At 66.0% G+C, this 454,075-nt stretch carries 411 protein-coding genes, 7 tRNA genes and 1 pseudogene (2 of these 419 cut by a window edge); 202 read left to right on the plus strand and 217 right to left on the minus strand.

Annotated elements, in window-relative coordinates:
• Positions 1-10, minus strand: partial view of an amino acid synthesis family protein gene (locus tag ACZL02_RS05420; RefSeq protein WP_472937576.1) — the 5' end (the start) only. It extends 608 nt beyond the left edge of the window; only the first 10 of its 618 coding nucleotides appear in the window; it begins with the start codon at positions 8-10; the stop codon falls past the left edge of the window.
• Between the two features lie 87 nt (positions 11-97).
• On the opposite strand from ACZL02_RS05420, the gene ACZL02_RS05425 reads away from it, so the two are divergent.
• Together ACZL02_RS05425 and ACZL02_RS05430 are read left to right on the plus strand one after the other, a co-directional pair.
• On the plus strand, positions 98-1,558 hold the full coding sequence (locus ACZL02_RS05425; protein WP_472937577.1) for an NAD-dependent succinate-semialdehyde dehydrogenase: 1,461 nt from the start codon (positions 98-100) through the stop codon (positions 1,556-1,558).
• An 80-nt stretch (positions 1,559-1,638) separates the two neighbouring features.
• Positions 1,639-2,031: a MerR family transcriptional regulator gene (locus ACZL02_RS05430; protein ID WP_472937578.1), complete on the plus strand. Its 393-nt coding sequence runs from the start codon at positions 1,639-1,641 to the stop codon at positions 2,029-2,031.
• A 58-nt stretch (positions 2,032-2,089) separates the two neighbouring features.
• Here ACZL02_RS05430 and ACZL02_RS05435 read toward each other — a convergent pair whose 3' ends face one another.
• Positions 2,090-3,064 carry an acetyltransferase domain-containing protein gene (locus ACZL02_RS05435; protein WP_472937579.1) on the minus strand — a complete coding sequence of 325 codons (975 nt, stop codon included), beginning with the start codon at positions 3,062-3,064 and terminating at the stop codon, positions 2,090-2,092.
• 96 nt (positions 3,065-3,160) lie between these two features.
• Between ACZL02_RS05435 and ACZL02_RS05440 the strand changes: the two genes are divergently transcribed.
• Together ACZL02_RS05440 and ACZL02_RS05445 are read left to right on the plus strand one after the other, a co-directional pair.
• Positions 3,161-3,991: an aldo/keto reductase gene (locus ACZL02_RS05440; protein WP_472938136.1), complete on the plus strand. Its 831-nt coding sequence runs from the start codon at positions 3,161-3,163 to the stop codon at positions 3,989-3,991.
• Positions 3,992-4,108: 117 nt separating this feature from the next.
• Positions 4,109-4,945, plus strand: a complete 837-nt coding sequence (locus ACZL02_RS05445; protein ID WP_472937580.1) for a YdcF family protein — start codon at positions 4,109-4,111, stop codon at positions 4,943-4,945.
• 11 nt (positions 4,946-4,956) lie between these two features.
• On the opposite strand, the gene ACZL02_RS05450 is transcribed toward ACZL02_RS05445, so the two are convergent.
• A complete protein-coding gene (locus ACZL02_RS05450) occupies positions 4,957-5,268 on the minus strand; it encodes a DUF3253 domain-containing protein (RefSeq protein ID WP_472937581.1) in 312 nt (103 codons plus the stop codon).
• A gap of 2 nt (positions 5,269-5,270) precedes the next feature.
• Complete coding sequence (locus tag ACZL02_RS05455) at positions 5,271-5,972, minus strand: DUF599 domain-containing protein (protein ID WP_472937582.1); 702 nt, start codon at positions 5,970-5,972, stop codon at positions 5,271-5,273.
• A 925-nt stretch (positions 5,973-6,897) separates the two neighbouring features.
• Between ACZL02_RS05455 and ACZL02_RS05460 the strand changes: the two genes are divergently transcribed.
• On the plus strand, positions 6,898-7,332 hold the full coding sequence (locus tag ACZL02_RS05460; protein WP_472937583.1) for a DUF1489 family protein: 435 nt from the start codon (positions 6,898-6,900) through the stop codon (positions 7,330-7,332).
• 129 nt (positions 7,333-7,461) lie between these two features.
• On the opposite strand, the gene ACZL02_RS05465 is transcribed toward ACZL02_RS05460, so the two are convergent.
• Both ACZL02_RS05465 and ACZL02_RS05470 read right to left on the minus strand, forming a co-directional pair.
• Positions 7,462-7,725 (minus strand): hypothetical protein, encoded by a 264-nt coding sequence (locus ACZL02_RS05465; RefSeq protein ID WP_472937584.1) that lies wholly within the window; start codon positions 7,723-7,725, stop codon positions 7,462-7,464.
• A gap of 141 nt (positions 7,726-7,866) precedes the next feature.
• Positions 7,867-9,348: a serine hydrolase gene (locus ACZL02_RS05470; protein WP_472937585.1), complete on the minus strand. Its 1,482-nt coding sequence runs from the start codon at positions 9,346-9,348 to the stop codon at positions 7,867-7,869.
• A gap of 620 nt (positions 9,349-9,968) precedes the next feature.
• Between ACZL02_RS05470 and clpS the strand changes: the two genes are divergently transcribed.
• The 4 genes from clpS (at position 9,969) to ACZL02_RS05490 (ending at position 13,987) form a co-directional block, all read left to right on the plus strand.
• The gene (clpS, locus tag ACZL02_RS05475) at positions 9,969-10,352 is read left to right on the plus strand and encodes an ATP-dependent Clp protease adapter ClpS (protein ID WP_472937586.1); all 384 of its coding nucleotides are present in this window, start codon (positions 9,969-9,971) and stop codon (positions 10,350-10,352) included.
• Between the two features lie 8 nt (positions 10,353-10,360).
• Positions 10,361-12,814, plus strand: a complete 2,454-nt coding sequence (clpA, locus tag ACZL02_RS05480; RefSeq protein ID WP_472937587.1) for an ATP-dependent Clp protease ATP-binding subunit ClpA — start codon at positions 10,361-10,363, stop codon at positions 12,812-12,814.
• Between the two features lie 79 nt (positions 12,815-12,893).
• Entirely contained in the window at positions 12,894-13,631 is a 738-nt protein-coding gene (locus ACZL02_RS05485; protein WP_472937588.1) for an AzlC family ABC transporter permease, read from the plus strand.
• Positions 13,628-13,987 (plus strand): AzlD domain-containing protein, encoded by a 360-nt coding sequence (locus tag ACZL02_RS05490; protein ID WP_472933288.1) that lies wholly within the window; start codon positions 13,628-13,630, stop codon positions 13,985-13,987. Before ACZL02_RS05485 ends, ACZL02_RS05490 begins: the two co-directional genes overlap by 4 nt.
• Positions 13,988-14,186: 199 nt before the next feature.
• Here the strand turns inward: ACZL02_RS05490 and ACZL02_RS05495 are convergent, their stop codons facing one another.
• The 4 genes from ACZL02_RS05495 to ACZL02_RS05510 are packed head-to-tail and all read right to left on the minus strand — an operon-like array spanning position 14,187 to position 17,207.
• A complete protein-coding gene (locus ACZL02_RS05495) occupies positions 14,187-14,612 on the minus strand; it encodes an HIT family protein (RefSeq protein WP_472937589.1) in 426 nt (141 codons plus the stop codon).
• 54 nt (positions 14,613-14,666) lie between these two features.
• Positions 14,667-15,956: a GNAT family N-acetyltransferase gene (locus tag ACZL02_RS05500; RefSeq protein WP_472937590.1), complete on the minus strand. Its 1,290-nt coding sequence runs from the start codon at positions 15,954-15,956 to the stop codon at positions 14,667-14,669.
• Between the two features lie 38 nt (positions 15,957-15,994).
• Positions 15,995-16,720, minus strand: coding sequence for a glycerophosphodiester phosphodiesterase family protein (locus tag ACZL02_RS05505; protein ID WP_472937591.1), 726 nt, complete (start codon positions 16,718-16,720; stop codon positions 15,995-15,997).
• A 19-nt stretch (positions 16,721-16,739) separates the two neighbouring features.
• Positions 16,740-17,207 carry a RidA family protein gene (locus ACZL02_RS05510; protein ID WP_472937592.1) on the minus strand — a complete coding sequence of 156 codons (468 nt, stop codon included), beginning with the start codon at positions 17,205-17,207 and terminating at the stop codon, positions 16,740-16,742.
• A 121-nt stretch (positions 17,208-17,328) separates the two neighbouring features.
• Between ACZL02_RS05510 and ACZL02_RS05515 the strand changes: the two genes are divergently transcribed.
• The 15 genes from ACZL02_RS05515 (at position 17,329) to ACZL02_RS05585 (ending at position 32,816) form a co-directional block, all read left to right on the plus strand.
• Positions 17,329-18,168 (plus strand): EipB family protein, encoded by an 840-nt coding sequence (locus tag ACZL02_RS05515; protein WP_472937593.1) that lies wholly within the window; start codon positions 17,329-17,331, stop codon positions 18,166-18,168.
• Positions 18,169-18,582: 414 nt separating this feature from the next.
• The gene (rpsB, locus tag ACZL02_RS05520) at positions 18,583-19,440 is read left to right on the plus strand and encodes a 30S ribosomal protein S2 (protein ID WP_472937594.1); all 858 of its coding nucleotides are present in this window, start codon (positions 18,583-18,585) and stop codon (positions 19,438-19,440) included.
• Between the two features lie 123 nt (positions 19,441-19,563).
• The gene (gene tsf / locus ACZL02_RS05525; RefSeq protein ID WP_472937595.1) at positions 19,564-20,490 is read left to right on the plus strand and encodes a translation elongation factor Ts; all 927 of its coding nucleotides are present in this window, start codon (positions 19,564-19,566) and stop codon (positions 20,488-20,490) included.
• A 112-nt stretch (positions 20,491-20,602) separates the two neighbouring features.
• On the plus strand, positions 20,603-21,322 hold the full coding sequence (gene pyrH, locus ACZL02_RS05530; protein ID WP_472937596.1) for a UMP kinase: 720 nt from the start codon (positions 20,603-20,605) through the stop codon (positions 21,320-21,322).
• Between the two features lie 37 nt (positions 21,323-21,359).
• Positions 21,360-21,917 (plus strand): ribosome recycling factor, encoded by a 558-nt coding sequence (gene frr, locus ACZL02_RS05535; protein ID WP_472933301.1) that lies wholly within the window; start codon positions 21,360-21,362, stop codon positions 21,915-21,917.
• Between the two features lie 176 nt (positions 21,918-22,093).
• Positions 22,094-22,780 carry an isoprenyl transferase gene (locus ACZL02_RS05540; protein ID WP_472938137.1) on the plus strand — a complete coding sequence of 229 codons (687 nt, stop codon included), beginning with the start codon at positions 22,094-22,096 and terminating at the stop codon, positions 22,778-22,780.
• 18 nt (positions 22,781-22,798) lie between these two features.
• Positions 22,799-23,650 (plus strand): phosphatidate cytidylyltransferase, encoded by an 852-nt coding sequence (locus ACZL02_RS05545; protein ID WP_472937597.1) that lies wholly within the window; start codon positions 22,799-22,801, stop codon positions 23,648-23,650.
• 138 nt (positions 23,651-23,788) lie between these two features.
• Positions 23,789-24,928 carry an RIP metalloprotease RseP gene (gene rseP / locus ACZL02_RS05550; protein WP_472937598.1) on the plus strand — a complete coding sequence of 380 codons (1,140 nt, stop codon included), beginning with the start codon at positions 23,789-23,791 and terminating at the stop codon, positions 24,926-24,928.
• 215 nt (positions 24,929-25,143) lie between these two features.
• Entirely contained in the window at positions 25,144-27,693 is a 2,550-nt protein-coding gene (gene bamA, locus ACZL02_RS05555; protein ID WP_472937599.1) for an outer membrane protein assembly factor BamA, read from the plus strand.
• A gap of 40 nt (positions 27,694-27,733) precedes the next feature.
• Complete coding sequence (lpxD, locus tag ACZL02_RS05560) at positions 27,734-28,804, plus strand: UDP-3-O-(3-hydroxymyristoyl)glucosamine N-acyltransferase (protein ID WP_472937600.1); 1,071 nt, start codon at positions 27,734-27,736, stop codon at positions 28,802-28,804.
• Entirely contained in the window at positions 28,779-29,246 is a 468-nt protein-coding gene (gene fabZ, locus ACZL02_RS05565) for a 3-hydroxyacyl-ACP dehydratase FabZ (RefSeq protein ID WP_472933309.1), read from the plus strand. The genes lpxD and fabZ overlap by 26 nt, the downstream gene beginning before the upstream one ends.
• Positions 29,247-29,452: 206 nt before the next feature.
• Positions 29,453-30,250 (plus strand): acyl-ACP--UDP-N-acetylglucosamine O-acyltransferase, encoded by a 798-nt coding sequence (gene lpxA, locus ACZL02_RS05570; protein WP_472937601.1) that lies wholly within the window; start codon positions 29,453-29,455, stop codon positions 30,248-30,250.
• Positions 30,247-31,143, plus strand: a complete 897-nt coding sequence (locus ACZL02_RS05575; RefSeq protein ID WP_472937602.1) for an LpxI family protein — start codon at positions 30,247-30,249, stop codon at positions 31,141-31,143. Before lpxA ends, ACZL02_RS05575 begins: the two co-directional genes overlap by 4 nt.
• Positions 31,140-32,318, plus strand: coding sequence for a lipid-A-disaccharide synthase (gene lpxB, locus ACZL02_RS05580; protein ID WP_472937603.1), 1,179 nt, complete (start codon positions 31,140-31,142; stop codon positions 32,316-32,318). The genes ACZL02_RS05575 and lpxB overlap by 4 nt, the downstream gene beginning before the upstream one ends.
• Positions 32,319-32,420: 102 nt before the next feature.
• Positions 32,421-32,816, plus strand: a complete 396-nt coding sequence (locus tag ACZL02_RS05585; protein ID WP_472937604.1) for a type II toxin-antitoxin system PemK/MazF family toxin — start codon at positions 32,421-32,423, stop codon at positions 32,814-32,816.
• Between the two features lie 211 nt (positions 32,817-33,027).
• Here ACZL02_RS05585 and gltA read toward each other — a convergent pair whose 3' ends face one another.
• Both gltA and gltX read right to left on the minus strand, forming a co-directional pair.
• Positions 33,028-34,317, minus strand: a complete 1,290-nt coding sequence (gene gltA / locus ACZL02_RS05590) for a citrate synthase (protein WP_472933315.1) — start codon at positions 34,315-34,317, stop codon at positions 33,028-33,030.
• 159 nt (positions 34,318-34,476) lie between these two features.
• Positions 34,477-35,892, minus strand: a complete 1,416-nt coding sequence (gene gltX / locus ACZL02_RS05595) for a glutamate--tRNA ligase (RefSeq protein WP_472937605.1) — start codon at positions 35,890-35,892, stop codon at positions 34,477-34,479.
• 121 nt (positions 35,893-36,013) lie between these two features.
• Here gltX and ACZL02_RS05600 point away from each other — a divergent pair, with 121 nt between their 5' ends.
• Positions 36,014-38,491: a ComEC/Rec2 family competence protein gene (locus ACZL02_RS05600; RefSeq protein WP_472937606.1), complete on the plus strand. Its 2,478-nt coding sequence runs from the start codon at positions 36,014-36,016 to the stop codon at positions 38,489-38,491.
• A gap of 1,060 nt (positions 38,492-39,551) precedes the next feature.
• On the opposite strand, the gene lexA is transcribed toward ACZL02_RS05600, so the two are convergent.
• The 6 genes from lexA to ACZL02_RS05630 all read right to left on the minus strand — a co-directional run bounded on the left by lexA (position 39,552) and on the right by ACZL02_RS05630 (position 45,762).
• Positions 39,552-40,271 (minus strand): transcriptional repressor LexA, encoded by a 720-nt coding sequence (gene lexA, locus ACZL02_RS05605; RefSeq protein ID WP_472937607.1) that lies wholly within the window; start codon positions 40,269-40,271, stop codon positions 39,552-39,554.
• Between the two features lie 74 nt (positions 40,272-40,345).
• Positions 40,346-41,560 carry a molybdopterin molybdotransferase MoeA gene (locus tag ACZL02_RS05610; RefSeq protein WP_472938138.1) on the minus strand — a complete coding sequence of 405 codons (1,215 nt, stop codon included), beginning with the start codon at positions 41,558-41,560 and terminating at the stop codon, positions 40,346-40,348.
• Positions 41,548-42,021, minus strand: a complete 474-nt coding sequence (moaC, locus tag ACZL02_RS05615; protein WP_472933320.1) for a cyclic pyranopterin monophosphate synthase MoaC — start codon at positions 42,019-42,021, stop codon at positions 41,548-41,550. The genes ACZL02_RS05610 and moaC overlap by 13 nt, the downstream gene beginning before the upstream one ends.
• Positions 42,018-42,848 (minus strand): indole-3-glycerol phosphate synthase TrpC, encoded by an 831-nt coding sequence (gene trpC, locus ACZL02_RS05620; protein WP_472937608.1) that lies wholly within the window; start codon positions 42,846-42,848, stop codon positions 42,018-42,020. Before trpC ends, moaC begins: the two co-directional genes overlap by 4 nt.
• The gene (trpD, locus tag ACZL02_RS05625) at positions 42,845-43,873 is read right to left on the minus strand and encodes an anthranilate phosphoribosyltransferase (RefSeq protein WP_472937609.1); all 1,029 of its coding nucleotides are present in this window, start codon (positions 43,871-43,873) and stop codon (positions 42,845-42,847) included. Before trpD ends, trpC begins: the two co-directional genes overlap by 4 nt.
• Complete coding sequence (locus tag ACZL02_RS05630; RefSeq protein ID WP_472937610.1) at positions 43,870-45,762, minus strand: peptidylprolyl isomerase; 1,893 nt, start codon at positions 45,760-45,762, stop codon at positions 43,870-43,872. The genes trpD and ACZL02_RS05630 overlap by 4 nt, the downstream gene beginning before the upstream one ends.
• Before the next feature lie 223 nt (positions 45,763-45,985).
• On the opposite strand from ACZL02_RS05630, the gene tpiA reads away from it, so the two are divergent.
• The 3 genes from tpiA to pyrG all read left to right on the plus strand — a co-directional run bounded on the left by tpiA (position 45,986) and on the right by pyrG (position 49,230).
• The gene (gene tpiA / locus ACZL02_RS05635) at positions 45,986-46,726 is read left to right on the plus strand and encodes a triose-phosphate isomerase (RefSeq protein ID WP_472937611.1); all 741 of its coding nucleotides are present in this window, start codon (positions 45,986-45,988) and stop codon (positions 46,724-46,726) included.
• 91 nt (positions 46,727-46,817) lie between these two features.
• Positions 46,818-47,492 carry a preprotein translocase subunit SecG gene (secG, locus tag ACZL02_RS05640; RefSeq protein WP_472937612.1) on the plus strand — a complete coding sequence of 225 codons (675 nt, stop codon included), beginning with the start codon at positions 46,818-46,820 and terminating at the stop codon, positions 47,490-47,492.
• A 109-nt stretch (positions 47,493-47,601) separates the two neighbouring features.
• Positions 47,602-49,230, plus strand: coding sequence for a CTP synthase (gene pyrG, locus ACZL02_RS05645; protein WP_472937613.1), 1,629 nt, complete (start codon positions 47,602-47,604; stop codon positions 49,228-49,230).
• A gap of 222 nt (positions 49,231-49,452) precedes the next feature.
• On the opposite strand, the gene ACZL02_RS05650 is transcribed toward pyrG, so the two are convergent.
• Complete coding sequence (locus ACZL02_RS05650; protein WP_472937614.1) at positions 49,453-50,106, minus strand: N-acetylmuramoyl-L-alanine amidase; 654 nt, start codon at positions 50,104-50,106, stop codon at positions 49,453-49,455.
• 150 nt (positions 50,107-50,256) lie between these two features.
• On the opposite strand from ACZL02_RS05650, the gene ACZL02_RS05655 reads away from it, so the two are divergent.
• Positions 50,257-51,153: a VOC family protein gene (locus tag ACZL02_RS05655; protein WP_472937615.1), complete on the plus strand. Its 897-nt coding sequence runs from the start codon at positions 50,257-50,259 to the stop codon at positions 51,151-51,153.
• A gap of 119 nt (positions 51,154-51,272) precedes the next feature.
• Complete coding sequence (eno, locus tag ACZL02_RS05660) at positions 51,273-52,550, plus strand: phosphopyruvate hydratase (RefSeq protein WP_472933329.1); 1,278 nt, start codon at positions 51,273-51,275, stop codon at positions 52,548-52,550.
• Between the two features lie 132 nt (positions 52,551-52,682).
• Here eno and ACZL02_RS05665 read toward each other — a convergent pair whose 3' ends face one another.
• From ACZL02_RS05665 to ACZL02_RS05675, 3 genes are all read right to left on the minus strand, one after another.
• Positions 52,683-52,997, minus strand: a complete 315-nt coding sequence (locus tag ACZL02_RS05665) for a hypothetical protein (protein WP_472937616.1) — start codon at positions 52,995-52,997, stop codon at positions 52,683-52,685.
• A gap of 171 nt (positions 52,998-53,168) precedes the next feature.
• Positions 53,169-54,350 (minus strand): zinc-dependent alcohol dehydrogenase, encoded by a 1,182-nt coding sequence (locus ACZL02_RS05670; protein WP_472937617.1) that lies wholly within the window; start codon positions 54,348-54,350, stop codon positions 53,169-53,171.
• A 99-nt stretch (positions 54,351-54,449) separates the two neighbouring features.
• The gene (locus ACZL02_RS05675) at positions 54,450-55,400 is read right to left on the minus strand and encodes a formate/nitrite transporter family protein (protein ID WP_472937618.1); all 951 of its coding nucleotides are present in this window, start codon (positions 55,398-55,400) and stop codon (positions 54,450-54,452) included.
• Positions 55,401-55,554: 154 nt separating this feature from the next.
• Between ACZL02_RS05675 and ACZL02_RS05680 the strand changes: the two genes are divergently transcribed.
• From ACZL02_RS05680 to ACZL02_RS05720, 9 genes are all read left to right on the plus strand, one after another.
• The gene (locus ACZL02_RS05680) at positions 55,555-55,863 is read left to right on the plus strand and encodes an FtsB family cell division protein (protein ID WP_472937619.1); all 309 of its coding nucleotides are present in this window, start codon (positions 55,555-55,557) and stop codon (positions 55,861-55,863) included.
• A 152-nt stretch (positions 55,864-56,015) separates the two neighbouring features.
• The gene (pdhA, locus tag ACZL02_RS05685; protein ID WP_472937620.1) at positions 56,016-57,125 is read left to right on the plus strand and encodes a pyruvate dehydrogenase (acetyl-transferring) E1 component subunit alpha; all 1,110 of its coding nucleotides are present in this window, start codon (positions 56,016-56,018) and stop codon (positions 57,123-57,125) included.
• A gap of 11 nt (positions 57,126-57,136) precedes the next feature.
• Positions 57,137-58,573 carry a pyruvate dehydrogenase complex E1 component subunit beta gene (locus ACZL02_RS05690; RefSeq protein ID WP_472937621.1) on the plus strand — a complete coding sequence of 479 codons (1,437 nt, stop codon included), beginning with the start codon at positions 57,137-57,139 and terminating at the stop codon, positions 58,571-58,573.
• 11 nt (positions 58,574-58,584) lie between these two features.
• A complete protein-coding gene (locus ACZL02_RS05695) occupies positions 58,585-59,982 on the plus strand; it encodes a pyruvate dehydrogenase complex dihydrolipoamide acetyltransferase (protein ID WP_472937622.1) in 1,398 nt (465 codons plus the stop codon).
• A gap of 10 nt (positions 59,983-59,992) precedes the next feature.
• Entirely contained in the window at positions 59,993-60,637 is a 645-nt protein-coding gene (locus ACZL02_RS05700; protein ID WP_472937623.1) for an SGNH/GDSL hydrolase family protein, read from the plus strand.
• 83 nt (positions 60,638-60,720) lie between these two features.
• The gene (gene lpdA, locus ACZL02_RS05705) at positions 60,721-62,175 is read left to right on the plus strand and encodes a dihydrolipoyl dehydrogenase (protein ID WP_472937624.1); all 1,455 of its coding nucleotides are present in this window, start codon (positions 60,721-60,723) and stop codon (positions 62,173-62,175) included.
• A 354-nt stretch (positions 62,176-62,529) separates the two neighbouring features.
• Positions 62,530-62,793, plus strand: coding sequence for a GlsB/YeaQ/YmgE family stress response membrane protein (locus tag ACZL02_RS05710; protein ID WP_472937625.1), 264 nt, complete (start codon positions 62,530-62,532; stop codon positions 62,791-62,793).
• 40 nt (positions 62,794-62,833) lie between these two features.
• Positions 62,834-63,811, plus strand: coding sequence for a lipoyl synthase (lipA, locus tag ACZL02_RS05715; RefSeq protein WP_472937626.1), 978 nt, complete (start codon positions 62,834-62,836; stop codon positions 63,809-63,811).
• Between the two features lies 1 nt (position 63,812).
• Positions 63,813-64,277: a type II toxin-antitoxin system RatA family toxin gene (locus ACZL02_RS05720; RefSeq protein WP_472937627.1), complete on the plus strand. Its 465-nt coding sequence runs from the start codon at positions 63,813-63,815 to the stop codon at positions 64,275-64,277.
• On the opposite strand, the gene ACZL02_RS05725 is transcribed toward ACZL02_RS05720, so the two are convergent.
• Together ACZL02_RS05725 and ACZL02_RS05730 are read right to left on the minus strand one after the other, a co-directional pair.
• Positions 64,250-64,765: a CinA family protein gene (locus tag ACZL02_RS05725; RefSeq protein WP_472937628.1), complete on the minus strand. Its 516-nt coding sequence runs from the start codon at positions 64,763-64,765 to the stop codon at positions 64,250-64,252. The genes ACZL02_RS05720 and ACZL02_RS05725 overlap by 28 nt on opposite strands.
• Entirely contained in the window at positions 64,762-65,949 is a 1,188-nt protein-coding gene (locus ACZL02_RS05730) for a bifunctional 2-C-methyl-D-erythritol 4-phosphate cytidylyltransferase/2-C-methyl-D-erythritol 2,4-cyclodiphosphate synthase (protein WP_472937629.1), read from the minus strand. The genes ACZL02_RS05725 and ACZL02_RS05730 overlap by 4 nt, the downstream gene beginning before the upstream one ends.
• A gap of 107 nt (positions 65,950-66,056) precedes the next feature.
• Between ACZL02_RS05730 and dusB the strand changes: the two genes are divergently transcribed.
• The 7 genes from dusB to hflX all read left to right on the plus strand — a co-directional run bounded on the left by dusB (position 66,057) and on the right by hflX (position 75,311).
• Positions 66,057-67,160, plus strand: coding sequence for a tRNA dihydrouridine synthase DusB (gene dusB / locus ACZL02_RS05735; protein WP_472937630.1), 1,104 nt, complete (start codon positions 66,057-66,059; stop codon positions 67,158-67,160).
• Between the two features lies 1 nt (position 67,161).
• Entirely contained in the window at positions 67,162-68,289 is a 1,128-nt protein-coding gene (locus tag ACZL02_RS05740; RefSeq protein ID WP_472937631.1) for a two-component system sensor histidine kinase NtrB, read from the plus strand.
• Between the two features lie 13 nt (positions 68,290-68,302).
• Entirely contained in the window at positions 68,303-69,748 is a 1,446-nt protein-coding gene (gene ntrC, locus ACZL02_RS05745; protein WP_472937632.1) for a nitrogen regulation protein NR(I), read from the plus strand.
• A 90-nt stretch (positions 69,749-69,838) separates the two neighbouring features.
• A complete protein-coding gene (locus tag ACZL02_RS05750; protein ID WP_472937633.1) occupies positions 69,839-72,082 on the plus strand; it encodes a sensor histidine kinase NtrY-like in 2,244 nt (747 codons plus the stop codon).
• Entirely contained in the window at positions 72,082-73,446 is a 1,365-nt protein-coding gene (ntrX, locus tag ACZL02_RS05755) for a nitrogen assimilation response regulator NtrX (RefSeq protein ID WP_472937634.1), read from the plus strand. Before ACZL02_RS05750 ends, ntrX begins: the two co-directional genes overlap by 1 nt.
• A gap of 224 nt (positions 73,447-73,670) precedes the next feature.
• On the plus strand, positions 73,671-73,922 hold the full coding sequence (gene hfq / locus ACZL02_RS05760; protein ID WP_472933349.1) for an RNA chaperone Hfq: 252 nt from the start codon (positions 73,671-73,673) through the stop codon (positions 73,920-73,922).
• On the plus strand, positions 73,923-75,311 hold the full coding sequence (gene hflX / locus ACZL02_RS05765) for a GTPase HflX (protein ID WP_472937635.1): 1,389 nt from the start codon (positions 73,923-73,925) through the stop codon (positions 75,309-75,311).
• 412 nt (positions 75,312-75,723) lie between these two features.
• On the opposite strand, the gene mazG is transcribed toward hflX, so the two are convergent.
• Positions 75,724-76,590, minus strand: coding sequence for a nucleoside triphosphate pyrophosphohydrolase (gene mazG / locus ACZL02_RS05770; protein ID WP_472937636.1), 867 nt, complete (start codon positions 76,588-76,590; stop codon positions 75,724-75,726).
• Between the two features lie 354 nt (positions 76,591-76,944).
• Between mazG and ACZL02_RS05775 the strand changes: the two genes are divergently transcribed.
• The 8 genes from ACZL02_RS05775 to ACZL02_RS05810 all read left to right on the plus strand — a co-directional run bounded on the left by ACZL02_RS05775 (position 76,945) and on the right by ACZL02_RS05810 (position 86,560).
• A complete protein-coding gene (locus ACZL02_RS05775) occupies positions 76,945-77,838 on the plus strand; it encodes an NAD-dependent epimerase/dehydratase family protein (RefSeq protein ID WP_472937637.1) in 894 nt (297 codons plus the stop codon).
• 450 nt (positions 77,839-78,288) lie between these two features.
• On the plus strand, positions 78,289-79,377 hold the full coding sequence (locus ACZL02_RS05780; protein ID WP_472937638.1) for a serine hydrolase domain-containing protein: 1,089 nt from the start codon (positions 78,289-78,291) through the stop codon (positions 79,375-79,377).
• 77 nt (positions 79,378-79,454) lie between these two features.
• Positions 79,455-80,459, plus strand: a complete 1,005-nt coding sequence (locus ACZL02_RS05785) for an alpha/beta fold hydrolase (RefSeq protein ID WP_472938139.1) — start codon at positions 79,455-79,457, stop codon at positions 80,457-80,459.
• A 156-nt stretch (positions 80,460-80,615) separates the two neighbouring features.
• On the plus strand, positions 80,616-81,641 hold the full coding sequence (locus tag ACZL02_RS05790) for a cytochrome c oxidase subunit II (protein WP_472937639.1): 1,026 nt from the start codon (positions 80,616-80,618) through the stop codon (positions 81,639-81,641).
• Positions 81,638-84,202, plus strand: coding sequence for a cytochrome c oxidase subunit I (ctaD, locus tag ACZL02_RS05795; protein WP_472937641.1), 2,565 nt, complete (start codon positions 81,638-81,640; stop codon positions 84,200-84,202). Before ACZL02_RS05790 ends, ctaD begins: the two co-directional genes overlap by 4 nt.
• On the plus strand, positions 84,202-84,579 hold the full coding sequence (locus ACZL02_RS05800) for a hypothetical protein (RefSeq protein ID WP_472937642.1): 378 nt from the start codon (positions 84,202-84,204) through the stop codon (positions 84,577-84,579). The genes ctaD and ACZL02_RS05800 overlap by 1 nt, the downstream gene beginning before the upstream one ends.
• On the plus strand, positions 84,576-85,322 hold the full coding sequence (locus tag ACZL02_RS05805) for a cytochrome c oxidase assembly protein (protein ID WP_472937643.1): 747 nt from the start codon (positions 84,576-84,578) through the stop codon (positions 85,320-85,322). The genes ACZL02_RS05800 and ACZL02_RS05805 overlap by 4 nt, the downstream gene beginning before the upstream one ends.
• On the plus strand, positions 85,319-86,560 hold the full coding sequence (locus ACZL02_RS05810) for a c-type cytochrome (protein WP_472937644.1): 1,242 nt from the start codon (positions 85,319-85,321) through the stop codon (positions 86,558-86,560). Before ACZL02_RS05805 ends, ACZL02_RS05810 begins: the two co-directional genes overlap by 4 nt.
• Positions 86,561-86,627: 67 nt before the next feature.
• On the opposite strand, the gene cydC is transcribed toward ACZL02_RS05810, so the two are convergent.
• Both cydC and cydD read right to left on the minus strand, forming a co-directional pair.
• A complete protein-coding gene (cydC, locus tag ACZL02_RS05815; protein WP_472937646.1) occupies positions 86,628-88,286 on the minus strand; it encodes a thiol reductant ABC exporter subunit CydC in 1,659 nt (552 codons plus the stop codon).
• On the minus strand, positions 88,283-90,061 hold the full coding sequence (gene cydD / locus ACZL02_RS05820; protein WP_472937647.1) for a thiol reductant ABC exporter subunit CydD: 1,779 nt from the start codon (positions 90,059-90,061) through the stop codon (positions 88,283-88,285). The genes cydC and cydD overlap by 4 nt, the downstream gene beginning before the upstream one ends.
• A 120-nt stretch (positions 90,062-90,181) precedes the next feature.
• Here cydD and ACZL02_RS05825 point away from each other — a divergent pair, with 120 nt between their 5' ends.
• The 3 genes from ACZL02_RS05825 to cydX are packed head-to-tail and all read left to right on the plus strand — an operon-like array spanning position 90,182 to position 93,141.
• Positions 90,182-91,783 carry a cytochrome ubiquinol oxidase subunit I gene (locus ACZL02_RS05825; RefSeq protein WP_472938140.1) on the plus strand — a complete coding sequence of 534 codons (1,602 nt, stop codon included), beginning with the start codon at positions 90,182-90,184 and terminating at the stop codon, positions 91,781-91,783.
• Between the two features lie 29 nt (positions 91,784-91,812).
• The gene (gene cydB, locus ACZL02_RS05830; protein WP_472937648.1) at positions 91,813-92,961 is read left to right on the plus strand and encodes a cytochrome d ubiquinol oxidase subunit II; all 1,149 of its coding nucleotides are present in this window, start codon (positions 91,813-91,815) and stop codon (positions 92,959-92,961) included.
• 36 nt (positions 92,962-92,997) lie between these two features.
• Positions 92,998-93,141: a cytochrome bd-I oxidase subunit CydX gene (gene cydX / locus ACZL02_RS05835; protein ID WP_472937649.1), complete on the plus strand. Its 144-nt coding sequence runs from the start codon at positions 92,998-93,000 to the stop codon at positions 93,139-93,141.
• Positions 93,142-93,221: 80 nt separating this feature from the next.
• Here the strand turns inward: cydX and gnd are convergent, their stop codons facing one another.
• Positions 93,222-94,199, minus strand: coding sequence for a phosphogluconate dehydrogenase (NAD(+)-dependent, decarboxylating) (gene gnd, locus ACZL02_RS05840; RefSeq protein WP_472937650.1), 978 nt, complete (start codon positions 94,197-94,199; stop codon positions 93,222-93,224).
• 248 nt (positions 94,200-94,447) lie between these two features.
• On the opposite strand from gnd, the gene ACZL02_RS05845 reads away from it, so the two are divergent.
• Positions 94,448-94,852, plus strand: coding sequence for a hypothetical protein (locus tag ACZL02_RS05845; RefSeq protein ID WP_472937651.1), 405 nt, complete (start codon positions 94,448-94,450; stop codon positions 94,850-94,852).
• A 106-nt stretch (positions 94,853-94,958) separates the two neighbouring features.
• The gene (locus ACZL02_RS05850) at positions 94,959-96,386 is read left to right on the plus strand and encodes a PepSY-associated TM helix domain-containing protein (protein ID WP_472937652.1); all 1,428 of its coding nucleotides are present in this window, start codon (positions 94,959-94,961) and stop codon (positions 96,384-96,386) included.
• An 83-nt stretch (positions 96,387-96,469) separates the two neighbouring features.
• Here ACZL02_RS05850 and ACZL02_RS05855 read toward each other — a convergent pair whose 3' ends face one another.
• The 11 genes from ACZL02_RS05855 to ACZL02_RS05905 all read right to left on the minus strand — a co-directional run bounded on the left by ACZL02_RS05855 (position 96,470) and on the right by ACZL02_RS05905 (position 107,854).
• On the minus strand, positions 96,470-97,558 hold the full coding sequence (locus tag ACZL02_RS05855; protein WP_472937653.1) for an enoyl-CoA hydratase/isomerase family protein: 1,089 nt from the start codon (positions 97,556-97,558) through the stop codon (positions 96,470-96,472).
• 13 nt (positions 97,559-97,571) lie between these two features.
• Positions 97,572-99,176 (minus strand): GMC family oxidoreductase, encoded by a 1,605-nt coding sequence (locus tag ACZL02_RS05860; protein WP_472937654.1) that lies wholly within the window; start codon positions 99,174-99,176, stop codon positions 97,572-97,574.
• Between the two features lie 127 nt (positions 99,177-99,303).
• Positions 99,304-100,116: an MBL fold metallo-hydrolase gene (locus tag ACZL02_RS05865; protein WP_472937655.1), complete on the minus strand. Its 813-nt coding sequence runs from the start codon at positions 100,114-100,116 to the stop codon at positions 99,304-99,306.
• Positions 100,113-100,919, minus strand: a complete 807-nt coding sequence (locus tag ACZL02_RS05870; RefSeq protein WP_472937656.1) for a TatD family hydrolase — start codon at positions 100,917-100,919, stop codon at positions 100,113-100,115. The genes ACZL02_RS05865 and ACZL02_RS05870 overlap by 4 nt, the downstream gene beginning before the upstream one ends.
• A complete protein-coding gene (gene metG / locus ACZL02_RS05875; protein WP_472937657.1) occupies positions 100,919-102,457 on the minus strand; it encodes a methionine--tRNA ligase in 1,539 nt (512 codons plus the stop codon). The genes ACZL02_RS05870 and metG overlap by 1 nt, the downstream gene beginning before the upstream one ends.
• A 166-nt stretch (positions 102,458-102,623) precedes the next feature.
• Positions 102,624-103,673, minus strand: coding sequence for a DNA polymerase III subunit delta' (locus ACZL02_RS05880; protein WP_472937658.1), 1,050 nt, complete (start codon positions 103,671-103,673; stop codon positions 102,624-102,626).
• A complete protein-coding gene (gene tmk / locus ACZL02_RS05885; RefSeq protein WP_472937659.1) occupies positions 103,670-104,374 on the minus strand; it encodes a dTMP kinase in 705 nt (234 codons plus the stop codon). The genes ACZL02_RS05880 and tmk overlap by 4 nt, the downstream gene beginning before the upstream one ends.
• 22 nt (positions 104,375-104,396) lie before the next feature.
• Positions 104,397-105,575, minus strand: coding sequence for a D-alanyl-D-alanine carboxypeptidase family protein (locus ACZL02_RS05890; protein WP_472937660.1), 1,179 nt, complete (start codon positions 105,573-105,575; stop codon positions 104,397-104,399).
• Positions 105,576-105,729: 154 nt separating this feature from the next.
• Entirely contained in the window at positions 105,730-106,929 is a 1,200-nt protein-coding gene (locus ACZL02_RS05895; protein WP_472937661.1) for a septal ring lytic transglycosylase RlpA family protein, read from the minus strand.
• A 696-nt stretch (positions 106,930-107,625) separates the two neighbouring features.
• Positions 107,626-107,699 (minus strand) — tRNA-Gly (locus tag ACZL02_RS05900).
• A gap of 71 nt (positions 107,700-107,770) precedes the next feature.
• Positions 107,771-107,854: transfer RNA gene (locus ACZL02_RS05905), tRNA-Tyr, on the minus strand.
• A 204-nt stretch (positions 107,855-108,058) separates the two neighbouring features.
• Between ACZL02_RS05905 and rlmB the strand changes: the two genes are divergently transcribed.
• A complete protein-coding gene (rlmB, locus tag ACZL02_RS05910) occupies positions 108,059-108,922 on the plus strand; it encodes a 23S rRNA (guanosine(2251)-2'-O)-methyltransferase RlmB (RefSeq protein WP_472937662.1) in 864 nt (287 codons plus the stop codon).
• Between the two features lie 190 nt (positions 108,923-109,112).
• Entirely contained in the window at positions 109,113-109,799 is a 687-nt protein-coding gene (locus ACZL02_RS05915) for a DUF1007 family protein (RefSeq protein ID WP_472937663.1), read from the plus strand.
• A 36-nt stretch (positions 109,800-109,835) separates the two neighbouring features.
• Here the strand turns inward: ACZL02_RS05915 and ACZL02_RS05920 are convergent, their stop codons facing one another.
• The 5 genes from ACZL02_RS05920 to msrB all read right to left on the minus strand — a co-directional run bounded on the left by ACZL02_RS05920 (position 109,836) and on the right by msrB (position 114,268).
• Positions 109,836-110,240, minus strand: coding sequence for a Fur family transcriptional regulator (locus ACZL02_RS05920; protein WP_472937664.1), 405 nt, complete (start codon positions 110,238-110,240; stop codon positions 109,836-109,838).
• Positions 110,241-110,384: 144 nt separating this feature from the next.
• Positions 110,385-111,470: an FAD-binding oxidoreductase gene (locus ACZL02_RS05925; protein ID WP_472937665.1), complete on the minus strand. Its 1,086-nt coding sequence runs from the start codon at positions 111,468-111,470 to the stop codon at positions 110,385-110,387.
• 10 nt (positions 111,471-111,480) lie between these two features.
• Positions 111,481-112,725 carry an aromatic ring-hydroxylating oxygenase subunit alpha gene (locus tag ACZL02_RS05930; RefSeq protein WP_472937666.1) on the minus strand — a complete coding sequence of 415 codons (1,245 nt, stop codon included), beginning with the start codon at positions 112,723-112,725 and terminating at the stop codon, positions 111,481-111,483.
• A 285-nt stretch (positions 112,726-113,010) separates the two neighbouring features.
• On the minus strand, positions 113,011-113,478 hold the full coding sequence (gene rirA / locus ACZL02_RS05935; protein ID WP_472937667.1) for an iron-responsive transcriptional regulator RirA: 468 nt from the start codon (positions 113,476-113,478) through the stop codon (positions 113,011-113,013).
• 382 nt (positions 113,479-113,860) lie between these two features.
• Entirely contained in the window at positions 113,861-114,268 is a 408-nt protein-coding gene (gene msrB / locus ACZL02_RS05940; RefSeq protein ID WP_472937668.1) for a peptide-methionine (R)-S-oxide reductase MsrB, read from the minus strand.
• A 235-nt stretch (positions 114,269-114,503) separates the two neighbouring features.
• Between msrB and ACZL02_RS05945 the strand changes: the two genes are divergently transcribed.
• Positions 114,504-114,593 (plus strand) — tRNA-Ser (locus ACZL02_RS05945).
• A 130-nt stretch (positions 114,594-114,723) separates the two neighbouring features.
• Here ACZL02_RS05945 and ACZL02_RS05950 read toward each other — a convergent pair.
• The 4 genes from ACZL02_RS05950 to ACZL02_RS05965 all read right to left on the minus strand — a co-directional run bounded on the left by ACZL02_RS05950 (position 114,724) and on the right by ACZL02_RS05965 (position 119,400).
• On the minus strand, positions 114,724-115,167 hold the full coding sequence (locus ACZL02_RS05950) for a thermonuclease family protein (protein WP_472937669.1): 444 nt from the start codon (positions 115,165-115,167) through the stop codon (positions 114,724-114,726).
• Between the two features lie 383 nt (positions 115,168-115,550).
• Entirely contained in the window at positions 115,551-116,618 is a 1,068-nt protein-coding gene (locus tag ACZL02_RS05955; protein ID WP_472937670.1) for an aldo/keto reductase, read from the minus strand.
• A gap of 254 nt (positions 116,619-116,872) precedes the next feature.
• On the minus strand, positions 116,873-117,634 hold the full coding sequence (locus ACZL02_RS05960) for a class I SAM-dependent methyltransferase (RefSeq protein ID WP_472937671.1): 762 nt from the start codon (positions 117,632-117,634) through the stop codon (positions 116,873-116,875).
• A gap of 113 nt (positions 117,635-117,747) precedes the next feature.
• A complete protein-coding gene (locus tag ACZL02_RS05965) occupies positions 117,748-119,400 on the minus strand; it encodes a Na/Pi cotransporter family protein (RefSeq protein WP_472937672.1) in 1,653 nt (550 codons plus the stop codon).
• Positions 119,401-119,559: 159 nt separating this feature from the next.
• On the opposite strand from ACZL02_RS05965, the gene ACZL02_RS05970 reads away from it, so the two are divergent.
• Positions 119,560-120,054: an NUDIX hydrolase gene (locus tag ACZL02_RS05970; protein WP_472937673.1), complete on the plus strand. Its 495-nt coding sequence runs from the start codon at positions 119,560-119,562 to the stop codon at positions 120,052-120,054.
• Between the two features lie 122 nt (positions 120,055-120,176).
• Here ACZL02_RS05970 and ACZL02_RS05975 read toward each other — a convergent pair whose 3' ends face one another.
• The 6 genes from ACZL02_RS05975 to ACZL02_RS06000 all read right to left on the minus strand — a co-directional run bounded on the left by ACZL02_RS05975 (position 120,177) and on the right by ACZL02_RS06000 (position 125,908).
• A complete protein-coding gene (locus ACZL02_RS05975) occupies positions 120,177-120,548 on the minus strand; it encodes a VanZ family protein (RefSeq protein ID WP_472937674.1) in 372 nt (123 codons plus the stop codon).
• A 241-nt stretch (positions 120,549-120,789) separates the two neighbouring features.
• On the minus strand, positions 120,790-121,848 hold the full coding sequence (gene ugpC, locus ACZL02_RS05980; RefSeq protein WP_472937675.1) for a sn-glycerol-3-phosphate ABC transporter ATP-binding protein UgpC: 1,059 nt from the start codon (positions 121,846-121,848) through the stop codon (positions 120,790-120,792).
• Positions 121,849-121,852: 4 nt separating this feature from the next.
• Complete coding sequence (gene ugpE / locus ACZL02_RS05985; protein WP_472937676.1) at positions 121,853-122,701, minus strand: sn-glycerol-3-phosphate ABC transporter permease UgpE; 849 nt, start codon at positions 122,699-122,701, stop codon at positions 121,853-121,855.
• Positions 122,701-123,588, minus strand: a complete 888-nt coding sequence (ugpA, locus tag ACZL02_RS05990) for a sn-glycerol-3-phosphate ABC transporter permease UgpA (RefSeq protein ID WP_472937677.1) — start codon at positions 123,586-123,588, stop codon at positions 122,701-122,703. Before ugpA ends, ugpE begins: the two co-directional genes overlap by 1 nt.
• 11 nt (positions 123,589-123,599) lie before the next feature.
• On the minus strand, positions 123,600-124,901 hold the full coding sequence (ugpB, locus tag ACZL02_RS05995; protein WP_472937678.1) for a sn-glycerol-3-phosphate ABC transporter substrate-binding protein UgpB: 1,302 nt from the start codon (positions 124,899-124,901) through the stop codon (positions 123,600-123,602).
• 245 nt (positions 124,902-125,146) lie between these two features.
• On the minus strand, positions 125,147-125,908 hold the full coding sequence (locus ACZL02_RS06000; RefSeq protein WP_472937679.1) for an IclR family transcriptional regulator: 762 nt from the start codon (positions 125,906-125,908) through the stop codon (positions 125,147-125,149).
• Between the two features lie 157 nt (positions 125,909-126,065).
• Here ACZL02_RS06000 and ACZL02_RS06005 point away from each other — a divergent pair, with 157 nt between their 5' ends.
• From ACZL02_RS06005 to ACZL02_RS06045, 9 genes are all read left to right on the plus strand, one after another.
• Entirely contained in the window at positions 126,066-127,652 is a 1,587-nt protein-coding gene (locus ACZL02_RS06005; RefSeq protein WP_472937680.1) for a gamma-glutamyltransferase, read from the plus strand.
• A gap of 70 nt (positions 127,653-127,722) precedes the next feature.
• Positions 127,723-129,330, plus strand: coding sequence for an ABC transporter substrate-binding protein (locus ACZL02_RS06010; protein WP_472937681.1), 1,608 nt, complete (start codon positions 127,723-127,725; stop codon positions 129,328-129,330).
• 84 nt (positions 129,331-129,414) lie between these two features.
• Entirely contained in the window at positions 129,415-130,356 is a 942-nt protein-coding gene (locus tag ACZL02_RS06015) for an ABC transporter permease (RefSeq protein WP_472937682.1), read from the plus strand.
• 50 nt (positions 130,357-130,406) lie between these two features.
• Positions 130,407-131,246, plus strand: a complete 840-nt coding sequence (locus ACZL02_RS06020) for an ABC transporter permease (protein WP_472938141.1) — start codon at positions 130,407-130,409, stop codon at positions 131,244-131,246.
• Complete coding sequence (locus ACZL02_RS06025) at positions 131,243-132,898, plus strand: ABC transporter ATP-binding protein (RefSeq protein WP_472937684.1); 1,656 nt, start codon at positions 131,243-131,245, stop codon at positions 132,896-132,898. Before ACZL02_RS06020 ends, ACZL02_RS06025 begins: the two co-directional genes overlap by 4 nt.
• A gap of 14 nt (positions 132,899-132,912) precedes the next feature.
• A complete protein-coding gene (locus ACZL02_RS06030; RefSeq protein ID WP_472937686.1) occupies positions 132,913-134,427 on the plus strand; it encodes a M81 family metallopeptidase in 1,515 nt (504 codons plus the stop codon).
• A 10-nt stretch (positions 134,428-134,437) separates the two neighbouring features.
• Positions 134,438-135,601 (plus strand): M20 aminoacylase family protein, encoded by a 1,164-nt coding sequence (locus ACZL02_RS06035; RefSeq protein ID WP_472937688.1) that lies wholly within the window; start codon positions 134,438-134,440, stop codon positions 135,599-135,601.
• Positions 135,601-136,758, plus strand: a complete 1,158-nt coding sequence (locus ACZL02_RS06040) for a M20/M25/M40 family metallo-hydrolase (protein ID WP_472937689.1) — start codon at positions 135,601-135,603, stop codon at positions 136,756-136,758. The genes ACZL02_RS06035 and ACZL02_RS06040 overlap by 1 nt, the downstream gene beginning before the upstream one ends.
• A 17-nt stretch (positions 136,759-136,775) precedes the next feature.
• Positions 136,776-138,224 (plus strand): amidase, encoded by a 1,449-nt coding sequence (locus ACZL02_RS06045; protein ID WP_472937690.1) that lies wholly within the window; start codon positions 136,776-136,778, stop codon positions 138,222-138,224.
• A 194-nt stretch (positions 138,225-138,418) separates the two neighbouring features.
• On the opposite strand, the gene ACZL02_RS06050 is transcribed toward ACZL02_RS06045, so the two are convergent.
• Complete coding sequence (locus ACZL02_RS06050) at positions 138,419-138,622, minus strand: tautomerase family protein (RefSeq protein ID WP_472937691.1); 204 nt, start codon at positions 138,620-138,622, stop codon at positions 138,419-138,421.
• 149 nt (positions 138,623-138,771) lie between these two features.
• Between ACZL02_RS06050 and ACZL02_RS06055 the strand changes: the two genes are divergently transcribed.
• Positions 138,772-139,680, plus strand: a complete 909-nt coding sequence (locus ACZL02_RS06055) for a LysR family transcriptional regulator (RefSeq protein WP_472937693.1) — start codon at positions 138,772-138,774, stop codon at positions 139,678-139,680.
• Here ACZL02_RS06055 and ACZL02_RS06060 read toward each other — a convergent pair.
• The 6 genes and pseudogenes from ACZL02_RS06060 to ACZL02_RS06085 all read right to left on the minus strand — a co-directional run bounded on the left by ACZL02_RS06060 (position 139,677) and on the right by ACZL02_RS06085 (position 143,658).
• Entirely contained in the window at positions 139,677-140,672 is a 996-nt protein-coding gene (locus ACZL02_RS06060) for an alcohol dehydrogenase catalytic domain-containing protein (RefSeq protein WP_472937694.1), read from the minus strand. The two genes, ACZL02_RS06055 and ACZL02_RS06060, sit on opposite strands and share 4 nt — an antisense overlap.
• 7 nt (positions 140,673-140,679) lie before the next feature.
• Positions 140,680-141,645, minus strand: a pseudogene (locus ACZL02_RS06065) (glutathione S-transferase family protein).
• Positions 141,646-141,672: 27 nt separating this feature from the next.
• Complete coding sequence (locus ACZL02_RS06070) at positions 141,673-142,305, minus strand: alpha/beta hydrolase (RefSeq protein WP_472937695.1); 633 nt, start codon at positions 142,303-142,305, stop codon at positions 141,673-141,675.
• The gene (locus tag ACZL02_RS06075; protein ID WP_472937696.1) at positions 142,302-142,730 is read right to left on the minus strand and encodes a VOC family protein; all 429 of its coding nucleotides are present in this window, start codon (positions 142,728-142,730) and stop codon (positions 142,302-142,304) included. The genes ACZL02_RS06070 and ACZL02_RS06075 overlap by 4 nt, the downstream gene beginning before the upstream one ends.
• Positions 142,731-142,754: 24 nt before the next feature.
• Entirely contained in the window at positions 142,755-143,192 is a 438-nt protein-coding gene (locus ACZL02_RS06080; protein ID WP_472937697.1) for a VOC family protein, read from the minus strand.
• A gap of 40 nt (positions 143,193-143,232) precedes the next feature.
• Positions 143,233-143,658: a DoxX family protein gene (locus tag ACZL02_RS06085; RefSeq protein ID WP_472937698.1), complete on the minus strand. Its 426-nt coding sequence runs from the start codon at positions 143,656-143,658 to the stop codon at positions 143,233-143,235.
• 98 nt (positions 143,659-143,756) lie between these two features.
• Between ACZL02_RS06085 and ACZL02_RS06090 the strand changes: the two genes are divergently transcribed.
• The 10 genes from ACZL02_RS06090 (at position 143,757) to ACZL02_RS06135 (ending at position 154,408) form a co-directional block, all read left to right on the plus strand.
• Positions 143,757-144,698, plus strand: coding sequence for a LysR family transcriptional regulator (locus tag ACZL02_RS06090; RefSeq protein WP_472937699.1), 942 nt, complete (start codon positions 143,757-143,759; stop codon positions 144,696-144,698).
• Positions 144,699-144,977: 279 nt separating this feature from the next.
• On the plus strand, positions 144,978-145,376 hold the full coding sequence (locus tag ACZL02_RS06095) for a Rid family detoxifying hydrolase (RefSeq protein ID WP_472938142.1): 399 nt from the start codon (positions 144,978-144,980) through the stop codon (positions 145,374-145,376).
• A 20-nt stretch (positions 145,377-145,396) separates the two neighbouring features.
• Complete coding sequence (locus ACZL02_RS06100) at positions 145,397-146,365, plus strand: D-2-hydroxyacid dehydrogenase (RefSeq protein ID WP_472937701.1); 969 nt, start codon at positions 145,397-145,399, stop codon at positions 146,363-146,365.
• A 117-nt stretch (positions 146,366-146,482) separates the two neighbouring features.
• The gene (locus tag ACZL02_RS06105) at positions 146,483-147,379 is read left to right on the plus strand and encodes a transporter substrate-binding domain-containing protein (protein WP_472937702.1); all 897 of its coding nucleotides are present in this window, start codon (positions 146,483-146,485) and stop codon (positions 147,377-147,379) included.
• Positions 147,380-147,401: 22 nt separating this feature from the next.
• Positions 147,402-148,925 carry an amino acid ABC transporter permease/ATP-binding protein gene (locus tag ACZL02_RS06110; RefSeq protein ID WP_472937704.1) on the plus strand — a complete coding sequence of 508 codons (1,524 nt, stop codon included), beginning with the start codon at positions 147,402-147,404 and terminating at the stop codon, positions 148,923-148,925.
• A complete protein-coding gene (locus ACZL02_RS06115) occupies positions 148,922-149,977 on the plus strand; it encodes an alpha-hydroxy acid oxidase (RefSeq protein WP_472937705.1) in 1,056 nt (351 codons plus the stop codon). The genes ACZL02_RS06110 and ACZL02_RS06115 overlap by 4 nt, the downstream gene beginning before the upstream one ends.
• Complete coding sequence (locus ACZL02_RS06120; RefSeq protein ID WP_472937706.1) at positions 149,974-150,963, plus strand: ABC transporter substrate-binding protein; 990 nt, start codon at positions 149,974-149,976, stop codon at positions 150,961-150,963. Before ACZL02_RS06115 ends, ACZL02_RS06120 begins: the two co-directional genes overlap by 4 nt.
• Positions 150,963-152,342 (plus strand): dihydroorotase, encoded by a 1,380-nt coding sequence (locus tag ACZL02_RS06125; RefSeq protein ID WP_472937707.1) that lies wholly within the window; start codon positions 150,963-150,965, stop codon positions 152,340-152,342. The genes ACZL02_RS06120 and ACZL02_RS06125 overlap by 1 nt, the downstream gene beginning before the upstream one ends.
• Before the next feature lie 49 nt (positions 152,343-152,391).
• Positions 152,392-153,201, plus strand: coding sequence for a GntR family transcriptional regulator (locus ACZL02_RS06130; protein ID WP_472937708.1), 810 nt, complete (start codon positions 152,392-152,394; stop codon positions 153,199-153,201).
• 94 nt (positions 153,202-153,295) lie between these two features.
• Positions 153,296-154,408 (plus strand): mandelate racemase/muconate lactonizing enzyme family protein, encoded by a 1,113-nt coding sequence (locus tag ACZL02_RS06135; protein WP_472937709.1) that lies wholly within the window; start codon positions 153,296-153,298, stop codon positions 154,406-154,408.
• 330 nt (positions 154,409-154,738) lie between these two features.
• On the opposite strand, the gene ACZL02_RS06140 is transcribed toward ACZL02_RS06135, so the two are convergent.
• The 12 genes from ACZL02_RS06140 to ACZL02_RS06195 form a co-directional block, all read right to left on the minus strand.
• Positions 154,739-157,102: a xanthine dehydrogenase family protein molybdopterin-binding subunit gene (locus ACZL02_RS06140; RefSeq protein WP_472937710.1), complete on the minus strand. Its 2,364-nt coding sequence runs from the start codon at positions 157,100-157,102 to the stop codon at positions 154,739-154,741.
• 10 nt (positions 157,103-157,112) lie between these two features.
• Complete coding sequence (locus ACZL02_RS06145; RefSeq protein WP_472937711.1) at positions 157,113-157,571, minus strand: (2Fe-2S)-binding protein; 459 nt, start codon at positions 157,569-157,571, stop codon at positions 157,113-157,115.
• A 14-nt stretch (positions 157,572-157,585) separates the two neighbouring features.
• Positions 157,586-158,446 (minus strand): FAD binding domain-containing protein, encoded by an 861-nt coding sequence (locus tag ACZL02_RS06150; protein ID WP_472937713.1) that lies wholly within the window; start codon positions 158,444-158,446, stop codon positions 157,586-157,588.
• 69 nt (positions 158,447-158,515) lie between these two features.
• Positions 158,516-159,526, minus strand: a complete 1,011-nt coding sequence (locus tag ACZL02_RS06155; RefSeq protein WP_472937714.1) for an ABC transporter permease — start codon at positions 159,524-159,526, stop codon at positions 158,516-158,518.
• Positions 159,519-160,535 carry an ABC transporter permease gene (locus tag ACZL02_RS06160; RefSeq protein ID WP_472937715.1) on the minus strand — a complete coding sequence of 339 codons (1,017 nt, stop codon included), beginning with the start codon at positions 160,533-160,535 and terminating at the stop codon, positions 159,519-159,521. The genes ACZL02_RS06155 and ACZL02_RS06160 overlap by 8 nt, the downstream gene beginning before the upstream one ends.
• Entirely contained in the window at positions 160,532-162,082 is a 1,551-nt protein-coding gene (locus tag ACZL02_RS06165) for a sugar ABC transporter ATP-binding protein (RefSeq protein WP_472937717.1), read from the minus strand. Before ACZL02_RS06165 ends, ACZL02_RS06160 begins: the two co-directional genes overlap by 4 nt.
• Positions 162,083-162,115: 33 nt before the next feature.
• Complete coding sequence (gene torT, locus ACZL02_RS06170; RefSeq protein ID WP_472937718.1) at positions 162,116-163,198, minus strand: TMAO reductase system periplasmic protein TorT; 1,083 nt, start codon at positions 163,196-163,198, stop codon at positions 162,116-162,118.
• A 131-nt stretch (positions 163,199-163,329) separates the two neighbouring features.
• Positions 163,330-165,291 (minus strand): hydantoinase B/oxoprolinase family protein, encoded by a 1,962-nt coding sequence (locus ACZL02_RS06175; RefSeq protein ID WP_472937720.1) that lies wholly within the window; start codon positions 165,289-165,291, stop codon positions 163,330-163,332.
• A gap of 5 nt (positions 165,292-165,296) precedes the next feature.
• On the minus strand, positions 165,297-167,321 hold the full coding sequence (locus ACZL02_RS06180) for a hydantoinase/oxoprolinase family protein (protein ID WP_472937722.1): 2,025 nt from the start codon (positions 167,319-167,321) through the stop codon (positions 165,297-165,299).
• A 273-nt stretch (positions 167,322-167,594) separates the two neighbouring features.
• Positions 167,595-168,560, minus strand: a complete 966-nt coding sequence (locus tag ACZL02_RS06185) for an AraC-like ligand-binding domain-containing protein (RefSeq protein WP_472937723.1) — start codon at positions 168,558-168,560, stop codon at positions 167,595-167,597.
• 120 nt (positions 168,561-168,680) lie between these two features.
• On the minus strand, positions 168,681-169,406 hold the full coding sequence (locus tag ACZL02_RS06190; protein ID WP_472937724.1) for a LamB/YcsF family protein: 726 nt from the start codon (positions 169,404-169,406) through the stop codon (positions 168,681-168,683).
• Between the two features lie 97 nt (positions 169,407-169,503).
• On the minus strand, positions 169,504-170,469 hold the full coding sequence (locus ACZL02_RS06195) for a LysR family transcriptional regulator (protein WP_472937725.1): 966 nt from the start codon (positions 170,467-170,469) through the stop codon (positions 169,504-169,506).
• 137 nt (positions 170,470-170,606) lie between these two features.
• Here ACZL02_RS06195 and ACZL02_RS06200 point away from each other — a divergent pair, with 137 nt between their 5' ends.
• From ACZL02_RS06200 to pxpA, 5 genes are read left to right on the plus strand one after another with little or no spacing between them, the layout of a single operon-like run.
• Positions 170,607-170,849 (plus strand): acetyl-CoA carboxylase, encoded by a 243-nt coding sequence (locus tag ACZL02_RS06200; RefSeq protein ID WP_472937727.1) that lies wholly within the window; start codon positions 170,607-170,609, stop codon positions 170,847-170,849.
• A gap of 4 nt (positions 170,850-170,853) precedes the next feature.
• Positions 170,854-172,245: an acetyl-CoA carboxylase biotin carboxylase subunit gene (locus ACZL02_RS06205; RefSeq protein ID WP_472937728.1), complete on the plus strand. Its 1,392-nt coding sequence runs from the start codon at positions 170,854-170,856 to the stop codon at positions 172,243-172,245.
• Positions 172,242-173,111 (plus strand): 5-oxoprolinase subunit B family protein, encoded by an 870-nt coding sequence (locus ACZL02_RS06210; RefSeq protein WP_472937730.1) that lies wholly within the window; start codon positions 172,242-172,244, stop codon positions 173,109-173,111. Before ACZL02_RS06205 ends, ACZL02_RS06210 begins: the two co-directional genes overlap by 4 nt.
• Positions 173,104-174,093 carry a 5-oxoprolinase subunit C family protein gene (locus ACZL02_RS06215; RefSeq protein ID WP_472937731.1) on the plus strand — a complete coding sequence of 330 codons (990 nt, stop codon included), beginning with the start codon at positions 173,104-173,106 and terminating at the stop codon, positions 174,091-174,093. Before ACZL02_RS06210 ends, ACZL02_RS06215 begins: the two co-directional genes overlap by 8 nt.
• A 21-nt stretch (positions 174,094-174,114) precedes the next feature.
• Positions 174,115-174,840, plus strand: a complete 726-nt coding sequence (gene pxpA, locus ACZL02_RS06220; RefSeq protein WP_472937732.1) for a 5-oxoprolinase subunit PxpA — start codon at positions 174,115-174,117, stop codon at positions 174,838-174,840.
• 120 nt (positions 174,841-174,960) lie between these two features.
• Here pxpA and dld read toward each other — a convergent pair whose 3' ends face one another.
• Both dld and ACZL02_RS06230 read right to left on the minus strand, forming a co-directional pair.
• Complete coding sequence (dld, locus tag ACZL02_RS06225) at positions 174,961-176,688, minus strand: D-lactate dehydrogenase (protein WP_472937733.1); 1,728 nt, start codon at positions 176,686-176,688, stop codon at positions 174,961-174,963.
• A 177-nt stretch (positions 176,689-176,865) separates the two neighbouring features.
• Positions 176,866-177,630, minus strand: coding sequence for an SDR family NAD(P)-dependent oxidoreductase (locus ACZL02_RS06230; RefSeq protein ID WP_472937735.1), 765 nt, complete (start codon positions 177,628-177,630; stop codon positions 176,866-176,868).
• 414 nt (positions 177,631-178,044) lie between these two features.
• Between ACZL02_RS06230 and ACZL02_RS06235 the strand changes: the two genes are divergently transcribed.
• The 8 genes from ACZL02_RS06235 (at position 178,045) to ACZL02_RS06270 (ending at position 187,266) form a co-directional block, all read left to right on the plus strand.
• Positions 178,045-179,499, plus strand: coding sequence for an NAD-dependent succinate-semialdehyde dehydrogenase (locus ACZL02_RS06235; protein ID WP_472937737.1), 1,455 nt, complete (start codon positions 178,045-178,047; stop codon positions 179,497-179,499).
• On the plus strand, positions 179,499-181,049 hold the full coding sequence (gene xylB / locus ACZL02_RS06240) for a xylulokinase (RefSeq protein WP_472937738.1): 1,551 nt from the start codon (positions 179,499-179,501) through the stop codon (positions 181,047-181,049). The genes ACZL02_RS06235 and xylB overlap by 1 nt, the downstream gene beginning before the upstream one ends.
• Positions 181,046-181,720, plus strand: a complete 675-nt coding sequence (gene gph / locus ACZL02_RS06245; RefSeq protein WP_472937739.1) for a phosphoglycolate phosphatase — start codon at positions 181,046-181,048, stop codon at positions 181,718-181,720. The genes xylB and gph overlap by 4 nt, the downstream gene beginning before the upstream one ends.
• Positions 181,717-182,556 (plus strand): MurR/RpiR family transcriptional regulator, encoded by an 840-nt coding sequence (locus ACZL02_RS06250; RefSeq protein ID WP_472937740.1) that lies wholly within the window; start codon positions 181,717-181,719, stop codon positions 182,554-182,556. The genes gph and ACZL02_RS06250 overlap by 4 nt, the downstream gene beginning before the upstream one ends.
• 33 nt (positions 182,557-182,589) lie before the next feature.
• On the plus strand, positions 182,590-183,309 hold the full coding sequence (gene rpiA / locus ACZL02_RS06255) for a ribose 5-phosphate isomerase A (RefSeq protein ID WP_472937741.1): 720 nt from the start codon (positions 182,590-182,592) through the stop codon (positions 183,307-183,309).
• Positions 183,310-183,522: 213 nt separating this feature from the next.
• A complete protein-coding gene (locus ACZL02_RS06260) occupies positions 183,523-184,608 on the plus strand; it encodes a sugar ABC transporter substrate-binding protein (protein WP_472937742.1) in 1,086 nt (361 codons plus the stop codon).
• An 80-nt stretch (positions 184,609-184,688) separates the two neighbouring features.
• Complete coding sequence (locus ACZL02_RS06265; protein WP_472937743.1) at positions 184,689-186,206, plus strand: sugar ABC transporter ATP-binding protein; 1,518 nt, start codon at positions 184,689-184,691, stop codon at positions 186,204-186,206.
• Between the two features lie 58 nt (positions 186,207-186,264).
• Positions 186,265-187,266: an ABC transporter permease gene (locus ACZL02_RS06270; protein WP_472937744.1), complete on the plus strand. Its 1,002-nt coding sequence runs from the start codon at positions 186,265-186,267 to the stop codon at positions 187,264-187,266.
• Between the two features lie 99 nt (positions 187,267-187,365).
• On the opposite strand, the gene ACZL02_RS06275 is transcribed toward ACZL02_RS06270, so the two are convergent.
• From ACZL02_RS06275 to ACZL02_RS06285, 3 genes are all read right to left on the minus strand, one after another.
• Entirely contained in the window at positions 187,366-188,250 is an 885-nt protein-coding gene (locus ACZL02_RS06275) for an SIS domain-containing protein (RefSeq protein ID WP_472937745.1), read from the minus strand.
• Positions 188,251-188,315: 65 nt separating this feature from the next.
• Positions 188,316-189,269, minus strand: a complete 954-nt coding sequence (locus ACZL02_RS06280) for a shikimate dehydrogenase family protein (RefSeq protein ID WP_472937746.1) — start codon at positions 189,267-189,269, stop codon at positions 188,316-188,318.
• A 37-nt stretch (positions 189,270-189,306) separates the two neighbouring features.
• Positions 189,307-189,936 carry a glucose-6-phosphate isomerase gene (locus ACZL02_RS06285; protein ID WP_472937747.1) on the minus strand — a complete coding sequence of 210 codons (630 nt, stop codon included), beginning with the start codon at positions 189,934-189,936 and terminating at the stop codon, positions 189,307-189,309.
• Between the two features lie 272 nt (positions 189,937-190,208).
• Between ACZL02_RS06285 and ACZL02_RS06290 the strand changes: the two genes are divergently transcribed.
• From ACZL02_RS06290 to ACZL02_RS06335, 10 genes are all read left to right on the plus strand, one after another.
• Positions 190,209-191,180 (plus strand): substrate-binding domain-containing protein, encoded by a 972-nt coding sequence (locus ACZL02_RS06290; protein ID WP_472937748.1) that lies wholly within the window; start codon positions 190,209-190,211, stop codon positions 191,178-191,180.
• 73 nt (positions 191,181-191,253) lie between these two features.
• Positions 191,254-192,765, plus strand: a complete 1,512-nt coding sequence (locus tag ACZL02_RS06295; RefSeq protein ID WP_472937749.1) for a sugar ABC transporter ATP-binding protein — start codon at positions 191,254-191,256, stop codon at positions 192,763-192,765.
• Positions 192,762-193,751: an ABC transporter permease gene (locus ACZL02_RS06300; RefSeq protein WP_472937750.1), complete on the plus strand. Its 990-nt coding sequence runs from the start codon at positions 192,762-192,764 to the stop codon at positions 193,749-193,751. The genes ACZL02_RS06295 and ACZL02_RS06300 overlap by 4 nt, the downstream gene beginning before the upstream one ends.
• Before the next feature lie 4 nt (positions 193,752-193,755).
• Positions 193,756-195,261 carry a xylulokinase gene (locus ACZL02_RS06305; protein ID WP_472937751.1) on the plus strand — a complete coding sequence of 502 codons (1,506 nt, stop codon included), beginning with the start codon at positions 193,756-193,758 and terminating at the stop codon, positions 195,259-195,261.
• A gap of 37 nt (positions 195,262-195,298) precedes the next feature.
• Positions 195,299-196,057: an SDR family NAD(P)-dependent oxidoreductase gene (locus ACZL02_RS06310; RefSeq protein WP_472937752.1), complete on the plus strand. Its 759-nt coding sequence runs from the start codon at positions 195,299-195,301 to the stop codon at positions 196,055-196,057.
• A gap of 95 nt (positions 196,058-196,152) precedes the next feature.
• Positions 196,153-197,289, plus strand: coding sequence for a glycerol dehydrogenase (locus ACZL02_RS06315; RefSeq protein ID WP_472937753.1), 1,137 nt, complete (start codon positions 196,153-196,155; stop codon positions 197,287-197,289).
• Between the two features lie 18 nt (positions 197,290-197,307).
• Complete coding sequence (locus ACZL02_RS06320; RefSeq protein WP_472937754.1) at positions 197,308-198,330, plus strand: galactitol-1-phosphate 5-dehydrogenase; 1,023 nt, start codon at positions 197,308-197,310, stop codon at positions 198,328-198,330.
• A gap of 25 nt (positions 198,331-198,355) precedes the next feature.
• The gene (locus ACZL02_RS06325) at positions 198,356-199,882 is read left to right on the plus strand and encodes an FGGY-family carbohydrate kinase (protein ID WP_472937755.1); all 1,527 of its coding nucleotides are present in this window, start codon (positions 198,356-198,358) and stop codon (positions 199,880-199,882) included.
• The gene (locus tag ACZL02_RS06330; protein WP_472937756.1) at positions 199,872-200,873 is read left to right on the plus strand and encodes a sugar-binding transcriptional regulator; all 1,002 of its coding nucleotides are present in this window, start codon (positions 199,872-199,874) and stop codon (positions 200,871-200,873) included. Before ACZL02_RS06325 ends, ACZL02_RS06330 begins: the two co-directional genes overlap by 11 nt.
• Before the next feature lie 169 nt (positions 200,874-201,042).
• Positions 201,043-201,804, plus strand: coding sequence for a phosphodiester glycosidase family protein (locus ACZL02_RS06335; protein ID WP_472937757.1), 762 nt, complete (start codon positions 201,043-201,045; stop codon positions 201,802-201,804).
• 450 nt (positions 201,805-202,254) lie between these two features.
• On the opposite strand, the gene ACZL02_RS06340 is transcribed toward ACZL02_RS06335, so the two are convergent.
• Positions 202,255-202,330: transfer RNA gene (locus tag ACZL02_RS06340), tRNA-Thr, on the minus strand.
• A gap of 316 nt (positions 202,331-202,646) precedes the next feature.
• Here ACZL02_RS06340 and ACZL02_RS06345 point away from each other — a divergent pair.
• Positions 202,647-203,954 carry an NtaA/DmoA family FMN-dependent monooxygenase gene (locus ACZL02_RS06345; protein WP_472937758.1) on the plus strand — a complete coding sequence of 436 codons (1,308 nt, stop codon included), beginning with the start codon at positions 202,647-202,649 and terminating at the stop codon, positions 203,952-203,954.
• 409 nt (positions 203,955-204,363) lie between these two features.
• Positions 204,364-206,538 carry a histidine kinase dimerization/phosphoacceptor domain -containing protein gene (locus ACZL02_RS06350; protein ID WP_472937759.1) on the plus strand — a complete coding sequence of 725 codons (2,175 nt, stop codon included), beginning with the start codon at positions 204,364-204,366 and terminating at the stop codon, positions 206,536-206,538.
• Positions 206,539-206,679: 141 nt separating this feature from the next.
• Here ACZL02_RS06350 and ACZL02_RS06355 read toward each other — a convergent pair whose 3' ends face one another.
• Positions 206,680-208,689 (minus strand): ATP-binding protein, encoded by a 2,010-nt coding sequence (locus ACZL02_RS06355; protein ID WP_472937760.1) that lies wholly within the window; start codon positions 208,687-208,689, stop codon positions 206,680-206,682.
• A gap of 70 nt (positions 208,690-208,759) precedes the next feature.
• Positions 208,760-210,262 (minus strand): ATPase domain-containing protein, encoded by a 1,503-nt coding sequence (locus ACZL02_RS06360; RefSeq protein ID WP_472937761.1) that lies wholly within the window; start codon positions 210,260-210,262, stop codon positions 208,760-208,762.
• 371 nt (positions 210,263-210,633) lie between these two features.
• On the opposite strand from ACZL02_RS06360, the gene ACZL02_RS06365 reads away from it, so the two are divergent.
• The 6 genes from ACZL02_RS06365 to ACZL02_RS06390 all read left to right on the plus strand — a co-directional run bounded on the left by ACZL02_RS06365 (position 210,634) and on the right by ACZL02_RS06390 (position 214,494).
• Positions 210,634-210,825, plus strand: a complete 192-nt coding sequence (locus ACZL02_RS06365; RefSeq protein WP_472937762.1) for a hypothetical protein — start codon at positions 210,634-210,636, stop codon at positions 210,823-210,825.
• A 90-nt stretch (positions 210,826-210,915) separates the two neighbouring features.
• The gene (locus ACZL02_RS06370; protein ID WP_472937763.1) at positions 210,916-211,215 is read left to right on the plus strand and encodes a YkgJ family cysteine cluster protein; all 300 of its coding nucleotides are present in this window, start codon (positions 210,916-210,918) and stop codon (positions 211,213-211,215) included.
• 109 nt (positions 211,216-211,324) lie between these two features.
• Entirely contained in the window at positions 211,325-211,561 is a 237-nt protein-coding gene (locus ACZL02_RS06375; protein WP_472937764.1) for a hypothetical protein, read from the plus strand.
• 507 nt (positions 211,562-212,068) lie between these two features.
• Positions 212,069-212,530: a TadE/TadG family type IV pilus assembly protein gene (locus tag ACZL02_RS06380; protein WP_472937765.1), complete on the plus strand. Its 462-nt coding sequence runs from the start codon at positions 212,069-212,071 to the stop codon at positions 212,528-212,530.
• Positions 212,527-214,197, plus strand: coding sequence for a pilus assembly protein TadG-related protein (locus tag ACZL02_RS06385; protein WP_472937766.1), 1,671 nt, complete (start codon positions 212,527-212,529; stop codon positions 214,195-214,197). Before ACZL02_RS06380 ends, ACZL02_RS06385 begins: the two co-directional genes overlap by 4 nt.
• Positions 214,198-214,338: 141 nt before the next feature.
• Positions 214,339-214,494 carry a DUF1127 domain-containing protein gene (locus ACZL02_RS06390; RefSeq protein WP_472937767.1) on the plus strand — a complete coding sequence of 52 codons (156 nt, stop codon included), beginning with the start codon at positions 214,339-214,341 and terminating at the stop codon, positions 214,492-214,494.
• 105 nt (positions 214,495-214,599) lie between these two features.
• Here the strand turns inward: ACZL02_RS06390 and ACZL02_RS06395 are convergent, their stop codons facing one another.
• Together ACZL02_RS06395 and pcsA are read right to left on the minus strand one after the other, a co-directional pair.
• Positions 214,600-215,574 (minus strand): quinone oxidoreductase family protein, encoded by a 975-nt coding sequence (locus tag ACZL02_RS06395; protein WP_472937768.1) that lies wholly within the window; start codon positions 215,572-215,574, stop codon positions 214,600-214,602.
• A gap of 27 nt (positions 215,575-215,601) precedes the next feature.
• On the minus strand, positions 215,602-216,324 hold the full coding sequence (gene pcsA, locus ACZL02_RS06400; protein WP_472937769.1) for a phosphatidylcholine synthase: 723 nt from the start codon (positions 216,322-216,324) through the stop codon (positions 215,602-215,604).
• A gap of 155 nt (positions 216,325-216,479) precedes the next feature.
• On the opposite strand from pcsA, the gene ACZL02_RS06405 reads away from it, so the two are divergent.
• Positions 216,480-217,694, plus strand: coding sequence for a UbiH/UbiF family hydroxylase (locus tag ACZL02_RS06405; protein WP_472938143.1), 1,215 nt, complete (start codon positions 216,480-216,482; stop codon positions 217,692-217,694).
• Here the strand turns inward: ACZL02_RS06405 and ACZL02_RS06410 are convergent.
• Entirely contained in the window at positions 217,656-218,621 is a 966-nt protein-coding gene (locus tag ACZL02_RS06410) for an AEC family transporter (RefSeq protein WP_472937770.1), read from the minus strand. The genes ACZL02_RS06405 and ACZL02_RS06410 overlap by 39 nt on opposite strands.
• A 183-nt stretch (positions 218,622-218,804) precedes the next feature.
• Here ACZL02_RS06410 and hspQ point away from each other — a divergent pair, with 183 nt between their 5' ends.
• A complete protein-coding gene (gene hspQ, locus ACZL02_RS06415) occupies positions 218,805-219,128 on the plus strand; it encodes a heat shock protein HspQ (protein WP_472937771.1) in 324 nt (107 codons plus the stop codon).
• 72 nt (positions 219,129-219,200) lie between these two features.
• Here the strand turns inward: hspQ and ACZL02_RS06420 are convergent, their stop codons facing one another.
• Complete coding sequence (locus ACZL02_RS06420) at positions 219,201-219,797, minus strand: invasion associated locus B family protein (RefSeq protein WP_472938144.1); 597 nt, start codon at positions 219,795-219,797, stop codon at positions 219,201-219,203.
• Positions 219,798-220,062: 265 nt separating this feature from the next.
• Between ACZL02_RS06420 and ACZL02_RS06425 the strand changes: the two genes are divergently transcribed.
• Positions 220,063-221,904, plus strand: coding sequence for an extracellular solute-binding protein (locus ACZL02_RS06425; protein ID WP_472937772.1), 1,842 nt, complete (start codon positions 220,063-220,065; stop codon positions 221,902-221,904).
• Positions 221,905-221,920: 16 nt separating this feature from the next.
• Here ACZL02_RS06425 and ACZL02_RS06430 read toward each other — a convergent pair whose 3' ends face one another.
• The 3 genes from ACZL02_RS06430 to ACZL02_RS06440 form a co-directional block, all read right to left on the minus strand.
• Positions 221,921-222,544 (minus strand): hypothetical protein, encoded by a 624-nt coding sequence (locus tag ACZL02_RS06430; RefSeq protein ID WP_472937773.1) that lies wholly within the window; start codon positions 222,542-222,544, stop codon positions 221,921-221,923.
• 82 nt (positions 222,545-222,626) lie between these two features.
• The gene (gene mfd, locus ACZL02_RS06435; RefSeq protein ID WP_472938145.1) at positions 222,627-225,995 is read right to left on the minus strand and encodes a transcription-repair coupling factor; all 3,369 of its coding nucleotides are present in this window, start codon (positions 225,993-225,995) and stop codon (positions 222,627-222,629) included.
• 137 nt (positions 225,996-226,132) lie between these two features.
• Positions 226,133-226,459 (minus strand): FAD assembly factor SdhE, encoded by a 327-nt coding sequence (locus tag ACZL02_RS06440; RefSeq protein ID WP_472937774.1) that lies wholly within the window; start codon positions 226,457-226,459, stop codon positions 226,133-226,135.
• An 87-nt stretch (positions 226,460-226,546) separates the two neighbouring features.
• Here ACZL02_RS06440 and recG point away from each other — a divergent pair, with 87 nt between their 5' ends.
• Positions 226,547-228,655, plus strand: coding sequence for an ATP-dependent DNA helicase RecG (gene recG, locus ACZL02_RS06445; protein ID WP_472937775.1), 2,109 nt, complete (start codon positions 226,547-226,549; stop codon positions 228,653-228,655).
• A 234-nt stretch (positions 228,656-228,889) separates the two neighbouring features.
• On the opposite strand, the gene ACZL02_RS06450 is transcribed toward recG, so the two are convergent.
• From ACZL02_RS06450 to ACZL02_RS06465, 4 genes are all read right to left on the minus strand, one after another.
• The gene (locus ACZL02_RS06450) at positions 228,890-229,552 is read right to left on the minus strand and encodes a DUF502 domain-containing protein (RefSeq protein WP_472937776.1); all 663 of its coding nucleotides are present in this window, start codon (positions 229,550-229,552) and stop codon (positions 228,890-228,892) included.
• Positions 229,553-229,696: 144 nt separating this feature from the next.
• Entirely contained in the window at positions 229,697-231,523 is a 1,827-nt protein-coding gene (glmS, locus tag ACZL02_RS06455; protein WP_472937777.1) for a glutamine--fructose-6-phosphate transaminase (isomerizing), read from the minus strand.
• Positions 231,524-231,635: 112 nt separating this feature from the next.
• A complete protein-coding gene (glmU, locus tag ACZL02_RS06460) occupies positions 231,636-233,045 on the minus strand; it encodes a bifunctional UDP-N-acetylglucosamine diphosphorylase/glucosamine-1-phosphate N-acetyltransferase GlmU (RefSeq protein ID WP_472937778.1) in 1,410 nt (469 codons plus the stop codon).
• A 101-nt stretch (positions 233,046-233,146) separates the two neighbouring features.
• On the minus strand, positions 233,147-233,902 hold the full coding sequence (locus ACZL02_RS06465) for a cytochrome c biogenesis CcdA family protein (RefSeq protein ID WP_472938146.1): 756 nt from the start codon (positions 233,900-233,902) through the stop codon (positions 233,147-233,149).
• 201 nt (positions 233,903-234,103) lie between these two features.
• On the opposite strand from ACZL02_RS06465, the gene ACZL02_RS06470 reads away from it, so the two are divergent.
• Both ACZL02_RS06470 and ACZL02_RS06475 read left to right on the plus strand, forming a co-directional pair.
• Positions 234,104-234,179: transfer RNA gene (locus tag ACZL02_RS06470), tRNA-Lys, on the plus strand.
• Positions 234,180-234,597: 418 nt separating this feature from the next.
• On the plus strand, positions 234,598-235,107 hold the full coding sequence (locus ACZL02_RS06475) for a YciE/YciF ferroxidase family protein (protein ID WP_472937779.1): 510 nt from the start codon (positions 234,598-234,600) through the stop codon (positions 235,105-235,107).
• Positions 235,108-235,257: 150 nt separating this feature from the next.
• On the opposite strand, the gene ACZL02_RS06480 is transcribed toward ACZL02_RS06475, so the two are convergent.
• Positions 235,258-235,800, minus strand: a complete 543-nt coding sequence (locus ACZL02_RS06480; RefSeq protein ID WP_472937780.1) for a DUF2062 domain-containing protein — start codon at positions 235,798-235,800, stop codon at positions 235,258-235,260.
• Positions 235,801-235,837: 37 nt separating this feature from the next.
• Positions 235,838-237,022 (minus strand): OpgC family protein, encoded by a 1,185-nt coding sequence (locus ACZL02_RS06485; protein WP_472937781.1) that lies wholly within the window; start codon positions 237,020-237,022, stop codon positions 235,838-235,840.
• Positions 237,023-237,549: 527 nt separating this feature from the next.
• Here ACZL02_RS06485 and ACZL02_RS06490 point away from each other — a divergent pair.
• Entirely contained in the window at positions 237,550-237,858 is a 309-nt protein-coding gene (locus ACZL02_RS06490; protein WP_472937782.1) for a hypothetical protein, read from the plus strand.
• Positions 237,859-237,963: 105 nt separating this feature from the next.
• Here ACZL02_RS06490 and ACZL02_RS06495 read toward each other — a convergent pair whose 3' ends face one another.
• Both ACZL02_RS06495 and ACZL02_RS06500 read right to left on the minus strand, forming a co-directional pair.
• Positions 237,964-238,608, minus strand: a complete 645-nt coding sequence (locus tag ACZL02_RS06495; RefSeq protein ID WP_472937783.1) for a hypothetical protein — start codon at positions 238,606-238,608, stop codon at positions 237,964-237,966.
• Positions 238,609-238,707: 99 nt separating this feature from the next.
• A complete protein-coding gene (locus tag ACZL02_RS06500; protein ID WP_472937784.1) occupies positions 238,708-239,001 on the minus strand; it encodes a hypothetical protein in 294 nt (97 codons plus the stop codon).
• A 264-nt stretch (positions 239,002-239,265) separates the two neighbouring features.
• On the opposite strand from ACZL02_RS06500, the gene ACZL02_RS06505 reads away from it, so the two are divergent.
• A complete protein-coding gene (locus ACZL02_RS06505) occupies positions 239,266-239,685 on the plus strand; it encodes a DUF4864 domain-containing protein (protein ID WP_472937785.1) in 420 nt (139 codons plus the stop codon).
• Positions 239,686-239,691: 6 nt separating this feature from the next.
• Here the strand turns inward: ACZL02_RS06505 and tgt are convergent, their stop codons facing one another.
• The 5 genes from tgt to coaD all read right to left on the minus strand — a co-directional run bounded on the left by tgt (position 239,692) and on the right by coaD (position 243,681).
• Positions 239,692-240,822, minus strand: a complete 1,131-nt coding sequence (tgt, locus tag ACZL02_RS06510; protein WP_472937786.1) for a tRNA guanosine(34) transglycosylase Tgt — start codon at positions 240,820-240,822, stop codon at positions 239,692-239,694.
• Complete coding sequence (queA, locus tag ACZL02_RS06515; protein WP_472937787.1) at positions 240,819-241,883, minus strand: tRNA preQ1(34) S-adenosylmethionine ribosyltransferase-isomerase QueA; 1,065 nt, start codon at positions 241,881-241,883, stop codon at positions 240,819-240,821. The genes tgt and queA overlap by 4 nt, the downstream gene beginning before the upstream one ends.
• A 96-nt stretch (positions 241,884-241,979) precedes the next feature.
• Complete coding sequence (locus ACZL02_RS06520; protein WP_472937788.1) at positions 241,980-242,450, minus strand: peptidylprolyl isomerase; 471 nt, start codon at positions 242,448-242,450, stop codon at positions 241,980-241,982.
• A gap of 144 nt (positions 242,451-242,594) precedes the next feature.
• Positions 242,595-243,140, minus strand: coding sequence for a peptidylprolyl isomerase (locus tag ACZL02_RS06525; protein WP_472937789.1), 546 nt, complete (start codon positions 243,138-243,140; stop codon positions 242,595-242,597).
• A 46-nt stretch (positions 243,141-243,186) separates the two neighbouring features.
• Positions 243,187-243,681: a pantetheine-phosphate adenylyltransferase gene (coaD, locus tag ACZL02_RS06530; protein WP_472937790.1), complete on the minus strand. Its 495-nt coding sequence runs from the start codon at positions 243,679-243,681 to the stop codon at positions 243,187-243,189.
• Positions 243,682-243,866: 185 nt separating this feature from the next.
• On the opposite strand from coaD, the gene ACZL02_RS06535 reads away from it, so the two are divergent.
• Complete coding sequence (locus ACZL02_RS06535; RefSeq protein WP_472933452.1) at positions 243,867-243,995, plus strand: hypothetical protein; 129 nt, start codon at positions 243,867-243,869, stop codon at positions 243,993-243,995.
• Between the two features lie 154 nt (positions 243,996-244,149).
• Here ACZL02_RS06535 and gyrA read toward each other — a convergent pair whose 3' ends face one another.
• Positions 244,150-246,906, minus strand: a complete 2,757-nt coding sequence (gyrA, locus tag ACZL02_RS06540; protein WP_472938147.1) for a DNA gyrase subunit A — start codon at positions 246,904-246,906, stop codon at positions 244,150-244,152.
• A gap of 692 nt (positions 246,907-247,598) precedes the next feature.
• On the opposite strand from gyrA, the gene ACZL02_RS06545 reads away from it, so the two are divergent.
• The gene (locus ACZL02_RS06545) at positions 247,599-248,465 is read left to right on the plus strand and encodes an SMP-30/gluconolactonase/LRE family protein (RefSeq protein ID WP_472937791.1); all 867 of its coding nucleotides are present in this window, start codon (positions 247,599-247,601) and stop codon (positions 248,463-248,465) included.
• Positions 248,466-248,587: 122 nt separating this feature from the next.
• Here the strand turns inward: ACZL02_RS06545 and ACZL02_RS06550 are convergent, their stop codons facing one another.
• Positions 248,588-250,609 carry a PhoX family protein gene (locus tag ACZL02_RS06550; RefSeq protein WP_472937792.1) on the minus strand — a complete coding sequence of 674 codons (2,022 nt, stop codon included), beginning with the start codon at positions 250,607-250,609 and terminating at the stop codon, positions 248,588-248,590.
• A 529-nt stretch (positions 250,610-251,138) separates the two neighbouring features.
• Between ACZL02_RS06550 and ACZL02_RS06555 the strand changes: the two genes are divergently transcribed.
• Complete coding sequence (locus ACZL02_RS06555) at positions 251,139-251,876, plus strand: carbonic anhydrase (RefSeq protein ID WP_472937793.1); 738 nt, start codon at positions 251,139-251,141, stop codon at positions 251,874-251,876.
• 76 nt (positions 251,877-251,952) lie between these two features.
• Here ACZL02_RS06555 and ACZL02_RS06560 read toward each other — a convergent pair whose 3' ends face one another.
• Positions 251,953-255,315 carry an acyl-[ACP]--phospholipid O-acyltransferase gene (locus tag ACZL02_RS06560; RefSeq protein ID WP_472938148.1) on the minus strand — a complete coding sequence of 1,121 codons (3,363 nt, stop codon included), beginning with the start codon at positions 255,313-255,315 and terminating at the stop codon, positions 251,953-251,955.
• A gap of 212 nt (positions 255,316-255,527) precedes the next feature.
• Here ACZL02_RS06560 and ACZL02_RS06565 point away from each other — a divergent pair, with 212 nt between their 5' ends.
• A complete protein-coding gene (locus tag ACZL02_RS06565; RefSeq protein ID WP_472937794.1) occupies positions 255,528-256,127 on the plus strand; it encodes a TetR/AcrR family transcriptional regulator in 600 nt (199 codons plus the stop codon).
• A gap of 87 nt (positions 256,128-256,214) precedes the next feature.
• On the opposite strand, the gene ACZL02_RS06570 is transcribed toward ACZL02_RS06565, so the two are convergent.
• Together ACZL02_RS06570 and ACZL02_RS06575 are read right to left on the minus strand one after the other, a co-directional pair.
• Entirely contained in the window at positions 256,215-257,477 is a 1,263-nt protein-coding gene (locus ACZL02_RS06570) for an alpha/beta hydrolase (RefSeq protein ID WP_472937795.1), read from the minus strand.
• Positions 257,478-257,992: 515 nt separating this feature from the next.
• On the minus strand, positions 257,993-259,252 hold the full coding sequence (locus ACZL02_RS06575) for a DUF2254 domain-containing protein (RefSeq protein WP_472937796.1): 1,260 nt from the start codon (positions 259,250-259,252) through the stop codon (positions 257,993-257,995).
• A 204-nt stretch (positions 259,253-259,456) separates the two neighbouring features.
• Between ACZL02_RS06575 and ACZL02_RS06580 the strand changes: the two genes are divergently transcribed.
• The gene (locus ACZL02_RS06580) at positions 259,457-260,860 is read left to right on the plus strand and encodes a chloride channel protein (protein ID WP_472937797.1); all 1,404 of its coding nucleotides are present in this window, start codon (positions 259,457-259,459) and stop codon (positions 260,858-260,860) included.
• A gap of 297 nt (positions 260,861-261,157) precedes the next feature.
• On the opposite strand, the gene ACZL02_RS06585 is transcribed toward ACZL02_RS06580, so the two are convergent.
• A complete protein-coding gene (locus ACZL02_RS06585) occupies positions 261,158-261,625 on the minus strand; it encodes a MarR family winged helix-turn-helix transcriptional regulator (protein WP_472937798.1) in 468 nt (155 codons plus the stop codon).
• A 146-nt stretch (positions 261,626-261,771) separates the two neighbouring features.
• Here ACZL02_RS06585 and ACZL02_RS06590 point away from each other — a divergent pair, with 146 nt between their 5' ends.
• Positions 261,772-262,491, plus strand: a complete 720-nt coding sequence (locus tag ACZL02_RS06590; protein ID WP_472937799.1) for a dienelactone hydrolase family protein — start codon at positions 261,772-261,774, stop codon at positions 262,489-262,491.
• Positions 262,492-262,654: 163 nt separating this feature from the next.
• Here the strand turns inward: ACZL02_RS06590 and ssb are convergent, their stop codons facing one another.
• The gene (gene ssb, locus ACZL02_RS06595; RefSeq protein WP_472937800.1) at positions 262,655-263,224 is read right to left on the minus strand and encodes a single-stranded DNA-binding protein; all 570 of its coding nucleotides are present in this window, start codon (positions 263,222-263,224) and stop codon (positions 262,655-262,657) included.
• A 294-nt stretch (positions 263,225-263,518) separates the two neighbouring features.
• Here ssb and uvrA point away from each other — a divergent pair, with 294 nt between their 5' ends.
• Positions 263,519-266,404 carry an excinuclease ABC subunit UvrA gene (gene uvrA / locus ACZL02_RS06600; RefSeq protein ID WP_472937801.1) on the plus strand — a complete coding sequence of 962 codons (2,886 nt, stop codon included), beginning with the start codon at positions 263,519-263,521 and terminating at the stop codon, positions 266,402-266,404.
• On the opposite strand, the gene ACZL02_RS06605 is transcribed toward uvrA, so the two are convergent.
• Positions 266,405-266,788: a type II toxin-antitoxin system VapC family toxin gene (locus ACZL02_RS06605; protein ID WP_472937802.1), complete on the minus strand. Its 384-nt coding sequence runs from the start codon at positions 266,786-266,788 to the stop codon at positions 266,405-266,407.
• Positions 266,785-267,054, minus strand: coding sequence for a type II toxin-antitoxin system Phd/YefM family antitoxin (locus ACZL02_RS06610; RefSeq protein ID WP_472937803.1), 270 nt, complete (start codon positions 267,052-267,054; stop codon positions 266,785-266,787). The genes ACZL02_RS06605 and ACZL02_RS06610 overlap by 4 nt, the downstream gene beginning before the upstream one ends.
• A gap of 56 nt (positions 267,055-267,110) precedes the next feature.
• Between ACZL02_RS06610 and ACZL02_RS06615 the strand changes: the two genes are divergently transcribed.
• On the plus strand, positions 267,111-267,941 hold the full coding sequence (locus ACZL02_RS06615) for a DUF72 domain-containing protein (RefSeq protein ID WP_472937804.1): 831 nt from the start codon (positions 267,111-267,113) through the stop codon (positions 267,939-267,941).
• Between the two features lie 9 nt (positions 267,942-267,950).
• Here the strand turns inward: ACZL02_RS06615 and ACZL02_RS06620 are convergent, their stop codons facing one another.
• Entirely contained in the window at positions 267,951-269,462 is a 1,512-nt protein-coding gene (locus ACZL02_RS06620) for an NAD(P)H-hydrate dehydratase (RefSeq protein ID WP_472937805.1), read from the minus strand.
• Positions 269,463-269,729: 267 nt separating this feature from the next.
• Between ACZL02_RS06620 and ACZL02_RS06625 the strand changes: the two genes are divergently transcribed.
• Together ACZL02_RS06625 and glnA are read left to right on the plus strand one after the other, a co-directional pair.
• On the plus strand, positions 269,730-270,068 hold the full coding sequence (locus tag ACZL02_RS06625) for a P-II family nitrogen regulator (RefSeq protein ID WP_472933460.1): 339 nt from the start codon (positions 269,730-269,732) through the stop codon (positions 270,066-270,068).
• A gap of 63 nt (positions 270,069-270,131) precedes the next feature.
• On the plus strand, positions 270,132-271,541 hold the full coding sequence (gene glnA, locus ACZL02_RS06630; RefSeq protein ID WP_472937806.1) for a type I glutamate--ammonia ligase: 1,410 nt from the start codon (positions 270,132-270,134) through the stop codon (positions 271,539-271,541).
• A gap of 296 nt (positions 271,542-271,837) precedes the next feature.
• On the opposite strand, the gene ACZL02_RS06635 is transcribed toward glnA, so the two are convergent.
• Complete coding sequence (locus ACZL02_RS06635; RefSeq protein ID WP_472937807.1) at positions 271,838-272,734, minus strand: alpha/beta hydrolase; 897 nt, start codon at positions 272,732-272,734, stop codon at positions 271,838-271,840.
• A gap of 187 nt (positions 272,735-272,921) precedes the next feature.
• Here ACZL02_RS06635 and parE point away from each other — a divergent pair, with 187 nt between their 5' ends.
• The 3 genes from parE (at position 272,922) to ACZL02_RS06650 (ending at position 277,575) form a co-directional block, all read left to right on the plus strand.
• Complete coding sequence (gene parE / locus ACZL02_RS06640) at positions 272,922-274,973, plus strand: DNA topoisomerase IV subunit B (protein WP_472937808.1); 2,052 nt, start codon at positions 272,922-272,924, stop codon at positions 274,971-274,973.
• 131 nt (positions 274,974-275,104) lie between these two features.
• Entirely contained in the window at positions 275,105-275,716 is a 612-nt protein-coding gene (locus ACZL02_RS06645) for a hypothetical protein (RefSeq protein ID WP_472937809.1), read from the plus strand.
• A 239-nt stretch (positions 275,717-275,955) separates the two neighbouring features.
• The gene (locus tag ACZL02_RS06650; RefSeq protein WP_472937810.1) at positions 275,956-277,575 is read left to right on the plus strand and encodes a DEAD/DEAH box helicase; all 1,620 of its coding nucleotides are present in this window, start codon (positions 275,956-275,958) and stop codon (positions 277,573-277,575) included.
• Between the two features lie 45 nt (positions 277,576-277,620).
• Here ACZL02_RS06650 and ACZL02_RS06655 read toward each other — a convergent pair whose 3' ends face one another.
• The 9 genes from ACZL02_RS06655 to ACZL02_RS06695 all read right to left on the minus strand — a co-directional run bounded on the left by ACZL02_RS06655 (position 277,621) and on the right by ACZL02_RS06695 (position 285,423).
• Entirely contained in the window at positions 277,621-277,992 is a 372-nt protein-coding gene (locus ACZL02_RS06655) for a TfoX/Sxy family protein (RefSeq protein WP_472937811.1), read from the minus strand.
• An 18-nt stretch (positions 277,993-278,010) separates the two neighbouring features.
• A complete protein-coding gene (gene sufA, locus ACZL02_RS06660) occupies positions 278,011-278,382 on the minus strand; it encodes a Fe-S cluster assembly scaffold SufA (RefSeq protein WP_472937812.1) in 372 nt (123 codons plus the stop codon).
• A 118-nt stretch (positions 278,383-278,500) separates the two neighbouring features.
• The gene (locus ACZL02_RS06665; RefSeq protein WP_472937813.1) at positions 278,501-278,914 is read right to left on the minus strand and encodes an SUF system Fe-S cluster assembly protein; all 414 of its coding nucleotides are present in this window, start codon (positions 278,912-278,914) and stop codon (positions 278,501-278,503) included.
• Positions 278,915-278,925: 11 nt separating this feature from the next.
• Positions 278,926-280,170 (minus strand): cysteine desulfurase, encoded by a 1,245-nt coding sequence (locus ACZL02_RS06670; RefSeq protein WP_472937814.1) that lies wholly within the window; start codon positions 280,168-280,170, stop codon positions 278,926-278,928.
• 33 nt (positions 280,171-280,203) lie between these two features.
• Positions 280,204-281,475 (minus strand): Fe-S cluster assembly protein SufD, encoded by a 1,272-nt coding sequence (sufD, locus tag ACZL02_RS06675; RefSeq protein ID WP_472937815.1) that lies wholly within the window; start codon positions 281,473-281,475, stop codon positions 280,204-280,206.
• Position 281,476: 1 nt separating this feature from the next.
• Positions 281,477-282,232, minus strand: a complete 756-nt coding sequence (gene sufC, locus ACZL02_RS06680) for a Fe-S cluster assembly ATPase SufC (protein WP_472937816.1) — start codon at positions 282,230-282,232, stop codon at positions 281,477-281,479.
• Positions 282,233-282,355: 123 nt separating this feature from the next.
• Positions 282,356-282,568: a hypothetical protein gene (locus ACZL02_RS06685; protein WP_472937817.1), complete on the minus strand. Its 213-nt coding sequence runs from the start codon at positions 282,566-282,568 to the stop codon at positions 282,356-282,358.
• The gene (sufB, locus tag ACZL02_RS06690; protein ID WP_472937818.1) at positions 282,568-284,091 is read right to left on the minus strand and encodes a Fe-S cluster assembly protein SufB; all 1,524 of its coding nucleotides are present in this window, start codon (positions 284,089-284,091) and stop codon (positions 282,568-282,570) included. Before sufB ends, ACZL02_RS06685 begins: the two co-directional genes overlap by 1 nt.
• A gap of 144 nt (positions 284,092-284,235) precedes the next feature.
• Positions 284,236-285,423 (minus strand): cysteine desulfurase family protein, encoded by a 1,188-nt coding sequence (locus tag ACZL02_RS06695; protein WP_472937819.1) that lies wholly within the window; start codon positions 285,421-285,423, stop codon positions 284,236-284,238.
• Positions 285,424-285,633: 210 nt separating this feature from the next.
• Here ACZL02_RS06695 and ACZL02_RS06700 point away from each other — a divergent pair, with 210 nt between their 5' ends.
• Positions 285,634-286,308, plus strand: coding sequence for an alpha/beta hydrolase (locus ACZL02_RS06700; RefSeq protein WP_472933474.1), 675 nt, complete (start codon positions 285,634-285,636; stop codon positions 286,306-286,308).
• 71 nt (positions 286,309-286,379) lie between these two features.
• On the opposite strand, the gene ACZL02_RS06705 is transcribed toward ACZL02_RS06700, so the two are convergent.
• A complete protein-coding gene (locus tag ACZL02_RS06705; protein ID WP_472937820.1) occupies positions 286,380-287,513 on the minus strand; it encodes an anhydro-N-acetylmuramic acid kinase in 1,134 nt (377 codons plus the stop codon).
• Between the two features lie 92 nt (positions 287,514-287,605).
• Between ACZL02_RS06705 and tyrS the strand changes: the two genes are divergently transcribed.
• Positions 287,606-288,862: a tyrosine--tRNA ligase gene (tyrS, locus tag ACZL02_RS06710; RefSeq protein ID WP_472937821.1), complete on the plus strand. Its 1,257-nt coding sequence runs from the start codon at positions 287,606-287,608 to the stop codon at positions 288,860-288,862.
• A gap of 46 nt (positions 288,863-288,908) precedes the next feature.
• On the opposite strand, the gene ACZL02_RS06715 is transcribed toward tyrS, so the two are convergent.
• The gene (locus ACZL02_RS06715; RefSeq protein WP_472937822.1) at positions 288,909-292,211 is read right to left on the minus strand and encodes an AsmA family protein; all 3,303 of its coding nucleotides are present in this window, start codon (positions 292,209-292,211) and stop codon (positions 288,909-288,911) included.
• A 341-nt stretch (positions 292,212-292,552) separates the two neighbouring features.
• Here ACZL02_RS06715 and ACZL02_RS06720 point away from each other — a divergent pair, with 341 nt between their 5' ends.
• Complete coding sequence (locus tag ACZL02_RS06720) at positions 292,553-293,026, plus strand: peroxiredoxin (protein ID WP_472937823.1); 474 nt, start codon at positions 292,553-292,555, stop codon at positions 293,024-293,026.
• A 174-nt stretch (positions 293,027-293,200) separates the two neighbouring features.
• Positions 293,201-294,532 (plus strand): peptidoglycan DD-metalloendopeptidase family protein, encoded by a 1,332-nt coding sequence (locus ACZL02_RS06725; RefSeq protein WP_472937824.1) that lies wholly within the window; start codon positions 293,201-293,203, stop codon positions 294,530-294,532.
• 62 nt (positions 294,533-294,594) lie between these two features.
• On the opposite strand, the gene prfB is transcribed toward ACZL02_RS06725, so the two are convergent.
• From prfB to ACZL02_RS06740, 3 genes are all read right to left on the minus strand, one after another.
• A protein-coding gene (prfB, locus tag ACZL02_RS06730) for a peptide chain release factor 2 (protein WP_472937825.1) occupies positions 294,595-295,723 on the minus strand; the annotation gives its coding sequence in 2 pieces (ribosomal slippage) (positions 294,595-295,653 and positions 295,655-295,723; 1,128 coding nt in all).
• A 113-nt stretch (positions 295,724-295,836) separates the two neighbouring features.
• On the minus strand, positions 295,837-298,278 hold the full coding sequence (locus tag ACZL02_RS06735) for a penicillin-binding protein 1A (RefSeq protein WP_472937826.1): 2,442 nt from the start codon (positions 298,276-298,278) through the stop codon (positions 295,837-295,839).
• A gap of 219 nt (positions 298,279-298,497) precedes the next feature.
• Entirely contained in the window at positions 298,498-299,688 is a 1,191-nt protein-coding gene (locus ACZL02_RS06740) for an N-acetylmuramoyl-L-alanine amidase (protein WP_472937827.1), read from the minus strand.
• A 681-nt stretch (positions 299,689-300,369) separates the two neighbouring features.
• On the opposite strand from ACZL02_RS06740, the gene ACZL02_RS06745 reads away from it, so the two are divergent.
• Positions 300,370-303,192 carry an Rne/Rng family ribonuclease gene (locus ACZL02_RS06745; RefSeq protein ID WP_472937828.1) on the plus strand — a complete coding sequence of 941 codons (2,823 nt, stop codon included), beginning with the start codon at positions 300,370-300,372 and terminating at the stop codon, positions 303,190-303,192.
• A gap of 82 nt (positions 303,193-303,274) precedes the next feature.
• Here the strand turns inward: ACZL02_RS06745 and ACZL02_RS06750 are convergent, their stop codons facing one another.
• Positions 303,275-304,447: a pyridoxal phosphate-dependent aminotransferase gene (locus ACZL02_RS06750; RefSeq protein WP_472937829.1), complete on the minus strand. Its 1,173-nt coding sequence runs from the start codon at positions 304,445-304,447 to the stop codon at positions 303,275-303,277.
• 333 nt (positions 304,448-304,780) lie between these two features.
• Here ACZL02_RS06750 and ACZL02_RS06755 point away from each other — a divergent pair, with 333 nt between their 5' ends.
• From ACZL02_RS06755 to aat, 5 genes are all read left to right on the plus strand, one after another.
• Positions 304,781-306,148, plus strand: coding sequence for a M48 family metalloprotease (locus tag ACZL02_RS06755; RefSeq protein ID WP_472937830.1), 1,368 nt, complete (start codon positions 304,781-304,783; stop codon positions 306,146-306,148).
• Positions 306,149-306,188: 40 nt separating this feature from the next.
• Complete coding sequence (locus tag ACZL02_RS06760; protein ID WP_472937831.1) at positions 306,189-306,944, plus strand: DsbA family protein; 756 nt, start codon at positions 306,189-306,191, stop codon at positions 306,942-306,944.
• Between the two features lie 245 nt (positions 306,945-307,189).
• Entirely contained in the window at positions 307,190-307,666 is a 477-nt protein-coding gene (gene accB, locus ACZL02_RS06765; RefSeq protein ID WP_472937832.1) for an acetyl-CoA carboxylase biotin carboxyl carrier protein, read from the plus strand.
• A 16-nt stretch (positions 307,667-307,682) separates the two neighbouring features.
• The gene (accC, locus tag ACZL02_RS06770) at positions 307,683-309,032 is read left to right on the plus strand and encodes an acetyl-CoA carboxylase biotin carboxylase subunit (protein ID WP_472937833.1); all 1,350 of its coding nucleotides are present in this window, start codon (positions 307,683-307,685) and stop codon (positions 309,030-309,032) included.
• Between the two features lie 8 nt (positions 309,033-309,040).
• Positions 309,041-309,709: a leucyl/phenylalanyl-tRNA--protein transferase gene (gene aat / locus ACZL02_RS06775; RefSeq protein ID WP_472937834.1), complete on the plus strand. Its 669-nt coding sequence runs from the start codon at positions 309,041-309,043 to the stop codon at positions 309,707-309,709.
• Here aat and ACZL02_RS06780 read toward each other — a convergent pair.
• The 3 genes from ACZL02_RS06780 to gatB form a co-directional block, all read right to left on the minus strand.
• Positions 309,649-310,176: a DUF2155 domain-containing protein gene (locus ACZL02_RS06780; RefSeq protein ID WP_472937835.1), complete on the minus strand. Its 528-nt coding sequence runs from the start codon at positions 310,174-310,176 to the stop codon at positions 309,649-309,651. The two genes, aat and ACZL02_RS06780, sit on opposite strands and share 61 nt — an antisense overlap.
• 103 nt (positions 310,177-310,279) lie before the next feature.
• The gene (locus ACZL02_RS06785; protein ID WP_472937836.1) at positions 310,280-310,660 is read right to left on the minus strand and encodes an NADH:ubiquinone oxidoreductase subunit NDUFA12; all 381 of its coding nucleotides are present in this window, start codon (positions 310,658-310,660) and stop codon (positions 310,280-310,282) included.
• A 97-nt stretch (positions 310,661-310,757) separates the two neighbouring features.
• The gene (gene gatB / locus ACZL02_RS06790; protein WP_472937837.1) at positions 310,758-312,254 is read right to left on the minus strand and encodes an Asp-tRNA(Asn)/Glu-tRNA(Gln) amidotransferase subunit GatB; all 1,497 of its coding nucleotides are present in this window, start codon (positions 312,252-312,254) and stop codon (positions 310,758-310,760) included.
• Between the two features lie 153 nt (positions 312,255-312,407).
• Here gatB and ACZL02_RS06795 point away from each other — a divergent pair, with 153 nt between their 5' ends.
• Entirely contained in the window at positions 312,408-312,995 is a 588-nt protein-coding gene (locus tag ACZL02_RS06795; protein WP_472937838.1) for a Uma2 family endonuclease, read from the plus strand.
• Positions 312,996-313,011: 16 nt separating this feature from the next.
• Here ACZL02_RS06795 and ACZL02_RS06800 read toward each other — a convergent pair whose 3' ends face one another.
• From ACZL02_RS06800 to ACZL02_RS06825, 6 genes are all read right to left on the minus strand, one after another.
• Entirely contained in the window at positions 313,012-313,275 is a 264-nt protein-coding gene (locus ACZL02_RS06800; RefSeq protein ID WP_472937839.1) for a chorismate mutase, read from the minus strand.
• A gap of 53 nt (positions 313,276-313,328) precedes the next feature.
• The gene (locus ACZL02_RS06805; RefSeq protein ID WP_472937840.1) at positions 313,329-313,931 is read right to left on the minus strand and encodes a TIGR00645 family protein; all 603 of its coding nucleotides are present in this window, start codon (positions 313,929-313,931) and stop codon (positions 313,329-313,331) included.
• Positions 313,925-315,406: an Asp-tRNA(Asn)/Glu-tRNA(Gln) amidotransferase subunit GatA gene (gatA, locus tag ACZL02_RS06810; protein ID WP_472937841.1), complete on the minus strand. Its 1,482-nt coding sequence runs from the start codon at positions 315,404-315,406 to the stop codon at positions 313,925-313,927. Before gatA ends, ACZL02_RS06805 begins: the two co-directional genes overlap by 7 nt.
• A 75-nt stretch (positions 315,407-315,481) precedes the next feature.
• Complete coding sequence (locus tag ACZL02_RS06815) at positions 315,482-315,964, minus strand: GNAT family N-acetyltransferase (RefSeq protein WP_472937842.1); 483 nt, start codon at positions 315,962-315,964, stop codon at positions 315,482-315,484.
• Between the two features lie 9 nt (positions 315,965-315,973).
• Entirely contained in the window at positions 315,974-316,261 is a 288-nt protein-coding gene (gatC, locus tag ACZL02_RS06820; protein ID WP_472937843.1) for an Asp-tRNA(Asn)/Glu-tRNA(Gln) amidotransferase subunit GatC, read from the minus strand.
• Between the two features lie 116 nt (positions 316,262-316,377).
• A complete protein-coding gene (locus ACZL02_RS06825; protein WP_472937844.1) occupies positions 316,378-317,079 on the minus strand; it encodes a metal-dependent hydrolase in 702 nt (233 codons plus the stop codon).
• 141 nt (positions 317,080-317,220) lie between these two features.
• Here ACZL02_RS06825 and ruvX point away from each other — a divergent pair, with 141 nt between their 5' ends.
• Positions 317,221-317,700: a Holliday junction resolvase RuvX gene (ruvX, locus tag ACZL02_RS06830; RefSeq protein WP_472937845.1), complete on the plus strand. Its 480-nt coding sequence runs from the start codon at positions 317,221-317,223 to the stop codon at positions 317,698-317,700.
• Here the strand turns inward: ruvX and ACZL02_RS06835 are convergent.
• A complete protein-coding gene (locus ACZL02_RS06835) occupies positions 317,655-317,981 on the minus strand; it encodes a DUF6105 family protein (protein WP_472937846.1) in 327 nt (108 codons plus the stop codon). The two genes, ruvX and ACZL02_RS06835, sit on opposite strands and share 46 nt — an antisense overlap.
• Positions 317,978-318,493: a hypothetical protein gene (locus ACZL02_RS06840; protein ID WP_472937847.1), complete on the minus strand. Its 516-nt coding sequence runs from the start codon at positions 318,491-318,493 to the stop codon at positions 317,978-317,980. Before ACZL02_RS06840 ends, ACZL02_RS06835 begins: the two co-directional genes overlap by 4 nt.
• 194 nt (positions 318,494-318,687) lie before the next feature.
• Between ACZL02_RS06840 and ACZL02_RS06845 the strand changes: the two genes are divergently transcribed.
• Genes ACZL02_RS06845 through dprA form a run of 4 tightly spaced genes read left to right on the plus strand, consistent with a single transcriptional unit; the run spans position 318,688 to position 322,685 of the window.
• Complete coding sequence (locus ACZL02_RS06845; protein WP_472937848.1) at positions 318,688-319,641, plus strand: aspartate carbamoyltransferase catalytic subunit; 954 nt, start codon at positions 318,688-318,690, stop codon at positions 319,639-319,641.
• Positions 319,638-320,945 carry a dihydroorotase gene (locus tag ACZL02_RS06850; RefSeq protein ID WP_472937849.1) on the plus strand — a complete coding sequence of 436 codons (1,308 nt, stop codon included), beginning with the start codon at positions 319,638-319,640 and terminating at the stop codon, positions 320,943-320,945. Before ACZL02_RS06845 ends, ACZL02_RS06850 begins: the two co-directional genes overlap by 4 nt.
• 1 nt (position 320,946) lies before the next feature.
• The gene (plsY, locus tag ACZL02_RS06855; RefSeq protein ID WP_472937850.1) at positions 320,947-321,552 is read left to right on the plus strand and encodes a glycerol-3-phosphate 1-O-acyltransferase PlsY; all 606 of its coding nucleotides are present in this window, start codon (positions 320,947-320,949) and stop codon (positions 321,550-321,552) included.
• Positions 321,549-322,685, plus strand: coding sequence for a DNA-processing protein DprA (gene dprA / locus ACZL02_RS06860; RefSeq protein ID WP_472937851.1), 1,137 nt, complete (start codon positions 321,549-321,551; stop codon positions 322,683-322,685). Before plsY ends, dprA begins: the two co-directional genes overlap by 4 nt.
• Here dprA and ACZL02_RS06865 read toward each other — a convergent pair.
• Entirely contained in the window at positions 322,652-322,852 is a 201-nt protein-coding gene (locus ACZL02_RS06865) for a hypothetical protein (protein WP_472937852.1), read from the minus strand. The genes dprA and ACZL02_RS06865 overlap by 34 nt on opposite strands.
• A gap of 238 nt (positions 322,853-323,090) precedes the next feature.
• Between ACZL02_RS06865 and topA the strand changes: the two genes are divergently transcribed.
• The 6 genes from topA (at position 323,091) to rpmG (ending at position 330,874) form a co-directional block, all read left to right on the plus strand.
• The gene (gene topA / locus ACZL02_RS06870; RefSeq protein ID WP_472937853.1) at positions 323,091-325,895 is read left to right on the plus strand and encodes a type I DNA topoisomerase; all 2,805 of its coding nucleotides are present in this window, start codon (positions 323,091-323,093) and stop codon (positions 325,893-325,895) included.
• A gap of 5 nt (positions 325,896-325,900) precedes the next feature.
• Complete coding sequence (gene rnr / locus ACZL02_RS06875; protein ID WP_472937854.1) at positions 325,901-328,171, plus strand: ribonuclease R; 2,271 nt, start codon at positions 325,901-325,903, stop codon at positions 328,169-328,171.
• The gene (locus tag ACZL02_RS06880; protein ID WP_472937855.1) at positions 328,168-328,590 is read left to right on the plus strand and encodes a DUF983 domain-containing protein; all 423 of its coding nucleotides are present in this window, start codon (positions 328,168-328,170) and stop codon (positions 328,588-328,590) included. The genes rnr and ACZL02_RS06880 overlap by 4 nt, the downstream gene beginning before the upstream one ends.
• Positions 328,574-329,287 carry an NUDIX domain-containing protein gene (locus tag ACZL02_RS06885; RefSeq protein WP_472937856.1) on the plus strand — a complete coding sequence of 238 codons (714 nt, stop codon included), beginning with the start codon at positions 328,574-328,576 and terminating at the stop codon, positions 329,285-329,287. The genes ACZL02_RS06880 and ACZL02_RS06885 overlap by 17 nt, the downstream gene beginning before the upstream one ends.
• 5 nt (positions 329,288-329,292) lie before the next feature.
• Positions 329,293-330,492 carry an MFS transporter gene (locus tag ACZL02_RS06890; protein WP_472937857.1) on the plus strand — a complete coding sequence of 400 codons (1,200 nt, stop codon included), beginning with the start codon at positions 329,293-329,295 and terminating at the stop codon, positions 330,490-330,492.
• Positions 330,493-330,706: 214 nt separating this feature from the next.
• Complete coding sequence (gene rpmG / locus ACZL02_RS06895; RefSeq protein ID WP_472933512.1) at positions 330,707-330,874, plus strand: 50S ribosomal protein L33; 168 nt, start codon at positions 330,707-330,709, stop codon at positions 330,872-330,874.
• A 538-nt stretch (positions 330,875-331,412) separates the two neighbouring features.
• Here the strand turns inward: rpmG and ACZL02_RS06900 are convergent.
• Both ACZL02_RS06900 and ACZL02_RS06905 read right to left on the minus strand, forming a co-directional pair.
• Positions 331,413-332,810 (minus strand): PleD family two-component system response regulator, encoded by a 1,398-nt coding sequence (locus ACZL02_RS06900; RefSeq protein ID WP_472937858.1) that lies wholly within the window; start codon positions 332,808-332,810, stop codon positions 331,413-331,415.
• 8 nt (positions 332,811-332,818) lie between these two features.
• A complete protein-coding gene (locus tag ACZL02_RS06905) occupies positions 332,819-333,190 on the minus strand; it encodes a response regulator (protein WP_472937859.1) in 372 nt (123 codons plus the stop codon).
• A 128-nt stretch (positions 333,191-333,318) separates the two neighbouring features.
• Here ACZL02_RS06905 and ACZL02_RS06910 point away from each other — a divergent pair, with 128 nt between their 5' ends.
• From ACZL02_RS06910 to ACZL02_RS06925, 4 genes are all read left to right on the plus strand, one after another.
• Positions 333,319-333,630: a DUF3572 domain-containing protein gene (locus ACZL02_RS06910; protein WP_472937860.1), complete on the plus strand. Its 312-nt coding sequence runs from the start codon at positions 333,319-333,321 to the stop codon at positions 333,628-333,630.
• Complete coding sequence (locus ACZL02_RS06915; protein WP_472937861.1) at positions 333,627-334,292, plus strand: hypothetical protein; 666 nt, start codon at positions 333,627-333,629, stop codon at positions 334,290-334,292. Before ACZL02_RS06910 ends, ACZL02_RS06915 begins: the two co-directional genes overlap by 4 nt.
• An 89-nt stretch (positions 334,293-334,381) precedes the next feature.
• Positions 334,382-334,681: a DUF1330 domain-containing protein gene (locus ACZL02_RS06920; protein WP_472937862.1), complete on the plus strand. Its 300-nt coding sequence runs from the start codon at positions 334,382-334,384 to the stop codon at positions 334,679-334,681.
• Between the two features lie 75 nt (positions 334,682-334,756).
• Entirely contained in the window at positions 334,757-336,130 is a 1,374-nt protein-coding gene (locus ACZL02_RS06925) for a DNA polymerase IV (protein ID WP_472937863.1), read from the plus strand.
• 30 nt (positions 336,131-336,160) lie between these two features.
• Here the strand turns inward: ACZL02_RS06925 and dnaE are convergent, their stop codons facing one another.
• From dnaE to ACZL02_RS07055, 26 genes are all read right to left on the minus strand, one after another.
• Entirely contained in the window at positions 336,161-339,646 is a 3,486-nt protein-coding gene (gene dnaE, locus ACZL02_RS06930) for a DNA polymerase III subunit alpha (protein ID WP_472937864.1), read from the minus strand.
• Between the two features lie 87 nt (positions 339,647-339,733).
• Positions 339,734-339,922, minus strand: coding sequence for a hypothetical protein (locus tag ACZL02_RS06935; protein WP_472937865.1), 189 nt, complete (start codon positions 339,920-339,922; stop codon positions 339,734-339,736).
• A gap of 75 nt (positions 339,923-339,997) precedes the next feature.
• Positions 339,998-340,708, minus strand: a complete 711-nt coding sequence (locus ACZL02_RS06940; RefSeq protein ID WP_472937866.1) for an ABC transporter ATP-binding protein — start codon at positions 340,706-340,708, stop codon at positions 339,998-340,000.
• Positions 340,705-341,970 (minus strand): lipoprotein-releasing ABC transporter permease subunit, encoded by a 1,266-nt coding sequence (locus ACZL02_RS06945; protein WP_472938149.1) that lies wholly within the window; start codon positions 341,968-341,970, stop codon positions 340,705-340,707. The genes ACZL02_RS06940 and ACZL02_RS06945 overlap by 4 nt, the downstream gene beginning before the upstream one ends.
• A 38-nt stretch (positions 341,971-342,008) precedes the next feature.
• Positions 342,009-343,331 carry a proline--tRNA ligase gene (gene proS, locus ACZL02_RS06950; protein ID WP_472937867.1) on the minus strand — a complete coding sequence of 441 codons (1,323 nt, stop codon included), beginning with the start codon at positions 343,329-343,331 and terminating at the stop codon, positions 342,009-342,011.
• A 518-nt stretch (positions 343,332-343,849) separates the two neighbouring features.
• Positions 343,850-344,119: a DUF1467 family protein gene (locus ACZL02_RS06955; protein WP_472937868.1), complete on the minus strand. Its 270-nt coding sequence runs from the start codon at positions 344,117-344,119 to the stop codon at positions 343,850-343,852.
• 2 nt (positions 344,120-344,121) lie between these two features.
• Positions 344,122-344,520, minus strand: coding sequence for a methylmalonyl-CoA epimerase (mce, locus tag ACZL02_RS06960; RefSeq protein ID WP_472937869.1), 399 nt, complete (start codon positions 344,518-344,520; stop codon positions 344,122-344,124).
• Between the two features lie 122 nt (positions 344,521-344,642).
• Positions 344,643-346,301 carry a ribonuclease J gene (locus tag ACZL02_RS06965; protein WP_472937870.1) on the minus strand — a complete coding sequence of 553 codons (1,659 nt, stop codon included), beginning with the start codon at positions 346,299-346,301 and terminating at the stop codon, positions 344,643-344,645.
• A 116-nt stretch (positions 346,302-346,417) separates the two neighbouring features.
• A complete protein-coding gene (locus ACZL02_RS06970) occupies positions 346,418-347,164 on the minus strand; it encodes a biotin--[acetyl-CoA-carboxylase] ligase (RefSeq protein ID WP_472937871.1) in 747 nt (248 codons plus the stop codon).
• Between the two features lie 2 nt (positions 347,165-347,166).
• On the minus strand, positions 347,167-348,609 hold the full coding sequence (gene nuoN, locus ACZL02_RS06975) for an NADH-quinone oxidoreductase subunit NuoN (protein WP_472937872.1): 1,443 nt from the start codon (positions 348,607-348,609) through the stop codon (positions 347,167-347,169).
• Between the two features lie 12 nt (positions 348,610-348,621).
• Positions 348,622-350,133, minus strand: coding sequence for an NADH-quinone oxidoreductase subunit M (locus tag ACZL02_RS06980; RefSeq protein ID WP_472937873.1), 1,512 nt, complete (start codon positions 350,131-350,133; stop codon positions 348,622-348,624).
• Positions 350,133-352,154, minus strand: coding sequence for an NADH-quinone oxidoreductase subunit L (gene nuoL / locus ACZL02_RS06985; protein WP_472937874.1), 2,022 nt, complete (start codon positions 352,152-352,154; stop codon positions 350,133-350,135). Before nuoL ends, ACZL02_RS06980 begins: the two co-directional genes overlap by 1 nt.
• A 6-nt stretch (positions 352,155-352,160) precedes the next feature.
• Positions 352,161-352,469: an NADH-quinone oxidoreductase subunit NuoK gene (nuoK, locus tag ACZL02_RS06990; RefSeq protein WP_472933529.1), complete on the minus strand. Its 309-nt coding sequence runs from the start codon at positions 352,467-352,469 to the stop codon at positions 352,161-352,163.
• Between the two features lie 25 nt (positions 352,470-352,494).
• Positions 352,495-353,109 carry an NADH-quinone oxidoreductase subunit J gene (locus ACZL02_RS06995; RefSeq protein ID WP_472938150.1) on the minus strand — a complete coding sequence of 205 codons (615 nt, stop codon included), beginning with the start codon at positions 353,107-353,109 and terminating at the stop codon, positions 352,495-352,497.
• Between the two features lie 118 nt (positions 353,110-353,227).
• Positions 353,228-353,719: an NADH-quinone oxidoreductase subunit NuoI gene (gene nuoI / locus ACZL02_RS07000; protein ID WP_472933530.1), complete on the minus strand. Its 492-nt coding sequence runs from the start codon at positions 353,717-353,719 to the stop codon at positions 353,228-353,230.
• Positions 353,720-353,722: 3 nt separating this feature from the next.
• Positions 353,723-353,938, minus strand: a complete 216-nt coding sequence (locus ACZL02_RS07005; RefSeq protein WP_472937875.1) for a hypothetical protein — start codon at positions 353,936-353,938, stop codon at positions 353,723-353,725.
• The gene (nuoH, locus tag ACZL02_RS07010) at positions 353,938-354,987 is read right to left on the minus strand and encodes an NADH-quinone oxidoreductase subunit NuoH (protein ID WP_472937876.1); all 1,050 of its coding nucleotides are present in this window, start codon (positions 354,985-354,987) and stop codon (positions 353,938-353,940) included. The genes ACZL02_RS07005 and nuoH overlap by 1 nt, the downstream gene beginning before the upstream one ends.
• Before the next feature lie 11 nt (positions 354,988-354,998).
• Positions 354,999-357,074, minus strand: coding sequence for an NADH-quinone oxidoreductase subunit NuoG (nuoG, locus tag ACZL02_RS07015; protein WP_472937877.1), 2,076 nt, complete (start codon positions 357,072-357,074; stop codon positions 354,999-355,001).
• A 1-nt stretch (position 357,075) separates the two neighbouring features.
• Positions 357,076-357,390, minus strand: coding sequence for a pentapeptide repeat-containing protein (locus ACZL02_RS07020; protein WP_472937878.1), 315 nt, complete (start codon positions 357,388-357,390; stop codon positions 357,076-357,078).
• A gap of 2 nt (positions 357,391-357,392) precedes the next feature.
• Positions 357,393-358,706, minus strand: coding sequence for an NADH-quinone oxidoreductase subunit NuoF (gene nuoF, locus ACZL02_RS07025; RefSeq protein WP_472937879.1), 1,314 nt, complete (start codon positions 358,704-358,706; stop codon positions 357,393-357,395).
• Positions 358,707-358,733: 27 nt separating this feature from the next.
• Positions 358,734-359,771: an NADH-quinone oxidoreductase subunit NuoE gene (gene nuoE, locus ACZL02_RS07030; protein ID WP_472937880.1), complete on the minus strand. Its 1,038-nt coding sequence runs from the start codon at positions 359,769-359,771 to the stop codon at positions 358,734-358,736.
• 127 nt (positions 359,772-359,898) lie between these two features.
• Entirely contained in the window at positions 359,899-360,465 is a 567-nt protein-coding gene (locus tag ACZL02_RS07035; protein ID WP_496258418.1) for a Uma2 family endonuclease, read from the minus strand.
• A 43-nt stretch (positions 360,466-360,508) separates the two neighbouring features.
• Positions 360,509-361,699: an NADH-quinone oxidoreductase subunit D gene (locus tag ACZL02_RS07040; protein ID WP_472937882.1), complete on the minus strand. Its 1,191-nt coding sequence runs from the start codon at positions 361,697-361,699 to the stop codon at positions 360,509-360,511.
• Positions 361,700-361,749: 50 nt separating this feature from the next.
• Positions 361,750-362,343 (minus strand): NADH-quinone oxidoreductase subunit C, encoded by a 594-nt coding sequence (locus ACZL02_RS07045; protein ID WP_472937883.1) that lies wholly within the window; start codon positions 362,341-362,343, stop codon positions 361,750-361,752.
• A gap of 48 nt (positions 362,344-362,391) precedes the next feature.
• Positions 362,392-362,973, minus strand: a complete 582-nt coding sequence (locus ACZL02_RS07050) for a NuoB/complex I 20 kDa subunit family protein (RefSeq protein WP_472933540.1) — start codon at positions 362,971-362,973, stop codon at positions 362,392-362,394.
• Positions 362,964-363,329 (minus strand): NADH-quinone oxidoreductase subunit A, encoded by a 366-nt coding sequence (locus ACZL02_RS07055; protein WP_472937884.1) that lies wholly within the window; start codon positions 363,327-363,329, stop codon positions 362,964-362,966. The genes ACZL02_RS07050 and ACZL02_RS07055 overlap by 10 nt, the downstream gene beginning before the upstream one ends.
• 494 nt (positions 363,330-363,823) lie before the next feature.
• Between ACZL02_RS07055 and ACZL02_RS07060 the strand changes: the two genes are divergently transcribed.
• Positions 363,824-364,159 (plus strand): hypothetical protein, encoded by a 336-nt coding sequence (locus tag ACZL02_RS07060; RefSeq protein ID WP_472937885.1) that lies wholly within the window; start codon positions 363,824-363,826, stop codon positions 364,157-364,159.
• Positions 364,160-364,247: 88 nt separating this feature from the next.
• Here the strand turns inward: ACZL02_RS07060 and ACZL02_RS07065 are convergent, their stop codons facing one another.
• From ACZL02_RS07065 to ACZL02_RS07075, 3 genes are all read right to left on the minus strand, one after another.
• The gene (locus ACZL02_RS07065; protein ID WP_472937886.1) at positions 364,248-365,801 is read right to left on the minus strand and encodes a sensor domain-containing diguanylate cyclase; all 1,554 of its coding nucleotides are present in this window, start codon (positions 365,799-365,801) and stop codon (positions 364,248-364,250) included.
• 560 nt (positions 365,802-366,361) lie between these two features.
• Positions 366,362-366,835: a MarR family winged helix-turn-helix transcriptional regulator gene (locus ACZL02_RS07070; RefSeq protein WP_472937887.1), complete on the minus strand. Its 474-nt coding sequence runs from the start codon at positions 366,833-366,835 to the stop codon at positions 366,362-366,364.
• 677 nt (positions 366,836-367,512) lie between these two features.
• Positions 367,513-367,589 (minus strand) — tRNA-Asp (locus ACZL02_RS07075).
• A gap of 194 nt (positions 367,590-367,783) precedes the next feature.
• Between ACZL02_RS07075 and ACZL02_RS07080 the strand changes: the two genes are divergently transcribed.
• Positions 367,784-367,859 (plus strand) — tRNA-Val (locus ACZL02_RS07080).
• A 236-nt stretch (positions 367,860-368,095) separates the two neighbouring features.
• Here the strand turns inward: ACZL02_RS07080 and ACZL02_RS07085 are convergent.
• The gene (locus ACZL02_RS07085; protein ID WP_472937888.1) at positions 368,096-369,376 is read right to left on the minus strand and encodes a D-tagatose-bisphosphate aldolase, class II, non-catalytic subunit; all 1,281 of its coding nucleotides are present in this window, start codon (positions 369,374-369,376) and stop codon (positions 368,096-368,098) included.
• A gap of 190 nt (positions 369,377-369,566) precedes the next feature.
• Between ACZL02_RS07085 and ACZL02_RS07090 the strand changes: the two genes are divergently transcribed.
• From ACZL02_RS07090 to ACZL02_RS07120, 7 genes are all read left to right on the plus strand, one after another.
• A complete protein-coding gene (locus ACZL02_RS07090; protein WP_472937889.1) occupies positions 369,567-370,367 on the plus strand; it encodes a DeoR/GlpR family DNA-binding transcription regulator in 801 nt (266 codons plus the stop codon).
• A complete protein-coding gene (locus ACZL02_RS07095) occupies positions 370,367-371,344 on the plus strand; it encodes an N-acetylglucosamine kinase (RefSeq protein ID WP_472937890.1) in 978 nt (325 codons plus the stop codon). The genes ACZL02_RS07090 and ACZL02_RS07095 overlap by 1 nt, the downstream gene beginning before the upstream one ends.
• The gene (locus ACZL02_RS07100; protein WP_472937891.1) at positions 371,341-372,603 is read left to right on the plus strand and encodes an extracellular solute-binding protein; all 1,263 of its coding nucleotides are present in this window, start codon (positions 371,341-371,343) and stop codon (positions 372,601-372,603) included. Before ACZL02_RS07095 ends, ACZL02_RS07100 begins: the two co-directional genes overlap by 4 nt.
• Positions 372,604-372,605: 2 nt before the next feature.
• Positions 372,606-373,526, plus strand: coding sequence for a carbohydrate ABC transporter permease (locus ACZL02_RS07105; RefSeq protein WP_472937892.1), 921 nt, complete (start codon positions 372,606-372,608; stop codon positions 373,524-373,526).
• Between the two features lie 35 nt (positions 373,527-373,561).
• Positions 373,562-374,404 (plus strand): carbohydrate ABC transporter permease, encoded by an 843-nt coding sequence (locus ACZL02_RS07110; protein WP_472938151.1) that lies wholly within the window; start codon positions 373,562-373,564, stop codon positions 374,402-374,404.
• A gap of 22 nt (positions 374,405-374,426) precedes the next feature.
• A complete protein-coding gene (locus tag ACZL02_RS07115; protein ID WP_472937893.1) occupies positions 374,427-375,380 on the plus strand; it encodes an SIS domain-containing protein in 954 nt (317 codons plus the stop codon).
• Between the two features lie 62 nt (positions 375,381-375,442).
• Positions 375,443-376,519 (plus strand): ABC transporter ATP-binding protein, encoded by a 1,077-nt coding sequence (locus ACZL02_RS07120; protein WP_472937894.1) that lies wholly within the window; start codon positions 375,443-375,445, stop codon positions 376,517-376,519.
• Positions 376,520-376,590: 71 nt separating this feature from the next.
• Here ACZL02_RS07120 and ACZL02_RS07125 read toward each other — a convergent pair whose 3' ends face one another.
• The 4 genes from ACZL02_RS07125 to ACZL02_RS07140 all read right to left on the minus strand — a co-directional run bounded on the left by ACZL02_RS07125 (position 376,591) and on the right by ACZL02_RS07140 (position 380,603).
• Positions 376,591-377,712 carry a Gfo/Idh/MocA family protein gene (locus ACZL02_RS07125; RefSeq protein WP_472937895.1) on the minus strand — a complete coding sequence of 374 codons (1,122 nt, stop codon included), beginning with the start codon at positions 377,710-377,712 and terminating at the stop codon, positions 376,591-376,593.
• A gap of 83 nt (positions 377,713-377,795) precedes the next feature.
• Entirely contained in the window at positions 377,796-378,806 is a 1,011-nt protein-coding gene (locus tag ACZL02_RS07130) for a sugar-binding protein (RefSeq protein WP_472937896.1), read from the minus strand.
• A gap of 38 nt (positions 378,807-378,844) precedes the next feature.
• Positions 378,845-379,819, minus strand: coding sequence for an ABC transporter permease (locus tag ACZL02_RS07135; protein WP_472938152.1), 975 nt, complete (start codon positions 379,817-379,819; stop codon positions 378,845-378,847).
• A gap of 40 nt (positions 379,820-379,859) precedes the next feature.
• Complete coding sequence (locus ACZL02_RS07140; RefSeq protein ID WP_472937897.1) at positions 379,860-380,603, minus strand: ATP-binding cassette domain-containing protein; 744 nt, start codon at positions 380,601-380,603, stop codon at positions 379,860-379,862.
• 212 nt (positions 380,604-380,815) lie between these two features.
• Between ACZL02_RS07140 and ACZL02_RS07145 the strand changes: the two genes are divergently transcribed.
• From ACZL02_RS07145 to ACZL02_RS07195, 11 genes are all read left to right on the plus strand, one after another.
• A complete protein-coding gene (locus tag ACZL02_RS07145; RefSeq protein ID WP_472937898.1) occupies positions 380,816-381,892 on the plus strand; it encodes a Gfo/Idh/MocA family protein in 1,077 nt (358 codons plus the stop codon).
• On the plus strand, positions 381,892-382,728 hold the full coding sequence (locus ACZL02_RS07150) for a sugar phosphate isomerase/epimerase family protein (RefSeq protein WP_472937899.1): 837 nt from the start codon (positions 381,892-381,894) through the stop codon (positions 382,726-382,728). Before ACZL02_RS07145 ends, ACZL02_RS07150 begins: the two co-directional genes overlap by 1 nt.
• Positions 382,725-383,531 carry an alpha/beta fold hydrolase gene (locus ACZL02_RS07155; RefSeq protein ID WP_472937900.1) on the plus strand — a complete coding sequence of 269 codons (807 nt, stop codon included), beginning with the start codon at positions 382,725-382,727 and terminating at the stop codon, positions 383,529-383,531. Before ACZL02_RS07150 ends, ACZL02_RS07155 begins: the two co-directional genes overlap by 4 nt.
• Positions 383,528-384,409, plus strand: coding sequence for an ROK family protein (locus ACZL02_RS07160; RefSeq protein WP_472937901.1), 882 nt, complete (start codon positions 383,528-383,530; stop codon positions 384,407-384,409). The genes ACZL02_RS07155 and ACZL02_RS07160 overlap by 4 nt, the downstream gene beginning before the upstream one ends.
• Before the next feature lie 44 nt (positions 384,410-384,453).
• Entirely contained in the window at positions 384,454-384,915 is a 462-nt protein-coding gene (locus ACZL02_RS07165; RefSeq protein WP_472937902.1) for a heme-degrading domain-containing protein, read from the plus strand.
• A gap of 169 nt (positions 384,916-385,084) precedes the next feature.
• Positions 385,085-386,359 (plus strand): ROK family transcriptional regulator, encoded by a 1,275-nt coding sequence (locus ACZL02_RS07170; RefSeq protein WP_472937903.1) that lies wholly within the window; start codon positions 385,085-385,087, stop codon positions 386,357-386,359.
• Positions 386,360-386,547: 188 nt separating this feature from the next.
• Positions 386,548-387,543: a tagatose kinase gene (locus tag ACZL02_RS07175; protein ID WP_472937904.1), complete on the plus strand. Its 996-nt coding sequence runs from the start codon at positions 386,548-386,550 to the stop codon at positions 387,541-387,543.
• A gap of 60 nt (positions 387,544-387,603) precedes the next feature.
• A complete protein-coding gene (locus tag ACZL02_RS07180; protein WP_472937905.1) occupies positions 387,604-388,368 on the plus strand; it encodes an SDR family NAD(P)-dependent oxidoreductase in 765 nt (254 codons plus the stop codon).
• A 68-nt stretch (positions 388,369-388,436) separates the two neighbouring features.
• A complete protein-coding gene (locus ACZL02_RS07185) occupies positions 388,437-389,210 on the plus strand; it encodes an SDR family NAD(P)-dependent oxidoreductase (protein WP_472937906.1) in 774 nt (257 codons plus the stop codon).
• Positions 389,211-389,259: 49 nt separating this feature from the next.
• Positions 389,260-389,430, plus strand: a complete 171-nt coding sequence (locus ACZL02_RS07190; RefSeq protein WP_472937907.1) for a hypothetical protein — start codon at positions 389,260-389,262, stop codon at positions 389,428-389,430.
• Positions 389,431-389,535: 105 nt separating this feature from the next.
• Entirely contained in the window at positions 389,536-392,097 is a 2,562-nt protein-coding gene (locus tag ACZL02_RS07195) for a bifunctional diguanylate cyclase/phosphodiesterase (protein WP_472937908.1), read from the plus strand.
• Between the two features lie 57 nt (positions 392,098-392,154).
• On the opposite strand, the gene ACZL02_RS07200 is transcribed toward ACZL02_RS07195, so the two are convergent.
• Both ACZL02_RS07200 and ACZL02_RS07205 read right to left on the minus strand, forming a co-directional pair.
• Entirely contained in the window at positions 392,155-392,520 is a 366-nt protein-coding gene (locus tag ACZL02_RS07200) for a hypothetical protein (RefSeq protein ID WP_472937909.1), read from the minus strand.
• A 195-nt stretch (positions 392,521-392,715) separates the two neighbouring features.
• Complete coding sequence (locus ACZL02_RS07205; protein ID WP_472937910.1) at positions 392,716-393,048, minus strand: helix-turn-helix domain-containing protein; 333 nt, start codon at positions 393,046-393,048, stop codon at positions 392,716-392,718.
• On the opposite strand from ACZL02_RS07205, the gene ACZL02_RS07210 reads away from it, so the two are divergent.
• The 6 genes from ACZL02_RS07210 to mnhG are packed head-to-tail and all read left to right on the plus strand — an operon-like array spanning position 393,047 to position 399,074.
• Entirely contained in the window at positions 393,047-395,959 is a 2,913-nt protein-coding gene (locus tag ACZL02_RS07210; RefSeq protein WP_472937911.1) for a monovalent cation/H+ antiporter subunit A, read from the plus strand. The two genes, ACZL02_RS07205 and ACZL02_RS07210, sit on opposite strands and share 2 nt — an antisense overlap.
• Positions 395,959-396,300 carry a Na+/H+ antiporter subunit C gene (locus ACZL02_RS07215; protein WP_472937912.1) on the plus strand — a complete coding sequence of 114 codons (342 nt, stop codon included), beginning with the start codon at positions 395,959-395,961 and terminating at the stop codon, positions 396,298-396,300. Before ACZL02_RS07210 ends, ACZL02_RS07215 begins: the two co-directional genes overlap by 1 nt.
• Positions 396,297-397,934 carry a monovalent cation/H+ antiporter subunit D gene (locus ACZL02_RS07220; RefSeq protein WP_472937913.1) on the plus strand — a complete coding sequence of 546 codons (1,638 nt, stop codon included), beginning with the start codon at positions 396,297-396,299 and terminating at the stop codon, positions 397,932-397,934. Before ACZL02_RS07215 ends, ACZL02_RS07220 begins: the two co-directional genes overlap by 4 nt.
• Positions 397,931-398,416: a Na+/H+ antiporter subunit E gene (locus tag ACZL02_RS07225; RefSeq protein ID WP_472937914.1), complete on the plus strand. Its 486-nt coding sequence runs from the start codon at positions 397,931-397,933 to the stop codon at positions 398,414-398,416. The genes ACZL02_RS07220 and ACZL02_RS07225 overlap by 4 nt, the downstream gene beginning before the upstream one ends.
• Positions 398,413-398,694, plus strand: a complete 282-nt coding sequence (locus ACZL02_RS07230) for a K+/H+ antiporter subunit F (protein WP_472937915.1) — start codon at positions 398,413-398,415, stop codon at positions 398,692-398,694. The genes ACZL02_RS07225 and ACZL02_RS07230 overlap by 4 nt, the downstream gene beginning before the upstream one ends.
• Entirely contained in the window at positions 398,691-399,074 is a 384-nt protein-coding gene (mnhG, locus tag ACZL02_RS07235) for a monovalent cation/H(+) antiporter subunit G (RefSeq protein ID WP_472937916.1), read from the plus strand. The genes ACZL02_RS07230 and mnhG overlap by 4 nt, the downstream gene beginning before the upstream one ends.
• 32 nt (positions 399,075-399,106) lie before the next feature.
• Here the strand turns inward: mnhG and ACZL02_RS07240 are convergent, their stop codons facing one another.
• The 9 genes from ACZL02_RS07240 to ACZL02_RS07280 all read right to left on the minus strand — a co-directional run bounded on the left by ACZL02_RS07240 (position 399,107) and on the right by ACZL02_RS07280 (position 408,387).
• On the minus strand, positions 399,107-400,264 hold the full coding sequence (locus ACZL02_RS07240; protein ID WP_472937917.1) for an alpha-hydroxy acid oxidase: 1,158 nt from the start codon (positions 400,262-400,264) through the stop codon (positions 399,107-399,109).
• Positions 400,261-400,992 carry a histidine utilization transcriptional repressor HutC gene (hutC, locus tag ACZL02_RS07245; RefSeq protein WP_472937918.1) on the minus strand — a complete coding sequence of 244 codons (732 nt, stop codon included), beginning with the start codon at positions 400,990-400,992 and terminating at the stop codon, positions 400,261-400,263. Before hutC ends, ACZL02_RS07240 begins: the two co-directional genes overlap by 4 nt.
• On the minus strand, positions 400,989-402,005 hold the full coding sequence (locus tag ACZL02_RS07250) for a zinc-dependent alcohol dehydrogenase (RefSeq protein WP_472937919.1): 1,017 nt from the start codon (positions 402,003-402,005) through the stop codon (positions 400,989-400,991). The genes hutC and ACZL02_RS07250 overlap by 4 nt, the downstream gene beginning before the upstream one ends.
• Positions 402,002-403,333 carry a histidinol dehydrogenase gene (gene hisD, locus ACZL02_RS07255; protein ID WP_472937920.1) on the minus strand — a complete coding sequence of 444 codons (1,332 nt, stop codon included), beginning with the start codon at positions 403,331-403,333 and terminating at the stop codon, positions 402,002-402,004. Before hisD ends, ACZL02_RS07250 begins: the two co-directional genes overlap by 4 nt.
• A gap of 11 nt (positions 403,334-403,344) precedes the next feature.
• Positions 403,345-404,145 carry an ABC transporter permease gene (locus ACZL02_RS07260; RefSeq protein ID WP_472937921.1) on the minus strand — a complete coding sequence of 267 codons (801 nt, stop codon included), beginning with the start codon at positions 404,143-404,145 and terminating at the stop codon, positions 403,345-403,347.
• Positions 404,142-405,092, minus strand: coding sequence for an ABC transporter permease (locus ACZL02_RS07265; RefSeq protein ID WP_472937922.1), 951 nt, complete (start codon positions 405,090-405,092; stop codon positions 404,142-404,144). The genes ACZL02_RS07260 and ACZL02_RS07265 overlap by 4 nt, the downstream gene beginning before the upstream one ends.
• Positions 405,093-405,153: 61 nt before the next feature.
• Positions 405,154-406,266 carry an ABC transporter substrate-binding protein gene (locus tag ACZL02_RS07270; RefSeq protein ID WP_472937923.1) on the minus strand — a complete coding sequence of 371 codons (1,113 nt, stop codon included), beginning with the start codon at positions 406,264-406,266 and terminating at the stop codon, positions 405,154-405,156.
• A gap of 53 nt (positions 406,267-406,319) precedes the next feature.
• On the minus strand, positions 406,320-407,453 hold the full coding sequence (locus ACZL02_RS07275; protein WP_472938153.1) for an ABC transporter ATP-binding protein: 1,134 nt from the start codon (positions 407,451-407,453) through the stop codon (positions 406,320-406,322).
• Between the two features lie 151 nt (positions 407,454-407,604).
• Positions 407,605-408,387: an SDR family NAD(P)-dependent oxidoreductase gene (locus ACZL02_RS07280; protein WP_472937924.1), complete on the minus strand. Its 783-nt coding sequence runs from the start codon at positions 408,385-408,387 to the stop codon at positions 407,605-407,607.
• Between the two features lie 286 nt (positions 408,388-408,673).
• On the opposite strand from ACZL02_RS07280, the gene ACZL02_RS07285 reads away from it, so the two are divergent.
• From ACZL02_RS07285 to ACZL02_RS07295, 3 genes are all read left to right on the plus strand, one after another.
• Complete coding sequence (locus ACZL02_RS07285) at positions 408,674-410,107, plus strand: M20 family metallopeptidase (protein WP_472937925.1); 1,434 nt, start codon at positions 408,674-408,676, stop codon at positions 410,105-410,107.
• A gap of 196 nt (positions 410,108-410,303) precedes the next feature.
• Complete coding sequence (locus ACZL02_RS07290; protein ID WP_472937926.1) at positions 410,304-412,535, plus strand: MGH1-like glycoside hydrolase domain-containing protein; 2,232 nt, start codon at positions 410,304-410,306, stop codon at positions 412,533-412,535.
• Positions 412,535-415,258, plus strand: coding sequence for a carbohydrate-binding protein (locus ACZL02_RS07295; RefSeq protein WP_472937927.1), 2,724 nt, complete (start codon positions 412,535-412,537; stop codon positions 415,256-415,258). Before ACZL02_RS07290 ends, ACZL02_RS07295 begins: the two co-directional genes overlap by 1 nt.
• Positions 415,259-415,457: 199 nt before the next feature.
• On the opposite strand, the gene hbs is transcribed toward ACZL02_RS07295, so the two are convergent.
• From hbs to tig, 6 genes are all read right to left on the minus strand, one after another.
• A complete protein-coding gene (gene hbs, locus ACZL02_RS07300; protein ID WP_472931889.1) occupies positions 415,458-415,733 on the minus strand; it encodes a non-specific DNA-binding protein Hbs in 276 nt (91 codons plus the stop codon).
• A gap of 170 nt (positions 415,734-415,903) precedes the next feature.
• Entirely contained in the window at positions 415,904-418,318 is a 2,415-nt protein-coding gene (gene lon, locus ACZL02_RS07305) for an endopeptidase La (RefSeq protein WP_472937928.1), read from the minus strand.
• Positions 418,319-418,587: 269 nt separating this feature from the next.
• Positions 418,588-419,856, minus strand: a complete 1,269-nt coding sequence (gene clpX, locus ACZL02_RS07310) for an ATP-dependent Clp protease ATP-binding subunit ClpX (protein ID WP_472937929.1) — start codon at positions 419,854-419,856, stop codon at positions 418,588-418,590.
• Positions 419,857-420,196: 340 nt separating this feature from the next.
• Entirely contained in the window at positions 420,197-420,829 is a 633-nt protein-coding gene (locus ACZL02_RS07315; protein ID WP_472937930.1) for an ATP-dependent Clp protease proteolytic subunit, read from the minus strand.
• A 220-nt stretch (positions 420,830-421,049) separates the two neighbouring features.
• On the minus strand, positions 421,050-423,395 hold the full coding sequence (locus tag ACZL02_RS07320; protein WP_472937931.1) for a mechanosensitive ion channel domain-containing protein: 2,346 nt from the start codon (positions 423,393-423,395) through the stop codon (positions 421,050-421,052).
• Positions 423,396-423,630: 235 nt separating this feature from the next.
• Complete coding sequence (gene tig / locus ACZL02_RS07325) at positions 423,631-424,989, minus strand: trigger factor (RefSeq protein ID WP_472937932.1); 1,359 nt, start codon at positions 424,987-424,989, stop codon at positions 423,631-423,633.
• 480 nt (positions 424,990-425,469) lie between these two features.
• On the opposite strand from tig, the gene ACZL02_RS07330 reads away from it, so the two are divergent.
• The 3 genes from ACZL02_RS07330 to ACZL02_RS07340 all read left to right on the plus strand — a co-directional run bounded on the left by ACZL02_RS07330 (position 425,470) and on the right by ACZL02_RS07340 (position 429,439).
• Positions 425,470-425,952, plus strand: a complete 483-nt coding sequence (locus ACZL02_RS07330; protein WP_472937933.1) for a hypothetical protein — start codon at positions 425,470-425,472, stop codon at positions 425,950-425,952.
• Between the two features lie 1,042 nt (positions 425,953-426,994).
• Positions 426,995-427,135, plus strand: a complete 141-nt coding sequence (locus tag ACZL02_RS07335; protein WP_472937934.1) for a lasso RiPP family leader peptide-containing protein — start codon at positions 426,995-426,997, stop codon at positions 427,133-427,135.
• 819 nt (positions 427,136-427,954) lie between these two features.
• Positions 427,955-429,439: a lipopolysaccharide biosynthesis protein gene (locus ACZL02_RS07340; protein ID WP_472937935.1), complete on the plus strand. Its 1,485-nt coding sequence runs from the start codon at positions 427,955-427,957 to the stop codon at positions 429,437-429,439.
• 383 nt (positions 429,440-429,822) lie between these two features.
• Here the strand turns inward: ACZL02_RS07340 and ACZL02_RS07345 are convergent, their stop codons facing one another.
• Positions 429,823-430,830: a S1 family peptidase gene (locus tag ACZL02_RS07345; RefSeq protein WP_472937936.1), complete on the minus strand. Its 1,008-nt coding sequence runs from the start codon at positions 430,828-430,830 to the stop codon at positions 429,823-429,825.
• 726 nt (positions 430,831-431,556) lie between these two features.
• Between ACZL02_RS07345 and ACZL02_RS07350 the strand changes: the two genes are divergently transcribed.
• From ACZL02_RS07350 to ACZL02_RS07370, 5 genes are all read left to right on the plus strand, one after another.
• On the plus strand, positions 431,557-431,874 hold the full coding sequence (locus tag ACZL02_RS07350; protein WP_472937937.1) for a hypothetical protein: 318 nt from the start codon (positions 431,557-431,559) through the stop codon (positions 431,872-431,874).
• On the plus strand, positions 431,871-432,149 hold the full coding sequence (locus ACZL02_RS07355) for a hypothetical protein (RefSeq protein WP_472937938.1): 279 nt from the start codon (positions 431,871-431,873) through the stop codon (positions 432,147-432,149). Before ACZL02_RS07350 ends, ACZL02_RS07355 begins: the two co-directional genes overlap by 4 nt.
• Before the next feature lie 807 nt (positions 432,150-432,956).
• Entirely contained in the window at positions 432,957-433,301 is a 345-nt protein-coding gene (locus tag ACZL02_RS07360; RefSeq protein ID WP_472937939.1) for a hypothetical protein, read from the plus strand.
• Positions 433,298-433,720, plus strand: coding sequence for a hypothetical protein (locus ACZL02_RS07365; protein ID WP_472937940.1), 423 nt, complete (start codon positions 433,298-433,300; stop codon positions 433,718-433,720). The genes ACZL02_RS07360 and ACZL02_RS07365 overlap by 4 nt, the downstream gene beginning before the upstream one ends.
• Positions 433,713-434,000, plus strand: a complete 288-nt coding sequence (locus tag ACZL02_RS07370) for a DUF2283 domain-containing protein (protein ID WP_472937941.1) — start codon at positions 433,713-433,715, stop codon at positions 433,998-434,000. The genes ACZL02_RS07365 and ACZL02_RS07370 overlap by 8 nt, the downstream gene beginning before the upstream one ends.
• A gap of 58 nt (positions 434,001-434,058) precedes the next feature.
• Here the strand turns inward: ACZL02_RS07370 and ACZL02_RS07375 are convergent, their stop codons facing one another.
• The 5 genes from ACZL02_RS07375 to ACZL02_RS07395 form a co-directional block, all read right to left on the minus strand.
• On the minus strand, positions 434,059-434,544 hold the full coding sequence (locus ACZL02_RS07375; RefSeq protein WP_472937942.1) for a hypothetical protein: 486 nt from the start codon (positions 434,542-434,544) through the stop codon (positions 434,059-434,061).
• The gene (locus tag ACZL02_RS07380; RefSeq protein WP_472937943.1) at positions 434,528-434,860 is read right to left on the minus strand and encodes a hypothetical protein; all 333 of its coding nucleotides are present in this window, start codon (positions 434,858-434,860) and stop codon (positions 434,528-434,530) included. The genes ACZL02_RS07375 and ACZL02_RS07380 overlap by 17 nt, the downstream gene beginning before the upstream one ends.
• A gap of 156 nt (positions 434,861-435,016) precedes the next feature.
• A complete protein-coding gene (locus ACZL02_RS07385; protein WP_472937944.1) occupies positions 435,017-435,466 on the minus strand; it encodes a hypothetical protein in 450 nt (149 codons plus the stop codon).
• Positions 435,466-435,984, minus strand: a complete 519-nt coding sequence (locus tag ACZL02_RS07390; protein WP_472937945.1) for a lysozyme — start codon at positions 435,982-435,984, stop codon at positions 435,466-435,468. Before ACZL02_RS07390 ends, ACZL02_RS07385 begins: the two co-directional genes overlap by 1 nt.
• Positions 435,981-436,211 (minus strand): DUF7940 domain-containing protein, encoded by a 231-nt coding sequence (locus ACZL02_RS07395; RefSeq protein WP_472937946.1) that lies wholly within the window; start codon positions 436,209-436,211, stop codon positions 435,981-435,983. Before ACZL02_RS07395 ends, ACZL02_RS07390 begins: the two co-directional genes overlap by 4 nt.
• A 79-nt stretch (positions 436,212-436,290) precedes the next feature.
• Here ACZL02_RS07395 and ACZL02_RS07400 point away from each other — a divergent pair, with 79 nt between their 5' ends.
• Both ACZL02_RS07400 and ACZL02_RS07405 read left to right on the plus strand, forming a co-directional pair.
• Complete coding sequence (locus tag ACZL02_RS07400; protein WP_472937947.1) at positions 436,291-436,473, plus strand: LysM peptidoglycan-binding domain-containing protein; 183 nt, start codon at positions 436,291-436,293, stop codon at positions 436,471-436,473.
• 214 nt (positions 436,474-436,687) lie between these two features.
• Entirely contained in the window at positions 436,688-436,900 is a 213-nt protein-coding gene (locus ACZL02_RS07405; RefSeq protein WP_472937948.1) for a hypothetical protein, read from the plus strand.
• Between the two features lie 1,166 nt (positions 436,901-438,066).
• Here ACZL02_RS07405 and ACZL02_RS07410 read toward each other — a convergent pair.
• The 8 genes from ACZL02_RS07410 to ACZL02_RS07445 all read right to left on the minus strand — a co-directional run bounded on the left by ACZL02_RS07410 (position 438,067) and on the right by ACZL02_RS07445 (position 446,610).
• On the minus strand, positions 438,067-438,405 hold the full coding sequence (locus ACZL02_RS07410) for a hypothetical protein (RefSeq protein ID WP_472937950.1): 339 nt from the start codon (positions 438,403-438,405) through the stop codon (positions 438,067-438,069).
• A gap of 15 nt (positions 438,406-438,420) precedes the next feature.
• The gene (locus ACZL02_RS07415; RefSeq protein ID WP_472937951.1) at positions 438,421-439,821 is read right to left on the minus strand and encodes an SGNH/GDSL hydrolase family protein; all 1,401 of its coding nucleotides are present in this window, start codon (positions 439,819-439,821) and stop codon (positions 438,421-438,423) included.
• A 2-nt stretch (positions 439,822-439,823) separates the two neighbouring features.
• Entirely contained in the window at positions 439,824-440,444 is a 621-nt protein-coding gene (locus tag ACZL02_RS07420; RefSeq protein WP_472937952.1) for a hypothetical protein, read from the minus strand.
• Positions 440,444-440,794: a hypothetical protein gene (locus tag ACZL02_RS07425; RefSeq protein WP_472937953.1), complete on the minus strand. Its 351-nt coding sequence runs from the start codon at positions 440,792-440,794 to the stop codon at positions 440,444-440,446. The genes ACZL02_RS07420 and ACZL02_RS07425 overlap by 1 nt, the downstream gene beginning before the upstream one ends.
• 69 nt (positions 440,795-440,863) lie before the next feature.
• Positions 440,864-441,253 carry a phage tail fiber protein gene (locus ACZL02_RS07430; protein ID WP_472937954.1) on the minus strand — a complete coding sequence of 130 codons (390 nt, stop codon included), beginning with the start codon at positions 441,251-441,253 and terminating at the stop codon, positions 440,864-440,866.
• 110 nt (positions 441,254-441,363) lie between these two features.
• Positions 441,364-443,895: a hypothetical protein gene (locus ACZL02_RS07435; RefSeq protein ID WP_472937955.1), complete on the minus strand. Its 2,532-nt coding sequence runs from the start codon at positions 443,893-443,895 to the stop codon at positions 441,364-441,366.
• Positions 443,892-444,071, minus strand: coding sequence for a hypothetical protein (locus ACZL02_RS07440; RefSeq protein ID WP_472937956.1), 180 nt, complete (start codon positions 444,069-444,071; stop codon positions 443,892-443,894). The genes ACZL02_RS07435 and ACZL02_RS07440 overlap by 4 nt, the downstream gene beginning before the upstream one ends.
• 1 nt (position 444,072) lies before the next feature.
• Positions 444,073-446,610: a phage tail tip fiber protein gene (locus ACZL02_RS07445; RefSeq protein ID WP_472937957.1), complete on the minus strand. Its 2,538-nt coding sequence runs from the start codon at positions 446,608-446,610 to the stop codon at positions 444,073-444,075.
• A gap of 124 nt (positions 446,611-446,734) precedes the next feature.
• Here ACZL02_RS07445 and ACZL02_RS07450 point away from each other — a divergent pair, with 124 nt between their 5' ends.
• Entirely contained in the window at positions 446,735-446,935 is a 201-nt protein-coding gene (locus ACZL02_RS07450) for a hypothetical protein (RefSeq protein WP_472937958.1), read from the plus strand.
• On the opposite strand, the gene ACZL02_RS07455 is transcribed toward ACZL02_RS07450, so the two are convergent.
• Genes ACZL02_RS07455 through ACZL02_RS07470 form a run of 4 tightly spaced genes read right to left on the minus strand, consistent with a single transcriptional unit; the run spans position 446,890 to position 451,190 of the window.
• Entirely contained in the window at positions 446,890-447,294 is a 405-nt protein-coding gene (locus ACZL02_RS07455; RefSeq protein ID WP_472937959.1) for a DUF6950 family protein, read from the minus strand. The two genes, ACZL02_RS07450 and ACZL02_RS07455, sit on opposite strands and share 46 nt — an antisense overlap.
• The gene (locus tag ACZL02_RS07460) at positions 447,291-447,866 is read right to left on the minus strand and encodes a baseplate hub domain-containing protein (protein ID WP_472937960.1); all 576 of its coding nucleotides are present in this window, start codon (positions 447,864-447,866) and stop codon (positions 447,291-447,293) included. The genes ACZL02_RS07455 and ACZL02_RS07460 overlap by 4 nt, the downstream gene beginning before the upstream one ends.
• Positions 447,863-448,480, minus strand: coding sequence for a hypothetical protein (locus ACZL02_RS07465; RefSeq protein ID WP_472937961.1), 618 nt, complete (start codon positions 448,478-448,480; stop codon positions 447,863-447,865). Before ACZL02_RS07465 ends, ACZL02_RS07460 begins: the two co-directional genes overlap by 4 nt.
• A complete protein-coding gene (locus tag ACZL02_RS07470) occupies positions 448,470-451,190 on the minus strand; it encodes a tape measure protein (protein WP_472937962.1) in 2,721 nt (906 codons plus the stop codon). Before ACZL02_RS07470 ends, ACZL02_RS07465 begins: the two co-directional genes overlap by 11 nt.
• A gap of 10 nt (positions 451,191-451,200) precedes the next feature.
• Here ACZL02_RS07470 and ACZL02_RS07475 point away from each other — a divergent pair, with 10 nt between their 5' ends.
• Positions 451,201-451,710, plus strand: a complete 510-nt coding sequence (locus ACZL02_RS07475; protein ID WP_472937963.1) for a hypothetical protein — start codon at positions 451,201-451,203, stop codon at positions 451,708-451,710.
• 76 nt (positions 451,711-451,786) lie between these two features.
• Here the strand turns inward: ACZL02_RS07475 and ACZL02_RS07480 are convergent, their stop codons facing one another.
• The 7 genes from ACZL02_RS07480 to ACZL02_RS07510 form a co-directional block, all read right to left on the minus strand.
• Positions 451,787-452,188, minus strand: coding sequence for a gene transfer agent family protein (locus ACZL02_RS07480; protein WP_472937964.1), 402 nt, complete (start codon positions 452,186-452,188; stop codon positions 451,787-451,789).
• Entirely contained in the window at positions 452,185-452,643 is a 459-nt protein-coding gene (locus ACZL02_RS07485) for a phage tail tube protein (RefSeq protein ID WP_472937965.1), read from the minus strand. Before ACZL02_RS07485 ends, ACZL02_RS07480 begins: the two co-directional genes overlap by 4 nt.
• 68 nt (positions 452,644-452,711) lie before the next feature.
• The gene (locus ACZL02_RS07490) at positions 452,712-453,116 is read right to left on the minus strand and encodes a DUF3168 domain-containing protein (protein WP_472937966.1); all 405 of its coding nucleotides are present in this window, start codon (positions 453,114-453,116) and stop codon (positions 452,712-452,714) included.
• On the minus strand, positions 453,113-453,529 hold the full coding sequence (locus ACZL02_RS07495) for an HK97-gp10 family putative phage morphogenesis protein (RefSeq protein ID WP_472937967.1): 417 nt from the start codon (positions 453,527-453,529) through the stop codon (positions 453,113-453,115). Before ACZL02_RS07495 ends, ACZL02_RS07490 begins: the two co-directional genes overlap by 4 nt.
• A complete protein-coding gene (locus ACZL02_RS07500; protein ID WP_472937968.1) occupies positions 453,529-453,867 on the minus strand; it encodes a head-tail adaptor protein in 339 nt (112 codons plus the stop codon). Before ACZL02_RS07500 ends, ACZL02_RS07495 begins: the two co-directional genes overlap by 1 nt.
• On the minus strand, positions 453,842-454,051 hold the full coding sequence (locus ACZL02_RS07505) for a hypothetical protein (RefSeq protein ID WP_472937969.1): 210 nt from the start codon (positions 454,049-454,051) through the stop codon (positions 453,842-453,844). The genes ACZL02_RS07500 and ACZL02_RS07505 overlap by 26 nt, the downstream gene beginning before the upstream one ends.
• 22 nt (positions 454,052-454,073) lie before the next feature.
• Positions 454,074-454,075: a 2-nt sliver of a head-tail connector protein gene (locus ACZL02_RS07510; protein WP_472937970.1), read on the minus strand. The gene runs 565 nt beyond the window's last position; a 2-nt sliver of its 567-nt coding sequence is all that appears in the window; its start codon lies off the right edge, out of view — the gene reads right to left on this strand; its stop codon straddles the right edge of the window (only 2 of its three bases are visible, at positions 454,074-454,075).

Below are 454,075 nucleotides of genomic sequence, written 5' to 3' on the forward strand. Positions count from 1 at the left end.
CTCCCGGCATCGTTGATATCCCATATCATGGTATGCCATAACATGGCTGTCAATCACCCTTCGTCGCCTGACCTTCTGGCCAACCTCGGAGAGACATGTGAGCGCTATTAGCGACAATCCCCTGTTCACGGACCGCGCCTTTGTCGGTGGCGACTGGCTGGCAGCGGATGGAACGGGGCGAAGCTTCGCGGTCCGCGACCCGTTCGACGGCGCGGTGCTCGCCATCCTGCCCGACCTCGGCAGGCTCGATACGCAGCGGGCGATCGAGGCAGCCTCCGCGGCTCAGCCCGCATGGGCCCGAATGACGGCGAAGGCGCGGGCGGCGATCCTCAAGCGCTGGTACGGGCTGGTCATCGACAATGCGGACGCGCTGGCGGAAATCCTGACCGCCGAGCAAGGAAAGCCGCTGGCGGAAGCGAAAGGCGAGATCGTCGCGAATGCGGCCTATCTCGAATGGTTCGCGGAAGAGGCCAAGCGCGTCGAGGGCGAGATCATCCCCGGCGCCACGCCGACGCAGCGCATCCTCGTCCTGAAACAGCCGATCGGCGTCTGTGCGGCGATCACACCCTGGAACTTTCCGAACGGCATGATCACCCGGAAGATCGGCCCGGCGCTGGCCGCTGGCTGCACCGTGGTGTTGAAGCCGTCCGAGCTGACGCCGCTTTCCGCGCTGGCACTGGCAGCGCTCGCCGAGCGGGCCGGCGTGCCGAAGGGGGTGCTGTCCGTCGTCACCACGACGGATGCGCAAGGTTTCGGCCTCGAGGTCACCCACAATCCGGCGGTCGCCAAGATCTCCTTCACCGGCTCGACCGCCGTTGGACGCTGGCTGATGCGGGAGGGCGCCGATACGATCAAGCGGCTGAGCCTCGAGCTCGGCGGCAACGCACCCTTCATCGTGTTCGACGACGCCGATCTCGATGCGGCGGCAGACGGCGCGCTCCTGTCGAAGTTTCGCAACGCGGGCCAGACCTGCGTCTGTGCGAACCGCATCTATGTGCAGGACAGCGTGGTCGAGGCCTTCACGCAGAAGCTGATCGATCGCGTCTCGCGCCTGAAACTCGGACGGGGATCGGAGCCCGGCGTCACCATGGGGCCGCTGATCGACGAAAGGGCGGTTCTCAAGATGGAAGCGCATCTGGCCGATGCCACGGCGAAGGGGGCCCGGATCGTCACCGGCGGCAAGCGATCGCCGCTCTCTCCGACCATGTTCGAGCCGACCGTCGTGACCGGGGTGACCCAGGAGATGCTGGTGACGCGGGAGGAGACGTTTGCGCCACTCGCGCCGATCATCTCGTTCCGGGACGAAGCCGACGTCATCGCCATGGCCAACGCGTCCGAGTTCGGTCTCGCCAGCTACTTCTACGCCCGCGACATGCGCCGCATCTTCACCGTCGCCGAGGCGCTGCAGTCCGGCATGGTCGGCGTCAACACCGCCGCGCTGGCCAACGAGATGGCGCCTTTCGGCGGCGTCAAGCAATCCGGCCTCGGGCGCGAAGGCTCGAGGCATGGCATCGAGGGCTACCTCGAACTGAAATACGTCGCCCTGGACGGACTGTGACGCCGCCAGGATCCCCCGCGCAAAATTGACTTTTACGTAAGTCTTCCGGCAGACAAGGTGGTTCGACCCGGGGAATGCCGATGCGCGACTATTACACCATCACCGAACTGACCCGCGAGTTCGACATCTCGACGCGGACCATCCGCTTCTACGAGGACGAGGGGCTGATTTCCCCGATCAGGCGCGGCCGCACGCGGCTGTTCCGGCACTCCGACCGTCAGCTGCTGAAGATGATCCTGCGCGGCAAGCGGCTCGGCTTCTCCATCGCCGAGATCCGCGAGATCATGCAGATGTACAAGACGCCGCCGGGCGAGGCGGGGCAGCTGCGGGCGATCGTCCGCCGCGTCAGCGAGAAGCGCGGCGAGCTCGAGCAGAAGCGGCACGACATCGACGAGCTGCTGGCCGAACTCGACAATGCCGAGGAGGCCTGCCTCACCCGCATGGCCGAGCTCGGGGTGACGCAGGCCAGCTGACGGCCTCGCCTTTCCGCGTGCCTGCCTGCCTGCGCCGGAGCGCGGCTGCTAGGTGCTCTCAGGGCGCCGGCGCCGAGCAGGTGTAGACCATGTCGCTGACCCGGTCGTTCTCCTCGGGGCTTGTGGTGCCGTCGATCAGTTTCTGCAGCAGGTCCTCGGCCGTCAGCTTTTCGCCGACACAGCTGCAATAACGCGTGCAGAAGGCCTCGTCGGCCCGCTCGGCAATGCAGCCGCGCCGGCAGTCGCCGAGGAGCATCGCCGCCGGATCGGGCGGCGACACCTGCGCGAAGACCCAGACGAGCCCGATCAGCAGCGGCTGGTGCAGGAGGTAGAACAGCAGCGAGTGCCGGCCGATGAAGGCGAGCCGCCGGAACCGGACGAGGCGGGGGTTCAGCCGGGAGAGGGCGCCCCACCAGCCGCGGTCCGTCGCCAGCTGCGACGCGGCCATGCCGATCAGCACCGCGCCGAACCAGGGAAACAACGGCACGAAGTCGTTCGACGTCGGCGCGGTCTCGGCCATGCCGATCCAGGCGAGCCAGCGCGGATTGGTGAGCACGGTCTCGTAGACCTGCGGCGAGGCGATTACGGCGATGCCCACTGCCGCCGTCACGAAGAAGGGCAGGCGGAGGAAGGCGAGGCCGAGAAGGCTGGCCAGCGCGATCTCGTGCAGGATGCCGAAGAACACGAAGCCGTTCGGCGTCGCGAAATAGGTCACGACGGTGATCGCCACCGCTCCTGCGGCGACCTGCGCCAGCCGTTTGCCGAAGGGCCGCCAGCGGATCCCCCGCGCATGCGCCAGCACCAGGCTGACGCCGGCGAGGAACAGGAAGCTCGAGGCGATGCAGCGCGCGAACAGCTTCCAGCCGCCGTGGCCGGTCAGGCCGCGCTCGACATAGCCGAAGAACTCGAGATCCCAGGTGAAGTGGTAGACCGCCATCGCCAGCAGCGCGACGCCGCGCAGCACGTCGAGCAGGTCGATCCGCGTCGTGGCCTTGCCGGCCGGGATCACGGCATCCCTCTGGCTCTCGGACATCTCGGCCCCTCCTGCGATTGGACAGCCGGGGCGTTCAGCCTATTTCAGACGCAGAGGCGCCCCGGGGGCGCCGTGATGACACAGAAAGACCAAGGCATGAAGATCATCGAGGCAAACGGCGCACGCATTCCCGCGATCGGCTACGGCACCTGGACGCTGAAGGGCGACGACTGCGCCGACATGGTCGCCCGCGCCATCGAGGCCGGCTACCGCCATATCGACACCGCCGCCATGTACGACAACGAGAAGGCCGTCGGCGAGGGCATCCGCCGCTCCGGCATCGCCCGTGACGACCTCTTCGTGACCACCAAGGTCTGGTGGGAGAACATCGCGGCCGGCGCGCTGCAGCGCTCGGCCGCCGAATCGATCGACAAGCTCGGCATCGGCGCCGTCGACCTGTTCCTGATCCACTGGCCGAACCCGGCAGTCCCGCTCGAGGAGTCGATCGGCGCGCTGAACGAGACGATCACCGCCGGCCAGACCAGGCACATCGGCCTCGGCAACTTCACCAGCACGATGCTCGACGAGGCGGTAGCGCTGTCGCCCGCGCCGATCGCCTGCAACCAGGTCGAATACCACCCGCTGCTGTCGCAGGACGCGATCCACGCCGCTTGCTTGCGCCACGGCATGGCAATGGTCGCCTACTCGCCGGTCGGGCAAGGCGGCGAGATCCTGTCGCACCCGTTGATCGCCGGCCTGGCTGCCCAGTACGGGAAAACGCCGGCGCAGATCGTGCTGCGCTGGGAGGTCCAGCAGGACGGCGTCGCCGCCATCCCGCGCACCAAGACCGTCGCGCGCCTTGCCGAAAACCTCGCCGTCTTCGACTTCGAACTCTCGGCCGAGGACCATGCCTCGGTCACGGCGCTGACGACCGCGCGCAAGCGTCTCGTCAACCCGGGTTTCGCACCGAACTGGGACCGGATCTGAGCAAGCCCGGCCAAGGCCCGTCAAACTTCCTCCGGGCGCGCCGTCGCGTCGCCCGGGGTAGCGCACGGCGCAAGCGGCGCGTAAGCGGGGCACCTGTCCATCTGGAAGGGGTGCCCTTTGTTCTTCGCCGTCTCGAAAGTCGCGTGGTTCCTGATCCAGCCGCTGGTCGCCGTCATGGTGCTGGGTGGCATCGGCCTTGTGCTGCGGCTGCTGCGGTTTCGCCGGATGGGAACGGCGGTCATGTCGCTGGCCGCTCTTGTGCTGGTCGTCGTCTCGCTGTCGCCGCTTGGCCTCGTGATGACTGCCGAACTCGAGAACCGCTTCCCGCCGCCGGTACTCCCCGAGAGGGTCGACGGCATCGTCGTCCTCGGCGGTAGCTTCGACACGCGCGTCGCCAAGACCCGCGGCGAGCCGGAGCTGAACGAGGCCGGCGACCGCATCACCGTCGCCATGGCGCTGGCGCGGCGCTATCCCGAGGCGAAGGTGGTCTTCTCGGGCGGGGTCGCGGCGCTGTTCGACGACGATATCGCCGAAGTCGTCTCGGCCAAGCAGATCTTCACCGCGCTCGGCCTTTCCGAGGACCGGCTGCTGTTGGAGGGCAAGGCCCGCAACACCGCCGAGAATGCCGTCTACACCAAGGCGATGGCGAGCCCGAAGCCGGGCGAGACCTGGCTGCTCATCACCTCGGCCTGGCACATGCCGCGCAGCGTCGGCTGCTTCCGCAAGGCCGGTTTCGACGTCATTCCCTATCCCGTCGACTTCCGCACGCCGCTCGGGCCGGACATCTGGTCGCCCTCGACCACCGCGACGCGCAACCTCGAAAAGGTGCATTTCGCCTTCCGGGAATATGTCGGCCTGCTCGCCTACTGGATGACCGACCGCACCGACGCGCTGTTCCCGGCGCCGCTGCCCGTGCCGGCGGCCGGCGCCGCGCCGTCCGCGCCGGCGGCCTGATCGCCAGCCGTCTATTCCTCGGTCGGCGCCGCCCCGTTCCCGGCCTCCTCGCCGTTCTCGCCGACGGCGTCAGCAGCGCGCGGGTGGCCGATCCGGTAGATGCCCTTGAAGTCCTCGGGGTCGACGATCTTCCCTTTGCGGCGGATGGTCAGCTGGCCTTCGGCGGCAAGCCGGACGGCCTCGGCGCGGATCGGCTTCATCAGGAGGCGCCAGGCCTTCTCGTCGGACCCTGCGATGGCGCGCGCCACCTCGGACGGGCAGAGGGTCTTCTCGCCCGCGCGCTCCGAGAGCATGCTGAGGATCGTCTCGGACATTTCGGTCATGCTCATTCGCCTTCGAACGGATCGCCGGCGGCATAGCGCGCCCGCGAGAAGAATTGCCGGTGCGCGAGGATCGCGATCACGAACAGCGTCGTCGCGATGAAGGCGTAGGCACCAAGGAACCAGCCGAGATAGGCGAGGCCGAAGAAGATGCCGCGCAGGCCGGCATTGAAGTTCTTGGCCGCCAGCGCGTTCATCAGGCCGGCGCTGCGCACCGCCCGCTGGGCCTTGGCCGGGTCGAGTTCGGCATCGTTCCGCATCGGGATCGCGCCGATCAGGATGCTGCAATAGTTGAACAGCCGGTAGGCCCAGCCGAACTTGAAGAAGGCGTAGGCGAAGACCGCCACCAGCCCGAGCAGCTTGGCCTCGACGAGGCCGCGGTCGAGTTCGCCGTGGAAGGGGAGGTCGGCGGCGATGGTCGCGATCTGCTCGGCCGACCCCAGCAGCGCGAAGCACCCGCCGATGGCGAAGATACAGGCCGAGGCGAAGAAGGCGGTGCCTTGCTGCAGGCCGGCCATGATGGCGGTGTCGATCATCCGGAGATCGCGGCCGAGGGTCACCTGCATCCAGCGCCGGCGCTGGGCGTTCATCGCCTGGCTCAGCCCGTACTTGGCCCAGGGACTATGTTCGGTCAGCCAGTTGTAGGCGAACCAGCCGACGAGAAAGATGCCGATCGCCACGGCGTCGCTGAGATCGAAGGTCGCCATCGCTCTTTCCGCTTGCCGCTGCCCGGACAGGCCTTCGCCCGCTCTCTTCCGGACGGACACCTGACCGGCCGCCGCTCCGGCCCTGCACGGTTCCGTCCTACCGCTGGAGCGTCCGTCAGGCCGTGGAGTTGGAGAGCGCTCTAGCACTGCCGCGCCAACGCCGCAAAGCTTTCACGCCCTTCGGTCGGCGGTCTCTCTGCCTCAACAGCCTTCTCGGACCCCAGCAAGCCCGTTCCGGAAGGCATCGCGACCCCAGACGCAAGCCCAGGCCAGCGTCAGCAAATAGTCCTAATATTGGTCTCTATTGGTTTTACCGCAAAAACCGATGACGGCTAAATATTCTCTGTGTGGGTCAATATTCCTATTTCGTGAGAAGCCTGTCATAGCTTGAGCGCTGCCGGCGGTAGGGGTTGCCCTTCAGGCCGGCAGCAGTCCGGGTCCGTTCTCCGTCGCGAAGGAACGGAAGCTGGCAGATCGGTGCTTGAGACAGTCCCCGTTCTTCCGGCGCCGGAAGAGCACATTGGGCCGAGGCGGAGACCTGCTGGCGGTGGTGAGGGCCTTGGCCGGGCCCGAGCCGCCGAAGGACGGCCGGGGCGGGCGCTCCGGCAATGGCACGGCGGCGGCGGTCCTTCGGGAGCATGCGTGTCGTGGGCAAGGGCAGACGACGGTGTTGCGAGCCGCTCGATATGAACGGCAAGGGCGCCGGAGCTTCTTTCCGCTTTCGCAGTCCGGCGTCCCCGTTCCCTCATCCCCCCAGCCGCTTCGGCGCGGGGCGCGCACCCGTGTGGGGGGCCGTACGCTCATATCCAAACTGATGAAGTCGCGAGCGGAAAACACGCAGGCGTGTCCGCGGTCGCGCCGGCTTGGCCCTTCCCGCCGCGGGAGCGCCTTGACGCGGCCGGGCGCGGCGCGGCAGAAGACGCGCATGCCTCTCCACATGGTCAAACTCTGCGTCGGCGCTGATTCCGTCGAGGATCTCCAGTCCTGGGTCGCCGAGCGCTTGGCGACAGCCGCGCGCACCGGCCAGCCGGCCGAGCAGTTCCACCAGACCCGCATGGTGCCCAAGCGCATGGAGGAGATCCTCGATGGCGGCTCGCTCTACTGGGTGATCAAGGGCAAGGTGCAGGTGCGACAGCCGATCCTCGCCTTCCGGCCGGTGGTCGACGGCGAGGGCATCAAGCGCTGCCGGATCGTGCTGGAGCCGAGTTTCATCCTCACCGACTGGCAGCCGCGCCGCGCCTTCCAGGGCTGGCGCTACCTGACGCCGGAAGAGGCGCCGGGCGATATCGGCGCCGGCGGCGACATGGCGTCGATGCCGTCGGAACTCCGCCGCGAACTGGCCGACCTCGGCCTGCTCTGACGGCCTGGCGCTGATGCTGCCGATCCGCCGGGCGAAACCCTCCCGCCTGCCGTGATGTCCGCCGCTTCACCCGTCCGCGGAAAGCGCATCCGCTTTAATCGGACGCGCCAAATTTGATCGCGGCAGACTTTAGCGGAAGCGCAGCCGAATCGCCGGAACGCCGTGCGGCGTCCGCACGCGCAGCCGCGAATGCGCGACCGGCTGCGAGGCACGCCAGGCGCGGGCGCCGTGGCAGAGCAGCAGGCCGACGAGATCCTTCGCCTTCAGCGCCGAACGGCCTTCGCGGAACTCGCCGATCCGGCGCGATGCCTGCTGCATCGGGTGCAGGCCGGCGACCGGCGTCCCGCTGCGGCGGCCGCTGTTGAAGTCGAGGATTTCCTGGTCGACGCTCATCACTGAAGTCCTCGATACGAAGGGTCTGGTGCCGGTCCGGCGGTCGAAATTTTGGGCGCACGAAGCCGTTCGGTCCCGAAAGGGTCCGCTGGAGCATCGTGCGTTGGGTCGGTCAGGTGAGGCGGCCGCGGGGCCGCCGGGTCAGTTGGCCACGGCGTAGCAGTTGTAGGACTGCTTCTTCAGCGCGGCGCAGGCCTGTCCGGCCTCGCTCTTCGACTGGAAGCCGGCGAAGCGGGCGCGGTAGAGGGCGCCGGAGCCGCTGCCGACCTGCTCGGTGTAGCTCTCGGCCCGGATGAGGGCCGAACCGCCCTTGCGCTTGGCTTCCGAGAGCATGTCCATGGCGCGGTCCTTGTCCGGCATGGCGGCGATCTGGACGACCCAGGGTGAAGAAGCGATGCCACCCAGGGCACCCTTTATAGAGCCGGTCGTCGTCGGGTCGAAATCCTCCCCGCCGGGGATCGAGCCTGGTGGAACCGGGGCCAATGCGTTGGCGGTCGGAATCCGGCTCGGCCGCGCCCGCGGCGTGGTCAGCGCCTCGCGCAGCGCCGCACGCCCGACGATCGGACGCGCCGCGGTGCCGGCGATGCGCGCAATGGCGTGGCCGGCATCGGCGTCGGCGCCATAGGCCTCGGCGATCCGCTCGTTGATCGTCTCGCGCATCCGCGGCAGCGGCACGCGGCTCGGCGCGGCGTAGGAGGCCTCCGGCTCCGGGGCCAGCGCGGCGACGGTGACGCGCGGCTCGGTCGGGCGCGGTGCGGCGATCAGCTGGCCACCGTCGCGGGTGCTGGCCGCCGCGAGGTACTTGGTCAGGAGGTCGGCCATGTGCTTGTCGCGCGCGGCGGCACTCGCGCCGCCCATCACCACGCCGACGATCTTCTTGTCGTCGCGCATCAGCGAGGAGACGAGGTTGAAGCCGGAGGCGTTGATATAGCCGGTCTTGATGCCGTCGACGCCCTGGATCTTGCCGACCAGCCGGTTGTGGCCGTTGATCTGCCGACCGCGGAAGTTGAACGACTTGGTCTTGAAGAACGCGAACTCGCGCGGAAAATGCTCGCGCAGGGCAATGCCGAGCGTCGCCATGTCGCGCGCTGTGGTCGTCTGGCCGGGATTGGGCAGGCCGTTGGCATTGCGGAAGGTGGTGCGGCTCATGCCGAGCTGGCGGGCCTTGGCGGTCATCTGCTGTGCGAAGGCAGCTTCCGAGCCGGCCAGCTGCTCGGCGATCACCACCGAGGCGTCGTTGGCCGACAGCGTCACCAGGCCGAGAATCGCCTCCTGCACGGTGAGGGTCGAGCCGACCTTCAACCGCAGCTTGGTCGGCGGCCGGGCAGCGGCGTAAGCCGAGACCTTCATCGGCGTCTGCAGCGAGACGCGCTTTGCCCGCATGGCGTCGAACAGCATGTAGAGCGTCATCATCTTCGTCAGCGAGGCCGGGAAGCGCAGGTCGTCGGCGTTCTTGGAGAACAGCACCTTGCCGTTGTTGGCGTCGATAACGAAGCCCGCATAGCGCTCCTCGGAACTGGCGAAGGCAGAAGACTGAAGCAGAAGGGTGGCGGTCACCGCGACGATACCGACAGATTTGGCGAGCGGGGCGTCGAACTTCATCTTCGTCATGGTCTTACGCACGAGGCTACTCTCTCGGTTCGGTCTGGAGGCAGCAGGGGAATGCCGCCGCAGAAGGTGAGGGAGCCCGAACCGGGAACACTGTCCGGACGCCTCTTCGATGAAACCGAGATTAACGGCACCGCCTTACCAATCCGTTTATGGTTGCCGGAACGTTGTCATCGCAAGTGCAAAGCGTTCACTTCGTGCCGGTAGCGGGCAAGGCGGCCGGCGGCGGAAGTGCGGCATCTCCCCACACGATAGATTGAACCGGGACGGCGACAGTGAAATGCTGAGCACCGCATGTCGCCTTCACGTTCTAGCGAGTCGGGACCGCCAGCCGCCTGGCTCGGCAGTCCGCGTCCTCGCCGGACGGCGGGGAAAAGCGGGAGAAGAATGGCAGGGGTGTGACGGCCGGGCGAAACAGGACCGTGTGGTCCGCCGACGGGCCAGGGGCTCGCCGGGGAAGGACGGGATGACCATGTTAGAGGCGTCCCCGACAGGGAAAAGCGTCCGGCCAATAGCGGCCCGGCAGAGGCATCCCGGCGGACAACGGATGGCCGGAGGGGCGAAAGGACGCGCCTTCGGGACGGTCCCTTAAAATTGCGAGAGAGCACATTACATACATTTTGATGACAGGGGTGATGGCAGTGGGCGACGCGGAACTTTCGAGGAATCAGACGTCGCAGCCGGCGAGAAGCCAGGCCGACAAGCAACGTGGCACTGATCCCGACCGCAATACCTCGGTCATCACCCGCACCAAGCCGCAGACGAAGAAGCCAAGCCTTTACAGGGTGCTGCTTCTGAACGACGATTACACCCCGATGGAGTTCGTGATCCACGTCCTGGAGCGTTTTTTCCAGAAGGATCGCGAGGCAGCGCACCGTATCATGCTGCATGTGCACAACCACGGCGTCGGTGAATGCGGGGTCTATACATACGAGGTGTCGGAGACCAAGGTCACGCAAGTCATGGATTTCGCCCGCCAGCATCAACATCCGCTGCAATGCGTGATGGAAAAGAATTGAGGTGAATCGTGCCCACATTTTCGCAAAGTCTGGAAAAGTCGCTGCATCAGGCCCTGACGCTCGCCAATGAGCGCCAGCAGGAATTCGCAACCCTCGAGCACCTTCTGCTGGCGCTGCTCGAGGACAAGGATGCCGCCGCGGTCATGAAGGGCTGCAGCGTCGATCTCGACGTGCTCCGCGCGAGCCTTGTCGAGTACATCGACACCGAGCTCGCCAATCTCGTGACCGGCCATGATGAGGATTCGAAGCCTACAGCCGGCTTCCACCGGGTCATCCAGCGCGCGGTGATTCACGTGCAGTCGTCCGGCCGGGAAGAGGTGACCGGGGCGAACGTGCTCGTTGCGATCTTCGCCGAGCGCGAGAGCCATGCTGCCTATTTCCTGCAGGAACAGGAGATGACGCGCTACGATGCCGTCAACTTCATCGCGCATGGGATTGCCAAACGCCCCGGCTCCTCCGAAAGTCGGCCCCTCAGAAGCGCCGAGGACGATCAGTCGACCATGGGACCGGACGAGGAAGGCAGGCGCAAGACGACCCAGGACGCCCTTACGGCTTACTGCGTGAACCTCAACGAGAAGGCCAAGTCCGGCCGCATCGATCCGCTGATCGGTCGCTCGGAGGAGATCAACCGCACCATCCAGGTGCTGTGCCGCCGCTCCAAGAACAATCCGCTCTATGTCGGTGATCCCGGCGTCGGCAAGACGGCGATCGCCGAGGGCCTCGCCAAGCGCATCGTCGAGGGCGACGTGCCCGAGGTGCTGCTGGACGCGACCATCTTCTCGCTCGACATGGGAACGCTGCTCGCCGGCACCCGCTACCGCGGCGACTTCGAGGAGCGTCTGAAGCAGGTCGTCAAGGAGCTCGAGGAATATCCGGGCGCCGTCCTGTTCATCGACGAGATCCACACGGTGATCGGCGCGGGCGCCACCTCGGGCGGCGCGATGGATGCGTCGAACCTCCTGAAGCCGGCGCTGTCGAGCGGCGCCATCCGCTGCATCGGCTCGACCACCTATAAGGAATACCGGCAGTTCTTCGAGAAGGATCGGGCGCTGGTCCGTCGCTTCCAGAAGATCGACGTCAAGGAGCCGTCGATCGACGACGCCATCGCCATCATGAAGGGCCTGAAGCCCTACTTCGAGGACTTCCACAACGTGAAGTTCTCGAGCGAGGCGATCAAGGCCGCGGTCGAGCTGTCGGCGCGCTACATCAACGACCGCAAGCTGCCGGACAAGGCAATCGACGTGATCGACGAGACCGGCGCCTCGCAGATGCTGCTCCCGGAAGGCCAGCGCAAGCGCAAGATCGGCATCAAGGAGATCGAGGCAACCATCGCCACGATGGCGCGGATTCCGCCGAAGTCGGTGTCGAAGGACGACGAGGAAGTGCTCCAGCACCTCGACACCCAGCTAAAGCGGGTCGTCTACGGGCAGGACACGGCCATCGATGCGCTGTCGGCGACGATCAAGCTGGCGCGCGCAGGCCTTCGCGAGCCGGAGAAGCCGATCGGCAGCTATCTGTTCTCCGGTCCGACCGGTGTCGGCAAGACGGAGGTCGCCAAGCAGCTGGCTTCGGCGCTCGGCGTCGAGCTCCTGCGCTTCGACATGTCGGAGTACATGGAGCGGCATACCGTTTCGCGGCTGATCGGCGCGCCTCCCGGCTATGTCGGCTTCGACCAGGGCGGGCTGCTCACGGACGGCATCGACCAGCATCCGCACTGCGTGCTGCTGCTCGACGAAATCGAGAAGGCGCATCCTGATCTCTTCAACATCCTGTTGCAGGTCATGGACCACGGCCGGCTGACCGACCACAACGGCAAGAAGATCGACTTCCGGAACGTCATCCTGATCATGACGACGAATGCCGGCGCGTCGGAAGGGGCAAGGGCCGCCATCGGCTTCGGCTCTTCCAAGCGCACCGGCGACGACGTGGAGGCGATCAACAAGCTGTTCACGCCGGAATTCCGCAACCGTCTCGATGCCATCATCCCGTTCGCCGGCCTTGGGGCAGGCGAAATCAACCGGGTCGTCGAGAAGTTCGTCATGCAGCTGGAAGCCCAGCTGTCGGAGCGCGGCGTGACCTTCGAGCTGACGCCGGAGTCGATCGTCTGGCTGGCCGACAAGGGCTATGACGAGCACATGGGGGCGCGGCCTCTGGCGCGCGTCATCCAGGAGTACATCAAGAAGCCGCTGGCCGACGAAGTGCTGTTCGGCAGGCTCAAGAAGGGCGGAACCGTCAAGATCACCGTCGTCGACGATCCCGACAAGGCGGGCGCCCGCAAGCTTGCGCTCGAGGCGATCGCCGACGAGCAGCCGAAGGCCAAGCGCAAGTCGCGGGCCAAGGTCGATGCCGACGGCGAGGATCTCGAGGATGACGACGGCGAGGATTACGGCGACGACGAGGACGAGGGCGATGTCGCCGTGAAGGTCGCGCGGCGTCCGGCGGCAAAGCGCAAGCCGTCCTGATCCACCATTTAATCGAAGGGGCCGTCCGCAAGGGCGGCCCCTTTTTTTGCGTTTCGCTTCAGCATGATCGGGCATGCCCATGCCGGGAACTGACCTCGCCAGGAAGCGCTCCTCGCTCCACTGGATCGGCAAGGGCATGCTCGGCATGCTCAGTCCGCCCGCCCTCATCCTCGTGACCGCCTATGTCGGCTTTGCCGCCGTGGCCCGCGAGGCCGGCTTCGACTGGCTGCAGACCTCGTTCATGACATTGACGGTTTGGGCGCTGCCCTCGCAGATCATCCTGATCGGGGCGGTGAGCGCCGGCATCGCGCTGCCGGCGGCGGCACTCGCGGTCGGCCTGTCGGCGATCCGGCTGATGCCGATGACCGTCGCGCTGATCGCCGAGGTCAAGACGCCGCAGACGCGGACCCTGAAACTTCTGGCCTTCTCGCACTTCATCGCGATCACCGCCTGGGTGTTCGCGATGCAGCGGCTGGACGAGGTCCCGCGGGAGAAGCGCCTGCTCTATTTCGGCAGCTTCGGCGCGACGCTGACGCTGACGAACACGCTGGTGGTGGCGCTGGTGTTCAACCTGATGGACGAACTGCCGGCGCTGATCACCGGCGCGCTGGCCTTCCTGACGCCGGTCTACTTCCTGATCTCGCTGTTCCATTCGGCCCGCGACCGCTCGGGGCGCCTGGCGCTGCTGTTCGGCATGCTCTGCGTGCCGCCGGCGCACTGGCTGTCGCCGGAGTTCGACCTCCTGATCGCCGGGATCGCCGGCGGCGCGATCGCCTTCGCCCTCGGGCGGCGGCTGGAGAAGGGGGCGTCGGCATGAACCTCGGCTTCCACGACATCGCAGCGGCCTGGTGGCCCTATGCCTTCATCCTGCTGGCCGGCTGGCTGCCGACCGACATCTGGCGCTATCTCGGCGTGCTCTCGGCCGGCCGCATCGACGAGAACTCGCCGAACATTGCGCTCGTGCGCGCCATCGCGACCGGCATGGTCGCCGCCGTCATCGCGCGGATGGTGCTCTACCCCAGCGGCGCGCTCGCCGACGTTCCGGACGCCGTGCGGATCGGCGCCATGGTCGCCGGCTTCCTCGTCTACCTCGCCGCCGGCAAGCGCATTCTCGTCGGCATCCTGGCGGCGGAAGTGGTGCTGATCGGGCTGCCGATGGCGATGGCGGGCTGAGGGTCTCAGGCCGCCCGATCTCCCCCCTTGAGGGGGAGATGTCCGGCAGGACAGAGGGGGGTGGACCTAGGCCGCGACGCTAGACCAATCCGCCACCTCGACCGGGCCTGGTCAAGAAGTTCGCCGCCGCGGCAGCGTGCCCCCCTCTGGCCTGCCGGCCATCTCCCCCTCGGGTGGGGAGATCGGCAATCGGCATGCGTCAGTTCGCTGCGAGCGCCGCCTTGATCAGCTCGGCCTGTTCGGCCAGCAGCGCGCCGTCCGCCATCGCGCCGGAATGCGGCACCAGTGACACGCCGGCATAGCGCGGGATGACGTGGACGTGGAGGTGGAACACGGTCTGGCCGGCCGGCGCCTCGTTGAACTGTGTCACCACTACGCCGTCGGCGGAGAAGGCCGCTTTCACCGCGCGCGCCAGCCGTGCCACGATCGGCATCAACGCGGCGAGCGTTGCGTCTTCGGCGTCGAGAAGGTTGCGCGAGGGGGCCTTCGGGATCACCAGCACGTGCCCCTTCGATTGCGGCATGACGTCCATGATGGCGATGGCGGTCTCGTCCTCGAACACCTTCTGGCTCGGGATCTCGCCGCGCAGGATCTTGCCGAAGATGTTCTGCGGATCGTAAGCCATGGTCGTCTCCTCAGGCGGGTTGCGCTCCCGGGGGACCACGATCCGCCCGGCCGGTCAATCCTGTTCGGCTTGGTCGGGGCGTAGCGGCTCGGGCGGGCTCGCCGCGTCCGCGCCGCTCTCGTGCTTCTTGAACGGCGTATGCTCGCCGAGCATGGCCTGCATCGCCGCCACCTGCCGGCGCTCGACCTCGAGATGGTTTTCGATCGCCTGCCGCAGCCCGGGATGGCGGATGTAGTGGGCCGAGTGCGTCGTCACCGGCTCATAGCCGCGCGCCAGCTTGTGCTCGCCTTGCGCCCCGGCCTCGACGACGGCCAGCCGGTGTTCGATCGCATAGTCGATCGCCTGGTGGTAGCAGAGCTCGAAATGCAGGAAGGGGTGGTCCTCGGTGCAGCCCCAGTAGCGACCGTAGAGCACGCCGCCGCCGACGAAGTTCAGCGCCCCGGCGATATAGCGGCCCTCGCGTTTCGCCATCATCAGGACGATGCGCTCCGGCATCCGCTCGGAGATCAGCGAGAAGAACTTTCGGTTGAGGTAGGGGCGGCCCCATTTGCGGCTGCCGGTGTCCATGTAGAAGCCGTAGAAGGCGTCCCAGGCCGCCTCGGTCAGGTCCTTGCCGGTAAGCCACTCCACCGTGATGCCGGGCGCCAGCGCCTCGCGCCGCTCTTTCCGAAGACCCTTGCGCTTGCGGGAGGCGAGCGTCTCCAGAAAATCCTCGTAGCTGCCATAGCCGCGGTTCTGGAAGTGGAACTGCTGGTCGATGCGGTGGAGGAACTCGCCGTCCTCCATCGCCTCGATATCCGCTTGCGTCAGGAAGGTCGCATGCGCCGAGGAGATGCCGGTCTGGCCGACGTAGGCCTTGATGCCCTGGCAGAGCGCCAGCCGCCGCACCTCGGCGCCGGCGGCATGTCCGACCAGCAACCGCGGTCCGGTCGCGGGGGTGAACGGCACGGAGATCTGAAGCTTGGGGTAATAGCTGCCGCCGGCCCGCTCCAGCGCGTCGGCCCAGCCGTGGTCGAAGACGTATTCGCCCTGGCTGTGGCTCTTGAGATAAGCCGGCATGGCCGCGAGGATCTGTCCGGAGGCGGTCTCGAGCACGAGGTGCTGCGGCATCCAGCCGGCGCGCGCCGAAACACTGCCGCTGTCCTCCAGAGATTTCAGAAATGCATGCAGCAGGAAGGGGTTGCCGTCGGGCGATGAAGCAGTGCCTCCACTGCCCGCTGTTTCCGGCGGCGAGACGGCGGCAAGGCCGTCCCAGGTTGTCGGCGCGATCTGGTCGATGGATTCGAGGACGCGCAGGGAAAAGACATCTCCCTCGGCCTCGGTGGTGTCGGTGCCCTGTTTCATCGTCCCAAGCTATCGCCCACCTGCCGCATTGCAAGCGCTCAGGCCTGCGGCGAAAAACCCTCGAAAGTCATCTGGTCGGCATGGCGCTCCGTCTGCACGACGTCGTCCGGGTTGCGCACCGTCCAGGTGATGACCGGCGCCTTCTGGTCGGCGCGGACCCAGTCGACGAAGGCGTTCGGCAGATGGTGGACGCTGTAGGAGACGAAGCTGCAGCCGCGGCTGTAGACCCCGCGGTGTTCGGCCAGCTGGTCTGGCTGGAGGCCTTCGGCGGTGAGGCCCACCGGATAGCCGCCCGCGGCGATCGCCTGGTCGATCAGCCAGGGATCGAAGGACATCAGCGCGAGCTTGCCGCGGTAGCCGGCGAGCACCGGCATCAGCCTGTCGAGGAAGTCGGCGTCCTCGTCCGGGCTGCTGCCCTTCAGCTCCATCACCACGGGCACCGCGCCGTCGATGGCGGCGAGGAACTCGGCGACGGTTGGGATGCCGGCCTCGGTGTTGCCGAGCCGCAGGCGACGGAGTTCGTCGAGCGTTGCCGCATCCGTGCGCCCCGGGGTGCCGGTCAGCCGTTCGAGCGTCGCATCGTGGAAGATCACCGGCACCCGGTCGCGCGACAGGTGCACGTCGCATTCGATGGCGTAGCCGCCGGCGATCGCGGCAAGGGCGGCGGGAATCGAGTTCTCCATGACGGCGACATTGCCGTCATGGAGGCCGCGATGGGCGATCGGCCGGCTCACCAGCCAGTCGAGAGAACCGCTGTAACGCATTGCTCTGCCTTATTCTGCCTTACTTGATCTCGAAGAAGGCTTCGATTTCGACGGCGGCGTCGAACGGCAGGCTGGGCACGCCGACGGCCGAGCGGGCATGGCGACCGGCATCGCCGAGGATCTCGACCATGAAGTCCGACGCGCCGTTGGCGACCTTGTGCTGCTCGGTGAAGCTGGAATCGCTGGCGACGAAGACGGTGAGCTTCAGCAGGCGGACGATGCGGGTGAGGTCGCCGCCGAGCGCTGCGCTCGCCTGGGCGAGGATGTTGACCGCGCAGGCCTTCGCCGCGCGCTGGCCGTCCTCGAGCGCCACGCCACCGCCGAGCTTACCGATGACGGCGATCTTGCCGTCCTCGAACGGCAGTTGGCCGGAGGTCTGCAGCACGTTGTTGTAGGTGACATAGGGCACGTAGTTCGCGGCGGGCGCGGCGGCGACGGGCAAGGTGACACCGGCGGCGGCGAGGCGGGAGGCGATCGTGTCGGTCATCAAATTTCCTTTGTTCACATGATTGGGGGGCCGCGGGCGTATTGCCGGACCCCCGTCGGGGATAGAGTGTGACGAGGCCCGACATAGCCCGGATCGCCGGCCTCGTTGAGGAAAGTTTTGCATGGTGTTCCGCAGTTTGGTCGTTCTGGCAATGCTTCCCGCGATGACGGGTCTCGCCGTCGCCGTTCCGCTCGCCCCGCATCAGGCTGTCTACGAATTGTCGCTCGCGTCGGGCTCCACCGACTTCGTCGGGGCGGAGGGGCGAATCGCGCTGAAGCTGCAGACCGAGACCTGCGGCGTCTACGCGCTGGACTATCGCTTCGTCGCGAAATTCCAGCAGGAGGAGGAGGTGACGGTCACCGACCAGCAGACGATCTCGACCGAGAACGCCGACGGCAGCGACTTCAGCTTCACCACCAAGACCTTCGTCGACGGTTCGCCGGAAAAGGAAATCCGCGGTAAGGCGCGGCGCGAGGGTGATGCCACGAAGGTCGCGATGCAGTCGCCGAAGGCGGCGGAGTTCAGCCTGCCGCTCTCCTATTTCCCGATGCAGCATACCGCGACGCTGATCGAGCACGCGAAGGCCGGCGACCGGATCGTCGAGGCGAAGCTCTTCGACGGCGACGACGACGCGGAGAAGCTGCTCTCCAGCACCGCCATCATCAGCCCGAACGATCCGCCGGCAGCGCCGGCCGCGCCGGAGGCAGGCAAGGCCGAGGGCCCGCCGCCGCCGCGACGTTCGCCGAAGATCGACCAGGAACTGGCGGGGCTGAAATCCTGGAAGGTCAGCGAATCCTACTACAACAGCGACAGCGATCCCGATGGCATGCCGGTGTTCGAGACCAGCTACACCCTCTACGAGAACGGCGTGTCGGACGCGCTGACGCTGAATTTTGGCGAGTACGCCTTCAACGGCGCGCTGAGCCAGCTCGATCTGTTGGATGCGAAGGGGTGCAAGTGAGACGGGGCGAGTACGGTGACGGGGTGAAGAGAGGGCTTTAGGGCCAAAGCTTCCTCATCCCGGACTTGATCCGGAATGAGAAAATTGAGGGGTCTGAGAAATGCGCAGAAGCTTCATATGGTCGCGCATCTCTCCGCCGCACCGCCACCTACTCTGACGACGTCACCCCGCTATTCCGCTTGGACTCCATTCCGCAAATCGAACCCTCCACCCCCTGCATCCGCGGTCGTATCCGCCCCGCGCCTTGCACCTAACTCTTGCCCGCTCGCCTGAATCGGTGTATGGGCGCGGTCATTCCACACACGGAATTCGGGACTTCATGGCGACCTCGGTCGTCCGCTGCGGTCCCTCCGGTGGCAGCCAACCCTGGCTGCTTCTTTTCCGTGGAGGCTGAACCGGTAAAGGAACCGACCGATGGCATTGCCCGATTACTCCATGCGCCAGCTGCTCGAAGCAGGCGTCCACTTCGGCCACCAGACCCACCGCTGGAACCCGAAGATGGCCCCATACATCTTCGGCTCGCGCAACAACATCCACATCCTCGACCTCGCGCAGACCGTGCCGCTGCTGCACACCGCGCTGAAGGCCGTGTCCGACACCGTCGCCCGCGGCGGCCGCGTGCTGTTCGTCGGCACCAAGCGCCAGGCTTCCGACATCATCGCCGATGCCGCTGCCCGGTCCGCCCAGTACTACGTCAACGCCCGCTGGCTCGGCGGCATGCTGACCAACTGGAAGACCATTTCAAACTCGATCCAGCGCCTGCGCAAGCTCGACGAGATGCTGTCCGGCGAAGCCCACGGCTTCACCAAGAAGGAGCGCCTGACGCTGCAGCGCGAGCGCGACAAGCTCGACCGGGCGCTCGGCGGCATCAAGGACATGGGCGGCGTGCCGGACATGATCTTCATCGTCGACACCAACAAGGAAGCGATCGCGATCGAGGAAGCCAAGCGCCTCCACATCCCGGTCGTCGCCGTGATCGACAGCAACTGCGATCCGCGCCCGATCGACTTCCCGATCCCGGGCAATGACGACGCGGCCCGCGCGATCACGCTGTACTGCGACCTGATCGCCAAGGCTTGCCTTGACGGCATCGGCCGCCAGGCGGGCGCCATGGGCGTCGACATCGGCGCGATGGAAGAGGCTCCGATGGAGACGCTCGAGGAAGAGCCGATGCCGTCGCAGTCGGCCGCCGAGACCGAGACCGACGCCGCTTCCGATGCGCAGGCCGCCGCCGAGCCGCAGCCGGAGCCGGAAGCCCAGCCTGCTGCCTGAGACCTTGTGCCGGCGAAAGCCGGTACATCCTGACCGGACGGCGTAATCACGCCGTCACATTGACGGCGCACCTCTCGTCTGGCGACGGGGGTGCGCATGTTTCATTTTCCAAGAGGCTGATCGATGACCGTTACCGCCGCGATGGTAAAAGAGCTGCGTGAGAAGTCCGGCGCAGGCATGATGGACTGCAAGACCGCGCTCGCCGAGAACAATGGCGAGATGGAAGCCGCCATCGACTGGCTGCGCGCCAAGGGAATTTCCAAGGCCGACAAGAAGTCCGGCCGCACCGCCGCGGAAGGCCTCATCGGCGCCGCGTCGAGCGGCACCAAGGCGATCGTCGTCGAGGTCAATTCCGAGACCGACTTCGTCGCCCGCAACGATGCCTTCCAGACGATCGTGCGCAATGTCGCCAAGGTCGGCCTCGAGACGGACGGTTCCGTCGAGGCCGTCGGCGCTGCCGCCTATCCCGATTCGTCGAAGACCGTGACCGAGACCATCGTCGAGGCCGTCGGCACGATCGGCGAGAACATGTCGCTGCGCCGCGCCGCCATGCTGACCGTCACCGAGGGCGTCGTCGCGACTTACATCCACAACCAGGTCGCCGACGGCCTTGGCAAGATGGGCGTCCTCGTCGCCATGGAGTCCACCGGCGACAAGGCGGCTCTCGCCGCTTTCGGCCGCCAGGTCGCGATGCACGTCGCCGCCACCAACCCGCTGGCACTGACCTCGGCCGAGGTCGACCAGGCCACCGCCGACCGCGAGAAGGCGATCTTCGTCGAGCAGGCGCGCGAGTCCGGCAAGCCGGAAGCCATCATTGAGAAGATGGTAGAAGGTCGGATGCGCAAGTTCTACGAGGAAGTCGTCCTGCTCAGCCAGGCGTTCGTGATCAATCCCGACCTGACGGTCGAGAAGGCGCTGGCCGAGGCCGAGAAGGACTTCGGCGCACCCGCCAAGATCACCGGCTTCGTGCGCTTCGCCCTCGGCGAGGGCATCGAGCGCGACAAGAGCGACTTCGCTGCCGAGGTCGCTGCGGCCGCCGGCCAGAAGTAAGCTTTTACTCTCCCTTCGAGACTGCCGGGGGCGCCTGCGTGACAAGCGGGCGCCCTTATTGTATCGCAGGCCGGCTCGCGCTGCGGGCCCGCATTGCATGAGGACGATGGAAATGACGGCAGACATCCGCTTCAAGCGCGTGCTTCTCAAGGTTTCCGGCGAAGCCCTGATGGGCAGCCAGGGTTTCGGCATCGACGTGACCGTCGTCGACCGCATCGCCGGCGACATCGCCGAGGCGAGGGCGCTCGGCGCCGACATCTCCGTCGTCATCGGCGGCGGCAACATCTTCCGCGGCGTCGCGGTGGCGTCCAAGGGCGGCGACCGCGTTACCGGCGACCACATGGGCATGCTAGCGACCGTCATCAACGCGCTGGCGCTGCGCACCTCGCTCGCCAAGCTCGGCATCGAGGCGATCGTGCTCTCGGCCATCGCCATGCCGGAGATCTGCGAGAGTTTTTCGCAGCGCGTCGCCTTGGCGCATGCCGAGGCGGGCCGCGTGGTGATCTTCGCCGGTGGTACCGGCAACCCGTTCTTCACCACCGATTCCGCTGCCGCGCTGCGGGCTGCCGAGATGGGCGCTGCGGCGCTGTTCAAGGGCACGCAGGTCGACGGCATCTACTCGGAAGACCCGAAGAAGAACCCCAACGCCACCCGCTTCGACCAGCTGACACATGACGAAGTGCTGCAGCGCGGCCTCGCGGTGATGGATATCGCCGCCGTCGCACTGGCCCGCGAGAATCACATTCCCATCGTCGTTTTCTCGATCCATGAGAAGGGTGAGTTCGCCCGGATCCTGTCGGGCGGCGGTCGCGCCACCATCGTGACCGACTAGGCTGGATCGACACGGCGCAAAAGCAAAAGGACAGACCATGGCTGAATTCGATATCAACGACCTGAAGCGGCGCATGGACGGCGCGATCAACGCCCTCCAGCACGACCTCCAGGGCCTGCGCACCGGCCGCGCCTCCGCGAGCCTGCTCGACCCCATCACGGTCGAGGCCTACGGCACGCAGACGCCGCTGAACCAGCTGGCCAACGTGTCGATCCCCGAGCCGCGCATGCTGTCGGTCTCGGTGTGGGACAAGACGATGGTCGGCAAGGTCGAGCGCGCGATCCGCGACAGCCATCTCGGCCTCAACCCGATCACCGACGGCACCACCTTGCGCATTCCGCTGCCGGAGCTGAACGAGCAGCGCCGCAAGGAACTTGTCAAGGTTGCCCACACTTATGCCGAGAACGGCCGCGTGGCCGCACGCCATGTGCGACGCGATGGCATGGAGACCTTGAAAAAACTCGAGAAAGACGGCGATATGGGACAGGACGACGCCCGTCAGATGTCCGATCGCGTGCAGAAGATCACCGACGAGACGATTTCAGAGATCGACAGGACCCTGTCGGCCAAGGAAGCCGAAATCATGCAGGTCTAGAGCGCCTTGCGTCCCGAAGGGCGCACAGAGGATGCTCTAGCTTTTTGACTCTAGAGCATCTTTCCTCGATTGGGTGAGCCCACCCGATCGCTGGATGCCCTAGCCTGAACGTGCCTTCTGCGGCGGTGGAATCAAGAGGACAAGCGGTGCGACAACCCCAACACGTCGCCATCATCATGGACGGCAACGGACGCTGGGCGAAAGCCCGCGGCCTGCCCCGTACCATGGGTCATCGCCGCGGCGTGGAGGCGGTCCGCGAGGCCGTGCGCGCCGCCGGTGACTTCGGCATCCGCTACCTGACGCTGTTCGCCTTCTCGTCGGAAAACTGGCGCCGCCCGGCCGACGAGGTCAGCGAGCTGATGGGCCTCCTGAAGCTCTTCATTCGCCGCGACCTCGCCGACCTCCACAAGGAGGGCGTGCGGGTCAAGGTGATCGGCGCGCGCGAAAACCTCAGCAACGACATCCGCTCGCTGCTCGAGGAGGCCGAGAACCTGACGCGCGATAATACCCATACAACGCTGGTCATCGCCTTCAACTACGGCGGCCGCGAGGAAGTGGCGCGCGCCGTCCGGCGGATCGCCGACAAGGTGGCATCGGGTGAGATCAAGGCCGAATCGGTGACCGAGCAGCTGCTCGACGGTCACATGGACACCGCCGGCATTCCCGACCCCGATCTCATCATCCGCACTTCCGGGGAGCTGCGGCTGTCGAATTTCCTGCTTTGGCAGGCTGCCTATTCCGAATTCGTCTTTCTGCCTTGCCTGTGGCCGGACTTCGACCGCAAGGCGTTCGAAGGCGCGCTGCAGGATTTCGCCTCGCGCGATCGGCGCTATGGCGGCGTCTCCTGCGAGATCGCGTCCTGACCCGATGCGGATGATCCGATGGGCCTAGGAATCGGCAGGCTCGTTTCGACGCAATCCTGGGCCGATCTCAAATCGCGCCTGATCTCCGCCGTTATCCTCGGCGCTGCGGTGCTGGCGATCGCCTTCGTCGGCGGCTTGCCGTTCCGGATGCTGTGCTGCCTCACCGGCGTCATCGTGTTCGAGGAGTGGGCGCGGATGACCCGCGCCAAGCGGGCAGGGCCGATCTTCAAGTTCGCCCGCCGGGCGCTGTTCTTCAGCCTGTTCGCCTTCCTGCTCGGCGAGAGCCTCCTGTCCCTGATCATCATCGGCGGCGCCGGCCTGTTCGTCGCCTTCGTCGACCGGCGCGAGCGCAAAGCCGACTGGGCGCTCGGCGGGCTCGTCTATGCGGGCTTTGCCGCGCTGGCGCCCGGCATGCTGCGGGCCGACGACGCGGCCGGGCTTGCGGTGCTCGGGCTCGTGATCGCCGTCGTCTGGCCGACGGATATCTTCGCCTACTTCACCGGCAAGACGTTCGGCGGCCCAAAGATCATGCCCTCGGTCTCGCCGAAGAAGACGATCTCCGGCTCGCTCGGCGGCCTGGTTGCAGGCATGGCCTGCGGTTCCGCCTTCTATGTCGAGGTCACCGGCGAGTTTCCGCTCTGGATCCTCCTTCTCACCGCCGTGCTCTCCGTGCTCGGCCAGGCCGGCGACCTCTTCGAATCCTGGGTCAAGCGTCGTTTCGGCGTGAAGGATTCGGGCCGGATCATTCCCGGCCATGGCGGCCTGATGGACCGGATCGACGCGCTGATCATCGCGCTGGGCGCTGCGTGGATCGTCGGGGTGCTGCTGGAGGGAATCGAGCATCCGGCGCGGGCGATCTTCGCGATCTAGTCACCTCACACGATCTAATCACCTCACACAGAGTGTTTGCTTGCCGCGCGGCAGGCGGATTCAATAGGATAGCCGGAAGATAGCCGGAGCGGTTTGCAGGCATACCGGCCGATCCCGCCTTTCGAGCAAGGAAACAAGATGGATCTCTCGTCCGGCCTCGGCATGATCTGGGACACCGCCCTGATCAAGTTCGTGCCCTTCCTGTTCGTCCTGACGGTCATCGTCTTCTTCCACGAGCTCGGGCATTTCCTGATCGGCCGCCTCTGCGGGATCAAGGTTCTGGCGTTCTCGGTCGGTTTCGGACCGGAACTCGTCGGCTTCAACGACCGCCGCGGCACCCGCTGGAAGCTCTGCGCGATCCCGCTCGGCGGCTATGTGAAGTTCCTCGGCGACGAGAACGCCGCGAGCAAGCCGGACAACGCCGCCGTCGAGGCGATGGACCCGGCCGAGCGGGCGCAATCCTTCCCGGCCAAGAGCGTTGGACGGAGGGCGGCGACGGTCGTCGCCGGCCCGGTCGCCAACTTCATCCTCGCCATCGTGATCTTCGCCGGCGTCGCCTTCATCAGCGGGCGGCCGGTCGGCGATCCCGTGGTGTCGGAAGTGCGGGCAGGGACCCCGGCGGCGACCTCCGGCATTCTCGCCGGCGATCGGATCGTCTCGCTCGACGATACCAAGGTCACCTACTTCAACGACATCCTCGAATACGTGTCGACGCGGGCGGAGGTGCCGATCCGCGTCGGCGTCGAGCGGGCGGGCGCACCGCTGGAGTTCACCGTGACGCCGGCGCTGGTGACGCAGACCGATCCTTTCGGCAACGAGGTGCAGACGCCGCTGATGGGTCTCGTCGCCAGCAAGGAGAGCGCCGACTTCCGGGTCGAGAGCCTCTCGGCGGTCGAGGCGCTGAAGTTCGGCGTCGACCAGACCTGGTTCTTCACCCACCATACCGTCAGCTTCATCAGCGGGATCGTCACCGGGCATTCCGGCGCCGAGCAGATCGGCGGGCCGATCCGAATCGCCGGCATCTCCAGCCAGGTGGCGACGCTCGGCTTTGCCGCGGTGCTGATTCTGGCGGCGCAACTGTCGATCTCGATCGGCCTCCTCAATCTCCTGCCGATCCCGATGCTCGATGGCGGGCACCTGATGTTCTACGGATTCGAGGCGCTGCGCGGGAAGCCGCTGAGCGAGCGGGTGCAGGATGTGGGTTTCCGGATCGGCATCGTCCTCGTCCTCTCGCTGATGATCTTCGCGATGTGGAACGACATTTCCTGGCTGACCTAAGCCGTGGCTTGCGCGGGGCTTTTGTCCTCCTGCCGGTTTAAGCCTGTGTTAACCATGTATCAGGGAGCCGTGGCCGGGGAGCAACGGTTTTCCGATTCCTAAACTGAATCCGTCCAGTTTGCTTGAACGCGGTCCTAAAGCCGTTAAAAGGCAATGAGCGCATGATGCCGAAACGGCGTCGCTGCGGTGTTATGTATAAAAGGTGGGTGAAGCCTATGACGGCTGGATCAAAGCTCCTGAGGGCCACGTCGGCATTTGCGCTATCATCGACGATCCTGGCCACCACCGTCGGTGTCCAGCTCCTGATGGTGTCGCAGGTCCAGGCCGCGATGGTCAGCAACGTGGTCGTAACGGGCAACCAGCGCGTCGAGGCCGATACGATCCGCGGCCTCCTGTCGATCCGCCCTGGCAAGAATGCCTCGGAAGCCGACATCGACGAGGGCGTGCAGAAGCTCTACTCGACCGGCCTGTTCTCCGACGTGAAGATCAGCCAGAGCGGCGGCACGGTGAACGTGCGGGTCGATGAGAACCAGATCGTCAACCAGGTCGTCTTCCAGGGCAATTCCAAGCTGAAGGACGAGCAGCTCAAGGCCGCCGTCCAGACCCAGTCGCGCGGCGCCTATTCGGCTGCCACCGCCGAGGCCGACGTCGCCTCGATCAAGGAAGCCTACGGCAAGATCGGCCGCAGCGACGCGACCGTCACCGTCCGCACGCTCCCGGTCGACAACAACCGCGTCAACGTCGTGTTCGAGATGAACGAGGGCGACCGCACCAAGATCGGCACGATCAACTTCGTCGGCAACAACGCCTATGGCGATGGCCGTCTGAAGGAAGTGATCGCGCTGCGCGAATCCGGCCTGCTCAGCTTCATCCAGCGCAACGACATCTACGATGCCGACCGCCTGCGCGCCGATGAAGAGACGCTGCGCCGCTTCTACTATAACCACGGCTACGCCGATTTCCGCATCGTCTCCTCGGTCGCCGACCTCGACGAGACCAACAACAAGTACACCGTCACCTTCACCATCGACGAAGGCGAGCGCTACACCTACGGCAACGTTGCCGTCGAGAGCGCCATTCCGGGTGTCGACGGCGCCGCGCTCGAGCGCGAGCTGAAGACCCGCTCGGGCGACGTCTACAGCGCGCAGAAGGTCGAGGACTCGCTGGTCGCCGTGACCAACCGCGTCGCCGAGAACGGCTATGCCTTCGCCCAGGTCACCCCGCGCGGCGACCGTGACTTCAACAACCGCACGATCTCGATCACCTACGTCGTCGACCAGGGCCAGCGCGCCTACATCGAGCGGCTGGACGTGCGCGGCAACACCAAGACCCGCGATTACGTCATCCGCCGCGAGTTCGACGTCTCAGAAGGCGATGCGTTCAACCAGGTTCTGGTGCAGCGCGCCAAGCAGCGACTCGAGTCGCTCGGCTTCTTCACCTCGGTCAACATCTCGACCGCGCCGGGCTCCGAGCCTGACCGCGTCGTCGTCATCGTCGACGTCGTCGAGAAGTCGACCGGCGAGTTCTCCATCGGCGGTGGCTACACCACCGGCGGCGAGAGCGACGGCCCGGTTGCCGAAATCGGCGTCACCGAGCGCAACTTCCTCGGCCGCGGCCAGTATGTGAAGGTCTCCGCCGGCTTCGGCGCCGACACCCGCAACTACCAGCTGTCGTTCACCGAGCCCTACTTCCTCGGCCGCCGCCTGGCCGCCGGCTTTGACATCTACACCTCGACCAACACGTCGGAGTCCTACGACGTCGAGCGCACCGGTGGTTCGCTCCGTGTCGCCGCACCGATCACCGACGACTTCACCGCGCAGGTCGCCTACAACTTCAAGCAGGAGAAGTTCGGCGACGACAACGGCGGCGCCAAGATCGACGATTACCTCGTCGACAGCGCCGGTGCGCTGATCATCGGTGCGGACGGCAAGCCGGTCGTCGCGGGCAGCGACTTCGACGGCGATACCAAGGCGATCTACGCCACCTGTGGCGATCCGGATCCCTACGGCCTCGTCTCGGGTCGCCAGGTGGCCGGCGCCACCGACTTCACGGGCGCGCCGAAGTACACCCGCTCGACGATCATCAACCAGGCGATCTGCGACAGCCCGTACACGACATCGTCGGTGTCCTACGCGCTCACCTACAACACGCTGGACTCGACCAAGGACCCGCGCAACGGCATCATCGCCTCGTTCGGCCAGGAAGTCGCCGGCCTCGGCGGCGATGCAAGCTTCGTCAAGACCACGGGCAAGGCATCGTATTTCCAGCAGCTGCAGGAAGAGTACGACGTGGTCGGTCAGCTCTCGGTCGGTGGCGGCAACGTTGCCGGTCTCGACGGCGACCTGCGCGTCTTCGACAACTTCTTCAAGGGCCAGGACATCGTTCGCGGCTTCGAGACCAAGGGCATCGGCCCGCGCCAGTTCGAGCTGGACGCCAGCGGCAACCGCGTCGGCAGCGGCGTCGCGATCGGCGGCGAGAACTACCTGAACGCCACGGCGGAGACGACCTTCCCGCTGCCGCTGGTTTCGCGCGACTTCGGTTTCCGCGGCGCGGTGTTCGCCGATGCCGGTACCCTCTGGGGCACCGAGTTCGCCGGCGAGCAAGGCGTTGTCGGCGACGATCTGTCGATCCGCGCCTCGGTCGGTGTCGGCCTGCTCTGGGCATCGCCTTTCGGTCCGCTGCGCGTGAACTACGCCCACCCGATCGCCAAGGAAGACTACGACGAGACCCAGGAGCTGTCCTTCGGCTTCTCGACCCGGTTCTAAGGGATAGCGGGAGACCCCAGGGTCTCCCGCTTCGGTTTTGATGACAGACATTCGATTCTTTCCAGCCGGCGAGGGGCTGACCCTCTCCGCGCTCGCGACGCTCTGCGACGCCGAGCTCGTCGCGGGCGGCGACGGTACACGTCGCGTGCGTGGCCTTGCGGCCCTCGACGATGCCGGCCCGGACGATCTCACCTTCTTCGACAATGTGCGCTACCGCGAGGCGCTGGCGGCAACGCGCGCCGGCTGCGTCGTCGTTGCCCGCCGCAGTCTGTCGCTGGTGCCGGAGGGCGTCGCAGCGCTCGTCGCCCGCGATGCCGGGCGGGCGTTCGCGCTCGCCGGCCGGGCCCTGTTTCCCGACGCGCTGCTGCCGCAGGCGATGACCCCCGGCATTTCGCCTTCCGCCTCGATCGATCCGACCGCGGTGCTGGAGGACGGCGTCACGGTGGAGCCGATGGCGGTGATCGGTCCGCGCGTCGGCATCGGCCGCGGGACGGTGATCGCGGCCGGAGCCGTCATCGCATCTGACTGCAAGATCGGCCGCGACTGCCGGATCGGCGCCCATGTCAGCATCCAGCACAGCCTGATCGGCAATGGCGTGATCCTGCATCCGGGCGTGCGCCTCGGTCAGGACGGCTTCGGCTATTCGGCCGGGCGCGACGGCATTCTGAAGATGGTGCAGATCGGCCGGGTGATCGTGCAGGACGGCGTCGAGATCGGCGCCAACACGACGGTCGACCGGGGCGCCATCCGCGACACGGTGATCGGCGAGAACACCAAGATCGATAACCAGGTTCAGGTCGCGCACAATGTGCGGATCGGCCGGAACTGCATGATCGTCGGACAGGTGGCGCTGGCCGGCAGCGTGACGCTCGGCGACGGCGTCGCCATCGGTGGCCAGACGGCGATCAACAACCATGTCACCATCGGCGATGGCGCGCAGATCGCCGCCATCAGCAGCGTCGCCAGCGACGTGCCGCCCGGCGCCCGCTGGGGTGGGACGCCGGCCAAGCCGGTGCGGGACTGGTTCCGGGAAGTGACCTGGGTTAGTGAGATGGCAAAGGCGCGACGTGTACCAGGGGGCAGGGATGGACGAGACGACAACGACGCTTGAGAGCGCTGACATACTCCAGATCATGGAGCTCCTGCCGCATCGCTACCCGTTCCTGATGGTCGACCGCATCGTCGGTATCGACTCGGACAAGGCAGCGATCGGCATCAAGAACGTGACGGTCAACGAGCCGCATTTCATGGGGCATTTCCCGGGAACGCCGGTGATGCCGGGCGTGCTGATCATCGAGGGCATGGCACAGACCGCCGGCGCGATCTGCACCATGGCGATGGGCAAGGGCACGCCGCAGCTGGTCTATTTCATGACCATCGACAATGCGAAGTTCCGCCGCCCGGTGGTGCCCGGCGACCGGCTGGAATACCACGTCGTGCAGAACAAGAAACGCGGCAACATCTGGAAGTTCGACTGCGTCGCCAAGGTCGACGGCGTCAAGGTTGCCGAGGCGACCGTCAGCGCCATGCTGGTGGCCCGCGACCCGGCCTGAGCGCCATTGCGCGCCGGCGGGTCCGAGCTGACGCTGTCCCTTCCGTAACGGCGCCCTTTGCGGGGCGCCGTCGCCGTTTCCCTGGCTGGAGCATCCGTCGATTGGGTGGACTCACCCGATCAAAGAGAGATGCCCTAGAGTCGAAAAGATAGAGCGTCCTTCGTGCATCCGATGGGATGCACGGCGCTCTAAGTGTAGGGGTGCCCATGTCCATCCATTCCTCCTCGATCATCGAGGACGGTGCCGTCATCGGCGAGGGCGTCGAGATCGGTCCGTTCTGCCACATCGGTCCGCAGGTGCGGCTGGGACCCGGCGCCAAGCTGCGCTCGCACGTGGTGATCTCCGGCAACACCACCATCGGCGCCAATGCCAACATCTACCCCTTCGCCTCGCTCGGCCATGCGCCGCAGCATCTGAAGTACAAGGGCGAGGACACCCGGCTCGTCATCGGCGACAATTGCCTGGTGCGCGAGAGCGTGACGATGAACCCCGGCACCATTCAGGGACGCTCCGAGACGACGATTGGCGACAACTGCTCGTTCTTCACCGGATCGCACGTCGCGCATGACTGCCATGTCGGCTCCAACGTGACGGTGATCAACAACGTCATGCTGGCCGGCCATTGCGTCATCGGCGACTTCGCCACCATCGCCGGCGGCTCGGGCATCCACCAGTTCACCCGCATCGGCCACCACGCCTATATCGGTGGCCTCGCCGCGGTCGAGGGCGACGTCATTCCCTTCGGCATGGTGCTCGGCAACCGCGCCTATCTTTCCGGCCTCAACGTCATCGGCATGAAGCGCGCCGGCTTCAACCGCGACGCCGTGCGCAACGTGCGCAAGGCCTACCGCATGCTGTTCTCCGACGACCTGACCTTCCGCGAGAACATGGACGAGGTGCAGAGCGAGTATCCCGAGGATCCGCTGGTGCAGGACCTGCTCGGCTTCATCCGCTCCGGCGGCGACCGGGCCATCTGCTTTCCGCGCCACAGCCGCCCGGCGTGACGCTTTCCGCCCCGCCCGCCATCGTCGCGCCGGGCACGCCGGGTGAGCCGCTCGGCATCGTCGCCGGCGGCGGCGATCTGCCGCGGCTGGTGGCGGCGCAGGCCGCGCTGCATGGCTGGACGCCGGTCGTCCTCGCCGTCGGCGACGGGATCGGCGCCTCCTGGCTGCCGGGCGATGCCTGGCCGATGGCCTGGGGCAAGCTCGGCAACGCCTTCGGCCATTTGAAGGGCAGGGGCGTGCGCCGCATCGTGATGTGCGGCACCGTCTCCGTGCGCCCCGACTTCCGCTCGATCCTGCCGAGCCTCAAGACGCTCGCCATGCTGCCGCAGATCTTCCAGGTGATCCGCGGCGGCGACGACAATCTGCTGCGCGCGGCGGCAAGGGCGTTCGAGGGCCGCGGCTTCGAGCTCGTGGCGGTGCAGGAAATCTTGCCGGAGCTGCTGATGCCGGTGGGGCCGGTGACCGGTCGCGCGCTCTCGAACGTCGACGGCGTCGCGCTTCGCCGCGGCTTCGAGGCGGCGCGGGTGCTGGGGGCGCTCGACGTCGGGCAGGCGGTCGTCGCCTCGCGCGACCGGGTGATCGCGCTCGAGGGCATCGAGGGCACGCAGGAGATGCTGGCGCGCGTCGCCGACCTTCGCCGCAGGGGCCGCGTGAGCCGGCAGGAGCACTGTGTGCTGGTCAAGGGCGTGAAGCCGGGCCAGGACCTGCGCTTCGACCTGCCGAGCATCGGCGTCGCCACCATCGAGCAGGCGGCCGAGGCCGGGCTTGCCGGGATCGGCCTCAGCGCTGGCCATGCACTGGTGATTGGCGTCGATGATGTGGTCGCCGCAGCGAAGGCCGAAGGCATGTTCCTCGTCGGCTGGCCTGATCCTTCCGGAGAACCGCTGCCATGAAGATCGCCTTCGTCGTCGGCGAGAATTCCAGCGATCGTCTGGGCGCGGCGCTGATCCGCGGCTTGCGGCAGCAAGCGGGCGAAACGGTCGAGGTCACAGGCCTCGGCGGCGACGAGATGGCGGCGGAGGGGCTGAAGACGCTCTTCGACATCGACGAGCTGTCGATCATCGGCGTCGGCGCCATCGTCGCGCGGCTGCCGCAGCTGATCGCCCGCATCGGCCAGACCGTGCGCCATATCCTCGCCGAAGCGCCGGATGCGCTGGTGGTCATCGACAGCTACGCCTTCTCGCACCGGGTCGCCCGCAAGGTGCGCAAGGCGCGACCTGACCTTCCGATCATCAACTACGTGCCGCCGGCGGTCTGGGCCTACCATCCGGAGCGCTCGACGGCGATGGCCGGCTATATCGACCGGGCGATCTGCGTCTTCCCGTTCGAACCGGAATTCCACCAGCGCCATGGCGGCCCGGAGGCGACCTATGTCGGCCATCCGCTGATGCGCCAGCCGGACCTCGCCGCGATCATGCAGCGGCTGGACGCGGGGCCGGACCTGCCGGCGCCGAAGGCCGCGCCCGTGCTGCTGGTTCTCCCAGGGTCGCGCCGGGGCGAGATCAACCGCCTCAGCGATGATTTCGGCCGGACGCTGGCGCTGCTCGCCGAGCGGCTACCGGGCGTGCGCGCCGTGCTGCCGGCGGTGCCTCGGCTGAAGACGGCGATCGAGGAAAAGGTCGCGGGCTGGGCGGTGAAGCCCGAGGTCGTCACCGGCGAGGCGGAGAAGTGGGCGGCGTTCACTGACGCCGACGCAGCACTCGCCGCTTCCGGCACGGTGGCGCTGGAGCTGGCGCTCGCCGGCGTCCCCATGGCGCTCTGCTACCGCATCGACCCGATCGCCTACCGCGTCCGCCACTGGATCACCGGCTGGACCGCGGCACTGCCCAACTACATCGCCGACCACCCGCTGGTGCCCGAGCACTTCCACGAGTTCATCCGGCCAGAAGCCCTGTCACGGCGGCTCGAATGGCTGCTGACGGACACGCTGGAGCGGCGCGCCCAGGTCGAAGGGTTCCGCGATATCCGCCGCAAGATGGCGGTGAGCGAGGATCCCGGCCAGGCGGCGGCGGCGATCGTGCTGGAGGTGGTTCGGGGACGATCAAACATATCATTGAAAGCGCTTTGAGCGTTCCCAGCCAAGCACTTTCGAACTTGCTCCTACTTGACCCTTATCTTGAGGCATTCGACCATCGCAATATGATTAGTGCGGTCGGACGGTGGGCTTATCATGGTCCGATTTACGCCACGCCGCGGCCAAATCCTTATGTGCAACTTTGATATGGCGACCGTGGCGCCGGAAATGCGAAAGAAGCGAAGGGTTCTTGTCCTATCGCCTAAGTTTCTCAACGGACTCCATGGTTTAGCGCCCGGTAAGTGCGTTGTCATTCCGTTCTCGGCAACAATGCCGCATCGCGTTCTCGGTTGTCATGTGGCTTTCACGGCTGGCTCATATGCGAGCCTATCGATTGATGTCTGGGCGATCTGCGAGGCAATCGCGCACGTATCTCACCTTCGACTCGATCGGGTTGCAGTGGGAACAGGTCATCTTTCCGAGGAAATGAGCCTCGACGATATTGTGCGGATTGAGGTCGGCGTACGCCATGCTCTCGGACTGGGGGCTTGAAAGAAAAAGTTGTCCGGGGCATGTTGATGTCACTCCCCCTTCTGGGGGCTTGCGGGCCCGTCTACCTACCCTTGGCAACAGGGGGCGGTGGCGGGCCTAAAACTTTTGGGTTGCTCGTTGTAGTCTTCGACAGCCCGTAACAAATTCCACCTATCGCAAGAAAACGGGCGCCGAAGCGCCCGTCTTCTTCACGTCCTGAAATCCGCAAGCCTCAGCGGCCCGCGACGTCGACGTAGTCGCGCTGGGCGGCGCCGGTGTAGAGTTGGCGCGGGCGGCCGATGCGCTGGTGCGGGTCCTCGATCATTTCCTTCCACTGGGCGATCCAGCCGACGGTACGCGCAACGGCGAACAGCACGGTGAACATGGTGGTGGGGAAGCCGAGCGCCTTCAGCGTGATGCCGGAGTAGAAGTCGACGTTCGGGTAGAGCTTCTTCTCGATGAAGTACTCGTCGGTCAGCGCAATGCGCTCGAGCTCCATCGCGACTTCCAGCGTCGGATCATCCTTGATGCCGAGCTCGTCGAGCACCTCGTGGCAGGTCTTCTGCATGATCGTCGCGCGCGGATCGTAGTTCTTGTAGACGCGGTGACCGAAGCCCATCAGGCGGAACGGGTCGTTCTTGTCCTTGGCGCGGGCGATGTATTCCGGGATGCGGTCCTTGGTGCCGATCTCGGTCAGCATGTTCAGCGCGGCCTCGTTGGCGCCGCCATGTGCGGGGCCCCAGAGGCAGGCGATGCCGGCGGCGACGCACGCGAACGGGTTGGCGCCCGAGGAACCGGCGAGGCGGACCGTCGAGGTCGAGGCGTTCTGCTCGTGGTCGGCATGGAGGATGAAGATCCGGTCCATCGCCTTCGCCAGGACCGGGTTGATCTTGTAGGGCTCGCAGGGAACCGCGAAGCACATGTGGAGGAAGTTCTCGGCGTAGGACAGATCGTTGCGCGGGTAAACGAAAGGCTGGCCGATGTGGTACTTGTACGCCATCGCGGCGAGCGTCGGGGTCTTGGCGATCATGCGGATCGAGGCGACCATGCGCTGGTGCGGATCGGCGATATCGGTCGAGTCGTGGTAGAAGGCCGACAGCGCGCCGACCGAGCCGACCATGACGGCCATCGGATGGGCGTCGCGGCGGAAACCGGAATAGAAGCGCGACATCTGCTCATGCACCATGGTGTGCCGGGTGACGCGGTAGGAAAAATCGGACATTTCGCGCTCGGTCGGCAGTTCGCCGTAGAGCAGGAGATAGCAGGTCTCCAGGAAGTCGCCCTTCTCGGCGAGCTGGTCGATCGGATAGCCGCGGTGCAGGAGCACGCCTTCGTCGCCATCGATGTAGGTGATCTTCGACTCGCACGAGGCCGTCGAGGAGAAACCGGGGTCGTAGGTGAAGATTCCGGTCTGCTTGTAGAGAGAGGTGATGTCGACGACATCCGGACCGATCGTACCGCTCCGGACCTCGAGGCTCGCGTTTTTCTCACCCACTGCCATGGTCGCCGCGTGGTTCGTCATGCGTATCCCCTTCTTCGTGAGCCGACAGGACGAGATCGCTATTTTGCAGCGCACAGGTCCCTGGCGAAAACTTGCCTACTCCAAAGTGGAGACGCGAACAAGTTGCGTATCAAAACGACATATTGCGCCGCACACCTAGGCCAGGTGCTGCGCAGTTGATCATCCGGCCTGGTCGCCGAGCCGTGCGAGCGACTCCGTGCGGCCGAGAACCGCCAGCACATCGAACACGCCAGGCGAGGTCGAGCGACCGGTCAGAGCGGCGCGCAGCGGTTGTGCTGCCTTGCCGAGCTTCAGCCCGGTCTCCTCGGCGTAGAGGCGGACCGCTTCCTCCAGCGACGGCGCGGTCCAGTCGGCGACCGCGGCAAGCCGCGGCAGCAGCGCGGCCACGACGTCACGGCCGCCATCGCGCAGGATCGCCTCGGCCTTCTCCTCCATCGGCAGCGGCCGATCGGCAAAGAGATAGGCCGTCGAATCGGTGAGTTCGACGAGGTTTTTCGCGCGTTCCTTGAGGCCGGGCATGGCCGCAAGAAGGAGCGCGTGGGTCTCGGCATCCGGGCGGCGCTTCAAAATGTCGCCGTTCGGCAGATGGTCGCGCTCGACCATCAGGAGGTCAGCCAGCTCGGCGTCCCCGGCGGCCCGCACATAGGTGCCGCTGATGGCGTTGAGCTTGGCGAAGTCGAAGCGCGCGGCACCCTTGTTGATGTCGGGAATGTCGAACCAGGAGACCATCTCGGCCTCCGTCATGATCTCGGTGTCGCCGTGGCTCCAGCCGAGGCGGACGAGATAGTTCTTCAGCGCTTGCGGCATGTAGCCGAGCGCGCGGTAGGCATCGACGCCGAGCGCGCCGTGGCGCTTCGACAGCTTCGCGCCGTCCTCGCCGTGGATCAGCGGGATGTGCGCCATCACCGGCACGTCCCAGCCCATCGCCTGGTAGATCAGCATCTGGCGCCCGGCATTGGTCAGGTGGTCGTCGCCGCGGATGATGTGGGTGACGCCCATGTCGTGATCGTCGACCACCACGGCGTGCATGTAGGTCGGCGAGCCGTCGGAGCGCAGCAGCACGAAATCGTCGAGGTCGCGGTTGGGGAAGCGGACCTCGCCTTGCACCTGGTCGTGCACCACGGTCTCGCCCTCCTGCGGGGCCTTCAGGCGGATCACCGGCTTGACGCCCTCGGGGGCCTCGGACGGGTCGCGATCGCGCCAGCGGCCGTCGTAGCGGGGCGGCTGCTTGTTGGCGCGGGCGGTCTCGCGCATCTCCTCGAGCTCGGCCTGGCTGGCATAGCAGCGGTAGGCCTTGCCGGCGGCGAGCAGTTGTTCGGCGACCTCGCGGTGACGGGCCGCGCGCTCGAACTGCGAGACCGGCGGCTCGTCTGCGTCGAGGCCGAGCCAGGAGAGGCCCTCGATGATCGCGACGACGGCGGCCTCGGTCGAGCGCTCGCGGTCGGTGTCCTCGATGCGCAGCAGCATCTTGCCGCCCATGCGCCGGGCATAGAGCCAGTTGAACAGCGCGGTGCGGGCGCCGCCGATATGCAGGTAGCCGGTCGGCGACGGCGCGAAACGGGTGACGACGGTCATGGCGGTTCCAGTGCGGCAAATGGGTGCGGACGCACGATCTTTGCAGTCGGCTTTTCCATGGGGCTGTGTAGCATAGGCCGGGAGAGAGACAAGGCGGGGCCCGGTCGCTTTGGAGGCAAGCATGGCCATCGCCGACGCAGCAGACCCGAGGCCCGACGGGCGACGCGGGAGAGGCCTCTGGCACCGGTTCCCCGGCCTGACAGGTGACGCGAGGTCAGGCCGAGGCATCCCGCTCGGCAGCCGTCTGAGGAACGCAGGCACCCGCACCATCGCCTGGCTGATCCGGCAGAGCGAGATCGAGGCGGAGGCGCGCAGCGGCTTCTTCCTGGTGCCGGGCGGGATGATGCTCGGCATCGCCCTGTTCTACGCCGCGGGTTGGCGACCACCGATCCCCTTCGCGGTGGCGGCCTGCCTGCCGCTGCTCCTCGGCGCGGCGCTGCTCGGCCCGCGCAAGGCGGCGGGCGCGGCGTGCCTGCTGGCGGGTTTTGTCGCCGCGGGCCTCGCTCTGTCCGGTTATGAGCTGGCGAGCACGACGACCGTTCTCTTCTCGGGCGAGGCGACGGTGCGGATTGCCGGCCGGGTCGAGGGACGCGAGCAGGACGAGCGCGGGCGGCTGCGCTACCGCGTGGCGATCGAGACGACCGAGCGGCCGGTGCTCTCGCGCCCGCCGGGGATCGCCGAGATCCTCGTCTCCAGCCGGCACGCGCCGATCCCCGTCGGCGGCCGCTATGCCGGACTGGTGCGGTTGCGGGCGCCGTCCGGCCCCGCCTTTCCCGGCGGCTACGACTTCAGCTTCGGCAACTATTTCGACGGCGTCGGCGCCAACGGATTTGCCCTGGGGCCGCCGGATCCACCCGCTGCCGGGGCAGCCCCGCCCGAGCCGACGGTCGGCGAGCGGATCCTGGCGCTGCGCCTGTCGATGAGCGAGCGGATCCGCAGCGTCATCGGCGGCCCGGCGGGGACGGTGGCGTCGGCGCTGATCACCGGCGACCGGGCCGGCATTCCCGACGATATCCAGCTCTGGTTGCGCACCACCGGCCTGTCGCACGTGCTGTCGATTTCGGGTCTGCACATGGCGCTTGTCGCGGGGTTCGCGATGTTCTTGGTGCGGGCCGGGCTGGCGGCGATCCCGGGCGTCGCGCTGCGCTGGCCGATCAAGAAGATCGCCGCGGTGGCGGCGCTCGGCGTCGTCACCTTCTACATCCTCCTGTCCGGACGGAACGTCGCGGCCGACCGCTCCTATCTCATGCTGGCGATCATGCTGGTGGCGATCCTCGTCGACCGGGCGGCGATCACGCTCCGCAGCGTCGCGCTCGCCGCCATCGTCGTCCTCGCGATGGCGCCGCACGCGCTGATGACGGCGAGCTTCCAGATGTCGTTTGGCGCAACGGCGTCGCTGGTCGGCGTCTACGGCCATGTCGCGCGGGCACGGGCGCGGCGACAGGTGGACGCGCCGCCGCCGGGGCGGGTGCGGCAGCTGGTGGTGTTCCTCGTCGGGCTCGGCGCCTCGTCGCTGATCGCCGGCACAGCGACGGGCCCGTTCGCGTCCTACCATTTCCAGCGGATGGCGCCTTTCGGCCTGTTCGCCAATCTCCTTGCCCTGCCACTGTTCTCCGTCTGGATCATGCCGCTGGCGCTGTGCGCGGTCGTCGCCATGCCCTTCGGCCTCGATGCTGTGTTCCTGATCCTGATGGGGCAGGGGCTGAAACTCGTGTTCGGCATCGCCCACTTCCTGCACGACCATCTGCCGGACACGCCGACGGGGCTGCTGACCCCGGAAGGCCTGGTGCTGCTGTCGGTGGCGCTGCTCCTCGCCTGTTTCCTCGCCAGCGGCCTGCGCTGGCTGGCCTTGCCGGTCGCCGCGCTCGGTCTGGCGCTGGCGCCGGCGACAGGGCCGCGGCCGGAACTCCTGGTGTTCGAGGACGGGCGTGAGCTGGCGCTGATCGGGGCGGGGAACGTGCTGGTGCCGCTGCGGCCGAAACCGAACGGGTTCGTGCTGACGCAGTGGCAAAGGGCTTATCCGGACGGCGCGCATCCGGCGGAGGCTGACGTTCCAACGGACGCCGGCGCGGCTGGGTTTCGCTGCGAAGCCCTGATGCCTGCGAGTGATGTTCCGACGGCGAGTTCCTTGCCCTTAGCTGCCGCTCCCCAGCCTTTACGTTCGAAGCCGCCGCTCCCCGGCGGTGCCGCAGGGCCCGCCATCGGCACAAATGCGCCGGTGCCGGCAGTACCAGCCGTCGCTGTGAGGCGGGCGCCCCGGCCGATGCAGATCTGCCGGGCGACGACGCGGAGCGGGCTGAGAGTGGTCTGGACCGACGACTACCGGCAAATCGGCACGGCCTGCGATAGCGCGGACGTCGCCATCGTGGCACGGGCGGCGCGGCGCGAGGCGTGCCGGTCAGGCGCCGCGCTGGTGACGCTGCGCACGCTACGGCAGACCGGCTCGCTCGCCATCTCCCGCTCCGCCGCTACGGGCCGTGCCGAGATCACCGCCGCGATCGCGCCGGTGCCGGAGCCCTGGCAAGTCCAGCGGCTGGCGCCCTGGCCCGAAATCTGGCGGCGGGCGGTGGAAGCTCAGCCGGAGAAGCCGGGTCCGTGATGGGGGGGCTGGGATGTGGTGCCGGGCGTTCGCGCTCCCCTCATCGGCCTGCCGGCCACTTCTCCCCGGAGGGGCGAAGAAGGCGGCTTTGGCGTGGCGGCAGGAGCGCTGCTGGCGCTTGATACCGAGGGGGAGAGATTGGCGTCTTCTCCCCTGCGGGGAGAAGGTCGCGGCAGCGGGATGACGGGGGCGGCACAGGCGGAGGGCGCCGTGGAAGCCGCCATGGCCGGGCGTTCGCGCTCCCCTCATCGGCCTGCCGGCCACTTCTCCCCGGAGGGGCGAAGAAGGCGGCTTTGGCGTGGCGGCAGGGGCGCTGCCCGCGCCAGATACCGAGGGGGGCGATTGGCGTCTTCTCCCCTCGGGGGAGAAGGTCGCGGCAGCGGGATGAGGGGCGGCACCGGCGGAGGGCGCAGAGGATGCTGCCGCGGGCGGGCGTTCGCGCTCCCCTTATCGGCCTGCCGGCCACTTCTCCCCGGAGGGGCGAAGAAGGCGGCTTTGGCGTGGCGGCAGGGACGCTGCCGGCGCTCGATACTGAGAGGGGCGGTTGGCTTCTTCTCCCCTGCGGAGAGAAGGTCGCGGCAGCGGGATGAGGGGGCGGCGGCGGAGGAGGGCGCGGTGGATGTTGCGATGGGCGGGCGTTCGCGGCCCCCTCATCGGCCTGCCGGCCACTTCTCCCCGGAGGGGCGAAGGAGGCGGCTTTCGCGTCGCGGCAGGAGCGCTGCTGGCGCTTGATACTGTGGGGGCGATTGGCGCCTTCTCCCCTGCGGGGAGAAGGTCGCGGCAGCGGGATGAGGGGGCGGCACAGGCGGAGGGCGTGGTGGATGCTGCCATGGGCGGGCGTTCGCGCCCCCCTCATCGGCCTGCCGGCCACTTCTCCCCGGAGGGGCGAAGGAGGCGGCTTTGGCGTGGCGGCTTGCGCGCTGCCAGCGCTCGATACTGAGAGGGGCGGTTGGCGTCTTCTCCCCTGCGGGGAGAAGGTCGCGGCAGCGGGATGAGGGGGCGGCGCGGGGATTGCGGGCGGGTGCCCTGCAACGCGGCTGGAGAGCCTGCGCCGGCCTTGTCAGTACTTGCGGATCAGGCCGACGAGCTTGCCCTGGACCTTGATGCGATCGGAGCCGAAGCTGCGGGTCTCGTAGGCGGGGTTGGCGGCCTCGAGCGAGATGGTGTCGCCGCGGCGGCGGAAGCGCTTGAGGGTTGCCTCCTCGTCGTCGACCAGCGCCACGACGATCTCGCCGCCTTGCGCGGTATCGCCCCGGCGGATGACGACGGTGTCGCCGTCGAGGATGCCGGCCTCGATCATCGAATCGCCCTTCACCTCCAGCGCGTAATGCTCGCCGCCGCCGAGCATGTCCGGCGGCACGAAGATCTGGCTGCCGCTCTGCTGGATCGCCGAGATCGGCACACCGGCGGCGATGCGGCCCATCAGCGGGATTCCGACCGGTTCGCTGTCGTTGGCGGCCGGGCGAATGCGCTTGGGCAAGGGGTCGACGGACGTCTCGGAGCTGGGCTCGCGGCGGGCCGTGGCCGGCTCGGCGTCGACGCTCTTCGCCTTGGCCGGCGCGACCGAATCCGGCAGCTTCAGGACTTCCAGCGCCCTGGCCCGGTTTGGCAGCCGGCGGATGAAACCGCGCTCTTCCAGCGCCGTGATCAGCCGGTGGATGCCGGATTTCGAGCGCAGATCCAGCGCATCCTTCATCTCGTCGAAGGACGGCGGCACGCCCAATTCCTGCAATCTCCCATGGATGAACATCAGGAGATCGTGCTGCTTGCGCGTCAGCATTTCCGGCGATCCTTGTTAAAACAAAACCTGAACAAAGCTATCTGTTCTAGTTGTGTTCTGCAAGGGCCGGAAGCTTAGTCGAGCGCGATGTAGCGGCAGGAATCGCCGGATTTGGCCGGCGGCGCATGGGGTTCGCGCAGGAGCAGCACATCGGCGCGGGCATAGACCGACAGCAGCGACGAATCCTGGCGCCCGAAAGGCGTGACGATCGGCACCACCGCCTGCGATTCGCCGAGCGTCGCCCGGATGAAGTCGGCGCGCTGGTCGTTCGCCGGCATGTCGGTGCCGAGGATCGCCTCGCGGTAGAGCGGGCTCGCCGGGGCGCCGCTGAGGGCGTGGACCAGCGGCTTCAGGAACAGCGTGGCGGCAACCATCGAGGAGGCGGGGTTGCCGGGGAGGCCGATCAGCCGGGTGCGGCCGATGCGGCCGGCCATCAGCGGCTTGCCCGGCCGCATCGCGACCTTCCAGAAGTCGAGCGCGACGCCGCGGGCGGCGAACACCTTGCCGACGAGGTCGTGGTCGCCGACCGAGGCGCCGCCGATAGTGACGAAGATGTCGACGGCGTCCGTCACGGCGCGGTCGAGCAAGCCGCCGATGACGGCCTCGTCGTCTGGCGTAATGCCGTAGTCGAGCGCCTCGCCGCCGGCGGCCTCGACCATGGCGGCGACCCCGAAAGTGTTGGAGGCGACGATCTGCGAGGGCCCGACCGGCTCGCCGGGCATGACCAGCTCGTCGCCGGTGGCAAGGATCGCCACGCGCGGACGGCGCAGCACGCTCACCATCGGATGGCCGCCGCTGGCCGCCAGCGCGATCGTGCCGGCGCCAAGGCGCGTGTTCGCCTGGATGAGGATGTCGCCCGCGGTAAAGTCGGCGCCGGCCTTGCGGATGTGGCGGCCGCGCACGGCCGGCTCCAGCGGCAGCATGGTGGTGACCGTGGGCCGCTCGGCGTTCTCCTGGATGAGGATCGCGTCGGCCCCGTCCGGCACCGGCGCGCCGGTGAAGATCCTGACGGTCTCGCCCGGGCCGACGCCGCCGTCGAAGGCGCGCCCGGCGGCCGATTCGCCGATGAGCGTCAGCGGCTGGAAAGGGCCGGCCGTATCGTCCGCCCGCACCGCGTAGCCGTCCATGGCGGAGGCGTCGAAGTCGGGCTGGGTGCGCAAAGCGGGCAAGTCGGCGGCGATGATGCGGCCGCGCGCGGCGCGCAGCGGCACGGTCTCGGTCTCCGTCACCGCGACGGCATCCTGCATCAGCGCGGCGAAGGCGTCGGCGACGGAGATCATGCCGACCAGTCGCCGGAACGGCCGCCGGATTTGGCAAGCACGCGAATCGCCGAGATCTGCATGCCGCGGTCCACCGCCTTGGCCATGTCGTAGATGGTGAGGCAAGCGACGCTGACGGCGGTCAGCGCCTCCATCTCAACGCCGGTCTTGCCGCTGAGGCGGACCGTCGCGGTGACGCGCAGGCCCGGCAGAGCCGGCTCGGCGGCGATGTCGACGGCGATCTTCTCCAGCATCAGCGGATGGCAGAGCGGGATGAGGTCCGCGGTCTTCTTCGCCGCCATGATGCCGGCGAGGCGCGCGACGGCGATGACGTCGCCCTTCTTGGCGCCGCCGGCCTCGATCAGCGCCAGCGTTTCCGGCAGCATCAGCACCAGCCCCTCGGCGCGGGCCTCGCGCACGGTCTCGGCCTTGTCGCCGACATCCACCATGGTGGCGGCCCCGGTGGCATCGAGATGGGTGAGGCCGGTCATGCGGCCGTTCCGGCGGTCGCCAGCGTGGCGGCAGCGGGGCGGGCGAGAAGGGCGCGCGTGGCGCCCTCGACGTCGGCCTGGCGCATCAGGCTTTCGCCGACGAGGAAGGTGGCGATGCCGACGCGGCCGAGCCGGGCGCAGTCCGCCGGGGTGAAGATGCCGCTCTCGCCGACGAGGATGCGGTCGTCCGGCACGAGCGCCGACAGTCGCTCGGCGGTGGAGATGTCGGTCTCAAAGGTCCGCAGATTGCGGTTGTTGACGCCGAGGAGCGGCGAGCGAAGTTTCAGCGCACGCTCGGTTTCGGCCTCGTCGTGCACTTCGATGAGCACGTCCATGCCGAGGTCCATCGCCACCGCCTCGAGCTCGGCCGCACAGCCGTCGTCGATCGCGGCCATGATCAAGAGGATCGCGTCGCCGCCCCAGGCGCGGGCCTCGAACACCTGGTAGGCGTCGAACATGAAATCCTTGCGCAGCGCCGGCAAGGAGCAAGCGGCGCGGCCCTCGGTGAGGAAGCTCGGCTGGCCCTGGAAGGACGGGGTGTCGGTGAGGATGCTGAGGCAAGCGGCGCCGCCGCGCTCATAGGCACCTGCGAGAGCTGGCGGGTCGAAATCGGCGCGGATCAGCCCCTTCGACGGGCTGGCCTTCTTGATCTCGGCGATGAGGGCGACGTCGCCGGCCGCGTGCTTGCGGCGGATCGCCTGCGTGAAGCCGCGCACCGGGTCGGCGGCGCGGGCAAGGGCTTCCAGTTCGGCCAGCGGCAGGCGCGCCTTGGCGGCGGCGATCTCCTGGAGCTTGTAGGTCTCGATCGCCTTCAGGATGTCGGTCATGCCGGTTCTCCGATGCGCTGGGTGACGCCGATCAGCCGGTCGAGCGCCGCGCGCGCCTTTCCGGTATCGACCGAAAGGCTGGCGGCGCCAAGGCCTTCGGCAAGGTCGGCGGCATGTCCTGACATCACCAGCGCGCCGGCGGCGTTGAGAAGGCAGATGTCGCGGTAGCCGCCGGGAGCGCCGTCGAGGACGCCGCGAAGCTTTTCCGCATTGTGCACGGCATCGCCGCCGCGGATTTCCGACAGGTCGGCGCGGGCAAGCCCGAACTCTTCCGGCTCGATCGCAAAGCGGGAGATGACCCCGTCGCGGAGGGTGACGATGTCGGTCCGGCCGCAGACGGTCATCTCGTCGAGGCCATCGCCGTAGACGATCCAGGCGTTCCGTGTGCCGAGCGCCTTCAGCGTCTCGGCAATCGGCTGCAGCCACTGCTCGGCGAACACGCCGACGAGGAGGTTCTGGACGCCGGCGGGGTTGGCGAGGGGGCCGAGCAGGTTGAAGATCGTGCGCGTGCCGAGTTCGACCCGGCTCGGGCCGACGAAGCGCATGGCGGCATGGTGTGTCGGCGCGAACATGAAGCCGAGACCGGCCTCGGCGATGACGGCGGAGATTTGCGCCGGGGTCAGGTCCACCTTGACGCCGAGCGCCATCAGGACGTCGGCGGAACCGGAGCGCGAGGAGAGCGCGCGGTTGCCGTGCTTGGCGACGGTCAGGCCGCAGCCGGCGAGCACGAAGGCCGCACAGGTCGAAACGTTCAGCGTGCCGGCATGGTCGCCGCCGGTGCCGACGATGTCGATGGCGTCGTCGGGCGCCGTCACCGTCGCCATGTTGGCGCGCATCACCGAGACCGCCCCGGCGATCTCGTCGACGGTCTCGCCGCGGACCCGCAGCGCCATCAGGAAGCCGCCGATCTGCGACGGCGTCGCCTCGCCCGACATCATCACGCCAAAGGCGGCCTCGGCCTCGGCGCGGCTCAGCGCTTCGCCGCCCGCCACCTTCGCGATGTAGGGCTTCAGCGTCTGGCTCATTGCGGCATGGCCTGCGCCGCCTGGATCGCCGCTGGGTAGGAGACGACCTTGTAGGCATCCTGCAGCACGTTGACGTAGCTCTGGACGATGTCGGACTTCATCAGCGACGCGAGCTGGCCGTCCTGGTCGGCGGGGAAGCTTGCCAGCGGATCGAGCGGCGGGGCGACCTCGGTCACCTTCAGCACCAGCTTCGACGAATCGGCGGTGGCATCGGCGACGGCGGCCAGCCCGGTGGTGCCGGAGAACACCGCGCGCGTGGCGTCGTCGCCGAGTTCCTGCGCGCCGCTCTGGCGGGTGATAGAGGCGGCAACCTGCTTGGTGAGCTTCTCGGACGCTGCGATGACGTCGATGGTCTCGCCGGCGTCGAGGCGCTTCTTCAGCGCGGCGGCGCGCTCGGCGAGCAGGCGGTCGGCCTCGGTGGCCTTCCAGTCCTCGACCACGCGGGCGCGCACCTCGTCGAGCGGGCGCTGGTGCGCCGGATCGACCTTGGTGACCTCGAAGAAGACGAAGCCGTTCGGGCGGACGTCCACCGGCTGGTTCTCGACGCCGATGTCGCTCTCGAAGGCGGCGGTCAGCAGCGCCGGCTGGGCGGGGATGTCGGCGATCAGGCTGCCGTCCGGCGCCTGGCCGGTCTGGCTGATCGCGGGAATGGTCTTGATCGTCAGTCCGGCGCGCTCGGACGCCTCCTCGAGCGAAGCGCCACCACCGCGGGCTTCCTCATAGGTGTCGTAGGCCGAACGGACCGCCTCGGTGGCGGAGGAGAGGGCGATCTCCTTGCGGATGGCATCCTGCACCTCGGCCAGCGGCTTCTTCACCTCGGGCTGGATCTCGGTGACGCGCAGCAGCACCGGGCCGAAAGCGCCCTCGACGGTCTCGGAAACGGCGTTGGCGGCGAGCGAGAAGGCAGCGTCAGCGATCACCGGATCGGGGATCCCGGTGCGCGACTGCAGGCCGAGCTCGGTGTCGGCGATGGTGCGGCCGCTGTCGATGACGAGCTGGTCGAACGTCTTGCCGGAAGCGAGCTCCGCGCGTGCGGCGTCGGCTTTGGCCTTGTCGGGGTAGACGATCTGCTGGATGCGGCGACGCTCGGGGGTCGTGAACTTCTCGGTGTCCTTGGCGTAGGCAGCCTGGATCTCGGCATCCGTCACCTTTGCCGGGTCGGCGACGGCGTCCGGTGTGAGCGCGGCATAGGAAATCGCCCGGTACTCCGGCGCGGCGTAGCGCTGCTTGCGGCCGTCGAAATAGGCCTGCAGCACTTCGGCCGAGGGATCGGCCACCGGCTGCACCAGCGTCAGCGGCAAGGTCAGGTATTCGGCGGTGCGACGCTCGCCATTGTAGAGGCCGAAAGCCTGCTTCACGAGGCTCGGCGTCGAAACGCCCTCTGAGATCGAATCGACGATCTGACTGCGCACCGCCGCCTGCTCGCGGTTTCGGATGAAGTCGTTCTCGCGCATGCCGACGCTCGACAGCAGCTGGCGGAAACTGTCGCGCGAGAAGCGGCCGGAGGCGTCGTGGAAGGACGGATCGTCGGCGATGAGGCGGGCGAGGCGCTCCTCGGACAGGCCGAGGCCGATGTTGCGGCCCTGCTCGTCGAGCACGGCCTCGGAGATCAGCTGGTTGAGGACGCGGCGGTCGATCCCTTGCGCGGCGGCTTCCTCGCGGCTCGGGCGACGCTGCAGCTGGCGGGCGAGCTGCGCTTCGGCCTGTCGGTAGGCCAGACGGTAGTCCTGGACCTCGACGTCGGTGCCGCCGGCGGAGATCACGGTGCTGGGCGCTGCGCCGGAGAAGAAGCTGGAGAAGCCGGTGACGACGAAGGCGATCACGATCAGCCCCATCAGCAGCTTGGTCAGCACGCCGCCGCCGACGCTCTTGCGCAAGGTGTTCATCATCAGGTGGCATCTCCGCAAGCCGTCGCCGGATCCGGCGAAGGCTGTTGTCCGGTCTCAGGCGACGAAGATGCCGCCCTTTCTCTCCCGCCGGTGGACGCCGCGGCGGGACTTCACACTCTATTAGGAAAATGCCGCGCCGGGACGCAAGCCGCCGCGTTGATTGATTTCGGGTTTCTCTGCCGCTAGGCAAGGACCACAAAGACGGGGTGCGGGAGGAAAAGGCATGCGGCAACTGATAGCGGGCAACTGGAAGATGCATGGCCTTCGCCGGGATCTGGCGGAGCTGCAGGCCATGACGGAGGCCGGCGATCTCGCCTGCGACATCGCGGTCTGCTTGCCCTCGACGCTCCTGATGGCCGCCGCCGACCGTTTCGGCGACCAGCTGATACTCGGCGGCCAGGACATCCACGTCGCCTCGGAGGGCGCCCATACCGGCGATATCTCTGCCGAGCAGATGGCTGATGCCGGCGCCCGCTGCGTGATCCTCGGGCACTCCGAAAGGCGCGAAGGCTACGACGAGAGCGACCAGCTGGTGCGGGAAAAGGCCGAGGCGGCCTGGCGCTGCGGGCTGATCGCCATCGTCTGCATCGGCGAGACCGATGCCGAGCGCATCGCCGGGACGACGCTCGACGTGCTCGGCAGCCAGCTCGCCGGCTCGCTGCCGGACAGCCTGGACGTCGCCCGGCTCGTCATCGCCTATGAGCCGATCTGGGCGATCGGCACCGGCAAGACGCCGACGGTCGAGGATGTCAGCGCGGCGCATGCCTTCATCCGCAAGGTGCTGAGCGACCGGTTCGGGACCGAGACCGGCGCGGCGATCCGCCTTCTCTATGGTGGATCGGTGAAGCCGGCGAATGCTTCCGAACTCCTGGCTATCGACAATGTCGATGGTGCGCTGGTCGGGGGCGCGAGCCTGAAGGCCACCGATCTCGTGGCGATCTGCAAGTCTGCGCGACCGGCCTGACGGCTGCGGACGCGCGAAAGCGTTTGGAATAAGCTCGTCCCTCCTATATGAGGCGCGCGTCCCCTGAAGAAGTCGTGTGCGAAGCGGATCAATGACTACAGTTCTTATTATCGTTCATTTGATGATCGTGCTTGCGCTGATCGTCGTCGTGCTGCTGCAGCGTTCGGAAGGCGGGGCACTCGGTATCGGCGGCGGCGGCGGTGGTCTGATGACCGCCCGCGGCGCGGCCAACGCGCTGACCCGGACGACCGCGATCCTCGCCGCGGCCTTCTTCGTGACCTCTCTGGCGCTGGGCCTCACCGCCCGCTACGGCTCGCAGCCGACCGACATCCTCGACCGCTTGCCGGCGACGCAGGGCGGCACCAGCAACGGCACCAGCGGCAATCTTCTCGACCAGCTGGGCGGCCTGCCGGCCACGGCCCCCGCCGTCGCACCGACGACGACCGATGCCGCGACGCCGGCGGCGCCCGATGCCGCCGTGACCCCGCCGGTCACACCGCCCGAGCCGGTTCCCTCGGCCACCACGCCGACGGCACCGTCGACGACGGCCCCGACCGACGCGCCGTCTGCGCCGGCCGAGACCACTGCTCCGGCCAGCGAGGCGCCATCGACCACATCGCCGGCCGCGGACACGCCGGCCAGCGAGGCTCCGGCACCGACGACGGGCAGCCCTGCGACTGGGGCTTCCACACCGGCGACGGGAACACCCGCACCGGCGACGGAGGCACCCTCCAGCCCGGCGCCGACCACGACGCCCGCCCAGTAAGGCGGACGGACAAGACAGCCACCGACAGGGCGCCCCGAGCGCCCTGTTTCGTTTTGAGGCCGAGTTTCTGACTGGCCGAATCGACTTCTAGCGGTTATCGGGAAGGCCCATGGCGCGATACATCTTCATTACCGGCGGCGTGGTTTCCTCTTTGGGAAAAGGCATCGCCTCGGCAGCCCTTGGGGCTCTCCTGCAGGCCCGCGGCTACCGCGTACGGCTCCGCAAGCTCGACCCCTACCTCAACGTCGATCCGGGCACGATGAGCCCGACGCAGCACGGCGAGGTCTTCGTCACCGACGACGGCGCCGAGACCGATCTCGACCTCGGGCACTACGAGCGCTTCACCGGCCGCCCGGCCAACAAGATGGACAACATCACGACGGGCCGGATCTACAAGGACATCATCGCCCGGGAGCGCCGCGGCGACTATCTCGGTGCGACCGTTCAGGTCATTCCGCACGTCACCGACGCGATCAAGAATTTCGTGCTCGACGGCAATGAGGAGTTCGACTTTGTGCTCGTCGAGATCGGCGGCACGGTCGGCGACATCGAGGCGATGCCCTTCGTCGAGGCGATCCGCCAGCTCGGCAACGACTTGCCGCGCAACGGCGCGATCTACGTCCACCTGACCTTGATGCCCTATATCGCCACTGCCGGCGAGCTGAAGACCAAGCCGACGCAGCATTCCGTCAAGGAACTACGCTCGATCGGCATCCAGCCCGACATCCTGCTGGTGCGCGCCGACCGGCCGATCCCGGTCGAGGAGCGGCGCAAGATGAGCCTCTTCTGCAACGTCCGCGAGACCGCGGTGATCCAGGCGCTCGACGTCGCCTCGATCTACGACGTGCCGAACGCCTATCACCAGGAAGGCCTGGACACGGAAGTTCTCGCCGCCTTCGGCATCGATCCTGCGCCAAAGCCGAAGCTCGAGCGCTGGAACCAGATTTCGCACGGCATCCACAATCCCGAAGGCGAGGTCACCATTGCCATCGTCGGCAAGTATACCGGCCTGAAGGACGCGTATAAGTCGCTGATTGAGGCGCTGCAGCACGGCGGCATCGCCAACAAGGTGCGCGTCAAGCTCGACTGGATCTCCTCGGAAGTGTTCGAGGCCGAGGATCCGACGCCCTACCTCGACCGCGTCAACGGCATCCTGGTGCCCGGCGGCTTCGGCGAGCGCGGGGCCGAGGGCAAGATCCTGGCCGCGAAGTTCGCGCGGGAGCACGAGGTGCCGTATTTCGGCATCTGCTTCGGCATGCAGATGGCGGTGATCGAGGCGGCGCGTTCGCTCGCCGGCATCCACAATGCCGATTCGACCGAGTTCGGCCCGACCTCGGAGCCGCTGGTCGGCCTGATGACCGAATGGATGCGCGGCAATGAGCTGGAGCAGCGGGCGCGCGAGGGCGACCTCGGCGGCACGATGCGGCTCGGCTCCTACCAGGCCTCGCTCGCACCGGGCTCGCGGATCGCCGGGATCTACGGCGCGACCGAGATCGTCGAGCGCCACCGCCACCGCTATGAGGTGAACCGCGACTACCGCGAGAAGCTGGAAGCCGCCGGCATGATTTTCGCCGGCATGTCGCCGGACGGCCTGCTGCCGGAAACGGTCGAGTTCCCCGACCACCCCTGGTTCATCGGCGTGCAGTACCACCCCGAGCTGAAGTCGCGGCCGTTCGAGCCGCACCCGCTGTTCTCGTCCTTCATCGCCGCCGCGCTCGAACGCTCGCGGCTGGTCTAAGGCGACGTTTGTCTGCGGCGAGACAGCAAGCATGCTTCCGTTCGTTTGAACCGGGAGCATACTCCGCTCAGTCGCGTGGCGGCTCGAAACTTTGAGGCTCTCCGGAACGCTGCTGGACAAGAACGCCGTGCGCCCGAAAGGGTGCACGGCGTTCTGTCATTTCAGTGTGGCGCATCTTTCTTCGCTTGGGAGGCCACCCAATCGCAGAATGCTCGAGTTGGATCAGCCGAGCGGCTCGCCGATATCCGCGAGGGCACTGACGCTGGAATTGAGGAGCGGCTCGGCGGAGCCATTGCCGAGCACCTTCTGCCGGAAGTCATCCCAAGGGAAATTCTCGCCGGGATCGGTGCGGCGCTTGGGGTCGAGCTTGGCATGCGAGACGACGTGCCGGAGATTGGGATACTTCGACCAGCAGTAACGGACGACTTCTGCGGTGACGTCGACCTGCCAGTCGGAAGACTTGTCTGACTTCTTCTGGGTGTTGACGACCTCAATGCCGAGGGAGAAGTGATTGACGTGGTCCTCGTCCCCCCACACGTCTGGATGGTGGCATTTATTGCGAACGTGCCAGGCGGCCTTAGCCTCCGGCGCACACGCCCATACAACCTTGCCGTGCTGCTCCTCGTCCTCGTCGGGAACCAGCCAGTGGAAGCTGGCGTGGCCGTCCTTCATCACCGAGACGGCCCCGTCCGAGCTTCCGCCAGCCGTGGCGTGGATAACGATGGCGCGGACACCCTCGATCGGGTCGAAGCGCCGGGTGGTGGTGCAGCCGCTCCAGGTGTCCTGGATCCCGGGGTACCAACGCTCGGGAAAACTGGCATCGGACGGCCGCGACGCCGACGAAAGATTAAACTGCCATGTCTGCGGTTCGCTCATCGCTGCCTCCCTGACGTGTTCAGACATTAAAACCATAGGTAGCAATCGCGCTCAACGGTGGAATGCTTGGCTGGGTCTCGATGGGGCGATCGAGCGACTTCCGTGTCGGCACCGCTGGCGTCGGCCGACGGCATTTGCGAGGAATAGGCTATGACCCATCGATCTGCTCCCCGTCGCCTTGATCATCGGCGCCTCGATCATCTGGTACTCCCGGTCCCGTCGCTCGCCGGATCGCGAGCGTTCTTCGAGGCGCTGGGCTTCACCGTCGCGCCGGACGCGGTGCACCCGTTCGGGACGGCGAACGCCTGCGTGTTCTTTGCCGACGGCACCTATCTGGAGCCGCTGGCTGTCGCGGATGCCAGCCGTTCAGCCGCCGAGGCGCTGGCGGGGAACGTCTTCGTCGCCCGCGACCGGGCGTTTCGGGCGCGGCGGGGAGCTCCCGGTTTTTCGGGCATCGCCTTTGCCTCGGACGATGCCGAGGGCGACCATGCGGCTTTCTCGGCGGCGGGGCTCTCCGACGGCGAGATCTTCGAGTTCTCGCGGGTGTTCCAGGCGGCGGGGACAGAACGCAGCCTGACGTTCCGGCTGGCCTTCGCCCAGGACCGGCGGGTGCCGGATCTGTTCTTTTTCACCTGCCAGGCGATGGCGCCGAAGGGCGACCGCTCGGCGCTCAGCCGCCATGCCAACGGCGTCACCGGGCTGGCGCGGCTGGTGCTGTCGGAGCCGCGGCCGGAGGATTATGCTGGCCTTATCGAGGATGTCACCGCCGGGGCCGAGGTGCTCGCCACCGCCGGCGGACTGTCGGCGACGCTCGGGCAGGGCGGGTTCGAGGTGCTTGGTGCCGAGGGCATGGCGGAGCGCTATGGTCGGCGCCGGGACGGCGAGCGTGGGCTGCGGTTCGAGGGCGTCGTGCTGAGGGTGCCGTCGCTGGCAGCGGTTCAGGGTATCGTGGAGATCGCCCAGCTTGCCGGCCGTCGGGTGGGCGACCGGCTGGTGGTCGATCTCCTCGGCTCGGACAAAGGGTTCATCGCCTTCGAGGAAGGCTGAGCCGGGGCCACAGCGTCGACCGCTCGACGTAGGGCCAGCTCACGAATTTCCCGAAACGAGTTCAAACTGTCGCCGGCTTGCTCTAAGAGGCTCGCGAAACAGCCGCAAAGGAGTGGGCCATGACTGCGATCATCGACATCATCGGACGCGAAATTCTCGACAGCCGCGGCAACCCGACCGTCGAGGTCGACGTCATCCTCGACGACGGCGCGATGGGCCGCGCGGCGGTGCCGTCGGGCGCCTCGACCGGTGCGCACGAGGCGGTCGAGCTGCGCGATGGCGATGCCCGCTACATGGGCAAGGGTGTCCAGCGCGCCGTCGAGGCCGTCAACGGCGAGATCTTCGAGACGCTGGCCGGCATCGACGCGGAAGGCCAGATCCGGGTCGACCAGCTGCTGATCGAGCTCGACGGCACCGACAACAAGAGCCGCCTCGGCGCCAACGCCATCCTCGGCGTGTCGCTCGCCGTCGCCAAGGCCTCGGCGGACTCGTCCGCGCTGCCGCTCTACCGCTATGTCGGCGGCGCCTCCGCGCACGTCCTGCCGGTGCCGATGATGAACATCATCAACGGCGGCGCGCATGCCGACAACCCGATCGACTTCCAGGAATTCATGATCATGCCGGTCGGCGCGCCGACCTTCGCCGAAGGCCTGCGGATGGGCGCCGAGGTGTTCCACACGCTGAAGAAGATGCTGAAGGACGCCGGCCACAACACCAATGTCGGCGACGAGGGCGGCTTCGCGCCGAACCTCGCCTCGCCGAAGCTGGCGCTCGACTTCGTGCTGCACGCGATCGAGAAGGCCGGCTACAAGCCGGGCGAGGACATCTACCTCGCGCTCGACTGCGCCTCGACCGAGTTCTTCAAGGACGGCGTCTACGACCTCGCCGGCGAAGGCCGCAAGCTGTCGCCGAACGACATGGCCGCGTACCTGGCCGAGCTCGCCGGCGCCTATCCGATCATCTCGATCGAGGACGGCATGGGCGAGGACGACTGGGCCGGCTGGAAGACGCTCAGCGACAAGATCGGCTCGTCCTGCCAGCTGGTCGGCGACGACCTGTTCGTGACCAACTCGGCCCGCCTGCGCCAGGGCATCGAGCAGGGCGTGGCGAATTCGATCCTCGTCAAGGTCAACCAGATCGGCACGCTGACCGAGACGCTCGATGCCGTCAGCGTCGCGCACCGCGCCGGCTACACTGCCGTGATGTCGCACCGTTCGGGCGAGACCGAGGATTCGACCATCGCCGACCTCTCGGTCGCCGTGAACTGCGGACAGATCAAGACCGGCTCGCTCGCGCGCTCGGACCGCACCGCCAAGTACAACCAGCTGCTGCGCATCGAGGAAGAACTCGGCGACCAGGCCGTCTATGCCGGCCGCTCGATCCTGCGCCGCCGCTGAGCTGCAAACGCCTGATCGGCTGGACCGGTAAATGGGAAAGGCGGGGCTTCGGCTCCGCCTTTTTCGTTGAAGTCGCGGCTGCCGTGCGATCGTATCCGATGGCCATCGGCAACGGCTACGGATCATGTGGCGTCAGCGACGGGCCTTGCACTGGAAGCTGTCGCCGCTGGCCGGCGAGAACCAGCCCATCTCGTCGCCGGTAAAGCCCGAAAGCGTGATGATGTAGTCGTCGGCGAACATCAGCGTCCACGACCCGTCGCTGCCCTCCTGCACCTCCTCGATCGGCAAGATCTCCGACCCGTTGTCGTAGGTGTCCGCCGTGAAAGTGAAGGTCGCCACCTCGCAATCCCAGGTGCCGATGAACGGCAATTCCTCGTCCGCCAGAGCGGGGCCGCCGGCGATCGTCGCGAGGGCAAGGAGGCAAGCGAAGATCAGGCGTCTGGTCATGGGACTTCCTCCGGGAGACAAGCGAGCCTACAGGCCAATGCGCCGCGCCGTCGAGAGGCCGTCTGCGGCCATGGGCGCATCGCTGAGGCGTACCGGCAAAGATCGCTCGTCCATGAAAAAAAGGGCGCAGCCTTTCGGCAACGCCCTTTCGCCATAACCGATGGCTGGTGATCAGCCGTGCGGCTTGAAGATCACTTTGGTACAGGCGTCCTTCTTGTCGCGGAAAGTCTCGTAGAGGGCAGGGCCGTCCTCCAGCGAGGTCGCACGGTGGCTGATGATGAAGGACGGGTCGATCTCGCCGTTCTGGATACGCTGGAGCAGCGGCTCCATGTAGCGCTTCATGTGGGTCTGGCCGGTCTTGATGGTCAGCCCCTTGTTCATGACCAGACCGAGCGCCACCGGACCCGACGGGCCGGCGTAGACGCCGGGCATCGAGACCGTGCCACCCGGGCGACAGGCGAGCACCGCCTGGTTGAAGGCGAACGGACGCTCCATCGAGACCGTGGCGGACATCACGGCCGACGACACTTTCTGCGCGAGCGTATCGGCGCCGTGCGCCTCCATGCCCACGGCCTCGATGACCGAGTCCGGCCCCTGGCCGTTGGTCATCTCCATCAGCGTTTCCTGAACCACCTGCTCACCGAAATCGATGGTCTCGGCGCCGGCAGACCGCGCGAGGGCAAGGCGCTCCGGCACCGTGTCGATGGCGATCACTCGCTCGGCACCGAGCAGGAAGCAGCTCTTGATGGCGAGAACGCCGACCGGACCGCAGCCCCATACCGCGACGGTGTCGCCCGGCTGGATGTTGCAGTTCTCCGCGGCCATGTAGGCAGTCGGGAAGATGTCGGACAGGAACAGCACCTGCTCGTCGTCGAGGCCGTCCGGAATGACGATCGGGTTCACGTCGGCATAGGGGACGCGCATGTACTCGGCCTGGCCGCCGGAGAAGCCGCCGGTGATGTGCGAGAAGCCGTAGAGGCCGGCGAGCGGATAGCCGAAGGTTTCGGCCTGCAGCTTGCCGTTCGGGTTGGTGCGCTCGCAGCAGGACCAGTTGCCCCACTTGCACTGCCGGCACTCGCCGCAGGAAATCGTGAACGGCACGACGATGCGGTCGCCGACCTTCAGCTTTCCCGCGGCGCCGTGGCCGACTTCCATGACCTCGCCCATGGTCTCGTGGCCGAGGATATCGCCATGCTCCATCGTCGGCATGAAGCCGCCCATCAGATGCAGGTCGGAGCCGCAGATCGCGCAGGCCGTCACCTTGATGACGACGTCACGGTCGTCCTCGATGATCGGATCGGGAACGGATTCGCAGCGGATGTCGCCCTTGCCGTGCCAGGTCAGTGCCTTCATGGAATGTCTCCTTCTGTAAGAAAGGACAAACCCTCGGGCTAGGGGAGGTTGCGGTACGGTTTCGATCGGTCACGCCGGACGTCTGCCCGATCGAACCGGTCAATCGACCGGTGAGGTCTTGCTGCCCAGCGCCTTCGTCCGGCCAAAAGCCCATTGCCGCCAGGTCAGGCGGTCGCCGTAGCGCTCGAACATCGCGGCCTCCTTCTGGGCGCCGAACTGCACGTAGTTGACGATCGACACGAAGAGGATGCCGCCGACGGTGTTGCCGACGATGATCGGCAGGATGAAGTTCGGCCAGAGCGACCAGAACGGGCCGTCGCCCTCGAAGGCGAGGAAGAACACCTCGACCGAGGACGTTACGACGTGGAAGAAGCTGGCGACGCCGACGAAATACATCAGGAACCAGACGATCAGGATCTTCGAGATCGTGTCCATGGCGGCGTGCACCAGCCAGACCATGGAGGCGACGATCCAGCCGGCGATGAGGGCTTTCGAGAACAGCGTCAGCCACGGTGTCTCGACCGCGTGCTGGCCGATCTTCAAGGCGATCTCGATCGCCTTCGGGTCGAGGACGTGCGCGTAGGAGAGGAGAGCCGCCACGGCGACGGCGCCGATCATGTTGGCGGCGAGCACGACGCCCCAGAGACGGAGCAGGTTGGCAAGGCTGGCGAGCTTGGTGAGGACGAGGACCACGGGCGTCAGCGTGTTCTCGGTGAACAGCTGGTAGCGGCCGATGACGATGATGAAGAAGCCGACGGGATACATCAGCGTGCCCAGAAGCCCCGGCATCTCCTCGCCGGCGGCCTCGGTGAAGATCACCTTGGCAAGGAAGCTGAGGCCCAGCGCGAAGCCGGCGGTGAGCCCGCTCCAGAACAGGAACTTCGAGCTGGCGTCGAGCTCGTGGTCGGCGGTGGCCAGAACGCGGGCAAAGATCTCCTCGAAGGCGAAGTAGTCGCTGAGGGTGTCGCCGGCGGACGGGGGATTGTCCATCTGTTCGCGCGGCGACGGGGCCGATTCCGGCGCGTCTCCTGCCAAGTCGTCCTTGCTCATGTCTCGTCCTGTTGATGCGCCGGCGGGGTGCGGCAAACCGTCCCGTCGTCGGAAGGTTCAGAAGAAGTCGTGTGGCAGGGCATTTCTGCAAGGGCAACAGGCTTAACCGGGCTTTAAAGCTCGGCGTGGCAAGGTCTGCGCAATGGAGAAGCCGATGCGCACGAAACAATACCGCCAGAGCAAGATGGGCCGCCTGATCGTGCCGACGATCGCGCTGAGCTTTCTCGCCTACTTCGCTTTTCACGCGCAGAGCGGCAAGTTCGGCATGGAATCAAAAGTGCTGCTCGCTCAGGAACTTGCGGCCAGCCAGGAGCGCTATGCCAAGCTCGTTGTCCAGCGCGAGGGCCTCGAGCGGCGCGTGCAGCTGCTGCACGACGGTACGCTGGAGCGCGACATGATCGACGAGCGCGCCCGCCGGCTGTTGGGCTACAGTGCTCCGGACGAAATCACCATCATGCGCTAGTAACCTGAATTCAGTTAAACTTGCTGCACTGCGGTAGTTTAACCGAAATCTGGTATAAGAAATCCGCTCGCTTGCTCCATTGGTCCGGAAGACTATAATCCGCGGCAATCCGCAGCCCTCTCGGGGTGCGATCACTGGATCGGGAGGGCGCGATGGCGACCACGAAGCAGAAGAAGCCGGACCTCGACCTGTTGGGCGATTCCGTGCCCGAGGCAGCCGTCGTGGCGCCGCAGGTCGGGCAGATCGATGCCCCGGCGCCGCTGGAATTCACCAAGGACGAGGATCTGAAGGCGTATCGCGAGATGCTGCTGATCCGCCGCTTCGAGGAAAAGGCCGGCCAGCTCTACGGCATGGGCTTCATCGGCGGCTTCTGCCACCTCTACATCGGCCAGGAGGCTGTCGTCGTCGGCATGCAGATGTCGCTGAAGGATGGCGACCAGGTCATCACCGGCTACCGCGATCACGGCCATATGCTGTCCACCGGCATGGAATCGCGCGGCGTGATGGCCGAGCTGACCGGTCGTCAGGGCGGCTACTCCCGCGGCAAGGGCGGGTCGATGCACATGTTCTCCAAGGAGAAGAAGTTCTACGGCGGCCACGGCATCGTCGGCGCGCAGGTGTCGATCGGCACCGGCCTCGCCTTCGCAAACCGCTACAACGGCAATGATTCGATCTCGCTGACCTATTTCGGCGACGGCGCCTCCAACCAGGGCCAGGTCTACGAGAGCTTTAACATGGCCTCGCTGTGGAAGCTGCCGGTGGTCTACATCATCGAGAACAACCGCTACGCCATGGGCACCTCGGTCAGCCGCGCCTCGGCCGAGACGAATTTCGCCCACCGCGGCCTGTCGTTCAAGATCCCCGGCATCCAGGTCGACGGCATGGATGTGCGTGCGGTGAAGGCGGCCGGCGATCTCGCCGCCGAGCACTGCCGCTCCGGCGCCGGCCCGATCATCCTGGAGATGATGACCTACCGCTACCGCGGCCACTCGATGTCCGACCCGGCGAAATACCGGTCGCGCGACGAGGTGCAGAAGATGCGCTCCGACCATGACCCGATCGAGCAGGCCAAGCAGCGGCTGCTGGAATCGCACGGCGTGTCGGAAGATGAGCTGAAGGCGATCGACAAGGACGTCCGCGACATCGTCGCCGACGCTGCCGACTTCGCCCAGAACGATCGCGAGCCGGATCCCTCGGAGCTGTGGACGGACATCTACGCCGACGAAGCTCCCCAGGCCGCCCAGCCGCAAGCCGCCGAGTAGGAGAGGCAGACATGCCCACCGATATTTTGATGCCCGCCCTCTCGCCGACGATGGAAGAGGGTACCGTCTCCAAGTGGATCAAGCAGGAAGGCGACAAGGTCGCCCCCGGTGACGTGATCGCCGAGATCGAGACCGACAAGGCGACGATGGAAGTCGAGGCCGTCGACGAGGGCACGATCGGCAAGATCGTCGTCCCCGCCGGCACCGAGAACGTCAAGGTCAACGCCGTCATCGCCGTGCTGCTCGCCGAGGGCGAGGATGCCGGCGCGATGGATGGTGCCAAGGCAGCGCCGGCCGCCGCGCCGTCGGCGCCCGCCGCCGAGGCGGCGGTATCGAAGACGGAGCCTGCCGGTGCCTCCGGCGATAAGGCGCAGTCCGAGTCGGAGGCCACCAAGGTCCCGGCCGCGGCCAAGCCCCATCTCGATGGCGATGCCGACGAGGCCGAGTACCCGGAGGGCACCGAGATGGTGCAGACGACGGTCCGCGACGCGCTGCGCGACGCGATGGCCGAGGAAATGCGCCGAGAGGAGAAGGTCTTCCTGATGGGCGAGGAAGTCGCCGAGTATCAGGGCGCCTACAAGATCAGCCAGGGCCTGCTCGAGGAGTTCGGCGCCCGCCGCGTCGTCGACACGCCGATCACCGAGCACGGCTTTGCCGGCCTCGGCGTCGGTGCGGCCTTCGCCGGCCTGCGGCCGATCGTCGAGTTCATGACCTTCAACTTCGCCATGCAGGCGATCGACCAGATCATCAACTCGGCCGCCAAGACGCTCTACATGGCCGGTGGCCAGATGGGCTGCCCGATCGTGTTCCGCGGCCCGAACGGCGCGGCCGCCCGCGTCGGCGCCCAGCACAGCCAGGACTTCACCGCCTGGTACGGCCAGATCCCGGGCCTCAAGGTCGTCACGCCGTTCTCCGCGGCCGACGCCAAGGGCCTCCTCAAGTCGGCGATCCGCGATCCGAACCCGGTGGTCTTCCTCGAGAACGAGATCATGTACGGCCAGACCTTCGACGTTCCGAAGGGCGATGACTGGACCGTGCCGATCGGCAAGGCCCGCATCCACCGCAAGGGCAAGGACGTCACCATCGTGTCGTTCTCGATCGGCATGACCTATGCCATCGCTGCCGCCGAGGAGCTGGCCAAGGACGGCATCGACTGCGAGATCATCGATCTCCGGACGATCCGGCCGATGGACATGGAGACGGTGATCCGCTCGGTGCAGAAGACCAACCGCTGCGTCACCGTCGAACAAGGCTGGCCGCAGTCGTCGATCGGCTCGCACATCGCGTCCGAGCTGATGGAGCGCGCCTTCGACCATCTCGACGCGCCGGTGTTGAAGGTGACGGGCAAGGACGTGCCGATGCCCTACGCCGCCAACCTCGAAAAGCTGGCGCTGCCGACCGTGCAGGACGTCATCGATGCGGTGAAAGCCGTCTGCTACCGCGCTTAAGGAAGAGCCCGATGCCGATCAATGTGACGATGCCGGCCCTCTCTCCGACGATGGAAGAAGGCACGCTCTCGAAATGGCTGGTGAAGGAGGGCGATAAGGTCTCCTCCGGCGACGTGCTGGCCGAGATCGAGACCGACAAGGCGACGATGGAAGTCGAGGCCGTCGACGAGGGCACGGTCGCCAAGATCGTCGTCCCCGCGGGGACCGAGGGCGTGAAGGTGAACGCGGTGATCGCGATCCTGTCGGCCGAGGGCGAGAGCGCCAGCGAGGCCGCAGCGCCCGCGCCGACGCCGGCCAAGGCGGACGCGCCGGCTGCTGGCGGGCAGAGCGCTGCCGCCAAGGCCGACGATGTCGCCGTGACGGCTGCCGCCGCTCCGCCGAAGGAGACGCGCGAGACCGACAAGCCGGCACCAGCCCCCGCCAAGGCGGCAACGGCTGCTTCCGGCGATCGCGTCATCGCCTCGCCACTGGCCAAGCGCATCGCCAAGGAGGCCGGCGTCGATCTCTTCGGCGTCACCGGCTCCGGCCCGCATGGGCGCATCGTCAAGGCAGACGTCGAGGCGGCCGCCAAGGCTGGTCCGAGCGCTTCTGCCGCCAAGGCCGAGACGCCGGCTGCCGCCGCCCCGAGCACTGCTAAGGCGCCGGCGCCTGCTAAGGGGCAGAGCGACGAGCAGATCATGAAGCTCTTCCCCGAGGGCTCCTACGAGACCGTGCCGCATGACGGCATGCGCAAGATCATCGCCAAGCGCCTGGTCGAGGCGAAGTCGACGATCCCGCACTTCTACCTGACGGTGGACTGCGAGCTCGACGCGCTGCTGGCGCTGCGGGCCCAACTGAACGCCGCCGCTCCGTCGGTAAAGTCCGATGCCGGCGACAAGCCTGCCTACAAGCTGTCGGTCAACGACATGGTGATCAAGGCGCTGGCGATGGCCCTGAAGGCGGTGCCGGACGCCAACGTCTCGTGGACCGAGAGCGTGATGCTGAAGCACAAGCACGCCGATGTCGGCGTCGCCGTCTCGATCGAAGGCGGGCTGATCACGCCGATCATCCGCCGCGCCGAGGAAAAGACGCTGTCGACCATCTCGAACGAGATGAAGGACCTCGCCAAACGGGCGCGCGACCGCAAGCTGAAGCCGGAAGAGTTCCAGGGCGGCACCTCCGCGGTCTCCAACCTCGGCATGTTCGGCGTCAAGGATTTCGCCGCGGTCATCAACCCGCCGCATGCGACGATCCTCGCGGTCGGTGCCGGCGAGCCGCGCGCGGTGGTCAAGGACGGGGCGGTTGCCGTCGCGACCGTGATGTCGGTGACGCTGTCGACCGATCACCGGGCCGTCGACGGGGCGCTCGGTGCCGAACTGATCTCGGCGTTCAAGAAGTACATCGAAAACCCGATGGGCATGCTGGTCTAGGAACCCTCAAATGAAGAGCGTGCTGTGCTTCGGTGACTCGCTGACCTGGGGCTATGACCCGGCAACCGCCGTGCGGCACGCTTTTGCCGATCGCTGGCCGACGGTGCTCGGCCAGGCGCTCGGGGAGGGCGTCACCGTGATCCCCGAGGGCCTCAACGGGCGCACCACCTGCTTCGACGACCATACGGCGGCGGCCGAGCGCAACGGCGTCAAGACGTTGCCGACGCTCCTCGCGACGCACGATCCGCTCGACCTCGTGATCCTCTTCCTCGGCACCAACGACCTCAAGCGCCATACCGGTGGGGGGCGGGTATTCGAGGCGCGGATCGGCATGGAGCGTCTCGTCGAGGTCGTCCAGAAATTCCCCTATCACCGCGGCTTCGCGGCCCCCCAGATCCTGATCATCGCCCCGCCTCACTTCGTCGAGACCGAGGATCCGGACATGAAGGCGCTGCTCGGCCACAGCCTTGCCGAGTCTCAGGAATTCGGCACGGCCTATGCACTAGTCGCCGACGAATACGGTATCGACGTCTTCGATGCGGGCGAGGTGGCGCAGTGCTCGCCGCTCGATGGCTTTCACCTCGATGCCGCCAACACGCGGGCGATCGGCACTGCGCTGGTGCCGCAGGTGCAGGCGATCCTCGCCCGGCGCTAGGCTGCCATGCGGCGAGGGCGGATGCCTTCGCCCGCGGCATCGCCTACATCAACCACACTTCGACTGCTGCAAGGACGAACGCGATGGCCGACATCTATGACATCCTCATCATCGGCTCGGGTCCCGGCGGCTACGTCACCGCGATCCGCGCCGCCCAGCTGGGCTTCAAGGTCGGCATCGTCGAGCGCGAGCATCTCGGCGGCATCTGCCTGAACTGGGGCTGCATCCCGACCAAGGCGCTGCTGCGCTCGGCCGAGATCTACCATTATGCCGAACACGCCTCGAACTACGGCCTGAAGATCGCCAAGCCCGAGTTCGACATGGCAGACGTCGTCAAGCGCTCGCGCGGCGTCTCGGCGCAGCTGAACGCCGGCGTCGGATTCCTGATGAAGAAGAACAAGATCGACGTCATCTGGGGTGAGGCCAAGATCACCAAGGCCGGCAAGGGCGGCCCGGCCGAGATCACCGTCGGCAAGATGCAGAAGCCGGTCGTGACGCCGCAGAACCCGGTGCCGAAGGGCGTCCTCGGCGAGGGCACCTACCAGGCAAAGCATGTCATCGTCGCCACCGGTGCCCGGCCGCGCGTGCTGCCGGGCATCGAGCCGGACGGCGACCGGATCTGGACCTATTTCGAGGCGATGAAGCCGGCAGCGATGCCGAAGTCGCTGATCGTCATGGGCTCGGGCGCCATCGGCATCGAGTTTGCCTCGTTCTACCGCACCATGGGCGCCGAGGTGACGGTGGTGGAGCTGCTGCCGACGATCATGCCGGTGGAAGACGCCGAGATCTCGGCGCTGGCCCGCAAGTCCTTCGAGAAGCAAGGCATCAAGATCGTCACCGACACCAAGGTCACCAAAGTCACGAAGTCGGCGACCGGCGTCACTGTCGAGACTGAAGGCAAGGACGGCAAGAAGGAAAGCCTCACCGCCGAGAGGCTGATCTCGGCGATCGGCGTGCAAGGCAATTCGGAGGGGCTGAACCTCGAGGCGATGGGCGTCGCCATCGACCGCGGCATCATCACCACCGACGGCTTCGGCAAGACCAATGTCGAGGGCATCTACGCCATCGGCGACGTTTCCGGCCCGCCGATGCTGGCGCACAAGGCGGAGCACGAGGGCGTCATCTGCGTCGAGGCGATCAAGGGCCTGAAGCCGCATCCGATGAAGAAGGAGCGGATTCCGGGCTGCACGTACTGCCAGCCGCAGGTGGCCTCCGTCGGCCTCACCGAGGCGAAGGCGAAGGAGGGCGGCCGCGAGGTCAAGGTCGGCCGCTTCAAGTTCGCCGGCAACGGCAAGGCGATCGCGCTCGGCGAGCCTGAGGGCATGGTCAAGACGATCTTCGACGCCAAGACCGGCGAGCTGCTGGGTGCTCACATGATCGGCGCGGAGGTCACCGAGCTGATCCAGGGCTATGTCGTCGCCATGGGGCTGGAGACGACGGAGGAGGATCTGATGCACACGGTCTTCCCGCATCCGACGCTGTCGGAGATGATGCACGAGAGCGTGCTCGACGCTTACGGCCGCGTGATCCACCAGTAGAAGTTCGGGCGACCAGGGGGCGACAGCGGCAGAGGCGGGCTACGAAACGTCAGGGCGAGACGTCAAGAACAGGCTGGGCGTTTCGATTCGTCATCCCTGGTTTAGCCCGGAATGACGGCGCTGAAAGGTAGACGGGTAGAGGCTAACGTGACTGTCGGCATCGGATGTTTGTGCAAAACCTGAACGCACCTGCGAGCCTGCGACACGCTGAAAGATCTATACTACAACCGCCTGCGGGCGACCTTCCTTTGGTTCCGTCCTCGCAAAATAATATTTAATCCTGCCACCATCTTGCCAAATTCGTGATCTGCACGACTTTGTTCACGACAACAATGTCGACAGCGGAGAATGAACATGAATACGAATGGCGTGGGCTGGATTGGTGCCATCATCGTCGGTGCAGTTGCCGGTTGGCTGGCCGAGCAGTTTATGAAGAGCAACATGGGCCTCTTCATGAACATCATCCTCGGCATCGTGGGCGCCATCGTCCTCAATGCCGTTCTCGCGGCGATCGGCTTCAGCTTCGGCACCGGCCTCATCGCTTACCTCATCACCGGCTTCATCGGCGCCTGCCTGCTTATCGCAGTGGCCCGTATGTTCCGCGGCAGCCGCGTCTAACGACGTTGCAACGACCGCGGCGGAACCTTAGATTGGTACCATGGTCACGGTCATCGATAGTCTTCGTGGAGCCGGGGAAGTTATTCCCCGGCTTCGCCATCCCGAAAAAGCCCACCGTCCCGATTCCGTCGATACGCTGCCCAAACCGGACTGGATCCGCGTAAAGGCCCCCGTATCTTCGGGTTATTTTGAGACCCGGGAAATCGTCAAATCGAACAACCTCGTCACCGTGTGCGAGGAAGCCGGCTGCCCCAACATCGGTGGTTGCTGGGAAAAGAAACACGCGACCTTCATGATCATGGGCGGTATCTGCACGCGGGCTTGCGCCTTCTGCAATGTCGCGACCGGTAAGCCGAACGCGCTGGATGCGAGCGAGCCGGCGAGCGTCGGACGTGCCGTCGCCAAGATTGGCCTGACCCACGTGGTGATCACTTCCGTCGACCGGGACGATCTCGCCGATGGCGGCGCCGAGCATTTCGCCGAGACGATCCGTGCCATTCGCGCTGCGGCGCCGATGACGACGATCGAGATCCTGACGCCCGACTTCCTGCGCAAGCCCGGCGCACTGGAGACAGTGGTTGCGGCCAAACCAGACGTCTTCAACCATAATCTCGAGACCGTCCCGTCGAACTATCTGACGGTGCGGCCTGGTGCCCGCTATTTCCACTCCATTCGATTGCTGCAGCAGGTGAAGGAACTCGATCCTGAGATCTTCACCAAGTCCGGCATCATGGTCGGGCTCGGCGAAGAGCGGAACGAGGTCCTCCAGCTGATGGATGACCTCCGCAGCGCCGACGTCGACTTCCTGACCATCGGCCAGTATCTGCAGCCTACCAAGAAGCATCACGCCGTCATGCGCTACATTCCGCCTGCCGAGTTCGACTCCTATGCGACGGTGGCCCTCAGCAAGGGCTTCCTGGTTGTTGCGTCGAGCCCGTTGACCCGCTCGTCCCACCATGCCGGCGAGGATTTCCTACGGCTGAAAGCGGCCCGCATCGCGCGTCAGGTCGCAGCGTAACATGCCGACATTCGAGACCAGCCGCCCGGTGCGGCATGACGCCGACAAGATGTTTGCCTTGGTGGCAGACGTCGAGCGTTATCCGCAATTCGTGCCCCTCTGCCAGAGCCTGAAAATCCGCGACCGGCGTGAGGGCGAGGGCAAGACCTTGCTGGTGGCCGACATGACCGTCGCCTACAAGCTGCTGCGCGAAAGCTTCGCCTCGCAGGTGCTGCTGAAGCCGTCCGAGCGGCAGATCGAGGTGAAGTACATCGACGGCCCATTCCGCTACCTCAACAACCGCTGGAATTTCGAGCCGCTGCCGAACGGCGGTTGCGATGTGAAGTTCTTCATCGACTACGAGTTCAAGAGCCGGACGCTCGGGCTCGTGATGGGCTCGATGTTCGACTACGCCTTCCGCCGTTTCAGCGCGGCGTTCGAGAAGCGTGCCGACGAGATCTACGGCGTGGTGCCCGCCGTTTCCTGAAGCCAGGCGTCGAGCATCTCGAAGGCCGTGGCAACGGTTTCCAGGCGCACCTGGCGCCGGCCGAGATCGCCGAAGCGCATCGCGCGGTGGATAGTGCCGGCACGGCTGGCGAGGCCAAAATGCACCAGGCCGACAGGCTTCTCCGGCGAGCCGCCGCCGGGTCCCGCGACGCCGGTCACCGCGATGGCGACCGTGGCCTTCGAGCGGGCGAGGGCACCTTCCGCCATGGCCCGCGCGACCGGCTCCGATACGGCGCCATGCGCGTCGATCAGCGCCGCGGGAACGCCGATCATCTCCGTCTTCGCGGCATTCGAATAGGTGACGAAGCCGCGGTCGAGGACGGCCGACGAGCCGGCGATGTCGGTGATGAAGCCGGCGATGAGGCCGCCCGTACAGGACTCGGCGGTGGCGATCATCGCGCCTCTCTCGGTAAAGGCCGCGACCAGCCGTGCCGCGAGGTCGCCGAGCCTTTCCGCCGAGACGGTCACGCGCCGTCGCCGTAGACGACGCTGGCGGTCGCGATGGCCGCGATCCCTTCGCGGCGTCCGATGAAACCGATGGTCTCGTTCGTCGTCGCCTTCACCGAGACGCGGAACGGCTCGAGGCCTGTCATCTCGGCGATCGCCGCGCACATCGCTTCGCGGTGCGGCGCAACCTTCGGCGCCTCGCTGATCAAGGTGATGTCGACGTTGCAGATCCGGCCGCCGTGCCGGCGCAGCAGATCGACGGCGTGGCGGACGAAAATGTGCGATGCCGCACCCCGCCATTGCGGATCGCTCGGCGGGAAATGCGTGCCGATGTCGCCCTCGCCGCAGGTGGCCAGCAGCGCGTCGGTGAGGGCATGCAGGCCGACATCGGCGTCGGAATGGCCGAGCAGCGTCTGGTCGTGCGCGATCCTGACCCCGCAGAGGGTCACGTGGTCGCCGGGCACGAGCTGGTGCACGTCGTAGCCATTGCCGGTGCGAACGTCGATCATGCTTCCCCGCATCAGTCGGTCGGCCCGGACGATGTCGTCCTGCCGCGTGAGTTTGACGTTGGCCGGCGTGCCCTCGACGAGGCGGACGGCCATCCCTGCCCATTCGGCCACCGCGGCATCGTCGGTAAAGTCGGCAAGGCCAGCTTCGGCCGCAGCAGTATGGGCCGCGCGGATCTCGGCGTAGGGAAATCCCTGCGGTGTCTGCGCGGCGAAAAGACCGGCGCGGTCGACCGTCTCGGCGATGTGGCCCCCGGCACCGCCGCGCTTCAGCGTATCGGCGACGGCCAGTGCCGGCAAGGCGCCGACACCGTCTGCAACGGCCTCGACGACGCGGGCGATGGTGGTGGCATCGATGAAAGGGCGGGCGGCATCGTGCAGCAGGACGATATCGGGCGCGAGATCGGCGAGCGCCTCGATGCCGCAGCGCACGGAGCTCTGGCGGGTGGCGCCACCGGGTACGACGATCAGCGCCGCGGCAATGGACTGGCGGGCCGTCTCGAACAGTGTGGCGTCATCGGGATGGATGACGACGACGATGGTATCGACGAGGCCACAGGCGGCGAAGGCGCGCAGCGTGTGGGTCAGCACGGCTTCACCCGCGAGCGCCCGGTACTGCTTCGGCCCCTCGGCGGACTGGCCGGCGCGTTCGCCGCGTCCGGCCGCCAGGATGACGGCGGCTGTCCTGCGATCGCGCATCCTCTTTCGCTCCCCTTCACCAATCTGGTGGGGAAGGACCATAACAGTGTGTGCGCTGCAAGAGATGTGCTTGTCTTTTGTGCATCGCTCGATAGATTGCCGGAGACATGACAAAAGAATCGACAACGCACACGGCTGCCCAACCATTAGGCGAAGGTGACGCTCCCGTCCTGGAAGCGGCGCGGCCGCCGCTGGCGATCGGCTCTGCTCTGCCCTTGAACGCGGTGTTTCTGGCACCCTTGTCGGGGATCACCGACGTGCCGTTCCGGCGCATCGCCCGGCGTCTCGGCGCCGGGCTTGTGGTCTCCGAGATGGTTGCGAGCGGCGAATTCGTCAAAGGCCTGCGTGAGAGTGCGCTGCGGGCGATGCACGACGGCGAGGGCCTGCACGTGGTGCAGCTGGCCGGGCGCAACCCGGTCTGGATGAAGGCAGCGGCTGAACGGCTGGTCGATCTCGGCGCCGACATCATCGATATCAACATGGGCTGCCCGGCCCGCAAGGTGGTGGGCGGCCAATCCGGCTCGGCGCTGATGCGCGAGCCCGATCTCGCGCTGTCGCTGGTCGAGGCGACGGTCGAGGGCGCTGGCTCGGTGCCGGTGACGCTGAAGATGCGCCTCGGCTGGGACCATGAGACCATCAACTCGCCAGAACTTGCCGCCCGTGCGGAGTCCGCCGGCGTGAAGATGATCACGGTGCACGGCCGCACGCGGATGCAGTTCTACGAGGGCTCGGCCGACTGGTCGGCGATCTCGGCGGTGAAGGCGGCCGTCTCGGTGCCGGTGGTGGCCAATGGCGATCTCGTCGAGCTCGACCAGCAGGCGGCGATGCTGGCCGCCAGCGGGGCGGATGCGGTGATGATCGGCCGCGGCGCCTGCGGGCGTCCCTGGCTGCCGGGGCTGATGGCCGGCGCGATCGACCGCGACCGGCTCGCCGGTCTCGGCTTTGCCGACCTGGTGGTCGAGCACTACGAGGCCATGCTCGAGCATTACGGCGCCTATACCGGCGTTCGCCATGCCCGCAAGCACCTCGGCTGGTATCTCGACAGGTTCGCGCTGGCGACTGGCGAAACGCTGGCGACCGACCGCGCCGCGATCATGGCGACCGCCGAGCCGCCGGTAGCGATCGGCCTGATCCGCCAGCTCTTCGGCACCGCCAGCATCGCAGCCGTCGAGTTCGATTCCCTTGCGACAATCCGGCGGGAGGCCGCCTGACGTGACCAAGACATTGCCGTCCGAGTACGAGCTTCGCATTCTCAACGCCTTGCCGCATCCGGTCATCGTGATCGACGCGCAAGGCTATTTTGTCTTCGCCAATTCCGATGCCGAGCAGTTCTTCTCGGCCGGTGCCGCGCATCTCCGGAAGCGCCAGCTGTCCGAGTTCATTCCGGCCGACAGCCCGTTGTTCGCGCTGATCGAGCAGGTGCGGCAGGAGAGGGCGCGGATCAGCGAGTACCGTGTCGACGTCTCCTCGCCGCGGCTCGGCGGCGAGCGACTCGTCGATCTCTACGTCTCCATGCTGGTCGACGACCCCGACCACGTGGTGATCATGATCCAGCTGCGCTCGATCGCCGACAAGATGGACCGGCAGCTGACGCACCGGTCGGCCGCGCGCTCGGTGACCGGCCTTGCCGCCATGCTGGCGCACGAGATCCGCAACCCGCTGTCGGGCATCAAGGGCGCCGCGCAGCTGCTGGAGACGGCGGCGAGCGACGAGGACCGGGTGCTGACGCAGCTGATCCAGGAAGAGAGCGACCGCATCGTCAAGCTGGTCGACCGCATGGAGGTGTTCTCCGACCAGCGCCCGATCGAGCGGTCGGCGGTCAACATTCATTCCGTGCTGGAGCACGTGAAGACGCTGGCGCGGAGCGGCTTTGCCCGCGGCCTGAAGTTCAGCGAGGTCTACGACCCGTCGCTGCCCTTCGTCTTCGCCAACCGCGACCAGCTGGTGCAGGTCTTCCTCAACCTCGTGAAGAACGCCAGCGAGGCGATCGCCGGGCAGCCGGATGGCGAGATCAGGCTCTACACCGCGTTCCGGCCGGGCGTGCGCCTTTCGGTGCCCGGCACCAAGCAGCGGGTGACGCTGCCGCTCGAGTTCATCGTCGAGGACAATGGCCCGGGCGTGCCCGACGACATCCGCCAGAACATCTTCGACCCGTTCGTGACGACCAAGCCGAGCGGATCGGGGCTTGGCCTCGCCCTCGTCGCCAAGATCATCGGCGACCATGGCGGGGTGATCGAATGCGAGTCGCAGCCGGGCCACACCATTTTCCGCGTGCTCATGCCGATGTGGCGCGAGACCGACGTGCCGACCGGCGCCGAACCGACGTTCCGCGACCAGTGAAGGACCAGATCTGATGGCCGCCCAAATCCTCGTCGCAGATGACGACGCCGCAATCCGCACCGTGATCTCGCAGGCGCTGATGCGCGCGGGCTACGAAGTCCGGGTGACGGCGAACATCGCGACGCTGTGGCGCTGGATTTCGGCGGGCGAGGGCGACCTCGTCATCACCGACGTGCTGATGCCCGACGGCAATGCCTTCGACGTGCTGCCGAAGATCAAGAACAGCCGTCCCGATCTACCCGTAGTGGTGATGTCGGCGCAGAACACCTTCATGACCGCGATCAAGGCGTCGGAGAAGGGCGCCTACGACTACATCCCGAAGCCTTTCGACCTGACCGAGCTGGTCTCGATCGTCCGCCGGGCGCTGGCCGAACCCAAGGCGCAGCCGAACGGCGCGGCGCCCGAGGATGCAGGCGACAACATGCCGCTCGTCGGCCGCTCGCCGGCTATGCAGGACATCTACCGTGCCCTGGCGCGGATGATGCAGACTGACCTGACGGTGACGATTACCGGCGAATCCGGCACCGGCAAGGAGCTGGTGGCCCGGGCGCTGCACGATTACGGCCGTCGCCGGAAGGGCCCGTTCGTCGCGATCAACATGGCGGCGATCCCGCGCGACCTCATCGAGTCCGAGCTGTTCGGCCACGAGAAGGGCGCCTTCACCGGCGCACAGGCGCGATCGAGCGGCCGCTTCGAGCAGGCCGAGGGCGGCACGCTGTTCCTCGACGAGATCGGCGACATGCCGATGGAGGCGCAGACGCGCCTGCTGCGGGTGCTGCAGCAAGGCGAGTACACCGTCGTCGGTGGCCGGACGCCGATCGCCACCGACGTGCGCATCGTGGCCGCGACCAACAAGGACCTGCGCCAGCTGATCAGCCGCGGGCTGTTCCGCGAGGACCTGTTCTACCGCCTCAACGTCGTGCCGTTGCGCTTGCCGCCCTTGCGCGAGCGCATCGAGGATCTGCCGGACCTTGCCCGCCACTTCTTCACCGAGGTGCAGAAGGAGGGCCTGCCGCGCAAGACGCTGAGCCAGGGCGCGCTCGACGTGATGCGGCGCTATCCGTGGCCGGGCAATGTGCGCGAGCTGGAGAACCTCATTCGCCGGCTGTCGGCGCTCTATCCGCAGGACGAGATTTCCGGCGAGCTGGTCGAGCACGAGCTCTCCAACGAGTACACCCGCTCGCTCGACAGCGAGGGCGACGCCAACCGGCCGGTGGACCTTAGCGCCTCCGTCGAGCGCTATCTCTCGGACTACTTCTCGGGCTTCGGCGACCAGTTGCCGCCGCCGGGGCTGCATGGGCGCATCCTGCGGGAGGTGGAATATCCGCTGATCGCCGCAGCGCTCGCGGCAACCCGCGGTAACCAGGTCAAGGCGGCCGATCTTCTCGGCGTCAACCGCAACACGCTCCGCAAGAAAATCCGCGACCTCGACATCTCGGTGATCCGCTCGATCCGCTAAGAAAACCGAAGCATTTTATCGTCATCACGTTGCATTTTGAACACATTACGTTGCAATCTGGCAACGTAATGCGGCTGCTGAAGCGACTCGATGACTGACCAGATGGCGACCCACGCGACCCCGCACGCTGAATCGTTTTCGCGCGAGCGACGGCGCTTCATGCTCGTGCCCGGCGTGATCGCGGTGATCGGGGCGCTGGTGACGGGCGCTATCTCCTTCGTCATCCTGATGGGCCTCACGCCGATCGAGCCGACGGCCTTCGTCGTGCGGACCGCCTCGGTGGTCAACGGCGCCTTCGTGCTCGTGCTGTGTGCCTTGATCTGGCGCGAGGTCGCGCGGATGGCGCGGGCGCGGCGGCAAGGCAAGGCGGCCTCTCGCCTGCATGTGCGCATCGTCGTCCTCTTCGCCATCGTCGCGGCGCTGCCGGCGCTGCTGGTGGCGATCGTCGCAGGCATCACGCTCGACCTTGGCCTCGACCGCTGGTTCGAGATCCGCACCCGGGCGATCGTCGAGTCCTCGGTCAGCGTCGCCCGCGCCTACGTCAACGAGAACGCTCGCAACCTGCAGGGCACCACGCTGTCGATGGCCTACGACCTCGACTCGCAGCGCCGGCTCTATGATCTCGACCGCACTGGCTTCCAGGGCCTCCTGACCGAACAGGCGCGTGGTCGCTCGCTGGTCGGGGCCCAGCTGCTGAGCGGCGAGGGGACGCCGTTGCTGCGCGCCGACATTCCCGTCGAGCGACCCTTGCCGGCGCCGCCGACCGATGCGCGCGAACAGGCCAAGCAAGGCAACCTCGTCTTCATTCCGCCGGGGGTGACGAACCTTGTCGGCGCCATCGTCAAGATGCGGACGCTCGGCGACGACATCTACCTCTACACCATCCGCGCTGTGGACCCCGATGTCCTGTCGGCGCTGCGGCTGATGGAGGACCGCTCCGCGGAATATTCGAGCCTCCAGGGCAACCGCATCGGCACGCAGATCGCCTTCGCGCTGCTGTACCTTGGCATCACCTTGATCGTGCTCCTGTCGGCGATCTGGACCGGCATCGGCGTCGCCGACCGGCTGGTCCGGCCGATCCGCCTGCTGATCTCGGCGGCCGACGAGGTGACCGAGGGCAATCTCGATGTCTCGGTGCCCGTGCGCAATTCCGATGGCGACGTCGGCTCGCTGTCCAACACCTTCAACAACATGATCCAGCAGCTGCGCACCCAGCGCGGCGAGTTGATCAACGCCAAGGACGTAATCGACGAGCGCCGTCGCTTCACCGAGGCGGTGCTGTCGGGCGTGACCGTCGGCGTCATGGGCGTCGAGGAGGACGGCACGATCTCGATGCTGAACCCGTCCGGCGAGCGGATTCTGGCGATCACCTCGCAGAACGCCGTCGGCAAGACGCTGCGCGAGCTCTTCCCGCTGATCGCCCAGATCCACCGGGCGGCGAGCTCGTCGCGCAAGGCGGAGTACCAGGAAGAGATCAAGATGCGCACCCGCGAGCGCGAGCGGGTGCTGGCGATCCGCGTCACCTCCGAGGAGACCGTCGACCGGCATTCGAGCGTGGTGACGATCGACGACATCACCGACCTCGTCGACGCCCAGCGCTCCTCGGCCTGGGCCGACGTCGCGCGCCGCATCGCGCACGAGATCAAGAACCCGCTAACGCCGATCCAGCTGTCGGCCGAGCGGATCCGCCGCCGCTACGGCAAGATGGTCGAGGGCGACCGCGAGGTGTTCGACCGCTGCGTCGACACCATCATCCGCCAGGTCTCCGACATCGGCCGCATGGTCGACGAGTTCTCAAGCTTCGCGCGGATGCCGAAGCCGAAGATGGAGGGCAGGGATCTGCGCGAGGCGCTGAAGGAAGCGGTGTTCATGCGCGAGATGGGCGATCACGGCATCACCTTCACCGCCGATTTCGGCGACGTCCCGCTGAACGGCGTCTTCGACATCCGCATGCTGAGCCAGGCTTTCGGCAACCTCGTGAAGAACGCCGTCGAGGCGCTCGAGGGGGCCGAGGTCGCGGGCGGCGAGATCCGGCTGCTCGCCGGCACCCAGAACGGCTTCCACCGCGTCGACATCATCGACAACGGCCCGGGCTTCCCGCACGAGGATCGAGATCGGCTGCTGGAGCCCTATATGACCACGCGCGAGAAGGGCACCGGGCTCGGCCTCGCGATCGTGCGCAAGATCATCGAAGAACATGGCGGGACGATCGAGCTCGACGACGCCCCGAACCAGGAACACGGCGCCATGGTGCGGATTCTTCTGCCGGCGTCGCCGCCGGCCGAAGAACCCGCCGCGGCACCAGCACACCATGCAGAAAGGACAGGTAGCTGATGGCATCGGATATCCTGATCGTCGACGACGAAGCCGACATCCGCGAACTCGTCGCTGGCATCCTCGAGGACGAGGGCCACGAGACGCGGGTCGCGGGCAATTCGGACGCCGCGCTCCAGTCGATCGCCGACCGCGTGCCGCGGCTGGTCTTCCTCGACATCTGGCTGCAGGGCAGCCGGCTGGACGGGCTCGACCTCCTGGAGGCGATCAAGACGCAGCACCCCGAGGTGCCCGTCGTGATGATCTCCGGCCACGGCAACATCGAGACGGCGGTCTCTGCCATCCGCCGCGGCGCCTACGACTACATCGAGAAGCCGTTCAAGGCGGACCGGCTGATCCTCGTCGCCGAGCGGGCGCTGGAGACGTCGAAGCTGAAGCGGGAGGTCTCCGACCTCCGCCGCCGTTCGGCCGACTTTGCCGAGCTGATCGGCAAGTCTCATCCGATGAACCAGCTGCGCACGACCATCGAGCGCGTGGCACCGACCAACAGCCGGGTGATGATCCTCGGCGCCTCCGGCTCCGGCAAGGAGATGGTGGCGCGCGCTATCCATGCGGGATCGAGCCGGGCGCAGGGACCGTTCGTCGCGATGAACGCGGCGGCGATCACGCCGGACCGGATGGAGGTCGAGCTGTTCGGCACCGAGACGCCGCCTGGCGTCGAGCGCAAGGTCGGCGCGTTCGAGGAAGCCCATGGCGGCATCCTCTACCTCGACGAGGTCGGCGACATGCCGCGCGAGACGCAGAACAAGATCCTGCGTGTCCTGACCGAGCAGACCTTCGAGCGGGTGGGCGGTACCAAGCGGGTGAAGGTAGACGTGCGCATCGTCTCCTCGACGGCGCAGAACCTCGAATCGATGATCGCCGAGGGCAGTTTTCGCGAGGATCTGTACCACCGGCTCTCGGTCGTCCCGATCCTCGTGCCGCCGCTGTCGGAGCGTCGCGCCGATATTCCGATGCTGATCGAAGCCTTCATGAAGCAAGTGGGCGAACAGACCGGCATCAAGCCGCGCGAGATCAGCCCGGAGGCGATGGCCGTGCTGCAGTCGAGCGACTGGCCGGGCAACATCCGGCAGCTCCGCAACAACGTCGAACGCCTGATGATCCTGTCGCGCGAGGGCGACGAGGGTGCGACGATCTCGGCCGACATGCTGCCGAACGAGGTCGGCGACATGCTGCCGCGCACGCCCAGCCAGTCCGACGGCCGCATCCTCGCGCTGCCGCTGCGCGACGCGCGCGAGGTGTTCGAGAAGGAATACCTGATGGCCCAGATCAACCGCTTCGGCGGCAACATCTCGCGTACCGCCGAATTCGTCGGCATGGAGCGCTCGGCCTTGCACCGCAAGCTGAAATCGCTGGGGATCTGAGCCTTGCGGCGGACGCCCGGCGGCTCGACGGCAGGGTGCCGGCGGGGTGCCGGCAGAGTGTTCGCCGTGCCCTGTTTTGCGGCAATCCGGCCAGTTGCTTCGCTGTTGACTGAAGTGCTATTTGAGGACCGCCGGTGCCGGTTTTGCCGGACTGCCGGTGGATACGAACCGCGATAGCCCGGGCAACGTCCCGGGTTCCGCCAACAAGAAAATAGGAACGCGCCATGGCCGACCGCTTGCAGAACCTGCAGGACGTCTTTCTCAACACTGTCCGCAAGCAGAAGATTTCGCTGACGATCTTTCTCGTCAACGGCGTCAAGCTGACCGGCGTCGTGACCTCCTTCGACAATTTCTGCGTCCTGCTCCGCCGCGACGGGCATTCGCAGCTCGTCTACAAGCACGCGATCTCGACGATCATGCCGTCTCAGCCGGTGCACATGTTCGAAGGCGGCGATGAGCCGGCAGGGCAAGCCTGATTGACCGAGCACGAGGAAGCCCGTCCGAAGGGCCCGATCGACCATAAGGTTATCGCCACCAAAGCCGCGGTCTTCGTGCCGGTGCTGAAGCGGGTGCAAGCAGCCGAGGACGCCGCGAATGCTGCGTCCGATGTCGTGCGCCGCTCGCCGGAGCAGCGGCTGGAGGAGGCTTCCGGCCTTGCCGCCGCGATCGATCTCGACATCGTCGCCCGCGGCATCATCCAGGTCTCGCGCACGCGGCCCGCGACGCTGGTCGGCTCCGGCAAGGTCGAGGAGATGAAGGCGATCGTGGCGGCCGAGGAGATCGGCCTCGTCATCGTTGACCATCCGCTGACCCCGGTGCAGCAGCGCAACCTCGAGAAGGAGCTGGGCACCAAGGTCATCGACCGGACCGGCCTCATCCTCGAGATCTTCGGCCGCCGCGCGCGCACCAAGGAAGGCCGGCTGCAGGTCGACCTCGCCCATCTCAACTACCAGAAGGGCCGGCTCGTTCGGTCCTGGACGCATCTGGAGCGCCAGCGCGGCGGTGCGGGCTTCCTCGGCGGCCCCGGCGAGACGCAGATCGAATCCGATCGGCGGCAGCTGCAGGAGAAGATCAAGCGGCTGGAGAAGGAGCTGGAAGGCGTCGTGCGCACGCGCACGCTGCACCGCTCCAAGCGCAAGAAGGCGCCGCACCCGGTGATCGCGCTCGTCGGCTATACCAATGCCGGCAAGTCGACGCTGTTCAACACCATCACCGGTGCCGGCGTGCTGGCGCAGGACCTTTTGTTCGCGACGCTCGACCCGACGCTCCGCCGCATCACGCTGCCGCACGGCACCGAGGTGATCATGTCGGACACGGTCGGCTTCATCTCGGACCTGCCGACGCACCTCGTCGCCGCCTTCCGCGCGACGCTGGAAGAGGTGATCGAGGCGGAACTGGTGCTGCATGTCCGCGACATGTCGGATCCCGACGCCTCGGCGCAGGCCGGCGACGTCAACAAGATCCTGTCCGACCTCGGCATCGACACTTCCGACGTCAACCACGTGATCGAGATCTGGAACAAGGTCGACCTGCTCGACGAGAGCGCGCTGCTGCAGCTGAAGACCGCGTCCGACCGCCAGGCGACCGGGCAGGGCATCCACATGCTCTCGGCGCTGACGGGCGAGGGCGTTCCAGCCCTCCTCACCGACCTCGAGGCCCGCATCGCCGGCTTGCCCTCGGACCTGACGCTCGCCATTCCGGCGGACGCGATGACGCTGATCCCGTGGATCTACGAGAACACCGCCGTCCAGGACCGCGAGGACCTGGAGGATGGCGGCGTCGAGCTGACGGTGCAGATGACGACGCAGGCCCGCAAGGAGCTGGTGCGGCGTTCGGAACGGTATCCGGGGCTGAAGATCAGCTGAGGGGGCGCCGGCTAAGGGGCGACGTTGCTTCGGAGGCGATGCCCTTTGCGCCCAGCGATCTCAGCTAGAGAACGGCTTCGACGTCAGCAGCAGACAACCTCGCGCAACCTTAGAACATCGTCATCCCGCACTTGATCTCAGCGAAACCAAAGGTTTCGCTGAGATCCATTCCTCTCCCTTTCGGCCGCCGCTCCGCTGTCGAAAGGGAGGTCGCACGCATATTCATCGGTTTGGAATGGATCCCGGATAAAGTCCGGGATGACGAAACTGATGGGGTTGGCGCTTGGTGCATTGAAGCGCTGAGCGCCTCTGCCGCCAAGCTCTACGGCTTTGCCCCTGTAGGCTCGGTGGCCCTACTGCTCCTGGCTCTGCGGCTCCTTCGGTTCCCCGCAGGATGCCAGCCGGGCACCCCTCAGCCCGCTACCGCCGCGGTCTTGGCCTCCACCCACAGCGCCTCCATCTCGTCGAGCGTCGCCGCCTCGAGGCTGCCGCCGGTTGCCGTCACCCGGCGCTCGATATGATCGAAGCGCGTGCGGAATTTTCGGACGCAGCGGCGGAGGGCCTTTTCCGGGTCGACGCCGTGGAAGCGGGCGAGGTTGACGAGGGTGAAGAGGAGGTCGCCGAACTCGTCCTCCATCGCGTCGGTATCGCCTTGCGCCAGGGCGGCGTCGAATTCGGAGAGTTCCTCCTCGATCTTGGCGTGGATCGGCTCGGCGGCGTCCCAGTCGAAGCCGACGCGGGCCGCCTTTTCCTGCACCTTCAGGGCCAAGGTTAGCGCGGGAAAGGCCGAGGGCACGCTGTCGAGCAGCAGCGGCGCACGGGCCGTCGTCGCCGTGCCCGACCAGTCGCGGACGGTGCCGCCGGCGGCCGCCAGGGCCGCCTTGCGGGCGGCTTTCTCGGCCCGTTCCTCGCCCTTGATCCGCTCCCACTGGCCCTTGGCGGAGCGGGCGCTGCGGGCGACGGCGTCGCCGAAGACGTGCGGATGGCGCCGGATCATCTTGGTGGTGATGCCCTCGACGATATCCTCGAAGCTGAACAGGCCAGCCTCCTCGGCAAGCTCGGCGTGGTAGACGACCTGCAGCAGGAGATCGCCGAGTTCCTCCTTGAGGTCCTCGGAATCGCGCCGCTCGATCGCATCGGAGACCTCGTAGGCCTCCTCGATCGTGTAGGGCGCGATGGTTTCGAAGGACTGCTCGATGTCCCAGGGGCAGCCGTCCACGGGATCGCGCAGCGCCCGCATGATCTCGATCAGTCTCGTGACGTCGCGCGCTGGCTGCATGGGATCTCCGAAAGCTCTTGCCAACGAAGCTCTGTCATAGAATCGCTCGGGATCGAAGCCCGGATCGGTTCGCGTCGGACGACCCGGTGGTCTTCCTTTTCCACCGGGCTTGATGCCATGGGCGTGCTGCCGCCCTATACCCGGAGCACCCCGGCGTTCTGGTCCCGGCGGCAAGCCTAGTTGGCGGCGTCGCGACCAAGCTCTGGCAGCAAGATCACGTGACACCCTTGGGAGAGCAGACGGACATGGGACAATCGGAAGGCATGGTGGCCGCGGTCATCGGCGGCGCAAGCGGCGTCAGCGACTGGATGCTTCTCCAGCTGGCGTTTCAGGTGCCGGCGAGGGTCGTCTGAGATGGCGTCCAGTGAGAAGGGTACGCGGGTTCTCGTCACCGGCGCCGGCGGCGGCCTTGGCCGCAAGCTGATCGCCCATTTGCTGGAGACCGGATGGTGCGCTGGCGTCTGCGCCGTCGATCTCGTCCCGCCGACCGATATCGGCGATGCCCGGGTGCAGCCGGTCGCAGCCGATCTCCTCGACCGCAGCGGGCCTTGGGTCGCCGCCATGGCGGAATGCCATGCCGTGGTGCACTTCGCGGCACAGAACCCGCACACCGATGCAAGCTGGGCGGATGCCGCGGCCTCGATGGACATGACGCTGTCGGTGTTCGACGCGGCGGCGGCGGCCGGTGTCCGGCGCATCGTCTTCGCCTCCTCGAACCATGTGATGGGCGGCTACAAGGACGAACCGCTGGCGCGGGCCGATGCAGGGTTCCTGACGTCCGATCTGCCACCGGCCGTCGGGACACGCTGGGAGACCGGCGGCGGCTGGATGGATTCGACGCCCTATGCCACCGCCAAGCTCGCGGGCGAGCGGGCGCTCGTCGCCGTCGCGGCGCGCACACCGGCGCTGACGGGCGTTGCGGTGCGGATCGGCTGGGTGCTGCCTGGCGAGAACCGGCCCGAGGGCATCAGCCTGTCCGGCGACGTCGCCTTTACCGCGGCGAGCGAGCCGGAGGACGCCGACGGTCGGCGCGACCTCAAATGGTACCGAAACATGTGGCTGTCGAACCGCGACTTCGCCGCGTTGTTCGAGGCTGCGATCCGGGCACCGGCGGAAGGCTGGCCGGCACGATCGATCACCGTCAACGGCACATCTGACAACCGCGGCATGGGCTGGAATCTGATGACGGCGCGAAATCTCCTCGGCTATCGGCCTGCCGACGATCTCTACGCCGCGCTGGGGATGTGAGAGGAGCGTCTCGGGGCATCCGTCCATTCGGATGCGCCGTTGGTGCCAGGATGGCGGGACAGGGAATTGGACCTCTCTGTTCTGCCGTTGACCTGAACTGTCCCAGCGAGAACCCGCGTAGGGGACATCGTGAACCACGGCGCCTGTGGACCTGCCCGTTTCCGTCAATCCAAAAGTTGCATAAGATAGATTATGGAACAATCTTGATCGCATTGGGGTGGGGTCGGGGTGAGATACGCTGTTGGCCAGAGCCGAACAGCGCGTCTCCCTTCTCCGTTCTCCCATCTGCGTCGCTGGTTGGGCTGGCTGACGGGTGCCGCGGCGGCGGACACTCTGCAGTGCCAAGAGTAAGATACCGCACCGAACGTTTCGCTGGGCCGTTACGGACGTGGCGATCACCAACGGGTGACGGCGGTTTTCATTCGTCCGCCGCCGCACCAGCTAGGGCCCATGAGAGAGCCCGCATCCCCGTCCCATTCGACCCTGTCGCTGTTCCTGACCGCGTGCCTTTCAGCGACAGCTGTGACGATCCTGCCGACGACCGTGCGCGCCACGCCGGTGCGGGTCGAGGCTGGCCTCAACACGCAGCTCGCCGGTGCGGTCGAGACGGCGCGGCAGCTGAAGCCGCTGAATACGCTGCAGGTGTCGTTCGCCGGCAAGGTTCTGGTCGACAAAGGTTTTCGCGGTCATCGGACCGGCGCGCCGACCAACATCAAGTCGGCGTCGAAGTCGGTGGTCTCGGCGCTGGTCGGCATCGCCATCGACAAGAAGCTGCTGACCGGTACGGACCAGAGGATCGCGCCGCTCCTGAAGGACAAGCTGCCCCGCAACGCCGATCCGCGTCTCGGCACGGTGACGATCGGCCATCTCCTGTCGATGCAGGCCGGCCTCGAGCGGACGTCGGGACCGAATTATGGCGCCTGGATTTCCAGTCGGGACTGGGTCCGTGCAGCGCTCGCCGCGCCGTTCGTCGACGAGCCCGGCGGTGCGATGCTCTACTCGACGGGATCGACGCATCTCCTGTCCGCGATCCTCACCCGCGTCAGCGGCAGGAGCACGCTCGCCTTGGCCCGCGACTGGCTCGGCAAGCCGGCTGGCGTCGTGATCACGGCGTGGGACCGGGACCCGCAAGGCATCTATCTCGGCGGTAACCAGATGGCGATGACGCCGACATCGCTGCTGGCTTTCGGCGAGCTCTACCGCAATGGCGGCCGAAACCTTGCTGGCGCGCAGGTCATTCCGGCCGCCTGGATCGCGCAGTCGTGGGAGCCGCGCACGCGGTCGCGGTTCTCCGGCGAGGAATACGGCTATGGCTGGTTCACCGCCGACTTCGGCGGCCATACCGGTCACTACGGCTGGGGCTATGGCGGCCAGATGATCTACGTCGTTCCCGACCTCGCCTTGACCGTCGCCATCAACTCGGACGAGACCGCACCGTCCGCCCGGACCGGCTACAAGGAAGACCTGCACCGGCTGGTCTCGGAGCAGATCGTTCCGGTCGTCGAGGCCGCCAGGGATGCGCCGAAGCCGGAAGGCTAGATCTCGCGACCCGTTCTTCGAGCGCCGCCGCCTTGCAGCGCCGCTTCCCGCCCACTGATCTCCGGAGATACTCCCCGATAAAGCATTACGTCCTCGCTCTCCCGCTTGCCGCTTTCCTTGCCGCGACGCCCGGTACCGCGTCCGCCGATGCGCTGCTGTCGGACTTCGCCTATCCCCATGCCGTCGAGCGGTTCGACTTCGTTTCGCAAGGCCAGGCGATGACGATGGCCTACATGGACGTCGCGCCCGCATCGCCAAACGGCCAGACGGTCGTCCTGCTGCACGGCAAGAATTTCTGCGGCGCGACGTTCGAGGCCCAGATCGAGGCGCTGAACGCTGCCGGGTACCGCGTGATCGCGCCGGACCAGATCGGTTTCTGCAAGTCCTCCAAGCCGATGGGCTACCAGTACGGCTTCCACCAGCTGGCCGCCAACACGCATGCGCTGCTGGCCCGGCTCAACGTCGAGAAGCCGGTCATCCTCGGCCATTCCATGGGCGGCATGCTCGCGGCACGCTATGCGCTGATGTATGGCGAGGACATTGGCGGGCTGGTGCTGGTGAACCCGATCGGCCTCGAGGACTGGCGGGCCAAGGGCGTTCCCGAGATCACCGTGGACGCGCTGTTTGCCGAGGAGAAGCGCAGCGATGCGGCCTCGATGAAGGCCTATCAGCAAGCAACCTATTATGCCGGCACGTGGAAGCCGGGCTATGATCGCTGGGTCGACATGCTGGCTTCTATGTATGCAGGCGATGGCGGCGAGATCGTCGCTTGGGCCCAGGCGCTGACGTCGGACATGGTGTTCAACCAGCCGGTCGTGCACGAGTTCGGCCAGATCGACGTCCCGACCGCCCTGCTGATCGGCGAGAAGGACAACACGGCCATCGGCAAGAACCGGGCCAGCGATGCCCTGAAGGCTACTCTCGGCGACTACAAGCTGCTCGGGGCAGCAGCGGCTGCGGCCATTCCCGGCGCAACGCTGGTGACATTTGCAGACCTTGGACACTCGCCGCAGGTACAGGCCCCCGAGCGCTTCAACGCAGCGTTGCTGGAGGTCCTGAAAGGCTGGAATAAGACGCGCTGAAGCCCGGTCTGACGCGATTGTGACCTGACGGGTCCAAGCGAAGTCAGCTACCTCCGTCCGCGACAATGTTGCACACCCTTCGCGGCGAATCCGCGGGGGCTGCGCAGCCGACGATAGGACGAGACGCTGTATCACGCCTGTGCCACCTCTTCGACGATGCCCCATCGGCGGGTCCGTACATCTGCATGGAAGACGGCGATCAGCCTGTCCGCGATCGCCGGGCTCGCCGTGCTCGGCGGGTGCTCGGGTGAGCAGTCGACCTTCAACGCGGCGGGCACGGAAGCCAGCAGCGTCCTGATGCTGTTCTGGGTCCTGCTGGCCGGTGCGACGTTGATCTGGCTGATCGTCGTCGGGATCTCGGTCTACGTGACGAAGGTCAAGCCCGGCCGCCACAGCGACCGGGCCGGCGTGCGCCTGATCGTCTGGGGCGGCTGCATCTTTCCCGTGGTGACGCTCGGCGCCCTGCTATATTTCGGCCTGGGGATGATGCCAGGCCTGCGCGGCAAAGCCGACGGTCCGATCATCGCCGTTTCCGGCGAGCGGTTCTGGTGGCGTGTGAATTACGGGGTCGAGGGGACGCCGGGCGTCGCCAAGTCGCTGCCGAAGGGCGGCGTCGAGAGCGCCAACGAGCTCTATTTGCCTGTCGGCAAGCGCTCGGAGATCCTGATCGGCAGCCCCGATGTGATCCACTCCTTCTGGGTGCCATCGATCGCCGGCAAGACCGATGCGATCCCGGGCCGCGTCAACCGGCTGGTGCTCGAGCCGACGCGGCTCGGCGTCTACAACGGCGTCTGCGCTGAATTCTGCGGCGAGGCGCATGCGCAGATGGGGTTCCGGGTCGTCGTCGTCTCCGAGGCCGACTACGCCGCGCGGGTGGCCGCGGAAGCCCAGCCGGCCGTGGTCCTCGATCATCCCGGTCGGCCGCTGTTCATGCAGAACGGCTGCGATGCCTGCCATGCCGTGCGCGGAACGGAGGCGAACGGTGCGGTTGGGCCCGACCTCACCCATCTCGGCAGCCGCAAGACGCTGGGGGCCGGTCTGTTGCCGGTGACGGCGGAGAACATTTCGCGCTTCGTGCGTGAGACCAACCATACCAAGCCCGGCGTCGAAATGCCGGCCTTCAGCACCCTGTCCGAGGCCGATGCCGCGGCGATCGCCGCCTGGCTCGGAGACCTTACATGAGCGACGCCAAGAAGGCCGCCGTCGGCTCCGGACTGCCGGACACAGAAGCAGACCTCCGTCGCCGGAAGGCGCAGGAGGAACGGCTCGAGAAGACCTGGGACTCGCCGAAAGGCTGGCGCTACTGGTCCGACGTCAACAATACCGAGATCGGCATCTGGTACACCGCGACGGCCTTCGCCTTCATGCTGTTCGCCGGCGTACTCGGGCTGATGATCCGCGTCCAGCTCGCGGTCCCCGACAACGACTTCCTGACCGCCGCCTTCTACAACCAGGTCTACACGCTGCACGGCACGGCGATGATGTTCCTGTTCGCCGTTCCGATCTTCGAGGCGGTGGCGATCATCATCCTGCCGCAGATGCTGGGCGCGCGCGACCTCCCCTTCCCGCGGCTCTCGGCCTTCGGCTACTGGTGCTTCCTGATCGGCGGCATCTTCGTCTGCGGCTCGCTGTTCTTCAACTCGGCGCCGAATTCCGGCTGGTTCATGTACCCGCCGCTAACCACCGAGGAGCGGTTCACGCCCGGCTACGGCGCCGACATCTGGCTGCTCGGCCTCTCCTTCATCGAGATCGCCTCGATCGCGGCAGCCGTCGAGCTGATCGTCGGCACGCTGAAGTGCAGGCCGCCCGGCATGCGGCTCAACCTGATGCCGCTCTACGGCTGGTATGTGCTGGTCGTCGCGACGATGATCCTCTTCGCCTTCCCGCCGCTGATCGCCGGCGACATCCTGTTCGAGCTGGAGCGGCTGTTCGACTGGCCGTTCTTCGATCCATCGCGCGGCGGCGATCCGATGCTGTGGCAGCACCTGTTCTGGATTTTCGGCCACCCCGAGGTCTACATCGTCTTCCTGCCGGCCATCGCGTTGCTGGCGATGATCGTGCCGACGTTCGCGCAGCGCTCGCTGCTCGGCTATTCCTGGATCGTGCTGGCCGCCGTCGGCACCGGCTTCCTGTCGTTCGGCCTGTGGGTTCACCACATGTTCACGACGGGCCTGCCGGGCATTTCGCTCGGCTTCTTCTCCGCCGCCTCCGAGGCGGTGGCGATCCCGACGGGCGTCCAGATCTTCGTCTTCCTCGCCACGCTGATGACCGGCCGGGTGATCTACTCGATCCCGATGCTCTTCGTCTCCGGCGCGCTGGCGATCTTCGTCCTCGGCGGGCTGACCGGCGTGATGGTGGCGCTCGCACCATTCGACTGGCAGGCGCACGACACCTATTTCATCGTCGGGCACCTTCACTACGTGCTGATCGGTGGCATGCTGTTTCCGCTGGTGGCCGGGGCCTACTACTACTTCCCGCTGGCCTTCGGTCGCCAGCTGTCGGCTAAGCTCGGGCGCTGGGCGTTCTGGCTGATGTTCGTCGGCTTCAATACCGCCTTCCTGCCGATGCACTGGTCGGGACTGGTGGGAATGCCGCGAAGGGTCTGGACCTATCCGGAAGCCCTCGGGCTCGGCACTGCCAACATGATCTCCTCGATCGGCGCCTTCATCTTCGCCGCCGGCTTCCTGGTCGTGGTGTTCGACGTGCTGAGGCCGCGGGGCAAGGAGCCCTATGCCAAGCGCAACCCCTGGAATGCCGGAACGCTGGAATGGCTGGGGGAAATGCCGGGCAAGCCCTGGGGCGTGCGCTCGGTGCCGATCATCACCACGCGCTATCCGATCTGGGAGCAGGAGAACTTCGTCGCCGACTACGATGCCGGCCGCTTCTACATGCCGGACGCCGAGGAGATGAAGCGCGAGACGATGGTGACGGGCGTTCTCGACGCCGAGCCGATCCAGGTGCTGCGCGTGCCCGGCCCGAGCTTCATGCCGATGATCGCCGCGGTCGTCACCGGCGCGATGTTCATTCTCGCCACCTTCCACTACTGGACGGCGACGCTGATCACCCTCGGCCTCAGCATCGCCTCGATCATCGTCTGGCTCTGGCGCGGTACCTCCTTCATCCCGGAGAAGCCAGAGAAGGATGTCGGGCTCGGCCTGACGCTGCCGCTCTACGCCTCCGGTCCGGCCTCGGCGTCCTGGTGGGCGATGTTCATCACCATGACCGGCGACGCCACCGCCTTCTTCAGCCTGGTTTTCGGCTACTTCTTCTTCTTCACAATCCACACCGACTTCCCGCCGACCGGCGTCGAGGGGCCGGGGTTGCTCTGGCCTGCCGTCTCCCTGGTGCTGTTCGCGCTCGCCTGGGGCGCGGCGCGGATCGCCCTCCCCCTCAACCGCTCCGGCCGGGTCGCAGCGGCACGGCTTGCCATGGCGGGAGGCGGCTTCCTGGCGATCGCGGCGGGCGGCGCGCTGCTCTGGGCGCCCTATGCGACGGGCCTCGAGCCGAGCGTCCACGTCTATCCCGCGATCGTCTGGACGCTCTGCATCTGGACGGCGGTGCATGCCGCGGTCGGCGCCTTGATGCTGTTCTACTGCCTCGCCCGCTCGCTGCGCGGACTGCTGACCCCGGTCTATGACATCGATATCCACAACGTCGCGCTCTACTGGCACTTCATGGGCGTCACCGCCTTGGTCACGCTGGCGACGATCGCCCTCTTCCCGCTGGCCGCGGGAGGCAACTGATGGACCTCAAGAACCAGACCCGGGACACGCTGTGGACGCTGATCGCAACGCCTACGATCTGGGCGCTGCATTTCCTGTTCTGCTACGTCGTCGCGGCCTCTCAATGTGCGCCGAATAGCCAGGTCTTCGAGACGATCGGCGAGAGCCGACTGGCGATCGCCGGCGTGACGCTGGTGTCGCTCGGGTTCATCGCGCTGATCGGCTTTCGCGCCCACCGCGAATGGCGGCAGAACGAGGGAAGCTTTCCGCACAGCGAGGACACGGCAGAGGACCGCGAGCGGTTCATGGAGTTTTCCAGCCTGCTTCTGGCGGCGCTGTCCTTCATCTCCGTGATCTTCGTCGCGCTGCCGGCGCTGGTCTTCGTGGATTGCCGGTGACCCCGGTCCGCGCAACCGCCGCCGCTGGCATCGTCGCCCCCGGCGGCGTATCTGGCGCCCTTCGTCTCTGGCCCTTGTTCCTGGGCCTCGCACTGTTGGCGGCGCTCTGGCTCGGGCCCTTGCCCGAGCGCTCGCGCGGCTCGTTCGCGGCGCACATGGTGGTGCACATGGGGATCGTCGCGGTCGCGGCGCCGCTGCTGGTGCTCGGCCTGTCGCGCCTCTGGCCGGGGGCGCTGAAGGGCGTCCCGCCGAAACTGGCACTCGCCGCCTCGTTTGCCGAATTCGCGCTGGTCTGGGGCTGGCATGCGCCGGCGCTGCACAATGCCGCGCGGGTCTCGACGCCGCTCTTCCTCGCCGAACAGGCGTCGTTCCTCGGCGCCGGGCTGTTTGTCTGGATGACGGCGCTCGGCGCCGCCTCGGGACCGCATCGCCTGGCGGCCCGCGCCGCCGGCGTCGCCGCGCTGCTGGTGACCTCGATGCACATGACGCTGCTCGGCGCCTTGCTGCTGTTCGCGCCCCGTCCGCTCTACGCCTGCGCCGATCTCTGTGCGCCGGCGGCGTCGATGACGCCGCTGCAGGACCAGGCGCTGGGCGGGGTGATCATGCTGCTGGTGGGCGGCGCGAGCTACCTTGCCGGCGGCCTGTCCCTCCTTGCCACCGTCCTGCGCGGACCCAGCGGGGCCGAACCCTCCGCAGCCTATGCCGGCGTTGCATCGCCCAGCCGCCCGGGAGCCGGTGCATGAAGATCGCTTTCACGCTCACCTGGAAGAAGCTCGTCGCGCTGGCAGCCGCGGGCGTGCTCGGAGCGCTGGTGGTCGGCTGGTCCGGCTTCGTCTCCATCGCCGCCTCGTCGGGCCATTTTGCGCCGGTCAGTTGGTTCCTGCACTGGACCATGCGCAACGCCGTGGTGACGCAGGCGACAGGGATCGAGGTCCCCTCCGACATCGACCTCGACGACCCCGCCCTCGTCCAGCGCGCCGCCGGACACTTCGCCACCGACTGCGCCTTCTGTCACGGCGCACCGGGTGTCGAGCAATCGCCGGTGACGCAGGCGATGATGCCGCCGCCGCCGAGGCTGGAGCGGCAGGTCGGCCGCTGGCGCGACCGAGAGCTGTTCTGGATCGGCCAGCACGGGATCAAGTACTCCGGCATGCCGGCCTGGGTCACGCAGGAACGTCCGGACGAGGTCTGGGCGATGGTCGCCTTCCTGCGCGCCCTCCCCGCGCTGTCGCCCGGGCAGTTTGCCGACATGGCCCTCGGCGGTTCGGCGCCCCGCCCGATGCCGCGTCCCGGCGACGCCGTTTCGGCGCTGGCCGACTGCGCGCGCTGCCATGGCGAAAGCGGCCGCGGAGCTGCGGATGCCGCGGGTCCCGCGGCCGGCGCAGTGCCGATCATCGCCTGGCAGCCGGAGGCCTACCTCCTCGCCACCTTGCGTTCCTTCGCCAGCGGCACCCGCCACAGTGGCTACATGCAGGGACCGGCCAAGCGCTACGACGACGCCGTTCTCGCCGAGCTTGCCCGGCATTACGCCGCGCAGCCCGCGGGAGGCCCGGAGGGTGGAATCGTCGCGGCGGGAATCGAAACCTCGGCAGCGCTGCCGGCGCCTGCCGAGCCGGGCTCGGCGCTGGCCCGCACGCGAACGGCGCTGGCCAGGACCGTGCCGGACGCAGCTGCCTATGGCGCTCCGTACGACCAGGCCGGGCTCGTCGACCTCGGTCGTCGCATCGCGATGGAGGGACTGCCAGAACGCAAGCTTCCCTCCTGCGACAGCTGCCACGGCCGCGGCGCAGAAGCGGCGCGCTATCCCTATCTGGCGGGTCAGCCGGCGTGGTACACCGCGACCCATCTCGAGCTCTGGCGCGACGACAAGCGCGGCGGGACTGCCGACGCGCATCTGATGGACAAGATCGCCATCCACCTGACGGACGAGCAGATTGCGGCGGTTTCCGCCTGGTATGCCTCGCTGCCGGCTGGACGGTAGGCTCGGCGCTTCTTCGGACGGTCGTGCCTCACCGGGCTGACGCTGACGGCGTTGGAGGCAGCTCTCGTCATAACTGAACCAGCCGGCCGCCGCGCAGCCGGAGCGTCCTGTCGACGGTGCCGTCCGGCAGCGCCGCATGGGTGGCGAGGATCACGGTGCGGCCGGCGGTCGCCGGGCCGAGGTCCCTGAAGAAGGCGAGCTCGGTCTCGCGGTCGAGACCGCTGGTCGGCTCGTCGAGGGCGATGATGGCGGCCGGGGACAGCAGCGTCCGCGCGAGGCAGAGGCGCCGTGCCTGCCCTGCCGACAGCGTCTTGCCGGCCTCGCCGAGCAGCGTGTCGAGCCCGCCCGGAAGGCTGCGCACGAACGTGTCCAGCCGCGCACGCTCGAGTGATTCCCACAAAGCGCCCTCTCCGGCATCGGCCCGGCCGATCTGCAGGTTGTCGCGGATGCTGCCGATGAACACCGGGGCGTTCTGCTCGAGGAGCGCGACGCGGGTGTGCAGCGCTGCCTGCGCCGTGCGGCGAATGTCGCAGCCCGCGACGAGCACCGATCCCTTCTGCGGATCGGCCAGCCGGAGGAGCAGCGCCAGAAGCGTCGACTTGCCGCTGCCGCTCTCGCCGACGATGGCGACGCGGCTGCCGGCCTCGACGCTGAGGCAGAGCCCATCGAGCACCGGTCTGTCCGGATCATGGCCATAGACGACGCCGACGAAGGCGAAGCCGGCGCCCGGCGGGAGCGGCTGCGGCGCTGCCTCGTCCTGCACGGCGGGCACGGCGGTGCCAAGCGCCCGGAGCCTTTCGGCCGCGGCCGCCGCGATAGCGAGCTGGCCGATGCTGCGCACGATCGATGCTGGCGCCTCGAAGCTGCCGAGCACCGCCAGCAGCAGGCCGACCAGCAGCGGCCCGCCGATCGCACCGTCGCGGAGCGCGTCGATGCCGGCGAAGAGGACGCCGAGCAAGGCGATGGCCGCAAGGAGCTGCACCGCGACGGCGGCAGCGGCCGAAGCGCCGGCGAGCCTTCGCCGCGCCACCCCCATGCGCCGTGCCGCCGCGCCGAGCCCGGCCTCGGCCTCGGCGAGGCGACCGAAAGCGAGGAGATCGGCGTGGCCCTCGATTCCGTCGAGAACACAGCAGCGTGCCTCGGCCGAGGCGGCGATCGCTTGCGCCCCGACCTTTCGGCCGGCGGCGACGAGGAGGGCGGGCACCAGCACGGCTGCTGCCGTCGTGCTGGCGGCGTAGACCATGCCGGCGACGGGCAGAAAGGCGAAGAGCACGCAGGCGAGCCCGGCGCCGAGCACCAGTCCCGTCACCATCGGCCCGACGGCGACGAGGAAGGCGCTGTCGAGGGCGTCGACGTCGGCGGTGAGGCGCGAGACCCGATCGCCGTGGCGCAGGCCGCGCACGTCCGACAGCCCTTCCGGCAACAGCCCTGCGAACAGCCAGGCCCGGATGTCGGCCAGCACCCGAAGGGTCGCGTCGTGCCCGATCAGCTTCTCGCCGTAGCGGGACGAGATCCGCAGGAGCGAAAGGCCACGGATCGCCGAGGACGGCCCGAACAGGTTGAAGGCGGCGGCGGCCGTCGTCAGGGCCGCGCCAGTGAGGAACCAGCCGGAAATGCCGAGGAGTGCCGCGCCCGCGGCGAGGGTCGCGAGCGACAGCAGAAGGGCTGCGAGAAATCGCGGGGCATGGCGCTGGAACAGCGGGCGGAAGAACCAGAGCGCACTCATGCCGCGCCCTCCAGCAGGCCGGTCGTGTCCACTGTCGGCTCGGGAAACAGGCGGCCCTCGGCAAGACGGACCGCGCGGTGCATCCGGCGGGCGACTGCGGCGGAATGGGTGGCGACGATCATCGTGCGCCCGGCCGCGAACGTCGCCAGTCCGCCGAGAACATCCGCCTCGGTCTCCGCATCGAGATGGGCGGTCGGTTCGTCGAGGAGGATCAGCCCGGGCTGCCGGAGGTAGAGGCGGGCCAGCGCGACGCGGTGCGCCTCCCCGCCGGACAGGCCCAGACCACCCTCCCCCACCGGCGTGTAGAGGCCCAGCGGCAGCTTCTCGGCAAAGCCGAGGACGCCGGCCCGCCGGGCAGCGGCGCGGACCTCCACCATGCCGGCTTCCCTTGCGCCGAGGCGGATGTTGTCGGCGATGGTGCCGTGGAACAGCCGCGGCCGCTGACCGATGAAGGCGACGCGCGCCCGGAACGCCGTCTCGTCGAGGTCGGCCGGCGCCACGCCGTCGATCCGGATCGTGCCCTCGGATTCTCGCAGGCGAGCGATCGCCTCCAGCAAGGTGGACTTGCCGCTGCCGCTCGGGCCGAGGACGGCGAGGTGCAGCCCGGCGGGGACGGTGAGATCGGCCGAGTGCAGCACGGTCCGGCCGCTGCCGGGCGTGCGCAAGGTAAGGCCGCTGATCTCCAGCGCCGCGCCGCCGCCCCGGCGGGAAGGTGCCAGCGCCACCGCGTTCCCGGCGACCGGCCGGGCTGAGGTTCCGATCGCCGGCAAGGCGCCAAGATGGGTGGCGATCTCGGCGACGGCCGCCTTGGCGCGGGCCCGGTCGTGATAGTGCGCGGCAAGGAGGCGGAGCGGCTGGTAGACCTCCGGCGCCATCAGAAGGCAGAACAGCCCGGCCTCGAGGCTAAGCGGCGCGACCCTGAGGTCGACGAAGCCGAGATAGCTGAGCCCGACATAGAGCGCGACGCCGGCAACGCCGAGGGCGGCGAAGAACTCGAGTACCGCCGAGGACAGGAAGGCGATCCTGAGGACGCCGAGCGTGCGCTGGCGCAACGCGTCGGTCGCCTCGCGCATCGCCGCGGCCTCGATCGCGGTCCGGCCGAACAGTTTCAGCGTGACGAGGCCGCGGAGCCGGTCGGCGAAATAGCCGGAGAGCCGCGTCAGGGCGCCGGCCTGCGCGTCGGTCGCCGCCTGGGCTCCCCATCCGACGAGGGCCATAAACAGCGGGATGAGCGGTGCGGTGAGAAGGAAGAGCAGGCCGACGAAGGCATCGACCGGCAGGACGACGGCGGCGAAGGCGAGCGGCAGCACGGAGGCCTGCACCATGGCCGGAAGATAGCGCGCGAAGAAGCCGTCGAGCGCCTCGACCTGATCGATGATCGCCGCCGACAGGGCGCCGGAGGAGCGCGCCGCCGTCCAGTCAGGACGTCGCGCCAGGAGCTCGGCGAAGAGGCTTTCGCGCACCGCCAGCTTGATGCGTTCGCTGGCCGCGATGCCCGCCCGCTCGGCGGCAAAGGCGAGCAGCGCGCGCGCCGCGAGAAGTCCGCCAATGCCGGCGATCGCGGGCAGCAGCGTCGCCAACGGGGCGTTGCCGACGATCGCGCGATCGAGCACGGAGGCGAGCAGCATCGCCTGCCCCATCAGCGCGACGCCGCCGGCGAGCGGGGCGGCCATGGCCAGCGTCAGCGCGAAGCCGCCCTGGCGCCGCAGGCCCATCATCCAGGCGGTCTCGGCCTTCGCCGCGGCGCGCCGGTGTTCATCTGTCGGATCATCCATGCCGGGAGGGTTAGCGCGATGCCCGGCGACCGGCCTTGATCCAGATCAAGGCGGAGCGGGCCGGCACCACGTAGGCAGGCTGGAAACCGGCGCGTGCCGGCCAGCAAGGCGGACCCCTTCATGATCGACTTCACGGTCGTTGACCTATCGCGGCTGCAGTTCGCAGCGACGGCCATGTACCATTTCATCTTCCCGCCGCTGACCATCGGCCTCTCCTTCATGATCGCCATCATGGAGAGCGTCTACGTGATGACCGGCCGCGACGTCTGGCGGCGGATGACGATGTTCTGGGGCACCCTGTTCGGCATCAACTTCGCCATGGGCGTCGCCACCGGCATCGTCATGGAATTCCAGTTCGGCATGAACTGGAGCTATTACAGCCATTATGTCGGCGACGTCTTCGGGGCGCCGCTGGCGATCGAGGGGCTGATGGCCTTCTTCCTTGAGGCGACGTTCATCGGCCTGTTCTTCTTCGGCTGGGACCGCCTCAGCCGCGTCGGGCACCTCGTGGTCACCTGGCTGGTGGCGCTGGGCGCCAACTTCTCGGCGCTGTGGATCCTGATCGCCAATGGCTGGATGCAGAACCCGGTCGGCTCGGTGTTCAACCCGGACACCATGCGGATGGAGGTGACCGACTTCATGGCGGTGATCTTCAACCCGGTGGCGCAAGCGAAGTTCGTCCACACCGTCAGCGCCGGCTACGTCACCGGGGCGATCTTCGTCATCTCGATCAGCGCCTTCTTCCTGCTGCGCGACCGGCATTCCGAGTTCGCCCGGCGCTCGATGGCGGTGGCCGCGAGCTTCGGCCTCGCCGCCTCGCTGTCGGTCGTCGTCCTCGGCGACGAGAGCGGCTACGTCGCGACCGAGCACCAGAAGATGAAGATCGCCGCGATGGAGGCGATGTGGGAAACCGAACCGGCGCCCGCGGGCATCAGCGTCTTCGCCATCCCCGGCGACAAGGCGAACGGCTTTGAACTGAAGATCCCATACGTCCTCGGCCTGATCACCACGCGCTCGCTGTCGACCGAACTGCCGGGCATCCTGCCGCTGGTGGAACATGCCGCGGGCCGCATCCGCAACGGCGTCAAGGCGTATGCCGCGCTGCAGCTGATCCGCGCCGACGGCACCAATGCCGAGGCGCGCGCCGCCTTCGCCGAGACGTGGCACGACCTCGGCTATGCGCTGCTGCTGAAGCGCTACGTCGACGACGTGACGCTCGCGACCGACGAGCAGATCCGCACCGCCGCCTTCGACACGGTGCCGAACGTGCCGGTGCTGTTCTGGAGCTTCCGCATCATGGTGGCGGTCGGCCTGTATCTCATCGCCTTCTTCGTCGCCGCCTTCGTCATCGTCTCGCGCCACCGCATCGAGCGCAGCTGCACCTTCCTGAAGATCGCGCTCTACAGCCTGCCGGTGCCGTGGATCGCCATCGAGCTCGGCTGGCTTGTCGCCGAATACGGCCGCCAGCCCTGGGTGGTGGAGGGCGTGCTGCCGACCTTCTACGCCGCCTCGGGCCTGACGATCACCGACCTTGCCATCAGCCTCGGCTTCTTCCTGACGCTCTACACGACGCTGGCGATCGTCGCGGTCTGGCTGATGGTGCGGGTGGTGAAGCTTGGTCCGGTCGACCGTCCCGGAGTGATTGACGGCCTAGGCGTGCTCGGCGGCAGCGGCGGCATGGCAGGCCTTCCCGCGGGCGCCGCAGCCCATCCCGACCGCTGACCGGCTTCCAGGCATCAGGAGTTCTCGATATGACCCACCTTCCCCTCGACTACGACACGCTGCGGTTGATCTGGTGGACGCTGCTCGGCGTCCTGCTCATCGGCTTTGCCATCATGGGCGGCTACGACCTCGGCGTCGGCGCGCTGCTGCCCTTCGCGGCCCGCACCGAGGCCGAGCGGCGGCAGGCGATCAACCTGATCGGCCCGACCTGGGAGGGCAACCAGGTCTGGCTGATCCTCGGCGGCGGGGCGATCTTCGCCGCCTGGCCGGCGCTCTACGCCGCCTCCTTCTCGGGCTTCTACCTGGCGATGATCGCCATCCTCCTGGCGCTGATCCTGCGCCCCGTCGGCTTCAAGTTCCGCGGCAAGATCCACAACGCCACCTGGCGGAGCGTCTGGGACTGGGCCCTGTTCATCGGCGGCTTCGTGCCGGCGCTGATCTTCGGCGTCGCGGTCGGCAACCTCCTGGTCGGCGTGCCCTTCGCGATCGATGCGACCATGCGGACATCCTACCAGGGCAGCTTCTTCGGCCTCCTGACGCCGTTCCCGCTGATCGCCGGCCTTCTCAGCGTCGCCATGCTGGTAACGCACGGGGCGGTGATGCTGGCGGCGCGGTGTCCGGGTCCCGTGGCGGTTCGCGCGGCGACCTACGGGCGGTATGCGGCGCTGGCGGCTGTGTCGCTGTTCGCCCTCGCCGGGCTCTGGGTGGCTTTCGGCATGGACGGCTTCCGCATCGCCAGCGCGCATGTCGACGGTGGACCGTCCAATCCACTGACGAAGACCGTGGTGCTCGCCGCCGGTGCCTGGCTCGACAACTTCGCGGCGCATCCCTGGATGATCGTCGCCCCGATGTTCGGCCTGGTTGGCCCGGTCGTCGCCTATTCAGGCTTCGGCAAGGGCGACTGGCGGACCGCACTGGCGGGATCGTCGCTGGCGATCTTCGGCATCATCGCCACCGCCGGCGTATCGCTCTTCCCGTTCCTGATGCCCTCGACGGTCGATCCGGCGATGAGCCTGACGGTCTGGGACGCCTCGTCCAGCCATTTGACGCTCTTCATCATGCTGATCGCCACGGTCTTCTTCCTGCCGATCATCCTCGCCTACACCAGCTGGGTCTACTGGGTCATGCGCGGCCCGGTGACGGCGGACAGCATCGGCAAAAACCCCAACGCCTACTGATCCTGGTCGAGGAAAGACACGTAAGGAACTGATGAAATGTGGTATTTCTCCTGGATCCTCGGCGTTGGCCTCGCTTGCGCCTTCGCCATCATCAACGCCATGTGGTTCGAGATGCGCGAGGACCTGCGGCTGTCAGCGCTCCCCGAAACATCGGGGCATCGGGCCGCGCCAAGCCCCTGACGGCAGGCGCGACCCGGGCATTGAAGAAGGCGGCACCCGGGGGGATGCCGCCTTCTTTCTCGTTTGCGTGCGACAGTCGCTTATTGCGGGATCTCGACGTGACCGCCGAACCCGAAACGCATCGCCGACAGGAGCCGGTCGCCATAGGTCGAATCGACCCGGCTGCGGTATCGCTCGAAGAGGGCCGCGGTCAGAACGTTGGCGGGCACCGACTCTTCCATCGCCGCCTCGATCGTCCAGCGCCCCTCGCCGGAATCGGCGACGCTGCCGCTGTAGCCCTCCAGCTTGCGGTCACCGACGAGTGCGGTCGCGGTAAGGTCCAGCAGCCAGGACGAGATCACGCTGCCGCGGCGCCAGACCTCGGCAATATCGGGCAGGTCGAGCTGGAAGCGCTCTTCCTCGGGAAGATTGGTGGAAGCCTTCGAGTTGAGGATGTCGAAGCCCTCGGCATAGGCCTGCATCAGGCCGTACTCGATGCCGTTGTGGACCATCTTGACGAAATGGCCGGCCCCGGCAGGACCGGCATGGATGTAGCCGCGCTCGGCCCGGTCGTCGGCGGGATCCCGGCCGGCGGTCCTGACGACGTCGCCATAGCCCGGCGCCAGGGTGTCGAAGATCGGATCGAGGAACCGCACCGTGTCGGCGTCGCCGCCGATCATCATGCAGTAGCCGCGCTCGAGCCCCCAGACGCCGCCCGACGTGCCGACGTCGACGTACCGGACGCCCTTCTCGGCACATTCCCGGGCGCGGCGAATGTCGTCCTTGTAGAAGCTGTTGCCGCCGTCGATGATGATGTCGCCAGCCTCCGCCTTCGCCAGGATGTCCTGGACCGTGCTCTCGGTCGGCACGCCTGCCGGCAGCATCACCCAGAAGATCCGCGGGCCTTGCAGCTTACCCGCGGCGTCGGAAAGGCTGTTGGCGCCGATGGCGCCTTCCGAGGCGAGCGCAGCGACCGCGTCCGGATTGCGGTCGAAGACGACCACGCTGTGATGGCCGCGCATGAGGCGGCGAACGATGTTGCCACCCATCCGGCCGAGGCCGATCATTGCAAGCTGCATGGAAGTCTCCGGTATCCTGATGCCTCGGCATTTCCGGGGCCTGCCCGGATCGGGGCGCAGCCGCAGTGCCGTCCGACAGGAACTAGGCTCGCCCGTCCTGCTCGCAAGTGCGAAGGCCCGCATGCCGCAAGCAAGGCCACGGCCGCGCTGGCCACACGCGGCACGGCGCGCTGCCGTGTGCCGGGCGGATCGGTCGCAGCGTCGGACTGTCTTCCAGCGCTCCCGCCAGTCGACAATCCCCTTGCTCCATGCAATGGACGATCATGCAGTTCTGGCGGGCGATAGCGGGCGACAGATCATCGGGTGGTGCGCTGTGCGCTCTCCTGATGCTGACGCTTGTCTTCCAGGTCCTCCTGTCGACCGCGGCGATGGCGGCGATGGCGGGCCCCGGCGCGATCATCTGCACCGCGGCGCCGGACGGGACGCACCGCTCGACCACCCCCGACCATATTCCGGAATGCGCCTGCGGCCTCCTCTGCCAGGCCGGCATGGCCGTGCCCTCAGCCCTTGCGGCGTCCGATGCCCCCTCGCTGCCGATCCGCTTTGCCGACCGCGTCGAACGCGTCGCAGAGGCGCCGGTCCCGGCACGCGAGCCGCGCACCGACAGCCGACGACAGGCGCGCGCGCCGCCCGCGGCCCCTCTCCAAAGCTGATCCACCGCGGGGGCATGTCCTCCGCTGCTTTGGTTGACGGCGTCTTCCGAGTGCACCCGATCCTGCGGGACCGGTGCCGGGGGACGCACGGGACAGAGATTTCGAGATGACCAACCTCTTCACCGCGGCGCCGCGTGCCGTGCCGATCCTTGCCGTCGATACCTATCGCGCGATCTGGCGCTGGCATTTCTATGCCGGCCTGATGGCGGTTCCCTTCATGATTCTCCTGGCCGTGACCGGCTCGCTCTATCTCTTCCGCGACGAGATCGACGGCAGCCTCTTCGCCTATCGCAACGTCGTGGCGGCGGAGGGCGTGTCGCTGCCGGAGAGCGAGATCGCCGCCCGCGCGCTCGCAGCCGTGCCCGGCGGGACGCTGACGGCGTTCCGCGATCCCGGCAGCGCGACGACTTCCGCCCGGGTGACGCTGTCGACCGCGGCGGGGCCGGCCTACGCCTTCGTCGACCCCCATACCGGAACCGTCCTCGACGTCGTCGTGAAGAGACAGGAGTTCAACGAGGTGGTGCGCAAGCTGCACAGCCTCGAATATGTCGGGGAATACGCCAACCGGGTCATCGAGGCGATGGCGGGTTTTGCCATCATCCTCGTCGTGTCCGGCCTCTATCTCTGGTGGCCGCGGCGGCAGAGCGGCGGCGTCGTGACGGTGCGGGGAACGCCGTCGAAGCGGGTGTTCTGGCGCGACACCCATGCGGTCACCGGCGCATTCGCCGGCCTCTTCATCGCCTTCCTCGCGCTGTCCGGCCTGCCATGGTCGTCGTTCTGGGGCGGCACGCTGACCCGGATCGCGGTGGCCACCGGCACCAGCTATCCCGCCGCGCTCTGGGACAACGTGCCGGTATCGGGCGAACACGCCGACCATGCGCTCGCCAAGGTCGGCTGGACGATGGAGGCCTCGCCGATGCCGATCTCCGGCAAGGATATGTCCGGCAAGGATATGCCCGGGATGGATATGCCTGGGATGGACATGCCCGGGATGGACATGGCGAAAGCGCCGATCGGCCTCGACCGCGCGGTGCAGGCAGCGCGGGGGCTCGGCATCTCGCCGGGCTTCGAGATGACGGTGCCGGCCGACGCATCTGGCGTCTACACCGCCGCGATCTTTCCGGACGACCTCGGCAAGGTGCGGACCATCCACCTCGACCAGTACAGCGGCAGCCCGCTCGTCGACGTCGGCTACAAGGATTACGGCGCTGTGGCCAAGCTGACCGAGCTTGGGATCAACATCCACATGGGCCAGGAATTCGGCCTCGCCAACCAGCTGCTGATGCTGGCGACGTGCCTGTCGATCATCCTGATGTCGGTGGCGGCGGTCGTGATGTGGCTGAAGCGGCGGCCTTCCGGGCGCATGGGCGTGCCGCCCTATCCGACCAGCCGCAAGGTCTACGGCGCGCTCTGGGCGATGGCGCTGGCCTTCGGCGTGCTGTTTCCGCTGAGCGGCCTGTTGATCCTCGCGATGCTGGCTTTCGATCTCCTCGTCGTCCGGAATGTCCCGGCCTTGCGGCGCGTGATGTCCTGAGCTTTCGGCGGCGCGGGGACGCTCGCGCCGCTTAAATCCGCCAGCGTGCGAATTTCGGCGGCGACAGGCGGAAAGGTTCGGTTTCAGCCGCCCGGAAAGGCCGGGTCCGGCTGGCCGTCGCGCGGGGCGAGGATCGCCTCGATCGCCGGCAGCGGGACGCCCGGCGCCTTCGACGGCCAGAGCGGCGTGCGGTCCTTATCGACCACCGCGGCGCGAACGCCCTCGTGGAAGTCCGGCGCGCCGAGGCAGAAGCAAGCGGCGCGGTACTCGCGGACGAGGCATTCCTCGAGTGTCGCCGGCGCTGCACCGAGTCGAAGCAGCGCCGCGGTCAAGGTGAGCGAGAACGGCGAAGCGCCGTCGATGGAAGCCGCGGTCGCCTTGGCGAAAGCTGCATTGGGATCGCCGGAGGGGACTGCCGAGAGCGCCGTCCGGATCGCCGCGACATCGGGCTCCGCGAAAACCCGCCGGATGAAATCGCCATGGCGGCCAAAGATGTCGGGCTCGGACGTCGAGGCCATCCCGGCGATCAGCGCAGACACGTCCGCAGGGGTGAGGCCGGCGGCGGGCGTCCCGGTCAGCGCCTTCAGAAGATCGGAGAGCGCTGCCGACGGCACGAAATGGTCCGCCACACCTGCTGCCAGCATGTCGCCGGGCCCGATCGGCTGGCCGGTCAGCGCGAGGTAGTGGCCGATGTCCTTCGGCAGCCGCGGCAGCAGGAAGCTCGCGCCGACGTCGGGCAGGAAGCCGATGCCGACCTCCGGCATCGCAAAGCGGACCTTCTCGGTGACGACGCGGTGCTTCAGGTGCATTGCGAGGCCCGCGCCGCCGCCCATGACGATGCCGTCCATCAGGGCAACGACCGGCTTTTCTGCAGCGGCAAGCCGGGAGACGAGCTCGTATTCCTCCCGCCAGAAGGCTTCTGCGACACCGTCACCGGACTTGCCGCTCTCGGCGCACGCGCGGATGTCGCCGCCGGCGCAGAAGGCGCGCCCCTCCACCGCCGCGAGCACGACCAGCCCGATCGCGGGATCGGCGAGGAAGGCGTCGAGCGCCCGCCGGATGAGGCGCACCATCGGCAGCGTTAGCGCGTTCATCGCCTTCGGCCGGTTGAGGCGGATGATGCCGGCGGCGCCGGCGCGCTCAGCTAGGACAAGCGGTTGAATGAGCGACATGCCTAGCTTCCGGTCAGGCCGCGAGGATCATTGCGGCCGCCTTTTCGGCGATCATGATGGTCGGCGAGTTGGTGTTGCCGGAGACGATCGTTGGCATCACCGAAGCGTCGGCGACGCGCAGGCCGCGGACACCGCGAACCCGCAGCTCGGGATCGACGACGCTCGCGGCATCGGCACCCATGCGGCAGGTGCCGACGGGGTGGAAGATCGTCGTGCCGATGAGGCCGGCCGCCTCCGCCAGCTCGGCCTCGGTCTCGTAGCGCGGGCCCGGCTTGAACTCCTCCGGCCGGTAGGGCCGCAAGGCCGGCTGGCCGACGATCTGCCGGGTGATGCGGATGGAATCGGCGGCGACGCGGCGGTCGGTCTCGCTGGAGAGGTAGTTCGGCCGGATCGAGGGCTGTCGCCGGTGGTCGGGGCTCTCGATGTGGACGGTGCCGCGGCTCTCCGGGCGCAGATTGCAGACGCTGGCGGTAAAGGCCGGAAAGGCATGCACCGGCTCGCCGAACTTCTCGAGGCTGAGCGGCTGCACGTGGTATTGGAGGTTCGCGGTATCGAACGAGCTGTCGGAGCGGGTGAAGATGCCGAGCTGGCTCGGTGCCATCGACATCGGGCCGGAGCGGCGGACGAGATATTCGAGCCCGATCATCGCCTTGCCGAAGAGGTTCGTCGCCTTCTCGTTGAGGGTCGGGATGCCCGTGACCTTGTAGGCGCAGCGCAGCTGTAGATGGTCCTGCAGGTTTTCGCCAACCGCCGGACGGGCGAGCAGGGTGTCGACGCCGGCTTCCGCCAGCACCGCCGGGTTGCCGATTCCGGAGAGCTCCAGCAGCTGTGGCGAACCGATGGCGCCGGCCGACAGCACCACCTCGCGGCGGCAGCGCACCGTGTGGACGGTGCCGCCCTGCTCGAAGCTGACGGCCTCGACGCGGCGCTCCTCGCCCTCCCCGCCAATGACCAGGCGGCGCACATGCGCGGAGGTCGCGACGGTGAGATTGGGACGCCCCTTCGCCGGGCGCAGGAAGGCCTTGACGGTGTTCCAGCGAAAACCGTTCCGCTGGTTGACCTTGAAGTAGGAGGACCCCTCGTTGTCGCCGCGGTTGAAATCCTCGACCGGGGGAATGCCGTACTCCTCGGCGGCACTGCGAAAAGCCTCCAGCACGTCCCAGCGCAGCCGCTGCGCCTCGACGCGCCATTCGCCCCCGGCGCCGTGCATTTCGTCGGCCCCGGCGAAATAGTCCTCCGACCGCTTGAAGAAGGGCAGCACGTCGTCCCAGGCCCAGCCGGTGCAGCCGGATTGCCGCCAGAGGTCGTAGTCGCGGGCCTGGCCGCGCATGTAGATCATGCCGTTGATCGACGAGCAGCCGCCGAGCACCTTGCCGCGCGGATAGCCGAGCGCCCTGCCCCCGAGCCCGGCTTCCGGTGCGGTGGTGAAGCACCAGTCGGTGCGCGGATTGCCGATACAGAAGAGATAGCCGACCGGGATGTGGATCCAGGGATGGTTGTCGCGCCCGCCGGCTTCCAGCAGGAGGACGGTGTGGCGTCCCTCGGCCGAGAGACGGTTGGCGAGCGTGCAGCCCGCGCTGCCGCCCCCGACGACGATGTAGTCGTATTCGCCTTGCATGCATCCTCCCGGCGCCGCGTTGGCCGCGTGTCGCAGTGACCGTTGTAGCCGCTGACGGCGCGCGCGCAAAGCATCCGAAAGTCACGGGCCGGAGGCTTAAACTCTCGGCGGCGACCGGTGTCAGCCGTCAGGCGACCGGGAAATCCAGCATCAGGCCGTCATGGCCCGGCCGGACGTGCGCCGGGAGTTCGGCGCAGAGCGTCTGGTAGTCGAGCGGCGTGTGCATGTGCGTCAACGTCGCCCACGGCACGCCGAAGCGTTCGATCCAGCCAAGCGATTGTGCAAGCGTTAGATGGCTGGGATGGTGACGGTGCTGGAGCGCGCCGATGACGAGGTGCTCGGCGCCGGTGATCGCCGCAATGGCGTCGTCCGGGAAGTCGCTGACGTCGCTGCAATAGGCGACGGGGCCGATGCGGAAGCCGAGCGAATGGATCCGGCCGTGGACCTGGCGAAACGGGCGAAGCACCACGGCGCCGCCTGGCCCGTCGATCGCGAACGCCTCTCCGGCGATAATCCGCCGGTGCTCGGCGATCGGCTCGTAGGAGCTGCCGGGCGGTGTCTCATAGCAATAGCCGAAAGCCTCGAGCAGCCGCGCATGCGTCTCGTCGTCGGAGAAGACCGCGATGCGCCGGCGCTCGGTGTCGAGGGCGTAGCCGCGCAGGTCGTCCAGCCCGTGGATATGGTCGGCATGCGGGTGGGTGATGACCGCGGCGTCGATGCGCAAAACCTCGGCCGACAGCATCTGCTCGCGAAAATCCGGACCGCAGTCGATCACCACCGTCGTGGTGCCCTCGCCCGTAATGCGCTGCACGAGGGCGGCGCAGCGGCGGCGGCGGTTACGCGGCTCCTGCGGGTCGCAGGCGCCCCAGTCGCCGTTGATCCGCGGCGTGCCGGGCGAGGAGCCACAGCCGAGCACGGTCAGGCGCAGCGTCGCGCTCACGCAGCCGCGCTCCGCGGGTCCGGCACCTTTGCGAACAGCTTGAAGAAGTTGTCGGAGGTGGCCGCGGCGATCCCCGCGAGGTCGACGCCCTTCACCCCGGCCAGCACCTCTGCGGTGTGGCGGACATAGGCCGGCTGGTTGCGCTTGCCGCGGAACGGCGGCGGCGCGAGATAGGGCGCATCGGTCTCGACCAGCAGCCGCTCCATCGGGACATCGGCGGCGATGGCGCGGATTTCGGTCGATTTCGGGAAGGCGAGGATGCCGGAGAACGAGATGTGGCCGCCGAGCGTCAGCGCCGTCTCCGCAAGCGCCCGGCCGGCCGAGAAGCAGTGCAGGATGAATGGAAACGCGCCGTTGGCGCTCTCGTCCTTCAGGATGGCCGCCATGTCGTCGTCGGACTGGCGGGAATGGATCACCAGCGGCAGCCCGGTCTCGCGCGCCGCCGCGATGTGTCGGCGGAACACCGCGGCCTGCAGATCGTGCGGGGCGCTGTCGTGGAAGTAGTCGAGCCCCGCCTCGCCGATGGCGACGATCTTCGGGTGCTGGCTGAGGCGCACCAGTTCCTCGGTCGAGACGTCCGGCTCCTCGCCGGCGTTGACCGGGTGGGTGCCGACCGAGGCGTAGACGTTGGCATAGGCGTCGGTCAGCGCCGTCAGCCGCTCGAGGCGGCTGACATAGGTCGAGATCGTCACCATCAGCCCGACGCCGTTCTCGGCGGCGTTCGCGACGAGCTGGCTGCGCTCGGCCTCGAAATCGGGGAAGTCGAGATGGCAGTGGCTGTCGACGAGGAAGAGGTCCCGCATCAGGCCTCCGGCTCGACGTAGCGCGGGAAGATCGCGGCCGGCGCCGGCATGTCGCGGCCGGAGACCAGCGCCGCATCCGGCACCAGCTCGTTGAAGCTCCGCTCGTCCGCGCCGACGCCGAGGATGTCGAGGAGCTTTGCCATCGAGCCCGGCATCACCGGCTGGAGCAGGATCGCGACGCGGCGGAGCGTCTCGGCGGTGACGAAGAGCACCGTCGCCATGCGGGCGGGATCGCTCTTGCGCAGCGCCCACGGCTCCTGTCCGGCGAAGTAGCGGTTGGCCTCGGACACGACGGCGACGATCGGCGCCAGCATCGCGTGCATCTCCTGTCGGTCGATCGCCTCGCGCGCCTTCACGAGCAGCGACGCGCTCGCCGTCAGCATGGCCTCGTCCTCGGCAGTGAAGGCGCCGGGCACCGGCACCTTGGCCTCGCAGTGCTTGTTGATCATCGACAGCGAACGCTGCGCGAGATTGCCGAGGTCGTTGGCGAGTTCGGAGTTCGTGCGGTTGACGATCGCCTCGTGCGAGTAGTTGCCGTCCTGGCCGAAAGGCACCTCGCGCAGGAAGAAGTAGCGGAACGGGTCGAGCCCGTAAGCCTCGATCAGCGCTAGCGGGTCGACGACGTTGCCGACCGACTTCGACATCTTCTCCCCGCGGTTGAAGACGAAGCCGTGCGCGAAGACGCGCTTCGGCAGCGGCAGGCCCGCGGACATCAGGAAGGCCGGCCAGTAGACCGCATGGAAGCGAACAATGTCCTTGCCGATGATGTGGAGATCGGCCGGCCAGAAGGCGCTGCGTTCGCCTTCTCCAGGGTAGCCGGTGGCGGTGAGGTAGTTGGTCAGGGCGTCGACCCAGACGTACATCACGTGCTTCTCGTCGCCCGGCACCGGGATGCCCCAGTCGAAGGTGGTGCGCGAGACCGAGAGATCGCGCAGGCCCGACTTGACGAAGGACATCACCTCGTTGCGCCGCTCGGACGGGCCGATGAAGGCGGGATTTTCCTCGTAGTGCTTCAGCAGCCGGTCCTGGAAGGCCGAGAGGCGGAAGAAGTAGCTCTCCTCCTCGACCCAGGTCACCGGCGTGCCTTGCGGGCTGAAGCGGCCGCCATCCTCGCGGACGGTGGTCTCGTCCTCGGCGTAATAGGCCTCGTCTCGGACCGAGTACCAGCCGGCGTAGCTGTCCTTGTAGATGTCGCCGGCATCCTGCATGCGCTTCCAGATCGCCTGGCTGGCGGCATGATGGCGCGGCTCGGTGGTGCGGATGAAGTCGTCGTTCGACGCGCCGACGGCCTGCCCCATGCGCTGGAACTCCGCGGCGTTGCGGTCGGCCAGGGCCTTGACCTCGACGCCCTCGTTGCGCGCCGTCTGCAGCATCTTCATGCCGTGCTCGTCGGTGCCGGTGAGGAACATCACGTCATAGCCGTCGAGCCGCTTGAAGCGCGCGACGACGTCGGTCGCCACCAGCTCGTAGGCATGGCCGATGTGCGGCTTGCCATTGGGATAGGAGATGGCGGTGGTGAGGTAATAGCGTTCGGCCATCGTGTCTTCTTGCGGTCGGCTGCGGGATGATTGCCAGCGTCATAGGCCATCGCGCCGCCCGCCTCAATCGACAAAGCAGGCCGCTGGCCTTGGCCATCATCGTGGCGAGCATGGTGGCCAGCATCGTGGCCAGCAACTTGGATGGATGGCCGGCAGCCGGCGCGCTTCAGCCCGGACGCCCGGCCCGCAGCGCGAAGAGCTTGTCGAAGAAGGTCAGGAGCAGCTGCTTGCGGTCGAGATTGTAGGCAAGGCCCTCCCGCAGCCGGTCGTGCTCGCTGGCCCAGAGCGCGGCCTGCCGGCTCGCCAGTGCGACCTCGCCTTTCGCCAGCCGGCCCTCGGCCTCCTCGGCGAGGTGCTTGAACGCGGCCGCCAGCGTCAGCTCGAAGGCGGTCTCGCGGCCCTTCTGGGTCAAAGCGTCGGCGAGTGCATGGATGTCCGACCAGACCGGCGCGGGCGCTGCGAGAACGCGGCGAAGGTGCACCTCGAGCTCCAGCCCGCCGCTGGCGATCAGCGAGACGGCGGTGCGGACGCTGCCGTCGGAGAGGCCGATCGCCGCCGTCAGTTCGTCGTCGCCGAGCCCGAGCGGCATGGTCGACAGAGTCGCGGCCATGTCGTCCTCGCCGAGCGGGTCGAATCTCAGCACCCGGCAGCGCGAGCGGATGGTGGGCAGCAGTCGTCCCGGCAGATGGTTGGTGATGAGGAAGATCGAGCGCTCGGGTGGTTCCTCAAGGATCTTCAGCAAGGCATTGGCCGCATTGCGGTTCATGTCATCTGCGGGATCGATGATCGCGATTCGCCACTGCCGGGCGGAGGTGGTCGTCCGGAAGAACCGGTTGAGCTTGCGGATTTCCTCGACGGTGATCTGGGTCTTGAAGCCGGTGCCCTTGTCGTTGGCGGGCCGGGTGATGTGGACGAGGTTCGGATGACTGCCGCCGGCGATCTGGCGGACGACCGGATTGTCGGGATCGCTTGCCGGCCCCTCGTCCTCGGCCTCGTCAACGACGGTCAGAAGGCGTCGGGCGAAGGCGAAGGCGGCCGTCGCCTTGCCGATGCCGCGCGGGCCCTGCAGTAGCCAGGCATGGTGCAGGCGACCGCTGCGGTGCGCCTCGACCAGCTGCCGCCAGGCCATGACATGGCCGTGCAGGTCGTAGCTCGCCACCGGTGCCGCGATGCCGGGAATGCTGTCGTGTTCTTCCGTCGCCTCGACGTCGCTCATGCCGACGCCTCACCGAGGGTCGGTGCGGCCGGGCTTTTATCAGCGCTCGCGCGCCCGACGCGGGCCAGCCGGTGGCGCTCGACGCCATCGAGCACCAGGAATGCGATCTCGCGGGCGATCGCTTCCGGCTCGCGGGAAGCGTCCACCACGGCGCAACGGTCCGGCTCACCGGCGGCGATGGCGAGGAAAGCGGCGCGCCGCGCCTCGTGCAGCGCGACGCCCTCGCGCTCGAAGCGGTCGGCCGTATCGGGCCCACGGCGGGCGGCGGCGCGGCCGAGGCCCTCTTCGGCGGGAATGTCGAGGATGATCGTGAGGTCGGGATAGACGCTGCCCAGCGCGGCCTTTTCCAGCGCCGTCAGGAGCGCGGGGTCGACGCCGGCAAGGCCTTGGTAGACGCGCGTCGAATCGTGGAACCGGTCGCACAGCACGGTCTTGCCGGCGTCGAGCGCCGGCCGGATGACCGCGGCGATGTGGTCGATGCGCGCGGCGGCGAACAGCATGGTCTCGACTTCCGGCCCGAACGCCTCGGCAGCGCCGGAGAGGATCACGTGGCGAACGGCGTCTGCCCCCGGCGAGCCGCCGGGCTCGCGGGTCATCACGACGTCCGTGCCGCGCTGGCGCAAGGTCTCTGCGAGGAGCCCGATCTGCGTGGTCTTGCCGCTGCCCTCCCCGCCTTCGAAGGTCACGAAATAGCCCGTCACTCGGGCTTCCGGCGGTATAGCGTCAAAGCGACTTGATCCATCCGAAGGCAAGCTCCTGCGCCGCGTCGAGGGCGCGCATGGCAAAGGTGCCCCGGGCGATGCTCTGGCCGGCATAGAGGTCGTGCGCGACGCTCAGCTGGCCGTCGATGGCGACCTCGAGCCGGCCGACCCGCGCACCGGCGTCGATCGGCGCATGCAGCGGGCCGTCATAGCGGATCATCGCGGTGACCGTCTCGGGGCGGTCGCTGGGGACGTAGGCGATCACCGGCTCCCGGGTCAACAGCGTGACGCCCGGCTGGTCGCCGCCATAGACCGTCGCGGTGCCGACACTGCTGCCCTCGGCGAACAGCTGCTCGCGCCGGAAGGCGGTGTTGCTCCAGGTGAGCAGGCGCTTCGCCTCCTCGGTCCGCTCGGGAATGCTGGCAAGGCCGCCCAGCGCCATGAAGGTGGTGCGTCCGTTCTGCTGGGTGACGCCGACCAGCGAGTAGCCGGAAGCCTCGGTATAGCCCGTCCCCATGCCGGTGGCGCCGATGTTCATGGCGAGCAGCGGGTTGCGGTTGCGCTGCTTGATCTTGTTCCACTCGAAGTCCGGCTGCGCGTAGAGGCCGTAGAAGCTGCCATGCGCTTCCTGGATATGGCGGGCCAAGACGGTGAGGTCGCGCACCGTGACGGACTGACCGTCCGCCGGCAGCCCGGTCGGATTGGCAAACGTCGAGTTCTTCAGCCCGAGCTTGCGGGCGGTCTCGTTCATCAGGCCGGCGAAATTGACCTCGGAGCCGGCGATGCCCTCGGCGATGACGATCGCCGCATCGTTGGCGGCCTGAATGATGGTGCCGCTGATCAGGTCCTGCAGCGGAACGACGGAGTTCAGCTTGGCGAACATGGTGGAGGTGCCGGAGGGAGCGCCGCCCGTCCGCCAGGCATGCTCGCTGACCTTGAACTCCTGCGTCAGCGCGAAGCGGTTTTCCTCGATCGCGGTGAAGACCACTTCCATGGTCATCAGCTTGGCAAGGGAGGCCGGCGGAAACGGCTTGTCCGCGTCCTTCTCGAACAGCACCGCGCCGGTCTCGCCGTCGATGATGATGGCGTTCCGCGCCTTGGTCGTCATCGTCTCTGCCGCCCGGGCATCGGACATCGGCAGGAGGGCGCAGAGAAGGGTCGTGACGGCAAGGAACTGGCGGGCGGCGAGGGTCACGCGCATGGGCTCTCGGGGCTCAGAGGGTGCATCGATCGGCGGATGCCACCGGTCTTTCAAGCCTACCAGAAAACCTGCGGCCGGGAGCCCATCAAAAAGTCTATCCCCACTCATCGCGCCGCCTCAGCGCTGCGGGAATGAGGCCCTCGCCTGCGCTCGATCAGTCGTGCAGGACAAAGGCGCTGTCGGCACCCGCCTGCCAGAGCGCCTGCAACAGGGCGTCGGTGTCCTCGCCCGGATTGGCGTCGAGCGCCAGCGAGACCGAGCCCGGCTGATCGCCGCTGTCGACGACCAGTCGGCCGTGTCCATCAGCCAGCTGGCGGATGGTCTCTACAAGCTTCTTGTCGCCGACGGTGCCGATTTCGATGCGCTCGCCGGCGTAACCCTGGCTGATGGCCGACAGGGCACCGGAGGCGCCCGACGAGGCCGCCGCAGGGGCATAGGAGGCGACGAGCGCGCCGTAGGCATTGGCCCGTGGGGTCGGACGCGGTGCGGAGACGCTTGCATTGCCGGCGCCGCTGATGATCGAATCGACGCTGAGGCTGCCGGTGTCGACCAGCGAACCGGTGGAGCGGGCGGCGGCGGGCTGAGCCATGCCGAGCGGCCGCACGCCGGGAAGCGCTGTGGCGCGCGGTGCAACGAGGGCCGTCGCATAACCCCGTGTCGGCACATCGTTGGAAGCGACCATTACGCCGGTCGGCAGGCCATCGTTCAGCGGGCTGGCCGTGCCGGCGCGGTAGCTGGCGACCAGCATCGGCGTGTCGTCGCCCTCGAGCGGGGCTTTGCCGACATATTCAACCGTGACGTCGCCGACGCCGTCCTGCTTGTAGCCGAGCATTTCGGCAGCGCGCGAGGAGACGTCCATCACGCGGTCCGCGACGTAGGGGCCGCGGTCGTTGACACGCACCATGACGCTCGCGCCGGTCTTCTTGTTGGTGACGCGGGCATAGGAGGGCAGCGGGAAGGTCGGATGCGCCGCCGACAGGCCGAACATGTCGTAGACTTCGCCGTTCGCGGTCAGACGGCCGTGGAAGCTAGAGCCGTACCAGGAGGCCTTGCCGGATTTCTTGTAGCCCGGCTGCTCCTTCGGATAGTACCAGATGCCCCGTACCTTGTAGGGCTTGCCGACCTGCTCGCGGCCGCCGCCCTTCGGAACGATCTTGCGATCGGTGACGCGCGGGCTCGCCTTTACGCCGTACTCGGCCGAGGAGAAGGACTCGTTCGGGTCGCTCTTGATGCGCTCATGCTTGTCGCCGCCGTGGGTGGAGGATCCGGACTGGCATGCCGTCATGGCGATCGTCGACAGAATGACCGCGGAGACAGTCAGCGAGCGTCGCAGCGTGGCATGGACAGTGGTCATTCGGCTTTGATCCCCGGGCACAGTCGATAGGCGTATTCGAACAGTGGGATGCGAGGCCCCCTCGCCTTGACCGCATCCCTCGGCTGAAAGAGTTATCAGCGGATTAATCCGTGAAGCAACTTGGGGGAACCGCGGCGAAACGGACGGCCGTAAACGATCCTCGATTGACTGTGCTTTTGCGATTACAGTCATGATCGCGCCATACATGTTGACGCCGCGGACGGTTTGGCGGCCGTGATCTGGCTTCCGCTAAAGGCCGTTAGCGCACTGAAACGTCTGGGTTTTCACCTAACGCTCGTCGCGGGCCATGGGCAGTCGGATGACCGTTAATCACGCCAGGCAACCAAGGCGATCGCCGCTTTTCCGTCACAAAGCTGCCTGATTCGCCGGTTGCGATAAATTTCCATCACAATTTGTTACATTCGAGCTGGGTGGCGGCTGTCATCGGTTGAGCGATTGGGCCGCAAGCGTTCGCGGTGGACGCCGAAATGGCCTCGAAGAGCGGTCTGTCTGTCCTCGCCAAGTTCGATGGCTCTGAGAAAACGGCTCTGAGCGAACGGGCGGAGTTGCCACGCCAAGGCGATCGACGACCCCGTTGCCGACGAAGTCAGGAGTCGCGCCGAAGGGAATCAGCGGATAGCGGCTTGTTCAGCAGTCGTATCAAGCGGGCGTAGTAAGGAGATGGAACTCGGGAAGTGGAGCGGGTAACGGGAATCGAACCCGTATATTCAGCTTGGAAGGCTGCTGCTCTACCACTGAGCTATACCCGCGTCGCTTGCAGTCTCCGGCACCGCGCCGGCATTGGGCTGTTCAGATCCGGCCACCGGGGCCAGCAAGGTTATGGTGGAGGGAGTTGGATTTGAACCAACGTAGGCGAACCAACGGATTTACAGTCCGTCCCCTTTAACCACTCGGGCATCCCTCCATAACCGACGTCGAAACGCAAGCACGAAGCTTGGTTTCGGTGGTACGCCAGAACCCTCCAGCAGTGCGGCTGACCGCGTCGCCTTGGGCTCCGGGCGGCGTTATGCAGAGCGGCGCCGATGCTGTCAACACGCCTTATGCCCTGAAGCGCCGGAAATCCCCGGCGAACGTTGTGCGGACGGGCTCGCTTCGATAGAGAGACGGCATGAGCGCAGACCGACCGACCCACACCCCCAAGGATAGTCACTACGCAACGTTGCGGCGTGCCTATCGAGATGCCAAGCCCGGCGCCAAGGCCGAAGGCGGCGAGAAGCCGCGCGGCGAGCGGCCGTCGCATCCCGGCAAGCCGGGACCCGACGACCGGGTGCGGCTCTATGGGCTGCACACGGTAGCGGCGGCGCTGAAGAACCCGAAGCGCAAGGCGTTTCGCCTGCTGGCCACGCGCAACGCCCTGGTGCGGCTGGAAATCGACGAGGCGGCGCTTCCCTGCCCGCTGGAGATCGTGGAGCCGCGGCAGCTCGACGTCGAGCTCGGCTCGGATGCCGTCCACCAGGGAGTGATGCTGGAAGCAGCGCCCCTGAAGACGAAGTCGCTGCAGGATATCGGCGATTCCGAGATCGTGCTGGTGCTCGACCAGGTGACGGATCCGCACAATGTCGGTGCCATCCTCCGCTCGGCGGCGGCTTTCGGGGCGGGTGCCATCGTCACCACCTCGCGCCATTCGCCCCAGGAGAGCGGCGTTCTGGCAAAAGCAGCCTCCGGCGCCCTGGAACTCGTGCCCTACGTCCAGGTGACCAACCTCGCCGATGCCCTGCAGAAGCTCGGCGAGCGCGGCTTTCAGACCGTCGGTCTCGATTCGGAGGGCGAAGGCCAGCTCGAATCGGCTTTTGCCGGAAAGCGCGTTGCCTTGGTACTGGGCGCCGAAGGCAAAGGGCTTCGGCAGAAGACGCGCGAGACCGTCGACGTCCTGGCGCGGCTGGAGGTTCCGGGCGAGATCCGCTCGCTCAACGTGTCGAATGCGGCCGCTGTTGCACTCTACGCGGCACGGCGCTTCCTCGCACCGCTTTGATCCGGGGCGGCGGGACGGGCCAACTTTGTCCGGCGACCGCGCTCCGAATCGAAGGACGGTCGGCCCCGTCCCTGTTCCCAGCGAGCGCTCCGCTGAAGGCGGTTCTTCAAGCCTTTGCGATGCGGGCGAAGCGCTTCGCAAATTCGCCATTCTCCTCGGCTCCTTCGCCCTGACGCGGAGGAGCCTTGCCATGATCCCAACCCTGCAATTCGCCGCCTGTGCGGGCATTGTGATGGCGTCGGCTGTCGCGGGCGCGACGTCCGCTGCGGCGCATCCGCATGTCTTCGCCAATTCCACCGTGCAGATCGTCGTCGGCGCGGACGGGCGGATGGTGTCGCTGCACAACAGCTGGTGGATGGACGAGCTTTTTTCTTCGAGTGTCGTTGTCGACTTCGACAAGAACGGCAACGGCAAGCTTGATCCGGACGAGCTGAAGGCTATCGGCAAGCAGGTCGGCTCTTCGATCGCCGAATGGTCCTACTACACCTTCGTGACCCAGAACGGCACGAAGGTGCCGCTGACGGCGCCGCCGACGCTCGACGTCATCTTCGATGCCAAGCGAGGCCAGCTGCGTTTCTCGTTCGACATGGCGCCCGCTGCGCCGCTGGAGCTGAAGGGCAAGACGACGACGGTCTCGAATTTCGACGACACCTATTTTGTCGCGTTCGACTTCACCGGCGGCGAGAAGGCTTTCTCGGTGAAGGGCCTGCCGAAGAAATGCAAAACCACCACGGCAGCACCGACGCCGGACCAGGCGGCAAAATCCTGGATGGATTCGATCTCGGCGCTGGGAACCAGCGACACCGTGCCCGAGGACGGGATCAAGTTCTCCGAGGTCCTGTCGACCAAGTTCAGCCTGGATTGCAGCAAGGCCTGAACGCGCCAGCGCGGCGACCCGGCGCAGCGGAGACGATCAGTCGCTGACGTCAGTGCAGGCCGCGCAGATTCCCTTGATTTCGATCGCCGTCTTGGAAGGCCGGAAATGGTTGTCGGCGGCCCAGCGGGTCAGACGCTCCTGCACGTCCGGTTCGGAGAACTCCGTGACGTTGCCGCATTTCTCGCAGATCGCGAAGGCCATCATCGACGTGGCATGGCTGTGCGGATGCGCGCAGGCGACGAAGGCGTTGACGCTTTCCAGACGGTGGACGAGGCCGGCGTCGACGAGCTTGTCGAGCGCCCGGTAGACCTGTAGCGGCGCGCGAAGGCCGTCCTCGCGCAGCGCGTCGAGGATGGAATAGGCGCTGAGCGGCCCCTCGGCGCGCTCCAGTGCGCCCATCACCAGACCCTGGTTCTTCGTCAGTGCGGACGCGGCGCTCATGACATGGCTCCCTGCGGGGAAAGCGATCCTTCCCGCTCCCCCTCCCTATCGCAAACGACAGATGGCGGGACAAGCAAGTGTTATAAGGTTACCACCGCTGCCGGCCAAGGCCCGCGCCCCTCTTTAACCCGTCGCCACCCCGCGTCAGACCTCCACCTCGACGCGGCCGATCGGCTTGGAGCAGCAGGCGAGGATGTAGCCTTCCTCGATCTCGTCGTCGCGGATGCCGCCATTGTGCACCATGTGCACCTCACCGGAGATCTTCAGCGTCTTGCAGGTGCCGCAGACCCCGAACTGGCAGGCGCTCGGAATGTTGAGGCCGAGGCTCTTGGCGACCTGCAGCACGGTATCGGTCTCGGTGCACGCAGCCTCGAGCCCCGACGTCGTGAAGATGATCCGGGCGCTCTTTCCGTCCTCCGGAATGACGTCGTCGGCGCCGGGCGGCGGCCCCTCGATCACCTCGGGCGCGCTGAAGCTTTCTTCGTGATACTGCGCCATGTCGAAGCCGGCGGCATTCAGGATGTCGCGCACCGCCTGCATGAACACGGCCGGTCCGCAGCAGAAGATCTCGCGGCCGTGGTAGTCGGCGGCGATGAGCTCCAGCATCAGGCTGTTGATGCGCCCCTTGTAGCCGGTCCAGGCGTCGAAGGGATCGGCCCGCTCGACGATCCAGGCGAGCTCGATGTCGTTGACCCGCGCCGCCATCCGCTCGAGCTCGGCCCGAAAGATGATGTCGGACGGGCTGCGGGCGCAGTGGATGAACTTGATGTCGGTGTGGCGGGCATTGTCGTAGAGCCAGCGCGTCATCGACATCATCGGTGTGATGCCGGAGCCGGCCGAGATGAACAGATAACGCTCGGCCGGGTGGTTGTGGAAGGTGAAGATGCCGGCGGGGCCGTAAGCCTTCAGCCGCACGCCCTCGTGGACGTTGTCGAACATCCAGCGGCTGGCGACGCTGCCGGCCTGCGCCTTCACCGTGACGGACACCGAGAGTGGCCGCGACGGGCTGGACGACAACGTGTAGGTCCGCAACACCGGGCCGCCGGGCATCGGCAGCTCGAGCGTGACGAACTGGCCGGGATGATACCGGAACCAGGATTCGTCCGGCGTCTGGAACGAGAACGTCATGACGTCGGACGTTTCCGGCAGCACCGCGACGCATTCGAGGACCTGGACGTCATTCCAGGGGCGCATCTCGTCGAGATGCTTGGGACGCGATGCTGGGATCATCTGTTCCGGCTCAGGCGACCGAGGCCAGCCGCGGGGCGCGATCGCTGGTCAGCCGCTTTTCCATGAAGCCGCAGTACCAGTCGACGAACTGCAGCACGCCGCCTTCGTGCACCGGCGAGTAAGGGCCGGGGCGATAGGCCGGCGAGTTGATGCCGAACTGGTTCTCCTCGATGATCCGGCGGTCCTGGTCGTTGGTGGCGATCCAGACCTTGGTCATCTCGTCGATGGAATAGTCGACGCCCTCGACCGCATCCTTGTGCACCAGCCATTTGGTGGTGACCTCGGTCTTGTTCGGGCCGATCGGCAGCACCCGGAACGACGTCGCGTGGTCGCCGAGGACGTGATTCCAGGTGGTCGGATAATGGAACAGCAGCATCGAGCCGATCTGCGGCGTCAGCACCGTCTCGCTCAGCGGACGCTTGACCGCCGCCTTACCGGACATGGTGAAGCTCACGGCATCGCGCAGCAGCGGCATGCGCGCGGTGCGGAACTGGCCATCGTCGGAGATCCTGAACTGGCTCGGCAGGCCGGCGGCCTCGCAGCGCTGCCAGTGCTCGGCGATCTCCGGCTCGTCCATCGCGTCGACGCCGGTGACGCCCGGCGCTTCGGGGAAGGTGCGGCAAAGCTCGGGATGGCTGCCGGCGCAGTGATAGCACTCGCGGTTGTTCTCCCAGGTGAGCTTCCAGTTGCCCTCCTCGACGATGCTCATCTCGAAGGCGACCTTGGTCTCCCCGAGCCGGTGCGGCGCAAGATAAGGACCGACCATCGTGCGGACGGGCTCGAAGTCCGGCGCGACATCCGAAAGGCTGACGAAGATGTAGCCGCCGACGGTCTCGCAGTGCACCGGCTGCAGGCCGAACTCGGCCGGCTTGAAATCGGCGCCCATGTCGCGGGCGAAAAGCAGGCGGCCGTCGAGCTCGTAGGTCCACTGGTGATAGGGGCAGACAAGTTTCGCGGTGATGCCCTTCGCGGCCGAGCAGATGCGCGAGCCACGGTGACGGCATGAATTGTGGAAGGCGCGGATGTTCTTCTGGCCGTCGCGAACGATCAGCACGGGGTAGACGCCGATCTGCACCGTCATGTAGCTGCCGGGCTTCGGCAGCTCGCAGTCGTGGCCCATGAACAGCCAGTCGCGGTACCAGATGGTCTCGAGATCAAGCTGATAATAGTCGGGGTCGCTGTAGAAAGCCTGATCGAGGCTATAGCCAGGCTTACGCCGCTGCAGCTTGGCCAGCATATCGTCGCGAACGTTCATGCCCATCTCCCGCACCGTCTGATGTCCGTTCCGCCGTCCGGCGAAACCCAATCCCGGGTGAACCGCCGTTCTGCGGCTCCTCCGGAGCGACGATTTTCCGGTCCGTCCGGGGCATCGCCGCGTCCTCGACCCTTGCGACGCCGCAAGAAAGAACCCGGCGATCACACCACCCGGACAGCGCGGACGAGCCGATAAAAGCGACAGCATTCCCCACTGTCTACGACATCCGGGCCGCCGGGTATGGATCACGGTCGCGGCGCCGGAAAAGACGGCGGCTTTACTGCCTCAGACGGCAGCAAGTGCCTGTTGCGGCAGCATCTCTCCGAGGCCGAGGCGGCGCCGGATCGAGGCCTTCTCGCCGGCGAGGTCGGCGATCGTGTAGCCGCCGAGCACCCCCATGAAAGCGGCAAGCGCGGCACGAAGCGCGGCGTTGAGGCTGCAGCTGTCGATCAGCGGGCAGTCGCTCTTGCCGGTTTCGAAGCATTCGGAGAGGTTGAAATTGTCCTCGGTCACCTCGACCACCGCCCGGAGCGTGATGCGGCTGGCGTCCTGGCCGAGCCGGATGCCGCCATTGCGGCCGCGAACGGTCTCGATGAAGCCGGCCTCGACCAGCGGCTGCAGGATCTTGAAGAGGAACAGTTCGGAGACCGAATAGGCCGTCGCGATCTCGCCGACGCGGCTGAGACGATGGTTGTTCACCGCGCAATACATCAGCATGCGGATGGCGTGGTTGGTCTGGCGGGTCAGGCGCATCTTAGCTTCCCATGCACGAGACGACGCAAGCCGGCGTCGATCCCACACATTAGAAGGATTCCAAAACTAAGAGAAGGGCCGATCGTAAATCAGTTTGGTCGGGCCTCGTGGACCAAATGTCAGCGCCTGGGACGGGCGGAGGGACCGACGACAACCCTCTAAATTAGGCAGATGTGGCTTTTCGAGCCAGGATTTTCACTGAACGATCGGTCTCTCGACCGTTCTGCCAGCGGCTCGGGACTGAAACTTCCGATGTAATCGAGGATGGGATCGCGCCACGCGACCCCATCCTGTCCTCCGAGTTCTGAAGTCCGAGAATTAACACCGGTCAGACTGCTCCGACCTGCACCACTCTCGAGGGGCTGTGCCCCCGAAACAGGTCTCAGTCGGCGGCGGGATGAAAATTCATCGCCACGCCGTTGATGCAATAGCGCAGGTGAGTCGGCGGCGGGCCGTCGTCGAAGACATGGCCAAGATGACTACCGCAGCGGCTGCAGTGGACTTCGGTTCGCACCATGCCGTGGCTGCGGTCGACGGTGTTTTCCGTCGAGCCTTCCACCGGATCATTGAAGCTTGGCCAGCCCGTGCCGCTCTCGAACTTCCGGGTGGAATCGAAAAGTTCCTGGTCGCAACCGGCGCACGTGAAGATGCCGTGGCGCTTCTCGTAGTTCAGCGCGCAGCTTCCAGGCCTTTCGGTGCCATGTCCGCGCATCACCTGATACTGTTCCGGCGTCAGTCTCGCGCGCCATTCGGCGTCGGTTCGGGTGACGGCAAAGTTGTGGGCGTCCATATCTCGTCCTTTCGCTGGATCGGCTGGATATGGGCACGCCGCCCTTCCCTGGCAATCGCCGCCGTTCTCAAACCCGTATTCGCCCGACGGTCAGCGCAGCCGGAACGCCAGCCCCGGTTGACGCCGCGCGCCGGTGAACGCTAAAGCCTGAAGCACGAAACCGTTCGGTAGCAGAAACGGCAGCGGCGGATCATCACCGATCCCCCCGGCCGCGATTGTCTAGCGAAGAGACCACGGATGGGTGGCCGAGCGGTTGAAGGCACCGGTCTTGAAAACCGGCGGGCGGGAGACCGTCTCGTGGGTTCGAATCCCACCCCATCCGCCATTCCTCTCATCTCCGTGCCGATCGCTGGGACTGAAGCGGGGCACGTCCGCCGGCGCAGCAAAACCCTTCGGCCTTACGCTCCGGGAGAATCGCGACGTGGTGAAGCGGACGTCGCTGGCCGCAGCAGGCTTTAGCGCGGGGCACACCAGGGGTTGCCGGTGTTGGGCATGGCCTGGACGAGATTCTCGCTGAGCAGCTGCATCCCGGCATCGCGGCCGTCGGTGAGCTCGATGGCGACGAGCGCGGTGCCGTCGATGTCGTTCTCTCCCGTCGGCAGGATGGTAAAGCCCCGTGCCAGCCAAAGCCGCAGCCGGTCGCGGGCGCGGATCGCCATGATCTGCTCGGCCCGGCAAGCGGCGACGCGCCCGCTGAGTTCCGGGGCATCGACGTTTTTCAGCCGCCATTTGCGGCCGTCCTGCCAGCCGGTGTCGCCATCATAGATGCAGGTACCGCTGCGTCCGGGCCGGTTCGCCCCCTCGCACGCCGGCAGCACGGCGGCGGCGGAAGCGGCTGCCGAGAAGACAAGCGCCGCAACGGCCATCCCGGCCTGTGCCCATCCTGGTAAAGCCCGCATGTGCCCTTCCCGTCCCGCCAGTGCCCCCGGCTCCGCTCGGCGTTGCCCTTCCCTGCTGTGGGGCTTGCCAGCGTCCACTCTGCATTTGCCGGCTAGTGAATCAAGCGGAAGGAATGGCGGTGCAGCCTCGTCAGACCTCCCCCGCCTTCCGGCAGCGGAACGCCCGCTGGAGTGCCGTGTGTCGGACAGCGCGTAAACAACTCGGCGGTGGGATCAAAACCCCGGTCCAGCGCCGACGTCCATCGGTACAGGAATGGTGCGTTGGTGCGGTGCCGGCTGCAGGGCTCGAACACGCAACCCCCTGCGCTCACTTCCGGAGCGGTGCTAACCACCTCGGACGCCAGCGTGAGATCCATTTCCACGGCGCGAAGACGCCGCTGCCTTTACTGCAGCCCCATCGTCTCCCGATACCCCTCGAGATACTCCCTCTCGCCCTCGCTCACCCGGTCCATGCCGTTCATCGCCCGGTGCCAGAGCGGCACGATCGCCGGCGGCCTGCCGGCCTTCTCGATGCGCCTCGCCTGTTCGTCCGAGAGCGTCAGCTCGATCGAGCCGAGATTGTCGCGCAGCTGCTCTTCGCTGCGTGCGCCGAGGGCGATCGAGTGGACGCCCGGGCGCTCGCGGAGCCAGGCGAGCACCACCTGCGGTACGCTGCGGCCGACTTCACCGGAGACCTCCTTCAGCACATCGATCACCCGGTAGAGCCGCTCGGTGTCAACGATGTGCGGCTCCGGCCAGTCGTTGCCCTGGCGGGTGCCCGGATGCGGGCCGTTGTTGCGGTCGATCTTGCCGGTGAGGAGCCCCTCCCCGAGCGGACTCCAGACCTGCGTCGCAACGCCGAGATCGCGGCCGGCCGGAATGATCTCGTACTCGGCCTCGCGGGCCTCGGGCGTATAGTTGAGCTGGTGGGCGACCGGCGGCGTCGCGCCGAGCATCTTCGCCGTCAGCACGGTCTTGGCCACCTGCCAGCCACCATAATTGGAGACGCCCCAGGACCGGATTTTGCCGGCGCGGATCAGGTCGTCCATCACCGCGACGGTCTCTTCCACCGGGGTGACGCCGTCCCACTGGTGGATCCAGTAGTGGTCGATCCAGTCGGTCTGTAGGCGCTTCAGGCTCTCGTCGATCTGGCCCATGATGTGGGCGCGGGATGCGCCGGCCATGTTCGGCCCCTCGCCCATGCTGGTGCGAACTTTCGAGAAGATCAGAAGGTCGTTCCGCCGGCCCTTCACCGCCTCGCCGACGACCTTTTCGGAATCGCCTTTCGAATAGATGTTGGCGGTGTCGATGGCGTTGACGCCGGCGTCGCGGGCGATCTCGATGAAGCGGCTGGCGTCCTCGACGCCGACATTGCCGGTCTTCTCGAAGCCGTGGGTGCCGCCGAAGGTGACGGTGCCGAGCACGAGGGGCGAGACCATCATGCCTGAATTGCCGAAAGGGGCGTATTTCATGTCGGGTTCTCTCGCTTGATTGCCGGTTCGGATCGCGGATTTTTCGCCCAGCTGTGCGAGCAACGCGAATCCCTGCCGCGCAGTTCGGTCCGTTCGTCGCCTCAGTCCGGCAGCTTGCCCTTCGTCAGGACCGCAGGGAAGCACTGGATGACAGGAACTTCACCTCTGCGCCACGTGACAGAAAATGACAAACCCGCGGCTTCGGGCCGGCATCGGGGCATCCTGGCGAAGCGCCGAAAAGGCGTTGGCATTGTCTATCCGCGACCCCGCACGCACACGAGCGGATCACCCTCGCGACCATCGCGCAGGACGATCGCTTCCACGTCGCCGAACCCGGCGCGTTCCAGGTAAAGGCGCACCAGGGCGGCTTGGCCGTTCGCATCGAGCGCCTGCCACACGGCGACGGCCTTGGTGGGGAAGCAACGGTTGGAGAAGCTGACGGCGACGAGACCTTTCCGGCGGAGTACCCGCCTCGCCTCGCGAAACACCGCAACGGGCTGCTGGAGATACTGAACCCCGACGCAACACAGCACAGCATCGAACCGCCCGCTCTCGAGAGGAAGGATGGGGGCGCGGTTCAGGTTCTGCACGAACCAACTGTCGAGGCGAGGATTGGCGGCGAGTTCCTCCTCGTTCATGCCGTGACCCACGACCTCGCGCAGTTCGAGGTCGGCCGGCAGATGGCTGACCCAACTCGACATGAGGTCGAGAACGGCATCGTCCTTGCGGAGGTTACTGGCGTAGAACCGCGTCAGGGCCGCGGTCGCGTCGCCGTCGATATGGGTTACGAGCCGCGCCGGTCCGTAGAACAGTCCGTCATCGCCGGGATCGGCTTTCGCAAACGCCTGTGCCGGGAGTTCTGGAAGATCTTCGCTCATGCTCTTCGAATGAGCGAGGGGCAGCTTTGTTGCGCTACCAGCGACCAGTTCGATCGCTTCCATCGAGGACGAATGGTGGGTCAGGCGTAGGTCGTCTGGGTCAAAAGCCGACCGGCAGCCATCGATCAGACCCAGCACAGAAAGCCGCCGCTCCGTCGACGGCCCACCCCCGTCGCTTCCTGTCCGCCGATGACAGTCCGAAGGCAGACGTCCGAGCCGGTAGTCATGAAGCCGCTGATGTCGACGACAGTTCAGGCTCTCGGCTGCAGGCGGCTGGAACGCAGATCGCCGGAGAGCTCCAGCAGCCCGTAGGCGGTGGCCGCGATGTGGGATTCGATGCGCTTGAGGTCGCGGGTGATGTCGAGCTGCATCGAGCTCGCGTCGATCCGCTCGCGGCGGCCGCCTTGCATGTGGACGAAGTGCCGCTGGGTCGTGGCTCTCTCGATGTCGCGGAAACCTTCCTTCTCCGACACCAGCCGGTGCGCCGCCTTGACGTCCCCGGACATGAAGACCGCCACCGCGAGCTGGAGGTGATCGAGCAGGCGAGCGTGCATGTCGTCGATCTGCCGCTTGGCATCTTCCGGCAACTTGATGCCGGACTGGATGCGCTTGGCGGCGATGTCCATCAGGTTGCGGTCGATGATGTCGCCGATATGCTCGAGGTTGATGGCAAGCGCCAGCGTATCTGCCATGCGCCGCGCGTCGGTCTCACCGAGTTGCTCCTGGCCGATGGTGCCGAGATAGCGCTGGATCGCCGAGAACAACGTGTCGAGGATATCGTCCATCTTCCGGGTTGCGGAGATCTTTTCGTGGTCGTCCTGGTGGAAGGCCTGCTGCGAGGCCCGCAGCATCCGATCGATGACATCGGCCATGCGCAGGACCTCACGCCCCGCATTGGCAAGGGCCACGGACGGGATGGCGAACGCACCGTCGTCGAGATACTGCGGCATGCCCGGGTCCGTCGCCCCTGCCCGGGCAGGGAGGATCCGTTGAAGCCAGCGCGCCATCTTGGGCAGGATGGCGATGAAGATCAGCCCCATGCCGACATTGAAGGCGACATGGAAGTTCGCGGCGGCGCGGGCGGGTGACGGGTCGAGCGACAGCATGGCCTCCGTCAGCGGCCCGAGAAAGGGCACCACGAGGGCGCAGCCGACGAGGCGGTTGATCAGATTGCCGACCGGCAGCCGCATTCGCACGGGATCGCCGCCGAGGCTCGACACAAGCGGGTTGAGGGCGCTGCCGAGGTTGGCGCCGAGTACCATCGCCAGCGAGGCTTCCGGCGCGATCACCCCGGCGCCGGCGAGCGACATGATGAACAGCATGGCCGCGACGCTCGAATGCGCCGCCCAGGCAAGCAGAGCCGCCAGGACGATGTTGAGCATGGGGTCCGCGGTCACGGCGCGCAGCAAATCGCTCAGCGCCTTCGATTCTTCCAGCGGCTGCATGGTGGCGATGAGGAGATGCAGCGCGAGCAGGATCAGGCCGAGGCCGATGACCGCCGAGCCGGCGTCACGCACCATCGAACTGCGGCCCGAGCGGTAGGCGAGGAAGCCCGCGAGGAACAGGACCGGGAAAACCTGGGTGATGTCGAAGGAGACCAATTGGACGATCAGCGTCGTCCCGATGTTGGCGCCGAGCATGACCGCAAGTGCCGGCATCAGATCCACGACGCCGCCGGCGGTGAAGGCACTGACCATCATCGCCGTGGCGGTGCTGCTCTGAAGCAGCGCGGTGACGCCGATCCCCGTGACCAGGGCGCGGGCGCGGTTTTCAAGGCCAATGCGGAGGACCGTGGTCAGCCGACTGCCGAGCGCACGCTGGACGCCGTTCGTCACCATGTGGATGCCCCAGAGGAGCAAGGCGATCTGACCGGAAAGGCTGATCAGGACTTGGGTGGCGGACATGCGACTCTCCTGCCTGGACAGGCAATGATCCTGATCCAGACTGCGCCGTGAAACCTGCGCCAGACTGTCACAAAGCGCAAGATGTGCGCTTTATTGAATGGCAATGGTTCACGGAGAGGTGCACCTTGTTCTCCTGTCGGTCGGGGGCGATAACGGGTCATGGCATCTAAGGGCATCAAGCAGCAGGTCGGGGCGCTCCCCTACCGGCAGATCGAAGAAGGCAAGCTTGAGCTGCTCCTGATCACCTCCCGGGACACCGGACGCTGGCTGATCCCGAAAGGCTGGCCGATGGCTGGCGTGAAAGACTGCGACGCCGCGGCGCAGGAAGCCTGGGAAGAGGCATCCGTCGTCGGACCCGTTCGCCGCAAGCCGATCGGGAGCTATCGCTACGACAAGCTGCTCCCGAAAAAAGCCATTCCCTGCCGGGTGAACGTCTTCCCATTGCTGGTGGAGATCTTCGACTATGCGTGGCCGGAGTTCGGCGAACGCAAGCGCGTCTGGTTTTCGCCCGATGAGGCAGCGTCCCTGGTTCTCGAAAAGGGGCTCGCCAAAATACTCTCAGGGTTCAGCCCCGAAGAAGGAGAGGCCGATGGCGACAAGTGGAGCCCCGTCTCAGCACGGGAAGACATGACGGATACCGCGAGCTCGAGCTAGCCTTGGGTGGGACTGTGCCCGCCTCTCCCTCGAGCATCCGGGCGATTGGGTGGACCCACCCGATCAAACAAAGATGCCTTGGATTTGTAAAGCGCCGTGCATCCTTCAAGACACTCGAGGCTCTACGGCGCTTCGGCGGATAAGGCTGATTGCCGTCGCTTTTGAACGGCATTCCAGATGGCGGCCAAGGCAAATCCGATCACCGTGCCGGTGATCTTCATGTCCATGTCGATCAGCCTTCCATGCCGTCCGGGTGCCAGGTTCTGCAATGCCTCCAGTCCTGCGGCCGAGGCGATCACCAGAGTGGCGGCGACGAGGAGATGCCTCGGGTACCCGACCCCGAAAAGCGCTCCGACGATGGCAAAGGCGAAGAGATGCTCGGTTTGGATGCCGGTGACGACGGGCCTGAGGCCGATGGGCGACAGCGTGACGAAGGCGATGAAGGAAATGGCTGCGAACGCCGACAGTCGGGCAAGGGTGCGAATTCGGTTCATTCCGCTCCATAACAGATATGTCGATCAAGCCGCCACAAGACCGATATTCCAGAAGGCAATCGTCGAACCGCAATCCAACCTCGTCGCGGCGAACGCTTGGCTGGGATCAGACTGCGGTCCAGCGCTGAAGATCCTGCAGAGTTCCAGATGAGCCTGCCAAGACCGCGCCCCCGCCGAGGCCTGATCGCCTCACCGAGGTTGAGTGCGGATGGAAACGACCGCGTGCTTTCTGCCGCCCCCATCAGAGACGCTTGCCATCCTGGCCGAAGGCGTGAAGCGCAGCGACGGGGGCGAAGACTTTCACGCGCTGGCCGATATCGAGCCCTGATCTTCCGGCAACGCGGAAGATCAGCGGCGTCGTACCGCCCCCGGGCGTCCCGTGCACGTAGCTCTCGGCGCCGACCAGTTCGACCGCGGAGACGAGAACCTCGGCCGAAAGCCCGTCGGTTCCCTCACCCAGGGTGAACGCTTCCGGGCGAACGCCGAGGGTAAACCTCCCATCGGCCACCGGCGCATACCCCGTCACGCTCATCCCCTCGGCGAGAATGATCTCGCCGCCCCGCCGCTCGGCGGCGAGAAGGTTCATGCCCGGCGAGCCGACGAAGCCGGCGACGAAGAGGCTGGCGGGTTTCTCGTAGAGATCGATCGGCCGGCCCACCTGCTCCACCAGTCCCGCGTTCAGAACCACGAGGCGGTCGGCGAGCGTCATCGCCTCCATCTGGTCGTGCGTGACGTAGACGCTGGTCGTCGCCAACGCGCGCTGCAGTCGCCGGATCTCGATGCGCATCTGCACCCGGAGCTTGGCGTCGAGGTTCGACAGGGGCTCGTCGAAGAGGAAGGCCGCCGGCTCTCGAACGATGGCGCGGCCCATGGCGACGCGCTGCCGCTGGCCGCCGGACAGCTGGCCCGGTTTGCGGTCGAGAAAACTTTCGATCTCGAGCGAGTTGGCGGCCGCACCGACGCGGCGCTCGATCTCGGCTACCTTCATGCCGCGGTTCTTGAGGCCGTAGGAGAGGTTCTGGCGAACCGTCATGTGCGGGTAGAGCGCGTAATTCTGGAACACCATGGCGATGTTCCGGTCGGCCGGCTCGAGGTCGTTGACGACCTTTCCGCCGATTTCGATCGTCCCGGCGGTGATCGTCTCCAGCCCGGCGATCATCCGCAGCAGCGTCGACTTTCCGCAGCCCGACGGGCCGACCAGGACGAGCAGTTCGCCATCCGCGATATCGAGCGAGATGCCGCGCACGGCCTCGGTCTCGCCGTAGCGCTTGCGCACGTCCCTGAGGGTGATCGATGCCATTGCTCTACTTCTCGGACTCGACGAGGCCCTTGACGAACCAGCGCTGCATGAGGACCACGACGAGGACCGGCGGAAGGATCGCGAAGATCGCGGTGACCATCACGAGGTTCCAGGGCGTTTCGGCGTCGGCGAAGGAGACCATCTTCCGGAGAGCGATGATGATCGTGTTCATCGAGCTGTCGTTGGTGATGAGGAGCGGCCAGAGATACTGCGTCCAGCCGTAGATGAAGAGGATCACGAAGAGCGCGGCGATATTGGTCTTCGAGAGCGGGATCAGGATGTCGCGCAGGAAGCGCATGGGGCCGGCCGCGTCGATCCGGGCCGCCTCCACCAGTTCCGGCGGGATGGTCATGAAGAACTGCCGGAACAGGAAGGTCGCGGTCGCCGACGCCATCAGCGGCAGCGTCAGGCCTGTATACGTGTCGATCAGGCCGAGATCGACGATGACCTTGTAGGTCGGCAGGATTCGCACCTCGACCGGCAGCATCAGCGTGATGAAGATGATCCAGAACGCCACCATCCGCCCGGGAAAGCGGAAGTACACGATGGCGAAGGCGGAGAGGATCGAGATCACGATCTTGCCGACCGCGATGGCGGTGGCGACGACAGCCGTGTTCCACACTAGCCGCGCGATGCTGACGCCGCCGATCTGACCGACGCCCGAAAACAGCGCGGTGCCGTAGTTCTCGACGAACTGGCTGCCGGGAGTCAGCGGCAGCGGCGGCGACAGGATCGTCCGGAGCGTCTGCGTCGAGGCGATGAAGGTGTAGTAGATCGGGAAGGCGACGATCAGGATGCCGACGATGAGCACGACATGCGCGATCACTCGGGCGATGGGGCGATGCTCGACCATCAGGCGTAATGCACCTTGCGTTCGACGAAGCGGAATTGGATGGCCGTGAGGCAGATCACGATCGCCATCAGGATCACCGATTGCGCGGCCGAGGAGCCGAGGCCGAGGTTCACGAAGCCATCATTGTAAACCTTGTAGACCAGCGTTTCCGTCGCCTTCGCCGGTCCGCCGGCGGTGACGGCGTGGATGATGCCGAAGGTGTCGAAAAAAGCGTAGACGCAATTGACCACGAGCAGGAAGAAGCTTGTCGGCGCGATCAGCGGGAAGACGATGGTCCAGAACCGCTTCGACCCGCGTGCGCCGTCGATGGCCGCAGCCTCGATCAGCGAACGCGGCACCGACTGGAGCGCGGCGACGAAGAACAGGAAGTTGTAGCTGATCTGTTTCCAGGCCGCCGCCACCACGACCAGCACCATGGCCTGGTCGCCATTCAGCAGCGGGTCCCAGTTGTAGCCGGTCGCCCGGAGCATGTAGGCGAAAGTGCCCATGGTCGGGCTGAACATGAACAGCCAGAGCAGACCCGCCACCGCCGGCGCGACCGCGTAAGGCCATATCAGAAGCGTCCGGTAGAAGCCCTTGCCACGCACGACGGTTTCGGCCGCGGAGGCAAGGAACAGCGATAGCCCCATGGCCAGTGCGGCCGTGGATACGCTGAAGATGACCGTCACCTTCAAGGCATGCAGATAGTTCGGATCGGCGAGGACCGCCTGGAAGTTGGCGAGCCCGACGAACTCGGTCGAGAGCCCGAAGGCATCCTCGCGCAGCGTCGACTGATAGAGGGCCTGCCCGCTCGGCCAGTAGAAGAAGACGAGCGTCACCGCGATTTGCGGCGTCAGCAGCAGATAGGGCAGGATCTTGTTGGGAAAGACGACGCGAGGGGAAGCCACGGGCGTCTCGCCTAGCGCACCGCCGCCGCGATGGCGGCGTCCCCGCGTTCCTTCGCCTTGGTGAGCGCGGTCTTGGCATCCTGGCTGCCGTTCAGCATGGCCTCGAACTCTTCGTTCTCGATGTCGCGCACCTGCGGCAGGTTGATCAGGCGCACGCCCTTGGAGTTCTCGGTCGGGGGCTTGCCCATCATCTGGCTGATCGGCGTCTCGCGGCCGGGGTTCTTCTCGTAGAAGCCGCTCTTCTTCGTCGCCTCATAGGCCTCGAGCGTCACCGGCAGGTAGCCGGACTTCTGGTGCAGGTGCGACTGGATGTCGGTCTGCGAGAGGAAATTGAAGAACTGGGCGATGCCCTTGTATTCCACATCCGTCTTGCCGCCGAAGACCCAGAGGCTGGCGCCGCCCGGCGTGGTGTTCTGCGGCGCGCCGTTGCCCTTGGTGTCGTAAGGGAGCTGGCCGATGCCGTAGTTCATGCCGGACTTCACCACGTCGCCGAGACCGCCGGAGGACTCCGTCAGGATCCCGCATTCCCCGGACAGAAACAGCTGCTTCGCCTCGGAGGTACGACCGCCGTAGCGAAACACGCCTTCCTTGGCGAGATCGGCGATCGCCTGGAAGTGGTCGACATAGATCGGCGCGTCGATCGCGAGCTCCACCTTGCCGCCGGCGAGCCCGTTCTCTCCGCTGGCATAGGAGACGTTGTTCCACGCGGCGAAATTCTCGAGGTGGATCCAGGTCAGCCAGGTCGAGGTGTAGCCGCAAGGTGCTGCGCCGCTCTCCTTGATCTTGCGTGCGGCGGCAAAGACCTCGTCCCAGGTTTTCGGCGGGGTGTTCGCATCGAGCCCGGCCTTCTGGAAGGTGTCCTTGTTGTAGTAGAGGATCGGCGAGGACGAGTTGTAGGGGAAGGACAGCATCGTGCCGTCGGGCTTGGAATAGTAGTTGACGATGCCCGGGAGGTACTTCGATTTGTCGAAGGTGTAGCCGCCCTGTTCCAGCACCTCGGCGACCGGCTTGATCGCGCCCTCGGCGCCCATCATCACCCCGGTGCCGACGTCGAAGACCTGGATGATCGCTGGCGTCTGCTTGGCACGGAAGGCCGCGATACCGGCATTCAGCGTCTCGGGATAGGTCCCCTTGAACACCGGCTTGATGACGTAGTCGCCTTGGCTGGCGTTGAACTCCTTAGCCAGTTCCTCGACCACCTCGTTGTTGGCCCCGTTCATGGCGTGCCACCATTGCAGCTCCATCGCGGCCTCGGCAGAGGTTGCAAAGGCAGCGCCGAGCGCAAGCGTGCACAGGATCGAGCGAAGCGACATGGTATTCCTCCCGGAGGCGACGGGACAGGTGAGCCTTCTTCGAGGCTGCGCCCTGGTCCGATCGCCGGATCGATTTCACGACGGTCTTTGCCGCCTTGTAAGGACACGCAAAGAGCCACGCGAAAGCGAGGGCGTCAACCAGTTGATAGCTTAGGATCTTATGGGAGCTGTGGATGGGCGGTATGCTGGTTGTCGCCTGGTCCGGATCCGGACATTGCTCCACGAGGGTCCTTGATGGGCAGCCGTCATATCGAATTCGCAGCGTCGAGGAGATGCGGGACGATATGGCGCTCGATACGGGCGTCATCCCATTTTGCGCGGGCAACCGAGCACTGGATGGCGGAAGGCGCGCGGGCGCCGTTGCGGACGGCGGCGGAGATGCCGACTTCGTTGAGCAGCAGCTCGTCGTATGCGACCGAATAGCCTCTCTCGGCCGCCTGCTCGATCGCTTCGAGGATCTTCGGCCGGTCCATCAGCGTGTTCGGCGTAAAGCGCCGCATCGGCCATTCCTCGACGCAGCGGCGCCGGTCCTCCGGCTCACGCAACGACAGCATGGCCCGCCCCGCGGAGGTGTTCAGCGCCGGCACGCGGCGACCGACGATCGTGGCGCCGAAGGCTGCCCGGGCGTTCGGCAGGCGGACTGTGTAGACGATGCTGTCGCCATCGAGCAGCGCGAGGTTGACGGTTTCACCCAGCACCTGGCGCAGGTCGATCAGCTTCGGCATGGCGACGCGGACAAGATCGTCGGCCCAGAGATAGGCATTGGCGAGCTCGAGAAACTTCACGGCCGGGCGGAAGCGCCGGGTCTCGGGATCCTTGGCGAGATATCCCAGGCGATGAAAGGTGCTGGCGAGACGCTGGGTTGCGCTCTTGTCGAGCCCCGACGCCGCCGCCAACTCGCTCAGCCCCATCTCGCAGCGGGTTTCGTTGAAGGCCTCGAGCAACCGCATCGCCTTTTCCAGCGACGCCACGAACAACGTGTCCTGCTTCTCACCTTTGGCCTCCATCGACATTCCCTCGCCTTCGCCGTCTTTTTAATCAGTATGGTCGGTTGACTGTTTGGTAGGCGTCGCTTTACGCTAGCATAATGCAGTTGATGATATCGCATTATGATACAACAGTCTCCTACCGTCCGATGCCCGGCGCCGCATCGGGAGAGCGCTCGTGACCAGCGCATTTTCGGTCTCTCAGATCGTCTCCAAGCCGGCGAAATCGTCGCGCGGCGGCATCGTCGCCGCACAGAACCACGCCGCGTCCGCGGTCGGTGCACAGTGCCTCGCCGATGGCGGGGACGCGGTGGATGCGGCGGTGGCGACGTCCTTCGCACTGGGCGTCCTGGAGCCCTGGATGAGCGGGCCGGCCGGCGGTGGCGCGATGGTCATCTGGCGCGAGGCCGAGCAGAAGGCCTATTGCATCCACTACGGCCTGCGCGCGCCGGCAGCGCTCGATCCCGCCGATTATCCACTCTTCGGCCTCGGCGTCGCCGACGACCTGTTTCCCTGGAAGGCCGTGGTCGACGACAGAAACGTCGAGGGTGCCAAGGCCGTGGCCGTGCCCGGTTTGGTCGACGGCATCGGTCTCGCCCATCGCCGTTTTGGCGGGAAGCCCTGGGCCGACCTGCTGCAGCCGGCAGCAGCGCTCGCCCGCGCGGGCTTCGAGGTCGACTGGTATGCCGCGCTGATGCTCGCCTCGGCGGCCCGCTCGCTCTCGCGCGACCCGGATGCCGCAGCGCTTTTCCTCGACGACGGCCGCTGGCCGCCGATGCCAGGCGGCGACGCTGGCAGCCCCCGGCGCATCGCCAACCCCGCCATGGCCGAGACGATCGAGCGCCTCGCTGAACACGGCGCCCGCGAGTTCTACGAAGGCGAGACCGCACGCCGCCTTGCCGCCGACATCGCCGCCAAGGGCGGATCGCTGTCCGAAGCCGACCTTGCCGCCTACCACGCGGTCCTGAGCGAGGTCGCGCTGACGCCCTATCGCGGCGGCGGCTTCTATCTCCCGACCGCGCTGACGGCGGGCCCGACCTTCCGCGACAGTTTCGAGCGGCTCGCCCTCGGCACGCTCGAAGGCGATGCGCCCGGCCCGGCAAGCTTTTGCGCGTATGCCGATGCGCTTGCCGCGGCCTACCGCTCGAGGCTCGCTGAGGACGGCGACAACGAGGCGCCGCATGCCCGTGCCTGCACGACGCATTTCTCCGTGGTCGACCGCGCTGGCAACATGGTCTCGATGACCCAGACGCTGCTGTCGGTGTTCGGCGCCCGCGTCGTCTCGCCGTCGACCGGGCTGGTGCTGAACAACGGCATCATGTGGTTCGACCCCGAGCCCGGCCATCCCAACTCGCTTGGCCCCGGCAAGGCCTGCCTGATGAACGTCTGCCCGGTGATCGGCGAGACCACGGCGGGACGGTTCGCCCTCGGCGCCTCGGGCGGGCGCAAGATCCTGCCGGCGGTGGCGCAGGTCTCGTCCTTCCTCGTCGACCACGGCATGAGCCTCGAGCGGGCCTTCCACCAGCCGCGGATCGATGTCAGCGGCGGGCCGGCGGTGGTCGCGGACCAGGCGCTGCCCGCCGAAACGCTCGGCGCGCTGGCCGAGGGCCGCACCGTCGTGCCCGCCCGCAACGGCGTCTACCCAAACAGCTTCGCCAACATGTCCGGCGTCATGCGGATCGGCGAGATGAATTTCGGCGCGAGCGAGGTGATGTCGCCCTGGGGCGACGCGGTCGCCGAGGACGACGTCCACGCACAGCCGTAACACGGTCGGTCGGCAAGGCCGGGCACGCATCGGGGCCAACCGGCGCCCCTCGCAAGAAGGAGCAAGGCACATGAAGCATTTCGGTACGCTCGCCACGATCGCGAAGGGAGGCTTCAAGGCCCGGCTCCTGGCCACGGCGATGGCCTTCGCTGTGCTCGCAGGACCGGCGGCTGCGACGGAAATCCGCGCCGTCATGCATTCGGGCCTGCGCGCCCTCGACCCGATCATCACCACCGCGCACATCGCCCGCAACCATGGCTACATGATCTACGACACGCTGCTCGGCGTCGACGAGAACCAGAAGCCGCAGCCGCAAATGGCGTCCTGGACGGTCTCCGACGACGGCATGGTCTACACCTTCACTCTGCGCGACGGCCTCACCTGGCACGACGGCGCGCCGGTGACCGCAGCCGATTGCGTCGCCTCGCTGAACCGCTGGGCGAAGCGCGACGGCGGCGGCCAGATGATGATGCAGTACACCAAGAGCATCGAGGCGAAGGACGCGAAGACCATCGTCCTCACCCTCTCCGAGCCGTTCTCCTACGTCGTCGAGCTGATCGCCAAGCCCTCTGCCGTGCCGGCCTTCATGATGCCGGAGCGGGTGGCCAAGACCCCGGCGACCGAAGCCATCAAGGAGCATATCGGCTCCGGTCCGTTCCGCTTCGTCGAGGCCGAGTACAAGCCGGGCGTCCAGGTCGTCTACGACAAGTTCGCCGAATACGTGCCGCGGACCGAGCCCGCCAGCTGGACCGCCGGCGGCAAGGTGGTGAAGGTCGACCGCGTCACCTGGATCAACATGCCGGACGCCCAGACGACGATCAACGCGCTCAATTCGGGCGAGATCGACTACATGGAGCTGGTGCCGATCGACCTGCTGCCGCTGCTGACGGCGAACGACGAGCTCACCGTCGACGTGATGAACGTCCTCGGATCCCAGACGATGGGCCGGATGAACTTCCTCTATCCGCCCTTCGACGACGTCCGCATCCGGCAGGCCGCGCTCCTGGCGATGAACCAGACCGATGTTCTCAGCGCCCTCACCGGCAATCCCGAATACTTCTCCGTCTGCGGCTCGATGTACGGCTGCGGCGCCCCGCTGGCGACAGCGGCGGGCAGCGAGACGATCGTCGCCGGATCGAACGCCGAGGCGGCGAAGAAGCTACTGGCCGAGGCCGGCTACAAGGGGGAGCCGGTGGTGATCCTGCAGCCGACCGACGTCGCCAGCACCAGCCCGCAGCCGGTGGTCGCCGCGCAGCTGCTGCGCAAGGCCGGCTTCACCGTCGACCTGCAGCCGATGGACTGGCAGACCGTCGTCACCCGCCGGGCCAACCAGGCGCCGCCGGCCGAAGGCGGCTGGAACATGTTCTTCACCAACTGGGTCATCCCGGAGGTCTGGAACCCGATCGTCAACCCGATGCTGAACGGCGGCGGCAAGGAGAAGGCCTGGTTCGGCTGGCCGAACGACCCGGTGCTCGACGCCCTGCGCAAGGAGTTCGTGCAGGCCAAGACCGACGAGGAGCGCAAGGCCGTCGCCGAGAAGGTCCAGGTGCACGCCTACAAGGAGGTCACCTACGTGCCGCTCGGCGAGTACCGCAGCCCCTCGGCCTGGCGCAACCAGCTGACCGGCCTCATCAAGTCGCCGATCCCGACCTTCTGGAACATCGAGAAGGCCGAGTAGGCACGCGGCGACAGACGCCCGCCTCCGGCCCGGCAACCGGCCGGAGGCACCCCGCCCATCCCGACAGCCCCCGAGGACAACCGGATGCTCTCCTATTTCCTCCGCCGCATCCTCGCCGCCATTCCGGTGATGGTGGTGGTCGCGCTCTTCGTCTTCCTGCTGTTGCGGCTGACGCCGGGCGATCCCGCCGCCATCATCGCCGGCGACATGGCGACGCCGCAGCAACTGGCCGACATCCGCGCGGCTCTCGGCCTCGACCAGCCGCTCTACCTGCAGTTCGGCACCTGGAGCTCGCAGCTGCTGTCCGGCGATTTCGGGACGTCGCTGATCTCCAACACGCCGGTGACGACGCTGATCGGCCAGCGGCTGGAGCCCACCGTCAGCCTGGCACTGCTGACCATCTTCCTCACCGTCGTCATCGCCGTGCCGCTGGGCGTGCTCGCCGCCTGGAAGCATGGCAGCTGGATCGACACCCTGGTGACCTCGTTCTCGGTGCTCGGCTTTTCCATCCCGGTCTTCGTCATCGGCTATCTCCTGATCCAGCTCTTCGCGATCGAGCTGAAATGGGTGCCGGTGCAGGGCTTTCGCAGCGTCTTCGAAGGCGTCGGGCCGTTCCTGCACCGGGCGATCCTGCCGGCGCTGACGCTCGCCAGCATCTACATCGCGCTGATCGCGCGGATGACCCGGGCGGCCATGCTCGACGTACTCGGCGAGGACTATGTCCGCACCGCGCGGGCCAAGGGGCTCGACGAGCGCCGCGTCCTGTTCCGGCACGCGCTGCGCAACGCCGCGGTGCCGATCCTCACCGTCATCGGCACCGGCTTCGCGCTGATGATCTCCGGCGTCGTGGTGACCGAGAGCGTGTTCAACATTCCCGGCCTCGGGCGCCTCACTGTCGATGCGATCCTCGCCCGCGACTACCCCGTCATCCAGGGGTTGATCCTGTTCACCAGCGGCATCTACGTGCTGGTCAACCTGCTGATCGACCTGTCCTATGCCTTCCTGGACCCGAGGATCCGATACTGATGGCGATAGAAGCCGACAGCCGGCCGGTGCCGGCCAAGCCTTTCAGACTGATGCCGGTGATCGCCGGCCGCCGCGTCGGACTGCCGGCGATGCTCGCCGCCATCGCACTGGCGCTGATCGTCGTCACGGCGCTGCTGGCGCCCTGGATCGCGCCCTACGATCCGATCGCGATGAACCCGGTGCAGCGGTTGAAGCCGGCGAGCGAGGCCTTCTGGCTCGGCACCGACGCCTATGGCCGCGACATCCTCTCGCGCATCCTCTACGGCGCCCGCATCTCGCTGCTGATCGGGCTCGGCTCGACGGTGGTGGCGATCGCCATCGGCCTGCCGCTCGGCCTCCTCGCCGGCTTCTTCCGGGTGCTCGACGCCGTGCTGATGCGGATCATGGACGGGCTGATGGCCATCCCGAGCATTCTCCTCGCCATCGCCGTCGTCTCGCTCGCCGGTGCCAGCCTCTGGACGGTGATCATCGCCATCACCATTCCCGAAATCCCGCGCGTCGTGCGGCTGGTGCGCTCGGTCGTGCTGACCGCCCGCGAGGAGCCCTATGTCGAGGCCGCGCTGTCGGTCGGGTCGAGCCTGCCGAAGATCATGTGGCGGCACCTGATGCCGAACACGCTGGCGCCGCTGATCGTCCAGGGCACCTACATCTGCGCCTCGGCGATCCTGACCGAGGCGATCCTCTCCTTCCTCGGCGCCGGCATCGGCACCGAGACGCCGTCCTGGGGCAACATCATGTCCGAGGGGCGGCTCTACTTCCAGCTGAAGCCGTCGATGATCTTCTGGCCCGGCCTCGTCCTGTCGGCCTGCATCCTGTCGATCAATCTCCTCGGCGACCAGGCGCGCGACATGCTGGATCCGCGGATGAAGCAGAGGGGCGCGTTCAAATGAGCACCGTCGTTGCGGCAGAGGCCCCCGTCCTCCAGATCGAAGGCCTGCGGGTCGCCGCGGCCGGCGGCGAGATCATCCGGGGCATCTCGCTGGAGATCCGGCCGGGCGAGACCGTCTGCCTCGTCGGGGAGAGCGGCTCGGGCAAGTCGGTGACGTCGCTGGCGACCATGTGTCTCCTGCCGAAGAAGGTGCTGTCGGTCACTTCGGGCTCGATCCTCCTCGAGGGCGAGGACGTGCTGGCCGCGACGCCGGCGCGGCTGAAGCAGCTGCGGGCGACGCGGATGTCGATGATCTTCCAGGAGCCGATGACGGCGCTGAACCCGGTGCTGACCGTCGGCCGCCAGATCGAGGAAGTGCTGCAGGCGCATGGCAGCCTCGGCGCCTCCGACCGGCATCGCCGGGTGCTGGAGATGCTGGAGCAGGTGCATCTGCCGGACGTCCGGCGGATCTTTAGCTCCTACCCGCACCAGCTTTCCGGCGGCCAGCGTCAGCGGATCATGATCGCCATGGCGCTGATCCTGCGGCCGAAACTGCTGATCGCCGACGAGCCGACGACCGCGCTCGACGTCACCACGCAGAAGCAGATCCTGAAGCTGATCAAGGACCTTCAGGCCGAGCTCGGCACCTCGGTGTTGTTCGTGACGCACGACATGGGCATCGTCGCCGACATCGCGACGCGCGTCTGCGTGATGCACCATGGCACTGTCGTCGAGGACGGCACGACGGAGGATATCCTTGCCCGCCCGCGCGAAGACTATACGCGGCGCCTGCTCGCCGCCGTTCCGGCTTTGCTGCCCCGCGCGCCGCGTCCGATGGGCACCGGCGGCACGGTGCTCGAGACCGTCGGCCTCGGCATGGTCTACACCCGCAAGCATTTCCTGAAGGCCGCGACCGAGACGGTGGCCGCAAACCAGGTCAACCTCCTCCTCAAGCGCGGCCGCACGCTCGGCGTCGTCGGCGAGAGCGGCTCGGGCAAGACCACCGTCGCACGCTGCGTCATGCGGCTGATCGCGCCGACCGCCGGTGCCATCCGCGTCGCCGGCAGCGACATCTCGGCGCTGACCCGGCGCGAACTGCGCCCGCACCGCCAGAAGATCCAGATGATCTTCCAGGACCCCAACCGCTCGCTGAACCCCCGCCTGACGGTGGGTGAGAGCATCATCGAGGGACCGGTCAACTACGGCACGCCGAAGGCCGAGGCGATGGCCCGGGCGCGCGAGTTGATGGAGCTTGTCGGCATGCCGGCCGATGCCGTCGACCGCCATCCGCACCAGTTCTCCGGCGGCCAGCGCCAGCGCATCGCGATCGCCCGGGCGCTGGCGATGGAACCCGACATCCTCGTCGCCGACGAGGCGGTCTCGGCGCTCGACGTCTCGGTGCAGGCGCAGGTCCTCGACCTCCTCGCCGACATCCAGGAGCGCCTCGGCGTCGCCATCCTGTTCATCACCCACGACCTGAGGGTCGCCGCCCAGATCTGCGACGACGTCGCGGTGATGCAGCGCGGCAAGGTGGTGGAATACGGCCCCGCCGGGGACGTGCTGCGCCATCCGAGGGAGGCCTATACCCGCGAGCTGCTCGACGCAGCGCCCGGCAAGCACTGGGATTTCCCGAATTTCCGGCCGCTCGCCGCCGCCCCCGCTGCCTCGATCTGACGATGGAACACGCCATGGCCCCTCCCCGCATCGCCGTCGGCGGCTTCATGCACGAGACCAACACCTTCGGACCGAGCAAGGCCGGCATCGACGCCTTCATCGAGGGCGGCGGCTGGCCGGCTTTGTGTGAAGGCCCGGCGCTGATCGCGGCCACCCGCAACGTCAACATGGGCATCTGCGGCTTCGTCGAGACGGCGGAGGCGCTGGGCTGGAACCTGGTGCCGACGCTCTGGTGCGCCGCCAGCCCTTCCGCCCACGTGACCGAGGCGGCGTTCGAGGAGATCGCCGGGCGTCTCGTCGCGGCCATCGTCGCGGCGGGGCCGCTCGACGGCGTCTACCTCGACCTGCACGGCGCCATGGTCGCCGAGCATGTCGACGACGGCGAGGGCGAGCTTCTCGCGCGGGTGCGGGCCGCCGTGGGGCCAGGCGTTCCGATCGTCGCCTCGCTCGACCTGCACGGCAACGTCACCGCGGCCATGGTCGAGGCGGCCGATGCGCTGATCGCCTATCGCACCTATCCGCATATCGACATGGCCGAGACCGGCGCGCGCGCGGCGCGTCACCTCGAAGGCCTGCTCGGCGGCCAGCGCCATGCGAAATCCTTCCGGCAGCTGCCGTTCCTGATCCCGATCGCCTGGCAGGCGACGGGCATGGAGCCCTGCCGCAGCCTCTATGCCCGGCTGCCGGAGATGGAGGCGGCGGGCCTTGCCTCGATCTCCTTCCTGGCAGGGTTCCCGGCGGCAGATTTTCCAGATTGCGGCCCGTCGATCGTCGCCTACGGCGCGACGCAGGCCGAGGCCGACGCGGCGGCCGATGCGATGCTGGCCGCCGTCGCCGCAGCTGAGACGGGCTTCGCCGGCAAAGTGTTCTCGCCCTCGGACGGCGTCCGACACGCCATCGCCCTGTCGAAGGGTGCGCTGCGCCCGATCGTCATCGCCGATACGCAGGACAATCCCGGCGCCGGCGGCGACAGCGACACCACCGGCATGCTGCGCGCGCTGGTCGCCGCCGATGCCCGGCGCGCCGCGATCGGCGTCATCGTCGATCCCGCCGCCGCGGCCCTGGCGCACGCGGCCGGCATCGGCGAAAAAGTGTCGCTCTCGCTCGGCGGCAAGTCGGCCATTCCGGGCGACGCGCCGTTCGAGGCCGAGTTCACCGTGGACGCGCTCTCCGACGGCAGTCTCACGGCATCCGGCCCGTTCTACGGCGGCGCGCGAATGAACCTCGGGCCCTCCGCCTGCCTCAGCATCGGCGGCGTGCGGATCGTCCTCGCCTCGCGCAAGGCGCAACTGGCGGACCAGGAAATGTACCGCTTCGTCGGCATCGAACCGACCACCGAGGCGATCCTCGTCAACAAGAGCTCGGTGCATTTCCGCGCCGACTTCGAGCCGATTGCCGAGCAGATCATCGTCTGCGCCGCCCCCGGCCCCATGCCGGTCGATCCGGCCGCGCTGCCCTTCGCGCGGCTCCGTCCGGGCATGCGCCTGTCGCCCGGCGGCCCGGCCTTCGCCACTCCATCCAACACATAAGGATATCTCCATGTCCGTACTGCCGCGCATCGAATCCTTCACGGGCGACCTCGTCGCCATCCGCCACGACCTGCACGCCCATCCCGAGATCGGCTTCGAGGAGGTCCGCACCTCCGGCATCGTCGCCGAGAAGCTGGCGGGCTGGGGTGTCGAGGTGCACCGCGGCGTCGGCGGCACCGGCGTCGTCGGCATCATCGAGGGCAAGCGCCCCGGCAGCCGCCGCATTGGGCTGCGCGCCGACATGGACGCGCTGCCGATGGACGAGCTGTCCAACCTGCCGTTCCGCTCGACGATCCCCCGCCGCTTCCACGGCTGCGGCCACGACGGGCACACCACGATGCTGCTCGGCGCGGCGCGGTACCTGGCCGAGACCCGCGACTTCGAGGGGACCGCGGTGATGATCTTCCAGCCGGCTGAGGAAGGTCTCGGCGGCGCCCGGGCGATGCTGGCCGACAGGCTGTTCGAGCGGTTTCCCTGCGACGAGATCTACGGCCTCCACAACTCGCCCGATCTCGACCCCGGCCAGATCCGGGTCTTCCCCGGCAAGGCGATGGCCGGCGCCAGCTTCTTCGACATCACCATCACCGGCACGGGCAGCCACGGCGCCCAGCCGCATCGTTCAAAGGACCCGATCGTCGTCGCCACCGCGCTGTCGCAGGCGCTGCAGTCGGTCGTGGCGCGCAATGTCGATCCGATGAAGTCGGCGGTGCTGTCGATCACCCAGATCCATTCCGGCTCGGCCTACAACGTCATTCCAGAGGAGGCGAAGCTCGCCGGCACGATCCGCTTCTTCGACGATGCCGTCGGCGCCCTCGTCAACGCGCGCCTGCGCACGATCGCCGCGGGGCTCGCTTTGTCCTTCGACGTCACCATCGACGTCGACATCCGCGACATCTTCTCGGTGCTGGATAACCATCCGGCCGAGACCGAGTATCTCGCCGAGGCCGCCGCGGACATCGTCGGGCCGGAGAACCTCCTGAGGGAGCCACGCCCGATGATGGGCAGCGAGGATTTTGCCGACATGCTGCATGCCGTGCCCGGCGCCTATTGCTGGGTCGGCCATGCCGGCAGTGTGCCGGTGCACAATCCGGGCTTCGTGCTCGACGACGGCATCCTGCCGATCGGCGCGAGCCTGCTCGCCCGCATCGTCGAACGTCGCCTCGGCGCGGTCTGATGGCGGGCGAGATGATGGTCCTGCTGGACCGCCTCGACCTCGACACCGACCGCATGCTGGAGGGCCTGCGCCCCTGGATCGAATGCGAGAGCCCAACCTTCGACGTCGCGGCGGTCAACCGGATGATGACACTCGCCTCCGCCGACCTCGCGGCGATGGGCGCGACCGTGGATCGTGTCCCGGGCCAGCCGGGCATTGGCGACTGCGTGCGCGCCGCCTTCCCGCATCGCCGCGCGGGCGAGCCCGGCATTCTCATCATGGCGCATCTCGACACGGTGCACCCGATCGGCACGCTGGAAAAGCTTCCGTTCCGCCGCGACGGCGAGCGCTGCTACGGGCCGGGGATCGTCGACATGAAGGGCGGCACCTTCGCCGCGCTTGCCGCGGTGCGGGCGCTGAGGGAGGCCGGCATCGAGACGCCGCTGCCGGTACACGTTCTGCTGACCTCTGACGAGGAGATCGGCAGTCCCGGCAACCGGGCGCTGATCGAGGCGGAGGCCAGCCGGCACCGCTTCATCCTGGTGCCGGAGCCCTCGCAGCCAGACGGCGGCGTCGTCACCGGGCGCTACGCCATTGCCCGCTTCAACCTCTCGGCGCACGGGGTGCCGAGCCATGCCGGCGCGGCGCTGAAGAAGGGCCGCTCGGCGATCCGCGAGATGGCCCGGCGCATCCTCGAGATCGAGGACATGACCGGCGACGACTGCACCTTCAGCGTCGGCGTCGTGCACGGCGGACAATGGGTCAACTGCGTCTCTACCGAATGCCGGGCCGAGGCGCTGAGCATGGCCAAGCGCCAGGACGATCTCGACCGCGGCGTCGAGCGGATGCTGGCGCTGTCGGAAACGCGAGCGGACGGCACCGGCTTTACCGTCGAGATGGGCGTCGTCCGCCCGGTATGGGAACCCGATGCGGGGACGCAGGCGCTGTTCTCGCTGGCCGCTTCGGTCGCCGGCGAGCTCGGCCTGACGTTGACGCAGGCCAGCAGCGGCGGCGGCTCCGACGGCAACTTCACCGGCGCGATGGGGCTGCCGACGCTCGACGGCCTCGGCGTGACCGGGGCCGGCATCCATACGCTGCAGGAGCACGTTCTCGTCGACAGCCTGCCGCAGCGCGCCCGGCTGATGGCGGGCATGCTGGCGCGGCTCGGCGCAGCGTGAGAGCTGGAGCGTACGCCATGGACATCACCTCGCCGTTCTCCGCGCCCGGCCAGCTGGTGGCACCGCCGGATATCGCTGTTCCCGAAATCTGCCGCTTCAGTGCCACCGAACTCGGCGAGAGGATGCGGGACGGCCGCCTGTCGTCGCGGGAGATCACCACCGCCTTCCTCGACCAGATCGACCGCGTGAACCCCGCCCACAACGCCATCGTCTCGCTGCGCGATCGAGCGGAGATCCTCGCCGAGGCGGACGATGCGGACCACCACCTGGCGAGCGGCGCTGCCAGCGGGCCCCTGCACGGCCTGCCGATCGCCATCAAGGACCTTGCCGCGACTAAGGGACTGCGGACCAGCTACGGCTCGCCGGTCTATGCCGACAACGTTCCGGCCGCCGACGATCCCGGCGTCGCCCGGATCAGGGCGGCGGGCGCGATCATCATCGGGAAGACGGCGACCCCGGAGTTCGGCCTGGGATCGCACACCTACAACCCAGTCTTCGGCATCACTCGCAACGCGTTCGATCCCCGCCTCTCGGCCGGCGGGTCAAGCGGCGGGGCAGCGGTGGCGCTGGCGCTGCGGATGCTGCCCGTCGCCGACGGCAGCGACATGGGCGGCTCGCTGCGCAACCCGGCGGGCTGGAACAACGTCTACGGCCTCCGCCCCTCGCAGGGTCTCGTGCCGAACCCGGCTGCTGCCGACCTCTATCTGACGCAGCTGGCGACCGAGGGCCCGATGGCCCGCACCGCGGCGGATCTCGCGCTGCTGCTCGGCGTGCAGGCGGTTCCCGACGCCGGTGCGCCGCTGTCGCTCGACGGAAACGGTGCGGCCCCTCGCGACATCCGCCGCATCGGCTGGCTCGGCGATCTCGGTGGGCATCTGCCGGTCGAGGCGGGCGTGCTCGACGTCTGCAGCCATGGCCTCGCCCGGCTCGAGCGTGCGGGTTGCCGGGTCGAGGCGATCCGGCCGGAGTTCGACATGGAGCGGCTGTGGCGGGCCTTCGTGGTGCTGCGGCAATTCTCGACCGCCGGAAAATACCGGCCACTGTTCGAGGCGCCCGAGCACCGCGACCGGCTGAAGCCGGAAATGCTCTGGGAGATCGAGGGCGGGTTGTCGCTGCCGGCCACCGCCGTCTACGACGCGGCCTGCGTGCGCTCTGACTGGTATCGCGAATGCCGACGGCTGTTCGGCCGGGTCGACGCACTGGCGCTGCCCTCGGCGCAGCTCTTCGCCTTCCCCGCAGAATGGCACTGGCCGCGGGAGATCGCCGGCCGGACGATGGACAGCTATCACCGCTGGATGGAGGTCGTCGTTCCCGGAACGATGTCGGGTTGCCCGGTTCTGTGCCTGCCCGCAGGCTTTGCCGGCGGCATGCGCGCGATGGGCCTTCAGATTCTCGGCCAGCCCCGGCAGGACGCCGCGCTGATCGCGCTCGCCAAACGCTACGAGGACGTGAAGCCGACCGGCTAGCTCAGCGCGCATTGGCACCAGGATGAGAGGTGTATCGGCCATCTCCCCAGCGGGCAAAGTGCAAGTCTGCAGGCTGAGCGGTGAAATTTAGCAGGCCGCGGGCGTTGCAAGCGGCCGCCTTGTAGAAGCATGGCGAGGGCCTCCGGACCCTCGCGACATCCTTCCGGTTCATGCGGACGAAGCCTGCTTTATCGCTAAGTGCTCGGCGCCGCGGCAGGTTCGCCGAACAGCTTGCCGGCGCCGGCCCAGTCGCTCGGCGCGACGTCGTCGAAGATGACGTAGATGTAGGCCGCGTCGGTCCCCGTGTTGCGGACGATGCTCTCGGTGATCTCCGCGGCGACCTTCTGCTTCTGACCGTGGTCCTTACCTTCGAACCAGCTTACCCGTACGACCGGCATGATCGCTTCTCCCTCGATGTTCCGCCGCTCTCCGTCGGCGGACGCCGAAGGCCCGAGACAGGCAATCGCAATGTACGGTATCCTCAAGGCGCTTAAAGCCGCCGCTGATCCGATCTGAGTAGCGCGGGAGGATACAAAGAGGGTTCGCCATGGATGAGATCGAACCGCTGTCGGGCATCGGTGTCTTCGTGGCGGCGGCCCGGGCGGGAAGTTTCACGGGGGCCGCCGAGCGCCTCGGCATCACCAAGTCCGCGGTCGGCAAGACCATCGCCCGCCTTGAGGCGCGTCTCGGACTGAAGCTGTTTCATCGGACCACGCGCAACAACAAGCTCACCGTCGACGGCGAGGCCTACCTCGCCGCATGCGCCTCTGCCCTCGACGAGATCGCCGCTGCCGAAGCGGCCCTCACCTCGGCGAACCGGATCCTCACCGGCCGGATCCGCATCGACATGCCGGTGGCGTTCGGAAGGCGCGTCCTCCTGCCCATCCTGATCGAGATCGTCCGGCCGCATCCCGAACTGAACTTGAGCCTCACCTTCACCGACGCCTTGACCGATCCCTTCCAGGACGACGTGGACCTGATGATCCGCTTCGGTACCCTCCAGGATTCGAGCCACCTCATCGCGCGGCATCTCGCCGACCAGGATCGGGTGATCTGCGCCTCTCCAGGCTACGTCGAGATGCATGGACGTCCGGAGGCACTGGCGGACCTTCGCGGGCACCGCTGCATCGTCGGCTCGCCCAAGGGTCCGCCAGTGGCCTGGGTGATCCGCGAGGACGGCGCGGTGAAGCGCGTGTCGCCTCCCGCCACCCACCAGGTCAGCGACGGCGAGGCCATGGTCGACGCGGCGGTCGGCGGGCTCGGCATCTGTCAGCTCCCGGCCTCGCTGGTCCGGCACCATGTCGAGAGTGGCGCACTCGTGCCGTTGCTCGAGACCTTCTCGACCGTTCCCGTCGAGGTGCACGCACTCTGGCCGCGACAGGCGCACCTCAGCCCAAGGATACGTTACGTGATCGACCAGCTTGTCGCGTGTGCGGCCGCAGGCAACCTGAACTAAGCCGTCACGGCACGCCGACGATCTTCCCGCCCGCCTCGTTGGCCTCCATGCAACGGTGCGCAACGGTGCGCCTCGACGATCTCGTCGAGCCGGAACACGCGGCCGATCTTTACCGGCAACTTGCCCTTCTCGACCTCGTCGACGAGCCTCTGAAGGGGCATCGCCATGAACTCCCCGGCGCCGCCGCTGTAGGTGGTCAGGCTGACCGCCGTGGGGATCGCCGCCATCGGCTCGAAGGCTTCGAGTGTCCAGCGATCACCGACCATCCCGCTCATGCAGACCGCCCCGTGGCGCTTGGCGCAGGCGAGCGAATCGAGGAGCGTGGTTGTCCCAACCAGCTCCAGCACCCTGTCGACGCCGTCCGGGAAAGCGTCCCGCACCTGTCCCGCGATCGCCCCGTCGTCGATGAACACCTGGGCCGCGCCATGGGAGCGAAGCAGGCCTTCCCGGTCCGGGCGCCGTGTGGTGGCACAGGCGATGGCGCCCCCGGCCTTCGCGATGGCGGCTGCGGCCAGGCCGACGGAGGTCGTGCCGCCGCGGATGAGAAGCGTCTCGCCGGCGTGGAGGCGCAGCGCGATGAAGAGCGACCCCCACGCCGTCTGGAGCATCTCGGGCAATGCGCCGAGCGTCTCCCAAGGCAGGTCAGTACGGATCGACTGCACCTGGCCGACCGGAACCTTCACATACTCGGCATAGCCGCCGTCGAAGTCGCGGCCCATGCCGCCGATGACCGTCGCAACCGTCGCGCCGGGCGTGAACTCGCCGCCCGGAGCAGACTCGACCGTTCCGGTCGCCTCGATGCCGAGGATGCGCGGCAGCCGGACGTTCGGGGAATGCCCCTGCCGCGTGAAGAGCTCGGATCTGTTGAGTCCGATCGCCCGCACGCGGATCAGGACCTCGCCCGCGCGCGGCACCGGGACGGGTCGATCCTCGACCTTCAGGACGCCAGGTGTACCCGGCGTGTATAGGACCGCAGCCTTCATCATCGCCATGGCGGCTTCACCCCGCGAGCAGACCGGCGAATGGCAACCGGGGACCCAAGGGCACGATCCCCGAAGGATTGAGACTCTTGATCGAGTAGTAGCCGCGCTTGATGTGGTCGATGCTGACGGTCCCCGCGACCCCTGGAACGGCGAGCATGCGGTCGACGTAGGCCGAGAGGTTCAGGTAGTCGGCGACGCGGCGAAGATTGCACTTGAACAGGCCGTGATAGGCAGCGTCGAAGCGGATCAGCGTGACGAAGAGCCGGATGTCGGCCTCGGTCAGGCGTTCGCCGAGAAGGAAGGTACGACCTTCGAGGTGAGACTCAAGTTCGTCCAGCATGCCGAAGACGTCGCCGAAAGCCTCGTCGTAGGCGACCTGCGTCGTCGCAAAGCCCGCCCGGTAGACCCCGTTGTTGAGACGCGGGTAGATCCGGTCGTTCAAGGCGTCGATCGCGCCGCAGAGGTCCACGGGGTAGAGGTCGACATCCTCGTTCGCAAGGTCGCCGAAGCCCGAGTTCAGCATGCGGACGATGTCGGCGGACTCGTTGTTGACGATCGTCCGTCTCTCCCGGTCCCAGAGCACGGGCACCGTGGCGCGACCCGATACCGTCGGATCCGCCCGGGTGTAGAGCTCGTGCACGTATGTTGCGCCGTTGACCTCGTCGCGGTCGGATCCCGGATAGTCGCCGAAGCGCCAGCCCTCGTCAGTGAGCGCCGGCTCCACCACCGAGACGGAGATGGCGTTCTCGAGCCCCTTCAATCTGCGCGCGATCAGCGTGCGCGACGCCCAGGGGCAGATCAGGGCGACGTAGAGATGGTAGCGGCCCGCCTCGGCAGGAAACCCGCTCTCCCCGGCCGGTCCCGCGCTCCCGTCCGGTGTCACTCAGTTGCGGAAGCTCGAGGTCTGGCGGACGAAGCCGCCCTTCTCGTCCTTTGCCTGCACGGGCTGCCAGTCGGCGGTCCACTTGCCGTTCACGAGCATGTCGCTGTCCTTTCGATGTCCGTCACGTCAGGCGGCAACGGTTGGCTTGAGGGCGGCCGCGATGAAGTCGCGAGTGAGGGTCGCGCCTTCGGCCGAGACCGTGTGGCCGAGACCGGGGAAGATCCGGCTCGTCACGTCGAGACCTGCCGCCCGGAGGACCTCTTCCGCCCGCGTCGTTTCCGCCGAGGGAACGATGGGGTCGGCCGATCCATGCAGCAGCAGAATCTTCGTGGTGGTGGACGGTGAGTAGGGCGTCGGCGATGCGAGGCGTCCGGAGATGGACACGGCAGCCGCGACAGGCCAGCGCCCGGACGCGATGGCATCGAGCACCATCATGGAGCCTTGCGAAAAGCCGACGAGGACGACGCGGTCCAACCTGTCGCCGAAGCCACTCCGATCGAGTTCGGAGCTGAGGACCTCGTCGAAGGCGGAACGTGCGGCCGCGATCCTGGCCGGGCGGTCTTCCGGCGTGACGCCGGCGATGCTGAACCATTGCCGTCCCGGCCCCTGGTCGAAGGCGAAGGGGCCGTCGGGAGCGACGAACGCCACGTTCGGCAGCGGGGGTCGCCATGCCTCCGCAAGGCCCAGCATGTCCCGGCCATTGCTGCCGACGCCGTGCAGGAGGACGACCAAGCCGTCCGGTGATGTCGAAGGGGTCATGTGCTTGGCTCGGATATGAGTGTGATGGAGGTGTTCCAGGGATCGTGAAGCACAAGGCGCGGCCCGTTGCTTTCATCGGATGGCGCTGTCGCTCGAGACCGTATGGCTTCGATGATGTCGTGAGCGGTGGTTATCTCGACGTCCGCCAGCCCGGTCGTCAGCTCCGTCCGCGGCGGCGCGCCGCGGCTGTTCCAGATGTTGGCGGCGAGTTGGTGGTGGTAGCCGCCCGAACCGAAGAAACTGCCACCGGGATAGCGGGCGGTCGCGTCGAAGCCGAGCACGCCGCCGTAGAACGCCTTCGCAGGCGCGATCGCGCCGACCTGGAGATGCACATGGCCGACGTTGCCGCCCCGCGGGAAGCCGCGCCATTCCCGGCCCTCTGCTGCCCGCAGGAGATCCTGCGCGTCGAGGGCGTCCGTCGACATGCGAACCGTGCCGCCGTCCCACGCCTACTCCGCGCTCGGCCTGTCTGCATAGATCTCGATGCCATTGCCCTCGGGATCGGCGAGGTAGATCGCCTCGCTGACCAAGTGGTCGGACGCGCCTTGGATCGCGACGGGCTGCTCGGCCGCGAAAGCCAGCCACCCGCCGAGGTCCGCACGCTCGGGCAGCAGGAATGCCATATGGAAGAGCCCTGCGTCCCGCCGCGAACGAACCCGGGCGGATGGCTCGTGCCGGAGCTCCACAAGCGTCCCGGCGTCGGTCCCAAGGCGCAAGGTGCCGGCCTCGCGGCCGGTTTCGCGAAGGCCGATCGCGTCCCGGTAGAACCCTGCCACGCGGTCGAGGTCGCGCACGACGAGGGTCACCTTGGAGATCCGGTGCGGCGCCGTCGCCAGCACCGGATCGATGGATGAGCGCTCGATGGTGCTCGAGGTCGGGATGGTCATCGAGATCTCCTTTGGAAGCTCGCTCGGCTGTGTCGAGATCTCAGGCCCGGGCCGTGCGGAGCGCGGCAGCGGTCGTCGGGCGGAAAGCATAGGCACCATCGCCAAGAAGAGCGACCGACACCAGCCCGACGATCCAGAGCGCCAAGAACTCCCAGCCGCCGTTCGGGTTCGTGAAGTAGAACCCGGCGGGTCCGTGCACGGTGACGATCGCTCCCAGAAGGACTGGGACCAGGGCCAAAGCGACCAGACGGCTGTAGACGCCGGCGATCAGGGCAAGGCCACCGAGGGTCTCGACCAGGATCACGAGATAGGCGAGCGGACCGGGAAGGCCGAGGCTGGCGAAGAACTGCGCGGTGCCGGCGGGCGTGAAGACGAAGAACTTCAGGCCGGCATGGGCGAGGAAGAGGATGCCGAGGGCCACACGGAGAGCGGTCGCGGCGTAGGGGGCGGTACGGTGGTCGATCATCTCGGGTCTCCTGGTTGGACACCCTCCATGTGCCAACATCCGCTCGGTTTGATAATCCGCGGAAAAGGTATAGCAGTCCACACCGGGGGTGTGAGGCGATGTTGGACAGGTTTACGGGAATGCAGGTGTTCGCGCGCATTGCCGGGCTCGGCAGCCTCTCCGGGGCGGCGCGGTCGCTCGGCATGTCGCAGACCATGGCGACGAAGCACATGGCGGAGCTGGAGGAGCGGCTGGGGGTCAAGCTGCTCCATCGCACGACACGCAAGGTCACGCTGACTGAGGCGGGCCGACGCTATCTCGAAAGCACCGAGCGCATCCTTGGAGAATTGGAAGAGGCCGACGCCACCGCCTCGCCCGAACGGGTCGAGGTCACGGGAACGCTGCGGCTGAACGCGCCCGTCTCCTTCGGCGTCCGCGAGGTCGCGCCTCTGCTCGCCACGTTCTCCCGGACGCACCCCGCCCTCGCGGTCGATCTCGGTCTGAACGACCGTGTCGTCGACCTGGTCGAGGAGGGATGGGACGTGGCGATCCGGATCGGCCGCATCGACGACCAGACCTTGATCGCCCGCAAGCTGGCCCGTTGCCGCCTCATGGTAGCGGCCTCTCCGGCCTATCTTCAAGAACGCGGCGTCCCGCAAACCGTGGCAGACCTCACCTCCCACAACTGTCTCGGCTACACCCTGTCGAGCGCCCTCGGCCCGCACCGCTGGCAGTTCGGCATCGACGGGGACGTCGACGTCCCTGTCCACGGGGACCTGCGGGCGAACAACGGCGACGCACTGGTGGCCGCGGCTTTGGCCGGACAAGGGCTGGTCTACGAGACAACCTTTCTCCTTGGAGACGAGATCCGCGCAGGACGGCTGGTCGCGCTCGAACTCGACCACCCTCCGCTCGAGCTCCCCGGCGTGTTCGCCGTCTACGCCGCCAACCGACGCCCGCCGGCAAAGGCGCGGGCAATCATCGATTTTCTGGTGGCGAGGTTCTGCGATCCAGCGCCTTGGGATCGAGGCCTTGGCCCAACCGCGAAGCCGACAGTTTAAGATCAAGCTTCAGCTTTTTGGGCGGTTCATTCCCAAAGCTGACCGGAGATCGGTTTGAAGTCCCCGCGGCGTGCTGAACATCGCGGAAGCTTCCGCAATGACTTGGTTCACGCTAGATTTCTCGATGGGATCATGGCGCTTCAATTGCTCACCATTGCAGCTGCAAATGCCGCGAAGCGCAACATTTGTGCATGGCTTGCGGAAAGGATGCGCACCCTACACATTGACCATCTGATTTTCGTATACGAATATACATTAATACGAAATCGAGGTTGGCCAATGCTTGTTGCTATCTCTTACCCTGGCCTGTCCGCCAGCGATCGCCCCATGGGCGCAGCGCCTTTATCGGCAGCGCTCAAGTGCGGTTCGATCCTTTTCATATCTGGGCAAGTGGCTATCGATCCCGCTAGTGGCGCGGTGGTCGGCGATGACGTCGCGGGCCAGACACGCCAAGTCCTGATGAACATGAGGGCGTTGGTCGAGAACGCCGGCATGACGATGCGGGACGTCGGCAAGGTCGGCATTTTCCTGACGCGGCTCGAGGATTTTGCGGCGATGAACGCGGTCTATGCCGAGTTCTTCCAGGCACCCTACCCCGCCCGCGCCACCGTCGGCATCACGCTGAACGATCCCCGTCTTCTGGTCGAGATGGATGCGATCGCGGTCGGCGCCGGTTGAGCCGGTCTCGGAGTTAGCGAATGCATATTCATATCGAACATGACGGTGACGCCCTGCAACTCTCGGCGACGCGGCTGCGCGAACGTCTGGAGGCGGCGGGCATCGCCACCGAGGGGTTGACCGTCACGGAGAACGGCATCCCCACCGCGATGATGTCGGCCATCGCTGGTGCGGAAATCGTCTTCGCCTGCCGGAAGTTGGACATTCGCGCGGCCAAGGCCGCCGCGCCGGCGCTCGATTGGGTCCAGGTGGTGTCGGCCGGCGTCGAGGCCCTGCTGCCGACGCTACCGGCCGGCGTCACGCTCACCAACGCCTCCGGGGTGCACGGTGACAAGGGCGGTGAGTTCGTGCTGACCGCGGCCCTGATGCTGAACTACGCAATCCCGCAATTCGTCGCCGACCAGGCGGCGCTGCAATGGCTGCCGGTGTTCGGCGGACCGATCGCCGGCAAGACCGCGGTGATCCTCGGCGTAGGCGGTATCGGCAAGGCGGCAGCCGAGGCGCTCCGCTCGCGCGGCGTCAAGGTGATCGGCGTCACCCGCTCGGGATCGAGTGATGCAACGCTCGACCACTGCATCGCGATCAACCAGCTCGACGAGGTTCTGCCCCAGGCCGACATGCTGGTCTCGACCCTGCCGCTAACCCCGGAGACCGAAGGGCTGATCGACCACAAGCGATTGAACTCCCTGCCGAAGGGCGCCGGTGTCATCGTCGTCGGCCGGGCGAAGGTGGTGGACTATTCTGCGATGGCCGACCTGCTGCGGGGCGGCCATCTTGGCGGCGCGGTGCTGGACGTCTACCCGGTCGAGCCGCTGCCCAAGACCGACCCGCTCTGGGCCTGCCCAAGGCTCATCATGACGCCACACTGCAGCATCGACGACCATGACGGCTACGTCGAGCGCTGCCTCGACATCTTCGTCGAAAACCTTCGCCGCCGGATTGCCGGCGAGCCCCTCACGAACGTCGTCGACCGGACCCTCGGCTACTAGCCGCCCACCGACGCCTTTCGGACCAAGCACACTGACGAACGACCCGCGCGGCGGCTCGTCGTGGCGAAAGGCGTCGATCGCGCCGCCCCTATCAACCGCGCCCAGGAGTGACTGCCCATGCCCACTGCCATCCGCCGCTTCACCGCGCTTCTCGGCGGCGCCGCAACGCTCGTTTTGGCGATCGCCGCCCCGGTCCAGGCTGCAGAAACCATCGAGCCGACCGCCAAAGCTTTCGCCGAGATGCCGGCCTGCAAAGCCTTGCAGGAGAAGCACAAAGCGCTCGTCGGCAAGGAGCTGAAAGTCGGCCTTGGCGGCTACACCAAGGGCTGGGAAGCCCCGGCAGAAGACGATCCGTCGCGCCTGGAGGGCCATGATCCCTCGCTGTTCGAGCGCATCGGCGGCTGTCTCGGTATGACCCCGACCTACCAGACGGGCTCGTTCAACGTTCTGCTCACCTCGATCAACAGCGGCCGCGCCGATATCGGCCCGATGCTCTACGTCACCGAAGAACGCATGAAGCAGGTTACCTTCATCGCCTCGGTCCAGGTTCGTGACGGCTCTATCGTCGCCAAGGGCAACCCGAAGAAGCTGACGTCGATCGACGGCCTGTGCGGCATGACCGTCGCCTCGGCGGCCGGCGCCTACGAGGCGACCAAGCTGATCCCAGAGCAGAGCAAGGTCTGCGTCGATGCCGGCAAGCCGGCGATCGACCTCCTGCTCGTGCAGAACACCGACAACAGCATCCAGGCCGTGCGCAGCGGCCGTGCAGACATCTACCTGACCGAGGCTGGCTCGGCCGGGCAGATCGTCAAGACCGACGACACGCTGGAGACCGCTTTCACCGTCGATCTGCCGATCATGGTCGGCTTCCCCGTCGCCAAGGAGAAGGGTGACATTCGCGACGCCGTGTTCGCGGCGATGAAGATCATCCAGGAAACCGGCGTGCAGAAGAAGCTGCTCGACTTCTGGGGCCAGGGCGCCGACGGCGAGCGCCCGGTCGAGATCCGCGGCTAAGCACCCGAACAAAGGCGCCGACATGCAGGACTTCCTCACCTATCTGACCCTTCCCTATCTCTGGGAAGGGGCTGTGATCGCGATAGAACTGCTTGTCGGCGCCCTCGCGGGTGGCATCATCATCGGCTTCTTCCTGGCGCTCGCCAGCCTGTCGCGCCATTGGTGGATCCGCCTGCCCGTGCAGACCTACATCTACATCCTGCGCGGTACGCCGGTGCTGCTGCAGCTGGTGCTGCTCTACAACGTGCTGCCGCAGTTCGGCATCACCTTCTCCGCCTTCACCAGCGCGCTCTTGGCACTCACCATCAACGAGACGGCGTTCTGCGCGGAAATCATCCGCGGCGGCATCCAGTCGACCGACCGTGACCAGCGCATGGCGGCGCAGGCCTTCGGCTTCTCCCGCACCACCGAAATGGTCCGGATCGTCATCCCGCAGGCGCTCCGCGCGATCCTGCCGACGCTCGGAAACGAGGCCGTAGGCCTCCTCAAATCCACCTCCCTGGCCTCCGTGGTCGGCGTCAACGAACTGACTATGCGCGGACAGACCATCGTCTCGCAAAATTTCCTGTTCATCCCGGTGCTCGTCGCCTCAGGCGCGATCTACGTGATCCTCTCCTCGTCGATCGCCGGCTTGCAATGGTACCTGGAGCGCCGGGTCGGCCTCGAGCACCGCGCGAAACGCGCTCGCAAACAGCAGGCAAGAGACGCCGTCGCAGCGATCAAGCCGGCACCGGCCCCGCGCGCAGCCCGCCGCTTCTCCGAAAATGCCGCGGTGATCCTCGACATTGACGATCTGCATGTCGCCTATCGCGAAAAGACGGTGCTCGACGGCATCACCCTGCGCGTCCGCCGCGGCGAGGTGGTCGTGCTGCTCGGGCGCTCAGGCTCTGGCAAGAGCACGCTGCTCAAGGCAATCCTGGCATTGGCACCCGCAAAGAGCGGTTCGGTGACGGTCGAGGGGCACCCGATCGGCCGCACCACGGAAGGCAGGCCGCTGCGCGAGCGGCACCTGCCGGCGAACCGCGCAGCCTCTGGCGTCGGCATCGTCTTCCAGCATTTCGCCCTGTTCGACCACATGTCGGCGCTGGAAAACGCCATGTCGATCCCCCGCCTCGTCCAACGCCAGCCGGAAGCCGTCGCCCGCGCCAAGGCCAGCCGGGCGCTGGCGACCGTCGGCTTGTCTAATTTCGAGACCAGCCTGCCGCACGAGCTTTCCGGCGGCCAGCAGCAGCGCGTCGGCATTGCCCGGGCACTCGCCAGCGAGCCGAACGTGCTGCTCTTCGACGAGCCGACCTCGGCGCTCGATCCGGAACTTGTGCGCGAGGTCAACCAGACCATCCGCGACCTCGCAGAGACCGGCATGACCATGCTGATATCGACGCATGACATCGCCTTCGCCGCAACCGTCGCCGACCGCATCGTCTTCCTGCAGGACGGACGACTGGTCGAGGAAGGTTCGCCGTCGCGGCTGCGGGCGCCAGAGACGGAGTCCTTTGCCGCCTTCCTGCGCCAGGAATTCGCCGGCAAGCAATCGGTGCCGGCATGACCGCGCCGCTGCCCTTCGCCGACGAGGCCCGCGCTGTGCTCGGCGAAGCACTCTACCGCTACATGATCGGCCAGCCGCGCGACGTCGGGCCTGACGAGGGTGACCGCAACGCCCGCGACCTCGCGCGCTACCGGCTGCTGCCCCGGGTGATGACCGGCGCCGCCGAGGCGGACATCCGCATCCCCTTCCTCGGCCGCCATTTTGCCGGGCCTCTGGCAGTCGGCGCTTATGCGGGCGACCGCGTGTTCAATGAGGACGGCCTGCTGCCGATCGCTCGCGCCTGCCAGCGCATCGGCCTGCCGCTGATCGTCTCGGAAGAAACCGTCACGCCGCTCGCCGAGATCACCACCGCGCACGACGCCGCCTTCCTGCAGCTGCGCGCCGCCGGCCCCGTCGACCGCATTCTCGGCCTTCTCGACACGGCCGCTGACGCAAAGGCGATGGGCTTGGTGTTGACCGTGCTGGCACCGGTGCACCCGGTGCCAGGCCTGCAGCCGGGCGGTTATTCGATCGGCGAAGAGCTGGTCCGGCGCGGCTGGTCGACGATCGGCTCGACGGGTCCCGGCGTCTGCCCCCTTCCCGCTTTTCCCGGCTGGGGCTGGACCGACATCGCGACCGTCTGCCGCGCAGCCACCGAGCGAAACTTGCCAGTCCTGCTAAAGGGCATCCTACACCCAGACGATGCGGTGAAGGCCGAGGCGGCCGGGGCGACCGGCATCATCGCCTCGAACATCGGCCTGCGGCAAAGCGGCCGCTGGGCCGCGCCGGCGCGTCAGCTGCCTTTGCTACGCGGCGAGACGCCGTTGCCGCTCGGGCTCGACGGTGGCGTGCGCAACGGCACCGACATCGTCGTCGCACGCTGCCTCGGCGCCGACTTCGCGGTCACCGTTCGACCCGTGATCACCGCTCTCGTCGGCGGCGGCGAGGCCGCGTTGGAAGCAATGCTGCGCGGCTGGCTCGACGAGGCCGTCGCCATCACCAGCTGGCTCGGCGCCGTCTCGCTCGCTGAGCTTTGCCCGAGCCACCTTGTCGAGGACGGAGACGCCCGATGACCCCGACCGACCAGAGCCTGCCAAAGCTGCCGGTGCTCCGCCTCAACCAGGGCGACTCGAGCGAGGCGCGCATCTACTACGCCGTCCATTTCGTCGCCGAAGCGCTCGGCTTCTTCCGCGCCGAGGGCGTCGCGGTGGAGTTCCAGGTCGCCGGCTCCGGCGGCCACACCGTGCGCGGCGGCCAGGTCCCGGCGGTGCTCGCTGGAGAGGCCGACCTCACCGTCGGCGGGCCGATGGTGACGATGAAGATGCTGGAGGACGGCGAGGACCGTCTCGTCTCCTTCTGCGCCGTTGCCGCCGGCAATCCCTGGATCCTGGCCGGACCTGCCGGCGCGCCAGCCGTCGCGTTCGAGCATATTTTGGGCAAGACCATCGTCGACGTCGCCAATGTCGGCACCGCGACCATGACCTTCCGCTGGCTGCTGGCGAAGGTTGGCGTTGAACTCAGCAGCGTGACGCTGGTGCCCGGCAGCGGCGACGAAGCCGCCGATGTCGCGGCCGTTGCCGCCGGCACTTACGATTTCGCGCTGCATTCGCTGCACGCGCTGGCGCCGTACATCGCCAGTGGCCGGCTCAGCATCTCGGCGGAGCTCGCCGGCCCGACCGGCGCCGTTCCGTGGAGCGCCTACATTGCGCGCCCGGAGCGCATCGCGGCGATGCGGCCGGCGTTTGCCGCCTTCGTCCGCGCGATTGCGAGGGCGCAGGCCTTCATGGCCATGGAGCCGGCGATCTCCACAGCGAAACTCGTTAGCGCGGCCTATCCCGGCTATCCCCTCGATGCGCTGGTCGCCGGCTTCGACGGCTACCAGGCGTCCGGCGTGCTGGCGCCAAGCCCGGCGATCTCCCGCGCCGACTTCGAGCGCTTCTCGGCGCTTCTCGTCGATGTCGGCTGGCTGCAGCGCGCCGCCTCGTTCGACAGCCTCGTCGACAATTCCCTCGCCGACGCCGCGGTGCACGTCCTGTCGAAACGGGAAAGGATAGCCTGATGGACAGACTGATCATCAACGGCCTCGTCGTCACCGAGGCGGGACCGGTCGAGGCCGACATCGGCATCACCGGCGGAAAAGTTTCTGGTCTCTTTGCGCGAGGCAAGGCTGGCGCGGCAGCGGAAACGATCGACGCGGACGGACTGATCGTGATGCCCGGCGCCATCGACATGCACACGCATTTCACCGGATCGCACGACGAGCCGGTTGAGGAACTGCGCGAGGGCACGATCGGCGCAGCCGTCGGCGGCGTAACGACTGTCGTCGAGATGCCGCACTCCGCGCCGCCCGCGACATCGGTGCAGAACTTCAACGCCAAGCGAGCGCTGCTCGACGCCAATGTCGCGGTCGACTTCGCCCTCTGGGGCGGCCTCGACGGCGACAATCTCGATGAACTTGCGGGTCTCGACGCCGCCGGCGCGATCGCCTTCAAGGCCTTCCTCACCAGCGGCGACCCGTCCGGTGATGCGCCCGACGAGAAAGGCCTACCGCAGATCCGCGACGGGTTCTTGCTCGACGCCATGCGCGAGATCGAGCACTTCGACGGGCTGATTGGCATCCACGCGGAGAACCACGACCTGCTCGTCGCGGCTAAGGCGAAGCTCTTGGCCGCCGGCCGGCACGATATTCGCGCGCATGCCGAGGCGGGGCCGGAGATTGCGGAGATCGAGGCGGTCGGCCGCGTGCTGGCGCTGGCGCGCGAGAGCGGAGTGCGCTGCCACGTCGTGCACGTCAGTTCGGCCAAGGCCGCCGCCCTGATCAGCGCGGCTAAGCCGGAAGTGCGCGCAAGTTTCGAGACTTGCCCGCATTACCTCGTGCTCGACGAGGAGGATCTCGTCCGCATCGGCGCCGACGCCCGCTGCGGCCCGCCGCTGCGGCCGCGCGCCACGGTCGACGCGCTTTGGGCGGAAGTGCTGGCCGGCAAGGTCGACGCCCTCGCCTCCGACCATTGCCCCTATCTCCCCGCGCAAAAGCGGTCGGGCGACAGCTCGATCTGGGAGGCTGGCATGGGCCTTACGGGCGTCGAGACGCTTGGCCCCGTCTTCTTCTCGGAAGCCGTCGGCAAGCGCGGCTTGAGCCTCGGCGAGTTCGCCCGGATGACCGCTTCGGGTCCGGCCAAACTGATGGGCCTCTACCCCCAAAAAGGCGCGATCCGGATCGGGGCGGATGCCGATCTAGCGCTTTACGACCCGGCGGCGGAATGGATCGTCAGCGGCGCACTCTTCCATGGTCTTGCGCCCTGGAGCGCTTTCGAGGGCCTCGCCTGCCGTGGCAGGGTGGTGCACACGCTGGTGCGGGGAATCAGCGTCCAGATCGATGGCCACCGCAAGGTCGAACCGGGCTTCGGCCGGTTCGTGACGCGGATGCGCCAGAACTAGTGGCAGGAGGACGGGCCGTTCTTGAGGACGCTGCCCGGAGGGGATGAAAATGGCCGGATCCAATGCCGAGGACAAGAAGCGCAAGCCGGCGACCGCCCGCCGCGCGATGCGGCCGCGCGCACTCGGCGTCGCCGCTCCTGAGGCAATCGTGCAGCTGGAGGACGACCCGCAGCGCTGGAAGGCGGCCCGCCCCCGCACGCTCGTCGACCATGCGGTGGATTCGATCCTCTCGGCCGCCTCGCGCGGACTGATCCTGCCCGGCGACCGGTTGAGCGAGCCGGACCTTGCGGCCCATCTCGGCATGAGCCGGGTACCAATCCGCGAGGCGCTGCGCATTCTCGAAAGCCAGAGCATCGTCACCAGCGAGCCCTATAAGGGCATCCGCCTGATGGAGGTCTCGAAGCAGCGGCTGGAGCACATCATCGACGTGCGCGTGGCGATCGAGACGCTGGCCGCGTGCCGGGCGATCGAAGCCGGCCGCAACGGTCCCGCCCAGATCCGCCAGCTGGACGCCGCGATCGAAGAACTGGTGCTGATGGCGCAACGCAACGACACCTACCACTTCGCCGCGGCCGACACCGCCTTCCACCGCATCCTCTGCAGCTTCGCTGAGAACCCGGTGCTCGACACGCTGTGGGAGTCGATCTCCCGCCAGCTCACCGTGCTGTTCGGCCTGTCGACCATCGGCAAGCCGATGAAGACCATCATCGACGAGCACAGGGCGCTCGCCGCCGTCTTCATCTCCGGCGACATCGCGATGATGCGGAAGGAGTTGGAGGACCACATCCGCGTGCAGTCCCTCGACGTGAACTATGAGGAGATCATCGCCGAACGCCGCCGGGAGCGGGGCGACCCGTAATAGGCTGGCCTTTCCCCGCGAACTTATCGTATACGATCATACAATGTTGGCGTCGATTCGATGGCGTCCGACGAAGCATAGGACCTGACATTCCATGAAAATTACCGAAGTCGAAGCCTTCTACCTCAGGCTTCCTGTCATCGAGCAGCGCACCGACAGCTCGCAGGATGCGTTGATCATCAAGATCACCACCGATGCCGGCATCATTGGCTGGGGCGAAGTCGACGGCTGCCCGTCGGTGGTCAAGGCGATCATCGACGCGCCCTACTCCCACACCATGGTCACCGGCCTGAAGTCGCTGCTGATCGGCGAGAACCCGCTCGACACCGCCCGGCTCTGGGCAAAGATGTACCGCGCGACGATCTTCTACGGCCGCGGCGGCGCCGTGCTGCAAGCGATGGCCGGCATCGACATCGCGCTATGGGACATCAAGGGCAAGGCGCTCGGCAAGCCGATCGTCGACCTGCTCGGCGGTGCAATTCGCGACAAGATGCGGGTCTATTCCTCTAACATGTTCCAGTTCGAGGTCTCCGATACCGTCGACCGCGCGAAACATGCCGTCGATACCGGTCATACCGGTGTGAAATTCGGCTGGGAGCCCTTCGGCAAGAACGAGGCGATGGACTTGCGCTATGTCGAGGCGATCCGCGCCGCGATCGGCGACGACGTCGACTTCATGCTCGACGTGGGCCTTGCCTGGGACGCCAAGACGACGATCCGCCGCGCCCAGCTGTTCGAGCCCTACAAGCTGTTCTGGATCGAGGAGCCGCTGCATTCGGACGACTACGCCGGCTATGGCAAGGTCAGCGCCGCTTGTAGCCAGTACATCGCCGCCGGCGAGCAGGAATGCTCGGTAGTCGGCTTCGAGCGGCTGATCGACGAGGGTGGCATCGACGTCGTGCAGATCGACCTGACCCGCACCGGCTTTACCCAGGCGATCCAGATTGCCGCCTATGCCAAGTCGCGCGGCCGCAAGGTCTGCAACCACAACTTCACCACCGACATCAACACCGCCGCCTCGCTTCACTTCCTCTGTGCGATCGAGAACGCCCTGGTGATGGAATATTGCGTCGAGCCCGGCGAGATCAGCCGCAACCTCGCGCGCAATCCGGTGCGGATCGAGGACGGCTACGCGCATCTCCCGACCGAGCCCGGCCTCGGCGTCGAGCCGCGCATGGATATCATCGAGAAGTTTCTCGTGAAGTAAGCGGCGTTTCGCCTTTCCAGCCCTCGCACGGACGGCGAGGGCTGGCACTTCGAATGCCATGTCACCGGCCTAGCGAGCGATAGCTCTGCGCGTCCGCTATCGCGAGCTCAGCAGATGCTGCTGAACGACCATCATGGCGCATAGCGGAAATCATTTCCGACGTCGTAGAGGGCCGTCAGCAGACTGGCCGCTTTCAGCCATCTCGGCCGAAAAAGCTGCCCTTTCGCAAACGAACCGATCACGCCCTTTGACGCTTCCCAAACGCAGCGACTCGCTGAAGTCGATGTCGATGCACGTCGAAATCACCACACTGCCGGAGATCCCGATCCGTCAGCGCAGCCGTGCCGGGCGCAACAAATTGTCGGCCCAGCGCGGGGCGACATGAGGAAAATCCAGTTCGGGCTTACGGTCGAGCAGCATTTCAAGGACCCTCGGTGGCGTCAGCGGCAGTTGCTGGACGCGCTTGACGGTTGCGTTGGCGACGGCGCAGGCGATGGTCGCGCCGACGTTCAGGATCGGAACCTCGCCCGCGCCCTTGGTGCCGAGTGGGCCCATCGAGGGCGCACCCTCGTGCAACTCGATCTCGACCGGCACGACGTCTTCGGCCAGCGGCACGCGGTAGGTCTCGAAGCCAGTCTGACGAATACGCCCCGCGGCGTCGATCGTCGCCTCCTCGTGCAAGGCGTAGCCAAAGCCCTGAACGACCCCACCCTGGATCTGGCCGTGAATGGCGCTTGGATTGAGCGCCCGGCCGACATCCTGAACGACGCGATAGGCCAGCACCTCGACATGACCGGTCTCGGGGTCAACGGCGACGTCGCACGCATGCACGGCGAAGACCGGGATATCGAGCGCCTCTATGAAATGGCCGGCAGCGCATCCCTTCATGGCCGGCGTGCCGCGGCCGGTGAAGGCACCGGTGCCCGCAACAGGGCCATTCATCGCCTGTGCCCGGGCGGCAACCTCGGCGATGCTGTAGCCAAATCCGTTCGCGCTGGCGATCTCGATCCGGCCGTTCTCCATCACCAGGTCGTCCGGATCCGCCTCCAGCATCTCGCCCGCCACCTTGAGCAGCTTGGCCCTGACCTCGTAGGCCGCGGAGAGGCTCGCGGCGCCGAGCGAGACCGTCGTGCGGCCACCGCCGACGCCGACGTCATAGCCCGCCGCATCGGTATCGGCCGCGCGCACGATCACCTGGTCGGGCCGCAGGCCAAGCGCACCGGCGACGATCTGGGGCAACGCCTGCATCATCGAGCCGGAGCCGATCTCGACGCCGGAAGTGACCAGCGTCGCGCTGCCGTCGGCATTCATGTTCACGGTGGCGGCGGAGGGACCGGTGAAGACGAACCACGTGCCGACGGTGGTCGCCTGTCCGTACAGCCGTCCGTCGTCCGGCAGAGGCGTCGGACTGGCGTCGCAGAGCCCCTGCATCTTCTCCAGCATCGGGCCTAGCACGTCCCCCTCGAAGACTTGGCCTGTCACGCCGAGATCGCCGTCGCCAAGGACGTTCAGGCGGCGGAAGGCCAGCGGGTCCATGCCGATCGCGGCGCAGATCTCGTCGGTGTGCCGCTCGAGCGCAAAGGTGTTGTACACGCCGTTGCAGGCGCGGAAGGCGCCGTTCGGCGGCGAATGCGTATAGACGGCGCGGGAGACGATGCGCGCGGCGCCGAGCCTGTAATTTCCGCCGAGCGTGTGGGCGGTCATGGTGGTGAGAAAGATCTGCTCGCCGCCATAGGCGCCGCAGTCCATCAGCACCACCGCCTCGCGTCCGGCGATCTCACCCTCTAGCGTGACGGCCGAGCGGATGTGGATATCGGCATTCTCGCGGAACAGGCAGGTGAGCATCTCCTCCTGCCGGGAATTGACGAGGCGCACCGGCCGCCGGCTCTTGCGGGCGAGGAGCGCTGCGAACGGCTCCATTGCCCAGTCGAACTTCAGGCCGAAGGCGCCACCCACTGGTGGCACGGTGACCCGCACGTCCGAGGCCGGGATGCAGAGCAGCCGCGCCGTGGTGTTGCGGACCGTCCAAGGCACCTGCGTGGAGGTTTCGATGTGGAACCGGCCGTCCTCGAAGCTCGCCAGCACGGCTCGCGGCTCGAACGAGACGTGGTTCTGGCGCCCGACGCGGAAGCTACTCTCGACAATGGTCACGTCGGGGCGCGCAAAGGCGGCATCGACATCGCCGCGCATCGAAGTCGCCTCCCAGGCGATGTTGCCGCCATGGGCCCCGCCCTCGACAAGCACGTCGTAGTCCTGCCAGTCGGGATGAACGAGCGGCGCGTCCTCGGCGAGCGCCGCCTGCATGTCGACGACGATGGGGAGCGGCGCAATGTCGACCTCGATCGCCGAGACCGCCGCCTCGGCCTGCGCCAGCGTTTCGGCTGCAATCGCGGCCAGCGGTTCGCCGTCATAGCGCACCACGTCCCTGGCAAAGAGCGGGTGGTCGGCGATGCCGATGCCGGCCATGCCCGGCGCATCGTCCGCAGTGACGATCGCGCGCACGCCCGGCATGGCCTCGGCCTTGCTGGTGTCGAGGCGCAGGATGCGACCGGATGGGACGTTGGCGCGGAGCACGACGGCGTGCAGCATTCCGGCGCTCTTGCGGTCGATGGTGTAGCGCGTCAGGCCCATCAGCTTGTCGCGGGCATCACGCCGGCGGAAGTCCATGACCGACGCAGTGGGCGAGGCATCCATTGGGGAGCTCCTAACGACCGGCCGCGGCGGACAGAGCAGCATCGATGATGCGCTCATAGCCCGTGCAGCGACAGATATTGCCGGAGAGAGCGGCCCGGACCGCATCGCGGCTTGGCTGCGGGGTCCGCTGGAGAAAATGCGTCAGCGTGACCACCATGCCAGGAAAGCACATGCCGCACTGGACGGCGTCGTGGCTTTCGAACGCGGCCTGCAGCGGCGATATTCCACTTCCGGACGAGAGGCCCTCGATGGTGCTGATCTCCGCCCCGTCGGCGAGCGCCGCGGGCGTCAGGCAGGACAGGGTCGGCGTGCCGTCGACCAGCACCATGCAGGCGCCGCAGAAACCTTCGCGGCAAACCGGCTTGGCGCCGGTCAGGTGGAACTCGTCGCGCAGGATGTCGACCAGCGGCACCATCGCGTGGGCCGCGGAGAACCGCTCCTCGCCATTGATCGTCATTCGGATCGGCATGGGACCTTCCGGGGTCAAGCGGCTGCGAGAAGGGACACGGCCGCGCGCCGCACCAGCGCCGGCAGTACGCTGACGCGGTACCAGCCGGGCGCCTCGACGCCGTCGCGACCGGAGAAATCGGCGAGCCGGGTTTTGGCGAGGGCCGCGAAGGTTTCGGGATCGAGAGACTGCCCGATCAGCGCGGCTTCGAGATCGGTCCACCGGCGTGCGACCGTCTCGACGGAGCCGACGGCGATGCGGGCGGTTACGACGCGAGTGGCCGCATCGAGGGTGACAGCAAGGCTCACCACGGCCGCCGGATAGTCGCCAGCCTTGCGCAGCGGCAAGCGCGCATGGGCGGACCGCGCCGCGGAACGCCGGACCAGGACCTTCGTCAGCAAGCGGCTGGGCTCGAGACGGGATCGCACACGCAGAAAGGCGTCGAGCGCCATCCGCTCGTCGCCGTCATGGCCTCGGATCTCGACCTCCGCATCAAGAGCCAGGAGTGCCGGGACGAGGTCGGCGGCGGCAAAGTCGCAGGTCGCGAGATTGCCGCCGACCGTCGCCATCCCGCGGATGGCGGGGTTCGCGGACTTTCCGGCCGCGGTCGCCAGAGCCTCGAGACCGGGCACGCCGCCGAGGGCGTTGGCAAGCGATGCATGGGTGGCACACGCGCCGATCTCGACCAAAGCATCCCCCACTGAGACCACCTTCAGGGCGGCGATCTTCGAGAGAGCGACATAGGAGGCCTGGAAGGCTTCGCGGCGGATCGGTGACCGCATGATCCAGGTACCGCCCGCCAAAGGCGCAGCAGAGGACCGGCGCTCGGCCAGAGCGTCGATCGCGGCGTCCAGAGACGGCGCCACGTAGATATCAGGCGTCGAGGGACCATTCATGTCGGCGGCTCCGCGGGGTTGATCGAAGCGGCGGTTGAAAGCCCGCCACGGTTATCGGGCTCGGCGCCTTCAGCGCGTCGCGAGGCGCGCCCTGTCGAGGACGACGCCGATGATGACGATGGCTCCAAGCACCACCATCTGCACGTAGCCGTCGATGCGCGTCAGGTTCATGCCGTTGGACAGAATGGTGATGAACAAGGCGCCGAGCACCGCGGTGCCGACGCCGCCGCGCCCGCCGGCAAGGCTGGTGCCGCCGACCACGGCCGCCGCAATCGCCTGCAGCGATAGCGAGCCGCCGAGATTGGGCTCGCCGGAGCCGGTGCGGGCGGTCAGCATCAGCGCGCCGAGCGCGGCAAGGCCGGAGCAGAGCACGTAGGCGCAGACGAGGACGCGCTTCACCGGAATGCCGGCGACCGCCGCCGCCCGCGGATTGGTGCCGACGAGGTAGAGCGAGCGGCCGAACACCGTTCGGGTCAAGGCGAAATGCAGGACCGCGCCGACGATGACGGCGATGACGATCGCCGCCGGGACGCCGAGGACGCTGCCGCGGTAGAAGATGGTCGAGAACAGATCGGGCATGCCCTGCACCGGTTTGCCGGCCGACAGCGTGGTCGCGATGCCGATGGCGATGTTGTAGCTGCCGAGCGTCGCGACGAACGGGCTGACGCCGAGCAGCGCGACGACGACACCGTTGAACAGGCCCGTCGCAGCCCCGAGCCCGAGCCCGGCGACGAGGCCGACGAGGAGCACCGTCACCGGATCGCTGCCGGCGGCGACGGATGCCGTCATCGCCACCGCCGCCCCGACGCTGACCATCGAGACCGAAGGCCCGAGCGACAAGTCGAAGCCACGGGTCAGGATCACCACCGCCTGCGCCATGGCGAAGATCGCGAGGTAGCTGGTCTGCTGGGCGATGTTGAGGAGGTTCGCCGGCGACAGCACGCGGCTGTCGGCGACGGCGAAGGCGAGGAACAACAGGACGAGCGCGATCGGCAGCGCCCACTGCCAGATCTGCCGGTGCCAGGAAGGCCCAGCGGCAACGGCATCCGTTGCGGCCAGCGGAGAAGCGAGTTCAGACACGGGTCTTCCTCCTGCGGCTGAGTTCTTCGGCTGCCACCGCCGCGACCATGATCACGCCGAGGAAGACCGGCTGCAGCCGCGAGTCGATCTGCAGGAGGTTCAAGGCATTGCCGAGGATGGTCAGGAACAACGCGCTGACCGTGACGATCTCGATCCGACCGATGCCGCCGCGCAAGCTGACGCCGCCGATCACCGCAGCGGCGATCGACTGCAGCATCATCCGGTCGCCGCCGAAGCTCGCCTGTCCCGAGCCGACCTGCGCGGTGAGGAGGATGCCGGTCGCCGCCGCCAGCACGCCGGACAGAACATAGGTGCCGACGACATGCCGGTTGATCGAGACGCCCGAGATGGCCGCCGCCTCGGCATTGCCGCCGATGGCGAAGACATAGCGGCCGAACAGCGTGCGTCGCTGCACGAAGACCATCACCGCGACGACGAGAATGGCGACGTAGATCGCGGTCGGCAGGCCGAGGAACTGCGCCCGGCCGAACTGTTTCACGAAGCTGTCCGGCATGCCGTAGACCGGAATGCCGCTGGTGATCATCAGCCCGACGCCGGCCGCCGCCGACATCGTGCCGAGCGTCACAACAAAGCCGGAAACCTTCAGCCAAGCAACGCAGAGGCCGTTGACGAGGCCGACCGCCAGGCCCGAACCCAAGCCGGCGAGGACGCCGCAGGCGATGATCGCCGCGTCGTTGCCCGGAAAGACCGCAGTGGCGATGCCCATCACCTTGGCGGTGACGACGCTCGCTAGCGCAACCACCGCGCCGACCGATAGATCGAAGCCGCCGGCGATGATGACGATCGCCTGCCCGCAGGCGACGATGGTCAGGAGGGAGGCGTTGCGCAGGATGTTGAGGATGTTGATCGGACCGTAGAACTGCGGCGAGACCAGCGACATGCCGACGACGACGGCGATCAGGAGGACTGGCAGGAAGCCGAGCCGCATCCAGAAGCTTCTGCCGGCGGCCTCGGGGGAGACAAGCCGAAGGGCGGCGGTGGCATTCACGCGGCGGCCTCCGTCACATGGTCCTTGAAGAAGCTCGACAGGACGTTCTGTTCCGTCCGCGCCTCGCCCTCCAGGAGGGCCGCGATCCGGCCGTTGTGCATGACGTAGAGACGGTTCGACAGCGCCAGCACCTCCGGCAGTTCAGACGAGACGACGACCACCGCGGCGCCGGCCTCGACCAGGCGTTTCATGAATTCGTAGACCTCGACCTTGGCGCCGACGTCGATGCCGACCGTCGGCTCGTCGAACAGGAAGATCGTCAGGTCGCGGGTCAGCGCACGGCCGAGCATGACCTTCTGGCGGTTGCCGCCGGAGAGGTTGCCGACGGCGCGCTCGATATTGGGCGGGCGGAGGTTCAGCTGTTCCATGATCGGGCCGATCAGCCGCCGCTCAGCGCCCTCGCGCAGGACGCCGAAGCTGACGAAGCGCTTGAGGTCGAGCGCCGTCATCGAGGCGTTCTCGCGGATCGGCCGGCTGAGCGCGAGGCCTTCGGCGACGCGGTTGGCCGGGAAATAGGCGACGCCCTTGCGCAGGCTGGCGCGCGGTCCGCCGGCCGCGAACGGCGTGCCGTGCAACCGGACGGTCCCGCCCGTCATCGGCTCCAGCCCGTAGATGGCGCGGACCAGCTCGGACTTGCCGCAGCCGACCAGCCCGGCAATGCCGGTGATCTCGCCGGCGCGGGCATGGAAATTGACGTCGGCGACGATGCCGCCGGCGACCGAGAGGTTCTCGACGTCTACAGCCACTGTGCCCGGCTGGTGCAGGATCGTCGGGAACAGCACGTCGATCTTGCGGCCGGTCATCAGTTCGACCAGTTCGCCGTCGGTGACGCCCGCTGCGTCGAGCGTCTTGATGTGGCGGCCGTCGCGCAGCACGGTGACGCGGTCGGCCAGCGCCCGGATTTCGCGCATGCGGTGCGAGACGTAGATGATGCCGACGCCCTGGCCCTTCAGCTTGGCGATCAGCTCGAACAGCCGGCCGGTCTCGCGCTCGGTCAGGGACGCAGTCGGCTCGTCGAGGATCAGCACCCGCACCTTGCCGAGCAGGGCCTTGGCAATCTCGGCCATCTGCTGGTGGGCCCGCGACAGATCGTCGACGCGGGCGCCTGGATCGAGATCGAAGCCGAGTTCGTCGATCAGCGCCCTCGCCCGCTTGCGCATGTCTCCGGCGCGCAGCACGCTGCCGGTGGAAAGTTCGCGGCCGAGGAAGAGGTTCTCCTCGACGGTCAGCGTCGGCACCAGCGAGAATTCCTGGAAGACCGGGCTGATGCCGATGGCGCGGGCTCGCTGCGGCGTCAGCTGGCGAATATCCTCGCCGCCGAAGCGAAACTCGCCGCCATCGGGCGGAAAAGTCCCGGCGATAACGTTGATCAGCGTCGACTTGCCCGCGCCATTCTCGCCGAAGAGAACATGGAGCTCGCCCGCGCGCACATCGAGATCGACGCGGTCCAGGGCGAGGACGCCCGTGAACCGCTTCGAGATGCCCGCGAGGTGGAGCAAGGGCTCCTTCTCCTCGCGTGGCATTCCGACTTCGCCGGCTTGCTCCATGTCGTCTCCTTCGTTCAAGAGGTCCGCCGGGTCTTACTTGGCCTTGACGGTGTAGACTGGCGTCCAGTCGGCGGGGGCCAGGATCAGCGCCATGTTGAGGTTCGGCACCGTGGTCTTGTCGACGACCGCGGCGACCGGCTGGACGAGGCTGATCACCGGCTTCTTCTCCAGCAGGCGGACGGCCTGGTCGATGGCGATGGCGCCCTCGCCGACCGGATACTGCGTCGCGAAAGCCAGGATGTCACCGCGGTTCAGCGCGTCGAGCATCGCCTGGTTCTCGTAGGACGACATGATCTTGATGTCGGTGCGGCCGGCCTCGGCCACCGCGCCGATCGCCGCTTCGGCGGTTGGGGCCGATCCCCAGATCACGTTCATGTCGGGATGCGCCTGCAGCGCGTCCTGGATCAGCTGCAGCTGGACGGCGACGCCGCTGTCGCCGAACTTCTCGTCGAGGATGGTGACGTCGGGGTTCTTCTTGACCGCGCCCTTGAAGCCCTCGTTGAAGGATTCCGCCCAGCCCGAACCGGCCGGGCCGGGGAAGGTCACGATGTTGGCCTTTTCGCCCGCCGGCAGCTGCGCCAGGAGGCCCTCGCCCGTCACCGCGCCCATGGCGACGAAGTCGACGGCATTGGCAGCCGGCGTCGCGTTGGCCGGGATCGGGTTGGTGACGCCGACGACCGGGATGTTCTTGGCCGCCGCTTCCTTGAACTTCTGCTCGAGGCCGGCGCCGGAGATCGCGCCGACGATGATCGCGTCAGCACCGCTCGCCAGGCAGTCGTCGAATTGCGAGAGCTGCTTTGGCAGGTTCTCGTAACCGCCCGCCTCGTAGAGCGTTATGTTGACGTTCATCGTCTCGGCCTGCTTGACGATGCCGTAGGCGACGGCGACCCAGAAGCTGTCCTTCATGTGCGGGAAGAGGACGCACAGATTGTAGGGCTTCTCGGCCTTTTCCAGCGGGGTGTATTCGGCCGCCTTCGGCGTGCCGGACGAGGAATCGTAGATCTTCATCGGGAACCAGGCTGCATCAGCCGCGAGGCTCGGCGAGACGGCGCCGAGGATAAGACCGAGGCAAGTGGCAGCCGCGAGGCTGCTGCGGAGGCGAATGCGAAGAGACATGGCTCGATCCTTCTGGGGTTGCGGCCATCTGGAGAGATGGTCCACTGCGGTGATGGTCGTGGGCTCGGAACTCTGAGCGGGAAGCGTCCACCCGGACGCTCCCCGCCTTGTCGGCGATGACGGGAAGCGGTTCAGACAGCCGCCCAGCCGGCGACGGATCGCCGTTCGAAACTCTCGCGGAACTGCCGCGTCGATTCCGGGAGCAGTTCTCCGGTTCCCCAGTCGAGAATCACCGCGTGCTGGCGGATGGCGTCGAGGACATCGATCTCGCCATCCCGGAATTTCGCGGCGACGGTTTCCGGGTCGACGCGCGCCCAGGCGACGCGCTTCTGCCGAATTTCGGCGCGCAGGACTTCCGTCGCCGCCGCGTCGATCTCGTATTCGCAGAGCTCGACGTCGATCGGCCTGACGACGACGCCGTAATCCTTGGCGGCACGCTCGACCGAGACGTAGTCGTCGGTGACATCCTCGAGAACCGCGGCCGGATCACGCTCCAGCGGATCGCCGAAGCCGCCGCCGCCGGCCGTCGGCCGGGAGAACTCGTCGCCTTCCCGCAAGGGGACGTCGGAAAAGATGGTGCCGAGCCGCTCGGTGACGCCGGATCCCGCCCGCTTCAGCGTCAGTCCGTGCGGGCTCGACGGGAGGCCGCCTTCGATGCCCCAGACGATGGCACGTTCGCGGTCGCAGATGTAGGAGATCACGGTTTCCTCGGCCTCCAGCATGCGCGAGCCCTTCACCACCCCGACGCCGCCGCGCCATTTTCCGGGACCGGCCGAGTCGGACTTGATCTGGCACTCCGTCATCAGGATCGGGGTGGCACGCTCCTGGCCCTCGATCGGCTGCGCCATCATGCCGGTGCCGAAGCAGGAGGCGGTGACGTTGGCGCCGTCCTTGCCGTTGCGCCCGCCCCAGCCGCCCGACAGCCAGTCGTAGAACATGAAGATCGGCTTGTCCTCGCTGCGCGCATCGCGCCCGCCGGTCAGCAGGTATTCGAGGTTGAAGGTGCAGGCGAGCGCGCGCTCGGGCATCAGCTGCGACCACATCTCATAGATCGAGTTCATGATCTTCTCGAAGGGCATCAGGAAGCCGGTGACCGCGATGGGCCATTTCGCGTCGACGATCGATCCCTCGGGCACTACCAGTTCGAACGCCCGGTAGAAGCCCGAGTTCAGCGGCAGGTCTGGAAAGAAGGTCTTCATGCCGGCCGCCACCGCCGAGAAGGTCGCGCCGAAGGCCGAGTTGTAGATGGTGGCGATGGTCGGGTGGCTGCCGGTGAAGTCGTAGTAGGCCTTGTCGCCCTTGATCGTCATCTTGATGCGGATCGGGATCATGCCCTCGCCGCCCGCCGGGTCGCGGTCGATATAGTCGACGGTCTCCCAGGTCCCGTCCGGCAAGGCGGCGATGCGCTGGCGCGCGGCCCGCTCGACATAATCCTGCACCTCCGACAGGCCGGCCTTGACCGTGTCGCGGCCGTACTTGTCGACCAGCCGCAGGATCTCGCGGGCACAGACCGCCGTGCCCTGCGCCTGCGCCTGGATGTCGCCGATGATCGAGGCCGGATCGCGGGTGTTCGAGGCGATCATGTTGGCGACGTCGCGGCGGAACACGCCCTTGTCGTAGAGCCGGATCGGGGTGATCCGCAGGCCCTCGCGGAACATGTCCTTGGCGGTGACGTCGAAGGAGCCGGGGACCGAGCCGCCCATGTCCGACCAGTGGCCGTTCGACTGCGCGAAGGCGATGATCGCACCGTCGGAGAAGATCGGCCGGATCAGCCGGACGTCGGAGAAGTGCGTGCCGCCGGCATAGGGGTCGTTGATGGCGAAGACGTCGCCGTCGTGCATGTCGCCCTCGAAGGCGCGCATCACGTCCTTGCAGGTGAAGTGCAGCGTGCCGACGTGGACGGCGATGTCCTGGTTGCCCTGGGCGGCGCACTCGCCATCGGCGTCGTGCAGGGCGCTGGAGAAGTCATGGTTGTAGATCACGAAGGAATAGCAGGTTCGGAGCACCTGCTCGCCCATCTGGTCGACGCTGGTGATGAAGGAGTTCTTCAGGACCTCGAAGGTCACCGGATCGAGTGTCTGTTCGCTGGCCATCGGTCTCAACCCTTCACGCGGATGATGATGTTCAGATATTTGTCGACCTCTGCGGTCGCGCCGGGCGGCACGACGACGGTGCTGTCGACCTGCTCGACGATCGCCGGTCCGGCGAAGACGAAGCCGCAGGGCAGGTCGTCACGCTGGAACACCGGGGTGTCGTGCGCCGCGTTCTCGAACCAGACTTGGCGCCGCGATACCGGATCGGGGCGGACGCCGGTCGGCGTGTGGATCGCCAGCTCGGCCTTCGGCACGACGCCGATCGCCTTGACGTTGACCCGGAAGAAGCTCACCGGCGCGTCGTCGCGGCGGAAATTATACTCGCGGTGATGCTCGCGGTGGAAGTCGGCGACGAGGCTCTCGATCGAGGCGATCGGGCTCGGCGTCGAGACCGCCAGCGACCGCCACTGGCCGCGATACATCATGTCGATCGAGCGCTGCAGCACGATGTCGCTCTCGGCGACGCCCTCGTGCGTCAGGCGCTCCAGCGCTTCGCGTTCGATCACGGCGAACTGCGCCTCGATCGCCGCGGGGTCGGCCACATCGGCGTCGACCAGGCAGTTTTCCGAGAAGTCATGCTGCATGTCGACGAGCAGGCAACCGAGCGCCGAGGTGACGCCGGGGTTCGGCGGCACGATGACGACGGGGATCGCCAGCTCGCGGGCGACGTCGACGCCGTGCAACGCGCCGGCACCACCGAAGGCGACGAGGGCGAAGTCGCGCGGATCGTAGCCGCGGCTGATCGAGATCAGCCGGACCGCATCGGACATGTTGGCGTTGGCGACGCGCAGGATCGCGTCGGCCGCTTCCTCCGTGGACAGGTTAAAGGACTTGGCGACGCCCTCCTCCACCGCTGTGCGGGCGAGGACGGGGTCGAGCATCACCTTGCCGCCGGCAAGGCTGGTGCCGAGGCGGCCGAGCGTCACGTTGGCGTCGGTGTTGGTCGGCTGCCGGTTGCCGTTGCCGTAGCAGGCGGGGCCTGGAACCGAGCCGGCCGATTGCGGGCCGTTGCGCAGCGATCCGGCATCGTCGGTCCAGGCGAGCGAGCCGCCGCCGGCGCCGATGGTCAGGACCTCGATCGAGGAAAAGCGGATGGGGTAGCCGAACTCGATGAACCAGTCCTTGGTCACCCGCGACTTGCCCTCGTAGGCCAGCGACACGTCCGTGGAGGTGCCGCCCATGTCGAGGCCGATGGAGTTGGGATAACCGCAGAGCCCGGCAATGTGACGGCTGGCGATGGCGCCGGCGGCGATGCCCGAGCCCGCGAGCCGCGCGGCAAAATCCTTGACGCTGGCGGGCGTCATCACGCCGCCGCCGGTGTGCAGCAGCAGGAGGTCGCGGGTATAACCCTCGGCGGCGAGACGATCGCCGAGCCGGGTGGTGTAGCTCACGATGACGGGGCTGAGCGCCGCGTTGACGACGGTGGTCGAGAACCGCTCGTGCTCGAAAATCTCAGGCAGCACCTGCGAGGAGATCGACACCGGCACGTCCGGCATCGCTTCGAGCAGGATTTCGCGCATCCGGCGCTCGTTCTCACCGTTGAGATAGGCGTTCATGAAACAGACGGCGATCGCCGCGACACCGCGCTTCTTCAGCATGCGGGCGACGTCGCGTGCCTTGTCCTCGTCCAGCACTTCCACGATCCTGCCGGCACTGTCGATGCGCTCGGGCACGGTCAGGCGGTCGCGGCGCGGGATGTAGGGTTTGACGACGTCCTTGTAGACGTCCCAGAGGTCTTCCTTGTTGGCGCGGCGGATCTCGATCACGTCGCGGAAACCCTCGGTCGAGACCATCGCGGTGCGCGGCAGGCGCCGGGTGATCAGGGCGTTGGTCGCCACCGTCGTGCCATGCGAGAACAGCGCAACCTGGCTGAGGTCGATGCCGGCCTTGGCGACGCCGCCCATGATCCCGTCGATCGGGTCGGGCGTGGAGGACGTCTTCTCGATCCGGATCAGGCCGGTCGTCTCGTCCATGATGCAGATGTCGGTGAAGGTGCCCCCGACATCCACGGCAACGCGAAGATTCTGCACAGTGCATTTCCCTCTTCAGAATGCCCCTGAGGGCCGCTTTACGGCGCGACAGGACGCGGCCCACCGCAGGAACCAGACAGGCCCTGAAGGCCTGACGACGCGTTTCCCGAGCTGCTCAAGGAGGATTAAACGAGGTTTGCGGGCCGTTCTCTTGATACTCCACGCATCAAACTTTGATGCTCACTGCACTTCGGCACAAATTTTAAGCCGTTGGTCTGGATGACTTTTCCCGGTCAGTGCGGTGCAGCAATCTCCAGCCACCGCCCTCTTCCGTCACGCGTCGACAGAGAGGCTTCGCGCCGCACTGCGGGCATCGCGGGGCGTGCAGTCAAAGCGGGCGCGATAGTTTCGGCTGAACTGCGCCTGATCGCCGAACCCCCAGTCATAGGCGATCTCGGAGATCGCCTTGCGGCAGTTCGGGTCGCGAAGCGCGGCGTCGCACATCGCAAGACGCTGGTTTCGGATATGCGCGCAGACCGTGGTTCCCTCGGCCTCGAACAGCTGGTGGAGGTAGCGCTGCGAGATGCCGCAGCCTTCGGCGATCCGCTGCGGCGACAGGCCGAGCTCGCGCAGATGCAGGCCGATGAAATGCTCGGCCCGGTGCAGGTGGGCGTTGCGCACGGAGGAAGCGCGGCCGACCAGCACGCGCTGATCCGCTTCGATCGCCATCGCCAGCAGCTCGACCAGATGGCGGCCGATCAACTCGCGTTCCGCCTTGTCCATCTCGTCGAGCCGGGGCGCCGTCAGCCTGAGGAGGTCGACGAACAGCGCGCCGACGCCCTTGCTCGCATCGAACTGGAACGTGGCCAGCCGCTCGGGCCGCGCGATGCGCGCCCGCAGGACGTCGCTCGGGATCTTCAGCACCCACAAAGCCGCGGGATCGCGATGGCTGAATTCATAGGGCAGATGACTGCGTTCGATCAGGAACTGACCGGGCCGGCAAGTGACCTCCCGGCCGTCCTGAACGAAGCGGATTTCCGCCAGCTCCGGCACCGTGATGAGGAAGCTCTCCTCCCGTTCGTTCAGAAGATGGCGCTCGTGCCGGCGGTAGAGAAGGCCATCCGAGCGGTTGCGGGACACCGAGATCGGCCCCATCGACCAAGCTTCCAGCACACCCTCGAAGGCCCCGGCCGAGAGAAAGCGCAGTTCGAGCGGAAAGTAGATTTCCGACACGGCATGCTGCCAGAACTGCTTCTTGGCTGCCGGGGCGGTATTGCTGGTCGAGAAGGTGGCTCGCATGGCAGGCAACTCCAATCCCGTTCAAGTCTGCCGGCTGGTCCGGTCGATGCGGACGCCTTGGCGAAAAGGCTGCTCTAAAAACGCGGCTTGCACCACGCATCAGAAGGAAGACTTTTCCGGTCAGGCAAACCAGGGTCGCAAAGCCTCGTGCACCGTCCGCGCCAGTTCGTCGGCGCCGGGCGTGTCGGAATGGATGCAGACGGTCTCTGCCCGCATCGGCAGCGACCGCCCGTCGGTTGCCGTCGCCAGCCCGTCGCGCATGACGCGTACCGCGCGCCGCGCCACCTCCGCCGGATCCTTCGCCTCGTGCTGGCGGGTGATGATCAACTTGCCTTCGACGTCGTAGTCGAGGTCGGCGTAGTATTCCGCGATGAACGGGATGCCGCGCTCGGCATAGACCTTTTCCTGCAGCGTCCCGGCCATCCCCAGCAGCGGCGCGCCGAAGATCTCGGCGGCATCGGCGATCGCATGCGCGACGTCCTCGCTGCGGGTGGCGGCGCCGTAGAGGGCGCCATGCGGCTTGATGTGGTTGAGCGGCATGCCGGCGGCGTCGAGAAAGCCCTTCAGCGCGCCGATCTGGTAGACGATGCAGGCGGAGAGTTCGTCCCGCCCCATCTTCATCTCGCGACGGCCAAAGCCCTGGAGGTCAGGAAAGGACGGGTGGGCGCCGACGGCGACGCCATGCTCCGCCGCGAGCTTGACGGTCGCGCGCATCACCGACGGGTCCGAGGCATGGAAGCCGCAGGCGACATTGGCGATGTGAATGTACGGCATGATGCCGGCATCGTCGCCGCAGCGGTAGAGGCCGAACCCCTCTCCCATGTCGCAGTTGATCGTCACGTCCATGCTGCACTCCCGCTTGCCGATCGAAGACCGGTCATCGAGGAGCAAGCTGAAGAACGTACGGCGTGCCCGTCAAATCGTATTAAACGGATGGCGACATCTAAAAAATCGATGGCCTGGCGGCGGCCACCGCCCCTTCTCCGCTGGCAGGCGCCCGTCCGCCCCCAAGGCCGGTGACGGCAAACCGCATGAAGCTTCGAAAAGCCTCGGTTGCGGCGCTGAACGACGCCTCCCGGCGCCAGGCCAGCCCGACGTCCATGCTCGGCACATCATCATCGATGATCCGCGTCTCGATCCGCTGCCCCTCCAGCGACCACGGCCGGTAGACCATTTCCGACAGCACGGTGATCCCCATCCCGCCCGCGACCATGGATCGAACAGCCTCCACCGACGAAGTCCGAAAGATCGTCTTCGGCTCAAGCCCGGCCGCCGCCCAGTAGCGAAAGGCCGTATGCTTCGCCTCGTCGACGGTGAGCATCACATAGGGATAGGCTGCGATGTCGGCGAGGCGCACCCGCTCGGCTGACGTCAGCGGATGGCCGGGGGCGATCCAGAGCCGGCGCGGCGAGCGGGTGAGGATTTCGCTGGCGATTCGCGCCCCGTCGCGCAAGTTCGATACGAGCAGCACGGCGATGTCGAGCACGCCATCGACCAGCGCCTGCTCCAGCACGTCACGCGGCGCCTCGAACAGTTCGAGGGTCACGCCGGGGAAATTTGCCTGGAAACGCATCTGGTGGCGGGGCAAGAAATAGCCAGCGACGGTGTAGGTGACGCCGACACGCACCGTGCCGGCGATCGAATCCCCGGAAACATGCGGGCTGTGCACCGCCTCGGCGACCGCCGCCAGGATCTGCCGCCCCTGCGATAGGAAACGGCTGCCCTCCAGCGTTACGGTGACCCCAACTGAGGTTCGCTCCAGCAGGCGAGCGCCGACTAGCGCCTCAAGCTGCTGGATCGCCGCCGTCACCGCCGACTGCGACACGTTCAGCGCCACCGCGGCTTGGCCGATCCTCCCCGCCTCGGCTGCGGCGACGAAATAGCGAATCTGCTTGAGCGAAACGGACATGCCGCGCGTCCCCGAGTGGTTTGCGACATCCTATCGGATTTTCCGATGGCCTGAATTTTAATTTCCGATTTTACGTTCGCCCCGAGTTTTGCAAGTCTCTCGCCAACGTTCCGACGTACAGAGGATGTGACCCCAGCATGACCGTCAAGACGATACAGGCCCCGCTCCCCGGCACCTTCTACCGCTCGGCCTCCCCCGGCGATCCGGTGTTCAAGTCTGAGGGCGACGCCGTCGCGGTCGGCGACACGATCGGCTTGATCGAGGTGATGAAGTCGTTCACCCCGGTCGTCGCCGAGGAAGCCGGAACGCTCGTCGCCTTCCAGGTCGAGAACGAGGACGCGGTAATGGCGGGCCAGCCGCTCTACGATCTCGACGCGTAAGACCATGACTATTTCCAAGGTCTTCGTCGCCAATCGCGGCGAGATCGCCGTCCGCATCATCCGTGCCGCCAAGGAACTCGGCCTCGCCACCGTGCAGGCAGTGAGCGCGGCGGACGGCGCCATGCTGGCTGCCCGGCTCGCCGACGAGACCGTCGCGGTCGGCCCCGCACATGCGACAAAATCCTATCTGAACAAGCAGGCGATGGTGCAGGCCGCGGTCGACAGCGGCTGCGATGCGGTGCATCCCGGCTACGGCTTCCTGTCCGAGAATGCCGACTTCGCCGAGATGGTCGAGGCGGCCGGTCTCGTCTTCATCGGCCCGCGGCCCGAGACGATCCGCCAGATGGGCGACAAGGCCCGCGCCCGGCAGGAGGCGATGGCCGCCGGTGTGCCGACGGTGCCCGGCAGCGAGGGCGTCGTCGAGGACGTCGAGGCGGCCGTGATCGCCGCGCGCGCGATCGGTTATCCCGTGATGATCAAGGCCTCGGCGGGCGGCGGCGGTCGCGGCATCCGCATCGCCGCGGACGAGGCCGAGCTGGTAGCGCTGATCCCGCAGGCAAGCGGCGAGGCGAAGGCTGCGTTCGGCGATGGCGGGCTCTATCTCGAGCGCTTCATCGGCAAGGCCCGGCATGTCGAGGTTCAGATCCTCGGCGACGGCACCAGAGCCATCCATCTCTTTGAGCGCGAATGCTCGCTGCAGCGCCGCCGCCAGAAGGTCTGGGAAGAAGCGCCAGCAGCCTTTCTCAGGCCCGAGCAGCGCGAGGCGCTCTGTACCTCGGCGGTGCGGCTCGCCGAGCGCGTCGGCTATCGCGGCGCCGGGACGCTCGAATATCTGTTCGACGAGAGCACGGGCGAGTTCTTCTTCATCGAGATGAACACCCGCATCCAGGTCGAGCACCCGGTATCCGAAATGATCACCGGCATCGATCTCGTCCGCTGGATGATCCGGATCGCCAATGGCGAAAAGCTGACGATCCAGCAGAGCGACGTCGTGCTGCGCGGCCACGCCGTCGAGGCGCGCATCTGCGCCGAGGATCCGGCACTCGACTTCCGCCCCGCCCCCGGCACCGTCACCGCGCTGGAAATCCCTGGCGGCATGGGCGTGCGTTTCGATACCATGCTCTATCCCGGCTATGCCGTGCCACCGTTCTACGACTCGCTGCTCGGCAAGCTCGTTGCCCATGACGAAACGCGCGACGCCGCGATCACCCGTCTGGCGCGGGCGCTCGGCGAGCTGAAGGTCGAGGGTCTACCGACCACGACGCCGCTACACCTAGCGCTTGCCTCCGCCGCCGACGTGCGGGCCGGCAATTTTCACACCCGCTGGCTGGAGAATTGGCTCGCCGCCCATCCCCTCGGCTCCCCGACACCACCCGAAGCGGAAACCAGCCGATGACGACACGCTATTCTTATGGCGGCGACGAGCATATCTTCGTCGAGGTGGACGAGGAAATGTCGCTGGAGGCCTTCTTCAAGAGCCTCTCGATGACCAATGCCGTGCGCGATAGTGGCATTACCGGCATCACCGAGATCTGCCCGGCCAATGCCTCGTTCCAACTCAAGTTCGATCCCGACGTCATCGCGCCGGACGAATTGATGACGAAGCTCAAGGGTTTCGAGGCTGCAGCGGAGAGCTCGGCCAAGACGATCAAGACGCGGATCATCGAAATCCCCGTGCTCTACAACGATCCCTGGACGCACGAGACGCTGATGCGGTTTCGCAAGCGCCACCAGGATCCGGACTCGACCGATCTCGAATACGGTGCCCGGATCAATGGCTATGACAGCGTCGAAGCCTTCATCGCGGCGCATGCCGGCGCGCCCTGGTTCGTCTCCATGGTCGGGTTCGTCGCCGGCCTGCCGTTCATCTACCAGCTGGTGGAGCGGGCGAAGCAGATCGAGGTGCCGAAATATCTGCGCCCTCGCACCGATACCCCAAAGCTGACGGTCGGCCATGGCGGCTGCTTCGGCTGCATCTATTCCGTCCGCGGCGCCGGCGGCTACCAGATGTTCGGCGTGACGCCGATGCCGATCTACGATCCCAAAGGCGAGATCAGCTACCTCAAGGAGTTGATGATCTTCCGGCCCGGCGACATCATCAAGTTCAAGCCGATCGACCGCGCCGCCTACGACGCAACGGTCGAAGACGTGGCGGCGGGCCGATTCGAGCCAAAGATCGTCCCCGTCAGCTTCTCCCTCGACGCCTTCACCGCCGACCCCGAAGGCACCAACGCCAAGCTTCTGGAGGCCCTGGATGGCTGAGCGCATGTTCGACGTCGTGAAGCCAGGCCTTGCCACCACCGTGCAGGATCTCGGCCGCCCGGGCTACTATCATCTCGGCCTGCCGATCTCCGGCGCGATGGACCGTTTCGCTTTGATCGCCGCCAACCGCCTCGTCGGCAATACAGACGACGCTGCCGGGCTCGAGGCCGTGTTCCTGGGTCCGGAGCTGCGCTTTGCCAGCGATGCTCTCGTCGCGGTCACCGGCGCCGACATGCCGCCCAAGATCGACGGGGTCGAGCAGCCCGGTTGGACCGCCTTCAAGGTCGCCGCCGGACAGGTCCTGTCCTTCGCCTTCCTGAAAGGCGGGGCGCGCGCCTATATCGCCATTGCCGGCGGCATCGACGTGCCGGAGGTGCTGGGTTCGCGCTCCACCTACGCCCTCGGCACCCTCGGCGGCTTCGAAGGACGCCCGCTGAAGGCAGGCGACAGCGTCAAGTTCGGTGCGCCGACCGGACGGGGCCACGAGGGCACCACCGTGCCCGCGGACATCCGGCGCCCGGTCAGCGCCACCGGCACCAGTGTACGCGTGCTTCCCGGCCTCTATTGGCACCGCCTTACCGAAGGCGCGCAGCAAACCTTCTTCGAGGATACCTGGAAGGTGGCGCCCGAGGCCGACCGCATCGGCTATCGCTTCCGGGGCGGAAAGAAGCTCGACTTCGAGCCGCGCGAGCAGCCGTTCGGTGCCGGCTCTGACCCGTCGAATATCGTCGACAGCTGCTATCCCTACGGCTCGATCCAGGTGCCGGGCGGCACCGAGCCGATTATCCTGCACCGCGACGCCGTTTCCGGCGGCGGATATTTCATGCTGGGCACGGTGATCTCGGCAGACATGGACCTGATTGGCCAGTTGCAGCCACACCAGGGCGTCCGCTTCGAGAAGGTCACGATGGAACAGGCGCTGGCGGCGCGAAAGGACGAGAAGGCGCGGCTTTCCCGCCTCGACCTTGTCCCAGCGGGCTGAGACGTGAGCCGGGGAAACACCATGGCCGGGATCACCATCAACTGCGACATGGGCGAGGGTTTCGGCCTCTACAGCTTCGGCGACGACGAGGCGGTGATGCCCTTCGTCACCCATGCCAATATCGCCTGCGGCTTCCACGCCTCCGACCCCTCGGTGATGCGGGCGACGGTGCGGGCGGCCAAGCGCCAGGGCATTGCCATCGGCGCGCATCCGGGCCTGCCGGACCGGCAGGGTTTTGGCCGGCGCGAGATGAGCCTGACGCGAGAGGAGGTCTCGGCCCTCGTCCTGTACCAGACCGGCGCGCTGGCAGGCTTTGCCATGGCGGAAGGCCTCTCCCTGTCGCACATCAAGCCGCACGGCGCGCTGTTCGGCATGGCGCAGCGGCAAGAGGCGATCGCCGAGGGTATCGCCGATGCGGCCGAGGCACTCGGCCTGCCGGTGATCGCCTATTCCGACTGCGCGATGTCGGATGTCTTCACCCGGCGCGGCATTCCGTTCTCCTGCGAATTCTACGCCGACCTCGACTATGACGACGAAGGGCGGCAGATCATCAGCCGCGCGCACTGCGCCGTGTCTCCGGAGGCAGTGGCAGCGAAGGTCTGGCGTGCGGTGACGGAGGGGCTGACCGCGTCGACGACCGGTCGGGACGTCGTCGTCAGTGCACAGTCGATCTGCGTTCACAGCGACACACCCGGCGCCCTCGACGTGGCCCGGGCGGTGCATGCGGTCATCCGCAAGCTGCTCTAGCGGCAGCGTTCGCGGGCGACGTTGAGCGCATTCTTGGAAACGGGTTTCAGACGTCCTCGAGAGCCGGATGCAATTGCCTCGGTGTTTCGCGCAGTGGCTTTCAGCGGAAGCTGGAACGGATCAAAGCGTTTTCAAAAGCGAGCCTTGGCAAACGCAGGCGGGGTCATGCCCCCAGTTCCGCAGCTTCGACGTCCTGCCGATACCGGGGTTGAACGTATTCGTCGGGTCGAGCTCGCGGTAGAAATCCCGAAGGGCCTGCTTGGCGTCGTAGAGGTGACCGACATTGTGCTCAGCGGGATATTCCGCACCGCGCGCGTCGAGAAGCTTCCACAAGGCATGCTCGATCGCCAGGCAGTCCTCTCCCTTTCGGACCAGATACTCCTGGTGGAGCACGTGGCAGAAGAAGTGACCGCAATACATCTTGAAGGCGAGCTTTGCCTCGATCTCGGGAGGCAAGGTCTCGAACCAGTCGAGCGTATTGCGCGGCAGCGCTACGTCGAGCGCCACAATGTCCTCGACCGTCGAGGGGTGCACGGCGCGATAGCGAACGATCGCACCGCCGACGGCGAAGCGGTTGAGGTAGGCTGCGCTGCCCTCCTCCGGCGTACACTCGAAGACGTCGCCACTGGCGGAGGGAAACTTACGGGAGAAGTAGGCGCGCGCCTCGTCGGCGCCGCCGTTGCCCATCTTCAGGAGGAGATGGTGGGCGTAGAGGTCCCGGTAGACATTGAGCCGCCGGGGCAGGTGTTCCGGAAAAAGCTTTGTAACGCCCTGCAGCAGTCGGTCGCTGATTGCGCCGCCGAGGCCAAGCTTCTCCGTGATACCGTCGAACCAGCTTTTCGCGGCGAAGGCTTTCGGCACGTTGTCGGTTCCAAAAGCCTTGATGAACAGGAACAGGTCCTTGCCATACGTCTGGCTCGCCTCGTAGGCCGAGCGGTGCATGTATTCACCGGCAATCGGCAGATGCTCGAAATCGGTAAGGATCTCGCGGCGGATCGTCTCAAGCTCCGCCGGATCGTTGCTACCGACATAGAAGACGGCGACATCCTCATCGGCAGCAAACGTGTCGAGGCGAACGGCGAAGACGCTGACCTTTCCGGCAGAACCGGACGCCTCGAAATGGCGGCGCGGATCGGCGTTGAAACGCGCTGGTGTCGGGGCGTCGACGTCCTTGACGTGGTTCTGGTATTCGCGGTCAGACGCCCATCGGTTCTCCGGAAACTCGATCTGGCTTTGCGTGAACGTGCCGTCGTCAATGCCGGCGAGAATCGTCTCTGGATCGTTGCCGAGCGCGATGCCGAGATGATTGACCAGTCGCAGCACGCCGTCGGCGTCGACCTGCGCGAACAGGGCCAGCTGGGTGAAGGCGGGACCGCGGCGGATCAGCGAGCCGCCGGAATTGTTGCAGATGCCGCCGGTGACCGAAGCGCCGATGCAGGAGGAACCGATCACCGAATGCGGCTCGCGACCGACGGTGCGCAGCTGTTTTTCAAGCTGGTTAAGCGTCGTGCCGGGCTGGCAAAGCACCTGCTTACCACCGTCGATCAGATGAATGCGGTCCATGCGCAACATATTGATGATGACGATCGGCCGGTCGTAATCGTCGCCATCCGGCGTCGAGCCGCCGGTCAGGCCGGTATTGGCGGCCTGACAAATGACAATGACGTCGGCGGCGACGCAAGCCTGCAGCGTACGCCACTGCTCGACGAGGCTGCCCGGCCGGACGACCGCCAGCACATTGCCACTGCCATATCGATAGCCCTTGCGAAAACGCCGGGTCGCATTGTCGCGTGTGAGGACATGCCGTGTACCGACGACGTCCTGCAAATCTTCAATCAATGTCTTCATGATCTCCGGGGAGACATCTCCCCTCCTCGCTGGTGTCGCGGAGCCGTTTGACCACGATGGCGCGAACTTGATGCGATCCGCTCAAGCGGGCATCCAGGGCTTGGGAAGGCTCACCCTAACCGAGAAAGACACTCTCGAGAGAGCATTTCCTGGACATCCTATCGCGTAGAGTGCGGGCTAGATGCTGGTGTACCCGCCGTCTACGGCGACGATCGATCCCGTCATCAGGCTCGCAGCATCGGATGCCAGAAACTGGACGACCGACGCGATCTCCTCAGGCTCGCCGAGCCGACCCATCGGCGTCGACTGCAGCCAGTGTTCCATCATTCCGGATGCCCCATCCACGACGCCTGCGATGAGCGGCGTCCTGATATAGGTCGGCGCGACCGCATTGACGCGCACGCCGCTGGTCGCCCACTCCACCGCCAGCGACTTTGTCAAATGGTGCACGGCCGCCTTCGAGGCATTGTAATGGGCCTGCGGCTGCGGCCAGTTGACGATCATGCCCGACATCGATCCGACGTTGACGACGGAGCCGCGGCCTGCCGCGACCATCTTCCGCCCAAAGGCGCGGCACGTCCGGAACACACCGGTCAGGTTGATGTCGATAACTGTCTGCCACTCCGCGTCGTCCACGTCGCATGCCGGCGTGTTTCGGGCGATTCCGGCATTGCAGACGAGAATTTCGAGTGCCGGCAGGCTTTCGGCCAGCGCCTGCAAGGCCAGGGAGTTGGTAACGTCGAGACGGTGGATGCCCGCGACGCTACCAGCCGGCAAAGTAGCGGCGACAGCCTCGGCCCGTGCGAGGTCTATGTCGGTGCAATGCACCCTTGCCCCGGTCTGGGCCAGCGCCATGGCGATCGCAGCGCCAATGCCCTGGCCAGCGCCCGTGACAAGCGCGGTCTTTCCGCCAAGATCCATTTTTCGCCGGTAGTCGGTCATGTTAGTTCCCTCAACGCTGAAGAGGCGCCTTCACCGGCCAAACGACGTCTGACCGCCCGATCCCGCCAAATACGCGAGCCCATAACTAGCAAAACTATATGGCGACGTCGCTGCGGTCAATCAATGCGAACATGGTTTCAGACAAGTCCAGGAGCCTTAGCGCTCTCGACCCGAGCTCATCTCCGTAAGATACTGTTTTCCGGCCAAAGTTTTCCCTCACATGACTGCATCCCGGTTCAAGATCGACCGCAGATTGGGCTATCCGATCAGATCAGCGAGAAACGGCCCCCGGGGCAAATATGACTGAATCGGACTTCCGCTCGCGGAAAATCTAGTTTAGCTATATCGACAAATCAGAGGGCGTTGAAGCACGTCCCTGCCCCATGAAGGCGGTGACTGGAAGGGCCTTGGTCAATGTTTAAGAGCGAGATGCTGATCGACGGAGAATGGGTCGAGGGAGCCGGTGACATTCTGCCGGTGATGAATCCGGCGACCGAGGAGACCATCGGCCAGATCCGAAACGCCACACCCGCAGAGACCGACCGCGCCCTTCATGCCGCCCGCAAGGCATTCCCGGCATGGGCGTCGCTCTCGCCATTCAAACGCGCCGTGCTGCTGCACAAGGCCGGTGACCTGATCGCCGAGCGTCAGGACGCGATCGCCAGGCTGATGACAGCAGAACAGGGCAAGCCGCTGAACGAAGCCAGGGGCGAGGTCTCGAAACTTGCCCAGACGCTGCACTTCTACGCCGAGGAAGGTGTTCGGGTGCATGGCGAGATCATTCCGAACGAGAGCAACGCCTATCAAAGCCTCGTGGTGCGCGAGCCGATCGGTGTCGTCGCGGCGATCTCTCCCTGGAACTATCCCGCGGAACTGATTGGATGGAAGATCGGGGGCGCGCTTGCGGCCGGCTGCACGATCGTGGTGAAGCCGCCGGAGCTAACGCCGTTCTCGCCCCTGGCGATCGCCCGGGCGTTGATGGATGTTGGCATCCCGGCCGGCGTCGTCAACATGGTGACCGGAAAGGGCTCGAAGGTCGGCCAGCACATGGTCGAAAGCCCGCTGGTCGACAAGGTGGCCTTCACCGGCTCCGGTCCGGTGGGCCTCAAAATCCAGCAATCCGCGACAACAGTGAAGAAGATGTCGCTGGAGCTCGGCGGCAATTGCCCGATGATCGTCACGGCCTCGGCCGATCTCGACGCGGCGGTGAAGGGCGCGGCACGTCGTTCGTTCCGCAACATGGGTCAGATCTGCATCGCCATCAACCGGATCTACGTCCACGAGAGCGTCTACGAGGCTTTTCTCACGAAGCTCGCCGCGGCAGCCGATGCGCTGACCATCGACAACGGCCTCGACAATCCGGCGGCCGATCTCGGCGCCATGGCGTCCGCCGAGCCGCTCGAGAAGACCAAGGCACATCTCGCCGACGCGCTGGCCAAGGGCGCGCGGCTGCTTGCCGGCGGCAGCCGGCCTCAAGGTCAGAAGTTCGAGAAGGGCTTCTTCTTCCGCCCGACCGTCGTCGCCGACTGCACGCATGAAATGCAGGTGATGACCGAGGAGACGTTCGGCCCGCTGGTCGGCGTCGCCGCTTTCAAGAGTCTCGCGGAGGCTGTCGAGAAGGCGAACGACACGCCCTACGGACTCGCCTCCTACGCCTATACCAAGCACATGGACGAGATGCGCTACATCTCGACCAAGCTCGACTACGGCAATGTCGCGATCAACAATGTCGACGCCGGCATCATCAACGCGCCCTATGGCGGCCGGAAGCAGAGCGGTGTCGGCTACGAGCACGGCCGCGAGGGCATGCTGGAATATTTCAACTTCAAGCATGTACGGGTCTGCTTCGACGAGCCGGAGGATGCCTGATGGCTGAGACCGCCCTCCTCGGCATCGACATCGGCACCTCCGGCTGCAAGGCACTGCTGCTGGACCCGGAAGGGACGGTGCTGGCGACGCACACTGCTACCTACGACGTTAGCACGCCCCGACCCGGCTGGTCGGAGCAGGACCCGGAAAGCTGGATTCAGGGTGCCCGCACGGCGATCGCCGGCGTCCTCGTCAAGCGCCCGGGCGCGGAGATTACCGCGATCGGCCTGTCCGGCCAGATGCACGGCCTGACGCCGCTCGATGCCGACCTTCAGGTGCTGCGCCCCGCTATCCTCTGGAACGACCAGCGCAATGCCGCCGAATGCGCCGAGATCACCGAGGCGGTCGGTGGCCTGTCGGCGCTGCTCGCCGCCACCAACAACCGCATGCTGCCGGGCTATACCGGCGGCAAGATCGTGTGGATGCGCAAGCATGAGCCGGCGCTGTTCGGGCGCCTGCGCCACGTGCTGAACCCGAAGGACTATCTGCGCCTGCGTCTCACCGGCGAGTTAGCGACCGAGGTTTCGGACGCCTCCGGCACCGGCCTCTTCGACGTGCGACGCCGGGCTTGGTCGGTGCCGGTGATGGACGCCGCCGGCATCGACCCGGCGCTGCTGCCCGCCTGCCATGAATCGCAGGTCGTCTCTGGCCGGGTCTCCGGCAGTGCGGCAAAGCTGTTCGGGCTGGCCGAAGGCCTGCCGGTGGTCGGCGGCGGTGGCGATTCAGTGATCCAGACCGTCGGTTCGGGTGTCATAAATCCGGGCGACCTGCAGACCACGATCGGCACAGCCGGCATTCTCGCCTGCGCGCTCGACGCGGCGCACGACAATCCCGACGGCCGCCTGCAGGTGTTCTGCAACGTCGCTGCGGACCGCTGGCACTGCATGGGCGTCTCGCTGAATGCCGGCGGCGCCCTCTCCTGGCTGCGCGGCCTGGCGCAGGGGTTCGGCGACCTGACCGAGGCTGGCTGGCACGACATCGCCTTCGACCGGCTGATGGAGCGCGCCGCCGACAGTTCGGCCGGCGCCCGCGGCCTTGTCTTCCTGCCGTATCTCAACGGCGAGCGCTGCCCATATCCCGACCCCGAGGCGCGGGGCGCCTTCCTTGGCCTCACCACCCGCCATGACGAAAGCGACATGATCCGCAGCGTGCTGGAAGGCGTCGTCTTTGCGCTGCGCGACATGTACGCCCTGATGGCCGATGCCGGCATTTCGGGGACGCGGATCCGTGCCTCCGGCGGCGGCGCGGCTTCGCCCTTCTGGCGGCAGATCCAGGCCGACGTGTTCGGCTGCGACGTCGTCACCACCGAGGGCGCGGCAGAGGGCGGTGCCTTCGGAGCGGCGATCGTCGCCGGCATCGGCACTGGGATCTGGCCAGACGCGACGACCGCCGCGAGCCATTGCCGGACTGTCTCCCGGCAGGCGCCGTCGGCGCGCGAGCAGGAGACCTACGCAAAAATGTTTGAGATCTACCGGACGCTGTACCCGACGCTGCAGGACACGTTCCGTAAGCTCGCGGATCCGGCCTTCGACCTGCAGGAGCCAGCATGACGCATCCGATCAAGGCTGTGGTGTTCGACCTCGACGGGACACTGATCGACAGCGCGCCCGACATCGCCGCCGCCGTCAACCGCGTGCTGGTCGGTCACGGCTGGGCGGCGCTGGAGCCGCATTATGTCGAGCGCTTTATCGGCGACGGCCCGAAGACGCTCCTCCTGCGTATCCTCGAGGAGCAGGGCCTGCCGACCGACGAGGCCTTTGTCGAGGCCTCGAAGAACGCCTATCTCGCGCACTATGCCGAGGCGCCGGCGACGCACACCACCTTCTTTGCAGATGTGGTCGAAGACCTGAAGGCGTTGAAAGCGTCCGGCCTTCGGCTCGGCATCTGCACCAACAAGCCGCATGCGCTGACCCAGACGGTCCTCGGCGTACTCGGCATCGCCGATCTGTTCGAGGTCGCGATAGGCGCCGACGCGGTGCAACGTCGCAAGCCGGACGCGGCACATCTCATCGCGGTGGTCGACGCCATGGGGCTGCAGAAGGACGAGATCGCCTATGTCGGCGACACCGACGTCGACAGCGCCTGCGCGCGCAGTGCCGGCGTGCCTTTCTTCATCGTTCCCTGGGGCGGCGGCCCGCATGTCAACGATACCGACGCGACCCGGCTCTCCCGGCTGAGCGACCTCCTGCGCCATCTCGGCAGGGAAGCAGTCGCGGCATGATCGAGAGCCTGCTCCACAAGATCCGGCAGGAAATGCCCAAGATGGCGGCGGCGGAGCGGCGCGTCGCGGAGGTCGTCAACGCCCGGCCGAACGACGTCATCCATCTCAGCATGGCGGTGCTGGCCAAGGACTGCGGCGTCAGCGACCCGACCATCATCCGCTTCTGCCGGCGTTTCGGCTTCGAGGGCTACCAGGACTTCAAGGTCAACCTGGCGCAGAACCTCGTGCCCAGCGCGCCTTTCCATTACGACAAGATCACCGCCAGCGATTCGGTGGAGAACATCGTCCGCAAGACCTGCGAGAATTCGCTGAGCGCGATCCAGCGCGCGCTGGAGGATCTGATTCCGGCGCAGATCGAGGCCGGCGCCAAGGCGATCCACGCCGCCAACTGGCTGGCGATCTACGCCACCGGCATTTCCGAGGTGACGGCGATCGACGCCGAGCACAAGTTCCAGCGGCTCGGTTTCCGCTGCTCGGCGATCATCGGCGAGAAGCGGCAGCGCACGCAGGCAGGTTTTGCCCGGCCGGGCGAGCTGGCGCTGATCTTCTCACAGTCCGGCGCGACACGGCAGATGGTGGAGGTCGCCAAGACCACGCGGCAGCAGGGTGGTACCGTGCTCTCGATCACCGCCGGCGAAACGCCGCTTGCCGCGGTCAGCGACCACGTCATCGCCGTGACGCCGTACGACCACACGGAACTGCTGACGCCCCTCGCCTCGCGGCTCAACCATCACCTGGTGGTCAACATGCTGGTCACCACGATCGCTGTGATGACCGGCGCCGAGTTCCCCGACCAGCTCCCGGCCCTCGACTCATGGCTTACCGAAAAGCTCTGACGCGACCCCACCCTCTGCACTGAAGGATTTCCCATGACGACACAGGATGACGCCAAGCGGCTGGCCGGCATCAAGGTCATCGACACCTATATCCGGGACGGCATGAAGCTCGGCCTCGGCTCGGGTACCACCTCGCACCTCTTCGTGCGCGAGCTCGGCAAGCGCGTCGCCGCGGGCGACTTCAAGAACCTCACCTGCACCACCACCTCGAACAGCACCACGGCCGTCGCCAAGGAGGTCGGCATCACGCTCAGCGACGTCAACGAGATCGACATGCTCGACCTCACGGTCGACGGCCCAGACGAGATCGACCGGCAGTTCCGGATGATCAAGGGCGGCGGGGCCTGCCTGCTCTGGGAGAAAATCGTCGCGCATGCCTCGACGCGCATGGTCACCATCTGCGACGAGAGCAAGATCGTCGACAGGCTCGGTCGCTTCCCGCTGCCAGTCGAGGTGGTGCAATACGCCTGGAAGCAGACCCAGAGCGCGATCGGCCGCACCTTGCCGATGCACGATGTCGGCCGCGTCGAGATGGTCCGGCGGGAGCGGAACGGCACTCCGGTGATCACCGACAGCGGCAACTTCATCATCGACTGCCATTGCGTCACGATCGGCGACCCCCAAGGCCTCGAGGTTGCGCTGAACATGATCCCCGGCGTCGTCGAGAACGGCCTGTTCATCCGCGAGTCGAGCGCCATGGTCGTCGGCTGTTTCGACGGCACGGCCTATGTCAGCGAGCGATCGGCGTCGTAGCAACGCAGATCTAGTTTAACGAGATCGGCTGCGGTGCTGTGGTTCGGACGGCCGAGGAAGGCCGCCACTTCTCGCAGCCTGGAATGCTTCGAAATCACTGAATAGTCTGGCAAAACATTCCACCGTGCAGGGACGGCAAGCCTTGACGCCGCCCGCCCTGCATGATGTAAATCTTTCTAGTAAAACTACATATCGTTTCTGGGAGGAGACAAAATGAGTAAGAATTTCGACGTCAGCCGCCGCTCGGTCCTGCAGGGGGGCCTCGCTCTCGGTGCCGCCAGCCTGGGCATGCCGGGCTTTGCCCGTGCGCAGGATCGCGTCTTCGTGCCGTTCAGCAACAAGAGCCTCGACTACTACTTCTTCGTCATTCAGGAGGAGGCGGTGCGTCGCGCCGTTGAGGGCCGGAAGTGGGAATTCCAGGCGACCAATGCGAGCTTCGACAACACCCGGCAGCTGGAGCAGTGGCAGAGCCTGCTGCTGAGCCAGCCCTCGGCGATCATCTGCGACCCGATCGACAGCCAGGCCATTGCCAGCTCCATCGCCCGCTACAACCAGCGCAAGGTGCCGGTCGGCATCATCGACACCCCGGCCGATGGCGGTGACGTCGCCATCACCGTCACTTTCGACAATTACCAGGGCGGCGTCATGGCCGCCGACGAGATCGTCAAGCGGATCGAAAAGAAGAACGGCTCCAAGAAGGGCACCGTACTCAACTGCTTCGGCGCGCTGCAGAGCGTCGCGTGGCGCCTTCGCAAGGAAGGTTTTGAGGCCGAAATGGCCAAGTATCCCGACATCAAGCTGTTGAGCCGGCCGACCGAGGGCCAGCTCGACTTGATGCTGTCGGTGACGCTGTCGACGCTGTCGGAATATCCCGACCTCGACGCCGTCCATGCCCCGAGCGACAGCCCGGCGCGTGGTATCGCCACCGCCCTGCAGCAGCGCGGCAAGTGGAAGAAGGTCGGCGAGGAAGGCCACGTCATCTTCATCAACATCGACGGCGAGCCGATCGCGCTGCAACTGATCAAGGAAGGCTACATGGACGCCTGCGTCTCGCAGGATCCGATCGCCTATGCCGAGATCGCCGTCGACATGATCGAGAAGCACGCGATGAAGGGCGAGGCCGTGCCGCTCGGCGCCTACGAGAACCAGAAGTATTTTTGGGAGAAGGGCGAGATCGTGCAGTCGAAGACCGGCCCGGCATTGGTCATCCCGCCCTTCGTCATCGAAGCGGCGAACGCCGACGACAAGCGCCACTGGGGCAACATCGCCGAGAAGGACTGGGGTCTGGCCTACAAGTAGACCAACCCTTCGAAGACATGCGGGCTTCCCGAGGGGCGCCCGCATGTCTGCATGTCCATTGACCAGCGAGGAAGAGCACAATGGAGCATCAGACGATTGGCAATGCCGCGTTGGCCGACGCCGATATCCTGCGCATTGCCGACCTCACCAAGACCTATGGCCGGTTCTCCGCACTGAAATCCGTCAGCCTGTCGGTGCGCCGCGGCTCGATCCACGGCCTGCTCGGCGAGAACGGCGCGGGCAAGTCGACGTTGGTCGGCATGATCTCCGGCCAGCGCTCGCCGACCAGCGGCACGATCACGCTGAACGGCGTCGAGGTTCAGGGCAGCGACGTCAAGGCGATGGAGAAGTCTGGCGTCTTTCTGGTGACCCAGGAGCCGATGATCATCGACCACATGAGCGTCGCCGAGAACCTCCTGCTCGGCATGTGGCCGAAGAAGGGCGGATTCATCGACTGGAAAAGGCTGCGCCAGGACGCCGCCCGCATGCTGCAGGGCTCCGGAATCGACCCGACCGCCATGGCGGGCCGGCTCGATGCGGTGGCACGGCGCAAGCTCAATATCCTGCGCGCCATGTTCAGTGGCGGCAAGGTGGTGATCCTCGACGAGCCGACCGCCTCGCTCGACGTCGAGGCACGCCAGCAACTTTTCGAGTTCATGCGCCGTCTCAAGCGCGACGGTGTCACCTTCATCTTCATCTCGCATTACAATGACGAGATCCTCGAGATCTGCGACGCCGTCAGCGTGCTGCGCGACGGTGAGCTCGCCGGCGGCTCCGACAATGTCGGCACGCTGACCTCGGACCAGCTGTCCGAATTGGTGCTGGGCCGCGGCCTGACGCTGTTCCAGCGCGAGCGCCGCTCCTTCGACGCGCATGAACCGGCGATCGCCGTCGCGGGCGTCCTGGCGCGCAACGTCGCTGTGGATGCGTTCCACATCCACCCCGGCGAAATCGTCGGCTTTGCGGGCCTGCCCGGTTCCGGCGCCAAGGAGTTCGCGCGCAGCCTGTTCGGCCTGCTGCGGGCGAAGCAGGGCACGATGCGGTTGCCGGACGCCCCTGCCGCGACAGCGCTGCCCGACCATCCGTTCGAGGCCTATCGCCGCGGCATCGCATTCCTCTCCGACGATCGCCGCAAGGATGGCGTCGTCGGGCACCTGTCGATCGGTGCCAACATGTCGCTGTCCTCGCTGCCGGCGCTGTCGCGTAACGGCTTCGTCGACGAGAAGGCCGAGCAGGCGATCATCGCGCGCTACTTCACCGGGATGGGCGTCAAGGCGCCGAGCCCGGATGTCGCCATCGACACGCTGAGTGGCGGCAACCAGCAGAAGGTCTGCCTCGGCCGCGTCATGGCGACCCAGCCGAAACTCCTGATCCTCGACGAGCCGACGCGCGGCATAGACGTCGGCGTCAAGCAGGACGTCCACCGCATCGTCGACGAATTGAGCCGGCAGGGCGTCGCGGTGATCGTCATCACCACGGATTCCGACGAGATGGTGCGGCTGGTGGACCGCGTCTGCGTGTTCTCGGGTGGGCGCATCGTCGGCGAACTGGCGGGCGAGGCGATCAGCAAGGACCGGCTGAGAGAGATCGCCGGCTGACGGGTTTCAAGACGGCTCGAGGCGCTCCGCGCCACGCCGGACATTCTGGGAGTTTGACATGAGCAACATCTCGATCAAGGCCGAGGCCGTCCCGGCGAAAGCCGCGGGCACGACATCCAACCGGGCCGTCATCGGATGGCTGCTGCACAACGTCGTGTGGATCTGGCTGGTCATACTCGTCGCGCTGTTCGGCTTCTTCAACGCGTTCTTCTTCACCATCTTCAATCTGCAGAACATTATGGTGCAGGCGACGGTGCTCGGCATGCTGGCGATCGCCGTCTCGCTGCCACTGCTGGTCGCCGAGATCGACCTCTCGATCCCCGCAAATCTCGGCTTCTCCTCCGCCGTCGGCGCGCTGGCTGTCACCGATTACGGCGCGCCCTGGTGGCTCGGGGCGATTGTCAGCGTCGCGGTGGCGACCGCCATCGGTTTCTTCAACGGGCTCTGCATCACCCGGCTGCGGATGGTCTCGCTGATCCAGACACTGTCGATGATGATCATCCTGCAGGGCGCGCTGCTGGCGCTGACGCAGGGCAAGACCATCACCGCTTTGCCGGAGGGTTATACCTGGATCGGCCAGGCCGCGGTCGACGGCTGGCCCATCATGCCGCTGGTCTTCGTCGCCGCGCTGGTCGGCCTCGGGGTACTGCTGCGCCGAACGGTCCTCGGTCGCAGCATCTATGCCGTCGGCGGCAATGCCCCGGCAGCCAATTCCGCAGGCATCCGTGTCGACCGCACAAAGATCGCCGCCTACACCATGGCCGGCTTCATCACCGGCATCGGCGGCTTCCTGCTCGCCTCCTGGCAGATGGCAATCACCTCGAACCAAGGCAGCAGTTTTCTGCTCTACGCCATCGCCGCGCCGATCATTGGCGGCGTCAGCGTCTTCGGCGGCCGCGGCAATGTGGTCGGCGTCTTCGGCGGCGTCATGCTGCTCACCGTCATCCAGGTTGGCCTCGCGATCATCGCGGTCCCGTCCTTCTATGTCGGCATGATCGGCGGCGTGATGATCTTCATCGCCGTCGCGATCGACGCCATCCGGGTGCGCTACTTCCAGTAGCGGCTTTGGAGTGCCGGTCGTGACGGCAGGTCGGCCAAATGATGGCGTCGGCGAGCGGTCCACGAACACTGTCGGGCCGCTTCATCGCCGCGGTCTCCCTCAGCCCCCTGCTGGGTCGATACGAAGTCCGTTCAGGCGGCGCTTCATCGTCTCGAACCTGCCGATGAAATCGTCCGTGCGCCGCAGCGCCACGGCGGTCGAGAGGATGTCGATGACGACGAGGGCGGCAATGCGCGAGATGGTCGGCGTGTAGCTGTCAGTGTTGTCGAGCGTCTCTACCACCAGCGTCACGTCGCAATGGTCTGCGAGCAGCGCCGGCGAGCCGGTGATCGCGATCACCTTCGCGCCACCCTCCCGCGCCGCGTCCGCCACCTCGACCAGCGAGCGGGTGCGTCCAGTGTTGGAGATGACGACGGCGACATCACCTTCCCGCATCACCGAGGCCGACATGATCTGCTGGTGCGAGTCCAGCTGCGCCCCGCAGGGCACGCCGAACAACGGGAATTTCTGCTGCGCGTCGCGCGCCACGACGCCCGAAGCGCCAAAGCCGAAGAACTCGATCGATCGCGCCGCCTCAAGGATCTCGATCGCCTTGACCAACTCGGCTTTGTCGAGATGGGTGCGCGCCCAGTCGAGGCTGGTGATGGTGTAGTCGAAGATTTTCTCGACCACCGCCTCGGGCGAATCGGTCTTCAGCAGCACCGAATGCGTCGCCGGGGTGCCAAGCGCCAGGCCATGGGCGAGCCGCAGTCGGAACTCCTGGAATCCAGTGCATCCGATCGCCGTGCAGAATCGGATGACCGTCGGCTGGCTGACGCCGGCCGCCGCCGCCGCATCGGCGAGCGTCGCGCCGAGAATGCGGTGCGGATCGGCCAGCACGAGGTCGGCTACCTTGCGCTCGGATTTCCGCAGTCCGTCGAGGGTCGTGCGCAGGACTTCGAGGATGTTGCGCCCGTCGGTACGGACCGTATCGTCTTTTAGCAAGAACACCCTCTCCTCGGTCGGCGGGATGCCGGCAACCGCCCTACCCTCAACGTTCGACCCGTCGCCTAGCCTTGCGACGCCTGCGCCGCAATGGCGGAAATCTTATCGAAGCGCGGGCCGCTCGACGGTATCGCGATGTCGAACACCTCGGCGATGACTTGGGTCCAGCCGTAGATGAAATAGGTCCAGCCGTCTTCAATTTGAAGCTTTCGGGCTTCAGCCTGCCGCCGGGCTTGATCGAGGAAGACGAGCTCACCGCGATAGTTGAGCTCCCAGACGACGCCGTCCTGTGGAAACACCGCGGCGTCGGTCAACGGTGAGCCCGGCGCATCCTTGCCGAGGCCGGTGGCATTGATGACCAGCGAGCCAGCGGGTAGGCCCGCGACCACCGCGTCGTTGTCGGCAGCCGTCGCCGCAAGGACGTAGTCGACCGGGATATCGGCGCCGATTTCCGAATGGATGCGGCGGATGTCGGCAAGACGCGCCTCGCTGCGGTCGGAGACGATGATCCGCGACGGGCGGTCGGCGCCGCGGCTGGCCTGCAGCATGTGCCAGGTCAGCGCGATGGTCGAGCCGCCGACACCGATGGAGAACAGCGCCCCGCCGGTCCTCTCAAAATGTCGTGGCCGCAAAAATCCGTCGAGTGCGAGGCCGGAGGTAATCGGGTCCTTGGCATGGCAAACGAGTTTTCCGCCACGCTTCGACAGGCAGCTGGTCTCGTGCATCAGCGCGGCATGCGGGTCGATCTCGTCGAAGAGATCGCGGCAGGCATTGAAGAGGTCGAGCTTGTGCGTCGTCACCAGCGCGCCGAGCGACAGCGGGTCGCGCTTGATGAAGGCGACGGCCTCGCGATAGGCGGCGGGGTCGGCATGGAGCGGAAAGTCGATGCCCTCGATAACGGCATTTCTCAGCCCGAGAAATTCTGCCCAGGCCGGAAAGACCCGCATGATCGAACTCTTCGTCGTGGTGACGCCGACGAAGTAAAAGGTCGGTTGTGTGGCAGGTTCGTAAAGCGGCATGCACGGGTCTCGCTGTTCTGTTTCGTCGCCGGCGCGGTCAGGTCGGCTGGGCAAAGATGGCGGCGACGAGGTCTGCCGGGCGTTCGCGATAATCGGCATTCGCGACCTCTTTCCAGCCGCCCGCGCCGTCGTCGACGATCCGGCTGCGCATGCCGCCCGCCTTCTCGATGATCGCGTAGTCCTGACCACTGTCGGCGGGATAGGCGAAGGTCATCACCAGCGCGTCGCTGCCGACGTTGACCGAGCGGTGAATCCAGTAGGGCGGGACGTAGCAGAGGGTGCGGGCGCGCATCTCGACGATGCGGATTTCGCCGGCCGGCGACTCCAGGAGCATCAGGCCGTGGCCGCTCTCGCCATAATACATTTCCGGCCGGTCGGCCCGGGCGTGGATATGGCCGCGGGTAAGGAAATACTCGTTGCCGACCTTGCCGGGAAGCATCCGGGTGACGCCGATGATCATGTCGCCGGCATCCGTGGACGGCTTGTGGTCGGTGACTTCGTACATCACCGCTTCGGCGCCAAGCTCGGCGACGAGGCGGTCGTAAGCGGCCTTATCCTGGTAGAGACCGGCGAGATCGCCGAGGGTCTTCCGGTAGCGGTTTCCAGCGCCTGACAGTTCGCCCTTGGCGATGTCGACGGTGAAGATGCCGGGTTCGCGCATGGTCATGAATAGGTCCTTCGATCGAGTTCTGCCTGCCAGCAGACCTTGTAGCATTGCTACATTCCCTAAATCTGGCAGGCAAGGTGTGAACGTCAGGCGGCCCAAATTCGCTGCATTGCGGCGCAGCAATGCGCGACTGACTCCCAAGTGCTCTGCAATAAATTCACTTATGAACACGGCAGTCATTTTTGTGAAACGAGCAGTGCTTGACCGAGGCTCGATCTTGTACTTATGCTACACGAAGGGCCGGAGACACGGCTGGTGCTGAGGAGGAACGCATGAAGAAGATTTCCCTGTCGGGTTGCATGATGGCGGTCGCGCTCGTGGCCGGGTCGCTTGGCAGCGCCCATGCTGCGGACTGTAAGGTCGGCATCGCCATGTACACGCTCAGCGCGCCCTATTTTGCCGCGCAGGAAGCTGCCGCCGTCGACCAGGCCAAGAAGGCCGGCTGCGAGGTCTCGACCGCCGATGGCCAGAACGACATGGGCAAGCAGGTCTCCGACGTCGAGGACATGGTCGCCAAGGGCATCAACCTCCTGATCCTCAACCCGCGTGATCCCGAGGGCCTTGTTGCCGCCGCGAATGCCGCCACCGCTGCCGGCGTGAAGGTCGTGGTGATGGATTCCTCCATCAACACCAATGCCAACGTCGTCACCCAGGTCCGCTCCTCCAATGACCAGAATGGATTTCTCGTCGGCCAGTGGCTCGCCAAAAAAATGGCGGGCACGCCGATGAAGATCGCCCTCCTTTCCGGCGCCCAGGGCAACGAGGTTGGTCGCGATCGCCGGCTCGGCGTGTTCCGCGGCCTGGTCGAGGGCCAGCTCGTCGGCGCGGGTACCGCCGGCTTCGAAGTTGTCGCCCAAGGCTGGGGCGGCTGGGAGCAGGAAGGTGGCCTGAAGGCCATGGAGGACATCCTCACCGCGCATCCGGACGTCAACGTCGTGCTCGCCGAGAACGACTCGATGGCGCTCGGCGGCATCAAGGCGCTGGAAGGCGTCGGTAAGACCGACGCGCTCGTGCTCGCGGCCGCTGACGGCCAGAAGGAAGCACTGGCCCTGATCAAGGACGGCAAGTACGGCGCCACCGGCCTCAACGATCCCGACCTCGTCGCCCGCACCGCGGTCGACATCGGCCTCAAGGCGGTAAAGGGCGAGCTTTCGGCTGAGACCCCGAAGCTGACGCTGACCGAGCCTGCCGTCATCACCCAGGAGAACGTCGAGAAGTACTACCGCGCCGACGCGGTGTTCTGATCCAACCGGACAGTCTGAACAGCGGCGGCGGCACTATTGTCCGCCGCCGCCCATCCTATCGTCCGGGAGCGTCATGACAGAACTCGCAAGGCTTTCGGCCATCACAAAATCCTTCGGCGGCGTTCACGCGCTGCGCGGGGTCGATTTCGCAGTAGAGGCCGGAGAGGTTCATTCCCTGCTCGGCGAAAATGGCGCGGGAAAATCGACCCTGATGCGCGTCCTCGGCGGCGAGATGCTGCCGACCTCCGGCACCGTCACCATTTCAGGCGAAACCGTCGAATTCCGCGACCCAAAAGCCGCCCGTGCGCGCGGCATCGCGGTTATCCACCAGGAACTGGCGCTGGCACCGGATCTGACGGTGGCGGAAAACATCTTCCTAGGCGAACTGCCGGGCGTCATTTCCTGGCGCAAGCTGCGACGGCGCGCCGGTGCGCTGCTCGACCGGCTCGGCTTCGACATCGATCCCGGCCAGACCGTCGGCAACCTTGCAGTTGCTCATCAGCAGGTGGTCGAGATCGCAAAGGCGCTTGCCGGCGAAATCAAGATCATCGTGTTCGACGAGCCGACGGCGGTGCTCTCCACCCAGGACGCCGAGCGACTGCACCGGATCATCGCCGACCTCCGCGCCAGCGGCGTCGGGGTCGTCTACATCTCCCACCGTCTTGACGAGGTGATGCGCATCTCCGACCGGATGACCGTGATGAAGGACGGCCAGAACGTCGGCACGGTCAACGCGGCTGACGTGACGATCGAAGAGATCATCCGGATGATGGTCGGGCGTCCGCTGGCGGCGATGTTTCCGCCGCGCCAGAATGCGGGCATCGGCGCCGAGTTGCTCGAGGTCCGCGACCTCCAGGCCGGCCGCAAGGTGCGCGGGGTCGGCTTCAAGGTGCGCGCGGGCGAGGTGGTCGGGCTCGGCGGACTCGTCGGCTCCGGCCGCACCGAAGTGGCGCGGCTCATCTTCGGCGCCGATCCGCTCGACAGCGGCCAGATTTTGTTGCGCGGCAAGCTAGTGAAATTCCGGTCGCCGCGCGATGCGGTGAAGGCCGGCATCGGCCTCGTTCCCGAGGACCGCAAGCACCAGGGCGTCATTCTCGACACGCCAATCCGGGTCAACGTCACCATGGCGCGGATGTCCTCGGTGGTGAATGCGCTGGGGTTCCTGCGCCGGCCAACCGAGAAGCGCCTGGTCGCGGATCTCGGCTCGAGTCTCAGGCTGAAGGCCTCCAGCGTCGACGCCCCGGTCTCCAGCCTCTCCGGCGGCAACCAGCAGAAGGTGGTGCTCGCTAAGTGGTTTCACGCCGAGGGCGACGTCATCATCCTCGACGAGCCGACGCGCGGCGTCGACGTCGGCGCCAAGACCGAGATCTACGCGCTGGTGAATAAGCTGGCCGAGGCAGGCAAGGCGGTGCTCGTCATTTCCTCCGAGCATCAGGAACTGTTCGGCTTGTGCGACCGCGTCCTCGTAATGGGCGAAGGCGAACTGCGCGGCGAGCTGCTGCCGGTCCGCTACAGCGAGGAAAACCTTCTATCGATGGCCATGGTCCGGCCCGGCATCCCCCTTCAAGACGGTGAAGCAGAATGACGACGGTCACAGACACTTCCAAGCCCAAAAACGCCCGGTTCGATGTCGCCAATGTCCTGCAGCATTTTGCGACCGTCGCTATCTTCGTCGTGCTGGTGATCGTCGCCAGCTTTTGGTCAGACAGCTTTCTGACACGCATCAATATCCTCAACGTGCTGCGCCAGGTCGCATCGGGCGCCGGCATCATGGCGGTCGGCATGCTGTTCGTGATCCTGACGCGCGGCATCGACCTCTCGGTCGGATCGATCGCTGCGCTCGGCAGCGTGCTCACCGCCTATTTCATCCATTTCTCCGGCTTCGGCACGGTCTCGACCATCGCGCTGGTGATCCTCTGCGGCGCCGCCTGCGGCCTGGTTACGGGCTTCTTCGTCGCCTACCTCAAGCTGCCGTCCTTCGTGATGTCGCTGGCGATGCTCGCGATCGCCCGCGGTCTGTCGCTGATCATCTCGGAGGGCCGGCCTATTCCGCTCGGGGCGGAAGGCTCGGCCTTCTCGGATTTCGGCTCGGGCTTCGTTGCCGGGCTGCCGCTGCCGGTCTGGCTGATGTTCGCGGTATTCCTGATCGGTGGCGTGGTGCTGAACTACACGCGCTTCGGCCGCATCATCAAGGCGATCGGTTCGAACGAGGAGGCGGTGCGGCTCTCCGGCATCGCGGTGCCGCGCTATATCCTCTCGGTCTACATCATCTCCGGCGCGCTCGCTGCCATTGCGGGCATCATCTCGTCCAGCCGCACCGGCGTCGGCTCGGCTCAGGTTGGCATGGGCGCCGAGCTCAACGTCATCGCCGCGGTGGTGATCGGCGGCGCCAGCCTGATGGGCGGACGCGGCGGCGTGATCAACACGCTGCTCGGCGCGCTGGTCATGGGCATCATCGCCAACATCATGAATCTCGCCAGCGTGCCGGGCTACCACCAGCAGGTCTACATGGGCGTCATCATCGTCGTCGCCATGCTGCTGCAGTACGGTACCGGCCAGCTGAAGCACTGACGGCATGGCGCGCGATCTCACTCTGTCGATCGACGTCGGCACCGGCAGCATCCGCTCCGCCCTCGTCGACACGAACGGCAGAATTCTGAATGTTGCCGCCCGCGAGCACGAGCAAATCGTTCCGCAATTCGGCTGGGCCGAGCAGCGGGCTGAGGACTGGTGGACCGGCGTCGTCAGCACCGTGCGCGCTGTACTGGACGCGGTCGAGGGGGCGCGCGACCGGATCGCGGCCGTCGCCGCCTGCGGCCAGATGCACGGCACCGTGCTGGTGGACGGCAATGACCAGCCGACGCGCGCCACCGTGCCGCTCTGGAACGACAAGCGCACCGCCGGCTACGTTGCCGACTTCGAGCGCAGCCTCTCGCCCGCCCACTATCTCGCCGAAAGCGGCAATCCGCCGACGCCCGCTTGGCCCGGCTTCAAGCTGCAATGGCTGCGCGACAACGACCCCGATGCCTTCCGCGCGGCAGAGACCGTGCTGATGCCCAAGGACTTCATCAACCTTCGCCTCACCGGTGAGCGGGCGATGGATACCGGCGACGCATCCTGCACCTTCCTGATGAACCCGACGACCCGGGCTTGGTCGAACGCGATGATCGCCCGTCTTGGTCTCGATGCCGGCCTGCTGCCACCCATTCGCGAACCGATGGACATCCTTGGTGCCGTCACGGCCGAAGCGGCCCGTGATACAGGTTTGGCGGAAGGCACGCCGGTGCTGGTCGGCGGTGCGGACTATCCGGTAGCCTTGCTCGGCTCAGGCGTTTGCCGGCCGGGCCTCGTCTCCGACGTGACTGGCACTTCCTGCATCCTGACGCTCATCGCCGAGGCGCCGCTGCTCGACCCCGAAATCTGCAACGTCGCGACGGTGGAGGGGCACTGGGGTGCCTTTGTCCTGCTGGAGAGCGGCGGCGATGCCATGCGTTGGGCCCGCCGCGCCTTCCACGAGCGAACGCTCGGCTATGACGAGATCGTCGCCCGCGCTGCCGAGGCGCCAGCCGGCGCCGACGGGTTGTTCTTTGTGCCCTACCTCACCGGCGAACGGCTGGGCGAGCACCGCAATGCCCGCGCCCAGTTTTTTGGCCTCGGCGCCGCGCACGGCCTGCCGCACCTGCACCGCTCGGTGATGGAGGGCGTTGCCTTCGCGGCCGCGCGGCACCTCGCGATCATGGAGCAGGCGGCCGGAACGCGGCTGGAGCGCGTCGTCGCCTCCGGCGGCGGCGCCAAGACCGCGCTCTGGCTGAAGATCAAGGCGAGCCTATACGGCATCCCGGTCGTCGTGCCGGAAGAGGCGGAGTGCGGCCTGATCGGCAATGCGGTGATGGCGGGCGTCGCCACCGGCCGCTTCGCCGGGACGGACGAGGCCGTCGCCGCGCTCGTCCGCCACACGGCAGAAACTCTGCCCGATCCGGCTTGGCGCGATCGCTACATCCGGATGCAGCCTATCTTCGACCGGCTCTACCAGGCCGGAAAGAATTTCTACGACGACCTCGACCGGCTCGCCGACGCCTGACGCGGCCCGGCAGCGTCTGCCATCCATGGAGACTTTCATGAAAGACATCATCGCCACCTTCCGCCAGGATCTGTTCGCCGGTCAGCGCGTGCTGGTTTCCGGCGCCTCGACCGGCATCGGCGTGGCCATTGCCCGCGGCTTCCAGGCGCTCGGCGCCGAGGTGGTCGCTACCGGCTCGTCGGCGCACAAGCTTGCGGCTGCCAAGGCCGATCCCGCCAATGCCGGCATTCGCTTCGAGGAGCTCAACGTGCGCGACCGGGCGGCGGTGGATGCCTTCGTCGGCGCCCTGCCCTCACTCAACGTCCTGGTGAACACCGCCGGCATCGTCAAGCCGGACGCCGAATACGAGGAAGAATCCTATCTCGAAGTCATCGACGTCAATCTCAACGGCGCCATGCGGCTGTCGATGGCGGCGTATCCGCACCTCAAGGCCTCGAAGGGTGCGATCATCAACACTGCCTCGATGCTGAGCTATCTCGCCGACGAACGGGTGCCGGCCTACACCGCGTCGAAGACCGGCATCATGGGCCTGACCCGGGCGCTGGCGCACAGATTCGGCGCAGACGGCATTCGCGTCAACGCCATCGCCCCCGGCTACCACAAGACCGAGATGACCAAGGACCTGTGGACCCATGCCGAGCACGGCCCGACCATCGCCCGCAAGGCAGCGCTGAAGCGCTGGGGCACGGTCGAGGATCTCGTCGGCACCGTGGTCTTCCTCGCCTCGCCGGCCTCGCTCTTCGTCACAGCGACGACGCTCCCGGTGGATGGCGGCTACGTCGTCAGCGGCTGGTAGTCGCCAGAATTTTCACATTAGTACTTCACAATCCCATTTGTGATAAGTAAGATCAAGGCAGAGAGCGCATCAGGCGCCGGCCGGGAGGATTCCACATGACGACGGCAATCGGCTGGCAGGCCGCAGACGGCCGTGCGTATGGCGGGCCCGGTCGCTATATCCAGCGCGCCGGCGAGATCGAGCGTCTCGCCGAGCATTTGCGGGATCTCGGCGAGCGCCCCTTCCTCCTGATCGACCGCATCGTCGACGAGCGGCATGGCGAGGCCATCCGCGCCTCGTTGGCTGCGGCAAATCTGGAAGCCCGGATCGAGCTCTTCGGCGGCGAATGCTGCACCGAGGAGATCGACCGGATCACGGCGCTGGTCGCGGAGATTGGCGCGGACGTCGTTGCCGGCATCGGCGGCGGCAAGACCGCCGATACAGCCAAGGTTGCCGCAGTCCGCAACCGCGCCCGCATCGCCGTCGTGCCGACCATCGCCTCCACCGACGCGCCCTGCAGCGCCATTGCGGTGCGCTACAACGCCGAAGGCGTGATGCAGGAGGCGATCTCGCTGCCGCGCAACCCGGACATCGTCATCGTCGACAGCGCCCTGATCGCCAAGGCGCCGGTGCGTTTTCTCGTCGCCGGCATGGGCGACGCGCTCTCGACCTTCTTCGAGGCGCGCTCCAACCTCGAATCCCGCTCGCCGAATTTTGTGCGGCCCTATCTCCCGGCCCCTATCGCCGGTATCGCCATCGCCCGCGCCTGCCACGAGGTGCTGATGCGCGACGGCGTCGCGGCAAAAATCGCTGCCGAGCGCGGTCTGCTGACCCCGGCGGTGGAGGCGATCATCGAAGCGAACACGCTGCTTTCCGGCCTTGGCTTCGAGAACTGCGGCGTCTCCGGGGCGCACGGAATCCATGACGGACTGACGGTGCTGCCGGCCACACGAAAATTCTTCCATGGGGAGAAAGTCGCCTTCGGCACTCTCTGCCTGCTGATGCTGGAGGGCCGGCCGCTCGCCGAGATCGAGGAGACGGCACGCTTCTGCCGCGCGATCGGCCTACCGACGACGCTTGCCGACCTCGATCTTGCCGATGCCGGCCCGGACGAGATCGGCCGCGTCGCAGAGGCAGCGCTGAAGCCCGGCGCAATCATCGGCCGGGTAGCGACGCCGCTCTCGCCGGCCATCATCCGCGACGCGATCCTCGCGCTCGACGCCTATACCAGCGGGCTTTCCCGCGCCAACTGACACCTGAAAGGACGCACCATGCGCGCAGCCGTCATGTACTCGCCCGGCGACATCCGGATGGAGGACGTCGCAAAGCCCGTCGCCGGTCCCGGCGAAGTGCTCTTGAAGATCGCCGCGGTCGGCGTCTGCGGCTCCGATATTCCGCGCATGCTGATCAAGGGCGCGCATAAGATGCCGATCATCTGCGGCCACGAATTTTCGGGGCACATCGAGGCGATCGGCCCCGGTGTGGAAGGTTTTGCCCCGGGCGAACTCGTGGCCGTCGCGCCGCTGATCCCGACCGAGGAGTGCGATCAGACCCAGACCGGCAATTTTTCGCGCGCCCGCAACTACGACTACTTCGGAAGCCGGCGGGACGGTGCCTATGCCGAATACGTCGCCGCCCCGGTCGGCAACCTTTTGAAGGCGCCCGCCGACGCCGACCCACGCGCCGTGGCGATGACCGACCCAGCCTCGATCGCCCTGCACGCGATCTGGAAGGCCAAGCCGACGCCGGCCCTCGGCGACCGGGGCGGCGTCATCGGCTGCGGGCCGATCGGCCTCTTCGCCATCCAGTGGATGAAGCTGATGGGTTGCACCGAGGTCGTCGCGATCGACGTCTCCGAGCGCAAGCTGGAGCAGGCCCGCGAAGCTGGCGCCACCCACACCTTCCTCGCCGGCACCACGGTTCCCCGCGAACTCGCCTGCGACCTGATCATCGAGGCCGCCGGCCACCCGACCTCGATCAATGCCGCGGTCATGATGGCGGCGCCTGGCGGACACGTCGTGTTCATCGGCATCCCGGTCGGCGACGTCTCGCTCGACAACAAGACGTTCCAGCATTTCCTGCGCCAGGAGATCTCGCTGCACGGCTCGTGGAATTCCTTCGGCGCGCCCTTCCCCGGCAAGCAGTGGACGGTGACGCTCGACGCGCTGGTCACCGGCAAGCTCAAATGGGAGTTCATGATCTCGCACGACCTCCCGCTGGAACAGGTGCCGGCGACATTTGAGATGCTGAGGGGCAAGCAGGAATTCTTCTCGAAGATCATGTTCCGCCCTTAGGCGCTGGCACTTCAAAGGAAATCCCATGGGTCTGCTTCTCGGCCTCGACTTCGGTACAGGCGGCGTGAGGGTCGGCGTGTTCGACCTCGCCGCCCGCCGGATGCTGGGTGAGCGCGAGGCCCGCTACGACACCCGCTATCCCCGGCCGGGCTGGGCGGAACAGTCCCCGCTCGACTGGTGGACGGCGCTCGGCGAGGCGACACGCGGCCTGATGCGCGAGCTCGGCTCACCGGAAATCGCCGGCATCTGCGCCGCGACCACCGCCTCAACCGTCGTCGCCGCCAGGGCCGACGGAACGCCGCTGCGTCCCGCGCTGCTGTGGATGGACTGCCGCGCCGCGGCGGAAGCCGACCGAACGGCCCAGTCGCGCCACCCAGTTCTCGCCTATGCCGGCGGCGGGGACGCTGCGGAATGGCTGGTGCCGAAGGCGATGTGGCTCGCCCGGCACGAGCCCACCGTCTACGCCGAGGCCGAAGTGATCTGCGAGTGCCTCGACTGGGTCAACTTCCAGCTCACCGGGCTCTGGTTCGGCTCGCGGATGAATGCCAGCTGCAAATGGAACTATGACAGCGTCAACCGGCGCTTTCCCGACGACCTGTTCGCCGAGCTCGGCGTGCCGAATCTCGGCCAAAAGCTGCCGACCGATATTTTCGCCGTCGGCGCTCCTGTCGCGGAAGTGAGCGCGGCGGCTGCCGCCCATCTCGGCCTGGTCAACCGGCCGATGCTGGCGCAGGGCGGCATCGACGCGCATATCGGCATCGTCGGCGCCGGGACTTTGAAGCCCGGGCAGTTGCTGATGATCGGCGGCACCTCGACTGTCCACCTGTTCCAGCTCGATGCCGAGCGGCCGATGACCGGCTTCTGGGGGCCCTATCCGCACGCGCTGGTCGACGACCACTGGCTGGTCGAGGCCGGCCAGGTATCGGCCGGCTCAGTGCTCAGCTGGTTCTCGAAGGACGTGTTCGACGTCGATGCCGAAGGCCTCGACGCCCTCTGCGAGGCGGCAAGCCGGCTCGGGGTCGGTAGCACCGGGCTTTTGACGCTCGACTACTTCATGGGCAACCGTACCCCCTATCGCGATCCGCACCTGCGCGGCGCTGTGCTCGGCCTATCGCTCGGGCATGACCGCGCGGCGCTCTACCACTCCGCCATCGAGGCGGTGGCGTTGGGTTCGGCCAACGTGCTGAAGCGGATCGGCGAACTCGGCGTCTCCTGCGACCGGATCGTCACCTCCGGCGGCTATGCCAAGAATCGGCACTGGCTGAAGGCGACGGTCGACGCGATCGGGCGATCGGTCGAACTGCCCTCGGCCGCGAACCTCACCATTATCGGCGCGGCCGGCTGCGCGGCGGCCGGCGCCGGGCTGGTGCGAGATCTCTTCGCCGCGGCCGAGGCCGTGGAGCAGCCGGCAACGACGATCGATCCCGATCCGGTAGCGCACGCGGCCTATGGCGAACTCCTCGGCGAGTATCTAGAAGCGACCGAGCTTCTGGCGCCGCTGTCGCGGCGCCTCGCAGCACGGCAAAGGGAGGCCAGCCACCATGTCCAGTGACTCTCCCGACCGCGACGTCCAGTTCCGCTCGATGTCGGGCGAACAGCGTGAACTGCTGATGATCCAGGTCGCAAAGCGCTACTACGACCTCGACATGACGATGCGCGACCTCGCCGAAGAGCTCGGCCTTACCCGATGGCAGGCGAGCCGGTTGCTGACCGAGGCGCGCGAAAGCGGCATCGTCCGCATCGAGATCGTGCCGCGCGGCCTTCGTCATCCCGGCCTCGAAAGCCGTTTGCAGAAGCGCTGGGGCCTGAAGGAGGCCGTCGTCGTGCCGCATGGGGGCGAGACCGACGAGGACCTGCTGCTTAACAGCGTTGCCCAGGCTGCGGCGAAGATGATCGCAGGTCTGGGGCGCGTGCCGCTGATCGGCGTCTCCTGGGGCCGCACGATGAGCGCCGTCGCCGGCCACCTGCCAGCGTTCTGGAACGAGGGCGTCGAGGTGGTGCTGCTGAACGGCGCGATGAACATCCGCTCGCCCTCGATCCGCACCAATAATACCGCGGAGCTGTTCGCTCGCTCGGCCAACGGAACCGCGACGCTGCTGCCGGTTCCGGCGATACTGGGACATGCCGCAACGCGCGTCGCGCTCGAGGAAGATCCGACGATTTCAAGCGTGCTGGAGCTCGGACGCCGGGCGCCGATCATCTGCTTCGGCATGGGGACGATCAGCCCGCAATCGGTGCTGGTCCAGTCCGGCTTCGTCACCGAGGCAGAGACCGCCGCACTGAAGGCCAAGGGCGCCGTCGGCGATATTCTGAGCCGCTACATCGATGCGGAGGGGCGAATTGTCGACCCCGATATCGACGCCCGCACAATTGGACTCGACCTGAAATTCTGCCGTGAGCGCGAATTATCGATCGGCGTCGGGGCGGGAAAGTCCAAGCACGCCATCGCTCTCGCTTGCCTGCGCGGCGGCTACCTCAACGCCCTCGTGACCGATGAGCAAACCGCCCTCTTCCTTCTGGAGGAGAAGCCTGAGGGACAATAATAAGAAGGCTACGGACGGGAGCGGCAAGAAGCCGCTTGCTGGCGCCGAGGCCAGACTAGCTCCCCCGAACCGTTCCGCCCTTAAGGCGACACCGGCAGTGCGTTGCTTTCCGGCAGGAGCTGCCTATTCGACAACGATGCCGGGTGGCGAGAGCCAGAGGCGGCAAAAAATGAGCTGGCGGTTTAGGTGGGTGGCGCTGGTAATGACTGTCGCCGGCACGGAAGCGGCAAGTGCGGAGGCATGCGTGCACGACCGCTTCGAAGATGCGGATTACATCGTCTGCACGATCGACCCGGCCGCCTCCGACCTTCGCTTGTTCTGGCGGGATCGTGAAGGCGCGCCCTATCGCAGCTTCGCCAACCTTGCTCGATCCGTCGAGTCTGAAGGCGGCAAACTCGCCTTTGCCATGAATGGCGGCATGTATCGAACGGACTTCTCGCCTGTCGGCCTTCACGTCGAAAACGGCAAGACGCTGCGGCCGACGGACAACACGACGATCGACGGGCCGCCAGGTAAAGTCCCAAATTTTTACAAGAAGCCGAACGGCGTCTTCTTCATCTCCGGAACAAATGCGGGCATTCTGACAACAGACGCGTTTACCAGGGAGAAGCCCGACGCTCGGTTTGCGACGCAGTCTGGACCGATGCTCGTCATAGCGGACCGTCTGCATCCGGCGCTGATCCCAAACTCATCCGATCTAACAAGGCGCAGCGGCGTCGGCGTCTGCGAAGGCGGCCGCGTTCGGTTCGCAATCAGTGAAACAGGCGTCAACTTTCACGCGTTCGCGCGGTTGTTTCGGGACCATCTCTTTTGCCCGAACGCCCTTTTCCTGGATGGCGGTCGGGGCGCGGGGCTCTACTCACCCACCTTGGGTCGTGACGACGTTTCATGGCACGGTGCATACGGGCCGGTCTTCGGACTCGTAGATTGATGTCGAAACCTGAGCGCTGAAGCAATCGCTTGATTCCCGGAAGACCATGCCAATGGCCGCTTTCCCGCAGTCGAACAGGTGCGAAAACAATTTCCGGCGCGGTTGCGGGTCAAATCCTGCCTCTCCGCCTCCGGGGTGTCGTCGGCCGGCGATCGACGATCTCGACGCGGCCGTCGTCAACACCGACTAGCGCAGAAGAATAGCCACCCGCTGCGATCGGTGTCCAACCTCCTTCTTCTCCGCCACCGCGTTCGCCGAAACCGTCATTTTCTGGCGGTGACCAAGGAGTCTTGATCCTAAAAGGCGCGCGCAAGCTGACCACCTGCCGGGCTTCGCGTGTCCGCATTCCGACGCATGCCAGGGGTCTCGGAGGTATCACGGGTGCAACACGGTGGCTGAGGTGACACCTCTCGGTGTCCTCCAAAAGCCTTGCTGTGCTGGGGTTTGAAGTGGTGCCGGCTGCAGGGCTCGAACCCGCGACCCCCTGATTACAAATCAGGTGCTCTACCAACTGAGCTAAGCCGGCATCTGGATCGGCGGGCGGGGCCGACGATCGCGTTTGCCGGGTTGGTACGGCAAACGGATCCGTTTCGGGCGGCGGACAGTCCGCGCCGGTTGGGATCGGGTTTTGAATACTGCGGGTCAGGTGTCGCTGTCGAGTGCCTTGGGGGTGGGAGGGCCGGTTTATTGCCGGCAATGGGTGGCGCGAAGGCATGGGAGGCCGGATGTTGCGGTGCAAACAAATCGTCGCCATCGGAAACTTGGCATGGAACGATGGCGCCGGCCGGGCTGTCAGCGCTGAGTCGGGCCGGATGTCGTTTTGCACGCGAAAGGAGAGCTTCATGCCCACCCCGTTCCACATGGCCTGGTTCCTGCAAGGCTCGAGCATCCAGGCCTGGGGGGCGCCGTGGACCGGCAATATCAGCCAGGACTGGATGAGCGCCGATCTGTTCAAGGACCTTGCCCGCGCGCTGGAACGGGCCTGTTTCGACTATCTGCTGATCGAGGATTCGATCTACATCGGGCAGAACTGGGAGAATTCGCGGGACATCTTTCTGAAGAACGGCATGTCGGTGCCGCGGCAGGAGCCGTCCGTGGTGGCGACGCTGATGGCGGCGGTGACCGACCGGCTCGGCATCGTGCCGACGCTCTCGACCTTCGCCTACGCGCCCTACCTCACCGCCCGCATCGTCGGCACGCTGGACCAGATCTCGGCGGGACGCGCCGGCTGGAACGTCGTCACCGGCAGCTCCGACTATTCCGGCCAGAATTTTGGCCTCGATAGCCTGCCCGAGCACGACGTGCGCTACGTCATGGCCGACGAATACGTCGATATCGTCAAGCAGCTCTGGGACTCATGGGAGCCGGGCGCCATTGTCGCCGATCGGCAGTCGGGCGTGCTGATCGACCCGGCCAAGGTCCACACCATCGACTTCAAAGGCCAGTATTACAGCTGCCGAGGCCCGCTGAACTCCGGCCCCGCACCGCAGGGCCGGCCGGTGATCGCCCAGGCCGGCGGCTCGTCGGCCGGCAAGACCTTCGCGGCGACGCATGCCGACACCATCGTCGCCGCGCCCTGGGGCGTCGCCAACATGAAGAAGTACCGCGAGGACGTGCGGCGCGACATGGCGGCGCTCGGCCGCGATCCCGACAGCTGCAAGATTCTCTACCTCGTCACCCCGGTGATCGCCGAGACGCTGGATCAGGCGCGATGGTTCGCCGACCAGCGGGCGGTGGAGACCGAGAAGAACATCGACATCCGGCTCGCCCGTATGGGCTGGACGACGAACATCGACTTCTCCGGCTACGACATCGACCAGCCGGTCGGCGAACTCACCACCAACGGCCACCAGTCAAGTCTTGCCTCGTTCCTGCAGCGGGCGGGCAAGAACACGCTGCGCGAGGCGATCGTCGCGCAGAACAACGGCTATTGCGTCGACATCGTCGGCACCCCCGACAGCGCGGCGGCGCAGATGCAGGAGATTATGGAGGAGGTCGGCGGTGACGGGTTCCTGATCGCCCTGAACGACGTCAGCCGCCGGTCGGTCGCGACCATCACCGATGGCCTCGTGCCGGCGCTGCAGCAGCGGGGCCTCGTGCGCACCGCCTATGGGCACCGGCACCTGCGTGATAATTTGATGGCTTTCTAACCGGACCTCAGTCTCTCGCCTCTTCCGCCGGGAGGGCGAGACCGGACGTCGTTCGGCCAGATCGGCTGCCGGGGAAGAGGGCGGCCGATGCCGCCGCCGGCGACAGCCAGTCCGCGCGTGACATGCCATCCGCAGGTTTCGTCGCGCGGTTGCAAGCGTCAGCGCCGACTGTCCGCTTTTCAACCGCCCTCGCCGTCTTTGATCGCGTCGCGCCGAGACGCGCTTATGCCGCGCCATACCGCGTCGAAGACATTGATCCGCAATGGAATCCGATGGCGTGCCGCCAATCGAGGCGTTATAGCGACCTATGATCCAAAAATCGCCTTAGTTGGCAAACAGAGCGGCATGTCGGTTGGGTCGTGCACATATCAACCCTGACATGCGTTGATTGCGGGATACGAGGTATCGATTGACTGACCTGACGGCGAGCCTCGAGAGCTCGAGCGATCCTTCCGACCTCGGACCCGATCTCAGCGTCTGCGATCGCGAGCCTATCCATATCCCCGGCTCCATCCAGCCGCATGGCCTGCTTCTCGTCGTCGACGCCGCGAGCCTCGTGGTGACCCATGGCGCCGGCGACATCGAGGGTCGGCTCTCGCCCGACTGGCGCGGCAAACGGGTGGAGACCTTGATCGGCCGCGATATCTCGGCCCTCTTGCCTCCCGTCTCGTCCGCACCCGGCGGCCAGGTCGTCGACGGCCTCGTTGAGGGTCTGCGCGAAACCTTCGACGGCACGATCCACCGCGTCGGGGCGCGGATCCTGATCGAGCTCGAGCCGGCCCCGGCCAGGCCACCATCGGCGACGTCGGTGCTGATGCTCCTCGACAGTGCCGGCGCCCGCCTTGGCCGGGCGCCCGACCTCATTGCGCTCTGCGACCAGGCGGCCATCCTGTTCCGTCAGCTCACCGGTTTCGACCGGGTGATGATCTACCGCTTTCTCGACGACGATGCCGGCGTGGTCGTCGCCGAGTCGCGCGATCCCCAGCGGCATTCCTTCCTCAACCACCACTTCCCCGCCTCCGACATCCCGAAGCAAGCGCGCGCGCTCTATGTGCGCAACCATGTGCGGGTGATCCCGGACGTCGGCTACCAGCCGGCGCCGCTGTGCCCGACGATGATCGGGGCTCCGCTCGACATGAGCGACGTGTCGGTTCGAAGCGTCTCGCCGATCCATGTCCAGTACCTGAAGAACATGGGTGTCGGGGCTTCCGCCTCGGTGTCGATCGTCAAGGATGGCCTGCTGTGGGGGCTTGTCGCCTGCCACAACGAGACGCCGAAGAACCTCACCTGCGATGTTCGCACCGCCTGCCGGATCCTTGCCGGCAGCCTGGCCCGGCAGGTTCGCGCCAAGGAGGAGGCTGAGGCCTATCGCGAGCGGCTGCGGCTGCGGTCGGCCGAGGACGTGATCACCCTCCGGCTCGCCCGCATGACGGCCATCGACCACGCCATCACCGGGGCGCAGGGCGACATCCAGCGCATGCTGGGTGCGCACGGTTTCGCGCTCGTGCAAGGCGCAAAGGTCGATCTCTACGGTTCATGTCCGCCTGTCGAGGATGTGCGCGAGCTCGCGCAATGGCTGGGGGCGGAAACCCGGGTCGAACCTTTCGCCACGCATCAGCTGTCGCGTGTCTTCCCCCGGGCCGCTGCCTACCGGGAAGCGGCGAGCGGGTTGCTGACGGTCACCTTGTCGAGCGACACGCCGCTTGTCTTCATGTGGTTTCGGGCCGAGCAGATCGAGGTGATCAACTGGGCCGGCAATCCGCACAAGGCGATCGATCAGGTGCCGGGGCAAGCGCTCAACCCGCGGGCTTCGTTCGACGCCTGGAGCGAGACGGTGCGCGGACTGGCGCGTCCGTGGACTCTCGGCGAGGTCGAGGCGGCGCAGCGCATCAAGGGGACCGTCGCGGAGTCGCGCCAGAACAGGCGGCTGCAGGAGCTGAACGCCCAGCTGACGGTGACGCTGGCTGAGAAGGAGCGGCTGCTTCAGCAGAAGGATTTCCTGGTCAAGGAGGTCAATCACCGCGTCCAGAACAGCCTGCAGCTGGTCTCCGCCTTCCTCAGCATGCAGTCGCGCTCGATCAAGGACCCGGTCCTGACCGGACATCTCGACGAAGCGCAGCGGCGTCTCCTGGCGGTCTCGCTCGTCCACAAGCGGCTGTACCGCGACGACAATGTCGAGACGGTCGATTTGTCACGCTATCTCGAGGACCTCTGCGTCGATACGCGGCAATCGATGGGCGGGGATGGCGGCGACCAGCTGGCCTTCGATCTCGCGCCCATCCTTATCGCCTCGGACCGGGCGGTGAGCGTCGGCCTGATCCTGACGGAACTGGTGATCAACGCCAACAAGTATGCCTATGGCGGCGGGGCAGGCCAGATCGCCATCACGCTCGAGCAGTATCGCAACCGCTTCCTGCTGATCGTCGCGGACCAGGGAAGCGGCCTGACCCGGACCGAGAAGGGTTTTGGAACGCGGATGATGCAGGCGATGGTCGACAGGCTGCAGGGCACGATCGACTATGCCGACAACGAGCCTGGCCTCAGGGTCATCGTCTCGGCCCCGATCGAGGACAGCGTCTCCTGAAAGGCAAGAGACGCTGAACGCTCTCTCCCGGGGGCCGTTTCGACAAAGATCAATCGGTGACGGGAGGCTCGCTTTGTCCTGCCTGCCGATAAGCCGGCAGGAGCGATCGTGCGTCGCTCTTTTGGCCGAGGACACGGCGACTTACCGCTCGATCATCTCTCGGATTCGCGTGGCGAGGGCTTCCATGGCGAAGGGTTTTGTCACGATCTCCATGTTCTCGCCGAGGAACTCGCTGCGCACCGCTGCCTTCTCGGCATAGCCGGTGACGAACAGGATCTTCAGTTTCGGCCGCAGGCCGCGTGCGAGTTCGGCCAACTGCCGGCCGTTCATACCGGGCAAGCCGACATCGGTGACGAGCAGGTCGATCCGCTGGTCGGATTGCAGGATCGGCAGGGCGTCGTCGCCGCTCGGCGCTTCGAGCGCCGTGTAGTTCAGTTCCTCCAGGACGTCGACGATCAGCATGCGCACCAGCGGCTCGTCTTCGACGACGAGCACGGTCTCGCCCCGGCCATCCGGGGCAATCGGCATCTGGTCCGTGGACTCGACCTCGCTGGTCGACTGGGTGGGCAGGAAAAGCCGGATCGTCGTGCCCTGGCCCTCGACGCTGGCAATGTCGACATGGCCTTCCGACTGCTTCACGAAGCCGTAGATCATCGAGAGGCCGAGGCCTGTACCTTGCCCGATCGGCTTGGTGGTGAAGAAGGGTTCGAACACCTTCTTCAGCGTCCCCTCCGACATGCCGCTGCCGGTGTCCCGGACCCGGATGACGATGTATCTTCCCGGCGACAGCCCCTCGTGCTGGCGCGCGGCCTTCGCGTCGAGAACGACATTCGCGGTCTCGATGGTCAGCGTGCCGCCTTCCGGCATGGCGTCGCGGGCATTGATGGCAAGGTTCAGCAAGGCGTTTTCCAGCTGGTTCGTGTCGGTCCGGCTGATCCATAGATCGGGCGACAGGGCAAGCGAGATCTGGATCCCCTCCCCGAGCGTCCGCTGCAGGAGGTCGTCGAGGCTGCCGACCACCGCGTTGACATCGACGGGACCGAGATCCAGCGACTGGCGCCGCCCGAAAGCCAGCAGCCGGGCCGTCAGGGCCGCGGCGCGCTGGGCGGACGTCATGGCCGCATCGATGTATTTCGGGATCCGCTCCAGCTCGCCGGTGCTGAGCCGCCGCTTCATCAAATCGAGCGAGCCGACGATGCCAGCCAGCATATTGTTGAAGTCATGGGCGATACCGCCGGTGAGCTGGCCGACGGCTTCCATCTTCTGGCTCTGCCGCAGCGCCGTCTCGGCCCGTTCGCGCTCCTCGCTTTCTGCCCGGAGATGATCGAGGGCCTCCTCGAGATCGGCCGTCCGTTCGAGGATCTGCGCCTCCAGCTGCTCGCTTGAGCGCTGCAGGGCCTCCTGCGCCCTCTTCTGCGTGTCGACGTCGACGATGACGGTCAGTGCGGCGAAGATCTTGCCGGTGGCATCGCGCAGCGGCACGCCGCTGACCCGCGTCCAGACCTCCTGGTTATTTTCCAGCCGATAGAGGGCCTCGACGCCCTCCACACGCTCGCCCTGCAGTGCGCGGGTGCCGGCGAAATCCGCCGGCGTCCGGCGCCGTCCGTCGGCATCGAAACTCTGCCATTCCGGGTTGTCGCCGACATCGCCCGGCGTCGGTGAGCCGTTGGGGAGGAAGCGTCGGTAGGAGGGGTTCGACAGGACGGTCCGGCCGCTCGGATCGGCGAAGTTCACGCCGACCGGCAAATTGTCCAGCAAGGCCGAAAGCCGGGCACGCTCCTCCGCCAGGTCGTGGATCCGGTCACGCATCTCGAACTGCTTCTGCCGGGAGCGCATGGCGGAGGCGACCGCACTGAGGAGCGAGATCGAGCCGAGTGGCCGCTCGAGAACCATGACGTTGGTCGCGACCTCGGGCAGGCGCAGGCGCAGTGTCTCGGCTGTGCGGACCCGCCCGCCTTGCCGTGCCGCGAGAAGGACGAACGGAACGTCCGACCATTCCGGCTGCGCTTCGAGGATGGCCTGCAAGGACGCGAGGTCGGCCTGCAGGGCTTCCTCGGTCAGGAGCACGACGCCGGTATGCTCGTCGAGCGCGGCCGCGACATCCTGCAAGGTCGGCTTGACCTGCGCCTCGTAGCCTTCACCGCGGAGCAAGGCCGCGACGCTTTCCGCATCCCGTCCGTACGGCGCCGTGATCAGTACCCGATGGCCTTCCCTCGCAGTCCTAAAGCCCAATGTCGCGGTCTTCCAGCAGCGGGTTCGCGGCACCGACATACTGTGGCGTGCCCGTCAGGACACCGGAGAATTCCACCAGCGGCTCACCGACGCGCACGCCGTGGAGGTCTATCCGCAACTCCCGGATGGTATCCTCATGCGCGCCGCTGCGGTTTTTCAGCACCGAGATCGCCTTGCGGATGCGACCGCCAGCCTCGAAGAAGCGGACGAGGACGATGGTGTCGGCGATATAGGAAACGTTGAGGGATCCGGTCGACATGGTTCCGACCAAGCCGTGCTGTGGATTGATGAGGAAGGTCACCACGCCCTGCTGGTTCAGGTAGGACAACATCTCGTGCATCTGCAGGAGCAGCTGCTTTTCCTGCGGCATCGAGGCGAGATAGCCGTTCAGGCTGTCGATCACCAGCATGCGGCTGCCGCGCTCCTCGACCTCGCTGCGCACCAGCCAGGAGAATTCGCCGGGCGAGAGTTCCGCCGGGTTGACCTGTTTGATCACCAGCAGGCCGTCGTCGATATAGGTCTGCAGCTTCAGGCCGAGCTGCGCGCTGCGGGCGAGCAGCGTGCCGACCCGTTCGTCGAACTGGTAGATGGTCGCAGGCTCGCCGCGTTCGCAGGCGGCGGCGACATATTGCAGGGCGATGTTGGTCTTGCCGGCCCCTGCCGGTCCCGAGATCAGGACGCTCGTGCCGTAACGCGGTCCGCCGCCGAGCAAGGCGTCGAGTTCAGCAACGCCACTCGAGGCAGGGCCGCCAATCTCGGTGTTCTGGTGGTGCGATGCGATCAGCCGCGGAAACACCGTGATGCCGCCTTTCCGGATGACGAAGTCATGATAGCCGGCGGCAAAATCGACGCCGCGCAGCTTCTGCACCTGCAGCCGGCGACGGGCCGCGCCGAATTCCAGCGTCTGCCGCTCCAGCGTCACGACGCCGTGGCAGAGGCTGTGCAGCTGGGTGTCGCGCTCGCCGTTCGAGCCGGTGAGATCGTCGACGAGCATGACCGTCACCTTGCGGCCGGCGAAGAACTGTTTCAGCGCCAGCACCTGCCGCCGATAGCGGAGCGGATCCTGGGCCAGGAGACGCATCTCGGAGAGACTGTCGAAGACGATGCGGCTGGGCTGCACCTTCTCCACCTCATCCTGGATCAGGCGGATGGTTCCGCCGAGCTCCATTTCCCAAGGGTGCAGGATGGACTGCGCAAGGCCTTCGCCGAGCACCGAACTGGCCGAGGAGAGCTCGAAAAGCTCGAGCTGATCGAGATCCCAGCCGTGCGATTTGGCGACCGCGCCGAGCTCCTCGGCGGTTTCCGACAGGGTGACATACAGCCCCGTCTCCCCGCGTCGCACACCCTCGAACAGGAAGTTCAGTGCCATCGTCGTCTTGCCGGCCCCAGGCGCGCCTTCGAGAAGGTAAAGCCGGTTCGCGGGCAGGCCGCCGTTCAGGATGGTATCGAGCCCGTCATTGCCCGAGGAGATGCGATCGGTGGCATTCGTCATCGAAAACTGTACCCGCCTTGAACTTTGAACCGCCTGCCGTCTTTCGAGCGGACCATATGGTGCGAAGACACCGTGTGGTGATGTAGCATATCCCGCACGGGAACAAGGCCCATCATCGCCGGCTATATATGCCCTCGCCGTCGATGGCGGCACGCCGCGCCGGCTTAATCCTTGCCAGTCCGCGCAAGAGGCTTTCGCCGGTTCGGCTCGGCCGGAAAAGCTTGGATCGCGCGCTCACCCGCGCGCTGGCTCTGATGAGTGTGACGTGCGAAGCAGCAAATAGCTGCCGGGTCTTTGAACAGCGTGGGCAGCTGCCGTTGAGGCCTGCAGCAGACGCGGGCCGCGCGCACGACGTTTTGGAGGACAGGTGAATGGCATTCAAGACCAGGGCCGAGGCTGCCGCGGAGGCGGCGGTGGCGACGAAGGGCTGGAAACGCGACAAGAAGACGGGGCTCTGGAAGTGCTTTCGGGCCGAGCAGCGCGGCGCGACCTTTTCCGGAACGGCCGACCAGCTGCGCCACCATCTCGGCCTCGCCAACCCGCTTGCGCCGCCAGAAGCCTAGAGGCCGCCGCAGGCTGCAAGACTTGCCGTAGGTCTCTCCGATCCACTCCTTTCTGCTGGAAGGCTTGTCCGCCGGGCGCTAAGCAAGGGCATGGCCTCTTCCGATACCCTTCTCGACTGCCAAAGCTGCGGTGCCTGCTGTTCGTTTTCGGCGGACTGGCCGCGCTTTTCGCTGGAGGAGGACTGGCAGCTGGATCAGATCCCCGAGGCACTGGTCGCCGCCGATCTCAGCGGCATGCGCTGCGACGGTGTACGCTGCTCGGCGCTGGGTGGTGTTGTCGGAACCGCGACCGCCTGCACGATCTACCCGATCCGGCCGGACGTCTGCCGTGCCTGCATGCCCGGTGACGACGACTGCCTGATGGCGCGCCGTGCTTTCGGTTTCGCCTGACCGCCATAAATCCCGCCTCCGCTTGACATAACCGGTCGTCTGCTCGACAAAAAGGCATGATTCATTCTGCCTTATTGCAGTGCAACATACGCTATGTCCGCGGATGGCCATGCTAGACAAGGTCAAGCAATCGCTGGTCGGCTGGATCAGCGGGAAGCCGAACGCCGCCCGCCTGGGTGGGTGGCACAAATGGAATCCCGGTAACGCCGTCCTGTTGCGCGATGGAAGCTGGAGCAGGGTCGGTCGGGGCCAGAACTGGCGCCGGCGGACCGATGACGGCTGGGAATACGAGCAGGATCAGGATTACGAAGGTGCGGAAGACCTGCACCACATCGACTGGGACTAGAGCATCCTGCGATTGGGTGGACTCGCCCAATCAGAGAGAGATGTTTTGGACGCGATAAAATAGAGCATCCCTTGTGCGCTCTCCCGGACTCACGCCGTCCTCGAATTTTGCCTGGACCTGTCCGTCTTCCAGCCGGCGGTTGCGTCAACGAAGGCTCGCACGGCCGCAGGTTCCACGCCTCTTCGCGGTTGTGTTCAGCACAAGAAATGCTTTTGCGGAGGCCTGTTGCGGTCAGAGGTCATCCAGCCAGCTTCGCCCTGAGCGTGTCCATGCACGCCGCGCCTGGTTTCGGCATCGGCCGCTTCGGAATGTCATAAGGGCGCGGTGGTTCGCCGTAAACGTCTGAAAGAATGACAAATTGGCGAACGGGCGGGTCCAGCCATTCGGAGACTAAATGATCTCTAAACCATAATTTCTGATACTCGAACCACCCAAGCCTGCCGTGACGACTCCTCGCCCTAAACGTGTAATATTAGTGTCGTTAGTAAGCTAAGGATAGCGGGCAAAATGATCGTCGCGGGTCCGAAAGAAGTGGAGGGCAATGCGGCGGACCGCGGAGCAGTGCAGAACTCGTTCTGGTCTGATCTGCGCGGCAGCAATGCCGTCGAGTTCGCCATCATCGCGCCGGTCATCTGCTTGATGATGCTCGTTATCCTGTTTTACGGCGTCTACCTCGGCATCGCCAATTCCCTGCAGCAGATTTCGTCCGATACCGGGCGCTACGCCATGGTCGGGAAGAACGCGGCTGAGCGCAATGAATTGGTGGGTCGCTGGATCGCCAATACCGCCGGCAATTATCCGTTGATCGTGCCGTCGCGCCTGACCTACCAGACGGTCGAGGACGGTACGACGCTGATGGTGAGTGTCTCCTATGACATCACCTACCTGCCCCAGCCGCCGACGATCCTCACCAACATCGTGAAACCTCCGACGACCATCCTCCGCTCTGCGACGGTGTTCATCCCATGACCCATCCAGCCCCGCGTGCCAAACTGCTGAGCGCGTTTCGCAAGGACCGGTCGGCCTCCGTCGCCTTGCTGTTCGCGGTGACGATCCCCGTGATGCTTGGTGCCGGCGCCTTCGCCACCGACCTTGGGCTGGCTTACCTCCAGCGCCGTTCGTTGCAGACGGCGGCCGATTCAGCGGCGCTGGCCGCCGCCAGCCGGCCCGAGAGTGCCAGCCAGGTCGCCCGCGCCATGCTCGATGCCTCCGGCAACAAGGATGCGACCTTTGAGCTGACCATCGGCAACTACGTCGGCACGACGCTCGACCGGGACAATCGTTTTGTCGCGGGCCCGGAAGGAAATGCCGTGCGGGTTGATGCCAAGATCAAGGCACCCGTCTACTTTGGCCGCATCTTCAACATCAACGACATCGACCTTTCCGCTCGCTCGGAGGCCGCGGTGATCCCGGTGGTGTCGATCGCCGCCGGCAGTCGTCTTGCCAGCACCGACCCGCTGATGCTGAACGCCTTCTTGAAGCCGATGACCGGTCTCGATCTCAAGCTGTCGACGGCGGACTACAAAGGTCTTGTCCAGTCCAAGCTCAACCTCGGGACGCTCCTCAAGGCGCTGGCTGTCGACGGGCTCGGGCGCCAGATCTCCGGCACGCTGGTGAAGGATGTCATCTCAAAGCCGATCAAGCTGACGCGCCTCCTGCAGATCCTGTCGACGTGTCTAGACGGCACGGGAGATCTCGTCGGTGGGTCGGTCCTGCGAAAAGCCTCGCAGCAGATCGCCGCCTCGAACGTCGATGTCGCACTCGATGAGTTTCTGAAGATCGATGAGGACTACCAGAAGCTGGCTTTGGACTATCCGAACAAGGCGCTGGACGCCAACATCGGCGTTCTCGGCATGCTGAATGCCGCCATCGGCTCGGATACGATCGGCAATTCCATCTCGACCGGCCTGACGTTTCCGGGCCTGCCCACCGCCTCCGTCAAGGTGATGGTGGGCGAGGCCAGTCAAACTGCCCAGTCTGCCTCGATCGGTCAGAACTCGGCGGAAATCCAGACAGACCAGTTTCGGATGCGCGCCGAGTTGAAGACGCCGGGCTATCTCGATCTGGTCAATATCAACCTGAACATTCCGATCGAACTCGTGGTCGCCGGCGGCACGGCGAAGGTGACGGACGTCAAGTGCTCCAGCGACCCGGCGCTGCGCCAGGTGACGGTTCAAGCCATGCCGGGGGTCGCCAAACTTGCCCTCGGGCAATTCTCGGGTCCGCTGAGCGCGGCCAACACGCACGACCGGTTGTCCCCGGCTGAACTCGTTCAGGTGACCCTCCTCTCGGTGAAGGGGGACAGCTATGCCTCGATCCAGCAGACCGTACCGAAAATCCTGGTCTTCAAGGGATCCGAAATCGGAAACGGGACGGTCAAGACGGCCAAGACCGACACGATCGCCAGCAGCTTGGTGTCGACACTGATGAAGGAGGCCAACATCAACATCAATGTCGGCATCATCGGCCTGCCGGTTTCCCCGCTTCTCTCTTCGGTCGGCGACCTGCTGGCCGGCCTGGCGATACCGCTGGACAACCTCATCAAGTCGGCGCTCGCGACCGCCGGCGTTAGCCTCGGCGAACTCGACGTGCGGGTGGACTCGGTCGTTTGCGACACGCCGCGGATCATCGGGTAAGGCAAGGCGCCGGGCGCGCCTGGTTAAAATCGTGTGAACATGAGATGCACTGGGTGCATAACAAGTGTGCACGAAGTGCACTAACGATAGGCAGGTCGAGGGCATACCTAGGGTTGGAAACAATAGCCCATTGGAATCGTCATGTTCGCCTCCCTCGCCCACCGCATTCGCAGCTACCGCGAACGCCGGATTGCCGTCAGTCACCTCGCCCGCATGGACCGCCACGAACTGTCCGATATCGGCATTGCCAGCCAGGACATCGATCTCGTGGTCCGTCGCGGTCGTCTTCAGCTCTAGAACTTCAGTCCCTCAAACGCCGCAAACCCGCCGTTCGCTTCGAACCGGCGGGTTTTTCGTTTTGAGCGCAGAGGCGAATTGAGTGCCGAGGCGAAGCGGCAGCGTTCAGATCGTCAGGACGGTGGCGCCGGTCGTGGTGCGTGCCTCCAGCGCGCGATGGGCCGCCGCCGCATCTTCCAGCGCATAGGTCTGGTCGATCCGCACCTTCACCGCGCCGGAAGCGATGACCTCGAAAAGTGCGGCGGACGACTGTTCGAGTTCTGCGCGGGTCGCGGTGTATCCGAAGAGGCTCGGCCGCGTCGCGAACAGCGATCCCTTCTGGTTCAGAAGCGCCATGTCGACATCCGGCAGCTTGCCCGAGGACTGGCCGAACGTCACCCACAGTCCGCGCCGTTTCAGGCAATCGAGGCTCGCGGGAAACGTGTCCTTGCCGACCGAATCGTAGACGACGTCGCATTTGGCGCCGTCCGTCAACGCGAGCACGCGCGCGACGAAGTCCTCGTCGCGGTAGTTGATCACGTGGTGGTAGCCGTGCTCCAGCGCCAGCGCGCATTTTTCCGCCGAGCCTGCCGTGCCAATCACCGTTGCGCCGAGATGTCTCGCCCACTGTCCGGCGATCAGGCCGACGCCGCCTGCCGCCGCATGGAAGAGCATCACCGTTCCGGGGCCGACCTCGAAGGTCCGGCGCAGGAGGTACTCGGCCGTCATGCCCTTCAGCATCACCGCCGCGGCCGTCTCGAAATCGATGGCGTCCGGCAGGATGACCGCGGAATCGGCCTTCACCAGGACCTCCTCGGCATAGCTGCCGGCGGAATCGCTGTAGGCGACGCGATCGCCCGGGGCGAAGCGGGTCACGCCCTCGCCGACCGCCTGCACCGTGCCGGCGCCTTCCTTGCCGGGCACGAAAGGCATTGACGGAGCCTTGTAGAGGCCGGTCCGGAAATAGACGTCGATGAAGTTGACGCCCGCTGCGGCCTGCCTCACCAGGATCTCGCCGGGACCGGGCGCACCGAGGTCCCGGTCCTCCCATGTCATGACCTCGGGACCGCCGACAGCGCGAACGACCATTGCCTTGCTCATGCGATATTCCCTTGTCTGCCCGTAACGTCAGGGGTTGCTGCGGCGGACCATGTCGAGGACCTGCAGCACGGCACCGATCGAGAAGAGATAGATCCCGGTCGCCACCACGCCGAACTTGACGAGGGGCGATAGGTCGAAGTTCTGATACAGCGCGGCCAAGCCGAAACCGGCCCAGGCGGCGCAGACCGCAAGGTTCAGCGGCCGCAGGCGCTTGACCCGGACGGGGTGCAGGAACTTGATCGGCAGGAAGGTCGCGACCGAGCAGAAGGCGACGAAGGCGAAGGCGGTGATCTCGTTCGGCTTGATCGCGAAGAAGGTGAAGACCACCATGTTCCAGGCGACGGGAAAGCCGCGGAAGAAATAGTCCGTCGTCTTCATCCGCGTGTCGGCGTAGTAGATCGCGCTCGAGATCACGATCATCGCCGCCGCGAGGAACGACAGGAGGCCGCCGATCATCCCTGATTCGTAAAGGGCGAAGGCCGGAATGATCACATAGGTCGCATAGTCGATGATCTGGTCGAGCACTTCGCCGGACCAGTTCGGCAGCACACGCTGGATCTCGACCTTGCGGGCCATCGGTCCGTCGATCGCATCGACGAACAGCGCCAGCCCGAGCCAGGCGAACATCGCCACCCAGCGGTGGTCCGCCGCGGCGATGATCGAGAGAAAAGCCCAGAAGGCGCCGCTCGCCGTCAGCAGGTGGACGGCAAAGCCGCGCCACTCCTCGAACTTTGATACCGGTGCCGCCATACTGACCTGAAACCCATCGTCGCAGGGTCCAGTGCGTAAGCCTTCCCCCATTGCTATAAGCTCTATCGTCCGTATCTCTAGAATCCAAGGCTCACGCGGCGGACAGGCACTCGGTTTTCTGCCCCTGCAACAAGAAAGACGGACGGTTGACGCAGCTGAAACGCGATATTGCCGTGGTGGGCGGGGGACTGGCCGGGTATGCGACGGCCATCGGCCTCGCCGCCGAGGGCATCGACACGGTGCTCGTCGCCCCGACCCCGTCGCGACCCGATGGTCGCTCGACGGCGCTGATCGGCCCGTCTATCGCCTTCCTCGAGAGCCTCGGCGTGCTCGATGCCGTCCGCACCAAGGGCGAGCCGATGTCGACGATGCGCATCATCGACGATACCGGCCGTCTCCTTCGCGCGCCGACGCTGACATTCGAGGCCAGGGAGATCGGTCTCGACGCTTTCGGCTACAACATCCTCAACGCCGATCTGCTGGCGATCCTGCATGCCCGTGCCGGCGAACTGGCGGACCGGCTGACGCTGGTCGACGGCGGCGCGCGCCGGCTCGAGACCGATGACGAGCGGGCCACCCTGACGCTCGACGATGGCAGCATGGTTGTTGCCTGCCTCGTCATCGGCGCCGATGGGCGGAGATCCATGGTCCGCGAGCAGGCCGGCATTGCCTTGCGCGACTGGTCCTATCCGCAGAGCGCCATCGTTCTGAACTTTTCGCACGAGCGCCCGCATGGGGGGATCTCCACGGAGTTCCATACTGCGACCGGTCCGTTCACGCAGGTGCCCCTGCCCGGCCGAATGTCGTCCCTCGTCTGGGTGGAGACGCCGGACGCCGCGGATCTCATTGTCGATCTGAAGCCGGAGCGGCTGCAGCAGATGATCGAGACGCGGCTGCATTCCATTCTCGGCGCGGTCACCGTGGAAGGCCCGGCGCAGCGTTTCCCGCTGAGCGGCGTGACGGCCCTTCAGATGAGCGCCAAGCGGGTCGCGCTGGTCGGCGAGGCTGCGCACGTGTTCCCGCCGATCGGCGCACAAGGGTTGAACCTCGGACTGCGCGATGCCGCCGCCATCGTCACGGCGGCTTCCGGCAGCCGTGACGACCCGGGTGCCGCCGGCGCGTTGGCCCGGTATGCCGCAGCACGGCGCGGCGACGTCGCGTCGCGCACCTTCGGGGTGGACCTCCTCAACCGGTCCTTGCTGGCCGGATACCTTCCGGCTCAGGCGGCGAGGACGCTCGGCCTGTCGGCCATGGCGGCGGTCCCGTTGCTGCGACGCTTCCTGATGCGCGAGGGCATCTCGCCCGGCGCCGGCCTGTTCGGGATCCCGAGATCAGTAACCGAAGGGATTGGCGGGAAACCAGCCGGTTGACATGGCATAGAGCGCGACGGTCACGGTGAGGACGGAGGCGACGGTGGTTGCCAGAATGGCCGCCGAGGCGCGTTCGGTCCAGATGCCGTATTGCTGCGCTATGACGAAGACGTTCGTCGCGGTCGGCAGGCACGCCAGCAGCATCGCCGTGTGCACCCAAACCGGATCGCGCTCGCCGACCAGCGCGAGCAGCGCGTAGACCAGGAGCGGGTGCAGGATCAGCTTGGCCGGCAGAATGTAGCCGAGTTCGGGCGGCACGCGCTTCAGTGGCCTGAGTGCCAGTGTGATGCCCATGGCGAACAATGCGCAAGGCGCCGCCGCCCCCGCCAGCAGCGACAGCAGGCGGTCGAGAGGCCCCGGCAGCGAGACGCCGAGGATGGCACCGCCAACGCCGACCAGCGTCGCGATGATGAAAGGATGGGTGAAGATCTTCGTCAGGACATCGAGGACGACGGCGCGCGCGGGACGGTCGCGATCGCCGCCGAGCGCCATGCAGAGTGGCGCCATCACGAAGTGCAAGGTGTTGTCGAAGCAGAACACCAGCGCCACCGGCACGGTGGCGGCGGGGCCGAAGGCGACGAGTGCGAGCCCCGGTGCCATGTAGCCGATATTGCCGTAGGCGCCGGCAAGTCCCTGGATCGTCGAAGCCGGAATGTCGCCGCAAGTTCTGACATAGCCGGTTGCGAACACGGCCAGAAACATCACGAAGGTCGCGAGCGTCGTCGCGCCAACGAAGCCGGGATTGGCGAGCTGCTCGACCGGCGTCTTCGACAGAAGCTGGAAGAACAGCGCCGGCAGAGCGAGGTAGACGACGAAGACGTTGAGCCAGGCCAGCCCGTCGAGCGGTCGGTTGACGATGCGCCCGGTGCCGAAGCCGAGCCCGATCAGCGCGAAGAACGGGAAGATCAGGCCGATGATGCCGAGCATGGAAGGATCAGGCCTGCCGGACGCCGACGGCGTGATCGCCTTGGCCTGCATCGCGGACGTGCATGGTGGTTCCGTTCATGATTATCCGGCATCCTGTTGCCACAATGACGCGGAACACCTCGTCTTCGCCATGCCCCGTGCCCCTTGCCCTTGCGATGCCGCGAGCCTTCCGGGAAAGCCTCTATGCAGACAGCCCGCTTTTTCATCGGCCAGGTCGTGCGCCACCGCCTGTTTCCGTTCCGCGGCGTGATCTTCGACGTCGACCCGGAGTTCGACAACACCGAGGAATGGTACCAGGCGATCCCCGAGGAAGTTCGTCCGCGCAAGAACCAGCCATTCTACCACCTGTTCGCCGAGAACGCGGAAACCGAATACGTCGCATACGTCTCGGAGCAGAACCTCGTGCCGGACGAGACCGGCGATCCGGTACGCCATCCGCAGGTAGCCGAGGTGTTCGAAGGGCAAGTGGACGGCGCCTACCGGATTCGCGGCAACCACCGCAACTGAGCCGGCGCCAAGCCTGATCCGACAGACGAAAACGGCGGCCCGAGGCCGCCGTCTTTCATTCTGGCCTGCGGCTTACTGCGCCGGAGCGGCAGTGCCGGTCTTGGCGGCGGACTGGGCGTCCTCGAACTTCTTGCGGCGGGCATCGGCCTGCTTCTTCAGCGCGTCGTTCAGCTCCTGCTGGCGCTGGGCGAGCTCTGGCTGGGCGACCGGTGCGCCGTCATAGGCCTTGGAGAAGCCCGACAGCGTGATCTTGATCGGGTTCGGCTGGCGCTGGAAGTTGACCGAGGTGACGGTCAGCGTCGTGCCCTTCTTCAGCGAGGCGATCACCGCGTCGGTCAGCTGGGCCTCGGCGATGCAGCGGTCGGGGAAGCAGACGGAATAGCCCATCGCCTGCGGCGCGGACTTGTCGATCTGCAGCTGGACGCCGGCGGGGATGACGCGGCCGGTCGGCACGACGGCCTGAAGCACGCGCTGGGTGACCTTGCCCTTGACGTCGATGAGGTTGATGGCGGTGACCAGCTGGCGGGTATCGGCAACCAGCGTGAACTGGGTGTTGCAGATGTCGTTTTCGCCTTGCTTGGAGCAGACCTTGAACCACTGCGTCTCGACCGGCTTGCCGGCGGCGGGGGCAGCCGGGGCGGCCTGCGCCGCGGCGGAGCCGGCCATCATGCCCAGCGTGGTGATGCCGATCACACCTGCGGCCAGCGCGTTGACAGTGACATTCAGCAAACGGTTCTTCACGGGCCTTGCATCCTCTCGGCGTCGATCATTCGGCGTAAGGCTTCCCTTAACCGGGTTGCTGCTCCTGCGCAAATGAGGCCGTTTAAAGACCCTTGCCGAAAGGGGCTTCGGCGAGGAAACCCATTCCGCCGATAGGCAAATCAGGCTGGAGCGGATAAGAATCCGCCCAACCCTGCCGGAGAGATTGCCCATCATGCCCTTTCGGACGCTTGCGCCGGCTGCCGCGAAATCACTGCTGATCCTTTTGCTCTCGACGGTGGCCGCATCGCCCGCCCTCGCCGAGCCCCGCCACGGGATCGCGATGCAAGGCGAGCCGGCGCTGGCCGCCGGTTTCACGCACCTGCCTTTCGTCAACGCCGACGCCCCGAAAGGCGGCGTGATGCGCTACGGCGTGTTCGGGACCTTCGACAACCTCAACCCGATCATCGTGCGCGGCTCGACCACGACGGCCCGCGGGATCTGGGCCGACCAGGAATACGGCAACTTCGTCTTCGAGCCGCTGATGCAGCGCTCGCCGGACGAGCCGTTCACGCTTTACGGTCTGCTGGCGGAGAGCGTCGAGACGGACGATGCCCGCACCTTCGTCGAGTTCACCCTGAACCCGAAGGCGAAGTTCTCGGACGGAACGCCCGTCACGGTCGAGGACGTGCTCTTCACCACGGAGATGATGCAGCAGATCGGCGTCGTCCGCCCGCAGTACACGGCCTGGCTCCAGCGCGTGGCGAAGATCGAGAAGGTCGGCGAGCGCGGGGTACGCTTCACCTTCAACGACAAGGCCGACCGCGAGCTGCCGCTGCTGCTGGCCGGCCTGCCGGTGCTGCCGGCGCACGGCTTCGATCGCGCCACCTTCGAGCAGACGACGCTGAAGCCGGTGATCGGTTCGGGTCCGTACGTGATCGAGAAGGTCGAGCCCGGCCAGCGCATCAGCTATCGGCGGAACCCCGACTACTGGGCGAAGGACCTGCCGATCAAGCGCGGGATCGACAATTACGATCAGGTGATCATCGAGTATTTCCGCGACGCGAACGCGCAGTTCGAGGCCTTCCAGAAGGGTCTGTTCTACGTCTTCCCGGAAGGCAGCCCCCTTCACTGGCGCACGGCCTACGACTTCCCGGCCGTGCGCGACGGGCGGGTGAAGCGCGACGAGTTCGTCAACGGCAAGCCGGCGGGCACCTACGGCTTCTTCTTCAACACCCGCCGCCCGCTGTTCGAGGACCGCGCGGCGCGGGCAGCCCTCGGACTGCTGTTCGACTTCGAATGGGCGAACGCCAACCTCTATTATGGCGCCTATCGCCGGACGACGAGCTTCTTCGAGAACTCGGAACTGTCGAGCGTCGGGCACGCTGCCAGCGACCTCGAGAAAGCCCTTCTGGCGCCGTTCCCGGCCGCCGTGACGCCCGAAGTCATGGCCGGCACCTGGCGGCCCGCCGTCAGCGATGCCTCCGGCAGCGATCGCAAGCTGCTGAAGACGGCGGTCGATGCCCTGAAAGAAGCTGGCTTCACGTTCGCCGGCGGACGGATGGTGGACAAGGACGGCAAGCCGCTGACCTTCGAAATCCTGGTCCAGAACGCCGACCAGGGGCGGATTGCGCAAGGCTATGCCCGAACCCTCTCGCGGATCGGAGTCGAGGCCGACATGCGGCTGGTGGATGACGCCCAGTACCAGCTGCGCAAGCAGCGCTTCGACTACGACGTACTGATCTCCTCGTTCACCTCGTCGCTGTCGCCGGGCGCCGAGCAACGCCAGCGCTGGGGATCGGCGTCGCGGGATGCCAACGGCTCGTTCAACTTCGCCGGCACCGCCGATCCCGCCATCGATGCGCTGATCGAGGCGATGACCAAGGCGCGCACGAGGGAAGAGTTCGTCGCCGCCGTCCGGGCCTACGACCGGGTGCTGATCTCCGGACAATACGTCGTGCCGCTGTTCTACGTCGCCGAGCAGTGGCTCGCCCGCTGGGCCTTCATCCAGCATCCCGACGTGACGCCGCTGACCGGATACTACCTCCCGAGTTTTTGGCGCGAACCGGGGAAGTAGTGAGACACCTCCCCCGCTAGACGATGGCCTGCCATGCCTCGGCATGGCTGCCGCCGAAGTTGGGCATGCCGCGTTTGGTCAGGCAGCCTCTTGGGGCGACGTAGCTGTCGATCCGACGGACCGGCCGCTCGTGCCAGCCGAGGTTGAACGCCCAGTATTTCGGGAAAAACTCCATCGTCGAATACGGAAGGTTGTCGTGGATCCACCAAGCGAGCTTCTGCCAGTCGCCTTCCGCCTGGAAGCGGTCCCAGAAGCTGGGAATGACGATGCAGGCGGTCGCGCCCATGCAGCCTTCGGCATCGCGCCGGTCCCAGATATGGCCGGCGAAATTCTTCGGATTGGCCGAGCAGTTGTATCCGGGCTTCCCGGCGGCCTGGAGACGGCAACCGAGATCGTTGATATCAGCTGAGCGGTAGGAGGACCGGATGGCCAGCCGGCCAAACTGATCCTGCAACGGCTCCAGTAGTTCCTCGCAGAGACGCGTGCCGGCGGCGATGGCGAGTTCCGGGTCGTCCGGCACGTTGCAGACCCCATGGATGGTGGCGATGTCGGAGTAGAGAAAGTCGCGCATGAAAAACGACTTCGAGAGCCGCGTCCGTCCAAAATCCGTCAGCGCCTGGACCGATTGAGGCCTTTTCACACGGCTTCCTTTGCTCCAACATCAGTTCAGCAGTTTCAGCTAAGCCCACAAGACTGCACTATTTTCTTCCTACCCGGCTTCGCTAAGCCGCCTTCTTCTGTGCCTCGTCCGCAAAGCGCGCCAACTGGGTGGCGATGGTGGCGGCGCCGTTGAGGCGCTTGTCCGGCGTCGGCCAGTCGCGGATGAGGACGATGGACTGGTCCGGCCGGATCTTCGCGGCCGAGCCTTGCTCGCCGATGTAGCGCACCAAGGCCCCCGGATTGGAGAAGCTCTTGTCGCGGAACTGGATCACCAGCCCCTTCGGCCCGGCGTCGAGCTTGGCGATGTTGGCGCGGCGGCAGAGCGACTTGATGAACACCACCTTCAGGAGATGCTCCACCTCGTCCGGCAGCGGGCCGAAGCGGTCGATCATCTCGGCGCCGAAAGCGTCGATCTCGCGCGCATCGGCGAGGTCGGCGAGGCGGCGGTAGAGGCTCATCCGCAGCTGCAGGTCGGGCACGTAGCCCTCCGGGATCATCACCGCGGTGCCGAGGGTGATCTGCGGCGACCACTGCCCGTCGCCAGCGTCCGGCTCGCCCTTCATCTCGGCGACCGCTTCTTCCAGCATCTGCTGGTACAGCTCGAAGCCGACCTCCTTGACGTGACCGCTCTGCTCGTCGCCGAGGAGATTGCCGGCGCCGCGCTGGTCGAGGTCGTGGCTGGCGAGCTGGAAGCCGGCGCCCAGTGTATCCAATGATTGTAGAACCTTCAGGCGCCGGTCGGCCTGGGCCGTCGGCGTCTTGTTGGCCGGGATGGTCATCAGCGCGTAGGCACGGACCTTGGAGCGCCCGACGCGGCCGCGCAGCTGGTAGAGCTGGGCGAGACCGAACATGTCGGCCCTGTGTACAATCATTGTATTCGCCGAGGGGATATCGAGCCCGGATTCCACGATGGTCGTCGACAGCAGCACGTCGTACTGGCCTTCGTAGAAGGCGTTCATGATGTCCTCGAGCTCGCCGGCGCCCATCTGGCCGTGCGCAATCGCCACCTTCAGCTCCGGCACCTGCTCGGACAGAAAATCGTGGATGCCCCGCAAGTCGGACAGGCGCGGCGCGACGTAGAAGCTTTGGCCGCCGCGGTAACGCTCGCGCAGCAGCGTCTCGCGCACCACCAACGGGTCGAACGGCGTGATGAAGGTGCGCACCGCCATGCGGTCGACCGGGGCCGTGGTGATCAGCGACAGCTCGCGCACGCCGGTCAGCGCCAGCTGGAGCGTACGCGGAATCGGCGTTGCGGAGAGCGTGAGCACGTGGACGTCGCTCTTCAGCTCCTTCAGCCGCTCCTTGTGCTTGACGCCGAAGTGCTGCTCCTCGTCGATGATGAGCAGGCCGAGGTTCTTGAAGGTGACGGCCTTGCCGAGCAGAGCATGGGTGCCGACGACGATGTCGAGCGTTCCCTCGATGAGGCCCTTCTTGGTGTTGGCAAGCTCCTTCGTCGTCACTAGGCGCGAAGCCTGGCCGATGTTCAGCGGCAGGCCGTGGAAGCGCTCGGCGAAGGTCTTGTAGTGCTGGCGGGCAAGCAGCGTCGTCGGCACCACGACAGCCACCTGCAGCCCGTTCATCGCGGCGATGAAGGCTGCGCGCAGCGCCACCTCGGTCTTGCCGAAACCGACGTCGCCGCAGATCAGCCGGTCCATCGGGCGGCCCGCAGCCAGATCGTCGGCGACGGCGTCGATGGCGCTCTGCTGGTCCTCGGTCTCCTCGTAGGGGAAGCGCGCGGCGAACTCGCCCCACAGCCCGTCGGGTGGCAGCAGTTTCGGCGCGGCGCGGGTCTGGCGCTCGGCCGCGATGCGGATGAGCCCGCCCGCCATGTCCAGCAGCCGCTTCTTCAGCTTGGCCTTGCGCGCCTGCCAGGCGCCGCCGCCGAGCTTGTCGAGCACGCCCTCGGACCCCTCGCCGCCGTAGCGCGAGAGGAGCTCTATGTTCTCGACGGGGAGGAACAGCCGGTCGGCGCCGGCATACATGATCTCCAGGCAGTCGTGCGGCGCGCCGGCAGCCTCGATCGAGCGCAGGCCGACGAAGCGGCCGATGCCGTGGTCGACGTGGACGACGATGTCGCCCTCGTCGAGGCCCGAAACCTCGGCGATGAAGTCGGCGCCGCGCTTCTTGCGCCGGGCGCGGCGGACCAGCCGGTCGCCGAGGATGTCCTGCTCGCCGATGACGGCGATGCGGTCTGTCTCGAAGCCCGCCTCGACGCCGAGCACGGCCGAGGCGACGAGGTTCTTCGGGATCTCCAGCGCCTTGACGTAGCTTTCGACGAACTTCAGCCCGCCGAGGCCTTGCTCCTCGACGACCTGCACCAGGCGCTCGCGAGAGCCCTCGCTCCAGGCGGCGAGGATCACCTTCTTGCCGGAGGCTCGAAGGTTCGAGATGTGCTCGACCGCGCGCTCGAAGACGTTGATGTCGCCGGCCGCGCGTTCGGCGGCGAAGTTGCGGCCGCGCGTGATGTCGAGGTTGACGATGGTCCGACCGGTCGCGTCGCTGAGGGCATAGGAGGACAGGCGGATGGGATCGGCGCTGGCGATGCCGCCCATCAGCTCATCTTCGGAAAGGTACAGATCGTCGGGCTCGACGGGATGGTACGGCACGGCGTCGGCTGTGCCCTCGCCCGCGCCGCGGCGACGGCTCTCGTAATGATCCTGGATGGTGGTCCGGCGCTCGCCGATCGCCTCCAGCACGAGGTGGTCGAGCACCATCGGGAAGCCCGCGGTGTAGTCGAACAGCGTGTCGAGCTTCTCGTAGAACAGCGGCAGCCAGTGCTCCATGCCGGAGAAGCGGCGGCCCTCACTGATTGCGGCGTAGAGGCCGTCATTGCGCGACGGCGCGCCGAAGCGCTTGAGGTAGCTGGTGCGGAAGCGGCTGATCGTCTCGTCCTTCAGCGTCACTTCGCTGACCGGGGCAAGCTCGAAGCTTTTGCGCTGGGCGGTCGTGCGCTGGGTGGCGGGATCGAAGGCGCGGATGGATTCCAGCGTATCGCCGAAGAAGTCGAGGCGGATGGGCTCGTCGTCGCCCGGCGCGAACAGGTCCAGGATGCCGCCGCGCACCGCGAACTCGCCGCGCTCGCGCACGGTCGCCACGCGCTCGAAGCCGCCGCGCTGCAGGACGCGCACGATGTGGTCCATCGAGATGCGGCCGCTGGCGCGGGCCGAGATCGTCTCGTCCGCCAGCACCTGCGCCGGCGGCATCTTCTGCAGCAGCGCGTTGGCGGTGGTCAGCACCAGAGCGCGGTGCGGCTCCTTGCGCAGGTTGCCGAGCGCCGTCATCGCGGACAGGCGCATAGCGGCCGCTTCGCTCGACGGGCCGACGCGGTCGTAGGGCAGGCAGTCCCAGGCCGGCAGCGACAGGATCGGCAGGTCGGGTGCGACGAAGCGGAGCGCGTCCTCCAACTCGCCCATGCGGTTGCCATTGCGCATGACGAAGACCAGCGGCGCCTTGCCGGCCCGCTCGCGCGCGATCTCCGCCAGCAGGAAAGGCTCGTAGCCGTCGATGACGTTGCCGATCGACAGGCCGTCGCGGCCCTTCAGCGCCTTCTTCAGGCGATCCTCGGCCTTCACAGGGAGCGGGTCCGCGGGCCGTCGACGCCAGGCCGATCCTCGACCGGGATCTCGTAGAACGCCTTGATGCGGCGGAAGATACCGGTGTCGTAGTTCGCCGGCACCGGCTGTTCGCCGGTCAGCCACTGGAAGAGATCGCGGTCGATCGCTTCCATCAGCACCTCGAAATCGTCCATCTCGGTCTCGTCGAGCCGGTCGATCTCGGCATCGGCGAAACGGCCGAGGACCAGGTCCATTTCCCGCGTGCCACGGTGCCAAGAGCGGAACAGCGCCTTGCGGCGGCGGATGTCGAGATCGATCGAGGAGCGGCTGGTGCCTGTCATGGTGTTCTCGGTGTTCGCAGAAGTTGCCCCGTATATAGCGCAGCACCCGGCTTGTCAGCGCCGCCGGACCCTATAAACCTCGCTGCCATGCGCCCGTCCTTGCTCGATCCTCTCTTCGCTCCGGTTACCACCCTCGACGGCGTCGGGCCGAAAGTCGCCGGCATGCTGAAGACGCTGCTGCTGGCGTCGGGCTCCGACGTCGCGCTGAGGGTACGCGACCTCCTGTTCCATCTGCCGAGCGGCCTCGTCGACCGGCGCCAGCGCGGCGAGATCGCCACCGCCCCGGAAGGTGTGATCGTCACGCTGACGGTGCGGATCGACCGGCACCTGGCGCCGCCGCGCGATGCCCGCTCGATGCCCTACCGGGTGTTCGCGACGGACGAGACCGGCGAGATCGCCCTCACCTATTTCCGCGGCCAGCCGAACTGGATGGAGAACCTCCTGCCGGTCGGCGAGACCATGCTGGTCTCGGGCAAGGTCGACTGGTTCAACGGGCGTCCCTCGATGGTGCATCCCGACTTCGTCTGCCGGATCGCCGACGCCGAGAACCTGCCGCTGGTCGAGCCGGTCTATCCGCTGACCGCCGGTCTTTCCGCCAAGGTGCTGCAGAAGTCGATTGCCGCGGGGCTCGAGGAATTGCCGGCGCTGGCCGAGTGGATCGAGCCGACGGTCGTGTCGAAGCACTCGTTCAAGCCCTTCGCGGACTCGCTGAGGCGGGTGCATCATCCCGCCGACGCGCTCGATCTCGATCCGCTGGGCGCGGCCTGGCGGCGGCTCGCCTATGACGAGTTCCTCGCCGGCCAGCTGGCGCTGGCGCTGTCGCGGCAGAAGATCAAGAAGGCGGAAGGGCGTCCGTTGCGGGGAGACGGCAGCCGCAGCGACAAGGTGCTCGCCGCCTTGCCGTTCACGCTGACAACCGGCCAGCGCAAGGCGATCGACGAGATCTGGTCCGACATGGGCGAGCACGACCGCATGCTGCGGCTGCTGCAGGGCGATGTCGGCTCGGGCAAGACCGTCGTGGCGCTGATGGCGATGGCGGCGGCGACCGAGGCCGGGGCGCAGTCGGCCTTCCTCGCGCCGACCGAAATCCTCGCCCGCCAGCACGCCATGGGCCTGCAGCCCTATTGCAAGGCGGCGGGTCTGAAGATGGTGCTGCTGACCGGGCGCGATACAGGCCGCACCCGGACGGAGAAGCTCGCGGACATCGCCGAGGGCCGCTGCGACATCGTCGTCGGCACCCATGCGCTGTTCCAGGAGAAGGTCGCCTATCACGACCTCGGGCTCGTGGTGGTGGACGAGCAGCACCGTTTTGGCGTGCACCAGCGGCTGAGCCTGACCGGCAAGGGCGAGGCGCCGGATCTCCTGGTGATGACGGCGACCCCGATCCCGCGCACGCTGGTGCTCGCGGCCTTCGGCGACATGGACGTTTCACGGCTTGAGGGGAAGCCCGCGGGGCGCAAGCCGATCGCCACCGTCGCCGTGCCGATGGACCGGCTGAACGAGATCGTCGAGCGCGCCGGCAAGGCGATCACTGAGGGCGACAAGATCTACTGGGTCTGCCCGCTGGTGGAAGAGTCCGAGAAGAGCGACCTGATGGCGGCCGAGGAGCGGCATGCGCAGCTTCAGCAGGTGTTCGGCGACAAGGTCGGCCTTGTCCACGGCCGGATGAACGGCGAGGAGAAGGACGCGGCGATGGCGGCCTTCAAGGCCGGCGACACCCGGCTGATCGTCGCCACCACCGTGATCGAGGTCGGCGTCGACGTACCCGACGCGTCGATCATCGTCATCGAGCATGCCGAGCGCTTCGGCCTCTCCCAGCTGCACCAGCTGCGCGGCCGCGTCGGCCGGGGCTCGAAGGCGTCTGCCTGCGTCCTCCTCTACCGCGCCCCGCTCGGCGAGGTCGCCAAGGCGCGGCTGGCGGTGATGCGCGAGACCGAGGACGGTTTTCGCATTGCCGAGGAGGACCTGAAGCTGCGCGGCGAAGGCGACCTGCTCGGCACCAAGCAATCCGGCCTGCCGGGCTTTCGCATCGCGCGCATGGAGGTGCATGCCGACCTCCTGGAGACCGCCCGCGACGATGCGCGGCTGGTGCTGGCGCGCGATCCCGGTCTTGAGACGCCGCGCGGCGAAGCGCTGCGGACGCTGCTCTACCTGTTCGGCCGCGAGGACGCGATCCGGCTGCTGCGGGCGGGGTAGCACGCTCGGAGAAATGCAGCGGCGAAGCTGTTTTCTTCGCCCCTCCGGGGAGAAGTGGCCGGCAGGCCGATGAGGGGAGCGTCGGTGATGGATGATCAACGGTGCAAGTCGTCACCGCCCTCTCCTACCTGCGCTCCCCTCATCCCGCTGCCGCGACCTTCTCCCCGGAGGGGAGAAGAAGGCGGTTGGGGCGTCGCAGTCTCCGGAAAAGCAAATGCTTACAACCCCTCTTCCCTACGCCTTCGACGCCGCCAGCTTGGCTGCCTCGGCTTGCGTCAGCGGTCGCTCGCTGTCGGGTCCGACGATGCCTGCGGAGATGACGAGCTTCATCGCGTCCTCGACCTTCATGTCGAGAATCCGCACGTCCTCGCGCGGCACGTAGAGGAGGAACCCGGAGGTTGGATTGGGCGTCGGCGGCAGGAAGACGGCGAGCATCTCCTTGCCGTCGGGGGCAAGGGTCGAGGCGATTTCGCCGCGTGCTTCGGTGGCGATGAGCACGATCGACCAGATGCCGCGGCGGGGATATTCGATCAGCGCCGCCGTCTTGAAAGAAGACGAGTGGTTGGCGAACACCGTCTCGAAGATCTGCTTCAGCGCGGTGTAGAGCGTGCGGACGAGCGGCGTACGGCCGAGCAGGCGCTCGCCCCAGCCGACGATCGTCTTGCCGACGAAGCTCGCGGTGAGGAAGCCGACGAGGGTGATCAGCACCAGCGCGACGACAAGGCCGAAGCCAGGGACACTGAAGACGAGGTAGTTGTCGGGGTTGTAGCGGCCGGGAATGTAGGGCTTCACCCAGCCATCCACCCATCGCACGAAGGACCAGGTCAGCCAGGCGGTGATCGCCAGCGGGGCGCAGATGATGAACCCGGTGAGGAAATAGTTGCGAATGCGGGTCATCGTCGGTTCCATCGTTCGCGCGAGATCGCCGAAATGAGCCCGGCTGCCGTTCATCGCCAAGCCTAACATGGCAAGTCCTGGGCATCGACGCCGACGGCGCCGATGCCCGCAGTTTTTTGCGATGCAGCGAAGCTGCCGCCACCGCTATTCGACGGTGACGGATTTGGCGAGGTTCCGGGGCTGGTCGACGTCCGTGCCCATGTGGACGGCGGTATGATAGGCCAGCATTTGCAACGGAACGGCGTAGACGATCGGCGTCAGGATTTCCGGCATGTCAGGGAGGACGATGACTTCGGCCGACGGCATGGCGCCGGCGGCAGCGCCCTTCTCGTCGGTGATGAGGATGATGCGACCGCCGCGTGCGGCGACTTCCTGCATGTTCGAGACGGTCTTCTCGAAGGCGCGGTCGTGCGGCGCGATGACGATCACCGGCATGGTCTCGTCGACCAGCGCGATGGGTCCGTGCTTCAGTTCGCCCGCTGCATAACCTTCTGCGTGGATGTAGCTGATTTCCTTAAGCTTCAGCGCTCCTTCCAGCGCCAGCGGATAGCTGAAGCCGCGGCCGAGATAGAGCGCGTGCTTGTGGGTGGACAGTTCGCGGGCGATGGCCTCGATCTGGCTCTCCAGCTTGAACGCCTCGTTGACGAGGCGTGGCGCCTCTGCCAGCGCCCGGGTCATCGCCAGTTCCTCGTCCGGCGAGATCACGCCGCGATCGACGCCGGCGCGGATCGACAGGGCGGCCATCGCCATCAGCTGGCAGGTGAAGGCTTTCGTCGAGGCGACGCCGATCTCGGGGCCGGCGAGCGTCGGCAGGACGATATCGGCTTCGCGCGCAATGGTGGATTCCTGGACGTTGACGACCGCCGCCGTCTTCAGCCCCATCTGCTTGGCGTAGCGCAGCGAGGCCAGCGTATCCGCGGTCTCGCCGGACTGCGAGACGAAGAGCGCGAGGTCGACGTCGCCGAGCGGGCTCTCGCGGTAGCGGAACTCGGAGGCGACGTCGATGTCGCAGGCGATCCGGGCATGCCGCTCGAAATAGTAGCGGCCGGTGAGGCCGGCGAGATAGCCGGTGCCGCAGGCCGAGATCGCCATGCGCTGGACGTTGGTGAAATCGAGTGCCTGGCTGCCGGGGATCCGGGTGCGGCCGGTGGTCATGTCGACGAAGGCGCCGAGGGTGTGGCCGATGACTTCGGGCTGCTCGTAGATCTCCTTCTGCATGAAGTGGCGGTGATTGCCCTTGTCGACGTAGAAGGCCTTGCCGACCGAACGGCGGATCGGCCGCGTCACGGCCGTGCCGTCGACGTCGAAGATCTCGGCGCCGTCATGGCTGAGCACGACGAAGTCGCCGTCCTCGAGGTAGCGTACGCTATCGGTGAAGGGCGAGAGGGCGATGGCGTCCGAGCCGAGGAACATCTCGCCTTCGCCGACGCCGACGGCGAGCGGCGAGCCGCGGCGGGCGCCGATGAGGAGGCTCTCCTCGCCGCTGAAGATGAAGGCCAGCGCGAAGGCGCCCTCGAGCTGCTTCAGCGACGCCTGCACCGCCTCGCGCGGAGCCGCCCCGCGGTCCATGGCGCGGGTGACGAGGATGGCGACCGTCTCGGTGTCGGTCTCGCTCTCGAACACGTAGCCGTCCGCCTCGAGATCGGCGCGCAACTCGCGGAAATTCTCGATGATGCCGTTGTGGACGACGGCGAGCGTCTTCGTCGCATGCGGGTGTGCGTTGCGCACGGTCGGGGCGCCGTGCGTCGCCCAGCGGGTGTGGCCGATGCCGATCGTGCCGGCGAGCGGATGCTGCTTGAGGTGTGCCTCGAGATTGGCAAGCTTGCCCTCGGCGCGGCGCCGATCGAGCCCGTCGACCGACAGCGTCGCGATGCCGGCGGAATCATAGCCGCGGTATTCCAGCCGCTTCAGCGAGTCGACGAGGCGCCCGGCCACGGGCTGACGGCTGACGATACCGATGATGCCACACATGCAGTGCATCTCCTGAAAAGCAAAATGGTTGCGGCCGAAAGCCGCTGGCACCGGGGGTAGCGGTTCCGCACCGCCGCCGTCGACACAAGTTTGATTGCCGCCGGCAACAGGCTCAGTCCGGCGTCTTCGCCTTGGCCAGCTTGGCGGCCTTCGTCGCGGCATTCTTCGCCGCCTTCGCCGCGGCATTGCGCGCGGCGATCTGCCGGCCGCGATCGGGCATGGTGACCTGACGGCTGCGGGCGATGGCGAGCGCGCCGTCCGGCACGTCCTCGGTGACGACGCTGCCGCTGCCGATATAGGCGCCCTCGCCGATCCGCACCGGGGCGACGAGGGCCGAGTTCGAGCCGACGAAGGCGTCCGCGCCGATCTCGGTATGGTGCTTCAGCGCGCCGTCGTAATTGCAGGTGATCGTCCCGGCGCCGATATTGGCGTTCGCGCCGATCGTGGCGTCGCCGATATAGCTGAGATGGTTGAGTTTCGCGCCCGGGCCGAGCCTGGCGTTCTTGGTCTCGCAGAAATTTCCGACCTTGGCGCCTTGCCCGAGCTCCGTTCCCGGGCGCAGCCGGGCAAACGGTCCGATCGCGACATTCTCGGCGATCTCGGCGCCCTCGATATGCGAGAAGGCGTGGATGACGCTGCCGGCGCCGACCGAGACGCCGGGTCCGAAGACGACGTTCGGCTCGATCAGGACATCGGCGGCAAGCCGGGTATCGAAGGCGAGGAAGACGGTTTCCGGCGCGATCAGGCTGACGCCGGACAGCATGACCTCGCGGCGACGGCGCTGCTGCCACAGCGTCTCGACAGCGGCGAGCTCGACGCGGGTGTTGACGCCCAGCACCTCCGACGCCTCCGCCTCGATGGCGCGGACGCTGCGGCCGTCGGCCCGGGCGATCTCGACGATGTCGGTGAGGTAGTATTCGCCCTTGGCGTTGGCGTTGCCGATCTCAGCGAGTAGCGCCATCGCGTGCTCGCCGGCGATCGCCATCACGCCGCCATTGCAGAAGTCGATCTGCCGCTCGGCCTCGGTCGCATCGCGTTCCTCGCGGATTGCCAGAAGCTCGCCGCCCGCCTCGATCAGGCGGCCGTAGCCGGTCGGGCTCGGCGTCCGGAAGCCGACGACGCAGACGCTGGCGCCGGCGGCGAGCGCATCACGGGCCAGCGACAGCGTCTCCGGCCGCACCAGCGGCGTGTCGCCGAAGAGGATGAGGATGTCGTCGTACCCCTCCTCGATGGCGGTGCGGGCCGCGAGCACCGCATGGCCGGTGCCGAGGCGCTCGGTCTGGAGGTGCGCGCTGACCTTGCCGGTCGTTCCCGCGAGCGCTGCGGTAACGGTCGCCTGCACCGCCTCGGCGCCGCGGCCGACCACCAGCGCCGTCCGGTCGGAGCCGGCGGCCGCGGCGGTGAGCGCGGCATGGCAGACCATCGGCAGACCGGCGACGGGGTGCAGGACCTTCGACATCGCCGATTTCATCCGCGTGCCCTCGCCGGCGGCAAGGATGATCGAAAGGCAGGAACGGGACATGGCGGGCTTCCGGTGTTGAGGCCTGGATCACCTGGCTTAGCAGGCGTTCCTGAGCAAGCGGTGAATGCCGCGCCGCGGCGGCTGGGCGGGGTCGGCTGGCCTCACGTCGCCAGGCGTTCGACGTCCATCAGGGCCGGAAACGTGTCGAGCAGCCAGAACGAGACCGCCTGCATGCCACCGGTCAGGAAGAGGATGCCGGTGATCACCAGGAGCCCGCCCATCACCTTCTCGACCTTGCCGAAATGCTGCCGGAACCGCCCCATCCACCGCAGGAAGACACCGGAGAAGGCCGCGGCGAGAAGGAAGGGAATGCCAAGGCCCGCGGAGTAGAAGGCGAGCATCGTCGCGCCTTCGGCGACCGTGCTGCGTGCGCCGGCAAGGCCGAGAATGGCGCCGAGCACCGGCCCGATGCAGGGCGTCCAGCCGAAGGCGAAGGCAAGGCCCATCAGATAGGCGCCGAGAACGCTGCGCGGCTTGTCCGGCGATCTAAATCGCTTCTCGCCCGAGAGAAAGGCGATGCGGAACACGCCGAGGAAGTTGAGGCCCATGACGATGATCGCGATGCCCGCGACGATGCCGAGCCAGTCGAGGTTCTGCCTGAGCAGGCGCCCGACCGAACTCGCGCCGGCGCCGAGCAGGATGAAGACGGTCGAGAAGCCGAGCACGAACACCAGAGCCGTCGCCAGCACCCGGACATAGCCGCGGCCGGTCGCCTTCATCTGCGGCCCGGCCTTCAGGTCCTCGATGGAGACGCCGGCCATGTAGCAGAGATAGGGCGGCACCAGCGGCAGCACGCAAGGCGACAGAAAGGACAGGGCGCCGGCGAGGACAGCGGTCGGATAGGACAGATCGTCGATCACGCAGGTTCCTTTCGGGCGAAGACGTCGGCCCCCTTCCCCGTCTCCTAGCCGTCGCAAGCGCCAGCGGCAAACCGAACGGGGACATCCCTGCGTGATCTCGTCAAAAGGCTGGGTGTCGGCGGCTTTAGCGGTTGACCGCTCGATCCTTGCTTTCTATGTTCCGCGCGATTCAGCGATCGGCCTCGGCCATCGACGGACGAGCGCGTAGCTCAGTTGGTAGAGCAACGGACTTTTAATCTGTAGGTCCCGGGTTCGAGCCCCGGCGCGCTCACCAATCAATTTCGATTTCCCGTATCCTGTTTTAGCTCTCCTTAGCCTCATAGCCGCGGTACATCGTCAACGACGAGGTTTTCGGGGCTTGGTGATCGAAGCCCTGCAGCGTCGTTGGCATCGTCTGCGCTACGGACGGAGCACGATGATGCCGTTCGGAGCTGGCACGACCGCATCATGGCGGACGCCATCAGCGACCATTCCGACGTAGGCTGGCGACATTTTTTCCGACCCGCACGCACTTCCATCAAGGGCGCGGACTGCCAAAGCTGCAACTTATGATCCTCCACGAGAGCCTTCGCGGCGCTCGAAACCTAACGCCTGCGTACGCTTTGGCGCGGTCGGGCGAGCGTCGGAACGGTTGCATAGGCCGAGGGTTCAGCTTCGCGACCGCCAGCAAGCGGCAATCATCGGAGAAGACTATGGCCCAGGAAAAGACGCTCGAAGACGCTTTCTACGAGACGCTGAAGGATGTGTACTTCGCCGAGAAGCAGTCGGTGAAGGCGTTGAAGAAATCGGCGAAGGCGGCCCAGTCGCCGGAGTTGAAGCAGGCCTTTCTCGACCATGCTGAGGAATCGGCAGCCCAGGTCGAGCGGCTGACGCAGGCTTTCGAGATCATCGGCAAGCCGGCCCGCGCCAAGACCTGCGAAGCCATGGTCGGCATCACCAGCGAGATGGAATCGGACCTCGAGGACTTCGGCGGGACCGAGGCGTCGGACGACGTTCTGATCGGTTGCGCGCAGGCCATCGAGCACTATGAGATCGCCCGCTACGGCCTGCTGAAGGCCTGGGCGACGAAGCTCGGCTACGACGAGGCCGCCGCGCTCTTCGATGCGACGTTGCAGGAGGAGAAGAAGGCAGACGAGTTGCTGACCAAGATCGCCAGCGGTTCGGCGCCGGCGAAGCCCAAAGCGTCCAAGAAGGCAGCCTAGGCGCTACGCTATTTGATGAGGTTTGAGAGAGGGTCGCGGTTTGCCGCGGCCCTTTTTTTTTATGGTCGTCGAGCCCGCTCATCTCGGTGCGAGAGCATGGCCGGCGTTGGAATATGCCCACCCCCGGCTCATTCGACCGTGTGCCCGGATTTACCGGGCGGCGCGGACGAGGGCGCGTTGACGCCAACGGCGGCGGACGCGTGCGGTCCAGTAGAAACGGGCGAGGAAGAAGCCGGCGATGCTAGACACCGCCGCGAAGATCGACAGTCCGATCGCCAACGGCAGCAGAAAGCGGCCAAAGCTCCAGCCTGTCTCGTCCACGACCACATCGTCCGCCATCGCCATCACCTGGTCCTCGGTCAATTCGCCGCCGTCGCCCGAACCGAGGAGGAAGCTTCCGACGCGGTAGGCGGCATAATAGATCGGCGGAAAGGTCAGCGGGTTGGTTACAAGGGTGAAGCTCGCGGCAACGACGACGTTGGCCCGGACGCTCAGCGCCAGGACCGCCGCGACGATGATCTGGCCCACCGGGATAAGGAAGCCCGCGACGAGGCCTAGCGCCACGCCGCGGGAAACGGACCGCCGGTTGAAGTGCCAGAGCGCCGGGTGTGCCAGCCGGTGGGCGAACGGTCTGATCCAGCGGTTCGCGAGGAGCGTTTCGCGGGAGACGACGAAGCGCTTCAGCCATTTCATTCGCAACGCTGCCTGGCTTTGGAGAGTCGCGCCGGGATCATGCGGCTTTTCCTTCCACCCGTCCGAAGAGGCGGGCGCGCTCACGGTAGATGGCCGGCAACGAGAGAAGGGCGATGCAGCCGAAAGCGATCGTCGTCTTCAGCAACTGGCTGAACCGGGGTGTCTCGAAGTCGACGAACCGAACGAGATACACGATGATCACGTGCCAGACGTAGACCTGCAGCGAGTGCCGGCCGAGAAGGCGCAGGAACGGCAGCTTGAAAAGCCAGGACATGAGGCCTGCGAACCGGCGCACGCGGGCGGACGCATGTTCCGGGCCCGCCACCAGCAGCCAGGCGAGGCCGGACGCCGCCGCGGTGAAGTTCAAGAGGTAGACGAGGCCGAACTCGGAGCGGTTCTCGTAGCTCTGGAAGGTGCCGAGAATATCGATCGGCATGTAGTCGTGCGCCGTCGCGAAGCGGAATGGCAGGAAGAACAGGCAGACCGACAAGGCGGTCATCGGCAGCAGCGTGTCGTCCGGACGGAAGACCTTTTGCCAGTCGACCCGGTTCATCGCGGTCAGCACGCCAAGAACGAGACCGAAGACGAACACGATCTGCCAGGCCATGAGGTTGAAGTTGACCCGCAGCCCGTGTCCGGTATCGCCGGCCAGCCAGGTGTTGAGCGGGGCCGTCAGCGGACGCTGGACCCCGAACTGCGCCGCCAGCCACAGCAGGAACGAGCCAATCAGAACCTGATGCCACTGCCCCTTGAGACAGGCGAGGATCAGGAACGGCGAGATCAACATGTAGACGATATACTGCGGCAGGATGTCCATGTAGGTCGGCTGGAACAGCAGCAAGCCGGCGCTCACGGCGCGAAACGGGTTGCGCCAGTCGAGGTCGGCCATCCAGTCGACCCAGCCGAGCTTGGCCGCCGGCACCAACAGCGCCATCGTCATCGCGAAGGCCAGCAGAAACAGGGTCTGCCGGTAAAGGTCCCCTGCCCTCGACCAGACGCCGCTCGCCGCCGTCAGGAAGCCCTTCCGCTCCATTCGGCCGGCATAGACCATGCCGACGAGGAGGCCCGAAAGGAAGACGAAGCCCTGCGCGTCCTCGACGAAGGCGAGCTGGCGATGGTTGATTTCGACCAGCCAGTAGCCGCCGTCGAAGGCCAGGTGGTTGATGAGCATGAAGACGAGGAAATAGCCCCGCAGCCCATCGATCAGATCCAGTCGCTTCATCATGCCATCCTGCTTCGCGCGGACCGGCGCAGGGGTGACCGGCCGTAAGGCAGGCTGGTCGACTACCCCACCCCCCGCGTGACGGCAACCTGCCCTGGCCACTGGAGCGGTGCGAAAGGCGTGACCTGCGGCTTCGGCAGAAGCTCTAGTTCGCGAGACATCGGACCAGAAATCGCGAAGCCGGCCATGAGCCGAGCCCTTCGAGCAACTGGTAATCTCTACTTGCTAGAATTGAATTGATTCTCTCAAAATCTTCTACCGCCAGTTTAAGTTTTACTAAGCTTGCAAGACTTTACTGAATTCGATAATCATGACAAATATCCGCTGGACAAACCGCCATTTATAGACGTGATGGTAATCATAGTCTTTAAATGGCCCCGCGTGTCGTCTGCAATGACGGTGAGGCGGTAAAGGTGGTTTCTTGCCTCATGCCAACTGGATACGGAATAAGCCGGGATGGTTGAAAGATCCCTGCGCCAGAGCCGCCGTTTGCCGGCGTCCCTTCCCGGGGCGAGGTGGATAGGGCGATGTTCAGGCTCGCTTCGGTGGAATTCAGCAACAGACGTGTCCTCATCGTCGAAGGTCACCTCGAAACGGCAAGCCGCATGGCCAGGGACGTCGCGATCTCGGGCGGCGTCGTGGTCGCCACCGTGGCGGACATTGCGGCCATGCTGGCAGCTTTCGAGTATCCACGGGACATCGACTGCGTGATGCTGGACGCGCATACCCTCGCGCAGGCGCCTGTCTTCGTGCCGGAATGGCTGCAGGACCGGCACGTGCGCCTGGTCGTCGTCATCACTTGGGACGACTGGTTTCTAAACGACGAGGAAAGCTGAGAGCAGGAAACCGTCGTCCCGCAGTCTTCGGCGCCATGCGGCCGTCGCTGCGTCATATGGCAGCATGGGAATGCGGACGTTGCCGGCCGCACTCCCGTTTCAGCATTACATCGGCGGGACGACGCCGTTCTTTCCGACGACGACGAATGCGCCCTGGAGCGAATTGTCAGCCTGCTTCTGAGCCGGGATGAAGACGGTGGCACCGGCGACGAGATCGCTTTTGTCGGCCGGGCCAAAGGTCACCACCGGCGTATTTGCGGGAACCGAGACGGCCTTCTCGTTGCCGCCGCTATAGGACAGCGTCAGGTTGCGGCCGTCGACCGCGGTCACAGCATTCGTCACGGTCGCGTTCGTCATCGTGCTGTTGGGCTGGAGGTCCCAGGGATAGTGCCCCTCGCCCGTCCCGGCCATCCCCGCCGGGAACACCAGAACTTCCAGGGCGCCGGATGATCCGTCGGCCTTGGGCGCCGCCGCGACGCCGACGAAGTCGCCCGCCTTGATCTCGGCGAGCGAGGCCTTGGTCACGGTTCCGACCTTCCAGCCTTCCTTCAGCATGACCTTGACGTCCGTCCCGTCGCGCGACTTCACGTCTAGGACGGAGCCGTCGAGCGACACGATTGTGCCGCGGACCCGGACGGCGTTCGCCGGCGGTGCCTGGGCAAAGGCCGGAGCGACGGTGGCGACGACGAGGGTAGCGACGGCCGAAGCCGCCAGGAGACGGCGTACCGGCCGCATCTGATTAATGAACATGGTCTTCCACTCGCTTTGTTGGGATAGCGCTGACTGAGCACGATCGGTCCGATGACGCGACGCACAAGCCGGTGATGGCGTCAGTTGTTGGCGAAGGTGCTAGCGGTCGCAGCGGCTGTAGCGGGGATCGACGTTGCGATCATCGCGGCAGTCGTCCCGCCGGTCATCGCGACGGTCGTAGCGATCGCTTCGTCCATCGCGTCCGTCATAGCGTCCGCGCGGACCGCGGTCGTCGCGATAGTCCGGCTGGCGGTTGTCGACGATGACGGGGCCGCGGCCGACCGGGCCCTCGTTGATCGCGCGGTCATAGGCGCCGCCACGGTTGTTGGTTTCGCAGCCGGTCAAGGCCAGCGAGCAGAGCCCGAGGCTGAGAAGCACGATTGTCGATTTCATGAGAAAATCCCGTACCGGAAAGTCGGTCATTCTCTCAGCTAGCGCCGGTGAAGGGTTTTCCCATGCGCGATAATGGATTCAGGGCCAATGGGTGCAGGCGCCGCGGATTTTCGATCGAGGGATAGCGACAAGCGCCCTGATAGAGGGCCTGATCGCCCGATCCGTCACGTGGATTTGATAGGCCGGGGATAGCCAGGCAAGCCGTTTCATCAGACGCTATCGTCGTCGAACGGAAGGATCACCCTCGACCGGAAGGAGCTGTCAATGCGCCGGACCTTGCATGCCCTCGCCCTTGCCGCCCTGCTGATGCCTTCCTGGCCCATTTCCGCGCTCGCCGACGACTCGTCCGACGTCAAGGCGGTCATTTCGGGCCAGCTGCAGGCGTTCAAGTCCGGCGATGGCCCGACGGCCTATTCCTACGCGGCGCCCAACATCAAGCAGATGTTCCCGAGCGAGACGGCGTTCATGGCTATGGTCGAGGGCGGCTACGCGCCCGTCTTCAGGTCGAGCAACGCCGTCTTCGGCAGCATCAGCGCGGAGGGCAAAGGTTTCCGACAGGAGGTCTATCTCACCGACAAGTCCGGCCAAAGCTATATCGCGAGCTATACGCTCGAGCGTCAGCCGGATGGATCGCTGAAGATCACCAGTTGCGCGATCCGAAAGGGTACCGACGTTTCCGCCTGAGGAAGCCTACAGCTTCGCCAGGTCGCCGCGGGCCCAGCCTTCGCTGACGGCCGCGGCATGATCGGCAAAGCTGCCGGCGGAAATCGCCGTACGCAACCCGTCCATCAGGCTCTGGTAGTAGGCGAGATTGTTCCAGGTGAGCAGCATCGCGCCCAGCGCCTCGTCGGATTTGACGAGGTGGTGCAGGTAGGCGCGGCTGTAGTCGCGGGCCGCCGGGCAGTCCGACTCCGCGTCGAGCGGACGGTGATCGTCGGCATGGCGGGCGTTCTTGAGGTTGACCTTGCCGAAGCGGGTGAAGGCGAGGCCGTGGCGCCCGGCCCGCGTTGGCATCACGCAGTCGAACATGTCGATGCCGCGGGCGACGGACTGGACGATATCGTCGGGCGTCCCAACGCCCATGAGATAGCGCGGCTTCTCGTGCGGCAGCGCCGGTAGCGTCTCGTCGAGCGTCTTCAGCATCACGTGCTGCGGCTCGCCGACGGCAAGGCCGCCCATCGCATAGCCCTTGAGGTCCATGGCCGCGAGACGCTGGGCGGATCGCAGGCGGAGGTCCGGAATGTCGCCGCCCTGGACGATGCCGAACATCGCCTTGCCGGCCTGCGTTCCGAACGCCTTGGCGGACCGCTCGGCCCAGCGCAGCGACATCTCCATCGCCCGCTCGATCTCGGCGCGCTCGGCCGGTAGCCGCACGCATTCGTCGAGCTGCATCTGGATGTCGGAGTCCAGGAGGTTCTGGATCTCGATCGAACGCTCAGGCGTTAGCGCGTGCGCCGAACCGTCGATGTGCGAGCGGAAGGTGACGCCGGTCTCGTCGAGCTTTCGAAGGTTCGCGAGCGACATCACCTGGAAGCCGCCAGAATCGGTGAGGATCGGGTGCGGCCAGCGGGCGAACTCGTGCAGGCCGCCTTGCCGCGCGACGCGCTCGGCGCCGGGCCGCAGCATCAGGTGGTAGACATTGCCGAGGATGATGTCGGAGCCGAGATCGCGCACCTGGTCGAGATACATCGCCTTGACCGTGCCGCCGGTGCCGACCGGCATGAAGGCCGGCGTGCGGACGGTGCCGCGGGGCATGGTGATCTCGCCGCGGCGGGCGAGGCCGTCGGTGGCCAGCAGGCGGAACTGGAAGCTGTCGCTCACCGGTCGGTCCTTCGTTCGAGCAGGCAGGCATCGCCATAGGAGTAGAAGCGGTAGCCGCTGGAGATCGCGTGCGCATAGGCCGCCCGCATGGTGTCGAGGCCGGAGAAGGCGGAGACCAGCATGAACAGCGTCGAGCGCGGCAGATGGAAATTGGTGAGGAGCACGTCGACCGCCCGGAACCGGTAGCCCGGCGTGATGAAGATCGAGGTCGGGCCGTCGAAGGGCGTGATCTCTCCGTCCTCCGTCGCCGCGCTTTCGAGGAGGCGCAGCGAGGTCGTGCCGACGGCGACGATGCGCGCGCCGTTTGCCCGCGCCGCGTTGAGGCGGGCGGCGGTCTCGGCATCGATGCGGCCGATCTCGGCATGCATGCGGTGCGCCTCGGTGTCATCTGCCTTCACCGGCAGGAACGTCCCTGCCCCGACATGCAGCGTCAAGTACTCGCGGGTGACGCCGGCAGCGTCCAGCTCGGCGACGAGATCCGGCGTGAAGTGGAGGCCGGCCGTCGGCGCGGCGACGGCGCCGTTCTCGCGGGCGTAGATCGTCTGGTAATCGGCGGTATCCTGCGCATCGACCGGGCGCTTGGAGGCGATATAGGGCGGCAGCGGCAGGATGCCGGTCTCGGCCAGCGCCGCATCGAGCGCTGGGCCGCCGCGGTCGAAGACGAGAAGAGCCTCGCCGCCCTCGCCCTTTTCCACCAGAACAGCGGACAGACCGCCGGGCGCGGGGTCGAACACCAAGGTCTCACCCGCGACGATGCGCTTGCCGGGCTTCAGAAAGGCCTGCCAACGGTCCGGCGCCACGCGCATGTGCAGCGTCGCCTCGACCTTGGCGGCGGTGTCGCCGCGGTGACGCAGGCCCGTCAGTCGGGCGGGGATGACGCGGGTATCGTTGAACACGAGGATGTCGCCGCGCCGCAGGAGCTGCGGCAGGTCGGCGATGGTCCGGTCGGCCAGCTTCCCTTCCGGCTGCACCGAGAGAAGCCGTGCGGCAGCACGCGGCACGGCGGGGCGGAGCGCAATGCTGGCCTCGGGCAAATCGAAATCGAACGCATCGACGCGCATGGCGCCCTCTTCGTAAAATGGAAAAACCGCCCGGCCTTGTCGGCCGGGCGGATGGAGATGTCACCTACGCCTTTCGGCGTGCAGTCTGTGCAGACATCAGAGGTCGGCGGCGACCCGCATGGTGATGATCGAGTCGGGATCGCGCACGGGCTCGCCCTTCTTGATCTGGTCGATGACGTCCATGCCCTCGATCACTTCGCCCCAGACCGAGTACTGCTTGTCGAGCCAAGGGGCGCGTTCGAAGCAGACGAAGAACTGCGAGTTCGCCGAGTTCGGGTTGCCGGTGCGGGCCGCCGAGACGGTGCCGCGCTTGTGCGGCTCGGCCGAGAACTCTGCTTTGAGGTCCGGCTTGTCGGAGCCGCCGGCGCCGGTGCCGGTCGGATCGCCGGTCTGCGCCATGAAGCCGTCGATGACGCGGTGGAACACGACGCCGTCGTAGAACTTCTCGCGCGCCAGTTCCTTGTAGCGGGCGACATGGCCCGGTGCGAGGTCGGGACGGAGCTTGATGACGACCTTGCCCTTGGTGGTCTCGAGGACGAGCGTGTCTTCCGGATTTTCGTAGGCCACGTTTGTCTCCTTCTGTGCGGCGGCGTCGTGCCGCCCGGGATAAAAGGCATGCCGGACCCGCCTCACGGCGCCGCCCGGCATTACGATGGTCAGCAAATGGACGATCGGCCGCCCGGAAACAAGCCCGGCGGCACGAACCGTGCCTTACTTGTCGCTGACGGTAACCTTCAGCATCTTGTCGGGATTGCTGACCGAGCCGTTGTCGGCAGCATCGCCCTTCTTGATCTTGTCGACGACGTCCATTCCCTTGGTGACGTTGCCGACCACGGTGTACTGGCCGTTCAGGAAGTCGCCGTCGTCGAGCATGATGAAGAACTGCGAGTTCGCCGAATCTGGGCTCGACGAGCGGGCCATGCCGACCGCGCCGCGCTTGAACTGTTCCTTGCTGAACTCCGCCTTGAGGTCCGGCAGGTCCGAACCGCCGGCGCCGGTGCCGGTCGGGTCGCCGGTCTGGGCCATGAAGCCGTCGATCACGCGGTGGAAGACGATGCCGTCGTAGAAGCCCTTCTTGGCGAGCGCCTCGATCTGCTTCACGTGGTTCGGCGCGATATCCGGACGCAGCGCGATGTCGATCTCGCCATCCTTGGTGGTGATGACCAAGGTGTCCTTGGCGCTGGCCGCGGAAACCGCGCCGGCAAGGCTCGAGAGGGTGATCGCGGCGGCGAGGCCGAACTGGGCGAGGCGCTTCATGGTGTCTTCCCGGGATGATTGATCTGGTGAGTGGAAACTAGCGTCGTCAGGCGAACTTCAACCTCAGCGCGGCGGCGACCGCCGGCGGAACGAAAGGCGACACGTCGCCCGACATGGCGGCGATCTGGCGGACCAATGTGGCGGTTATGGGCCTGAACGCCGGGCGCGCCGGCAGGAACAGCGTCACCAGCGCCGGCGCGAGCGTGTCGTTCATGCCGGCCATCTGCATCTCGTAATCGAGATCCGACCCGTCGCGCACCCCCCGCACCAGCGCCGTCGCAGCCTCGCGGCTGGCAAGGTCGACCACCAGGCCGTCGAAGGAAACGATGTCCACCGCGCAGGCGGACTTCGGGTCTGCATCGAGCACCGATCGGATCAGGTCTGCCCGCTCCTCGAAGCTGAACAGGGGTTGCTTGCCGGGATGGACGCCGATGGCCACCACAAGGCGGTCGAACAGCCGTGTCGACTGCCGGATGAGGTCGAGATGCCCCAAGGTCAACGGATCGAATGAACCGGGGTAGAGCGCGGTACGGGACGGCATCGGAACGGCCACATCCTTCAATTTTGTAATTTCTTCAGCATGTTGCGAAACCAAGGATCAATGCCTTTTCCGCTACAAGGAAAGCGCGGAAGGTCAGCGCCCAACAGTCGGTTCTGCACTAAATTCTTGGGCGTGGAACGATCAGCGTAAGACTTCGTTAATTCCAGGACAATCGGAGAAGTAACATGCTGGTTTTTGCGCTTGCCCTCGCCATGGCTGCCGGACTCTGCACCGCCACCGCCGTCGCCCTGCACAACGAGGCGGAAAATTCGCGGGTTAAAGTCGTCGCACGGCGCCACCGTCCGATGAACTGATCGTTACGCTGGGCACGTTCGCTCAGTTCGATTCCGACTAGACCGAGACAGTCGAAGCCGCTCGAAAGGGCGGCTTTTTTCGTGACCGACGCGGCCGCCACCAGACTAGATAAGCAGCGTGGAATGGCCCGCGACAAAGCGCGGGCCATTATCATCAGTCGGTTGTATCGTCGCTCGGTAGGTCGTCACCTGGCGGGACGTCCGAGGGTGGCGGGGTCGGCAAATCGTCGGCGATAACCGCCTCGGTGTCGGCCTCATCGACGACCTCCGATCCCTGATCCGGGATGCGCTCGACGGAAACGATCCGTTCCCCGTCCGCCGTCTTGAAGATCGTGACGCCCTTGGTGGCGCGGCTGGCCATGCGGATGCCCTCGACGGGCACGCGGATCGCTTGGCCCCGGTCGGAGATCATCATCACCTGATCCCCCGTTTCGACCGGGAAGCCGGCCACGAGCTTGCCGATCTCGCCGGTGCGGGAGATGTCGGTCGCCCGGATGCCCTTGCCGCCACGCCCGCTGGTGCGGAAGTCGTAGGACGAGGAACGCTTGCCGAAGCCGAACTCGCTGAGCGTCAGGATGAACTGCTCCTGCGCGTTGAGGAAGGCGTAGCGCTCCGGCCCGACCTGGGCGGTCTGGTCGTCGGCACTGGCCTCCTCGTCCGCGGGCACCTCGTCGACAGCCACTTCGTCCGGATCCACCGCGCGGCGCATGCGCTGGTAGATCGACCGCTCGGCCGGGGTCGCGTCGACATGGCGCAGGATCGCCATCGAGATCAGTGTGTCCCCTTCCGCAAGCGCCATACCGCGGACGCCGATCGAGTTGCGCCCGGCGAAGACGCGGACGTCGGTGGCGGGGAAGCGGATGCAGAGGCCGGACGAGGCCATCAGCAGCACGTCGTCGTCTTCCGAGCAGGTGGCGACAGCAAGGATTTCGTCGCCGGCATCCTCGAGCTTCATCGCGATCTTGCCGTTGCGGTTGACCTGGATGAAGTCGGCCAGCTTGTTGCGGCGAACGGTGCCCTTGGTGGTCGCGAACATCACGTTCAGTTCGCCCGCCTGCGCCTCATCGTTCGGCAGCGGCATGATCGAGGTGATCCGCTCGTCCTTCTCGAGCGGCAGCATGTTGACCAGCGCCTTGCCGCGCGACTGCGGCGTCGTCAGCGGCAGGCGCCAGACCTTTTCCTTATAGACGATGCCGCGCGAGGAGAAGAACAGGATCGGCGTGTGGGTGTTGGCGACGAACAGCCGCGTCACCGAGTCCTCGTCGCCCTTCAGCGACATGCCGGAGCGGCCCTTGCCGCCGCGGCGCTGGGCCCGGTAGGTGGCGAGCGGCACGCGCTTGATGTAGCCGCCATGGCTGACGGTGACGACCATCTCCTCGCGCGGGATGAGGTCCTCGTCGTCCATGTCGGCCGCGCCGTCGGTGAGCTCGGTCCGCCGGGGCGTCGCGAACTCGTTGCGCACTTCCGTCATCTCTTCCTTGATGATCTCGCGCACCCGGGAGCGCGACGAGAGGATCTCGAGGTATTCCTTGATCTCCTCGCCGATCTTGTTCAGCTCGTCGGCAATCTCGTCGCGGCCGAGCGCGGTGAGGCGCTGCAGGCGAAGGTCGAGGATGGCGCGGGCCTGCGTCTCGGAGAGACGGTAGGTGTTCTCGGCGGTGATGCGGTGGCGCGGATCGTCGATGAGCCGGATCAACGGCGCAACGTCCTTCGCCTCCCAGTGCCGCTCCATCAACTGCTCGCGCGCCGTCTGCGGATCGGGCGCCTGGCGGATCAGCTTGATGATCTCGTCGATATTGGCGACGGCGATGGCGAGGCCGACGAGGACGTGCGCCCGCTCCCGCGCCTTGCGCAGCAGGAACTTGGTGCGCCGGTTCACCACTTCCTCGCGGAAGGCGATGAAGGCCGCCAGCATGTCCGGCAGCGTCATCTGCTCCGGCTTCCCGCCGTTCAAGGCCACCATGTTGGCGCCGAACGATGTCTGCAGCGGCGTGAAACGGTAGAGCTGGTTCAGCACGACGTCGGTCGTCGCATCGCGCTTCAGCTCGACGACGACGCGGTAACCGTCGCGGTCGCTTTCGTCCCGTATGTCGGAAATGCCCTCGATGCGCTTCTCGCGCACCAGCTCGGCCATCTTCTCGATCATCGAGGCCTTGTTCACCTGGTACGGCACCTCGGTGACGATGATCGCCTCGCGCTCGCCGCGGATCTGCTCGATGTGCACCTTGCCGCGCATCAGGATCGAGCCGCGTCCGGTGGAGTAGGCCGACAGGATGCCCGCGCGACCGAGCACCAGCGCGCCCGTCGGGAAGTCCGGCCCCGGTATGAACTCCATCAGCTCGTCCAGCGTGATCGCCGGATTGTCGATCATCGCCATGCAGCCGTCGATGATCTCGCCGAGATTGTGCGGCGGGATGTTGGTCGCCATGCCGACGGCGATGCCGCCGGAGCCGTTGACCAGAAGGTTCGGGAAGCGCGCGGGGAGCACGACCGGCTCCATCTCGCGGCCGTCGTAGTTCTCCTGGAAGTTGACGGTCTCCTTGTCGATGTCGGCGAGCAGCGCGTCCGACACCTTCTGCAGCCGCGCCTCGGTGTAGCGCATGGCCGCCGGCGGATCGCCGTCGATCGAGCCGAAATTGCCCTGTCCGTTGATCAGCGGCGCCCGCAGCGACCACTCCTGCGCCATGCGCACGAGGGCGTCGTAGATCGAGGCGTCGCCGTGCGGATGGAACTTGCCCATTACTTCACCGACAACACCCGCCGATTTTCTGAACGGCCGGTTCCAGACGAGACCCATCTCGTGCATGGCGTAGAGCACGCGGCGGTGCACCGGCTTCAGGCCATCGCGGACGTCCGGAAGCGCCCGGCTGACGATAACGCTCATCGCGTAATCGAGGTAGGACCGCTGCATTTCTTCGACGATGGAGATCGTATCGATGCCGCGCGGGCGTTCCGGGGGGACTGCTGCGATCTCGTCTTCTGCCAAGATTTTATCCTGATGTGTGCTTGAATCTGTTGCCGTTTATAGCGCTTCCCCTAGCCATTGGGCAAATCCGCCGCGGCGCAGCAAGGTGCTAATACTCGTGCGATTACAGCCTCTTGCTTGAGCCGGCAAAGAAACTTGCGGACAAGCGCGGCAAACGCCGGTGAATCCGGTGCTTTTGACGGTCGAATCGACGGTATTGCCCGTCCGGCAGCCCTCCAGCGCCGGTATTGCAGCGGCATCTGGCCTGAATTGCCGGGGAACCACGGGGATGTCGGCTCGGTCCACCCTTCGAGGTTACCCCTTCTGCCCGGATTTGCAGCCGCCCCGTTCGAGCTGGCGCAAGCGACGGGCACGGGGTGATGCATCCGGGCGCATCGAAAGCGCCCTGTCCCACGGCAGTCCGGACTGGGATGCGACCCTCAATTTCGCGGTGAAACCGTTGCGACAGGTGCTGGCGGGATCTTGAACGCTATCGTAATTCCGCCGAGCTTCGGTGCAGGTTGCCCCTTGCGCAAGGATCAGCCGATACCCGAGGACTGGACGGAAGATCGCCCGAATGACTAGCCGGACGTTCCGGACACCCTAATACCCCAACACCCAACGACTGGAGCTCGTCGATGCCTAGCCTTTTCAAGACCGTCCTTCTCGCCGCGCTGGTGGGCACCGCGCTGTCGGGCGCGGCGACGGCCGAGCCGATCTGGACGCTCGACGGGCTGAAGAACCCGGCCGCGGTCGAACCGGACCTCCCCGCCGGCATTCTCTACGTCACCGAGATTGCCGGCGACCGGCAAGCGAAGGACGGCCTCGGCTCGATCTCCAAGGTCTCGCCGGACGGCAAGATGCTCGAGCAAGGATGGGTGTCCGGCCTCAATGCGCCGAAGGGTATCGGACGGGTCGAGGGAACGCTCTACGTCGCCGACATCGACGAGCTGGTGGCGGTCGAGATCGAGACCGGCAAGATCACCCAGCGCTATCCGGCGCCCGGCGCTGTTGCCCTGCACGACGTGTCGACCGCCCGCGACGGACGCGTCTTCGTCTCCGATACCGCCACCAACACGATCTGGATGCTGGAGAACGGCAGCTTCAAGCCGTGGCTGCAGAGCGACGTCCTGAACTCGCCCGATGGCATCGCCGTCGATGTGGACCGCCTTCTGGTCGCAGGGCTCGGCCAGGTGCCGAAGGACGGAAAGCCCGGTGCGCCCACCCATCTCGTCGAGATTTCGTTCAGCGACAAGCAGCCGCATCCGCTCGGCGACGGCACAGCGGTCGGCTTCCTCGATGGCCTCGCGATCGTCGGTGACGGGACCTACCTGTCGACCGACACGGTCAAGGGTCCGCTCTACCGGATCTACGAGAACGGCGCAGTCGACAAGCTGATGGATTTTGCGCCCGGCGCCGCCGATCTCGCCTACGATTTTGCCAGCAAGGTGGCCTACGTGCCGTTGTCGACCGAAGGCAAGCTTGTCGCCGTCCAGCTCGAGTGATCTGCGGCCGCCGACAACGCTGCTGCCGGTCTGCCGGGAGAAAATCTGAAAAACGAGAGGCGGCGCCCGAAAGCGCCGCCACCCATCATGCACAATGCCTTGAGAGGCCTCGGGCGTCGAGGTCAGGCGATCTTGCCGCCGCCTTGCCGGGTGATGGCGAGCACCGACGGGCGTACAGGCATGTCGTCCTTGAAGTCCGGCCAGCGGGTCGACAGGTCCTCGTAGTAGGAGAGCCGGCCGAAGCCGTCCCAGTCCTCGCCTCCGTCGCCGGGATGCTGCACGGCGACGAAGGCCGTCTGCATGTCGGGCAGCAGGAGCGGGCCGCACATTTCCGCGCCCACCGGCACGCGGAAGAACAGCTTCGAGGTTCCGCGCGCGTCGCCCTCGGTATCCACCGCCCAGAGGCCGTCCGCACGTCCGGTGTCCTTCGGCGAGTTGCCGTCGGTCGAGACCCACAGCCGACCGTCGGTGTCGATCGCGCAATTGTCGGGCATGCCGAACCAGCCGTTCTTGGTGGTCTCGGTGGAGAAGGTAGCGCCGACCGCGGCAACGGACGGATCGCCGCACTTCAGGAGAACCTCCCACGTGCCCGTGGTGGCCGCGAAGTCACCCCCCTCCTCGGCGATCTCGATGATGTGGCCGAAGGCGTTCTTGGCGCGGGGATTGGCCGCGTCGACCTGGTCATCCTTGCGCTTGGTATTGTTCGTCAGCATCACGTAGACGCGGCCGGTCTTTTCGTCCGGGCCGATGTCTTCCGGGCGGTCCATCGGCGTCGCGCCAAGAAGGTCGGCGGCACGGCGGGTCTCGATCAGCACGTCGGCCTGGCTGGCGAAGCCGTTCGCCGGCGTCAGCGGACCGTCGCCATGGACGAGGGACAGCCAGGCGACCTTGCCGTCATCCTCGAACTTCGCGACGTAGAGCGTCCCCTCGTCGAGGAGATCCATGTTCGCAGCGCGATCGTCCGGATTGTACTTTCCGGCGGTGACGAACTTGTAGACGTAGTCGAAGCGCTCGTCGTCGCCGAGATAGAAGACAACGCGGCCGTCGCGGCTGACGACGTTGTCGGCGCCTTCATGCTTGAAGCGGCCGAGTGCCGTGCGCTTCTTCGGGATGGAGTTGGGGTCGTTGACGTCGACCTCGACCACCCAGCCGAAGCGGTTCGGCTCGTTCGGCTCCTTCGAGACGTCGAATCGGTCGTGGAACTTGCCCCAGGAATATGTGCCCTCGGGAATGCCGAGGCGCTTGTAGTTCGCAGCCTCGGGATGCCCCTCCGGCAACGAGCCCATGAAGTAGCCGTGGATGTTCTCCTCGGCCATGATGTAGGTGCCCCAGGGCGTCACGCCGCCGGCGCAGTTGTTGATCGTGCCGAAGACCTTGCGGCCGCTCGCATCGGCGGATGTCTGCAGGCGGTCATGGCCGGCGGCCGGACCGCTGATGGCCATCTCGGTCGTCGACATGATGCGCCGGTTGTTGGCGCCGTCCCGGACGACCTGCCATTTGCCGTCGACCTTGCGGATCTCGACCACCGTCCCGCCATGGGCCGCCATCTCGACATCGACGCGGTTCTGGTCGGGGTCGGAGATCTCGATCTTCGAAAGCGTCTGGCCCGGGTTCTTCTCATCCGGCGACTGGACGATCTTGACGATCCCGGGGAACATCAGGTGCTCGTTGGTGTACTCGTGGTTCACCACGAGATAGCCGTGCTCGGACGAGCCGTCGATCGGGATGTAGCCGACATAGTCGTTGTTGTAGCCGAACTGACGGGCTTGGGTTTCCGGCGTCTGCTTCGTCGGATCGAACTCCGGCGAATCGGCGAAGAGGCCGTCGCCCCAACGCAGGAGGATATCCGCGTCGTAGCCCTCGGCGACGTGATGGTGCGCGTCGATCCCGGCCTCGACTTCCTTGAAAGTGAAGCGGGACCCGGCGCCCTCGGCACGTGCGTCGTCGGCAGCGACCAGCGCCAGCGGGCTCACCGTCGCGGCAATCGCGGTGGCGGCCAGCGAACCGCGCAGGAAGTCGCGACGGGAAAAGCGCACCGCGATGATCTCGCCCATGGTGCGGTTCGACGTCGGATTGTGGCCTTCGCCCTCCTCCGCTTCCAGCTGGCTGGTCCGGAAGACGCCTTTCACGGTCGAATCGGTCATGGTCGAGGTCCTGTACACGGGGTGGGGACGGCTCGAAATTGATTGCCCTGCGGCATCCAGTTTTGAACCGTTCCAGGGACGCTTACGGGTGCAAGATCACAGATCGATGACAATGCGCGCCGCCGCTCGCTGCGACGGCTGCAGGTTGTCGAGCAGGCCGCCAAGGCTGGGATCACTTCGCCGACAATGACTGCAATGCTCGACACCTTGCTGTCCTTCACCGTAATTCGCATGCAACATCAGGCGATTATCAGTATTCTTTTACTCTTCCACAATCACCCTGGTTCAACTTTAGATTTATAAGGCACTATGACGCACGTAATAAAAATATATAGATCCTCTTTTCTGTCATGATTTCATACATACATTGGTCGCGCGGACCGGGCCCCTCTGATTTAGGCTTAGCCTTTCTCATGTCGGACCGCATCGAGCGCGCTCGGTGCAGTTTTATGGCCTGTTCGTAAACGCACCAAACGCGCTGGGTACCTCTCACACGCAGCAGGACTGCGTCACATTTGGAGAAACCTTGATGTGCACCGTTTCACGACGCCGATTTCTGACGGCGACGGCAGCTTCCGCCGTCGCTTTGCCGACCGCTCTTCAGGCGAGGGAAGCCGGCAATGCCGCTTCCATTCTGCCGCCGGCACCGGTCAAGGACGGCAAATCCGCACTCAACCCAGAGCAGGCGCTGCAGCTTCTCAGGGACGGTAACGACGCCTTTCTGCGTGACGAACTGGTTTTCCCGAACCGCAGCGAAACCCGCCGCCTGGAGCCTGCGAAGGGTCAGGCGCCGTTTTGTGCCTATGTCTCCTGCTCCGACAGCCGCGTACCGCCGGAACTGCTGTTTGGCCGGGGCCTCGGCGAACTGTTCATCATCCGCAATGCTGGCAATACCGTCGATACCGTCGCGATGGGCTCGATCGAGTATGCCGTGGCGGTGCTTGGCGTACCGCTGGTCGTCGTGATGGGACACGAGAGCTGCGGGGCGGTGAAGGCGGCGATGGAAGTGGTTGAGAAGAACGCCCGCTTTCCCGGACAGATCGACAACATGATCGAGCCGATCATTCCCGCGGTGCTGGAAGCCAGGGGGCAGGAAGGCGACGCGACGGAGAACGCGGTCCGCCAGAATGTCCGCCGCGTCGTCCGGACGTTGCGGGAGGAGAGCGATCCTTTGCTGCTGAAGCCGTTGAAGGAAGGACGCATCAAGATCGTCGGCGCCTACTATCACCTCGACACGGGGGTGGTGGATTTCTTCGACCAGGCGTGAAGTATCGGAGCCGCGCTGCGGGGAGCGCGGCTCCGAGACCCTCTTCGTCGCGGCGTCTGGACGCCGGTCGCTTTCGTCAGACGGCGACCTGCCGTCCCACCTCGGTGAAGTCGATCTTGCCGGTGCCGAGGAGCGGGATCTTGCCGACGACCACCTTCGACGGAGCCATCAGGTCGGAGGCATTGCGTGACTTCAGGAAGCGGGCGAATTCCAGCCGATCGGCATTCTCGGCCTCGGTGAGAAGCACGATCGCCTCGCCCTTCTTGGCGTCCTTCACCACGGCGGCCGCCGACGCGGCCCCGGGCCAGAACTCCGCCGCGAGGGCCTCGAGTGCCGCCAGCGAGACCATCTCGCCGCCGATCTTGGCGAAGCGCTTGGCGCGGCCGAGGATCTTCACGAAGCCCTCGGCATCGATGTCGACGACGTCGCCGGTATCATGCCAGCCGTCGACGAGGGTCTCCAGCACGCCCGGATTTTCCTCGCGGAGATAGCCCAGCATGACGTTGGGTCCGCGGACGTGCAGCCGGCCGCCGGTTTCCACGCCATCGACGGCCTCGAGACGATGCTCCATGCCCGGCATCAACTGGCCGACCGTGCCGGGCCGGTTGAACAGCGGCGTGTTCAGCGCCACCACCGGCGAGCATTCGGTGACGCCGTAGCCCTCCAGCAGCCGGACGTCGAACTTCTCGGACCAGACCTTGCGGGTGGACTCCTTCACCGGCTCGGCACCGGAGAAGACGTAGCGCATCGAGCGGAAGTCATAGGCGTTGGCGGTGCGGGCATAGCCGGCAAGGAAGGTGTCGGTGCCGAACATGATGGTCGAGTTCGAGTTGTAGGCGATCTCCGGCACGATCCGGTAGTGCAGCGGCGACGGGTAGAAGTAGACGGGCACGCCGTGCGTCAGCGGCAGGATGGTCGCCGCGGTGAGGCCGAAGGAGTGGAACATCGGCAGGATGTTCAGCACCTTGTCCGACCGGTCGAACGAGATGCGGGCCGCCGCCTGCGCGGCATTCGCCAGCATGTTGCGGTGACTGAGGACGACGCCTTTCGGCTTGCCTTCCGATCCCGAGGTGAAAAGGACGACCGCACCGTCGTCAGCCTTTGCCCGGCTGGCGATCCGCTTTCTGCCGAGGAAGCCGGAGAGCTTGTCGAGGAAGCCGATGCTCTCCCGGACGTCCTCGAGCCAGACGATCCTGAACTCCGCCGACAGGGCGTCGACCAGCGGCTGCAGCTTGCCTTGCTCGACGAAGGCCTTCGAGGTGAGGATGGTCTCGGCCCGGCAAGCCCGCATGCCGGAGGCGACGTTGGCGGCGCCTGCGGTGAAGTTCACCATCGCCGGCACTTTGCCGGAGCGGGTCAGCGCCAGGAAGGTCACGAGTGCGCCGATCGAGCTCGGCAGCATCAGCCCGACGGAGGACTGCTTGCCCAGCAGGGCATCGAGCTTGCGAGCGAGGACGGCGGAGGAGACCAGCAGCTTGCCGTAGGACATGCGCCCTGCCCGCGGATCCTCGGCGGCGTTCGTCGACATGCCGAACTTCCGCGCCGCATCCACCACGGCGCGTGCCACGGTGCGATCGGTGTCGGAGGAATCGACGACCGTCCGCGACATCAGCTCGTAGAGCGCCGCGCCGGCACTGGCGCGGCGGCGGGCACCGCGCAGGGCCGGGTCCACGCTGATCGTCTGCGGCTCGCCGACCGTGACGACCACCTTAGGAAAGAGCTGGCGCCGCACCTGGGTGTCCTTCATCCGCGAGAAAGGCGAGCGCTCCAACCCGTCGATCCGCACGGGGACGACGCTCGCGCCGGTCTTGTCGGCCACCATCGCCGCACCGTCATAGACCTTCATCAGGCTGCCGGTGACCGAGATCCGGCCCTCGGGAAAGATCACGACCGGATCGTCGCCCTGGATGGTCCGCACCAGCGTGCGCGTCCCCATCGGCTTCGTCGGGTCCATCGGCAGAGCGCGGGTGGCATTGAGGAACGGCTTTGCCCACCAGCGTTGGGCGATCTCGGTGTTGACGGCGAAGACCGGGTTCAGATCGGTCAGCGCAAGCGCCAGCGGTCCGTCGAGGAACGAGGTGTGGTTGGGCGCGAGGATCATGCGGTTGCCCGCCTTGGCGACGTTGTCGAGGCCGCGCACTTCCATGCGGTGGAAGACGCGGAAGTACATCGAGGCCACATCATAGAGCGGCTTCGTCGGCAGCTTGATGAACATCAGCACAGCCGCGGCGAGATTGAGCACCGCGAGGATGGCGAGGATGGCGGGAACCGACAGGCCCGCTGCCTGGCCGGCCGCGACGGCGATGCCCGCCAGTGCCATTCCGACGGCGGAGAGGATGTTGGAGCCCGCCACGGTGCGCGCCCGGCGACGGCTGTCCGACCAGGCCTGCAGAGCGGCCGCCGACGGAACGGCGACCAGCGCGCCGGAGAAGGCGATGCCGGCGAGATCGACGAGCGATCGCAGGCCACCGGCGCCCGCCAGCAGTCCCGGGGCGGCTGTGCCGTCCATGAACCAGGTGGACCAGGCGAGATCGGCCGAGAAACCGGCCATCAGGAGCGCGCCGAGCGGCACGGGAAGCAGCACCACCCGCCCCTTGACGAGGGCAGCAGCGACCGCCGAGCCGACTGCGACCGCTATGGCGAACGTCGCGATGCAAAGCGTGACGGCACTCTGCTCGCCGCCGAAGGAGTCGCGGACGAGCACGGGCAGGATGGAGAGGCAGACCGCGCCGATCGTCCAGAACCAGGCCTGCATCGCGGCGACGGTGAACAGCCGGTTGTCGAGCCGGAGCGCCGCGACCTCATGCCAGGTCGAGCGGAAGATGTTGGGGTCGAGCCGCGCCGTTAGGTCGCCAGCGCCGGTGCGCGGGATGGCGAAGCTGCACGCCCAACAGGCGATGGCGAGGACGCCGATGGCCGGCCCGACGAGGCTACGCGCCGCTTCTGTTCCCGACAGGAGGCCTGCGCCGACGGTGCCCGTCAGGATCGCGAAGAAGGTCGCGCCCTCGATCCAGGCATTGGCGCGGGGCAGGTCCTCGGGGCTGAGGTGATCGGGAAGGATGCCGTATTTGACCGGACCGAACATCGCCGAGACGACGCCGAACGCGAAGAGCGCCCCGAACATCAGCGGCAGCGAGATCAGATAGAGCCCGGCGACGGCAACCGCCGCAGCCCCGATTTCGGCAAGCTTCAGGTGGCGGGCGACCAGCGCCTTGTCGTTCCGGTCGGCGATCTGCCCGCCCAGCGCCGACAACAGCACGAAGGGCAGGATGAACACCGCGCCGGCGAGCGGCACCAGCGCAGCACCGCCCTCTCCCGCCAGGCCGAACAGGATCAGCAGCACGACGGCGTTCTTCAGGAAGTTGTCGGTGAACGCCGAGAGTAGCTGCGTGACGAAGAGCGGCAGGAACCGCCGCGAGCCGAGCAGCGAGCCCGGTATCGGCTGGGGAACCGCCGGCTGGCTCCCTGACGCCACCTCGATCGAGGCAAGGTCGTCATAGGGCTGGGTCGAAAGCGCGGACTTGATGGCGCTGATCATGGGTGCTATCCATCTTTGAGCACGGTTCATTATTGAACATTGCTCATATCTATACGAAGCGCCAGTGCGTGCAAGCGCAAAATTGAACGTCGTTCAAAAAACCAGGGTATGGCATGACGGTCGCGGAAAAACGCGAGGTGCTGCGGGTCAGGCTCGTCGATGCGGCGGTTCAGGCTGTCGAAAACGGCGGGATGTCCTTGCTGCGCGTGAAGGATGTCGCGCGGGTCGCCGGCTGCTCGCTCGGGCAGGTCTATACGTTCTTCGAGGACATCGATGCGGTGATGGTCGCCGTCAATTCGCGTACCATCGCCGAACTCGATGTCCATCTGGGTCGGAGCGCGCTGTCCCTTGGTTCGGTGACGCCGACGGGCGTGCTCGTGTCGCTGGCGCACGGGTACCTCGACTTCGCCCACACCCGCCGCCATGCCTGGGCCGCGCTGTTCGAGCGCGCCGCGGTCTCCGGCAAGGCCGCGCCCGAATGGCACCGCGCCGAGCACCTCGCCCTTGTCGCACGCATCATCGTCCCGCTCCGCGCGCTGCTGCCGTCCTGGTCCGAGGACGCCACCGCCGAACTCGCGCTGTCGATGTTCTCGATGGTGCACGGCATCGTCTCGATCGGACTGCAGGAAACCGTGGTCTCGGTCCCGCTCGCCCAGCTCGGACGCCAGCTCGAAACGGTCATCGACGCAACCTGTCGTGGCCTTGGTCGATAGGCGAGACTTGGGTCGATAAGCGAGACTTGGGGCGCCGCGCGTCCGTAAGGACGCACAAAGAACGCTCTTTGTCTTTGAATCTAGGACTCAGTTGCCGGTGACGGTCTGCAGGGAGCCGCCGAGATTGCGGCCGACATCCTCCAGCCGGGTTCCCAGGCGCTCGCGCTCGTCCCGGCTGACGATCGCGCCGGGCACGCTAACCGCCGCGCCGATGGCGGAGCCGACGCCCTGCGCCGTGCCGATGGCGGTGGCCCCGATCGTGTCGGCAAGGCTGAGGCGCGTATCCGACACCTTGTCGCCGGCGATCAGCCGCGCCCCGATGGCCTGCACAACATCGGCGCTCTCGGCGAATTTGGTGTGGTTGAGGCTGTCGCCGGCCCGGACCTGCGTCAGGTCCACGACGTCGATGCCGCGCTTGTCGAAGGCCGCCTGCACGTCGGGCTGCGTGAGGTCCACCGATCCCAGGCGCTGGACGCCGCCCGCCAACCGCCGAGAGACGAGAAGCGCCCGATCGTCTTGCGAGGTGAAGATGGTGATCCGCGCCTGTTGCGGGCCGATCTCGTCGAGCTGCTCGCGGAAGACGTCGACGTCGAGATCGGGCGAGGCGAGGACGATGTTGCGCAGCTTTTCCGGCAGCTTGCCCTGGCGGATCGCTACCTGCTGCAAGGCCTCCATCGCCAGCCAGCTGCCCATCGAATGGGCCATGATGGTGATTTCCCCGACACGGGGATCGTTGCCTGCCTGCTCGATCAGTGATTCGAGGGCACGGCGCGAGTAATTCGCGCTTTCGCGGTCGTACAGGTAGCCGAAGATGCTGCCCTTCGACGGCCAGGTGAACAGCACGGGCGCGGCGTTGACGCGGGTGTCGTGGCTGATCTGGGCGAAGCGCATGACCGCTTCCTCGTAGGTCGAGTTGAAGCCATGCACGAAGATCAGCAGTCGGCCTTTTGGCCCGGCAATGCGGCGAAACCAGTCGACCGACCCCGCCTTGTCGAGCGGCTCGACCTTCAGCGCCACGAACTCGGTGGCGGGATTGCCCGGGTTGCGCTTGGGATAGATCACCGCGCCGGGCTTGCGGACGCTGTCCGGCGGAATGGAGACGACGATGTTCTCCATGGTGAGGCCCGCGCCCCGCTCGCCTGAGAACACCACGCCCGGCACGTCGGAGCGGGCGCGCGTCGTGGCCACCAGCATGTCGACGACATGGGCCCCCGGAACCGTCGCGGCCACCGGCTGCAAGGTCGCATAAGGGCGGGACGCACAGCTCGAAAAGCTCGCGGCAAGGGCAAGCCCGACGATCAGCAGGAATCTGGGACGACGGATCGACGGAGTTTCAGCGGCACGCTGCATGGGCAAGATCTTTCGGGGCGACACGACCACCTGCCGGAACAGACGACGACGGTGGGAACGATCAGACCCTCCCTCAAAGGCATCGTTACCCGTTGCGGCAAGCCTGTGGCGATTGAATGCGATCATCCTGTGGCAGAGGGGTCGCAGCTGCAGTCACCTGCTGCGCGGCAGCACCCGGACGCAGCGTCCCGCGCTCGGAGGACTGCCCGGGTCGGGAACCTGCCGTTCCCTCCCCTCCGCATCACCGGACCGACAGGCTTCAGAACCGGTATGCGAGGGGTGGGATGCAGACGGTATGTGTCGGTATCATGGGCCCTGTCGGCTTCGAGATGGTCGAAAGACGATCAGCGCAAACGACCCGAATGTAAAGCAGTGGACAGTCGGCTTCCCCCAGCCGCTCGAGCCGCCGCCGTCACGATTTTTCTAAATGGCCCTCGGCGCGCGGTGGATGCGCTGTCCTCGCGAGAGCGTCGGCTGGTCCTGCACCATTTCAGACAAGATCGATGCCGAAGAGCCTATGGGGCGCTTCTCAATGACTTGGCGGCCTCGCGGACCGCGGCCTTATCGCTTTCGAGAGCGAGACCGGTCTCGAACCTCTCGCGTGACTGCCGGGAGTGAAGGGCGGCATGCTCGGCGAAGCCATCGGCATCGAAGCGGGACAGCGCCGCGAGTGCCTTCTGCAAACGAATGCCGATCTCCACCAGGGTGGCGCCGTCCCGTGCGATCGGAATGTAAAGATCGTCGAAGAGATCGCCGACGTCCAATCCAGGAACGAAGACTCCTGGGTGCTCCACCTTCGAATCTTCCTCGATGGGCTCCGCGAGGACAGCGAGGACGCGGACGCTTCGGCCGATAACGTCGATGGCGGTCCCTAGGTCGTTGGTCGCCGGCGAGAGAGCGCGGCTGGCGATTTCGGCCAGCACCGAAACGCCGAAGCGGGGATCCTGGTCGAAGGAGCGGACATCTCCGATCGTGAAGCAACCGCGGATCCGATCGGCGATATCGTCACCACCTAATCCCGTAAACTGTGCGATCGGCATCGTCGGGTCGACGAAGTCACCTGGAACGGCCCGCACATAGATACGCCCCGCGTCGCCCGCGAGTGTCGAGAGATCGTCCACGTCGACGTGCTGCAGGTAGCCGATTTTCGACGTCGAGACCGAAAGCGCGTCCGTCGGGATCTGGGCGGCGGGATCGACCAGCGCCTGTCCGCCGAGGAAAGGATTTCGGTGCCGATCGCGCAGCGCGGAGGCAGCAGCCTCTTCGACCCGTTGCGTCGTCTCGGTGACGCGGCCGAGGCGCGAGAGGTGGTCGATCCAGCGCAGCAACGTCGCCACGATGAAAACGTTCATCAGGATCGTCACCCCGAACAGCACGACCCGTCCGCTTTCCCCGTAGAGCCCGGTGGAGAGGGCGATGATCCCGACGAGGCTGAACAGGAAGGACCCGATGAAGGTCGCAAGGACGTTCTGGGTGGTGGTGTCCTCCATCACCAGCTTCGTCGCCCGCGGTGTGACATTGCTCGTCGCAGCCGAGTAGGCACCGACCATGGTCGACAACGAGAAGGTCGTGACGGTCAGCATGGACGAGGCGATAATGCCGAGGATGTTGTCGACGGCATTGGCGCCGATCTGGGTGGGGAGATCGCTCGGGATATACGGGCTCACGACGACCGCGACCAAGGCCGTTCCCACCGCGGCCAGCGAGAACAAGGTCGCCCGGAACCAGATACGGCGGGTGAGCTGTCGAAGCCGCCAGAGCACGCGTGACGTCATTGCGATGCTCCCGACGGTCGCGGGCCGGCGTTTCGCGTAAACGGTGAGGTCGTGACATCTGACATGGGGGATTGTCCTTCCGGCGGGAGGGATCGTCCTCGCGAACCCTGCGTGTTAGGTGGTGCACTCTCATGCGAGACGCTGACAGGGCTGCCTCGTTCCAGGCGGGCGACCGTTAATCGGCGGGGCGCTGGCCCCTTTGGAATGAACCGGATGCAAAAGCCCACCCTCTCCGGCACCCGAACCCGCCTCCGCAATACCCGGATGCTCCGCCGTTCGCGAACGGTCTGGGCGTCGCCGAAGTCATGGCGTCCCCGGCTGGTCTTCTGGGCGGGGGCTCTCGCGATCGGCATCGTCAGCGTCGCCTTCGCCTTCCTGGCGGACGAGGCGCAGCAGGCTTTTGCGTCGCTCCGCTCGACGAGCGGGTTCGGCCTCCCCGTAATGCTGCTGTTGCCGCCAGCGGGCTTTGCCCTGTCGGCCTATCTCGCCCTCACTTTTTTCCCGAACGCGCAGGGCAGCGGAATTCCCCAGGCGATCGCGGCACGTCATCTGTCGGAGGACGCTGACCGGGGCCTTCTCCTGTCGCTCCGGATCGCCGCCGGCAAGATCCTGCTGACGTTGCTCGGCCTCCTGTCGGGTGCCTCGATCGGCAGGGAGGGACCGACGGTGCAAGTGGGCGCCGCGATCATGCTCGCGGCCGGGCGCCTGGGCGGCATGGCGCAGGCCCGCGGGCTCATCCTGGCAGGATCGGCCGCCGGGATCGCGGCAGCCTTCAACACGCCGCTGGCCGGGATCGTCTTCGCCATCGAGGAGATGGGCCGGGCCTACGAGGCGCGCACCAATGGCCTGGTTTTGTCCGCCGTGGTGCTCGCGGGCCTGGCCTCGGTCGGGCTGACCGGCAACTACACCTACTTCGGTGAGAGCGAGGCTGTCGCCGCCACCCCGATGCAATGGACCCTGGTTTTTGCCTGCGGGATCGTCAGCGGAGCCCTTGGGGCCGTCTTCAGTGCCGCGGCGCTCCGCTTGCTGCGCCGGATCAAGCGGTGGTCGGTGACGGCGCCGCGTCGCCGCGCGGTGCCCGCCGCGGCTCTATGCGGCATCGTGGTCGCCCTGATCGGGATCCTGTCCAACGGCGCCACCTACGGCACGGGCTACGAGCAGGCGAGGAGTGCCATCGAAGGATCACCTCTGCCGACATGGTTCTTTGCCGAGAAATTTGCTGCCAGCCTGGTCTCGATGGTGTCAGGCATCCCCGGCGGGATCTTCGCCCCGTCGCTGGCGGTTGGCGCCGGCCTCGGCTCGACCATCGGCCTGCTCTTCGGCACCGGCTCGGGCCTTGCGGCGACGCTCGGCATGGCCGGCTATTTCGCCGGGGTCGTCCAGGCTCCGATGACGGCTTTCGTGATCATCCTCGAGATGACCGGCAACCACGACAACATCATCCCGCTAATGCTCGCATCGCTTCTCGGGTTCGGCACGGCGCGGCTCGTTTCGGGCGAGGCGCTGTATCACAGCCTGTCGCGCAACTTCGTCGCCGACGTCCTTCGGACCCGGCACGCGCAGGACTCCCAGCGAACGCATGCACCGAACACCGCGGCTCGCCTCTGAAGTCCATCGCCCCCGCGTTCGTCGCTACGTTGGCTCTAAGGGGCGGAAATATTGGAAACGAAGACCGTCACCTGGTTCGGCTCGCAGCCGCCGACTGCATTCGGAAACTTCGCTTCCGAATGCCGCGTGCACCTGGAATGGCAGATCTCCCCCGGGACCTCCCGACCCCTCCCCGTTCCTGGGCCGAACGGGCATTCGGCGTCACATGCTGGACGGAGATGGCAGCCGGAGGTCGCTTCGCGGCACTGGAACAGCCCGAGGTCCTGGCGCACGAACTCAGAGCCTTCTTTCGTCCTCTCAGGACCATTCCTCTCCGGCCCGGACGGCTGTCAGGCGATCGAGGTTCACCAGCAGGCGGCCGAGCATATCGACGAACTGCTCTTCCTCCGCCGCCGAGAAACCGTCCAAGGCCTCACGATTGCCCCGGAACAGGACTGCGATCGCTTCCGGCAGGCGTGCGAGCGCTGCCTCCGTCAGAACGATCTTCTGGCTGCGGCCGTCCGTCGGGTCGGGTGTGCGGCTGATCAGACCGTCCCTTTCCATGCGGACCAGCATCTGCGCCATCGGCGGCTGCTCGGTCCGCGCAAAGCGCGCAAGGTCGCGCTGCGTGCTGGCCTCTCCGTCCCGCAGCGCCACCAGGACCGGCAGGTGGCCGATGCCGAAGCCGAGGGGCTTCAGCCGGGCGTCGCTCAAACGCGTGAATCCGCGGGACACGAGGCTGATCAGATGCCCCGGCGTCGACAGCACCTTCCGACCATCGCTCATGCACGCTTGCCTCCGACGCATCCGTCGCCTATCAGATATATATGTACGTATGCAAAAGCCAGCCGCTGGACGGTAGCGTGGTTCATGTTCGGTTGGCTCGATACGCCTTTCCCACTGAAGGTTGACGAACTATGCCGCGCGAAGAGATGACGATCACTACCGAAGACGGTCGCTGCCCAACCTACGTCTTCACGCCTGAAGGAGGCGGCGTCCATCCCGCGATCGTCTTCTTCATGGATGCGGGCGGCATCCGTCCGGCGGTGTTTGGGATGGCGCAGCGGCTGGCGGACGCCGGCTACCTCGTGCTGCTGCCCGACCTCTTCTACCGCTACGGACCCTACGGCCCCTTCGATCCGGTGGAGGTGCTGAAGGGCGACTTCATGGCGGTGCTCGGCCCCCTGATGGCGACGACCGGAAACGCAAGGGCGGCGCAGGATACGCGCGCGCTCCTCGCCTTTCTCGATACCCGTCTAGACGTGGAAGGCAGGCACGTCGGCGCCGTCGGCTTCTGCATGGGAGGCGGCATGGCGATTGCCGCCGCCGGGACCTATCCGGACCGGTTCACCGCCGTCGCGAGCTTCCATGGCGGCAACCTCGCGACCGACGCACCGGACAGCCCACATACGTTTGCATTCCGACTGAAGGCAAAACTCTACGTCGCGGCTGCGACGCGCGATACCAGCTACCCGACGGAGATGGCCGAGCGGCTGGAGAACGCGCTGCGTGACGCTGACGTGCCCTTTCGAGCCGAGACCTATCCTGCCGCCCACGGGTGGATGAAGCCCGACTTTCCGGTCTTCGATCGGGCGGCGGCGGACCATGGCTGGCAGGAGATGCTCGCGTTCTTCGACCGCGAGCTGCGTTAGGGCGATCTTGTCCTGTCAAAGCGAATTGTCGCGTCCAGGGATGTGCGCAGTTTGCACCGCGCAGCCTATAGGCCAACGAACTCGCCGCTGACCGTCTCGGGATTGGATACTGCGATCCCAGCACTTCAGCGCTGGGATCGGCAGAAATCCAGCATCGCGGTTGTCAGAACGGAATTTCGTCGTCGAGGTCTCGCGAGGAGCCGCCGCCGCCGCCGCCACGATCCGAACCGCCACGGTCGTCCTGCCCACCGCGGTCGTAACCACCGCCGCCGCCACGGCCCGAAGAGCCTCGGCCGCCGCCGCCGCCGCCGCCGCCGCCACTGCCACCGCCGCGATCGTAGTCATCGCCGCCGCCACCGCCACCACCGCCGCTATTGTCACCGCGACCGCCGAGCATCTGCAGCTCGCCGCGGAAGCGCTGGAGCACGACCTCGGTGGTGAACTTCTTGACGCCGGCCTGGTCTTCCCACGAGCGGGTCTGCAGCTGGCCCTCGATGTAGACGGTCGAGCCCTTCTTCAGATACTGCTCGGCGACCTTCACGAGGTTCTCGTTGAAGATCACCACGTTGTGCCATTCGGTCTTCTCCTTGCGCTCGCCCGAGGACTTGTCGCGCCAGGTCTCGGATGTCGCGATACGCATGTTGACGACGGAATCGCCCGAGTTCAGCCGCCGAATTTCAGGATCGGCGCCGAGATTGCCGACCAGGATTACCTTGTTGACGCTACCCGCCATGACGTTCGTCTCCGTCCAAATCTATGCCGCCGGTGCGCGGCTTGTGCGCACGATAGAGCATTCGCCCGCATCTCGTCCGCCCCGGCAGCAACTTTCCACAGGCCCGGCACGGTAACCGGGCTTCCCATTGGTTTTATGTTCGTACTATGTTCTCGTGACAAGGTGCTTTTGCGGGATCATGTCGATTCCTTGCGGCCGCTTCTCGACATCGGGAAGATAGATTTTATTTAAGCCAATGGGCGTGCCGCAGTGCGGCAGAGACGCCCGCCCTTTCCCGATACCGAGCGGCGGACGATGCCCGAACTGAAAATGATCTCCATTCGCGGCGCCCGCGAGCACAATCTAAAGAACGTCGACATCGACATTCCCCGTGACAAGCTGATCGTGATGACCGGCCTGTCCGGCTCGGGCAAGTCGTCGCTGGCGTTCGACACGATCTATGCGGAAGGACAGCGACGCTACGTCGAGAGCCTGTCGGCCTATGCCCGGCAGTTCCTCGAGATGATGCAGAAGCCGGACGTCGACCAGATCGACGGCCTGTCGCCGGCGATCTCGATCGAGCAGAAGACGACGTCGAAGAACCCGCGCTCGACCGTCGGCACGGTCACCGAGATCTACGACTATCTCCGCCTGCTGTTTGCCCGGGTCGGCGTGCCCTACTCCCCGGCCACCGGCCTGCCGATCGAGAGCCAGACGGTCAGCCAGATGGTCGATCGCGTGTTGGCGCAGGAGGAAGGCACGCGGCTTTATCTGCTGGCGCCGATGGTGCGCGGCCGCAAGGGCGAGTTCAAGAAGGAGCTGGTCGAACTCCAGAAGAAGGGCTTTCAGCGCGTCCGCATCAATGGCGAGTTCTACGACATCGCCGATGCGCCGGAGCTCGACAAGAAGTTCAAGCACGACATCGACGTCGTGGTCGACCGCATCGTCGTGCGCGGCGACATCGGCGCGCGGCTGGCGGATTCGCTGGAGACGGCGCTCCGCCTCGCCGACGGCATCGCGGTCGCCGAGTTCGCCGAAGGCCTTGACGAGAATGGCAAGCCGAAGCAGCTGCTGTTCTCGGAAAAGTTCGCCTGCCCCGTCTCCGGTTTTACCATTTCCGAGATCGAGCCGCGGCTGTTCTCGTTCAACAACCCATTCGGCGCTTGCCCGAAATGCGACGGCCTCGGCTCGCAGAACTCGATCGACCCGAAGCTGATCGTGCCGCATGAGGGTCTGACGCTGAAGCAAGGCGCGGTGGCACCATGGGCGAAGTCGACCTCTCCTTATTACGCGCAGACGCTGGAAGGCCTCGGCCGCCAGTTCAAGTTCAAGCTCACCGACGTCTGGTCCGACATTCCTTTCGAGGGGCAGTATGCGATCCTGCAAGGTACCGGCAACACAAAGATCGAGTTCAAGTACAGCGACGGCCTGCGCGCCTACAAGACCACAAAGACCTTCGAGGGAGTGATCCCGAACCTCGAGCGGCGGTGGAAGGAGACGGACTCGGCCTGGATGCGCGAGGAGATCGAGCGCTTCATGTCGGCGACGCCTTGCCCGGCCTGCAAGGGCTACCGGCTGAAGCCCGAGGCGCTGGCGGTGAAGATCGCCGGTAAGCACGTCGGCGAGGTCACCGAACTGTCGATCCGCAATGCACTGACCTGGTTCGAAGCTCTGCCCGCCGAGCTCAACGACAAGCAGAACGAGATCGCCGTCCGCATCCTCAAGGAGATTCGCGATCGTCTGCGCTTCCTGAACGATGTCGGGCTCGACTATCTCACGCTGTCGCGCTCGTCCGGCACCCTGTCCGGCGGCGAGAGCCAGCGCATCCGACTGGCGTCGCAGATCGGCTCGGGCCTCACCGGCGTACTCTACGTGCTCGATGAGCCCTCGATCGGCTTGCACCAGCGCGACAATGCGCGGCTGTTGATCACGCTGAAGCATCTGAGGGACATCGGCAACACGGTGATCGTCGTCGAGCATGACGAGGACGCGATCCTGCAGGCAGATTTCGTCGTCGACATCGGCCCGGCCGCCGGCATCCATGGTGGCGAGATCATCGCCTACGGCACGCCCGACGACATCAAGGCGCACCCGCGCTCGACCACCGGCAAGTACCTGTCGGGCGAACTCGGCGTCGCCGTGCCGGCCAAGCGGCGCAAACCGGTCAAGGGCAAGCGACTGAAGGTCGTCGGCGCCACCGGCAACAATCTGAAGAACGTCACGGCCGAGGTGCCGCTCGGCCTCTTCACCGCCGTGACGGGCGTTTCCGGCGGCGGCAAGTCGACGTTCCTCATCGAGACGCTGTTCAAGGCGGCGGCGCGGCGCATCGGCAATGCGCGCGACGTGCCCGCCCCGCACGAGCGCATCGACGGGCTGGAACTGCTCGACAAGGTCATCGACATCGACCAGTCGCCGATCGGCCGCACGCCGCGTTCAAACCCTGCCACCTATACCGGCGCCTTCACCCCGATCCGCGACTGGTTCGCGGGACTGCCGGAGTCCAAGGCACGCGGGTACATGCCCGGGCGCTTCTCCTTCAACGTCAAGGGTGGCCGCTGCGAAGCGTGCCAGGGCGACGGCGTCATCAAGATCGAGATGCACTTCCTGCCGGACGTCTACGTCACCTGCGACGTCTGCCACGGCAAGCGCTACAACCGCGAGACGCTCGACGTCACCTTCAAGGAGAAGTCGATCGCCGACGTGCTGGACATGACGGTCGAGGAAGGCGTCGACTTCTTCGCCGCCGTCCCGGCCGTGCGCGACAAGCTGCGCTCGCTGCTCGACGTCGGCCTCGGCTACATCAAGGTCGGCCAGCAGGCGACGACGCTCTCCGGCGGCGAGGCCCAGCGTGTGAAACTCGCCAAGGAGCTGTCGCGCAAGGCGACGGGCAAGACGCTCTACATCCTCGACGAGCCGACGACCGGCCTGCACTTCCACGACGTCGCCAAGCTGCTCGAGGTGCTCCACGAGCTGGTCGACCAAGGCAACAGCGTCGTGGTGATCGAGCACAATCTCGAGGTCATCAAGACCGCCGACTGGGTGGTCGACATCGGCCCCGAGGGCGGCGACGGCGGCGGCGAGATCGTGGCCACCGGCACGCCCGAGCAGATCGCCAAGGTCGAGCGCTCCTGGACCGGCCAGTTCCTCAAGGAGCTGCTGGAACGTCGCCCTACCGTCGAGAAGCAGCAGGCGGCGGAATAGCTACCACAGCGTTTCGACGCCAAAATCGGCAAAGACCGGATCGCGGGTGACCAGAACAAGGTTCGCGGAGAGTGCCTGGGCAGCGAGCAGCCGGTCAAAGGGATCTCGGTGATGGCTGGCCAACATGCCCGCCTCGATGGCCTGGCGACAGGTCAGCGCAAGAACGGCAAAGTTCTCGCGCTGCATCGCCGGTTCGAATGTGGAGATAAAGTCCTCTATTCCGGGCCACTTACCCAGCCGGTTCTTGTTGGCCATTTCGAACGCACTCACGGCGCTGACCATCACCTGTTCCGAGGATGAGATGGCTGCACGCGCCACCACAGACAATTCGGCAGCGTCCAAAACCCACCAAGCGAGCGCATGGGTATCGAGCAAAAGCTTCACGCAGGATCAGTCGGATCGATCGGACCGTCCTCCCAAGGACGCAGTTCTGCCTCGTTCAGCGGATCGAAAAAGTCGTCGGGTACGACAAACCGTCCCCTCCACTTGCCTGGGGTTCGAATGGGCGGGGGATCCAGCGGCATGGCCACGACCTCGAGCCGCACCGCTGGGATATCAGCGCGTGCGATGATGATCTCCTCCCCGGCTTCGGCTCGGGCGACGAGGTGGTCAAGCTGGTCGCGGGCCTTCTCGATCGTCACAACGGTCATGAAGCCGACTTTACCGAATGCAACGATCTACGACAATGCAATGGGAAGGACGTGACATGGCGGCGAGCGGCATCATCAGGGCGGGGATCGGCGGCTGGACCTTCGAGCCCTGGCGCGGGACGTTCTTTCCGGAGAAGCTTGTCCACGCCAAGGAACTGGGCTTCGCCTCGCGCCAACTCGCCACGATCGAGGTCAACGGCACCTATTACCGCTCGCAGACGCCGGCGACCTTCGCCAAATGGGCGAGCGAAGTGCCGGATGGCTTTGTCTTCGCGCTGAAGGCGCCGCGCTTTGCGACCAACCGCAAGATCTTGGGTGAGGCCGGCGAGTCGATCCAGCGCTTCGTCGACTCCGGCATCGCCGAACTCGGCGACGCGCTCGGCCCGCTGCTCTGGCAGTTCGCCAATACCAAGCAGTTCGACGCCGAAGATTTCGGCGCTTTTCTCGCGCTTCTGCCGGAGAAGACAGGCGGACTGACTCTTCGCCACGTGCTGGAAGTACGCCATCCGACCTTCGCGGTGCCGGAATTCGTCAGCCTTGCTCGCAAGCATGGCGTTGCGATCGTCCATGCCGAGCATGCGACCTATCCCGAAATTGCCGACGTGACCGGCAGCATCGTCTACTCCCGCCTGCAGAAGGGCGTGGACTCCGAGCCGACGGCCTATCCGCCGGAAGCGCTCGATGCCTGGGCGAAGCGCGCGACGATCTGGGCGGAGGGCGGCGTGCCCGATGACCTGCCACTGGTTGCGCCGGATGATCCGGCGAAGAAGGTGAAGCGCGACGTGTTCGTCTACTTCATCCACGAGGGCAAGGTGCGGGCGCCGCAGGCGGCCATGGCGTTCCAGGAGCGTGTTCCGGCCGAGGCACAGCCGAAAGTCGCGGACTAGCCGCTCCATTCAGCCCTTCGCATTGGCGAGGTCCCGGTAGACGTGCGGCAGAAGGCCCGGCAGATCCTCGGCGATGAGGCCGGGGCCAAACGTCTCGGCTGCCTTGCCGTGCAGCCAGACCGCTGCCGCCGCCGCTTCGAACGGCGGAAAATGCTGTGCCAGAAGGCCGGCGGCGATGCCGGCCAGCACGTCGCCACTTCCCGCCGTTGCCAGCCAGGGCGTGCCCGTTTCGTTGATCGCGGTGCGTCCGCCCGGCTCGGCGATGACCGTGTCCGCGCCTTTCAGGACGACCGTCGCCCCCGACCGGGCGGAAGCAGCGCGCGCCTTGGCGGGCTTGGCAAGGGTCTCGTCGGCGGCGATGTCGGGAAAGAGTTTCGCGAATTCGCCGCCATGCGGTGTCAGCACTACCGCGCTGCCGGCGGCGCCGATCGCGTCGAACAGCTCCGAGGGATTGCCCGCGAAGGACGTCAGTCCGTCGGCATCGAGGACAAGGCTGCGCCCGGCCGACAGGACCGCCAGCGCGGTGTCCCGGGCACGTTCGCCGACACCGAAGCCCGGTCCGAGCACGAAGACGCCGAGGCGTCGATCTTCGAGATGCGTCTCCAGCTCCGCTCTGTCGTTGCAGCGGCGCAGCATGATGGCGGTGAGGTGCGCGGCGTTGACCTGCAGCGCCGAGCCGGGCGAAAACACCGTCACCAGCCCCGCCCCTGCCCGCAGCGCCGAGAGTGCCGACAGGCGCGCGGCCCCCGTCTTGCTGGCGCTGCCGGAGAAGACGACGGCATGGCCGCGGTCGTATTTGTGGCCCTCCGCGGCCGGGCCTTCCGCCAGGCGCGGCCACAGCCCGGGGCCGTTGGCGAAGGTCATCGGACGGATGCCGTCGAGCACGCTGGTCCCGATGCCGATGTCCCCGACCACCACCGCGCCGCAGCGACCTCGGCCGGGATGGAGCAGATGGCCAGGCTTCCGGCGAAAGAACGTGATCGTCAGCGCCGCGCTGAACGCTGCTCCGAGGACCGCTCCGGATAGACCGGAAACGCCGGACGGAAGATCGATGGCGACCACCGGCACGCCGCTCTCGCGGATGCGGTCGATCACGCGGCCGACCGCGTCGGACACCGGCCGCGACAGGCCCGCGCCGAACAGTCCGTCGACGACGAGGTCGAACCCGGCGGGCGCGAAGGCGTCGAGCGGTAGAACCGCGCCCCGAAACGTCGAGACAGCTTCCGCCGTCATGGCATCCAGCGCGGCTGTGCCGGACAGATGGAACAGCGCGACTTCGAGGCCTGCTTCCCCCAGCAACCGGGCTGCCACGAAGCCGTCGCCGCCATTCGCGCCGGGCCCGGCGAGCACTGCGATCCGGGCGGCAGCCGGAAAATGGGCGCGGATCGTCGCGGCGACGAGGGCCCCTGCCCGTTCCATCAGCGGATGGTCACCCTCGGGCGCGAGCGTCATGCGATCGGCTTCGGCCATCTCCGCCGGTTCGAGGAGGGCGAGCGCTGCGACGGAAACGGGCATGGTCATGGAGCGGGCTCTCATTTGCCGAAGCGACGACGGGTTGCAGACGCCCTCGCGTCCGGCGGTTTCACGGCGCGCGCGGAACCGCGCCATATCGGTGAGAACGCGTGCGATCTCGCTACGGTTCGGTTGCCCGCCGTGTCTTAAACGCCTATCCATGCGGGGGAAGCGCCGCAAGCGCGCCGTCCGCTCGCCATTCCGCCTGGCATGGCCCCTGCACCCTGCAAGACGGGCTTCGGCCGCCTTGCAGGGCAACGTCGAGAAGGAATGTCGATGAAAAAAGTCGAGGCGATCATCAAGCCGTTCAAGCTCGATGAGGTGAAGGAAGCGCTGCAGGAAGTCGGCCTTCAGGGGATCACCGTGACCGAGGCCAAGGGCTTTGGCCGCCAGAAGGGCCATACCGAGCTCTACCGCGGCGCCGAATACGTTGTCGATTTCCTGCCGAAGGTGAAGGTCGAGATCGTGCTCGCCGACGAAGGCGTGGCCGCTGCCGTCGAGGCGATCCGCAAGGCCGCACAGACCGGCCGTATTGGCGACGGCAAGATCTTCGTCTCCAACATCGAGGAAGCCATCCGCATCCGCACCGGCGAGTCCGGCAACGACGCGATCTGACTTCATCCAAACATCGTGGCTCGCGAGGGCCACAACATCGTCGTTCACCAGGGAAGGAACGCCATGACGACCGCCAATGACATTCTGAAGCAGATCAAGGACAACGACGTAAAGTTTGTCGACCTGCGCTTCACCGACCCGAAGGGCAAGCTCCAGCACGTCACCATGGACCAGACCATCGTCGACGAGGACATGTTCTCGGAAGGCTCGATGTTCGACGGTTCCTCGATCGGTGGCTGGAAGGCGATCAACGAGTCCGACATGGTGCTGATGCCCGATCCCGAGACGGCGCACATGGACCCGTTCTTCGCGCAGTCGACGATGGTCCTGCTCTGCGACATCCTCGACCCGATCTCGGGCGAGTCCTACAACCGCGATCCGCGCGGCACCGCCAAGAAGGCCGAGGCCTACCTGAAGCAGTCCGGCGTCGGCGACACCGCCTATTTCGGCCCCGAGGCCGAGTTCTTCATCTTCGACGACGTCCGCTACAAGGCCGACCCCTACAACACCGGCTTCAAGCTCGACTCGACCGAACTCCCGTCGAACGACGACGCCGAATACGAGACCGGCAATCTCGGCCACCGTCCGCGCGTCAAGGGTGGCTACTTCCCGGTTCCGCCGATCGACAGCTGCCAGGACATCCGCTCGGAAATGCTGACCGTGATGGCCGAGATGGGCGTCAAGGTCGAGAAGCACCACCACGAGGTGGCGGCGGCCCAGCATGAGCTCGGCATCAAGTTCGACACGCTGGTGAAGAACGCCGACAACATGCAGATCTTCAAGTACGTGACGCACCAGGTCGCCAATGCCTACGGCAAGACCGCGACCTTCATGCCGAAGCCGATCTTCGGCGACAACGGCTCGGGCATGCACGTGCACCAGTCGATCTGGAAGGGCGGCAAGCCGGCCTTCGCGGGCAATGAATATGCCGGCCTGTCGGAGTCGGCGCTGTTCTACATCGGCGGCATCATCAAGCACGCTAAGGCGCTGAATGCCTTCACCAACCCGTCGACCAACTCGTTCAAGCGCCTGGTCCCGGGCTACGAGGCGCCAGTACTCCTGGCCTATTCGGCGCGCAACCGCTCGGCCTCCTGCCGCATCCCCTTCGGCCAGTCGCCGAAGGCCAAGCGCATCGAGGTCCGCTTCCCCGACGCGATGGCGAACCCGTACCTCGCCTTCTCCGCCATGCTGATGGCCGGCCTCGACGGCATCAAGAACAAGATCCACCCGGGCGAAGCCATGGACAAGGATCTCTACGACCTGCCGCCGGAAGAGCTGAAGCAGATCCCAACGGTCTGCCGCTCGCTCCGCGAAGCGATGGAGAACCTCGACTCCGACCGCGAGTTCCTGAAGGCCGGCGGCGTCTTCGACGACGACCAGATCGACGCCTTCATCGACCTGAAGATGGCCGAGGTCCTGCGCTTCGAAATGACCCCGCACCCGGTCGAGTTCGACATGTATTATTCGCTGTAGGCTTCGGCTGCGGTGAAGAAGATGAGAGCCTCCGCTTCGGCGGGGGCTTTTTTGCTTGGAAATTTGGAGCGTCGACAGGTGTCGTCCTTCGCCCCTCCGGGGAGAAGTGCCCGGCAGGGCGATGAGGGGGCTGACGTCAACCTGGGTTCGCCGGAGCCTGAAGTCCGATGGCGCAAACCCTCACCCGGCTGCGCGCTATCGCTCGCATCCACCCTCTCCCCGGAGGGGCGAGGATTGGCGGCAGGGCTTTCGTCCCAATGCGTCAATAATGCAAAACGGCATCGGGCAACCGACCGTTAGCCCATCCGCTGGAACAGCCAGTTCAGCGTGTCGCGCCAGTCCAGCATGCGCAGCGGCGTGCCGTGGTTGCCGCTGTCGAAGGACACGAAACGGACGGGATAGTTTTCCTCATGCAGCGAGGTGTAGACCGCCTTGGCGCTATCCCAAGCGAACACCTTGTCGCGGGTCCCGTGCGCCAGCACCAGCGGCACCCGCCGGGCGCCGGCGGCCTTGCGCATGGCGGCAAGTTTGGCGGGTGGCGTGTTGGCGCTGAGCATTACGAGGCCGTCGACGACGCCGATGACGGCGGGGTCGCCGGCAAGATCCCAGCAGAACTCGGCGCCCATCGAGGCGCAGGCTAGGACGATCGTCGCCGTCGGATGATCGAGGCCGAATCCCTCGACCAGTGCGTCGATCCGCGCCGCATCTGTCGTGGAGAAACTGCCGGCATCGGCGGTGACGTATTCACCGCCGGACCGCTGCATCAGGTTCTTCAGCCGGTTGAAGTTGCCGCCGAAGCTGCGGTCGTTCATCCCCAGACGCCGGTCCCCATTGCGTCCGTGGATGAACAGAACGATCGTCGTCGGTGCCTTGGTCTCGCCGACGGTGACGATCTTCAGCGGGCCGGCTGGCGTCTGCACCACGCTCTCCGCCTGGCTCCGCAGCGGCGCGAGATCGACATAGGCGGACTTTACCCGCCGCTCCGGGATCTCGTCACGCTGGTCGATGTCGCGCTTCTCGGAATAGTCGACGTCGATCTCGGCACCCCCGTCGAGGATCGCGGTGAGCGGCGGATAGGCGAACAGCGCGTCCTTGAACGGCGCCAGTGGCGGAGGGCCTGCTGCGGCGGCGCTGGCGAGGAGGCCGCCGAGCAAGCCGGCGAGAAGGAAGCGTCTGATGGCGTGTCCGGACATGCGAACCTCCTTGCCGTGTTCAGCGTGTTTTGCAAGTCACGCAAGGGCGAAAACCTGTTGGTTAACCCTGCTCTTTCGGCGTTTGTCGGTCACTCCGCCTTGAAGAACATTTCGTGAAAGTGTAGCTCCAGAGGATGGCATTCCCCTTCGCCCCCGACGTCCGTCGCAAGGCGGCTTCCAGGTCCTCATGAGCGACGATCTCTTTTCCGGCGCCGCCGCCGCCAAGGTCCGCGCGCCGAAGGCAGCACCACGGCAGAAGCCGGTCGACCCGCTGCGCGCGGCCTTCGCGGACGCCGTCGATACGTCGGGATCGAACTACACCGCTGCCGACATCGAGGTGCTCGAAGGGCTGGAGCCGGTCCGGCGCCGCCCCGGCATGTACATCGGCGGTACCGACGAGAAGGCGATGCACCACCTCTTCGCCGAGGTGATCGACAACTCGATGGACGAGGCCGTCGCCGGTCATGCGAATTTCATCGAGGTGGCGCTGGAGGCCGACGGCATGCTGGCCGTCTCCGACAATGGCCGCGGCATCCCGGTCGATCCGCACCCGAAATACAAGAACCGCTCGGCGCTCGAAGTCATCATGACGACGCTGCATGCCGGCGGAAAGTTCGACTCCAAGGTCTACGAGACCTCCGGCGGCCTGCATGGCGTCGGCGTCTCCGTGGTCAACGCGCTGTCGTCGCGGCTGGAGGTGGAGGTCGCCCGCAACCGCAAGCTTTACCGCCAGATCTACGAGCGCGGCGTCGCTGTGACCGAGCTCGAAGAGGTCGGCGAGGTCCAGAACCGTCGCGGCACCAAGGTTCGCTTCCTGCCGGACACGCAGATCTTCGGCGCCAAGGCGGCGTTCGATCCGGCCCGCCTGTTCGCGATGGCGCGCTCGAAGGCTTATCTCTTCGGTGGCGTCGAGATCCGCTGGTCGTGCGACCCGTCGCTGCTGCCGGCAGACGGCAAGACGCCAGCCCGCGCCACCTTCCACTTTCCCGGCGGCCTGAAGGACTATCTCGAGGGCTCGCTCGGCGACGAGCAACGGATCACCTCGCAGAGCTTTGCCGGGCGGACCGCAAAGCTTTCCGGTCACGGGGCCGTCGAGTGGGCGGTGAGCTGGACCGGCGGCGACGGCTTCGTTCGCTCCTACTGCAACACCATCCCGACGCCCGAGGGCGGCGCGCACGAGGCGGGCCTGCGCGCGGTGCTGCTGCGCGGCCTCAAGGCGTTTGCCGAGGTGTCCGGCAACAAGCGGGCCTCGGTGATCACCGCCGACGACGTGATGATCACGGCGTCCGCCATGCTCTCGGTGTTCATTCGCGAGCCTGAATTCGTCGGCCAGACCAAGGACCGGCTGGCGACGACGGAAGCGCAGCGGATCGTCGAGAACGCCCTGCGCGACAGTTTCGACATCTGGCTCGCCTCCTCCCCCCAGGATGCCGCGAAGCTGATCGACTGGGTGGTCGACCGCGCCGACGAGCGGCTGCGCCGGCGCCAGGAAAAGGAAGTCAACCGCAAGAGCGCGACGCGCAAGCTGCGGCTGCCGGGCAAGCTCGCGGACTGCTCGCAGAGCGGTGCGGCCGGGGCCGAGCTGTTCATCGTCGAAGGCGACTCCGCAGGCGGCTCGGCCAAGCAGGCGCGCGATCGCGCACGGCAGGCGATCCTGCCGCTGCGCGGCAAGATCCTCAACGTCGCCAGTGCGGGCCGCGAGAAACTCGGGGCCAACCAGCAGATCTCCGACCTGATCCAGGCTCTCGGCTGCGGCACCAAGGGGCGCTACCGCGAAGAGGACCTGCGCTACGAGCGCGTGATCATCATGACGGACGCCGACGTCGACGGGGCGCACATCGCCTCGCTCCTCATCACCTTCTTCTACCAGGAGATGACCGACCTCATCCGTCAGGGACACCTCTTCCTCGCCGTGCCGCCGCTCTACCGCCTCGCCCAGGGCGGGAAAGTGGCCTATGCGCGGGACGACAAGGACCGCGAGCGGCTGATGGCGCGCGACTTCAAGGGCAAGGGCAAGGTCGAGATCAGCCGTTTCAAGGGCCTCGGCGAAATGCTGCCCTCGCAGCTGAAGGAGACCACGATGGACCCGAAGAAGCGCACGCTGCTGCAGGTCGCGATCGACGAGACGCCTGAGATCGGCACCGCCGATGCGGTGGATGCGCTGATGGGCAACCGTCCCGACTTGCGTTTCCGGTTCATCCAGGACCGGGCCGCCTTCGCCGTCGATCTCGACGTATAATCTTTCGTCTGCGCTCGAAATGAATGCCGGACACGCCTTCAAACGACATCCTCGTCCGTTATAGGAGCGACGACAGGCTTTCCGCCGAGCCGACCGTCAAGATACGAGCCGCCAGAGCAGGGAATGAAACGATGACCCACCGCACCCGCCTTTTCGCCGGCATCGCGATGTTCGCGCTCGGCTTTGGCGCCGCCTCGGCGCAGGAAACACCTGGCATCACCGCGCCGGCACCGGCGGCACCAACAGCGCCTGCCCCCTACACCCCGCCAGCAGCGACGGCCCCGACCGAGCCCGCCGCGCCGACTGCACCGGCTCCTGCCGAGGCGGCGGCTGCGCCGTTGCCCGCCGCCGACGATGCGGTGGCGGCTTCCATCGCCAGCCTGCCGACCGGCATCGAGGATGTGCAGGTGGTCGGGCCGTGGATCGACGGGGACAAGAGCGGTGTCTGGCGTACCGCGATGGTTCAGGTCGGCACCGGCGACAAGGAGAGCTACCGCTTCTTCATCCAGCAGGTCGAGAAGGCAGCCGGCGTCGCGACGGTTCTGACCTCGACCGAGATCAAGGAAGTCACCGGCATCAACGGCGCCATCGTCGGCTACCGCGCGGACGAGCCGACGGAGGGTGACACCACCGGTCTGACCCTCTTCTTCGACATCGTGCCGAGCGATGGCGAGATTGCCGAGACCTACGAATTGCACTTCCAGGAGGATCGGACCTACACTTTTGGACCGTCGACGAACTGAACTCCGGCAATTGGCGAAGGCTGGCCAAGTGCTGCCTTCGCCCGCCAGCCGTCGGATGCTGTCTCCGGCGGACGACAATCTGAACAGTTGTACCGCTTAAGCATGTGAAACCTCGGAAGGCCTCCCATATAGACAGGGAGGTTGACTTGAAAAAGCCTACGCCGTATCGCCCATGCTAGACACGGGCGGATCGAGGCGTCCGACCTCACCCTTCGTCAATCGCGAGATTACACAGCTCAATGCTATTTTCCGAACTGGGCCTCAGCGCCAAGGTTCTCGCTGCCGTGGAAGCCGCCGGCTATACCGAGCCGACCCCGATCCAGGCCCAGGCTATCCCGCATGCGCTGGAAGGCCGAGACGTGCTGGGCATCGCCCAGACCGGAACCGGAAAGACCGCCTCTTTCGTCCTTCCCATGCTGACGCGGCTTGAGAAGGGCCGCGCCCGCGCCCGAATGCCCCGCACCCTCATCGTCGAGCCGACGCGCGAGCTCGCGGCGCAGGTCGCCGAGACCTTCACCAAGTACGGCAAGGACCAAAAGGTCAGCATCGCCCTCCTCATTGGCGGCATGTCCTTCGGCGAGCAGGACAAGGTGATCGACCGCGGCGCCGATGTGCTGATCGCGACGCCAGGCCGTCTGCTCGACCACGTCGAGCGCGGCAAGCTCTTGATGACCGGCGTCGAGATCCTGGTGATCGACGAGGCCGACCGGATGCTCGACATGGGCTTCATCCCCGACATCGAGCGGATCTGCAAGATGATCCCGTTCACCCGCCAGACGCTGTTCTTCTCGGCCACCATGCCGCCGGAGATCACGCGCCTGACCGAGCAGTTCCTGCAGAACCCGGTCCGTATCGAGGTGGCGAAGGCCTCTTCCGCCGCGTTGACGGTGGAGCAGAAGGTCGTAGCGTCGCAGAAGGAGGACTTCGCCAAGCGCGAGACTCTCCGCAAGCTGCTGCGCAGCCAGGACGACATCACCAACGCCATCATCTTCTGCAACCGGAAGATCGACGTGGCCTCGCTTTTCCGGTCGCTCGAGAAGCACGGCTTCTCCGCCGGTGCGCTGCATGGCGACATGGAGCAGCGGGCCCGCATGACGATGCTGCACAATTTCCGGGAGAACAAGCTGCAGCTTCTGGTGGCGTCAGACGTCGCCGCGCGCGGCCTCGACATTCCGGCCGTCAGCCACGTCTTCAACTACGATGTCCCGATCCATGCCGAAGACTATGTCCACCGCATCGGCCGCACCGGTCGTGCCGGACGTTCCGGCAAGGCGTTCACGCTGGTGACGTCGAAGGACAAGAAGCACCTCGACGCCATCGAGAAGATGCTGGGCCTTGAGCTGCCGTGGCTCGACGGGACCGTATCCGACCTTCCCGCCGTGACGGCGGCCGAGACCACAACCGAGGAACGTCCGGAGAAGCGGGCCGGCGGTCGCAAGAGCGCCAGCGGAACGACACGCCGTCCGCGGGCGCCCCGGGTCATCGAGGCGGTGGCCGAGGACGACGTTCCCCTCGAGACGGTCCTGTCAGCGCCGACGGTCGAAGCGCCGCATGTCGAGGTGGAGGCGCCCATCTTCCTGCAGCCGCCGATCATGGAACCCCGTCCGGTCGAAACGCCAGTTGCAGCAACGCCAGTTGTAGCAGCGCCAGTTGCTGCTGCGCCCGTACCGTCTCCCCGTCAGCAGCAGCAGCAGCAGCAGCAGCCGCGCGGCGGCTCTTCCTACAGCGACGCTCCGAACCGCGAACGCGGTGGTCGCGGCCGTTCGGATGACGGCGGCCCCTCGCCGATTGGCTTTGGCGACGATACGCCGGCGTTCATGCTGATCGAGACGGGCATGCTGGCCAACAGCGAAGCCTAAGGCGGCATCCAGCCAAACGAAAAAGGGTGATGCTCCCAGCGGGCATCACCCTTTTTTATGGGCTGTTCGACGTAAGCGAGGTTGGCGCTCTGGCTTGGAAGCGTTGGCGCGGCGGGCTGCCGCAAGGGCAAGACGCGACCAGTAGGCAGCGCTGTCGCTATCCTCGAAAGCTTCATCCGGCATGGTGGAATAGGGCATCGCCACCGGCTTCTTGCCGGACCGGGCGTAGTGCCAGCGCCGGCTGCCGGCGGAGGCAAACTCATCCGCGGTCACGCTGTCGAATTTCAGCATCAGCTCGCCGCCGACGACGATCGCGATGATCAAGCCATCGGCGTAGACACCCTGACCGCCAAACAGCTTGCTGATCCGGATCGGGCCGATCGCTGCAAAGAGCTCGTACAGCTGATCGGGATCCAAAGCCGACGTCCCCGAAGTCTAGTTGGCGCGGGCTTCCAGCACGGAGGCATCGGCAGGCGTCAACTCGACCGACTCGCCGCAGCCGCAGGCGGATGTCTGGTTGGGGTTCTTGAAGGTGAAGCCGGAGCGGAGCGTCGTCTCCTCGTAGTCCATTTCGGTCCCCAGCAGGAACAGCACGGCCTCCGGCGCGATGTAGACGCGCGCACCATCCTTCTCGACGACGTCCTCGAACGGCTTGGTCGAGGTGGCGAGATCGACGGTGTACTCCATCCCGGCGCAGCCGCCCTTCTTGACGCCGATCCGCAGGCCGAGCGCGTCACGGCCAGCGAGGATCGAGCGAACCCGAAGCGCAGCGGCATCGGTGAGGTTCATCACGGCAAAGCGGCTCATGATGGCATCCTTTCAAGAGACGAGGTGGCCAAGCAATGGCCACACCGAAAATGGGCCTTATTCAGCCCCGGCGCAAGCAGCCCCGAGGGCACAGCGCGCAGCGCCCGCAAGCCTGGCGTCAGAACCAGCCGACGGCGACCTGGGCCTCTTCGCTCATGCGGTCGGGCGTCCACGGCGGGTAGAAGACGAGGTTCACCGTCACATGCGATACCCCGCCGACCGAAGACACCGCATTCTCCACCCAGATCGGCATCTCGCCCGCGACCGGGCAGCCCGGTGCGGTCAGCGTCATCTCGACTCCGACGCTTCGGTCGTCCTCGATGTCGATCTTATAGATCAGGCCGAGTTCGTAGATGTCGGCCGGAATTTCCGGATCGTACACGGTCTTCAGGGCTGCGACGATGTCATCGGTCATCCGGGTCAACTCTTCGGCTGGAATCGCGGAGATCGTCGCTCCGCCGGATGCCATGCCGATGTTGGCTGCGGCGGTATCGTCCGCCATCGCCGTGTCGAGCTTCAGATCTTCGATCATTATATTGTCCTTCAAGCGAAAAACCGTCTCGCCTTTTCCAGGGCCGCAGCCAGGATATCGATTTCTGCCGTCGTATTATACAGGCCAAACGATGCGCGGCAGGTCGATGTCGCCCCGAAGCGCTTCAGCAACGGTTGGGCGCAGTGCGTCCCCGCACGAACGGCGACCCCCTCGCGGTCGATCAGCATCGATACGTCGTGGGCGTGGATGCCTTCGAGATCGAACGACAGGATCGCGCCCTTGCCGGGCGCATTGCCGTAGATCCGCAGCGAGTTGATGGCCGACAGTCTCTCGGTCGCGTAGTCCCGCAGCATGGTCTCGTGCGACAGGATCGCCTCTCGCCCCAGACTTTCCATGTAGCGTAGCGATGCCGCAAGGCCGATCGCCTGAGCGATCTGCGGCGTCCCCGCCTCGAAGCGGTGCGGCGGGGCGTTGTAAGTCACCCCCTCTTCCGTGACCTCGACGATCATCTCGCCGCCACCGTTGAACGGGCGCATCCCCTCCAGCATCGCCGCCTTGCCGTAGAGCACGCCGATGCCGGTCGGGCCGTAGAGCTTATGACCGGTGACGACGTAGAAGTCGCAGCCGAGATCCTGGACGTCGACCGGCAGGTGCACGGCCGCCTGGCTGCCATCGACGAGCACCGGGATGCCGCGGGCCTGTGCGAGCGCGACGACTTCCTTCACCGGCGTAACGGTGCCCAGCACGTTCGACATGTGCGTCATCGCGACGAGCTTGGTGCGCGGCGTGATCGCCCGCTCGAACGCCTCGACCGAGATCGAGCAATCGTCCTCCACCGGCACGAACACCAGCTTGGCGCCGCGGCGCTCGCGCAGGAAGTGCCAGGGCACGATGTTGGAGTGATGCTCCATGATCGTCAGGACGATCTCGTCGCCCTCGCCGATCTCCTGCATGCCGTAGCCATAGGCGACGAGATTAATCGCCTCGGTGGCCGAAGACGTGAAGACGATCTCGTCGACGCTGCCGGCATTCAAGAAGCCTCGAACGGTTTCACGAGCGTTCTCAAACTCTTCCGTCGACTTGTTCGACAGGTAGTGCAGACCGCGATGGACGTTTGCATAGTCCTCCGCATAGGCCTTCTGGACCGCGTCCAGCATGGCCTGGGGCTTCTGTGCCGAGGCGCCGTTGTCGAGGTAGACCAGCGGCTTGCCATAAACCTGTTTCGACAGGATAGGGAAGTCGCGCCGGATCGCCTCTACGTCGTAGCCAGCCTTGATCGGGCTTTCCGCGTTCATGCTGCTTCCCTTCCGAACCGGTTGCCCCGGCTCCTAGTGATCCGTCGCCAGCCAGGCGTCGATCCGCGCCTCGAGTGCCTCGATCGCACCCTCGTGCTCCAGCTCCTCGACGACTTCCTTGACGAAGGCCTTGACCAGCAAGGACCGCGCCTCGCGCTCCGGAATGCCGCGCGACATCAGGTAGAACAGGTGGTTCGCATCGATCTCGCCCGCCGTCGCGCCATGGCCGCACTGCACGTCGTCGGCGAAGATCTCGAGTTCGGGCTTGGCCGAGAAGTCGCCGTCGTCGGAGAGCAGCAGGCTGTTGCACGCCATCCGCGCATCGGTCTTCTGCGCACCGCGCGACACCTTGATCATGCCTTGGAAGACGCCGTGGCCGCCCATGACGACGTTGCGGAAAGTCTCCGTCGACGTCGTGTTGGCGACCGTATGGTTCAGCGTCGTGGTGACGTCGATATGCTGGTTGGCATGGATCAGGTTGACACCGCGCATCTGGATGTCGGCGCCCTCGCCGGCCGTCTCGGTATGGACTTCCATCCGCACCAGCGCGCCGCCGGCGTTGAGGACGAACAGCCGGAACAGGGCATCCTTGCCGACGCTGACGTTGAGCTGCCCGAGATGGGTCTCGCCTTTGCCCTTTGCCTGATCGATGATCCACAGCACCTCGGCGCCCTCGCCGATGGTCAGATGCGCGACGCCGGTCGAAAGGGCACCGGCGGCGCCTGCCGACAATCGCTCGACGATCAGCGCCTTGGCGCCCGCCCCGACGTCGAAGCGGGTATAGCCACGGTCGCCACCGTCGAGTGGCTCGGCGCGGAGTTCGATCGCCTGCTCGACATTCGAACCCGCGGCGATCGAGAGATGCGTCGCCGTCGCGCCAAAGGCGGCACTGACCAGGCGGATGGTGTCGACGTCGCGGTCGAGATGATTGACCACCTGGTGCCAGTCCGGCACCTCGGCGGAGCGGGAGGCCGTGACGCCTTCCGGCAGGTGCGCCGGCAAGGCCGCCTCGGCGCCGAGGTCGACGACGATGCTGCCGGAGAGCAGCGGCGCGACAAGCGTCGGCTCGGAGGCCGGCATCACCGCGTCGATGATCTTGCCGATCAGGCCGCGCTGGGTACCGCCGACGAGCGAGCGCAGGTCGGTGTAGTGCCAGGCCTCGATGCGGCGGTGCGGAAGGCCATCACGGCGCAGCGCTGCGATGGCATTGCGCCGGGTCTCGTCGCCCGCCGAAAGGCCGGCTTCGGCACTGGCGATCAGGGCTTCTTCTGGCGGCGTCAGGCGACGCAACTGGTGAACGGTCATCTCACGCCGCCTCGCCGATGATCTCGGCATAGCCCTGGTCTTCCAGGCGCAGCGCCAGTTCCTTGCCGCCGGACTTGATGATGCGGCCCTTGTAGAGGACGTGCACCGTGTCCGGCACGATGTGTTCGAGCAGGCGCTGGTAATGGGTGATGACGAGGAAGGAGCGGTCGGCCGAGCGCAGCGCGTTGACGCCGTCGGAGACGATCTTCAGCGCGTCGATGTCGAGGCCGGAATCCGTCTCGTCCATAACGCAGAGCTTTGGCTCGAGCAGCGCCATCTGCAGGATTTCGGCGCGCTTCTTCTCGCCGCCGGAGAAGCCGACGTTGAGCGGCCGCTTCAGCATCGCCCAGTCGATCTTGAGGTTTTCCGCGGCGCCCTTCACCCGGCGCATGAAGTCGGGCGTGGTCAGCTCGCCCTCGCCGCGCGCCTTGCGCTGGGCGTTCACGGCGGTCTTGAGGAACGTCATGGTCGCGACGCCCGGGATTTCCAGCGGATACTGGAAGGCGAGGAACACGCCGGCGGCCGCACGCTCGGCCGGGTCGAGCTCGAGTATCGACTCTCCATTGTAGAGAATGTCGCCGTCGGTCACCTCGTAGTCCGAGCGACCGGCGAGGATGTAGGAGAGCGTCGACTTGCCCGAGCCGTTCGGGCCCATGATCGCGGCGACTTCGCCGTCCTGGACGGTGAGGTCGAGCCCCCGGAGGATCTCGGTGTCTGTGCCCGCCACGCGGGCATGAAGGTTATTGATTTCCAGCATGGTCAATTCTGCTTCTTGAACGGCGCACCCTTTGGTGCGGGTCATAGTCAATATTTTGGATCGGCGAGGCCAGGCGTTGGCGGTTCAGGCTCTTCGAATTTCAGGCCCGTCAGCCTCAATCCATCAGTTCCAGACATCTCTCGATGGGGTCGAGGCGAACCCGATCGATTCCATTTCCGGTGCGTGTCGGGCATAGGTTTCGGCGATCACGGCCATCTGCTGGCCGAGCCGCCATATGTCGGCTGACAGCGCCGACACCTGATCTCCGAGCGCCGAAATGTCGGCGCGCATGAGCTGCACGAGCTCGAGGATCTGGTCGGCGATGTCGTCAGCCATTACCCCACGCTGCCCTCAAGGCTGATGCCGATGAGCTTCTGCGCTTCGACGGCGAACTCCATCGGCAGCTGCTGGATGACGTCGCGCACGAAGCCGTTGACGATCAGCGCAACCGCCTCTTCCTGCGGGATGCCGCGCTGCATGCAGTAGAACAGCTGGTCCTCGGAGATCTTCGACGTCGTCGCCTCGTGCTCGAACTGCGCCGTTGCGTTCTTCGCCTCGATGTATGGCACGGTGTGAGCACCGCACTCCTCGCCGATCAACAGCGAATCGCACTGGGTGAAGTTGCGGGCGTTCGATGCCTTGCGGTTCGTCGTCACCTGGCCGCGATAGGTGTTGTTCGACTGGCCGGCGGCGATGCCCTTGGAGATGATGCGGCTCGACGTGTTCTTGCCGAGGTGGATCATCTTGGTGCCGCTGTCGATCTGCTGACGGCCGTTCGAAACGGCGATCGAGTAGAACTCGCCGCGCGAATTATCGCCGCGCAGGATGCAGCTCGGGTATTTCCAGGTGATCGCCGAGCCGGTCTCGACCTGCGTCCATGAGATCTTGGCATTGTCGCCGCGACAGTCGCCCCGCTTGGTGACGAAGTTATAGATGCCGCCCTTGCCTTCCTTGTCGCCGGGATACCAGTTCTGGACGGTCGAGTACTTGATCTCGGCGTCCTCGAGCGCGACCAGCTCGACCACGGCGGCATGCAGCTGGTTCTCGTCGCGCTGCGGCGCGGTGCAGCCTTCGAGGTAGGAGACGTAGGAGCCCTTGTCGGCGATGATCAGCGTGCGCTCGAACTGGCCGGTGTTGCGCTCGTTGATCCGGAAATACGTCGACAGCTCCATCGGGCAGCGGACGCCCGGCGGCACGTAGACGAAGGAGCCGTCGGTGAAGACGGCGGAGTTCATCGTCGCGAAGAAGTTGTCGGAGACCGGGACGACCGAGCCCATGTACTTCTTCACCAGATCAGGATGCTCGCGGATGGCTTCCGAGATCGGCATGAAGATCACGCCGGCCTTCTTCAGCTCCTTCTGGAAGGTCGTGGCAACCGAAACCGAGTCGAACACGGCATCAACTGCGACGCGCCGCTCGACGCTTTCGATGGCGTCGCCATTCTCGTCATACTCAATCGGCGCGACCGGCTTGACGACGCCGGCGAGCATTTCCTGCTCGCGCAGCGGGATGCCAAGCTTCTCGTAGGTGCGCAGCAGCTCGGGATCGACCTCGTCGAGCGAGGCCGGGCCGGACATCGACTTCGGCGCCGAATAGTAGTGCAGGTCCTGGAAATCGATCGGCGGGTAGTCGAGCTTCGCCCAGCTCGGGCTTTCCAGCGTCTTCCACCGCTCGAACGCCTCGAGGCGCCAGTCGAGCATCCACTGCGGCTCGTCCTTCTTGGCCGAGATGAAGGCGATGGTGGTCTCGTCGAGACCTTTCGGCGCCGTGTCGGACTCGATGATCGTCTCGAAGCCGTATTTATACTGGTCGACGTCGATCAATCGGACCTGGTCGATGGTTTCCTGGACTGCAGCCATGGGATGTCTCCGCCCTCGCCGGATTCAAGGTCCGGTGGTTTGGTTCTGCCAGCGTCATTATCGGCGCTAGCGTTGGGTGTTAGATGGTCTTTCCTGGCCCAAATTAGAAGCCTTCGAAGCAATAAGACCGTGAATTCGTCTCAATCAGGCAGCGTGGCGGCTCGATGACGCAGCATCGGCCCTCTCCAGCAGGCCGACGAGCGCGATGGCAACGGCATCAATTTCCAATTCACTGGTCTCGTAGCCGAAACTGATGCGAATTGCACCGGCGGCGGCATCAATGGAGAGCCCGCCGGCCTGCATTGCGCTGAGGACATGGCTCGGACCAACTTTTCCGGACGAGCAGGCCGAGCCGGACGAAACGGCAAAACCGGCGAGATCCAGCGCGATCTGCGCCGTTTCCGCGCGAAGCCCTGGGGCGGCGATGGCCACGGTGTTCGGCAGTCCCGTCGCGGGGGCGCCCAGAGCGACGTATCGCATACCGCTGCGGTCGAGCGCGCCGATAAGCCGGCTGCGCAGTCCTGCCATTCTGGACGACGCCAGGGGCCAGCGTCCCTGGACGACTGCCGCCGCCGCACCGAAGCTTGCGATGAGCGGAACGGCTTCCGTGCCACCACGGTGTCGGCGCTCCTGGCCACCGCCCGTCAGGAGCGCAAACGGGCGCGTGCTGCCGTTGCGCAGCGCATAGGCGCCGATGCCCTTGGCCGCGCCGAGCTTGTGGCCGGACACCAGCAGCGCATCCGCCAAGGCCGCGGCCTCCGAGAGATCGATGCGGCCTACCGCCTGCACGACGTCGAGAACGAGGAGAATGCCCGTTCCGGCGAGCCGGCGCGCGATGTCCGCCAAAGGCTGGATGACGCCGGTTTCGCTGTTGGCGAGCGTCAGGCTGAGCATGCGTGGGGCGTCGCTCTCGCCGACCCAGGCCTCGAACTCGGCGGATTTCAGTACGCCAGCTGCATCCACTGGCAGCCGACACACCTTGGCGGCATCGAACCGTCCGCCCTCGCGGGTCGCGGGATGATCGCTGTCGGCGACCGCAAGGCCTGCCAGCTCGAGCGGCTCGCCGCCGACCAGCCAGCGGTCGGTCAGGCAGGTGTTTGCCGCTTCCGTCGCGCCACTGGTGAAGACGAGGTTTTCGGGCAAGGCGTGCAGCATCAGGGCGACGTTGCGGCGGGCGTCCTCGACGACGGCGCGGGCCGCCCGTCCCTCTGTATGCACCGAGGACGGATTTCCGGTGAGGGAAAGGGCCGACATCAGGGCATCGCGCGCCTCCGGCAGCAGCGGCGCCGTGGCATTGTAGTCCAGATAGATGCGCGGGTTTCGAACGGTCATCTCATCCGTGTTGGCGGCTCCGACCGGGCCAACCTATGTCCGCCCGCCAGAAAGCGCAAAATTCTTGAAATCCGACCCCTAAATGGCCTATGTAGCGCCTTCAGTGGAAGCGTGTAGTTTTGAATTGTTCTAAAGTAGAACCTAAAAGGCCGCGTGTTCTTCGTCAAGGCGCGCGCTCCGATCGCGCGTCAGGCTGGATAGGATAAGCATATGCCCGAAGTGATCTTCAACGGCCCCGCGGGCCGCCTCGAGGGCCGGTACCAGGCCGGCAAGGAGAAGAGCGCGCCGATCGCGATCATCCTCCACCCGCATCCCCGCTTCGGTGGGACGATGAACAACCAGATCGTCTACCAGCTGTTCTACATGTTCGTGGAACGCGGCTTCACGACGCTGCGCTTCAACTTCCGCGGCATCGGGCGCAGCCAGGGCGAGTTCGATCACGGGTCGGGCGAGCTGTCGGATGCGGCGGCCGCGCTCGACTGGGTGCAGTCGCTGCACCCGGATTCCAAGCACTGCTGGGTCGCCGGCTACTCCTTCGGCTCGTGGATCGGCATGCAGCTCCTGATGCGCCGGCCGGAGATTGAGGGCTTCATCTCGATCTCGCCGCAGCCGAACTCCTACGACTTCTCGTTCCTCGCGCCTTGCCCCTCGTCCGGCCTGATCATCCATGGCGACAAGGACCGCGTCGCGCCGCCGAAGGACGTGCAGGTTCTGGTCGAGAAGCTGAAGACGCAGAAGGGCATCCTGATCACCCAGAAGATCCTCGCCGGCGCCAACCACTTCTACGGCGAGCACTCCGAGGAGCTGATGGCGGAATGCGCCGACTATCTCGACCGCCGCCTCGCCGGCGAGCTGGTCGATGTCCGCCCCAAGCGCCTGCGCTGATTCAACGCATCCGGATATCTGGATATGACAAGCGGCGTCCCTCGGGGCGCCGTTTTCTGTTCAGCCCTCGTCTACGTAGGATTTGAGACGACGCCGCCTGTCGTCGGGGTGCTGCAGCCGGTCGTGGTAGGCCAGGTCAGCGGCAGGCCGCGCAACGCGCGAACGGCGAGGAACGCCCAGGCCTCCGCTTCCATCGCGTCGCCGTCGAAGCCCGCCTCTTCCGCCGAGACGACGCGTGCACCGGTCCGCGCCGCGCCCTCCTTCAGATCCTGCATAATGACGGGATGGCGCCGTCCGCCGCCACAGATGATCCAGAGTTTTGGCGCTGCCGGCAGATGGTCGGCCGCCTTCAGGATGGCCTCTGCCGCGACGAAACAGAGCGTCCGCGCGACGTCCTCGAGTGTGCCGTCCTCGGAAGCCGGCGCCCCGAAGTCGAAGCGGTCGAGCGATTTGGGGGCGGGTCGCTCGAAGAAGGCGGCGCTGAGATAGCGCTCGGCCAGCGGCCGCAGGATCGCCCCGCTGGCGGCGATGGCGCCATCCGCATCGAAGGCGATACCGGCCCCGCGCGCCACCCATTGATCGAGCAGCGCATTGCCGGGTCCGCTGTCGAAGGCGATGGGCGCATCGGCGTCGCCGAGCCAGGTGATGTTGGAAATGCCGCCGATGTTGACGAAGGCCACCGGCATCGCCTGCATGGCTGCCGGCAGCGCACCGGCGAGCGCCACGTGGTAGGCCGGCACCAGGGGCGCCCCTTGCCCGCCCGCCCGCATGTCGTCGGCGCGCATGTCGGATACGACGCGGCAGCCGACGGCATCGGCCAGACGCTGCCCGTCGCCGAGTTGCACCGTCAGCGCCTCGTCGGGCCGATGCAGTACCGTCTGCCCGTGGAAGCCGATGACGTCGACGCTGCCGAGGTCGATGCCGGTCTCGGCGGAGAAGGCGCGAAGTGCCTCTGCATGGCGGTCGGTGATTTCCCGCTCGAGTTCGGCCAGCGTGCCCGGCCGCTCGTCGCGGTTCGTCATCGTCTTCGCCGTCTCCAGCCCGGCGGCGAGACGGCCGCGGAAGTCCGCATCGAACCCATAGGTCCGCGCCGGGCCGCGCTTGGGCGACGAGACGCCGTCGGTGTCGAGCAGCGCGACGTCGATTCCGTCCATCGAGGTTCCGCTCATCAGGCCGATGGCACGCAGGGAGGCTCTGTCGGTCAATCCGGTCGCTCGCTCTTTAAATCCACGGGAATGCTGGTAAACCGCAGCCTTCATCGGCCGGATGCGTCCGGCCCCGTCAAGGATCATTCTCCATGTCCGGCTTTAAGTCCGAGTTTATGCGCACGCTGTCCGAGCGCGGCTTCATCCAGCAGACCTCGCACGACGAGGCGCTCGATGCGCTGTTCTCGACCGAGACCGTCAGCGCCTATATCGGCTTCGACCCGACCGCGACCAGCCTGCATGTCGGCTCGCTGATCCAGATCATGATGCTGCACTGGCTGCAGAACACCGGCCACAAGCCGATCGCGCTGATGGGCGGCGGCACCGGCATGATCGGCGATCCCTCGTTCAAGGACGAGGCGCGCAAGCTGCTGACGCCCGAGGGGATCGAGAGCAATCTCGCCGGCATCCGCCAGGCCTTCGCACCCTACCTTTCCTTCGGCGACGGTCCGACCGACGCGCTGATGGTCAACAATGCCGACTGGTTGCTGGGCCTGAACTATGTCGAGTTCCTGCGCGACGTCGGCCGCCACTTTTCGGTCAACCGCATGCTCGCCTTCGACTCGGTGAAGCTGCGCCTCGACCGCGAGCAGTCGCTGTCCTTCCTCGAATTCAACTACATGATCCTGCAGGCCTATGATTTCGTCGAGCTGAACAAGCGCTACGGCGTGCGGCTGCAGATGGGCGGCTCCGACCAGTGGGGCAACATCATCAACGGCCTCGACCTCGGCCACCGCATGGGCACGCCGCAGCTGTTCGCGCTGACCTCGCCACTGCTGACGACCTCTTCAGGCGCCAAGATGGGCAAGTCGGCGAACGGCGCGGTCTGGCTCAACGCCGACATGCTGAGCCCCTACGAGTTCTGGCAGTACTGGCGCAACACCGAGGACGCCGATGTCGGCCGCTTCCTCAAGCTCTACACGACGCTGCCGATGGACGAGATCGCCCGGCTGGAAGCGCTTGGCGGATCGGAGATCAACGAGGCGAAGAAGCTGCTGGCCAATGCCGTGACGTCGCTGCTGCACGGCGAGGCGGTTGCGCTCGAGGCCGCCGAGACTGCCCGCAAGACCTTCGAGGAAGGCGCGCTGGCGGAGAACCTCCCGACCGTCGAGATCCCGGCGGCCGAGTTCGAGGCCGGCATCGGACTTCTGACGCTCTATGTCCGCGCGGGTCTGGCCGCCAGCAACAGTGAGGTTCGCCGCCATGTCCAGGGCGGCGCCGTGCGCATCAACGACACCGCCGTCGCCGACGAGAAGCGGATCGTCGGCCCCGCCGACCTCGTCGCGGGTGATGTCGTGAAAATCTCGCTCGGCCGCAAGAAGCACGTCCTCATCCGCCCCGTCGGCTGAGCCCTCGGCATCCGGGAGGATGCTGGGGGATGATGGGCGACGACGCCTACTGATAGGCGAAGATGCTGCGGAAAATGCCGGGGGCGATGGCCGAGATCGGGTTCACGGTCAGCTTCGGCGAGGCGAACGCCCCGTCGAGCCGATAGGTGATCCCGATCAGGCCGCCCTCATTGCCGTTGCCGAGGATCTGGCCGACCAGCGGGATCGCGCCGAAGATCCGGTTGACGCCATACGCCGGCATGAACGAGCCGACGACGTCGACGCGGTTGGCGGAATCGTAGACCGTGCCGGAAAAGCTTGAGCCAAAGACCGGCCCGCGGATGATACCGTTGGAGACGCGCAGGCCGTTCTTGCCGTAGTCGATGCCGACCGAGGCGTGGTCGAAATAGGCTCTCTCGGTGCCGAGATTCTTGCCGACGGCCTGCGAGAGGCTGGCCGCGTTCGGTGCGGGCGAGGTGCCGACGAGGCTCGAGAGACGCGGCTCGTCCACCAGGGTGAAGTTCTCGGCGTTGAGCGTGCCGCGGTAGCCGCTTTCGGTCGAGCCGAGAAGATCGAGCGCGACCTGTCCGCCTTGCATGCGGCCGTAGATGCCGGTGAAGGCGGCGAGCAGGCCGGCGTCCGGCGCGCGCAGCGCGATCGACCGGTCGTCGCCGCGCGGCGACATGTCGGCGGAAAAGCCGCCGCTGCGGGTCGAGCCGGAAATCGACAGGGCCGCGACCTTGCCGCCGCTGCCGGCATAGTTCAGCGCGAAGCTGCCGATGGTCTGGTTGCCGAAGCCCAGGACCTTGTCGAGCGAGATGCCGATATCGACCTGCTGCTTGCTGGCGGTCGTCGGGTTGGCGGCCTTGGCGCCGAGATTGGCCTTGAGGTCGTTGAGGAAAGGCCGCGCGTCGAAGCGCTTGCCGTCGACGCGGATGCTGAACCCGTTGGCGACCCGCTCGAACCCGACGTCCACGTCATCGCCGTCGTTGAGCGCGACTTCGCTCAGCTGCGCCTTGCGAATGCCGTTCTTGTCCAACGCCACGTCGCCGGCAGCCGAGAAACCGTCGCCCTTTAGGGACACGTTCTTCAAGTCGACGCCGTTGTCGCCGGGCACGATGTCGAAGGCGAGCGCAGCCGCGACGCCCTTGCCCTTGCGCCAGCCGACCCAAGGCAGCTTCAGCGTTGTCGCCTTCAGGTCGAAACTTCCTTTCATCGGCGAATCGCCATCGCGCAGCAGCTTTCCCTCGATCGGACCGTCGACGATCTCAGCCAGCTGCGGCGACAGTTTCCGCGTATCGTCATCGCCGAGCGAAACGCCGACCTCGAGATGCTTGGTGGCTCCCGACGTTGGGCCAAAGGGCTGCGTGAAGGCGATCCGGGACGGAATGTCGTCGACCTTGCCTTTCATCTCGCCGGTGGCGACACCGGGCCGAATATCGACCGAACCCGTCATGCCCTCGATCTTGCGGCCTTCGAAAGGGACCGAGAGGCCGGCATCGCTGAGGGAAACGGCGACGTTCCAGGCGCCGAACTGCTGATCCTTCGGCACGTCGTCACCGAGGATGAACGGCAGGCTGACCGTTGCGGTCGCCTTGCCCGTCGCCTCCATCGCCTTGAAGGGCAGGCTGCGCAGCGCGTCGAGCGGCTTGCGTGCGGCGATCTCGAGGAGATCCGGGACGTTGCCGCTGACCGCGAGATCGACCTGGCCGTCGATGTCCTGAAGCGCCGGCTCCGGGGCGCGCAGGAACGCGATGCTGCTGGGGGCGATCACGACGTCTGGCAGACCATCGACCTTGGCATCGGCGACGGAGATCTGCGTATCGCCGCCGGAGGTGTGGATCGTGCCCTTGGCATTCGTCAGGCGCGGCAGATCGCCGACCGTCAGGGCACTCGCCCCCTCGACGGCAAAGGCGAGGTCCATCTCCTCGGGCGTCGGGTGGCTGCCGGGCTTGAAAGCAGGACCGAGGCGATCGCGGCGGAGATCGAGGGCGATGGTGCCGCTCGGCACATTGCCCTCGTCGCCGAGATGGCTGAGCACCCAGCGGCGCGTGTTGACGGCGAGGTTGAACGGCCAGAACGCCTTGATGTTCGCGGCCGGAAGGTTGGTGGCCGCAAGCTTCAGCTCCGTGCGCGCGTCCGGCGTGCCGAAACGCAGCGCCGCGGTTCCGCCGAGCGTGCCGCCGTCCGTCTCCAGCGCGAATTTGGACAGCACGGCCGCGTTCGCCGCGATGTCGTTGCGACCCTCGATCAGCAGGCTGCCTTCCAGCGCCTTGCCCGCGGCCGCGCCGATCGACGACGTCATGTCCCGCGTCTGCAGGGAAAAGCCGAAACCGTTGAACTCCCCGGTGACCGGACGGTCGTAAAGCGCCACCGCACGTCCCTCGAGGCCCATCGACATGCCGTCGAAGGCGACGTTGGTGTCGGCGATCTCGATCGACTCCTCGCCTTCGACATAGCGGAGCTTGGCCTTCAAGTTTTCGATCCTGGTGTGGCCGCGTCCAGCCTGAAGATCGCCGGCACCGAGATCGAGCGAGAGGGTCGCGACCCGGGCATCGTCCTCGTTGCGGGTGTTGACATCCAGTGCGACCGTCAGGGGTGCCTCGATGCCGATCGGGCGCATGTCGAGCGTGTCGCTCTCCGGTGCAGCGGGCAGCAGATCGCCGAGCGCCACGGGGCCGGCCGACAGCTGCAGGGACTGCAAGCGGGCGCTCCTGGCATCATAGTCGGCGCGCCCGGTCAGCGGCACCGACATGCCGCGCACCCTAAGATCGGCGGTAGCGGTCAATGCCCGGTTGTTCGAGAGCTGGAAATTGCCGCGCTCGAGCCGCCCGGTGATGCTGTCGCCCTCGGTCCCCAGCGGCACGATGACCTCGATGTCGCCGAGGACGATGCGCTCGATGCCGACCCGCTGCAGGGTGGCGAGCTGCTTCTCGATCACCTGAAAGGCGCGCGCGGAGCGTTTCGGCAGCGTCGGCACCGGCGCCGTCGCGGCGAACTGTGCGCCGACGCCCGGGCGGGTTGCCCCGAGCATCGAACGGAAACCGGTCAGGTCGATCCGGCTGCCGCGAACCTCGATCGTCTTGAACAGGACGCGACCGGTCAGGAGCGGCAGGATCCGCAGACCGACCTTGACCGAATCGACGCGCGCCCGCGGCAGGCCGGTGCGCATCAGGCGGATGTCCGACCATTCCAAAGCGAGATTGCCGTCGTCCGCAAAGCCGATACGCTGGTCGCCGAACTGGGCGGAGAGGTCGGCACCCAGCACATCGGCGACCACCGCCTCGGTCTGGCGCCGGATCAGATCCTGTCCGCTATCGGTGCCGAGCGCCAGAAAGACGAAGCTGCCGACGAGGACACCGAACGTCATGCCAGTGCTGAGAACCGCGCAGGACAAGCGACCGAGGCGTCTCAAACGCAAGTTCCGCTGACATCAGGGCGACCGCCGTCGATCGCGCCAAGCGGTGTCAGTGTCTTCCTCATGCGTTCGAACCACCCAAGGCTACCGCCATCGCGAATCGCCACCCCTCAGCAGCACACACATCCTTGCCACGCGAAGCTCACTCCGACATGACCTCGGCAAACAATATCGCGGCATCGAAAGCCCCCACCGCCGGTCGCCAAATGGCGGCCACGGCTCTAGGCTGGCGTCGGCGACTGCGGTATTGCCGCGTGTCCCATCACAATCCAATTGGCCGAAAGGATGGCATCTTGTCCACGCTCAGCATCGGAACGCCCTGCCCCGACTTCCAGCTGCCCGATCACGCCGGCACTACCGTCGCGTTGGCCGATCTGAAAGGCAAACCCTTCGTCCTCTTCTTCTATCCCAAGGACGACACCTCCGGCTGCACCCAGGAGGCGATCGACTTCACGAGCCTGCAGAGCGATTTCGCCGCAGCGGGCGTCGAGGTGATCGGCGTCTCCCCCGATCCGGTGAAGAAGCATGCCAAGTTCCGCGAGAAGCACGATCTCGGCGTTCGGCTGCTGTCAGACGAGGAGAAGGTGCTGCTCGAGGCCTTCGGCGTCTGGGTGACCAAGAGCATGTACGGAAAGTCCTATCTGGGCGTCGAGCGCACGACGGCGCTGGTCGACGCGTCCGGCACCATCGTCGGTCTCTGGCCCAAGGTGAAGGTGCCAGGGCATGCACAGGAGGTCCTAACGGCCGCCCGCGCCCTGTCGGCCTGATCGATATGTGACCTGGCTTTCGAAGCGATCCGCTCTTCGATGCCGTCGTCTTACGTATGAATTCTGCGGCCTCCGACGAAGTGGCCGCGGGCGACAGGTCAGGCTTTGTTAACCCTAACAAGGTCTACTCCGACAGGACGCGGCTCGATGAGTCGCCCCTGATCGGGACCCATCATGACCTCGGCTCAGCTGCAGACTACCTTCGGCCAGCAGAAGCGACCGCATACGGTCATCATCGCGCGGGGCGAGAAGGTCCGGCACTTCACGGTGTCCGCACGGCTGGTCGGAATGTCGGGCGCCCTCGCCATGGCCCTCTTCATCGGCTGTGCCTCGACCGCCTGCTACCTGCTGCTGGAAAACGACCTCCGGGTCTCTGCCAGCGATACCCAGTTGAAGCTCCAGCAATCCTACGAGGAGCGGATCGCATCCCTCCGCTCCCAGCTCGATCGTGTCGTCAGCCGTCAGATGCTCGACCAGCAGGTCGTCGAGAGCAAGGTGGATGCGCTGATCGGACAGCAGGTCGAGCTATCGGCACGGTACGACAAGCTGCAGCCGCTGCTCGACCGCGCCCGTGACAGCGGGCTTCTGCCGGCGCCAGTGCCGGTGCCCCAGCCGAAGCCCTCGAGCGCCGACGCTGCCTCCTCGCCGTCGGCCGCCGAAACCAAGCCGCTCGCGTTCCTCGGGTCCGCGCCGAACGCCGCCCTCGCCCGCTTCGATCTCGTCGACGGCTCCGCCGGTGCGGGGCCGTGGCTGCGGCGCGATGCGGCCGCTCAGGTGGCAAAACCGGCCCCCGGCATCGCGCACGACCTGATCCGCCAGATCGGCAAGTCGATCGACAGCGTTCAGGATACCCAGATCGCCGATCTCACCACGCTGGCCGAGAAGGCCCGCGGCAAGGCGGGCGACATCGCTTCAGTGCTGCGCTCGGAGGGCATCGCCGTACCGGATCAGGATCAGGATCTGACGACCGTCGCCGGTGGCGAAGGCGGTCCCTTCGTCGCAGTTCCCGCCGACCGGCTGTTCGATGCAAGCTTCCAGGAACTCGACCGCGCCCTCACCGAATTGCAGCTCCTGAAGCAGCGCACGACGAGACTGCCGCTCGCAGCGCCCGTCGCGTCGAAGCTGATCAGCTCGGCCTTCGGCGTCCGCAGCGACCCGTTCCTCGGCGAAGCGGCCATGCATACCGGCATCGACTTCGTTGCCGAAAGCGGCTCGGCGGTGGATGCGGCCGCGGCGGGAACCGTCACGGAAGCCGGCGCCAACGGCGGCTACGGCAACATGGTCGAGATCGACCACGGCGGCGGCATGGTGACACGCTACGGCCACCTCTCGAGCATTGCCGTAGCGGTGGGCGACAAGGTCTCAGCCGGGGCCATCGTCGGCCGCGTCGGTTCGACCGGTCGCAGCACCGGACCGCATCTCCACTACGAGGTCCGGCGCGACGGCAGCCCGATCGATCCCTCGCGCTTCCTGCGCGCCGGACGCAAGCTCGACGCGGTCAGCTGAATGAAAAAGGCCGGCTGCAGGATCTGCAGCCGGCCTTCAGCCGAAAGGTCTTCGTAGTGACGTCAGTCGACGTCGGCGACATCGACGCTGCCGCCATGGACGCGGTGCGCGAGCGCTGCTTCCATGAATTCGTCGATCTTGCCGTCGAGCACGTCCTGCGGCGCCGTGCTCTGCACGCCGGTCCGGAGGTCCTTGACCATCTGGTAGGGCTGCAGGACGTAGGACCGGATCTGGTGGCCCCAGCCGATATCGGTCTTCGACGCCGCTTCCTTGTTCGCCACCTCTTCGCGGCGCTGAAGTTCGGCCTCGTAGAGGCGTGCCCTCAGCATGTCCCAAGCCGTCGCGCGGTTCTTGTGCTGCGAGCGCTCGTTCTGGCACTGCACCACGATGCCGCTCGGAATATGCGTGATGCGCACGGCCGAATCGGTGGTGTTGACGTGCTGGCCGCCCGAGCCGGAGGCCCGGTAGGTGTCGATCCGGCAGTCCGACTCGTTGATGTCGACGTTGATGGTGTCGTCGACCACCGGATACACCCAGACCGAGGCGAAGGAGGTGTGGCGCTTGGCCTGGCTGTCGAAAGGCGAAATCCGGACTAGGCGGTGGACGCCCGATTCGGTCTTCATCCAGCCATAGGCGTTGTGCCCTTTGAACATGATCGTCGCCGACTTGATGCCCGCCTCTTCGCCGGAATGCTGCTCCAGCAACTCGACCTTCATGCCGGAGCGCTCGGCCCAGCGCATGTACATGCGCAGCAGCATCGAGGCCCAGTCCTGGCTCTCGGTGCCACCGGCGCCGGAGTGGACTTCGACATAGGTGTCGAACTTGTCGGCCTCGCCGGACAGCAGCATCTCGATTTGCCGCTTGTCGGTATCGGCCTTGATCGCCCGGATGGCGGCTTCGGCTTCGTCGATGATCGAGGCATCGCCTTCCTCTTCGCCCATGGCGATGAGGTCGATGTTGTCCTGCAGGCCCTGCTTGATCTTGTTGATGCCGTCCATCGACGATTCGATGTACTGGCGCTCGCGCATCAGCTTTTGAGCCTCGGCGGCATCGTTCCAGAAATTGGGGTTCTCGGACTGCGCGTTGAGGACTTCTAGGCGCTTAAGGGACGCGTCCCAGTCAAAGATGCCTCCTCAGCAGGCTTATGGCCTGCTTGATGTCGGAGGTCATGGTTTCGAACTCGGCACGCATGCCGCTACCCCGCTGTTTGGGATGGAAAGGATGGCGGCGGGTATAGGACCCGGGTCTTCAGCTGTAAAGCAGCTGACCCTCCGCCTTGCCGCCGTATGCGGTGGTTCCGACGGTCAGAAAAGACCGCCGGCCCCACCCTGGACGATGGCGTCCTGCGTCTGCTGCGAGACCGGAGCGGGCGCCGAGCCGTAGGCCATCTCGTCGTCGCCGATCACCTGATAGCTGTCGGACGGGCCGGTGCCGGGCTTGAACGCCTCGACGATCGTGCCCTCGCCCTTGGCGGCCATGCCGGTCTTGCGGTTGATCGAGATCAGCGTCATGCCCTCCGGCACGCGGAAGTTGGCGACGGGCTTGCCGGCCAGCGCCTGCTTCATGAAGTCGGTGAACACCGGCGCAGCAAGCCCACTGCCGGTCTGGCCCTTGCCGAGCGGCTGGGGGTTGTCGTAGCCGAGGTAGACGCCGGTCACGAGGTCCGGGGTGTAGCCGACGAACCAGGCGTCCTTCTCGTCATTGGTCGTTCCGGTCTTGCCGGCGACGGGTACGCCGAGCGCCTTGACGCTGGTCGCGGTGCCGCGCTGGACGACGCCTTCCATCATCGAGGTGATCTGGTAGGCGGTCATCGGATCGAGGACCTGCTCGCGGTTGTCGACGAGCTCGGGTTCCGGCTGATCCTGCCAGGTCTGCGCGTTGCAGGCCTCGCAGCCCCGGTTGTCATGCTTGTAGATGGTGCGGCCATATCGGTCCTGCACCCGGTCGATCAGCGAGGGCTCGATCGAGCGGCCGCCATTGGCCATCACCGAATAGGCCGAGACCATCCGCATCACGGTGGTCTCGCCCGAGCCGAGCGCCATCGGCAGGTACTGGCCCATCTTGTCGTAGACGCCGAAGCGCTCGGCATATTCGGCCACGAGCTTCATGCCCATGTCCTTGGCGAGGCGCACTGTCATCAGGTTGCGGCTGTGCTCGATGCCCGAGCGCAAGGTCGAGGGACCCGCCGATTCGCCGCCGTAATTCTTCGGCGTCCAGATGTTGCCATTGCCGTCGGGGATCGAGATCGGGCCATCCATGATCACCGAGGCCGGCGTGTAGAAATTATCCAGCGCCGCCGAGTAGACGATCGGCTTGAACGACGAGCCGGGCTGGCGATAGGCCTGGGTAGCGCGGTTAAATTCGGACTGCGCGTAGGAGAAGCCGCCGACCATGGCCAGCACGCGGCCGGTATGCGGATCCATCGAGATCAGGCCGCCCTGGATCTTCGGCGGCTGGCGCAAGCGGTAGCCCTCGCCGTCGGCCTTCTTCTCGACGAACACCACGTCGCCGCGCTTCAGCACCTGATCAGCCGAGCGGACCGACGAGGTCTTGCCGGCGGTGTTCATCCGCAGCGCCCACTTCATGTCGGCGAGCGCCAAGGTGCCGAGGTCGCGGTCCTGTCCGGGCGCGCCGGAAAGAGCGCGGGTCGACTGCAGGCCGAGGCTGACGCTGTCGGGCTCGGCCGACAAGACGACCGCGAGGCGCCATTCCGGCACATCGGAGAAGGCCGGCACGGCGCCGAGCGGCTTCACCCAGTCGCCGTCGATGTCGATGCTGGTGACGGGGCCACGGTAGCCGCGGGCCTCGTCATAGCGCAGCAGCGCCCGCTGCAGGGCGCCGCGGGCCTCGACCTGAAGCTCGGGGTCGAGCGTGGAGCGGACGGAAAGGCCACCCTCGTAAAGGGCCTTCACGCCGTAACGCTGGATCACCTCGCGGCGGACCTCCTCGGTGAAGTACTCGCCGGCGAAGAGATAGGTGCCGGTGCGCTTCGGGTTGATGCCGAGCGGCTTGCCGCGGGCTTCCGCGCCCTCGGCATGGGTGATGACACCGTTCGCCTCCATCTGGTCGATCACCCAGTTGCGGCGCTCGAGCGCGCGGTCGGGATGGCGGAACGGATCGTAATTGCTGGGCGCCTTCGGCAGAGCAGCAAGATAGGCCGCCTCCTGGATCTCCAGCTCGTTCACCGACTTGTCGAAATAGGCGAGCGAAGCTGCCGCAACGCCGTAGGAACCGAGGCCGAGATAGATCTCGTTGAGGTAGAGCTCGAGGATGCGGTCCTTGGAGTACGCCTGCTCGATGCGCAGCGAGAGGATGGCTTCCTTGACCTTGCGCTCGATCGACTGCTCGTTGGTGAGGAGGAAGTTCTTCGCGACCTGCTGGGTGATGGTCGAGCCGCCCTGGCGGGGGCCGCCCTTGGCGAACATCAGCACGGCGCGCCCGAGACCCTGGATGTCGATGCCCGGATGCTCGTAGAAGTTCTTGTCCTCGGCGGCGAGATAGGCGTTCTTCAACCGGTCGGGGATTGCCTGGATCGGCAGGAACAGCCGGCGCTCCTTGGCGTATTCCGCCATCAGCGAGCCGTCGGACGCCTGGAAGCGCGTGGTGACCTTCGGCTCGTAGGCGGCCAGCACCTGGTAGTCCGGAAGGTCTTCGCTCATGTTCTGGACGTAGAGCGCGACACCCGCTGCCACGATCAGGAACATCACCGTGCCGATCCCGAAGAAATAGCCGAGCAGTCTGATCATCTGAGCTCCGTCCCCGCGCACGGACCGATCCGCTTTTCCGCTGGGCTCCTGCGTTTCGGGCCGAGGCCCGTCGAGCCCTCGGGCCCCGTTTCACCCGCTATAGCTGGTATGGCGACCGTCGTCCTGCCGATGCTCTCGAAATACGGCAAGCGCATGACCCATAAGGGGTTCCGACGCCGACTTGACGCGGCAGTGTGGCAGCGATCCCACAGCTCGGCGTCAGTCGCGCGCCGCCTTGTCGCTTGCCTGCTTCAGCCGGAAGAAGTCCGCCACGGCGCTGCCGACGGCGTCGGCGGTATCCTTGCGCCAGGACTCGTCGACCAGGAGCTTCTCGTCGTCGATGTTGGAGAGGTAGCCGATCTCGACGAGCACCGACGGCACGTCCGGCGCCATCAGCACCTTGAACCCGGCCGATCGCTTGGGATTGCGGATCAGCCGGATTTTGTGGCGGCCGAGTTCCTGCACCAGCCCGGCCGCAAAGTGCTCGGAGAAGCTGTCGGTCTCGCGCCGCATCAGCTCGATCAGGATGTCGAAGACCTCCGGCTCGTTCTTCTGCCATTCCGGATTGACGAAGCGGTCGGAAGAGTTCTCGCTCTCGGCGACTTCGCTCGACAGGGCGTCCGAGGCGCGGCCCGACAGCGTGTAGACGGTGGCCCCGCGAATGTCGGAATAGCGGATCGAATCGGCGTGCATCGAGATGAAGAGGTTCGCCTTGGCGCGGCGGGCAATCGCCGAGCGCTCGCCGAGCGAAATGAAGCGGTCGTCCTCGCGGGTCATGATGACCTTGAGGTGGCCCTCGGCTTTAAGCCGGTCGCGCAGAGCAAGGGCAAAGAGGAGGTTGATGTCCTTTTCCAGGGTGCCGTTGCGGCCGCGTGCGCCCGTGTCGATGCCGCCATGGCCGGGATCGATCACCACCGTCACGTCGTCGTCCGGAACACTCGCCGCGACTGGCACGGGATCCGGTCCGTGGCCGACCGGTTGCGTCGCCACGGCCTTCGCAAAACTCTTCGCATCGCTCTGCGTCAGGGCGAGGCTGAGGATGGTGTGACCGTCCTTCATCTCGAACGACGCCTTTGGCAGCGCCGGCTGCTTCAGCGTCAGGATGATCCGGAAACGATCGGAAGCCACGAGCCCCTGTCGCATCTCGGAGACCAGCGCATTCGTCTCGACCTCCACCGGTTCGAGCGCCGAGACGGTGTCGAACAGGTCGATCGCCACCCGGTTGGGGTTGCGCAGCAGGATCAGCTTGGAGCGCGGTGTCCCGCGAAGGTCGAGCGTCGCGGTGAAGCCTCTCGGCAATACCGCCTGGCGAAGGCCGACGAGAACGCTGTCGCCCGCCTCCTCTCCCACCGACGTCGCCGATTGAGCGTGCGCCGGGCCGCCGAAGAGGGCAGCGAACAGGAGGAGCATTGCCCCGCAGATCAGAAGGAGGCGCCGATGATGGAGAAGACTTGCCTGGTGCATGGCATCCCGAGAAAGGCGATTTCGCCGCAACACCCTTCATTCTCCTTGCGCGAAACCGGAGAAGCGGTGGGTTAAACGGTCTGGAGCAAGCCGGTGCAGGGCTTTACACTTGTTTCTCCGCCTCGCGCATCATAAAAGCAGAAGTGAGGCCGGGAAGACTCACATACCTTTGAAAGCTCCCGTCCACGACACGCAAGGGCCGCGGAACGACGTTCTGGCCCGCGAGCCGGTCGAGGTCGCCCCCATGGGTCGAGATCAGAGCGTGGCGATCGTGAGACGGTGAATTCCAAGGTTTCCCAGCCTCGAAGATGTTTTTCGTCCGTCGGATTTCCCCCGGACATCTGTCTTTCACCGTTCATCCGGGCCGAGATTAGGTTCGCCTGAACGCCACATCCATCGGTCGCCACGTTGGTGGCCAGTCATTTGTTGCAGGTCGCCTCGTAGTGTCGCCAGCCTCCATCGGAAAATTGACGCCATCGACTGAGTCCTTCCGGGCTTGGCTCCGGCCGTCCCGTGCAGAGCACCGCCGCTATCGAGCGCCCTCAGCGGACGCGCCTTCCCCCGCATGGTACTCGGCGCATGTCGCCGGCATGCGCGCCAGGGCGGATGTCCGGGAGCACCTTCGCCATGCCAAACAAGATGCTGATCGACGCGTCTCATCCAGAAGAGACGCGGGTCGTCGTTGTCCGGGGTAGCCGGATCGAAGAATTCGATTTCGAGTCCGAACACAAGAAGCAGATCAAGGGCAACATCTACCTCGCCAAGGTGACGCGCGTCGAACCGTCCCTGCAGGCGGCGTTCGTCGAATATGGCGGCAACCGCCACGGCTTCCTCGCCTTCAGCGAAATCCATCCCGACTATTACCAGATCCCCGTCGCAGACCGTCAGGCGCTGATGGAGGACGAGATCGCCCGAGTCCGCGAGGAGGAAGAGGACGAGGAGCGCAAGCTCGCCGCCCCCCGCCGCAATCCGCGCCGTCCGGGCGGCGGCAAGTCGATCCGTTCCGCCGAAGCCACCGACCGCGACACGGTCTCCGAATCGCTCTCGTCCGACGAGGCCAGCGAGGGCGATGACGCGCACGATTTTTCCCATGACGAGCACGATGCGCCCGAGCTGATCGGCGACGATCACGACGGCAGCGACGACGCCTCGGACGAGGGCACCGAGGGTGAGACGGAAGTCTCCGCCAGCGGCCAGAAGCGCCAGCGCCGCTCGCGCTCGCGCCGCGGTTCGTCGAACGCCGAGGAGGCGCCCTCCTCCGACGACGACGAGGAAATCGTCGACGAGATCGGCGCCGAAGACGCGATGGAGGAAGTCCCCGTCCGTCAGCCGCGCGTGCCGCGCAAGCAGTACAAGATCCAGGAAGTCATCAAGCGCCGGCAGATCCTGCTCGTGCAGGTCGTCAAGGAAGAGCGCGGCAACAAGGGTGCGGCGCTCACCACCTACCTGTCGCTCGCCGGGCGCTATTCCGTGCTGATGCCGAACACCGCCCGGGGCGGCGGCATCTCGCGCAAGATCACCAACATGGCCGACCGCAAGCGGCTGAAGGAAGTGGCGCGCGAGCTGGACGTGCCGAAGGGCATGGGCATCATCCTGCGCACCGCCGGCGCCATGCGCACCAAGGCCGAGGTCAAGCGCGACTACGAATACCTGATGCGGCTGTGGGAGACGGTGCGCAGCCTGACGCTCGCCTCCTCCGCGCCGACCCTCGTCTACGAGGAAGGCAGCCTGATCAAGCGGTCGATCCGCGATCTCTACAACAAGGACATCGACCAGGTTCTCGTCGCCGGTGAAGCCGGCTATCGCGAGGCCAAGGACTTCATGCGCATGCTGATGCCCGGCCAGTCCAAGGTCGTGCAGCCCTACCGCGACACCATGCCGATCTTCGCCCGCGGCGGCATCGAGGCACAGCTCGACCGCATGCTGCAGCCGCATGTCACGCTGAAATCCGGCGGCTACATCATCATCAACCAGACCGAGGCGCTGGTCGCCATCGACGTCAACTCCGGCCGCTCGACCCGCGAGCATTCGGTCGAGGACACCGCCTACCAGACCAATCTCGAGGCGGCCGAGGAAGTGGCGCGCCAGCTGCGCCTGCGCGATCTCGCCGGCCTCATCGTCATCGACTTCATCGACATGGACGAGAAGCGCAACAACCGCGCCGTCGAGAAGAAGATGAAGGACTGCCTGAAGGACGACCGCGCCCGCATCCAGGTCGGCCGCATCTCGCATTTCGGCTTGATGGAGATGAGCCGCCAGCGCATCCGCGCCAGCGTTCTCGAGTCGACCACGCGGGTCTGCCCGACCTGCGACGGCGTCGGCCACATCCGCTCCAACTCGTCGCTGGCGTTGCACGTGGTGCGCGCGATCGAGGAGCATGTTCAGAAGCAGTCGACGCACGACATCATCGTCAAGGTGCCGACCGCGACGGCGCTCTACGTGCTCAACGAGAAGCGCCGCACGATCGAGGAACTGGAGGCGATGCACGGCCTTCGGATCACCATCGAGGCCGACGATTCGCACGGGCACCAGCACGTCGCGATCGAGCACGGCGCCGAAGCAGTCCGCCGCGAGCCGCAGCCGGCGCTTCTCAGCCCCATCGCCTTCCCGGAGTATGACGACGAGGACGACGTCGAGCCAGAGATCGCCGACGAGGCCGAGGCGCTTGCCGTCGCTGACGAGACCGAGGTCGAGGCGTCCGACGAAAAGGGCGATGACGCCGGCGGCGACAAGGGTGACGATCAGCGGCGCCGCAAGCGCCGGCGCCGGCGCCGGCGTGGCGGCTCGGACGACCAGACGTCCGAGGACGGCCAGGAGGCCGGCGACGGTTTCGACGCTTCGGGTCCTGACGCGGACGTCAGCGACAGCGAGACGTCGGCCGAGCCGGAGAGCGAAGGCGACGAGGTTGCTGCCGGTGAAACAAGCACGGACGAGGGTGACGACGAGGCGGCACGGGCGCGCAAGCGCCGGCGTCGCGGCCGTCGGGGTGGCCGCAAGAACCGCGATGGCGAGGAGACGGTGACGGCCGAGGGCGAGTCCGAGGACATCGACGCCGCCGAGAACGCGCCTTCGGACGCGGGCTTCCCGGTCTCGGCCTTCGAGGAGCCGGCTGCCGAGGTTCGCGAGGATGCCGCCCCGGCGGGTTCCTACATCGTCGAGGCGATCGTCGCGGAGACGCATGCCGAGAGCCCGGCGGAGGTCTATGCCCAGCCTGAGCCGGCAGCTTTCGAGCCGGCAGCAGAAGCGGCTCCCGCCGCGGCCGCTCCTGCGCCGGTCGCGACCGAAACGCCGGCGCCGACGGCCGTCGTCGCCGAAGAGAGCCGGCCAGCCGAGGCGCCTGTCGGCGCAAGCCAGCCTGCCGAGCCTGCAGAGCCTGCCGAACCTGCGGCAGACGAGACCGGTGAGGCCAAGCCGAAGCGCACCGGCTGGTGGTCGCGCGGCTTCTTCTAGAAGCCATCTCGATCCGGAATGCGAAAAGGGCGGGGATTTCCCCGCCCTTTTTCTTTGAACTCCATTGTGGAAGCTTATCGGATCAGGCGGACGGCAGGTGCTGGCGCAGTCGGTCCAGCGCGGTGACCAGCGAAGGCGTGTCGCAGGCATAGGAGAGCCGGACGAAGCGCTCGCCACGGCGCGGATCGAAGTCGATGCCGGGCGTGATCGCCACATGGCATCGCTCGAGGATTTCGCGGGCGAAGGCGGTCGACGACGAGAAGCCCTCGGGGATCGCCGCATAGGCGTAGAAGGCGCCGTCGATCGGTGCGATGTCGCGGAAGCCGAGGGCCGGCAGCGCCGCCATCAGGAGATCGCGGTTCTGCTCGTAGGTGTGGCGCACGCCGACGAGTTCGGCCGTCGCGTCCATTGCCGCCATCGCCGCCACCTGCGAGAGCTCCGGCGCCGAGATGTAGAGGCTCTGGCCGATCCGCTCGCTCGGACGAACCAAGGGCTCCGGCAGCACCAGCCAGCCGATTCGCCAGCCGGTCATGCAGTAGAACTTCGAGAACGAATTGACGACGATCGGGCTCGTCGAAAACTCCAGCGCCGTCGCCTCGCCGGCTCCGTAGACCAGCCCGTGGTAGATCTCGTCCGAGATGAAGCGCAGCCGCGCCTGATCGGCGAACTCGACGAGGCGCCGCAGCTCGTCCCTCGGCGTCACTGTGCCGGTGGGGTTGGCCGGGCTGGCGATGAGGACGCCGTGCAGCGGTGCGCGGGCATGCTCGGCGGCCAGGCGATCGGCGGACAGGATGTAGCCGTCGTCGGCGTCGACCTCGATCTCCACCGGCACCAGGCCGAGCGCCTTCAGGATATTGCGGTAGGCGGGATAGCCGGGGGCGGCGACCGCGACCCGTTCGCCCGGGTCGAAGGCGGCGAGGAAGGCAAGGTTGAAACCGGCCGACGAGCCGGTGGTGATCATGATACGCTCGATGGGAACGTCGACGCCGTGCGCCTCGGTGTAATAGCGCGCGATCCGGCGGCGAAGATCCTGCCGGCCCAGCGCGTCGGTATAGGCGATCCGGCCGTGGTCGAGCATCGCGCGGGCGGCGGCGAGCGCTGCCTGGGGCGCGGGCGCCGCCGGTTGCCCCACGGCGAGCGAGATGACGCTCTGGCCGCGGGCGATCATCCGGTTTGCCTCGGCGAGGACGTCCATGGCATGGAACGGCTCCACCGCCGAACGCGCGGAGCCGCGGAGGCGGCGATCTTCCTGCATTGTGATGTCCTTCGGGTTTGTCTCACTGCCAGCTGGCCGACGATGATGCCATTTGGAGCATCGGCCTACAGCATCGGCCAGTAAATCGGAATCGATTTGCGGAGAGTCCGATGGGTAGTTTCAAACACTTAGAGCGCCGTCTGAATGCACGCGCGGCACTATCGACGTTTTGGCCCCGCCGCGTCGTTGGCAGCGCCGTCATGCCGATCCCGCGATATCAGGGCGGCGGGACGGCATTTTTCGAACGGGCTCCGCCGGAGCCTCACATTCGCCGAATTGGATGTGTCCAGAGGCCCAATGCCGCTGGGGAACATAGGGTTAGCTGGACTGCCGATGACCGATCGCCTCCCCCGCCGCCTGATGTCGCTGCTCCTCGCCGCAGCCATCGCCGTCCTGCCGCTGCCAGCGATGGCCGCGCGCTCGCCCGGACCCAACGTGCCGGTGATCCGGGACGCCGAGATCGAGGGCCTCATCGAGGACTACACCCGCCCCCTGCTGAAGGCCGCCGGCCTGTCGCGCGCGGGGATCGAGGTGGTTCTGGTCAACAACATGCAGTTCAACGCTTTCGTGTCGGGGCGGCGGATCTTCGTCAACACCGGCACGATCCTCGGCTCGGACCGTCCGAACGAGCTGATCGGCGTCATCGCGCACGAGATCGGGCACCTCGCCGGCGGTCACCAGCAGCGCCTGCGCCAGCAGATGGAACAGGCGCAGCGGATCGCGATGATCGCAGGTCTCGTCGGCATGGGCGTCGCCGCGGCCGGTGCGGTTGCCGGCGACTCCAACGTCGCGCGGGCCGGCACCGGCATCTTCTCCGGCGGCGGCGCTGCGGCGGTCAACGGCCTGCAGGCCTACCAGCGGTCGGAGGAGATTACCGCGGATGGTTCTGCGCTGGTCTATCTCGAGAAGACCGGCCAGTCGGCCCGCGGGCTGATCGAAAGCTTCGAGGGCCTCGAGCGGAGCAGCCTTCTGGCGGGCGTTTCGCCGAACCGCTACATCACCTCGCACCCCACCCCCCGCGACCGCATCTCGCGGTTGGAGACGCAAGCCAAGCAGAGCCCGTTCTACGAGAAGGCCGACAGCCCGGCGCTGCAGCTGCGGCACGACCTCGCCAGGGCGAAGATCGCCGCCTATGCCGACGGCGCCAATTCGGTCCGCCGTCTCTTCCGCAAGGATCCGCGGGGCCTGCCCGCGACCTACGGCGACGCCATCGCAGCCCATCTCGACGACGCGCCGGCGGTGGCCCTGCAGAAGATCGATCAGCTGATCGCCAAACAGCCCAACAGCCCGTGGTTTCATGAGATGCGCGGCGAAATCCTGCTGGAGGCCGGGCGCGGCAAGGAAGCCGCTGCCGCCTTCTCCAGGGCGGTCAAGCTCGACGGCACCAATTCGGGCATGCTGCAGGCCTCCGTCGGCAAGGCCATGGTGACGACCGGCGATCCCGCCGAGATGAAGAAGGCGATCGGCCTCATCAAGCGCGGGATCGAGGCCGATCCGTCGAACTCGGATGCCTATCGGTTCCTTGCCATGGCCTACGGCCGCACCGGCGAAGAGCCGCTGGCCGAGCTTGCCACGGCCGAAGGCTACTGGCATGCCGGTTCGACATTGCAGGCGCGGATCTTTGCCGCGCGCGCCCAGATGAAGCTGAAACCGAAATCCCCCGCCTGGCTGCAGGCGCAGGACATCATCGACAGCAAGTGATTCTTGCCCGCTTCGCGCGGGACATCCGGAAGGAAGACACGTGATCCGCACATACCTCTTCGGCGCCGCTCTTCTGGCCGCGACGGCGGCAGCTACGCCGCCGGCGCTCGCCTTCAACGACGCCGAGAAGACGGATATCGAGGCGGTTGTCCGCGATTACCTCATCCGTAATCCCGAGGTTCTGCTGGAGGCGATGGACGCGCTGCAGGCCAAGCGCGCCGCGGAGGACCAGGTGGCCCAGAAGGGTGCTATCGCCGGGGCCGGATCCAGCCTCTACGCCTCGCCGGAGGGAACGGTGCTCGGCAATCCGAGCGGCGACGTCACCGTCGTCGAGTTCTTCGATTACAATTGCGGCTACTGCAAGCATGCGCTCGGTGACATGGAGACGCTGGTCGAGAACGATCCGAAGCTGCGCTTCGTGCTGAAGGAAATCCCGGTGCTGGGCGAGCAGTCGGTCGCGGCAAGCCATGTGAGCACCGCCTTCCGTCATCTGGCGCCTGCCAAGTACGGCGACTTCCACAAGAAGCTCCTTGCCTCCAAGGGCGTCGCCGATGCCGATCGCGCGATCGCCGTCGCGGCCGACTTCGGCGTCGAGGAGCCGGCGCTGCGCGAGGCGATGAAGTTGCCGGAGGTGACCGAGGTCCTGGCCGACAACGAACGGCTCGCCGGCCTTCTCAAGATCAGCGGCACTCCTTCCTATGTCATCGGCAACGAAGTCGTGCCGGGCGCCATCGGTGCGGATGGGCTCGCTGCGAAGATCGCCAGCGTCCGCGAATGCGGCAAGACAAGCTGCTGAACAGCCATCGCTCCTGCACGGTTTCGGCTTTTCGAAGTCTCTCGCGCAGTCTATACCCTGCCGACTCCAGAGGTGACGTATGGCTCGCCATGCGCCACTTCGTCTGAAGAAAGCCGCAAGACCTTCTCGACCGGAATGGTCGGCACGACACTCAACCACGGCCTCGGCCAGATCATTTCCCGTGCGGCCGATCGGCCACCCGCAGCCGCTAACCAAACTGCGGCATGAAGTTCGGAAAGAAAACCATGTCGAATGAAGACAACATCGTCGACCGCGGCCTCGTGCGCGAACTCGCCGACATCCTGAAGGACACCGATCTCACCGAGATCGAGGTCGAGCAAGGCACGCTGCGCATCCGCGTCTCGCGTCAGAAGGAATTCTCCGGCAACTACATGCCGCAGATGCAGATGCAGCCCTATGCCGGGCAGATGCCGATGCAGGAGGTCGGCGTTCCGTCGGCGCCGGTCAGCATGGCCAGCGGACCCGAGGCCGGCAGCGTTCCGTCGCCGATGGTCGGCACCATCTATCTCGCCTCCGGCCCGGACGCCAAGCCCTTCATCGAGGTCGGGCAGACGGTCGTCGAGGGTGAGACCCTTCTCATCATCGAAGCGATGAAGACGATGAACCAGATCCCCGCCCCGCGCGCCGGCAAGATCAAGAAGATCCTCGTCGACAACGCCCAGCCGGTGGAATACGGCGAAGCTCTCGTCGTCATCGGCTGAGACGGAGAGACTTTTCATGTTCAAGAAAATCCTGATCGCCAATCGCGGCGAGATCGCCCTGCGGGTGCTGCGCGCCTGCAAGGAACTCGGCATTCCGACCGTCGCCGTTCATTCCACCGCCGACAACGCCGCCATGCACGTGCGCCTTGCCGACGAAAGCGTCTGCATCGGCCCGCCGCCTTCGCGCGACAGCTACTTGAACATTCCCCAGATCCTGGCGGCCTGCGAGATCACCGGTGCCGACGCCGTTCATCCCGGCTACGGCTTCCTGTCCGAGAACTCGCGTTTCGCCGATATTCTCGACGCCCACAAGATTACCTTCATCGGACCGACCGCCGATCACATCCGGATCATGGGCGACAAGATCGAGGCCAAGCGGACCGCCAAGCGCCTCGGCATTCCGGTCGTCCCGGGCTCGCCTGGCGCCGTCACCGATGATGGTGAAGCTGCGAAGATCGCCAAGGAGATCGGCTTCCCGGTCATCGTCAAGGCATCTGCCGGCGGTGGCGGCCGCGGCATGAAGGTCGCACGGACCGCCGAGGATCTGTCGCTGGCGCTGGCGACAGCCCGAACCGAAGCGGGTTCGGCTTTCGGCGACGATGCCGTCTACATCGAAAAATATCTCGAGAAGCCGCGCCATATCGAGGTGCAGGTGTTCGGCGACGGCGCCGGCAACGCCATCCATCTCGGCGAGCGCGACTGCTCGCTGCAGCGGCGCCACCAGAAGGTCTGGGAGGAGGCCCGATCCCCCGCCCTCACCGACGAGCAGCGCAACCGCATCGGCACGATCTGCGCCGAGGCGATGGCCAAGCTCTCCTATCGCGGCGCCGGCACGATCGAGTTCCTGTACGAGAACGGCGAGTTCTACTTCATCGAGATGAACACGCGCCTGCAGGTCGAGCATCCGGTCACCGAGGCGATCACCGGGCTCGATCTCGTGCACGAGCAGATCCGCGTCGCCGCCGGCCTCGGCCTTTCGCTGAAGCAGTCGGAGATCGTCTTCTCCGGGCATGCGATCGAGTGCCGGATCAATGCCGAGGATCCGAAGACCTTCGCGCCCTCGCCGGGTACGATCACCCATTACCACACACCCGGCGGCCTCGGCGTTCGCGTCGACAGCGGCATCTACCAAGGCTATTCGATCCCGCCCTTCTACGACAGCCTGATCGGCAAGCTGATCGTTTCCGGCCGGACCCGCCAGGAATGCATGATGCGGCTGCGCCGGGCGCTCGACGAGATCGTCGTCGACGGCGTCAAGACCACGCTGCCGCTGTTCCGCGACCTCGTCGACAATGCCGACATCGCCGCCGGCGACTACGACATCCACTGGCTGGAGAAGTACCTGGCCGGCGACAAGCCGGCCTGACGGCGGACATGGTCAGACGGGGCAACCAGCGCTTCGAGATCACCCCGGCGATCCTTCTGAAGGCTTACGCCTGCGGGATCTTTCCGATGGCCGAGACGGCGGACGACCCGGCGATGTTCTGGGTCGACCCGACCGAGCGGGGCATCTTGCCGCTCGACGGTTTCCACATGCCCCGAAGCCTCCGGAAGACGATCCGCCAGGGTCTTTTCGAAATGCGCGTCGACACGGCCTTCGCGGCCGTGCTCGACGGTTGCGCCGAACCCGCGCCGGACCGCAAGCAGACCTGGATCAACGCCGAGATCCGCGAGCTCTATCTCTCGCTGTTTCGCGAGGGCCATGCCCATTCGGTCGAGGCTTGGTACGAGGGTCATCTCGTCGGCGGGCTCTACGGCGTCAGCCTCGGGGCGGCGTTCTTCGGGGAAAGCATGTTCTCGCGCAGGACCGACGCCTCGAAGGTGTCGCTCGCCTATCTTGTCGACCGGCTTCGGCGCGGCGGCTATCGCCTGCTCGACACCCAGTTCATTACCGGACACCTAGCCCAGTTTGGCGCCGTCGAGATCTCGCGGGATGACTATCACCTGCTGCTCGAACAGGCGATCCAGCTGACGGCGACGTTTCAGCCGGCGGGCGCCGGCACCGTCGAGTCGGTCTTGCAGCCTTTCAGCCAGACGTCATAGACCGGATGCTCGACGGCGTTGAGGCCGGGCGAGTCGGAGAACATCCAGCCGGTGAAGATGCGGCGGATTTCGCGGTCGAGGGTGATCTCGTCGACTTCGACGAAGGAGTCCGTCTTCTGCGTCTCGCTGGTCGGGCTGGTATAGCAGACGCGCGGGGTCACCTGCAGCGCGCCGAACTGCACGGTCTCGTCGATGTAGACGTCGAAGCTGGTGATGCGGCCGGTGATCTTGTCGATGCCGGAAAACTCGGCAACCTTGTTCTTGATGCGGTCGACCTTGGGCGCCGGCGCCGGGACGCCCTCGACGGGGGCATCGGGCTGCGGCGCGGTGAGCGGCTCGGCTGCGGGCGGCAGGTCCTCGGCAGGCGCATCGAGTGGCGGCAGATCGTACTGTTGCACATCCTCCTGCGCCATCGCGGCGCCAGCAGCCAGCATGGCCGCCAGGATGGGAACGAGGTGTCGCTTCATCGAATGTTTCCTGCGGCGTTCGCCGTTGCCCGAAGGCCCCTGCCCGGATTGGCCGTGCAGACGGCTCTAAGCCGAGGATGAGACTTTGCTGTGGCGGATGGTCTCAGGGCTGCCAGGCATCGTAGTCGCCGGTGACGCGAGGACGCTCGGCCGTGTTCAAGAGCGAGCCCTTCGGGCGATAGGCCGCAGCGGTGCCGGTATGGTTCGGCTGGTGCGGCTTCTGCCAGCTGCGCGGAGTGTAGCTCTCCTGCGAGGGCGCCACGTCGACACGGTGGTGAATCCAGCCGTGCCAGCCGGGTCCGATCGCTGTCGCCTCTGCCGGACCGTTGTAGATGACCCAGCGGCGCACGCCGTCGGCAGACTGGTAGTAGACGTTGCCGGCCTCGTCCTCGCCCACCCGCTTGCCGAAGCGCCAGGTGTGAAAGCGCGTGCCGATCGTCTGGCTCTGCCACCAGGTAAAGATTTGAAGCAGCGTGCTCTTCATGGGATCGCGTCCATTGCCGACAGTGCGGCCGTTATGCTGCCGCGGAGGGGAAAAGTCTATATGGCTGGCCTCGGTTCAGTCACCGCGGCACAGCGTCTTATTCCAGCCCGAGCTTGTCCTTGACGATCTGGTTGACCGCCGCTGGATTGGCCTTGCCGCCCATGGCGCGCATGACCTGACCGACGAACCAGCCGGCGAGCGTCGGCTTCGCCTGGGCCTGCGCGACCTTGTCCGGGTTTGCAGCGACGATCTCGTCGACCGCCTTCTCGATCGCGGACGTGTCGGTCACCTGCCGCATGCCGCGCGTTTCGACGATCTCGGCGGGGTCGCCGCCCTCGTTCCAGACGATCTCGAAGAGATCCTTGGCGATCTTGCCGGAGATCGTCTCGGCCCGGATCAGGTCGAGAATGCCGCCCAGCTGGTCAGCCGAAATCGGAGTCGATTCAATGTCCTTGCCGGACTTGTTCAACGCACCCAGGAGGTCGTTGATGACCCAGTTCGCCGCCTGCTTGGCATCCCGCCCCTTGGCGACCGCCTCGAAATAGTCGGCGATCGCCTTCTCCGAGACGAGGATAGAGGCGTCGTAAATGGAAAGCCCGGCATCGGCGACGAGCCGTGCCTTCTTGTCGTCCGGCAGTTCCGGCAGATCCTGTGCGAGCGCGTCGACATAGGCCTGATCGAACTCGAGCGGCAGGAGGTCGGGATCGGGGAAATACCGGTAGTCGTGCGCGTCTTCCTTCGAGCGCATCGCCCGCGTCTCGCCCTTCACCGGATCGAACAGCCGCGTCTCCTGGTCGATCGTGCCGCCGTCCTCGAGGATCTCGATCTGGCGCCGTGCCTCGGCCTCGATGGCCTGACCGACGAAGCGGATGGAGTTGACGTTCTTGATCTCGCAGCGCGTGCCGAACTCGCCACCGGGGCGGCGGACGGAGACGTTGACGTCGGCGCGCATCGAGCCCTCGTCCATGTTGCCGTCGCAGGTGCCGAGATAGCGCACGATGGTCCGCAGCTTGGTGAGATAGGCCTTCGCCTCGTCGGCCGAGCGCATGTCGGGCTTCGACACGATCTCCATCAGCGCGACACCCGAACGGTTGAGGTCGACGTAGGACATCGACGGATGCTGGTCGTGCATCGACTTGCCGGCATCCTGCTCGAGGTGCAGGCGCTCGACGCCGATCTCGACATCGTCGAACTCGCCCTTATTGTTCGGGCCGACCGCGACCTGGACGACGCCCTCGCCGACGATCGGATCCTTGAACTGCGAGATCTGATAGCCCTGCGGCAGATCGGGGTAGAAGTAGTTCTTCCGGTCGAAGACCGAGCGGTGGTTGATCTTCGCTTTCAGGCCGAGGCCTGTGCGGATCGCCTGGCGCACGCACTCCTCGTTGATCACCGGCAGCATCCCGGGCATCGCCGCATCGACGAGGCTGACATTGTCGTTCGGCGCGGAGCCGAAGGTCGTCGAGGCGCCGGAGAACAGCTTGGCGTTGGACAGCACCTGCGCATGGACTTCGAGGCCGACGATGATCTCCCAGTCGCCGGTGGCGCCGGCGATGAACTTCTTCGGATCAGGAATGCGGGTGTCGACGAGCATGGGGGCGAGCTTTCAAGAGGTCGGCAAGGCTTGGCAAATGGCTAGAGCAAAGGCGTCGGGGGTTCAAGGAGGGGCTGCATCAGGCCGGGAAATGGACTATCCTTCTGGCTCGGACAGGCTCCCTTTACACCCATATCGCCGAGTGAAGACGAGATGACCTTCCAATCCAGGTTGATCGATCCGCCGGGCGACGTCCCGCAGAAGATGTCAGTCGGGGCATTTTTCCGTTGGGCAGAAACGCGTGATGGAAAATACGAGCTCGTCAACGGAGTCCCGCGCTTGCAGCCCTGGGTCAAGAGAAGCCATTCGCTGATCGCGAGCAATGTGTCGTTCGCGTTGCAGACGCAGCTGGATAGGGCCGTCTACGCGGTTCACCAGGCCGATTTCGCGGTCGCGACCGGTCCGGCTAGCATTCGGTATGCCGATGTGCTGATCGAGCCGCTGGGAGACACTCTCGATGGGCGAACGGCCGATGCAGCAGTCGTCCTCATCGAGATCCTTTCTCCCAGCACAGCGCATATCGACTTCGGCCCGAAAGCCCGGGAATACATGGCCCTGCCATTGCTGAACACCTATCTGATCATCGATCAGGAGAAGCGCCACGCGTGGCGTTGGAGCCGCGATGCCGAGGGTGAGTGGCCAGCGTCGCCGGACCTGTTCGACAAGCCGGACTCGGCAGTCGCGATCCCCGGTATCGACGCGGAACTGCGCTTCGAGGATATCTACCGGAACGTCCGCTGAGCGCCGGACCTCGCGCTCAAACCCCCAGCCTCTCCTCTTCCGCAATGGCGGCGGCGACGAGCTGCTGCCAGAAGTCACCATAGAGTTCGGGATCGAGGCCGTGCGAAACAGCCCGCGCACGGGCGTTGGCGACGACCTCGTCGACCCGCTCCGGCACGTTGGCAGGAATGCCGGCGCCGCGCTTCAATTCGGCGGCACGGTGGATGTAGGTCATCCGCTCGGCGAAGCGTTCGAACAGTTCGGCGTCGAGCGAGTCGATCTCGGCGCGGAGCTCGGCCATGGACCGGCACGCGGCGGGGGCAGTTCGGGGTAGCTGTCTCATCAAGGGTCTCCCTAGTGGTCGCCGGAGATGCGATCGCTGAGGGCCAGCATCACGGCCGACACGACGAAGACGACATGGATTCCAACGAGCCAGGACATCTGGGTAAAGTTGGTCGCCTCCCCAAGGGTCATGAAAGCCTTCAACAGCTGCACCGCGGAGATCGCGACGATCGATCCCATCATCTTCTGCTTGAGACCGACGAAATCGATCTTCGACATCCATTCCGGCCAGCCGGGATGCTCGGCCGGATCGATGCGCGAGACGAAATTCTCGTAGCCGGAGAAGACGACGATGAGGACCAGGCTGCAGATCAGCGTCAGATCGACCAGCGTCAGGATCCCGATGATCATCTCGGTCTCGGTGGCCGAGAAGCTGTGGGTGACGAAGTGCACCAGCTCGATGACGAAATGCAGCAGCAGCACGAGGGCGGCGATCAGCAGGCCGATGTAGAATGGCGCAAGGATCCAGCGGCTGAGAAATATGCCGTGCTCGATCTTCTTCTCGATGGTGCGCCGGCGACCGCGATCCTCCGGCAGACCCGCCGCCGGCGCGGACGGGCTGCCAGGCGCTGCAGCGCCTGCTGCCGGCGCGCTGTCGCCGACGACCTTCACCACCACTTTGCCGGCGTGAAGCGGCCCGCGGCCTGCTCGATGACCGAGGCTGTCGCAAACAGCGTCTCCTCGTCGAAGGGCCGGCCGATCAGCTGCAGGCCGAGCGGCGTGCCCTCGCCGGAGAGGCCGGCGGGAACCGCGATCGCCGGCAGGCCCGCCATGTTGACGGTGACGGTGAACACGTCGTTCAGGTACATCTTGACCGGATCGGAGGCCATGTCCTCGTCGGCGATCCCGAAGGCGGCGGAGGGCGTCGCCGGCGCGAGGATGGCATCGATGCCATCGGCGTAGACGGTCTCGAAGTCGCGCTTGATCAGCGTCCTCACCTTCTGCGCCTGAAGATAATAGGCGTCGTAGTAGCCGGCCGAGAGCACGTAGGTGCCGATCATGATCCGCCGTTTGACCTCGCGGCCAAAGCCCTCTGCGCGGGTGTTCTCGTACATCTCGGTGATGTCGCGGCCGGGAACGCGCAGGCCGAAGCGCACGCCGTCATAGCGCGCGAGGTTGGACGAGGCCTCCGCCGGGGCAACGATGTAGTAGGCCGGCAGCGCGTACTTGGTGTGCGGCAGCGAGACGTCGACGATCTCGGCGCCGGCGTCGCGCAGGAAGGCGATGCCCTTCTGCCAGACGGCCTCGATCTCCTCCGGCATGCCCTCGACACGATACTCGCGGGGAATGCCGATCTTCAGCCCCTTGACCGAGCGACCGACTGCGGCCTCGTAGTCCGGAACGGGCCGGTCGACGGAGGTCGTGTCCTTTGGATCGACGGACGCCATGGACCGCAGGAGAATCGCCGCGTCGCGGACGTCGCGGGCGATCGGGCCGGCCTGGTCGAGCGAGGACGCGAAGGCGACGGTGCCCCAGCGCGAGCAGCGGCCATAGGTAGGCTTGATCCCGACCGTGCCGGTGAAGGCGGCGGGCTGGCGGATGGAGCCGCCGGTGTCGGTCGCCGTCGCGCCGGCGCAGAGGTGTGCTGCTACCGCGGCCGCCGAACCGCCGGACGAGCCGCCGGGCACGAGGTCGAGGTTCGAGCCCTTGCGGCGCCAAGGGTTGATGACCGCGCCGTAATGGCTGGTCTCGTTCGACGAGCCCATCGCGAACTCGTCCATGTTTAGCTTGCCGAGCATCACCGCACCGTCGGCCCAGAGATTGGCCGTCACCGTCGATTCGTAGGGCGGCTTGAAACCGTCGAGGATATGGCTCGCTGCCTGGGTATGGACCCCTTGCGTCGCGAAGAGGTCCTTGATGCCGAGCGGGATGCCTTCCAAGGCGCCGGCCTCGCCGCGCGCAATCCGCTCGTCAGACGCCTTGGCCATCGCGCGGGCCGGCTCCTCCGTGACCGCGACATAGGCGTTGAGCGCACCGTTGGCCGCTTCGATCGCGCCAAGATAGGCCTCGGTCAGTTCGACAGCGCTCGCGGCCTTGCGGTGCAGCGCGTCGCGGGCTTCGGCGATGCTGAGGGCTGTAAGGTCGGTCATAAAGGGTCCGTTTCGTCGGATCTGAGGTCTGTCGGGATCGGGTGATCGCGTCCCGAAAGCGAAGGCTGGTCTGTTTTAGGCAGCGCTTAGCGGCTTCTCGTAGAATACCGAAAAACCGCTGTCGGGATAATCACCAAACGCGCCTCGGCGGCTAAAACCCGCCCGCTCGTAGACGCGCCAGGCGGCAGGATGTCGGTCACCGGTCTCCAGGAGCAGGCTCGACAGCCCTTCGGCGCGGGCCATCGCCTCGATCGCCGAGACGATCCGTCCGGCAATGCCCTGGCCCTGAAGGTCGGGGCGCACGTACATGCGCTTCACCTCGCCGTCCCCGGCACTGGAGCCGTCGGCGCTGGCGATCCGCCGGAGAACGCCGCAGCCCACGGCTTCACCGTCGCGCCGCGCGACCCAGACGGTGGTCGCGGCATCCGCCATTTCCTCGACCGTCATGTGGTAGCAATGCTCGGGCGGCGACAGTTCGAACAGCGCCGCGTTCAGCGCCGCGATGAGGCGGCGGACGTCGTCCTGAAGCGGCGATTCCACGGCGATCTCGATGGTCACGCGGTGCTCCTACTCGACGACCTTCGGCACCATGAAGAAGTTCTCGTCGTGCGCCGGGGCATTCAGCATGATGTCGGCGACCTTGCCGCCATCGTCGATCACGTCCTGGCGCTTGCGCATTTCCATTGGGATGACGGAGGTCATCGGCTCGACGCCGGAGACGTCGACTTCGCCGAGCTGCTCGACGAATCCGAGGATGGCGTTGAGCTCGCTTTGCATCGCGACGACGTCCTCCTCGCTGACGGCGATGCGCGCGAGACGCGCGACGCGGCGGACTGTGGCGGTGTCGACGGACATGGGATTCCCCGAAAATGCTGGAAACGACAGCGGCCGCCCGAGGCGACCGCGTGGTGACTGGCTATAGCGAGGCTGGTCGGGCGAGGCAAGAAACCCGCCTGCCCGACCGGTTGCCGTCAGACCTCGAAGACTTCGCCGATGTTCGGCATGCGGATCCTGCGACCATCACTCTCCATCGCCTCGACGAACTTGTTCGCGTCGGGATCCAGCGGCGGGAAGGTGCCGTAGTGGATGGGGACGATGGTATCAAAATCGAAATAGCGGCGGCAGGCGAGTGCCGCGACGGCGCCGCCCATGGTGAAGCGGTCGCCGATCGGAACCAGGCCGATCTTCGGGTGGTGCAGCTCTTCGATCAACGCCATGTCGCCGAAAATGTCGGTATCACCCATGTGATAGACCGTCGGACCGTCGTTGAAGTGGAAGACGAGGCCGTTCGGCATGCCGAGATAGGTCACGGTGCCGTCGTCCTCGAGAAGGCCGGACGAGTGGAAAGCCTGGGTGAAGGTGACGGAAAAGTCGTCGAACTTCAGCGTTCCGCCGGTGTTGGACGGCTCGATGTTGGCGACGCCCTTCTTGTTCAGCCACAGGCACAGCTCATAGGTCGCGGCGACCTTGGCGTTGTGCTGCTGGGCAAGGCCCACGGTGTCGCCGACATGGTCGGCATGGCCATGGCTGAGGACGATGTGCGTCACGCCCTTTGCCGCTTCGCCGGTATCGCCCTTGAAGTGTGTGTTTCCGGTCAGGAACGGGTCGATGAGGATGACCGACGCGCCGGTTTCGATCCGGAAGGCCGAATGGCCGAAATAGGTGATCTTCATGGAAATCCTTGCTTCTCAGTCGGCTATGGTGCGGCGGGGACTATCACCCGGTCCATCTCGCCGGTAAGTGACCGGTTCTGGAGCGGCGTCAAGACCGGTCGGGGGCTCGGCGCAAAGCCGGCCCGTCATCGGAGAAGTCGCATGAGCATCGTCGATATCACCGCCCTGAAAGCGATGCTGCCGGCTGGCACCGTCGTCGCCGGCCTCGACCTCGGCACCAAGACGATCGGCGTCGCGATCTCCGATCTCGGCCTGCGCTTCGCGACACCGCGAAAGGTCATTCGCCGCAACAAGAAGTTCGCCGCCGATGCGGAGGCCCTGTTGCAGATGCTGCAGCTGGAGCGCTGCGGCGGCATCGTCATCGGGCTGCCGCTGAACATGGATGGTTCCGAAGGGCCGCGTGCCCAGTCGACCCGGGCGTTCGTGCGCAACCTCATGCGCGTGGACGCGCGGCCGATCGCCTTCTGGGACGAACGTCTGTCGACGGTCGCGGCCGAGCGGAGCCTGATCGACGCCGACGTCTCGCGCAAACAGCGGGCGGAGCGGATCGACTCGGCGGCGGCCGCCTTTATTCTTCAGGGTGCGTTGGACAGGCTTTCCCGGCCCGACATGACCGGCTGAGACTGGCCCAGCCGCCAGCGCCGGTAGTGCGTCACCAGCTTGCGGCGCCGGGCGAAGGCAAGCACCACGCCGACGATCAGCGCATCGGCGAGAATGCCCTTGGCCAGCATCGGCAACAGAAGCTCGGGATCGACGCCGACGACATCAGCGAGGGCCGACAGCAGCCCAAGGTGGAAGGCGCGGGAGAAGATGCCCGGTCCGATGTCGAGCATCGCCAGGTAGTGCCAGGTCCAGAAGCCGGCGACCGGACAGACCCAGCCGAGGGCCAGCTTCCTGATCAACGGCGGCGGTCCTGATGGTCTCGGCCAGCCGGCTCCACATAGAGACGGGTCTGCTGCGCCATGGCGGCGGCGATGACGGCGATCCCCGCGCGGAACTCGGCCTCGTCGTCGGGGGCCTCGTCGGTGATGAAATGGTCGAAGGTTAGAAACGCCACCGTCGCGGCCAGCGCGGCCCAGAAGCCGAGAGACGCCCCGAGGGGCGCCGTTGCATCCAGGCCGGGGGCCGACGCCAGCAAGGCGAGAACGCCGAGCCCAACCATTCCAAGCCGCTCCCCGGCGGGCCGTCGGTCCGTCCTTTCCTCGTTGAGGAAACAGAGGCCGGACGCGAGCAGCGCACCGGCCAGCAGCAGCAGTAAGGTCGGCAGGTCGATGCGGGCAAGCACGGCCGTCGCCTCGACGACGGGACCGGACTGGCGCAGGATATCGCCCAGTCCGGCCACGCGCTGGAAGACCTCGACCGCGAGGAAGCCGATCCAGGCGCCGAAGGCGAGGGTTGTGGGAAGACGTCGCATGGGGCGCTCATCATGGTTATCGGATCGTTAAGCGATCTTCCGCTTTCGCGGCGCCGAGGGCAACGGCATTCGCCGAAGAGGCTTAACCCGCTTGCCCGGCCCTGCCGAAGCCCGGCAAAATCGGTGAACTCCGGCGTGCGGATGGCGGCATCGCTTGCCGCCTCCCCAGCTTTTCCCTATAGCCCGCACCTGACATGAGCGCGCCCTTCACTCCCTCCGTCTTTCCCCATCGCCATCTCCTCGGCATGGCGAATCTGTTGCCGCACGAGATCGAGCAACTGCTCGATCTCGCCGAAGCCGAAGTCGAGGTGGGGCGACGACAGGACAAGAAGAAGGGGGTGCTGAAGGGTCGCACCCAGATCAACCTTTTCTTCGAGGCATCGACCCGTACCCAGGCCTCCTTCGAGCTGGCGGGCAAGCGCCTCGGCGCCGACGTCATGAACATGTCGGTGTCGAACTCGTCGGTGAAGAAGGGCGAAACACTCGTCGATACCGCGATGACGCTGAATGCCATGCATCCCGATATCCTGGTGGTGCGCCACCATGCCGCCGGTGCCGTCGCTCTTCTGGCACAGAAGGTCGGCTGCTCGGTGGTCAATGCCGGGGACGGCGCGCACGAGCACCCGACGCAAGCCTTGCTCGACGCGCTGACGATCCGGCGCCACAAGGGCAAGATCGCGCGGCTGACGGTGGCGATCTGCGGCGACGTGCTGCACAGCCGCGTCGCCCGCTCCAACATCCTCCTCCTCAACGCGCTTGGCGCCCGCGTCCGGGTGGTCGGCCCCTCGACCCTGCTGCCGGCTGGCATCGCCAACATGGGCGTCGAGATCTTCCACAACATGCGCGAGGGCCTGCGGGACGCCGACGTGGTGATGATGCTGCGGCTGCAGCGCGAGCGGATGGCGGGATCGTTCGTGCCGTCGGTGCGCGAATACTTCCATTATTTCGGCCTCGACGCCGAGAAGCTCGCTTACGCCAAGCCCGATGCGCTGGTCATGCATCCCGGCCCGATGAACCGCGGCGTCGAGATCGCCTCCGAAGTCGCCGACGGGCCACAGAGCGTCATCGAGGAGCAGGTAGAGATGGGGGTCGCCGTGCGGATGGCGGTCATCCAGGCGCTGTTGCCGATGGCCGGAAGCAACACATGAGCCCCTCGCCCCTCGTCTACCAGAACATCCGCATCGTCGATCCCGCGCGTCAGCTCGACGCCGTCGGTACGCTGATCATCGAGAACGGCCGCATCAGCGCCGCCGGACCGGACGCGCTCGGCCAGGGCGTACCGGACGGCGCCGAGGTGATCGACGGCTCGCGCCTTGTCGCGCTGCCCGGACTGATCGACGCACAGGTGTTCATCGGCGAGCCAGGCGGCGAACACCGGGAGACGATCCGCTCGGCGAGCCGGGCTGCGGCCGCCGGCGGCGTCACCTCGATCCTCACCATGCCCGACACCGATCCGGTGGTCGACCATGTGGCGCTGGCGGAATTCGTCATGCGCACGGCGCGCGAGACCGCCGACATCAACGTCTTTCCTGCCGCCGCCCTCACCCGCGGGCTGGCCGGCGCCGAGATGACCGAGATCGGGCTGCTCGGCGAATCTGGCGTGCGTGCCTTCACCGAGGGCCGCAAGACGATCCGCAATCCCGCTCTGCTACGGCGGATCATGACCTATGCCCGCGATTTCGACGCGCTGGTGATGCACGAGACGCAGGATGCCGACCTGACGGGGGCCGGCGTGATGACCGAGGGCCTCGTCGCCTCCTGGCTCGGCCTCTCGGGCGCACCGCGCGAGGCGGAAATCATCCCGCTGGAGCGCGACCTTCGTCTGGCCGAGCTGACGGGCTGCCGCTACCACGCCTCGAAACTGTCGGTCTCGACCTCGGCCGAAGTGATGCGTTCGGCGCGGCAGCGCGGCGCGCACGCCACCGCCGGCGTCTCCATCAACCATCTCTCGCTGAACGAGAACGACGTCGGCGAATACCGCACCTATTTCCGCCTGTCGCCGCCGCTGCGGACCGAAGACGACCGGCTCTCGATGGTGGCGGCCCTCGCCGACGGCACCATCGATATCATCGTCTCCTCGCACGATCCGCACGACGAAGACGGCAAGCGCCATCCCTTCGCCGAGGCCGATGTCGGCGCGATCGGGCTGGAGACCTTGCTGCCGGCGGCGATGCGCCTCGTCCACTCCGGCGAGGTGTCGATGATGCGGATCGTCGAGGCGCTGACGCTGGCGCCCGCGCGGCTCCTGAAACTCGAGCGCGGCACGCTGCGACCGGGTAGCGTCGCCGATGTCGCGATCGTCGATCTCGACGCGCCGTTCATCTATTCCAAGGCCGATATCCGCTCGAAATCGAAAAACACGGCCTTCGAGAATGCCCGCTTCCAGGGCAAGGTCTTGCGCACCATCGTCGCAGGCCGCACGGTGTACGAACGCGGCGACGACAGGGGCTAGCATGCTGCAGGATTCCGCCAGCGCCACGGTGATCGCCGGGCTGTTCTTGCTCGGCTACCTCTGCGGCACGATTCCGTTTGGCCTCATCCTCACCCGGCTCTTCGGGCTCGGCGACCTCCGGGCGATCGGCTCCGGCAACATCGGCGCGACCAACGCGCTGCGCACCGGCAACAAGCTGCTGGCGGCGCTGACCCTCGCCGGAGATCTGCTGAAAGGCACGGTGCCGGTCCTCATCGGCTGGCATTTCGGCGAACTGGCGGCGGCCGCGGCAGGCGTCGGGGCGTTCCTCGGACACCTCTTCCCGGTCTGGCTCCGCTTCAAGGGTGGCAAGGGCGTTGCGACCTACATCGGCATCCTCCTCGGCTTCGCACCGGTCGGCGTCCTGATCTTCGCCGCCGTCTGGGTCGCGACGGCTGCAGCGTTCCGCTTCTCGTCGCTCGCAGCGCTTGCCGCGACCCTCGTCGTGCCGATCGGCTACGCGCTCATCGGCAACACGACGGCCGCCGTCCTCTCCGGCGTCCTGACGGTGATCGTCTACCTCAAGCACCGGCCGAATATCGAACGGCTGCTCGCCGGCACGGAAGGCCGGATCGGCGGCAAGGGGTGAGCGGCGCGGATGCCCCTTCCGGCATCCGTTTGACACCCGCCCAGCGGCTGGCCTGGCTGCGGCTGATCCGCAGCGAAAACGTCGGACCGGTGACCTTCCGGACGCTGATCAACCGCTTCGGCGGCGCCGACGCGGCGCTGGCGGCGCTGCCAGATCTTGCAAGACGCGGCGGCTCTGAGCGTTCGCTGCGAATCGCAGGGATTGCCGAGGTCGAGGCGGAAATGGCGCAGGCCGACCGTCTCGGTGCCCGCTTCGTCTGTCTCGGCGAACCCGACTATCCCGCGCTTCTGCGCGCCGCGGACGGCGCACCGCCGGTCATCGCCGTCATGGGCAAGGCCGAGCCGCTGAACCGGCCAAGCGTCGCCATCGTCGGCGCCCGCAACGCTTCCCTTGCCGGCATCAAGTTTGCCCAGCACATCGCCGCCGAACTCGGCCGTGCGGGCTTCGTCGTCGTCTCCGGGGTCGCCCGCGGCATTGATGCGGCAGCGCACGAGGCGAGCCTCGACAGCGGCACCGTCGGCGTCTTTGCCGGCGGGCTCGACCGACCCTATCCCAAGGAGAACCGGCCGCTGATGCGGCGCATCGTCGACTGCGGTGGCTGCCTCGTGTCGGAAATGCCTTTCGGCTGGGAGCCGCGGGCGGCCGACTTCCCCCGCCGCAACCGTATCGTCGCGGGCCTGGCGCATGGCCTTCTCGTCGTCGAGGCTGCGACACGGTCCGGCTCGCTGATCAGCGCAAGGCTCGCCGCCGAGATGGGCCGGATCGTCTTCGCCGTTCCGGGCTCGCCGCTCGACCCCAGGGCCGCCGGCACCAACCAGCTGCTGAAGGACGGCAGCCTCCTCGTCACGTCCGCCTCCGACATCATCGAGGCTTTGCGACCCTTCGACGAACGGATACGAAGGGGCCATGCGGACATCGTCGAAGAGGAGATGGGCGAGATGGCAGCGGATGTGCCGAGCGAAACCGACCGGGCCCGCATCGTCGAGTCCCTTGGGATAACGCCGATCGCGGTCGACGACATCATTGCCCACACCGGCGCCTCGCCGGGCGTGGTGCAGCTGACGCTCTTGGAACTCGACCTCGCCGGGCGACTGGAGCGTCACTCCGATGGGAGGGTGTCGCTGGCGGGGTAGGCGCCGGCCATCGTCAGGCGCTCGATCGCCTCGGCACGGGCCAGCTCGAGCAGGTAGGCGAGAAATGGACCGCCCTCCCGCCCCGACACAACCTTCAATTGCGATAGCATATCGCTGACGTAGCGAAGGTTTCCGCCGGGCGGACGATGTGGGTGGGGTTCATCCATCGGCTTATCGAGGCTCACAGGCGATCGGGGCCGAAACGGCACCCATACGGCACCTATCGGTTGCTATCATTTCAATAAATCTATCTTAGGTTGCATAAGCGTCGTCGTCCACCCCTTCGCCGGGGCTTGACCGCTCGTTCTTCGCTGTCCATGTGTGCGGAGATGGTTCGGCTCTGAAGCGACGCACAACCCTTCCGAGCAACCCCCACTGACATTGAAAATCTAGGACCGGCAGCACATGGATTTGGTCATCGTCGAGTCGCCGGCAAAAGCGAAGACGATCAACAAGTATCTCGGCTCGAACTTCAAGGTTCTGGCTTCCTACGGCCATGTCCGCGACCTGCCGGCCAAGGACGGCTCCGTGCTGCCCGATGACGACTTCTCGATGAGCTGGGAGATCGGCAAGTCGTCCGGCCCGCGCCTCACCGAGATCACCCAGGCGATGAAGACCGCCGACCGCCTGATTCTCGCGACCGATCCGGATCGCGAAGGCGAGGCGATTTCCTGGCATGTGCTGGAAGTGCTGAAGGCCAAGAAGGTGATCGGCACCAAGCCGGTCAGCCGGGTCGTCTTCAACGCGATCACCAAGAAGTCCGTGCTCGACGCGATGGCCAATCCGCGCGAGATCGACGTGCCGCTGGTCGATGCCTATCTCGCCCGCCGCGCGCTCGACTATCTCGTCGGCTTCACGCTCTCGCCGGTCCTGTGGCGCAAGCTGCCCGGTGCCCGTTCGGCGGGCCGCGTGCAGTCGGTGGCGCTGCGTCTCGTCAGCGACCGCGAGAGCGAGATCGAGCGCTTCAAGCCGGAGGAATACTGGAACATCGCCGCCCGGCTCGCGACGCCGCGCGGCGACGAGTTCACCGCCCGCCTGACCGGGTTCGAGGGCGACAGACTGCAGCGCCTGTCGGTCAACAATGGCGAACGCGCCGGTCGCATCCGCGACATGCTGGATGGCGCAAGCTTCAAGGTCGCCTCGGTCGAGGCTAAGCCAACCAAGCGCAATCCCGGCCCGCCCTTCACCACCTCGACGCTGCAGCAGGCGGCCTCCGCCAAGCTCGGCTTCTCGGCCTCGCGCACCATGCAGATCGCCCAGAAGCTCTACGAGGGCATGGAGATCGGCGGCGAGACGGTCGGTCTGATCACCTACATGCGAACCGACGGCGTCCAGATCGCGCCCGAGGCGATCGACGAGGCCCGCAGCGCGGTGGTCGAGACCTTCGGCCAGAAGTATGTGCCGGAGAAGCCGCGCATCTATACGTCGAAGGCGAAGAACGCCCAGGAGGCGCACGAGGCGATCCGCCCGACCTCGTTCTTCCGTCTGCCGAAGGACGTCGAGCAGTATCTCGATCGCGACCAGGCGCGGCTCTACGATCTCATCTGGAAGCGAACCATCGCCAGCCAGATGGCGTCGGCCGAGATCGAGCGCACGACGGTCGAGATCGCCGCCAGCCGCGGCGCCGAAAGCGCGACGCTGCGGGCGACCGGCTCGGTCGTGCGTTTCGACGGCTTCCTCGGCGCCTATGTCGAGCACAGCGACGACAGCGCGCCAGCGGGCGGCGACGACGAGGACGAATCGGCGCGCCTGCCGCGCATCGAGGCGAACGAAAAGGCCGACAAGCGCGAGATCCTGTCGTCGCAGCACTTCACCGAGCCACCGCCGCGGTACTCGGAAGCCTCGCTGATCAAGAAGATGGAGGAGCTCGGCATCGGCCGGCCTTCCACCTATGCCGCGACGCTGCAGACGCTGCAGGACCGCGAATACATCATCAACGAGAACCGCAAGCTGATCCCCGACTCCAAGGGGCGCCTGGTGACGGCCTTCCTGCACAACTTCTTCGAGAAGTATGTCGAGTACGACTTCACCGCCGATCTCGAGCAGCAGCTGGACCGGATTTCCTCGGGCGAGCTCGCCTGGAAGGACGTGCTGCGTGAGTTCTGGAAGGATTTCTCCGCCCAGGTCGATGGCACCAAGGAATTGCGGGTCACCGACGTTCTCGATGCGCTGAATATCGAGCTCGCGCCGCTCGCTTTCCCGCCGAAGGAGGACGGCACCGATCCGCGCGCCTGCCCGCGCTGCGGCAACGGGCAGCTCAGCCTGAAGCTCGGCAAGTTCGGCGCCTTCGTCGGCTGCTCCAACTATCCCGATTGCGGCTTCACGCGTCAGCTCGGCAGCAACTTGTCGGCGGAAGCTGCGGACGGTGGCTCGGATGAGCCGCGCGAACTCGGCGTCGACCCCGACACCAGTGAACCCGTGACCTTGCGCTCGGGCCGCTTCGGTCCCTACGTCCAGCGCGGCGAAGGCAAGGAAGCCAAGCGCTCGTCCCTGCCGAAAGGCTGGATGCCCGCGGAGATGGACTTCGACAAGGCGCTGCAGCTGCTCAGCCTGCCGCGCGAGGTTGGCGTGCACCCGGAGACCGGCAAGCCGATCCTCGCCGGCCTCGGCCGCTACGGCCCGTTCCTGCAGCACGACGGCGCCTACGCCAATCTCGAGACCATCGAAGATGTCTTCACCGTCGGCATCAACCGCGCCGTCACAGTGATCGCGGAGAAGAAGGATCGCTTTGCAAACCGGTCCGCGCCCGCAGCCTTGGCGACCCTCGGCGAGCATCCCGACCTCGGCGGCGAGATCACGGTTCGCGAGGGCCGCTTCGGCCCTTATGTGAAAGCCGGCAAGGTCAATGCGACGCTGCCGAAAGGCAAGGATCCGGCCAGCGTGACGCTCGAGGAGGCCATCATCCTCCTGAACGAGCGGGCCGAGAAGACCGGCAAGGCGCCGAAGAAGAAGGCTCCTGCCAAGAAGGCCGCCGGCGCGAAGGCTGACGGCACCAAGGCGAAGGCTGCCACGACCAAGGTGGCCGGGACGAAGACCGCGGCGGCCAAGAAGCCCGCCGCCAAGAAGCCTGCGGCCGAGGGCGCAGCCAAGACCAGCGCGCGTGCCAAGCCCAAGCCCAAGGTGGAGGTTGCAGCGGCGCCGTCGGTGAAGGCGGCTCCGACGATGACGCTGATCAAGGCGCCCAAGGCCGCCAAGCCGGCAGCGGAATAGACAGAATGGCCAAGCGCGACAAACCCTTCGACATCCGGACGGTGCTGACGCGCGAGGCGGTGCTGCGCTTCGTCGCCGAGAACCCGGATCAAGCCGGCAAGCGCGAGCTTGCCAAGGCCTTCGGGGTGAAGGGCGATGACCGCATTCTCCTGAAGGACATCATCGCCGACCTGCAGGCCGATGGCCTGCTTGCGGGCGGTCGTAAGCAGTTCTCGAGGCCCGGCGCCCTCCCCGACATCACCGTCCTCGAAATCCGCCGGCGCGACGACGAGGGCGGACTGCTGGCCGAACCGCTCGGCTGGGACGTCACGGCAAACGGCCCGCGCCCTGTCTTCGTCGTTCGGCAGAAGCGCGAGGGACCCGTCGCCGGCATCGGCGACCAGATCCTCTCCAAACTCGACCGCAGCGATCCCGACGAACAGACCGCCTCGGTCATCCGCGTTCTCGAGCGCAAGAAGACCATTGCCCTCGGCGTCTTCCGTGACGTTCCCGGCGGCGGTGGCCGGATCGAGCCCGTGGAGCGACGGCAGCTCGAATACATCATCGACCCCGACCAGACGAACGGCGCCAAGGATGGCGACCTCGTCGAGGTCGAGCCGTCGGAGCGCTCCCGCGCCGGCTTGCCGGTCGGCCGGGTCACCGAGATCATCGGCTCGCTGACCAGCGAGAAGGCGATCTCGACCATCGCTCTGCATGTCCACGGCATTCCGCATGTCTTTCCGAAGCCGGTGATCGCCGAGGCCGAAGAAGCGCCGTCGACGGTGCCGCTGGATGGCCGCGAAGACTGGCGGAAGCTGGCGCTGGTGACCATCGACCCCGCCGACGCCAAGGACCACGACGACGCCGTCCACGCGCGTCCCGACGACGATCCGGCCAATCCCGGCGGCATGGTGCTCACCGTCGCCATCGCCGACGTCTCCTGGTACGTCCGTCCGGGCTCGAAGCTCGACGCCGAGGCGCGGCTGCGCGGCAACTCCGTCTACTTCCCCGACCGCGTCGTGCCGATGCTGCCGGAGCGCATCTCCAACGATCTCTGCTCGCTGAAGCCGGACGTCGATCGTCCCGCCATCGCCGTGCGGATGACGATCGATGCCGCGGGCGAAAAAATCCGCCACTCCTTCCACCGCATCCTCATGCGCAGCCACGCCAAGCTCGCCTATGCCGTCGCGCAGAAGGCGGTGGATGGCGAGACGACGACGGTCGAGCCCGTCATCCTCGACACCGTGCTCCGGCCGCTCTGGGACGCCTATGCGCTGTTGAAGATGGCGCGCGAGAAACGCCAGCCGCTTGATCTCGACCTGCCGGAAAAGAAGATCATCCTTGGGGCCGACGGCAGAGTGGCGACGGTGATGATTCCCGAGCGCCTCGACGCGCACCGGCTGATCGAGGAGTTCATGATCCTCGCCAATGTCGCGGCGGCCGAAACGCTGGAAGCCAAGCGCCAGGTGCTGATCTACCGCGCGCACGACACGCCCTCGCTCGCCAAGCTCGAATCGCTGCGCGACTTCCTGCGCACGCTGGACATCAGCCTCGCCAAGTCCGGCACGCTGCGGCCCTTCCACTTCAACGGCATTCTTCACCAGGTGAAGGGCACCGAGCACGAAAGCCTCGTCAACGAAGTGGTGCTGCGTTCGCAGAGCCAGGCCGCCTATTCGCCCGAGAATATCGGTCATTTCGGCCTGAACCTCATGCGCTACGCGCACTTCACCTCGCCGATCCGGCGCTATGCGGACCTCATCGTCCACCGGGCGCTGGTCACCGCGCTCGGCCTTGGCGAAGGCGGCCTCGGCCGCGAAGAGTCGCTGGAGCTCGACAAGGTCGCGGAGGAAATCTCCCGTGCCGAGCGGCGTGCCATGTCGGCCGAACGCGATACCGTCGACCGGCTCATCGCCCACCACCTGGCGGACCGCATCGGCGAAGGTTTCGACGGCCGCATTACCGGGGTGACCAAGGCCGGGCTGTTCGTCCAGCTTCCGGCCTTCGGCGCCGATGGCTTCGTGCCGATCTCTACGCTCGGCAACGAGTATTTCAACTATGACGAGGTCAGCCATTCGCTGGTCGGCAGCCGCTCCGGCGCCGGCTATCGGCTCGGTGATACCGTCGAGGTCCGGCTGGCCGAGGCGGTGCCGCTGGCGGGCTCGATGCGGTTCGAGATGCTGAGTGAGCCGAGGGCCTTGCCGGGCTCCACGGCCTCGTTCCACAAGGGACGGCCGCGGGCATCGGGGCGCCCGGGTCGGTCGGACAGAAACGTCGCGGGCCGAAGGAACAAGCGATGACCGACGGCGCTTCACCGGCCACCGGCATGCCGGATATCAGCGACCGCATGCTGTGGCGGTCGATCGGGCGCGGTTTTCTCTGCCGCTGCCCGAAATGCGGCACGGGAAAACTGTTCGACGGTTATCTGAAGAGTGTCGACCATTGCGCTGTTTGCCATGAGGAATTCACGCATCACCGTGCTGACGACCTGCCGCCCTACCTGACGGTCTTTGTTGTCGGGCATCTGGTGATCGCGCTGTTCATGGCGGCCGAACAGATGGCCGACCTTTCGCTCGTCGCTCACCTCGCGATCTGGATCCCGATCACGCTGGTGCTCTGCCTCGCCCTTCTCCGTCCGTTCAAGGGCGCGACGATCGGGCTGCAGTGGGCGATGCGCATGCACGGTTTTGGCGAATCGCCCGATGGCGCCGACCACTAGGTCTGCTGCGGTGTCTTCGGATGTGGCTCGCCCGGGGCCTGGAGTCTCCGGTTCGCCATTGCGGCCCCGCGATGCCGGCACGCTCATCATCATCGACGAGAGCTGCGGCATGCCGCGCCTCCTAATGGGACGCCGCGCCGCCCGGCTCGCCTTCCTGCCCGGCCTGTACGTGTTTCCCGGTGGCCGCGTGGAGACCGGCGATTTTCGCGCCGCCGGACGCATGACGCTCCCTCTCCCGACACGCGACCGGCTGATGGCCGCAACCGCCTCCGGCTTCACGGAGCGGCGGGCCATCGCCATCGCGCGGGCCGCCGTCCGCGAGACGTTCGAGGAAGTCGGGGTCCGCGTGGGCAGCCTGGGTGATGGCGACATGGAAGCCGACGTTTGCAATCTGGCGCCGATGGCCCGGGCCATCACGCCGCCCGGTCACATCCGCCGCTTCGACACGCGGTTTTTCTGCGTCTCGGCCGACAGCGTCGTCGCGCCGCAATCCTTCGCTATGCACGACCACGACGAGTTCGATCATGTCGACTGGTTTCGCCTCGACAAGCTCGACACGCTTGATCTTCCCGGCATAACCCGGCACGTCCTCGCCGATATCGATACCAGGCTGCGCGACGGCAGCTGGCGTGATATCAGCCGGGCGATGCCCTTCTATCGGACGCGCCATGGCCGTCCCGTTCGAGAGATGATCTGACTCGCATGGACAATGGACAGAAAACGAGCCTCTCGGAGGACATCGAGACCGAGCTCGAGGCCGTCGACTGGGTGGCTGCCGGGGCGGCCATCGCCTCGATCAGCGCGGTCGGCATCGCGCTGGGCCTCGGCCTGCCGCTGCTTAGCGTCATCCTGCAGCAGCGCGGCATCTCGGCGACGATGATCGGCGCCAACACCGCCGTCGCGGGCATCGCCTCGCTCGCCGCCGCGCCGCTGATTACGCCCATCGCCCGGCGCCTCGGCGTCCGCCTGACCATGGCGCTGTCGATCGTCGCGGCGTCCGCCTCGGCCTTCGCCTTCTACTTCCTGACCGAATTCTGGATGTGGTTCCCGCTGCGGCTGGTGTTCCATTTCGCCATCACCGCGCTGTTCATCCTCTCCGAGTTCTGGATCAGCGCGGCAGCGCCCTCGGAGAAGCGTGGCCTGATGCTCGGCATCTACGCGACCTTCCTGTCGCTCGGCTTTGCCTTCGGGCCCTGGTTGTTCTCGCAGATCGGCTCGACGGGCATCCTTCCCTTCGCCATTGCCGCCGGCGTCATTCTGGCCGCGCTTCTGCCGCTGGCGCTCGCCTGGAACCGGCAACCGCAGATCGGCGGACACCGTCCCGGCGCGTTCTGGCGCTATCTCTACGCCGTGCCGACGGCGACCGGCGCGGTGCTGATCTTCGGCGCGGTCGAGGCCGGCGGATTCGCGCTGTTTCCGATCTACGGCCAGATGATGAATTTTACCGAGGCGAGCGCCGCCCAGCTGCTGACCGCGATCGGGCTTGGCAACGTCCTCTTGCAGATCCCGATCGGCCTGTTCAGCGACCGGGTGAAGGACCGTCGTTCGCTTCTCCTGTTCTTCGCAACCGTTGGCCTGGTCGGATCGCTCTGCCTTCCTTTGCTGATCAACAGCTGGTGGATGATGGCGAGCGTCCTGTTCCTCTGGGGTGGCGTGGTCGCGGGACTGTACACCGTCGGCCTCGCGCATCTCGGCTCGGAGCTGAAAGGCTCGGAGCTCGCGTCGGCGAATGCCGCCTTCATCTTCTGCTACTCGGCCGGCATGCTGATCGGACCGCAGACGATCGGCAGCTCGCTCGATCTCTTCGGCCCGTCCGGATTTGCCTGGGCGCTGGCGTTCTTCTTCGCCGCCTATGTCATCCTGACCTTGGCGCGACTGGTGCTTCACCGAAAGCAGTCTTGACTTCGCGCGCGGCTCGGCTAGTGTTCGCGCGAAATAGTGGGTCGGCGCGGACATTAGTCTGATCGGCCTTGGAGACAGGCTGCCGCGCTCTTGGAGGCAAGTCTGCTTCCGGATCGGGTTCCCGGTCAAACCCGACATTGCCGCAAGCCTCATGCACGGTCCCCGACCGGCCGGGACCTGCTAGACCTCCTTCTGAAGACAATGGAATACGGATATGGCGAAGGCGACCACCATCAAGATCAAGCTGCTCAGCACCGCTGACACCGGCTCGTTCTACGTGACCACGAAGAACAGCCGCACGATGACCGACAAGATGACGAAGACCAAGTACGACCCGATCGTGCGCAAGCACGTCGAGTTCAAAGAGACCAAAATCAAGTAAGCCACTGGCTTTATTGATTGGTCGCTGAAGACGCCGTCCCTCTCGGGGCGGCGTTTTGCGTTGGGCGACTGAAAAACTGGCCGGAACATCTTGAGGCTGGGTGGGCTCACCCCATCAGGGAAAGATGCTCCAGCTTCAGTAGGATAGAGCTCCTTTGTACGCCCTTCCGGATGTAAGGCCCTCTAGCGACTGCGGCCGGATCCGCAGTTCGCAGAGCCGGATCTTCGGTGGTCCCCTCTGGCGTTTCCCACCCCCGCGGGCTCACGACACGTCTCTTCCCGCGATGTCGGCGAAGGCATGACGGGAAATGGATGCGGGGTGCCCGGACGGAATCGGGTCGGTCGGCTTCCGGCGACGGTGCGAGGACACCGCCATGGGCCGTAGAAGCCGACCGACCACCCGTTGGAGCCCAGAGGATATGACGAGGCTGAGCCGGCCAAGGGAGAATCAGCCGCGCCGGCCAGAGCCGGCAACGCCTTTTCCGCCACGGAAGGTCACGCGATTCGCAGCGGAAAGCAATCGCTCGGCAATGGTCGAATCAGCAGCTGGTTGACAAACGGCGCTCTTCTTCGGAGCCGAGGTGGATCACGCGGTTGCGACCATTGTGCTTGGCCGCGTAGAGGCCGAGATCGGCCCGCTGCAGGAGGCTCTGCCGGTCGTCGCTCGGCTGGTCGAGGACCGCGATCCCGATGCTGACGGTGACCGTGATCTTCTCCTGCGAGATCTCGAAAGGATGCCCGGCGACGAGCTCCCGCAGTCTTTCGGCGATGGTGAAGGCGACCCGCGCGTCCGCTTCCGGCATGACGATGACGAATTCCTCGCCACCGAAACGGCAGGCGAGATCGCTGGCGCGCAGGCTCTCCTTCAGCCGCCCGGCGAATTGCCGAAGGACGGCGTCGCCGGCGTCATGGCCCCAGCCATCGTTGATCCGCTTGAAGTGATCGATGTCGGCGATCAGCACGGCGAGCGGCTTGCCGTCGGCGCGGGCCCGCGCAATGGCGCTCGGAACATAGGTCTCGAAGAAGCGACGGTTGTTGAGACCGGTCAGCGCGTCGATGGCGGCCATCTCGATCGTCGCCTTCAGCGTCTGCCGCAGCCCCTCGTCGTAGCGCCGCCGCTTGATCTGCGTGCGGACACGGGCGGAAAGCTCGTTCCGGTCGATCGGCCGGACCAGATAATCGTTGGCGCCGAGCTCGAGCGCCTTGGCCGTGCGTGCCTCGTCGGCCGGATCGGTGAGGAGCAGGATCGGGATCTGGCGAAGGTGATCGCTCGACCGGATCTGCGAACAAAGCCGCAGCGGATCGTAGCCGACCGCCGAAAGACTGATGATGAAGATGTCGTAGCTGCCGGTCGCCTCGTCCTTGAGGACCGTCGACGGGTCGGCTACCCCGATGACCTCGTGATCGCTGCGCAGATATTTCCGCACGCGGCCCGCCGTGCCGTCGCTCTCGCCGAACACCAGCACCCGCCCCCCGGATCCGCCATTGGCGATCCGCGCCAGGATGTCCGTCCCGGCCATGAGGTCGACCGTGGTCTCCGCCCGCTCCCGCAGTTCGTCGGTCAGGAGTTTCAGCCGGGTCAGGCTGCGCACGCGGCTGAACAGCTGGAGATCGCGAACAGGCTTGGTCAGGAAGTCGTCCGCGCCGGCCTCGAGCCCCTTCAGGCGGTCGCTGGCCTCGTCGAGCGCGGTGATCATGACGATCGGCAGGTGCTGCGTGCGGGAATTCAGGCGCAAGGCGCGGCAGACGGCATAGCCATCCATGTCCGGCATCATGACATCGAGGAGGACGAGGTCGATCGTCTCGCGGGCGCAGATCGCCAGGGCCTCTGCGCCGCTCGACGCAGTGATCACCTCGAAATACTCGGCGTGAAGCCGCGCCTCCAGCAGCCGAAGGTTAACCTCGATGTCGTCGACGACCAGGATTCGCGCGGTCATGGTTTCTCTCAGGCGTCGCCAAGGAAGGACTTGATGGTCTCGATGAACTTGGTGACCGAGATCGGCTTGGAGATGTACGCCTCGCAGCCGCCTTGCCGGATCCGCTCCTCGTCGCCCTTCATGGCAAAGGCCGTCACGGCGATCACCGGAATCTTCTGCAGCTCGGCATCGGCTTTCAACGTCTTCGTGACGTCCAGGCCGGAGATTTCCGGTAGCTGGATGTCCATCAGGATGAGGTCCGGATGGTGTTGGCGTGCCAGATCGACGGCCGTCAGGCCACTGCGGGTCTGGACGGTCCGGTAGCCATGGGCCTCGATCAGGTCGCGGAAAAGCTTCATGTTCAGTTCGTTGTCTTCAACGATCATCACGGTCTTTGGCATCCGCGACACTCCACTTTGCAAAAATGCAGCCTGTTCGCCGATGTTTCAGCGCCAGGTTCATCGAGACCTATCGCAATTTGATTTAAGAATTGGGAATCGGATCATGGGCAGGCTGAAGGACCGGGTGAATGTTGAAGACTGATCGAGGCCAAGCCGCACAGCCCGGCCCGGAAGCCGCGCTGGCGATCGGGGTGCAGGCGCTGGAGTTCCTGGCGGGCGACCCGGTGCACCTGCATCGTTTCCTCGATCTCTCCGGTCTCGACGTTGGCCAGCTGCGGGAAGCGGCGGCCCAGCCGGCATTCTTCGCCGGCCTCCTCGATTTCCTGCTGGCGCACGAGCCGACGCTCCTCGCTTTCGCAACGCACGCCGACCTGTCTCCCGCCGCGGTGATGGCCGCGCGACAAACCCTCAGCCAGTCCTTCGGCACGGCCGCGCCATGAGCCGGGGGCTTGTCACGGCGGGACCCGCCATCGCGGATCTCAGCGTCAGCCGGTCCGATCTGATCGTTCTCGATATCGATGAGGTGGTCCTGCACTTCATCTCTCCTTTCTGCGACCTCCTGGAAGAGTTCGGCGCCCGGCTCCACGTCGACAGCTTCCGGCTGACCGGCAACGTGCGCTCCGTCTCGACCGGTGCGGCCATCAGCGGCAGTGAACTGGATAAGGTCACCGTTCGGCTCTACGAGGAACAGGAAGTTCGACAGCTGCCTGTGCAAGGCGTCCAGGCAGCGCTCGCGCGCCTGTTCGAGCGAGCCGACATCGTGTTCCTGACCGCGATGACGCCTGCCTACTACCCCCAGCGTCGGCGACTGCTGGACGCTGCCGGCCTCGGCTATCCGATGATCGCCACCGAACGCGCCAAGGGCGGCGTGCTGGCGGAGCTGGCCGCGCGCTGGCCTGGAACGATCGTCTTCGCCGACGATCTGCCGCCCAATCTCGTCTCCGCCGGGCGCAGCCTGCCCCGCGCCCGGCTGATCCACCTGATGGCCAACGAGGTTTTTCGCCCGCATCTCCCGCCGCTTCCCGAGGGCGCGCTGAGTGCCGCCGACTGGAACGAGGCAGAGGCCCTCATCGAGAGCCTGCTCGCGGGCAAGGCACGCTGACGACGGGCTCTTGCGCTCGCCCTCCCGCCTGCCTCCGCTAGATCAAGGCGCGGGCCGGAAACCGGCCCTCGATCCAAGGGAGTGACGACATGACCGCTTACATCGTTCTGACCCGCGAACGCATGCACGATACCGCCGAGTTTGCGCGCTACGGCGAGATGGCGGGCGCCGCGATGGAAGGGCACGCGATCACGCCCCTCGCCTTCTACGGATCCTTCGAGGTGCTCGAGGGAGATCCGATCGAGGGCAGCGTCATCCTCAGCTTCCCCGACAGGGCGGCGGCCGAGGCATGGTACCACAGCCCCGCCTATCAGGCGGCCATGCAGCACCGGCTGAAAGCTGCGGACTATCGCGTCTTCATCATCGAAGGCGTTGATGTGGAAGACTAATCTTTCACCGTTGGTGCACAGTGCACCGACAAGTCGGTGCTTGCGGACGGCTATCGGCGGGGAATAAACTCCGCCATGGCCACCAGCGAGTCCCCCCACCCCGCCGCGATCCCGGCCTTCTGCCGCGATTGCCTGGCTGTCCAGCGGGGCGGCGGACGGCGTTGCGAGGCGTGCGGCAGCCCTAGGGTCGCCCGCCATGCCGAACTCTTCGACCTCTCCATCGCTCATCTCGACTGCGACGCCTTCTATGCCGCCGTCGAGAAGCGAGACCGTCCGGACCTTGCCGACAAGCCGGTGATAATCGGCGGCGGCCGACGCGGCGTGGTGACAACCGCCTGCTATATCGCCCGCATCACCGGCGTGCGATCCGCGATGCCGATGTTCCAGGCGCTGAAGCTCTGCCCGGAAGCCGTCATCATCAAGCCGGACATGGCGAAATATGCAGAGGTCGGCCGCGAGGTGCGCGAGCGCATGCGGTCGATCACGCCGCTGGTCGAACCGCTGTCGATCGACGAAGCCTTCATGGATCTAAACGGGACGGCCCGCCTGCACGGCCGCCCGCCGGCTTTAACGCTCGCTCGCCTCGCCGCCGAGATCCAGCGGGACCTGCGGATCACCGTCTCCATCGGCCTGTCGCACAACAAGTTCCTCGCGAAGATCGCCTCCGACCTCGACAAGCCGCGGGGCTTTTCGGTGATCGGCCGGGCCGAGACGCTCGCCTTTCTCCATGACAAGCCGATCTCGATGATCTGGGGCGTCGGCGCATCGACCGATGCGACGCTGGCGCGCGACAATCTGCGCACCATCGGGCAGGTGCAGGCCATGGAGGAAAGCGTCCTGATGCGCCGCTATGGCGTCATGGGCCAGCGTCTCGCACGCCTCTCCCGCGGGATCGACCCCCGGGCCGTCAATCCGGTCGGCGAGATGAAGAGCATCTCGGCCGAAACCACATTCAACGAGGATCTTTCACGCCGCGAGGATCTGATCCCGATCCTGCGCAGCCTCAGCGAAAAGGTCGCACGGCGACTGAAGGCGACCGACATGGCGGCACAGACGATCGTTCTGAAGCTGAAGACGGCGGACTTCAAGACGCGCACACGCAGCCGCAAGCTTGCCGACCCGACACGTCTGGCGGACCGGATTTTCGAGGCCGGACGACAGTTGATCGACCGGGAACTCGACGGCACCCGCTTCCGCCTGATCGGCATCGGCTGCAACGACTTTGCCGATGCGGCCCTCGCCGATCCCGCCGACCTCGTCGATCCGCTGGCGGAAAAGCGCGCAAAGGCCGAAGGCGCCTTCGATCGCCTCCGTGCCAAGTTCGGCCTCGCGGCGATCGAGACCGGCTATACGTTCAGGGCCAAGCCTGTCGATGCGCCGGAGACGTCGCTGCGGGTTCTCGAGGACGAAAAGGGCCAGTCCGAACAAAGGCCGCCGGCCAAGCGCTGAGAGATTGAGTCCACAGCCTCAGATTTTGATTCAGGCAAGCTCGACGTCGAGAACGCCGGGCGCCGCCTTGATCGCACTCGCCATCTGCGGCGAGACCCGGTAGCGGCCGGGCAGTGCGATTTCGATCTCCCGCTCGCCGCCGGCCCTGATCAGCACCACCGATACCTCCGAATCGCCGCCCGCCTGCAACTGGCTTCGGAACGCCTTCATCGGCCCGGCATCGCGCATGAAGACCCGCAGTGACTTCTGCATGCGGACCGCCTCGTCCTCCAGCGACTGGACGCTCTGCGCCCGCAGCGAAATGCCTTCCGGCCTCTCCTCGGCACCGACCATCAGGATCACCGACGCGCCAGGCTCGAGGAAGTCGCGAAACTGCACGAGCGCCTCGGTGAACAGCACGACTTCGTACTGGCCGCTCGGATCCGACAAGGCGACGATGCCGATCTTGCCGCCGCTCTTGGTCTTGCGCTCCTGCCGCGAGGTGACGGTACCGGCGAGCTTGCCGGCGGCCGCGCCGCGCCGCACGCTCGCGACGACCTCCGCATGGGTCTGCACCCTCAGCCGCTTCAGCGTCTCCTTGTACTCGTCGAGCGGATGGGCGGAGAGATAGAATCCAATCGCCTGGAACTCGCGCATCAGCTTCTCGGTCGACGTCCACAAGGCCGTATCGTTCAACCGCAGCCGCTCGGGATCGCCGCCCGCCGCCGTGCCGAACATGTCGTTCTGTCCCGAAATCCGCGCCTCATGCAGGCGCAACGCGTAGCCGGCGAGCAGTTCCAGATTGGCCGTCAGCCGCGCCCGATCGTGCCCGAAAAGATCGAGCGCACCGGCGGCGACGAGACTTTCCAGCGTCCGCTTGTTGACGACCTTCGGGTCGATCCGCGCGCAGAAATCCTCGAGGCTCTTGTAGGGCCCGCCTTGCTTGCGGCGTTCGACGATATGCTCGACTGCCTGCTCGCCGACGCCCTTGATGGCGGCGAGCGAGTAGAAGATGCGGCCGTCCTCGACCTCGAAGGCCTTGTGCGAGGTCTGGACCGATGGCGGCACGACCTCGATGCCAAGGCGCATGGCGTCCAGCCGAAAATCGTTCAGCTTCTCGGTATTGCCGATATCGAGCGTCATCGACGCCGCCAGGAACTCGGTCGCATAGTTGGCCTTCAGGTAGGCCGTCTGGTAGGCGACCAGCGCATAGGCGGCGGCATGGCTCTTGTTGAAGCCGTAATCCGCAAACTTCGCCAGAAGGTCGAAGATCATGTTCGACTGCGGCTTGGTCAGCCCGTTCTTGACTGCGCCCTCGACGAAACGCACCCGCTGCTGATCCATCTCGGCACGGATCTTCTTGCCCATCGCGCGGCGCAGGAGATCGGCCTCGCCGAGCGAGTAGCCGGACAGGATCTGCGCGATCTGCATCACCTGTTCCTGGTAGATGATGACGCCCTGAGTCTCCTTCAGCACCACCTCGATCAGCGGGTGGATGTAGTCGGCCTCCTCCTCGCCGTGCTTGCGGGCGTTGTAGGTTGGGATGTTCTCCATCGGGCCCGGCCGATACAGCGCGACCAGCGCGATGATGTCCTCGAACTGGTCGGGCCGCATGCCGATCAGCGCCTTGCGCATGCCGACCGATTCCACTTGGAACACGCCGACGGTCTCTCCACGCGTCAGCATGTCGAAGGTCAGCTTGTCGTCGAGCGGCAGGCTGCCGAGATCGATGGCGACGTCGCGCCGCGCGATCAGGTCGACCGCCGTCTTCAGCGTGGTCAGCGTCTTCAGGCCGAGGAAGTCGAACTTCACCAGGCCGGCCTGCTCGACCCATTTCATGTTGTACTGCGTCACCGGCATGTCGGACCGCGGATCGCGGTACATCGGGACGAGCTTCGACAGGGGACGATCGCCGATGACGATGCCGGCGGCATGCGTCGAGGCGTGGCGGTAGAGACCTTCGAGCTTCAGGGCGATGGTGATCAGCCGGTCGACGATCTCCTCCTTCTCGCGCTCCTCCTGCAGCCGGGGTTCCTCGATCAGCGCCTGTGCCAGCGTGACCGGGTTGGCCGGATTGGCCGGCACCATCTTGCAGAGCTTGTCGACGTGGCCGTACGACATCTCGAGCACGCGGCCGACGTCGCGCAGGCAAGCGCGGGCCTGCAGCGTTCCGAAAGTGATGATCTGCCCGACCTGCTCGCGGCCGTATTTGTCCTGGACGTAGCGGATCACCTCGCCGCGCCGATCCTGGCAGAAGTCGATGTCGAAGTCGGGCATCGAGACGCGGTCGGGGTTCAGGAAGCGCTCGAAGAGCAGCGAGAAGCGCAGCGGATCGAGATCGGTGATGGTCAGCGAATAGGCAACGAGCGAGCCCGCGCCCGAGCCACGGCCGGGTCCGACGGGAATGCCCTGCACCTTTGCCCATTTGATGAAGTCGGCGACGATCAGGAAGTAGCCGGGAAACTTCATCCGCTCGATGACGCCGAGCTCGAAGGCAAGCCGGTCGCGGTACACTTCGGCGGTCTGCCCGGGACAAGGGCCATGCGCGGCAAGCCGCGCCTCCAGCCCCTCCTCGGCCTGGCGGCGCAGTTCCAGGATCTCGGCCTCTTCGGCCTCCGCCGCGTCGACGTCGGCGCCGGCAAAGCGCGGCAGGATCGGCTTGCGGGTCCGCGGCCGGAACGAGCAGCGACGGGCGATCTCGAGGGTATTCTCGAGCGCTTCCGGCAGGTCGGCGAACAGGACCGCCATCTCCGCCTGGCTTTTCAGGCAGTGATCGCGCGTCATCCGGCGGCGATCCTCGTGGCTGACCAGCCGGTTGCTCGCCACCGCCATCAGCGCGTCATGCGCTTCGAAGTCCTCGGGCGTGGCGAAATATGGCTCATTGGTCGCCACCAGCGGCAATTCAAGATCGTAGGCGAGCGCCACCATCTCGCTCTCGATGCGGCGGCCGCGACCGGCATGGCGCTGAAGCTCGACGTAGAGGTTGCCCGGATAGATCGCGGAGAGGCTTTCCAGCCGTTCACGCGCCACTTGCCCCCGGCCAGCCTGGATCGCCGCGCCCACCGGCCCGAGAGATCCGCCGGTGAGGACGATCAGCCCCTCCGCCCGCGCCTGCAGCCAGTCGAGGCGAATGTGCGGGCGCACATTTCCGTCGTGTTCGAGGTAGGCGAGCGAGACCAGTTCGACGAGGTTCTCGTAGCCGCGCTCCGTGGCTGCGATGAAGACCATGGCCGCATGAGCCGCAAGCGTTGCCCGCTCGCGGTGCGAATTTCCAGCTTCCGGGTCGGCGTCGGCGAAGTCCACGTCGAGCTGACAGCCGACGATCGGCTGAATTCCCGCCTTGGCCGCCTTCTCGGAAAATTCGAGCGCCCCGAAAAGGTTGTTGGTATCGGCGATACCGACGGCGGGCATGCCATCGGCCTTGGCGTATTTGACGATCTGCTCGATCCGCAGGGCGCCTTCCAGCAAGGAGAAGGCGCTGTGGCTGCGCAGGTGGACGAATTTGAGGGTCGATGGTCCGCTGGTGTTCTCGCCCATGTTCTTCTCCCGGTCCGTCGGTCGGCACCTTCGTCTCCCCGCACCGGCCTGTCGAGGGCGATGCGGGGCCTATCAACAGACGAAGGATCAGATCGAATTGAGGATCAGGGAGAAGCTGGCGATGAACAGGGCGATGGCGGCAAGCGAGGCGAGGTCTTTGGCGAAAAGCAGCATCGGAGTGTTCCCTACTTGTTCTATGTTCTCTTTTTGTTCCTTTATGCGCGCTGAGTCAAGCGGCGTCGGTCCGACCGGCTGCTGCGGGGCCTGGACTTGCAAGACATGGTTAAGGCCGCGACGACGCGTCCGTTGGATTTGGCCAGCGGGCGCTTCATCACGGCCGTAATCAGGGAGCTAGAACCGGTGGGCGTCGTCGAGAACGAAGGGCACGATCTTGCCGCCCTCAAGGGTGATCGCCCGGTCCATGCGGGCGGCCAGCATGTGGTTGTGGGTGGCGATGAGGGCCGCAACCCCCGACTGGCGAACGAGCGCCGTCAGCGCGTCGAAGACGTAGCCGGCAGTGGTCGGGTCGAGATTGCCGGTCGGCTCGTCGGCCAGCAGGACATAGGGGCTGTTGGCAACCGCACGGGCGATGGCGACGCGCTGCTGCTCGCCGCCGGACATCTCGGCCGGACGGTGGCTGGCCCGCGCGCCGACGCGCATGTAGTCGAGCAACTGCTGCGCCCGCTCGGCCGCTTCCTTGTGCCCGAGGCCGCAGATCAACTGCGGCAGCATCACGTTCTCCAGCGCCGAGAACTCCGGCAGGAGATGGTGGAACTGGTAGACGAAGCCGATCGACTGGCGCCGCATCTGGGTGCGGCGCTGGTCGCCGAGGCTGCCACAGGCCTCCCCGTTGATGAAGACCTCGCCCTCTGTCGGCCGCTCGAGCAGGCCGGCAATGTGCAGCAGCGTCGACTTGCCGGCGCCGGATGGCGCGACGAGCGCCACCATCTCGCCCGGCTGGATCTCGAAGTCGGCGGCGTCGAGGATGACGAGCTTCTCTTCGCCCTGGGCGTAGTGGCGGCTCACCTTGTCGAGGCGGAGGGAATGCGGCTGTTCGGTCATTCGTAGCGCAGTGCCTCGACGGGATCGAGTGTCGACGCCTTCCAGGATGGGAAGATCGTCGCAAGGAAAGAGAGCCCGAGCGCCATGGCGGTGACCAGCACCACCTCGCTGACGTCGATCTCCGCCGGCAAGCGGCTGAGGAAGTAGAACTCCGGATCGAACAGGCTGCGGCCCGAAACCCAGGAGAAGAACTGCCGGATGTTCTCGATGTTCAGGCAGAACACCACGCCGAGAAACAGGCCGGCGAGCGTTCCGGACACGCCGATCGATGCGCCGGTGATGAAGAACACCCGCATCACCGAGCCCCGCGTCGCCCCCATGGTGCGCAAAATAGCGATGTCTCGGCCCTTGTCCTTCACCAGCATGAAGAGGCCGGAGATGATGTTGAGCGCCGCCACCAGCACGATCAGCGTCAGGATGATGAACATGACGTTGCGCTCGACCTGCAGGGCCGAGAAGAAGGACTGGTTGTCCTGCTGCCAAGTGGTCGTGTAGTTCGGCCGCCCGGCCGCCTGCTCTACCGGCCCTTGCAGGTTGCGCACGTCGTCCGGGTCGGCGGCAAAGATCTCGATCGACTGCGCCTGTCCCTCGGCGTTGAAGAACAGCTGCGACTCTGGGAACGGCATGTAGACATAGGCGGCATCGAAATCGGACAGGCCGATCTCGAAGATCGCCACTACCGGATAGGCCTTGACGCGCGGCACGGTGCCGAGCGGCGTCGTGTCGCCGTCGGGCGAGATCAAGGTGATGCTGTCGCCGAGGTTCAGCCCGAGCGTCTGCGCGAGACGGCTGCCGATGGCGACGCCGCCGCTGGCGTCGAAATTGCCGATGGTGCCGAGAATGACGTTGTTCGCCACCGGCCCGAGCTTCATCAGATCGTCACCGCGGACGCCCTTAACCAGCGCGAAGGACCGCGCCGCCCCGCTGCCGCTGACCAGCGCCTGGCCTTGCACCAGCGGCATGGCGTTGGTGACGCCCGGCACCTTGGCGATGCGGTCGGTCACCTCGGCGAAGTCGTTGAGCGGCGTGTCGATCGGCCGCATGATGACGTGGCCGTTGACGCCGAGAATGCGGGTCAGCAACTCCGTGCGAAACCCGTTCATCACCGACATCACGATGATCAGCGCGGCGACACCGAGGAGGATGCCGATGAAAGAGAAGCCGGCGATGACGGAGACGCCGGCATCCTTGCGCCGCGAGCGGAGATAGCGTCCGGCGATCATCCATTCGAACCGGGCGAAAGGTTTCGTCGCCCCGATCATCGGCGTCGGCCCCTTCACCTCGGTCTCCGCCACGGCGCTCACGCGGCGATACGGGCGAGGACGTCGGCAAGCGGCAAGGCGAAGCGCTCCCCGGTGGCGCGGATCTTGATCTCCGCCTCGCCGGCCTTGGCACCGCGCGGGCCGACGATCACCTGGATCGGCAGACCGATGAGGTCCATCGTCGCGAACTTCGCGCCGGCCCGTGTGTCCTCGTCGTCGAGGAGGACGTCGTAACCGGCCGCGCCGAGATCGCGGTAGAGATCCTCGCAGGCCTTGTCGCAGTCGGCGTCGCCCGGCTTCATGTTGATCACGCCGACATCGAAAGGCGCGACGCCCTTCGGCCAGATGATGCCGGCCTCGTCATGGCTGGCCTCGATGATCGCGGCGACCAGACGGCTCGGGCCGATGCCGTAGGAGCCCATGAACACCGGGGTGTCCTTGCCGTCCGGGCCGGTCACCAGCGCCTTCATCGGCTCGGAATACTTGGTGCCGAAGTGGAAGATGTGGCCGACTTCGATTCCGCGCGCCTCGACGCGGTCCGCCTCCGGAACGGCCTCGAAGGCCGCGGCGTCGTGCATGTCCTCGGTCGCGGCATAGGGCGTCGTCCAGGCCTCGACGACTGCGGCAAGCCCGGCGGCATCGTCGAAGTCCACCCCGTCGCCGGGCGGGGCCAGGTCGAGATAGTCGCGGTGCAGAAACACGCCGCTCTCGCCGGTCGCGGCGAGGATCAGGAACTCGTGGCTGAGCTCGCCGCCGATCGGGCCGGTATCGGCGCGCATCGGGATCGCCTTGACGCCCAGCCGCTCGAAGGTGCGCAGATACGCGACGAACATGCGGTCGTAGGCGGTCTTCGCCTTGTCGTAGTCGACGTCGAACGAATAGGCGTCCTTCATCAGGAACTCGCGTCCGCGCATCACGCCGAAGCGCGGCCGCACCTCGTCACGGAACTTCCACTGGATGTGGTAGAGGTTGAGCGGCAGGTCCTTGTAGGAGCGCACGTACGAGCGGAAGATGTCGGTGATCATCTCCTCGTTCGTCGGACCGTAGAGCAGATCCTTCTTCTGCCGGTCCTCGATCCGCAGCATCTCCTTGCCATAGTCGTCGTAGCGACCGCTCTCGCGCCAGAGATCGGCCGACTGGATCGTCGGCATCAGCATCTCGACGGCACCCGAGCGGTCCTGTTCCTCGCGGACGATCTGGCAGATCTTGTCGAGCACGCGCTTGCCGAGCGGCAGCCAGGAGTAGATGCCCGCCGTCTGCTGGCGGATCATTCCGGCGCGCAGCATCAACCGGTGCGAGACGATCTCGGCCTCTTTCGGGGTTTCCTTGAGGATCGGCAGGAAGTAACGCGACATGCGCATGCTGGGACCGCACTTTCCGAGTGTGACGAGGACTGCCTCGTGCTGCCACGATGGGGCTGGAACAAGGCGACCGAGGAAAACTTCTGGATGTCAGACGATGACTGCCGGAATCAGCATCCACCTTCGCCCCGACCACCCTCTTCTTCAACCGGTTCTTAACCCGCCACTGCCCGCTTGAAAAGCCACGGCGACCTTGCCCAAGGAAGAGGCGCGAGAAGCTTAATCAGACGCCAGCTTTGTATATCGACCGTCATAAAACTGAAATTTATCGTGACAAGCGCTTTTTAGGCCGCTAACGTCAGGGCATAAACAGGACGTCGGAAAGACGCTCTAAACACGGTCTAGTCTCGGGAGGACGTGGTTTTCGGCGCAACGTCAGTTCGCGCCCCGGCCGAAGTAGCCGGTAGAAAATCCGGACCGTCATTTCAGGAAATGCAGGGCTCACGCTCTGCATTTTTTTTGTGCTTATTTTAATGAACCGCAAGGCGCGGTCGTGCGCACGCCACCCCGGCCCGGCCTTACCCGGCCCCGGGCAGGAAGTTTGGAAAGCTCGCAGGACCGACGCCGAGAATTTCGGTCACCCAGTAGAACAGCGCAAACACCAGCAGAGATACCGCCGACGTCCACAGCGCAGTCCGCGCGAAGCTGAAATGAGTCGGTGCGCTCGCCGGCGTACCATCGACGATCTGGTTGTCATCTGCCTGCGAGCGCAGACCGATCGGAAGAATGGCGAACAGCACTGTCCACCAGATGATGAAGTAGATCGCCAATCCGGTCGGCCAGCCCATTCTCAGATCTCCTCGAGTTCGATCAGCGTTCCCAGCATATCGGCGGGATGGACGAAGATCACCGGTCGGCCATGGGCACCGATCTTCGGTTCCCCAAGTACCCTGGCACCCTCGGCCAGCAACATGTCGCGCGCCCGCACCAGATCGTCCACCTCATAGCAGACGTGGTGCATCCCGCCGCGCGGATTCTTCGCGAGGAACGCCGTGATCAGCGACGCGTCGCCAAGCGGCTCCATCAGCTCGATCCGGCTGTTGACGAGGTCGACGAAGGCAACGGTCACGCCATGCTCCGGCAAGGACTGCGGCTCCGTGACGCTGGCGCCGAGCGCATCGCGGTAGCGGGCGATGGCGGCCGAGAGGTCCGGCACGGCCAAGGCCACGTGGTTCAGCCTGCCCAGCATCGCGTCTTCCCCCTCGCCCCAGTCACCCCCGCTGTGACGCGAGGACGATTGCAGCACCTTGCCGACAGCAAGATGCCCGGACACTGCGCCCGGGCACCCATCATTTCAAAGATTGCCGGCTTTTACGACTGCGTCACGAAAACCGTGACGATCGGCTTCTTGCCCCAGTGCGAATAGGCCGCCGAACGCGTGGCCCGTCGCGCCGATTCGCGCACCAGCTCCAGGTCCTTGCGACGGCCGCGCGGAATGCTGCCGATCGCCTCGGCGACCGCATCGATCAGCAACTCCTCGAGCTCCTCGCCGGCGACGTCGAACTTCGGCAGGCCGAGGCAGACGACGTCGGGATCGTTGCGCAGTTCCAGCTTGCTGGTCAGCTCGATCAGCACCGTGACGTGGCCGACCTGGGCCACGCGGCGGCGCTCGCCGATGCCCATCTCCTCGATCGAGCCGATCAGGTTGCCGTCCTTGTAGATCCGGCCGACCGGCACTTCGTCAATCACCTCGGCCCGGCCCGGCGCGAGCCGGACCATCTTGCCGTTGCGGATCGACACGACCTCGGGAACGCCGAGGCTGCGCGCGAGCTCGGCATGCGCCGAGAGATGCGCGGCTTCACCATGCGCCGGCACGGCGATCTTCGGCTTCACCCATTCGTACATCTGGCGCAGTTCGTTGCGGCGTGGATGGCCGGAAACATGGACCAGCTTGTCGCTGTCCTCGACGATGAGGATGCCGCGGTCGATCAGCGCGTTCTTGATCTCCAGAATGCCCCGCTCGTTGCCGGGAATGGCACGCGAGGAGAACACCACCGTATCGCCCTTGGAGAGCGCGACGGACGGATGCTCGTCGCGCGACAGACGGGCCAGTGCCGCGCGGGCCTCGCCTTGGCTGCCGGTGAGGATGATCACGGCCTTCTCGCGCGGGATGTAGCCGAAATCCTGCTCGCCGAGGAAGTCCGGCAGGCCTTCTAGATAGCCGAGTTCGCCGGCAACGTCGGCAACGCGCTTCATCGAGCGGCCGAGCAGCAGCACCTGGCGGCCAGCTTCGGTCGCGGCGGTCGAGATCGAGCGGATGCGGCCGACGTTCGACGAGAACGTCGTCACCGCGACACGGCCGCTAGCCTCCTGGATCACCTCGCGCAGCGACTTGACGACGTCCTTCTCGCTCGGCGAGACACCTTCGCGCATCGCGTTGGTGGAGTCGCAGATAAGGGCGAGCACGCCCTCCTCGCCGATCTCGCGCAGCCGCTTCTCATCGGTCGGCTTGCCGAGCGAAGGCGTCGCGTCGATCTTCCAGTCGCCGGTGTGGACGACGGTGCCGAGCGGCGTGCGGATGGCGAGCGCCACCGGCTCGGGGATCGAGTGCGTGACGTTCACCGCCTCGATGTCGAACGGGCCGACCTTGAAGCGATCGCCGGCATTGAAGATCGTCACCGGGATCTTCGCCGCTCCCGCCTCGCCCTCGCGCTTGGCCGAGAGCAGCGCCGCGGTGAACGGCGTCGCGTAGACCGGCACCTTCAGCATCGGCCAGAGGTCCATCAGCGCGCCGTAGTGATCCTCGTGCGCGTGCGTGATGACGATGCCCTTCAGGGCGCCGCGCTGCTCCTGGATGAAGCGGATGTCGGGGAACACCAGGTCGACGCCCGGGAGGTCCGGTCCGGCGAAGGAGACGCCGCAATCGACGATGATCCATTCGCGGTCATGTTCGGGGCCATAGCCGTAGCAAGCGAAATTCATACCGATTTCGCCAATGCCGCCGAGCGGCACAAATACCAGTTCTGTCAATATCTTGTCACTTCATCTTCGTAAGGCGATTCCGCCGTTTCAGTGGGGTCGTTCATATCGTGGGCGCCAGGCGCCAATGGTTGTCCGGACCGAAGTTGCAGATTGCTCGCACTCGTTCAGCCCAGCAGAAAAACATCGCCTGCCGATACCAGCCGGCGGTTGCCGTCAGCCTCGTCCAGCACCAGCCGACCGGTGGGATCGAGATCGGCAAAGATCCCGGCGACCGACTGGTCCGGCAGGTTGACGGTGCAGGGTCCGCCGATTCCGGCGGCATGGGAGATCCACGCTTGCCGGACGGCAGCAAAATTCGAGCCGCGTCGCCAGAGGGCGATGGCATCCTCGACACCCGTCGCGACCGCGCCAAATACGTCGGCCACCTCGGCCTCCATCCCCTCGCGCCGCAATCCGGTGACAGGATAAGGTGTTCCTTCCGGAACGTTCGCGACGTTCACACCGCAGCCGATCACCGTCGCAAGCCGCCCGTCGGAAAGGCGCTCACTCTCGACCAGAATGCCGGCAGTCTTCTTTCCCTCGATCAGGATATCATTCGGCCATTTGATCCGGATGTCCCGGCGTTCTCCGCCATTCAGCGATGCGAGACCGTTTCGGACACCCAACGCCGCGACCAGCGGCAGGTTGGAGACATGCTCCATCGCAGCCGGATCGATCAGCAGTAGGCTGGTATATAGATTACCCCGCTCGGAAACCCAAGGGCGCGCCCGCCTGCCCTTTCCGGCAGACTGGCGTTCGGCGGTAACCCACAGCGGACCCGGATCCCCAGACCGTGCCGCCTCGAGGGCGATGACGTTAGTCGATCCGACCTCGTCGAGAGCCAGGCGCCGTCGAAGGGGCCGGTGGGCCAAGGTCAGAAGAACGTCCCCGCAGCCGCCGTCGCCGCCGCCAGAAGAGAGGGTCCGACGACGATGTAGAGCGGGAAGACGAAGAGTGCCGACACCAGGAGGACGGCGCGCAGCTCGATCGTCATCGGAACGAAGCCTTCTGCCGGCTCGTCGAACCACATCACCTTCACGATGCGCAGGTAATAGAACAGGCTGACCGTCGACGCGACGACGCCGATCACCGCGAGCGGCACCAGTCCGGCGCCGACAGCCGCCATGAAGACGTAGTACTTACCGACGAAACCGACGAGCGGCGGCAAGCCGGCGAGCGACAGCATCAGCGCGGTCAGTCCCAGCGCCATCATCGGGTTGGTCCGCGACAGGCCGGCAAGCTCCTGGATCTCTTCGACCATGCCGTTCTTCCGGCGCATCGCGAGAATGACGGCGAACGTGCCGAGGGTCATCGCCATGTAGGTCGCCATGTAGATCACGACGCCGCGCACGCCGAGCGCGTCGCCGGCGGCGAGGCCCACCAGTGCATAGCCCATGTGGCCGATCGATGAATAGGCCATCAGCCGCTTGATGTTTCGCTGGCCGATCGCCGCGAACGCACCGAAAACCATCGAGGCGATCGAGATGAAGACGATGACCTGGCGCCAATCACCAGTGTAGGGGCCGAAACCCTGGATGGTAAAGCGCGTCAGCAGCGCCATCGCCGCAACCTTCGGCGCCGCCGCGAAGAACGCCGTCACCGGTGTCGGTGCGCCCTCGTAGACGTCCGGTGTCCACATGTGGAACGGCACGGCCGAAATCTTGAAGGCAAGGCCCGAGATCACGAAGACGAGGCCGACGACGAGACCGAAGGAACGGCCCTCGGCCGACAGTGCCGCGGCGATCTGCTGGAAGCCGATCTGGCCGGTGAAGCCGTAGACCATCGACGCGCCGTAGAGCAGCATGCCCGAGGAGAGCGCGCCGAGGATGAAGTATTTCAGGCCCGCCTCGGTGGACCGCACATTGTCGCGGTTGAACGCAGCGATGACGTAGAGCGCGAGCGACTGCAGCTCGAGGCCCATATAGAGGGCGATGAGGTCACCGGCCGAGACCATCAGCATCATGCCGACGGTGGCAAGGATGATCAGCACGGGGAACTCAAAGCGGTCGAGACGATCGCTGCCGGCAAAGCCGACCGACATCACGACGGCGGCGGCCGAGCCGATCAGCACCAGAACCTTCATGAAGCGCGCGAACGGATCGAGCACGAACGAGCCGCCGAAAGCCACGCCATTCGGCGCGACGAAGATCAGCCAGAGCGCCGAGACGAGCAGCAGCACGACAGCCAGCTTGGTGATCAGCCGGGCACTCTTCTCGCCGATGAAGACGCCGAGCATCAGGAGAGCCATCGCACCCACCGCGAGGATCATCTCGGGGCCGATCATCGGCAGGCTGGCGGAGAGGAAATCGGGTGTCATCATCGTCTCCGGCTACTGCGCCAGCGCGAGGGAATGGGCCGCCTCGATCGCAGCGGTGTAGTTCGACACCAGCGCGTCGACCGAGGCTGCGGTCGCATGGAACACCGGCATCGGATAGACGCCGTAGAAGATCGTCAGCACCACCAGCGGGTAGAGCAGGATCTTCTCGCGGCGCGACAGATCGAGGATGTCCTTGAGGTTGTCCTTGACCAGTTCGCCGAAGATCACCCGGCGGTAGAGCCACAGCGCGTAGCAGGCCGACCAGATGACGCCCGTCGTCGCGAAGATCGCGACCCAGGTGTTGGCGCGGTAGGCGCCCAGCATGGTCAGGAACTCGCCGACGAAGCCCGAGGTGCCGGGCAGGCCGACATTCGCCATGGTGAAGATCAGGAACACCGTCGCGTATTTCGGCATACGGCTGACGAGACCGCCATAGGCGGAGATCTCGCGGGTGTGCATGCGGTCGTAGACCACGCCGACGCAGAGGAAGAGCGCGCCGGAGACGAGACCGTGCGAGAGCATCTGGAAGATTGCCCCCTGCACGCCCTGATCACTGCCGGAGAAGATGCCCATGGTGACGAAGCCCATGTGCGCCACCGAGGAATAGGCGATGACCTTCTTGATGTCGTCCTGCATCAGCGCGACCAGCGACGTGTAGATGATCGCCACTACCGACAGCGTGAACACCAGCGGCGCGAAATCCGCGGAGGCCAAAGGGAACATCGGCAGCGAGAAGCGCAGGAAGCCATATCCGCCAAGCTTCAGGAGGATGCCGGCAAGGATCACCGAGCCTGCAGTAGGCGCCTCGACGTGCGCGTCCGGCAGCCAGGTATGGACCGGCCACATCGGCATCTTCACCGCGAAGGACGCGAAGAAGGCCAGCCAGAGCCAGGTCTGCATCGAGGCCGGGAAGTTGTAGGCCAGGAGATCCGGAATCTGCGTCGTGCCGGCGGTGAACGACATCGCCATGATGGCGACGAGCATCAGCACCGAGCCGAGGAAGGTGTAGAGGAAGAACTTGTAGCTGGCGTAGACGCGCCGCTTCCCGCCCCAGACGCCGATGATGAGGAACATCGGGATCAGCGAGCCTTCGAAGAAGACGTAGAACAGGACGATATCGAGCGCACAGAACACGCCGACGACCAGCGTCTCGAGCAGCAGGAACGCGATCATGTATTCCTTGACGCGGGTCTGGATGGTCTCCCAGCTCGCGAGGATACAGATCGGCATCAGGAAGGTCGTAAGGATCACGAACAGCATCGAGATGCCGTCGATACCCATGTGGTAGCTGATGCCGCCATCGCCGAGCCACTGCACCTGCTCGACCATCTGGAAGCCGGTCACGGTGTAGTCGAAGTCGATCCAGATGAGGAGCGACAGCAGGAAGACGAAGACGCTGGTGATCAGCGCGATGTTGCGCACGTTGCGGCGTGCGAGCTCGTTGTCGTCCTTGACCAGCATGATCAGGATGACGCCGACCAGCGGCAGGAAGGTAACGGCGGAGAGGATCGGCCAACCGGTCATCAGCTTGCTCCTCCGACCATCATCCAGGTGACGAGGACCGCGACGCCGATCATCATGGCGAAGGCGTAGTGATAGAGGTAGCCGCTCTGCAGCTTGACCGCGCGACCGGTCACGTCGAGCACGCGGGCGGAGATCGCATTGGGGCCGAAGCCGTCGATGATCTTCACGTCGCCGGTCTTCCAGAGGAAGCGACCGACGCGCTTGGCGGTTCGGACGAACAGGAAGTCGTAGAGCTCGTCGAAATACCACTTGTTGAGCAGGAAGGCGTAGAGGCCGCGGTGCGTCTCAGCGATCTTCTTCGGCGTGCCGGGCGAGCGGATGTAGAACTGCCACGCCAGCGCGAACCCGACGACCATGGCGACGAACGGCGACGCGACCACCCAACCGGGCACCTCGTGACGGTCGTGAAGGATGTGGTTCTCCGGTCCCGAGAACAGCGCGGTGCGCCAGAACTCGTTGTAGCCCTCGCCGAGGAAGTACGGCTCGAACACAATGCCGGCCAGCAGTGCGCCGGCGGCCAGGATGAACAGCGGCACCAGCATGACCATCGGCGACTCGTGCACGTGGTGCATGACCTCGTGCGACGCCCGCGGCTTTCCGTGGAAGGTGAGTAAGATCAGGCGCCACGAGTAGAAGCTGGTCATCAACGCGGCGATCACCGTCATGCCGAAGGCGTAGCCGGCAAAGGCGTTGTGGCCGGCGAAGGCGCTTTCGATGATCGCATCCTTCGAGAAGTAGCCGGCAGTGAACGGAAAGCCCGTCAGCGCCAACGTGCCGATCACCATCATCCAGTAGGTCTTCGGGATGTACTTCCGAAGGCCGCCCATGTGGCGCATGTCCTGCTCGCCGTCGACGGCATGGATCACCGAGCCGGCGCCGAGGAACAGCAGAGCCTTGAAGAAGGCGTGCGTGAAGAGGTGGAAGACTGCGGCACCATAGGCACCGACGCCGAGCGCGACGAACATGTAGCCGAGCTGCGAGCAGGTGGAATAGGCGATGACGCGCTTGATGTCGTTCTGCACGAGACCGATCGTCGCCGCGAAGAACGCCGTCGTCGCGCCGATGAAGGTCACGAACGTCAGTGCCGAATGCGACAGCTCGAACAGCGGCGACATGCGCGCCAGCATGAAGACGCCGGCGGTGACCATCGTCGCGGCATGGATCAGCGCGGAGACCGGGGTCGGGCCTTCCATCGCGTCCGGCAGCCAGGTGTGCAGGCCGAGCTGGGCCGACTTGCCCATCGCGCCCATGAACAGCAGCAGGCAGATGACGGTCATCGCACCACCGGTCGTCAGCGAGTAGCCGGCGAAGGTGAAGATCGCATGCGACATCGCGTTGGCGGCCGGCTCGGCCGTTGCGGCGGCAGCCTCGGCACCGTGCGCGGCGCCGGCACCCAGCTGGGCAGCCATGTCCGCAGCGCCGGCGAAGATGGTGTCGAGGTTGACCGAGCCGAACATCACGAAGATCGCGAAGATGCCAAGCGCAAAGCCGAAGTCACCGACGCGGTTGACGATGAAGGCCTTCATCGCCGCTGCAGAGGCGGACGGCTTCTTGTACCAGAAACCGATGAGCAGATAAGAGGCGAGACCGACGCCCTCCCAGCCGAAGAACATCTGTACGAGGTTGTTCGACGTCACCAGCATCAGCATGGCGAAGGTGAAGAGCGACAGGTAGGCGAAGAACCGCGGCCGGTGCGGGTCGTGGTGCATGTAGCCGATGGAATAGACGTGAACGAGCGAGGAGACGGTGTTCACCACCACCAGCATGACCAGCGTCAGCCGGTCGATCCGCAGCGACCAGGACACGTCGAGCGTGCCGGACTGGATGAACTGCAACAGCGGGACACGCAGCGTCTCGCCCTCGCCGAAGCCGAACAAGATGAAGGCGATCCAGGACAGGATGGCCGAAACGATGAGAAGGCCGGAGGTCGTGTACTCGGACGCCTTGGCGCCCATCTGATTGCCGAACAGTCCGACGATCAGGAAGCCGACCAGCGGCAGGAGGACGATCGCTTGATACATCGACGATCAGCCTTTCATCGTGTTGACGTCTTCGACCGCGATCGAGCCGCGGTTCCGGAAGAAGACGACGAGAATTGCAAGGCCGATGGCCGCTTCCGCAGCCGCGACCGTGAGAATGAACAGCGCGAAGACCTGGCCGACGAGATCGTTCAGGAAGGCCGAGAACGCCACGAGGTTGAGGTTCACCGAGAGCAGGATGAGCTCGATCGACATCAGGATGGTGATGACGTTCTTCCGGTTGAGGAAGATGCCGAAGACGCCCGTCACGAAGAGGATGGCACCGACGGTGAGGTAATGGCCGAGACTGACTTCCATGTTCTTTATCCTTGCCCCGACGACATCAGATGCCCTGCCCGCTCTTGACCTTGCGGATCTCGATCGCGGTTTCCGGCGTGCGTGCCACCTGCTCCGGGATCGACTGGCGGCGGATGCCCACCTTGTGGCGCAGCGTCAGGACGATCGCCCCGATCATCGCGACAAACAGGATCAGGCCGGCGATCTGGAAGAAGTAAACGTAGCGTGTGTAGAGGATGAAGCCGAGCGCCTCGATGTTCGAGGTCGTGGCAAGCGCCGGCGTCGGGTAGGCGGTCGCCGTGGCGAGCGTCGGCGAATAGACGTTGCCGGTCACCGCGATGACGAGTTCCGCCAGCAGCACGATGCCGATGATCGCACCGATCGGCGCGTAGTCGAGGGCGCCGCGCTTCAAGGCGACGAAGTCGACGTCGAGCATCATGACGACGAACAGGAAGAGCACCGCCACCGCGCCGACATAGACGACGATGAGGATCAGCGCGAGAAACTCAGCGCCGGTCAGGAGGAACAGTCCCGCCGCGGCGACGAAGGTCAGAATCAGGAACAGGACCGAATGCACCGGATTGCGCGACAGCACCACCATGATGGCGGCGCCGATGGTCACGGCGGCGAAGACGTAGAAGAAAAGTGCCTGCAGGCCCAGCATCGTCGGGCTCCTTGTCGTCGTTCGCCAAAGGCTTTTGCCGCTGGCCGTCTTGCGTGTCTGTCGATGTCGGGGATTCGGAAAAGGCTCGAAGCGCCCTTCCCGTCACCGCCCCGGATTAGCGGTACGGCGCGTCGAGCGCAATATTGCGCGCGAGTTCCCGCTCCCAGCGATCGCCGTTCGCGAGGAGCTTGTCCTTGTCGTAGTAGAGCTCTTCGCGGGTCTCGGTCGAGAACTCGAAGTTCGGCCCCTCGACGATGGCGTCGACCGGGCAGGCTTCCTGGCAGAAGCCGCAGTAGATGCACTTCACCATGTCGATGTCGTAGCGCACCGTGCGGCGGGTGCCGTCGTTGCGGCGCGGGCCGGCCTCGATGGTGATGGCCTGCGCCGGGCAGATCGCCTCGCAAAGCTTGCAGGCGATGCAGCGCTCTTCGCCATTGGGGTAGCGGCGCAGCGCATGCTCGCCGCGGAACCGCGGGCTCTGCGGGTTTTTCTCGAACGGATAGTTGATGGTCGCCTTCGGCGCGAAAAAATAGCGCATCGACATCACGAACGCCTTGGCGAACTCGACGAGGAACAGCGACTTGATGGTCTGGGTGACGGCGGTCATGGATCAGCCCCCAAGGCTTGAAGCGGACAGGCTCTCCGCCACGATCGGGCCGACGAACCAGCCGACGATCGGGAAGACGAAGAGCGACATGATGCGGATGAGCTTCAGCGGCCCGGACGCGGCGGCGCGCGCATTGGCACGGCCTGCAGCCCCGAGGACCACAAAGTCGGCGACACCGACCAGCAGACCGACGATGGCGCCGATGACGGCGGCGCTCATCACGCCGGACCCCAGCCCGTGAGCTTCAACACGAAGGCGACGATCACCACCATGCCGAGCGAGATCGGCAGGAAGACCTTCCAGCCCAGCCGCATCAGCTGGTCGTAGCGGTAGCGCGGCACGAAGGCCTTGACCATCGCGAACATGAAAAACACCAGCGCCACCTTGGCGAGGAACCAGATGATGCCCGGGACCCAGGTGAACGGCGCGAAAGCGAAGGGTGGCAGCCAGCCGCCGAGGAACAGGATCGTCGTCAGGCAGCACATCAGGGTGATGGCGGCATACTCGCCGAGCATGAACATCATGTACGGGGTCGAGCCATACTCGACCATGAAGCCGGCGACGAGCTCGGACTCAGCTTCCGGCAGATCGAAGGGCGGCCGGTTCGTCTCGGCGAGGGCCGAGATGAAGAAGATGATGAACATCGGGAACAGCGACAGCCAGTGCCAGTCGAGAAACGTGTTCGGCAGACCGAGCATGGTCCCGACGCCGTCACGCTGGACGAGAACGATGTCGGTGAGGTTCAGCGAGCCGACACAGAGCAGCACGGTGACGATGACGAAGCCGATCGAGACCTCGTACGACACCATCTGCGCGGCCGAGCGAAGCGCGCCGAGGAAGGCGTACTTCGAGTTCGACGCCCAGCCGCCCATGATCACGCCGTAGACCTCGAGCGAGGAGATGGCGAAGATATAGAGGATGCCGATGTTGATGTCGGCGATCACCCAGCCGTCGGCGACCGGCACGACGGCGAAAGTCGCCAGCGCCAGCGTCACCGCGACGAGCGGCGCCAAGAGGAAGACCGCCTTGTCGGCCGAGGCCGGGATGACCGGCTCCTTCAGGACGAACTTCAGGAGATCGGCGAAGGACTGGAACAGTCCCCAGGGACCGACGACGTTCGGACCGCGGCGCATCTGCACCGCCGCCCAGATCTTGCGATCGGCGAGGAGGATGTAGGCGATGAGCACCAGGAGGACGACGAGGAACAGGAGGCACTGCGCGATGATGACGATCGCGGGCCAGGCGTAGACGGAGAAGAAGTCAGTCATGGTCCCTCTCCCTATTCCGCGGCTTGCAGGTGTTCGGCATGCGCGAGCTGCGAGCACTCCGCCATCACCTTGGAGGCGCGGGCGATCGGGTTGGTCAGATAGAAATCCCCGGTGCCGGACACGAAGGACGGGCCGGACAGGGTTTCGGCTCGGTCGGCGAGCGTCGTGATCACCGATGCGTCGGCAGCGACCACCGCGTTCGAACGCAGATGCGCGTGGCTCCGGTAAAGATCAGCGCGGAGTGCCGAAAGCGAGTCGAACGGAAGTGTCTTGCCGAGAACCGCCGACAGCGCCCGCAGGATCGCCCAGTCTTCACGCGCGTCGCCGGGCGGGAAGGCTGCACGGCTGCCGGTCTGCGCCCTGCCCTCGACATTGACCCAGGTGCCCGACTTCTCGGTATAGGCCGCGGCCGGCAGGATGACGTCGGCGCGGTGAGCGCCCTTGTCGCCATGCGTGCCGATGTAGACGACGAATGGACCTGCCGCGATGTCGATCTCGTCGGCACCGAGGTTGAAAAGCACGTCGACGCCGCCCTTGGCCATCTCGGCCGCGGTCTGGCCGCCCTCGCTTGGCACGAAGCCGATGTCGAGGCCGCCGACGCGCGACGCCGCGTTGTGCAGGACGTTGAAGCCGTTCCAGCCCTCGCCGATTGCACCGATTTCGCGGGCGAGCGCCGCCACTGCCGCCAGCACGGCTGCGCCGTTACTGCCGGTGATCGCCCCTTGGCCGACGATGATCATCGGCTTCTTGGCCGCCATCAACGCCTCGTAGAATCCGCGATTGGCGCCCTCGATGTTCGACAGCGTGTCCGGCCCGGCGCCGAGATAGACGGCGTCGTAGCGGAGGTCGATCTTCTCGCCGATCATGCCGATCGGGAAGCCGCCCATCCGCCAGCGCTTGCGGATCCGGGCGTTGAGCACCGATGCCTCGTAGCGCGGGTTGGCGCCGATGATCAGCAGTGCGTCGGCATCCTCGATACCGGCGATCGTCGTGTTGAAGATGTACGACGCGCGGCCGTCGGCCGGGTCGAGCGCGGCGCCATCCTGGCGGCAGTCCATGCTGGACGAGCCGAGTTCGCCCATCAGCCGCTTCAACGCCCACATGTCCTCGACGGAGGCGAGATCACCGGCGATCGCGCCGACCTTGGCACCGGTGGTGGCGGAAACCTTGGCCTTGATCGCCGCGAACGCATCCGTCCAGGAGGCGGCCACAAGGCGGCCGTCCTTGCGGACATAAGGCTTGTCGAGGCGCTGGGTGCGCAAACCGTCCCAGACGAAGCGGGTCTTGTCGGAGATCCACTCCTCGTTGATGGACTCGTTGATGCGCGGCAGAATGCGCATCACTTCGCGGCCACGTGTGTCGACGCGGATCGCCGAGCCGACGGCATCCATCACGTCGATGCTCTCGGTCTTAGTCAGCTCCCAAGGGCGCGCCTGGAAGGCGTAGGGGCGCGAGGTCAGCGCGCCGACCGGGCAAAGGTCTATGACGTTGCCCTGCAGCTCGGACGTCATCGCGTTCTCGAGATAGGTGGTGATCTCGGCGTCCTCGCCGCGGCCGATCAGGCCGAGCTCGGAAATGCCGGCGACCTCGGTGGTGAAGCGGACGCAGCGCGTGCAGTGAATGCAGCGCGTCATGATCGTCTTGACCAGCGGGCCGATGTACTTGTCCTCGACGGCGCGCTTGTTCTCGCGGTAGCGCGAGTTGTCGGCACCGAAGGCCATGGCCTGGTCCTGCAGGTCGCACTCGCCGGCCTGGTCGCAGATCGGGCAATCCAGCGGGTGGTTGATCAGCAGGAATTCCATCACGCCCTCGCGGGCCTTCTTCACCATCGGCGTGTTGGTGAAGATTTCCGGGCTTTCGCCGTTCGGGCCCGGGCGCAGATCGCGCACGTTCATGGCGCAGGATGCCGCCGGCTTCGGCGGTCCACCCTTCACCTCGATCAGGCACATGCGGCAGTTGCCGGCGATCGACAGACGCTCGTGGAAACAGAAACGCGGGATCTCCACGCCAGCCTCTTCGGCGGCCTGCAGCAGCGTGTAGTGATCCGGGACGTCGATCTCGGTGCCGTCGACTCGAAGTTTGGCCATGTCAGTTGCCTCGTAGGTCTTTTGCCGCAGCGTATGCGGCGAAAAGCTCGGCGACGCCGATCCCGTTGATCGTCATGCCATCGGTGTTGACGTTCTCGAAGGCGGCGTCGGTGAAGTTGGCATTCTTGAACCGCGACTCGGTCATGTCGACATCTGAGAACAGCGTGCCGGCCAGATCGGCATTGGTGATCTCGGCGCCGGACAGGTCGACGTTCTCGAACCGGGCTTCCGAAAGGTCCGCATCGGCAAACGCGGAATGCGAGATGTCGGCCTTCGAGACCGTCAGGACGTCGGCGCGGCCGATGATCTCGGTCATCGCTATTCCGCCGCTTCGAGGATCAGCGGGCGGTTCAGCCCCGGCGCCTTGTTGGCGGAGAACTCGTCGATGCGGCGCTCCACCTCGGCGCGGAAATGGCGCATCAGGCCCTGAATCGGCCAGGCCGCAGCATCGCCCAGCGCGCAGATGGTATGACCCTCGACCTGCTTGGTAATGTCGAGCAGCATGTCGATCTCGCGCTTCTCGGCATTGCCGACGACCATGCGCTCCATCAGACGCCACATCCAGCCGGTGCCCTCGCGGCAAGGCGTGCACTGGCCGCAGCTCTCATGCTTGTAGAAGTAGCTGAGGCGGGCGATAGCGCGAACGATGTCAGTCGACTTGTCCATCACGATGACGGCCGCCGTGCCGAGGGAGGTCTTGATCTCCTTCAGCCCGTCGAAGTCCATCTTGCAGTCGATGATATCTGCCGCCGGCACCAGCGGCACTGAGGAACCGCCGGGGATGACGGCGAGCAGATTGTCCCAGCCGCCACGAACGCCACCGCAATGGGTGTCGATCAGCTCGCGGAAGGTGATGCCCATCTCTTCTTCCACGGTGCACGGCTTGTTGACGTGGCCGGAAATGCAGAAAAGCTTGGTGCCGGTGTTGTTGGCGCGGCCGAGCGCACCGAACCAGGCGCCACCGCGGCGCAGGATGGTCGGCGCGACGGCGATGGACTCGACGTTGTTGACGGTCGTCGGGCAGCCGTAGAGGCCCATGTTGGCGGGGAACGGCGGCTTCAGCCGCGGCTGACCCTTCTTGCCCTCGAGGCTTTCGAGCAGCGCGGTTTCCTCACCGCAGATGTAGGCGCCGGCGCCGTGGTGGACGTAGATGTCGTAGTCCCAGCCGGAGCCGTTGTCCTTGCCGAGCTTGCCAGCCTGGTACAGCTCGTCGATCGCCAGCTGCAGCGCCTCGCGCTCGCGCACGTACTCGCCGCGAACGTAGATGTAGCAGACATGTGCACCCATCGCGAAACCGGCGATCACGCAGCCTTCCAGCAGCGTGAACGGGTCGTTCCGCATGATGTCGCGGTCCTTGCAGGTGCCCGGCTCCGACTCGTCCGCATTGACGACGAGGTAGTGCGGACGACCGTCCGACTCCTTCGGCATGAACGACCATTTGAGCCCGGTCGGGAAACCGGCGCCACCACGACCACGAAGGCCCGAAGCCTTCATCTCGTTGATGATCCAGTCGCGGCCCTTGCCGATCAGCTCGGCCGTGTCGGTGAAGTGCCCGCGCGACATCGCGCCTTTCAGGCTCTTGTCCTTCACGCCGTAGATGTTGGTGAAGATGCGATCCTTGTCCTGAAGCATCTCAGACTCCCCGTCCTGTCGCCCGCATCACTTGGCCTTGTCCGGCGCCGGCGAAGCGTCATCGCTGGTGCGTGCGCCTTCCGTCGGCGCTTCGGCATCGTTGCGCTTCTTTGCAAAAGGCGCTGCTGCCGACTGGCCTGGCTCCAGACTGCCCTTTTCCGACGCCTCGGTCGTCGCCGCCTTGGTGGCGTCGTCTTCCTTGTCGCCCGCACCCGTCGGACCGCCCTCGGAACCGCCGGTCTTTCCGGCGCCTGGCACATGCGCGCCCTTGGCGGGATCGATGCTCTCGGCCGTCTCGACCGACTGCGGGACGTTGTTCTGGCTGGCCTTGCCCGGGGCTGCGATGCTCGGATCGGTCTCCGGCGCATGCGTCGTCGGACGACCTGCGTTCGACGGCACCGTCTCGCCGGAGGCGCCTGTCTCCCGGCCGCCATCCCGAGCTGCCGCGCCTTGCGGCGCTTCCTCGGACGTCAGCGACGTCAGACCGCCTTCGGGCGCCGACAGATGCCGATCGATCTGCGGACCGACCTTGACGGCCTCGTCGCGCTCGAACGCATCGATCATCTGCTCCAGCCGCTCCGGCGTCAGGTCCTCGTAGGTGTCCTTGAACACCATGACCATCGGCGCGTTGACGCAGGCACCAAGGCACTCGACCTCTTCCCACGACAGCGTGCCGGAAGCATTGAGATGGAACTGGTCGTGATGGATCTTCGACTGGCAGACGCGCTTCAGCTCGTCCGATCCCCGCAGCATGCAGGGCGTAGTGCCGCAGACCTGGATGTGCGCCTTCGTCCCCACCGGCTTCAGCTGGAACTGGGTGTAGAAGGTCGCAACCTCGAGCACCCGAATCAGCGGCATGCTCAGCATGCCGGCGATATGCTCGATCGCGGGCTTGGAGACCCAGCCGTCCTGATCCTGAGCCCGCATCAACAGCGGAATCACGGCAGACTGCTGGCGCCCCTCCGGATACTTATGGATCGTGTCTTCCGCCCAGGTCGAATTATCGGCCGAAAAGGCGAAGCTGGCGGGCTGGACACTGTCTTCCGCGAGACGTCTGACTGACATCGGACCTCGGCTTTTTGGTTTGTTTCTAAACGCGATGTTGCGGCGCGTTCTAACATACGCGCCGCAAAAGGCCAGTGGCCGAAAGCCGCAGCATCGGGCTATCGGAAATCAATTGTCGGACTTATCGTCACGGGTCTGCGAACAGGCTCTCGACGGTCAGCTCCATGCCCGGTGGCGTCAGCAGGATCGTGCTGCCGGCCCCGAGCAATCGGGTGGTGATCTCGCCGTCCGCCGAGTCCCGCCGGTGATGGATCACCCGGCGGTCGTCGTAGACGATGAGGTAGTGCAGGATCGATTGCACCGAGAAGTAATCGATCAGCTTTCGGTCGACATCCGTCCGAACGCTGGAGGGCGAGATGACCTCGACCACGACGACCGGGTTCGGGACATAGGTCTTGTTGGGGTCGTAAGGACCGCACTGCACCAGAGCGTCCGGTTCGCGCACCGTCCTATCGTTGACTTTGACGCTGACCCCATCGGGAAAAGCGCGGCAATCGAGACCGCCTGCCTGGATCGCCCGGCGCAACGCGAGCCAGATGTTCGCCTTGCGCTCGGCATGACTGACCCGTTCCGACTGGAGACGGACGGCGTCCCCTTCGATGAGCTCATAGCGTTCGCCCTCGCCCCAGCTCTCGGACCAGGTAAAGAATTCGTCCGCACTCATCGCGGCTGTTCTGGCGGCTTCGGCGCTCATGCCTTCACCTTATCACATCCAGAGCCAGCCAAAGACTGGCGAATTAACGGTCCACTTCTCCAAAAACGATGTCGAGCGAGCCGAGGATGGCGGAGACGTCGGCCAGCATGTGCTTGCGGCACATGAAGTCCATCGCCTGCAGATGCGCAAAGCCCGGCGCCTTGATCTTGCAGCGGTGCGGCTTGTTGGTGCCGTCCGCGACGAGGTAGACGCCGAACTCGCCTTTCGGCGCCTCGACGGCACAGTAGACCTCGCCAGCCGGAACGTGGAAGCCCTCGGTGTAGAGCTTGAAGTGATGGATCAACGCTTCCATCGAACGCTTCATCTGGCCTCGGCTCGGCGGCACGACCTTGCCCTCGGTGGAGGACACCGGCCCAATCCGCTCCTTGCCCGAAAGGCGCTCGACGCATTGCTTCATGATCTTGACCGATTCGCGCATCTCGACCATGCGGATCAGGTAGCGGTCGTAGCAGTCGCCGTTCTTGCCGATCGGAATGTCGAAATCCATGTCGGCGTAGCACTCGTAGGGCTGAGACTTGCGAAGATCCCACGCCGCGCCGGAGCCGCGCACCATCACGCCGGAGAAGCCGAGCGCCCAGCAATCCTCGATGCCGATGACGCCGATGTCGACGTTCCGCTGCTTGAAGATGCGGTTGCCGGTGAGCAGCTCGTCGATGTCGTCGAGCGTCGACAGGAACGGGTCGCACCAGGCGCCGATATCGTCGACCAGTTCTGGCGGCAGGTCGAGATGGACGCCGCCGGGCCGGAAGTAGGCGGCGTGCATGCGCGAGCCGGAGGCGCGCTCGTAGAACACCATCAGCTTCTCGCGCTGCTCGAAACCCCAGAGCGGCGGGGTCAGCGCGCCGACGTCCATCGCCTGCGTGGTGACGTTGAGGAGATGCGAGAGGATGCGGCCGATCTCGGAGTAGAGGACGCGGATCAGCTGCGCGCGGATCGGAACTGTCACCTCGGTCAGCTTCTCGACCGCGAGGCAGAAGGCGTGTTCCTGGTTCATCGGCGCGACATAGTCGAGGCGGTCGAAATACGGGATCGCCTGCAGGTAGGTCTTCGCCTCGATCAGCTTTTCCGTGCCGCGGTGAAGCAGGCCGATATGCGGATCGACGCGCTCGACGATCTCGCCATCGAGCTCCAGCACGAGCCGGAGAACGCCATGCGCAGCCGGATGCTGCGGGCCGAAGTTGATGTTGAAGTTGCGGACGTCGATTTCAGCCATGGCTGTGTATCCTGTTCGGCAGTTGTCGCTGCCCTGCCCTGTCGGACGCTTTAGTTCGTCTTGGACTTCTCGTCGCCCGGCAGCACGTATTCGGTGCCTTCCCACGGCGAGAGGAAATCAAAATTCCGGAACTCCTGGCGCAGCGCCACCGGCTCGTAGACCACCTGCTTCAGCACCTCGTCATAGTGGACTTCGACAAAGCCGGTCAGCGGGAAGTCCTTGCGCAGCGGATGTCCCTCGAAACCGTAGTCGGTGAGGATCCGGCGCAGGTCAGGGTGCCCCGTGAACAGGATGCCGTAGAGATCGTAGGCCTCGCGCTCGAACCAGTCGGCGCCGGAAAAGACGCCGGTGACGGACGGAACCGGATCGTCCTCGCTGGTGCGGACCTTCACCCGGATGCGCTGGTTCAGATGCGGCGACAGGAGGTGATAGACGACGTCGAAGCGCCGCAGGCGCTCCGGATAGTCGACGCCGCAGATGTCGGTGAGGTTCAGGAACTGCGCCTTGCGGTCGTCGCGCAGGAAGGTCAGCACCTCGACGATATCGGCGGCATCGACGATGAGCGTCAATTCGCCGAAGCGGATGCTCGACTCGCCGAGCTTGGCGCCGAGGGCAGTGCTGATGTGTTCGGCGAGTTCGTTCATCGGACGCGCGGGCCTCTTCTTTCAGGACGCCATGACGGGAAAGAGCGCCTAGCGCTCGATCGTCCCCGTGCGGCGGATCTTCTTCTGCAGCAGCAGCACGCCATACAGCAGCGCCTCCGCCGTGGGCGGGCAGCCCGGCACGTAGATATCGACCGGCACGACGCGGTCGCAGCCGCGCACCACCGAGTAGGAATAGTGATAGTAGCCGCCGCCATTGGCGCACGAGCCCATCGAGATGACGTAGCGGGGCTCAGGCATCTGGTCGTAGACCTTGCGCAGCGCCGGCGCCATCTTGTTGGTCAGCGTGCCCGCGACGATCATCACGTCCGACTGGCGGGGTGATGCGCGCGGCGCGAAACCGAAGCGCTCGGCATCGTAGCGTGGCATCGACATCTGCATCATCTCGACGGCGCAGCAGGCGAGGCCGAACGTCATCCACATCAGCGAGCCGGTGCGCGCCCACTGGATCAGATCGTCCGTCGACGTCACGAGAAAGCCCTTGTCTGCCAGCTCGTCGTTGATGTCCGTCAGGAAACGGTCCTGCGCAGGCGGAACCTGGAGGGCCGACGACCGGCTGCCCGCTTCCACCGCAGCAGCCCGCATGAAGGTCTCTCTATCGGTCAATCCCATTCGAGGGCGCCTTTCTTCCACTCATAGATGAAGCCGACGGTCAGGACGCCGAGGAAAACCATCATCGACCAGAAACCGAACCACCCCACGGCACCAAAGGACGCTGCCCATGGAAACAGGAAGGCCACTTCGAGGTCGAAGATGATGAACAGGATCGAGACGAGGTAGAACCGCACATCGAACTTCATGCGCGAATCGTCGAATGCGTCGAAACCGCACTCGTACGCCGACAGCTTCTCGTCGTCCGGCGCCTTGAAGGCGACCAGGAACGGCGACACCAGCAGCGCGAGGCCGATGAACAGCGCAACGCCGACGAAGATGATGATCGGAAGATAGGAAGCGAGAAGCTCAGGCATCGCGGCTGACCCTTGGTGCAAAAGGAGTTTGAGGGTTTCCGATTAAGCCACTCAAACTGCACATGTATCTCATATACGAACCCGGCGGTGGGCGAACAGTGCCGTCATCAGGGTCAATGCGTCGCAGGCCGCTGAAACCGACCTCTTCGCAATGCGGCGAGACCTAAACCCTTCCACGACCGGAAGCAAGGCGTGGAGGCACTGCCGCAGCGGGTTGTCGGCCACGGTGCCGGCTGCCCGGCGAGGGGCAGCCTTCGTCCCGTTCGTAACTATTCCATCCTGAACAGTCATAGCAAAACGCCCAATTGGATTAGCTGGCTATTTAGACATAAATAACGACAGCCTGCTACACAAGTAAGCGTCGCGAAAGCTAGTGGACCGAGATTGGCGAGCATAGGGGGCTACGGGGATCGACGGAAACATCGGTCCTTTCCACTCTCCTCGCCACTTGCCGCTGCCGGAGATCCGAGCGGCCCCCGCTATAGAGGTAAAGCATGTTCCGACTGGCCACCACGTCCCTCATCGGACGCCGAGTCCTCACCATCGAGACCGATTTCGACCTTGCGGCCGATATGGCACGGGACATCGAGAACAGTGGCGGCACTCTCGTCGGGGTGGTTCCGGGCATTCCGGCGGCTCTGGCATTTCTGGCGACCGGCCTCGGCGTCGACTGCGCGATGATGGCAGCGCCTCTCCCAGATACGGCCGACGTCACCTCCCTCGATATCCTGCGCGCAGAGGGCGTGGAGATCGTCTTCGTCACCGGCTTCGACGAGTGGTTCGAGGAAGAGTGGCAGGAGGAAGTGACCTACTACGCCGTTTCAGCTTGACGCTGGTCTTCGCCCTAGTCTGCCCGCGTTCGCCCGATGCGGGCCGCCGCGATGATCCGGCAGGCTTCGGTTCTGCCGAAGAGCGCGTTCAGCCGCTGGCGGTGACGAGGCGCAGCGGCGGTACTGTCCGCTGCCGTTCGAACTCGATCTGATCGAAAGACACGACCCGGTCCCGGCCGGACAGCTTGGCCTCATAGAGAGCCCTGTCGGCATCGGCGAGAAGTTCGGCGGGCGCCGTCCTGAAATCGGCAGCCGGGCGCTCGGTGGCGCAGCCGATGCTGACGGTGAGGTGGTTCGCCGCCGCCGACTTGGCGTGCTGGACATGCAAAGCCGAGATGGAAGACCGGATCTCCTCGGCCACCGCGAACGCCGCCTCCGCGGAGGTGTCGGGAAGGATGACCACGATCTCCTCCCCGCCGTAGCGGGCAACGCGCTCCTCCGAAAACGGCACACTGCTGCTGATCGACAGGGCGACCAGCTGCAGGCAGGTATCGCCGGCAGGATGGCCGTAGGTGTCGTTGAACGACTTGAAGCAATCGACGTCGATCATCAGCAGCGACAACGGCAAGCCGGCCTCGGAACTCTGCCGCCACGCCATCGCCACCGCCTGTTCGAAGCCCCGGCGGTTGAGGAGACCCGTCAGCGAATCGGTGAGCGAGAGCTGCAGCAGGTTCTTCTCGGACGCATGGCGTCTCTCCGCTTGCTGCGCCAACCGCAGGCCGCCGAGCACGAGAGCGATCGCCAGGAGAATGAATACCGCGACGCGGACGTAGATTCCCTGATGCCAGGGTGCGAGTGCGGTCTTGCGCGACAGGCTGTAGACGATGGTCACGCCGACCCCCTCGACGGCATGAAATGCCGACAGCCGCTCGACGCCGTCGAGCGGCGACGGCATCCGGAACACCCCGGAACGATCGCCCGCCTGGACCGCCAGGACGACCGCCGTGTTCGCTACGGATTTGCCGATAAGTTGGGTATCGTAGGGATTGCGGGCCATCACCGCGCCGTCGGGCCCCAGCATGACGACGCGGACGTCGATCCCGGTATCGAAGCTCTGGTAGAAGTCGGAGAAGTAGCGCGACTCGATGGTCGCGACGAGCACGCCGTTGAAACTGCCGTCTTCCTTAGCGATGCGCCGGCTGATCGTGATCACCCAGGTCCCGTCGGCCTCCCGGATCGCCGGGCCGACGAACAGCCCGGCCTGCGTCTGGCGGCGGTGGAACTGGAAGAAGGCGCTGCGGGACTCGTTGACGACCTCGTTCGCATTCTTTTCGGAGCCCGCGAGCCGCCAACCCGATTCTTCGTAGTAGGCCAGCCCATGGAGACGCGGCACCCGCGAGAGCAGTTCGCGCATATCCGTCTGTACCGACAGCAGTTTTGACCGCGTCGGCGGCTCGGTCCCAAGGATGCGGGACAAGGAGACGAGCGCGAGGTCCGCCATCTGGAACGTATCGCCGGCGTGCTGCGCGAGCGACCGCGCCATCGTCTCGGACTGATCTTCCGCATGCTGGAGCGTTTCTTCAGCCCCCTGCCGCTCCATCAGGAAAACGCCGGCGGAAAATAGAATGAGCAGTCCGCCGGTGCAGACCCTGATCCAGCGCGAAAGCTTCAGCGACGTCAGGCTGGAAAGAGTATGCGCCATGGTCGAAACAATCCATTCACCCGCCGGGGAGGCTAGTGAACTCATCTTAACATCCCGTGCGTCGGATGAGGAAGACTGTCGTAGAGCGCTAGAGAAAGGCCGAAAATCTCTCGCTTCACGAGGAGTTCACTTATTTGGCTACGTACCTGCTTGGATAATATAGCCAGCTATTGAGCGATGCTGTCCGTTGTCCGACTACTGCCAGCTGCCAACGTCCGGCGATTCGTTACCTCGGATCAAGCGCCGCTCAGAGGGGCCGGACTTTACGCCCCGCCCTGCCCCGCCGGTCGCGGTATGAAACGGCCCAGGGAAACAAGGCAATCTCCCGCAGCCGACAAACGGGATTCGTCTTTACCGCCCCCCCCGCATCTCGATCGTCCCGCGCCCCGCCGAGCTTGTTGCATCCGATCGATACCCGTCGCGAACGGATGGCGGATTTTCACCCAACGCCGCGAAATGCGCCGATGGAAGCGCTCTGAGCAGCATCGTCTTGCCGGCGTCACTGACCGGATAAGCAGAGAGACCGCGCGCCCAACCGTCAAAGGCAGCAGTCGATCTGGCTATCTGACGGAATGGATGAGGCTGGAGAGGCGCTTTTGCAGATTGGTGAGATCCGTCAGCAGCGGCCCTGGAGTTCCCTCCGGCGCGATCAGGTCTTGCTCGAGCTGCGAGTGCACCTGCCGGATCTTGTGCTGGAGCGCGGCGCCGGCAGGCGTCAGCCGAATCGGCTCCTCCGGCTTCAAGCCGGCGCCGTAGCTGACAAGCCCCTTTTCCGCGAGGTTTCGCAGGACCGTCGCCGCCGTCGTGACGCGGATGCACAGCCGGTCGGCGACCGTGCTGATCTCCACCGGCTCGACTGGGCTCAGCACCATCAGCACCTCATCCTGGCCGATTTTCAGCCCGATCGCCGACAGCCGCAGTGCCAGCAAGGCGTTGGTGGTTTTCGACAAGGCGATCAGCGCGGGGACGACGTTGACGTCACGGTTATCGTTGGCGGAATGGTCGACAGCATTGATCGGCAGGAAAATGCTCATCAATCATCCTACCTCTGAGCTGCAAATACCGGAGGGGTTGGCGCACTTGGTAGCAAAGGTTCACAATACGTCGACGCCACCGACCCGTGAGACTGTATTCGGCAACCGCTGTGAAAGTCGAACGACCCATCGAAACCTTCCCGGATCGTCGGACACTTCGAAGCGAACGCTGGCGGACCGCCGGCTGCAGAGGCTGTTTCAGACATTGCCATCTCCGCTCCTGGATGGCGTGGCACCCCAACCGAACTGTCTGCAGGAAAAGCTGAAAGAGCTGGGCCTTGATAACGACGGTGACCCAACCTCGGTGATCATGCCGTGACGAAACTCGAATACCAAGCTCATGTTTTATAGCCAGCTACTATATTAGGTGGCTATCAATTCGGTCTGGAGGGGCGGCGTCGAGCTCTGTTGAAGGGGAAGAGTGCAACGCGACAAACGCCGCAGAAAACGTCGCCGACCGCACATGACGACCCGTTGAGCAAACCTCTGCCCACCCGGCAGATCCACCGAGAGCGCGTTCGACGACAGAAGTATCCGTCCCCAAGGACGTTACTATTATAAAATATGTGAGATGACCTAAAGAGGCCGTGCCTCGTACTGACCAGTAGAGTTGAACTACTGTTTCAGTATCTGGAGTTTCAGTTTCAATTCCATGCTTTGCAGCAAGGAGTTAAAACTGGCGCGAGTGACGGGGCTCGAACCCGCGACCTCCGGCGTGACAGGCCGGCACTCTAACCGACTGAGCTACACCCGCGCTCCACCGCTCGTCGCGGCTGATGACGGTGATTTACGAGAGCCCCCCTTCCCTGTCAAGCGCGTTCGGGCGGAAACAGGCGATCATCGCAATTCTTCTAAATAATCTTCAGATGGCGCCCTGTGCGTGTGGAAAACCTTCCCGCCGGCTTGCGCGCGCGGATGGAATTGCCTATGCGGGCAGCACCTCGCAGAGGGCGATTAGCTCAGTTGGTAGAGCGCCTCGTTTACACCGAGGATGTCGGCAGTTCGAGCCTGTCATCGCCCACCATATCCCCATTGGGGATTGCGGGTTTCCCCTTCTCCCCCCTCCTTCGATCACCTCGATTCTAGTCGGTCGTCTCCGGCCCTCAAGCTTTTCGCCACGCCACATCGGCACTAGCCGGCAGGCGGGGCGCAACCGAGCAGCCGAGGCGACCAGCGCTGTCCGCCGCCTGACGGCAGATACCCGCGCGGCAACCTCGGACCTTTGCGTCGTGCCCGGCATCGATGCCGGACGAACCTCGATCACGCTGCGCGGACCGCTGCCGCGTAGATGTCGAGGACGCGGTCGATCGAGGCGAAGACCAGCGCCTCTGCGGTGACAGGCTCCTGGGGCGCTTCGAAACGCCCGGCGATGCGGCCGAGATGCTGGCTGATCAAGGGCAGCGGAATGGCGACGCCCTCCAGCCGCCCGAGCAGCGCCGCCAGCGCCGCTTGCGCCTCGGGATGCGGCCAGTAATAGCGAATGCGGTCGCTGAAGCTGAAGTGGCGCTTCATCCGCTGGAGGTCGGCGCTGCCGCCGTAGTATTTCGCCCAGTATCCCGGCTCGGCCAGCATCAACCGCTCCATGGCCGGCGCCAGCCCTTCGCCGGGACCTGACAGGCCGAGATCACGGGCGATGGCGTCGAGGCCGTACAGCGCCTCGCGCATCGCGAAAGTCAGCCAGGGCCCGACCTTCAGGATCCGAAACCCGTCATCGACCAGCGCCGTCAGCTCGGCCTCGCTCTGGTAGTCGGTCGAATGCGCCTCGAACGTAAGGCCTGGAAGCTGCGTCAGCGCCGCGCTGAGGTCGGCGGTGTGCTCAGGACGATAATGCAGGACGTCGGCATCGCCGAACTCGACACCCGGCTGCACCACCAGCCCGACGACGCGGTGGAAGGCGTCCGAGAGGCCGGCAGCGGCAAACGCTTCGGCATGGATGCGGTGCGTCTCGAGGGCCGCCTCGGGCGCGGTCGGCAGAACATGGTCGAGAGCCTCCAGCGCGCCGCCGGGCGTCGGCACCTCGGTGCCGATGATGTAGAGCGGCGGCGTGACGCCCGATCGGTCGGCTGCCGCCTCCGCCGCGGCGGCTAGGCGCGCGGCGCGGTCGGCGGCAAGGCTGTCGCCCACGGCCTCCGGCTCGCCGGCGCAGCCCATGCTGGCATCCAGATGGATCTTGCCGAAACCGGCCTCGACATAGGCGGCGACCATCGCCTCGGCATGCCGCATCGCCTGCTCTGCAGGCTTGTCGCGCCAGGGATTCGGGCCGAGATGGTCACCGCCGAGGATCAGCCGCGCCAGCGGAAAGCCAACCGAGGCGGCGATGCGCTCGACAAAGGCGCGGAAATCCGCCGGCGTCATGCCGGTATAGCCGCCGAACTGGTTCACCTGGTTGCAGGTGGCCTCGATCAGAACAGGCCCTGCGCCCCCGATCGCATGGCGCAGCGTCGCCTCGATCACCCAGGCGTGCGCAGAGCAGACCGAGACGATACCACAACCCGCCTCACCCGCATCGCGTCCCGCCAACGCCCTCAGTTCCTGCAGCATTCCAATCCTCCCCTTCCAGAAGCGGCCTATCGCAGACGCTAACCTGCCGAATCAAATCGATCAAGCTTCGTCATTTTTCTGATTGACGTTGATCTTTTACGCGGCCATCAATGAGGCACAGACAGTTTTCAAGCGTGCCAGCGGCCATGACGGTGCCGCGACGGCTGAACCGCGAACGGAGGCCTGCCCGATGAAGGACGACCGCCTGACGGCCATCCGCCAGCATCTCTATTCGCACGGCTTCAGCTCGGTGCAGGACATCGCCGATGCCGTCGGCGCCTCGCTCGCCACGATCCGCCGCGACCTGCTGGCGCTGGAAACCGAGGGCATCGTCGCGCGCACCCATGGCGGTGCCCGCATTTCCAGCGGCAGCGGCGTCGAGGTGGCCTTCGCCCTGCGCGAGCAGGAAAACCTTGCCGCCAAGCGCGCCATCGCCGACGCCGCCTTCGAGATGATCAAGCCGCACAGCTCGGTCTTCCTCGATGCCGGCACCACCGTGCTGCAGCTGGCCCGGCGCCTGCGGCTCGACCCGATGCCGCTTGCGGTGTTCACCAACGGCCTCGTCGTCGCGCAGACGCTGATGGAGATCCCCGGCCTGTCGGTCACGGTGATCGGCGGACGGCTGCGCGCCGAGAATGCTTCCCTGGTCGGCGCTGCGGCCGAGGCGATGATCGACCGGCTGTGGTTCGACCAGCTCTTCCTCGGCGCGGGCGCCATCGCTGGTGACGGCCGGCTCTACAGCCTCGACGAGAGCGAGGCACGGCTGAACGAGCGGATGATGGCGCGCTCCGCCAAGACCGTTCTCCTCGTCGACGCGACGAAGTTCGGACAGCGCCTGACCTATCTCGTCACCGCGCTCGGCCCCGCGCTGCACCTCGTGGCCGACGAAGCACTTTCGCCGGACTGGCGGGACCGGCTTGGCGAACTGCAATGCGCCGTCACGGTCGCATCGGTTCCGCTCGCCGCCGTGGCTGATGGGGAGCCGAGCTGATGGGGCTGATCCTCGGCGTAGACGGCGGCGGCAGCAAGACCTTGCTGGCGCTGGCCACCCGCGACGCCGAGATCGTCTGGATCGAGACCGGCGCCGGGACAGACCCGGCCGCCGACCCCGACTGGGGGATCCGCCTGCGCGACATGATGGTCGCCGCCCGCGCCCCCGCGCTGGAGATCGACGCGGCTGTCTTTGGCCTGTCGTCCTTTGGCGAGATCGACACCCAGAGCGCTCATCAGAGAAGCGTCGTCGCAGCGCTCGCCGGCGATGGCGCGCTGGTCGAGAACGATGTGCGCATCGCCTTCGATGGCGCATTGGCGGGCGCCGGCGGCGTGCTGCTACTCGCCGGCACCGGCTCGATGGCCTGGGCCAGCGCCGGCGGCCCGGAAGCCCGTCAGGTCCGCGTCGGCGGCTGGGGCGAAGCGTTCGGCGACGAGGGCAGCGGATTCTGGATCGGCCGCGAGGCGCTGAGCCTTGCCACCCGCGCCTTCGACGGCCGCAGCGATGCCTTGCCTTTCGCCGCCGCCGTGGTCGACAGCCTCGACATCGGCCCCGAAGAGATCCTCTCCTGGGCCGCCGGCCTCGAAAGCCGCCGCGCCGGCTTTGCAGCGCTCGCCCGCATCGTCTCCGCGCTCTGCGAGACCGGCGACCCCGACGCCATCCGCCTGATCAACGCGGCCGCCGCCCACCTCGCCGCCCATGCCGGCGCCGCCTGGCGGATGGTCGGCGAGGCGTCGCCGATCGTCTGGAGCTATGCCGGCGGCGTCTTCGCCAGCCCGACCTTTCTCTCCGCCATCTCCGAAAGTCTTGGCACCGCCCCGGTCGCGCCGCGCTTGCCCCCCATCGGCGGCGCCTTGCTCCGGGCCGCGCAGCGCGCCAGCTGGCCGGTCGACGGGGCGTGGATCGACCGGCTCGCCACAGCGCTCGACGACCACCCGATTCTCCTCCGCAACCGCAGCCAAAGGGAAATGCCATGAACCGACGTTCGCTTCTCGCCGCCATGACCGCCATGCCGCTCGTCTTCTCGCTTCCCGCTTTCGCCGAGGATGCCAAGCCATTGGCAGGGAAGGCAATCGCTGCCCTCCTCCCACCTTGGGAAACGCTGCCGAAGGAGATGACCGACCGCTTCACCGCCGAGACCGGTGTCGCCCTCGAGACCCAGACGCTCGGCTGGGACGACATCCGCACCAAGATCGTCACCTCGATGGTCGCCGGCACCGCCCCGGCCAACGTCACCGAGGTCGACTGGTCCTGGGTCGGCCAGTTCGGCTCGGCCGGCTGGTATTCGCTGCTCGCCGACAAGGTCGATCCGGCCCTCCTCGCGGACCTTCCGACCGCCAAGATCTTCGAGTTCGAGGGCAAGCTGCTGGCCGTCCCCTATAATAACGACTTCCGCATCCTGATCCTCAACCGCGACCACCTGACCCGCGCCAAGATCACCGACGCGCCGAAGACGCCGGACGAACTGCTCGCCGCCGCCAAGGCGATCAAGGCCGCCGGCATCGCCGACTATCCGATCGGCTTGCCCCTCTCGGCGACCGAGGGCAGCGCCACCGCCTGGTACCTCCTGACCAAGGCGTTTGGCGGCGAGCTGTTCGACGCTTCCTTCGCGCCGCAGTTCACCACGCCGGACTCGGCCGGCTACAAGGCGATGGAATTCGAGATCGAGGCGCTGAAGGCCGGGCTGATCGACCCCGCCGCCACCGGCCTCAAGGATGTCGAGATTCAGGAGCTCTTCAAGAGCGGCCGCATCTCGTTCGACGTCGCCGGCTGGGCCGGCAATGTCGCTGTCTACTCCGACAAGGCGAAGTCGCAGGTCTCGGAGCATGCCGAGGCCGCGCTGATGCCCTCGGTCACCGGCAAATCGCGCACCTTTGGCTTGCCCGGCGCCGTCGGCATTCCGGTCTCTGCCGCCGATCCGGAGGCGGGCCTTGCCTTTATCGCCTGGCTGCTGAAGCCGGAGAACCAGACCCAGAGCTATCTGCAGCTCGGCAATCTGCCGACCCGGACCAGCGTGCTGGAGAAGCTGAACGCCGATGGCAAGCTCGCCAGCGGCGACGTTCTCCTGCAGCAGGCCGCCACCGTCGAGCCGCTGTTCGCGCAAGGCACGCCCGGCTGGTACCCGGAGTTTTCCAGCGCGGTCGCCACCTTCCTGAACCAGGCGGCCAAGGGCCAGATCACCGTGGCCGAGGCCGTTACCCAGATCGCCGACGCGGCGAAGACGGCGCAGGAATAGCCATGTCCGGCGAGGCCATCACATCCCCTCCGTCGGTCCGGCGGCCTCGCCGCCTGAACGGCGAGGCCTGGCTCGGCCTCGCCTTCGTCGTGCCGATCATCGCGATCATGGGCGGGCTGGTCTTCCTGCCGGTGATCTCGACGGTGGTTGACAGCCTCTACCGCATCGACCCGATGAAGGCGGGAACGCCCTTCATCGGCCTCGGCAACTATACCGCGCTCGCGGGCGACGCCAACGTCCGCCAGGCTTGGTTCAACACTATCGTCTACGTCGTCATCGCCGTCGCGTTGCAGGCCGTCGGCGGCCTTGGTGCCGCGCTGCTGCTCAACCGTGTGAAGACCGGTCGGCGCTGGCTGCTCGCCGCGCTCGTGCTGCCCTGGTGCCTGCCGCCGGTGGTCAATGCTCTCGTCTGGCTGTGGATCTACAATCCGAGCTACGGCCTCCTGAACTCCGTGCTGCAGTCGCTCGGGATCATCGAGACCAACAAGGTCTGGTTCAACGACCGCACCACCGCGCTCTTCCTCATCGCCCTCGTCCACGTCTGGCGCATGCTGCCGCTGACGGCGATCATCCTGCTGGCTGCCCTCCAGAGTATCCCGAAGGAGCTCTACGAGGCGGCAAAACTCGACGGCGCCGGCCCCGTCAAGGCGTTCCGCATGGTGACGCTGCCGCTGATCTCGGGCGGCATCGCCATCGCGCTCAGCCAGTCGACGGTGTTCGCGTTCAATCTGTTCGACGAGGCCTGGATCCTCGCCGGCTCGAGCCTCGACACCCGCACGGTGATCATCCAGGTCTACATGTCGGCCTTCCAGAACCTCAAATTCTCGCTCGGCATGGCGTTGTCGGTGCTGGCGATGATCGCCTCGCTGGTGGTGTCGCTGATCTATGTGCTGCGGGTCTACCGCGAGACGCGGTACGAATGATGACCCAGCGCAGCCTCTCCCGCCTCGCCGGCAAGATCGGCATCGCCGCCGCCGTCCTCGTCCTGCTGTTCTGGTCGCTCGGCCCGATCTACTGGGCCTTGGTGACCAGCCTCTCGACGCCGTCCGACCTCGTCTCGCGGACCCCGCATTTCTGGCCGCCGAACGTCACCTTCGAGCACTATGCCAAGCTGTTCGGGGCGACGAGCACCTCGCAGGGCAACGAGACGCAGTCGATCTGGCCGCAGGTCTCGGCCGCCTTTCTCAACAGCCTCGTCACCTCGCTCGCCTCGACGGTGGTGACGATCGTCCTCGCCGCCTTCGCCGGCTACGCCTTCGTGCGCCTGCGGTTTCCCGGCCGCGACGTGCTCTTCGTCCTCGTCGTCGCGACGCTGGCGATCCCCGCCTATACCGTGATGATCCCGCTCTACCGGCTGATGATCGCGCTCGGGCTGATCGACACCTATCTCGGCGTCACGCTGATCTACGTCTCGGCCTTCCTGCCGCTGGCGCTGTGGCTGATGCGCAGCGTCTACCAGTCGCTGCCGCTGTCGCTGGAAGAAGCCGCCTGGCTGGATGGCGCGGGGCGCACCTACACGCTGATCCGCATCGTGCTGCCGCTGGCGGCGCCCGGGCTGATCGCCGCGTCGATCCTCACCTTCCTCAGCGCCTGGGGCCAGTTCATGGTGCCGCTGGTGTTCTCGCCGACGCTGGCGACCAAGCCGCTGACCGTGCTGATCCCCGAATTCGTCACCCGCAACTACGTCGACTACGGGCTGATGAACGCTGCCGGCATCCTGGCGATTATCCCGCCGGTGCTCGTCGTGCTCTTCCTCAACCGATACCTCGTCAGCGGCCTGATGGCCGGTGCCGGCAAATAGCCTTCCCTCAAGGACAGATCCCATGAACGTCACCGAACGCGTCATCCGCGAGCAGTTCCCTTTCTGGAGCGGCGCCCTCGACATCGCGCTGCCAACCCCCGGCAACGGCCTCAACGTCATCGTCGGCTGCGGCACGTCCTACTATCTCGCGATGAGCATCGCCGCGACCTTCAACCGGAACGGCCACATGGCAATCGCTGTGCCGGGCGCCGAATGGGCGCGCCGCCGGGAAAGCTACGCAGCCGGCTCGGCAGACGTCACCGTCGTCGCCCTGTCGCGCAGCGGCGAGTCCAGCGAGACGGTGCAGGCGGTCGAGGTCAGCCGCAAGGCCGGCCTCAGGACCATCGCCATCACCTGCGAGAAGGATTCGTCGATCGCCCGTGCGGCCGAGACCGTGGTCTTCATCCCGACCCATCCGGACGAGGGTATCGTGATGACATCCTCGGCCTCGATCATGCTGCTCGCCGGCCTGCGCATGGCCGGGGTGACGATCGACGCCGGCATCGCCGCCACCGCCGAAGCGCTGATGCAGGAGGCCGACCAGGATCTCGCGCGCGTCATCGCGGGGCGCTCACACTTCGTCTATCTCGGCTCGGGCCTGCTCTATGGCCTCGCCACCGAAGGAGCGCTGAAGCTGCAGGAGATGAGCCTCAGCTACTCGCAGTCGTTCCACCCGATGGAATACCGCCACGGCCCGATCAGCCTCGTCGACGACAAGACCTTCGTCGTCATGACCTACAATGCCGACACCGCCGAGGAGGAGGCCGGCGTCATCCGTGACGTCCAGGCCAAGGGCGCCTTCGTCCTCGGCCTCGGCGGCCCGGGCGACCTGTCGCTCGGCGTGCCCGCGGGCAACGAGGACCGGGCACTGGCAGCCCTCGCAGTGATGCAGATCCTCGGCGAGCGGGTCGCGGAAATGCGCGGCATCGATACCGAGGCGCCGCGCCACCTCTCGAAGGTCGTCGTCCTCGCCTGAACCGGCCTCTCGCCCGCCGCGGCAATGCGGCGGCGGGCGTCATCAACCAGCGGAAGTGACCCATGGCGACGGTAGACATTCGAGACGTGCGCAAGGCCTACGGCACCCAAAAGGTGATCCACGGCATCGACCTGTCGATCGCCGACGGCGAGTTTGTCTCGCTGATCGGCGCATCCGGCTGCGGCAAGTCAACGCTGCTGCGGATGATTGCCGGGCTCGAGGAGATCGACAGTGGCACCGTCTCGCTCGGCAGCCGCGTCATCAACGACGTCGCGCCGAAGGACCGCGACATCGCCATGGTGTTCCAGAACTACGCGCTCTACCCACACCTCACCGTCGCCGACAACATGGGCTTCTCGCTGCGCTTGCGGAACGTCTCCAAGGCCGAGACCCGCAAAGCGGTGGAGGATGCAGCCGAGCTCCTCGGCCTCGGCCCCTATCTCGACCGCCTGCCCCGCGCCCTTTCCGGCGGCCAGCGCCAGCGCGTCGCCATGGGCCGGGCGATCGTCCGCCAGCCGCAGGTTTTCCTGTTCGACGAGCCGCTGTCGAACCTCGACGCCAAACTCCGCGTGCAGATGCGGGTCGAGATCAAGTCGCTGCAGAAGCGGCTCGGCACCACCTCGATCTACGTCACCCATGACCAGATGGAGGCTATGACGATGTCGGACCGCATTGTCATCATGAACGGCGGCCGGATCGAGCAGACCGGCGCGCCGCTCGACGTCTATGATCGCCCCGCCAACCTCTTCGTCGCGACCTTCATCGGCTCGCCGGCGATGAACCTTCTACTTGGCGTTCTCGGGCGCGACGGGGACAAGACCTTCGTCCAGATCGGCGAGACGCGACTGGCGCTGGAGGGCGGCTTCGACGCCGCCACCGGCACCGCCGTCATGCTGGGCATCCGGCCGGAACACGCCGACCTCGTCTCGGCAGCGACCGCCGCGACCGGCTTGCCCTTCACCGTCGATCTCGTCGAGCCGACCGGCGCCGAATCCCATCTCTACGGCCGCCTTGCCGGCCAGGCGGCGGTCATCGCCGTGCATGGCCGCGCCCGTCACGCGCCCGGCGACACCGCCTTCGTCACGCCGCTGCCGGGAGAAGCGCACGTCTTCAATGCCGACACGGGGCTTCGCCTCTGAAGCAATGTCCTGATGAAGCTGGCTGACCCCAGCCTTCATAGGCGAGAAGCCCCCAGGGACCGGTTCGATCGCTAGAGAGACGTCCACTCGCCCCGGGAGCGGAGCGCCGCCTCGACCATCCGCAAGCCGCGAACGCCCTCGGCAATCCCCGGCGACGACAAAGCTTCGGGCGTGGGTGCCCGCGCTTCCTGCGCCGCGAAAATCCTCTCGGCCATGTCCTCGTAGAGCTGGCTGAGCGCCTCGAGAAACCCTTCCGGATGCCCCGCCGGCAGTCTCCCTGGAAACTGCGTACCCCGCCCTGCCCGCTCGACGACCTCGGTCCTCCCGTCGAGATCGGACAGGAGCAGGTGGTTCGGGTCCGCGGCCCGCCACTGCAGCGCGCCGCGGTCGCCGTAGACCTCGAGCTTCAACCCGCCGCTCTGGCCGATCGCCACCTGGCTTGCCCAGAGCGCACCGGTCGCGCCGCCCTCGAAACGCAGCAGCAGATCGGCCTGGTCGTCGACCCGCCGTCCCGGCACGACGCTACGCATCTCGGCCAGCAGCGATATGCAGCGAAGGCCCGAGACATATTCCGCGAGATGGAAGGCGTGGGTGCCGATGTCCGCAAGGCAGCCGGCGCCGCTCCGCGCCGGATCGGTGCGCCACTCCGCCTGCTTGTTGCCGGCGTTCTCGACCGGCCCGGCCAGCCATGCCTGCGGGAATTCGACCCGAACGATCCGGATCGCGCCGAGACGGCCATCGGCCACCATCGCGCGCGCGTCGCGGACGAGACCGTAGCCGGCATTTGTATAGGTGACGCTGAACTGCAGCCCAGTCGCCTCCACCAGCCCCTGAAGATCCAGCGCATCGGCGAGCGTCGTCGTGACCGGCTTGTCGCAGATCACGTGTAGCCCCGCCTCCAGGCAGGCGCGGGCGGCGGCGTGGTGCAAATGATTGGGCGTGACGATCGTCACCACCTCGGCGCCATCCGGCCGCGCCGCCTCCGCGGCCGCCAGCGCGTGGACATCGGCATAGCTGCGGGCCGGATCGACATGCAGCCCCGCAGCGCTCGCCGCACCGCGGGCGGGATCGGAGGAGAAGGCGCCGGCGACGAGTTCGAAGCGGTCGGTCAGCCGGGCGGCAGCCCGGTGCGCGGCGCCGAAGAAGGCGCCCTCTCCGCCGCCGATCATCGCGAGCCTCAGGCGTCGGGTCATGGTCTTCCTTTCGGGCTCCCGCGCCGCCAACGCGGCGACGCGGGAGTTTTTAGGATGATGAAGGCTGATCGGCTTCGGCCGGCCTAGCTACCGGACTTGCCGCAGGTGGTCTGGGCGTTCTCGGGCGTGCAGACCTCGGTGCCGGTGATGATCATCGGCGGCAAGGTCTCGCCCTTGGTCAGCTTGTCCAGCGCCATGATGGTCTGGAAACCCATGTCATAAGGGCGCTGGCCGACATTGTAGTGGCTGAGGCCCTTCGCCAGCAGCGGCAGCTGCGGGCCGAAATTGTCGCCAAACACCACCACCAGCTCCTTCGAATCGAGCCGCGCCTTCAGCGGCTCCATCGCCTGGGTGTAGGCCTGCGGGGCGTATTGCGCCCAGCCGCCGACGGCCACGAAGGCGTCGAGCTCGGGATTGTTGGTCATGACGTCGCGCACCTGCTGGGCGGCGAGCGTGATGTCGTCATTGTTGTAGACCGGGCAGCCGGCCGGCTCGGTCCAGCCGTTCTCGCCCTTCAGCATGCCGACCGGCTTGTCCTTGCCGAACCCAGCCAACGTGTCGCGGATGCCCTGGATGCGGGCTTTCAGGTTTTCCGAGGCCGGAGCGCCGGACTGGATGCAGACGGTGCCGCCCTTCTTCTTCGACTCCAGCACCTTCTCGCCCAGCACCTTGCCGAACTCGTAGTTGTCGGTGCCGATATAGGTCGAGCGCAGGCCGGCATCTTCCGGCAGCACGTCGGTGTCGAAAGTCACGACCGGAATGTTGGCGGCCTTGGCGAGCTTCAGGATGCGGGCCATCGCCTTGGGATTGCCGGCGGAGATGCCGAGGCCCGCGACACCGCGGGTGATGATGTCCTGCGCCAGCTGCACCTGCTTCGCCTCGTCGTATTCGGTCGGGCCGACATAGGTGCAGGTGACGTCGCCGAGCTGCTTGGCGGCCGCCTTGCAGCCTGCGTCGATCGGCGGGCTGAAGGCGTTGTTCAGCACCTTGAACACCAGCGCGAACTCGCGGTCGGCAGCCTTGGCCGGCATGCCGAGGCTGGCGGTGACGCAGGCGACCGACAGCACCGTCGCCAGGCTTTTCAGTTTAGACATCGTTTCTCTCCCAGGTTTCGTTTGTTTCTCCGTCCCCGTCAGCGCGAGGATCGGATGCGTTCGAGCAGGACGGCGGCCAGGATGAAGCTGCCGACGAAAGTGCCCTGCCAGAAAGGGTTGACGCCCGCGATCAGGAGGGCGTTGCGGATGACCTCGACGAGGATCGCGCCGATGCCGGCGCCGATCGCCGTGCCGAAGCCGCCGACGAGGCTGGCGCCGCCGATCACCGTCGCGGCGATGACCTGCAGCTCGTAGCCGGTGCCGATCGCATTGGTGACGGCTCCCAGCCAGCCGACGAGGAAGATACCGGTGGCGGCGGCCATCAGGCCGGAAAAGGCGTAGGCGGAGATCTTGATCAGCTCGACCGGGATGCCGGCAAGCCGCGCGGCGTTCTCGTTGCCGCCGACGGCGAAGATGTAGCGGCCCCAACGCGTCATGGTCAGCAGGGAGTGCAGCACGATGACGCCGACGATCAGCGCATAGACGACGTTCGGGAGCCCGAAGGTCGCGCCGCCGCCGAGCGCAAGCAGCGCGTCGGTCGCCGTGCCGAAATCGTAGAAGACCTGGTTGTCGCTGACGACGAGCGCGAGGCTCCGGCCGATCGACAGCGTCGCCAGCGTCACCACGAAGGGCGGCAGGCGGAGATAGGCGATGACCGCGCCGTTGACCATGCCGCAGGCGATGCCGAGCAGCAGCACCGCCGGGATCGCCGCGCCGAGCGGCCAGCCGGCATTACAGAGGATGCCGAGCGTCACGCCGCAGAGCCCGAGGATCGAGCCGACGGAGATGTCGATGCCGCCCGAAATGATCACCGGCGTCATGCCGAGCGCCATCAGGCCTATGAAGCAGGCGTTCTGGAAGACGTTGAGAAGGTTGCCGGAGGTGGCGAAGCGCGGCGCGATCAGCGAGACGACGAGCCCGAGCGCCAGGATCGCCAGCGCGATCCACGCCTCCTGCGTGCCGACGAGCCGGCTGGCGAGCGACTTCTTCGGGGCGCCGAGGTCGACCTGCATGTGGTTGGGAGAGGACATTGCATGCTCCGAATGGGGGCGGTCAGGCCGTGGCGATGGCACCGGTGATGAGGCCGGTGACCTCCTCGGGGCTCGATTGCGCGATCGCCTTGTCGGCGACCTTCTGCCCGCGTCGCATCACCACGACACGGTCGCAGACGTCGAACACGTCCGGCATGCGGTGGCTGATCAGGATCACCGACAGGCCCTGGTCCTTCATCCGCCGGATCAGCGCCAGCACCTCCGCCACCTGCCGCACCGAGATCGCCGCGGTCGGCTCGTCCATCAGCACGATCTTCGACTGCGCCAGCCGGGTGCGGGCGATGGCGACGGCCTGGCGCTGGCCGCCGGACATGCGGTTGACAAGGTCGGCCGGCCGCGTCTCCGACTTCAGCTCGGCGAAGAGCTCGGCCGAGCGGGCGTTCATGCGGGGCCGGTCAAGCACCTTGAAAGGCCCCACCTGCTTCATCAGCTCGCGGCCGAGGAAGACGTTGGCGGCGGCGGTGAGGTTGTCGCAGAGCGCAAGGTCTTGATAGACAACCTCTATCCCGTGCCGACGGGCATCGGCGGGGCCCGAGAGCGCCAGCGTCTTGCCCTCCATGGTGAAGGTGCCGGAGGTCGGCTGGAAATTGCCGGCGATGGTCTTGACCAGCGTCGACTTGCCGGCGCCGTTGTCGCCCATCAGGCCCAGCACCTCACCTTGGTGGATATCCAGCGAGACGTCGTTCAGCGCGCGGATGGCGCCGAAATCCATGACGATGTTCTTCAGACTGGCCAGCACCGCCAAGTTATCCCCTCCCGCTTTATTTGTATTTTCTTTCAACAAACCAGACAAACGAGCGTGCGTCAATTTTCGCACTGCTTCTGAAAATGCGTGCAGCGCAGCATGGCCGAATGGTTGACGGCGAACGCCCTCCATATTAGTTGCTTTTCAGAACAAATACGCTCGCATCCTCCGGTGTTGCGGTGCGTTACACGGTCGAACGAGGAATTCGGACGATGAAAAAAGACGACAGGCGGTTGCGGATCGGCGTTCTCGGCTGCGGACCGATCGCCCAGGCCGCGCACTTCGAGTCCTGCACCAAGGCCCGCAATGCCGAGCTCTATGCGATCTGCGACGTGGCCGACGATCTGCGCGAGCGCATGGCCGCGACCTTCGCGCCGACGCGTGCCTTTTCCGACTACCGCGCCATGCTGGATGATCCCGACGTCGACGCGGTGATCATCGCGACCGCCGACACCTTCCACGTCGAGGCCTCCCGCATGGCGCTGGAGGCGGGCAAGCACGTCTTGTGCGAGAAGCCGGTTGGCGTCGCGATCGAGGAAGTCGAGGGCCTCAAGGCGACGGTGGAATCTTCCGGCAAGGTGCTGCAGGTTGGTCATATGAAGCGCTTCGATCCCGGCATCGAGAGCGCCAAGGCCTTCGTCGATACCGAGATGGGCGAGAAGCTCGGCTACAAGGGCTGGTACTGCGACAACACCCACCGCTATGCGATGACAGATGCGGTGCAGCCGCTGATCGTCACTTCGGCCAATGCCAAAAAGCCGGCGGTCAATCCGAAAGCCGACCTCAAGCGCTACTACATGCTGGCGCATGGCTGCCACATGCTCGACACCGCCCGCCATCTCGGCGGCCCGATCGAGGCGGTCGAGGCGCACCTCACCCAGCGTTTCGGCGCGCATTGCTGGTTCGTCACGGCGCACTTCGCCGACGGCACGATCGGCCAGCTCGATCTCACCGTCGCCGTCCGCATGGACTGGCACGAGGGGTTCCAGATCTACGGCGAGAACGGCAGTGTGCTCGGCAAGATCTATAATCCCTGGTTCTACAAGAGCAGCGACGTCGACATTTTTCGCGAGGCGGACGGCGGCTGGCACCGGACGCTTGGCGCCGACGGGCATTTCTACCGCCGTCAGGTGGAAGCCTTCGCCCGCGTCATCCTCGACGGCGCGCCGATGGTCGGCGCCGACATCGACGAGGGCCTCGCCTCGGTGCGGGCCATGGTCGCCGTCGCCCGCTCGGTCGAGGCCGGCGGCAAGCTCGTTCGCCTCGCCGACGTCACGGGAGCCGTCTGATGCGGCTCGGGATCTTCGCGAAAACCTTCGCTGCCGTCGGCGCCGAGCCCTCGCTGCAGGCGGTCGCGGCCGCCGGTTTTTCCGGCGCGCAGTTCAACCTCGCCTGCCTCGGCCTGCCGTCGATGCCGGATGCGATCGACGCCGAGACCGCCGCCTCGATCGGCGCGGCGTCGCGCACCACCGGCATCGCCATCGAGGCGGTGTCCGGCACCTATAATATGATCCACCCGGACCCCGCCGTGCGCCGGCAAGGTCTCGCACGGCTGGAGGTGCTCTGCGCCGCCGCCCAAGCGATGGGCACACGGCTGGTGACGCTCTGCACCGGCACCCGCGACGCCGAGGACCAGTGGCGCTTCCACCCCGACAACGCGACGCCTGAGGCCTGGCGCGATCTCAGCACCGAAATGGCGAAAGCGCTGGATATCGCCGAGACACACGGCGTCGATCTTGGCATCGAGCCGGAGCTTGCCAATGTCGTCGCCTCCGCCGCCGATGCCCGTCGGCTGATCGCGGCGATGGGAAGCCGCCGGCTGCGCGTGGTACTGGATCCCGCCAACCTCTTCGAGATCGCCGAGCCGACTGAGCGCCGCCGCCTCGTCGAAGAGGCCGTCGACCTCATCGGCGACGACATCGCCATGGCCCATGCAAAGGACCGCGACCCCCAAGGTGGCTTCACCGCCGCCGGCCGCGGCGTCATCGACTTCGCGCACTTCGTGGCCCGGCTGCGCAGCGCCGGTTTTGACGGGCCGCTGGTCACGCACGGCCTGTCCGAAGCCGAGGCGGCGGGCGTTGCGGTCTATCTCCGGGGCGTGCTGGCCGAGAGCGGCAGCCGATGAGCTTTGCGAGCTTCCCGCGTGAAGGCCTCGACCTGCGCTACCGCGATGTCGGCAGCGGCACGCCGGTGCTCTTCCAGCACGGGCTCGGCGGCGACGAGGCGCAAGTCGCCGGCATCTTTCCCGCCGCCCCCGCCGTCCGCCGGCTCACGCTGGAATGCCGCGGCCAGGGCGGTTCACCCTTCGGTCCGGCGGAGGGCTTCTCGATCGCCACCTTCGCCGACGACCTCGCCGCCCTCGCCGACGATCTGAAGCTCGGGCCGGCGGTGATCGGCGGCATCTCGATGGGCGCAGCGATCGCGCTCCGCCTCGCCGTGCGACAGCCGGAACGGCTGCGGGGCCTGATCCTCGCCCGCCCCGCCTGGGTCGCCGAGCCCGGTCCGCCGAACATGGCGCCCTACGCCCTCGCCGGCGAACTGCTGCAACGCTACACGCCGCCAGAAGCGCGCCGGCGTTTCGAGGCCAGCGACACCGCAGCCGAACTCGCCCGTCTTGCGCCGGACAATCTCGCGAGCCTCATCGGTTTCTTCGACCGGCCGGAGCCGAAGACTTTCGGTGCCTTGCTGTCGGCCATCGCCGCCGACGGGCCGGGCGTGACGGAAACGGAGATCGCCGCGATCGACCTGCCGGTGCTGGTGATCGGGCACGGCCACGACCTCGCCCACCCCGAAGCCATGGCCGAGATGCTGGCGGCGCTGATCCCCGGCGCCGAACTCGTCCGCATCACGCCGAAATCCGTCGACCGAGACCGATACGCCCGCGACTTCCGGAGCGCGCTCGCAGCCTTCCTGGAGCGGGTGGCGTGAGCGTCCTCGCGGTGGTCGAGATCGGCGGCACCACGGTGAAGATCGGCTTTGCCGAAAGAGGCCGGCCGAGCGAGATCACCCGAACCTTTCCGACGATGCGAATCCGCACTGAGGATCCAGCCGCCGCCCTCGCCGCCTTGATCTCCGAGGCGAGCGCCGCTGCCGGTTTCGCCCCGACCCGGGTGGTGGCAACCGTTCCCGGCTTCCTCGACCACGACTTCGATACCGTGCTGCGCGCCAAGAATGTTCCCGAGCTCGACGGCCACAGGATCGCGACGGAGCTGTTCGCAGCCCTCGGACTTCCGGTGCGGCTGGAGCGCGATGTCGTGCTGCAGCTGCTCGGCGAGGCGAAGGCCGGCGCCGTCGTCGGCGAGACGGAGGTTCTCGCCGTCTATATCGGCACCGGCATCGGCGCCGCCTATCTCGGGCGGGATGGCATCTTTCGCGGCGGCGGCTGGGCGCTGGAGATCGGCCACATCCCGCTGCGCCCCGCCAAGCTGGGCTCCCCTCCGGACAGCCTCGAGCACCACGCTTCCGGCGCGGCCCTTGCAGCGCTTGCCGAACGCTCCGGCATCGCCGTGGCAACGGCCTTCCTCGGCGGCGGCGATCCGGCCTTCCGCGCGGCGCTGGACCAGCTCGTGCGCGACCAGGCGCTGGGCATCGTCACCGCCCTCGCGCTGTTCTCGCCGCGCCGGCTGCTGATCGGCGGCGGTGTCGCCGAGATGGACGGATTTCCACGGGCCGCGCTGGCGGAGCATATCCGCGCCTGCCTGCCGGCCGAGAGCGGTGTCCAGCCGCCCGGGATCGTCTATACCCGTCTCGGCTGGCAGGCGGCGATCTGGGGCGCCCTCGCCCTCGATGCGGATGGCACAACCTAAACGCCGGCGGTCTGACCGGCCGGAAGAGCAGCGGGGAGACGTGGATGACGATCTTGACCCTCGAGGATGTCGAACGGCAGGAAGCGGGCCTCGGTTTTCCCGCCTTCGACGCCGACCTCGCCTGGAAGGTCGGCTGCTGGATCCGGGCGCAGGCGGCCGAGCGGCAGCTGAAGATCGCGGTCGAGATCAGCGTCGCCGGGCACGTGCTGTTTGCCGCCGCCTTGCCCGGCGCGACGCCCGACAATGCCTTCTGGATCCGCCGCAAGCGCAACACGGTGATGCGTTTCCGCCGCTCCTCGCTCGCCATGCGTCTGCTGTGCGAGTTCAAGGGCAAGTCGCTGGCCGAGCGCTACGCCTTGGCCGACAGCGACTATGCCGCCAGCGGCGGCGGCGTGCCGATCATCCTCACCGGCACCGGCTGCATCGGCGCCGCCGTGGTCAGCGGCTTGCCGGATGTCGAGGACCATGCGCTGGTGGTGCAGGCGCTACAGGCGTTTCAGCCTTAGGATCTGGCTTCCGAACAAAGGCTCCGGCCGTCGACCTTTAACCGGCTGAGGATGCCGGGGCGCGTCACCATGACGTTCCGCCGGCACGGGGCTTGTGACGTCTCGGTCCCGGCCTTATGCAAGGAGCCCCACCTGTCCGCCGCGCTGCCCCGTGGCCAAGGAAACGCCGTTGTCCGATCCCGCCGCGATCGCCAGTTCCCCGCGCCGCGTGCGGCAGAGCAACGAGGTCGCCGCCCTCCAGGCCCTGCACCAGTTCGGCCATCTCAGCCGGGCGGAGCTCGCGCGCAAGCTGAGGCTGAACCGCTCGTCCGCCGGCCACATCATCGCCGGGCTGACGGCGAGCGGACTGGTGCGCGAGGTGGCGCAGGCGGCTGCGGAGCGGCCGAGCTATGCCCGGGCCGGCCGGCCAGGCATTTTGTTGCAGCTGGTGCCGGAGGCAATGTTCTTCCTCGGCATCGAGATCGGCGTCGAGCACATCAGCGTGGTCGAGCTAGATCTGGCGGCGAAGATCGTCTCCTCCAGCGTCGAGCCGCTGGACGGCCCCTCGCTCGGCATCGAGGCGGCGGTGGCCAAAGCCGTTCAGCAGGCGTCCAGAATGATACCGGCGGATCGCTGGGAGCGCTGCGAAGGCGTCGGCCTCTCGGTGCCCGGGCAGATGGACAAGAACGGCCGCGTCCGCATCGCGCCGCTGCTCGGCTGGCGCAACCTCGATCCCGCGGAATTCCTCGAGAAGGCCCTGCCCGTCCCGGTCGCCGTCATGGCGGAGAACGACGCCAACGCCTTCGCCATCGGCGCGACCTATGGCCGCCCGGCGCCGGTGTCCGGTGTCACGCTGTTCCTGGTGCTCGAGAGCGGTGTCGGCGGCGGCATCATCGTCGACGGCGTGCTGCTGCGCGGCGCACATGGGCTGGCCGGCGAGATCGGCCATCTGAAGGTGCTGGACGGCGAGCCCGGCCGCACGCTGGAACAGGCGATCGGCCTCGAAAGCCTGATCGCCGCCTACCGCGAGTCGCGCACAGCGGCCCCGCCCGGCTTCGAAAAACTGGTCGCCGATGTCCGCGACCGGGTGCCCCGCGCCATCGCCATCGCCGAGGAATGGGCGAAGGCGCTCGCTTTCGGCCTCGTTCAGGCCTGCCGCATCATCGACCCCGACCGGATCGTGCTGGGCGGCTCGGTCGCGGCGCTCTACCCGCTCGTCGCCAAACGCGTCGCCGCCTACATGCAACAGGCGCAGGAGGGTAGCTTCCCGAGCCCCGAGATCAGCGTCAACCAGGAGGCGGCCTTCGGTGGCGCTTTCGGTGCGGCCTCCATGATGCACAAGCGCTTTTTGTCGGTGGAGGCCGCCCGCTACGTCGAGGACGCGACGCCAGCCGACGATACGCCAAAGCCGCCGCCGGGTGCGATTTGCGAAATCGGCGACAGCGCGCGACCGGCGCCGATCTGAGCGTTGCCACGGGAATATGTTGCACGCCGAAACAAAGTTGTTTACCCCTGACTGAAAAGCGGCACCTGCGCGCGCCGTGACCCTCGTCACGGCAGCGTTCATCTCCCGACATCATCGGAGGACGGCAGAGAATGGCCGAAAAGGGAGGATCGTCATGGAAAACGCCGGGCACGGAAGCGTCGACTGCAATGGCTAGCGCCACGGCCCGCCCCTCCGGGCTGGCGCCGGACGCGCTCGGGCCGACGGTGGTGATCGGGGAGATCCTGGTCGAGATCATGGCGGTCGAGCCCGGTCTCGGCTTCCTCGAGCCCTTGCAGCTGGTCGGCCCCTATCCGAGCGGTGCGCCGGCGATCTTCATCGACCAGTGCGCCAAGATCGGTGGCCAGGCCGGCATCGTCGCCAGCGTCGGCGACGATGATTTCGGCCGGCTCAACATCGCGCGGCTCCGTGCCGACGGCGCCGACATCTCCGCCATCTCCGTCAGCCGGACACTGCCGACCGGCAGCGCCTTCGTGCGCTACCGCGGCGATGGCGCACGTGACTTCGTCTACAACATCGGCACCTCGGCGGCGGCCGAGATCGGCCCGACCGAGGCGGCACTAAAGCTGTTCGCGCGCGCCGGCCATCTGCATGTCATGGGCACCGCCTTCGCCATCCCCGGCGCCTGGGAATTGATCGAGCGCGCCGTCGACACCATCAAGGCCCGCGGCGGCAGCGTGTCCTTCGACCCGAACCTGCGCAAGGAACTGCTCGGCCATGGCCAGACGCAGATCCGTTTCCAGAAGCTCATCGACGTCGCCAACCTGCTCCTGCCGTCCGGCGAGGAATTGTTCGTCGCCGCCGGTGTCGAGGGCGAGGCACAAGCCGTCGCGGCGCTCTTCACCCGCGGCATCGGCGAGATCGCGCTGAAGCGCGGCGAGCACGGCGCGACCGTCTTCGGTGCGAACGGTACCCGCGTCGATGCCAAGGCCTTTGCCGTCGCGGAAGTCGACCCGACTGGGGCCGGCGACTGCTTCGGCGGTGCCTATGTCGCGTGCCGGCGGCTCGGCCTCTCGCCGGCTGCGGCGCTCGACTACGCCAATGCTGCCGGCGCCCGCAATGTCGGCGTGCGCGGGCCCATGGAGGGCGCAGGCTCGCGCGCCGAGCTCGACGATTTCATCGCCCGGACGGCCCGCGCCGGCTGAGCGAAGCATAGCCTGCGTTCCGGACAGCCGTCCGGGACGGACATCACCTGGGAGGGATCCATGTCACTCGGTCAATTTCGTCTCGATGGAAAGGTGGCCTTGATCACCGGCGGCAACCGCGGCATCGGCCTTGCCTGTGCCGAACTGTTCGGCGAGGCGGGCGCCAGGTCCGTTCTCACCGCCCGGCGCGACAATCCGGAAGCCGACGCACTGATGAAAGCCAAGGGCTACGAGTACGACTTCGTCTCCGCCGACGCGACCGCCGAGGACACGCCGGAGCGGCTGGTGAAGCACACGCTCGACAAATACGGGCGGATCGACATCCTCATCAACAATGCCGGCATCGCCCGGCATGGCGACACCACCGATTTCGACGATGCACGGGTCGACGAGCTGGTCGCCACCAACATCACCCAGGTCTTCCGATTTTCGCGCGCGGTCCTGCCGACCATGCAGAGCCAGGGCGAAGGCGTGATCCTCAACGTCGGCTCGATGTCGGGCGTTGCCACCAACATGCCGCAGCGCCAGGTGATGTATAACGCCTCCAAGGCCGCCGTGCACATGATGACCAAGAGCCTCGCCAGCGAGTTCGCCGCCGAGGGCATCCGCGTCAACGCCGTCGCACCGGGCTACATCGACACCGACATGTCGCGCGGCGGTTTCACCAATCCGGAATGGGATCCGGTCTGGCGGGGCCGCACGCCGATGGGCCGCTATGGCAGCGCCGAGGAAGTGGCCAACTGCGTGCTGTTCCTGGTCTCGCCGGCCTCGGCCTACGTCACCGGCTCGGTGCTGCTCGTCGATGGCGGCTACACCACGCGCTGACGCCGACCTGGCTGGGCGTCCGTTCCGGGCGGTCCGGCCTCGATAGATTTCGTTATGGGAGTAGCGACATGCAGATGAAACGTTTCAGGATCGACGGCGAAGTCGCCGTGATCACCGGCGGCGGCCGGGGCATCGGCCTTGCCTGCGCCGAAGTGTTCGCCGAGGCGGGCGCGACGCTGGTGCTGCTCGAGCCGACGGAAGAGGCAGGGCAAGCGGGCGTGGCCGCGCTCAAGGCCAAGGGGTTCGAGGCCGAGGCCATCGTCGGCGACGTCACCTCGTCCGAGCGGATGACGGAGATCGCCGACATGCTGGCGGCACGTGGCACGCCGGCGACGATCCTCGTCAACAATGCCGGCATCGGCGAAAGCGGCATTTCCTCCGAGGACGTCACCGACGCCACCTGGCTGCGGATGATGAACGTCAACGTCAACGGCGTGTTCTGGTGCTCGCGCGCTTTCGGCCGGCACATGATCGCCGCGAAGCGCGGGGCGATCGTCAACATCGGCTCGATGTCCGGCACGATCGCCAACCGCCCGCAGCCGCAGACGCCCTACAACGTCTCCAAGGCTGCCGTGCACCATCTGACGAAGTCGATGGGCGCCGAATGGGCGCACCACGGCGTCCGCGTCAATGCCGTGGCGCCGACCTATATCGAGACGCCGATGGTGCAGGCCAATCCGCTGAACGCCGACCGCATTCCCGGCTGGCTCGCCGATACGCCGATGGGCCGCATGGGCCAGCCCGATGAAGTCGCCTCGGCCGTGCTCTTCCTCGCCTCCGATGCCGCGAGCCTGATGACCGGGGCGATCGTCGCGGTCGATGGCGGCTTCACCTGCTGGTAGCCGGGCCCGTCGCGGTATCCATCGAGGAGCTGCTGGACGAAGTCGTCTCGTGGGTCTTGTCTGGTATGTCGCCGTCGAGATCCGCTGGTTCGTCCTTCGTGCCAGGGTGGGATACGCCGCAGCCCTCGCCCCGGTGATGGCGACCCTCTTCGTGGTGACCGCGATCTTCACCACCGTCGCCCTCGCTCTCGCTCTCGCCCCAATGGTGGCTCCCACCTGACGCGCGGCGCGCCGGAAACAGGGCTCCAGGCCCTTTTTCCAAGGGGTCTGGTGGCAATTGCTTCACCTCTTTCTGGCAGCGTCACCGAACGTTCGGGAGCGTCCAGTGGGCAGCAAAGCAAGTGAGTTCGTGGGGAGCGGCTATAGCCGGCGGGTCGTGGGCACCTTGCTGGCGATGCTGGCGGCTGCCGGAATGGTCGGTACCGCGCTGGTCCTGATCAGCGCTCACCGGCAGAACAACGCCGCCATCGAGGCGTCGGTCAAGCTGGCCGAGACGGCGCTCGGCGTGAAGCACCGCGAAATTGCCCGCAACCTCAAGGACTACACCGAGCGCAAGGATTTCAGGCAGCGGTTCGCCCGCTCCGACGACCTCGGCTGGGCGTCCGGCGACGGCAATCTCGGCGCCAACATCTTCGCCAGCCTCGGCTACGAGATGGCCTTCGTGCTGTCGGCCGACGACAAGACGCGCTACGCGGTGGTGGAAGGCCGTTCGGTGGCGCTGGACGCCTTCGCCGCGATCCCCGCCGGCCTGCGTGACCTGGTCGACCGCGCGCGCGACCGCAGCATGCCCGAGGTTGGGCTCCTGCGCTCGGGCGACGACATTCTCCTCGTGGCCGCCGCCGCCATTCGCGCGGAGACGGCAGCTGCACTGCCCAGTGCCCCTGTCCTCGTGTTTTCGAAGAAGCTGAACGGACCGCTGCTGTCGCGGATTGGCAGCGACTATCTTCTGAACCGCTTCCGGCTTCGGCCAAGCGAGGGCGCCGACCTCGGCGCGTCGCTGGCCCTGCATGCGCCGACAGGCGGGACCATCGGCTACGTCACCTGGATACCGGAACGGCCGGGCGACCAGCTCATGGGGTTCGTTCTCCCGCCGATGGGAGCCGCCTTCGCGGTGTTCTCGGTTCTCGCCGGCCTGACGTACCGCTACTCCCGACGCGCCAACGACCGGCTGACATCCTCCGCCCGGACGATCGATGCCTACGCCGAAACCTTGCAGAAGAGCGAAGCGCGCTTTCGCGACGTGGCGGAAGCCTCGTCCGACTGGATCTGGGAATGCGACAGCGACATGCGGCTGGTCTTCGTGTCCTCGCGTTTCGAAGAGGTAACGGGACTTTCCGAGCGGGCCGCGATCGGCATGCCGCTCGAGACCTTCTTCCGGGTCGACAGTTCCGAGGCCGGCTGGCTGCGGCCGTCGACTTCATCGTCGGCCGGTCACCGCGTCCGGGATTTGCGCTACAGCTACGAGGACGGCGAGGGCCGGCCGCGGATCGGGCGCGTCTCGGCCCGCTCCATCATCGGCGACGATGGCGTCTGGATGGGCTATCGCGGCACGGCGACAGACATAACCCGGGAAGTCGAGGCACAGGCACGCGCGGAGCATCTCGCGCTGCATGACACGCTGACCGGCTTGCCGAACCGCGCGCTGTTCCGCGAGCGGCTCGACCGCGCGCTGGAAACCCACAGGCTCGGGCAAACGCAGCTGGCCCTCCTCTGCCTCGACCTCGACCACTTCAAGGACGTCAACGACACCCAGGGACACGCGGCCGGCGACAGCCTGCTGCAGCAGGTGGCGCTGCGGCTGCAGTCGTCCATCCACGCCAACGACACGGTCGCACGGCTCGGCGGCGACGAGTTCGTCGTCGTCCAGCAAGGCTTTGCGCAGCCGCTCGACGCCATGGCGCTGTCGCGCCGGATCCAGGCGGCGTTGAAGGCGCCCTACGAAATCGCCGGACGCGAGCACCATCTGGGCGTCAGCATCGGCATCGCCATGCCCGACGGCAGCACCGTGTCCAGCGACCTCCTCCTGCGCAACGCCGACATCGCGCTCTACAACGCCAAGGAGGCGGGTCGCGGCACGGCGCAGGTCTACGAGGCGCACATGGGCCTCGACCGCGATGCCCGCCGGGCGCTGGAGCAGGATTTCCGCCAGGCACTCGAACTCGACCAGTTCGAGCTGCACTACCAGCCGCTGGTGGCGCTCGAGGACGGGCGCATTCTCGGGATGGAGGCGCTGGTGCGCTGGCGCCATCCGGCGCGGGGCCTCGTGCCGCCGAACGACTTCATCCCGCTGGCCGAGGAGACCGGGATGATCGTGCCGCTTGGCGAATGGGTGCTGCGCACGGCCTGCGCCCAGGCGACCGAATGGCCGGGCATCGTGATCGCCGTCAACCTGTCGCCGGTGCAGTTCATCCAGCGCGACATCGTCGCCCTCGTGGCTCAAGTCCTCGAGGAGACCGGGCTGGCGCCCGCGCAGCTCGAGCTCGAGATCACCGAGGGCGTTCTGCTGCGCGACGGCGCGGGAGCGCGCGACACGCTGAACCGGCTGAAGGCGCTGGGCGTCCGGATCGCCATGGACGACTTCGGCACCGGCTACTCCTCGCTCGGCTACCTCAACTCCTTCCCCTTCGATAAGATCAAGATCGACAAGTCTTTCATCGCCGACCTGTCGGCGGAAAAGTCGAATGCCATCGTTCGATCGGTGATCGGGCTCGGCCACAGCCTCAATATGATCATCACGGCCGAGGGCGTCGAAACCGCCGAGCAGGCCGAGTTCCTCCGGCGCGAAGGCTGCCAGCAGGTGCAGGGATTCTTCTTCGGCCGTCCCTTGCCAGCCCTCCAGAGCGCGTCCCTCGTCGAGGGTTCGGTCGCAGCGACCAAGGCCGCCTGATCTAAGGCGGCCTGCTCTCGGGCCGCCTGATCTCGGGCCGCCTCGCTGGGCGCTCGTTCAGAAGTTGGCGGGGTTGCCAGGCTGGATGACGCCGGTCCCGTCGACGATGCCGTTCTTGATCCAGGAGATCTCCTTCGACCGGTTGATGCGCGCGCTCCAGCACTGCGCGGGCGTCGTCGCATCATAGGTGAAGCAGAGCGTGTCGCCGACGACGCTCCAGCGCCCGTCGTAGTTGGAGCCCCGCAGCGTCCCGTCGGGCAGGTAGAACTCCCGGTAGGGACCGCCCGCCGCCATGTTGCCCTGCACCGTATTGCCGGAGATGATCTGGGCGACTTCCGCCCCGGAGAGGGCTCGTTCCTCCTGCGCCTTTGCCGGGATCGCGGAGACGAGGAGGGAAAAGGCGAGGAGATGGGCTTTGCGCATGGCGGGGGCGTCCGGTCTCGAGCGGTGGTAAAAGGTCGGCAATCCGTCAAATCTGCGCGATAAACCTCAAGGAGGCGTTTAGTGCCCCCCGCTCCGAGGGCAGGCCGGCAGCAGAATGCGCTATCTTGTCGAAGCGCCAGTTTGACTGAAAGGGCGAGGCCAAACCGGGCCTTCCTGGGTCCGCATCTGACGCTGTCATCCGCCGGCGTCAGTTGAGCGCTTGAAGCGAACCCCGCGGCCGCCGGTATCGTCGAACAGGAGTTCGACGCCGGCGATTTCGAACGTCTCGACCAGCAGCTTCTCGGAGGCGCGCTGCAGGCAATGCCGCTGCGCCTCGAAATCCTTGATCGTGCTGCGCGAGATGCCTGCCGCAAGCGCCAGGTTCTCCTGGCTCCAATTGAGCAGGCCGCGGGCGGCACGGCATTGCTCCGGGAAAATAAGCATACGGCTGGCCCTATTGAACCTTGATAATATCAACCATATTGGGTGAAATAGCAAAACACACGATTTGGGGATCATCGATGACATGACCGGGGGCGCCTTGCTCATCTGGATGATCGCGCTGCCCTTCCTCGGCAGCTTCGCGATGCCGCTGCTGCCGTCGCGCCTGCGCGACCTTCATGCAGCGCTCGCGGTCGCGACGACGCTCGGCGTGCTGATCCTGGCGATCGCCGCCTATCCCAGCGTCTCCGCCGGTGGCGTCGCGGTCTTCCGGCTCGAATGGCTCCCGACCCTTGGCGTCGACTTCAAGCTGCGAATGGACGGGTTCGCCTGGCTGTTCTCCGTCCTCGTCGGCGGGATCGGCCTGCTCGTCGCGATCTACGCCCGCTACTACATGTCGCCTGAGGATCCGGTGCACCGGTTCTACGCCTTCTTCCTGGCGTTCATGGGGGCGATGCTCGGCATTCTCCTGTCCGGCAATTTGATCCTCCTCGTCGTCTTCTGGGAACTGACGAGCATCTTCTCGTTCCTGCTGATCGGCTACTGGTATCACAACGTCGGGGCGCGCGACGGTGCCCGCATGGCGATGACGGTCACCGGCGTCGGCGGCCTCTGCCTTCTCGGCGGCGTCCTCCTCATCGGCCACATCGTCGGCAGCTATGACCTCGACGTGGTGCTGGCCTCGGGCAACCTCATCCGCTCGCACGAACTCTACCTGCCGACGCTCATCCTGGTGCTGCTCGGCGCGTTCACCAAGAGCGCGCAGTTTCCGTTCCAGTTCTGGCTGCCGAACGCGATGGCGGCACCGACGCCGGTATCGGCCTTCCTGCACTCGGCGACGATGGTCAAGGCCGGCGTGTTCCTGATGGCGCGGTTCTGGCCGGTGCTGGCCGGCACCTATGAATGGTTCTGGATCGTCGGCTTCGCCGGCATGATGTCGATGGTGCTGGGCGCCTATTTCGCCATCTTCCAGCAGGACATCAAAGGCCTCCTCGCCTATTCGACGATCAGCCATCTCGGCTTGATCACGCTGCTGCTCAGCCTCGGCAGCCCGCTCGGTGCGGTCGCCGCGATCTTCCACATGATGAACCACGCGACGTTCAAGGCCTCGCTGTTCATGGCTGCGGGGGTGATCGACCACGAGACGGGCACGCGCGACATGCGCCATCTCGGGGGGCTGTTCCGGTTCATGCCGGTGACCGCGACGCTGGCCATGGTCGCGAGCGCGTCGATGGCGGGCGTGCCCTTGCTGAACGGCTTCCTGTCGAAGGAAATGTTCTTCGCCGAGGCGATTGAAACCCATGCCAACTCGCTGCTCGACACCGCAGCGCCCTATGCCGCCGTCCTCGCCAGCGCGTTTGCGGTGACCTATTCGCTGCGCTTCATCCACAGCGTGTTCTTCGGCCCGCTCTCCTCCGACCTGCCGACCGTCCCGCACGAGCCGCCGATGCTGATGCGGTTTCCGATCGGCCTCCTCGTCCTCGTCTGCCTCGTCGTCGGCATCATCCCGGGCATGACGATCGGTCCCTATCTCGACGTCGCCGTGCGCTCCGTGCTGCGCGAGGCGACGCCGGAATACAGCCTCTCGGTCTGGCATGGCATCAACGTGCCGCTGCTGATGAGCATCTTCGCGCTCGCCGCCGGCATGCTGCTCTATGTCTGGCTGAAATCCTATCTCGCGCATTGCGAGGAGGGCCCGCCCTATTTCCGCCGTCTGAAGGGCCAGCGCATCTTCGAGCGCATCCTGGTGATGGTTTCCTGGCGCTGGGCCAGGTTCATCGAGCAGCGGCTGGGGACCCGCAGGCTGCAGACGCAGCTTCGCTGGCTCGTCGTCATCGCCTTCCTCGCCGCCTTGGCGACGCTGGAAGCCGGCGGCTTCAGCTGGCCGACGCTGCGGCTTGCCGGAATGGATCCGGCCTATGCCGGGCTCTGCGCCATCGGCGTCGTCTGTGCCATCGGGGCGGCCTACCAGGCGAAGTTCCACCGGCTCTTCGCCCTCATGCTGATGGGCGGGGCGGGCCTCGTGACCTGCATCAGCTTCGTCTGGTTCTCGGCACCGGACCTTGCGGTGACGCAGCTGCTGGTCGAGGTGGTGACGACGGTCCTGATCCTGCTCGGCATGCGCTGGCTGCCGAAGCGCTCCGAGGCGATCGCCTCGACGACGCAGCGCGTGATCGCGAGCCTCCGCCGTTTCGACCTTGCCATTGCCCTCGCCTGCGGCCTCGGCATCGCCGTGCTCGCCTACACCGTCATGGCGAGCCCGGTGCCTGCGAGCCTTGGCGACTATTTCCTCGAGCGCGCCTATTCCGAAGGCGGCGGGCGGAACGTCGTCAACGTCATCCTGGTCGACTTCCGCGGCTTCGACACCGTTGGCGAGATCACCGTGCTGGCCATCGTCGCGATCACGATCTTCGCGCTGCTGCGGCGCTTCAGGCCGGCACCGGACAGCATCGAGGCGCCAGCCCAGCAGATCGAGCAGAACGCCTTCGATGCGGCGCGCTCCGATCGAAGCGTCGGCGATACGCTGACCGACTACATGCTGGTGCCCTCGGTCATCATGCAGTGGCTGTTCCCGGTGATCATGGTGTTTGCCGCCTACCTGTTCATCCGGGGACACGACCTGCCCGGTGGCGGCTTTGCGGCCGGCATCGCGATGGCCTGCGGCTTCCTGCTGCAGTACATGGCGCTGGGCACGCGGACCGTGGAGGACCGGCTTCGGGTGCTGCCGGTGCGCTGGATGGGCGCGGGCCTTCTGCTGGCGGTGATCGTCGGTTGCGGCTCCTGGGTGTTCGGCTATCCGTTCCTCACCTCGCATTCGCAGTATCTCAGCGTGCCGATCATCGGCGACGTGCCGATGGCGACCGCGCTGTTCTTCGATCTCGGCGTCTTCTCGCTGGTGATGGGCGCGACGGTCCTGATGCTGATCGCCCTGGCGCACCAGTCGACGCGCAGCCTGCGCGCCAGCCGCCTCGCGGCAGCGGAAAGGGAGGACGGCTGATGGAGTTCCTGCTCGCCATCCTCATCGGCGCCTTCGTCGGCTCCGGCGTCTGGCTGATCCTCAGGCCCCGCACCTTCCAGGTGGTGATCGGCCTGTCGCTGATCGGCTACGGCGTCAACCTCTTCATCTTCGGCATGGGACGGCTGCGCCTCAACGCGCCGCCGATCCTCGCCGATACCGCCGCCATCAATCCGGCCGACTTCGCCGACCCGGTGCCGCAGGCGCTGGTCCTCACGGCCATCGTCATCGGCTTCGCGACGACGGCGCTGCTGCTCGTGGTGCTGCTGGTCTCGCGCGGCCTGACCGGCAGCGACCACGTCGACGGAAAGGATCCCGGATGATCCGCAACCACCTGATCATCGTACCGATCCTGCTGCCGATGGTCGCTGGCGCCTTCCTGCTGCTGCTCGACGAGCGGCGTCACGGCATGAAGGCCGCCATCTCCCTCGTCTCGACCCTCGTACTCGCCGTAGTCGCGGTGATGCTCGTCGGCATCGCCGACACCGGTGGCGCACCGGATGGCCGGACGCTGACGAACGCCTATCTCCTCGGCAACTGGCCGGCACCTTTCGGCATCGTCCTCGTCCTCGACCGCCTGTCCGCCCTGATGGTGCTGCTGGCGAGCGTCCTTGCGGTGGCGGCGCTCCTCTACGCGCTGGCGCGGTGGGACCGCAGCGGCCCGCACTTCCACAGCCTGTTCCAGTTCCTGCTGATGGGGCTGAGCGGTGCCTTCCTGACCGGCGACCTGTTCAATCTTTTCGTCTTCTTCGAGGTGATGCTGGCCGCCTCCTACGGGCTCATGCTGCATGGCATCGGCGTCCCCCGGGTCCGGGCGGGCCTGCACTACATCGTCGTCAACCTCGTCGCCTCGCTGTTCTTCCTGATCGGCGTCAGCATGATCTACGGCACCACCGGGACGCTCAACATGGCCGATCTCGCGCGCCAGGTGCCGCTGCTCGGCGGCCAGGAGCGTACGCTCCTCCAGACCGGCGCGGCCATCCTCGGGATGGCCTTCCTCGCGAAAGCCGCCATGTGGCCGCTGAGTTTCTGGCTGCCGACCGCCTATTCGGCGGCCGCAGCGCCGGTCGCGGCAATCTTCGCCATCCTCAGCAAGGTCGGTGCCTATGCCTTGCTGCGGCTTTCGCTCTTGGTCTTCGGCGCCGAGGCCGGCGGCTCCGCCGGTTTTGGCAGCACGTTCCTCATCATCGGCGGCATCGCGACCATCGCTTTTGGCGCTGCCGGCGTGCTCGCCTCCCAGGCGCTCGGCCGACTGGCGAGCTACAGCATCCTCGTCTCCTCCGGAACGCTTCTGGCCGCCATCGGCATGCGGGATGTCGGGGTCACCTCGGGCGCGCTGTTCTACATGGTGAGCTCGACGCTGACGATTGGCGCCTTCTTCCTGCTCATCGAACTCGTGGAACGGATCCAGGACCCGGCGGCCTCGGTCCTGGCGGTGACGCTCGAGGCCTATGGCGAGACCGACGAAGAGAGCGAGCAGGCAGAGGAAGTCGGCACGCTGATACCGGGGACGCTGGCGGTGCTCGGCATCTCGTTTGCCGTCTGTGGCCTGCTGCTGGCGGGCCTTCCGCCGCTGTCAGGGTTCGTTGCGAAATTTGCGATGCTGAGCGCGCTGATTCCCGCGAACGGATCGAACGCTCCTGCTGCGATGTCCAACGCCGCTCTGGTGCTGGCGGCGATGCTGATCCTCTCGGGCCTTGCCTCGATGATCGCGATGATGCGCGCGGGCATCCGCACCTTCTGGGCGCCGATCGCCGGAACGGTGCCGGCGGTGCGGCTGCTGGAGATCGCCCCGATCGGCTTCCTCCTTGCCATCGGCGTGGCGATGACCGTGTTCGGCGGCCCGATCCTGCGCTTCACCGATGCGGCGGCGGCGGCGCTCCACGCGCCCTCCGGCTATATCTCCGACGTGTTGTCGGCTCCCCGTGTCCCACCAGCGGCGGAGGCGCACCCATGAGCCGCCTCCTCCCCTATCCGCTGCTGACGCTGTCCCTTCTCCTGATGTGGCTGCTTCTGAGCGGCTTCTCGGCCGGGCAATTCCTGCTGGGAGGGATCATCGCCGTCATCACCTCGCTGCTGGTCGTGCCATTGCGGCCGGAGAAGGTGAAGATCCGGCGCTGGTCGGCGATCCCGAAGCTCGTCGGCACCGTCAGCCTCGACGTCGTCCGCTCGAACTTCGCGGTCGCCCGTCTGATCGTCATGCCGTCGCGGGAGGCCCAGAGGTCGGGTTTTGTCGATATCCCGCTGACGCTGCGCCATCCGACGGCGCTGGCGATCCTCGCCTGCATCCTCACCTGCACGCCGGGGACCGCCTGGCTCGAATACCGCTCGTCGAACGGCCATCTCCTCTTGCATGTGCTCGACCTCGTCGACGAACAGGACTGGATCGACCTGATCAAGAAGCGCTACGAGCCCTTGCTGCTGGAGCTGTTCGAATGACCGAGACCGTCCTCCTGGCCGCGATCACCGTGGCGCAGCTTCTCCTCTTCCTGGCCATCGCCTGCTGCACCGCGCGGATGATGCTCGGGCCGAGGGCGCAGGACCGGGTGATGGCACTCGACGCGCTGTATGTCAGCACGATGCTCCTCGTCGTCACCTTCGGCGTGCGGACGGGATCGGTGATCTACTTCGAGGCGGCGCTGGTGATCGGGCTGCTCGGCTTCGTCTCGACGGCCGCGCTCGCCAAATTCCTCATGCGCGGCGAGGTCATCGAATGAACCATCTCGCAAACCTACCCGTCTGGGCGGCAGTGGCCGTGGGAATCCTGATCGTCGTCGGGGCCGGCGTCACGCTGCTCGGAACGATCGGGCTCCTGAGGTTCGGCAGCTTCTACGAGCGCATCCATGCGCCGACCCTCGGCAATACCGGCGGCGCCCTCTGCATCCTCGCCGCCTCGGCAATCTGCTTCAGCGTCCTCGGCACCAAGCCGGTGCTGCACGAGGTGCTGCTCGCGGTGTTCCTCGTGGTCACCACGCCGATCAGCCTGATGCTCCTCGGGCGCGCCGCGCTCTACCGCGACAGGACCGAGGAGGTCGATGGCGTGCCCCGGTCGGCCGAGCGGGTGGACGACGCTCCCTCGTCCGAACCACGGCGCTGAGCGCAAAGCCGGCGCCACCGCAGTGGAAAGCGTCAGGCGGCGTTCCGCAACACGCTGCGGCCTTGCGCCTTCAGTTCATCGATCGACGATAGCCCCATCAGTGCCAGCGTCACGTCGATCTCCTGCCGCAGCAGATCGATGACCCGCGCGACGCCCGCCTCGCCGCCCGCCGCCGCGCCGAACGCGTAGGCACGCCCGAGCATCACGCCGGACGCCCCGAGGGCGATGGCCTTGACGATGTCGGTCCCGCGCCGGAAGCCGCCGTCGACCATCACTTCGATCGACCCAGCCAGCGCATCGACGATCTCCGGCAGCACCGAGATCGTCGACGGGGCTCCATCGAGCTGCCTACCACCATGGTTGGAGACGACGATCGCATCGGCGCCGGCGTCGCGGGCGCGCCGCGCGTCGTCGGCGTGGAGAATGCCCTTGATCACCAGCCGACCCGCCCAGCGCTGGCGCAGCCAGGCGACATCGGCCCACGACAGCGCGGGGTCGATCAGCCGTGACAGCGTCGCCGCCTGCTCGAGAATGCCTCGGCCGAACTCCGTTTGCCCGCGCACGGCGCCAACGCCCGGCCTGCCTGCCCGCGCCATGTCGAGGCACCAGGCGGGGCGCAGCGCCATGCCGAGGCCCATGCGCGGCCCGATCCGGGTGACCGCGCGAAAGCCGTTGCGCGCATCGCGCTCGCGGATGCCGGTGACGGCGGTGTCGATGGTGAGGAACAGCGTGTCGACATCAGCCGCTTCGGCCGCTGCGACGAATTTTTCGGCGAGGCCGCGGTCCTTCAGCACGTAGAGCTGAAAATGCAGCGGCCCGCGGCAGCCGGCGTGACGAAGGTCGGCGAGCGAGGCGATGGAGAAATTGGAGAGGCAGGCCGGAATGTCCGCGGCATGCGCGGCCTTGGCCGCCAGGATCTCGCCCTTGCCGGCAAAGAGGCCGAGGAAGCCGACGGGGCCCAGCATGAACGGCAAGGCGTTGCGGCGGCCGAGGTAGTCGGTTGCGAGCTGGCGCGGCTGCACGCCGGCCAGCACGCGCTGCTGCAGCTGGTAGCGGCTGAAATCGCCCGTGCTCGCCCGCAGCGTCTCCTCGGCGGACGCGCCGCCGTCGATGTAGTCGAAGAAGATCTTCGGCAGCCGCCGCTTCGCAGCGAGGCGCGCGTCTCCGACGCTGGCAAAGGTCGGGCTCATGACCGCGTCTCCAGGCTGTAGCGACTGCCGAGCGAATAGCGTTTGCCGGCATAGGTCAGCCGGTTGACGGTGGCGACCGTCGCGCCGGTCCAGGTGCGCCGGTGGAGGAGGAGGCAAGGCTCGCCCGCCTCGATGCCGAGATGGCCGGCGCTGGCCACATCGGCGGCGACGGCGGAGATGACGTGCTCCAGCTCGGTCAGCGGCGTCACCCCTTGAAGATAGTCGTAGGTGGTCATGGCGGTGAAATCCTGCCGGTCGTAGGCGGGCGCGAGGTCCGGATTGACGAAGCGCTCCTCAAGCTGCACCGGCCGCTCGTCCTCGAAATGCAGCACCAGCGAATGCAGCACGGGACGCGGCCGGGCGAACTCGAAGGATGCCAGGATGTCGGGCTCGGGCACGAAACGGTCGAGGGCGAGCACCTCCGCCCGATGGACATGCCCGCGGGCGGAAATCTCGGCGGCGATGTTGGCGATCTCGAGCAGCGCCGAGCGCGGCTTCGGGGCGGCGACGAAGGTCCCGACGCCCTGCACCCGGACCAGCACGCCCTCGGTCGTCAACTCCCGCAGCGCCCGGTTGATGGTCATCCGGGACACGCCGAGCGACTGGACCAGCTGGTTCTCCGACGGCAGCCGGTCATGGCTTGCCCACGCCCCCTTCTCGATCTCGGCGAGGACATAGACCTTTACCTTCTCGTAGAGCGGGCTCGCCGCCTCCCGGAGGACGCTCATGGCAGCGCTGGGCGGATGATGGTCTTCAGGCCGGCGGTTTCCCCAGCGAGGAGCCGCTCATAGACGTCCGGCACGCCCTCGATGGTGATCTCCTCGGCGACGAAGCGGCAGAGTTGCGGCGCCAGTTCGGGCAAGAGAACGGCAGCCTCCGCCATCTCGTCCTCGAAGGCATGGCAACCGACAAGGGCGATACCGCGCTCGACCAGCCGGTTCGGGTCGAGGTCGAACTTGCCGTGAAAGATGCCGACGAGAGCAATCCGGCCTCCCCCGGCAACGGCATCGAGCAGAGCGGCGAGAACCGGCACCTGGCCGGTCGCCTCGACAGCCGCCAGCAGCCGGTCACCGCCAAGCGCAGCAGAGATATCCTCGGCACCGAGCGTCACGATGCGCGCGCCGGTGACGTCGGCCACAAGGGCGGCGCGGCCGGCATGGCGCTCTGCGATGAGGATGGGGCCGTCATGCCGGCGCGAAAGCAGCAGCGCCACCAGCGCACCGATCGGCCCGCAGCCGGCGACGAGCACCGCAACGCCGGGTGCCGGTGCCAGCCGCGAGACCGCATGGAGCGCAACCGCCAGCGGCTCGGCCAACGCGGCTATGGCGGGGTCGAGCCTGGCGTCCACGGCATGCAGCAATCGCGCCGGCAGCAGCACGTGTTCCGCGAAGCCTCCGTCGCAGACCTCGCCGATGAAGCCCAGCCTCTCGCAGAACTGGCGGCGTCCATCTCGGCACTCGGCGCAGATGCCGCACCAGACCCGCGAGTCCGCCACGACGCGATCTCCGACTGCAAGGTTCGCGACACTGGCGCCAACGGCGATCACCCGGCCAGCCAGCTCATGACCGGCGACGGACGGCGCACGGCTGATCCACTGGCCAGTCCGAAAATTATGCAGGTCCGAGCCACAGATCCCGGCGGCCTCGACCGTCAGCAGCACGTCGCCCGGTCCGGGTGGCGGCGGCGCCGGTATCTCCTCGGCGCGGATGTCGCCGGCAGCATAGAGCCGGGCCGCCCTCACCCGCGCGTGCCCGACAGCAGCTGGTCGCGGATTTCCGAGATCGCGTTCTCGTGGCTCGAGAAGCCCTCGTAGCGGGCGAGACGGCGGGCGTGCATCGCCAGTTCCGGATAGCCGGCGGACGTCACGTAGCCGATCGACGAGCGCTTGAGGAAGTCGGTGACCGACAGCGGGCCGTAGGTGCGCGCCCAGCGGCTGGTCGGCAGCACCGCGTTCGGGCCGAGCACGAAATTGCCAAGGGTGATCGGGGTGTGCGGCCCCATCAGTATTTCCGCCGCCTCGGTGATTCGGCCGAGGTGGCGGAACGGCTCGGTCGAGAGGATCTCGAGGTGCTCCGGCGCGTATTCGTTGATGAAGGCGTAGCTGTCCTCCAGCGACGCCGTCAGGATGATGCCGCCATAGGCGCCCTGCAGCACGGTCTTCGAGAAACCGACGCGCTGTTCGGTCATCTTCTCCCAGAAGCCGGGAAGTGCGGCCATCGCGGCCTCCGCCACCTTGCGGTCATGGGTGACGATGTAGGCGGAGGAGTCCGGGCCATGCTCGGCCTCGATCAGCACGTCGAGCGCCGCGAGCGCGCCGTCGACGGTCTCGTCGGCGAAGATGATCGCCTCGGAGGGGCCCGCCGGCAGGCCGGTGTTGATGACGCCGGACAGGAGGCTTTTCGCCGCGACGACGAAGGGCGAGCCAGGGCCGACGATCTTCAGCACCGGCGCGATCGTCTCGGTGCCGTAGGCGACGGCGGCCACCGCCTGCGCGCCGCCGACCTTATAGACGGTCTCGACGCCGGCCGTGCGGGCGGCGACCAAGGTCGCGGCATCGACCGAGCCGTCGGACGTCGGTGGGGTGATGATGCAGAGGTTCGGCACGCCGGCCACCACCGCCGGCACGCTGGTCATCATCGTCACCGAGGGAAAGGCGCCCTTGCCGCGCGGCACGTAGAGCGCGGCGGACTGGATGGGGGTCCAGCGGTCGCCGGCAAACGAGCCGGGCCGCATCTCCTTGAACCACATCGGCTCCGGCTTCTGCTCCTCGTGGAAGCGCCGGATGTTGTCGATGCCGAAACGGATGGACTCGATGACCTCCGGCTCGACCGCCTCGAAGGCGGCGTCGAATTCGGCCTCGGAGACCTTTATCTGGCCGGCCTTCACCTCGGATTTGTCGAACTCGCGGGCAAACCGCAGCAGCGCCGCGTCGCCCTCGGTGCGCACGGCCTCGATGATCGGCTTCACCCGCTCGACGAAGCCGGAGAGGTCGGTCTCCGAGCGCTTCATCAGCGCTGCACGGCCCTTGGCATCGAGCGTCAACAGATCGTGGAAGGAGCAGTGAGACATGAGCGTGCCCGTCACTTGGATTTCAGGAAGATGTCGAGACCGACCAGCCGGTCCAGCGCGAAGATCGCCGCCGCCGCGCAGGCGATGAACACCACCGAGATCGCGGCAAGGTCCGGCGTGATGATCGAGCGGATGGAATTGTAGATCTGTACCGGCAGCGTCACGATCCGCGCGTCGACGAGCAGCAGGCTGACCAGGAACTCGTTCAGCGCCAGGATGAACATCAGCAGCGAACCCGAAATGACGCCCGGCGTTACCGCCGGAAGCGTCACGAACAGGAAGGCCTGCAGCGGCGGCGCGCCGCAGCTGGCGGCAGCGAGTTCCAGATCCGGATCGACCGAGGCGGCGCTCGCCGTCACCGCCCAGATCATGAAGGGCAGGTTGATGACGCAGGCGGCGATGCCGACCGGCCAGAGCGAGCCGAGCATTCCCGCCTTGCCGAACACCAGCATCAGCCCGATGCCGGAGCCGATCAGCGGAATGGTGAAAGGCAGGAGCAGGTAGATCTGCAGCGCCTGGCCGAAGCGTACGCGGTATTTCGTCAGCGCGAGGCCGGCGAGCGTGCCGACGGGAATGGCGACCAGCGTGCAAATCACCGCGACGTAGAGCGAGCGGAAGAACGCCTGGCGCAGATCGCTCGCGGCGAACACCTTCGCGTACCATTTCAGCGAGAGCCCGTCCGGCGGGAAGGTGATGAGGTTGCCGGAGGTGAACGAGGCGCCGAGCACCACCAGCGTCGGCGCCGACAGGATCAGCAGCGCCAGGATGACGAAGCCGTTGAGCGTCCAGGACTTGCCGCGGGCGGTGCTCATCGTCTGGAGGCTCCGAGCGCCAGCGTGCCGGCGCCAAAAACCGCAAAGACCGCGCCGACGAGCGTTGAGCCGACGACGACGAGCAGCATGGTCAGCGTCGCCCCCATGCCCTGGTCGGAGGTGCGGAAGAACTGGTCGTAGATCGCGTTGGCGATGAAGTCCTGCCCGCCACCGCCGAGGATGGCGGGAATGGCGAAATCGGTCAGCGACAGCGTCAGCACCACGAGGCCGGCACCGATGAAGCCCGGCTTCGCCATCGGGATGACGACATGGCTGAACACCTTGACCCAACTCGCGCCGAGCGAACCGGCGGCGGCCTCGATCTCCTCCGGGATGGCGGTCAACGCCGGTGCGAGCATCAGCACCGCGAACGGCAGCATGTACTGCACGAGGCCGAACAGCACGGCCCAGTAGTTGAACAGCAGCCGCACCGGGCCGATGCCGAACAGGCCGAGGAACTCGTTGGCGAGCCCCTGATTGCCGAGGATGATCAGCCAGCCATAGGCGCGCACGACCTGGCCGATGAAGAACGGCAGGAACAGCGCGATCAACAGGAATTTGCGCAGGGCCTTCGAGGGCGTGCGGACCATCAGATAAGCGTAGGGAAAGGCGAGGATCAGCGTGACGACGGTGACGAGGATGGCCCCGCCGAGGCTGCGTAGCGCCACCTTGAAGAACAGCGGCTCGGAGAAGGCTCTGATATAGTTGGCGAGCGACCAGTCCGCCGACGGCAGGAAGGTGGCGGTGTCGAGGGTGCGCAGGCTGAGGTCGGCGATCTCGACGAGGCCGAGGACGAGCAGCCCGACCAGCAGCACCGCCGGCAGCAGCATCAGATAGGGCAAGCCCTTGGCGAACGAGCGCGGCCAGACGGCCCCCGCCGCGGCCTCGAGGGCATCGAGGACACGCCAGGACAGCGGATAGGCGCGGCGGGCGGGACGAAGCGGCATGCAGTCTTTCAGAAACGAGATGGAAGGACCCGCCGGTGATGCGGCGGGTCCCTGTCGGACGTCAGCCCTGCATGATCGCCTTGAACTTGCCGAACCACTCGCTCTCGTTCTCGACCTGCACCTTCGACGAGATGCGGATCAGGTGCTCGAAGTCCTTGGCTTGCGTCGGATAGGACGCGTCGCCGACGAGATCGGCGGGCGGCGTCAAGCCGGGCACGACGCCGGGTAAGCCGAGGCCATCGAGCCAGACCTGCTGGGCGTTCTTGGTGATCGCATGGTTGATGTACTGCTTGGCCCAGTAGAGCTCGTTCTCCGGCAGGCCCTTCGGGATCCACAGGCCGTCGGTGTCGAACTTGGCGCCCTCTTCCGGCACGACCCAGGCGATCTTGACGCCGTTCTTCCTGGCCTCGCGGGCGTTGGTCGAGATGGTGCAGGCGAGGTCGATCTCGCCGTTCTGGAACCAAGTGGTGAAGTCCGGATCCTCCCCCAGCAGCGGCTGCTGCTCCTTGATCTTGGCAATGAAATCCCAGGCCGGCTGCATGTTGCCGGGAATATCCTCGAGCTTGCCCCCGCCGGCGACCTGCGCCGGGAAGTGGAAGCCGATGCCGTCATTGTAGAGCGCGATGCGGCCCTTGAACTTCGGGTCGAGCATGGCCTTCCACGAGGTCGGCGGGCCGTCCGGGAAAGCCTCCGGCCGGTAGGCGAGCACATAGACGTAGCCGTAGGTGTTGACGATCGGATAGCCGTCGAGGCCGACGGGCTTGGCGAGGTCGGTCACGTCCTTGAGGTTCGGCAGGTCCGAGAGGTCCTCGGTCACGCCGCGCAGCGCCGACTTGGTGGCGTTGGTGGTGGTGTCCCAGTTCACGTGGATCGGCGGCACCCGCTTCTGCGCGACGGCGGCCCAGAGTTTCGGCTGGATCTCGTTGTCCTCGGTCAGGTCATGCCGGACCGCGATCCCGGTCATCTCGGTGAAGCTGTCGGAGACGCCGGCCTTCAGCGCGTCGGCCCAGCTGCCGCCCCAGGCGCGGACGATGATCTCCGACGGCTTCTCGGGCTCGGCGGCGAAGGCGCGGCCGAGGCCGAGCGCGGAGGCGCCGGCGAGCGATCCGACCGCGGCGGTGCCGGCGAGAAAGCGGCGGCGGGAGAGTGCGGTGAGGTTCATGCCATCGGCCATGCGGGTCTCCTTGGGTCGGGTTTCAGGGGGTCGGGTTTCAGGGGGGTCGGGTTTCAGGGTTTTGCGTAGATCAGAAGGTCGCGGGTGTTCCAGCCGAGCGCCACGGCGCTGCCGACCGGCCGCGGGGCATGGCCGGCGGGATCGTGGTCGAAGACGCTCAGCACCAGTCCGCCGAGCGCCGGGACGGCGACCTGGTAGACCACGCGCTCGCCCTCGAAGATCATGTCCTCGACGGTGCCGGCAACTGAGGTCTCGAGGCCGGACAGCATGTCGGCGCTCGGTGCGATGCGGATCTGCTCGGCGCGGAGCGCACCGACCACGGCGTCACCAGCGGCGGGAGCCGGCCCGCTACCGGCCGGTTGACCCGACAGCGGCATGCCGCCGATGCTCAGAATGACGGTGCCGGGCGCTACCGTCTCGGCACGGCCCTCCAGCCGGTTGGTCACGCCGATGAAATCGGCCACGAACGGCGTCGCCGGCTGGCGATAGGTCACCGTCGGCTCGGCCATCTGCTGGATCCGCCCCTTGTCCATCACGATCACCTCGTCGGACACCACGAGCGCCTCGCGCTGGTCGTGGGTGACGTTGATGGTGGTGACGCCGAGCTCCTTCTGGATGCGGCGGAACTCCAGCTGGGTCTCCTCGCGCAGCTTGCGGTCGAGGGCGGCGAGCGGCTCGTCGAGCAGCAGCAGGTCCGGCTCGAACACCAGCGCGCGGGCGATGGCGACGCGCTGCTGCTGGCCGCCGGAGAGCTCGTGGATACGCCGATCGCCATAGCCACCGAGCTGCACGAGATCGAGATAGCGGGCGACGCGCGCCGGGATCTCGCGCGCATCGAAGCGGCGCATCTTCAGGGGAAAGGCGACGTTCTCGGCGGCGGTGAGATGCGGGAACAGCGCGAGCTTCTGGAACACCATGCCGATCGATCGCTTGTGCGGCGGATCGGCGGAGACTTTTCGGCCATTGATTGCGATCTCGCCGGAGGTCGGCGCCTGGAAGCCGGCGATCATCCGCAAGAGCGTCGTCTTGCCCGAGCCGGAGGGGCCGAGAATCGTCAGGAACCGGCCGCGATGAAGCTCGAACGTCGCGTCGGCGACCGCATGCTGGCCGTTGTAGACCATGTCGACATGCCGGACGGAGACCGCGACCTCGGCAGCAGCGTGGACGTTCGACACAACCATTCGCAAATCGTCCACGCTTCCCTGCCCCGTCGAGGCACAACATCTAGACAAGTCTATACAGGTTAAGACCGCTGCATCAAGACGAGGCAGCCGCCGAAATGACGCCTATCTCGGCAGCCGTCCAAAAACGCCGCCTAAGCCTGTTGCCCCCCGGCCGTCAGATCGACGCCAGCAGGCCCCCGTCAACGGTCAGGCACTGGCCGGTGATGTAGCCGGAAGCGGGCGAGGCCAGGAAGACCGCGACGTCGCCGAGATCGCTCATCTGCCCGAAACGCCCCATCGGGATCTTCGCCAGCATCCCCGTCTCCCACGCGCTATCGGCATAGAAGGCATCGGTCATCGCGGTGCGGAAATAACCGGGGGCGATGGCGTTGACGCGGATGCCGAGCGGCGCCCATTCGGCGGCGAGCGCGCGTGTCATGCCAAGCAGGCCGGTCTTCGACGAGCCGTAGGGAACGGCCGTCGGGATGCCGACGAAGGACGTGACAGAACAGAGGTTGATGATGCTGCCGCCGTAACCTGCCGCCATCCGCCGTCCGGCGGCCTGGGCGGTGAAGAAAGCGCCCTTGAGGTTGGTGTCGAGGATGCGGTCCCACAGCGCCTCGTCGACGTCGAGCGAGGGCCTCACCTCCTCCATCCCGGCATTGTTGACGAGAATGTCCACGGGGCCGAGACGGCTGGCGGCCAGATCGAAAGCCGCGGGGATCGTCGTGGTCTCGGTGACGTCGAGCGCGAGAGGCAGCACGCGTCCGCCGACGGCGTCGATGCCGGCTGCGGTCTCTGCGAGGTCCTCGATTCGCCGGGACGCGATGGCGACCTGCGCCCCGGCCTTCGCCAGCGCGAGGGCGAGCGCGGCACCGATGCCGCGGCTCGCGCCGGTGACGAAGGCCGTGCGGCCGCCGAGGTCGAAGTTCTCCGCCTTCCCCAAGCTTGCCGTCACGCGCGATCCTCCCATCATTTCGGCCGGAGACTAGGCGAAGGATGCAGGCCTGGCGAGCCTGGCAGAAGCGGCAAGGCGGCTTCCCGGCCCGCATTTCAACAGGGCGGCCTCAGTCTGGGTTCGTGGCCTGGGTTCGTGGCCGGCCTGCGGAGGACAAAAGCCGGTGGATGATCTATCCCTCCCACCCACCGCCATCCCCCTCCATCCGGTATGGAGGTTGCGGAACGAAAGCGCCTTGGCATCACCCGTGCACCGAAGGCGCTCCGGAAAGACCAGAGGAAGATCCATGTCCACGTCCAACGCCGAAAGCATCTGGAACCTCGTCGACGCCCGCCGCGCCGACTATGAAGCGCTAAGCGACCGCATCTGGGGCATGCCGGAGATCGCCTATACCGAATACCGCTCCTGCGCCGAGCACACGGTCATGCTGCAGGGCGAGGGTTACAGGGTGACCGAAGCGCCCGCCGGCATCCCGACGGCGGTGATCGGCGAGGCCGGTTCCGGCGGCCCGGTCATCGCCTTCCTCGGCGAATACGACGCGCTGCCCGGCCTCGGCCAGGAAGCCGGCATCGCCGAGCCTAGGTCGCTCGGCGGCAACGGTCACGGCCATGGCTGCGGCCACAACATGCTGGGTTCGGCCGCCCTCCTCGCCGCCACGGCATTCAAGAACTACCTCGCCGAAAACAAGCTGCCGGGTACCGTGCGCTATTACGGCTGCCCGGCCGAAGAGGGCGGCGCGGCAAAAGCCTTCATGGTGCGCGACGGCCTCTTCGACGACGTCGACGCCGCCATCACCTGGCATCCGGCCTCGCTGACCCGCGTCGACGACGCCAAGTCACTCGCCAACACCCGCATCGACTTCTCGTTCAAGGGGCGCGCCTCGCATGCCGCGGCGGCGCCCCATCTCGGCCGCTCGGCGCTCGATGCGGTCGAGCTGATGAATGTCGGCGTCAATTATCTCCGCGAGCACGTGCCCGCGGATTCCCGCATCCACTACGCCATGATCGACGGCGGCGGCATCGCGCCGAACGTTGTCCAGGCGCATGCGAAGGTGCGCTACGCCGTCCGCTCGCGCGACATCCACGGCATGAAGGTGCTGAACGAGCGGGTGATCAATGTCGCCCGGGGCGCGGCGCTGATGACCGGCACCGAGGTCGAGGTCCGCATCCTCAGCGCCGTCTCCAACCTCCTCGCCAACACGCCGATGGAGGAGACCATGCACGCCAATCTTCAGCGCCTCGGCCCCGTCGCCTTCGACGCCGAGGACCGCGCCTATGCCGAGCGGATCCAGGCGACGCTGAGCGAGGAGGACATCGCCAACGATTACCTGCGCTGCGGTATCGAGGAGCGGGCGAACACGCCGCTCTGCGACTTCATCGTGCCGCTGAACTCGGTCGGGGAGCCGATGCTCGGCTCGACCGATGTCGGCGACGTGTCCTGGGCGGTACCGACGGTGCAGGCGCTGGTCGCCACGCACGCGATCGGCTCGCCCGGCCATTCCTGGCAGATTACCGCACAAGGCAAGGCCCCGGCCGCCAAGAAGGGCCTCGTCTATGCCGCCAAAGCCATGGCCGGCACCGCCGTCGACCTCCTGAACGATCCGGCGCTCCTCGCCCGTGCCAAGGCCGATCACCAAGCCCGGCTGGCGAAGAAGCCCTACGCCTCGCCGATCCCGGCCGACGTCACGCCGCCGATCCAGCCGCGGCCGTCGACGCTCTGACCGTCGAGCGGCGCTCAGCCCTTGGGCGGACGCCGCCACCGCTCCGCGAGACCCCCGGCGGCCCGTCCGGTGAACCGCGGCGCGTCGCACCCGCGCACTTGACCACCGGCAGTGGGCGGGAGATCACCTTCGCCGTGCCTGCTGCGCGATCTCCGGCGCCCCTGTGCGGCGGTTCGAGGCCATGAGGATGAAACCGATGCTCGTCGATCCGACCGTCCCCCACGCCGAGGCCTGGAACACCTGGTCGAACCGCCCGGCGGAGATGGTCTTCCTGCCGCTCGGCGTGCGGCTGACGCCGGTGCTGTTCTCCAACCGCCTGGGCAAGGCGACGACGATCCGACCCGGCCCCGATCTCCTCTTCGGGCGCCATGCGCCGTCGGGCGAGCTGGTGGAGTTCGAGACCCGCCACGGGGGAAGCCGCCTCGCCTTCCAGTACGACAAGACCGGCTCTTACGCCGTCCGCGGCGGCTGGAAGGCGCTGGAGCTCCAGGAGTGGGGCCTGCGCTATTGGGTCTCGATCTGCCTCTCCGCCGAGAACGGTGCGGTGGCCGAGTATGATGCCGCAGCCGGTTCGGCCGTCATCAAGGTCGGCACGCGCTACGTCGCCCTCGTGACGGAAGGCGAGCCGGTCCAGGTGACGGCGCATCCGAGCATCGAGGCCGTCGTCGAGGACTTCGACGCCAACGGCTATTTCCATCTTGGCAGCCGCGGCGACCGCGCGCCCGTCCTGGCGCTGCGGTTCGAGCTGGAGATGTCGCTGAGCGGCCGGTTCGCGGCGGCCGTCGCCGACAGCCGTGCGCTGGCCATCGCCACGGCGCGGGCGGCGCTGGACGACGCGGCCGCGCTGCCGGCCCTTGCCGAACAGACCGGCCGCCATGCCGGCGCGCTGGACGCCGTGCGCGACGTCATCGCCTGGAACACGCTGCACGACGGCGCCAACCACCGCCAGTTCACCGCCACCAGCCGGATGTGGGACCTCGGCGGCTCCGCGGTCTGGTTCAACGACCAGACCTACGCGGCGCTGATGTCGGGGTTGTTCTCGCGCCATGCCGGCATCGGCAACATGGCGGTCGCGATGTCGAACGCGACCCCGCAAGGCAATTTCGCCTGCATCGTCAACGAGAGCGACAGCTGGGTCGACCGCAGCCAGGCACCGAACGGCGCCTTCATCGCCTGGATGATGTTCTTGCGCAGCCGCGACCGCGCTCTGCTCGATCTCGTCTATGAACCACTCGCCCGGAACCAGCGCTGGTGGCGGGCGATGCGCGATCCCGGGGGACTGGGTCTCGTCTCCTGTGGCACATCCGACGTCGGCGAAGGCCTCTACAAGGGCATGCATTTTGGCGCCCGCAACGAAACCGGCATGGACAATTCGGCGACGCACGACGAGGCCGTCTACGACAAGGCCAGCCGGACGCTCTCGACCCTCGACGTCGGGCTGAACTGCTCGCTCGCGCTCGACGCCGAGATGCTGTCGCTGATTGCGGCCGAGCTCGGCCTTGCCGCGGACGCCGCAGAGTTTGCCGGCCTTTCCGCGTCCAGCCGGCGGAAGATCCGCGACGAACTCTACGACGAGACGCGCGGCATCTTCGCCAACCGCCAGCGGAGCGGCGGCTTCGTCCGCAGCCTCGGGCCGACGAGCTTCTACCCGCTGATCGCCGGAGCGGCGACACCCGATCAGGCGGCGAGCCTTCTCCGCCATCTCGGCGATCCCGCGACCTTCGGCGGCACCTACGTCATCCCGAACGCGTCGCGCGACGACCCGGCCTATGCCGACAACGTCTATTGGCGCGGGCGGATCTGGCCGAACGTCAACTTCTTCGTCTGGCATGGCCTGCGCCGTTACGGCTTCGACGCCGAGGCCTCGGCCTTCGCCGAAAAGAGCCTGGCGCTGTTCGAACAGTCCTGGAGCGGCCGGCGGATCGCGGCGGAGAACTACAGCGCCGAGACCGGCGAGGCGATGGACCAGCCGGACACCGACCCGTTCTATTCCTGGGCCGCCTTGCTGCCGCTGCTCGGTGTGGCCGAGGTGATGGACGTCAATCCCTGGGGCGGATGGGAGATCCGCCATACCGGCGAGCCCGTCGTGCTGGGCCGGGTGGAAACGCCGATCGGGCCGGTCACGGTGGCGGCCGAGGGCGGCTGGCTGACGCTTCAACGCCCCGACGGCATTGTATTGGCCACCGATTTCATCGGCCGTCTCTCTCAGATCGTCATGGGTCCCGGTCTCTTCTCCTGCCGCTTCGATCCCGCAACGGCGTCGGAGGGAGCCGTGCTCGAGCTGCCCGGCATCGGGATCGACAGGGTGGTTGCCGTCCGGCTCGACGCCATTGAGGCCGAGGCGATCGGCAAGGCCGGCGGCATCCGCATCGCCCTCGGCCGCGCCAGCCGTCTCGACGTTCATTTCACCCCGACGGCCATCCTGTGATGACCGAGGCCCTCGACGCGCCGCTCTGGTTCCGCTCGCCGGACCGCCGCTTTCGCCCGGCCGCGTTCTGGTTCTGGCACCATCTGCCGACCGAGCCGGAAATCGCCGAGCGGCTGGCCGAGATCGCCGTCTCCGGGCTCGGCACGATCATGATCCAGGCGCGTCTCGCTCTGCCGCTGCCACTCTACCTTTCGCCGGATTACCTCTCAGCCGTCCGTTTCGCGAGCGCAGAGGCGGCACGGCTCGGGATCGGCGTCGAGATCTACGACGAGTACCAGTGGATGTCCGGTCATGGCGGCGGCCGCACCGTGGCGGGCGCCGACCACCTGCGCGAACGCCACCTGTTCTGGGTGAGCGCCAGCATCGGCGCCGACGGGCGCGCGACCCTTGCCATCGCGGAGATCCGGTCGCCCTTCCTGGAATTCCTCGGCAAGGACGGCCTCGACTGGTGCTACGAGGGCGGCGTGCCGCTGTTCGACGAATGGCGGATCGTCGCCGCGGTCGTGGAGACGGATAGCGGGCCGCAGGATGTCGGGGCGACGACACGGCTGCTGTCATCGGAGGGCACCGGCTGCCGGATCAGCGTCGATGCCGCCGGCGACGAGGGACAGCGGGTGACGGTGTTCGTCTCCGCCCGCTGCCGGACATCGCGGATGATCAACTACCTTCTGCCGGAAGCCGCTGAGCGGTTCGCCGAGGTTGCCTATGCGCCTTTGCTGGCGGCGTCGGGCGGATCGGCGGACGGCGTCTTCTTCGACCACCCCTATGCGGGGTTCTACGTCTGGAAGGGCTTAGAGGGCGATTTCGGCAACAGCCTCCTCTGGGATGCGGGGCTGCCCGAGCTTCTTCCGTTCGAACCGGTGGGCCTGCAACTGCTGGCACTCACCAGGGACGTCGGGCCGCGGACGTCGAGCCTCCGCGCGCGCTTCCTCGAGGCCTATTCGGCGCGGCTGCACGAAGCCTTCTTCGGCACGCTGCACCGCTGGTGCGATCGCCATGGCCTCGCCTTCTCCGGCCACGAACTCCTGACCCATGTCGGCGGCTGGACGCTGCACGACGGCCTCGGCGGCATCGATCCGCGCGCCATGCCCGGCACCGATTATTTCGGCGTCGACGCCTACCGCAGCGCGACCTCGGTCGATGCTGCCGACTATGCGCCGCAGATCTCGGCCCGGTTCGGGGACTCCGTGGCCCGGGCGCATGGCCGCAGCCGCTGTACCGTCGAGCAGTATTCCACCGGGCGCGAGACCGGCATGCCGGGTGCCGCGGGCCAATGGGGGCTGACCCTCGGCCGCCTGCGGGCGCAGGCGATCCGGCACACGCTGTTCGGCGCCCGGCGCATCCTCCTCCATGCGCTCTATCTCGGCGACGGTTTTGCGCCCGGTAAGGCGCCGGGGCCCAACCCGCGCTTCGACTTCGCGCCGGGCTTCAACTTCCAGCCCTGGTGGCAGGACGTACCCCTGGTGTTCGACGAGATCGCGCGCCTCTCGGCGTTTCTCGAAGACGGCGAGCCGATCCGCCCGGTCGCGCTGCTCTATCCGCTGGAGACGATCCGCGCCGAGGCGATGGCGCCGGATTGCGGACGGCATTTCGGCTGGTGGGCGAAGGCGCTGTCGGAGGCCGGCATCGGCTTCGACATCGTCAGCGAGGATGCGGTCGCGGCGGCGGCTGTCGAGGACGGCGAACTCCGGCTGCCCTCGGGGCGTTACACCAGCGTCATCCTTCCCGCCGTCAGCACGCTCGCCGGCCCCGGCACCGCACGGACGCTGGCCGCCTTCGCTGCCGCCGGCGGAAGGATCCTCGCCTCGGGCCCGCTCCCCGATCACAGCAAATCCACCGGCGAAGATCCGGCGCTGGCGACGCTGTTGCACGGCTCCGTCCGTAGCGGCGACCACCTGCCGGGAGCGACAGAAGCGGACGTTGTCGCGGTGGTCGGCGGCATACCGCTCGGCGGCCTGTCTTTCGGCGCTCTTCCGCTGGGCCTGCTCCATTTCGAGGGAGATGGTCCGCACTGGACAGCCGCCGCCCGGTGCGGCGAGACGATCCGGCTCGCGACGGTGAACGACCGCGACGAATGGCGCGACCTTGCCATCCCCCTCAGCGCGGGTTCGCGCATCGTCCGCTGGGATGCCAAGACCGGCACTCGGCTCGTCCTGGCGGAGACGCACGGCGTGCTGCGCCTGTCGCTCGCACCCGGCGCCCTCCTCTGTCTCGAGATCTCGCCTTGCCCGGCCGCTCGCAAAACCAAGCCGCCGCCGGGTAGAGAGCTCGTCGCAGCCGAACTCCCTGCGGCATTTGCGCTGGCGGACGGATGGCAGTTCCGGACGGATGGGCTGCCCTTCCGGGCGATCGACACGCGGCGGGGCTGGGAGACGCAGGGCCATGAACGCTTCGCCGGCACAGGCCATTACCGCCGGGTGATCGACGTGCCGCCCTGCCCGGCTGGCCATGCCTGGCATCTTGTCCTGCCCGGGCTCCGCGACACCGTCGTCTGTGATGTCGACGGCCTGCCCGTCGGCCGTTCGGTCGCGGGTGAAGCCGCCTTTGCGCTGGGCGAGGGCAAAGTCACCGTCGGCCTTGCGATCCGCAACACCGCCGCCAACCGCTACTATGCCGGCACGGAATTCGACGCGGCCGCCCGTCAGCCCTCCGGCCTTGTCTCACCGCCCCGGCTGGAGGTCCGGCCGGTCGGAAGCACCGACCTGCGGTTGCTACCAAGCTGACGCATGGTTTGCGTCCCCGTGGACGCGCGATTCCTGTCGACGACGATTGTACACAACCGCTGGATACATTTTGTGGGAGCGCTTTACGCGACCAACAAGGAATCGCCGCCGCGCCGGGTTGGAGAGATCGTCTGGAAAGACCCCCAAACGGAAACGGCCGGGATCGCGATCCCGGCCGTTTTCAACAGAGCCTTGCGGCTTACTTGTTGACGGATTCCTTGAGGCCCTTGCCGGCCGCAAACTTCGGCACGTTGCGGGCCGGGATATCGACCTCGGCGCCGGTCGAGGGGTTGCGGCCCTTGGAGGCGGCGCGGTGCGACACGGAGAACGTACCGAAGCCGACGAGACGGATGTCGTCGCCGCTGGCGAGCGCGCCTTCGATCACTTCGAACAGCGCATCGACGGCCTGGCCGGCCTGCTGCTTGGAGAGTTCAGCCTTGTCCGCAACGGCGGAAACCAACTCGTTCTTGTTCATCGGACATTCTCCTGATTTTCTGGAAGTCGTTCACGACTCGCGTCGGACGATGGGCGACTCCGCCGCATCATTCAAGCGGACATAGCCTCCAAACGGTGCAAAATAAGGCTTTGAACGAAAAATGCCGCCCCGAAGGACGGCATTTTCAGAGTCTACGACGCTCGCTAGGCTCAGTGAGCGACGGCAGTCGCACCATCGGTAGCCGGCGCATTTGCCGCCACCGGCTCCTCGGCTTCCGACCATTCGATCGGCACCGGCTCCCGAACCAGGGCATGCTTCAGGACGTCGCCGATCCGCGCGACCGGGATGATCTCCATCCCGTTCTTCACGTTGTCCGGAATATCCGCCAGATCCTTGGCGTTGTCTTCCGGGATCAGCACGGTCTTGATGCCACCGCGGAGGGCAGCCAGCAGCTTCTCCTTCAGACCACCGATCGGCAGCACCCTGCCGCGCAGCGTGATCTCGCCGGTCATCGCGATGTCGCGGCGCACCGGGATACCGGTCATCACCGAGATGATCGCCGTTGCCATCGCGACGCCCGCCGACGGACCATCCTTCGGCGTCGCGCCTTCCGGCACGTGCACGTGGATGTCGCGCTTGTCGAACAGCGGCGGCTTGATGCCGAAGTCGATCGCACGCGAGCGGACGTAGGAAGCGGCCGCCGAAATCGATTCCTTCATCACGTCCTTCAGGTTGCCGGTGACCGTCATCTTGCCCTTGCCCGGCATCATGACGCCCTCGATCGTCAGCAGTTCGCCGCCGACCTCGGTCCAGGCCAGACCGGTCACGATGCCGATCTGATCCTCCAGCTCCGCCTCGCCGTAGCGGTAGCGCCAGACGCCGAGATAGTCCGGCAGGTTCTCCGCCGTGATCTCGACCGACGTGCGCTCACCCTTCAGGATCTGCGTCACCGCCTTGCGCGCGAGCGTCATCAGCTCGCGCTCGAAGTTTCTGACGCCGGCCTCGCGGGTATAGCGACGCGCGATCTCCTGCAGCGCATCCTCGCTGACGGAGAACTCCTCCGGCTTCAAGGCGTGGTCACGGATGGCCTTGGGCAGAAGATGCCGGCGGGCGATCTGGACCTTCTCGTCCTCGGTGTAGCCGGCGATGCGGATGACCTCCATGCGGTCCAGCAGAGGACCCGGAATGTTCATCGTGTTCGCCGTCGTCACGAACATGGTCGAGGAGAGGTCGTACTCGACCTCGAGATAGTGGTCCATGAACGTCGCGTTCTGCTCGGGATCGAGCACTTCGAGCAGAGCCGAAGACGGATCACCGCGGAAGTCCTGGCCCATCTTGTCGATCTCATCGAGCAGGAAGAGCGGGTTGGTCTTCTTCGCCTTCTTCATCGACTGGATGACCTTGCCGGGCATCGAGCCAATGTAAGTGCGGCGATGACCACGGATCTCGGCCTCGTCACGCACGCCGCCAAGCGCCATGCGGACGTATTCGCGCCCCGTGGCCCGCGCGATAGAGCGTGCAAGGGATGTCTTGCCGACGCCGGGAGGACCGACGAGGCAGAGGATCGGGCCCTTCATCTTCGCCTGGCGGCTCTGCACCGCCAGATACTCGATGATCCGCTCCTTGACCTTGTCGAGGCCGAAATGCTCCTCGTCGAGGATCGCCTCGGCCTTCTTCAGGTCGATCCTGACCTTGGAGCGGTTACCCCAGGGCAGGCCCAGCAGCCAGTCGAGGTAGTTGCGAACGACGGTGGCTTCCGCGGACATCGGGCTCATCTGCTTCAGCTTCTTCAGCTCGGCATTGGCCTTCTCGAGCGCCTCCTTCGAGAGCTTGGTCTTCTTGATGCGGTCTTCCAGCTCGGCCGCCTCGTCGCGGCCTTCCTCGCCGTCGCCAAGCTCCTTCTGGATCGCCTTCATCTGCTCGTTCAGATAGTACTCGCGCTGGGTCTTCTCCATCTGACGCTTGACGCGCGAGCGGATGCGCTTCTCGACCTGCAGGACCGAGATCTCGGCCTCCATGAACGACAACGCCTTCTCCAGACGGTCGCGAACGCTGGTCAGGCCCAGCATCTCCTGCTTCTCGGCGATCTTGATCGCGAGATGCGATGCGACGGTATCAGCGAGCTTGGAGTAATCGTCGATCTGGCCAGCCGCACCAACGACTTCCGGCGAGATCTTCTTGTTCAGCTTGACGTAGTTCTCGAACTCGGAGACCACCGAGCGGGCGAGAGCCTCGATCTCGACCTCGTCCTCCTCCACGGCCGGGACGATGCGAGCGGACGCCTCGTGCCACTCGGTGCGCGGGGAAAAAGTATCGATGCGCGCGCGCTTCATGCCCTCGACCAGCACCTTGACGGTGCCGTCGGGAAGCTTGAGCAGCTGAAGGACGTTGGCGAGCGTTCCGAGGTCGTAGATGGCGTCCGGGGCGGGATCTTCATCGCCCGCGTTCTTCTGGGTGACCAGCAGGATCTGCTTGTCGGCACCCATCACCTCTTCCAGCGCCTTGATCGACTTTTCGCGGCCGACGAACAGCGGCACGATCATGTGCGGGAATACGACGATGTCGCGAAGCGGAAGAACCGGATAGAGCACTGCCCCGCCGTCGCCCTCGATGGTATTGGACATGGGAATTCCTTTCTTCGGCTTTCGCCGATCGCGGCCGTTCTTCGCAGACCTCACGCGAGCATCTGGAGAAACGCCTCTTGCCCCGTGCATGTGGGCTGGTGCCGTCTCTGCTTCAATGATTCGCAGGCCCGTAGCGTCTCACCAAATCACTGTTCACGATCTTCGAACAATGAGAGAGCGAATGAAAAAGCCCGTCCCGGCGGAGCCGGGACGGGCTGAACTCTGTCCGTCGGACCCCAATTCTTGTCGGCGGCAACGCCGCCGCCGTATCAGGCGCTGACGTTTTCCTTCTCGTCCTTGCGCTCGGCATAGATGTAGAGCGGACGCGCCTTGCCATCGATGACCTCCTCGGAGATCACGACTTCCTGCACGCCCTCGAGGGTCGGCAGGTCGAACATGGTATCGAGCAGCATCGCTTCCATGATGGAGCGAAGGCCACGTGCGCCGGTCTTGCGCTCGATCGCCTTGCGGGCGATCGCCTTGAGCGCATCATCGTGGAACGACAGCTCGACGTTCTCCATCTCGAACAGCCGCTGGTACTGCTTGACCAGCGCGTTCTTCGGCTCGACCAGGATCTGCACCAGAGCGGGCTCGTCGAGATCCTCGAGCGTCGCCAGCACCGGCAGACGGCCGACGAACTCCGGGATGAGGCCGAACTTCAGGAGATCGGCAGGCTCGACCTGACGGAACAGATCACCCGTGCGGCGATCCTCGGGCGAGGAGACGTTGGCGGCAAAGCCGATCGAGGTCTTGCGACCACGGTCGGAGATGATCTTGTCGAGGCCGGAGAAAGCGCCGCCGCAGATGAACAGGATGTTCGCCGTATCGACCTGCAGGAACTCCTGCTGCGGATGCTTGCGCCCACCCTGCGGCGGCACGGAGGCGACGGTGCCTTCCATGATCTTCAGCAATGCCTGCTGCACGCCCTCGCCCGACACGTCGCGGGTTATCGACGGGTTGTCAGACTTGCGCGAAATCTTGTCGATCTCGTCGATGTATACGATGCCGCGCTGGGCCCGCTCGACGTTGTAGTCCGCCGACTGCAGGAGCTTCAGGATGATGTTCTCGACATCTTCGCCGACATAGCCGGCCTCGGTCAGCGTCGTCGCGTCGGCCATGGTGAAGGGCACATCGAGAATGCGGGCGAGCGTCTGCGCGAGCAGCGTCTTGCCGCAACCGGTCGGGCCCATCAGCAGGATGTTCGACTTCGCCAGTTCAACGTCGTTGTGCTTGGAGGCATGCGCCAGCCGCTTGTAGTGATTGTGCACGGCGACCGAGAGCACCTTCTTGGCGAAGGCCTGGCCGATCACGTAGTCGTCGAGAACCGCGATGATCTCCTGCGGCGTCGGCACGCCCTCGCGCGACTTCACCATCGAGGATTTGTTTTCCTCGCGGATGATGTCCATGCACAGCTCGACGCACTCGTCGCAGATGAAGACCGTCGGACCGGCGATCAGCTTGCGGACTTCGTGCTGGCTCTTTCCGCAGAAAGAGCAGTAGAGCGTATTCTTCGAATCGCCGCCGCTCACTTTGCTCATTGGTTCTTCCTTCCGGTCCGGTGTCCGTCGTCAAGCCGGTCGTATCGGACCTTAATTTATGCCAGCCCGAGCCGATTGCAACTGCAGCATTTTGCAGTCGGTCTTCTCGGTTTATGACACTTTAGCTCGTTGTCGATGATGCAGGGGCAACCTTGAGCGATGCTGTCGGGCGCTCGGCGCAAGGTAGAAGCGGGCGTCTGACAGATCAAGCCGCGGCTCGGCTGGCTGTCCTGCGGGGCGGCAGCACCGCACGAAACGGTGAAGCCGCCCGGACCGGATGCGCCGAAAGAGCGCATCCGGTCAAGCTGCTCAGCCGGCGAAAACGCCGGCGAAGCCGGTATCAGCCGGGCACATGCGCCTCGAGCTCGTCACGCGACGAGTAGACCATGTCGATCAGACCGAACTCGCGCGACTCTTCTGCGGTCATGAAGTGGTCGCGGTCGAGGGTGCGCTCGATGGTCTCGAGATCCTGGCCGGTGTGCGTGACGTAGACCTCGTTCAGGCGACGCTTCAGCTTGATGATGTCCAGCGCGTGGCGCTCGATGTCGGACGCCTGGCCCGAGAAACCACCTGACGGCTGGTGCACCATGATGCGGGCGTTCGGCGTGGCAAAGCGCATGCCCTTTTCGCCGGCGCAGAGCAGCAGCGAGCCCATCGAGGCAGCCTGACCGATGCAGAGCGTCGACACGGGCGGACGGATGAACTGCATCGTGTCGTAGATCGCCATGCCCGAGGTGACGACGCCACCGGGCGAGTTGATGTAGAGAGCGATCTCCTTCTTCGGGTTTTCCGCCTCGAGGAACAGCAGCTGCGCGCAGACGAGCGTCGCGATGCCGTCCTCGATCGGCCCGGTGATGAAGATCACGCGTTCCTTGAGGAGCCGGGAGAAGATGTCGTAGGCGCGCTCGCCGCGGTTGGTCTGTTCGACCACCATCGGCACGAGGTTCATCGCTCTTTCCACGGGGTGCATCATGGGGGTGCTTTCGGTGCTGGTGTTTCGGGCGCGGCGGAACCGCACCCCGGGAATCAGTCGGCCTTGGCCCAGAGCACAGATAGGGCGTGACGCCCCATCTGTGCAAGATGGCTCTCCGGGAAGCCGCGCGAAGGCTTAATCCCAGAGGCAACCCCGAAGTGCGTCCGTCGCGGGACCTGCGCTTCCGCCACTCCTGCCGAGTTCAATGCCTTCGGCGGTTTCAGCGCTCGTCCTGCGGGTCGTCCAGAGCATCAATATCGCCCACCGCCGGCGGGACCGGCGAGCCGTCGAGGTTGACGGAGCCGTATCGCGAGGCGTCCGGCTGGGTCGGCGCAAGCGACCGCGCCGCCTCAGCCGCCGCGATCGGGGCTGCGGCAAGATGCATCGACGGCGCGTTGCCCCGCTTGTCCTCGCCGAACCAGACCGTCATGTGCGGGAACGGGATCTCCACGCTACGCTCGTCGCAGAGGCGCTTGACGATCTCGTTGTAGGCACGGCCGATGCCCCATTGCTTGCCAGGCAGTGTCTTGATCCGTCCGCGCACGACCACGGCGGAGTCGCCGAGCTCGTTGACCCCGAACATCTCGAAGTCCGCGATGATGTCGGTGCCGACGGGCATCGCCCGCACCTCGTCGAAGGCCTCCTGCATCAGCGCCTTCACCTCGGCAATGTTCTCGCGGTAGGCGACGCCGAGATCGATCAGGAACTGCGAGAAATCCTTAGTCATGTTGGCGACCTGGTCGACCGAGGAGAAGGGAATCAGGTGATAGGTCCCATCGATCGAGCGCAGTCCGACCGAGCGGATGGTCAGCCGCTCGACGACGCCGGACACGCCGGAGACGAGGACGACATCGCCCTCGTTCATGGCGTTCTCGAACTGGATGAAGGCGCCGGTGATGATGTCCTGCACCAGCTTCTGCGCGCCGAAGCCGACGGCAAGGCCGATGACGCCGGCGCCCGCCAGCAGCGGCCCGATGTTGAGGCCGATCTGCGACAGCACGAGCATGATGATCATCGCGACCAGGGTGATGGTGAAGGCATTGCGCAGCAGCGACAGCAGTGTCCGCTCGCGCGACGTCGGGACCGAGCCGAAGTTCGGGTTCAGTTGGTACTCGATCCAGGACGAGACACCGAGGAAGACGGCGAAGCCGAGGAGGATCACCGTGCCGGCGCCGATCGTGCCGCTGACGACGCGCTGGCCGACCTCGGTCGTCGCCCAGCCGCCGAGATCGAAGAGCCGCCACGCCTCCAGGATGAAGCCGATGACGACGATCACCACCAGGACGCGGAGGATGGTGAGCGCATTGGGAATGAAGGAGTTCACCCGGCGCTCGAGCAACGGCAGGCGGTCCTTCAGCCGGTCGGGCACCGGGATGCCCTTGACGATGATCTTGGTCAGCGTCGAGACGATCAGGCCGCCCAGCGCCATCGCGCCGACCGACTTCAGCGTCGCGAAGGTCATGAAGCGCAGGCCCTCGTCCGGACTGCTCAGCCAGACGGAAAACAGCGACAGCACGAAGATGATCGCCAGCACCCACCAGATCTTGCCGAGGAAGGCATGGAAGCGCGCGCTGTAGCTGCGGTCTCCGCGTGCCCGCTGGCGGCCGAGCCTCTCACGCACGGTCGCCCGGTTGCGCAGGATCAGGAAGATGATGAGGCAGAGCGAGATGAAGGCGACGATGAAACGGACGGCGTCGCCGGCGGCGGTGCTCGAGTTCTTCTCCACCACCGGCGCCACGAAGAGAAACGTGTAGCCGAGGATCGAGATCAGGCGGGAGATCCAGAACGACCAGTAGAGGGCGTGGCGGTCGCCGAAAGGCGTCAGCCGCAGTTTTGGATGCCCGGGCACGACAAACACGTGGAACGCGGTCTTGACGAGTTCGATGAACAGGAAGGCGTTGAGGAACATCGCCTGGTTGATGGTCGGCGGCCCGCCGAAGAACAGGATCGCGGTGACATAGCCCGCCGCGAGGCACACGACGATCGCCAGCACGTCGACGGCGGCGAAGATCGCGAGCAGCAGGAGTTTTGCCAGCGGTCCTGCGAAGGCCGCCCGTGCCTCCAGCCGGGCGAAGATCGGTCGCTTGACGAACTGCAGGGCGGCATAGGCGGCGAAGACCGCGAAGGCGACCAGCACGACCGGCAGGATCGCCGCGTAGATGCGGGGCAGATCGAGCGAGCCGGCGCCCGCCAGGAGCTTCTGCGCCCTCTCCGCGGACTGCCCCACCTGTTCGGCCAGCGCGAAGGCGTTGACGAAGAGCACCTGGCTTGCGCGCGCGACCTCGTCGGGCACGGAGACCGCCAGCGGCTCGGCTTCCGGTTCTGCCGCCGTCGTCCCCGCCGTCCCCGCCGCCGACTTCAGTGCCTCCACGAGCTTCTGGCGCGTCGTGTCGTTCTCGAGGATCTTGACGAGATCGGCCAGCGTCGGATCGCTGGCGGAAGCCTCGGACGCCGCGGCGGGCTTGGTCAGGGACGAGAGGCCCGGCACCTGCGCGCCGGCACCCGTGGTGATGAGCAGCGTCAGCCCGAACAGCAGGGCGGCAAGGGCTGGGATCAGTTTTGGCATCAGGAAACCATGACTTCGCTTCTGGTGTGGCTGTCGGCACCGGCGGCCCGGCGCAGCATTCTGGATGCTGCATGGCCGGCGCCCGGCGCATCAGCGCATTGGCCGATGAAAAGGCCTGGTTTGGCGAGACTGAGGCCTCTCCCGCCTCCATCCCGCGTGCACGGCAAAAACCCTTGCACGAACGCAAAAGGCCGGCAAATGCCGGCCTCCCGCTTCAAATTTTGACCAAGGCGTCTCAGGCGACGGCGGCGGTTTCTTCCTCTTCTTCCTTCATCAGGTCTTCCTTGGAGACCACGATGTCGGTGACGTCGACGGTCGCCAGCAGGTGATCGACGACCTTCTCCTCGTAGATCGGCGCACGCAGGCTCGCGACGGCTTCCGGATTGCTGCGGAAGTACTCGTAGATCTGCTGCTCCTGGCCAGGATACTGGCGGACCTGCTCGAACACGGCGCGCTGCATCTCCTCGTCGGTGATCTGGATGTTGGCCTTCTCGCCGATCTCCGACAGGACGAGGCCGAGACGGACGCGGCGCTCGGCAAGGCGCTGGTACTCGGCGCGCGCCTTCTCCTCGGTCGTCTCTTCATCCTCGAACGACTTGCCGCTCTTGGTCAGCTCGCTGGTGACCTGGAGCCAGATGTTGTTGAACTCCGCCTCGACCAGCTTCTCCGGCAGCTCGAAGGTGTAGTCCTTGTCCAGCGCGTCGAGCAGCTGGCGCTTGACCTTCTGGCGGGTGGCCGAGCCGTACTGGCTCTCGATCTGCTCGCGGACGACGGTGCGCAGGCGCTCGATGGACTCGAGGCCGAGCTGCTTGGCGAGCTCGTCGTTCAGCTCCAGTTCGTTCGGCTTCGACACCGACTTGACCACGACGTCGAACACGGCGGCCTTACCGGCGAGGTGCGGCGCGCTGTAGTCCTCGGGGAAGCTGACGTTGACCTGCTTCTCCTCGCCGACGGCGGCGCCGATCAGCTGGTCTTCGAAGCCCGGAATGAACTGGCCGGAGCCAAGCACCAGGCTCGATTCGTCGGACTGGCCGCCATCGAACGGCACGTCGTCGATCTTGCCGAGGAAGCTCATGGTGACCTTGTCGCCGCTTTCGGCCGCGCCGTCCTTCGGCTCGAAGCTGCGGGCGTTCTCGGCGATGCGCTTGACCTGGTCCTCGACCTCTTCATCGGCGATCTCGACGATCGGACGCTCGATCTTGATGCCCTTGGTCTCCTGCAGCTCGAAGGTCGGCAAGGTCTCGTAGGTCACCGTGAAGGTGAAGTCGGAGGCGCCCTTCAGCACCTTTTCGGCCTCGGCCTCATCCTCGGTCATCGCGACCTCAGGCTGCATCGCCGAGCGCTCCTTGCGGTCGGCGATGATCGAGCGCGGGGACTCGTTGATGATCTGGTTGACGATCTCGGCCATCATCGAGCGGCCGTACATCTTGCGCAGATGCTCCATCGGCACCTTGCCCGGGCGGAAACCCTTGAGCTTCGCCTGGCCCTTCGCCTCGTGCAGCTTGGTCTGCAGGCGAGTCTGCAGGTCGGAGGCCGGGACCACGACCTGGATTTCGCGCTTCAGGCCTTCGGCCTTGGTTTCGGTAACCTGCATTGTCTCAACCCTTGACCTTTGCGAGCGGCGGGCTTTCGAACGTCCGCCGTGCGATAATGGAAAAATTCTGTCCCGTCGGTAATGGCGGGTGGAGTGCGCTGTCTCCACGCAGTCAGGCACCAGGCCCTATATCCAATTCCGAGACCTGAGGCGGCTTTTATCGCAGGGGTCCCTGTGTCGCAAGGGGGCGCGCGCCGGGTGCGTCCCGCCAAGCCCTGCCGGCGGCCACAGGCCCCGTACACGACCCGCAAAGGCCAGCCGCCTGCACCTCGCCCTCCCCGCTTCGACGGGATCACGATGCGTTGGACGGTTATCGGGCGCTGAGGGGCGTCTAGAGAAAGCTGGAAACCGAATATCGAGTGCCCTGCCGAGCAGGCCGGTCCTTAGCCGTGACCATCGAAAGCAGTCGGCGGGTGACGGAATATTGTATATGAGAAGGGAAGGCGCATTTCGTCCCGAATAGTTCTTCAAGGACATGAGATGGACCAACCCGGCGACGGAGCCCTGCTGGACACTACTTGGATGCCACCGATCGCTCGGGACGACCAGCCCGTTTTCCCAAGGGACCTCGGCTACCGCATCGCGGCCGTAGCCGTCGTCGCCCCGGCGAACGCTGTTGCAGTGGAGCCGCGGGCGGTGGAGCGGCGGGCGGTGGAGCCCTGCAGCGACTCGCTGCACAACAAGGACATGGAGATCGCGGCGCTCCGGCTGCAGATACAGTTGCAGCGCGGCGTCTCGATGAAGGAATACCGGGCCCTGCAATCGCTTCTCACGCTGGCGAAGGAAGAAACTCAGCTGGCCTATGAGGATGCCGCCCGTGCCGACAACCGCGCCGCCGAGGCCGAAGCCTGGCTGAGGCGAATGGAGGACGCGTTGCGTTCGGCTTTCGGCCGGCACGGCGAAGGAAACCAATCGCGCCAGCTGGCGGCCCGGCGAACCAGGGCACCGCCTCTAGCCTCCTGACGTCGCCATCGGACCGCGCGTCACCGGTTCGCCTCGGAGGCTGAAGACGGATGGAACTGGTGGACGGCGCCGGCGGCTACCGTTGGTCTGCGAGCGCCCGACCATCTCAGCCAGCTCATAGCCCTCGCCGAACGAGCGTTGCGGACGCGGTAACGTCGCCCATGATCCGTTCGGCACAACGCGACCCTGTGAAAGATCGTCCCGGCATGCCGTCAAAAGCTGGAGCCGAACCATCCTCGGCGCCACACCCTTTTTGGCACGGTGCGAGAACAGGGGCAGATGCCGGACATTCGCACCGACGACCAATCTTCCAGGCGAACTGCAAGCGGGAATGTCTGAAATCTGCGGGAGGCTTGAGGCGGATCCGTCAGGAATATAGACTCCTGCGTTAAGCGACTGACGCCCTGGACACTTCATCCGCCATTCCAATTCTTGGATAGCCTGGAGCCACGCAGATCAGTATATTTTCTAGTTTTTACAAAATTATTTGCTAGGTATTGCTTTCATCGACATTTTTTATGCCGGATAATTCTCAAAATCATTTATTTATATTTATCATTACAAAAGAAAGTATCAAAAAAATAATAATCATATCGTATAATTTGATTTATTAAACGCCTTGAATTTCGCGTACAAGAAATTCGAGTTTTGGGTAATTCAAGACGTATCATGCTAACGCGCAGCCCGGCCCAGTTTATTTTTCAAATATATCCCTTCATAGAAATCTATTGGCATTCAAGTAAAGCTGTTCACAGCCCAAAGGCCAGCTACCTTCCTCGGTAACATTGATGGCACGACCGAGTTTGCCCTCAGAAATATAAGTAATGCTTTTAATTTACTCCGACAACCTTGCCGTGTCTCAGGCTCGAGCAAGCCGCTTACTGGCAGGCCGTCACCGCCGCGGGCCATTTCGCAGCGGCAGGGTCGGCATTTGTTGCCAAACGCTCACTGAAGCCTATAACGCCAGATGCACGGTTTACTGTGCAGCGTAGCTACATAACCCGAACATAAGTCGCCTTTTGAAGGCGACGGAAGGACTAAAATGGCAAAGAAAACCTACCAGGCCCCTACCCTTCGCGCTCACGGCTCGATCGAGAAGCTGACCCAGGGCGGCTCCACCGGCAACAGCCTCGATGCGATGTTCCCGGCTGGCACCCCGTTCAGCCAGGTCACTTTCTCCTAATTTTCGCGGCGGGCGGCAGGTTCACCTGCCGCCCGTACGATGGCCTGCGGTACGGACAAGGGCCAGAGCGAAACAATGGGGCCATCAGACCTCGGCTGAGCCATCAGACCTCGGCAGGGCGCTTGCCCTCCAGCGCGCTTATAACGCCGCGTCAATCTGCAGGGCTCCCACCACCGCTTTGAATCGCTCCGCTTACGTTCGAGCCACCTCCCGTTGAAGCAACCGAACCGATTTTACCGCGGGATAGATCCGTCGCGCGAGCGGCCGCCTCCCCTCCCAGCACCGCCGGAATGACCGCCGCTTACCAGCCGACCATAAAAGGGGTATGGCGAGCAGCCGCTTCGGCTGGAGGTCCCTGCAAAGCGTCAGCATGCCCTTCCGCTGGTTCTTCTTCCGACGAACTGCATCCGGCGGATGAATCGTTATAAGCCGGGAAGTGCAAAGCGCGGGGTACTTGTTGCCTCCGTTCGACGGACGGTGCGGCATCCTCCGCAAAAATCACGATCGAAGCGTCAGCTGTCCGTTAGGGCAGATTCCAGACCCTGAGGCCGACGAAGGCCAGTCTTGCCGAACCGGTTGCTCTCGAGGGAACAGCTGCGTCATTCGAACCCGCGGATCGGCAGTCCCTTTAGATGCGGATCGGCAGGCCCTCCAGATAACATGCGCCGCGCGGCGGCAGAAATACGCTGAAAGCTTGATGCTTTTCTCAGGCCCTCGCCTTCCCGAGCGTCATCAGGCCAATGTGTCTTGTGAGCTACAGACATTCACTGGCAAACGTTCGATACAATGCGGTCGCGTTATTGAATTCGAGGGACGTCTATGGATATCAGGTCGCTGGCACTGCGGGGAGCAGCCTGGGTTGCCGCGGCCAGAATCGCGATAAATCTGCTGGGGCTTGTCAGCACACTATTTCTTGCCCGATTGCTCACGCCGGATGATTTCGGCCTCGTGGCGATCGGAACGACGATGCTCGCCGTTGTTTCGTCGTTCACAGAACTTCCTTTGGGGACGGCGCTCATTCAGCACGAGAAACCCGACGAAACGCATTTCAATACCGTCTTCACCCTGAATCTCATCCGCTCTGCGCTGGTCACCGCCGGTGTCGCCGCCGCCGCCTATCCCATTTCCGTCTGGTACGGCGATGCGCGCCTGTTCGAGCTGATCATGGCTTTGTCGCTCAGCAGCTTCATCATGTGTTTGAGCAATCCGAAGCGGGTATTGTTCACGCGCGAACTCAACTTCCATGCCGACTTCGTCCAGGGCATCGCGATGAAGCTGACCGGGTTCATCGTCGGGATCGTGTTCGCTCTGGTCTACAGAAACTACTGGGCGCTTGTCGTCGGCTCGCTGGCCGCCCAGGTATCATTCGTCATCATCAGCTACGTTCAGCTCCCTTATCTTCCCGCCATGACGTTCAAGCGGTCGAGAGAGCTGCTGTCATTCTCGATCTGGCTATCCTACTCGCAGATCGTGAATACCGTCAGCAACAAGATCGATCAGCTTCTGATCGGCTTTTATCTCGGCAGTGAGAAGCTCGGCATTTATTCGTTTGGCGATAATCTGGCGAACCTGCCGACGCGGGAGTTGACGACACCGATTTCACAAATGCTGTTTCCGTCCTTCGCGCGGATGAACAGCGATCACCAGCGGCTGCGATCCTCCTATCAGCTCGCCCAATCCAGCCTGTCCATGGTGGCGTTTCCGATCGGTATCGGCTTCGCGATTATCGCCCACCCTTTCATCCTGCTGGCCGTCGGCGAGAAGTGGCTGGGTGCCGAACTGGTCATACAGGTGGTGTCGGCGACGGTGGCCCTTCAGACGATCGGCAGTCCGATTCAACCAACGGCAATGGCGCTCGGAAAAACCAAATCGCTGTTCAAGCGCGATGCCATCATCCTCTGTGCCCGCGTTCCGATATCCTTCCTCGGCCTGATCCTGGGCGGTCTGCCCGGCATACTGATCGCGCGGGCAATCACGACGACGATCGGTACTCTCATCGAGATGGCTCTGGTCAGCAGGCTTCTGGATCTCAAGATTGCGCAGCAGTTGACGGCGAACCGACGAAATTTCATCGCCATCGCCTGCATGGTCGTGACCGGTGTCAGCTTCCAGATGCTGGTCGGATCCGAGGGACAGGTCATCGGCCTGCCGCTGACGATCCTCGGAACCGTCGCGGTATCAGGCGTCGTCTATCTCGCAACTTTGCTTCTGGCCTGGCGACTGGAGTCCTATCCGAAAGGCCCAGAGCAGGAGATCATCGGCCTCTTCCGTAAATTACGCGTGCTCCGCTTGAGGCGCGCCTAAGCTGCGGTCTGGAAGCAATCACACGCTGGAGCGGTTTCAGCCCAGGGCGAGGCCTATTATCTCCTGATACTTAGACAGTACGTCGGAGGCTTCTCGCGGGCGTCAGGATGACAATGCGAACGCCGGATCCCCTGACTGTCTCGAATTCGAGCCAAACGTGTTTGATACCGCCTGATCAATGGCTTGAGGGTATACTGGTGCGGGTGGAGGATGTAATATTCTTTATAAACTTCAACAACTTGCAGAGAAGTACGGGGAAACTGACCCCCTAGAAACTCATAGGTATTTTCTAGCCCGCCCCGCACTTATTTTCAGCTGCATGCCCTGCCCGGTCACTGACAACCAACCTAGAAGGCCATTTTAAAATTTCAAATAATTGAATTCTACAGGCAGTACGCAGAAATAAATTCTAGTACGTGATGCGCAGGTAATGCAGAATTGACTTTCTCTAAACCTCCTTCATGCTGACTTTCGAGAGATTCTACTACAATCCCTATGCAAAGTCCTGACTCGTCTAAAACTGGACCGCCACTATTCCCCGGCGATACCAAATTTGAAATAATAATGCGTTCTTCTCCGTCATATGTCGTTACAACTGCGTTAATTTCCCCCCCGTGCGCAAGTAGATAAGATTCCCTTGCGCGTCCGACGACGGGATATCCGAGTGTGATTGTCTTCGATAAAACCGAATTCTCACCAACCGGAAAAATTAGCGGGGGCATACCCTCTGTCGTCACTTGCATTAGCGCTAGATCAAGACTTGGGTGAAGAACCCAGTTAGATAGCAAAGGCGAGAACCTTACTCCTGTTGGCTCGCTTAATCTCCAAGCAGTTATACCTTGCTCAGGGTCTACATTATGTTTGGCAGTAACTATAACGCCGATGCTTGTATCAGCAAGGCTGGAACAATAGAAACCGGTTCCAGTAAATTCGTCTTCGCCTTTATGTACAAATATAGCCGGTACGCTTTTCGTATACTTATTGACAATAAAAATGGGGCCTAAAATAATGTTGTCGGTTATTCCAAGCTTATTAAAATGATCGATACGCCCTTTAGCCCACTGGTGTGTAACAAGCAGGTTTTGGCCGATAACGTTTAAATCGATAACAAGTCCCCACTCGATTAATCTGCCAAGAAGGGGCATTATGTTTTGAACAGGAGTGCTGCCGCTTCCACTTATGTAGTGTATAAGTTGTAAAAAATCAGTCCTGCTGAAGTGTCCAGTTTCCAGTAATGTCTTTCTGTCTTCAAAATATGGTAATTTTCGTAAACTCTCTGATACTAGTGCTTTATATGTTAACTCATTGGGAACTATTTTCAGAACTGCCAATAGAGCCGCGATTTCCGCAGGTGAGTTCAGAGCAAATTGATCAAGTGACTTACCTACCATCTGTTCCTTACCGTTTGAAATAAATTAGACCGCGCTCAAGCAACGAAGCCATAAGACCCGCATGCCTTTGGGTCAATCTTGACATACGTCATCGGCTTAGAAGGACAATCGGAAACCTAACAAACACAACGCCGCATCCAGTTTCTGAGCATGCGTTTAGCCGTGCAAGAACCGCCATAGTTGGAACGATCTGGCAGAAGCTGCCGCCCCTGGTCCGAACGTCTAGGCCTGTGACGAACGTCCATGAAAACCGGCAATCTTCTCGATCGTTAGCGGCCGATCTTTACCGTTCACTCTGGGCAAATTGGCCTATCGCCGGGCGCAGCGCGTGGATTGGCGCTGCCTCGGCGACCGCGCCCAAGGGCATGCGGTTCGAACACCGGCTGGGACGCAAGTTTGCGCGGCAAAGCCCTACAGAGCAAAGCTTGTGGCGAAGGTGCGGGCGTTTCTATCCCCCATTGAAGCGGTTGGGTAATTCGCCGCGCCGCCCTCACCTTTTTGCTAACGATATTGACGGACGTTCGCGAACGATCTTCACCGTTCGTTCCGGGCGAATTAGCATATAGCCGGGCGCAGCGCCCGAATTGATGCCCTGCCGGCGACGACGGCCAGGACCAGAAGACGGGACGCAACCACCCTGTTCCAGGCACGCGCCGCCGCTCGAATTTGGGGATAGGATTCCCAAGCGATGTTCTATATCCGTTCTCGTCCTGACAGGAACTGGTTATGGCCAACTGGCGAAGCATCTCGGACCTGGCGCAAATGCTCGAGACGGCCGCCGACGAAGGGCGGACACCGAGGCTGACCCCGCAGACGGCGCGACTGGTGGCCTTGTCGTTGCGGGCGCTGGGCAGTCGGCCGAACCGTGACGATATCGCTCGATGGGCGATCTGCAGCCACAAAGGAAGGTGCGAGAGCCTCTGCTTTGGCTGCATGGGAACCGCCAACATGGTCGACAGGCTGCTGAAGGGCCAAGGCAGCCCGTTCGAGGGATACGACACTAAAGGCGCGCCGAAGCCACGCCGCAACCGGGACGAGCGATGAAACTGCCTCTTCCTCTCATAACAGATGCCGACGTGCCGCGCCCGGTGGCATATGCCATCCGACACCGGGTCGCGCCGGTGAAGGCCTTCCGCCTTTATGCCGGGATCACGTCAGAGCGGCTGGCTACAGAAGCTTGCCTTCCATACCACCGCGTCCTGAGTATCGAGAGCGGGCAACGCATGACGAACGTCGAGGCGGTAAGGCTCAGCGATACGCTCGCCGTTCCCATCTCGATCCTTCGAGGGAGAGACAAAAAGGCCGCCGCCACCCAGTGAAAGGCGACGGCGGCTTTCTCAACGGAGAATGGAAAAGCTTAGAAGACTAGAAAAGCTAGTCCGGCCCAGAGCGCGGATGAAAGGCCTAGACCTATCATCATGCCGCGAGCCGGGGACAGGGCTTCTGCGGGCCTAACTCGGCGACGAGCTTGGTAGGTACGGTGCCGGGCTGTTGAGAATGTAGCAGTGCTCATATCTGTCCTCCCTTGCAGAGGTTTTTCCTCCGTCATAGTGCAAAGGCTATTCGGCAAACGATTGTTCCGTCAATGCAAAAGTGACATTGAGTGATGACCAATAAGTGAGATCTGGCCGCGGCTGACAGCCATCTCACCCGAGGTCCTCGTCTGATCCGGCACCTAAAACTTGCAGTCGAGGCTCAGTCGCGATTCATCGGGTCCATCACCCATCGCCGACGGATTTCCTCATTCTCCCGGCGCAATCGCCCGAGCTCTGCTTCCGAAGCTTCAGCCCGCTGCTCAGGCCAGCGCTCCTCCTGGTCCTCGATGTACCGGAGCGCGATTTCGACGAGCTTGTTGATGGCCGCGGTCTGAGCTTTGATGGCCTCGGTCTGATCCTAACGAACTTCACCATTCGTTCCGGGGCGACTCGGCATATAACCGGGCGCAGCGCCTGGATGAGTGGGAACGCTTGAACGCAAGTAAGACCCGCCGTCAGTTAGGCGACGGCTTGAGTGCGACATGCAAGCAGACCCATTCGCCGCGGCAAGCCTACCTCCCGCTGCATTTTCATTGTAGTCACAGTAGGCGCGGCGAGAAGCACCGTCTAACGTTTGGTGGGAGACAGGCATTGAGCACATTCGATGAAGAACAGCAGGAAGAGTTGAAGCGCGCGCTAGCAGCCGGCGCGCAGCCTCAGCCGATCCATGCGCCTAATTTCTACGTTACGAGCTTCAAGTTGTCTGTCGATCCGAACAATGTGAGTTTGGTCCTCGCGCGGACGGTCCCCTTTGAGGTTCCTCATGAAAACGGGATGATAAGTGCCTCTATGGCTGCGCCGGTCGCGATCGTAGACATGAGCATCCAAACTGCCAAAGATCTTTCAGTTATTTTGGCCGAGCATGTCGAACAGCACGAGCGCGTTTGGGGGCGCGTTGAGACAAGTTTCACTAGAAGTCGAGCCGCTGAAAAGTGAGCGGCAGCGGATCTAATTATAGCGTCGGCCAACTTCTGACGTTTGCCTCAACCGAGATCAACGAAGCGGACGGGTACGTAACGATCCCGACATCCGCCCATCCAAGTTTGACCTCGGTGCGCCTATATGAGGAGACGCTAGTTCATGTGCGGGAAGCGCACGGGAACCAGTTTCCGGTGGACTTTCCTAGCGTGATTATGGCCGTCGGAAAGGCGATCAGGACACCGTCACGCACAGAGGAAAGCTATGGGAATTCATTGGTTTTTGTTGATTACAGCAGCACCAACGCGTCAGGCCATCCATTAAACGTGCCAGTAAAGATTTTCAGCGACAGCAACTCAGGCCTTGTTAAGACTTTCTTCTTTGGTAGCAGAGAAGATGAGGCAGCAGGAGAAGCAGAGGAGGCGGAAAATGATTAATAACTTGTTTACCGTCTCTTATGACGCCAAGACAGATGTGCTTTATATTAGCACTCCAACAGACCATGATGTCAGTGCCTCTTTGGATAAGCAAGGCATGTTATGGCGGTATAATCTTGCTGGCCAGCTTGTCGGCGTTACAATCTTAGACTTTCATGACCGCTGGTCACACGATAGGGAAAGTCTGGCTAACCGGATATCTAAACGATTCCAGTTGCCAAAAATAGAAGCTCAAGGGGTTCTAACCCGAGCTTTTTCCGAGCATCCGCAAATGCACTGAATATGCTTGCTGATATCAACGAAGGAGCAATTTGCATTTTTTTGCTTATTGCCTTGGGCTACGGAATGTCGATCTCGATAGGCCCGATCCGCGTCCGAGTCGGCCAGACCCACATGCACCAGTGATCCACGACGCCATAGGCGCCTGTCGCATCCGGCATGTTCGAATAGTCCAGCACCCACGGTCCAAAGCGCTGCAGGCCTGTTTGCCGGCTCACCGGGCCGTTTTCGCGGTGCTCCTCGGTGAACTGCCGGATCTGCACATCGGCGCGCCCTGGCCGGGTGCCGAACCAGGTCATGTTCGAGTAGCGGCAAAGGGGGATGCTGTTCACCAGCTCGAAGCGCTTGTTCATCGTGCCGTAGAACGCAACGCTGGTAGGCGATCGGCGAGCCATCTCCGAAGCGGTGAAGTCCGTTATGACCGGCTGGTACTTCGCCTGGTAGATCATGACGCCGTAGACGACCGAGAAGAAGGCCGGCAGCACGGCAAGGATCAGCAGCAGGTGCGCAAACCACCGGCGCGCGGGTTCAAATGCGAGGGACACTGAAACCTCCCTTCATGGCAAAGGTGACGACGACGCCGATGATAGCGGCGGCCACAATGAGGAAAATCTGCCGAAGAAACGCGTCCTGTTTCTCGGCCTTCTTCGTAACCTCGGATCGGAAGTCGTCGATCTTCTTTTCTAGGCCGGTGAACCGGTTCTCCAAATGGGTGTCCCGCGTTGTCTGGGCGCGATCCGAGAAGGTGTCGGCCTGCTGCAGAAGGTCGAGGCGGCGCGTCAGATCAGTGATGCTCCCCTCGACACGATGGACGCGGGTGACCAGAGCATCCGGGTCGTTCTTCATCCGCTCGATTTCCATGTTGCTCACTCCTGCCGCCCCTGCGCTTGCAGCGATGAAGCCGCCGCGGCCAAGGCGCGCTGCCGATCTCCGCACGCACCGAGAGACTGCCGATCCTGCGCCCAGAGCTGCACGGCCTCGCCCATGGCAATGTCACGAGCTGGGATATCCACCACGTCAGCGCACGGCAGGAGAAGCACCTGCGGGATCGTGGCGAGGCGCGGCGCGACCGACATTGTCGAGGCGGTCGCGCACGCTGCGAGGGATAGCAGCGCGGCAAGCAGCGCCAGGCACAGGGATGGACGCATTGGCCAGTTCCTCTTGAAGAGCTTGATCGAGAGAGGTCATTTCAGCGGTGTGCTGGGCTTCGCGCTGAGCAACCTGCCGGTGGAAGTCAGCCTCGACGGCGTCGATCTCGGCTTGCGTTACGGCCTTCTCCGCGGCCCGCTTGCGCTCTTCCAGACGCTGGAGTTCCCGCCATGCGTCGTCGGACTCTGTTTTGCCGGCGGAGAAGGACGCGGCCCGCTCGTGGGGGAGCGTGACCAGCGAGGTGTAGAGGACGATCACGGCCGCGCCGAGCAGCAGGCCAGCGATGGCGGCGACGACTGCTTTGATGTCGCCGAACATCAGAGATCAGCCAGGCAGAGCGCCCGCTCATCAGCGCGTCGGCGGACTAGGCCGGGGATCGTCTTCCCCTTCGCCTTTGCCCACATCTTGAAGCCCTCGCAGGCCCCGCGAAGATCGCCGGCATTCACTTTGCGGACGATTGTGCTTTTGCAAAAAGCGCCGGTGCCGATGTTGTAGGAGATCGACAGGAGCGAGACATAGGTCTTCGCCGGCAGCGTGTCGGGCGCGACTAGGCACTTCCTCATGCCGACCTCGAACTCGACCAGGCCCACGCCGAGCATCGCCTTGCACTCGTCGACGGTGTAGCTATCGCCGAGCTTCACGCCGCGCGTCTCGCCGAAGCAAACGGTCGGTACATCGCCAGGGATCGGAATGTAGGCCTTCGTCCGCAGCCCCTCGTAGCCGCCAACGGTGGCAACGGCGAGCGCCATGACCGCGCCGACTAGGCGCGACTTCGCCACCCGGCTGCCCTTGGGGTTGGACGGCGTGACGGGCGCCGACTTCATGAACCAGTTCATTCAGGTACTCCGGATGTTGGAACGTTGGACTGGGCGACGAGGCGGGAGACGAAGGCCGCGGCCGTGGTGATGCCGGACAGCGCGGCGAACACGCCCTGCGGAATCTCGAAGAGGCCATCGATCAGCGGCAGGCCGACCTCGAGGCCGGAGAACAGACCGGCGAGAAGCATCAGGCGGATCGACCAGGCGTGCCGAAGCACCCGGCGCCAGTGAGGGACGAGTTCCATAGGTTGCTCCAGGTTGGAACGAGGATCAGAGAGAGTTGTTTGTTTGGGCTTGGGGCGCTGATGCCCGGATCGGGACCATATGCGCCGCTACATCGTCACTGACAAAGAAACGCTTGAAAGCATTGCGCTTATAGAACTCGGCAGCAGCCATTTTTGGCTACGAGTTTTTGCCTGGAACGCCAGCGTCTTCCCAAGTGAGATTAAGGCAACCGACTGCATCGTGCCGGGGGTCGTTTTGCTCCTGCCTACATCGCTTAGATAATTTCGGCGCCAAGGATGGGGCTCGCGCCTCGAGTTCTATGGTTTTACTCCGGACATGAAAAAGGCCCGCCGAAGCGAGCCCTGGTCGTTTTGATGGAGGAATTGGTTAAGCGTGGAACAGGCGTAGCTCGACCCTGTTCAGTAGTGCCCATGCTGGAGTGTCATCCAAACGGCACGGAAGCTGCATCTATTGGTCAGCGCGCTTGGGAGAGAGCATGTCGATGAAAACGCTGAACCAGAATGAAACAATTGCCCCGATTACGGGGTCGATATCTCCGGTGGAGAGTGTCGAAATAGGACGATCGCCAGCCAAGATCGCGATGCTCGCCGTATCTGTGATCTTCGCTTTAACCATCCTCGGCGCTTGGGCAATTGTTATTTTTTGGGGCTTACAGTTTCTCGGCGGAGCGATCGTCAACTGGCTTTAAGTACCCTTGCTATCCGGCAAGCAGGCAGAGGCCGGACCAAAACAACGCGGTAATACTGCATCCGAGCATTATCCCTTCAGCCGTCTGAAGCGGATGAGCGGCGACCTCAACACCTCGGTCGGTTGGGAATGGTGTGCGCGTAGCAGTTCCTCCCTGGTGCGGATATTGCCCACCGTCGAGTGTCAAATAATCAGCCGGATACGAGGCGAGAAACTAGTCAAGTTTAGGGACCGTTTGCTTCGGCAACGCTAATGGCGGTAGGCAATGCTCGATGCGAAGCTATGGCTTCGTGGGGTTGCATCGGCAAGACGAACATCGCGCCGATCACAGCGATCAGAGCGACGCCGAATAGGCCAAACGGAACGAACCTTGGCATGGGTACAGGCTCGTCGCTGTCATCGCACATCATGTAATTGTTCCCCCAAAGAATCACCTGTTTAAGAGGTTTAACTCAATTTTGAATTAATAGGCTAGCAGGCTATTGAGGTTTAACGGAGAGTTCTCGATCACTTGGCAGTCCCAATGCCAAAAAGAGATCGAAACTCACCCTTTCGGGTGAGTTCAGTGAACGAGAGATCTAGTAGGGTCCTCTCCCGAGCGGCATTCATCGCCCGTGGCTCACAAGAGTGGATGGAAGCGAAATGTGGACGGGGATACCGAGGCGCAACCCTCCAGTCTCCCGCGCATCATATTTCCCGCGAGGTGGCAGGTGAACAGTATAGGTTTTTTTGTCGTGTCTTACTTGTTCATTGGTTGCGCCGTCGGCGGGTATTTTGTGTGGATCTCGCGGAACGATGACGGCCTGAAAATAAATGCCGAGTACGTTGCCTTCTGTAGTCTTGTATGGGGATTTTTCTGCTTAGTCCTTACCTACTGCTTGGTTGAAGATGTTCTCCGCCAAAAGCCAGGCCAAGCTGATCGTGCTAGATATCGACGTTAGAACGGGCGGTGTCGCTTCCGTTGATTCCGCCCAGATGATCCCCGCCCTCATCATGGATGACAGGGCGAGGCCGAGGAGGCTGAGACGCACGAAACTCGGGGTAGCTACCGGCTCGTCGGGCTCGTCGCACATCATGTCACTTGACCTCATGAAAAAGGCCCGCCGGTGAAGGCGAGCCAAGGGATGCAAATGGGACTGGGAGAACCGATCAAGGGTAGGAAGACAGCTAGTCGATCGTTTCGATAGCCTGGGCCGAGTGATGCGCCAGCAGCCGGTCGGGCTGATCGACGGTGTAAAACCAGCGCTCGGTTTCGTCCTTAGTGGCGGACGCCTGCTGGGCACAGACGGCGAGCTGCGCCGTTAGGTTTTCGACGATGAGACGAACCGTCCCTGGCAACTCCGCATCACTAAGCTGAGCGAGGATCGGATCGACCCGAGCGCTGCGTGCCCCGGTGATCGCCGCCAGACGAGCGGCAAAAGCGTCGCCGACTTCGCGTTCCGCCGGGTGCTCGGTATCGCTTAGCTTTTTAGCCGGAAGTGACTGGAGCAGTGTTTTGATGGTCATGGTTGGATCCTCTTATCAGCCGAGCTGGCTCGGCACCTTGCGAAGACTGGCCCGGTCGAATGCAATCTTCGCCGCAGCGCCGTCGATCGTCGTGTCGGTGTATATGTTGAAGCTGCATGCCTGCGAGGCCGTCGAGGTCAGCTGGCGTGGCGGAGTCCGCAGCGTTGCGACGTGCGGGACCTGCTGAAGGTTTGCGCCGGTGTCGCCAGCGTCGCTGTAGCCGCCGCCGCCAGACCCGAACACTGCGCGGAGAAGATTCGGCGTGCCGATCACTTCGTAGTCGCATTCGAATACGACCCAATCTCCCACGGCAAGGTTCGCCGCCGAAGCATTCATCGTGAAGCGGAAATGATCGAAGGCCTGCGGGCTAGCGGCCGCGCGAACCGTGTTCGCGATCTCGATGCACTGGCGATCCCCGCTGACGGTTGGATCTTCCTTCGCGATCTTCGACAGCGTGACGTTGCAGGTCGAGTTGCCGCCCCAACGCGTGTAAATCAGTCCGGTGGCAAGGCCGTTATTGACGCGGGTGCAGCCCGTATACGTGTCGCCGGTCGTGGTGCCGGCGACACCTTGCATGATGCCGAGTTGCGGCGCGAGCAGGTTTCCAGACACGGCGGAAGACGGATCACCCGGCGTTCCGGCCGCATAAGTGTCGTAGATGTCACCGAAGAACGGTGTTTCGAGTAGACCGAACATATGCCGGATCACTCGCCAAAGCTCACGACCCTTAAAGAAGGATTCGCGAGGCCCCGGATGCAGCCCGTCTGTCTTCATGCCCGAGATCGGCACGCCGGTCGTCGACGCGAAGTCCATAATGTATCGCGTGTCGTCAACGAGGCCGATGCGTTCAGACTTGAACCCAGCCGCGGCATAGGCGCTAGGCGACTCACGAGCGATGTCGCGAAGCCAGACGTTGTAATCGGCCTGCGCTCGGCGAACGGCAGGGTCCGAACCGGCGGCAGCAACGGCGATGATAATCGGGACAATACCGGCGGCCCAGAGCTGCTTGATGATGTCGGTCATGATCGTGCGACTGTTGCCACCCGCATTCGTGCCGGCGTAGACGACGCAGGCGTCAGGGCGCGGAAACAGCGCCAGAACCGCAGGGAGATGGATGTCCCTGATCTGTGCCATGTTGTAGCCGCCGGTGGCCTTGATATAGCCCGCTGGCACATTGAACGCCTGACGCGACAGCATGCGCGCCCATGTGATGTAGCCGTTGTTATTCCAAGCGGTGAGGCCGCCGTTGTTGACGGTGATGCTGTCGCCCATAACCGCAACGAGAAGCGTTCGGGCGGACCGCCACCCGGCGTAAAGCTCGGCCATCATGCCATTGAGCTTGCCGCCCGCCGTGCGGAGGTTGTCGCCGGTGCCGTCATTGGCAGCGGCGCCGAGGTTCAGATTTTGAATGCCCATGGCTAAGCCGCCTTATCGAATGTGAGGTTGGAATTGTCGAAGGTGGTGGAGCTGCTGTCGAAGCTGGCTGACGTGCCACCTGTCGCGATTTCGCCTATCGCCAGTCCCGCACCTGTCGCCGTTCCGCTCAGCGCCACGACGACCTGAGACGAAAGCGTACCGCCTCCTGACCCGCTGCCGATCGCCGAGCCCGACAGCAGCGTCACGACGTAAAGCGAGCCCGCCCCCGAGCCTGTCCCGGCCGCCGCGCCGGAAAGGACAGCAGGCGAGACTGAGACCATCGTCGCTGTGGCAGCGCCGGCGGCGACCGCAGAGCCAGCCAAATCGCCTGGAAACTGCGAGACCAGAGCGGCTGATCCGGAGCCTGAGCAAACGGCCGACCCGACGAGCTGCGTGACGGGATCGGACGTAAGCGAGCCAGATGCGATGCAGGCGCCCATGGCGGCGCCCGAAAGCGTCGTCACCGCCGGCGCCAGAAGCGTCGCAAGCGCGGCACCGGCGCCAGCGGCGATGCCGGAAAGATGGCCGACGAGCCCGCCCGCCGGCACAGCGGAGAGCGTTACCGTCAGTCCGGCAGCGGCTGTTATGATGATGGGCGTCGGGAAGCGCTTGATGGTCGCCATTAGAGCCCCTCGGTGACCGGCTTGATGACCGGGATCTGCAGCAGGACGTAGAGATATTGGTCGGGGTCGGGATCGGAGCGGGCGAAGTCGATGACCGCCGTCGTGTTCCCGCTTCGCGCCGTGTCGCCGGGTTCGATGATGATGTCGACGGTGTCGTCCGACACGCGAACGATGCCGCCGTTCGCCGACGTCAGTTCTGCAAATGGAAAGACCGAGCCCTGGAAATCTCTGGCTTGAGCATGAAACGTAGAGCCGAACGGGAAAACCGGCCCTGCCCCATCGTCGCCCGTCACCGTCATGCGCAGCGCGTACCGGTAGCCACGGACGATCGGGAGTGCATCATCAGCCATCGCGGCCTCCTATGACGAGCGCAAGGGAAGGCTCGCCGTTCCCGGCGAGCCAGTGTGCCGATGACGGGATCAGTCGAAGGTGAGTGTCAGCGCGCCGATCGCGAAGGTCGTCGGCGCGCCGGAGGCCACACTGACAGAGCCCGTGAGTGCCCCGACCATTAGGGCGTTGCCCGCCGAGGCGGCCGTGAAGATGGCGAAGTGCGTGACGCTCGCCGCACCCGCCGCGTTGCCGAAGTCGACGATGGCGGAGTTGCTGATCGCGCCATTGGTCTCGGCGCCAAAGGTCACGGCAGGACGCCCGGCAGCGCGGACAGTCGTCGTGACTTCCGTCCCAGCCGCACCGGTGTCGGTCGGATCGCCGTTGAAGAGGCCTACATAGACGGCCGTTGGCGCGGTCGGCATCGCCGTGCCCTTGAGCCAGGCGCAAAGGGCGGATTCGAGATAGTTGGACATGGACATGGCAGGCTCCTTTTGGACGCGGAAAGGCAGGCCGCCGCGCGAGCGAGCCTGTGGAAGAGCGGGGGATAAGCTGTGGAGTGTCGGTGGACGGCGGCCTTGATCGCAGGTCGTCAGGCGGCGTTAGCCACCGCGTCGCAGAGCCAGAACTGACTGCCCGGCGGGAGCAGCACTGGGTTGATATCGATCTGGATGTGGGTGGCCCACTGGGGCTTGTAGCCGTCCGTCTGTGTCGACGAGTCGTCGTCGTAAAGCGAGGTGAACCGCTGCCGCTGCCAGCCAGTGTCTGCCCCATTCAACGGCACGACGATTTTGGTCTCGCCGTTGTAAGCTTTCTTCGTGATGTTGGGGGCGCCGCTGACAGTGAGGCCAGCGACGTTGACCCAGTTCATGACGAAGTAGAGCTCGGCCGACGTCGCTGCAGTAATGGGTGCGGCCGGGATGCACTTGGCCCAGAGTTCAAGGACCGCCTGCGCTCGCTCGGTGTAGGGGATCAGCAGCGTAACGGTCGCCTGCGTCTGGTACTGGTTGATCTTGTTCGCCTTGAGGGCGTTGTTTCCGCCTGTCCGGATGTTGGTGGTGTCGACCGTCAGCGCGATGTCCGAGGTCGTGAAGCGGTCTGCCCGATCGCCGGAGATGGCATAGACATCCCAGCTGATGTTCTTGCTCCCGTTGCCGGAGCCGGCAGAGGGCGTGATCAGGGTATGATTGGCGTCTCGGCTAATCATGGCTCCCGGCTGGAAGCCCTTGTTGCCGATGCCGGCTAGGTTGCCGACGAAGCGTCCTGCGCCGCCGACGATCTCGCCACCCAGCGTCGTGAGGCCGTAGACGCGAGTGTCGCGGCTGATCCAGCGAGAGCGCTGGTTCTCCAGCCAGACCATCCGCTCCATCACGAGCGTCGTCGGCACGTTGATCTGGATATAGCCGCCCTGCGTCACCAGCTCGGCGTCGCCCTCAAGCCGGAACGGATAGTTCGCCTTCACCGTGCCGGCATGTCGCTCGAAGTGGCAGTCGACGGCATGCAGGTAGCCGCCGACGAGCTTGACGAGGTGCGTCATGCAGTAGTCGAAGGAGCACATGGTGGCATGCATGTAGCCGGCATTGTTCAGCAGGCCGATCGGGCAGTTATAAATGTCGGTCTCGAACAGGCGGATGTTCTCGCCAGAGTCCGCGCCGCCAACGAAGTTGACGCCGACCTCGCAGTTGTAGACGTCGCCGCCGATGAACCGCGGGAGGTAGGTCCGGGCGCCCATCTTGATGCCGGTGCCGAACTGCTTGATGTCGAAGTTGCGCATCGAGAAGCGAGAGCTGAGGCCCTCGATGTTCGTGGCGCTGAAGACGCCCTCCCCAAAGGTGCGACCGTCGCCGCTGGCCGGCCCCTGCAGGCGGATGCCGTCGAGATACTGGCTGGCCTGCCCGTAATAGCTGTCCGACCGAGCGTTCGCCGCGATCAGGAGGCAGGTGTTGCGCGGGATCTCCTTCAGCGAAACCCGCTCGATGATGGTCCGCGACTGTCCCTTCACCTGGAACCAGGCGGTGCCGGTCGGGCCGGTGTAGGTGTACTCGCGCGTAATCGTGACGGGGCCAGGACCGGTGTTGACGTTGGCAAGGCTTAGGTAGAGGCCGATGGTCTCACCGGCGTCAGGCCCGCCGGTCCGCAATGCGACGTAGATGTACTGCAGCAGCACGCCGGCCTGCAAACGATTGACCGTCGCGCTGATCGTGTAGCGCGTATTGTGCTTCATCTGAACGGCCTGGTAGACGCCGCCATATTCCTCCGCAGAGGTCGGAGTGTAGGAGAGGACGCCGCCGCCGACGTCCCAGTTCTTCACGCCGGTCGGCAGCTGCAGCCAGGCGGATGCGTCAGCGAACTCCGGGTTGGCCAGCTTCTCCGGCATCGTCGCCGGGTTGGCGAACGTCTTTGCTGAGAAGTCGAGCGTCCCGCCATAGCCAAGAAGCGTCTGGATGTAAGGGTCGATCGCAATGTCCACGCCATCGCCGCAAAAATAGGTCCGCCCCGGCGTGAGAATGCCGACGCCTCGCTTGTTGTCGGCGATCGCGTTGATCATCTCCATAATGCCGACGCTGTCATCGAACGCTGACCCTGTACCCTTGGCGCCGAAGGTCTCGGGCTTGATCGGCGACGATGGGTCCGGTCGCCAATACGCCTTCGACTGGTCCTGAAAGCCGCCGCGGATCAGAGAGGCGTTGCGAAGATACTGTGCACCGCCGCCGTCAAGCGGCGAGAACCGCCCCTTGGTCTCGACGACCTTGGCAGATGAAGGAATGGTCGCCGCTGCTGCGAGATCTCGGCTGTCGTACCCGCTGCTTGATCCGCCGCCACCTGCCCCACCTTCGACCTGCTGGATAAGCTTGGTCACGGCCTCGTTGAGGTCCTTGGTCGAGGACCATCCCGTGCCGGTGTGGTTGATCACGTAGCTGGCCGAGGCCGAGATAGCTGGACCTGCCCACGGGAAGAAGAGCGTCAGCGAGGTGTTGCTGTCGACCGTCTTGATGAGCGCCATCACAGCGCCGACCATGACCGTGTCGCCGGGCTTGACCTGCTGCAGGAACGCGGTGCCCGCGCCCGTCACAACGGTGCCGTTGGCCGCGATGCTGATCGTGCCAGCTTGATAAAAGCTCACGCCTGCCGCTCCACCAGGTTGCCGTCGAGAACATGGTAGGACCCGGCATCGATCTCCTCCTCGATCACCATCATCGCCTGGCCCTCCCTGACAACCTGATTGCCAAGTTCCTCGTCTGAGCAGAGGCAGACCGCGGCTATCTCGCCAGACACGACGTCGTACTTGATGAATCTCATGTCAGCGCTTCATGTTCAGGAGAGACAGGGTGCAGGAGACCTTGGCGCTGCCAATGTTGCAGGATGCGCGATAGGTGTGAACGCCGGCGGCGGGTACGTCCACGCTGAAGACGAACGGCTTGCTACCAGAGAGATTTCGAGACCCACCGCCGCTACCAACGTCCACAGATCCACCACCGACCTCCGATGTTGAGGCGATCTGCTGACCGTCGCGGTAGACGACCAAAAAGGCATTCTGGCTGCCTGTGGGTGCGCCTGCAGCCTGAGCCAGTATCTGCACAGCTCCAGCCTCGACGTTCAGCGACAACTCGACGTCCTGCCCGCTGCCGTAGGCGGTGCCCGACACGGCCCCCGGCATGATGTTCTGGATCTGGACGCCGTTGATGCTGATGCTGCTGGCATCAAGATCGCGAATGAAGGCCGTATCGATGAAGACCGTGTTGTTTTGGATAAAGAACGGCACGACCGCGAGACTGCCGGACGATGGCGCGACCGCGAACTGATCGGTGATGAAGATGACCCGGCTGCGGGGCACACCATTCTCGACCCATACCTCCATCAGTTGGCCGGCTTTGGCCCAGTTGGGGTTTGTCGGCGTGCCGGCGTTAAGAAAGACCTCGAAGCGAGCCCGGCCGTTCGGACCGTTGGCTGTCGCCTCAAGCTTGTAGTAGCCGGAGGCTGATGCCTGCCCGTTCTGGGCCAGCGCAGCAGTGATTTGGGAGGCAAGAGCATTGTCACCCTGCACGCGCGCTTCGATCTCGGTCGAGACCGCGGCAGAGGCAAAGTCAGAGACCGCGACGACCGACTGGCGGATGATGTTGCGCTGTTCAAGCTCGTAGTTCGCGTGGTTGATGTTTGTCGCCGCGACAGCGTCAATGTCCTGCTGCAGCCGGTCGCGGTAGTCCTGCAGCGAGCCGTCGAGATCGTTCGTGATCAGCGCAATCTCGGCGCGCAGCTGCGCGTTCAGCTGGGCGTGCGTGACCGCAAGGTTCTCCTGGCTGGTCGTGATGATGACCGGGTTCGTCCAGATCGCCTCTCGGACCGGGTTTGTCAGAACCCGCGCACGGACCGCGTACTCGGTCTGCGGCAGGATGCCTTCGACGATGACGAGATAGGTCGCCGGCACTTCAGCCCGCTTCTCCAGTCGGACATCCGGGTCGTTCGTTTTCCAGTACTGGACAACGACGCCGTCGACCGTCACGTCATCGATGAAGTCCCAGCGCGCCTCGATCGCCGGATAGACCCGCCCGTTCTCCGCCGTGACCAGCGTTGCCACCGCGATGAAGTTCTCTGGCGTCAGCGTGTAGACGGGGCCGGCCTGCGGCGTCCGTGGCGGGAACTCTGGGATTATGATGCTGGTGTCGTAGATGCCGTTGCCGACCTCATCAAGCGTCAGCGTCACGTTCCGAGCATTGGCCTCCGTCAGCGCCCCGAGGGTGATGCCGACGACCTGAAACGTGCGGACCCCGTACTTCGCGCTGTCGCGCTTGATCCAGTCCCCGATCTCAAGGGTGGTCCAGCGAGGCCGGACGGTGATGGTCTCGCTCGCCTGATACCGGTTGCGGCGCAGCTGAGCCTCGGCAAGGTCGGATGCCTGGCTCTCATTGTCTACGGTCGTAAAGTTCAGCGGGACGGCATGGCGCTCCCGATCGACAGCGAGCGCGGTCGCCGAGACGCGCGGAGGGTAGGATGTCGCCGACCAAAGATCCTCGGGCTTGTTATAGGTGCCGTAGACGGAGTTCACCAACTCGGTGCGAGACCGCTTCGCCTGGTATTCCCATGCCGAGCCGACGATCCGGTCATTGTCAGTGATGGTCGCAACGACCGGCTGATTGGCGCCGACGATCGGGATGTCGCCGTCGACCAGCTCGGCAATATTGCCCGAGAAGGACTGGAACACCGGCTCAAGGTTGTCGCGATGAGTGACGCCATCGCCGGCGTTAAACAGCGCGCCGCACCGGTATCGCTTCGTCCTCGTCGGCGTCACCTCATCGCAGACGTTCGCGGCCGACATCCACCTGGCAGGCGGCAGATCCGCCGCCGGCATCCCTTTGCCGATCAGCAGCTGGCCCGAGACGTAGAAGCCGCGCTCGTAGTTGTAGGCCTGGACGACGCCATTCTCGGTATATTCCCACGTCGAGACATCACTCCAGCGGTGCGACCCGGAGCCGCCGACCGTCGTGTCCCGCCGTAGATCGTAGAGGGGCGCGCCTTTGAACTCCCAGATCAGTGTCGGAAGGTTGGGCTGGTCCTTGTCGTCGTAGCGATAGTTCACCACGACGAAGGACGTCATCCGCCCGAGATGCTGAGCCGTCCATCGACCGGACGGGTTGGATTCCTTGACGAGACCGTGGGCGCCGGTCTCGACCGCCTGCAGGGCAGCCTGCCGACCGTCGTAGTAGCGGATGCGTATGATGTCGCCGTCGAGGCCGGTGACCAGCGCGCCGCGGCCTCCCTCGACGTTGCCCCAGTCGATGCTCTTCCATTCGCCGTTCACCGAGACGCGGGTGATGCCCGAGGTGATGAAGTCCGACAGCACGAAGACCTTCTGGCAGTACTTGTTCGCCTTGCCGTAGGTGTTTGTGTAGACGTCGTGCCCCGAAATCGCGACGAGGCCGACCGCGATCTCCCGCGCCTGGTCGGCACCGTACTGGACATCGAGCTTGGTGCCGCCGACCGGCTTCTCTGGCTTCTTCGCGAACAAGGTCGAGGCGAAGCTGAGCGCAATGCCGACGACCGCATTGACGATGAAGCCGCCAACAGCTGTCGCGGCAAAAGCCGAGATGGCCGCAACGACCGGGGCAAGAAATGGCATGGATCAATCGACCTTGAAGGCGCGCGCGACAGCGGTGATCGGCTCGTAGATGACGCCCCGTTCGCCCTTGCTGGCGAAGCCGAAGAACGTGAAGACGCCCCCGGAGAATGCCCCGTTGCGCAGCACGAAGCCGACGTCGCCACGCTGGGCGAGAGACGGCGGGATCTCTGGGAAGGAAGAGGCGAACAGCGACGGGAGATCGTCGAACCCCGCCTTCTTCATTCGCTTCGCGCCGCCGGCCTCCGTCGTGTAGCCGCGCAAGTCGGGGAACGGGTCGACGCCGGTCACGGCAAGGATGCAGTCCGCCGGCAGCAGGGCGCAGTCAGAGGTGCCGAAGACGATCGGCGTCTGGCTGTGGCTCTCGATCGCAGCGACCAGCGTCTCCTCCCAGCCTCGAACGCGGGTCATCCCTTCTTCCTTCCGAAGAATATTTCCTGTTTGCCCGCCACCTCGGCGTTCTCATAGAAGCGGTCGCCGGCCCACATGGACTGCTGGTCGGCTGTCGAGCGGACCCGGTATCCCGTTTTGGCGTTGTCGATCGCGCGGCTCTCGCACTGCACGACGATGCCGGCTTCCTCGCCGTCCGTGGTGTGCCGGATGGTGTCGATCAGCCCGCGATAGACAGGCGTGACGATCAGCAGTGCTCCGGTGTCGGGATGGAAGTAGGCATCCCAGATCTTGACCGGCCGCTGGTGGTAGTCCTCGGCCTCGATCGTCGAGAGCACCTCGGGCGTCAGCCCGTCGTCCGGCGCCTCGGCGAGATTGATCGTCAGGCCAGACGCCTCGAACCCAAGCGCCCCGTTGAGATCGTCGATCTTAATGACGCCGCCGGGGAGATACTCGAGCCCGCCGTAGGTCAGGGGCCGTGAGCCAGTCCAGAACCCATAGGTTCCGGTGCCGAGTTCGAAGCGCATCAGGCCTCGGATCGATGCCCGCCCCTGGTCGAGCAGGGCCAGCACCTCTTCAGACTGGTAGATCATGTGGCGCTTTCCACCAGCTGAAACGTCGCGGACCTGATGTCTTGCGAGTCTTCAGTGCTGAACGACTGAGCGACCGGCCGCATGATCAGCTGCGCACGATCAAACCGCACAACGGCGCCGACCTTAATCGACGATGGCAGCGCCGGCTCGATCTCGATCGACCGAGATGCGCCGGCACCGGTGGTATCGACGATCTGACCGAGCGCGCGAGAGGCACCGTCCTCGAAGGACACGAAGTCTCCCGGAGACAGCACGAGGCCGGCAGCCACGCCCCCCACGCTCAGCTGATTGCCGTTCGTGATCGACGCGAGGGAGCCGGCGGTCAGCTCCGGACCGCGAGCCCGAATGTTCCCTCGCGGGGTGCAGTAGAGCGGGCTGACGAAATTGACCGACCGCAGGCCCTCGCGCAGGGAATGCCACCAAGCCTCGACAGCCCGGTGGTTGCTGGGACGAAGCGGGCGAGTCGCGAGCGTGACGGTCCATAGTGGATCGGCGTACTCGACGACGTTCGTCAGCCTGCCGCCGCTCTGCGATTTCGACGTAAAGCGCTGCAGGACGGGTAGCCCCTCAGTATAATCGACGGCCGGAATGAGCCTTGGAAAGCTAACGGCCATTCTTGATGCTCCGGCGACTTGCCTCGCGGTTCGCTGCGGCGACGCGGGCGACGGTGCCCTTGTCGTAATCGCGCAGCATCTTCCGCGTCTCGGCGATCGTCTTCTCGTTGGCGTCGCCCTGGATGACGATGCTCGCTCCACCGATGGTGATCGACGGTGCCGATCCGGACGAGCTGCTGGGCAATGACGGCGCCCGCATTGAGACCGGGCGACCGACAAGGCCGCCTTCGGCATAGCCCTGCATCAGGCGCTCGACGTTGCGGACCCCGACGCGATCGACGACGCTCTTCGGGATGACATATTCGCCCTTATGGACAATGCCCGCGGGATCATTTTTCCCGCCGGCGCCAGTGTAGCCGCCGGAGGCAAAGCCGAAGAGCTTGCCGATCGAGCCGAACAAATTGAACCCGCCGCCGCCTTTGCCGCCGCCGCTGAAGAGGTTCTCGAAAAGATTGTCCACAGCCATGTCGAGCAACTTCTGCCCGATGTTCGCCAGCACGTTGCCAAATGCTTCGCCCGCGTCTTTGCCGGCGATGAGGTCTGACACCAGCCCCTTCACCGCGTCGGCGCCAAAATCGCGCCACTCGGCAATCTGCTGCTGGGACATTTGATTTGCTGCAGCCAGCTTGTTCGCAGCGACCTCAGCTTCTGCCATGCCGCCGGCGAGCAGCGAGATCTGCGCCTTCAGCTCTGGCGTGATCTCAAGGCCGGCCTGCGAGGCCTGATTGAGCAGGTCCTGCTCATGGCTAAGCTTGGCCGCCTGGAGGGCGGTCGCACCGATTGCGGCAGCTTCATTCTGCTGGCTGGCGATGTACTGCACCGAGCCAGCCACGAGGGACTGATAGTCCTTGTCCTGCGTGTTCGCCTTTTCTTCGGCGGGTGTAAGATTACCGGCCGCGCGGCGGTTCCCAGTGTCTCTCTTCCTCGCGTATGCGATTGCGTCGTCCACTGTTTTGCCGCCACCTAGTACCTCCGGGTTAGCTTCGACTGAACGCTTGCTGATCAGTCCGGACAGAGGCGTCCCAGGCGCGGCTTTCAATACCTTGGCTGCGTCGCCTGCACCGAGAAAATGAGAAAGCTGCAAGGCGGCGGTATCGACGGACACTCCCGCCTTGGTGAGTACGGCGGCATTTTCTTTGGCATACGCTTCAATCAGCTGCCGGGTTATCGCGCCATCGGCCCTTAGCTTCAGAATGTCGCCATCTGCCCGGCCCTTCGCGAGTTCCGGGAAGTTCTTCTTGAACAGCGAAAGCCAAGTGCTGTCGATGAACTGACCCGCGCCGGATGCGGACGAATTCGGGTTTTTGGCCGTGTTCGGGTTCTTGCTGCCACCGGTTTCCGCCCCAACGACGTTGTCCACAAACGAGCTGACTGCTCCCCCGGTGATCGTGGACACCTCGGTATCGATGGCGGAAATCTTGCCGGCGGCGGCTGACGCGGCCACTGCCAAATCCTCGATGCTGACCTTTGCGCCACCTGAGGCAGAAGCCATGGCCGCGGCGCTGGTGCCCGCTGACACGATAGCATCGGCGGTCACCTTCAAGGCGCGATAGTCAGTGACTTTGGCTAGGCCCTTGGCGCCGGCACCACCTTGGCCGCCAGCGCCTACCGAGCCGACACCGTCGGGAAGAGGCGTCGTCGCCCCAGGCTGAGGACGCATCGGGATCGAAACGTTGCGGGGTGGCAAGATCTGGCTGACGTAGCCCGGCGTCTTTGCCGGATCGTATTTCAGGGCCTCCCGAAGAGTGCCGAAGAAGCTGTGCTTGTCGAGGCCATCGAGATACGTGCTGAGCCGCTCGAAGCCTTTCACCGCGTTGTCGATGAACCCCGGCATGGCCTCGATGACGGCGGCAACTGCATTCAGCGCATCGGCAGCTTTGTCCGAGCCCTTAACCGTCTTGTCCAACTCGCCGACGAGCACCGTCATGGCCGTCTTGATGCGCTCCATCGACTGAGAGACGGTCGGAGCCGTCAAGTCTGCCTGCTTTCGCAAATCGCCAGAACCGGCGAGGAATGCGCGGAAGAACGCCTCGGAGGAGACCTTGCCGGCGAGTACCAGCCCGCGCAGGGTTGAAACGGAACCGCCGGCTTCCTTCAGCCCATTCGCCACGGCCTGCAGAATGGGGCGGGCGCCCTCGTTCACCGAGTTGAACTCTTCCGCCCGCACGACACCGCCGCCGAGCGCCTGACCGAGCTGGAGAAGGGCGCCCTGCGCTTCACCAGCCGAGGTGCCCGCAACACGCAGCGCCGTCGCAATCCCGTCTGAAAACTTGATCAGGTCGCTCTGGCTGGCGTTCAGTTCCTTGGCAGACTGAGAGGCTCGGCTATAAAGCGTCACCAACGCGTCGAGCGGAGCCCCTTGGCGGAGACTGATTTCGGTCAGCTGCTTGAATACATCGCCCAGCGCTTTGCCTTCAAGGCCGGTGACCTTCAGGCTATTCTGCAGGTTGACGTAGTTCGCAGCGTACTGCGCGATCTGTTGCGCACCCTGCACGCCAAGGAAGCCGGCGGAAAGCACGCCGAGGCCTTTGGTTAGGCCGCCAAGACCACCGAGGCTGAACCCCTTAAGCTTCGCTTGCGTGCGCTCGGCACTCTTCTCGATCGAGCGAAACTGCTTCTCGCCGATCTCAGAAGCCTTGCGCATGTCGCGCTCGAACTTCTTGAAGTCGGCTGATAGGTTGATGATCAGCCGCTCGGCGTCAATTGCCATGGAGAACCCTTTGATCAAGTACGCCTGGTTACTCTCGGCAATGGCGAGCCTTGCCGCCTGCCAAACCGCACCAATTCAAACCGGAGGCGGGACAACGCTCGGCGCAAAGTCGATCGTTGCCGAGGAATTGGTTTTGACACCGGATCAGGCAGAGAAGGTTTACGAGGGAGCGAGAGCCCGGCTGAAAGACCCATCATCGGCAACTTTTGGAAGGCTTCGCGCTGGGAAACGTGCGGATGGTCTCGTTTTGGTATGCGGATACGTCAACGCGAAAAACAGCTTCGGCGGTTATACCGGTGCCGTTCCATATTTTGGCTTTCTGCCGATCCTCGGGACTGCAACGCTGCCGTTGCAAGTGACCCAGAGCGGGGTAGGCGGGACGGAATCGAGCAACTATGCGGTGTTCCGAATCTGTCGGGAGTCCGGCATCCCAATCGACGTCTGGACCTCGATCAGATCAGACAACTCGTCGACCTCATCAGGAGTGAGGTTGTTGGCCCGTTCTTCCTCGCTCATGTGAGCCCGGCGGTAGCCGTTGGCCGCAGCTTGGAACTGCCAGAGCGAGGAGGCGTCGACATCAGCCGGCGCCATCCCCATCACGGCTCCGGACCCGTAGAATCCGGCGAAGGAGAGTTTGCCTCTGACGGAAGGTCGCTCTGCTTCGCCGGAGGTTCCCCCAGGCGCTCATCCTCGACGCCAATCACCGAGGCGCTGATCACCAGCACCGCGTTGACGGTGTTCTCGGCGAGGTACGGGGGGTCGACGTGCCGCCGGATCAGGGTCAGCGCCTCATCCTGCTTCATGCCGGCGCCGATCAAGCCGAGGCGCAACGTCTCGCGGACGTCGGCAACACGCCACTCCGCGCCCAGCAACCGCGCGCGGATGTGCATGGGGCCAGCGTCGCAGGCCTCCTGCAGTTGCTGAAGCTCACCGATCCGGAGCTGGAAATCGTACTCGCCATCCCACAGCGTCAGATGGATGCGGGCGGACCGGCTCATGTCGTGCTGGTGGTCTTCACCGCGGCGCCATCGCTCTCCATCTGGACGGAGATCTGCACCTTATCGCCGAGATCGGCGCTGATCTCGAAGCTCGAGAGGTGGAACCGCTGAGTGTAGGTCAGCAGGTTGCCGGCGCCGGTGCCGGTGCCCCAGCGCATCTCGACCTTGCAGTTGATCGAGTTCGTGTTGTCGAACGCGACATCCCAGACCGGAAGAGCCGACTTCGCCAGGACGCCGGAGCCAGAGATCGAGGAGGAAAGCGAGCGAACCTCACGGCCGACCCATGCCGGGGCGTCGGGGTCGTCGCAGTCCGGCACCACGATGTCGCTCAGCTCCTTGGAGCGGCTGAAGGACTTCTGAGTGAAGCCGCAGGGGGCCGAAAAGACTTCAGGAGAGGCGCCGTCGCCGAGCAGGATGCGGAACGAGCCGAATTTGGCAGTCTGCGGAAGAGCCATGGGAACAGTCCTCATGAAAAAGGCCGCACATGGCGGCCGACTGGTTTCAGGTGATGGGCTGAGCCCGGCTATTCGGACTCGACGAGAGCCCGGACTTCGATGACCGCGTGCGAGGTGAGCCCGTCTGGGTCGCGGAGATGGCGGATGCTGCGAACCTCGATCTCGACGAGCTGAGCGCCGCAGATCGGCAACACCTGACGATGGAGGGCCAACCGCACATCCCCGGCGAGGATCTTGCTGTCGCGGAAACCTGCGGAGTACCGCGACCAGATATCGAGTTGCTGCGTGACAACCGACCCGTCGATGCAGTCAGCATCGTCCTCGCTCTGGTCTGACGGGCCGAAGCTGACGTAGGTCGTGCCGTCGCCGTATGGGTCGGCGGGCGGCTTATCGTAGATCCGGCCATCGGCGACCGAGGCTAGGATCAGTGCGTCGAGAACCGCCTTCTGGACGGCGAGAGAGTGATCGGTCATTGGCCTACCGCTACTTTCGCTGCCTTCTTGATCGCCCGGTTGATCCGCGCCTTGGCCCGCTTCTTGTTCGCCCTGTAGCCGGGAAAAAAGAAGGGGTGCGCCGGGGCCTCTTCGGTGCCGAACTCCTTGGCCAGGGCGTAGTCGTAGGCTGCGCTCTGGCCCTCGCGGACGATTCGGGTGGTCGTTGGGCCGCCGGCCTCGATTTGGACGCCGAACCGACCGCTGCTTTCGTTCATCGGCGAATGCCGGATCGAGTCCCGCAGCTTTCCATCCTCGACCGGCGCGAAGCTGCGCTGTGTCGTGGTGATCTGCTCGGCGGCAATGGTGAGAACCTTGCGGATCTCGACCTTGGCCTCCTTCGGCACTCGGGCCAGGCGCTGCTTCATGCGCTCAATGCTGCCCGCGCTTGGCATCAGACGGCTACCCCCGACTCGCACAACAGGTCCAGAAATGCCCGGTCTGCGGATGGCTCGACGCTGCGGATGTTGTAGATCGTGTCCGACCGAGTATCCCGCGCCCTCCAGTCGGTCGCGATGGCCTGCGACTGGCTCGACGCTCGGATGGTGAGGATGACGGGCTGCCTGCCTTCCAGCCGAGCCGCCTGAACACCCTCGCCACCGCGGAGGAACTTTCGGGCTGCCCTGACGACGAACTGCTCGGCAAAGCCCTCGATAGTGCCGCCGTAACCGTCCGGCGACCTCGTTACCGCATCGAACGCTATGCTCTCAGAGAGCCTTCCCGCCAGCGACATCCGAGGCCTCCTTGCCGGTGGATGGCTTCGATGGGCCTTCGACGGCACCGGCTTCGATCGCTGCGTCCAGATGAGACTGGGGAATGCTGAGGCTCATCCCCTTTTTGTAATCGATGATCCAGCCGGCGGCGGATTCCGGCTTGGTCCGGTATTCGAAATCCTTGACGAACTTGGCCTGAGGCATGGGAGATATCCTTGCTGAGGTTCT

The sequence above is a fragment of the Mesocryomonas fontinalis genome (genome assembly GCF_055730125.2).

Excerpts from the sequence above, each read along its gene's own strand:
- ACZL02_RS05430 (WP_472937578.1), top strand. The coding sequence starts at position 1,639 with ATGCGCGACTATTACACCATCACCGAACTGACCCGCGAGTTCGACATC.
- ACZL02_RS05435 (WP_472937579.1), bottom strand. The coding sequence starts at position 3,064 with ATGTCCGAGAGCCAGAGGGATGCCGTGATCCCGGCCGGCAAGGCCACG.
- ACZL02_RS05440 (WP_472938136.1), top strand. The coding sequence starts at position 3,161 with ATGAAGATCATCGAGGCAAACGGCGCACGCATTCCCGCGATCGGCTAC.
- ACZL02_RS05450 (WP_472937581.1), bottom strand. The coding sequence starts at position 5,268 with ATGACCGAAATGTCCGAGACGATCCTCAGCATGCTCTCGGAGCGCGCG.
- ACZL02_RS05455 (WP_472937582.1), bottom strand. The coding sequence starts at position 5,972 with ATGGCGACCTTCGATCTCAGCGACGCCGTGGCGATCGGCATCTTTCTC.
- ACZL02_RS05460 (WP_472937583.1), top strand. The coding sequence starts at position 6,898 with ATGCCTCTCCACATGGTCAAACTCTGCGTCGGCGCTGATTCCGTCGAG.
- ACZL02_RS05465 (WP_472937584.1), bottom strand. The coding sequence starts at position 7,725 with ATGAGCGTCGACCAGGAAATCCTCGACTTCAACAGCGGCCGCCGCAGC.
- clpS (WP_472937586.1), top strand. The coding sequence starts at position 9,969 with ATGGCAGTGGGCGACGCGGAACTTTCGAGGAATCAGACGTCGCAGCCG.
- ACZL02_RS05485 (WP_472937588.1), top strand. The coding sequence starts at position 12,894 with ATGCCGGGAACTGACCTCGCCAGGAAGCGCTCCTCGCTCCACTGGATC.
- ACZL02_RS05490 (WP_472933288.1), top strand. The coding sequence starts at position 13,628 with ATGAACCTCGGCTTCCACGACATCGCAGCGGCCTGGTGGCCCTATGCC.
- ACZL02_RS05495 (WP_472937589.1), bottom strand. The coding sequence starts at position 14,612 with ATGGCTTACGATCCGCAGAACATCTTCGGCAAGATCCTGCGCGGCGAG.
- ACZL02_RS05500 (WP_472937590.1), bottom strand. The coding sequence starts at position 15,956 with ATGAAACAGGGCACCGACACCACCGAGGCCGAGGGAGATGTCTTTTCC.
- ACZL02_RS05505 (WP_472937591.1), bottom strand. The coding sequence starts at position 16,720 with ATGCGTTACAGCGGTTCTCTCGACTGGCTGGTGAGCCGGCCGATCGCC.
- ACZL02_RS05510 (WP_472937592.1), bottom strand. The coding sequence starts at position 17,207 with ATGACCGACACGATCGCCTCCCGCCTCGCCGCCGCCGGTGTCACCTTG.
- ACZL02_RS05515 (WP_472937593.1), top strand. The coding sequence starts at position 17,329 with ATGGTGTTCCGCAGTTTGGTCGTTCTGGCAATGCTTCCCGCGATGACG.
- rpsB (WP_472937594.1), top strand. The coding sequence starts at position 18,583 with ATGGCATTGCCCGATTACTCCATGCGCCAGCTGCTCGAAGCAGGCGTC.
- tsf (WP_472937595.1), top strand. The coding sequence starts at position 19,564 with ATGACCGTTACCGCCGCGATGGTAAAAGAGCTGCGTGAGAAGTCCGGC.
- pyrH (WP_472937596.1), top strand. The coding sequence starts at position 20,603 with ATGACGGCAGACATCCGCTTCAAGCGCGTGCTTCTCAAGGTTTCCGGC.
- frr (WP_472933301.1), top strand. The coding sequence starts at position 21,360 with ATGGCTGAATTCGATATCAACGACCTGAAGCGGCGCATGGACGGCGCG.
- ACZL02_RS05540 (WP_472938137.1), top strand. The coding sequence starts at position 22,094 with ATGGACGGCAACGGACGCTGGGCGAAAGCCCGCGGCCTGCCCCGTACC.
- ACZL02_RS05545 (WP_472937597.1), top strand. The coding sequence starts at position 22,799 with ATGGGCCTAGGAATCGGCAGGCTCGTTTCGACGCAATCCTGGGCCGAT.
- rseP (WP_472937598.1), top strand. The coding sequence starts at position 23,789 with ATGGATCTCTCGTCCGGCCTCGGCATGATCTGGGACACCGCCCTGATC.
- bamA (WP_472937599.1), top strand. The coding sequence starts at position 25,144 with ATGACGGCTGGATCAAAGCTCCTGAGGGCCACGTCGGCATTTGCGCTA.
- lpxD (WP_472937600.1), top strand. The coding sequence starts at position 27,734 with ATGACAGACATTCGATTCTTTCCAGCCGGCGAGGGGCTGACCCTCTCC.
- fabZ (WP_472933309.1), top strand. The coding sequence starts at position 28,779 with ATGGACGAGACGACAACGACGCTTGAGAGCGCTGACATACTCCAGATC.
- lpxA (WP_472937601.1), top strand. The coding sequence starts at position 29,453 with ATGTCCATCCATTCCTCCTCGATCATCGAGGACGGTGCCGTCATCGGC.
- lpxB (WP_472937603.1), top strand. The coding sequence starts at position 31,140 with ATGAAGATCGCCTTCGTCGTCGGCGAGAATTCCAGCGATCGTCTGGGC.
- ACZL02_RS05585 (WP_472937604.1), top strand. The coding sequence starts at position 32,421 with ATGGTCCGATTTACGCCACGCCGCGGCCAAATCCTTATGTGCAACTTT.
- gltA (WP_472933315.1), bottom strand. The coding sequence starts at position 34,317 with ATGACGAACCACGCGGCGACCATGGCAGTGGGTGAGAAAAACGCGAGC.
- gltX (WP_472937605.1), bottom strand. The coding sequence starts at position 35,892 with ATGACCGTCGTCACCCGTTTCGCGCCGTCGCCGACCGGCTACCTGCAT.
- ACZL02_RS05600 (WP_472937606.1), top strand. The coding sequence starts at position 36,014 with ATGGCCATCGCCGACGCAGCAGACCCGAGGCCCGACGGGCGACGCGGG.
- lexA (WP_472937607.1), bottom strand. The coding sequence starts at position 40,271 with ATGCTGACGCGCAAGCAGCACGATCTCCTGATGTTCATCCATGGGAGA.
- moaC (WP_472933320.1), bottom strand. The coding sequence starts at position 42,021 with ATGACCGGCCTCACCCATCTCGATGCCACCGGGGCCGCCACCATGGTG.
- trpC (WP_472937608.1), bottom strand. The coding sequence starts at position 42,848 with ATGACCGACATCCTGAAGGCGATCGAGACCTACAAGCTCCAGGAGATC.
- trpD (WP_472937609.1), bottom strand. The coding sequence starts at position 43,873 with ATGAGCCAGACGCTGAAGCCCTACATCGCGAAGGTGGCGGGCGGCGAA.
- ACZL02_RS05630 (WP_472937610.1), bottom strand. The coding sequence starts at position 45,762 with ATGATGAACACCTTGCGCAAGAGCGTCGGCGGCGGCGTGCTGACCAAG.
- tpiA (WP_472937611.1), top strand. The coding sequence starts at position 45,986 with ATGCGGCAACTGATAGCGGGCAACTGGAAGATGCATGGCCTTCGCCGG.
- secG (WP_472937612.1), top strand. The coding sequence starts at position 46,818 with ATGACTACAGTTCTTATTATCGTTCATTTGATGATCGTGCTTGCGCTG.
- pyrG (WP_472937613.1), top strand. The coding sequence starts at position 47,602 with ATGGCGCGATACATCTTCATTACCGGCGGCGTGGTTTCCTCTTTGGGA.
- ACZL02_RS05650 (WP_472937614.1), bottom strand. The coding sequence starts at position 50,106 with ATGAGCGAACCGCAGACATGGCAGTTTAATCTTTCGTCGGCGTCGCGG.
- ACZL02_RS05655 (WP_472937615.1), top strand. The coding sequence starts at position 50,257 with ATGACCCATCGATCTGCTCCCCGTCGCCTTGATCATCGGCGCCTCGAT.
- eno (WP_472933329.1), top strand. The coding sequence starts at position 51,273 with ATGACTGCGATCATCGACATCATCGGACGCGAAATTCTCGACAGCCGC.
- ACZL02_RS05665 (WP_472937616.1), bottom strand. The coding sequence starts at position 52,997 with ATGACCAGACGCCTGATCTTCGCTTGCCTCCTTGCCCTCGCGACGATC.
- ACZL02_RS05670 (WP_472937617.1), bottom strand. The coding sequence starts at position 54,350 with ATGAAGGCACTGACCTGGCACGGCAAGGGCGACATCCGCTGCGAATCC.
- ACZL02_RS05675 (WP_472937618.1), bottom strand. The coding sequence starts at position 55,400 with ATGAGCAAGGACGACTTGGCAGGAGACGCGCCGGAATCGGCCCCGTCG.
- ACZL02_RS05680 (WP_472937619.1), top strand. The coding sequence starts at position 55,555 with ATGCGCACGAAACAATACCGCCAGAGCAAGATGGGCCGCCTGATCGTG.
- pdhA (WP_472937620.1), top strand. The coding sequence starts at position 56,016 with ATGGCGACCACGAAGCAGAAGAAGCCGGACCTCGACCTGTTGGGCGAT.
- ACZL02_RS05690 (WP_472937621.1), top strand. The coding sequence starts at position 57,137 with ATGCCCACCGATATTTTGATGCCCGCCCTCTCGCCGACGATGGAAGAG.
- ACZL02_RS05695 (WP_472937622.1), top strand. The coding sequence starts at position 58,585 with ATGCCGATCAATGTGACGATGCCGGCCCTCTCTCCGACGATGGAAGAA.
- ACZL02_RS05700 (WP_472937623.1), top strand. The coding sequence starts at position 59,993 with ATGAAGAGCGTGCTGTGCTTCGGTGACTCGCTGACCTGGGGCTATGAC.
- lpdA (WP_472937624.1), top strand. The coding sequence starts at position 60,721 with ATGGCCGACATCTATGACATCCTCATCATCGGCTCGGGTCCCGGCGGC.
- ACZL02_RS05710 (WP_472937625.1), top strand. The coding sequence starts at position 62,530 with ATGAATACGAATGGCGTGGGCTGGATTGGTGCCATCATCGTCGGTGCA.
- lipA (WP_472937626.1), top strand. The coding sequence starts at position 62,834 with ATGGTCACGGTCATCGATAGTCTTCGTGGAGCCGGGGAAGTTATTCCC.
- ACZL02_RS05720 (WP_472937627.1), top strand. The coding sequence starts at position 63,813 with ATGCCGACATTCGAGACCAGCCGCCCGGTGCGGCATGACGCCGACAAG.
- ACZL02_RS05730 (WP_472937629.1), bottom strand. The coding sequence starts at position 65,949 with ATGCGCGATCGCAGGACAGCCGCCGTCATCCTGGCGGCCGGACGCGGC.
- dusB (WP_472937630.1), top strand. The coding sequence starts at position 66,057 with ATGACAAAAGAATCGACAACGCACACGGCTGCCCAACCATTAGGCGAA.
- ntrC (WP_472937632.1), top strand. The coding sequence starts at position 68,303 with ATGGCCGCCCAAATCCTCGTCGCAGATGACGACGCCGCAATCCGCACC.
- ACZL02_RS05750 (WP_472937633.1), top strand. The coding sequence starts at position 69,839 with ATGACTGACCAGATGGCGACCCACGCGACCCCGCACGCTGAATCGTTT.
- ntrX (WP_472937634.1), top strand. The coding sequence starts at position 72,082 with ATGGCATCGGATATCCTGATCGTCGACGACGAAGCCGACATCCGCGAA.
- hfq (WP_472933349.1), top strand. The coding sequence starts at position 73,671 with ATGGCCGACCGCTTGCAGAACCTGCAGGACGTCTTTCTCAACACTGTC.
- mazG (WP_472937636.1), bottom strand. The coding sequence starts at position 76,590 with ATGCAGCCAGCGCGCGACGTCACGAGACTGATCGAGATCATGCGGGCG.
- ACZL02_RS05775 (WP_472937637.1), top strand. The coding sequence starts at position 76,945 with ATGGCGTCCAGTGAGAAGGGTACGCGGGTTCTCGTCACCGGCGCCGGC.
- ACZL02_RS05780 (WP_472937638.1), top strand. The coding sequence starts at position 78,289 with ATGAGAGAGCCCGCATCCCCGTCCCATTCGACCCTGTCGCTGTTCCTG.
- ACZL02_RS05790 (WP_472937639.1), top strand. The coding sequence starts at position 80,616 with ATGCCCCATCGGCGGGTCCGTACATCTGCATGGAAGACGGCGATCAGC.
- ctaD (WP_472937641.1), top strand. The coding sequence starts at position 81,638 with ATGAGCGACGCCAAGAAGGCCGCCGTCGGCTCCGGACTGCCGGACACA.
- ACZL02_RS05800 (WP_472937642.1), top strand. The coding sequence starts at position 84,202 with ATGGACCTCAAGAACCAGACCCGGGACACGCTGTGGACGCTGATCGCA.
- ACZL02_RS05810 (WP_472937644.1), top strand. The coding sequence starts at position 85,319 with ATGAAGATCGCTTTCACGCTCACCTGGAAGAAGCTCGTCGCGCTGGCA.
- cydC (WP_472937646.1), bottom strand. The coding sequence starts at position 88,286 with ATGAGTGCGCTCTGGTTCTTCCGCCCGCTGTTCCAGCGCCATGCCCCG.
- cydD (WP_472937647.1), bottom strand. The coding sequence starts at position 90,061 with ATGGATGATCCGACAGATGAACACCGGCGCGCCGCGGCGAAGGCCGAG.
- ACZL02_RS05825 (WP_472938140.1), top strand. The coding sequence starts at position 90,182 with ATGATCGACTTCACGGTCGTTGACCTATCGCGGCTGCAGTTCGCAGCG.
- cydB (WP_472937648.1), top strand. The coding sequence starts at position 91,813 with ATGACCCACCTTCCCCTCGACTACGACACGCTGCGGTTGATCTGGTGG.
- cydX (WP_472937649.1), top strand. The coding sequence starts at position 92,998 with ATGTGGTATTTCTCCTGGATCCTCGGCGTTGGCCTCGCTTGCGCCTTC.
- gnd (WP_472937650.1), bottom strand. The coding sequence starts at position 94,199 with ATGCAGCTTGCAATGATCGGCCTCGGCCGGATGGGTGGCAACATCGTT.
- ACZL02_RS05845 (WP_472937651.1), top strand. The coding sequence starts at position 94,448 with ATGCAATGGACGATCATGCAGTTCTGGCGGGCGATAGCGGGCGACAGA.
- ACZL02_RS05850 (WP_472937652.1), top strand. The coding sequence starts at position 94,959 with ATGACCAACCTCTTCACCGCGGCGCCGCGTGCCGTGCCGATCCTTGCC.
- ACZL02_RS05855 (WP_472937653.1), bottom strand. The coding sequence starts at position 97,558 with ATGTCGCTCATTCAACCGCTTGTCCTAGCTGAGCGCGCCGGCGCCGCC.
- ACZL02_RS05860 (WP_472937654.1), bottom strand. The coding sequence starts at position 99,176 with ATGCAAGGCGAATACGACTACATCGTCGTCGGGGGCGGCAGCGCGGGC.
- ACZL02_RS05870 (WP_472937656.1), bottom strand. The coding sequence starts at position 100,919 with ATGCGGGACCTCTTCCTCGTCGACAGCCACTGCCATCTCGACTTCCCC.
- metG (WP_472937657.1), bottom strand. The coding sequence starts at position 102,457 with ATGGCCGAACGCTATTACCTCACCACCGCCATCTCCTATCCCAATGGC.
- ACZL02_RS05880 (WP_472937658.1), bottom strand. The coding sequence starts at position 103,673 with ATGAGCGACGTCGAGGCGACGGAAGAACACGACAGCATTCCCGGCATC.
- ACZL02_RS05890 (WP_472937660.1), bottom strand. The coding sequence starts at position 105,575 with ATGCGCGTGACCCTCGCCGCCCGCCAGTTCCTTGCCGTCACGACCCTT.
- ACZL02_RS05895 (WP_472937661.1), bottom strand. The coding sequence starts at position 106,929 with ATGACCACTGTCCATGCCACGCTGCGACGCTCGCTGACTGTCTCCGCG.
- rlmB (WP_472937662.1), top strand. The coding sequence starts at position 108,059 with ATGAGCGCAGACCGACCGACCCACACCCCCAAGGATAGTCACTACGCA.
- ACZL02_RS05915 (WP_472937663.1), top strand. The coding sequence starts at position 109,113 with ATGATCCCAACCCTGCAATTCGCCGCCTGTGCGGGCATTGTGATGGCG.
- ACZL02_RS05920 (WP_472937664.1), bottom strand. The coding sequence starts at position 110,240 with ATGAGCGCCGCGTCCGCACTGACGAAGAACCAGGGTCTGGTGATGGGC.
- ACZL02_RS05925 (WP_472937665.1), bottom strand. The coding sequence starts at position 111,470 with ATGATCCCAGCATCGCGTCCCAAGCATCTCGACGAGATGCGCCCCTGG.
- ACZL02_RS05930 (WP_472937666.1), bottom strand. The coding sequence starts at position 112,725 with ATGAACGTTCGCGACGATATGCTGGCCAAGCTGCAGCGGCGTAAGCCT.
- rirA (WP_472937667.1), bottom strand. The coding sequence starts at position 113,478 with ATGCGCCTGACCCGCCAGACCAACCACGCCATCCGCATGCTGATGTAT.
- msrB (WP_472937668.1), bottom strand. The coding sequence starts at position 114,268 with ATGGACGCCCACAACTTTGCCGTCACCCGAACCGACGCCGAATGGCGC.
- ACZL02_RS05950 (WP_472937669.1), bottom strand. The coding sequence starts at position 115,167 with ATGCGGGCTTTACCAGGATGGGCACAGGCCGGGATGGCCGTTGCGGCG.
- ACZL02_RS05955 (WP_472937670.1), bottom strand. The coding sequence starts at position 116,618 with ATGAAATACGCCCCTTTCGGCAATTCAGGCATGATGGTCTCGCCCCTC.
- ACZL02_RS05965 (WP_472937672.1), bottom strand. The coding sequence starts at position 119,400 with ATGTCCGCCACCCAAGTCCTGATCAGCCTTTCCGGTCAGATCGCCTTG.
- ACZL02_RS05970 (WP_472937673.1), top strand. The coding sequence starts at position 119,560 with ATGGCATCTAAGGGCATCAAGCAGCAGGTCGGGGCGCTCCCCTACCGG.
- ACZL02_RS05975 (WP_472937674.1), bottom strand. The coding sequence starts at position 120,548 with ATGAACCGAATTCGCACCCTTGCCCGACTGTCGGCGTTCGCAGCCATT.
- ugpC (WP_472937675.1), bottom strand. The coding sequence starts at position 121,848 with ATGGCATCGATCACCCTCAGGGACGTGCGCAAGCGCTACGGCGAGACC.
- ugpE (WP_472937676.1), bottom strand. The coding sequence starts at position 122,701 with ATGGTCGAGCATCGCCCCATCGCCCGAGTGATCGCGCATGTCGTGCTC.
- ugpB (WP_472937678.1), bottom strand. The coding sequence starts at position 124,901 with ATGTCGCTTCGCTCGATCCTGTGCACGCTTGCGCTCGGCGCTGCCTTT.
- ACZL02_RS06000 (WP_472937679.1), bottom strand. The coding sequence starts at position 125,908 with ATGGAGGCCAAAGGTGAGAAGCAGGACACGTTGTTCGTGGCGTCGCTG.
- ACZL02_RS06010 (WP_472937681.1), top strand. The coding sequence starts at position 127,723 with ATGAAGCATTTCGGTACGCTCGCCACGATCGCGAAGGGAGGCTTCAAG.
- ACZL02_RS06015 (WP_472937682.1), top strand. The coding sequence starts at position 129,415 with ATGCTCTCCTATTTCCTCCGCCGCATCCTCGCCGCCATTCCGGTGATG.
- ACZL02_RS06020 (WP_472938141.1), top strand. The coding sequence starts at position 130,407 with ATGCCGGTGATCGCCGGCCGCCGCGTCGGACTGCCGGCGATGCTCGCC.
- ACZL02_RS06025 (WP_472937684.1), top strand. The coding sequence starts at position 131,243 with ATGAGCACCGTCGTTGCGGCAGAGGCCCCCGTCCTCCAGATCGAAGGC.
- ACZL02_RS06030 (WP_472937686.1), top strand. The coding sequence starts at position 132,913 with ATGGCCCCTCCCCGCATCGCCGTCGGCGGCTTCATGCACGAGACCAAC.
- ACZL02_RS06035 (WP_472937688.1), top strand. The coding sequence starts at position 134,438 with ATGTCCGTACTGCCGCGCATCGAATCCTTCACGGGCGACCTCGTCGCC.
- ACZL02_RS06040 (WP_472937689.1), top strand. The coding sequence starts at position 135,601 with ATGGCGGGCGAGATGATGGTCCTGCTGGACCGCCTCGACCTCGACACC.
- ACZL02_RS06045 (WP_472937690.1), top strand. The coding sequence starts at position 136,776 with ATGGACATCACCTCGCCGTTCTCCGCGCCCGGCCAGCTGGTGGCACCG.
- ACZL02_RS06050 (WP_472937691.1), bottom strand. The coding sequence starts at position 138,622 with ATGCCGGTCGTACGGGTAAGCTGGTTCGAAGGTAAGGACCACGGTCAG.
- ACZL02_RS06055 (WP_472937693.1), top strand. The coding sequence starts at position 138,772 with ATGGATGAGATCGAACCGCTGTCGGGCATCGGTGTCTTCGTGGCGGCG.
- ACZL02_RS06060 (WP_472937694.1), bottom strand. The coding sequence starts at position 140,672 with ATGGCGATGATGAAGGCTGCGGTCCTATACACGCCGGGTACACCTGGC.
- ACZL02_RS06070 (WP_472937695.1), bottom strand. The coding sequence starts at position 142,305 with ATGACCCCTTCGACATCACCGGACGGCTTGGTCGTCCTCCTGCACGGC.
- ACZL02_RS06075 (WP_472937696.1), bottom strand. The coding sequence starts at position 142,730 with ATGTCGACGGACGCCCTCGACGCGCAGGATCTCCTGCGGGCAGCAGAG.
- ACZL02_RS06080 (WP_472937697.1), bottom strand. The coding sequence starts at position 143,192 with ATGACCATCCCGACCTCGAGCACCATCGAGCGCTCATCCATCGATCCG.
- ACZL02_RS06085 (WP_472937698.1), bottom strand. The coding sequence starts at position 143,658 with ATGATCGACCACCGTACCGCCCCCTACGCCGCGACCGCTCTCCGTGTG.
- ACZL02_RS06090 (WP_472937699.1), top strand. The coding sequence starts at position 143,757 with ATGTTGGACAGGTTTACGGGAATGCAGGTGTTCGCGCGCATTGCCGGG.
- ACZL02_RS06095 (WP_472938142.1), top strand. The coding sequence starts at position 144,978 with ATGCTTGTTGCTATCTCTTACCCTGGCCTGTCCGCCAGCGATCGCCCC.
- ACZL02_RS06100 (WP_472937701.1), top strand. The coding sequence starts at position 145,397 with ATGCATATTCATATCGAACATGACGGTGACGCCCTGCAACTCTCGGCG.
- ACZL02_RS06105 (WP_472937702.1), top strand. The coding sequence starts at position 146,483 with ATGCCCACTGCCATCCGCCGCTTCACCGCGCTTCTCGGCGGCGCCGCA.
- ACZL02_RS06110 (WP_472937704.1), top strand. The coding sequence starts at position 147,402 with ATGCAGGACTTCCTCACCTATCTGACCCTTCCCTATCTCTGGGAAGGG.
- ACZL02_RS06115 (WP_472937705.1), top strand. The coding sequence starts at position 148,922 with ATGACCGCGCCGCTGCCCTTCGCCGACGAGGCCCGCGCTGTGCTCGGC.
- ACZL02_RS06120 (WP_472937706.1), top strand. The coding sequence starts at position 149,974 with ATGACCCCGACCGACCAGAGCCTGCCAAAGCTGCCGGTGCTCCGCCTC.
- ACZL02_RS06125 (WP_472937707.1), top strand. The coding sequence starts at position 150,963 with ATGGACAGACTGATCATCAACGGCCTCGTCGTCACCGAGGCGGGACCG.
- ACZL02_RS06130 (WP_472937708.1), top strand. The coding sequence starts at position 152,392 with ATGGCCGGATCCAATGCCGAGGACAAGAAGCGCAAGCCGGCGACCGCC.
- ACZL02_RS06135 (WP_472937709.1), top strand. The coding sequence starts at position 153,296 with ATGAAAATTACCGAAGTCGAAGCCTTCTACCTCAGGCTTCCTGTCATC.
- ACZL02_RS06140 (WP_472937710.1), bottom strand. The coding sequence starts at position 157,102 with ATGGATGCCTCGCCCACTGCGTCGGTCATGGACTTCCGCCGGCGTGAT.
- ACZL02_RS06145 (WP_472937711.1), bottom strand. The coding sequence starts at position 157,571 with ATGCCGATCCGAATGACGATCAATGGCGAGGAGCGGTTCTCCGCGGCC.
- ACZL02_RS06150 (WP_472937713.1), bottom strand. The coding sequence starts at position 158,446 with ATGAATGGTCCCTCGACGCCTGATATCTACGTGGCGCCGTCTCTGGAC.
- ACZL02_RS06165 (WP_472937717.1), bottom strand. The coding sequence starts at position 162,082 with ATGGAGCAAGCCGGCGAAGTCGGAATGCCACGCGAGGAGAAGGAGCCC.
- torT (WP_472937718.1), bottom strand. The coding sequence starts at position 163,198 with ATGTCTCTTCGCATTCGCCTCCGCAGCAGCCTCGCGGCTGCCACTTGC.
- ACZL02_RS06175 (WP_472937720.1), bottom strand. The coding sequence starts at position 165,291 with ATGGCCAGCGAACAGACACTCGATCCGGTGACCTTCGAGGTCCTGAAG.
- ACZL02_RS06185 (WP_472937723.1), bottom strand. The coding sequence starts at position 168,560 with ATGCGAGCCACCTTCTCGACCAGCAATACCGCCCCGGCAGCCAAGAAG.
- ACZL02_RS06190 (WP_472937724.1), bottom strand. The coding sequence starts at position 169,406 with ATGGACGTGACGATCAACTGCGACATGGGAGAGGGGTTCGGCCTCTAC.
- ACZL02_RS06195 (WP_472937725.1), bottom strand. The coding sequence starts at position 170,469 with ATGTCCGTTTCGCTCAAGCAGATTCGCTATTTCGTCGCCGCAGCCGAG.
- ACZL02_RS06200 (WP_472937727.1), top strand. The coding sequence starts at position 170,607 with ATGACCGTCAAGACGATACAGGCCCCGCTCCCCGGCACCTTCTACCGC.
- ACZL02_RS06205 (WP_472937728.1), top strand. The coding sequence starts at position 170,854 with ATGACTATTTCCAAGGTCTTCGTCGCCAATCGCGGCGAGATCGCCGTC.
- ACZL02_RS06210 (WP_472937730.1), top strand. The coding sequence starts at position 172,242 with ATGACGACACGCTATTCTTATGGCGGCGACGAGCATATCTTCGTCGAG.
- ACZL02_RS06215 (WP_472937731.1), top strand. The coding sequence starts at position 173,104 with ATGGCTGAGCGCATGTTCGACGTCGTGAAGCCAGGCCTTGCCACCACC.
- pxpA (WP_472937732.1), top strand. The coding sequence starts at position 174,115 with ATGGCCGGGATCACCATCAACTGCGACATGGGCGAGGGTTTCGGCCTC.
- dld (WP_472937733.1), bottom strand. The coding sequence starts at position 176,688 with ATGAAGACATTGATTGAAGATTTGCAGGACGTCGTCGGTACACGGCAT.
- ACZL02_RS06230 (WP_472937735.1), bottom strand. The coding sequence starts at position 177,630 with ATGACCGACTACCGGCGAAAAATGGATCTTGGCGGAAAGACCGCGCTT.
- ACZL02_RS06235 (WP_472937737.1), top strand. The coding sequence starts at position 178,045 with ATGTTTAAGAGCGAGATGCTGATCGACGGAGAATGGGTCGAGGGAGCC.
- xylB (WP_472937738.1), top strand. The coding sequence starts at position 179,499 with ATGGCTGAGACCGCCCTCCTCGGCATCGACATCGGCACCTCCGGCTGC.
- gph (WP_472937739.1), top strand. The coding sequence starts at position 181,046 with ATGACGCATCCGATCAAGGCTGTGGTGTTCGACCTCGACGGGACACTG.
- ACZL02_RS06250 (WP_472937740.1), top strand. The coding sequence starts at position 181,717 with ATGATCGAGAGCCTGCTCCACAAGATCCGGCAGGAAATGCCCAAGATG.
- rpiA (WP_472937741.1), top strand. The coding sequence starts at position 182,590 with ATGACGACACAGGATGACGCCAAGCGGCTGGCCGGCATCAAGGTCATC.
- ACZL02_RS06260 (WP_472937742.1), top strand. The coding sequence starts at position 183,523 with ATGAGTAAGAATTTCGACGTCAGCCGCCGCTCGGTCCTGCAGGGGGGC.
- ACZL02_RS06265 (WP_472937743.1), top strand. The coding sequence starts at position 184,689 with ATGGAGCATCAGACGATTGGCAATGCCGCGTTGGCCGACGCCGATATC.
- ACZL02_RS06270 (WP_472937744.1), top strand. The coding sequence starts at position 186,265 with ATGAGCAACATCTCGATCAAGGCCGAGGCCGTCCCGGCGAAAGCCGCG.
- ACZL02_RS06280 (WP_472937746.1), bottom strand. The coding sequence starts at position 189,269 with ATGCCGCTTTACGAACCTGCCACACAACCGACCTTTTACTTCGTCGGC.
- ACZL02_RS06285 (WP_472937747.1), bottom strand. The coding sequence starts at position 189,936 with ATGACCATGCGCGAACCCGGCATCTTCACCGTCGACATCGCCAAGGGC.
- ACZL02_RS06290 (WP_472937748.1), top strand. The coding sequence starts at position 190,209 with ATGAAGAAGATTTCCCTGTCGGGTTGCATGATGGCGGTCGCGCTCGTG.
- ACZL02_RS06295 (WP_472937749.1), top strand. The coding sequence starts at position 191,254 with ATGACAGAACTCGCAAGGCTTTCGGCCATCACAAAATCCTTCGGCGGC.
- ACZL02_RS06300 (WP_472937750.1), top strand. The coding sequence starts at position 192,762 with ATGACGACGGTCACAGACACTTCCAAGCCCAAAAACGCCCGGTTCGAT.
- ACZL02_RS06305 (WP_472937751.1), top strand. The coding sequence starts at position 193,756 with ATGGCGCGCGATCTCACTCTGTCGATCGACGTCGGCACCGGCAGCATC.
- ACZL02_RS06310 (WP_472937752.1), top strand. The coding sequence starts at position 195,299 with ATGAAAGACATCATCGCCACCTTCCGCCAGGATCTGTTCGCCGGTCAG.
- ACZL02_RS06315 (WP_472937753.1), top strand. The coding sequence starts at position 196,153 with ATGACGACGGCAATCGGCTGGCAGGCCGCAGACGGCCGTGCGTATGGC.
- ACZL02_RS06320 (WP_472937754.1), top strand. The coding sequence starts at position 197,308 with ATGCGCGCAGCCGTCATGTACTCGCCCGGCGACATCCGGATGGAGGAC.
- ACZL02_RS06325 (WP_472937755.1), top strand. The coding sequence starts at position 198,356 with ATGGGTCTGCTTCTCGGCCTCGACTTCGGTACAGGCGGCGTGAGGGTC.
- ACZL02_RS06330 (WP_472937756.1), top strand. The coding sequence starts at position 199,872 with ATGTCCAGTGACTCTCCCGACCGCGACGTCCAGTTCCGCTCGATGTCG.
- ACZL02_RS06335 (WP_472937757.1), top strand. The coding sequence starts at position 201,043 with ATGAGCTGGCGGTTTAGGTGGGTGGCGCTGGTAATGACTGTCGCCGGC.
- ACZL02_RS06345 (WP_472937758.1), top strand. The coding sequence starts at position 202,647 with ATGCCCACCCCGTTCCACATGGCCTGGTTCCTGCAAGGCTCGAGCATC.
- ACZL02_RS06360 (WP_472937761.1), bottom strand. The coding sequence starts at position 210,262 with ATGACGAATGCCACCGATCGCATCTCCTCGGGCAATGACGGGCTCGAT.
- ACZL02_RS06365 (WP_472937762.1), top strand. The coding sequence starts at position 210,634 with ATGGCATTCAAGACCAGGGCCGAGGCTGCCGCGGAGGCGGCGGTGGCG.
- ACZL02_RS06370 (WP_472937763.1), top strand. The coding sequence starts at position 210,916 with ATGGCCTCTTCCGATACCCTTCTCGACTGCCAAAGCTGCGGTGCCTGC.
- ACZL02_RS06375 (WP_472937764.1), top strand. The coding sequence starts at position 211,325 with ATGCTAGACAAGGTCAAGCAATCGCTGGTCGGCTGGATCAGCGGGAAG.
- ACZL02_RS06380 (WP_472937765.1), top strand. The coding sequence starts at position 212,069 with ATGATCGTCGCGGGTCCGAAAGAAGTGGAGGGCAATGCGGCGGACCGC.
- ACZL02_RS06385 (WP_472937766.1), top strand. The coding sequence starts at position 212,527 with ATGACCCATCCAGCCCCGCGTGCCAAACTGCTGAGCGCGTTTCGCAAG.
- ACZL02_RS06390 (WP_472937767.1), top strand. The coding sequence starts at position 214,339 with ATGTTCGCCTCCCTCGCCCACCGCATTCGCAGCTACCGCGAACGCCGG.
- ACZL02_RS06395 (WP_472937768.1), bottom strand. The coding sequence starts at position 215,574 with ATGAGCAAGGCAATGGTCGTTCGCGCTGTCGGCGGTCCCGAGGTCATG.
- pcsA (WP_472937769.1), bottom strand. The coding sequence starts at position 216,324 with ATGGCGGCACCGGTATCAAAGTTCGAGGAGTGGCGCGGCTTTGCCGTC.
- ACZL02_RS06410 (WP_472937770.1), bottom strand. The coding sequence starts at position 218,621 with ATGCTCGGCATCATCGGCCTGATCTTCCCGTTCTTCGCGCTGATCGGG.
- hspQ (WP_472937771.1), top strand. The coding sequence starts at position 218,805 with ATGCAGACAGCCCGCTTTTTCATCGGCCAGGTCGTGCGCCACCGCCTG.
- ACZL02_RS06420 (WP_472938144.1), bottom strand. The coding sequence starts at position 219,797 with ATGATGGCCGGCTCCGCCGCGGCGCAGGCCGCCCCGGCTGCCCCCGCC.
- ACZL02_RS06425 (WP_472937772.1), top strand. The coding sequence starts at position 220,063 with ATGCCCTTTCGGACGCTTGCGCCGGCTGCCGCGAAATCACTGCTGATC.
- mfd (WP_472938145.1), bottom strand. The coding sequence starts at position 225,995 with ATGCGCAATGGCAACCGCATGGGCGAGTTGGAGGACGCGCTCCGCTTC.
- ACZL02_RS06440 (WP_472937774.1), bottom strand. The coding sequence starts at position 226,459 with ATGACAGGCACCAGCCGCTCCTCGATCGATCTCGACATCCGCCGCCGC.
- recG (WP_472937775.1), top strand. The coding sequence starts at position 226,547 with ATGCGCCCGTCCTTGCTCGATCCTCTCTTCGCTCCGGTTACCACCCTC.
- ACZL02_RS06450 (WP_472937776.1), bottom strand. The coding sequence starts at position 229,552 with ATGACCCGCATTCGCAACTATTTCCTCACCGGGTTCATCATCTGCGCC.
- glmS (WP_472937777.1), bottom strand. The coding sequence starts at position 231,523 with ATGTGTGGCATCATCGGTATCGTCAGCCGTCAGCCCGTGGCCGGGCGC.
- glmU (WP_472937778.1), bottom strand. The coding sequence starts at position 233,045 with ATGTCCCGTTCCTGCCTTTCGATCATCCTTGCCGCCGGCGAGGGCACG.
- ACZL02_RS06475 (WP_472937779.1), top strand. The coding sequence starts at position 234,598 with ATGGCCCAGGAAAAGACGCTCGAAGACGCTTTCTACGAGACGCTGAAG.
- ACZL02_RS06480 (WP_472937780.1), bottom strand. The coding sequence starts at position 235,800 with ATGAAATGGCTGAAGCGCTTCGTCGTCTCCCGCGAAACGCTCCTCGCG.
- ACZL02_RS06485 (WP_472937781.1), bottom strand. The coding sequence starts at position 237,022 with ATGAAGCGACTGGATCTGATCGATGGGCTGCGGGGCTATTTCCTCGTC.
- ACZL02_RS06490 (WP_472937782.1), top strand. The coding sequence starts at position 237,550 with ATGTTCAGGCTCGCTTCGGTGGAATTCAGCAACAGACGTGTCCTCATC.
- ACZL02_RS06495 (WP_472937783.1), bottom strand. The coding sequence starts at position 238,608 with ATGTTCATTAATCAGATGCGGCCGGTACGCCGTCTCCTGGCGGCTTCG.
- ACZL02_RS06500 (WP_472937784.1), bottom strand. The coding sequence starts at position 239,001 with ATGAAATCGACAATCGTGCTTCTCAGCCTCGGGCTCTGCTCGCTGGCC.
- ACZL02_RS06505 (WP_472937785.1), top strand. The coding sequence starts at position 239,266 with ATGCGCCGGACCTTGCATGCCCTCGCCCTTGCCGCCCTGCTGATGCCT.
- queA (WP_472937787.1), bottom strand. The coding sequence starts at position 241,883 with ATGCGCGTCGATGCGTTCGATTTCGATTTGCCCGAGGCCAGCATTGCG.
- ACZL02_RS06525 (WP_472937789.1), bottom strand. The coding sequence starts at position 243,140 with ATGAAGCGCCTCGCCCAGTTCGGCCTCGCCGCCGCGATCACCCTCTCG.
- coaD (WP_472937790.1), bottom strand. The coding sequence starts at position 243,681 with ATGCCGTCCCGTACCGCGCTCTACCCCGGTTCATTCGATCCGTTGACC.
- ACZL02_RS06535 (WP_472933452.1), top strand. The coding sequence starts at position 243,867 with ATGCTGGTTTTTGCGCTTGCCCTCGCCATGGCTGCCGGACTCTGCACC.
- gyrA (WP_472938147.1), bottom strand. The coding sequence starts at position 246,906 with ATGCAGCGGTCCTACCTCGATTACGCGATGAGCGTTATCGTCAGCCGG.
- ACZL02_RS06545 (WP_472937791.1), top strand. The coding sequence starts at position 247,599 with ATGCCTAGCCTTTTCAAGACCGTCCTTCTCGCCGCGCTGGTGGGCACC.
- ACZL02_RS06550 (WP_472937792.1), bottom strand. The coding sequence starts at position 250,609 with ATGACCGATTCGACCGTGAAAGGCGTCTTCCGGACCAGCCAGCTGGAA.
- ACZL02_RS06555 (WP_472937793.1), top strand. The coding sequence starts at position 251,139 with ATGTGCACCGTTTCACGACGCCGATTTCTGACGGCGACGGCAGCTTCC.
- ACZL02_RS06565 (WP_472937794.1), top strand. The coding sequence starts at position 255,528 with ATGACGGTCGCGGAAAAACGCGAGGTGCTGCGGGTCAGGCTCGTCGAT.
- ACZL02_RS06570 (WP_472937795.1), bottom strand. The coding sequence starts at position 257,477 with ATGCAGCGTGCCGCTGAAACTCCGTCGATCCGTCGTCCCAGATTCCTG.
- ACZL02_RS06575 (WP_472937796.1), bottom strand. The coding sequence starts at position 259,252 with ATGACGTCACGCGTGCTCTGGCGGCTTCGACAGCTCACCCGCCGTATC.
- ACZL02_RS06580 (WP_472937797.1), top strand. The coding sequence starts at position 259,457 with ATGAACCGGATGCAAAAGCCCACCCTCTCCGGCACCCGAACCCGCCTC.
- ACZL02_RS06585 (WP_472937798.1), bottom strand. The coding sequence starts at position 261,625 with ATGAGCGATGGTCGGAAGGTGCTGTCGACGCCGGGGCATCTGATCAGC.
- ACZL02_RS06590 (WP_472937799.1), top strand. The coding sequence starts at position 261,772 with ATGACGATCACTACCGAAGACGGTCGCTGCCCAACCTACGTCTTCACG.
- ssb (WP_472937800.1), bottom strand. The coding sequence starts at position 263,224 with ATGGCGGGTAGCGTCAACAAGGTAATCCTGGTCGGCAATCTCGGCGCC.
- uvrA (WP_472937801.1), top strand. The coding sequence starts at position 263,519 with ATGCCCGAACTGAAAATGATCTCCATTCGCGGCGCCCGCGAGCACAAT.
- ACZL02_RS06610 (WP_472937803.1), bottom strand. The coding sequence starts at position 267,054 with ATGACCGTTGTGACGATCGAGAAGGCCCGCGACCAGCTTGACCACCTC.
- ACZL02_RS06615 (WP_472937804.1), top strand. The coding sequence starts at position 267,111 with ATGGCGGCGAGCGGCATCATCAGGGCGGGGATCGGCGGCTGGACCTTC.
- ACZL02_RS06620 (WP_472937805.1), bottom strand. The coding sequence starts at position 269,462 with ATGACCATGCCCGTTTCCGTCGCAGCGCTCGCCCTCCTCGAACCGGCG.
- ACZL02_RS06625 (WP_472933460.1), top strand. The coding sequence starts at position 269,730 with ATGAAAAAAGTCGAGGCGATCATCAAGCCGTTCAAGCTCGATGAGGTG.
- glnA (WP_472937806.1), top strand. The coding sequence starts at position 270,132 with ATGACGACCGCCAATGACATTCTGAAGCAGATCAAGGACAACGACGTA.
- ACZL02_RS06635 (WP_472937807.1), bottom strand. The coding sequence starts at position 272,734 with ATGTCCGGACACGCCATCAGACGCTTCCTTCTCGCCGGCTTGCTCGGC.
- parE (WP_472937808.1), top strand. The coding sequence starts at position 272,922 with ATGAGCGACGATCTCTTTTCCGGCGCCGCCGCCGCCAAGGTCCGCGCG.
- ACZL02_RS06645 (WP_472937809.1), top strand. The coding sequence starts at position 275,105 with ATGACCCACCGCACCCGCCTTTTCGCCGGCATCGCGATGTTCGCGCTC.
- ACZL02_RS06650 (WP_472937810.1), top strand. The coding sequence starts at position 275,956 with ATGCTATTTTCCGAACTGGGCCTCAGCGCCAAGGTTCTCGCTGCCGTG.
- sufA (WP_472937812.1), bottom strand. The coding sequence starts at position 278,382 with ATGAGCCGCTTTGCCGTGATGAACCTCACCGATGCCGCTGCGCTTCGG.
- ACZL02_RS06665 (WP_472937813.1), bottom strand. The coding sequence starts at position 278,914 with ATGATCGAAGATCTGAAGCTCGACACGGCGATGGCGGACGATACCGCC.
- ACZL02_RS06670 (WP_472937814.1), bottom strand. The coding sequence starts at position 280,170 with ATGAACGCGGAAAGCCCGATCAAGGCTGGCTACGACGTAGAGGCGATC.
- sufD (WP_472937815.1), bottom strand. The coding sequence starts at position 281,475 with ATGACCGTTCACCAGTTGCGTCGCCTGACGCCGCCAGAAGAAGCCCTG.
- sufC (WP_472937816.1), bottom strand. The coding sequence starts at position 282,232 with ATGCTGGAAATCAATAACCTTCATGCCCGCGTGGCGGGCACAGACACC.
- ACZL02_RS06685 (WP_472937817.1), bottom strand. The coding sequence starts at position 282,568 with ATGGCTGACGACATCGCCGACCAGATCCTCGAGCTCGTGCAGCTCATG.
- sufB (WP_472937818.1), bottom strand. The coding sequence starts at position 284,091 with ATGGCTGCAGTCCAGGAAACCATCGACCAGGTCCGATTGATCGACGTC.
- ACZL02_RS06695 (WP_472937819.1), bottom strand. The coding sequence starts at position 285,423 with ATGACCGTTCGAAACCCGCGCATCTATCTGGACTACAATGCCACGGCG.
- ACZL02_RS06700 (WP_472933474.1), top strand. The coding sequence starts at position 285,634 with ATGCCCGAAGTGATCTTCAACGGCCCCGCGGGCCGCCTCGAGGGCCGG.
- tyrS (WP_472937821.1), top strand. The coding sequence starts at position 287,606 with ATGTCCGGCTTTAAGTCCGAGTTTATGCGCACGCTGTCCGAGCGCGGC.
- ACZL02_RS06715 (WP_472937822.1), bottom strand. The coding sequence starts at position 292,211 with ATGACGTTCGGTGTCCTCGTCGGCAGCTTCGTCTTTCTGGCGCTCGGC.
- ACZL02_RS06725 (WP_472937824.1), top strand. The coding sequence starts at position 293,201 with ATGACCTCGGCTCAGCTGCAGACTACCTTCGGCCAGCAGAAGCGACCG.
- ACZL02_RS06735 (WP_472937826.1), bottom strand. The coding sequence starts at position 298,278 with ATGATCAGACTGCTCGGCTATTTCTTCGGGATCGGCACGGTGATGTTC.
- ACZL02_RS06740 (WP_472937827.1), bottom strand. The coding sequence starts at position 299,688 with ATGCTCCTCCTGTTCGCTGCCCTCTTCGGCGGCCCGGCGCACGCTCAA.
- ACZL02_RS06745 (WP_472937828.1), top strand. The coding sequence starts at position 300,370 with ATGCCAAACAAGATGCTGATCGACGCGTCTCATCCAGAAGAGACGCGG.
- ACZL02_RS06750 (WP_472937829.1), bottom strand. The coding sequence starts at position 304,447 with ATGCAGGAAGATCGCCGCCTCCGCGGCTCCGCGCGTTCGGCGGTGGAG.
- ACZL02_RS06755 (WP_472937830.1), top strand. The coding sequence starts at position 304,781 with ATGACCGATCGCCTCCCCCGCCGCCTGATGTCGCTGCTCCTCGCCGCA.
- accB (WP_472937832.1), top strand. The coding sequence starts at position 307,190 with ATGTCGAATGAAGACAACATCGTCGACCGCGGCCTCGTGCGCGAACTC.
- accC (WP_472937833.1), top strand. The coding sequence starts at position 307,683 with ATGTTCAAGAAAATCCTGATCGCCAATCGCGGCGAGATCGCCCTGCGG.
- aat (WP_472937834.1), top strand. The coding sequence starts at position 309,041 with ATGGTCAGACGGGGCAACCAGCGCTTCGAGATCACCCCGGCGATCCTT.
- ACZL02_RS06780 (WP_472937835.1), bottom strand. The coding sequence starts at position 310,176 with ATGAAGCGACACCTCGTTCCCATCCTGGCGGCCATGCTGGCTGCTGGC.
- ACZL02_RS06785 (WP_472937836.1), bottom strand. The coding sequence starts at position 310,660 with ATGAAGAGCACGCTGCTTCAAATCTTTACCTGGTGGCAGAGCCAGACG.
- gatB (WP_472937837.1), bottom strand. The coding sequence starts at position 312,254 with ATGCTCGTCGACACCCGCATTCCTGATCCGAAGAAGTTCATCGCCGGC.
- ACZL02_RS06795 (WP_472937838.1), top strand. The coding sequence starts at position 312,408 with ATGACCTTCCAATCCAGGTTGATCGATCCGCCGGGCGACGTCCCGCAG.
- ACZL02_RS06800 (WP_472937839.1), bottom strand. The coding sequence starts at position 313,275 with ATGGCCGAGCTCCGCGCCGAGATCGACTCGCTCGACGCCGAACTGTTC.
- gatA (WP_472937841.1), bottom strand. The coding sequence starts at position 315,406 with ATGACCGACCTTACAGCCCTCAGCATCGCCGAAGCCCGCGACGCGCTG.
- gatC (WP_472937843.1), bottom strand. The coding sequence starts at position 316,261 with ATGTCCGTCGACACCGCCACAGTCCGCCGCGTCGCGCGTCTCGCGCGC.
- ACZL02_RS06825 (WP_472937844.1), bottom strand. The coding sequence starts at position 317,079 with ATGAAGATCACCTATTTCGGCCATTCGGCCTTCCGGATCGAAACCGGC.
- ruvX (WP_472937845.1), top strand. The coding sequence starts at position 317,221 with ATGAGCATCGTCGATATCACCGCCCTGAAAGCGATGCTGCCGGCTGGC.
- ACZL02_RS06840 (WP_472937847.1), bottom strand. The coding sequence starts at position 318,493 with ATGCGACGTCTTCCCACAACCCTCGCCTTCGGCGCCTGGATCGGCTTC.
- ACZL02_RS06845 (WP_472937848.1), top strand. The coding sequence starts at position 318,688 with ATGAGCGCGCCCTTCACTCCCTCCGTCTTTCCCCATCGCCATCTCCTC.
- ACZL02_RS06850 (WP_472937849.1), top strand. The coding sequence starts at position 319,638 with ATGAGCCCCTCGCCCCTCGTCTACCAGAACATCCGCATCGTCGATCCC.
- plsY (WP_472937850.1), top strand. The coding sequence starts at position 320,947 with ATGCTGCAGGATTCCGCCAGCGCCACGGTGATCGCCGGGCTGTTCTTG.
- ACZL02_RS06865 (WP_472937852.1), bottom strand. The coding sequence starts at position 322,852 with ATGGATGAACCCCACCCACATCGTCCGCCCGGCGGAAACCTTCGCTAC.
- topA (WP_472937853.1), top strand. The coding sequence starts at position 323,091 with ATGGATTTGGTCATCGTCGAGTCGCCGGCAAAAGCGAAGACGATCAAC.
- rnr (WP_472937854.1), top strand. The coding sequence starts at position 325,901 with ATGGCCAAGCGCGACAAACCCTTCGACATCCGGACGGTGCTGACGCGC.
- ACZL02_RS06880 (WP_472937855.1), top strand. The coding sequence starts at position 328,168 with ATGACCGACGGCGCTTCACCGGCCACCGGCATGCCGGATATCAGCGAC.
- ACZL02_RS06885 (WP_472937856.1), top strand. The coding sequence starts at position 328,574 with ATGGCGCCGACCACTAGGTCTGCTGCGGTGTCTTCGGATGTGGCTCGC.
- ACZL02_RS06890 (WP_472937857.1), top strand. The coding sequence starts at position 329,293 with ATGGACAATGGACAGAAAACGAGCCTCTCGGAGGACATCGAGACCGAG.
- rpmG (WP_472933512.1), top strand. The coding sequence starts at position 330,707 with ATGGCGAAGGCGACCACCATCAAGATCAAGCTGCTCAGCACCGCTGAC.
- ACZL02_RS06900 (WP_472937858.1), bottom strand. The coding sequence starts at position 332,810 with ATGACCGCGCGAATCCTGGTCGTCGACGACATCGAGGTTAACCTTCGG.
- ACZL02_RS06905 (WP_472937859.1), bottom strand. The coding sequence starts at position 333,190 with ATGCCAAAGACCGTGATGATCGTTGAAGACAACGAACTGAACATGAAG.
- ACZL02_RS06910 (WP_472937860.1), top strand. The coding sequence starts at position 333,319 with ATGTTGAAGACTGATCGAGGCCAAGCCGCACAGCCCGGCCCGGAAGCC.
- ACZL02_RS06915 (WP_472937861.1), top strand. The coding sequence starts at position 333,627 with ATGAGCCGGGGGCTTGTCACGGCGGGACCCGCCATCGCGGATCTCAGC.
- ACZL02_RS06920 (WP_472937862.1), top strand. The coding sequence starts at position 334,382 with ATGACCGCTTACATCGTTCTGACCCGCGAACGCATGCACGATACCGCC.
- ACZL02_RS06925 (WP_472937863.1), top strand. The coding sequence starts at position 334,757 with ATGGCCACCAGCGAGTCCCCCCACCCCGCCGCGATCCCGGCCTTCTGC.
- dnaE (WP_472937864.1), bottom strand. The coding sequence starts at position 339,646 with ATGGGCGAGAACACCAGCGGACCATCGACCCTCAAATTCGTCCACCTG.
- ACZL02_RS06940 (WP_472937866.1), bottom strand. The coding sequence starts at position 340,708 with ATGACCGAACAGCCGCATTCCCTCCGCCTCGACAAGGTGAGCCGCCAC.
- ACZL02_RS06945 (WP_472938149.1), bottom strand. The coding sequence starts at position 341,970 with ATGATCGGGGCGACGAAACCTTTCGCCCGGTTCGAATGGATGATCGCC.
- proS (WP_472937867.1), bottom strand. The coding sequence starts at position 343,331 with ATGCGCATGTCGCGTTACTTCCTGCCGATCCTCAAGGAAACCCCGAAA.
- ACZL02_RS06955 (WP_472937868.1), bottom strand. The coding sequence starts at position 344,119 with ATGGGCTGGCCGACCGGATTGGCGATCTACTTCATCATCTGGTGGACA.
- mce (WP_472937869.1), bottom strand. The coding sequence starts at position 344,520 with ATGCTGGGCAGGCTGAACCACGTGGCCTTGGCCGTGCCGGACCTCTCG.
- nuoN (WP_472937872.1), bottom strand. The coding sequence starts at position 348,609 with ATGACACCCGATTTCCTCTCCGCCAGCCTGCCGATGATCGGCCCCGAG.
- ACZL02_RS06980 (WP_472937873.1), bottom strand. The coding sequence starts at position 350,133 with ATGACCGGTTGGCCGATCCTCTCCGCCGTTACCTTCCTGCCGCTGGTC.
- nuoL (WP_472937874.1), bottom strand. The coding sequence starts at position 352,154 with ATGTATCAAGCGATCGTCCTCCTGCCGCTGGTCGGCTTCCTGATCGTC.
- nuoK (WP_472933529.1), bottom strand. The coding sequence starts at position 352,469 with ATGGAAGTCAGTCTCGGCCATTACCTCACCGTCGGTGCCATCCTCTTC.
- nuoI (WP_472933530.1), bottom strand. The coding sequence starts at position 353,719 with ATGACCGCCGTCACCCAGACCATCAAGTCGCTGTTCCTCGTCGAGTTC.
- ACZL02_RS07005 (WP_472937875.1), bottom strand. The coding sequence starts at position 353,938 with ATGAGCGCCGCCGTCATCGGCGCCATCGTCGGTCTGCTGGTCGGTGTC.
- nuoH (WP_472937876.1), bottom strand. The coding sequence starts at position 354,987 with ATGACTGACTTCTTCTCCGTCTACGCCTGGCCCGCGATCGTCATCATC.
- nuoG (WP_472937877.1), bottom strand. The coding sequence starts at position 357,074 with ATGGCCAAACTTCGAGTCGACGGCACCGAGATCGACGTCCCGGATCAC.
- ACZL02_RS07020 (WP_472937878.1), bottom strand. The coding sequence starts at position 357,390 with ATGACCGAGATCATCGGCCGCGCCGACGTCCTGACGGTCTCGAAGGCC.
- nuoF (WP_472937879.1), bottom strand. The coding sequence starts at position 358,706 with ATGCTTCAGGACAAGGATCGCATCTTCACCAACATCTACGGCGTGAAG.
- nuoE (WP_472937880.1), bottom strand. The coding sequence starts at position 359,771 with ATGTCAGTCAGACGTCTCGCGGAAGACAGTGTCCAGCCCGCCAGCTTC.
- ACZL02_RS07035 (WP_496258418.1), bottom strand. The coding sequence starts at position 360,465 with ATGAGCGCCGAAGCCGCCAGAACAGCCGCGATGAGTGCGGACGAATTC.
- ACZL02_RS07040 (WP_472937882.1), bottom strand. The coding sequence starts at position 361,699 with ATGGCTGAAATCGACGTCCGCAACTTCAACATCAACTTCGGCCCGCAG.
- ACZL02_RS07045 (WP_472937883.1), bottom strand. The coding sequence starts at position 362,343 with ATGAACGAACTCGCCGAACACATCAGCACTGCCCTCGGCGCCAAGCTC.
- ACZL02_RS07050 (WP_472933540.1), bottom strand. The coding sequence starts at position 362,973 with ATGGGATTGACCGATAGAGAGACCTTCATGCGGGCTGCTGCGGTGGAA.
- ACZL02_RS07055 (WP_472937884.1), bottom strand. The coding sequence starts at position 363,329 with ATGCCTGAGCTTCTCGCTTCCTATCTTCCGATCATCATCTTCGTCGGC.
- ACZL02_RS07060 (WP_472937885.1), top strand. The coding sequence starts at position 363,824 with ATGTTCCGACTGGCCACCACGTCCCTCATCGGACGCCGAGTCCTCACC.
- ACZL02_RS07065 (WP_472937886.1), bottom strand. The coding sequence starts at position 365,801 with ATGGCGCATACTCTTTCCAGCCTGACGTCGCTGAAGCTTTCGCGCTGG.
- ACZL02_RS07070 (WP_472937887.1), bottom strand. The coding sequence starts at position 366,835 with ATGAGCATTTTCCTGCCGATCAATGCTGTCGACCATTCCGCCAACGAT.
- ACZL02_RS07085 (WP_472937888.1), bottom strand. The coding sequence starts at position 369,376 with ATGCTGCAGGAACTGAGGGCGTTGGCGGGACGCGATGCGGGTGAGGCG.
- ACZL02_RS07090 (WP_472937889.1), top strand. The coding sequence starts at position 369,567 with ATGAAGGACGACCGCCTGACGGCCATCCGCCAGCATCTCTATTCGCAC.
- ACZL02_RS07095 (WP_472937890.1), top strand. The coding sequence starts at position 370,367 with ATGGGGCTGATCCTCGGCGTAGACGGCGGCGGCAGCAAGACCTTGCTG.
- ACZL02_RS07100 (WP_472937891.1), top strand. The coding sequence starts at position 371,341 with ATGAACCGACGTTCGCTTCTCGCCGCCATGACCGCCATGCCGCTCGTC.
- ACZL02_RS07105 (WP_472937892.1), top strand. The coding sequence starts at position 372,606 with ATGTCCGGCGAGGCCATCACATCCCCTCCGTCGGTCCGGCGGCCTCGC.
- ACZL02_RS07115 (WP_472937893.1), top strand. The coding sequence starts at position 374,427 with ATGAACGTCACCGAACGCGTCATCCGCGAGCAGTTCCCTTTCTGGAGC.
- ACZL02_RS07120 (WP_472937894.1), top strand. The coding sequence starts at position 375,443 with ATGGCGACGGTAGACATTCGAGACGTGCGCAAGGCCTACGGCACCCAA.
- ACZL02_RS07125 (WP_472937895.1), bottom strand. The coding sequence starts at position 377,712 with ATGACCCGACGCCTGAGGCTCGCGATGATCGGCGGCGGAGAGGGCGCC.
- ACZL02_RS07130 (WP_472937896.1), bottom strand. The coding sequence starts at position 378,806 with ATGTCTAAACTGAAAAGCCTGGCGACGGTGCTGTCGGTCGCCTGCGTC.
- ACZL02_RS07135 (WP_472938152.1), bottom strand. The coding sequence starts at position 379,819 with ATGCAGGTCGACCTCGGCGCCCCGAAGAAGTCGCTCGCCAGCCGGCTC.
- ACZL02_RS07145 (WP_472937898.1), top strand. The coding sequence starts at position 380,816 with ATGAAAAAAGACGACAGGCGGTTGCGGATCGGCGTTCTCGGCTGCGGA.
- ACZL02_RS07150 (WP_472937899.1), top strand. The coding sequence starts at position 381,892 with ATGCGGCTCGGGATCTTCGCGAAAACCTTCGCTGCCGTCGGCGCCGAG.
- ACZL02_RS07155 (WP_472937900.1), top strand. The coding sequence starts at position 382,725 with ATGAGCTTTGCGAGCTTCCCGCGTGAAGGCCTCGACCTGCGCTACCGC.
- ACZL02_RS07165 (WP_472937902.1), top strand. The coding sequence starts at position 384,454 with ATGACGATCTTGACCCTCGAGGATGTCGAACGGCAGGAAGCGGGCCTC.
- ACZL02_RS07175 (WP_472937904.1), top strand. The coding sequence starts at position 386,548 with ATGGCTAGCGCCACGGCCCGCCCCTCCGGGCTGGCGCCGGACGCGCTC.
- ACZL02_RS07180 (WP_472937905.1), top strand. The coding sequence starts at position 387,604 with ATGTCACTCGGTCAATTTCGTCTCGATGGAAAGGTGGCCTTGATCACC.
- ACZL02_RS07185 (WP_472937906.1), top strand. The coding sequence starts at position 388,437 with ATGCAGATGAAACGTTTCAGGATCGACGGCGAAGTCGCCGTGATCACC.
- ACZL02_RS07200 (WP_472937909.1), bottom strand. The coding sequence starts at position 392,520 with ATGCGCAAAGCCCATCTCCTCGCCTTTTCCCTCCTCGTCTCCGCGATC.
- ACZL02_RS07210 (WP_472937911.1), top strand. The coding sequence starts at position 393,047 with ATGACCGGGGGCGCCTTGCTCATCTGGATGATCGCGCTGCCCTTCCTC.
- ACZL02_RS07205 (WP_472937910.1), bottom strand. The coding sequence starts at position 393,048 with ATGTCATCGATGATCCCCAAATCGTGTGTTTTGCTATTTCACCCAATA.
- ACZL02_RS07215 (WP_472937912.1), top strand. The coding sequence starts at position 395,959 with ATGGAGTTCCTGCTCGCCATCCTCATCGGCGCCTTCGTCGGCTCCGGC.
- ACZL02_RS07220 (WP_472937913.1), top strand. The coding sequence starts at position 396,297 with ATGATCCGCAACCACCTGATCATCGTACCGATCCTGCTGCCGATGGTC.
- ACZL02_RS07225 (WP_472937914.1), top strand. The coding sequence starts at position 397,931 with ATGAGCCGCCTCCTCCCCTATCCGCTGCTGACGCTGTCCCTTCTCCTG.
- ACZL02_RS07230 (WP_472937915.1), top strand. The coding sequence starts at position 398,413 with ATGACCGAGACCGTCCTCCTGGCCGCGATCACCGTGGCGCAGCTTCTC.
- mnhG (WP_472937916.1), top strand. The coding sequence starts at position 398,691 with ATGAACCATCTCGCAAACCTACCCGTCTGGGCGGCAGTGGCCGTGGGA.
- ACZL02_RS07240 (WP_472937917.1), bottom strand. The coding sequence starts at position 400,264 with ATGAGCCCGACCTTTGCCAGCGTCGGAGACGCGCGCCTCGCTGCGAAG.
- hutC (WP_472937918.1), bottom strand. The coding sequence starts at position 400,992 with ATGAGCGTCCTCCGGGAGGCGGCGAGCCCGCTCTACGAGAAGGTAAAG.
- hisD (WP_472937920.1), bottom strand. The coding sequence starts at position 403,333 with ATGTCTCACTGCTCCTTCCACGATCTGTTGACGCTCGATGCCAAGGGC.
- ACZL02_RS07260 (WP_472937921.1), bottom strand. The coding sequence starts at position 404,145 with ATGAGCACCGCCCGCGGCAAGTCCTGGACGCTCAACGGCTTCGTCATC.
- ACZL02_RS07265 (WP_472937922.1), bottom strand. The coding sequence starts at position 405,092 with ATGCCGCTTCGTCCCGCCCGCCGCGCCTATCCGCTGTCCTGGCGTGTC.
- ACZL02_RS07270 (WP_472937923.1), bottom strand. The coding sequence starts at position 406,266 with ATGGCCGATGGCATGAACCTCACCGCACTCTCCCGCCGCCGCTTTCTC.
- ACZL02_RS07285 (WP_472937925.1), top strand. The coding sequence starts at position 408,674 with ATGTCCACGTCCAACGCCGAAAGCATCTGGAACCTCGTCGACGCCCGC.
- ACZL02_RS07290 (WP_472937926.1), top strand. The coding sequence starts at position 410,304 with ATGCTCGTCGATCCGACCGTCCCCCACGCCGAGGCCTGGAACACCTGG.
- ACZL02_RS07295 (WP_472937927.1), top strand. The coding sequence starts at position 412,535 with ATGACCGAGGCCCTCGACGCGCCGCTCTGGTTCCGCTCGCCGGACCGC.
- hbs (WP_472931889.1), bottom strand. The coding sequence starts at position 415,733 with ATGAACAAGAACGAGTTGGTTTCCGCCGTTGCGGACAAGGCTGAACTC.
- lon (WP_472937928.1), bottom strand. The coding sequence starts at position 418,318 with ATGTCCAATACCATCGAGGGCGACGGCGGGGCAGTGCTCTATCCGGTT.
- clpX (WP_472937929.1), bottom strand. The coding sequence starts at position 419,856 with ATGAGCAAAGTGAGCGGCGGCGATTCGAAGAATACGCTCTACTGCTCT.
- ACZL02_RS07315 (WP_472937930.1), bottom strand. The coding sequence starts at position 420,829 with ATGATGCACCCCGTGGAAAGAGCGATGAACCTCGTGCCGATGGTGGTC.
- ACZL02_RS07320 (WP_472937931.1), bottom strand. The coding sequence starts at position 423,395 with ATGCCAAAACTGATCCCAGCCCTTGCCGCCCTGCTGTTCGGGCTGACG.
- tig (WP_472937932.1), bottom strand. The coding sequence starts at position 424,989 with ATGCAGGTTACCGAAACCAAGGCCGAAGGCCTGAAGCGCGAAATCCAG.
- ACZL02_RS07330 (WP_472937933.1), top strand. The coding sequence starts at position 425,470 with ATGGACCAACCCGGCGACGGAGCCCTGCTGGACACTACTTGGATGCCA.
- ACZL02_RS07335 (WP_472937934.1), top strand. The coding sequence starts at position 426,995 with ATGGCAAAGAAAACCTACCAGGCCCCTACCCTTCGCGCTCACGGCTCG.
- ACZL02_RS07340 (WP_472937935.1), top strand. The coding sequence starts at position 427,955 with ATGGATATCAGGTCGCTGGCACTGCGGGGAGCAGCCTGGGTTGCCGCG.
- ACZL02_RS07345 (WP_472937936.1), bottom strand. The coding sequence starts at position 430,830 with ATGGTAGGTAAGTCACTTGATCAATTTGCTCTGAACTCACCTGCGGAA.
- ACZL02_RS07350 (WP_472937937.1), top strand. The coding sequence starts at position 431,557 with ATGGCCAACTGGCGAAGCATCTCGGACCTGGCGCAAATGCTCGAGACG.
- ACZL02_RS07355 (WP_472937938.1), top strand. The coding sequence starts at position 431,871 with ATGAAACTGCCTCTTCCTCTCATAACAGATGCCGACGTGCCGCGCCCG.
- ACZL02_RS07370 (WP_472937941.1), top strand. The coding sequence starts at position 433,713 with ATGATTAATAACTTGTTTACCGTCTCTTATGACGCCAAGACAGATGTG.
- ACZL02_RS07380 (WP_472937943.1), bottom strand. The coding sequence starts at position 434,860 with ATGGAAATCGAGCGGATGAAGAACGACCCGGATGCTCTGGTCACCCGC.
- ACZL02_RS07385 (WP_472937944.1), bottom strand. The coding sequence starts at position 435,466 with ATGTTCGGCGACATCAAAGCAGTCGTCGCCGCCATCGCTGGCCTGCTG.
- ACZL02_RS07390 (WP_472937945.1), bottom strand. The coding sequence starts at position 435,984 with ATGAACTGGTTCATGAAGTCGGCGCCCGTCACGCCGTCCAACCCCAAG.
- ACZL02_RS07395 (WP_472937946.1), bottom strand. The coding sequence starts at position 436,211 with ATGGAACTCGTCCCTCACTGGCGCCGGGTGCTTCGGCACGCCTGGTCG.
- ACZL02_RS07400 (WP_472937947.1), top strand. The coding sequence starts at position 436,291 with ATGCGCCGCTACATCGTCACTGACAAAGAAACGCTTGAAAGCATTGCG.
- ACZL02_RS07405 (WP_472937948.1), top strand. The coding sequence starts at position 436,688 with ATGTCGATGAAAACGCTGAACCAGAATGAAACAATTGCCCCGATTACG.
- ACZL02_RS07410 (WP_472937950.1), bottom strand. The coding sequence starts at position 438,405 with ATGACCATCAAAACACTGCTCCAGTCACTTCCGGCTAAAAAGCTAAGC.
- ACZL02_RS07415 (WP_472937951.1), bottom strand. The coding sequence starts at position 439,821 with ATGGGCATTCAAAATCTGAACCTCGGCGCCGCTGCCAATGACGGCACC.
- ACZL02_RS07420 (WP_472937952.1), bottom strand. The coding sequence starts at position 440,444 with ATGGCGACCATCAAGCGCTTCCCGACGCCCATCATCATAACAGCCGCT.
- ACZL02_RS07425 (WP_472937953.1), bottom strand. The coding sequence starts at position 440,794 with ATGGCTGATGATGCACTCCCGATCGTCCGTGGCTACCGGTACGCGCTG.
- ACZL02_RS07430 (WP_472937954.1), bottom strand. The coding sequence starts at position 441,253 with ATGTCCATGTCCAACTATCTCGAATCCGCCCTTTGCGCCTGGCTCAAG.
- ACZL02_RS07440 (WP_472937956.1), bottom strand. The coding sequence starts at position 444,071 with ATGAGATTCATCAAGTACGACGTCGTGTCTGGCGAGATAGCCGCGGTC.
- ACZL02_RS07455 (WP_472937959.1), bottom strand. The coding sequence starts at position 447,294 with ATGACCCGCGTTCGAGGCTGGGAGGAGACGCTGGTCGCTGCGATCGAG.
- ACZL02_RS07460 (WP_472937960.1), bottom strand. The coding sequence starts at position 447,866 with ATGATCTACCAGTCTGAAGAGGTGCTGGCCCTGCTCGACCAGGGGCGG.
- ACZL02_RS07465 (WP_472937961.1), bottom strand. The coding sequence starts at position 448,480 with ATGGCCGTTAGCTTTCCAAGGCTCATTCCGGCCGTCGATTATACTGAG.
- ACZL02_RS07470 (WP_472937962.1), bottom strand. The coding sequence starts at position 451,190 with ATGGCAATTGACGCCGAGCGGCTGATCATCAACCTATCAGCCGACTTC.
- ACZL02_RS07480 (WP_472937964.1), bottom strand. The coding sequence starts at position 452,188 with ATGAGCCGGTCCGCCCGCATCCATCTGACGCTGTGGGATGGCGAGTAC.
- ACZL02_RS07485 (WP_472937965.1), bottom strand. The coding sequence starts at position 452,643 with ATGGCTCTTCCGCAGACTGCCAAATTCGGCTCGTTCCGCATCCTGCTC.
- ACZL02_RS07490 (WP_472937966.1), bottom strand. The coding sequence starts at position 453,116 with ATGACCGATCACTCTCTCGCCGTCCAGAAGGCGGTTCTCGACGCACTG.
- ACZL02_RS07495 (WP_472937967.1), bottom strand. The coding sequence starts at position 453,529 with ATGCCAAGCGCGGGCAGCATTGAGCGCATGAAGCAGCGCCTGGCCCGA.
- ACZL02_RS07500 (WP_472937968.1), bottom strand. The coding sequence starts at position 453,867 with ATGTCGCTGGCGGGAAGGCTCTCTGAGAGCATAGCGTTCGATGCGGTA.
- ACZL02_RS07505 (WP_472937969.1), bottom strand. The coding sequence starts at position 454,051 with ATGCCTCAGGCCAAGTTCGTCAAGGATTTCGAATACCGGACCAAGCCG.